Raw genomic sequence first — 461,373 nt, forward strand, 5'->3', positions numbered from 1 at the left:
ATGCTCCCAGGTGAACCCGATACCGCCGTGCAGTTGCACGTACTCCTCCGCTGCGTGCACGGCGACCTCGGAGGCCCACGAGTGGGCGACGGCGGCCGCGACGGCGAGATCGTCGCTGCCCGCGGCGAGGCAGTCCGCGGCGTACCGGGCTGCCGCCCGGGCCTGGTTGATCTGGACCCACAGGTCGGCCAGGCGGTGCTTGAGTGCCTGGTACGACCCGAGAGCCCGCCCGAACTGGCGTCGAACACCGAGGTATTCGACCGTGGCGGTGAGGCAGTGTTCGGCGAGACCGAGTTGTTCGGATGCGAGCAGCGCGGTGCCCGCGCGCAGGGCTGCCGCGGTCGCGGCACCGGCCGACTGGGTGCCTTCGAGGCGCTGGGCTGGTGCCGCACTGAACTCGATGTCGACCAGCGGCCGGGTCTCGTCGAGCGATACCACCTGGGTGCACCGGACACCGGCTGCGGCCGGGTCGACCAGGTACGTGTCCTCACCGACGGGTACGAGCAGGGTGTCCGCTGCGGCGGCATCTGCCACCGTCGAGACGGTTCCGGTCAGGGTGGAATCGGAGGCCGTGACAACCTGTGGGAGAGATCGGAACCACGGTGAGCCGGCAGAAACCGCGACGGCCGCGATCGTCTCACCGGCGGCTAGGCTCGCGAGGAGGTCGCCGGCCCCGATCTCTTGCGCGTAGACGGTGGCGATGACGGAACTACCCAGGTACGGCACCGGGGCGATCGAGCGGCCCAGTTCCTCGAGTACCACGGCGGTCTCACGCCAACTCGCGCCGGCGCCGCCGATGTCCTCGGGCAGGGCCAGCGCGGCGCCGCCGACCTCTGCGGCGAGCGTGCGCCACAGCGAGCGGTCGATCGCGCTCTCGGACTCGGTGAGGGCAAGAACTGAGGTCCAGTCACAGGCCTTGTTCAAGACGTCCCGGACGGTCTCGCGAAGGAACTCTTCCTGCTCGGAGTAGAGCAGGTCGGTAGAAGGACGTTCAATGCCGGTGGTCATCGGGGCAGCTCGTTCCAGGGGATGGTGGTGTCGGTGCGGCTTTCTGCAGGCAGGCCGAGGATTCGTTCGGAGATGATGTTGCGCATGATCTCCGAGGTGCCACCCTCGATCGAGTTGCCCTTGGTGCGCAGGAATCGGTATCCGGCGGGGCGGTTGCGTTCGTCGTCGAGGTTTGGGCGACGGAAGCTCCAGTCGTCGAACCGGAGTCCTCGGTCACCGAGAATGTCGAGTTCGAGGCTCGACACTCGTTGCGCGAGTAGCGAGTAGGCAAGCTTGGACCCGGACCCTTCGGGGCCCGGGGTTCCTGCCACCGCCTGCTGACGAAGGCGTTCGGTGGTCAGGCGCATCGTCTCGGCTTCGACCCACAGCTGCACCAGCTTGTCGAAGGATCCGATCGTGCGATGGGTGTCCTCACGCCGCCACAGGTCGGCGAGGAAGCCTATCGGTCCACCTTCGCGTGGTGCGGCCCCGGCGCCGATGGCGACGCGCTCGTTCATCAGCGTCGATTGGGTGACCTTCCATCCGGCGCCGATCTCGCCGAGCCGATTGTCATCCGGCACCCGGACGTTGTCGAGGAAGACCTCGTTGAACTCCGCTTCGCCTGTCAACTGCCGCAGTGCACGGACATCGACACCAGGCGAGCGCATGTCGCAGACGAAGTACGTCAGGCCGCGGTGCTTGGGCACGGAGGGATCGGTGCGGGCGATCAGCAGAGCCCAGCTCGCCTCGTGGGCCAGCGATGTCCAGACCTTCTGCCCGTTGACGACCCAATCCGTGCCGTCGGGTACCGCTTTGGTTCCCAGCGACGCCAGGTCCGAGCCCGCTGCGGGTTCACTGAACAGCTGGCACCAGATCTCTTCGCCCGTCCACAGCGGCCGCAGCCATTGGCGCTGCTGTTCCGGTGTGCCGTGAGCGAGAATCGTCGGCGCTGCCATGCCGAGGCCGATGACGTTACGGTGCGGCGCGTTGTCCGGAGCCGCGACGGCCTCCAGTGCTGCGTCGACGATCGACTGTGCGGCGGCGTCGAGGCCGAGGCCACCGCAGCCGATCGGGTACTGCACCCATGCCAGGCCTGCATCGAACCGGGCACGAAGGAAATCGATCCGGGGTGTGGCAGCCGGATCGTGCATGGACAGGAAGTCAGCCACGTAGGTGGGCAGCCCGTCCTCAGTGACGGGATCGCCGGCGGAGACCGCGGCGGCGGTGGTCGTGTCAGTCATACGGCTCGAATCCTTCTGTCAACGATGTCTGCCCGACTCTCACACGGATCCGGAGCGGTCGGATGTCGCGCTCTGACACACCTCCATGTGGCGCAGACTGCGACACCCGTACCCGCTCGTTCTCATTACCGTCGTCGAGCGAGACAACGGATCGGAGCGAACAATGACAACATCGCCGGCGGTCTTCGCCACCCCGGACGACCTGGTGAACGCGGTGGGAACCGCGTTGCCCACCACGGACTGGGTGGTCGTCGATCAGCAGAGCATCGACACCTTCGCCGACGCCACCGGTGATCACCAGTGGATCCACGTCGACGCCGAGCGGGCGAAGACCGGGCCATTCGGCGGCACCATCGCGCACGGCTACCTGACACTGTCGCTGATAGGCCCGTTGGTCGCCGACGCCCTGTCGGTTCCCGGGGCGTCCTCGGTGGTCAACTACGGCCTCGAGAAGGTCCGCTTCCCCTCCCCCGTGCCCGCCGACTCGCGGATCAGGCTGTCCTCCACCATCACCGCAGTGGACAAGGTTCCCGCGGGGGTCCAGGTCGCCATCTCCGCGGCAGTCGAGTGCGAGGGCTCCGCGAAGCCGGCGTGCGTGGCCACCGTGGTTTATCGATTCCTCGACTGATCCGGTCCGGAACCTCCCCTCATTTCACTCTCGGAAGGATCGACTACATGACAGTGACCGGATCAGCGGGAGGTCGAGCGGCGCCAGTGGCCGTCGTCGGTCTCGCCTGCACGCCGTTCGTCCCCGAACACGACGCCGTCCTCGACGAACTTGTCTACGACGTCGTGTCCCGCGCCCTCGGCGAGGCGGCGCTGCGCAAGCAGGACATCGGACTCACGGTGACCGCCTCGATGGACATCTACGACGGCCGAAGCATTTCCTCAGGTCTGACGAACTCGGCGTCCGGTGGTTACCTCCAAGACTCGTATCGGCTCGAATCCGACTCCGGGACCGCGATTCTCGCGGCCGCAGAGGCGATCTCCTCGGGAGATGTCGAGGTCGCCGTCGCCGTCGGTGTCTACAATCCCGAGTCCACCAGCCGCGGCGCCCAGCGGCGCGCGTTCCTCGAGCAGATCTCGAATCTGGCCTTCGACCCGCACTTCGCGCGCCCCGTCGGCCTCACGGCCGAGGCGACGTACGCGCTGCACACGGCCTGGGCGCTCGAACACGACGTGGAAATCACCGAGTTGGCCGATATCGCGGCGGGGGAGATCAACAAGTCGGTGGGGCATTTCCGGTCGGTTCGCCGGGCACGTGTCACCGGCGCCGACGTGCTCTCCGCCGATCCCGCAAACGGTGCGCTGACCGAACTGATGCTGCCGGCATACGGCACCGGTGCCGTTGCGGTAGTGCTTGCCTCACCTGCCCGGGCGGCGCGCCTACAGGGCCGCAATGCCGTGATCACCGGTTTCGGACGGGGTACCGGTGGATACGTCCACGGCACGGAATGGCTCACCGACGTCGGTGCCTCGACGAGACACGCCGCGACCACTGCATACCGGAATGCAGGCATCACCGCCCCGGCAGAGGAGATCGATCTGCTGGAGTTCACCGCACCGACAGCCAGCATGTACCGCCCGCTGTTGGGCGCCCTCGGGCTGGACGGGCTCGCAACGGACCGCATCAATCGCTGGGGGTCGACCGCGGGCCTCTACCCCGGCTTGGCCAACGGCGCCGTGCGGCTGGCGGACGCGCTCGACCGGCTTGCCGAGGCGGAGGCCCAAGCAACAGCGGTGGTGCATTCGGTCGACACCGTCACCGGTGCTGTCGCACTCGACAGCACCGTCCTCGTAGTACAGGGAGTGTGAAATGGCTCGACATGCAGTAGTCGGCGGTGTCGGCATCACCGAGGCCACTTCTCCACGCAAACAACAGTTCTCGTTCATCGAACTGTGCCAGCAGGCCGCCTGGCGGACGCTCGAGCACTCCGGCGCGACACCGGAGAGCATCGACGCCATCGTGGTCGGCAACATCGACGGGTTCGAGGGCACCGTGCTCGGCGGCAAGTACCGCTCACGGTTCCTCGGACTCGGCGCGAACATTCCGCTGACGGTGGTCAACACCGGTGGCACGACCGGCGGAAACCTGATGCAGGTCGCGGCGCGCATGGTCAGTGCCGGCACCCACGAGCGAGTTCTCGTTGTCGGCGGCCCCACATTCTACGGGGTCCATGATCTCCAGTCCGCGATCAACACCAACTCCCCGATGGTCGTCGAGCAGCCGCTCGGCATGGGCGGATTTCACATGGGTGCCTTCGCTGCGAGTGCCTATCAGGCGCGGCACGGCGTCAGCGTCTCCGATTTCGCTGCTGTCGCGGTCGCCGATCACGAGAAGGCCTCCCGCAACCCCTACGCCCACCTGCGGTACACCCTGACTGTCGACGAGGTCGTCGGCGGCACCCCATTGTCGTCGCCACTTACGCAGCCGATGGTGTGCCCGGTGTCGACCTCGGCGTGCGCCATGCTGGTGACCTCCGAGGAATCCGCGCGTTCGCTGAAGACGACACCTGCAGTGATTCGGGCGATCGGCACCTCCGGTGACCCGTACCTCGGCGGCGGCAAGGGCGACTTCGGCGCCATGGAGAACCTCGCCATGCTGGCTCGGCGGGTGTATGCGAAGGCCGGCATCCGCGATCCGTATCGCGAGTTCGATGTCGTGGAAGTCTTCGCCCCGTACGCCCACATGCAGCCGATGCAGCTCGAGGCACTTCAGTTGTGTCCTGCCGGAAAAGGAATCGATCTCATCAAGTCGCCGGACAGCCGACAGGGTGGCAGTCTGCCGATCAACCTTTCCGGCGGGCCGAAATGCACCAACGCCGGGGTCGCGGGCGAACTCGCTCCGTACGTCTACGTGGCGTGGCAAGTGATGGGCGATGCGCCGGAAGAAATCCGGGTCGACGGTGCCCGCACCGGGTTGGCGCACGGCACCGGAGGAACCTTCTTCCAATTCGAGAACTTGGCAGTATTCGAACGATCGACCGAGGAGCACGCATCATGAGCGAAACCACCAGCACCATCGACCAGGCCGTGACCACAACTCCCGTGCACTGGGATCTGGACTACGACATCCATCTCGGTGAGACTTGGGGCCGGTTCATGCAGGGTCTGCGGGAGAAGAAGATCCTCGCCAACACCGGGGCCAAGTCGACGAAGGTCTACGTTCCCCCGCAGGCATACTGCGAGGACTCGTTCGAGCGAAATGACGAATGGGTCGAGCTCAGCGGTGAAGGTGACCTCGTCGTGTTCACCGTGGTGTGGCAGGGATTCCGCGGTGGCCCGAAGGCTCCGTACGCCATCGGTGGTATTCGCCTGGACGGCGCCGACACCTTGCTGATGCACTACATCGTCGGGTTGGACTTCTCCGACCCGGCGGGCATCCGGGCACAACTGCCGGCGGGATCACGGGTGCGTGCGGTGTGGGCCGAGGAGCGCACCGGACAGATTCTCGACATCTCGCATTTCGAGCCCGCCGTCTGACGAGCCGATACGACTGTGGCCTCCTCCCGATCGGGAGGAGGCCACAGTCGTATCGGCTCGGGTCAGAGGCGCTCGATGACGGTGGCGTTCGCCATGCCGCCGCCCTCGCACATCGTCTGCAACCCGTACCGTCCACCGGTGTGCTCGAGGTTACCGACCATCGTGGTCAGCAGGCGAGTCCCTGACGCCCCGAGCGCGTGGCCGAGGGAGATCGCACCGCCACTGGGGTTGAGCTTCTTGGGATCGGTGTCGAGCTCCTTCTCCCAGCACAACGGCACTGGAGCGAATGCTTCGTTGACCTCGTAGGTGTCGATCTCATCGATACGCAGACCGCTGCGCTCGAGCACCTTGCGGGTGGCCGGGATGACGCCGGTGAGCATGTAGAGCGGATCGCTGCCGGTAACCGCGAAGGAATGGAACCGGGCGCGCGGTGTCAAGCCGAGCTCGGCTGCCTTGGTCGCCGACATGATCAGAACAGCGGATGCGGCGTCGGTCAGCGGCGAGGAGTTTCCCGGGGTGATCGACCAGTTGATCTGCGGGAACCGCTCGTCGTGCTCCGGGCGCGCGAACGACGGCTTCAGTCCGCCGAGGCCTTCTGCGGTGGTGCTGGACCGGAGTGTCTCGTCTACGCGGTGGATCGAGCCGTCGGGGAGGGTGATCGGGATCAGTTCGCGCTCGAAACGACCAGCGGTGTGCGCCTCGTCGGCGAGCCGGTGCGAGCGGGCCGCGTACTCGTCGAGAGTCGCGCGGTCGAGACCCCACTTCGCGGCGATGAGTTCAGCAGACACGCCCTGGTTGACCAGTCCGTCCGGGTACCGGTCCGACAACGGTCCCACGGTGGGGTCCTGGCCCTGCGAGCTCGCTCCCATCGGGATCCGGCTCATCGACTCGACGCCGCAGGCCACGACGATGTCGTACGCCCCCGCGATGACACCCTGTGCGGCGAAGTGCGCGGCCTGCTGACTGCTGCCGCACTGACGGTCGACGGAGGTGCCCGGCACGGATTCGGGAAGCCCGGCTCGCAGTGCAGCGGTGCGGGCGATGTTGAGGGCTTGCTCACCGGTCTGCGACACGCAGCCCGCGATCACGTCGTCGATCAACGCGGGGTCGAAATCGTTGCGAGCGAGAAGGGCGCTGAGGGTTTGGGAGAGAAGGTCTGCGGGGTGCACGCCGGAGAGTGCACCGCCCGGCTTGCCGCGCCCGGATCCGGTGCGGACGGCGTCCACGATCACTGCGTCGATGGTCACGAGAGAAACTCCTTGTTGGTGGGTGCCGGTCTGATTGATCGGCAGGGGTGATACCGCGTTGGGTGGGTCAGGCGTGCCAGAGGTTGGGCCCCGGGCGTGTCAATAGCAGCCGCGGAATGACGACTGTCCGTGACAGTTGAGTCACTGCGACTGTCTGGTCGGCGACGTCGTCGGCTGTGATCATCGTGTCGGCGTCGACATCGTCCCGGCTTGCCGTCATGTCGGTGGCGACGTAACCGGGGCACACGGCGACACCGGAGACGCCGTGGGCGTGTTCCTCCACGGTGAGGGTTTCGCACAGGGAGATCAGCGCGGCTTTGGTGGCCCCGTAGGCGGAGTTCAGCGGCTCTGCGCTGACCCCGGCCATCGATGCCATCGCGATGACGCGGGCACCCGTCGTCGAACGGGTACCTGTCTCTCGAAGTGTCGGCAGGAGTTGCTGGACGAGTTGATACGCGGACCTGACGTTGACGGTGAACAGCTTGTCCAGCTTGCGTAGCGGAAAGTCGGAGAACGGTCCGATCGCACCCATTCCGGCGTTGAGGACGAGCGCGTCGAGCCGATCGAAGGATTCATCGTGACGTCCGGCGAGTTCAGAGACAGCATCTTCGTCAGACATGTCGGCGGGAACCGCGAGGACCTGCCTGCCGGTCTTCTCTGCGAGATTCTCAGCGAACTCCTGAAGCGACTCCGGACGGCGGGCGCTGAGGGTGAGGTCCCACCCGCGGTGAGCGAGGGCGGTGGCAATCCGGGCGCCGATTCCTCGGCTTGCACCGGTGACAAGGGCGACCCGGTTCTCGGCGGTGGTCATCGGGGCGCCATTCGGATCGCTCCGTCAAGTCTGATCGTTTCGCCGTTGAGCATGGGGTTCTCCACGATGTGCCGGATCAGCCCGGCGTACTCGGCGGGCCGCCCCAGCCTGGACGGGTGCGGGACCTGAGCTTCGAGCGATGCACGTGCATCGTCCGAAAGTCCGTTGAGAATAGGGGTTTCGAACATTCCGGGAGCGATTGTCATCACCCGCACGAGACGGTCCGCGAGGTCCCGGGCGATCGGCAGTGTCATCCCGACGATGCCGCCCTTGGAGGCCGAGTAGGACGCCTGTCCGATCTGGCCGTCGTAGGCCGCGACCGACGCGGTGTTGACGATGACACCGCGTTCACCGTCGACGGCTTCGGTTCCGGCGATAGCGGGCGCTGCGAGGCGGATGACGTTGAAGCTGCCGATCAGGTTGACCTCGATCACTCGGCGGAATCGGTCGAGATCGAGCGGCCCTTTCGAGCTCAGGGTGCGGGCGGGATCACCGATCCCCGCGCAGTTGACGACGATTCGCAGGTCACCCCATCCCGCGGCGATATCGACAGCGGGTCCGACCTGGTCACTTTCTCGTACATCGGCGCCCACGAATCTCACGGCGCCGTCGAACTCGTGCAGACCGCTCAGGTCCGCCGACGGAAGATCGAGCGCGACGACACGTGCGCCTGCTCTGACGAGCTCCGCGGTGGTGGCCAGGCCCAGGCCGGACGCTCCTCCGGTGACCAGGGCAACGGTGTCGGGAGTGATGATCATCGGGTGGCTTCCATCCATTCGATATGTGCGGCAACAGTGCCGGCGTTCGGCTCGAACCAGCCCTTGTGCTTTGCGTAGTCGAGCATCGCGTCGAAACTGTGCTCCCACTGCGGAGTGGGGGTCGTGGGGTGAGCTGATCGCGCCGCCTCCCGAAGTGCTGCCACGTCGAGTTTGACTGCATCGAGGGTCGACCCAGTGACGGCTAGGTTCACGGACAGGAGCGCGTCGAGTACCGAACTCGGCGCCTGCCCGGAGTTGGTCGCCACTATCGACAGGCGGTGAAAGTCATCGGGTTCCCGGACCGTGGGCGGTCCGGGCGGCGTCACCTCTACGTACATCTTGTTCTCCCGGGTTGTGAGCTGGTGCTTCGAGCCTCACATCCGACACCGGGTCGCGGTCGTCGCATTTCGATACGCACGAGCGTGTGACCGCTGCGGACTGTCTCGATATGGGACATCGCGTGTGATCGGCGCCATATACGTTGGCGATCACTCCGGCATACACCCAATCAACAGGAGAGTGAAAGTGACACAGTCGATTCAACGACCCCAGTGGGCCGACCCGTCGTCGGGAGCAGCGAAACCTGCGGGCGCCGACGAGGCATTGGTGCTCGAGTTCATGGAGGCCCTCAGCAGCAATGACGCCGACCGCCTGATCGACTACTTCGCCGACGACACGATGTACCAGAACATGCCCCTGCCCGCCGCGTATGGACGCGATGCCGTCCATACGACGCTCGCCGGCCTGTTCACCGTGTTGCGCATCGACAAGATCGACACCTTCTACATCGCGTCCCGGGATGGGATCGTGTTCACCGAGAGGGTCGATCTGCTGACGGCGCTTCCCACCGGGAAGTCGTTCGAGTTGCCCGTCAACGGCATCCTGCACATCCAGAACGGCAAGATCACCGAATGGCGTGACTACTTCGACCTGCGAAGTTTCGAGGAAGCCGTCGACTTCGCCCTGGGTGGATAGTCCAGGTGTCCGCGGCACCGATCCCGTAAGGGAACACAGGTGGGGGTCCAGTCGACAGGACCCCCACCTGTCTCGGCCGCCGAGGCCCCAATCCGAGGAGCAGACGGCTACGGTATCCCTATGACGGTCAATCATGCTCCCGATCGACGGGTCCGGCTCGATGCCGACGATCGTCGAGAGCGGATGATCGAGGCTGCGCAGCGCATCTTCGCTGACCACGCGTACGACTCCGTCTCGACCGAGGAGTTGGCGCGCGCAGCAGGCACCACCCGCACGAATCTCAACTACCACTTCGGCAACAAACGCAACCTCTACCTCGAGGTCGTGCGCCGCTTCTCCGCCCTGCCGTCGCACCTTCCGCGAGGAGTGGCACAACACGACGTCCCTGTCGCCGATGCCACCCGGGCGCTGTTCACTCGATGGCTGAATCTCGTCGAGGAGAACCGCGCGACATTCACCGCACTGATGCGAGCGCATCGCACCGCTGATGAGGAAATCGCAGCTCTCCTCAGAGGTAGCCTCGCCTCCTGGGAGGATCGCATTCTTGCGGTCACGCAGATGCCCGATTCGGAAGTCTCTCGCGCCCGGGTGCGCGCTTTCCAAGGAATGATCAGCGGCGCCACGACCGAATGGCTCGAGCACGGCACGTTGTCGAAGGACGAAGTCCTCGATCTTCTCGTCCGTGGTGCCGTCGCCCTCGCCGACTGATTCGCGATGTGGTGCCACCGGCCGCTCAGCGACACCGGATTCCGTGTTTGCTCGGGTCAGCCGACGAAGCCGAGGGCCCCGCGATTGATCATGCCGTAGGCCTTGCCGGAGTCGCCCTGGCGGTGGAACCGGGGTGGCGCTTCTGAACGCCCGCTCGAGGGGCATGTCTCGGCGGATCGCCCTTGCACCGCCAAGTCTCGGCGCTCTCTCGGTCGCTCGGGTCGCGTCCGGGGCTGCAACTGTGCCGATCGCTATCGCTTCCCGCACGGAACGCAGGTGCGGGTTCCAACCACCAGCTCCTTCGAGCACGACCTCGGTTGCACCCCACGCACTCCATTCGGCATCCTGCAGGCCAATCCGCGCCTTACCCAGTTCGTACATGTAGCCGGCATCACGGACGGCCGTCGACTCCGCGATGTTCTTCATGGTCCCGTGCCGCGGGACAACGGTTCGATACAACTTCTTGCCCCGCCTCCCGAATGATCCGGGAGGTAGTGTCGCCGAACCGAGTGGCGTCGATGGATCGCCTCTCGTCTCGAGTCGACGAGGTCGCCGCAACACCATTTGGTGGATCGAGCGTCGATGATGGTTAAGGACCTTGGCGGGGATCCTCCAGTCGAAGGCCTGGCAGGGTGGACTTTCGAGCGTCGCAGCGACGGCCTTGTGATGGCGTGTGTGGCAGAGCCGGGGAGGTCGACCCCAACCACTTCGGCGCAGGGTGCGTTCAAATGTTCGGCGGTGGCGGCCAGGCTCGAGCCGGAAGCTGCGCCTATCCCCACTGCGACGTCCACGAGGAGTCCCGAGCGTGCTGTTTCGAGTGGAAAATCAAGGCCGGTTTGCCGTATCACCAGGTCGACGTGCCTGGCAGTGGACTCGGATCGTTCCACACGTCTCGTCATACCAGCCCTTGGTCGCCGCGTACCGGAGCATCACATCGAAACTTGAGTGCCAATCGCTTCCGTGTGCAGATCCTGCCGCCTGACGGAGCACATGGGCGTGGAGGAGTACCTCGGTGCCATCGATGGCGGCGACCAGGTTCGAATCGCGAAGAACTGCCAGCACGACGCCGGTAGCGGGCAGTTCTGGTACCTCAACGTGTAGGCGGCGAAAGTCGTCCGTCTCGCGAACATCCAGAGAGCTATCGGTAACATCCAGGATCACAGCACTTCGCTCCTTTGATTTTGACTCTGCCGACTCGTCGGCCTCGGGCTCGCACGTAGCACGGGGGCGTCACGGCAACGTCCTCCCCAACTGGAGTTGACTCCGTGTGATGGGCACAGGTTTAGGCGGCTTCTGAAGACCTGGCGGTCCCCGTCAATCAACGTTCCCGTGGATCGACGGACCCGACTTGCCAGTGCCCGACCGATACCGCTGGAGGCAGCGATAGTCGTGGCGGTGGGCAGATCGACAGCTGACTCTGCCGATCTGCCCACTCGCCGATCTGCCCACTCATAGGTTGCCGATGTGGAACGCCGAACCGCTATTCCGAGAATCCCCACCAATCCGCAAGCACACCATCATTCGGGATCACTCCTGCAGTAGCGCGTTCAACTTGTTCCCCCACAACGCTTCCGCGATCTCGATATCTGTCGCCCAGGTAGGTTGCCACTACGCTCGATTCTCCAGTGCGGCCGATGGAGTTGCGCGTCGTGCAGTTGCCCAGTAGAGGGCCATCAACAGCGCAGCCACCGCAAAGAGCGCAGAACCGACATAGCTGGCAACAGCGTAGCTACCCGTAGAGTCTCGAAGTGTTCCAAAGACGTACGGACCACTGAGTCCACCGACCGCATTGACTGCGTACACGGCGGAGAAAAGAGTACCGAAGTGCTTTCGACCGTGGTCCCGCAACATGAAGTAGGCAATGATATCTCCCTCGGCGCCTTGGCTCACCGAGACCGCCATGGCTGCAATGATGATCACGACAGGTACTAGCAGTGCGAAGTTGGCCAAGCCGATTGCGCCGACGGCTGAGATGAGGAAGATACCGATAGCCACCGGGTAGCGCGACACGATGTCGAGCAGCACGCCGGCCCCCAGGCGTCCGATGAGTACACCGACAGTGATCAACGTCGTGGCGGTTGTCGCCAACGCTACGCTGAAGCCGCCGTCGAGCATGATTGGCTGCATGTGTGCGAGGAATCCTTGTGTGGTCCCATATGCGAGCACCGAAGCGAGAGCAAAAATCCAGAAGCGGTATGACATGAGTATCTTACGTGGCGCGATGTCCTCTGCGGTGCTCGCATGCTCCGATACCCTGGCACCTTCGACGTGGTCTTCTGGCCGCGTCTTGAGGCCGATGAGGACCGCTGGCAGAGCGATGACGAGGATACATCCTGCGAGAAGCAGATATCCGGCCTTCCAGCTGAAGGTATAGATCACAAAGGCGACCAGCGGTACTGCGATGAGAGGCATCGCCGCGCCCCCCGCCCCGACCAGGCCGAAGGCCTTACCCGCGCCCTTTTCGAACCAGCTTGCCACCGCTCGGTTGATGGGGACGATGTAACCGACCGCACCAAAGATTCCCATGAGAACCGCTAGCGTGTAAAAGGTCGCGAGATTGAGCGGGGTGAACGCGAAGACGACCAATACGACTGTGTAAGCTGCCAATCCGGATGCTACGACGCGCCGAGCGCCGTACCGGTCCGCAAGTCGCCCGGCCACCGGACTGAACGCCGCGAAGATCGCGGTGAGTAGAGGCGAGATGAGTACCTGATTTCTACTCCAACCTGTGGCCTCGATGGTGGGGTTGATGAATACGCTCGCCGTAGTGAGGAGGAGAACCGGACCTGCGCCATAGGCGAGTGCGGCAGCGAGCACTACCGTCCAGCCGCGACGCCACTCCTCTCGTTCGGGAGGGTCATACTGTACCTCGTCAGTAGCGTGAGATGCGTTGGTCTGCGTCATTGCAATGATTCCTTGTCTGGGCAACGGGCCCTCCGCGAGTTCGCGGACGTTTACGCCCTTGAGATCGCGAACGGTAAACGCACACAGCCATGCGGAGTGCATGCGCTGATCGGAGAAAAGGTCGCGTGCACGACCTGTGTGTTGTGCGAGCTGCTGGCCGAATCGTTCATGGCTACTCGATTACGGCACGCTGTCGAAGCTCGGCGAGATCCGCCGCCCTGAGTGCGAGCACTTCCGCGAGAACGGCCTCCGTGTCCTCGCCGAGTTGGGGAGCGGCCCCGCCCGCAGTGAATCCGTGGCCATCAACCTTCCACGGAACAGTAACCACCATCTGCTCTCCCAGCCAACGATGGCTGGTGACAGTCCCTACACCCCGTTCACTCGCCCGCTCGCCGAAGAGCGCCTCTTCGTATCCAACGACGCGAGCGGCCGGGACCCCTTGGGCACGCATGACATTGGCAACTGCATCAGCATCACGATCGACCGTCCACTCCCGTACGAGTGCCGTGATGCTCGAACTGGAAGCCGTGTGTGGCGCATTCACGACCGCTCCGACAGCAGACAGTTCACGTTCTGTGCGAGCCGCAATCGAGACCCAATTGTCGGTTCCTGCACAGGCGAAGGTGCCATGCAGCGGTAGGCGCTGGTGTCTGTTCGCAGGTACCGGAACGTGTCCGTCCACCTGAGTCTGGATGATCGGTCCGGTCAAAACGCTGAGCAATGCCTCCACCTGCGATAGGTCGATGTAGCACCCCTGCCCGGTGCGTTGCCGTCCGACAAGCGCTGACAAGAGCGCGACCAGTGCATGGCCGGCGCCATTCGGGTCGCCAAGGGCAGGGTTGTACGTTCCGATCAGCCGATCGGAGTCGTATCCGACGAGGGAATCCAGGCCGGCCAAGCCGGACATCACCGGCGCGTATCCCCTGATCCCGCTCAGGGGTCCGGTCTGGCCAAGCATCGACATCGAGACCATCACGAGGCCAGGGTTTGTCTGTGACAGGGATTCATAGTCCAGTCCCCTGCGAGCCAGCACTCCCGGCCGCATGTTTTCCACCACCACGTCCGACTCCGCAGCAAGTCGGCCGATCAACGCCGCCCCCTCGGTTGAGCCCATGTCGATAGCGACGCTGCGCTTGGCACGATTGAGCTGATTGAAGTACGGCGTGACCTCGAGTTCCGGCCCCTCGACCGGGACCCCATTGCGAAGGGCCCGACCTCGCAATCTGGCTGGATCGGCGCGACTGCGGTGCTCCACCTTCACTACCTCTGCGCCGAGGTCACGCAGCGTGGCGGTCACCATGGGCCCGGACCACACCCAGGACAGGTCGAGGACGCGGAGTCCAGCTAATGGCTGCTTGGACGATTGGGCCTCGGCCGCAGGCCAACCTGACACTCGGGTCCGGTCTTTCTCAGAAGCCTCTGTCCGGTAGAGATGGTATGGCGATCCAGGCAGGACCATCTGGTTCGGTCCAGATTCGAAGAACCCTCGGTGAGCGAACTGCTCCTCGGAGAGAGACTCCGCGATGGTCAGCACCGGTGCGACCGGAAATCCGTACTGTCGACCGACGGCAAAGACCTCGTCGCGTGTGCGGGCGCTCGTCCATGCCGTGAGATGCTTGTCGGCCTCGTCCGCGTGCAACCGGGCCACGACTCGTGGATCGGTGAATTTGGCCGAGCGAGTCCACTCCGGGCGCCCCAATCCGTCGAGAAGCCCGTCGTACTCACGCTGGGTTCGGCACATAATCGACACCCAACCGTCTTGGCAAGGGAACATCGCCGCAGGATAGGAGCCTCCTGACAGCGTCGCGCGTGGACCGTCACGCCGCCATGGGCGATCGTAGGGAAGAAAGTTGGATCCGATCTGACCGACGTAGTACGAGAGCACATCTGCCGCGGTTACATCCCAGTGTTGGCCCACATCGTCTACCTCTCCCACCGAACGCAGGAGTGCCAGTGCGGCAGCCGCAGCCCCCTCTGTTCCGGTGAGGTAATCCGCGAGGTCGAACGGCAAGGATAGTGGTTCCGAATCGGGCGACCCGATACCCCACGCCAGACCTGATGCCGCTGTAGCGATGATCGGTGCAAACGGCACTGCTGCCGCGGTGTTGTCGAGCGTCTGACGTAGTCCGCCGAGATCGACGACCGGGGTCCTTGGTGGGCAGATCTCCTGCACCGCACGCGTGATCGCTGTGAACTTACCGTCGGCAGCGTCATCGTCGCGTGAATCCACGACGACGACGCTGCAACGTCGAGCTATCTCAGCGAGGTCGGCACTGTCGAACTCAACGGTCTGCTTGCCGCGATTGAGCGAATTGGCCACGATATCGTCGAGGGCCGCCGGCACGTCAAGCACCAATGGCGCCTCGACTCTGACCACTGTCGCACCGAGTAGGGACAGGAGTCGTCCACAGTAAGCACCGGCTGCGCGGGCCGAGACCTCTAGAACCACGAGGTCCGTGAGCGGCCCGGAATTGCTCCCGACACGCGATAGCATCGTCACCCTTTCTTTGGATCAGCGAACGGACACAACCGACTCTCAGCTGCGTTCGGCGCGCAGGCGGTTGTACCGCTCGGTGGCCTCCGCCTGTGAGCGCGCGGTCGTCTCGGCACCTTCCTTTCCGCTTGCCAGCACCCGATCGACGCTGGCTTTGAGCGGCTCGAGTTGCCCGTTCACCCGTGGCATGACCTCCTCCGCAAAGAGTTCGTAGCTGCGCAAGGTGTTGGGCCACCGGGCGTAGTCGGACCCCTGGAACAGGTACGTTCCGAAACCGCCGGACTTCTCCTGGAGGCGGGTCAACTGCTCAACTGCCATCTCCGGCGTTCCGACCACTCCACGTCCGGATTCGTTGATTTCCTTCACGAGGCCGTCAATTGAGTCAAAGTTCTTGAGCGCCGTCGGGGCAATGTGCGACAAGTATTCAAGAAGCCACGGCATCCCGTAGGCAACGTCCTTTTTCGCCTGCTCGAATGTCTCCGCAATGTACATCGGACCGTGCAGTCGCCAGTTGTCGCGGCTCGGGACATGTCCGCTGGCGGCGGACTCGGTCTCGACGATCTCCCAGTGCCCCGCAAGCCGCTCAAGCCCGACGGGGTCGGTGGCCGCCAGCGACAGCAGACTCGTTCCGTACTTACCTGCGAGTGAAGGCCCGGTCGCCGACACCGCACCCGTCACAGCGATCTCGAAGTTCGAGTACCGCGGCAGCTGAAGCACCGCATCCTGCAGTGTGAACCACTCGGTTTTCGCGGTGACCGTTTCGCCGGCGAAGAGACGCAGAATGACATCAAGCGCCTCCTCCATTCTGGCCCGTTGGGTTGAGGGCTCGATTCCGATCATCCTGGCGTCGTCGAGCAGTTGGCCCGGGCCGACGCCGAACATCATTCGGCCCCGCGTCATGTGATCGAGCTGAATGATCCGATCGGCCAGCACGAACGGCTGGTGATACGGCAGCGAAGACACTCCGGTGCCGAGTCGGATCCTCTCGGTGCACTGAGAGGCCGCCGCGATCATGAGCTCTGGCGAAGCGATCGTCTCGACGCCACCCGAATGGTGTTCGCCGTACCAGATCTCGTCGAACCCGAGCCGCTCGAGGTGGGATGCCAGCTCGAGGTCACGCTGCATCGCGAGATTCGGGTTTACACCGAACCGGTGGTATGGACCGAGGAACACGCCAAAGCGCATCCGGCGGGGCTCAGCATTCATTGCTGTTTCCTCCAGTAATTGGAATTTGTCTGAACTCGTGAAATGAAGGCGCCCGATACCGAGGCCTTGATGAACGGTAGCCACATAAGTCTACAAAATTGGCTCCAATCCTACAAGCAAAAATGACGCCTAGATCACAGAACGACTCATGCGGGGTCTAGGTCACTGAACGGGGGTGGAGTGTGTGAAGTATCCGGCCGTGAGGCCGCCGTCCACCGGCAACATGGTGCCGGTGACATATGCAGCAGCTTCAGACAGGAGAAATAGGGCGGCATTCGCCTGATCGCTCCCGGTGGACAACCTCGCCAGGGGTATCCGGCTGAGCATTGTGTCGCGAATGACGTCTTCGGAGATATTGCGGCGCAACAGCGGAGTGTCCACCGGGCCGGGCGCGATCCCATTCACTCGGACACCACGCCCACCCCACTCGATCGCGAGAGTCTTGACGATGCCCGTCACTCCGAACTTCGTGGACACGTAGTGTGCTCGTCCGTGGTGTCCGCCCAATGAATCCACTGAGCCAACCGCCACCATCGCACCCTTCCCGCGCGGCAACATTCTGCGGCCGGCCGCCTGCAGGGTCAGGAAGGTGCCGGTGAGATTGACATCCAGGACGTTAGCCCAGTTCGCTGGCGCCATTTCTTCAGCGGGCGCCGGCTGAGACAACCCTGCGCACGCGACGACCCCAGTGATCGGACCCATTTGGGCCTCGACCGAGTCGAATACCTCGTCAGTGGCGTCCGGATCACGAACGTCGAGCACGTAAGCGCAGGAGGTAGGCGAGAGCTGCTGTGCGGCCGCTCGGGCAGCATCAAGATTGCGGTCCAGGACCGCAACTGCCGCGCCCTGAACAGCAGCAGCTTGAGCGATCGCCCGACCGATACCAGACGCGGCCCCGGTCACGACTATCACTGAGCCGGCAAGACCGAAATCGATCATCGCATGACCTCCATTACGGACGATGCCCCGGAAAGATTCGGAACGAGTGCCACCGGAACGTCGACCCGTCGGCTTGCAAGGTATTCACCGAGGCCTTTCGCCTGCGGATCGATCCGGGTGCACGAGGACACACCCTTCTCCAAGTATCCGAACAGGACGAAGTTGAGGCCGTTGACGTTGGGGAACTCGAAACGCTCAACCTTGAGTTCAGCGGATTCGGGAATGAGTTCACGAAGCCGATCAACTGTCAGGTGTTCCGATAGCCATGAGTATGCGTCCGCGCTCCGGGCCCACACTCCGAGATTCGCAGTACCGCCCTTGTCCCCGGAACGCGTGCCGACGACCTCACCCAACGGCACCCGCACTGTTGCGGTCTCACCGTCGTTGACGGATGACGCTGACGCAATGGATGCGGCAGGCGCCGAGGCAGGTTCATCGACGGGCCACACCTGCCACGAAACGTCGATCTGCCGTTCGTCGCCGATTCGCACCCGCGTATCGACATGCTTCTTCCCGATCAAGCATGGCCACTGCACCCCGAAAAGTCGCTCCCGCTGAGGCGGCGTGGTCATATAGAACCCCGGGATGTTCGAGATGCCGAGTTGGACAATCCTGTCGGCGAAGCCTGCGCGACTGACCTTTGCTCGATTCTTGTCGCGAGCGGTGATCACAACCCACGCTGACACCTGCTCCTGGTCACCGTCCACCTCGGCAGCTGGTCCCACGACTGTCCAACGGAATGCCTCAAATGTCTCCGGCTTGCCGACCGCAGATTCCACTTCGCGACGCAACCAGGCGAGCTTCTCCGCTACGTGCATCCCGGTGAGCCCAACGGTGAGAGTGTTCCGGTACCCACCCTCGAAGGTCAGGGACAATTTGGTCGTGTCGTTCGGCGCCCTTCCACGCGTACCAGAGACGAGGACGCGGTCGACTCCATCCTGCTGGACCCGAACCGAGGTCAGATCCACGGTGACATCTGGGTTCAGATACTCCGTGCCACCGATCTCATAGAGCAGCTGCGCAGTCACCGTGTCGGTGTTCACAGTTCCCCCGGACCCAACTGGTTTGGTGATCACAGCGCTGGCATCCGCGCGGATCTCCGCGATGGGAAGACCGGGCAGGCCGAGGTCAGGAAACTCATGAAAGAGGGCGAACTGCCCCCCAGTGACCTGGGCGCAGCATTCGATGAGATGACCAGCGACAACCCCACCGGCCAGCATGTCGAAATCGTCGGGGCGCCACCCGAAATGCCAGGCCGATGGGCCCACAACCAGGGACGCGTCGGCCACTCGCGGGCATATCACGATGTCCGCGCCCGCCTCGAGTGCGGACACGATTGGCCACGCTCCGAGATACGCATTGGCTGTAAGTATCTCGGTGTCTTCGAGGGACAAGTCGTCACCGGTGTCAAAATTTCGGAGTGTGCCCTCGGGCCCGAGAATTGTCGAGAGATCTTCGCGAAGATCGTCACCTTCGATCCACGCCACCGACAGTTCGACACCGCGACGCGCGCATGCGTCACGAACTGCGGCCGCACAGGCCGCCGGGTCGAGGCCGCCGGCGTTGGTAACTACCTTGACCCCATCCTTGGCGATCTGCGGTAAGAACTGCTCGAGTTGCTCGACGAAGGCCGCTGCATATCCTGGTCCGCCGCGGAGTTGGTTCTTCCTCAGTACGAGCATGGTGAGTTCGGCTAGGTAGTCGCCGGTCAGGATATCGACCCCGGCATCGAGGAGTTCGCGCATGCCATCAGCGCGATCGCCGTGGTAGGCGACGAACTGTCCGACACGCAAGACGGAATTGGATACATTTTTGGCTCCCATATTGGAACTGTTGCATGTGAGACACCCCACCGTCAACCACCGAAAATGATTACGAAAGACGCCGTGCGACGACCACCGGAAATCGCCGGGTGTCCTCCCACGAATTGACCCGAAGACCGACTTCAGCACCGATCTCGGGTCCTCAATGACCACGGTCCCACTTCGCAACCGCCAGATCGCGATCAGTGTGCACGGCGTTGCAGGGCGGCGTCATGCTCGCCGAGCTGGTGGTCGCAACCAGCCCCAAACGCTGGTAGCGTCCGTGCGCCGCCATGGACGAGTCGGCCGAACTACCACCTGCGCCGGTCGTTCCCGGCGCCGAGTTCGCGAATACCGAGCGATGCGAGAAGCTCTTCGATTTGCCCCATATCGCCGTCAGCAATAATGGCAACGGTGCTGCGACCGCCAACGATGGGCGGGGACGAGCGCAGGGTGGACTACGCCGCCCCGTCAAGGGGGCCTCCAGCGCCCAGCGCGCTGTACGTCCGGCGCAGTACCTCCGCACTTCCTCCGCCACAGCGATTCGACTGGTCCCTCACCCTCAAGGGGCAGTCCGGAGCCGCCGGTGAACCGACTCAGCCGACGGCGACCTGGCGACGGCAAGCAATGGTCGATCCGATCGATCCGACCGCGGCAGTGCGCCCCGCGGCTCGGCTTCGCATTCGCGTCAGTCGGCCGGCTACGGCAATCCCTCAACGACGACGGAATGCCAAAGGTACGGGTTGCTCGCGAACGGCCCACCTGCGGTGGGGTGGTACGCGCCGAAGGATGGGGACGTGTGACGCACAGAACGGTGCGGGCCCATCCTATTCACCGAGAACCTGTTTGAGCTATGCCGTAATCAGGACGGGCACGTTGTACAGTTCGCACAACTCACAGGCCCGGACGAAAATTGACTCCCAGCAGGTTCACGATCTGGAGACTCCTTCCAGAGGGACTCGATTATTCCGCGACGGTCCGGCGGGAGTCAGCGTCGAAATCGAGAAGTGCGCCCAGCTGGTGACCCATTCGATCACGTTTGGTCCGCAGATACCGCAAGTTGTGTGGGGTGATGGCGCTGGGAAGCGCAACTCTGCCGACTATTTCGAGTCCGTAGCCCGCCAATCCACCGAACTTTGCGGGGTTGTTCGTGATCAGACGAAGGCGTCGCACGCCCAGGTCGCTAAGGATCTGTGCCCCGACCCCATAGCTTCGTGAGTCGACAGGAAGACCTTGCGCACTGTTTGCGTCGGCAGTGTCAAGGCCTTGTTCCTGCAGCGCATAGGCATGGATCTTGTTGGCGAGTCCGATGCCACGGCCCTCATGTCCGCGCAGGTACACCAGCACTCCACACCCTTCGTCGACGATCGTTCGAAGTGCCTGCTGCAACTGCGTCCCGCAGTCACATCGCAATGACCCCAGGACGTCGCCTGTCAGGCACTCGCTGTGCACGCGCACCAAGACGCCCTCCGGAGTGCGACTTACCTTACCGACGTCTCCGTATACAAGCGCTAGGTGCTCGGTCGATCCATCGAGCCGCGAACGGTACGCAACAGCCCTGAAGTCTCCGAAAGTTGTTGGCATTTGCGCACTCGCAACCGGGATAACTATGTTCTCGGCAGCTTGGCGGTAGCGGACCAGATCGGCAATCGCGACTACTGGCAGGCTGTGCTCTTTCGCGAAAGCTGTCAAAGCGACACCCCGCAGCATTTCTCCGCTTTCATCCACGAGCTCGCTGATTACACCAACCGGAGTCCGGCCGGCCAATCTCAACAGATCGACGGCCGCCTCGGTGTGACCTGCCCGAATCAGCACGCCGCCTTCACGTGCGCGTAAGGGGAACACATGGCCAGGGCGACGCAGCGCCCCTGGCAGGCAATCAGGGTCGGCCAGTGCTCGGACCGTGCGAGCGCGCGCTTGGGCGGAAACCCCCGTCCCGGATTCGATATGATCCACCGTGACGGTGAAGGCCGTGCCGTGCGCGTCCTGGTTGTCAGCAACCATAGGTGGAAGCCATAACCGATCTGCCCGGTCTTCGGGCATGGGCGTGCATACGATTCCGGTCGTATTCGCCACAATGAAGGCCATCTGATCTGCCGTTATCGAGTCCGCGGCCGCAACGAGATCACCCTCGTCCTCGCGGTCGGCATCGTCCACGACGACAATCAACCGCCCTGCAGCCAGGGCACCAACTGCACGTTGCACTGCCTCGGCAGGCGTCAACCGCGCGCCTGCATCCCCGACTTCGGTTCCGCCATCCATAACTGGCCTCCTTCGCAGTACATTCCTCACCCGTGTCGAGATCACGGGCGTCGATGTGACACTGAACTACTTCGGCTTGGTACTCGATTCGCGGAATCGCCACGATCCGCATCCGGGATCACATCAACGAAGGTGCCAGCTGATCTCGGCGAACCCGCCCCAGTTGGCGTACCGAACTGGACAACAACGCTGGTCTGACTAGTCAACTCCGAGTTGAATCGCCTTTCGCCTTCGACAACGGCGCCGTCGTTGATGTGCCGCAGGCGAGGAAAATCGGACTCTTCGGATTGATGGGGGCTTTCGCGGGCCAGCCTGTGAAGTTCTCCCTTTCGCGTCGACGCACCCCTTCAGGGCTAATACTGGTGCTGATACCGAAGCCGGGGATCGTTCTCCGCGAAGTACATTGCGATCACCTAGCAACTGGCGCACATCGTCGGTCATCCACTCCGTTGCGCCCAACTCTCGTCCGTTTTGCCTCTCACTGAAAGTTCGTCAGCGTGAAACGGCTGATGTGCAAGTAACCCGCCGTCGACAGCGATGGTCTGCGCGGTGATGTACCGGGATGCAGGGGACCCGAGGAAGCACACGAGCTCGGCGATGTCGGCCGGACTTCCCGCATACGGAAGCAACACGTGACGAAGCACCCGACTATAGCCGTCATCGGTTCCATCACCGTGGTTCAGCAACGCAGCGGATTGTGCCGTCTGGATGAGCCCTGGCCTCACAGCGTTGCATCGCACACCATGGCGACCATAGGCAGTGGCCACGTACCGAGTCAACGCCTCGACTCCGGCTTTGGAAGCGCCGTAAGCCGCGAGTTCGTTGGCTCCTCCGCCGGCACGGGTCGAGGACATGTTGATGATCGACCCGCCACCCTGTTCGATCATTTTCGGGACGACGTATTTGCAGCCGAGCAGCACACCCCGCAAGTTGATCTCGAAGATGCGATCCCATTGGACCGGATCTATGTCGGCCGCGGCCGTGTCACCAGCGTAGAGGTGGGTTGCCGCAGCATTGTTGTGCAGAATATCGATCCGGCCGTAGCACTCGAGAGCGTCGGCAACAACCGAGTTGAAGGACTCCGGTTCGCGCACGTCCAGATACTTGAAGTGCGCGCGACCACCCGCGGCACGGATTGCCTCAACCGTTCGTTCGCCAGCGTCTTGTGCGAGGTCCGCGACAACGACAGTCGCCCCTCGCGTTGCCAGCATTTCTGCCGTACGCGATCCGATTCCACCACCGGCGCCGGTGACAATCGCCACCAATCCGTCCACTCCGCTCATATGTCACCTTTCCAGTCCCTGACGATACATCATTGGCGCCAATATAGTCACCAAATGACGTCTTCTGTCACCGCCCACCCGTCACATATCCGGATCGGAGGGCTCACTCGCGACGTGCGTGGCGTCGACGATCGCACCGAACTGAGCACCAATATCTCCGCCTGCGAACCTCAAGATGACCTCACCCGCGCCCTGCCGGGCATAGGCAGCAATACGGTCAGCCACCTTTGCAGCCGTTCCGGCACAGCTGTCTTCGAGTTCGTTGACTACAGACCATGGTGCGCGGTAGTAGTGCTCGGACCATTGCCGCAGCTGCCCTTCTGCCCGTATCTCGTCGTCATGGACTGCAACGGTCAGATAGACAGCCGCATTTCGACCCGCACGAGTACCGGCCAGTTCATCTCGCCTGATGCCGTACTCCTGCGGCGACCGAACGATTGGCAACCACCCGTCGCCGAGACGTGCAGCCAGTTTCATACCTCGGGGACCGCGAACACCTAGCCAGATCGGCGGGCCTCCTGGCCTCACCGGCTTCGGAAACAGGTCGACATTGCGGAACTGCCATCGGCTGCCGTTCACGTCCACGGGCCCGTCGCTCGACCACAGAGCTCGGCATACCGTGATGATCTCCTCCAGCCTGTCGATACGATCAGATGACGAGATACCCAACGCGGCAAATTCTTTACGTGCCGGGCCATAACTCGGCCCTGGTCCCAGACCGAGGACGAGGCGCCCCTCAGCCAACGTGTCGACGGTGGCGGCAGCCCGCGCGAGCAACAGCGGATTCCACATCGGGGCCACCAGGACCGCGGTACCCACCGCAACGCGCGTCGTGCGAACGGCAAGCGCGGCGAGGACCGTCAACGGGTCGAAGCGAGGTCGGGCGAAGAGAGAGTCACCGACCCACACGGAATCGGCACCCAACCGCTCCATCTCGACACCCACACGGAGCACTTCAGCTATGTTCGACGTCTCCGAGCACTCGCGAACAGGCAGCAATACACCCAACCGCACAAGAGTCAACGGCCGACCCACCGGTGGATCGCGGCAGCGACGGTCACCAGATCATCCGTCCGGAGTCGACCGGAATCAGGGCGCCGGTAACGTACTTGGCCTCATCTGAGACCATCCAGGCGACAGCGTCAGCGATCACCTCCGGTGACCGTCGGGGATCGCCACCCAAGAGCGTGCGCGGCCCCTCCCCGAACACATATGGGTGATACTCCATCGATGCCTCGATATTGCCCCCCTCCAAGATTGCCGTGTCGACGCGTCCGGGGTTCACCGTGTTGACCCTGATGTCATAAGGACCGAGTTCGTGGGCCAGCACCTTCATCAACATTTGGAGGCCACCTTTGGCGGCGCAATAGGCCACAGCGGACGGCTGAGGCACCACGGCATTCACCGAGGAGGTGAACACGATTGACCCACCGTTACCGGAGCGGATCATGTACGGCACGAACGCTTTTGACACCTTCCAGGCACCCGTCAACAGCACGTCGATGCTCTCCTGCCAGGACGCTTCGGGGAGATCCCAACTGTTACGATCCACCGTCCAGATCCCGTGATTGACGACCAGGGCGTCAACTCGGCCGAACTCAGCGGCGACAGTCTCGGCAAGCCCAGTCAACGCTGCAAGGTCGCGAGCATCACACCGCTCTGTGATACAACGTCGACCGAGTGCACGGACTTCATCACCTGTGGTGGTGAGCTCTTTGAACGTAGCGGCCGGCGCCCGCGTGTACCCGAATTCTTCACAGATATCGAAGGCGACGATATCGGCGCCTTCAGCGGCCAACTTGATCGCATGCGCCCTGCCCTGCCCGCGCGCGGCCCCCGAAATTACGGCAACTTTGCCGTCCATTCGCCCCATAATTGCACTCTCCTTCGATGTAGTTTTTCCGCCCGCCGGCGGCGCATGCGCGCCCCGTTCACACCGTGATTCCAAAGGCCTTGCCTCGCTCGGAGCCCTCCAGCGCAACGCAGCGGTCGCGGCGGAACTCCCTTGATGAGGTACACACCCGCAACCGTCCATCGGCACAAATCGATGTGGGCATTCCCGAGCGGTCACCGCGGGCCTGCGTGTCACAGAGCTGCACCGACAAATCGCCTGCAGCCGAGCACGTTTCAGATCGAACCCCACCGCTAGTCGACCATCTCGGCTACAGACGTGTCAATAGCGCCTTCCCTGGCCCGCCGCCACACCCCTCTCCCCCACCTGCGGCGCAGACGCCTCTCACGGCAGGTACCCTTGCATTGGCGCCTTTATTGGATACAATGTTCTCGCCATGCTTCGGCTGCACCCACCGAATCTCATTTCCAACCGACCACGCCGAACGGGTCGGAGAATGGAGCAACGTTGCTGAGCATCAACCTCACCGACGAGGAACAGGACCTGAAGAAGCGGATCGTTCTCTCGGAACGGCACGGTCATGTACTGGTCATCACCATGAACCGTCCCGAGCGCCGCAATGCGCTGGGTCGTGTCATGCGCCAGGGTTTGCGGGACGCCTTCGATGAGTTCGAAGCAGACCCCGACCTGCGCTGCGCGGTACTAACTGGAACCGGCGCGGCGTTCTCTGCAGGTGGCGACCTCAAAGAGATGTCAGATTCTGCAATGCGAGTTCCTCCCAAGGACTCCGACATCATGATCAGCAGCAACGGATCGGTTTCGAAACCGGTCGTGGCCGCAGTCAATGGTGTAGCCCTTGCCGGCGGCTTCCGGCTGGTGCAGAACTGCGATCTCGCCGTGGCTGCCGACACCGCGCGATTCGGTATCACCGAGGTTCTGCGGGGTCGGGGCGCTCCGTGGGCGGCTCCGTTGATCAACATCGTGCCTCAGCGGATCATGGCGCAGCTGCTGCTCACTGGAGAGCCCATCGATGCGCATCGCGCTTACGAAGTCGGCCTGATCAACTCGGTGGTGAGCGTTGAGGACCTCTTGCCTGTCGCCATTGACCTCGCCCAGCGCATAGCGGCCGCCGCGCCGCTGAGTGTCCGAGCGGCTAAAACCCTGATCGGGCTGTGCACCGAGATCGGCGTCACGCAGGCCGAGCAGAGCGCCAACCTGGCGTACGAGAGTGTCTACACCAGCAACGACGCACAAGAAGGGCCACGCGCCTTTGCCGAGAAGCGCGACCCGGTCTGGACCGGAACATAGCCTTCTCCAGGTCAGCACCTCGCCGAGGCGACCCCACCAACATTCGCGTCAAGCCATCAACGATTCCGAAACAAAACGAGGTACTCATGGCCACCAAGCCCTACTTCTACCAGAAAGACCGGTTGGAGCTGCGCGACGCTGTACGCAAGCTGTGCAGCCAGTTCTCACTCGACTACTGGGAAGAGCACGATCGCACAGGTACTTTTCCCGACGAGTTCGCACAGGCTTTCGCCGACGCGGGCTTCAAGGGAATCATTATCCCCGAAGAATACGGCGGAGGCGGCGGAAAGATCGGTGATCTACTCGCCGTAATGGAGGAGGTAACTGCGAGCGGCGGAGGCAACAATGCCTCCAGCAGCATCCAGATCCCACTTCTCTGCGTCCCTTCGTTGCTGGCTTTCGGCACCGAGGAGCAGAAACGTGAGTTTCTGCCGAAGATCGCATCCGGCGAGCTGTTCGTCACGTTCGGCGTCACTGAGCCGGACGCCGGCACCGACACCACCCAGATCACGACCACCGCGACCCCGACGGACGGCGGTTGGCTGATCAATGGGACGAAGGTGTGGAACTCAGGCGCGCTCGTCGGCAACAAGGTAATGCTACTGGTCCGCACCTCGAAGACCGAGCCGGACGGCCGCAAGGGTGACGGCCTCACCCTGTTCCTTACCGATCTGCAGGTTCCAACGATCGCCATCAAAAAGATCCCGAAGATCGGGCGCAACGCAGTGGCATCCGCAGAGCTCTTCATTTCCGACCACTTCGTTCGCCCGGAGGAAGTCGTTGGGGAAGTGGGTAAGGGCTTTTATCACCTACTGCACAGTCTGAACGGGGAACGGCTGATCCTGAGCGCTGTTGCGCTCGGAATGGGCAGGTGGGCGGTCGAGAACGCGACCCGATACGCCAACGAGCGCGTCGTCTTCGGTCGCCCGATCGGCAAGAACCAAGCCGTGCAACACCCTCTCGCCCGTGGGCATCTGAATCTGTTAGCCGCATCGGAGGTGCTCAAGCGCGCCGCAGAAGAGTACGAACTGAATGGCCCGGGGTCGATCGGCGGTCTCGCGAATGCCGCGAAGTACCTCGCCACCGAAGCCGCATTCGCTGCATCCGACGACGCCATGCAGGTGTTCGGCGGGTACTCCTTCGCCCGCGAATATCACATCGGACGGCACTGGATCGAGTCCCGATTGCAACGGATCGCACCGATCAACAACCAGATGATCTTGAACTATATCGCCGAGAGAGAGCTCGGTCTGCCACGCAGCTACTGAGAACCTGCTCTCTCGCGACGCGATCGCATGTGGAACCGCGCGGGCATGGCGAGAGTTCGGCTGTCGTGACATTTAGTAGTCGGGAGTATGAGCGTGAAACATATCAAACAGCGTCTCGAAGATCGCTTCAAGCCGGGCCGCACGCTACCTGTCGGAACCGCGTTGGCACCGTCCGGTACGAACCCCTCACCAGACTGTGCCGATCGCGAGATCGCCGACGGAACGCCGGAGCCGCTGAAACGTGCCCTCATCGAGCTACTCGGCTCAGACAAGGTACTCACCAATGTCTCCGACTTGGTGCGATACGCCTCCGACGCAAGCCCATATCGTTTCGTGCCACAGGCCGTAGTCATCCCGAAGACGACAGAGGACATCGCCGCGTTGTTCCGCTTTGCGCACGAGCACGGTCGGCACCTGGTCTTTCGAGCGGCTGGGACATCACTGAATGGTCAGGCGCAGGCGGAAGACATACTCGTTGACGTCAGGCGCCACTTCGTCGGAATCGACATGCTGCCCGACAACCGTCGAGTCCGGATCCAACCCGGGACGACAATCGCGGGCGCGAACGTGGCCCTGGCCAGGCACAAGCGTTCTATGGGGCCGGACCCCGCGAGCGCCGTGGCCTGCACGGTGGGCGGGGTCGTCGCCAACAACGCTTCGGGCATGACCGCCGGCACTACCCGCAATTCCTACTCTCTTCTCGAGTCGGTCACGCTGGTGCTCCCCTCGGGGACGGTGGTCGACACAGCTGATCCGGACGCAGATTCAGCCCTGCTCGGATCCGATCCCGAACTCTGTTCCCGGCTGATCTCGCTCAAGTCCGAAATCGAGTCTGACGCCGACCTGGTCGCACTCATCAGGTCGAAGTACGCCATCAAGAACACCAATGGGTACCGGCTCGACGCCTTCCTTGACGGCATGACGCCCGTGCAGATTCTTCGCGGTCTTGCCGTTGGCTCGCAGGGCACACTCGGCTTCATCGCAGAAACGGTATTCGATACGGTGGCGCTGCAACGTCACCGCTCGGCGGCTCTCGTCTTCTTCGCCGATCTGTACTCAGCCGCCGCAGCGGTTCCAGCGTTCAACGAAATTGGCGCTATCGCAGTCGAGCTGATGGACGGGAACACTCTGCGCGCATGTGCTGCGGTCGAGGGAGTGCCGTCGGACTGGGGTGAGCTGCCACGGTCGACCACTGCGTTGCTTGTCGAGTTCCGAGAGTCAGAAGCGAACGATGTCGATGGACGAGAGCAGGCCGCGATGACGCTGCTCGAAACGCTGGAGGTAATCACACCAGTTTCGTCGGCGACGAACTCCTTCACCAGAGACGCTAGGGAAGTCCATACACTGTGGAAGGCGCGAGAGGCCTTTGTCTCCGCGGTCGGTAAGGCACGTCCACCGGGTACAACTCTCATCACGGAAGACTTTGCGGTCCCGCCCTCCAGCCTCGCACAGGCATGTGAGGCCCTCCTGGAACTGCAGTCCAAGCATGGATTCGATGCCGCCGTGGCCGGCCACGCCGCACACGGGAATCTACATTTCCTCCTCGCGTTCGATGCCGCAGACGCCCTGGATGTCGAACGGTATGCCGCATTTATGGAGGAGTTCTGCTCGATGGTGGTGGGCACCTTCCATGGCTCGTTGAAGGCCGAACACGCCACCGGACGCAATATCGCACCATTTGTCGAACTCGAGTGGGGCCAGCGAGCCACCGACATCATGTGGCGACTGAAGAAGACCATCGACCCGCACGGAATACTCGCGCCCAGAGTCGTCCTCGACCGTGACCCGCGTGCACACCTACGCGGCCTCAAGACAATTCCCGTTGGGGGCGAGATTGGTGACGACTGCATCGAATGCGGGTTCTGCGAGCCGGTATGTCCCAGCCGAGATCTCACGACGTCACCACGGCAGCGGATCGTACTCAGGCGGGAGATTCTGCGGCAGCCTGCTGCGAGCCCTGTGGCTGCAAATCTTCTGGATACCTACGGGTACCAAGCTGTGGACACCTGCGCAGGCGACGGAGCATGCAAACTCGCATGCCCGGTCGGCATCGACACGGGCGCATTGATGAAGCAATTCCGCGCCGCCAGACACACCAGTTTCTCGGAACGTATTGCGCTGACTGCGGCCAACCGGTTTGGTGCAGCCGAACGCGGCGCTCGAACGGTGCTTCGCCTGGCGACAGCGGTAGGCGACCGACCCATGGGCACCGCAACCCGACTATTGCGCAGGATCTCCAACCCAGAGCTGATACCCGAGTGGCTACCGGAACTTCCCGGCGCAGCTCGACCGCTTCCTGACACCTCCGGAACTGCGAGACCGGCGGGCGTCTACTTCCCTTCCTGCGTCAATCGGATTTTCGATGGACCACAGCAGGGTGAGACATCACTTCCGACGGCGATTGTGGCACTCGCTGAACGAGCTCACCTTCCGGTCGTGATCCCGTCAGACGTTCGCGGGGCCTGCTGCGCGACCATATGGGGATCCAAAGGATTCAGCGCCGGAAGAGATCTCATGGCGAACCGCGTTATCGAACGTGCGCATCGATGGACGGATGGCGGCAGATTGCCGCTCATCGTGGATGCGACCTCATGCACCCTCGGACTGGTGCGAGAGATCGCACCATACTTGAGTGAAGACAACCGGCGGAAACATTCCGATTTGACAATTGTCGATTCCGTGTCTTGGGCGGCGGAAGTCCTTCTTCCGAGGCTCACGGTACAAACTACACAATCCACAGTCGTCATCCATCCGACGTGCTCCATGCGTCACCTGGGTGTCGTGGAGAGCCTGCAACAAGTCGCGGAATCGTTTGCCCTGTCGGTCACCACTCCTGCGTCGACCCAATGCTGCGGCTTCGCGGGCGATCGCGGACTCCTTCATCGGGAACTCACCGAATCCGCCACTACTGCCATGGCAGCGGAGATCGCCGCACATCATTACGACGCCTATCTCTCGGCAAATCGTATGTGCGAAATCGGGATGCAGCATGCGACCGGGGCAGCGTATCGCTCTGCACTTCTCGAGCTCGAGCGCGCTACACGTCCGGGTAGTTAGCCATGGGGACCATCACAATTAGACCATGGTTCACTGCTCTTCGAGCCTTAGCATCGGGCCGCCGAAGACAACCCGAAGAGTTCCCCGCAATCGGCGACTGCGCGCGAGTTTCCTCGCCCGAGAACTGAGCTCGTATGCCGTCAGATAAGCAGTTGATGGTCACGGCGAGAACATCTGACACTCCCGAATCTCCCTCACCCGGCGAGGTCAACCACAATCCGAGGTCTTCCTCCTTCCCGATTAGACGTGAATCCCATGAACTCTCTCGAGTATCGCCAGTGGCGTCAACGGCGTCGTGCTGCTGGGATCGATGACAACCTCAAACGGAAGCATCCGGACGTCGAGGCAGCTCGCATCATCGAGTTCGCAAACATGTGGGCGCCATACGGTGGCGCTCCCGACGAGGAAATCCTTGTGCACTTCGGAATGACAACGCAGCGGTTTATCGAGCGATTATGGCAAGTTGTCCCCGAGTCGAAGTGTATCCGCGAAGAAATATGCGGTTTAGCCAACGCATACGCTCACCCTCGGCGGAGCGGTTCCTCGCCAGTTCCGTAGGACCTTCGACAAAGTCGAGATTGCGAACCCACGCTGCACTAGCAGCCAGCGTGATGCCACCCGCGTCTGACATGTAAATGAGTCCGTGCGCGACGGTCATGATTCACGATCAACAAGGCAGAGTTTCAAAGGGCAAGAGCAAGTTCCGAAGTACATTACCTCATCGAGTAGATAGAAAGCGGCAGCATGAATGCAACAACAACTCCGACCACGCAGCGCTTCGCGTCGGCATTCAGGGCACACCCAGGAGGCGTGTCGATCATAACCGGGGACTCGGGTGGCGGCCCCGTGGCGCTGACGGCAACCTCAGTGGCTTCTATCAGCGTCGAACCGCCCAGGCTTGTTCTCTCGCTGTCTGATTCATCCTCGAGCTCACCGACACTGCGCGAAGTAGACTCCCTGGTGGTCCATCTTCTGGACCTCGATGATCTACCACTCGCTCAAATGTGTGCAACCAGTGGCATAGATCGGTTCGCGGATACCTCGCTTTGGCGCCGAATGCCAACTGGAGAACCCTACTTTCACAACGCGTCGCACATCATCCGCGGCCAGGTGGTGATGCGCGTACGCAGCGCGAGTAGCACATTGGTCATCGTGGAAGCCGATGCGGTGTTTCGCGGGACAGGTCGTGACGAAGGCCGTGACCACTGCAGTACCCGACTGGTCTACCAAGACCGCACATGGCACAGAATCGGAAGTAGTTCAGCTGTGCATAAGCGAGATACCTCCCGAGAGTAGCCACCCCCGGGCAATCCACTTGCCACGACGAGCGCGGTAGCGCAATTGACTGTGTCTCGAGGAGCTGCGACCTGGGCATGACGTGTTAACCGGGGAAGGGGTCTCCGCGGCAGGATTAACCCGCCAAGTCTCCAACCGGCGGCCGACACGGCTCGTTGATGGCGCGCCGGTGGCTCCGCAGGTCAGCACAGGGCGAGACGGTACTTGACGTATCACCGGCTAGTACCGCTGGGATACGCATCCTCGCCCGTGGACGCTGCTACGAGAAGGACTACACCGACCTCGCTGACGCTGCTCGACGACCGCTGTCCCGCACTCAGTTGGCGTGAACTGCCGCTCGACGAACGTTAGGCCCGAGAGGACTCGAGTCCCGCGGACTTGCGCAGTCGCTTTGCGGAGTCGGCTCAAGCGTGGAGTGGCGAGCTTTGCTAATTTGTTCAGCGAGATCAGACCAAGTTGGAAAGTCGCTTCAGTGACACCCAGCGGTGCTCGCGGCACAGCTCGACGAGGCGTTCGTTGTCGTGTTCAGCCCAGGCCTCGACTTGATCATCGTGAGCCTTGCCCATCATCTCCGCACGCTCAGCCCAGATGCCAATGCCCATCACCATGTATGACATCGACATGTCCCACCACCGGTTAAGCTCACGTACAAGGAGCTGCTGGTTCGATGCATTGAAGATCTGAAAGTGGAACTCCCGGTTGAGACGCATTGCCTCGGCGACCGACACGTTCGGATTCTTTATCTTCTCGTTGATGGCCCGGACGGAGCGCAGCTGCTTCGCCGTCGGCTTGGGGAGGGTGCTCAGCACCTGAGACTCAATAAGGTCGCGGAGCGTGTACATCTGCGTCATCTCATCGAGGTTGAAGCGTGTCACGACGTAACCCCGGTTGGGGCTGTGCGTGATCAGCCCGTCCTGACTGAGCGCGCGGAGGGCCTCTCGCACCGGTCCACGGCTCATGCCGATCCGATCCACGAGGTCGTCCTGGACGAGCTGCTGGCCAGGGAGTAGCTCGCGGGTGAGGATCAACTCCCTGATTGCGTCGCTCGCAGTGGTTACCGCTCCCCCTCGGTGACGCACCGAGTCGCCGCTCTCGTCGACCTCTCGCGCGATTTTGGCTGATGGCACGATCTCAACCCCCTGGAGATGATTCTGGCTCCGTTAGTGTAGCCGAAAATGGATCGCCGCTCTCGCGGGCATAGAGCCGGGAAGCGCTCGCGTCGGATCCGGCGCTACTCAAATTGGTGATCGGCGTTGAGCTTGCGGTGTATGTCGCCGTGATGGTGAGGTAGCTACGGTGTCTGGCACTGCACTGCCAGACGCAGGTGATACGGGTCATACCGCATCGAAGTCGGACCATCATTCGGCCCGAGTCCCTGCGCCGTCGAGAATCGCCAGCAGGTCGGCGAGAATTCTGTCGGTTTCGTCCTCGATGGCGTCGAGGATATCGGTCACGTCCTCGAGCTGCGAGTGGGCATCTCGGCGGGCGACGATGCCGCGGTCGTAGTACCCGGTGTCGAGTTCGACATTGACGATCTCGATCGATGTATCCGACGCCCTCTCCACCGTGTCAAGGCGTAGCGGCAGTCGTCGGTGCACCGGTGCTTGTCCGGTCAGATGAGCTCGGGCCAGGGCTGCGACCGATTGGGCCGACAACGTGGTCGGGGCGAAGGGGGTGTGGCCCCAACGATCGATTGGCGTGAACAGCGGCCGGTCGTCCCTACGCAGGGCGTTGGCAAACACGGATAGATCCGCGCCGGCGCGGTCGAGGCGTTGGGCGAGCAGCTGGGTGCTGGGGTAGCGGTCGAGAAACCCGAGGACCTCCCCCCACCGCTGGGACACCGTCGCCGCGGACACCGGACCGCCCCCGTCCTGGATGCGGGTCCACCGATCCTCCACCCGCACGATCAGCGCCTCGTCCTCGGCGGTGAGGTCGGCGCGGCGCAGCCGGGCGATGTCCTCGTACCCGAGGCCGCCGGCCATCAGGGTCAGGATCAGGGCGTCGCGCCTGCCGAACAACCCACCCGGCCACCCCGCGGCCGGGATCTGCGGGATCCGCTGCCACGCAACAGCCCTGATCCGCTCCACCCGTTCGGCCCGGGCGTCGTTGAGTAGTTGCCGGACCGTTTCCGCCAGGCCCGGTGCCGGCAGCCCGTGGGTGGTGTGGACGGCGTTGATCGCGGTCACCCGGCGGCGCTGGGTGCCGGCAGCGGCCGGATGGTCGGCGTGGAACTCCGCCACAACGGTGGGATGCGCGGGCAACGCACGGTGATCGCAGGCCTGGCACCAGTCGGTGAACAGGGCCCAGTCGTGAATGTAGCGGTGCGGCAACCGCGGTGAGCTGTTACCCGGCCCCGCTGCGGCAGTCTCCGTGTCGGTGCTCATCGCCCGCTACAAACCGATGTCGGTGACGGCGTTGCCGAGGAGCGGGGCGTGTTCACGCGCGTACAGCTCGACCACGGCGGGGCTGGCGTGTCCGGTCTGGCGCATGATCGCGTGCGCGTCGGCGCCGTTGCGGAACGCCTGAGTGACGAACCCGGCCCGCAACGAGTGCCCACCGAGCTGGGCAACAACGTTGTCGTCGTAGCCGGCGAGGGCGGCGCGGCGGCGGATCGCCGCATGCACCGAGCCCCAGACAGTGCGGTGTCGGAGAGGTTGCCGTTCTTACGGATCGCCCGGAACAACGGTGCTCGGGCCCGCATCCTCGGCAGCGCTGATCGGCACACATGGTTCTCGAACGCTGTTGCGGTGCGGAGCAACCGAATCACTCCGGGCCGACCGACCAGATCGTAGGCGGCGACGACCTGCGCCCACCGAACATAGGCGCACGGCGGACAACTCAGATGGCTGGTGGTGAACGGGACCGCCCGCACCGCCCCGGCGCCTTCCTGGTCGGTCTTCGACCGCCGCAACCGCACATGGATCCCGTCCAACCGGTGCACGGTGACGTCGCCGCACACCAGCTCGACCAGCTCACTGCGCCGGAACGCCCCGGCGAACCCGAGCAGCAGCAGGGCGCAGTCGCGGCGCTCGTGCACCTCCGTGGCCCAGCCGGTAACAGCCTGCCGGGCGGATCCGACGATGGTGAGAATGTCGTCGACCAGCAGCGGTGCCCGCGGGGTGCGCGGTCGGTCCCCGTTCGCGGCGTACTCGCGGCGGATCCCGGACAGCGTCGAGCGCACCAGGTCGTGCGTGTGTGGGGTGGAATGCCCGGTGGTGCGGTGATGGTGACCGATCGCCGCGACCCACCGGGCCAGCGTGACCGGGGCGTAGGCCCGCTCCCCCGACTCGGTGTAGATGGCCGCGGCGTCGACCAGATAGGCGGCGACGGTCACCGGGTGCGCCGGCAACGCCGTATGCCCCTGGACGGTGCACCAGGCCTCGAACCGCCGCCACGCCGACGCGTACGTGCGCCGGGTCCCTTCCGCTCGGGATCCGGCGACCGCGCCGGCGATCCGGGCGGCCGCCTCCTCTGACAAGTCCGGCGCTGATCCCCACCCCTCTGCGGGTGCGATATCGTTTGCGGCGGTGCGGGTGCCGTAGGTCTGCTCGATCGTCACAAGCGCCGACACTACCGGCGGACGCCGACACCGACTGAGCGAAAATCAGGGTGTGACGAGGAAATTCGCACCGGACGGTGCATGCACTCGGCCTCAAGACATCTCAGTGAGAACTCGGTTCATTCATCGTCGAGTTGCAGGAACGCGGCCTGCACACGCAGTAGATGCCCGTCTCGGCTGAGTTCCTCATAGCGTTCCATCACCGCCGCCCACCGACCGGCGTCGAACAGCTCCCGACACCGGGCATCCTCGTCCATGCCGCAGTCCATCGCCAGCCTCGCACCGGCCCGCAGCGCGGTGTCCTTCGTTCGGTAGGCCCACACATCCAGTCGTCCCGAGCCGCTGTAGCCGCGGTGAGCGAGTGTCCACACCGCCGCGTCTCGCGTCGTTTCGACCGTCCCGTCCGGGCGGTAGAGCGTCGAGGAGACCACCTGCTTGACGAAGCCTGCTGTACGCGCCACCACCCGATCATAAATCCACCGAGGCCGCGATCGCCGCAGCACGCGGCCACACACGCCGCTATACGACCTGGTCAGATCCCACCTCGTCACACGCGCGGGTTCTCGGCGGGAGGTTCACACGCACGCGCGGGACGACCGCGGGAGCGGGCGTACTCCAGCCGATCCGGTGCGAACGTCCCGATACCATCACCCGGATGACGGACCGCGCGCACAGCCCACCGGACCCGACAGAACACGACCGTCGGGGCGTGCCAGCGTCGGTCCCTGCTGCCGAGCTGGCCGAGGAGTTCCTCACCCATGCAGTGGCCGCCGCCCTTGTGGATGGGGACTCCTGGGCGCGGCTCGGAGTACCGGCACCGCATGCCGCCGACGGCGGCGTACCGTCCGACGAGGACTGGCAGAACGCGATCGTCGAGCACGAGAACGCGCGCGCGACGCGGCGTCATCCCACACTGCCCGGCCAACAGGAGAGCACGAGGTCCCCGGACGACACCCCGAAAGCACGTGAGGCGCTCTAGTCACCGTCCCGACAACGGAACTGAGAGATGACGGGATTCAACCGCCCGTCACGAGTCGGCGGCAGCGTGGCGCCTCACGAACAGCAGACCTGGCCGAGCGGGTCAGACGCGATGCCGCGACAGCCGGTATCCGCGGCGCGCGGCGACGAGACCCACGACCGCCCCGAGGACCGCGCTGAGGACCAGTCCGCCAGCAAGGAACGGGATCGGGTCCACCGATTCCATATGCCCAGTACTGCCCCCGGCGCCGAGCGGCTCGTAGCTCCCCACGTAAAAGTGCACCGGGTACGACAACCACCAGGCGAACAGGCCGGTACAGACCAGGCCCGCGCCGAGCCCGAGGGCCGTTCCGATCAGAATTAGTGTCCGCACAAGATCAACTTCGCGATCGCCAACTGTGCTGTTACCGCGGCCTGTCGGACGTCGTCCAGCGCAGCCCCGGACAGCCGCTTCTGCCCTCCACCTGCGCAAATCGGCAGACCGCGCCTCATCGACAGCGTTCTGCAGAGCGAAAAGTGTGCTGATCAGGCGTTTTTCCGAAGATGCTGCGGAAATGTTTTTCTACAGCACCAACCCCGCACCAACCATGAGTGACACGAGGAAAGCGGTGAGGGCGGCAGATGAGGCTACCGTTGCAGGTTCCGCTGCCCTCTGCCAGTTGACCCGAGGCATTGCCATCGCGTCCGCGGCAAGTACGGGACGTCTGCCACCACGATAAGGCATCCCGTGACGTGACCTGCACGGTGCAGCTCCGCGCACACCCGGGACACTTCGCGCGAGAACCGAGCAGCGTCACGGTCACCGACCAACTGCAACAGACGACCGCCGAAAGCTGCAGCCGACGAACTCGTGGGGCTGTCTGCGTTCGATCCCATACCCGAGAGTGCCCAGGCCCGGGCACCATCACGCAGACCAGCCGGTACGAAAACCCTTCATGGGAAATGACTTCTGTCGCCGAACCGGTCGGCGCAGCCGACCATCGCGATCCCACGTGATCCGAGGACGGGAGGGATGATCCGCCTCACCGTTGACGGTTAACTCTCAGCTGGTGCTCTGGCTGTCGACATGAGAGGACCGTTTCTCGGATGGGGCCGGTTGGTGCCGGCTCGCGTTGACGGAAGTGCGCGTCGCGGGCAGAGATGGACCAGCGATGGGCAACGGCAAGCGCTACCTGCGGTGGTGTGCCGGGTGGTCGCGGACCCGTGTCACGGGAACCGCCGAAAACGTGTCCCCGAGCGTGGGTGTGGCGGTGCTAGCCATCAGATTCCACCAGTAGCCGCTCGCGGTCGTACTGCTTGCACCGCGCGACAGCTGCGTTCGCTGCCTCGTCGGAACCCCACACGTACGCGAAGAATTCTCGGTCCGTGCGACGAAGGTCATCGATTCGGGAGTCGATCGCTGCCGCGTATCGCATGAACGGCACGCGGGCGTGGGTATTGACCGTCTTCTTGCTCATGCCAAGCAGTTTCGCTGTGTCCGATTGGGTGAGCCCTCGAAGCAGCGCTTCCTTGACCAGTGCCTGGTCGACGTAGTTTTCGGCGAGGAACTGCAGGTGTTTGACGACTCGCTGGGCGTCGCGGCGTCGGGTTGCGAGGTCACTTCCATCGGAGCTGGTCATGCACGCGAGTATGCCGGTACTCGATATGTACCGCAACGTGTTTTGCGGGAAGTCGCGACCACTCGGCTGACCCCCCGCGGCGAGTCGTAGCCCGGAATGCCAGAAGTTCGACCCGACGGGATACCGCTCGCACCTTCTACGCTAAACCCTCTCCGAACCCCCCTCAATGGCCAGTTCGGGGAGGGTTTCTCGCCGCCGAAGATTGCCCTGCCGGTGAGCGCCTTTTCGCGTCGGTGAGGGACCGGAGTGGGAAGGTCGGGGCCCCATTTCTTTCCCGGAAGTTGGTCAGGTCGCTGGGAGCAGCACCGGTGTGCGACGGGAGGGGTGCATGTAGGGCGGCCGCAAACCCATCCGTCCCTCCCCACCCGTTCGCAGGTCGCCGCGGCCGTGCAGGCAGGTCGCGGGCGCGGTGCGGCCGAGGCTGCCGTCGGGGTGCAGGTGCGCGAACTCCCACGGAACGGAGGCCGGGTGTTCGGTGATCTCCCAGGACAGGATGTGGCCGTGTCCGGCGCCGCGTTTCTTCCCGATCGAGACGATGGGTGCGAGCAGCTCGGCGACCGCGGCCGGGTGACCGACGGCCCGCCAGACCAGGTGCCGGCAGACCGTGAGCGGCAGCGGCATGACGCGGGAGCGGTAGCGACCCTGTCGTTCGGACACCAACGCCGGCAACTCCGCGGACATCTGGTCGAGTGCCTGTTGGTCGGGGCGGGCGGACCAGTACTGCACGTGCGGGCCCGGGACCTCGTCCTCCGGGTAGGCGAATGTCGCCGCCCAATGCCACCCGTCGCCGCCGTCGCCCGGGCAGCGGGCCAGCGGCAGGTCGAGGTCCTCCGGCACGATTTCGAGACTGTACGGCTCGTAGTCGGTTCCGGCCGCCCGGGCCACGGCCTTCGTGTTCTCGCGGATCTCCGAGGCGAGGAGCCCATCGAGGCTGATCCCCCACGGCACCGCATGCGCAACACCGGCGGCCATTCTCGCTCGGATGACCACCGGCACCATCCCCGCAGCGGTGTGCAGGGTCATGCCGGGAGCGAGAGCAGCATGTGAAGGGCCTCATCACGCCGTGCGGCGACGATCTCCCGCCAATCGACCACCGGCGCACCATTAGGAGTTGGGTCGAGGGTGGTGGCGATCTGGCCGTGGCCGATCCCGGTCCGCCCACCGAGCCAGCCGGTGCGGGTGAACTCGGCGAGGACGTCGGCGGTGAAGGCGTGGTCGAGGTCGGAGCCGCGGACCAGTTGCACCCACGACTCGAACCTGGTGCCCGGCGCGAGCGTTTCGATGTCATATCGCATCACCGGCGACCCCGACCCACCCGTCTTGGTGTCGGGGTCGACGGTGGTGCCGGCATGGCCGACGGTCACATCGTCGAGGTGTGAGTAGGACTCGAGGGCCTCGATGTCGAACCGGGACGGCAACGGGCCCGGATGCTCGCGGCGCAGGATCGGGGTGGCCTCGGTGACGATCGGCACCACATGCCCGACCCGCAGGCAGCCATCGATCGGGGCGGCGCCGACGGCGCCGCCGAACACGCTCAGCTGCGGGACCAGCTCCCGCAGTTGGTGCAGGCGGCGGCCGGTGATCGGCTCCGCCTGAGTTTTCACGATCGCTCCGCCGTTGCGGAGGGTGTGCGCGACCGCCAGCGGCAGCTGGCCCTCGTAGCCCAGGACGTCGCGCAGCAGTTCTTCACCGATCCGGCGCAGTACGCCGCGGAAGGAGTTGCCGGAGATGACCGGGACCAGCTCCACGGACCCGTCCGGTTGCAGGATTTTCATGCGCCGGCCGATCGCGGTAGTGCCGATCAGCTCCCCGCGGTGCGAGATCGGCGATCGGGCGGTCATCTCGATCTCCCACACACGCGACACGGTCACGACGCCAACCCGTGCTCGGTGCGAGCGGCTCGGACCGCGTCGGCCACGATCCGGGTCCGCAACGTCAACGCGGTGGTTTGATCGCGCATCACCTGCAGCACCGGCCGCGCCTCGCTCGTGAGCAGCATGGCCAGTTCGGACCGTTGTTCGTCGGTGCGCGGGGCGGAGCCGAGCCGGGCGGCCGAGGCAGTCCACCACTGGTGCAGGTTGATGCTGTTGTAGGTGGCCAACCGCACCCGGGTGGGCAGCAGGGTGTCCCAGTAGTCGCCGCGGCGGGCGGCCACCCAGTTGCGGTCGGACCAGTCGATCCCGTAGTGCAGCAACAACACCAACCGCTCCGCCACCTGCGCGGCGGGATCGGTCAGCCCGGGTAGTTGTGGAACCGCGGCCAGCCAGCGGTCGGTCACTGACAGTGCGTTCTCCCCCGACATAGTCATCACCGCAATGCTAGAGAAAAGCGACGGTTTTCTCGAGTCGAGAGCTCATCGGTTCGCCGCCGCAACGGTCCGACGACATTCATCGGCTGATGGTTTGGCGAGGTCACGGCGCCGGAGTGTCCTGGTGCTATCGGGTGGCGCGGAGGCCGACTTCCCACCACGGGTCCGCGTGCCGCCACGGCGCCAACAGGTTCCAGTCGTCGAAGACCTGTGGCCACTGGTCGGCCGGGAGGCGGTGCACCACGGAGTAGGTGGGGGCGTTGTCGCGGAGCATGGTTTCGGTGAAGCCGTGGCCTCGGAGTCGGCACATCACCGCCAGCCGAGCGGCGTCGTGGTCCTGCCAGGTCAGCCGGCTGTCGTCGACCGTGACGGCGCCCCAGATGGCATCGGGTATCAGGTGTTTGCGGCCGGGCCGCAGCGGCACGATCACCGCGGTGTCCGCGCCGATCTTTGTGGAGAGCACCTGGTGTAGCAGTGCTGGGGTTGCCGGCCTCAGTGTGGCGGGATCACGGGTGACGATATGCGCGGCGACACGCAACGTCCGGGCCCGGTATGCCCACGCACACACCTGGCACAGTTTCCGGGCGGCCAGATTCGTCCAGGACTCGAAGCCGGTGAACCGCCGGGAGATCACCTGCCCGACCGGGAACATGACCGGTGTGGTGTGGCCGCAGCGCGCGCACCCCGTCGTTCGGTCGTCGGGCGTTGCCGCGTCGACGGGCCCGGCGGCGGCGGTGTAGGCGGCCCAGACGACATCGGTGTCGGCGGCGAGGGTCATGGCGGCACCGTAACCTGCCAGGTGTGGTGGATGCAGCCGGCCCAGGCCTGGACCTGATGATGCTCCGTGGCCTGCGGGCGCCGTCGGCGAAGGCCGGTCCGGCCGCCATCGACACCATCCTCACGCGGATCGAGGCGCACCTGACCGCGCATGACGGGTACGTCGCGTTCTCCGGCGGCAAAGACTCGCTCGTCGTTCTCGACCTGGCCCGCCGGGTCGATCCGGATGTGCCGGTGGTGTTCTTCGATTCCGGTCTCGATTACCCCGAAACCTACGACTACCTCACCGAACTCGCCCATACTTGGGGGCTGGATCTGCACCGTATCCGCACTGATCCGCCGCTGCTCGACGTTCTCGCCGACTCCGGGTTGTGGGACCACCACGCGACCGCCGCCGCGGTCGTGGATCTGCACCAGGTGCTGATCACCGAACCCGCCCGCCGCGCGCATCAACTCCTCGGGCCGGGTGAGTTGTGGGGTGTGCGGGCCGACGAATCGACCGCCCGCCGCCTGCTCTACACCCGCAAGGGTCTGCGCGACGGGGTCATCGTCCGCGCGGACGGCACCACCGCGTTCGGGCCGATCTGGAACTGGGCCACCACCGACGTCTGGGCGCACATCGCCCGACATCGACTACCCGTCAACCCCGTCTACACCCGACTCCGCGAACTCGGCGTGCCCGAACACCAGCACCGGCTCTCGCACCTGATCGACGGCGGGCACCTCGACCGCGGCCGGCTGACCTGGCTTCGGCGCGGCTGGCCCACCCTCTTCGAGCAGATTGCCGACACCCTGCCTCGCATTCGGCAGATGACCTGACGGCTGCATCACCGCGAACAACGTCGGTGACGCCGGAGTACGTCGGCCACGGACGGTGCCGCCCTCGTACGTGACTGCGCCGCCGATGGTTTCACCCGGGCATGCCGCGCTGGTGAACCAGAGTGGGAACCGAGATGATCGAGCGCCTCGGCCGGGGTGACCGCCCAGCGCGTCGGTGACGTCGCCCGCGACAGCCGATCCATGAGGTCCCCGGGTCCCGTCACTGCTGTGCTACCTGAGGTAGTGTCTCGTTTACTGCGGTTGCACAGGATGAGCCGGAGGCGTCACCCCTGCTGGGGATTGGTGTCTCCGGTCTTTTCTTTCTTCTCTCGTGCCCGTTTCTCGGCGCTCAGGCGCATTTTCAGCTCGCGGCGGGCGCGCTGCTTCGGCGTCTCCTCCGGCTCGGGCTCGTCGTCGACAGGCCGGTAATGTGCGCGTCCCAGCTTGATGTCCGGGTGCATGATCAGCTCGGGGCGGCCCTTGCCGTCGGTGAACAGTCCCATCACAACCCCTTCTCGTCGGTGATGTCTTTCAGTTGCACGATCATCTGCTCGCCGATCGATCCATCCGGGCGGCGGTAACGTCCCCGGCCGGAGGAGATCACCTCGAACCGCGTCGACGGCAGGTTCACCGCCTCCTGCGGTGCGCTGTGTGGGAGGCGGACTGCGGCGTAGAGGATGTGGCCGCGGTCGTTGAACCGTTCCGCGGTCTGAATCGCGGCGATCGACACGCTGGACCTGGGAGCGCATCTTCTCGTCCAACTGCTGGGCATCGCCCCGCCCGCGTGAGAGCGCGCCCCCGACCTCGTCCCACCGGTCGGGGTCGGTGATCAGGTTCTGCACCGCGGTGTACCCGACCTTCGGAAGCTGGGTTTGCGCCCGGTTCTTGTTCACCGACCGGGCCTTGCGTTGCCGCGAACTCGGTGGCTGGCGAATCGAATCCGGGATCGGCAGCTCCCGGCGTTTCCGCTCGGACACCTCCGGCACCGTGGTCCGGGGGAAGGCTCGCTCCAGGTCCTTGCGGGCGCGGGTGAATTCGGCGTCCTCGACCATCCGGTCCAGTTCCCGGGCCCCGTCGCGGTCGGCGGCACGGTCCTCGTAATTTGCTGCCGTGCGGTAGCCGGCGGGCTTGGCCGCCGGGGTGGTGCTGATGCCGGCCTCGGGGTCCAGGCGAGTGTCCCTGGTGTCGGGACTGATGCTGTATGCCACCCGTCGCCTCCCGACTCCGATTGCGCCCCGTGGATACGACGAAGCGTGGCAGACGGGCCTTAGTAACCATCTGCCACGCTCGGACCCACACCTGGTGGGTGCCACGGCGAACGTGCGTCCTCTGGCGACCAAACCATCAACAACGTTGCCGTGCGTACCGCCGGCGTCACCGCGCCGGATGCCCGAAACTATACCGAAAGATCCTGCCCAGCATCAGGCTCCGCCACTGACATGATGATGGCGCACCCACTCACGTACGGGCCGCTACCGTCAGTTGGTATGGGGACCACCTTCCACGGGCCGAGCCCGTGGCCACACATCACCCGCGCGATCGGCACCCGCGGCGCCCGCCATGCGGCGATCGCCTACCTCGGCCAGGACGCACCCGAGCTGCTTCCCCTGCGCGCCGGTGACTTGTTGGTCGTCAACGCGTCCAAGGCTGCGATCCGGGCGCATGCCACCTCCCCCGCCGCCCTCGCCTACTACGTGAACAAGGGGGTGCGGGTGCTGTCGTCGCCGACCCTGCACGCGAAGGTGATCGTCACCAACCGTCGAGCGGTGATCGGTTCGGCGAATGCCTCCGAGAACTCTGCCTTCGCCGACGACGCTGTGGTCATCACCGACGACCCCGACATCATCGCCTCGGTGCGGAAGTTCATCGACGGCCTCGACGAGATCACCGAGGTCGATGAGGTATTTATCGACGACGCGACCCGGGGGTGGGAGATCGGCCGCGCCGTCCCATTGCCCGGGGTGACCGGTCGAATCCGCGACCCAGACGCCGAGTTTCTGCCCGGCCCGGTCACCCGGATGTTTCTCAAACATGCCGTCGACTACGAACCCAGTCTCACCGAACAGCATGTGCTCGACGAGCACCGGTCGCGGCAACCGGCCACGGCGGGGCCGGCGGTGAAGTACCAGCTCGAATCGCTCCGCCTCGACAAACCCAGCGCTGTCCGGCGCGGCGACGTGGTCGTTTTCGTCTCCGTCGACGACGGGTGGGTGTACCCGCCGGCCGTCGTGGTGTCCGACCCGATGAAGATCCCGCGGTCCGGTGGTGCGGTGCTGTACTTTCTGCGGATCCGCACCGACCTGACCCCGCTTCCCCTCTCCGATGCCGAGAGGGCGCTTACCGATCTCGGGCACCGTGGCTCACGGTTGCGGGCGGATCACTTCGTCCGCTCCCCCGGTCTCCGGACCGACCTGCTCGCGTTGTGGGATCTCTGACCATCAGCAACACCTCGACGGGAGGACTCGGCTGCGCCGGAACCGCCGAACCCAAAAGGGGAATTGCTAGACGGCGCTGGAAACCACGACAGTGCTGCTCGCCGCTCGAGCGATCCCCGTGCGGTGCTGCCGCTCCGCCGACAGGGTAAACCGTCCTCACCATTCGGGGTCGACCCGTCGTTCGCGGTCGACCCGTGCCCGAGCAGAGAGACGGCTCCGCACTCCGGTCAACACCCCCAATCATGTGCAGTCGCCCGCGGTTTTCACCGAATCATGCCGACACAACAATGCATTAGCACTCCATCGTGGGGAGTGCTAAATTCTCTGCACGCGGTGACATCAACCCGCACGAACCCGTCACGCCCAGAAAGGATCCGCACCCCCGTGACCGCCGTCCCCGGCCCGCATCTACACACCACACAGCCCTCCCGCGCCGCCGGTCGCGGCGAGCCCGCGCCGACCGACGTGGCGCTGCTCGAGTCCTGGGAAGCGGGTATCGCCGTGATCATCGGTTTGGCCGTGCTGACGACCCTGGTGTGCACCGTCCTCGGGTCCTTCCCGTTGGCTCTTTTCGCGCTCGTCGCGGTCGTCGGCGTTGCCGGTCTGGTCACCGCCGCCCTCTGATCCGGCCGGCATGCCCCGTCCGCTGCCTGGAGCGGACAGATCCGCACCCCGGGCGGCAGCACGCTTGTGGTGGATGTGCACCCGATCTGCGTTACCGGCCTGCAGGTTGTGGCCTCAAATCACTTTCTGGGAGTGGGACTCAGGAGATTCACAGGCATGGTGGGGCCGGGTGATGCGACGATGAAGCATGCGCCGCCATCGTTGGCCGGCCCTCGCGCCGCCCACCATCGGAGGGATCGTCGTGCATGCGGGCATGCCGATCGCGGCGGAGCATGACCTCGCCCTCGAGCTGTCCGCGGCGACCGCGTTTGCGTCCGGGTTGCTGCTGCGGTTCACGCTGTGCGTCACCGGTGTCCGCGCCGACTTCGCGCGCTACGAAACCCGGGCCCTGACCGACCCCGGTGACTGGTCGGCGCAGTGGTCCTATCTGGCCGTGCGCGTCGGCGCCGACGACCTCGACGGGTTCGCCGACCCGTTCCACCCGATCCCCGATTCCGGCCAGGAGGGATGCGGGCCGTATCGGACCACGCCGCAGTACTGGATCGGCACCTACCCGACCACCGGATCGCTGACCCTCACCACCGGGTGGCCACAGGTCGGACTCCACCCCACCTCGGTCACCCTCACGCTCGGTCCCAGCCCCTTCCCCACCACCGCGTTCGGGTCCGGTGCCCGTCGATGACGGGTTCGGAGCCCGGTTCGACGAACGGAACGCCCTCGCCGCCGGTGACGATCTCCGATTGTCGGAAGCTCCCGGTTCACCGCCCCGCCCCCGAAGGGGCTCGGCCGAGTCGGTGGACCGCAACCCAGGCCTCGGGTGGTCTCGCCGACGATCAAGCCAAGAATTTTACGGTTTGCTAGCGTAGCGCTGATAGCTAGCAGAGCTACGCTAGCGAACCGTGTTCTCGCACGGGTGATGGCGATGCCCACTGTCCGCGGCACCCACCGTCGGCATCGAAGTACACAGGCACCGGTACCTGCTCGGCGCTTCCGTCACGGTGATGAATCTGCAGCTGGCCATCCCCTGCCACCAGGTCCGCCCCCATAGTCGCCTCTGCTCACGGGTGGAATCGGTAGTGGCGGATGGTCGAACGAGGACAGGATGGCCTCCGGCCACAGCAGGCCCACCGCGGCTGCGATGAGCAGCATCAGTGCCGTGAGAAGGCACCTCGGGGCGTGGGGTCTCTCATGCTTCACCCCGGTCGAGGATGTCGAGCGGGACACGGTTGCGGTGGCTGATTTCCCACCGACCGGCTTCGAGATCGTCGAGGAGATCGCGGCACTGCTGATCGGTGCTCACGTCCATGCTGTGTCCGATCACGGTGACCGGGCCGCGGATGCCGCTGCGCCAGTCGATGACCGTGGAGACGAACTCACCTTGGGTTGCGAAGTCGCGGTGGCGGGTGCAGACGACGAAGTTCTCCGAGAGTGCGCGGACGGTGTAGGGGCGGCGGGGTTCGATACCGAAGCGGATTCGGTCACCGGGGGCGAGTGGGATCGGGGTAGTCGGTGATCCCGTGGTGTTCATCAGGGTCACCACGTACCCCGCACTGTGAACCTGGCTTCGGACAGTGGTTGTGTTCCTCGCTGGTTCTCGGCGAGGGTGCCGCGATCGATACTCCCGCGGCCCAACCCGATTGGCCGAAGCTCGACGTGGAAGCCGTCCCTGTCCTGATCTTGGTGGGCAGGAATAGATCGACAGGCCGCGGCGCCTTTCGTGGTGGGTGCGGGCGGCGCGGGCATCCCTGCGGGTGAAGTAGGTGCGTTTGTCGCAGTGCGGGCAGGTCACCCAGCAGGATGTGCGGCGGTGGACGTGAGGGGCCAATTTTTCGGTGCTCCTGTTTGGGCGGGGACGCTGTAGGGACTCACGCCTGGCTTCACCTGGTCGGCCCGTGACCAGTGGGAACGACGTTGTCTGATGGCGATTGCACCGCCGTCCGTCTCAACTTCGCTGCACTTCTTCGTCGGCGCGGTGCGCGGCCGTGAGTAACAAAGAATCCTGACCTGCGGAGTCTCAATCTCGGCGCGCCGAGTGCAATCGAAGTGCAGCTCGCGCTGAGACATGTGCAGCCGAGATTGAGAACCTACATTGTGGGCGCGGGAGGTCATACGGACCGTCCGATCTGAATATTCAGCCAGTCCGACAGCCAGGTGATGGCGTTGCGCCCCGCGTTGTCGACGACCAGGGCGCTGTAGTTGGTGTGGGCACCGGAGGTGAAAAAGCTCGCGGCCTTCAGGCCTTCGCCGACCAGGGCGGTCAGGTCCTCGGCGCCCTGCGATTGGGCCATGGTCGTCAGCGAGCCGGTCAGCGCCGGCAGATCGACGTTCTGTGTCTGGGCGCTGATGTTGGTGGCCGCGTTTGACAGCTTGCCGAGTAGTTCCGGTGGGGTCTTGGAGGCTTTGCCGGAGAGCATGTTCACCGCTACCGAGGCCAGGTCGAGGCCGACGGGGACGAGGCCGGTCATCGTGGCCGCGGCCCCGAGGGGGTCGGGTGCCTGTCCGGGGGGCGGGAGTAGTTTCTCGATCGCGGTCCAGGCGATGTCCTGGATCTGCCCGACCAGGGTGGCGAGCCGGATGACGTCGACGCCTCCGAGGATCGATGCCACGAGTGCGGCGATCTGGGTGTAGCCGGTGGGATCGGGGATGACCGAGAGCACCTGGGAGACCCAGCGCAGATCCACGGCGGCGGCCATCTTCACCAACGGTGCGAACTGGTTGTTCAGCTCCCCTGCCACCTGGTGCGCACCGTGGGCGTCGAGGGCTGCGACCTTCTGCGGTAACACCGTGAGGTTGTTCAGGATTCCCGATATGTCGAGCGCGGTCACCCCGGTGACGACATTGAGGATCTGATCGACGACTGTGGCCGGTTTGAGTACCGACAGCACGGTCGAGGCCGTCGACAGTGCATCGGCTGGAACCGATGTCAGCGGGGCGACCTGACCGCCGAGGGGGGTGGCCGCCGTCGACAGCTGTGCCGCGTCCGCCGATGCCCCGGCGACGGTCGTAGTCCCCGAATCGGCCAGTTTCCGTGCGGTGTCGGCGATCGTCGTCACCGTGTTCAGCGCCGCGGTCAGGTCGGATGCCCTGGCCTTCGAGAGGACCTCGGAGGCGCTGTGTTCGGGGCTACCCACCTGGGCGGCGGCAAGCTGCTCGGTGGCGGCGTGAGCAGTCCCGGAGTCGATCAGATCAGCGATCGGGGCGAGCGCCGTGGCGATGGACGAGGCCGTCGCCGCCACGCCACGAACGTCGACGTTCGGCTCGGAGAGCTGCTGTCCGAGGGTGGCGACAGTGCGTCCCAGCGCGGGCAGGTCGGCACCGGAGAAATCCGAGGTCAGCGCGGTGGCCAGCCGGGCATCGCCACCGGTGTTCCTGTTTCCACCATTTGCGCTGGTATCGCCATCCGCGCTGGTGTCGCCATGCGTGCTGGGGGTCTTGCTCAGAATCGACCCGAGCGAGCCCAGGAGAGGGTTGTCGCCCTTGCGGATCGAGCAGTACAGGTCCCCGGGATCGCAGATCGAGGCAACCCGGCCCGAGAGCGTGCCCATACCCTGCGGGCGCGGATCGGCGATGCCCTGACCGGAGGTGCGAGGACCCACAGTCGCCGCCCCCTGGGTGCCGGCGCCGGGGTCGGCGAGCAGCCCGACGGCCAGGACCCGGTCGGCGGGGACCGGGCCGTGGTCGTTACCGATCCGAGAGGCAAGATCGCCTGCGGCGTCGGCGCCCTGGGAATAGCCGGTGATCGTGAACTTCGTGTTCGTGCACGTGCTCGCCACGTCGGTGAGGACCGCCGTGGCCTTGGTGAGGGCGTCGAGTTTGCTGTCGGCGTATGTGTGTCCGTTGTCGAACGCGCGGGCCATATACGGGAGGGTGTGGACCTTCGCCCGGTCACCGTGGGCGGCGGTGATGGCCTCGGCGACCGGTGCGAGGATCCCGACCGGATGATTGGGGTCGGCGTGCTCGCTGGTTTCCCAGGTCCCGGGGATCAGCAGATTGAACGTCGCCGCGCAGCCGGTGGGGTCGGCGTGCGCGAGCGCGGGGGCGGTCACCGCGACGCTGCCGGCGACGGTCGCGCACGCAACGAGAGCCACCAGGCTGCGGGCTCTCGAATATCTTGCGGGCATGGGCACCTCATCTGTCGCCGGCGAGCTCTGACGCTCACCCACTGGTGCGGATTCCGGGATGCCACGCGCAGCCTCCCCCAAAGCGCACCAGTGAGGTGAGGTGCATACGGTGAACGAAGTCGGCAGCGGAATTCAACGGGGTATGTGGATAACTTCTTCTCCCCACCCTCATTCGCACGTCGCCTGCACCCCGACCCCACCGCACACTCCCGTAGCGGTGCGAGACAGGCTAGCTGCGATAGCGATGCTGTCCGGAGCTGAACTCCGGATAAGACTGCCCCTGAGATCAGGTCCAAGACGAGCCCGCGCAGACAGCGACGGTCGTGGCATAGCCAGGGACCGTCGCCACCCGGGCCCGGCGCCCGATTACCGTCTGTCGGTATGGGGACCACCTTCCACGGGCCGAGCCCGTGGCCACACATCACCCGCGCCATCCGCACCCGGGGCGCCCGCCACGCCGCGATCGGCTACCTCGGCCAGGACGCACCCGAGCTGCTTCCGCTGCGCGCCGGTGACCTGTTGGTCGTCAACGCCTCCAAGGCCGCGATCCGGGCGCACGCCACCTCCCCCGCCGCCCTCGCCTACTACGTGACCAAGGGGGTGCGGGTGCTGTCGTCGCCGACCCTGCGCGCCAAGGTGATCGTTACCAGTCGGCGCGCGGTGATCGGGTCGGCGAACGCATCTGAGAACTCCGCCTTCGCCGACGACGCTGTGGTCATCACCGACGATCCCGACATCATCGCCTCGCCAACTCGCCGTCGACGGCGACCTCGAGCACGTGCTCGCCGCCGCGGCGGACGCCGCCGCGTTGATGGGGGTCAACTGCGCCTCGGTGGCCCGGGCCGACAAGCCGGGCGGCGCATTGCGGGTACTCGCCTACCGTGGTCAACCACCCGCCCCTGAAACCTTCACCCCCGGTACCGAGTCCCAACCCGGCTACGCGGCCGCCGTCGACGAGATCATCACCTGCCCCGACCGGTACGGGGAGCACCGGTTCTCCACCGAAGCCATGAACGCCCGGGGGTTACGGTCCGGGGTCTGCGTTCCCATCGGCGCCGAGCCGGTGTGGGGTGTGCTGACCGCACACAGTGCCCGCCCCCGCGAATACGCCGACCGGGAGCTGACGTTCCTGCGCTCGGTGACCGCGGTGCTGACCGCGGCGATCCGGCGCATTGAGGCAGAGGAGGCACTGCGATATCAAAGCCTGCACGACCCGCTGACCGGGCTACCGAACCGTGCCCTGGTGCATCAGCAGATCGACGCCGCCCTGGACGCGGCACGCGGGAGCCAATACCGGGTCGCGGCGTTGCTGATCGACGTCGACGAGTTCAAAAGCCTCAACGACCGGCTCGGTCACGCCGTCGGGGATGACGCCCTCATCCTGTTGGCCGAACAACTGCAGTCGGTGGTGCGGCCCGCCGACACCGTGGCCCGGATCGGGGGCGACGAATTCCTCATCGTGTGTCCCCAGACCACCTCGGTCGAGGAGACCATCGCCACCGCCACCCGGATCACCGAACTACAAGTCGGGGCCGATTCGGTCGGGCGCGAACTTCGGTTCACCGCCAGCGTCGGTATCGCACTCGCCGGACCGCAGGAAACCCGGCAGACGCTCATCCGACGCGCAGACGCCGCCATGTACCACGCCAAAGCCACCGGCAGCGGCTACGCCCTCGCCCCCTGACCCGAACAGCCGCACCCTGCAGGTTCTCAACGTCGTGGCGGCGGGTGATTGTCCCGAACGTGTCGGAATCCCCGGCCCCGGCCGCTGTCGCGTCAGCGGATCCCTGACCGGACACCACCGGCGCCGAGGGAACACTGCGTACCGCATGCCCGGACACGTGCGATTCCCGCCGCTCGCCCACCCCAGCAGCACCGATCTACGCCGCTCGTGTCCCCACTTCCTGTCGGACTGCGGCCGGGCCCCCGAAGGGGGCCGCACAACCCCGTGACGTTGGTCCCTTGCGAGGCGGTGCAAGGCCTCTAATGCTTGTCGTATGACGTTCGGACGCACGATCGTCGGTGCCGCCGGGACAGCAGCTGTCCTCTACGGAGCCTGGGTACGCCCTCGGCTCGTGCGCTGGGGCGCGACGGAGGAGGAAGTCGCCGGGCCGTATCCCGGTGCCGACCTGGTTCCCGACGGTGACAGAGGCGGGGCGATGGCCGTCACGATCGACGCCCCGCCAGATCAGGTCTGGCCGTGGCTGGTACAGCTGGGCGGCGATCGTGGGGGATGGTACTCCTGGGACCACCTGGACAACGCCGGTCGCCCCAGTGCCCACAGAGTCCACCCCGAGTGGCAGGACCTCGCCCTCGGCGACTACGTGAAGTACTGGACACGCCGCCACGGCCCCGTGGACGCCTGGGAGGTCGCAGCGCTGGAACCGAATCGGTTCCTGGGACTGCGCGGGTTGAGCGATCTTCGAGGCCGCCTTCTCGATCCCCAGCAACCACGGCCGTCGGCCTACACCGAAGGACTCTGGGGCTTCCTGTTGAACGAGTTGCCCGGCGGGCGCACCCGTCTGGTGATCGCCGGTTACCAAGCCTTCCGCCCTCGCTGGCTCGGGCGTTTCGTCTTCTACTGGCTCTTTCCCCCGGTGGTCTGGATCATGCAGGCACGGATGTTGGCCGTACTCAAACGAAACGTCGAACGAGCAGCCAACCGCGATGCCAGCTAGCGTAGCTATCCTCTCGTTGCGGTTACGGTCGCGGAGCTTTTCGGCGCACGATCGATGGCGCCGCGCACCGGGCCGGGTATTGCAACCCCATCAATCTGAGCCTTTGCCAGGCAGAGCGTGCCACACCACGACCTCGGCCCTTACCCGAGTGCTCTCGAGCGGACCGCCTCCACGACCTGCCCAAGTGATTCACAACAGACGGAGTGATCGCATGACCGACCTCGACCAATCCACCGCCGTGCACGAGCAGCTGGATATCCCCGCCGACATGGACGTGATCGTGTGAGCACCCCCGTCGACCTCGACGAGCAGGTCACCAAGGTCCGGGATGCGCTGCACGCCCTACGCCGTACCCTCCTCGACCTCGAGCGCACCTACGCAGCCCTCGACGCGCACACGCTCGACGTGAACGAACTCGGCGACCCGACCACCGCACCGGAAGCGTTGGAGAGCGCCGTCGACGCCCTCCGCGCCGCCCAGGACACACTCGGAATCGCCGACGCCGACCTCGACGTGGCGAAGCGGCACACCGCACGGTTGCAAGAACGCCCATGACCGCCGCTGCCGGTGCCGACCGATCCACTCGCCGATAGCAGGAAAATGCCCGCAGCAGACCTGCTCGGAAACGCTTCGGAAGTGACCCACAGCACCACACCCACCTGGGCTGTTGCAGACTGCTACAGTGGTGTCGAGAGGAAGGTGCACGACATGGCAGCTACATCCCCGACTCGAATCGACAACGAGCTCTACGCATCGGCGAAACTGGTCGGTGGACGGATGAGTCGCAGCGCCGCGCAACAGATCGCGCACTGGGCGCGGATCGGCCGCGAACTGGAGGCCTCCCACAGCGTTTCCTACCGCGACGTCGCCGACGTGCTGGACGGCCGACGCGACTACGACGAGCTCACCGACCGCGAACAGGCGGTCGTCCGCGCCGAATGGACCGAGCGCATCACCGAGCGCCGAGAAGGACTGAACCTGGCAGAACAGTTCGCCCACTCCGGCCGTTCCTACGTCGAGCTGGACCAACACGGGAACATCGTTCGGCACCCCGCCCAAGACGGCGGGCCGGCCGACGCTTGAGCCCCGATCCCGTCCTGCACGCCATCGCCGGACCGAACGGTGCCGGCAAGACCACGTTCTACGAACACATACTCGGTCCCGTCACGCACCTGGACTTCGTCAACGCAGACGTCATCGCCGCCGCACGCTGGCCGCACGAGGCGGCAACCCACGCCTACGAAGCGGCCTCCCTCGCCGCCGAACAACGAGCACAGCGGATCGCCCAACGCCGATCGTTCGTCACCGAGACCGTGTTCTCCCACGAGTCGAAACTCGACCTGCTCCGCGACGCCCACCAGGCAGGATTCCACTTGACCTTGCACGTGGTCCTGATCCCGGAGGAGTTGGCCGTCGCGCGCGTGGTCGACCGTGTAGCGAACGGAGGTCACCATGTGCCCGAGGAGAAGATCCGGGCGCGGTTTGGGCGGTTGTGGAGTCTACTGCGGGCCGCGATCGCCGCCGCCGACCAAGCCTACGTATACGACAACACCACCACAGCCCACCCGTTCCGCCTAGTCGCAAGCTTCACCAACGGCAACCCGATCGACGACCCGACCTGGCCGTCCTGGACCCCGACGGCACTGCGCGCGGACAGCTAGCCTCGGCCAGTGCCGCACCAGGCAACGTCAATGAGAAGCGCGCAATACCCACGATGCCGGTGGCCGACCCCGCCACGTCACACCGTATCGGCCTGTCCTGTTTGACGATCCGTCAAACAGGACACCGGTTGGAAGCCAACGCCGGATGGACGGTGGGGTTGTTCCGATAGAATGTGTCGCGGCGACGACCTGGCGTCGACCTGCGTACCATCCCGCACTGCATGACACGAGGCCCGACGCGCTGACCGCCCGGATCGACGTCGCGCTCGACAACGAACTCCTCGCCCACCTGGACGCCCTCCCCGACCGACTCGGGCCACACCCGGCAGGAGCGCTGGGTGTACGTCGCCGCAAAACGCCTCCGGTTCCCCACCCCCATCGAGATCCGAATGCTCGACGAGATGTTCCGAGCCCGAAATAGCCGAGAGCTGGCGCGGCACGCCTGCCGCGAGAAACGAGGCAAAGGGCCCGGCGTAATCGCCTCTCGCGGGGCAGGTTCACCAGATCGCGAGCTGGTCGTGATGGCCCGCGCCGCATCACCGCCGACCATCCGGTCATCGCGTACTGCCGCATCGGCGAACGCTCCTCCTCACACACCTAATTCGCGCTCACCGAGCTGCTCGGATACCCGAACGTCCGCAATTGGATACCGTTGATGTGGATCTCCCGGCGAGGTCCGACGACAGCAGAAGAAGGTGCACCGATGTCTCGGATTGCGCAGGTCACGGCCCTTCGATCCCTGCTCCTGGTCACCGCGCTGGCATTCGCGGTGATCTCGTGCGGTGACACCACCACTTCCGCGGACGGTCCGACGACCCCGGCGGAGCAGACGCCGGGGCAGACCACCGACGCGTACTGCTCCTCGGTGTCCACCATCCTCGGCCGCACCGGCAAGCTCGGCGACAAGGCGGCGTGGGCCGGGTCGCGCTGCCCACGGACCTGACCGTGGTTACCCGCGGGGTGACCGTGAAGCCGGGTCTGTCGCTCGGCGGCTACGTCGCCTTCGCCTGGTACGACGACGACACATTGGTGATGGGCGACCTGGTCGTCACCGAGGACGAGCTCCCCCAGGTCACCGACGCGCTGGAGGCACACGGCATCGCCCAGACCGCCATCCACAATCGCCCGCTCGAACAGACCCCGCCGGTGTGGTGGACCCGCGTCCACGCCATGGGCGATCCGGCCGACCTCGCCCGCGGGATCCGGGCCGCACTCGACGTCACCGCCATCGCCCCGCCGACCCCGCCCCCGGCCCAGCAGCCGCCGGTCGACCTCGACACCGCCCTCGGACGGCACGGCACCGCGGACGGCGGCATCTACAAACTCACCATCGGCCGCCGCGACACCATCGAGGACAACGGCCATCTGCTGCCGCCCACCTTCGGCGTCACCACCGCACTGAACTTCCAACCGGTCGGCGGCGGCCGGGCCGCAGTCAACGGGGACATCGTGATGACCGCACCCGAGGTGCAGAACGTGATCGAGGCGCTCCGCGCCGGCGGCATCGACGTCGTCGAGGTCCACAACCACTCCCTCGACGAACAACCGGGCCTGTTCTACCTGCACTTCTGGGCCGTCGGCGACGCCCCCGCCCTCGCCGCCACCCTGCGGATCGCCGTCGACACCACCAACATCACAGCCGGGAACTGACCGGGCCTCGGCGCTCGACAACGCAGGCGATGAACGGCGAGGAGACGACAATGGGAACGATGCCCATGACCGGCCGCGGCGCCCGAGCAGCACGGCACCTGGTGCCCGCGCTGATGATCGGGGCGATGTGGGTCGGCGCGTGCTCGTCCGGATCGTCACCGCCGGAGGATGGGTCGCTGCCGCTGCAGCCGGTCGCGGAAATTGCCCTCCCCGGCGACAATTCACGCTTCGACTACGGAAGTCTCGACTCTGATCGGGGACTGTTGTTCATTGCCCACCTCGGCGCCAGCGAGGTCATCGAAGTCGACGTCCACACCCGGCAGGTCGTGCGGACGATCCCGAACCTGTCCCAGGCGCACGGTGTCCTAGTCGTTCCCGAACTGCGCCGGGTCTACGTCACCGCCACCGGCGACAACCGGCTGGTCATCCTCGACGAAGACACCGCCGCCGTGCTCGGGCAGGCCCCCACCGGTGATTATCCGGACGGGATCGCCCATGACCCGAAACGCGGCGCGGTGTGGACCACCAACGAATCCGGCGGCTCGGAAACGGTCATCGACGCAGTCACCGCCCAGGTACGCGGCACCGTCGACCTCGGCGGCGACGTCGGCAACGTCGCCTACGACCCGGTCGCCGACCAGATGCTGGTCGCCGTGCAAGGGAAGGGCGATCTCGCCGCCATCGACCCACAGGCTCTGACCGTCATTCGCCGGCTCCCGTTGCCCGGCTGCCGCGGCGGCCACGGCCTCGCCCTCGACCCGCAGGCGCGGCTGGCGTTCGTCGCCTGCGAGGACAATGCCACCCTGCTCACCGTCGACCTGGCGACCTGGCAGACCGCCGGCACCATCGACGTCGGCAAACACCCCGATGTCCTCGCCTACGACCAAGGAGCGCAACGCCTTTACGTTGCCTCCGAGAGCGGCACCGTCACAGTGCTCGACCAACAGGGCGGACACCTCACCGAACTCGGATCCGGTCACCTCGCCGACGGCGCACACGTCGCGGTACTCGACCCGAACACCCACCACACCTACTACCCGATTCCCGACGGAACCGGCGGCCGTCCCGCCCTCCTCGAACAGGCTCCGAATCCCTGATCCCACACCACCGTGAGTGATCACGACGCAGACGTGCACACCACCAGCGCTGCTTCTCAAGGACCTCATCGGGGTATCCACTCCACCAAGAGTTGTCGACACCCCGCTCGACGGCCACGGCACCCAAGACCACCTCGCGGGTGCCCCAGGAAAGGACCCCACGATGCTCGGACTGGGAATCATCGGCTGGATCATCATCGGCGGACTAGCCGGCTGGATCGGCAGCAAGATCATGAAGACCGATGCTCAGATGGGCATCCTCCTCAACATCGTCGTCGGCATCGCCGGCGGACTGCTCGGTGGATTCCTCCTCAAACTGCTCGGAGTCGACGTTGAAGGCGGCGGGCTGATCTTCAGCTTCCTGACCTGTCTCCTCGGCGCGGTGATCCTGTTGTTCATCGTCAAGGCCGTCACCGGTCGCCGCGTACACCACTGAACGACTCCACAAGGGGCCCGTGCCGGCGTTCAGGACGGTCGTCGACCCCAGCGGGGTGGCGAGCCGGGTGAGCGAGTGCGGCATGTCCCATCGCTGCAGTCGATCCCGGCACCACCGGACCAGAACGCCCGAGTCGGCGTTGCGGTAGATCCCGTGCTGCGCGGCCAGGGGTGGTCTCCTCACAGTGCCGGAGTGAGCGGGCCCGGTGTGCCGGCCGCGAGACCACCGCGGCGGATGTCGCCGGGGGCGGGCCTCGCGGCGGGATGGGTGACGTGTTCGGCGGAGTCCAGCAGCCAGGGCACGCTGGTGACCATCACTCCGGGGGTGTACAGCAACCGGCCCTTCAGGCGCAGGGCGCTCTGGTTGTGCAGCAGGTGTTCCCACCAGTGCCCGACGACGTACTCGGGGATGTAGATGGTGATCACCTCGCGGGGGTTGTCCCGGCGGATGGTTTTGACATAGTTGATGATCGGCCGGGTCACCTCCCGGTAGGGGGACGCGAGCACCTTCAGCGGCACCGGCATACTCTGCTTGTCCCACTCCTTCTGCAGTCGGGGGGTGTCGTCGCTCTGCACGGTGACGGCCTCGAGGATCGAGGGCCGGGTGGCGCGGGCATAGGCGAGGGCGCGGGCGGCCGGTTTGTGCAGCTGGGAGATCAGGACGATGGCGTGCACCCGGGAGGGCAGGTCGAAGCTGTCCTCGTCGAGGACGAGCGCGGCGGCCACCCGGTCGTAGTGCCGGCGGATGGCCTTCATCATCACGAAGAGGATCGGCATCGCGATCACCACCAGGTAGGCGCCCTGAGTGAACTTGGTGGCGGTCACGATGATCAGCACCAACCCGGTGAGGGCGCAGCCGACACCGTTGACGGTGCGCCGCACCCGGATACGGTGCCGCTCGGCCCGGTCCGGTTCGGCGCGCAGCAGCCGGTTCCAGTGCCGCACCATCCCGGCCTGGCTGAGGGTGAAGGAGGTGAACACCCCGAGGATGTAGAGCTGGATCAGGTGGGTGACCGAGGCGTCGAAGACGACGATCAGGATGCCGGCGGCCAAGGCCAGCAGGATGATGCCGTTGCTGAACGCGAGCCGGTCGCCGCGGGTGTTGAGCTGGCGGGGTAGGTAGCGGTCGCGGGCCAGGATCGAGGCGAGCAGCGGGAACCCGTTGTAGGCGGTGTTCGCGGCCAGGATCAGGATCAGCACGGTGGCGGCCTGGATGTAGAAGAACCCGACGTTGGTGGTCCCCCCGAACACCGCGGCCGCGATCTGCGCGATCACGGTGCGCTGCGGATCGGTGTCACAGTTTCCGGTGAAACCAATCAGGTCACAGGTGTGTTCCGCGATGCGAACCTTGCTGATGATGGCCAGTGCGGTGATGCCGGCGAACATCACGATCGCGGTAGCCCCCATCGCGACAAGGGTCTTGGCGGCATTGGCGCTCTTGGGTTTCCGGAAGGCGGGGACCCCGTTGGAGATGGCCTCGACCCCGGTCAGCGCGGTGCAGCCGGAGGAGAAGGCGCGCAGGGCGAAGAACACCAGCGCCAGCCCGGTGAACCCGGAGTGTTCCGGGGTGATCGAGTAGGCGGCGCTCTCGGCGACCGGTGCGTCCCCGAGTAGCACCCGGATCAGGCCGGTGACGATCAGGACGAGGACGCCGGCGATGAATCCGTAGGTCGGGACGGCGAAGGTTTTGCCGGATTCGCGGACCCCGCGCAGGTTCATCGCGGTCAACAGGATCACGAAGCCGACCGCCAGTTCGACCCGATGCGGATTGAGTGAGGGTAGCGCGGAGATGAGGTTGTCCACTCCGGCGGCCACCGACACCGCCACGGTCATCACGTAGTCGACGAGCAGGGCAGCGGCGACCGTCAACCCGGCGGACGGCCCCAGGTTACGGTTCGCGACCTCGTAGGATCCGCCGCCGCTGGGGTAGGCGAAGACCACCTGCCGGTAGGACAGCACCACCACCGCCAGCAGCACCACCACCCCGGCCGCCAGATAGGGGGTGAGGTACAGGTACGCCAGCCCGCCCAGGGAGAGGACCAGCAGAATTTCCTGGGTGGCGTAGGCCACCGACGAGAGGGGGTCGGAGGCGAAGATCGGCAGCGCCAGCCGCTTGGACAGCAACTGGTCACCGAGATGCTCACTGCGCAGCGCACGCCCCAGAATCAGGCGCCGCGCCGCATGTACGGCTTTGGACACCGCCGAAGCCTAGACGCGGTTCGGGACTGCGCTCGGCTGCCGGGGCGTAAGGATTTCGCTAAGATATTTCGCTTCGCGCGCCGGTGGGCGACGCGACCTGCCGACTATCCGCGCCAGGCTGTAGTCGACCGGTCACCGATCCCATCCCGATGCCATGACCGCATCACCTCGGGAAGCTGTGCGCCAATCGATTTCGCGAATAACCCGTACCCCTTCTTCCCGTTCTGCCGCCGCAGGCCGACGCTGATCTGTACCTGTTGGTTTCTCGTGCGGGAAAGGATGCTCTCTGGTGGGCGATCTCGTGGTCACCGTCGTGATGGTCGGTTCCTTCGTCGGAGCCGCACCGATGATCCGGTACCTCAACACCCGGCCTGCCCGGCCCGGGCCAGCTCGCGTGCCGACTGCGGGCTCATCCGGGACCGGCCGGGCCGCCGACTCCCCCCACCGGTGATCCGTCCGGTACCTCTGGTGATGTCGTGTCGGGAGGGGGCACCATGCGATCCCGGTCGCCCCGTTCGTCACCGACTGCGGCACAAGGGTTATCAGGGTGTTCCTAGCTGTAATGGAGGGGGTACCGGGGATCCCCGGATGCGCCCTCGGTGGGGCGTCGCCGTTCTCCTCACCGGAGGGCAGGTCGACGACCATGGTCAGGCCCCCACCGGGGGTGTCGGTGGCGGTGATCGTTCCGCCCATGGCCTCGACGAACCCGCGAACCACCGACAGGCCCAGGCCGATCCCGGTGGTGTTGTCCCGGTCACCGAGCCGTTGAAACGGTGCGAAGACGGCGTCCTCGGCGTCGCGGGGGATCCCCGGGCCGCGGTCGGCGACGGTAATAGTGGCGCGCGTCCCGGACCGGGCCGCCCCGATCCGGACCGGGCAGTCGTCGGCGTAGCCCAACGCATTGTCGGCCAGGTTCGCCATAACTCGTTCGAGCAGTCCCGGGTCGGCGAGCACCGACACCGCACCCACGTCGACGTGAATCCGGTCGGGGCCGGCACGCCCGTATCCGGGGGTACCGCGCCCGACCCCGACCAACGCCCGATGCACGATCTCGTCGACATACACCGGTTTCAGGACCGGGCGGATAGCCCCGGCCGCCAGGCGGGAGGAGTCGAGTAGGTTGCCGACCAGATCGGTCAGCTGGTCGGCAGACTCGTCGGCGGTGGCCAGGAGTTCGGCGGTGTCCTCGGGAGAATTCCACGTCCTGGCTTCGCAGGCTGGAGACGGCGAACTTGATCGCGGCCAGTGGGGTGCGCAGGTCGTGGCTGACCGCGGACAGGAGGGAGCGGCGCAGCCGGTCCGCCGCGGCCAACGCCCGGGCCTCGCCAGCCTCGTCGGCCAGTTGCTGCTGCCGCAGCAACATCACCGCCTGATTGGCGACCGCGGACAACACCCGGCGGTCGTGCCCAGGCAGCTCCCGGCCGGTCAGCACCAGCGCGTATTCCCCATCAGCGGCCTCGCAGACCGTGTCCGCCGCCGCCTCGGTCACCGGGGCGGCGCCCACCGAGCACACCGGGTCTCCGCGGTGCAGGACGGTCACCCCGCGTCGGCCGTAGGTTTCCCGAACCCGGTCGAGCAGAGCCGCAAGGTCGCTGCCATGGAGCACCGACCCGGCGAACAGGTTGAGCAGCTCCCGCCTCGCGGGAGGCGCGGCGCGCCTGCCGGGTCCGCCGGGCAGCGGCATCCACTAGTGCCGCCACCGCCACCGCCACCGCCACCGCCACCAGCAGCAACACCACCAGGGTGAGCAAGTTGTCCGGTTCGGCGATGGTGAAGGTGTGCACCGGCGGGATGAAGAAGTAGTTCAGCAGCAGCCCGGACACGATCGCCGACAGGGCCGCCGGCGCCACCCCGCCGAGCAGCGCCACCACGAAGAACAGGGCGCTCACCCCGGAGGTGCCGAGCCGATCCCCGGGCAGCGACATCAGCGCCGACGCGGCCGCTGGCAGGGCGACCGCGGCCAGCCAGCTCGCGGCGATCCGCGGCCCCGTGCCGACGACCGGCACCCGCCACCGCCGGTTCGCGTGCGGGTGGGTGACCATGTGTACGTCGATGGGACCCGATTCGCGGACCACGGTGGCGCCGATGCCCTCCTCGAATATCCGGGCCAGCCGCGAGTGGCGGGAGGTTCCGAGCACCAGCTGGGTGGCGTTGACCGAGCGGGCGAATTCGAGCAGCGCGTCGGGCACGTCGTCACCGACTATGGTGTGCACACTCGCCCCGAGATCGGTCGCGAGTCGGCGGATCGTGGCCATGGTGGCCGCGGACACCCCGGCCAACCCGTCCCCGCGGACCACGTGCACCACCAGCAATTCCGCGCTAGCCTTCGACGCGATCCGGCTGGCCCGCCGAACCAGGGTCTCCGATTCCGGGCCACCGGTGACCGCGACGACCACCCGCTCCCGAGCCTCCCAGAGGTCGGTGATCTCCTGATCGGCCCGGTATTTGGCCAGGGCCGCATCGACCGTATCGCCCGCACCGGCCGACGCGCACGCCCCAGCGTGCCCGCGCGGGAGTTTCGAGTTCTGGGCTGAGATGACGAGTCCGGCGTCCTCACCTGAGCCCAGCAGACCCGTCCATGCCCCTGACAGTATCGACATGAGAGACGGCGGCGGATACGCAACGGGAGACGCGCGATGAGTTACGGTCAGGACGTACCCCGCGAAGCGCGCGAACTCATCACCCTCGCTCGGATGTGGATTCCCTACGGCGGAGTTCCTGCAGAGCTGGTCTTCCAGACTTTCGGAATCACCGAGCACCAGTTCGTCGACAGGCTATGGGCGGCAGTCCTGGATGCGCACTGCGACCCACACCTTGTCCGTGCGCTTTCGTCCGTCAATCCGCGCCGTCGGTCACCCTGGGGAGCACCCACAAAGCGAGGTAGCTCACCGGCCTGAGCAGCAGACAGCGCCCTGAACCGCCGATCCGCACTGTTCGAGGTGATCTGATTGGGGAGGCCCGCGAGGTGCAATCGGTTGTCGGGCAATGAGGTGCACCTCGCACTATTCACGGGCGCCGAATTATCGCCGTTGCCCGCTGTGGGGCGGCGGCGACACCACCGGCGATCGCGGTGGTGATTGCAACTGGGGCGATGGCTGCGACAATTCGAACGGTGGTGTGTCTCGACCCATGGTGATCACCGGCGCTCTGGTCCGTGGCCCGGTTTCGCAGCGGAGGGCGAAGCGAAACCTTGGCGTGCCGCCAGTGCGCCCGCGAATGTGGTGCTGCCGATGGTGAGGAGGGCACCGAGGATCAGCGCCGAGGGTTCACCGGGCTGCAGGATATGCGTTTGCTCTCCGATTGTCGCCGCCGCGACCGGGACACCCAGCTGAGCCGAGGCCAATGCGGCAAGGGCCAGTGGCTGCCCGAGAAAGCGTATCGCGCAGTGAACGGTCACCGCTGCGAGTCCGAGCGCGACGCCGAGCAGGATCAGCGACGGGTGCGCGCGGAGGTCGCGCAGGTTCAGCGAGGCGCCCAGCCACACGAAGAACAGGGGACCGAGGAACCCTTCGGTAATCGAGAACAGCTGCTTGGCCAGGCGCCGCGGTTCGCCCACGCCCGCGACGGCCAGCCCGAGCGCGAAACCGGCGAGCATGATCGATACGTGGGTGTGAACGGCCAGCGCCGCGAGGGCGAACAGCACGCCGAGGTTGATCCGCAGCTCCAGCGCGAAGCGGCGGTCCTTCGATTCCTGGTGCAGACTGTGCAGCCAGCCGCGGCCGTCCGCATACTTCAGGAACGTGTAGAACAGTGCCGCCGATGCCGCGACGGCGGCAGCACCTATCGCGGCGCGGGGGGCCTGGGCGGGGTTGATCACGAGTGGAAGAGCGATGATGCACGCGGTGTCTGCGACCGCGACCTGGGCCATGGTCTGCACTACCGGGGTGCCCTCGAGCCGCAACGAGTCGATCAGCGGAAGTACCAGGGCGGCCGACGACGACGCGATGAGGACCGCGTACAGGGCCGCATGGCCGGTGCCGAATGCCCGGGCGATCCCGAACCCGGCTGCCGCCGCGAGGACCCCGACGATTGCGGCCCGCGCGGTGCCCTTTGCGAGAGCCGGCCGGATGGTCGCATCGCGGACGGGTACATGGGTGCCGGCAACGAACATGATCAGCGCGAATCCGATGTCCGCGAGAAAGGTGAAGGTGGGATCTTCCGGGTGGATCCATCGGAGGCCCGTCGTGCCCAGAAGAATCCCTACGAGCAACTCACCGAGCATCACCGGCAGGTGCCACCCCCGACGAACCGCGAGCAAGGGACCGGCTAGGGCGGCTGCCGAGATCAGGGCGAGGATCTCGAACGACATCGGTGGACCTCAGCTCGTCGGCGGCAAGCTCGTCAGCCGGCACGGAATCTGCGTGTTCTCATCGGTGTGATAGCTCGCGCACACGCGGTGATACCCATCTGCCACTTCGAGCGCGGTGCCTGCCGCGAGATCGCCACGCACGAGCAGGATGGGTGAAAGGGGTGTGCCGTCTGCGATCTTCCGCAGGTCGGCGGCCACATGCGCGTTGTCCGGAGGCAGCAACCGCAGCCGCGAGGCGCGCAGGATGTCCTTGGCCTTGTGGAGTGTGACCGGAGCCGTCCTCAAACCCGCCACGATACGTTCGACGGTACCTCGGGAGGTGAGCAGATCCAGGTACGCGGCAGCCGCCGGGTAATCATGTTCCTCGGGCGCCTCGCGCCACCGCACTTTCGGCATGCGGAGATTGTCCCTCACCGGGGACGCAGATCCCCGCGATTCGCGAGCGCGTGGACGACGAAACGGCGGATGAATCAGATGCGAGTTTTCCGTCGCTGAGCGTGCCGCCTCACCACCCGCCTGATCCGCGGCGGCGCGCACCCCACAACCCGGCCATGGTCGCCGCCCTCGAACAATCCGGTCACCTCGCCGGCCACCGCGGATCCGAACGCACCCGCCGCCTCGCCAACATCACCACCTCGGCGCCGAACACACCGCCGCCGACACACCACCCCGCTACATCGTCCCAATCAGCCGCGGACTCAATAACATCGGCCCTGCGACGGACACTCGCCACAACAGAGGTCGGACGCGAATCAAGATCAACGGCCATCTGACATGCGCGATACCGAAGCAGCTCGACCAACCGAGCGCCGGTGGCGATCGTCAGGTCGGCGGATGAAGGACCCGGACCGACCGCGGAAGCGGCTGTACCGCAATACCGCAACGCCTCGCCGCCGACACTAAAGACTCCGGGCGCGGGTCCACCGGCCAGGACACCTCACCGGCCGGACCGAATACCACGGCCGCATTCGCGGCCTGGCCCGTGGTGAACCGCGTCTGGTACCGGATGCCGTCGAACTCAACATCGAACGCCGCCGCCCACGCCCGGGGAACGTCGTACGGTGTCATCGAACACAACTCCCGGGTCAGCCCGAACCCGGCGGCCGCGTCGGCGCAGGTGTCCGCGAGGTCATGGGTGCCCGGTACCCGCAGCGTCGACAGCATCCGCTCGGCCGCGAAGTCGTGGGCGATCACCCCGAGCGAGGCCAACGCCTCCCCACCGTCTCCCGGATCGCCGTCGCCTCATCGAATGCGACATAGCACGTGCCCCGCGGCGCGGACAGATCGAATCGTCCACCACCGGACGAGGAGAACCACCACGGCCCATTCGAGACCCGGTGACCACGCGTGACCTGCCTCCTGCCGGTCACTACCAGCGCACGGAACCCGGCGAAGCCGTTGCCACAGGCGACGACCGTGGCCTGCTGGGCGACGGTCGGCGGGGTGAGGTAGCGCGCGGGTTGGTGCCGATCCGCCCCACACGCGGTGACGACGATCCAGCTGAATCCGATCGGTTCGCGCTGGGACAGAGTTACACCGTCGATGCGTATCCGATAGTGCGTGCGGCGGTACGGAGGATCGGCCGCACCCTCGGGTGATCGAGTGGTCGAGCGAACTCGAGGTCGGCGGGGAACGAGTCGGCGGCGGGGTTCCACAGGACGACGTTCGGACGGCCGGTCATGCAGCACTGCAGCCAGTGCTCGTATACGAGATACCCGGCAAGCGAACTATGCTCGGAATGCTGGTCCCGAAACGCTGTCTGGCGTGATGTAGAACCCACGGGGACCATCTGGAGCTACACCGTGTACGAGCGCGCATTGCATCCTGAGTTGAAGGACGCCGTCCCGTAGACGGTTGCGTTGATCGAACTCGCTGCCGGGCAGGTCATTCCAGGGCGCATCCTGTGCGACGAGGACAGCACACCGACAATCGGTGACCGTGTGACGGCCCTATTCACCGACATCGACCGACACGCCCGCGAAGGCCGGCCAGGCCATCACCATCAGCGTCGACGCGGACGGCAACCTCACCGGCCCCATTCCCGACAGCCGAGAGAACACGGTGGTCGTGGTGGCTGCCGCCTGCGGGGTCTGGCACTCACCGCCGGCACCGTCCTCTTATTGACGGCACTCGCCCACAGACGAGATAGCCTCGAGCGACGTCACGTACTCCATCCCCCGTCGGGCGGACCGCCCACATCATCCGGCGGTAATTGTGCCGGCGATGGTCGAACGCCATTGCGTTCGAGGCACCAGCGGGATGACGTGCCGTCTCGGCCCGCATACCGCGCACGATCAGTTCGGGACCCGCGGCAATCGTGCGAGGCTGTTCAGCTCGTCGAGAACCTGATCGACAGCGGTGGTCGGGAGACGGACATCCTCGCCTTCCGACGCCCGGAGACGAACACGAACGATGGCGAGCATGCGAGTTCACGCTCGAGGTCGGCTGCAGTCCGCGCGCTCACGGTCTCATCCTGCCACGAGCGGGCGGCGATCAGAATTGTGCCGATGCCACGAACCGATCCACTCGGCGTACGGGCCCAGGACCCGGAATTGACGAATGGAGGGCAGGCCTGTCCCCACCGGTTGCAGGCGGACTGTAAACCCGAATTCACTTCGCTGCCCGAAGAGTTCACTGCACGTCACCGGTCGGCCGTAGACCATGACCGGATATCGGGCAGCGGGCGCGGCGGCTCGGGCGAGTCCGGTCGCGACGCGAACGGCCACACCACAAGCACCGCGGCGCCCACGCCCAGACACCAGCACCGCATTCAGGACTCGACCGGGAGCTCTATCTCCCGAATCGTGGACCGCCGATCGGGACCGGTGCCGCGCCGTCGGCATCGGTGACGATGCCGAGCTCGCGACCCAGACCCGTGTTGGCGCAGAACATGATCGAACGCGCGCGACGCGAAGGTGCGGTTCGCGTGGCTCACCGTGGACGAGGCCTACGGGCCGATGAATTCCCTGCGGGTCTGGCTCAAGGAAACGAGATGCGTCGTACATGCTGGCCACGGCCGGGGCGACGACGTGTTCACCTGGACGGGCGCAGCGGCCGGGCGGACGAGATGATCGCCGCGGGTCCGCCGAAGCAGTGCCGCCGAATCTCCGGCGACGGCACGGGCGGACCACACGAGCATTCCTGGGTGCGGGTGCCGATGTGCATCGCGTGGGCGCCGGACGTAGGCACTGGCTGCCTGCGAGGCGCGGCCGAGTTCGGCGAGCTCGTCGACCGTGACCGCGAGTGCCTCAGCGGCCATGAGGGCGCGGGCCGCTGTGTGGGGCGTGAGGAAGCAGCCTTGCGGCGACATGCACCTCTCACTGAGGGCTGCCCTTGTCTTTCCAAACTCGACGACACACGTAATTCGGATCGCGAGTCGAGTTACCGAATCGCGATAGGTCAGCATCCAGACCGTAAATGATCTTGAATGGTCGGCTCATCCACGCGAAAGAATGACATTCATGGAATTTCCCGCGAGGAAGCGACGCGGCGGAGACACGATCGGAAGATCGGGTACAGCGAAAAGAGGTCCGCAGGTGACCTACGAACCCCATTTCCGCCACCAAAGAGCCAATTCAAGCCTCTGGCAGCGCTACTAGCCGCTGAGCGACCCAGCAGAACCCGAGAAGAAGTCGAGGGCGCCGAGAAGGGTGGAGACGTTCGAGAAGAAGTCCGCCAAGAAAGCGAGGTCCATTTGTAACTCCAGTTCGATTGTTCAGAGAATCGTGACACACGGCACACGATGTGAATATTTATACCGGCCCGATAACAATTCCGCAACGACACATTGCGGCCAACCAGCAACGAGTGGCATCCGCCCCCGGAAGCGCAGACAGGGGCGAACCCGGCACCCCGGGACGTAGTCACTTCGGACCAGAGCTCGAATACCCGATCCGCTGACCCGGTGAACGAGGTGCACCCGGACACACGATCGAAATGGTGGAGTTCCATACCGCGGCGTACTCCGGCAGATCAGCCTCCTCTCACGCTCAGGTCGGTGACGCAGCAGTCTTCCCGGCACACACCTGGAGCAATGGCACATCCCGCGGTACGTATGCAAGCACGCAGTTCTGCGGGCCCCACACCCCACGGCCGATCTAGGCCAGCCGCGGCGGCGCGCTCATCGAGACCGACTCCACCCCGTCGCCGCGGCGCAGCAGCCTCCTGGCGGGAACGACACCCGGACGCTGCCCGGCATCGGCCATTTTGACCCCGACGACACCGGGGCTCACGCACCCGCACCGGTGCGCTTGAAGCAGATCCGGTCAGCCGGCCGCACTCATCCGCCGTCGTGACCTTGCGGTCGACGGCGACGTCCGGAAGGCGCACTTATCGGTCTGCGGGGAGCATTCACAGGTCGTGTTGGCAGGCTGAGCGGACTAATCCTGACGGTCGGGCGATCCGGTGACGGGAACGTCGGTGCGGGCCGCCCGGATCCGCATCATGGCGGGGTGCCGGGTGGTCGGCATGATCCCCGGCAGCAGGAACCCCCACATCTCGTCGACCCGCTGCTCGAGGTCCGCGCGATGGGTCAGGACCTGGGACACGGTCTGGACTCCGGTGAACGCGCCAATGACGAACCGCGCGAACGTCGGTGGGTCGATGGTGTCGACAAGGTCGCCCTCGGCGACCGCGCGGGCCGCCAACGTTTGACAGGCGGCGATCCAATCCAGGTATGGGCCCGCGGGGCCACGGTCGTCGGCGCTGAGCTCGAGGGTGATGCGGATCCCGGCCCGCACGATCGGGTCCTGCACGATCTGCCGGGCCATCTCGTGGCAGAGCATCACGATCTGCTCGATCGCCGACGCCTCCTGCGCGGCGATCGCCTGCACCGCGGAGATGGAGATCCGGTGCTGCTCGGCGATGATGTGCCGGGCCAAATCCTCCTTCGACCGGAAATGAAAGTACAAGGCCCCCTTCGTCATGCCCGCCGCCTCGAGGATCTCGACGAGACTGGCACCCTCGAACCCGGACTTGTCGAACATTTCCGCTGCCCCGCGGACGATCTGCGCCCGGGTCACCGCCGCCCGTTGCTGTTGCACCATCTACCGCACCTTCCGTGCCCTTCGCCGCTGCAGCCCTTGGTCAAGATTGGGAGCGACGTCGCCCCGGGGACTTTCGATCGCACCCCTGCAGCCTGCGCGACGCTACCACCGGCACCGGTGCGCCTCACCTCCGGAAAAGACCGGCGTCCACCTGCATGTGCACCGATACCCGCTCACACGAAAAACAGACCAGCGTGCCGCTTCTTCGGTGGGCGCCGCCGGTCCGCGCCAGCGCCATCGCGGCTCCGCCGTGTGTCACTATCGGTGGTCGCGGTACTGCTCGGCGACCTCGTCGGTGTCCCGGGCCAGCCAGGTCAGCTCCCCCACCGATTCATTCCCGGGCAGGAGCAGATCCGCCCATCGGCGCTGCGGCCCGCGAACACATACCAATGCCAACCCGGAATCCGACAACGTCTGCCACAGCTGCTCACCCGCCGACGACGCCATGTCACCCATTCAACCGCACCACACCACACCACACTGACACGAGAAGCAGACCGGGAAGTCCGTCCTCGAATACCCGCCACACCGCGCGCTGTACACCACACGCCGACGACCTCGCTGCGCCCGGACGAGCGGGGTACGGGAGAATTGGTAGCAGGCGAGCCGACCGGTCAGGCGCCGAATCCGCCCGGCCAGAAACAACACTCGCACTCGAATGCGTGATGCCAACGCGGACGTGCTTGCACCGACGGCCGCCAGCCGCAAGTATCGCCCACCCAGAAAATCATGTGGCGTGGATCACATTGCAGCGATTGGGGCGGGCGTCGGGTCTACCATTTCCTCGCACCGGAACACGAAGAAGCAGGTCGATAACGCAACACGGCGCAAGCCGAACCTGTACTGGCTAGCAGCGATTGGTGCACATACCGCGCCTAATTCCGTCGGTCCGGTCGATAATTTCACACGCAGCACATCCGAGGAGACATCAGCGACGCCGACCACCCAGGTACACCAACGCGGAACCGCGCTTCTCGACTGGAGCGCGTCCCACCCCTTCGCGACGCGCAGTGCATGAGGAGCGCGGTCAGGGCTCACGCGGCGGGTACCTGTTGTATGTCCCGGCGAGGCCCGGCCGGAGCGGACTACACTCCGACCGGGCCGCTTCGGCCCAACTTGGGCGTGACCGCATCAAGGGAATTCTGTAGCGCGTATATCACAGCGGCCGACGTGATTTCATCTTCGTTGAACTGTCAGCTGCGGGTTCGCAGGTTGAGGGCTCAGCCCGCCCCGCACCGACGGCCACGAGCCACCACACGCACTCCCGCAATGTAGTCGCCTTCACCCGACACAGATCAGGACCCCCACGACCGCTACTGCGACCAGCGAGGCGCCGCCGCAGATCAACCACGCCCGCGTCGCCAACTGCCGCCACCGATCACACCGCTCGTCCACACCCGCGACGCCGACCGAACCCACCGGATTCGGATGGGACGCCCGGGACTCCGCAAGGCGGCGGACCCTCGCGTCCGCTCGTGCCGCCACACCCAACGAGACGGGAACCACCAGAAGCATCACCACCAGCAGAGCAACCATGAGGCTTACGCCGGTCCCGAACATCATCGTCCCTTCCACAGCAAATAGGGCCCGTCACGGGTATCGCGTGTTGATTAACGGCCACGCGGAGCCACGGGCACAACCACGCCCCTGTCAGCTCTATCGCCGAACTGCCACCGAGTGTTTCACTGGCCGCCATCGGCGCAAGGCCATGGGTCGGTGCGGGCCTACACGCCGGGCATCGGGAACTTCCACACCGCCACCACAACTACGCCCATGATCAGTCCGGCGTACAGAACAGTGCCAACCACACCGACCCGCAACGTATTCAGCAGACTGGCGCCCAGGTTCTCGGTAATCCGTGCCATGACAACTCTTCTCTCACGTGCAGATAATTTTCGGCTGCCACGTCGAATGGCGGCGTACCAGCTACCTTGGACCGACTTCGACACCTGCACATTGGCCGAACTACCTACACCCATACCCGTGTTCGGGTCTGGAGGTTTGGGTCTCAGCTCAGGGTTGCAACCGAACATCCCCGAGCGCCAGGCTTCGCCCACATATTCAGCTGTGTTCTACGTCACAGTCTTGGTGCCTGAGCTGTGTCGCCCAAGCATTTCGCGTCGCAAGCACAGTTTATGCGGGGTTGCCTGCCCGCCCGCCGGTAGTGATCCGGCTGGGTCGTTGGTCGTCGGCGACATCTGTCGGTGAGCGGCTCGCCGCAGATACTCGATTGCGCAGAACAGCTGCTCATCACGACTGGACACGCTGCAGCACAGAACAATCGGTAAATGAAACGGAACTGCCCACCTAACCTCTCGCTGTCGAAGCCCGCCGGCACTGCTGCGGCGAAGCAGAACAAAATGGGTCCGGTAGCGCACCGTGTCGCTGGATCACGCAGATCGCCCTCGGAAACTCCATCCGGATCGTGCACGCACCGCAGCACGCCTCGCCGAAATCACACTTACTGGTCGGTAATCCGGAGATGCGAAAAATACTGCAATGGCATGGATCACACTCCCTGGACTTCCCTGCGCCGGCTCACGAACATCAATTGTGCGCTGCTCGTTACTACGTGCAGATTGTCCGTGTAGCGCCCCTGCCAGCTGATCTACATCGTTGGCAGGGGCTGCGCTTGGCTGCGCCACAACACATCAACCGTGTCACCGCCGCTGTTCGCACCTTGTGACGCGGCGCCCCTCGGCTCAAACATGTCACCTCCGAGCGAGTCACCCCTTGCCCAAGTCTCGTTCGCGTAGTTCCGTGCGCCCATTCTCGGCGCCCCTTCACACGAATTGGGCAGACGTTTCCGATTCGTACTCCGGCGACGGTGACGGCGGGGTGGGTGTGTGCGGCCGGGTCATCGGCCAACATCCAGGCGAGGGTGTTCTCGGCCGGTGGTGCACGCCATCGACATCCGGGTTCGCGGCGAGGATCTCGGCGATCCACCGACGAGTGTGCAAATACCCCGAGGGGTCGCACGTGGACGTGCCATGCCCCGCGTTGCTCCGGGAGCCCGAACCCGGTCACACCCCCGACCCAGGCCATGCGGATCTCGACCCTATGGACGGCCCCGGGCACGAAAACAGGTATGTCTACCGGTCGTTCTGCCGTCGTCGGACGGACATTACGCGAGGAGTGTGGGAGTCGCACAACCCCCGAATCCTGCAAGTCGAGGCCCCCGATGCACGATCAGTTCCACCGCGATCAGCTCCCCCGCTCCCCTCTCGTCGCACGCGAGCCTTCACCATCCGCTGCTGCGATCAGTGCCACACCATGCCCGCCGCCGACGCGCCCATATGCTCGTCGTGCCGCAGCACCGAACCGGGCAAGATTCCCTCGTCGGGAACGACACGATCATGTCGTGGACGGTCATCGAGCTGTCGCCCCGTTGGACGGGCACCGACATCACCCCCGTCACGGGCACGATCGTCGCGGACGACGATCGGACCGTCGGGCATACGCCTGGGTCGACGACTCCCTCGCGCAGGGTGCCCGGGGCAAGATCCGCGTCCGCTATGACCGGATGATTCCGGGCGAGTCGGATCCGCTGTTGGTGCGGGCCTCGTCATCGCCAATCCGACCACCGATCCGTGTGTGCTGTCGCCGACCGCGCCGTTCTTCCGCACCATGCCCGTGCCCTGACGGCCTTCCCGAAAGGCGAGCCTGACGCCACCAGCGACCGGCAGACAGAGTCCCGCTACTTCCGGACCCCGACAGTCAGCCGTGAAGAAATCATCACGCCTAGCCAGCTCGGCCACCAAGAACAAGCGGCCTACAGACAGCCCGTCGACGCCGCCAAGAAGAGAGAACCCAATTGAGAAGGCTTTACGGGTATGTTGCGTGTCTCGCCGTCACCCTCGGCGCATTCCTTGTCAACGCGCCGGCGGCATCAGCCACCGGTGTCGTGTCCAACGGCATCGCGTGGACCGACGACCTGAACCCGGTACCGCACCCGCCCGGCATCATCGAGTTCTGCACGATGGGCGTCGTCGGTACCGACTTGTTCGGCAACAAGATCGGCATCTCCGCCGCCCACTGTGTCGACGGCACACCCGACGGTGCACCCGTCTACCGCTACGCGCCGACCGGACCGCGGGAACACATCGGGAACATCGCCTACCGCAGTCCCGGCGGCGGGACCGGCGTCGACTGGGTGGTCCTCTACCTCAACGCTGACGCGGTACTCACATCGAATGGTCCCAGTGCCCGGGTCGACGGAATCGGCGCCTCCAACCCGGTCGGTCCCCATTGCAAGGACGGGGCCGGTACCGGCGTCCATTGCGGGTCGATCACCGCGCAGAACACGACACGCTTCTACAGCAACGCCCAATCAGGTGGTGGTGACTCCGGTGGTCCCGTACTGCAGAACAACACCGAGATCGTGGGCATGGTCCGCGGATTCGACACAGCGCTGTTCGCGTTCGAGTACATCAAGTTCGCTGCCGTCCTCGACGGCATCAACGCCCAACCCAACCCCGTCGGGAAGGGCTTCGTCGTCACCAACAACTGATATGGGGTGCAGACTCGCCAAGAGGACCGCAGGAGGTGGACGTCCGGGACCGTCAGCGCGCTACCAGATCTGCTGCACGATCAGCCACAGCCATTCCCGGACAGGTTGGGGAAACGGGCTGTAGTACAGCCACCAATTGTCCATTGGACATCCCTTCCGCGTGGGCGCCCCCGACGGTCCGTCGATCATACGTCCGACATCCCGACCACGACGATGGCGAATATGCACACGCCCTCGAGTTCGACTGGCAGGAGTTCGTGCCGGTGTTCAGCGGCGGCGGCGTCCCGTCTGCACCGCAGGTCCGGCCTGCGCGCTCAGGCCTCAGGTCGAATGGCAACCGACATCCCCATTTCCGTGTCGGTTTTCGGATGTCGCGCCGGGAGTTCGCCTGACCTCGACGACCAGTCGACAGCCGAAACCCGACACGACCGGCCGATACTTCCCTTCGTGCAGGGTGATCAGCGCTTCACTGCGTGTGACACTGGTGTTCTACGATCGCCGGCTACGAGCGGCCATCCGCTGGCCTGGGCCAACGCTTGGGAGGCGTACGGGGACCACCGAGATGGTGGTTTCAATAGTGCTGACGGGCCAGACCGGGCAGCCCGCCTTTCATCGGCAATTGCTCGGGGTCGGCAGGCGCCCCGGGCGCTCATACCGCCGGCGATGCGCGAGGATCACAGCGCAGGTCAGCCCGCAACTGAATGAACCGTGTGCCATGAATCCGAACATACTCGGCGGTACTGGAGCGAATTGAGCGCACTCAGCAGGCGCAACTCGTCTTGTTGCCGACCGCCGCCGCACTTGCGCATGCTGCGGGCGTCGCCTATTCGTAAGTACTGACGATGTGGGCGTTTCTCGTCGCCGGCCTCGGCACGCGCGAGTGGTGCCGGGCAGCGGCACCGTATCCATTCCAGCTTTGCGAGATAGTTTGGCACGTAGAGGAACCCAGCTAAACGAGCACTCCGGTTTCGACATCACAACCGAGGGTGCCCGTGACGACGTCCACTTCCCACCAATAGCGGCCTCTGCGAATCAGTCCCGTGAGAGGGAGGGGACGTGCCATCTTCACAGCTAGGTGGCCTGCATCCAGCCGTTGAACACGCCGCCACTGATCCCGGATCCACCCAATCGGGTGTTCGCACCCGCTACCGTTTCGGATATGGAGACCACCTTCCACGGACCGAGCCCGTGGCCGCCCATCACCCGCGCCGTCCGCACGCGCGGGCCCCGCCGTGCCGCGATCGCCCACCTCGGCCAAGACGCACCCACCCTGCTGCCGCTACGTGCCGGAGACGTCCTCGTCGTCAACGCCTCCCGCGCCGCGGTACGCGCACACCTGACCTCCCCGGTAGCACTCGCCTACTACCTGGACGCCGGAGTTCGGGTGCTGTCGTCGCCGAACCTGCACGCCAATGTCATCGCCTCCGACCGGCAGGCGGTCATCGGCTCCGCCAACGCCTCCCACAGCTCCACCATCGCCGACGAGGCGGTGGTCATCACCGACGACCCCCAGGTTGTCGCTGCCGTCCGGAAGTTCATCGACGGCATCGAGGAGATCACCGAGGTCGATCAGGCGTTCCTCGACAACGCCACCGCGCAATGGCAGATCGGGCGAGCAGTGCCGATCCCCGGCGTCAGCGGCCGCGGACAAGTCGACCCCGGGTTCCTGCCCGCCAAGATCACCCGAATGTTTTTGCGGCACATCGTCGAATATGAACCCAGCCCCACCGAACACCACACCTGGACCACCCAGGCCCGCCACCACCGCGCCCCTGCCGGGCCGGCCGCGAAATACCAGCTCGAATGGTTCCACCACGACAAGTCCGACACCCGCTTGAAGCAAGGTGACGTCCTGGTCTTCGTCACCGCCGACAACGAATGGATCTACCCGCCCGCGGTGGTGGATTCCGAGGCGATCGCGATCCCCCGCACGCCTGGCGCCATCGGTCACTTGCTGCGCAGCCGCACCGACCTCTCGCCCCTCCCGGTGCCGGACGCGGAACAAACCCTCGCCGACCTCGGACACCCCAATCCCCGGCTACGGGCCGATCACCGGATCGCCTCCGCCAGCCTGCGGACCGCTCTGCTCCAACTCTGGAACCTCTGAATCGTCCAGAGATTTATCCGCCTTCACCAGTGGGAACGACACGTCCCATCTGATCGGCGAGCCGCCTCATCGCGGACACCACCGGCCCCACCGGCAATGCTGGCAGGTCGCTTCCTCCGGTGGCGGTTCGCCGGTCCAACCCTGTGGGCCCGCGCCTGGCACCGGCTCACCCGAGTGGGGTCACGCCAGGGCCAGCACTCGGGAACGCGCCTCCAGGTAGCGGCCGAGAAGATCCAGCATCTCCGCATCCGGGTGCGCGAGTTCGGGAAGGTCCTTCGCGCCGATGATCGCCTGATCGACCGCGGCGACCTGCCGGCGGCACTCGCCGAGCACCTCCGGAGTGACGGCGGCGGCATCGAGCCGATCGGTGAGGTACCGAATCGACTGATCCAGACCCAGACCCGGGTTGCGGGTGCCGTTGCCGGCCCTGCGGGTTTCGACCATCTGCCACCACTGGTCCAGCTCGGCCAGCACCGTAGAATCGGCGACCGCGATCCTCAGCGCCCGGTCGATCGACTGCGGATCGGCGAGATCCACCTGGTCCATACCTGCTGCACGGGTGAGGATCTGGCCGAGCTGGTGGTTGGCGAGACCGTCGCCGCGGCTCCACCAGTACGACACCATCACATGCACCTTGCTCGCCGCGGCCAGCTCCCCCATCACACCCGTTCCCTTCAACGCAAGACGAAACCTTCGAGCCCATCCTCACAGCCCGGCAACCGCCCCCGAGTTCCGGGTCAGGGCTGTGGACCGGCGATTTCAGGCTGTGCGGCGAGAGGTGTGGGCCGCCGCACACATCGGGCACCACGTGCGCTCGCCGACGATCCACCCATTCGTCTCGGCGAACGCCACCGCCTCGGGCCGGCCTGCCAACGGAGCGGCGAAGGTGCGCTCGCACAGATCACATCGCACCGTCCAGCCGCGCCTGCCTGTGGATCGCACCAACGTATGAACAGTCATGTCACCCCCGCGACTTCGACACTGTGCCCACAGCATGGCACAACCCGTCCGAGAGTGGTGGACCACGCAGACCAGGGCCCCAGCCGTCACATCCGAATCATCACCCAAAAGACGAACAGGTCGTAGATGCCGTGCGTCATGATCGCCGGCCACAACGAGCGGGTGTCCAGGGACCGATCCAGGTAACCACTCAGCGCCGTGAGGACACTCGCGGTGCCGTATTCGACGTGGCTCCAGGAGAACCTCGTGTCGAGGCGGAGATCGGCCCCTCCGGCGTCATGGTCATGCCCGGGATCACCGAGGACACCGGCGGAGCGCCGAGTTCGAGACAGTTACCGTTCCCGGACTGCGTAAGTCAGATGGGTCACCCGCCGCGTCGGCTCCGCGCGGACCTGCTCCAGGGCCACGCGGCCCGCGTCCACGCCGTCGAACAGGCGAATTCCGGAGCCGAACAGTACGGGTGACAACGCGATCGAGAACTCGTCGATCGGGCCGGCGTTCACGTACTCCAGGATCGTCGCGCCGCCGCCCGCTATGCGGACGTCCCGGTTCCCGGCGGCCTCGCGGGCCTGGTCGAGTGCGGGCTCGATGCCGTCGTTGACGAAGTGGAAGGTGGTCCCACCCGGGCGCTCCCACGGGTCACGCTTCTCGTGCGTCACGACGAAGACCTGCGTGTGAAACGGCGCCTCCTCCGGCCACGCCTGCTCGCCCGCGTCGAACATGCGCTTGCCCATCACGCTCGCGCCGGTGCGCTCGAACGTCTCCTGCACGATGTCGTTGTCGCCCCCTTCCTCGCCGCCCTCGCCGAGCTTCGGGTTCTCCCTGAAGAACCGCTGCGGGAATATCCACTGCTGCAGCTCCATCCACTGCTATCCCATCAAGTCCCCGAGGGACTCGGGCGCGATGAATCCATCGAGCGACATCGACACGCTGAAGAACAGTTTCCCGGCCATCAGCCCTCCACTTCCTTCCGAACGATCTCGGCGACGTAGGCAGCCAGGTTGCTCAGGGTCTGCTGGCCGCCCTCGATCGCGTGGTACTTCTCGATCGCCTCGTCGCGCAGCTCCTTGGTGGGGAACAGGGTGTGCATCTCGATCCGGGTCGCCGCGGCGCCGTCGGACTCGAATGTCAAGACCGACTCGAAAGCGTTCGGGTCGCCGCGGGACTCACCATGTAGCAACGCGATCCGCTCCGGTGGGGCGATCTCTGTCCAGGAGATCCACTCCTGGTAGTCCGTACCGTCCGGTCCGTGCATCACGAAGTTCCACTCTCCGCCGACGCGGAACTCGAACGCTCGCGTGGTGGTGGTGAATCCATCCGGGCCCCACCACCGCGACAGGTGCCGGACTTCGGTGAACGCCTTGAACACCAGCTCCTGTGGGGCACTGATGACCCGGGTGATCACTATCTCGCGGTCGGCCGTGCCGTCGCCAACGGTTGCTCCTCGTACCGAACGCATCCGGGTTTCCCTTCGTGTGACTTTTCGTGTGGTGCTTGATCTGGGGTGTGCTGTGTTGCGTTGCTCCGGCGGAGCCGTCGTGCGGTGGTCGCTGACTGCGCCGGAGCCCCATCCTGTTGCCATCGGTCACTCCTCCTGCCTTGCCTGTTTGAGGTCGTGCACGTACGCGTCCAGCCGGTCGAACCTCTCGTTCCAGAACTGCTCGAACCCGCCGGTCCACTCGTGGACCGGTCGCAGCCCGCGGGCGTCAAGGCCGTACAGGCGCTGCTTGCCTGCCTTGCGGTCCCGCACCAGCCCGACCTCCCGGAGCACCCGCAGGTGTTTGGACGCCCCCGGCTGGGTCAACCCCAGCTCCTGGGCCAACTCGGTCACCGGCCGCTCACCCGCCCGCAGCAGTGCCAGGATCTCCCGGCGCTGCGGCTCAGCGATCGCGTTGAAGACGTCCGATGTCGTCGCTGCTCGTGCCATGAGAGCATCATATGCCGATATGGGTATGCGTCAAGCAGGAGCAGTTCAGACGGGGTCAGAACCCCTCCTTCTGTGTGGACTGTCGATGGTTCGTGCAGGTCAGAGCAGGTGGGCCCGGTTCAGCTCGGCAGCGAGGGCAGCGGGATCGCTCTCGGATTCCGCCCGCACTCACAACTCGCAGTATTCCGGCCCGGATCTCGTCGTCGTGGACCTCTTCCGCATGCGAGTAGACACGCATGATGCCCCACCGCCCCGGTGGGCCAGATGCTGCGGGTCGAGTCCCCGGTGGTTGCAATTGTGCAGGACACCGCCCTGATCGAAATCTGCGCCATAGGCATGTGCGACCCGTCCCGCCGTCATCACCGCCAGGATGGGGAGGCGAGGGGACAGCTTGGTGGCAAACGACCATGCACGGCCGTGCATGGTCGTGCGAGCAGAGTTCTAGCCGGTACGCCCGCGTCCGCTTCGGTGGTTACCGCTCTGCCGGACTAGGTGCAGAGGTCCTGCGAGACGAGTAGTTCCGGGCAGACTCGATCCCCGTGTCGTAGTTGTCGACATAGTTGGCGGCCGTATTGGTGTACTTCGAACCGATTGCTGCTGGGTCGTAGGCCATGAAGACGACGTCGGGCCGTCCGTTGTTGAAGTTCCGGTATGTGCTGTAGTTCCAGCCATCGGGTGCGTAGTCGTCGTTCCAGGCGAGGCGGGCGACCGGGACGAATCCCGATTGCGCGTAGATCTTGGGAAGCACTGTGTCGAAGCAATCCAGTCGGTGCCCGCCGATTTCGGTTGCCTGAGAGAGCAGCGCGTATGCCGCCCTTGGATGAGCACAATCGTTGTGCGCGAAGACGGAGACAACCTCATCGCCGTTGACTGCGACGCCGGCCTTCCCGTCGTCGGTGACGAGCATCCGCATTCCGCGGTACTCGTGAGTGTCGTAGACGTAGACAGAGGCCGCGTAGGGATTGTTGTTTCGGAGTGCGAGCATCTGCTCTCGATACAGGTCTGCGTCGCGTTGGTCGAGTTCGTACAGCGTTGGTGTGCTGACACCTTTTGCGGCCAGCCGCTCGCATATGGGCGATGAGAGAGTGTGTTCGGCGACGGGAGTGATCTCGCGGCCGGAGATCAGAATCCGAGGGCTTCGGCCTCCACGATCTCCGGGTCGGTCCAGTACTGCTCGATCTCCCGGCGCTTGCTGTCCGGCAGGTTCGGGCGCCACCCGTGTAGACGCCAGAACGATTCCCGTTGTTCCTGGGTCAGCATTGGTTCGTTGCTCATAGTGATTGTCCTTTGCAGTTGGGTCCTGCTGACCATTGTGCATCGCGTGTATCTGTTGTGCGCGCAACGCTTCAGCGGCGGCCATTCGTTGGTTGAGCAGGTTGCGAGCAGTGTCGTTGTTCTCGTGTGCGATTGCTTCGCGAAGTTCGTTCTGGCCGACTGGGGTGGAGTCGTACAGTGCGGCATGTTCTGCGACGGCGGCTTCGGCTCGACGAACGCGGTGCTTGAGGGTGTTGTTGTCGGGATCTTCAGCAAGTGCGTGGAGTGCATCGTTCAGTTTGGTGCGGGCGCGGATGAGTCGGATGCGCATGTGCGGGGAGCAGCGTGGCCCGGGTTTGGGTTGGCACATCAGTCGGCGGCCACTTTCGGAGTGCAGTGGGCGACGAGGGTTGCGAGCATGCTGGCGAGTGCGTCCACCTTGGCCGGGTTCGCGGCGCTCGGCGTTGCGAGGTACTGGTCGCGGCGAAGTTCGATCATCACGGCGGTCACCCGCGGGTCGTGCTGGTAGCGGTTGAGGGGGACATAGCACCCGGTGTATGGGGTGTTGGTGGCGATGTCGCCGAGCGGCGCGAAGGCGTCAAGGGCCTGTTCGCGGAGCCAGCCGGGGGTGTGGAAGTCGTCGGTGCCGAGGCAGAGCGCGGGGCGGGGCTTGTTGGGGTTCTCGAATCGGGAAGGGTGTCGCGGGTAGGAGTGGACGTCGATGATGACGGCTGCGCCGGTAGTGGCGATCCTGTCGTCGACCAGGCCGGTGAGTGCGGCGGTGTAGGGCTGGTAATAGGAGTCCATCAGTCGTTGCGCGTCCGCGGCGGGTTCGAGCCGGAGCAGCGCGCGGTTGCAGGTCCGGGTGTATACGGCTCCCCTGCCGACGGCGTTCATGGGCTCGTCGTCGCCGGGGAATCTTTCTGGGTCGATGACGAGGCGGGAAATTTGGTTGATGGCCAGCCAGGGTCGCGGGCGCCCGGATGCGAGGAGTTCCGCAGCACGTATGGCGATGTGATCTGTTGCAGTGTCGGTTGATTCGTCCAGCTCTAGCTGCAACTCGTCATTGCTCAGGAGTATTCCGGCACGGACCGTGTCGGGGATGGAGCGGGAGGCATGCGGGACGTGCAAGATGACCGGCGAATCCGCGTGGCCGGCCTGAATGTGGCAGGAGGTCATATTAGTTTCCTTGTTGAGTTCAGTTTCACCAAGCGTTGCGCGAGGTCGCCCGTGTCTTCTGATTTGCTGCAGGGTCGACTGATCGGTGAGTCTTCCTCCTCGGTGCCTTGCATAGGATCTCCTTCTTCGAGGCGCATGTGTCGAAGTCTTCGGTGGGTGCAGGCTGTTGCTGTGCTAACGCGTTGGTGGTGGGTCCCGGTCGGTGACCGACTCGGGGTCTTTGAGTGCTTGGTTACGTAGTCTGCGGCGGTCGATGGCTCCGTGGGTGAGGGCGGTGGGGCGGTGTCCGACGTGGTACTGGCCGGGATTGTGGGGGCAGGGGAACACCGAGAGTCCTTTCGATCCGTGATGGCGTCTGCGGACGCTCTTGGCGTCTGATCGGGCGAGGTAGCTTCGGAGTTTGCAGCGCCTGCACCAGATCCACCGGGCAGCGGGATTGTGTGATCGTGATGGGGCCATGGCGTTTCGCCTCTCTTCACGTGCAGGATCATTGGTAGAAGGCGGTTACGCGGCCCGGTCGATCTGGAGGTTGAGCCAGTCGGTGAGCCATTGGATGGCGGTGCGGCCGGCGTTGTCGACGACGAGGTGGTTGTAGTCGGTGTGGGCGCCGGAGGCGAAGAATGATGCGGCTTTCAACCCCTCGGCGACCAGGGCGGTGAGATCGTCGGCACCTTGGGAGTTGGCCATCGTGGTCAGCGATCCGGTCAGTCCGTTCAGGTCGAGATTCTGCCCGTTCAGGTCGAGATTCTGCGCTTGGGCGTTGATCGGGGTTGGAGCAGTGTGGGCTTGTTTGCCGAGGAGGGCCGGGTCGGTTTTGGTGGCCTTGCCGGTGAGCATGTTCACCGCGACCGAGGCGATGTCGAGGCCGACGGGCAGCAGTCCGGTCATGGCGGCTCCGGCGCCGAGTGGGTCGGGCGCCTGCCCGGGTGGTGGGAGGAGTTTCTCCACGGCTGCCCAGGCGATTTCCTGGATCTGGCCGATCAGGTTGGCGAGCCGGATGACATCGACATTGGCGAGGATCGAGGTCACCAGGGCGGCGATCTGGGTGAACCCGGAGGGGTCCGGGATGACCGAGAGAATTTGTGAGACCCACCGAAGGTCGACGCCCGCGGCGAGTTTGACCAACGGCGCAAACTGGTTGTTCAACTCCCCCGAGATCTGGTGCGCCCCGTGTGCGTCAAGAGCGGCGACCTTCTGCGGGAGGACGGTCAGGTTGTGGAGGATCCCGGGAAAATCGAGTGCAGCAACGCCGGTCACCACGTTGAGCACTTGACCAACGACGACGCTCGGCTTGAGGACCGACAGCACGCTCGATGCGGTCGTGAGTGCGTCGGCGGGTGTGGCGGCCAGCGGCGCGACCTGGGCGCTCAGTGTTCCTGCTGCGGTGGACAGTGCGGTCGCCTCCGGAGACGCGGCCGGCACGGTGGCAGTGCCGGACTGGACCAATGCCGAAGCGGTGTCGGCAAGCTTGGATGCTGTGGTCACCGCATTCGACAGGTCGGCCTGGGACGCGGCGGTCAGGAACTGTCCGGCGGCGTGCTCGGCGGTTCCCGGTGTCGCGGTGGTCAGGTGGGTGGTCGCGGCGGAGTTCGCTGCGCCGGTCGCGATCAGATCCGCGATCGGCGTGAGGGTGTGCATCAGCGACGTCGCGGAGTTCGCGAGCTGGGCGATGTCGATCGTGTCTGCGTTGCTTTGCTGCGCCAGCGTGGTGGCGTTTGCGCCGAGTGCTGGTAGATCAGCTTTGGAGAAGTCCGAGGTCAATGCCGTTGCAATACCATCACTTCCGTCGCCAGTGGACGCCCCGGGTTCGGCACTGGGCGTCTTGCTGAGGATGGAGCCGAGCGACCCGAGGAGCGGGCTTGTCCCCTTCTGGATGGAGCAGTACAGGTCCTTGCCGGTGTAGCAGATGGAGGCGACCCGGCCGGAGAGCTGGCCCATTCCCTGCGGGCGGGGGTCGGCGATGCCGGTTCCTGCGGCGCGGGGGCCGACGACGGCTTCACCCTGGGTGCCCGAGCCGGGGTCCGCCAGCAGGCCGACCGCCAGGACCCGGTCGGGTCGAATGGGGCCTTTGCCGTTACCGATGTCGGAGGCGAGGTCGCCGGCCGCGTCAGCGCCCTGGGAGTATCCGGTGATCGTAAACTTCGTTCGCGTGCACTTGCTTGCCACGTCGGTCAGCACATTGGCTGCTTTGGTGCGTGCGTCGGACTTGCTGTCGGCGTAGGTCTTTCCGTTGTCGAACGCGCGGGCCATATACGGCAGGGTGTAGACCTCCGCGCGGTCACCGTGGGTGGCTGTGATGGTGTCTGCGATCGGTTTGAGGATGCCGACCGCAACGGAGGGGTCGGCGTGCTCGTTGGTTTCCCAGGTTCCGGGGATGAAGAGGTTGAATGTCGATGCGCATCTGGCCGGGTCCGCGTGCGCCATCGCCGGGACGGTCACCGCTGCGGTTCCGGTGGCGACCGTCGCGGTGACCAGTGCGGCGAGTGCGCGTTGGGCGGTCGGACGTGTGTCGGGCATTGGCACCTCATCTACCTGGCGGACTGGGTGGATCACCGCTCGGTGAGCACAACAGTGCCCCAGCCGGTTGCGCTCGCGTCGCGTTGAGTGCCCACAGTGGCCGGTTAGTACGGTGAGATCAACGTGACCTGTGGATAACTCCACGTTGTATCGGATTTCGCCGAGGTGGTCACCGCTGCACTGGGCGCCCCGTCGATGTGGCGTCCGGTTTATGAAAGTCCATGAGTGCGGCCCTGAACCCCTGCGAAAACGATGTTGTGCCGCTATCGGGTTATCCGGCTTCGTCGCGGCTGTTGCAATGCCTCGATTGTGTCGGGCGCTAATGTCCACGGCATTCTCGGTGGGCGTTGCGCAACGGCTTTCGGAGGCACCGCTGGCGTTGCGTCAGCCGCATGCAATCTGTGGGCTGCGGCCGACCTCGTCCTGTGCCTGCCTGCCCGTGGAGCGCCGCATCTCACGCCGTGGTGGGATCAGCAGTGCGCACTGGCCATCCGGTTGCGCAAGCTGATCAGGGACCCGTTGCGTTCCCGGGAACCCGGGGAGTTAGTGAGGTCATCATGTCGGTCGAAGGCAGGGAGCGGTGGGATCGCGAATCCTGCATTGACCGCGGCTGCGACGGCCTTGTTGTACCGGCGAAGCGCGGTGCTCGGGGCTTTTGCCTCGGTGGCATCGGCGAGCTGACCCCAGGTCGTGGCCGGTTCGGTGATCTTGATTCGAGCCGTCTTCTTCACCAGCGGATCGAGACTGCTCTCCTCGATGAACGCCAGCAGTTGCGCGGTAGTCGGCACTGCCGCCCGCATCCCACTTTCATCGAGTACCTCGGTCATTGCGGTGGCAGCAACATGTTGCGCGACCTCGCCGTCTGCGGCACCCGTGCTTGCGTCAACGTTGCCAACTGCAACGCTCGCCTCCGCGCGATCGTCCCCGGCAACGCCCCGGTCGGCGTTGTTGACCAGCGTTGCATCGCCGCTGCCGAAGGCAAGCGACTGTGTGAGCGTATTGAACTCGGCGTACGCGGACCCAATCGCCTTGATGAGGACTCCGACGCCGTGCGTGAAGGCGAGGACGAGCAAGGGCGGGATGATCGCAATGAGTGAGGCACCCGTCGGCGAGAGTGGTGTGTAGCCGAGGTCAATACCGGCTGCGACAGCGCGAGCAGCTCGGAGACCGGCCTGATGTGCGTGATAGGCGTTGCCGAACACACTGATGAGCACAACGACGACGGCAAGGGACAGGAAGAATTTCTTCCCGGCCGCACCGCCGCTGATCTTGCTCAATGCAACGACCGCAATCGTGGCACCGAGAATTGCGCCATCCACTATGGCCGGGAATATCCACGCGAGCCAGTGTGGAATGCCCGCCTGTTGCGCGAGGTCTCGTTGCACCGCGAAGGACAGCACGAACGCACCGATGGTGATGCCCACCGCAATGATGATCGCAATGAGCAATGCGGCGATGAGGGCGTGGAGCTGAATTCGTGCGGCGCGGAGGTTGAGGTCGGTCATGTTCGGTTAGTCCTTCCGGTTCCGGGATGGTCGTTGCGCGCGGCCGCGCCGCGCCGGTCGCTGTCAGATTGCGGATCTCGCGAGCGTGCACGGACACCGTGGTGCATGCCGTTGCGTTGCAGTGGCGTTGCGGACCCAATGCGAAAGCTTGCACTCAAGCCCATTGGTCGGGGGTGCATTGCGCATATGTGGGTTGAGGATGTTGCGGGTTGCGGCAAGGTGGCGTTCACGGGTTGCCGCAACGGAGCGTTGGTAGTCGCGGCGTTGCGCCTGGTGTACGTGTGCGGGCGCGGTCGGGTCGAACGCCCTTGCGTACCTGTTGCGGCCGGCGGTGCGGGCGAAATGTGTGTCTTGGGGTGTGCGCCATCCGGTTGCGGTTGCATCCTGCTTTCTTCCCCGGCCGAGTCGAAGGGCGCAATTGATCGGTTCGGCCTTTCGTGGGTTTCGGGTCGTGAGGTGGTGGTTGCGCAAGGCGTTCTCCCGATTGCGCGGGACGAGTGCACGTTGGCGGGATCGAGCTCGGCGTGCAAAAACGGATAAGCGTTGCTGCTTGCGTGGTGTGCCGTCGGTCGCAATTCTGTGCCTAGGACACGGTGGCGGTTGCCCGCGTTGCGCCGTATTGCGCGCCTCGAGTTGCACGTCGGTGCAACTCGAGGCGCACGGGGATGGACTCGTTGCAACGACGGTCGGCGAAGTGCGCAATGGGCCGGAGCGGCTGCGGCGAAGTTGGCGCCTCCGGCGGGTATGCAATGCCGGGTGTCCGTGTTCACGCGATCACGTCGATCAGCCAGCGCCCGGCGACATGGGTGGTGGTGATCGTCTGGGTGAATTGCGTGGCGGGTTCGCCGGGTCGCATCTCGGTGAGCACGAGCGTGTAGTGGTTGTCGTTGGTTTCGATGGTGCGGAGGCAGTAGTTGGTGCCGAGTGGGACGGTGTCGATGCCTGCTTGGATCTTGTCGGCCGTCGGGAGCGGTGAGCTTGGTGCGGCGAGGGCGCGTGCGGCTTGGCCGGATCGGAGCACGTAGTAGGCGTGTTCGAATGCGGCGATGACCCCAGTTCCGGTCTTCTGGTCGCCGCGGTCGCTCTGGCACTGGTTCTCGTCACCGCGGGGTACGGCTGAGAGGCTTTCTGCGGGATCGGAGTTCGCCGCGAGGGTAGTTGTGACCGTTTCGGGTTGTTGGGTTGTCTCCGGGGCGCCTGGGGTGGTGTTTTCGGGCTCGCCGACCCGCAGTGCGGTCCAGCCGACGGTGCCTGCCGCAGCAAGAACCATCACGGCGCCGATGGCGGTCCTGGTGCCGACTCGCCGCTGCCCGGGCTTCTCTGATTTCGGCGGCGGGAGTGGTCGGGCCGGTGTGCTCGTGGCGACGCGCCCGCCGGACGACGCGGTGGTGTCGCGTCGGCCCGACGGGGTGGTGGCAGTGGGCGCTGGTCCGAGGGTGTCGATCACTGCCGGATGCCGGGTCGGTTTCCGCGCTCCGCTGTTCCGCCTGCATTTCCTCACCTGCGGTCCCTTCCGGTTTCAGCGTGCCGCGGTTTCGACGGCCGACAGGAGCGCGCCGACCTCTGCGGGCATCGCGGTGCGTAGGTCTGCGCCGGCCTGGAGCAGTTGGTTCCCGCCAGGCTGTTCGGCCACCCATGCTGCTGTCTGCGTTCCGGCGTCGACGGCCTGATCGATCACCGGTTGGCCGATGGCCTCGGGGACGGCGGATGCGGTGTTGTCAGCCCACTCGATCGCGGCGGAACCGGTGGTTGTCGTGGCGGCGGTGTCGACGGCCTGTGCCGCCGCGGGGGTGGCCTGTTCGACGAACTGGGCGGCGGGCTGCAGATCGACGACCGGCGCAGATTCGGGAGCCGGCACGGGTGCGGGTTCGGACGCCTCGCCAAGGTTCTCACCCGCCCCGTAGGCGGCGCCCGCGAGTGCACCTCCTGCCGCGGAAAGCGCCCCGACGGTGACGGCCGCCGGCGCGCCGAGCGCGAAGCCTCCGATGATCGCGCCGGTACCAGCGCCCGGACCCGCGAGGACTGGCCCGCCGATGGCGGCGCCGGCGGCGAGGCCGATCAGTGCGCCGCCGGCGGCTCCCACAGCACCGGCGGTGACCCCAGCTGCGGTCGCACCGACCACACCGGCGGTGACGGCACCTGCTGTGGCGGCGGCGGCCATGCGGTCCGAGCGGGTGGTGGGGACGCCGAGGGAGTTGAAGAATGTCGCGCCCTGAGCTTCGAGGATGGCGCTGGTGTTGTTGAGTTTGTCGGCCTCGGTCTTGGGCAGCCAGTCCGGGCGGGGTCCGGTGAGGTAGCCGAAGCGGTAGGTGTCTTCAGGGGCTTGGATCGGTGCGACCGGAGCGCCGTGTCCCGGGGCAATCTCGGGCGGCTGCTCGGGCTCGGGGACTTGCTGCTGCTCCCCTGTCGGTGACGGGGTGTCGTTGTAGTAGGTGGGCTCGGTGTGCGTGGGTGCTTGGCGGGTGGGCACGTTCTGGTACTCGGTGGGGATCGGGATGTAGGTGTCCCAGTCCGCGGTTGTGCCAGCGTCTTCGGAGCTTTGCTGTGGGGTCTGGGACGGCTCCGGGGTGGGGGTGGTGACGCCGGCCTGGCCACGGTCGCCGGTGATGCCGGCTTGGCCGGTGTTGTCGTTGATGCCGGCCTGTCCCGGTGCCGCTGCCGCGTTGGGGGCGAGAGAGATCCCTGCCGCGATGCACGCGGCCACGAGGGCGGCGGTGGTGCTCTGGCGCACGGCCTGGCGGTGGCGCCCGGTGTGGTGTGCTCGGTTCCTGGTGTGAGTCTTCGGGGCGGTCATAGTTCTTCCCTTTCGTGACTGGGTGTGTGCGGCTTCCGTAAGTGAACGGTTATGGGTTGGCGGAGGCACGGTTTAGGTCAGCCGGTGCTGGTGATCAGGTCGACGACGGTCGCGGCGATCACGGTCAAAGAGTCGGTGGTGGTACACCGCAGGCGGCTTGGGACGATGCGTTCCCCTCCGGCGAACAGCGGCTCGTAGGGCATGCGGAGTACCTGCACTCCTAGGGCAATGAATGCGTCAACGGTGTCGGATTCGACCATCGGGGTGTCCCCGGGGCCATCGGTGATGATGACCACGGTCCGGTCCAGTCGGCCGGGATGTGTGGTGGCGAGGTCGAGGAGCATGCGGTGCGCTGTGGTGGCGGCATCGCGGCGCAGAGGCACGGGCACGACGAGGGCGCCAGCCTCCGAGACGGCCCACTGCCAGCTGCCAGCGAGTGGGTTGTTCCCAGTGTCGGCGACCAGGATCTCGCGGTGGTGGGCGAGGATCGAGGCCAGTGCCGCGGCGTCGTCCCCACTTAGACCCACGTGTCGTGTTGCAGTGAGGTCGTGGTGGCCGGCGACGATGTCCTCGCCGGAGGGTTGCCGGGTCAGATGCCGGCCGAGGGCCGAGGGCCGCAGGTGCCCGGTGGCGGCCTGGTCGGCCGCGAGGAGCCCAAAGATGTTCTGCTCGCCGGGGGGTGGGACGCTGACCCGGTCGGCGAGGCTGCCGCCGCTCTCGGCCAGGTCGGCGCAGACCACGGTCGCGCCGCCGCGGTGCGTGGCCAATGTCTGCGCAAGACCGACTGCGATCGGGGTTTTGCCGACCCCGCCTTTGGTGTTGGCCACCGTGATCGTGGAGAACTCGGGGATCGGGCCGGCAATCGTCGCGGCAGCGACGCGCAGTCGCATCTCGGTCGAGGATGGTTTCGGGGACAGGCTCAGCCCCAAGACGGCGTTGAGTCGCCCCCGTATCCCCGTGCGTGCCGGTTCCGTTGCTCCCGGGATGATTCCGGGCGCCGCCAGGACAGAGACCGGTTGGCGGCGAGCATCGTATTCGGGGTGGGGCGCACTCCCCTGCCCGGCGTCATCGGGTGCCGAGTGAGCGGTGTCGCCGAGTGCGTCCAACGTGATGCTGACCGGTTCCTCCGCGATCATGTCGGCGTTTGCTGGTTCCTCACCCTGGTCGGCGCTCGTCGGGATGGGGCCTGTTGGGGCGGACCGGGACGCGGTTCCGTCGGGTGCCACGGTGACCTGGGTGCAGCGGCCGGACCGGTGGACGGCGACCTCGACGGGCGCCCCGGCGTCGACGGCACGCTTCTGGCTGTATTCGTAGATGCTGTCCTGGATCGACTTCCCAACCGGGGCGACCAGCTCGTCGCCGGTGCCGGCGACACGCGCAACTCTGTCGGAGACGATCTCGATGGTGAACTCGTGCATGCGGCTCACCCGCCGAAGGCGCCGACGGACGAGAGTTCCGTATCCATGTCGGCCACGGTCTTCTCGGCCTTGGCGAGGGCGTCGAGGGCGTCGGAGCGTGCCTTGCCTTCGGGGAGGGCCTCGATGATCTGACGTCGCATCGCCACGGCGGCCTTGATTTCCTCGAGGCGTCCCGACGTGAGTTCCTGCTCCTCGGTCAGCTTCGCCAGCCATGTCGGGACGACCGCCTTGAGGACGCGGCGCAGTTCGGCGATGACGGGATCGTTGGCGCCCTTGGCCGCGAACGGTTCACGCAGCACCGTGACGTCGTCCGTGGTGGGGGTGATCGACTGGGAGATGCGGCGGCTCATGGGTCGGGGTCCTCTCGATGGGTGGGTGCGGCGACGTGGGTGGTCAGAGGGCGTGCGGCGGCGTGCGGGTTCCTTGTGCTGCCAGGGGCGTGGTTCTCACGCGGTGGTGAGGACGGTGTCGGGTTCGGGGAGCATCACGACCTCGGTGGCGTCGAAGTGGACGGTGGTTTTCACCCGTCCGCCGGTGTTGATGGACAGGACGGTTTCGAGGACGTCGCCGGTGTCCTTGTCCCGCATGACCGTGACCGTGTCGACGGTGACGGGCACCTGGTCGCCGTCGTCGTCGTCGAGCAGGATGACCATTCCCTCGGTGACCGCCGAGGCCGGGATGGCGTCGGCGAAATCGTCGGCGCCGACCGTGTCGTGGTCGGTGGCGAAGTCGGTGAGGACGGACGGTTCAGGGGCGTCGCCGTACTCGCGTGCCCGCCTGGCCAGCGCGCGCTCGGATTCGACGAATTCCCGCAGCTCCGTGGAGAAGAACTCGAACGTGGGCGACTCGGTCGGTGTCAGGCCGTGCACGATCGCCTTCTCCTCCTTCGAGAGTTGGTTCCATTTGTTGGGGTGCGGATCGACATTCGGGGTCCACCACATCTGCGCATCCACCGGGGAACCGTCGAGGGCGGTGACCACCCCGCGGCCGGGGATGGAGGTGTCCACTTCGCGGCCGACGTGGGCATCGCCCCACATCATCAGCGCGCCGTCCTGCGACAGGTTGCCGAGCGAGATCCGGGTGCCGAAGTTGTCTCGGGCATTGCCCGAGCTCGACCCGAACAAGGAGGCGTCCGGGCGTTGCACCCCGAGCAGCAGGCGGATGCCGGCCGAGCGGGCCAGGACCGCGAGGTCGGCCCACGCCCCCAGCGGGTCGAGTTGTTTGATCTGCGCGCGGATCTCCTCGTCCTCGTCTTTGGCCAGGCGCTGCCATTTTCCGGAGAGGATGAAGAACTCGTCGAGCACGGCGATCAGCAGCGGCAGTTGCGAGGGTTCGATCTTCTTCACGTGCACGTAGTGGTTGCGGGCCATCATTTCCGCGTGCAGGGCGCGTACGAGCATCGCGGAGCGGACGGCGTCGTAGACGATGGCCGCGCATCCGGGGTAGCCCTCGAGTCCGTCGAGTTCGATCATCTTCGGGTCGACTCCGAGGAAGGGGATTCCGCGGCGCGAGGCCTCGGTGAGCAGGGTGCGGATTACCGAGGTCTTGCCGCCGCCGGTGGGACCGACGATCAGGCAGTGCGGTTTGTTCGATTTGGTCGAGACGTCCCAGTACAGGCTCAGGTTCGCTGCGCCGGTGGCGTAGGGCAGGTGGCGGAGGTTCTCGTCGACCAAGGCGAGGGGGTGGTCGACGCGGGTGGGCAGCGGTGCCCGCAGGTACATCACCAGGTATCCCTCGGAGGGGGTCCATTCGGTGGCCCAGGTGCGGCCGGATTCGTGGTGGCCGGCGAGCGCGGCGAGGGCTTCGTCGACCTTGGTCTGGAAGCCGCGGGCGCCGCTGTTCAGCGAGGGGGTGAACGTGATCTTGTAGCCGGTCTCGACTCCGTCCTCGTCGCGGGAGGCGACCGTGACGGCGGGTTCTTTGAAGATGGTGCCGGCGGACAACGCGGTTTGTAGGGCCTTATGGCGTGGTGAGCGGGTGTCTGGTTCGACGGGTGTGCGGGCGATCAGGATCAGGTCGCGGTGCGCATGATGGCGAACGGTGTGGGTGTATGTGCCGGTGCGGCCGGCCGCTCCGCGGACGGCGGTGGTGAATTCGTCCATCTCCTTGGGGCGGATGATCGCACCCCTGGGGAGTCGGATCTTGGCGCTGCGCAGCGAACAGATTCCGGGTGGGAACGCGACGGTAACCTTCACTGGCAGGTGCCGGGTTGTCTGCCGTAGCTGCGATTCGAGCGCACGGCGCTGTCGGTGGCCGTGCCAGCGGAGAATGTCGAGCACGCTCCACGCGGAGGCGAGGACGGCGAGCGGCCAGCGGTAGCCGTGAACCGTCGTGATGAACTGACCGGCTTGATCGACAGTGTCTGTGAGCGCTGTGTCGGCGAGTTGGGGTGCGTAGAACGCGAGGGCCGCGGAGGCGACCGTGATCGGGGCGAAGGTCCGGTACGCGCGGACGGCAGACTCGGGTGCCGACTGAGCGTTGCGTTTGTTGCGGGTGCCGGGGTCGGGGCCGAGCAGTTCGATCAGGATGTCCTTGAGCGGATCTCGCTGTGCCATCGCCCCTCCCCTTTCCGGTTGACTTGCGCCCGTCTCCGACAGTGGTCGGGCGTGTTGGATGCGCACACTGGCAGAGTCGGGTGATCGCGCTCAACGTGATCTGTGGATAACTTCGCTTGGGGGCTGCTCACGGCCGGTGCGTGACACTCCGCCGATGCGGCGCACTCGTGTCCCGGCCGGATGGTGCAGGCGCGCTTGCTCAGATCAACCGGACCTCGTGTCACCGGTCCGGCAAGGCCTGCGCCCGGGCGACTTCCGCAACACACAACGACGTACGCGAGTCGGGCACACAGCGGCTTCGCCATGCTCGACGACCCCAGCACGCATGCGATAGCGAGGGTGGAGGTCAAGAGGGGCTTCGCGAATCGGTATGCGACAACCCTCAGAGTGGCTTCTTGAGCGCAAAAGGCAGCGTGTCGAGCCGCCCCATAATTGCGCGACAGAGCGGTCCCGACACCGGATGATCCGACCGCCCCCACACGCGATTTCATTCGCTCCTCGAGTGCGATCGGGGACCACACCCGAGCGGTCATTGCCGCGCTGCGCGAAGCGTTCCGACGAACGCGCTCCATAGCGTGTGAACAGCACGCTTTGAAATCGATTGGCGCGAAGCATTTTTCCCAGGTACACTCCCCTAGGCCCGAAGGGCCGGGGAGTGACCCCCCGAAGGGGACGGTGTTTTCACCCGCCTCTCGACACGCTCGGCCGGATCGCCGAAATCCACCCATTCCGACATCGCCCCGACCGGACGGTTGGCGGCACGGTGGGAATGCTCTACGGTTCGGGCGATGTCCTGACCCGTCTCTCGCAGCCGGTTCGCGATGCTCAACTGCGTCTCCAATGCGAGACGTCGAGGGTGTCATGTTCGATCGGTCGTGGCGATGCGCCCGAACGTGGAGGCTTCCCGGCATTCGTCCGGCTCGGTTGATCCACTGCTGGATTGGCGCGCGATCAATTGGTGTGCCGGTTTTCCGATCGCGTGATGCGCTTACGCCCGAAGCCGAGCCGCGAGCAGCACACACCTGGGTGCCCAGACCCTTTCCGGTTCCCGCCCTACTCTCATCTCGCCCCCCACGATCGCCCGACACCGCCCCGGCCCACTTCGACTCGGATCGGAAAGTTATCCACAGGTCACGTTGATTCTCGCAGCGTATGTCTCCTACGTTCCCGCACAACCACGTTCGCCCATATCGGTTACGCACCCTGTTGGAGAGGCACCATGTCCGCAATCGCTTCCACCGTCGTCGACCTCGCGAGCGCTGAGCACCCCGCCCCCGACATCTCGATCGTTGCCCAGCAAACGGAGGTCAGTACCGGCGGGCTCAGGAAGTGGATCGAGGACAACATCGTCTTCACCATCTTGGTCGTCATCGCGTGTGTCGTCCTGACCGGTGGCCTTCGCGGGAATCTGTCGAAGGTGTTCACCGTCGGCGGGTTGACGTTAGTGGGTCTGGCGTTCGTCGGTATCGCCACCTCGGAATCCGCAGCCAAGGGCCTTGGGAACTGGGTTCTCGGCCTCTTCGGCATCAACGCCTGACACCCGCGACGGTTCCTACGCGGAGAAGGGAGCGTTAGGTGATCAACAACGATGACCTGCTGTATCGGGTGGACCGCCACTATCTCGGTCCGACTGGCTACACCCTGCCGGTGCGGATTCGGTACACCGCAGGCTTGGTGGGCGCCGCGGTGTTCGTGCTGGTGTTTCTGATTGCCCGCGCCATCCTCCACGTGCCGCTCGGGTTCAAGCCATTGTTGGTGATGGTTCTCGTGACCGTGTGGGCCACTACGGGGATCGCGAAGTACGTCACTCCGGATCGGCCGCTGCGGTCGGTGTTCAAGGCTGCTGTCAACGACTTGGGCGCCCCGCGTCCCCCGAAGCCCGGGGAGACGATCAGTGTCACCCTCCCCGACCGACTAACCACCGGTACGCGACCTGACGACGCGACTGCCCGTATCGACAGTGAGGACCCACACCGATGACCACGTACGACAACGACATCGCATCGCTGTTCGATCCTCAGCTCGAAGATCCGGTGCCGGTGATCCCGCCGGGAGCGTTGCCGCCGTCATGGGCTGCGGGACAACAGACGCCGGTTTCACAACAGGGCCCGCGGGCGTGGTCTGAAGTGCAATTCCCCCCATACCCGGTCGCCGAGGCGTCCGAGGAGGTCGACCCACAGGCAGAGGACCCCGCCGTCCTGGCCGAGGACACCCGCAAGCGGGAGCGGGGACGCAAGCGCCTTAAACGACGCGGGAAGACGCCCGCCGATCGCGAGAAGGCGGCGGCAAAGAAGCGCGCCGATAGTGCCCGGAAGGCGGTGCGACTGCAACTGACCGGGACCTCCGGACACATCACCCGCACCTCACGCACGTCAATGGCATGGTTTGTGCAGAAGCAGGGGCCGTGGAATTTCCGCACTACCGGCAAGCAGCGGCGCTTCATCCGGGACGAGGCGATGGTACTGACCAACCTGCAGCAGGCCGGTGTCGAGCGACTGCACCGACGTCTGGTGCGCACGCCGTTTCCTGTCGAGCAGTGGGCAAAGGACCACGACCAGTGGGCTGCTCCGATCGACGATGTGCCAGACGCATTGTCGTGGGCGGAGTACCTGCGTGGCCAGCAGCACGCGATGCTGTGGTCGAACGCGACGATCAAGGGCCGCTACTGGGGCATCGAGCTGCCTCAGCGATCGGTGCTCGGGATCGGTCTCGACTATCTTGCCCACACCCTCGGCTACGTCGCGAACTGGCCACTCGTGGGCACCCTCTCGTCCATGATCACCGGCTGGGCCGATGACGCCTTCGCGCGCGAGGAGGCAGCGCTTCTCGATCATCTCGCCGAACTGGAGCGGATCATGGCCGGCCGAGGCGTTAACGCCGCACCAGCGTCACCGGCTGCGATCGACTACCTGCTGCGGCGGTCGGCGACCATCGGCCTGCCATTGGCTGCGGGCGGCGCAGCGGCCGGTGCCGGCGACTGGGAAAAGGACGATGTCGCCGCCCTCGAAGACCTCACTGACCTGTCCCTCACCCCAGGGGATGGCTACACCACCGTCTCCGGGGTCGTCGAGGGCCGTCGCTACACCGGCGCGGTCATCGTCCTGACCGTCGGACGGATGGCACCGCTACCGATCCCGGAGCGGATGCTGCCCTGGCAGGTCATCGGCGACCCGTCAGGTGAGCCGCTCGAATGGTCGGATCGGATCGAGCTGCACGACAAGGCAAAGACCGTCCGCACAATGCGTGCGCTCACCGGAAAGATCAAGTCCCAGTTCGACCACTACACCGTCGAACACGACGAGGACCCGCCGAAAGAGCTGGCCGAGCAGCACGCCCGCGTTCAGGATGTCATCTCCGACGTCGAGGAAGACCACTCCGGGCTATCCACCCGCACCTCAGGCTGGTACAGGGTCGCCGTCGTCGGAGCGACACCCGACGAAGCACGCAAGAAGGCGGCCGGCCTGCGGGAGATGTACAAGCCGCACATCGCCCTCGAGCAGGAGCACGGTCAGTTCCAGCTGCTGCGCGAATTCATCCCCGGCGAGCCGCTCGCGAACATCGCCAACAAACGGCACATGGACGTCGAAGCAGTTGCCGCGGGCATGGCCACCGCCGGTGACCGGATCGGTGACCGCCGCGGGGTGGTGCTCGGGGAGACGTCGTCGATCGCACCGCGCCCTGTGATTTGGGATTGCTTCGCCGCGCATGAGATCAAGCACAAGTCCGGGCTGACCCCGATCGTCGCTGTGCCCGGCTCCGGTAAGACGTTCCTGGCCGGGATGGTCGTCTACCAGGCGGTGCGCGCGGGTGCCTACGGTGTCGTCCTCGATCCCTCGGGGCCGCTGAAGGAGCTGGCGAATCTGCCCGAGTTCCGGGACATCGCCCGGGTCTACGCGCTCACCGGTCGCGACTCACGCCCCGGGGCGCTCAACCCGTACCGGGTGATCATCGACCCGCGGCGCGATGACCCCGAGTACGACACCGGCCACGCGGACTTCGCGCGGGCCGCGGACCCGTTCGCTGCGGCGCAGGCGAAGTACGACGCGGACATGCGCGCCGCGGCCGCCGAGCGGGTCGAGGTCGCGGTGTCGGTGCTGAAGATGATGCTCACCGAACGGCATCTGCATCTCGAGCACACCGAATCGGTGCTGCACCTGGCCGCCAATCGGGTCGGTGGGGATCGCGACCACAATCTGGGTGAAGTGCTCGCCGCCATCAAGGCGATCGGTGAGACCGATCCCGATCAGGCCGTGCGCACCTGCGCCGGTGGTGTGTATCAGCAGCTGGAGTTGATGTCCCGACTGGCCGAAGCCCGGGTGCTCTTCCCAGAAGCCGGCACGGTCGGCAGTGGCATGGACGACTTCGACGCAGACATCCGGCTCACCATTCTCACGATGCCTGGCCTGCAGCTTCCACCCGAGGGTGTTCCCTCCTCGCAGTGGACCCCGCAGCAGCGGATGACCGCCCCGTTGATGCACATGGCCGCGTGGCTGGCGAACCGGCTCGTCTACGAAAAGCCGAGGCACGTCCGCAAGGTGTTGTTCCTCGACGAGAACAAGTACCTCGAATCCACCGGTGCGGGCCGCACCCTGAACCTGCGGATCGCTCGCGACTCGCAAGTTCAAGGTCCGCGCCCTGGTGTGCTCGCAGCTGCCCGACGACTTCCTCGGCCTCGACGGCACCGACGACAAGACCGCCCTGACCTACGAGGTTTTCGTGGGCGACGTCGGCGGCGACCCGCACGCCATCGACGGCGCCCTCAAGCTCCTCAAACTCCCTGCCGGGCAGGGTTTCGAGCAGTTCCTCGCCGAACTCGGCAGCGGCGGCGAGGACACCCTCGACGAGGACACCGACACCTCCTACCAGGATCAGGCCCGCCGGTGGATGGTCCGGATGGCCGACGACGTCGAACTGGTCCGGTCGAGCTGGGTCCACTACGTGCACCTGTCCCACGTGTTCGCCGCTTTGAACTCGAGTACCGCAAAGAACGCCCTCGGAGGTGCCGCATGACCACCACCCTGCGGCGACTCGACCTGCATTTTCGGCCCGCAGGCACTTATCGGTCCGGCAACCCCGAGGCGAGCCCGAATCGACGCCTGACGGGTCGGCTGGGGTGTCTTCTGGCAGTCCTCGCCCTGGTGCTGGCCCCGTTGCTCGTCGACCCGCTCTCCCCCGTCGCGGCGGCCAGCGGTTTCGCGTGCGACGAAGTCCCCGCCCCGGAGTACCCCAAGGGGGCGTTCCCCGGGGTCTTCGACGCGACCAGCCAGAACCGCCCCGACAACGGGGTCACCGGATACACCACCTACGGGTGGGCCGGCCTGCAGTGGTACACCTACGATCTCGGTTGCGGCATGGACCTGGTGCGCGCCCCCGGCGCCGTCACCGACACCGACTGGGGCAATAGATTCCTGACGATCGGGAAGTCCCTGGCCGCGGCCGCATTCTGGCTCGACGACCAAACCAAGACCGGTCAGGCCGCCGAAGACGCCGGGGTCGCACCCGCAATGGAACAGTTCGACCAGGTCGTCTCCTCGATCTCGAACGGCATGCTCGGCATCTACGGCCTCTGGCTCGGTATCGGACTGACCGCGGCTGCCTCGATCATGCTCTGGCACGCACTCAAGTCAAACGCTGCCGGCGTCACGAAATCCATGGCCGTCGGTGGAGCCGCTCTCGCCCTCGGCGCTCTGCTGATCGGCGCACCCCAGCAGGCAATCCGGCTCGCCGACGACACATTCGGGGCAGTAATCACCGACACCCAGAACGAGATGCTCTCGGTCTCCGGCAGCGGCAAAGGGCCTCGCGACGTACTGCTCGACGACATCTTTCTCGACGACTGGCGTAAGGGCTGGTTCGGTCCGAACTACCGCGACAACGAGAACCAGCTCGGCCCCAAGCTGCGCGATGCGCTCGCATTCTCCTACGAGGAACAGCAGCAGATCGAGAACGCACCAGATTCGGGTGTCGAGAGCGACCTGAAGGCGAAGAAGGAGGGCATCTTTCGCGACGACATCGTCAAGCCACTCAACGATGACTACGGACTGTCCTATTACACGTTCCAAGGCAAGGACTCCGGCCGCACCGGAATCGGATTCATGGCAATGGTCAAGGTCGGCATGCCGTCGCTCCTGTGGATCGGTGCATCGGTGCTGAAGCTCATCGCGCTGCTCGCCATCCGCCTGGCCATCCTGTTCGCCCCGATATGGATACCGCTCGCAGCCGCTCACGCGGGAACGCTGATGCGAGTGTGCCGGATGATCGCCAGCGCCTACATGTGGGGCGTGGCGGGTTCCGTCATCGTCGCCCTCTACCTGCTGGCCCTGGTGAAGTTGTACGTCACCGACAACGGGCAAATCGACGGGTCATGGCGGTTGTGGTTCATGGTCATCTTGACCCTGGTGTGCTGGTTCATCATGCGCCCGTTCAAACGGGTCTCTCAAACCTTCACCCAGAACCGCGCCGGCGCCCTCAACCGAAAGGCCCGTCACGCGCAGACCTCGATGAAGCAGAAGGTCTTCAAGGGCGCCAGCGCGGTCATCGGTGGCCCGGCCGGCGCGATGGTCGAGGAAGGAGTCGGTGCGCTACGCAAAAAAACCAAGGACGGCTTCACCGACGAAGACTCCGACATCAACTTCGCAGCCCCAGCCCGCCCGGAGGGGCGCGAACTTAACCAGCGTCGCCGGCACGAGGCCGACCAAACTCGGATCGCCGCCCACAGAAAGATGGACCTCCTGCAACGGCTGGCTGACTCACGCAAGGAATCTCAGGACGCCCGCCACATGAACCTCGCCATGGGCGGCAAGCATCGCGAACAGGACACCGCGAACACGCGCGTCGGCCGCGGGCGACGCACGGCGCTGCAAGCGCTCGAAGCCAGCCGCTCGGGTGGCGGAGCGCGCCGCGGTGACACCCCGAGGGTCAGTGAGACATGGGACGGCGGAGCGGGTTCTGCCATCGCACCGACGAGGGTCTTCACTCCGACCCGCAAGGACACCTCACCAGGGAACGTCCCCGCCGCGTCCGCGCCCGCCAGTATTTCAGCTCCGCCGCGGTCGAATACCCGCTTGTACGCGCCGTCGCTGACTCCCGAAGTGCGCACGCACCCGAGCGAGAGTTTCACCTGATGGCCCGCCCCGCAGGCAACCCGGTCCTCGCCCCGATCCGCCGGTGGGTGCTGTACTCGCGCACCAACCTAATGATCAGCATGGCCGCCATTCTCGCCGTTCTATTCGTTGCGGGCACCGTATTCGGGGAATCCCCTCCTACAAGCCATACGCCGAGTACCGCGGCGGTGACCGGTGCACCGACGACGACTCCTGCACAAGGAAACGAGGTCACCTACGACCTCATCGAGGTGACCGAGTCGGCCATCGCAGGCCTAACGACGGCCGCGGCCGGGAAGAGCGCGCCCGCCACAGCGATGGCTTATGCGCACAGCTACGTGGACATCACACAGTCGAATACCGAGTGGAGAACCAAACTCGGCCGGTACACCATCGACACCCCCGGTGACACGATCGTCGTCGCACGTCCACAGGTGCCCGTCGCGATCACCGGGCCCACGACTAGTGAGACGGTCACTGGCGCCGGTGGCGCGCGGCGGGCAGAGGTCACCATCCCCACTCAGGCCGGCGACCTGCGCGTGTCCGTGCAGGTGGCCGAGTCCCCGAGCGGGGCGAAATGGCAGGTCCAGAACCCGTTTCCCACTCTCGACCGCGACGAGGTCAGCAAACTCGGCGCCGCGCCGACCCTAGTGAGTGTCCCCTCAACCTCCTCGCACTCGACCACGCCCCAGACTGCAACGCAGCCGATCACCAGCCAGCCGAAACCGTCGACGACGACCTCGGCCCCCGAATCTGTCACCGCACCGCCAGCGATGTCCGAGCCCGAACCGACACCCGTGCCGGTGCCCGTTCCAGAGCCCGGGCCTATCCCGATCCCCGAACTCGACACCCCGATCCCGGGAGCCCTGTGACACTTCGCCAGCGCGGGACAGCGCTGCTACTCGCGGCCGCAGCCACCACAGTCGTCAGCACGACGGCCTGCGCCCCCCAGCCGGTCATCCCCCACGATGGATGCGAGGCAACCTCCACCGATAGCGATCCGGGCACGCCCGCCGGTGGTCAGCTGCGCGCCTCCGGACCGATCACTGCACCGACGAGGGCCGGGACCACCACGTTCACCTCCGGCTTCGGGCCACGGTGGGGTACCGAACACCAGGGCGTCGACTTCGCCGGTCCCATCGGCACCCCGATCTATGCAGCCCTCGACGGCCTCGTCGTCCGTTCCGGCACCGCCACCGGATTCGGACACTGGATCGTCATCGACTCCCTCGTCGGCGACACACCGGTCTCCACCGTCTACGGACACATGTTCACCGACGGGCTAATCGCCCGCGAAGGCCAACAGGTCAGGGCCGGTGACCACATCGCCACCATCGGCGACGACGGCCAAAGCACCGGCGCCCACCTGCATTTCGAGTACTGGGAAGGCGGCCGTTTCCAAGGCGGCACCGCCGTGGACCCGATGATCAAACTGGGCAGCACGGCCTCACCTCCTGGCGCGCCGGACGGCGCGGACGTGCGGCTGGCCTCCTTGTCGTCGCCGATCAACTGCGCGGGCTTCGGGACCGTCGGCGGCGGTGAGCTGGCCGCCGGCTCGGTGCCGGCCGAATTCGATCCGTGGATCCGCAAGGCCGGCAGCATCTGCCCCGGCATTCGGCCCCCGGTCCTGTCCTCGCAGCTCCACGCCGAGAATCAGTTCAGGCACGGCGCCAACGCCCCCACCTCCCCCTCCGGTGCTCTCGGACCTGCACAGTTCATGCCCGGAACCTGGGCGACCTGGGGCAAGGACTACGACGGCGATGGCAAGGTCGACCCCAATTCGATCGGCGACGCCGTCATGGCTCAGGGGCATTTCATGTGCGCGCTCAACAACCAGGTCAACGCCGCGCTCGCGGTCGGCACCGTCATGGGAGACCCGGTCGAGCTGTCACTGGCCGCGTACAACGCAGGCTTCGGTGCGGTGCAGGCTCACCGCGGCATCCCCCCATACGCTGAGACCCAGAACTACGTCGCAAAGATCATCCTCGGCCAGGCCAAGTACACCTCCCTGAGTTCCACCGGCCGCCTGGTCCCGAACGGATCGAAAGACGGCGGCCAGGTCGTCGCGGCCGCCCGGCAGTACCTCGGCACCCCGTATGTCTGGGGTGGAGGTAGCACCGGCGGACCGTCCGGCGGGGGCTTCGATTGTTCCGGCCTGACCAGCTACGCCATCTTCACCGGCAGCGGCGGCAAGGTCACACTGCCACGCACTTCGGAGCAGCAGTGGACCGTTGGCACCGAGATTCCCATCGATCAGGCCCAACCGGGTGATCTCGTGTTCGGATCCTGGGCCGGGTCTGGGCCGGGTCACGTCGGCATCGCCCTTGGTGGCGGACGCATGATCCACGCCCCGACCACCGGCGACGTCGTGAAGGAAGCGCCGCTGATGGGCGGGATGAAAGCACGGAGGGTGATGTGATGAGTGAACTGCCCGCAACTGAAGGAGGACCGAGATGAGCGTGCGCCGATTCCTGGCCGTGGTCGTGATCCTGGGTGCCCTGGTCGCCATCCTCGTATATGCGTGCCGGCCGACCCAACAGGACCCGCAGACGTCGCCTCTAGAAACGTCGTTGTCGGCGGCCGCGGCACCACCGGCAGCCACAGCACCACTTACGACCTTTGCGCCCGTACCTCCACCAACCACGGCGGCGCCAGCTCCGGACGCCGACGTGGCGGAAGACGTCGCCCGCCAGGCCCTATCGGTCGCGTTCACTTGGTACCCGGCCACCGACCAGTCCCCCAACGACGGCTTCGTGCGGGCCCGACAGTGGCTGACCGACAGGCTCGCAGCGCAAGTGGCCATTCCAGTCACGCCCGAACGCGGTCCCGGCGTGCAATGGGGACAGTGGGCCACCACGAACGCAAAGGTCGTCGCCGACGTGCTGATCGGCTGCTCCGGCTGCCCTCCCGATACCGACACCCTCATCCACCGCGTCGCCACCATCCACCAGACCGCGATCACCGGGGACAACGCCGTCCCTGTTAACCCCAACACCATCGTCTGGGTCACGCTTACCAAGACAGGGGGCAACTGGCTCATCGACACCATCCGGTACTGAACGCAGTAACCACCGCATCGAGTTCGACAAAGCCGTAATGCGGCAACAGGAGGGGAACCAAAATGTCCAGCAGCCGTGCACTCGCCGGGCTCGCGCTCATCGCCATGATCGCCGCGACCCTTGCCGCATGCTCAGGCTCGTCGAGCGATGACACTCGGCCCGGCAGCGTCACGCCCGCCGAATCGTCCGGCGGATCCGACGGGTGGGACGGCAACATCGCCATCGGCGTCGGCAACCGCAAAGGCATCGACCTCGTGACCCTTCCTACCCCGGACCAGGTCGACGTCGAGTGCCACGGCGAGGGCGACAACCTCACCATCGACATCGCCGCACCGAACGGGTGGCACGCTACCCTCACCCACGGATCCCAAACCGTCACGATCGAGAACGAGAGCCTCAACTACCCAGCACACGACTTCGCCGAATCCCCGGGAGCGATCGAGGCCGTCAGCAAAACACGACCGAAGGGCAGCACCAAGCAATTTCCTCTCGGCATTACCTGGGACAAGCCATCGGTCGGAGAAGTCGAAATTCAGGTCGACGACGACACTCCGCCCCACTGGATCGTGAACTCGCCGTATGACGAACTCGACATCTACATGCATCTCAACTGCAATGGGTAACGGAGATTTCGACTCGCCGAAGCATCAATTTCTCACATTTGCCACACCCCGTATTGCGAGTCGGCACGTATTGCAGTTGGGGGGCACCACGCGTGCCGGGCGAACCGGCACCAGCTCTGAGTAGCTATGTCACTCTGCCTGACAGTCGCCCGGCTACCGATAGGTTCGATGTTTGAGTACCGCAGTTCTGTTCTCCAGCAGCGAAACACGACTTCAGGATGGTTTCTCCACCTTCCCGCCGACTACGATTACGCGCGCAGAGCTTGGTACCGAGGTCCCAGAGACCTTCTGGTTGCAGCTATCCGCGGTGCTGATAATCTAGCCACCGCGCTCCCGCCCGGGAGTTCCCTGGAGCCCGTCGGGGCGGCTTCAGATGCAGCGTCAAGATGTGGCACACGTGTATTCATATGCGCCCCAATGGTCCCGGGTGGAGGTTGGTAATGACGAATCGTGTTTCAGAGGCTGTCGATCGACTGTTTCGCGTAGCGACCTCAGGGGAAGCATCTACGCTTGCAGGATTGATGGAGGCAGCAGCCCGGGACCGGAAGCGCCCGATCACCGTCGTTCAATCCAACAAGAACCTGCCGATAGGCGTTTTCGGCCAATGGGTTCAACATCCCGACCGGGACGAGGTTTCCTGCGCTGACTGGGTTCACGCCCGCGAGCGCACGCTTGCCCACGAACTCGGCCACATCCTGCTCGGGCATCGGGGCCGACCTGCCCGCGAGTTCGCGGAAGAGTTTCTTCCAGCAGCGGCTCATGGATTGGCGAAGATAATGCTTCGGCGCGAGTGCAGTGACGGACACGACGCTGAGGAAATTGAGGCTGAGGCGTTCGCGAGCAGACTCCTTGGGCGGGTGAATAGTAACCAAGCATCCCGCAATCCCGGTGTGCGCGCTCGCCTCGACGAGGCGATCAGGTGACGGCAACAGCGGCGGTCGCAGTCCTTCTATGGATAGCCGCAGCCAGTCGGTTCCGTAGGTGGTGGTGGGCTCGCACATGGAACCTGGTCGGTGTTCTGACTGTCTTCACCTGCATGGCCGCCCACATGACAGTCAACCTGCCGCTCTTCGAGAGCTTACTGAGAGGCGCACTTGGTCACTCAAATGGTGCTGGCGCGGTCAAAATGGTCCTGTTTAGCGGAATCTGCTTCGGTGCAGCCATACTCGTGACAGACCTTATGGCTCCGTCCGATCGACGTCGCGCACAGCTCATCCGGCTTCATGCGTTGCTGTCAATGGTCACCGCAGGCGGGTCGGTGGCCTTCTTCTTGACTGCCCCGGAAGTGCCGGAACAGCGCGACGGATATACCTTCGACGACCTGTATGCCCACACTCCCGGATATGCGGAGGCCGGCATTACCGCGATGCTCTACCCGTTCCTTCTCTGCATCGTGGTGACCATCGTGACGGCCGGCCATGCCGACACGCGGACCGCGACGGGTCGTGGCTTGATGGTGCTGTGCCCTGGGGTTTTCATGCTCACCGCCTACGCCGGCATGCGAATCACATACGTACTGGCCGCGTCTACCGGTGCAATCGATCCGACTCCCCGAGTCTTCGACATCACTCAGGTTCTTGCGCTCGTCGGGGTCCTCATGGTCACCATCGGTGTGCTGTGGCCGACGATGGCTCTCTGGACGGCCGCACGCCGGGCGTTGCGAGATTTCTTCGAACTCCATGAGGTGCTCACTGCGCGCTGGCCTGGTGTCGTTCGACCCTCCTGGAAAGGTAGCAGCGCCACGGATCGCGTTGCCGACCGCGCCACGGAAGTGATGGACGCCCTTAGCATCGCCGCCCAAGCCGCAGGCCTCCCCCATGGCGCCCCGATTCCCGAGGACGAAGCGCCAGTTGCAATAGTTGAGTGGATCCTTACCGGCTTCGCACGGGAAGAGTTGCCCCAGGAAGCTCTCGGCGCTCCGGAGGGCGTCTCAGACGTCGAGTGGGTGCGCACTCTCGGCGTCGCTTTCAACACCGCACGACAGGAAAAGTTGGTGGCCGCAGATGGCGATGACTGAGAATCAAACCCGCGGCGACCGTGTTGATCGCCTTGCCAGAGCATTGACTGAGGTGGGAGCTCCTTGGGTTCTCAACATTGTCTCGTCACTCTTCCTGGGCGTGTACCTTGAGTCGACGGCATGGGGGATCTTCGTCGCCATGATTTCCGGCGGCCTCCCCATGGCCTTCATTCTGTTCGAAATCTGGCGATCACGGATCGGCGATCACCATGTGACCGAGCACCGCGAACGTCACCTTCTGATTGTCGTTATCTTGGCAATCGTGCTTGCGGGTCTCGTCATTCAGATCTGCGCCAATGCACCCGCAGAACTAATCGCCTTCACGGCCGCAGGGTTTGCGACGTTGCTGGCCATCGGGATAATTACCAGCGTCGTTCGGTGGAAGGTCAGTGTGCACACTGCTGTCTCAGCGGGCATCACCGTGATTCTCATGCTCGCTGTCTCACCGATTTGGGTTCTGGCACTAGCGTGCACGCCCGCGATCGGTTGGTCGCGGGTGCGGCTCGGTGATCACACGACTGGTCAGGTCATCGTGGGTGCATTCGTGGGCGCCGTCATCGCTGGAGGCACGTACGCACTGTTCACCTAGTCCTATTCGGGACGCCGGAACGGGAAGTATGTTCGTGCTGCAATATTCTGGTCTTCGGCGTCTCGGAGATCTTGGATGTAGGCGATATAGCCCTTGATCTCCTCGTAGACATCGTCGTCATTGAAGTAGTCCATTGGTACTGCGAAGACTCGACATATGTCTCGCAGCGTGGTCCAGCTCGGCGAAGATCGCTTGCCGGACAGCAACTGCGACATGTATCCCGGCGTCATATTGCCGCCGGCGGCTCGGATGGCCTCGACAACCTCCGCTTGACTGTAGGGGCCTCGCCCCTTCGGATGGACCGTGTCGAATAGATGTCGCAGCCTTTCGGCGAAACTCTCGCTCACCGCACATCCTCCAAACTTCAAGCTTCGCCGGTAGTTGGACATGAGTATAGATGTCGTTGACGTCGCCTTATTGCAGTAGTTACGGAAGTGTTTACTGTTGCAAGTTTGCAGTAGTAAAGTAGGCTCAAGATCATTCACATGACCGACAGAAGGCGAGGCACCGGTGTCACGGAGTTCGGGCACGCCACCGCGCACGAGGACGTCAGGCGGGCATGCCCGGCGGCCGGCTCCGCGCCCGTTGATGCGCATCCCGCAGCTCCGCAATGGAGATGTCGAGCGCAGACGACAGGCGCTCAGCAACGTTGTCGGACAATGCCGTCTCCCCACGCTCGATGCTGCCAACCACGGCAGTGCGGACCCCGGCACGCGCACCGAGTTGCGGTTGGGTCAGCCCCAGCAGAACCCGCCAGTCGCCCGGGAAGCGCTCCGAGACTGGGATATTCACAAAGTCGGAGATGGGAACTTCAAGAACAGCGGCAACCCTCGCCAGGACGTCAACTTGGGGCGATGCAGTGCCCTTCTCCCACCTTCTAATCGTGGCGACGCCGACGTCGGAAAGCCGTGCCAAATCGGCTTGCGACCAGCCGGCGTTGCGGCGCGCGCCAACCAGGGCGGACGGAGTAAACCCGCGCATAACTCGCCGACTCACCGAAATAATCCTGCCGCACATGTGGTCACTGGTAGACACTGTGCCGCCCTCTCGTTACGATGCGCACATACGATCGGTTTTAAACGATCGCTTTTATATGATTGCACGAGAGCCGCATGGGGGTGGAGCTAAGAGTCGAACCCTATTGCAACGAGAAGCCCCCTGACCGTTAGCGGCGGCCAGGGGGCTCAAGCCTCAACGGATTAGCGGTCCGTTCAGGCACCATCAGCAGATTGGAGTCTCTGCAATGAACACGATAGCTGGCGCCCAAAGAGAGCGCGGTGAGCGGCATCCAGCCGTGGCGCGATCGTTAGCCACTGCCGACCTGGTGCGCATCACTGCCCAACACGTGTCTGCCGAGGGGCGTTGCGAGGAATGCGGCGCCATAGTCACGGCAGCTAAGCCTCTGTGCCCCCGAGCTGCGGCCGCGCTCCGCGAGCTAGCGCGGCGCGATGGAACCGCGGACACGTCGTCGAGAACGATTCGCTTTTCGGTCGCGGCGTTGCTGCGTTCGGCGAGCGCACACCGACCAACCCCTGAGGGGCGTTGCTTCCGGTGCGGCTTCGTCTACACCCCCGAGTGCCAGGACTGCCCGCAGCTGCGGCGTATCCGCCGCGAGTTGGAGGCACGCGGAATGATCCCGTTGACCGCACCTGAGCCGGGTGTTGGCACGTGCGCGGGCAAGTCCGCTTCCTGGGAACTGACGGGGCAGAAGTTGGCATCGTGGCAGCGTGCGATCAATTCGTGCCACGAATGCCCGATCCTCACCCAGTGCCGCGCCACGCTTCGCGATCGAATCGTTGGGGGTGAACCGCCGCAGGATCAGGTCGTCGCGGGCGCCGCGTTCGATTACTACGGCAATCATGTACCCGCCGATCGGCTCCGGGCGTATGCAGTCCTGCGTGCCAGGACTCCCCGAGGTCCTGCCACCCACGTCGCTGCCGGTGGTGATGCCGCATGACCGCTCGCCGATCAACCCCGACGGTCCTGCCGTGCTCGATTGACCCGCAGTCGTGGGACATCGATGAGGGTTCGTACCAGGCCGGCCGCGACGCGCAGCGGGAGTGCTTCCGGTGTCCGCGGCTCGCCGCATGCCGCGCCGAAGTCGCAAAGATGATCGCGGCGGGAGATCCGCCGCGGTCGATGATCTGGGCCGGTGTCGCGTATCGCCACGACGGAACGGCCGTCGCCAGTGATCGTGAGCTGCGGGTGTACTACAACCGCGTCGTAGGGCAACGGGCAATCGAGCGGGGGTCGGCGGCATGAGCAGTCTTTCCGACCGTGTCCTCCTCATGGCGACCGGCGAGATCGAGTGCCCCGGCACCGAGGGGCTTCCTTCCCTGCGGTGGAACTGGCTCGCTGACCTGCACTCCCACCCGATGTGGGGTCTGGTCACCATTCCGGGCTTCTCCGTACCCGTGGGGTACACCGTCGCCACGTTGTGCCGCGATATGCCGACCGGCACGGTCGACCCCCTCGCTGCTCGATGGGATGCGATTGACCGGCTCGCTGCGATCGGCGCCAGCCGCGCTCAGTCAGCTGCCCTCTATGCCTGGTCCGCGGTCGCCGACTCCTCAGTTGACGCCCACGACTACCTGGGTGGCCATCAGTTCAGTGGTGCGGAAGCTGTCGCCGCCGCGTTCTGGGCGCACCTCGCCGCCAAACCGGGCTCTGTCGCCGAGGCGTGCGTCGCCGCGGCCATCGAGGCCTGGGATTCACGGCTGCACTGCCCCTCGGCGAGAGGGGCGGTCGCATGAGGGGTCTTACCGCAACCGACCGTCACGGGCGAACGTGGGAACTCATCGCGATAGAGAGCGTCATCTGCGCATTCCTCGTCACCGACACCAGGACGCCGACCGTGATGTCCGCTCCGGATCTCATCGACACGCATGGCCCAATCCGGCTCTCACCGGACAGGTGTCGTCTCAGCCCGGGATCACGCGACGCGCTCGTAGATGTCGTCGACCTCGTCGCATCGGAGCCCGAGACAGCCACGGTTGAGCAGATCCGTGAGGTTGCCGCCGCGGCGCACCTGTTGCTCGGTGTGAAGCCGGCACCGCGGTCGGCGTAACTGGCACGGCTGCGACCAAACCAACCCTTCTCCGATCCCTTTCAGCGGACACGCGCGAACCTCCACAGTTCGCGGTGACCGCGCTTGTGGATCGGCATCCACCCACGCCCAAAGCGAGGCGATGCCCCTGAACCGTAACCATCGCGCTACCCCGATAACCCAAATTTCAAAGCGCAGACCCTCAGAAAACACGAAAACCCCCTTGGTGGGGGTGGTTTCAGATTCACGAACCGCTCCGCCGGCATGTTGTTGAGGAGGACTTGCCGGTCCTCCTCAACCAAGAGGGTGAAGGCCTTGCCGCGCCGTCACATTCTCTGAGGGTGAGTGCCGGAAGTTACCCGCTTCCGACACTCGTTCTGCATTCCCCGAAGGGACATACCTGTGCCAGGTACGTCTGATGCTAACGCATGCGCTGAATCAGCTTCAACACCAATCGTTTCGTCCACCAACACCACGTCATCGACGCACGGCGGTACGCACATTCCGCAGTCGGCAGAAGTCGAGACCTGGGAAGCCTCCGTCCACGCAGCCACCCAAGCCATCAACAAACTGCACGAATACAACCGCGACACCGGGCAACGCGGCCGATCCTTCACCCTCCCGATCACACCCGGACGCGAAGCCACCATCCCCGTCTGGTCCGGCCGCACCGAATGGCTACGCCAACTCCGCCACCACATCACCCACACCGCCACTGGCCAAGCCGCACTCACCGCCCACCGCATCAGTATCGAACGCCTAATGGCCGTCGCCACAGCCCACGCCCGATTCGCGGATTCCACCACCGGCCGCGGTGTCACCGCGTCCCGGCAACTCATCGCACACCACGCCGGTGTCTCACTCTCCGTGATCAACCGGGCCCGCCGCGTCCTCAAAACCCTCCAGATGGGTGTCGAACTCGAACGCGGCCGCACCCTTCGCACCCATGAATACCTGGCCGCCGAACTCCACCACGGCGGCCAACAACACCACGCCGCCTCCGTGTGGGCACTCAGCTCACCGAAACACATCGTCGACGCCACACCCCCACCCCCACAACGACCATCGCGTCCGCGCCGCGCCCGCGCCGCCAGACGTCTCGCACGCCACCGCACCCGGCCCCAACAACCGACCACCGCGGCCAGCACCACTCATCCCCAGGCCACCGGCGCTGACACCCTATCCCCCGGTACTTACGTTCCTTCACATAATCTTTCGTTACGAAGCACTCACCAACGCGCACACGCGCGGCCCACCACACCCACCCCACAACCCCGACCACTCCACCTCCAACGAGCCGCCGCCACCCTCATCGCCCGCTCCCCCGATCTCACCCACGGCCATATCGGCACCATCTGCGACACCATCACGGCCGCCGGCATCGACACCACCCGCTGGACCGGCCACGACATCGCACAGACCCTCGACCGCGACACCACCCAACGCGGGTGGACCTGGCCCACCGCAGACCGGATCAGCTCACCGGCCGCCCTCCTCCGCTGGCGACTGACCCACATCGACTGGACCGGCCCCTCCCCCAGCCAGCACCGCACCGCAGCCGACGCCCGGCGCCGCCGCGAACAGCACGCCCGCCGCACCGCCATCCACCATCGCAACGCCATGCAAGCAACCCCGGAGCAGCGGGAAGCCGCCCTCGCACAGATCCGCCGGACCCTGCGTCACACCACACATCGCCGACTTGATCTCCGATGAGCCGTCCAGAAGGACGTTCGCCAGTTTCGCGGGTAGTCCTCCACTGCCATCGAGCCGCCGCACCTCGGGTGACCGGCCGAGTGCTACTGCTGTGGAACAACACCGGAGGCGATCTTTGGACTATCTCGATCAGCGTTGCGGCAGTGGATCGCTGCCGCAGTGGTGCGAGTTCTCGGAAGCTGGGCGAGTCTCACGGCGTCCGCCCACCGTTGGAGTGCGTCGGCGGGGTCCGGCTCAATGTGGATACGGTGTCAGCCATGACTGACTGGGTGCAGCAAGCGCAGGACCTCACCGACGAGGTGCTGCGGCCCGCTGCGGCGGAGGTCGACAGGTCGGGGAAGATCCCGCGATCGCACTTCGCCGCACTACGCGGCCGGGGCTTCTACGGCCTCACCTTCGCCACCACAGACCCCGTCAACACCCTCGCCGACGTCGGCGAAATCCTCGTCAGCGGATGCCTGGCGACCGCATTCGTCTGGGCCCAGCACCACGGCACCCTGCTCCGGATGGTGATGTCGAGAAACGACACCCTCAAGGCACAATTTCTCGCCGGCCTGCAGAGCGGCGCCGTCACATCCGGGGTGTCCGGCAGCGGCTACGCGAACCCGGAGAACCCCTTTATCGTCGCGACCGAAACAGACGATGGATACACCATTACCGGGCAGGCACCGTTCGTCACCGGATGGGGTCTTGTCGACGTCATCGGTGTCACCGCATACGACACCCGAGCACAGAAAACAGTCACCTTCCTCATGGACGCGACCGACGGCCCAAACGTCCACGCGAACCGAATCCCGCTGTCCGCGGCCAACGCATCCCACACCGTCGAACTGACCTTCAACGGACACCACATCCCCCACACCGCAGTCATCCACGTCCGAAAGACTCCTCGCGGCGGACTCAGCATCGCGGACCGGGCGATTCTCCGGATCAACGGCTCCCTCGCCCTCGGCGTGGCACGAGCCTGCCTGACCGAAGCCGACCGCATCGGACACCCCTGCCCACAACTGTGGGAAACCCACGCCACAATCCGCGAGGCCCTCAACAACACGGCCACCGGCGACGGAGACATCTACGACGCCCGCGCCCGCGCCAGCCAATTCGCCGTCACCGCCGCCAACTACGTCGCCACCGCCGCAGGAAGCCGATCCGTCCAACACGGCGAACCCACCGAGAGAATGGCCCGGGAAGCCACCTTCAGCATGGTCTGCACCACCACCCCGGAAATCAAGTCACGCATCCTGACCACCCGTCACCCCCAGTGAACCTGCGAGACCGAGGCGCGATGACACCCGAACCGAGTCAGACGTTCACGACAGTAGCGGCAAGCTGCTCACACATCCTCGGTCCCATCACCGGCGTCCCGCTCCCGGCACGCCGTCCACGAACAGCAGGAATCCGCACTCGCACAGATCCGCCAGGCCTGTGCCAACCCCGGCCGAAGCGACACGATCTTCGATCTATCGCAACAGGACGTCCACCCCACCCACAGGCGGGAGTCCACCACGCGGGCACCCGAGCCCTCACAACGATTGTCTGCAACACGCCCAGCGTGATGCACCGTGCATCACCAGCACCCGGATAGCGGGTGCGTCCAGTCCGGATGGCGAGCCCTCTGCAGTGTCTCGCACGGTCAATGCCCAACACGAGCGAACCAGCGATACACCTCAGGTGTCATGCAGGAACGCTCGAAGTCGCTCGAGCACCAACTCGGGTCGTTGATCGACAACCCAGTGACCGACGCCGTCGACCGTCTCGAGCCGAAAACCACCTGCGTGCTCGGCATACCCGCGCAGCAGCGTCGGAGTGATCACCGGGTCCCCCACTCCGTGCAGGAACCGCATCGGAACATCAACGGAGGTATTCGCGAATTCACCGGCACGGATCAATTCTCGCGTCAGGAATGTGCGATACCAGCGCGAGCCGGCCACCGAATGACCGGGCAAGCGCATGCAACGCACATAGAGCCTGAAGTCATCGTCGTCGAGGTAGAACCCGGCGCCGACCCAACGGCCCGTCATCCTGATAAAGCGACCCTTCGGGTCGCTGAGAAGACGCGGCCCGATCACCGGAAGAGAAATCGGGATCTGATACCAGAACCGCCACAAATGTCGAACTGCCGTCAGATCGAACGTCAGCCACGGTCCTACCGTGTTCAGGCCGAAGAAGCCGGACACCTTCTTCGGATGTCGCAGCATCAGATGCGCCGCGATCGGACCACCCCAATCGTGCGCCACGACCCGCACCGGGGCGACGCCGAGCCGGTCGAGCACAACCGCGAGATCATCGGCCATATCGGTCTTGTAGTAGCGTCCATCGGGCGCTGAGCTCCACCCAGCCCCGCGCAGATCCGGGCACAGCACGCGGTAGCCATCGGCCGCGAGCGGTCCGATCAACTCGTGCCACGCCCACCAATTCTGCGGGAAACCGTGAACAAGCATGACCGGCGACCCGTCGGCCGGCCCGGCATCGGCGACGTGAATCGTCACACCGCCGCCTACGTCGACGAACCGGTGCTCCACCCCAGCGAGCACCGGCAATGAAGGTGAGTTCATGGCTACTCGCTCCCTGTTCGCACGACGATGCCTCACCGCGAATAATGCAGCGTTCACCCGCTACGCAGATAGGCTGCCACGTACGCAGAACCCGCGTAGGGCTAATGCGCCGATGACGGGACGCGAACAGGACGAGGTATCGCGCGGGCGAAACAGAACTCGCGAGTGTCAAGATCTCCTGGTAGTCGTCAGGTCTGGGATCGGCCTTGAAGTCCAACGGCACCTCACTGTCGTCGGGACCTTGGCGCCAGCCGCGCTTCTTGCACCGATGCGGATGACCGAGACGGGACGGGACGACCTCCACGCCGTGAAGAAGTCAATGAGCGTTCGGGCGATCAGGCCGGGCGCGTTCTCCATGGGGACGTGCCCCGCATCCGGGATACGGATCAGCGTGGTATCCGGGGACCTCCGAGGCCAACCGCTCCGGGCCAGATCAGCAACATGGGCGTTGTGGACGCCGCAGCGCGCGGACGAGGTCGAGGGTGTAGCGGCAGTCGACCGCCTTCAGCATGGTCTGCACCACCACCCCGGAAATCAAGTCACGCATCTCGAGCGCACGTCACCCCTAGAACGCTGCCAGGACGACGACACCCAGACAGCGGAGGTACAACACGATCGTCCGCATGAACGCTCTCGCTGATGCACCGTGCATCACGCTGTGCCGCCATTCGCGAGCACCCAGCCTGTACCGATCCGCTCAGCCCGCTCCATACCTTATCCGACTGACCAGGAGAATCGCTCCTGACGAGGCAGTTCGCATCGAGCGTGGCCCGCGGTTCGGGACTGACCCTCGTACCGGAAGTGAAATCGGGGCTCCGCGCATGCGCCCACTACTCGTGGTCTTGGACGGTGCTGGTCACACCGGGACGTCCTTCTGGCGGATACGGGACACGCGGGCGTAGGCGGCGGGCCGCCGAGTAACGACACAAGGATGGGTCGCTACCCGACGAGCGGGAGCGAAACCAGACCGAGGATCGGCAGAGAGTTCGCCGCCGTCGATCTTGATCAGTTCGAGGGGAGAGACGGCGATGGTGAACGCGTGCGCGGCTGGCGGGTGGTCCTGGCCGGTCTACAGCCCGAATCCGCAATTTTCCATACGGGACAACGTCATTGCGCGGATCGCGTGGAGGGGATGGGTCAGTGCGGGGTGCCGCCCGCGGCCAGGTAGGTGTCGATGGCCTGTTGCAGGCGGTCCAGGGCCGCGCCGTAGGTGGTGAAGTCGCCGGTGTGTTGCGCCTCGCGCAGATTGGCCAGGGCGTTGTTGAGTTCGAGGACCGCGGCGGTCAGCTGGTCCGATGTCGCCGGCGGCGGGGCGGGCGGGGCGCCCGGTGGGGGCGGCGCCGGCGGTTGCCCGCCGGTAGGTGGTGGTGTGGTGGCGTCGCCGCCGGGTGCGGTGGCAACGGCGCCGGTGCCGGTGCCGAAGACCTGGTCGAGGGCCTCGGCGAGGGTGGGGGCGTACCCGATCCGCACCCCGCCGGTGCCGGGTTCGCGGTAGCTGACCAGGACCCGGGCCAGCTGCGGGAACGTGGAACTGTTGGGCGTGCTGGTCAAACGTTCGGTGAACACCGGTTCGACATAGAGGATGCCGCCGTCGGCGATCGGCAGGGTCAGCAGGTTGGCGTAGTAGATCCGGTTGGACCGCTCGAGCAGGGTGCGCTCGGAGGCGACGCGGGTGTCGGAGATCATCGAGTTCTGGGTCTGCCGCGGGCCCTGGGTCTGGGTATCCGTCGGCAACCGCAGAATATCGATCCTGCCGTAGTTTTCGGGGTCGGAGTGCACCGAGAGGTAGGCGGAGAGGAATTCGCGGTTGAAGCCGACCATGGCGCTGGTGAGCCGGAAGGACGGGGCCGCGGTGCCGGCGTCGCCGACCAGGACGTAGTACGGCGGCTGCTCCCCACCGGTGTCTGCGGTCGGATCGCTGGGCACCGACCAGAACGCGTTGGTAGTGAAGAACTCCCGCGGATCATCGACGTGATACTTCGCCAGCAGGTCCCGCTGCAGGCGGAACAAATCCTCGGGGTAGCGGAAGTGCGCGCGCAGCTCGGTCGGGATCGCCGTCGGCGGCTGCACGGTGCCGGGGAACACCTTCATCCACGCCCCCAGGACCGGGTCGTTCTCGTCGACCTGGTAGAGGGTGACGGTGCCGTCGTAGGCGTCGACGGTAGCCTTCACCGAATTCCGCACATAGGACACCTCCTCGCGGGCCAGGGTTCGGCCGGTGTCGTTCACGACCGGCTCAGCGAGTGAACCGACCTGCGAGTACGGGTAGTGCGCGGCGGTGGTGTAGCCGTCGACAATCCACACGATCCGGCCGCCGACCACCGCCGGATACGGGTTGGAGTCGGTGGTCAGCCACGGGGCGACGTGTTCAACCCGGGCGGCCGGGTCCCGGTTGAAGATGATCTTCGACTCGGACCCGATGGCGCCGGAGAACAAGATGTTTCGCTCGCCGTACCGGGCGGCGAACGCCAACCGGTTGACCCAACTGCCCACCGGCACCCCACCGGTGCCCGTATAGGTGTACTGGGCGGTGTCGGTGTCGTACTCGCGCGGCGGCACACCCTCCGGGCCGCCGACGATGGAGTAGTCCGGGTCCGCCTGCGCGATCACCTCACCGAAGTAGATGCGCGGTTGCTCGACCGGGATCACCTGGTCGCCGCCCACCTGGGAGGCGATATCGCTGACCGCATAGATCGGATACCCACTGTCACTGCTCGCGCTCTGCCCGGCGACATCGCGGACGGCGGCGTTGACCCTATTGGCGGGAGCGGCGATGAACCCGTTGCCGTGGGTGTAAACGGTGTGCCGGTTGATCCACTGGGTCTGGTTGCCGCTGAGGCTGTTCGGGGAGAGCTCGCGGGCCGCGACGATGTAGTCTGCGAGTTGTCCGTCGATGGTGTAGCGATCGATGTTGAGGTGCTCGGGGAAGCCGTAGAAATTCTTCAGCTGTTGCTGCTGGGTGAAGGTGCGCGAGAGCACGGTCGGGTCCAGCAGGCGGGCGTTGGCGATCGTGGTGACGTCGGCGGGAATGTCCCGGGGCGACCGGGTGCCCACCCCGGGGTAGTCGAGGTAGTCGACCCGGTCCGGGCCGAGTCCGTACGCCTGCCGGGTCGCGGCGATGTTGCGTTCGATGTAGGGACTCTCCCGGTCGGCGGCATTCGGACGGACCGAAAACTGCTCGATCAGCGCCGGATAGATTCCACCGACCAGGATCGCCGAGAGCACCAGCAGTGCCGTCGCCATCGCCGGGATCCGCAGGTCCCGCACCGCGATCGCGACGAAGAACGCCACCGCGCACAGCACCGCGATCGCGACCATGATCAACCGGGCCGGCAGCACCGCGTTGATGTCGGTGTACCCGGCGCCGGTGAAAGTCGGCTCCTTCCGGCCGCTCCACAACAAGGAGTACCGGTCAAGCCAGTAGGACGCCGCCTTCAGCGCGATGAACGTGCCCGCGAACACCGCAAGCTGGACGCGCGCCGGCCGGGACACCTCGATGACGTGGTCCTTGCTCGGTGCCAGCCGGATGCCGCCGAACAGGTAGTGGGTTCCCAGCCCAATCAACAACGCCAGGAACACCGCGATGAACAGCCACGCCAGGATCAGCCGGTAGAACGGCAGATCGAAGACGTAGAAGCCGATGTCGTACCCGAACTCCGCGTCCACGGTGCCAAACGCGCCGCCATGCAAGAACAGTTGCACCGTCTCCCAACTCGCCTGCGCGTGCAGCCCGAACGGCAGCGCCAGCAGCAATGCGATCCCCACCGTGAACGACCGCGGACGGCGCGACACCACCTCCCGGTACCGCTCGACCGGGTCCTTCGCCGTGTTCGCGCCCGAGGCCGCGAACAGTGGGCGGGACCGGTACGCCCACACCACGGCCGCGAAGATCACCGCACCCACCAGCAGCGTCACCGCCGTGAACAGGATCAGGCGGGTGACCAGGACCGTCCCCCACACGCGACGGTAACCAACCTCACCGAACCACAGCCAATCGGTATACCCCACGACCAGACGCGGCCCGATCACCAGCAACGCAATGAGCGCCACCGTCACCATGATCATGACCCGGGCCCGCCGCGGCAGCGCCCGCATCCGGTCGGACGGTTGCATGGCCACCTCCCACGGGTCGGCTCACGAGCAGCCCCGCCGCGGACCACCTCGCCCGATCCAGCGAAGGCGTTCGTATCACCCAATTCTAGGCGGCGCCGGGCTCATCCTGGCCGGCGCGCACTCGGCACCGGATTGGGCGAAGTGGACCCGCGAGTGGAGCGCCGCCGGGTTCGAGGGCGCGGCTCGTCGCCGGTTCCTCCTCGGCCGGTGACACATTGCTCCTGCGAGTCATCGCGGTGACCGTGATCGGCAGAACCGTGGAAACGGCCGTCAAGGGCACCCTGCCACTCGCCGGCCGAAACACGCCGTCCATGCGCATCGGCTGGCTGCAGCGAGGGCGTCGGTGCGGGGAGGCCGTTCGCCGGCTGAGGTGATGGCCCGTGCAGCGATTCGCGTGGTGCAGGATTCCCCAAAGGTCGTCGAAGCCGATCGTCAGCAGACGCTGCCGATCGGTCCGACGGGCCAGCAGGCCGCGGTCGGTCAGGGCGTCCAGCCCAGCCACCAAGACGTCCCCCAACTCGGCGGGTCGGCCACACCTCAACCACCAATCCTGCCTACTACGCGCCCTCCCGAAACGCGGACAGTCGGAGCGTCATGCCCACTGGACTAGAACCATTCCGCAGTCGTTGTCGACAAGCCCAGCCGCCGCGCCGTGGTGAGCGCGATCAGTGTCCGAAGTGGTAACGGCAGGCAGCAATGCGGATCTGATCATCGACAATCTTATAAACCAGCCGGTGCTCATCGGTGATACGCCGGGACCAGTAGCCCTGAAAACCGTCCTTGAGGGGCTCTGGCTTGCCGATTCCGTCGTTCCCGTTGCGTTCGACATCCTTGAGTAATGTGTTGATCCGCTTGACGATCTTCCGATCCTGCGCCTGCCACCAGACGTAGTCCTCCCACGCAGACTCGTCCCAGACAAGTTTCACTCAGCCAGATCCCGGACAGTTCCCCCGCCGGACTCCAACCGATCGATCGACGCCAACAGCCGGCGGGCGTTCTCCGGACTCCTGAGCAAGTATGCCGTTTCCTTCAACGACTCATAGTCGTCGAGCGAAACCATCACCACCGGCTCGTGACCCGCCCGCGTGATGACGATTTCTTCCCGGTCATCGACGACGGCGTTGAGGACCTCGGCGTACCGCGCGCGAGACTCCGAGTAGGTCATGGTTCGCATGAGCACACCTCCAGTCATTACGTACAAGAAATTGTACGCAACCCGACATGCTTCCGCAATCCAAGGGGACGCCCCACCGTGGTGCGAGCTCGAGAACGAAAATTCACCCCGCGGTCCGCATCCCCTCACCGCCCGCCGATCCCCCGCCGCTCCGGCGAGCGACTCATCCGGACCCGGGACCGACCGCGTCCACCAACCGGTGCGGGGCTGCGCAGCGATCCCTGGCCGACGCCCATCCGGATCGAAAAATCCGAGAGTGAGGACCCGCAGCGGGACAAATGGGCGGAGCAGCTGCTGCGCAGCCTGGACGTCGCCCCCGAGGACACTCCCGTCGTGATCTGGCACGGCGAGAAGGTGCTGCGCAATCCGACGAATGCGGAACTCGCCCGCATCGTCGGTCTTCCGGTCCCGGACTCCATCCCGGACGCGGACGCGGCGACCGTGAGCGCCAGGCTGTAGTGAGGACCGAGGACGGAGTGTGTTTGTACTCGGTCAGGTCGCCATTCGACGGGGTCATGTCCGCTTGGTGATGCTGTTCTCGGCGGAGTCCGAAGCCTTGGCTGGGTGGCGGCCGAGGAACAATGCCAGCAGCGCTCCCGCCGCGCACACCACCGACGTGATCAGAAATATCCCGGTGTACTCGGTAACCAGAGCACGGTCGACTGCCCCGGTGTACTCGGCCAGCTCCCTCGCCGCCTGCTCGGGAGGTTTGCCGACGGGGAACGGCACCTGCAGGTTCGCAGTCAGGCTGTGGAAGCGGTGCAGCCCCCACGCGGATAACGCGGCAACCCCGACGAGCATCCCGGTCATCCGCGCGACCACCACACCGGCAGAGGCGATCCCGTGCTGGATGGGCGACACGGCGCGGAGCACCGCAACGGAGAGCGGCGCGATCACCAGGCCGAGCCCTAGCCCAGCGACGGCCAGGTCGGTGTCCAGCCGGGGCACCGCAATCGGCCCGACCTGGTACGGCACGGATAGCACGTCCATCGGCCACCGGGCCATCCGGAAGTAACCCGCCGCGGCCAGCAGCATGCCGACCGCCGCGACCACCCTGTCGCCCAACCGTGCCGCCAGCAGCCCACCGAGCAACGCGCCGACCGGGAGCGCGGCCAGGAACCGCAGCAGCAGTATGACCGCTCCCCGGTCGTCCCGATCGAGCAGCGACTGGGCGAACAGGTCGACGTCCACCAGGGTCACCATCAGCGCGACGCCTGCCGCACCGGATACCCCGAGCGCGGCGAGGAACGCGCCCATCTGCACGTCGACCGGGTCGATCAGCCGGGTCTTGGCACGCAGCTCCCAGCCGACGAAGGCGACGGTCGCGACACCGACCCCGACCAGCATCGGCCCGCCCCACGGTGGCAGCACGGCGGTGCGCGGGTCCGGGTTGTACAGGCCGACGACGGCCAGCCCAAGGGCGACCGCGAGCAGCAGCCCCCCGACCACATCCACCCGGACGGGTTCGTGCGCCGGATCGCGGCGCGACACCGAAACCTGCACCGCGATCATGGCAAGCACGCCGAGCGGTACGTTCATCCAGAACACGCCGCGCCAGCCGGCGATGCCGAACGCGCTTGACCACACGGCAAGACCTGCGATCGCCACTCCGTATAGCGGGCCCAGCACGCTGCCCAGCTCCTGCACGGCACCCACCGCGCCGAGCACGTTCGACCGCTTGTGGGTTGCCCACAGGTCGGCGGCAAGCGCCATGGTCACTGGCAGCAACGCTCCACTTGCGACACCCTGAACGACCCGCCCGGCAACGAGCATGGGCAGGTCGTCGGCGAGCGCGGTGACCACCGAGCCGACCAGGAACCCGGCGAGGCAGCTCTGCAGCACTAGCTTGCGGCCGAACCGGTCCGATGCCTGGCCGAGCAGCGGCATCGCGGCAATGTAGCCGAGCAGGTACCCGGTGACGATCGGGGTCACCCGCTCCAGTCGGTTCACCGGGATCAGCAGGTCGTCCATGATCTGCCGGATCATGCTCACCAGGACGTAGGTGTCCAGCGCGCCGAGCAGCACGGCGAGCGCCGCGGCGCCGATGGCGACGGTCCTGCTCCGCCCCGGGATCAGCTCGACACTCACGGCGGGGGTGTCACCGTCACGGGCTTGTCCAGCTCGGACACCACCACGTCGACGGTCGGGGCGTCTGCGCCGGCCGGCTTCGGGAACGTGACCAGCGCTCTGATCGGGAGGTGCGTGCCGTCCTCGTCAAGCCACACCGTGATGTCCACCTCGGACTCGACCCCGGGAACGATGTTGCCCACCGCATCCTTGTCCGCCCGTCCGGTGATCTTGTACGCCGGTGTCCCGTCAACCTTTTCCCTCGCCTCGGTCTTCGCATCCGTGATGCTGGTCAGCACCTTCGCGAAGCCCCGGTCCGGGTCGAGAATGGCGGTCGGGTCGTAGTACTCGGAGGTGAGCGAGGACGGATACCGCTGAAAGGTGCCGGTCGGGCCCCTCAGGTACAGCGAGTCGTCGACCAGCACGAATTCACCTTCGATCAGCTGGCCGGCCAGGGTCAGCTTCACCGTGCCCTTCGCGCCACCGGCCGGACCGCCCTCCCTGGTCAGATCGCCCTCGGCGGTCTGCACGCTGATGCCCGGAATCGAGCCGTTGACGGTCATCGTGAAGTGTGCGCTCTTGATATCGCGGAGGGCGGACGCCGACTCGGCGAGCAGCCCGGCCGCGTCCGGCAGGTTCGCGCTCCCTCCCGGATTGGTGTCGGTGCTGCAGCCGGCAACTACCGCCACGCTGAACGCGAGGGTCCAGAGGAAGATACGGCGGGTGAGCATGCCCGCATCGTAGGACGCCGGCTCCGAAAACGCCCGGCTTGCGGCCAGAACCGGTGTCGTTGCGGGAACGCCGGGCGGCCACCGAATCACCGGGCACGGCAGGTGCGCCGAAATGGCCGGCGTTGCGCAAATCTCGGTACGACGCACTTGACGGTCTCGGCGCGGGGCGCGTTCGGTGACCTTGTGGGTTCTGGCGCTTCCACATGCGCGGGTGATCGCAGTTTCCCTTCGCCCCTGCCACAGGAACCGTCTGCTCTCTACCACTGTTTACCGCCCTCTAGCGTCTACGTAAATCTCATACTTTCTGCCACCGGGGTGGCAGGCGGTGAAGATGTACGTGCTTCACGGCTACCCGTAACACCGTGCGGTGCTGCTGGTTCGACCGTGTCCCACACCGACGCTTGTGATGCAGGACGGGTACTTGATCGTGTCACCCCCACCCCGGGGTGTCGCGGTAGGAACACTGCGGCGGACACGGCGATGCCGCGGCCGAGCCGGGTGGGACCGGTCTTGTCCCGGCACTTGCGCACCGGGGCATGCTCGACCCTCCGGATCTCCGGTTTCGTGCCACGGGTGCGGACGGCGGCGCCGCGCCCCAACAATGCACGTTTGGCGAGGTTCACCTCCGCCACATGATCACGATTTCCACCAACCCGGCAGTGCGCACACCACGCATCGTGGTAGCCACCCGGCCGGGTCAGCCGTTCGTTGCAACCCTGAGCCTCCCCCGTTTCTCCGGAGACTTCCGAACCAGGTTTGATCCTGGGTAGATGGAGGAAGGACGTCACTGTGGGAACGAGGAAAGTATCCGCCGGAGCCGCGGGAGCGCGCGGTCCGGTTGTACCGGGAGTCCGATCTCAGCCCCTGGATCCATCTGCATATTGCCTGGCGGTCAGGCCGCGACTCAGGTGGGCCAAGAAACCCACAGTCCTTTATTGCGCTTATAACATACCTTGAGTATGTTTGAGGTTGACAAGTTAGCCCGACGGCGCGGAGCGGTGTTGGGCCGGCCCAGGCCATGAGTCGGCCAAGGATGTGCGAACACCGAACGGTGCCGCCCCGAGCGCCCCCATCGACGACTGAGCAACGGTTTCCAGCGGGCCCACCGATGCGGCGAACAGTCACTGACGTTGGAGGTGCCGATCGGGTAGACCACGGTCCTTGTGGAGCTGTGCCCGGAAGAGGCGTTCAGGAGACAGCCGAACGATCGAACAGTCGATACGCGGGTCACTACGAGCCCCGGTTTCGGTGCAACAACACCGAAAGGCGAACAAATGATGCATACCCACCACAGCGCGATCGCCACCGTGCCCATCGACGTCGCGTTCGACTTCATCGGCAACTACCGCAACGTCCCCACCTGGGTGTTCGGCATCTCGCGATTCGATCCCACGGGCACCCTGGACCACGGCCTCGGCGCCACGTTCGACGCCGCCATGCAGGTCGGCTTCAAAACCCTCCACTCGATCCTCACGATCACTGCCTGGGAAAGAAACCGACTGATCGCCCTCGACTCGATCGAGGGCTTCAAGAACACCTCGACTTGGCGCTTCACCGCCGTCGGGATCACCGAGACCCGACTGACCGTGGACTTCAGCTACCAACTCCCCACCGGGCTGACCGGAAAGGCCCTCGGTCGACTCTTCGAACCCTTCGCCGCCCAAGCCATCGGCTACACCGAATTGAACCTGCGACGCCGGATCGAGGACTTCAATGCCGACATCCGCACGACCCACCCCTGGGACCCGGGAAGCGCCGCGACCGGATGAACGCGCCGCCGAGCACTTCAGCGCACAAACACCCCGCGACCTTGATCAACTGCGGCCCCAGCAGCGCGCCGCCACTGTCCCCACGCCGCGGTGGCGCGCCAGACCTCGACCGCCACGGGGACGCTGAAGCGTAGCCGGCAAATCGAGGCGCGGGCCCCAGCGACTTCTCCACGTCGGACCGCTCCGTCCTGCCCGCCGCGCAGGACCCCCGGGTCGCCGGAATCGCGCATCCACGGTGCGATCGCCGAGTTCTCTGGTGTCCGGACACGCCGGGAGGTCCGCACGAACCCTCGCTGTTGCCCGCGTGCGGCCGCACCGGCGGCGCAATTCGAATCTCGGTGTGCGCCAATTCGAAATTGTCGAGCGAAGCTCAGCGCGGATTCGGTCAACGAATTGCTCGGGCACCACGGGGGGCGCGCCGCGGCGTAGCGTTGGGGTGACGCCTTGTGGGCTCGCCCAGCACGTTGGCTCACCCAATCCAGGTAAAAACCTTATGCACCAGCTCAGTTCACTCGATGCGCAGTTCCTCGACGCCGAGACATCCACCACCTGCACCCATGTCGGGATCCTGAGTGTCCTCGGCCCCACCACACCGGGTGGCGGGCTCACGGTGCAGGCCCTCCGGGCGCTCGCCGATGGCCGATTACACCTGGTGGGGCCACTGCGGTGGCGGCTACAGCAGGTACCTCTCGGGCTCGACCGGCCCTACTGGGTGGACTCCGAGTTCCTCGACCTCGGCTATCACATCCGGGAGGTCACCCTGACCGGTCCCGGCACCGACGAACAGCTCGCCGAGCAGATTTCCGGTCTCGCGGCACGTCCACTGAGCCGCGACCGGCCCCTGTGGGAGTGCTACCTGGTGAACGGGCTCACCGGTGGCCGGCAGGCGATCTACACCAAGGTGCACCCCGCGGTGATCGACGGTCTGACCGCGGCGCAGGCCCTCGCCGTGCTGATGGACACCACCCCGCGACCCCGCACGGTGCCGCACCGGCTCAGCGACGAGCAGTACCAGGCGGCCGGCGCCCTGGGGATGCTCGGCAACAGCGCCTGGCATCTCGCACTGTTGCCCGCACGGCTGATGTGGTCCTCGCTCCGGCTGGCACCACACCTGCCCGAGCTCGCCCGCACCCTCACCGTCCCCGGCGCGGACCTGCTGGGCACACTCGCCCGGAGGCTGACCCCGCGCACATGGCGGCGGCCGGCCGACGAGGCGACGGCCGGGGCACCGGCACCGCCCGACACCCCATTCCCCGGCCCCGACACCGCGCGCCGACGGTTCGCGTTCACCTCGCTGCCACTCGGCGAGGTCGATGCGGTCAGGACCGCGCTGGGGTTCACCGTCGACGACGTGGTGACGGCGCTGTGCACCACCGTGCTGCGTCGCTGGCTCATCGACCACGATGCCCCGCCAAACACGGCGCTGGCCGCGGCCATGCCGATCGCGCGGCGCACCGACGCACAGTTCGCGGCCGCCGACCATCGACTCTCCCTCCTGCCCATCGCCCTTCCGATCAACGAAGCCGACCCGGCCCGCCGCCTGCACAAGGTGCACACCTCGCTCACGGCGGCACCCCAACGTTTCCGCGCCGCACCCGCCACCCTCGTCCGCGACGTCGGCGCCGCGCTGCCGCGAGCACTGCGCGGCCCGATCTCACGCACACCGCTGCGGGCACTGACCCTGCCCACGCCACCGGTCAACCTGATCATCTCCCACGCCGCCGGCCCTGCTCGGCCGCTGTACACCGCGGGCATCGAGGTAACCGGGAACTTCCCCGTCTCCGCCGTCAGCGACATGACCGGCGGCATCACCATCGCCGCCATGTCCTACGGCCGGCACCTCGACGTCGGCATCATCACCTGCCGAAACCTCGTCCCCGATGTGTGGGACGTCACCGGCCAACTACACCAGGCCCTCTCCGAACTGACCGCGTGCACCCGCAACGTCCGATACCTGCGCCCCGGCTGTCCCCCGGAGTCGAGGTAACCCCTCACATCATCGGCGCCGCCATTTCCCAACCCGAATTCGTGAAAAGTAGGGTCTCATTCCGCCTTCACGCCTGCAGTGCTCCCGTACTCCAACTCTGCCCCTAGGCTGGCAAGCAACCGTGAAGCTGTTGCGTTCTGGATTGCGATCATTTCGGTCGCGTCTGGCGCAGCGTCGGGCCCGAGGCCGAAGTAGGCCCAGCGCGGCCGCAGCGTGCATCCTCGCCAGGCCTTCGCAGCCGTGGTTCCGAGTCCGTAATGTATTCGACGCACGCCATTGCGCTGGGCCCATTTGATGACGTCGTAGTAGACGACGTTGAAGTAGCAGTAGGCACCTGAAGATGCCTCGTAGTCGAAGCCGGCGGCACGCGTATACAGCACATCGCCGTATCGGAAGGCCATCAGGTATCCGAGGATCTGTTCGGTCCCGCGGGCGCTGAACACGACAAGCCTCTCGCCTAGGGTGTCGCGGAGGGTGTCGAATTCCTTACGCGCCCACGTTCGTCCGGCCGTGTGACCATATTTTTCCCGCAAGGCCGACCGCAATCGGACATGGTCGTCGGTGAGCGCCCCTGAGCCGTAGTCGACTTCGGTTCGGGCACCGAACTCGGCGTATGCTCGGATTTCGCGACGGATGGTCCTCCGCCGCGAACTGGGCAGCATCGAGAGGTAGTCGTCGAAGTGCCCGTCTGGCACGTCGAGGACGCCTTCACCGCCGAACACCGAACGGCAGAGGCCGGCGGCGCTGGCGTCCGACGCCAAAGCCGCGTCCTCCTCCGGATCGAGATACAGCAGTGCATGGCTTCGGCAGCCGAGGAGTTCGGCGACGACCTCTGCCAGTCTGGCCAGCGCCGGGACGACAGTTGAAACGGGGAGCGTCGTGCGATCGGGTGCGAAGGGCCGCAATCCGAGGTTCGATCCGAATGTGCCGACCGTCAGCGACGGGTAGAGGGCCGGCCGCGCCGCCTCGACCCCAGCGGTCAACCAGGGCAGCGCTTCCTGTTCGTCGAGCGCGAGATGGGAGACCGAGCCGATCGCGGACAGGTCACCGATGATCCGCGGACCGTTGTAGAACAGCAGACCTCGGGTGTCCCGAATGATCAACGCCGGTGCTACGGCGACCGGTCGGTTGTCCGCGCCGTCGATGACCAGGTACAGCGATTCGTGGTCGGGATCGGCCTCCACAAAGCGCCACCATTCAGGCGAGGTCCACGCCGCCTCCCCGTTCAGCGCTGCCAAACCCTCCTGCACGAGTAGGTCGACCGTGGCGACTACCCGCCCGGTCAAGCCGGCACCGAGCTCGATCCGCTCGACCGGCGGTAATCCGTTGGCGCGCATCTAGGTCTCCACTCGCGGCCGGGACAGCGCCACTGCGCGCCGTAGAACGTCGCGGACATCGTCGTAGCTGACGGATCGGGCGATCGCGTAACCGAGTACGGCGCTCAATGTGTCGCCGGGCGGGAGCATGATGTTCCCACCGATTTCACGCTCGAAGACGAAGTGCTCGATTCCAAACAGGTCGAGAACATCGGCCAGACCGTCGAAGCCCGCGAATCGGCCCCGTGCCGGGCTGAGTACGCCGCGGCTGCCCGCGTACCGATTCCGCGTCGGAATCATGTCGGGCTGTTGCCCGGTTGCCACTCGAACGAGGTTTTCGTGGAAGGGAATTCCGGTGGCGAACGGAATCAGGTGGGAGGTGATGTAACCACCGGCCGGCCGGGCGGCGACCTCGAGCAGCTTGGCACTCCCGTCGGGAAGGACGCGACATTCGAGATGGAACGCGCACCAGTTCAGGCCGATCGCCTTGACCACGGCCTCGGTGAGTTCGTGCACGCTGCGCTGCACGGCTGCCGGCAGAGCGGTGGGGTGCACCTGTTCGTACTCGACGTAGTACGGCTCGGTCACCCATTTGTCCGTGATCCCAGCGATGTGCACTTTCCCGTCACTGACCAGGCCCTCGACACTGTGCTCGGTGCCGCCCAACCGCTCCTCGTAGACGAATTCGCCGTCGTAGTCGGCAAACAACGGAGAAATGTCCGTGCTGGTCAGCCGGGAGGCGTGCGCGTACAACGCGGCGAGGTCGGCGCCGTCCTCGACGTGAAGAATGGACCTGCTGCCACTGCCACCCGCCGGCTTGAGCACCGCAGGTGTGCCGATCTCCTCGTAAGCCGACTGCAGGTCCGACAGGGAACGAACATGTCGAAACCGTGGAATGAATTGCGGCTGATCGGCCATCGCGGACCTCATCGAGTGCTTGTTGCGAGCCCGGTGCGCTGCCTCGGTGCCAGGACCCGGCCATCCGCTTCGCTCTGCCAACGCGGCGGCCAGCTCGACACCGATGTCCGTCCAGGACACGACGCCCTCTGCCCCGCTGCGGCTCGCGAGTGCCATGGCTGCCCGCAGGGCGGCTGGGCGGTCGAAGATGTCGACGATTTCGACATCGTCGACCAGGTTCTTGCACATCGGCGGAACCGACCCCGTGACCAGGGCAACTCGATACCCGGCAGCGTGTGCGGAGAGCAATGCCGCCTGCACTTCCAGAGGGACTCGCCGAGTGCCCATGAAGACGATCGTTCGACGTACCATATTGCTAGTCCCCTTGTCGTTGTTCGGAGTGTGCATGGCAGTGGTGGTGTGCGTGCCGCCGTCCGGTGCCGGCCGGTCGTTCTTTCGCCGGTGGCCGCGCGCTGTGGACGGGGCGCGCGTGGTGCCGTTGTCGCGGCCGGGTCATGAGGAGCGCATGAACGAACCGCTTGCGACGTCGCTCACCGCGGCCGCGGCGGACGTGGCAGGCAGGATTCTCGCCCTCGAGCAACCCCAGGTCGTCCTTTTCGGTCACAGCATCGGGGCGACGGTGGCGTTCGAGGCCGCCCGACTGCTCGCCGACGACGCGGTCGACGTCGAGTTGGTGGTGTCCGCCCGGCAGGCTCCGCAGTGCGCTGGAATTGCAGGAGAACTCACCCACCAGACCGATGCAGAATTGCTGGCCACGGTCCAGTCGTGGGGCGCGCACGCACTCGACCGTTCGGTTCAGGACATGCTGATTCCGTTGCTGCGCGCCGATTTCGAGCTCAGCGCACGCTACTCGTGGGATGGTGTCCGGGTGTCCGCACCGGTCACAGCGCTGAGCTACATCGACGATGTGGTGGTCGATGCCGCCGCAGTTCGTCGGTGGTCGGCGGCCACCTCGGCCTCTCATACCCATCTCATCCTGCCGGGCGGCCACTTCGCGGCAAGCGATCCGACGGATTCACTCATCGCGGTCCTCCGTGACGCCGTGTCCCGGCTGCGATCGCGTCAGCCACGCGTCTGAGTGTTCTGTCACCGATATCCCCGTCGCGAGGAAACGCTCGAGAAGTGCATCCGCCTTCCCGTCGGCCAGAACTTCGTGGGCGTAGTGAACACCGGCTCCCAGGCCGCATGCTGCCCGAATGGCAGCGGCGTGCACCGCCCCGGTCAGTCGTCCCATACCGGTGACGCCGGTGACGGGGTCGGTCTCGGCGATAGTCACGGTCGACCTGTTCGAGGGCGTTCCACCCGAAGTACCGCTCGACTGGACGGCCAGCACGGTGACGTCGGTGTCCCCGTGCTGAGCGGAAATGTGCGGAGCGAGTACGGCGTCGAGCAGCGCACGGGGACGGACCGGGCCGTCGACGGTCTGGACCGGCAGCTCCCCCAGCAGGCCAATCTCTGCGAGTAGCCGGACACGATCGGCATATCCCCGCCACCGCAGCGTTTTGGCCGTGTAGTCGGCCAGCGAGCCGAGCACGGCATCGGCGCCGACGTAGGGCGCCAGACCGTCGTGGAAAGCTTCCAGCGAGCCGAGGCCGGGGACGTCGACCATTTCGACTCCACTGAATCGTTCGACCTGGCGGAGCACGCCGCCGCGAAGCCGGTAGGTCGGTCGCGCGTCGATCGTCATGCGCGTGCCGTACCAGGACACGTGATGCATCGGCGGTCGCGGTGACCGTGGGACCCCGCCACAGTATGAGTGCACGGTTCCGCCCACATCGAGGTCACGTGCCAATCGCCGCGCCAGGATTTCGGTCAAACCGGGCTCGAGACCGGCGCCGACAACGATCGAAGCACCGGATACCGATGCGCGACTAGCCAGTTCTGTTCGTGGATCTGCTGGTGGGCGACCGATACCCACCAGCCGAAGTCCGTGCTCCAGCGTGAGATCGAGCGCCGGTGCGGCGTCGACCCACGACAGGGCGGTGGCCAACACCGTTTGCTCGGCGAGTAGTTGCCGGGTGCGATGGTGTGCCGCGTCGCCGTGGTGCGCTTCGACCGCAACGCCGGCCGATGCCGGTAGGGCCGCTGCGAGCGCATGGAGCCGTCTCGCGTCGCGGTCGACCAGAGTCAGCTGCAGCGGCGCCCCATGGTGGGGCCAGGAAAGCACCAACTCGCGGGCGGTGGCGGCGCCCATCGGACCACAGCCGATCAGCGCGCACCTGACGGGATCGCTCATCCTCGGCCTCCACTCGTGCGCTGTGCGGCACCATCGAAACGTGTTCGCGGCACCGCGAAGGCGCTGGCCAAGCGGGCCGCGGTGTCCGGGACAAGCACTGCCCCATTGACGAGGACGTTCAGGACCGCGTCCCGGAACCTGTCACCGTGGGATGCTCCGGCCAACCCGGTCAGGGTGAGCACCGCCCGCGCCGCGTTCTGGCAGGACAAGCGCTCGGGCTGCAGCGCATCGGCAAGTTCGGAGGTGGCGTGCTCGAGCTCGATGCAGGGATCTCTGGAAGAGTCCTCCTCCGCGCGTGGAATCTCGCCGGTATCCGCCCACGCTCGCAGCCGACGTACCGCGGAGACCTCTGCCGACCCCTCGAATGCCGATCGGGTGAAGTTGGTCGGCGAACGCTCGGGCCGGTTCGCAGCGAGGTACAGGCGGGCCGCATCCGCGCCCGCCACTCCGACAAGTTCTGCGACGCCGACGGTGTGGCGGCGGGACGTGGAGAATTTGGCCCCGTCGAGCATGTAGAAGTAGGTCAAGTGCATGACGTCCGGAAAGGGAGCGTGTGTTTCGGTCAGCCCGCGCAGTACTGCGGGGAAAAGGAATACTCGCTCGAACGCGTTGTCGACACCGAACACCATGCTGGTCCTGGTGCGTGCGGGTTCGTAGACACTGCCAGCGCTGTGTCGCGCGGTCATGACGACATAGCGGGGTGCCAACTCGAATGCCGGGTAGATGGTCTGACCTGGCAACTCCTCGTCCAAGGCCGGGATCCCCGGTCCGCCGAGGACCGTGACGGCAACGGACGGCAGCGCCTCCGACATCACGGACTCGGCGTATTCGCGGACCGGGTCGCAGAGTGTGATGCTGCCCAGGTATTGCTCGAACCAGGCACGCTGTGGTTCCAGCTCGAGGAACGCACGGCGCAGGGACCGAAGTTCTGTCGGCTCGTGGCACACGGTGCACACGGCGTCGAGCAGTTCGGCGTCGTCGTGGTACAGACCGCACTGTTCACAGTCGATGCCGTACGCGTCAGACGACCCGCAACGCGGGCAGCGACCGGCAACGAGTCCCTGGAAGCGCCACGCTCGGCATGGCGAGCAGTAGTGTGCGACGGAATCCCGCACCGCGATCATGCCGAGCTCACGTAGCGTCGACCATGCGCGCCGGGTCATCTGTTCGATCGACGGCATGTCCTCGTGTCGAAGCATCACGTCGTACCCGATATCTGCTGCGGCGAAGGACTCCTCGATCTGGGCGGCGAACTCGCTCGCGACGGCAAGGACGTCACGACCCTGCCGGCGGGCGGCCAACAGCACATGCGTTTGCTGCCAGGCGGTGCCGAGCAGGACAGCGGCGTCTTCACCCCGGGCGATGGCCGCACGCCGTAGTGCGTCCGCACCGATGTACGGTCCAGCGATGTGCCCGATGTGCAGGTCCCCGTTCGGCGTGGGATTGCTCGGCACGATGAGGTGCTGGGTCATTGTCGGCTACTTTCCGTGAGCAGGTCGACGCCGGAATCCACCGGCGGATGGGTGGCAGCACGATCCGCGACGTCCCACGAACACGTCGAGCTACGCAGGTCGGGATATAACGGGGTCTCGGTGATCGTGTTCAAGACGGTGGCCGCACGCCACGAGGCGAGACTGAGATTGGGATCCGCGATGCCGTGACTGAGCTTTCCGGCGTTGAGGAAGAACATCTTGTTTCCGGCTGGGCCCGCCCATGAAACCGAGTAGTCGGCTGCAAGCTGGGGCAGGCCGCAATTGGTACGCGCGATGCGACCCTCGAGGGTATGGAGGAACTCGGGAAGGGGGAAATGGTATCCGGTGGCGAGGACCACGATGTCGGCACCGACCGAATCGATTTCTCCGGTATCGATGTGGGTCAGGGTTGTCCGCCAGCCCTTGCCGCCCGGCCCGCGACAGAGCCCGGTCAGTTCACGACCAGGCAGCAGGGTTGTCCGGATGCGGTCCGAATCGACGAAATCGTTGTAGTACAGCCTGCGGTAGATCGATTCCAGCAGCCCCTTCGAAATGCCGTCGCTGGCGAGCTGCTGGGCGTCAAGCAACTGGCTACGACGACTCTGCGACAGACCGTGGAAATACCGAACATAGTCCGGATGGAACCACTCGTTGGTGAACGGCGACTCGTCGAGCGGCTGGAACCCGATCCGCCTGCTCGCCCAGGTGAGCGAGCCGACTGCATCCCGGCCCGAACGCTGCAGAAGGTGTTCCACTACCTCGGCGCCGCTCTGCCCACCCCCGACTACCACGACGTCGCGGCCGGCGAGTGAATCGGTGTGGTAGCCGAAGTCAGATGAGTGGAACACATCCTCACCGAGCGTGCCTGTGGCGAGCTCCGGCACGTACGGTCGCGGCCCGACTCCGATCGACAGGTGTTGTGCCGCATACGTACCTCGGGTGGATTCCACCCTGAACGCCTGCCCGTCGAATGTCACTTCCTCGACCGCACACCCGAACTGCACCTCATCCAACTGGTCGCTGACCCAGCGCAGGTAGCTCTCGTATTCTCGGCGAGCGATCAGCGGGGTATGCAAACTGGCGAAGCGGTGGAGCCGCCCCGTGCGCGCGAGGAAGTTCAGGAAGGTGTACCGGCTCGTCGGATCGACCAAGGTCACGAGGTCTTTCAGGTGCGAAACCTGCAGCACCGCGGCGGACAGCATCAGCCCGGGGTACCAACGTTGTGTCGGTTGCCGGTCCAAGAACTTGCACCGCAGCCGACCGACCGGCGCGGAAAGCGCTGCGACGCTGAGATTGGACGGACCTGCACCAATACCAACCAGATCAAGGTGTTCCAACATTGACAGCTCCCTCGACTTCGGGGTGGAGAAGCGGTGCGAGACGATTCAGGCTGTCCAGAACGAGCTGCCTCGAAGGACCGAAGTCGATGAGGCACGCAACCTCGTCCACTCCGGCGGCGGCGACCGCCTCGAGCATCGCCAGACACTTGGGCACGGCGCCCAGCAAGCTGGCGTCATCGAAGAAGCGGCGCGTGCGTTCGTCGAGCAATTCCTCCACAACCGCCTCGGACAACGCGGGCACCGCAATTCGTCTGCCGCCGCTCACCCGGCGACCACCAGCTGACGCCCGCAGCTCCAGCTCCAGCGCCGATCGCAGATACGACCGCAACGGCGCGCGAGCTGCCGTCCACGCATGCGCGTTGTCGGCCGTTGCCAGCGTATGCAGCATCAGGGTGACCCGGCCAGAGTCGGGGTCGTGGCCCGCGGTCGCTCGTGCGTCACGGTAGAGTTTGATCTTGCACGCCAGCTCGCCCAGGTCCTGGCCCAAGAGGTGCGTAAGTAGGTTGGTTCCCAATCGCCCTGCCGCAGTGAAGGTGTCGGGATTTCCGGACGCGGTCATCCACAGGGGCAACTCACCGGAAAGCGGTTCCGGTTGGATAGCCACCTCGACCGTTCGGCCCGAACCGTTGCGCCGTGCGACCCGCCTTCCTGCCCACAGCGCGCGAAGCTCATCTATGGAGTCCCGCGAATGGGCCACCCGGGTCTCGTACCGATCAGGCGCCAATACGAAGTCGTTCGTATTCCATCCTGAACCGATCGACAGCCCGATGCGGCCACCACCGGACAGATTGTCCACCACCGACCATTCCTCGGCGATCCTTATCGGATCATGTAACGGCGCAACGACGCTCCCGGCGCGCAAGTGACACCGCTTCGTCGTGCCCGCAAGTGCGGCGGCCAGAACGGACGGATTCGGGAACAGCCCACCGAACACGTCGAAATGACGTTCGGGCAACCAGATCGCCTCGTAGCCGAGACGGTCGGCGACCGCCGCGGCGTCGTGAACCAGGCGGTAGCGGTCAGTGCGGTCCGCCGGCACCGAACCGGAGAAGAACATCACGCTCAAGCTCGGCCTGGCGTTCACGGACGCCACCAGATCGACACGATCTCGACCGGAGAGTCGCCGTCGTTGTGCAGTTGGTGGCGTCGATAGCTCTCGTAGTACAGCGTGTCGCCGGCCCGCACCCTCGACCGGACTCCGTCCAGGGTCAGAATCCCCGATCCGGACTGGACGAGCCAGATCTCGCGCACCTCATGGTGATCCTCGGCGGTGGTGACGCCCCCGGGCACACGGATGTGTGCCAGCGTGAATGGCGCCACCGAAACCTCGAGCTTCGGCAGATCGAAGATTCCGAGTTTCGCGCCCGAGGGCCTGTTCTCGAAGTCCAGTTCCGGCAGTCTTCCGTTGACACTGTGAGCGACGCCCTGGGTGACCGAGTCTGTGGTCATCGGCTAACTCCTTCAATGGGTTCGAATTGGATGCGATCGCGAGATGATTCCCACGGCCATGACGTGGACAGAGCAGGGGTCAAATGGTCGATCCAGACTGCGCTGTCGCTGTGCCTGGCGAAGAACAGCGTGCCGGCAAGAGCGTCGTCACGGGCCTGCAGCAGGCGCAGCACGAACAAACGTTCGCCGTTCACGACCGTTTCCCCATCGATAGCGATTTTGCCGGGGGTCGCCGACATGACGGGGCCGCGAGCAGTGCGCGCCAGCCCGGATACCACACGCTGCGCCTCCTGGTAAATGGTCAGCGCACGGGCCAGCGGAACCTCGAAGAACGAGCTCGCACCGGTATCGCGCTCGACGAAGGTGTAGTACGGCTGGATACCGAGCCGCACCATGTGCCGCCACATGGTTGCCCACGCCTGAGGTGAGTCGTTCACGTGGCGAATGATCGGCGCCTGCGCTCGGACTACGGCCCCCGCGGAACGCAACCTCGCTACTGCGGCCGTTGCCGCCTCGTTCTCGAGCTCGCGTGGGTGCGAGACGTGCAGCATGATCGCGACGCTCTTTCCCGCGGCAGTGCACGCCTCGATCAGCCGCAGCAACTCGTCGGCGTCAGGCCCGGACGTGACGCGGTACGGCCACTGCACCAAAGCCTTGGTGCCGATGCGGATGTTCGTCACGTGCTCCAGATCGGGCGCTAGAAGCGGCGTGACCCACCGGGCCAGGACCGGAGTCGACATGATCAGTGGATCGCCGCCGGTGAGCAGCACGTCGGTGACCTCCCGGTGGCCACGGAGGTAATCGATCATCCGACCTGGACCAGGTGCGGCGAACTTCAGGTCCGCATCACCGACGAATTGTGCCCAACGAAAGCAGTACGAGCAGTACGAGTGACACGTCTGACCCTGGGATGGAAATACCAGAAGCGTTTGTCGGTACTTGTGCTGGAGCCCAGCAACCGGCTCGCCGTCGAGCAGTGGCACATTGTGCTCACGCTGACCGGAGGGATGCGGGTTGAGGTCTTGGCGGCACTTCTGGGCGATTGCTTGCAGCTGCTTCCGGTCGACGCCGTTCGAGAGCGCGTCCGACACCAGATCGTATATGCGTGGAGGCACCATTTCTCGGGCCGGAAAAGTCATCCGAAAGATTGGGTCGTCGGGAGCCGACGACCAATCGATCAACTCATCCAGAACATAGTTGTTGACTCTGAACGGCAATAGGTTTGCGACGACGCGCATTTCGTGCCGTTCCTGCTCCGTGAACTGGTCAAGCTGCGGAAGGTCGGCCAGCTGCACGCCGCGGAAGGTTCGCATTCGGTTCTTCATGTAGCTTGCCCCGATCCATTCGACGCGCCTGCTGGACACATTTCCGAGCAAGATCGCCCGACCAACAGATCGGACCCGGTTTCGACGGAGACACCGTCGACGAGTTCGATTGTGGCAGGTCGTTCGTCCTCATCTCGAGACCGACTCCTCGGCGGCCTGGGATGAATCATGGGTGGCTCGCCCAGTCACCGATAGACACCCTTGGGTGCAAAGTGACCCATCCACAGGCCTCCCGTTCGGGCGCGAAACCTTCATGCCCCACCGCGGCCGATCGCCGCGTGCACCGGGGTACCGTGCGCAATCCCGAACGCGACTGGTGTGCACGCGGTGAGCGACGCGGAACGGCCCGCCTGCACGACAAGGGGTCCGACACTCCACACCAAGGGTGGATTTACATTACGTGTGCCAGGCACCGATGATTCTCCGTGTCCATCGAGGGTGATCACCCTCCGAAACGACTGTCTCATGGAGCAATTCATCCTGGACGTTCCGCTGGAAGGGAATCACTTATGGAAGCCGTTTCAATCGCAGCTCTATGGAGTCGGCTACTCGACGGGGCTCCTGTCCGGCCCGATGACGATTTCTTCTTCGACCTCGAGGGGAACTCGTTGCTCGCTGCCTCGATCGTTTCCGAGCTTTCGCTATCCACGGGATTGCCGGTTGAACTCAGAGATCTTTATCTGGCCCCGACTCCGCGTGAGTTTGCCGGCTATCTCGACCATCTGAATCGACGCCTCGGCGAGTACCGCACGAATTTGGCCGCCGGGTTCGACCTCGGCGTCATCGCAGATGCCCTGGCCGAACTCGGCGCCTCCGCGGCGGACGCCCTGCTGCCCGAAGAGGTCACGCTCGCTTACGGCGATGGCGACGGATCCCGGGTTGCGTTGTTGCGTCAGGCTCGCGGAAACGGTGCCTGCACACGCCTTCCGATGCACGGAGGCGACGTGCTGATACGACGGGGAGGTACGGTGCTGCGGTTTGATTGCGACTCTGATCCTGCCGGCGTGCGGATCCTCGTCACCGACCATCCCACCGGGTCGAGCGATGCGGTCACCGGCCACTGACGCCGCCCCCGGCTCGATCGACGTCACACTGCGTCGGGTGATCGAGTCCGGATTGTGCGGGACGGACCCGATGCACCCAGCAGTGGTGCAGGGCGATGCCGTGCTGACCTATGGTGAGTTGCACACGAAATCGAGGGAACTCGCCGCGAAACTCACCTCTGGCACGGGCCCGGTTCTGATCAGCAAACCTCGGGGCGTGGAGTCGCTCACCGAAATGGTGGGATGCATTCTGGCGGAACGCCCGTTCGTACCGGTCACTCCAGATTCCACGATCGATCCGACCACCCTCCCCGACACACCGGAAGGTTGCGGATACCTGCTGACCACCTCGGGCACGTCGGGTGAACCGAAAGTCGTCGTCGGCTCGCGTAGCGGGCTGGCTCGCTATCTACAGTGGCAGCAGGCAGAGCTGGCCCTCGACCCGAGCGACGTGGTGTCCAACACTGCGGATCCGTGGTTCGATTTCTCGTTCAAGGAAACACTCGGCGCTCTGGTCGCCGGCGCGACGATCACCGTGACACCCCCTGCTGCGCTCGCCGGCGGCACGACGTTATTGACGTGGCTCGCCGAGCATCGGCCCACAATGGTGTGCCTCCTTCCGTCGATGCTGGCCCGGTTGGTTACTGCGATGGACCGCGCCGATCCGACTACGGTCCGCTCGGCGACCGAGCGTCTACGGCGAATCCTAGTGTCCGGAGAACCTTTTCCGCAGCCGCTGTTGAGACGTTGGCGAGCACACGCCCCTCACCCGGTCGTCATCAACCTGTATGGACCCACCGAGTCCACCGTGATCAAACTTCGCCACGTGCTCCCGGCGGGCGCCGAGGTACATACCGCGATCGTGCCCGTCGGCACACCGATACCGGGTACCGCGGTCGAATTCGTGCCGGTCGATGACCTCGACGATGCCCAGGAGCTTTGTATCGTCAGTGAGGACCTCGCACTGGGTTACCTCACGCCCGTGACCGGGTCGACCCGATTCGAGCGTGATGCGGCGGGCCGACGTCGACTGCGCACCGGAGATCTCGCCTCACTCGCGCCCGATGGCAGCGTCGTTGTGGAAGGCCGACTGGACCACGTCGTCAAGCGCCGCGGCGTCAAGGTCTCGTTGCCGGCCATCGAGGCAGCGGCGGTCGCTGTCCCGGCCGTCGACGCCGCAGCCGCGGTGGTGCAGCAGGGCGACCGGATCGTGTTGTACTGCGGTGTATCCGCAGGTTCGGACACTCTCTCACTTCGCGCTATTCGGATGGCGCTGCTCGACACGCTCGCCCCCGCCCAGTTGCCGGACAAGATCCTCGTAGTCACTCGACTCCCGTTGGACAGGCGAGCCAAGGTCGATCGTGCGGCACTTCGCAATGGCACGACGGGAAACTCATGAGCGTTCCCGACGTCGCAAATGAGCCGATAACGCCGGCACGTTCGCAGCCGAGAAGCATGCAGCGCCTGGTCGCAGGCGCTGCCGTGGACTCATTCGGCACCGGAATCAGCGCTGCCGCCACGATCCTCTACTTCGTCACGATCGTCGGTTTCACCGCCAACTCGGTCGTCGCCGCAATGTCGGCCGGCGCAATCTTCGGTGTCCTCAGTCCCATCCTCGTGGGACGACTGGCGGACCGCTTCGGGCTGATCAGGGTTTACTGCACTGCCCTCGCGTTGCGCGGAATCGGATTCGTCGCCTATGCCCTGGCCACCCAGTACGTCACCTTCCTCTTGTTGACGCTTCCGTTGATGGCACTGGAGGCGGCGACGCCGCCACTACAACAGTCGCTGGTAGCGCAGTTGTTCGCCGGTGATGCCCGAATCCGAGTGATGTCCTCGATCAGGGCCGCGCGCAATGTGGCACTCGGCGCCGGGACTCTCGTCGCGGGCGCCGCATTGACGACGCACTCGCAGCCGCTGGTAGCAGCCCTCCTCGCAATAAACGGGACCTCGTTTCTCATACTTGCGTGGGTCGTGCACTCGCTTCGACGCAGTGCAATCCCACCGGCCCAACAGCAGGAGAAGGACTGCGGAAGCTCGAGACCAGCATTGCGCAACCCAGCGTTTCTCAGCCTGGCCGGGCTCAACGGTCTGCTGCTGCTACACGACTCCGTCTTGTTTGTACTGCTGCCACTGTGGATGGTGTTGCGACTGGGTGCCTCGCCACTGTGGGTCTCACTGATGCTCGCGCTGAACACCGGGCTCACGGTGGCGATGCAACTGGGGTTCGGCCGCATTCGGCGGTTGACGACCGCGACGAACCCGACGTTGTTCGTCGCCGCCAGCGCCCTCGTCGCCGCATGTTTCTGCTGTCTCACCGCCGAACGACTCACCGGATCAGCGGCAATTGCCCTCTGCGCGGCGGCAGTTGCGTTACTCACCCTCGGTGAGAACCTCCATAGCATCGCGGCGTGGCAGGTGTCTTTCGAACTGGCTCCGGATGCCCGCCGCAGCGAGTACCTCAGCGCATTCAACAGCGGCTCCGGCCTCCAGCGAATTGTTGGACCGGTGCTCATGACCGGTGTGGTTCTCGCGCTGCCCACAACCGGCTGGCTTGTTCTGGCAATCGTCTTTGCCGCGGCCACCGTTGGCTTCACGACGATATCAACTGCCTCTCGGGGCAAAGACATTCACCTAGCGGCTTCGAAATGAGGCGAACGATGTCAGATCACGTGCTTGTCGTCGGTGGAGGCATGACCATGCCGGGGCTGTTGCGGTCCTTGGGCACCGATGTGCGGACGTCGGTCGTCTGCCAGCTGGCCATCGTGCCGAAACTGCGTGAGCAACATTTGCATCAGCGCATATTGGGGCTGCGGGCGGAGGCGAGCGACCAGGAGTGGCTGGCGATTGCGTCAGCGGTCCATCGCCTCGACCCATTCACCAAGATCGCTTCGTTCGCCGAACGGGATCAGGATCGGGCAGCCGTGATCGCAGAGGAACTCGGCCTTCCTATGCACACCAAGCAAACCATTCACTGGGTGCACCACAAGCCAAGCATGCGGGAGCGGCTGTCCGCGCTCGGCATGGACGACACACCGCACGCCATCGTCCGGTCCGTCGCCGAGCTGCGCGAGTTTGCACGGATCCACGGATTCCCGTGCATCGCCAAGCCCGCCGTCGGCGCAGGGAGCATAGGAATCCGCCAGATAGAAACCGAGGCCGATCTGGCGACCGCCTTCGATGCAGCCGACGTCACCGGCGAGTGGACCAGCGGAGGCGTGCTGGTCGAACGGCTGCACATCGGGGTGCAAGTCAGCGTGGAGGCATTTTCCGACGAAGGCACGCACGAAATCGTGTGCGTCACCCAGAAGTACTCCGACCCATTCACCCACGTCGAGGTAGGCCACGTGCTGCCAGCCGAGGTGAGTGCCGACCAGCTAACAGCGATCAGCACCTACGTCCGCTCGGTGCTGTCGGCTCTGGAGATCGGCTTCGGCCCGACCCACACCGAGTTGGTCCTGACCGAGAACGGGCCTCGGATCATCGAGACACACACCCGGCTCGCCGGCGATTGCATCCCCCAGCTGGTCCAGGACGCTCTTGCGGTGAACCTGACCGAGTACACCGTCCGCCAGGTCCTCGGCGAACGGAATCTCCTCGACGGGCTCCGCGCCGAGCTCGCCCACGCGGCGACGCGACCACCCAGGTACGAGGCAATCTGGTTCGCGTCAAGCGAGATGGACTGCACGCTCGAGTCGATAAGCGGCCTCGAGGCGGCTCGGCTCCGCGAGGGTGTGCGCGAGGTGGAGCTGTACCGCGCTGCTGGTGCCAGGTTGGAGCCACTGCGCGCTTCGAATTCACGGTTCGGACATGCTCGTGCGTATGCGGATGACCCCCGAGTAGCTGTTTTGCGAGCGCGAGAGGCCCTCGACGCGACCGAGATCCGGGTACTCCTCCCTCCCCTACGCTCAACCTCGCCTATTTGAACGGCTGCGGAATGCCTCGACCTGGGCGTCAAGGTCCTTGGCCATTACGCTGACCTGCGACTTCGACAGCGAGGTGATTCCGAGGGAATCGACGAGTTTCTCCATCCGGCGGGCGGAGGCGCCGAGCAGGTAGCAGGTGCCACCACCGAGGTCAGCGCACGCTCGGCACGCTTGCGGCGCTGGAGCAACCACTCTGGGAAATACGAACCCTGACGCAGCTTGGGGATCGCAATATCGAGAGTGCCGGCGCGGGTGTCGAAGTCGCGGTGTCGGTACCCGTTGCGGCTGTTGGTGCGGTCCTCGGAGCGTTCGCCGTAGCCGGCACCGCACAGGGTGTCGGCCTCGGCGCCCATGAGCGCCTCAATGAAGGTGGACAACAAGCTCCGCAGCAGGTCAGGGCTGGCCTCGGTGAGGCGATCGTTCGACGCGCATTCGGGCGTGATTCGGTGGGCGACCTCGCGGAGCCTGCGACCACCCCCGACGGCTGCGCCGAGGAGGCCGCCGAACAGGAACTGGTGCAGGTCGATATCGTGGGTAGTGGCCATCGCGTGCTCTTTCGTCGAGTCGAGTGTTGGTAGCTCTCTCGAAGAATCACGTGATGACCGCCTACTTTCCGGCTTGGACACGCCGGTGACGTCCTGATCCGGCTCGTACACCATTGTCATGGACGCAACCCTGCCCTGGCGGACGGCCAAACCACTGATCGGTCTCCTCGGCCAGGTTCTGCGGCCGGGCGCCAGACAATGCAGTGTGATCTAGTTCACACTGGACGATACGCTTCTTCTCGCACGGTTCAGAGCGGATGCCGGTGGCCATCGCTACACCTCCGCCACCCTGTGATCCGCGGCCACAAACAACGCTCGACCCGCCGCGCGAAGTGGTACAGCGGCGATGATCCTACGTATTGCCAGCGCAGGCACCACCTAGCGGAATGCCCGATTCCTACACACCAATGCGGTCGACGGATGCCGAACTTGACCGGCGAATTGTCCGACTTATCCCATCCGGGACTTTCGGCCTCGCGCGGTCGCCCGCTCGTCCTGTACAACTAAACAGGGATGCCGGTTTGTGACATGAACCACACCTAACCGTTATCTTACGACCCGATTACCCGGAGCTGAACGCTCAGCCCCGGAAGTACCCGCAGTGGCAGTGCGGATACTCGATCCGGACAGACGGAAGGACACCTCCCATGCTGCTGCCGATGTCGCCGACCGATTCGCTGTTCCTCCTCGGCGAATCCCGTGCGCATCCGATGCACGTCGGCGGCCTGGCGATCTTCACTCCACCGGACGGGGCCGACGCGGCCGAAATGGGGGCGATGTTCGAGACGGCGGCTGCCTCGGACGAGGTGGCCCCGCTGTTCCGCAAGCGGGCCCGCCGATCGGTGACCACCCTGGGACAGTGGGGTTGGGACACCGCGACCAACGTCGACGTCGACTATCACGTACACCGCAACGCCCTCCCCCGCCCGGGCGGCATGCCCGAACTGATGACATTGGTGTCGAGGCTGCACGGCACCCCACTCGACCGCAGCCGCCCGCTGTGGGAGATGCACCTGATCGAAGGCCTCACCGACGGCCGCTACGCGGTCTACACCAAGATCCACCATGCCCTCGCCGACGGAGCCTCCGCGATGAACCTGCTGCGCCGCAGCATGAGCGCGGACCCCACCCGCAGAAATATGCCCGCCCCCTGGCAACCCGCCGCACCCGCGACGACGACCGACCAGGCCCGGACAGCGCCACCACCATCGACGCCGACCAACCTGCGAGGCCTACCGGGCCAGGTCCTGCGCGGCGCCCGCGGCGCGGCCGGGGAGGTCGCCGGCCTGGCACCGGCGCTTGCCGGCACCGTGGACCGCGCCCTGCGCGCCGAGGGCGGACCGCTGTCGACACGGGCACCGCACACGATGTTCAACGTCGCAATCGGGGGCGCCCGGCACTTCGCCGCCCGGACCTGGCCGCTCGAACGGATCCGGCTACTCGCCAAGCACGCCGACGCCACCGTCAACGACATCATCCTGACGATGTCCGCCGGAGCACTGCGCAGCTACCTGCACGATCTCGGTGCGTTGCCCGCCGAGCCTCTGATCGCGATGGTCCCGGTGTCCCTGCGCCCCAACATCTCCGACACCGACCCGGAATCCCCGAGCGGGAACCGGATCGGGGTCCTGATGTGCAACCTCGCCACCCACCTACCCGACCCCGCCCACCGCCTCGACACCGTGCGCACCTGCATGCGCGAAGGCAAACACGCCCTGCACGCGATGAGCCCCGCCCAAGTACTGGCGATGAGCGCCCTCGGCGCCGCCCCCCTTGGCATCGAGATGCTCCTCGGCCGGCGGGGACCGCAGCGGCCGCCGTTCAACCTGGTGATCTCCAACGTCGCCGGACCCGACACCCCGCTGTATTGGAACGGCGCCCGCCTCGACTCCCTCTACCCACTGTCGATCCCGGTCACCGGACAAGCCCTGAACATCACCTGCACCAGCAGCGACGACCAACTCGTCTTCGGGTTGACCGGCTGTCGGCGCACCATCCCGAACCTGCACCCGATGCTCGACCACCTCGACCCCGAACTCGACGCCCTCGAACACGTCGTCGGCCTGTAACACCACCCTGGGCTCGCCGTGACGGCCATCGAAGGGGCGGCCGCAATGATCGAAAGCCCTACTCGACACCAGTTTTCCCGTACAGGAAGGAAGTGCGACCCTTCGATGAGCGCACCGAATACTTCTACCACCTCTCCACGACCCGGCCTCCACAGCACCTCGATCAGTACCGAGGAGATCAAAACCCGGATTGCGGCCCTATTCGCCGACCGCCACTCGACCAGCACCACCGGCACAGCACCGATGTCCGCCCGGTAGGAAGGAATCCCGTGAACACCCACAAAGCACTGCTCATGCTGCTGCTCGGCGGCACCGCCGCCCTTGAGGTCCTCCTCCGCCGCCCCACCCCACGGCGCCGCGGACAGGGCGCCCCCTTCCACGCCAACGGCTGACAACCTCGGTCTCGTGGCTCGTTCACGCTGCGAGGCTATTCCGGGCAAAGGACGGGGCACGCACCCTTGTTGCCCGGTCGGTCCAGCGGATCGGCGGCGGCTCGTACCGCCGCCTGTCCCCGACTGGTCACATAGCTAGAAGTCGACCCCGTGGCCCTCCAGCCACCGCGCCGGGGTGAACCACGGGGTATCGAGGTGGTTCTCCTTGTCGAGGGCGTCCAAGATCGCATGCGCGTCCGCCCCGCGGTAGCTCTCGTACATTCGAACATGAAGTCCTGAAAGCTTTTTCACTGCATCGAACAAAATGCCGTGACGGAACAGAACCGTCGAGGAAGGGCGCCCAACGATGTTGCCGCCGCGGACGGCTGCATCTCCGTCCACAACCTCCAGACACAACACCCTGCGGGGATCTGACGAGAGAACAACAAGCAGCAAATCCATATCGTGAGGTTTCGTCACCCCGTGCCATGTCCTTCTCCCCTCCGTGCCGCCGACTGCAACGGAGGTTCTTTCCGCCAAGAATTTCCGTCCGACTTATCATTTTCGATGCATGCGTGTCGAGCACAGCATTTTGGCTGAGGCGAGCATTGTGCAATGGACGTAGAGTGGGTGCATGAAAGGGACGAAGGAGTTGGAATGGCGCGCCAAATAGTTGTCGAACACGTCGACGATATCGACGGAACCCCCATCGTGGAGGGAAAGGGCGAAACGATCGGCTTCTCCGTAAATGGAATCGACTACGAGATCGACTTGTCAGCGAAGAATGCGAAAGAGTTCCACAAGAAACTCGATCACTACATCGATCACGCCACGAAAGTGGGTGGCCGCAAGAATCGATCCGCAGGCACACTCACATCGGCTGATGAGGTCAAGCGGAAACCTGCGCGGCGGGACCGTGACCATATGAGGGCAGTACGGGAATGGGCTCAGGAACAGGGCTATGACATCGGGGTCCGCGGGCGAATTCCCACCGAGATCGCGGACGCGTACAACGCTGCTCACTGACGACCGCCAGAAGAGCGCCGTTGTTATTTCAGCTCCGCGATCGGGTGGATGGAATGGCAGGCTGAAGGAGAGTCGGCATTCGCGGATGGCGTATCGGCGAGAGTTCCTGCACTAAATTCTGCTCCCAGACCTGCCATTCGACGCGCATGTCCGGTCTCGGAGCAACCGCGACCAATCCCCGCCCTTCCAATGAACCACTTGTCCTCAAGGAAAACCTCGATCTTCTTCACAGACTCTCGCCAGTATCCGACCACTTCTGACCAGCGCTATCAACAAAAATCGTGAAGCTGCGCCGGCGACGCAGGGGAGAAGATCTCGAAACGAGAGACGGTCCACCTCACCCCGATCGAGTGGGGAGATTCCGGAACCGCTCCTCCTCAATTCCGGCACCCGTATCCGCGGTCAACGACTCCTCACCGAGATTTGGCGACACCACCAGCGGATAAGACCATCTTCATTACGTCGGGATGGCGGTCGGTAGATGATGCGGATGATGCCCTCGCCGCCGTCCTTGGTGCTCATCGCTTCCCAACTACGGCGGCGAACCTGGTGGGCGCGGTCCGGTGTTCCAATCTGGCCCAGGCTGCGTCGGCGGTGAACGGCCCGAACGTGCAACACGTCCCGTCGTGGCGGTCGACTTCGACCACCCAGTACTCGGTCACATGGAGGGCTGCTACGGCGTCGACAACGGTGTCAGTCATCGGTGCTCCTTCGGAAGAGTGAAGCCTCGCGATTGCGTCAAGATCCATTGTCCGCCGACGCAAGCTTGCAGGGCGATGACGCGATACCGACACCGCCGACCAAGTCGACGGTGCGCAGAGGTCCGGTACGACCGACAGGTCGATCGCGACCCTCGCCCGCGCCCACTCCTCCGTATGCCCATCGGCAGAGCTGACGGGTGACATCTGCATCGTCGCGCAACTCGCTGAGCTTGCCCGGTGTCTTGATGCATGTCGGCATGCAGTACATCGGTGAGTGCAGCGACTTTGAATGATGCTCTACACAGTGCGAGAAGGCTGTTCTAGCCGATTCGATTTCTGCCAATGCCTTCGCGTAGTCAGGACCGCCCGAGATCGACGGCGCCGTCGATCCTGTCCGACCCGAAGTACCCCACCGACCGTGCGCCTGAACAGGGCGCGGGGTCGGCCGTGGAACGCAGCCGCGGGTGGCCTCACGCCGCCTGGCGCCGATCACTCGCCCGGGAATCCGACAGGCCCGGGCGCCGACGCCGTCATCCTCGACCTCGGGGACGCGGTGCCCACCCAGCACAAAGCCGATGCACGCCGCATCGTCGCCACAGCCACCGCCACCACGCCGGCGTGGGTACGCGTCAACGCCGTTCGATCCACCGACTGTGAATCCGACCTCGACGCCGTCGGAGCGACCGCGGCCGGTGACCCAGCGGTGCCCCGACGTCCCCCTGATCTGCGCCATCGAAACCGCACGCGGAGTCCTCGCTGCCGCCGACATCGCCCGCACACCCGGATGCACCTACCTCGCCATGGGTGGGGTGGACTGGTACCGGGACCTACGGGTCGCGGACGGCGCCGCCCCCTTGCAGCATGCCCGCTCCCACATCGTGCTCGCCGCCCGCGCAGCCGGACTTGCGCCACCGCTCGACAGCGTATTCACCCAACTCGACGACGACGCCGCCCTCACAGCCGAAGCCGAACCCTCCAGAGACCTCTGCTTCTTCGGGAAGTCGGCGATCCACCCCGTCCAGTTGCGCGCGATCCACCGGGTATTCACCCCCTCGCCCGACCAACTTGACTGGGCGCGCCGTGTCCTACTCGCATTCGAAGAAGCCGGGCACGCCGCACTGCGCATGCCGAACGGAGAGTTCGTCGACGCGCCGGTCGCCGCGCGGGCCACGGACCTGTTACGGGGCGCAACCAGCGTATAGCCGAACGTCAGTAGCGTGCCGTCGACGTTGCTTCGTGGTCATCAGGACGCGAGTCACCTGGACGAGCAGACCATCCAGCGTCGCATCATTACCCCACACCGTGATCTCGATCTGCTGGTCGACGACATCCTCGACCAGCAACCGCTCACCCACAGTCGCCGTCACCCCACCACGACCCCACCGCCAACAAACGCCCCGCCGGACGCGGCGCCCGCCAGAACCAGCAGATTCACCAACGCATCAACCTTCCGCCCACCCGCTCGACGCGAATACCAACTCCCCGGAGCCGGAACATCGACCGAGCACGCGGCGCAGCCAGATCGAACAACGGGTCGCGCTCCGCACCCCAGCGCGAGCAACGGTCCAGTCGATGAACGCCGTCTCTGCTCCATGCCTAGAGCAACTACGCGCGCACTCGTCTGCAACACCGGTAGTCGGTGATCAGGTTCGTACTGCCGATTCCGCTCCTCCCAAGGATATCGGCTGACCTGATCTCTCTAATTGATTGCGTGACAGAAGTTTTCGTGGTGTCGATGGATCACAAGGTATGCATTTTGCGGACGGAACGCAGGTTCGGCATCCACCGGTTCGAACCGGAATAACGCCCATTCTTTGAGACGCCCGAACCAGATACCCGGCGGCGACCAGCGAAGGCTCCGTGCCCTGTCGCTGCAACCCACACCTCATGACCTGAGGTAGGCCACCACATCTTCCTGAATACGCTTTGCGTAACCAACAATGCGCTCTGCTTGACTTTGCGTAATTCAGGCCGCATGCTGTTACGCAAGCTGCTGTGATGTGGGTTACACGCAGATGAGCGATCAGTTGAAGGGATGAGCAATCGATGCTGCAAATGGCCGACGTGCGCGAGAAGTATGGACTACCGGCGGATGAGGAAATCCTCGCCGGACTCGACGAGGGAGCGACACTGCCTGCGTCGTTCTACTACGCACCCGAGATGTACGCCCTCGAACAGGAAAAGATCTTCGCCAGGTCGTGGCAGTACGCGTGCCACGAATCGGCGGTCGCGAAGCCAGGCGATTACGCGGTAACCAAGGCCGGTTCCACACCGATCATCGTCACACACGGAAAGGACGGCAGACTCAGAGGTTTCGTCAACGTTTGCCGGCACCGAATGCATTCGATCGCCGAAGAGAACGGGAACAAACCACTACTGCAGTGCCCGTACCACGGCTGGACCTACGGGCTGGACGGGAAACTCAAGACAGCGCCCCGGTCTCAGCGTGAGATGAATTTCGAGTGTTCGACGATCTCGCTCGAGCCCGTGTCGGTCGAACGATGGGATCAGTGGATCTTCGTGAACCCGGATCCCGCAGCACCGCCGCTGGCATCCGTGACCGCGGACATCCGGGACCGCACCGACGAACTCAATACCGACCTGCGTGAGTACGAGTTCCAGATCCGCTACGAGTACGACATGGAATGCAACTGGAAGGTGTGGGCGGAGAACGCGGTCGAGTGTTACCACTGCCCGACACTGCACAAGTCGAGCTTCGGGAAGACCTACCACACAAATCCCGACGACTATGACGTCGACTCTGGCGAGAACACCATCTGGCACAACGGCCCGATCAAGTGGCTCCCCGGCAACGTCGATCCTGCCGGCCTCAAGGGATTCCGATTCGCATTCACATTTCCGTCGTCATTCTTCGCACTCGACGACTATGTCGGCTTCATCGGGAGCGTACAGCCCATCGCCCCCGAGAAATGCTGGGCATTCGTGGACATGTACGCCAAGCCCGGCGCGGACCCCGTCGTCGTCAAGGAATGGCTCGAGATGTGGGATCAGACCCTGATCGAGGACAAACGTGCGACCGACATCCAGCAGATCGGGTACCGCTCGGGCCGCGTCCCCACGGGACGCCTGATGCTCGACAGCGAGAGTCCGCTGCAGGCCTTCATGAAGACGACGCTGTCCGCGTTGTCGTCCTGAACCCCTCCCCCCTTGGACGAAAGACCGCACGATGGTGAAACTCTCAGTTGACCTACACAGATGCCAAGGCTACGCGAACTGCGTCGTCGCCTCCCCCGATGTATTCGATCTGTCTGACGAAGGGAAGGCCGAAATCCTGCAGACCCACATCCCTGACGACGACGTACCCGTCGTCGAGGAAGCGGTGCGGTCATGCCCCGCCTCAGCGCTGTCGATGGAGGGGACCCACTGATGCGCGCCGTGACAGTCGTCGGTGGATCGCTGGCGGGCGTGCAGGTAGTGAAGACGCTACGGAGCCGGGGGTTCGACGGTGCCATAACCCTCGTCGGTGACGAAGTCCACCTTCCATACGATCGTCCGCCGCTGTCCAAGTCCGTCCTCACCGGCGACGCTGACGCGAACACTCTCGGCTATCTGGACCGCGCCTGGTTCGACGAGAACGGGGTCGAGCTGAGGCTGGGCGAACGCGCAACACGCCTCGACATCACCGACCGGACCATCTATACCGACTCCAGCACACTGCACTTCGACGATCTCGTAATCGCGACCGGTGCCCGGGCGCGAAACCCTTTCACCAACACACCCACGGGTGTGTTCACCCTCCGAACCATTGACGACGCCCTCCGGATCCGCGACGCCCTGGCCGACGCGAAACATGTCGTGGTCGTCGGCGGCGGGTTCATCGGACTCGAGGTCGCCTCAGCCGCACGGTCCCGCGGCACCCAGGTCACCATCGTCGAGGCTGCAGAGATCCCCCTCTCCCGCAACGTCGGCACCGACGTCGCGCCTGCGCTCTCCGCCCTTGCCGGCACCCACGGCATCACACTGACGTGCGGACGATCCGTTGCATCGATCGACGGAACCGCCCACGTCGAGAGCATTACGCTCGACAACGGAACACTGATCCGCTGCGACACAGTCATCGTCGGAGTCGGCGCAATACCGAACACCGACTGGCTCACCGATTCCGGACTCGAACTCGGGCCCGCCGGCCTGGTATGCGACCGGACGGGCCGAGCCGCACCACACATCTGGGCCGCCGGCGATGTCTGCGCCTGGCGCGACACCAACGGGACACCACATCGGCACGAACACTGGACCTCGGCAGGCGAACAGGCACGAACTGTCGCACACAACCTCCTCGACAACGGTATTCGCACGGTCGAAGCAGCCCCGTTCGTCTGGTCCGATCAGTTCGGCAAGCGCATCAGCATCATCGGAGACACCACCGGGCACGACACCGTCCGATTCCTGTCCCGCGGCACCGAGGACCTGGGGGCGCTCTACTCACGCGACGATAAATTCGTCGGCGCGTGCGTCGTCGACCAACTGCGGTTGGTTCTCAAATGCCGGAAATGGGCCGCGGCCGGTACCCACACATCCGAAATCCCCGAGTGGGAACTGGCTGACCTCTGACGCCATTCACCCGACTCGCCGACACTGTCGAGGACACGTCCGATGAGTTCAGCGAAAGAACCACGCACAACGATTCCCCCACAACACGACACCGACGAGGCCGGATCCATGCTGCGCACACTCACGTGGCGCGACGGATTCGTCTTCGCACTCAACATGCCGATCGGCCTCTTCCTGACCCTGGGCTACACGGTCGGTGCGATCGGCGGATGGACCGCCATCGCCATCTGGGGCGTCGCCTGCGCACTCGCCTTCCTGCAGAACAACCTGTTCGCCGAGATGGCCGCCATGTTCCCCAACCGGTCCGGCGGCATCTCAGTCTATGCCTACGAAGGATGGAAACGGCACTTCGCGCCGCTCGGCGCCATCGCCGCGTTCGGCTACTGGATGGGCTGGTCGCTGTCCCTGTCCGTCGAGGGCGTCGTCCTCGGCACCCTGATCGAACAGGCCTTCTTTCCCGACTCGCACATCGCACTTCAACTTCCGATCGGCCACGAACTCGGCCTGCCGTACCTGATCGCCATCGGCGCGATCTTCACCGCCTGGGCACTGAACTACTTCGGCGTCAAACTCGCCGCCGGCGTCGCCAAGGTGACCGGCATCCTCCTGGTCATAGGATTGCTGGTACTCACGGTCGGCCCCTTCGTGGCCTCCGGTTCCGACTTCGACATCAGCCGAATCAGTTGGACAGGCGCCAGTTCCCCCTTCGGATGGAAGGAAGTTGTGGTCTGGTTCTACATCACCGCTTGGACCACCTACGGAACCGAGGTGTGCGCCAGCTTCGCCGCCGAATACAAGAACCCCGTCAGGGACACGGCAAGAGCGCTGCGCATCTCGGCCGCCTTCATCCTCGGGCTGTACATCGTCGTCCCCTACGTCGTCGTCGGCGCCCTCGGCGAGGAAACGATCGGCCTGAACCCAGTGAACTACATCGGCCTCGCGTTCGACCGCATACTCGGCGGCTACTCCTGGCTCGGCCAACTCCCCGTCATGGCCGCCTTCATCATCGCCATGATGACAGCCACCGCCGACGGCGGCCGCTCCCTCTACGGCATCTCACGATCCGGCGGAACCATCAAACAATTGGGCGTGCTCAACAAGTACGGCGTTCCCGGTCGCGCCCTGACCACCGACATGCTGATCAACATCACCGTGCTGATCGTGCTCGGCGAACCCATCGCCATCCTGCTCGCCAGCAATCTCGGCTACCTCACCGCCGTCACTCTCGCCGTCGGCGCATTCGTCCTCCTTCGCCGCGACCAACCACACCTGCACCGCCCACTGAAACTCCCCCACTACTGGGTCCCGATCGCCTGCCTACTCTTCGCCGTCAATGCGTTCGCGATCGTGATCGGCATCTCCAACCCGAGCCTGACCGGCTACGGCGGGATCAGCGAAACAATCGCCGGCGTCGGGATCCTGCTATTCGCCTGCGTGCTCTGGTACTACCGCCAGCGAGTGCAGGAACGACAACGCATCGAGTGGCGTGTCAAGGACGAACCCCCACCCGCGGTCCACGGACCCGCACATCGAAACCCGCAACCGCAGAATCGGAAACCGTGAATTCCGAACATATCTGAACTCTCCCCAACCCAAAAATACGAGGAGTCACAACACCATGAAAGCGATCCGCGTACACGAGTACGACCGCACACCGTCCCTCGACGACGTTCCGGAACCCGTCGTGAAAGGCCCCTTCGACGTCATCGTCAAGGTCCGCGGCGCCGGAGTGTGCCGCACCGACCTGCACATCATCGAGGGCCAATGGCAAACCAAGAGCGGCGTCGCCCTGCCCTACACAATCGGACACGAGAACGCCGGCACCGTCACCGAGATCGGTTCCGCCGTCACGAACGTGGCGGTCGGCGACTCGGTGATCCTGCATCCCCTCGCCACCTGCGGCCTCTGTCTGGCATGCCGCCGCGGGGACGACGTGCACTGCACCGACTCCGAGTTCCCCGGTATCGACGTCGAGGGCGGCATGGCCGAATATCTCCGCACCTCCGCACGAAGCGTCGTCAAGCTCGCCCCGTCACTCGAACCGGCGGATGTCGCGGCTCTCGCGGACGCGGGCCTCACCGCATACCACGCGGCACGCAAGGCCGCGGAGCACCTCCGCCCCGGCCACAACGTCGTCGTGATCGGAGCCGGTGGCCTCGGGCACATCGGCATCCAGGTGCTCGAAGCCCTCACCTCCGCCCGGATCATCGTCGTCGACCAGTCGGCACCGGCGCTCGAACTCGCCAAGGAAGTCGGCGCGGACGCCACCGTCGTCGCAGACGGAACCGAAGCGGAGCAGGTGCTCGCCCTGACCGACGGCGACGGCGCCGAGGCTGTGCTCGATTTCGTTGGCGAGGGCTCCGCCCTGGCGTCGGGCGTCGGGATGCTCCGCCGAGCGGGCAACTACTACGTCATCGGTTACGGCGGCACCCTCGAGATCCCGACCATCGACATCATCAGCACCGAGATCAATTTCATCGGCAACCTCGTCGGCACCTACAACGACCTGGTCGAACTGATGGCCCTCGCCGCGCAGGGACGAGTACACCTGCACACGGTGAAGTACCGCTTCTCCGACTTCCAGCAGGCACTCGACGATCTGCACCACGGTGCCGTCCGGGGACGGGCAGTGCTGGTTCCCGACGATGAGTTCACGGCCACAACCCGAGGTTGACGCGAAATCAGTCGTACGAGGAGCACCATTCCGGTTTGCGTAACGAATAGACTGACGGGGTGCGCAAAGTGACGTTGAACGGAAACCATGAACCATCCGTAGCCTCGCAGGCACTTCCGCCGGAAGGCCTCGACGACGTGGACCGTGGGATCCTCCGGCTACTGCAGGAGGACGGGCGGATGCCGTACCGCCAGATCGCACGCGAACTAGGCGTCTCCGAAGGCACGGTCCGCATCCGCCTCGGCCGCATGCAAGAATCCGGAGTGTTGAACGTCGTCGCCATCGCAGACCCCTTCCGCCTGGGCTACCGGGTGCTCGCATTCCTGCTGCTCCGGGTCGAACCCGGCAAACAGGACCATGTCGTCGACACACTCACCACCTGGCAGGAAGCAACCTACGTGTCATCGTGCATCGGCCGCGCCGACATCTACGTCCAGCTGGTGTGCCGGGACAACGACCACCTCAACGAACTGCTGCACCGACGCCTCCCCGACATCGGGGGCGTCCGAGAGTACGAGACCTTCATGGAGCTGAAGATGCACAAGGTCTCCTACGAATACTCCCCTTCCTGACGCGCCTCCCTCGAGGTTCATCTACGCACCGAGGTACGCGGCGCGCCGTCTTCAGGTTCCTACGAATCGAAACGAGGAACGGCGATGATCCTCATCGTTGTCAAATTCAACGTTCTCCCACAATTCCAAGACAGCTGGCCATCGATCACCCGTGCCTTCACCGCCGACACCCGCAACGAAGAAGGCAACCTCTGGTTCGAGTGGTCGCGCAGCATCGACCGCGACGACGAGTACGTCCTCGTCGAAGCCTTCCGCGATACGCACGCCGGCGAGACCCACGTCGCATCCGACCACTTCCGGCAAGGCCTGGAATCGATACGACCGACACTCGCCGAAACACCACTCATCATTCACACCGAGGTCGCCAGCTCGCAGTGGTCACACATGGCTGAACTGGCCGTCAACCACGAACCCACCCACTGACATCTGAAATCCGATATCGAATTGTTCAGCATCACAGCATGATTGGAGCACCATGACCGGACGACTAGCAGACAAGGTTGCCTTCATTACCGGCGCCGCCCGCGGCCAAGGCCGCAGTCACGCAGAACGCCTGGCCGAAGAAGGCGCGGACATCATCGCCGTCGACATCTGCGGAGAGGTCGGCCGAACCACCAACTTCTACCCCGCCGCCACCGAAGAGGACCTCGCCGAGACAGTCCGGCTCGTCGAAAAGCACGGACGCCGAATCATCGCCTATACAGCGGACGTTCGTGATTTCACTGCCCTCGAGGCCGGGCTCTCCTCCGCCGTCGCCGAACTCGGCCGACTCGACATCGTTGCAGCGAACGCAGGGATCTTCCAGTTCGGTGTCGAGGTCCCCGATATCCCCGTCGACGACTGGCGCGACGTCATCGACGTCAACCTCACCGGCGTCTTCAACACCTGCAAGGCAGCCGTCCCACACATCGTCGACGGTCGCCGCGGCGGCTCCGTCGTCATCACCTCATCGGACGCCGGCGTCAAGGGGTTCGCCCGATTCGGCCACTATGTGGCGTCCAAACACGGCGTCATCGGACTCATGCGCACACTCACCATGGAACTTGCACCGCATTCCATCCGCGTGAATGTCGTGGCACCCACGAACTGCAACACCGACATGATCCAGAACGACGCCGTTTGGAAACTCTTCCGCCCCGACCGCGAGAACCCGACCTTCGAGGAATTCGCGGAGGCATCGTCGACCCTGCTGGCGCTACCCGAGCCTTGGGTCGAGCCTGCCGACGTCTCCAATGCACTGCTGTTCCTCGCCTCGGACGAGGCCCGGTTCATCACGGGCGTGACGCTACCGGTGGACGGTGGGTCCGCCGCGATCTGAATCTCACCGAACCGATCGTGCGGTGGTGGCCTCCGCCAGTCAGCGGAGGCCACCAGCGTGGACAATGCGCCACTGGCCCGGTCCGCGTGCAATGTGGTCGCGAGAAGTCGGCGCACGGGTCGGCTCTCAGGGACGACTCCGACAGATATCCCGGGGGAGGAGTGTGGCGTACCGGATGTTGTCGACTTCGAGGAGTCGAGAGACCCAGCGTTCCGACCCCTCGCTTTGAAGCCGCCGTGCGATGGCATCCCATGCCTCGTCGCGTCGCGATAGGGCCGTAGTTGGCCAGATCTTCACCGCGGATGGCCAGTGCGGCAGCGTGGGTATCTGCCCGTTCCGTAACGCACGCACCTACGCGAATCCGGTCCCTGTATCCCTGTTACTCGACGGGTTTGATCCACACCGCTTCGCTTCGGTCGTCGAAGTCTAGTTCATACTCCCCCGTCGATTCTGAGTACCTGACCGGTCATGTAGACGGACTCAGGTGAGGCGAGATAGCGGACCAGTCCTGCAATGTCGTTGGGTGACCCGACGCGGGTCAGCTGCGATTTCAGGTCGGCATTCGCCTGCGGGGCTTCGCGCATCCGCTGGGTCAGCCGGCCGGTTGCAATGATTCCCGGGGCCACGCAGTTCGCGCGTATGCCGCGGGGTGCCAGGTCCTTCGCGAGGTATCGGGTGTAGTGCGCTACGGCCGCTTTCGCAATTCCGTAGTGGGAATAGCTGCCGTCGGATGTGGGTTCGACACCGTTCAGCGAGGACATGGTGATGATGGATCCGTCGCTGCCAAGGGTCAGCGCCGGTAATGTGGCGGTGACGGTAGCGATTGTTCCGATCAGGTTTCTCCGCAGAACGATGTGGAGGTCGTCGAGATCTATTGCGGAGGCGCGATTCCCGTCTAGGGGCCCGGTCCCGCCCCCGGCGTTGCACACGAGGGCATTCAGTGCGCCCCATCGGTCGATGATGGCCGAGGTGCACTCTTGCAGTGCTGCGGCATCGGTGGTGTCCGCTTCGACGGCCAGGACGTCGGCGTTCAGGTCGTGCAGTTCGTCGAGGACCGATCCGTGTTCGTTCTCGTCGCGGAACTCCCGGTATCCGTCGAAGTTGATGTCGACCACGGCGATCGCGTATCCGTCGCGGGCGAGGGTGCACGCGATGTGTCGGCCGATCCCTCGGGCCGCGCCGGTGACGAGCGCAATTCCTTTCGTCATCGCACTACCGTCAGACCGCCGTCGACGACCAGGGTCTGTCCCGTGATCCAGCGTGCCCGGTCGGATAGGAGGAACGCGGCAGCGTCGGCTATGTCCTCGGGTGTTCCCCTCGTAGGCCGGGCGACCCGATCGTGCATCCGCTCGGCGTATGCGGGGTCGCGGGTGGCGACGTCGGCCATGGGGGTGGCGATCGGTCCTGGCGCGACAGCGTTGACCCGGATGTTGCGCGGTGCGAGGGAGACGGCCAGTCCCGAGGTGAGGGAGTTGATCGCGCCTTTGGTGGTTCCGTAGGCCCAGTTCGTTTCGGTGGCGAGGAAGGCTGCGGTGGAGGAAATGTTCACTATGGCTCCGCGCGTCATGTGTCTGGTTGCGTGGGCGGTGACGAGGTAGGTTCCGTGGACGTTGACCCGCCATAGCAAATCGACGTCATCGGGGCTGGTCATCCCGACGGACCCACTTCGATAGATGCCTGCGGCGTTGACAACCCGGTCGGGGATCGCACCTCGGGATGCAAGGTCCTCGAAGCATTTCTCTACCTGTGTCTCGTCGGTGATATCCAGAGGGGTGAGAAGCACCGCGGGTTCGTCGTTCCAGTGGGCATGGAGGGCTTCTTCATCGCGATCGATGGCCACCACTTGGCGGCCATCGTCGAGGAGTCGCAGGGTCGTTGCTGCTCCGATGCCCGAGCCGGCACCGGTCACCAACGCGACGGTGTTCGTGTTCACGTCTCCTACCCCTGTTCGTGTCCGGTGATGCTGCTGCGCAGTACTTGTAGAGCCGCATCGACGTCGTCGATGTTGTTGAAGTAGTGGAATCCGGCGCGGAATCCGCCGTCGCTGAGTGTGGCTTTGACCTGCTGCGTGGTGAGCGACGCCGGTTGAAGTGTGATGCCCGCGGGCGGATCGATGGTGACGATGTGCGATCGGGCTCCGTTGTTGCGGGAGCGGAAGCCCAGTTCGGTGGCTTCCGCGGTGAAGCGATCGGCGAGGTGCAGGCAGTGGTCTGCGACATCGCGGGCCGGCAGCTGGGTCAGGAGTTCCAGGGCGGCGCGGGCCCCGATCCAGGAGAACCAAGCGGGTGAGGTGTTCCAGCGGGTGGCGTCCTGCGCTTCGTGGTAGCGGCCGCCGAAGTAGTGCTCGGGTGGCCCCGTGGTTTTCCAGCTCGGCGCTAACGGCTCGGGGTTCCAGTTGCCGGTGGGGTCGCCGATGAGCCATGTTGTTCCCCGCGGGCAGAGCATCCACTTGTAGCCGTGAACGGCCGTGAAGTCGGCGCCCAGCTTCGACAGGTCCGTCCGGAGGACACCCATCGTCTGAGTGAGATTCGCGAAGAACTGCGCACCGACGGCGTGTGCGGCATCAGCAAGCTGCTCGATGTCCACGCGTTCACCGTCGAGGGTGATGACCTCGCTGGCCGCGACGAGCGCCGTGGATCGGTCGATTGCCGCGAGCAGGTCTTCGGTGCGGGATCGCCCGGGCGTCCGCTCGACCACCCGAACTTCGACACCCTCTGCACGTCCCCGTGCCATCGCGGGGAAGAGGACGCTGCGGAATTCGTCGGCAGCAACGACGATGTTGCCCTGCTGGACACCGGACAGCACGGTGGTGAACGCCTCGGACAACGATCCGAGGCTACTGACGTGCGACGGTGGTACCGCTGCGTAGGACGCGAACTCGGTGCGGGCACGGTCTGCGGCGTGGTCCCAGTCCGACCAGGCGAACAGTCCGGACGCCCAGTCGTCGAGGGTGGAGCGAAGTACTTCCGTGACGGGTGCGGCACCAGGCGGTGCGCCGGGGGTGTCGAGCCACGCCCACTGACCGAGCGCGGGGAAGAGGCCGCGGAACTGTTCCGGGGTCATTGCGGGACCGCGACGACGGCTTCGATTTCCACCAGCAGCCCTGGGGCGGCCAGCGCCGACACGGTCGCCGCCGAATGCGCCGGGTAGACGCCGTCGGGGAACCACTGTGCGAAGACGTCGTCGCGGGCCCGAGCGAATTCACCGAATCCGTCTGCTCCGACAACGAGGGTGAGCATTTTGACGATGTCGGACGGTGTGGCGCCCAGCTCCCGGATGATGACATCGAGGTTCGAGAATGCTTGGCGGGCCTGAACGAATGCGTTGTCGCCGACGAGTGCTCCGTCGTGGTCGACACCGATCTGACCGGACACGAACGCAATGCTGTGGCCGGCGGGGACGATGGTGGCGTGGCTGAACTTGCCCATGGGCGGTGCAAGTGCCGCTGGGTTGAGATTTTTCATGATCGCGGTGTTCCTTCGATGTCGAAGACGGTCTTGCCGAAGCCCGGGGCTGTGTCCATGGCGGCGAACACCTCCGGTGCCGCGGCGAGCGGGTAGACGGTGTCGATGACGGGGCGAATCTTGTGGTGTTCGACGAACTCGAGCATTGCCCGGAAGTCGTGTGCGTTTCCCATCGAGGTTCCGCGGATGTCGATCTGGCGGAAGAACAGGTCCCGTAGGGAGATCGGGACGTCGGCGCCGGTCGTTGCTCCGAACGTGACGACTCGTCCGCCGGGCCGGAGGGCGCGTAGGGCCGACCCGAAGACGGATCCTCCCACGCTGTCCACGACAAGGTCCGCCCGGCGAGTGAGTGCCTCCTCGAAGTCATCGGCGCCGACGATCGCGTGTGCGGCGCCGAGCTGGCGGGCGCGGTCGGCGCTGTCGTGTCGGCGGGTGATGACAGTGACTTCGGCGCCGGCGGCCACGGCGAACGCCAGTGCCAGTGGTCCGACGCCACCGCTGATCCCGGTGATCATCACGTGCTCACTCGGTTGGAGTCCGCCGCGCGTGAACAATGCCCGGTAGGCGGTCGATGCGGACAGCCCGAGGGCGGCGGCCTCGTGGCGCGTGAGGTGCGGAGGCACTGGGTGAATGTTATTCAGCGGTACTGTGATTCGTTGAGCAAAGGTGCCGGGCCTGGGGCCGCCGAGGATCTCGGGCACCTCCGGCAGCTGTGTGTCGTCGGGCCAGCCGATGCAGGGGTCGATGAGGACGGTGGTTCCGACGAGTGCTGCGTGGGCGGGTGACCCGACCTGGGTCACGGTGCCGACGCCGTCGGCGCCCAGGATCAGTGGGGGTTCGGTGCCGGTGCGGTTGTTCACCAGGAACAATTCGTGCCGGTTGAGGCCTGCGGCGCTCAGGGCGAGGACGGCGTCGTTCTCGCCGGGCGATTCGGATTCGGGGGCGTCGTCGACGACGGCGACACCTGCCGGGCCCGGGATCTTCGTGTGGGTCACGGCGATCATGCGGGTACCACCGGGGTGTCGCGGAGTCCGGTGCGCAGCGACACACCGAGCGTCTCCCGGGTGAGCAGGGCTGCGATGAGGCTGATCGCTGCCCCGAAACTCAAATACCAGGCGGGCGCATAGGTCGACCCGGAGTAGGTGATGAGTGCGGTCGCGGCGAGCGGGCCGAGGCCACCGAACAGGACGACGCCGAGGTTGTAGCCGATGGCGAGGCCGCTGTAGCGGCGGGAGGTGGGGAACAGTTCCGAGAACAGTGCCGGTTGCGGGGCGAGCATCATCGCGTCGCCGACGAGGATCAATGCGATGCCGGCGACGACGGCGAGGTAGCTGCGTTGGTGGACGAGTAGGAATCCGATGGGCGCGGCGACGACGACCCATACTGCGCCCCAGAGCACGAACGGCCGGCGGCCGATGCGGTCGCAGAGGCGGGCGAAGAACACCACGAGGACGACGAGGATCAGCATGGCGGTGAGTCCGGCCGCTCGGGCTGAGGCGGTGCTCATGCCCAGATCCGTGGTGAAGAAGGTCGGTCCGAAGACCAGAAGGACGTACGTGCACATCGTCGGGGAGCACACCAGCCCGCACACGAGCAGGATCGAGCGCCAGTTTTCCTTGATCGCACTGATCAGTGGGGACTTCTCGCGCTCGCCGGACGCGGCGACCGCGGTGAATTCCTCGGTCTCTTCCAGCTTGAGTCGCATGTAGAGACCGATCATGCCCAGGGGGAATGCCAGCAGGAATGGGATCCGCCAGCCCCAGGATTGGAGATCGTCGGCATTGAGAACGGCGGTGAGGATCAGCGATGATGCGGCGGCGGTGAACATGCCCAGCGTGATGGTGATCGTTTGCCAGCTGCCGTAGAATGCTCGCCGATTCGGTGGTGCGGATTCGACGACATAGGCTGCGGCGCCCATCCATTCGCCTCCTGCGGAGAGGCCTTGCAGGCAGCGGAGCAGGAGAATGAGCAGCGGTGCGGCGATGCCGATGCTGGCGTAGGAGGGGACGACCGCCATCAGTGCGGTCGCGCTCGAGATCGTCAAGATGATGGTCGAGAGGGTGATCTTGCGGCCGTAGCGGTCGCCGATGTAGCCGAAGAGCACTCCGCCGAGTGGGCGTACGACGAAGCTGATTCCGAAGACCAGGAAGGTCATCATCATCGCCACTGCCGGGTCGCTGTCCTCGAAGAAGAGCACCGCGAAAATGGAGGCGAAGTAGCCGTAGAGGACGAATTCGTACCATTCCAAGAAGTTGCCGATACACGCGGCGATGACGGCCTTGCGGCGTTCGGGTGTCAGGCCTTCGGTGTGTTCGGTGGGGGGAGCCGAACTGAGGGTGTTCTCAGACATGAGTTTTCCTTGACGGTGAGGGCGGGGTTCACCAGTGCGGTGCACCGAAGGTGGGAAGGTCGGCAGGGTCGAGGTGGTCGAGGTAGGTGCCGTAGTCGATGTCGAGTCGCGCGTGCCCGTACGTGGTGCGTACGGAGCCTTTGACGGCGAGGATGTGCAGCGGGTCGCTGCCGGATTCTGTGAATTCGAGGGACGCTTCGCCCTGGCGCAGGGGGCCGGTGACGGTGAAGGCGAACGGGATGCGGACCAGTCGGCTGATATCGAAGCCGGCGCCGTCCGCGCTGGGGATGATCTTTGCAGTGAACTGGGTGGTGAACCAGTCCGGCACGATGGCAGCGGTTCGCTCGTCTGCCGGAGGTGTCGCGGCGTGGTCGACCGTGCCGCTGATCAAGGTGGCGCCGGCGGCATTGCTGACGGCGAAGTCGAGGTGCCTGCCGTGGTCGTGCAGGTGGACGTTGCGGGATTGCTTCTTGGGCAGGCCGAAGAGTTCGCGCCCGAGAATGCCGTGGTTGAGTCCCTCGACGTAGGTTCCGATGGCGTAGGCTCCCTCGGTATCGCCGTGTCGGCAGCGGAGGTTTATTCCGGCCTGCATGTAGGCGGGCCTGGTCTCGACGGTGCCGTCGCCGGCGGTGAAGGAAGCGCCGATGAATTCGGCGACCCAGATCAGCACCTCGGGCGAGGCGGCCGGGCTCAATGGCCGCGGCAGGACCACGGCGGCGATGTCCTCGGTGGTCGGGTAGGCGACGGTCAGCCAGCGGACGGTGACCGATTCCGTTCCGGGTGAGAACAGGGGCGCGAACACCGGCATGGCCATTGCGCCTCGGGGTCGGTTCGCGTTCATACCGATACCTTCGCGGCATGGGCTGCGAATGCGCTGTCGATCTCGCGGATGATGCGGTCTGCGTTGGGGATCAGCGCCTGCGCGAGACTGGGTGCGGCAGGGATGCGGGCATCGGGTGTACCGATCCGCAATGGCGGCTGGTCGAGCTCGATTCCAGCGGCCGCGACCGCCGCGACGATTTCGGCGCCGACTCCTCCGATGGTGTGCGCCTCGTGGATTACAGCGAGCCGTCGGGTGCGCGCAACCGAGGACAGGATGTGCCCCATGTCCAGCGGGCGAAGCCAGCGGGCGTCAATCACCTCGATGTCGATTCCTCGGGATGCGAGGGCGTCGGCAGCTTCGAGCACCTGGAATTGCATGGCGCCCCAGGTCACGGCGGTCAGAGCGGTGCCCTCTCTGCGGACGACCGCGCCACCGAGAGGTGCTACGGGTCCGCCAAGGGTGACCGGTTGCTTGTCCCGGTGGTAGAGGGTGCGGTTTTCGATGACGATGGTCGGGTCCGGCGATGCGGCCGCGGTAAGCAGCAGGTCGTACGCATCCTGGTGGGTTGCGGGCATACACACCTGCAGTCCGGGAATGTGGGCGAACAAGGCTTCGAGGCTCTGGGAGTGCTGCGCGCAGGCGCCGGGCGCGCTCCCCTGCTGCATGCGGACCGTGATCGGGGCGGTGAGCGCTCCCTGTGACACGTAGCGGACGTTGGCGGCCTGGTTCACGAGTTGATCGAAGGCGACGAGGGTGAAGTCGGCCCACATGATTTCGACGATGGGACGCATTCCGAATAGTGCGGATCCGACCGCGCCACCGAGAATGGCCGATTCGGAGATCGGAGTGTCGAATACCCGCCTACCGAAAGTCTTCTGCAGGCCTTTCGTGACTCCGAAGACGCCGCCGGGAGCGGCGACATCTTCTCCGAACACCAGCGCCTTGGGGTCGTCGTCGAGGATTTGGCGAAGGGCTTCGTTCACGGCGCCGGCGTAGCTGAGGTTCTTGGTGTCAGGCATAGAGGTGCTCCAATACGGTGGTGGGATCGGCGACCGGGTCCGCGAGCGCGGCGAGAGAAGCCGCGCGGACTTCGTCGTTGACATCCGCAATGAGTGCGTCGAGCTCGGTTTGGGTGACACCGCTCTCCTGGAGGAGGTTTCGGGCGGCCCGCACGAGTGGTTCGTCCGCCTCGATATCGTCGATCTCCCCGGCGGGCCGGTATTGCTGGGCGTCACCGATGTAATGGCCGACGATGCGGTGCGTCATGGCTTCGAGCAGGACGGGACCTTTCCCTGCACGGGCATGCTGGGCTGCTTTCGACACGGCGTCCCGCACCGCGATTGGGTCATTGCCGTCGATCCGCGCGCCCGTGATTCCGTACGCCGCGGCCCGCTTGAACAGCACCGGGTTCTTCACCATGTCAACAATCGGTGTCATCTCCGAATAGTGGTTGTTCTCAACAAGGAAAATGATGGGAAGTTGCTGGACCGCAGCGAAATTCATTGCCTCGTGCACCGCACCTTGGTTGAGGGCACCGTCGCCGAAGGCCGCGACGGCCACCCGGCCGGATCCGTCGAACGTGGCGGCGAGCGCCGCACCCGCGGCGATCGGGGCTCCCGCGCCGACGATGGAATTCTCCCCATACATCGCGGTGTCGGGGGTCGAGAAGTAGGCCGACCCACCCCGTCCGCCATTGGTGCCCGTGCTGCGGCCGAGAAGCTCCGCGAGGATCGAGTGCATGGTGGCGCCGAGCGCCAGTGCCCAACCGTGGCCGCGGTAGGTGGGAAATACCGCGTCGCGAGAGAGGTCCAACCCTGCCGCGGCGCCGACGTAGATCGCTTCCTGGCCGTTGCACAGGTGCACCGAACCGACGACTTCTTCGATCTTGCGGAGCCGGAGAATCTCGTTTTCCAGCACCCGGATGCGGTACATCTGACGATAGTGCGCGAGTAGCGGTTCAGTCATGGGATCCTCCGTGTGTTCATGCAGGTAGGCCTCGGTACCGACGCGTCGTCGACGGGTCGGGTGAAGGGGTGTTACTGGGTCAGGCGAGTCGGTGATTGTCGAGCGGTGTGACGGTCGCGCCGGTAGCTTCGGTGCGCAGGTACGCGGTTGCGCGGTCTGCCGCGTCGCGGACGTGGATGGCGAGAACGTGCATTTCCTTCGCGAACCGCGTCGTGGGTGCCGAGACCGCGAAGGCCCCGACCGGGTTGCGATACTCGTCGAAGAACGGTGCGGCGATGCAGGAGACGCCGATCTCGAATTCTTCGTTGTCGACGGCGAATCCGTTCTTCTTCACCGTCACCAGCTCTTGGGCGAAGGCGTCGAAGTCGGTGATGCTGTTCGGGGTCACCGGGACGAATGACTCCGGCGGGAGCATCGCTTCGACGCGTGTGGAGGGCAGATGCGCAAGGATCGCCTTGCACGACGCCCGGGTGTGCAGGTACCCGGAGTAACCGACGTCGAGGTTGCCGACGCTGAGGATATGACTTCCCGCGATCCATTCCTGGAGCGTGACAACCCCGTGGTACCAGCCGGAAATGTAGACCGTCTCCCGGGTCTTTTGATTGAGCCCGACAAGTAGCGCCGACAGCGCCGGCTCGGGCCGGGTGTGCAGGTTGACGGTCTTGCTCAGTCGGGCGGCGCGAGCGCCCACGACGTACGCGCCATTGCGTAGACGGATGACGAATTCGTCCTGCTGCAGCGTCTTGAGAATGTGGTAGCAGGTGCCCAGGTTCAGGTCCAGGGTTCGCGCGATCGCCTTTGCGGTCATCGTGCCATCGGCAGCGGCGATCGTCTCGAGCACCTCGAGGCCGCGGGTCAGCGTCCGGAGGGTGGTGCCACTGGACTGGGGCTCGGTCATTGCATACTCCCGGCGAAATCGAGGAGCGTATCGGCGATTACCCGGGATCCGAGTTCAACCGCGTCCTCGTAAATGAACTCGTCGGGACTGTGCGCAAGCGCTGTGTCCCCCGGCCCGTAGATGATTGTCGGTATCCCTTTGGGCCCGTACTGGGCGGCGTCGGTACCGGCCGTCAGACCGGTGACCTTCGGTGATCCCGTCGCCCGGGCAATCGCGCGTTCGGCGGCAGCGACGAGGGGATGGCCCGCCGTGGTCTCCCATCCCGGAAGCGCATGCTGCCAGTGGATGCGGGTGGGGTGCTGACCCCAGCTCGCATCGCTATCGACCCGCGCGATCAGCGCCTCCAGATCATCTCGGACCGCACCGAGATCCTCCCCCGGTGCGGTACCCCACCGCCCCGCCATCCGCGCCGAATCCGGAACCGCCGCCCGCCACGTTCCCGCGGACACGGTGCCGACGACGAACGGCACCGGGGTGGGGATGTCACCGAAGTACGTGCGGTACTGCTCACCGAACCGGGCACCGCGCTCGTCAGCGAGCCCGGTCATCGCCTCGTGGACGCGCATGAGGTGCAGGAAGGCATCGGCACCGCGCCACGGCGCCGAGGTGTGCGCCGAACGACCCTCCACCTCGAGCTCGAAGAACAACAGCCCGGTCCCGATCGGTGCAACAGCTCCATTCGTCGGCTCGAGCACGATAGCGGCAAGCGGTTCCGGCACCCGGGAGAACACTGCGCGAGTCCCCACCCCGGTAGTTTCCTCCGCGCACACCAGTTGGACGGCGAGGTCGAAAGGCAGGGAATCCGCAAGTTCGCTGAGTGCGTCCACCGCGTACAGAGCCGCGGCGATAGGCCCCTTCGTATCCACCGCACCTCTGCCGTAGATGCGGCCGTCTCTGCGCACACCGGAGAAAGGTGCATCGGTCCACGCCGCTTGATCTCCAGCCGGCACCACATCGATGTGCCCGTTCAGGACCACCGAAGGCATCCCTTCGCGGGGAGGCCGTGGCCACGCGATGATGTTGGCCCTTCGATCGACGTTTGGCTCATTCGCCCGGTGGTGGGCGGCCAGCTCGCTCAGCGGCTGCGACTCGTGGGTCCACCCGTGACGATCGAGCCAGGCGATGAGGAAGTCGTGGATGCGATCTTCCTCGCCGCTGACGCTGGCGTGCTGGACCGCCTCCGACACGAACTCGAGCATCTGCTCACGACCACGCGTGATGCGGTCCTGCACGTGCTCGCGTCGAGAATCCGTCTCGATCGTCGCGCTCATCGGCACCTCCTCAGTTTCCGGACCACATCCCTGTGCGGTCGGTGAACACACGATGAACGCCGCGGTAGTGGAGGGCAACAGTTCAGCTGCCGCCGTGTCACTATATGAAATTTCACGCCGAGCGAAAGGGAATTTCACCCCGACCCGCTCAGCTACCGGCAGGTAGAGCGCCCTTTCCCGCCTAGTCCGGATTCGCCGGCCGACTCCAAACCACGCCCGTCCCGACTTGATTTTCAAATAGTAGAAAGTTCCGGCACGAACACTGCCCGTGCCGCCAATCACCGCGTAGCGTCCAGCCGATCCGCCGACTCCGAGGAGAGAAGAGAGTTCCGTGAACGACGTATCACTCCACCAGCGACACCGCGCCGTGATGCCCGACTGGCTGTCGACCTACTACGAGGACAACCCCCTCGAGCTGGTCTCGGGTTCCGGTCGCCACGTCACAGGAGGAGACGGCCGAACATACCTCGACTTCTTCGGCGGACTCCTCGCAACAATGATCGGGCACGACATACCCGAAATCACCGAAGCCCTGCGCCGCCAGGCAGGGCAGCTACTGCACTCAAGCACCCTGTACCTGATCCGCTCACAAGTCGAGCTCGCCGAGAAAATCGCGGCCCGCGCACCCGTCGACAATCCCCGCGTCTTCTTCGTCAACTCAGGCTCGGAGGCAGTGGAAACGGCACTGCTCCTGACAACCACTGCCCAGCAGTCGAATCAAGTGATCGCTCTCAGAGGCAGCTACCACGGCAGATCCTTCGGAACCGTCGCCACCACGGGAATCCGCGGCTGGTCCGCAACCTCACTGAGCCCCCTGCAGGTCACCTACGCTCACAGCGGATACAAATACCGCAGCCCATTCGGGCACCTCGACGACCACGCCTTCAACACCGCATGCCGCGACGAACTGCAGACCATGATCGAGACCTCCACCTCCGGCAACATCGCCTGCTATCTCGCCGAACCTATCCAAGGCGCGGGCGGATTCGCGACCCCACCCGACGGGTTCTTCCTCGCGATGAAAGAGGTTCTCGACGCCTACGACATCCCCTTCGTCTCCGACGAGGTCCAATCCGGATGGGGCCGAACCGGACGCTCCTACTTCGGAATCGAACACTACGGAGTTCGCCCCGAAGCGATCACCTTCGCCAAGGGGCTCGCGAACGGGCTCAGCATCGGCGGTGTCGTCGCCGAAAACGAACTGATGAACTGCCTCACCGCGAACTCGATCTCGACCGCCGGCGGCAACCCGATCGCGATGGCGGCGGGAAACGCCGTACTTGACTTCATCGAGTCGCACGACCTGCAAGCCAATGCCGCCGACGTCGGCCACCTACTGTCAACCGGGCTGCAGGAACTCGCGACCCGCCACCCGCTGATAGGAGACGTGAGAGGCGCCGGACTCATGCTCGGAGTCGAACTCGTCGAAAACGGAACCAAGAAACCCGCAGTTGCCGCAACGAACACCATTCTCACGCAATGCCGCGAACGGGGACTGCTCATCGGCAAGGGCGGATTGTCCGGCAACGTCCTCCGCGTGACACCACCGATGACCGTCACGATCGAGGAAGCCAAACAGGCTCTCGGAATCCTTGACGACGTCCTCTCATACGTAGCATCGCGGGCCGAGCCGCAACCAATCCACTGACCGATGCCGGACACGGCGCCCATAGTCCGCACTGACGACACCACGACCGCCGACGAACGAACCGTCGGGCGGGGCACTGCCCTATTCAGCTCTCATCGTCGTGGCAGAAGTACCGATGGCTCAACTCTCCACCGATGTCCGTCGCCCCTGGTGATCCTCACCCATACTGTCAATCTGCCCACGCAGGGGCGGGTCGCGGATCACCCATTGTTGAGGCTCTACCCTCGACCGTGCTCATCGAGCCACGGGGACCGCGCGCAGCGTGAGCGCGACAGCCGAAGGCGCGGGGACCGATCCGGCGATATAAAAGGGGGACCGCACCCACCGGATGCGGTCCCCACATAACACTGGTTCAGACAGAGCGCACGTTCGTGGCCTGCGGGCCCTTCTGGCCCTGGCCGACCTCGAACTCCACACGCTGGTTCTCGTCGAGCGACTTGAAACCGCTGCCCGAGATTTCCGAGTAGTGCACGAAGACGTCCGGAGTTCCGTCGTCGGGTGCGATGAAACCGAAGCCCTTCTCACCGTTGAACCACTTCACAATGCCCTGCGCCATGCCGATACTCCCTCAATCTCGATCCGGACCCCCACATCGAGGTTCCGATCTCGATGACCTGATCCTGCCATCCTCGATGTAGTCGCGAAGACCGCGCACCGTATTCCCATCGATCTACGACCGGTCGTCGATGCACCATCACTGACCTGTGGTGGCGGACTGATGGCATCGCTGTCGCACGTGACCGGTCGTTCACACCAACCGGGAACGACTCCATGAGTGGGTGGGGATCGCGGCGACGCACTCGCGGGTTCCGCCGACATGGGTGGCATCGATCGACGTTGCTTTTTGCTGATCCCAGTGGGGGGATTGCAATCCCATGTTTTAGTCATTTAGACTAAAACAATGGAAGCGATGACGGAGGCACTCGACGTCGTCGGCGCGGCAATCGTGCCGAGCGACCTGTTCGGCCCAATCACCCCCGATCCGGCGGCTCAGCGCGCTGCCCGTCGGCGGTTCCACCGCCTGTCGGTTCTGATTCACCCGGATCGGGTTGATCCCGCGTACGCCGCCCGCGCCGCCGCGGCATTCACGCACGCGTCCAACCTGTACCGCCGCTGGCAGCACGATGCGACCACTACGACCTCGACCTCGGCCACGGCCACGGCCACGGCCACGGCGATCGTGTTGGACGGCAATCGCGGCTCCTATCGACTCGGGATTCGGCATGCCCGCGGTTCGATCGCCGACCTGCACCATGCCACCGACAGCGGCGGGGCGGGCGTGGTGATCAAGGTTCCCCGCAATGTCTCCTCGAACGCTCTGATCGATGCCGAATGGGCCGCGCCTACTGAGATCGCGGCGTCCGCCGAGGGCGGGAATGATTGGCTGCGCGCGTACTTCCCGCAGCTGATCGACCACCTCACCCACGCCGACCCTGTGACCGGCGCCCGGCGGCAGGTGAACGTGCTGGACTCGCTGACCACTGGATTCGTCACCCTCGCCGAGGTCCAGGCTGCGTACCCGGACGGGCTCGATCCGCGGGATTGGGTGTGGATGCACCGGCGTCTACTGCGGGCTCTTGCAGCCGCGCATCGCGCCGGGTGGGTGCACACCGCGGTGACCGCGGACAACGTGCTCATTCACCCTAAGCGGCATGGAGTGGTACTGGCCGGGTGGTCGTTCGCCACCCGCCCAGGCACGGTTCCGCTGGCGACAATCCCCTCTCGGCGGGAGCACTATCCACCGGAAAGTTCCACCGGCTCCCCCGCAACCCCGGCCTGGGATGTGTTCATGGCCCACCGGTTGATGCTGACCATGCTCACCGACACGGCCCCGGACCGCCTGCGCGCCTTCGCATGCGGCTGCCTGCAACCACAACCTGGTCTGCGCCCTGACGCCGTCGATCTCCTCGACGAGTTCGACGACCTGCTCGACACGCTCTACGGGCGGCGACGCTTCCGCCCGTTCACCATGCCCACCACGAAAGGACAGTGATCCACCATGGGATACGGCAAGTGGGATGACGACACCTACACCGCGGCCAAGACGTTCCGCGCCGCCCGCGGCGTCGACGACTTCGGCTACACCAGCGCGATGTACGCACGGCCGAGAGACCAGTGGAAGGCCGATCCGACCCTGGACCCGCTGGGTGTGACCGTGCGGGAATGCCGGGATTCGGCCGGGCACCCCGAGTCCCTACCGATCGCCGTGCTCTTCGACGTCACCGGTTCGATGGGCGCGGTACCGCGGATCATGCAGGACAAGCTCGGCAAACTGCACGGGCTGCTGCAGCGCAAGGGGTATGCCGACGACCCGCAGATCCTGTTCGGCGGCATCGGGGACGCCGACTCCGACCGAGTGCCCTTGCAGGTCGGTCAATTCGAATCCGGCAACGCCATGGACGAGCAACTCCGCACCATCTTCCTCGAAGGCAACGTCGGCGGGCAGAAGTCCGAAAGCTACGAACTGGCCGCATATTTCATTGCCCGTCACACCGCCACGGACGCGTGGGACAAACGCGGCCACAAGGGGTACCTGTTCATCATCGGCGACGAACTGAACAAGGCCCGACTGTCGGCCCGCAACGTGCGGACGGTGATCGGCGACGACCTCGACCGCGATGTCACCGTCGAGTCGGTGTACCGGGAACTCGAACGGCGGTGGAACGTCTACTTCGTACTGCCGAATCAGTCGGCGTACTTCCACGATCCCGAAATCGCGGCGCACTGGCAGCAGCTACTCGGGGAACGGTTCCTCAAGCTGGACGACCCGGGCGCGGTGTGCGAGCTGATCGCGCTGACGGTCGGCATGGGCGAGGACCGCATCGACCTCGGCGAGGGTCTGGCGGACCTGCGTGACGTCGGATCCGCCGCCGAAGCGGACACCGTCGGTCACGCGCTCGCCGTCCTCAGTGCGGCACGGACCCCCGTCGCGGTAAGTCCACTGCCGATCGATCCGGCCGGCAGCGACGACGTGTCCTTCACCTGACACCCATGCGGGAAGCGGGGCTTCCGATTCCCCGGTTCGGGTGCGAGCCCCGCCTCCCGACTCACTCCCCCTTTACGACAGGAAATCCCATGACCACGGTGTTCGGTGACCGCGACATCATCGTCGTCGACCTGGGCTTCGGCGACGGCGGCAAAGGCGCCACCGTCGACTGGCTCTGCGCACCGGACGCCGGCCTCGACGTCGCAGCCGTCGTCCGGTTCAACGGCGGCGCACAGGCCGCGCACAACGTCGTCGCCGACGGTCGCCACCACACCTTTTCCCAGTTCGGATCCGGAACCTTCTCCGGCGTTCCCACTGTGCTGTCGAAGCATGCCCTCGTCGAACCTATCGCCCTCGCCGCCGAGGCCCACGCCCTGGCCGCGCTGGGGGTGCCGAATCCGCTCCAGTTACTGCACATCGACGCCCACGCGCTACTGACCACCCCGATCCACGTCGCCGCCAACCGCGCCCGCGAGGACGCCCGCGGCGACGGCAGGCACGGCTCCTGCGGCAAGGGCATCGGCGAGACCACCGCCTACGCCCTCGATCACCCGGACGCACCCACCGTCGGGGACTGCCACCACCCAGCAGTTCTGCGTGCCAAACTTGCCGCGATGGCCGACCACTACCATCACCTGGTCTCCCCCAGCGTGCACCGGTGGCCCGACCTCGACGACATGGTCATCATGTACTCCGAATTCGCGGCCGCGGTCCGGATCACCGACGACGGTGACCTCGCCGCCCTCGCAAACGGAGGGCGCTTGGTTTACGAGGGCGCACAAGGAGTGCTACTCGACGAGTGGCGCGGGTTCCACCCACACACCACCTGGTCCACCGTGGAACCGAGCAACGCGCGCACATTCTCAGCCGAGCAGGGCCGCGACAGCCACGTCCTCGGCGTCACCCGCACCTACACCACCCGGCACGGTGCAGGGCCGATGCCCACCGAGAACCCAAGACTTGGTGCGGTCCTGCCCGAACTGCACAACGACACCGGCAGCTACCAGGGCACCTTCCGGATCGGGGACCTCGACGAGGTACTGATGCGGTACTCGACAAAGGTATGCGGCGGGGTGGACAGTCTGGCCGTCACCCACCTCGACGCCATCACCCGTGCCGCAGCGGCCGGCATCCCCCTCCGTAGCGCACGCCGGTACCCCGGCGTCGGCGACCATCTGCCCCTCGGGCCGTGGAAGGACCTCGCGCATCAACAACACCTCACCGACGTCCTGTCCGCACTCACGCCCGACACAGTCGAGTTGGCGACACATCCAGCAGACGTCGCGGCGCACCTCGGATCGCTGGTCGGCGCACCGGTGGTGCTCACCTCCGACGGTCCCAGTCGGGCCGCTCGTCGCGTCCGAGAACCTGCTGTCGCATGATCACCGTATGGAACAGTCATCCGTCTCCGTCGACGTGGTCGCTCTCCGGTTCGGCAATCCCGAACCCGGCTCGCTGCGCTACGGCGTCGCGCCCCGCCGCTGGGAGCCATACACCGGGCAGACAGCCCTGCCCGGTGTCCTTCTCGGCGCCGGTGAACGCCTCGAGACGGCAGCCCGCCGCGCCGTCACCACCAAGCTCGGTATCCCGGACGACGCGATCCTGGCCGTGGGACAACTCGAAGTGTTCGACGAACCAAGCCGCGACCCGCGAGGGCCGACCCTGTCCATCGCCATGTGGGCCGTCATCACCGCCGACAACATCACCACGGACCCCGCCGCCGCGACACTGTGGCGCGGCTTCGACGAACACGACAACCTCGCCTTCGACCACGACCGCATCGTCGCGGCCGCACGCCGCATCCTCGCCACCAGCCTCCTCTGGCGGGACACGACATTCACCCGGGCCCTCCTCGGCGCAGAATTCCCCGCCACCCACGCCGTCACGGTCACCACTGCCCTCACCGGCAGCCGACCCGATCAAGGCAATCTCAATCGCACACTCAAGGCGATACCGGGACTCGAACGCACCGACCAACGCGTCCGCGTGCAGGCTACCGGCCGACCGGCAGTCGTATGGCGTTGGGCCACAACATAAATGACATTCTCGCGGACACCGTGCCACTAGCGCACCGAGCGTGGCTAGTGTCCCTGCTGACCCCGGTCGCTAATGCGAGAATGGACGTAGCGACGCCTGGTCGCCGCCGTTCGGGGCCACAGCTCAGATTCGACACCTCATCAACTGTGACCAGGTTTTGCTCGGTGCTGTTCGGGATGATCTTGGGGAAGCAGCGCCGACTCGCCGATGCGAACCTTCCCGACCACTCGTCAGTGGTGCTGCCGCCTATTCGGAGTCTACCGTGCCGATATCGACCGTGAGGTCCTCGGTGTCGGCGAAGACCAGACGCCCGTCGTCAAGGGCGACCGCCCACCTATGGACAGGTGCCCAATCGTGGCCGCGTCCAGCGGTGTCGGTCAGTTCGGCGTAGTCCTCGACGATCACGCCTGTCGCTGCCTCAGGCTGCCTACGCACCAGCACCCGGGTGCCCACGCGCATCGCATCAGGTGACGCCGAATTCTTCTCGCTCTCGTCACTCATGGACTGCACCTTTCTTCGGCTGCCCCTCGGAGCATAAACGTGACCTATCCGCGCCCACCAGACGAACTCACAACCACCGGCCGATCTGTGATCAGGCTATGTGGGTTCACAAGTGCGCGGCCGCGCATGCGGCGAGCTGGAATGCGGCTCGCCCACGGACCGCATTGCGGTCGGATTCTCCGGGGCGAAGCGCGGAGTAATTCGACGTTCCGCGGGTACCCCCGACCTACGCTGCACAGAGGACTCGACGGCCCCGGTGGCAGCCAGGCCCAACGACCAGCGCTCCCCTTTCGCTGGCCGGAGGGCCGCTCGCCGCCGAAGCATCAAGAGCTCGCCCCCGCCCGTGGACACGGCGGCGCCCATAAAGTCTCTATCGAAACGGACACTGACCGGGTGGGTGAGCTTCGGTTTACCGGTGTGCTCGAGCTGGGGACGTCACGTCAAGTAGCGAATCGACAAGGTCCGCAGCCGCGGCGGTTCTTGCGAGGTTCTTTGTTGTCCCGCTACCGGTTGCTGTGTGGTCCAGGTAGCGGACGTCGCACGTGAACACCGGCGCGTGGGCGGCGCCCTCCATTCTCACGACCCACTGCGGGGAGGGATGGCCGTGGTGTTCGGCATGGCTGATCACCCAGGCGATCGGGTTCTTCTGCGCTCGCTCCCGCCGTCTCGATGCCTGGCCCGAATCCGAATCCATGGGTCCGCTGCGCGCTGATGCCGGCCTCGCCCGTACCCCTGCATGCGTGGTGCTCGGGGGCACCGGCTGCGGGTCGTCCCGCAGCGGAGAGCCGACCTCCGGATGGCTCTCCCCTTCCGCGACAGCCTTCGTCAGGCCCCACGCAGCGTCCTGCTCGGCTCGCTTCTTACTGCCCGCAGTGGCCCACGGCCCACAGACCTGACCCACCCGGAACCGGGCCGCGAACACCGGCGTGTGCGAGGGCCCGCGGTTATCGCCGTCGATCTCGGGCCGGGGCAGGTCGGGATGCGCCTGCAGCCACATCGACACCACACTCGGCCCGAACTCCGGATGCGCCCGCGATGCCCAGTCGAAGACCTCACGTCGGATCGGCGCCCAATTCTCCCCGGCTTCGAGCAACGTCACGATCGCGGTCACCGTCACGTCGTCGGACTGCACGCGGCGGCGCAACTCGTTGACCACGTCACCGATCGGGTCACGTGCTGTTGCAGCCGCGAGCACCTTCGCCCACCGCTTCGAGTCGAGTACCTCGAGTTCGCCGGCGACGACGACCTGCGCGGTCACCTTTCGATCACGTGCCTTGAAGTGCGCTGCCTTCTCTTCCCGGTCCGCTGCGATACGCCGGTTGATATCGGCGGCGAGGTTGCCGAGTTGCTCGCTCGTGTACGGGGCCGGAGCGGAGTCGAGGTGGGCGAAGATCACCCGCTGGGTGATCAGGTCCGACACCCGGCGCAGCGGCGACGTTGCGTGCGTGTACGCCGCCAACCGGAGCCCGTGATGGCCGTGCACCGTCGGGGCGTAGGTGGCAGCACGATACGACGATTGCAGACGCGAACGCAGCTTCTCGAACAGCACTGGATCGGTCATCGCCACCGCGACCTCCGCCGCGAGGTCCTCGGTGCTGCCCGCGGTCACCGCGCTGCGATGATTGCGGAACAGGACAGGAAGGTCCTCTTGCACACACCACATGGCGATCGCCTCGTTGGCTGCGATCATCAACTCCTGCACGATGACATATCCCACCGTGCGCACGTCCAGTGGGATCGGCGCGATTCCCCCTTCCTCGGTGGAGCCCCAGCCGTGCGCGAGATCGTAGAGGGCGAAGACACCGGACCTGCGACGTCCCTTAAGCAGCACCTGTGCGGCGTCATTTGCGGCTCGCACTCCCTCGTGTAGCGGGTCGTCAACGGACCCGAGGATTTCGGTGATTTGCCCATGATCAACCGCGACGCACCTGCCGGCCGGCACCCGCCCGCGATCGACGCTCACCCCGGACACCACCCCGTCCGCGGACAGATCAGCTAGTAACCGCAGCGTGGACCGCTCCGCTGTCTCGGTCAATGTCGCCGCCTGCTCGGTGTCGCGGCCGAGCATCGGTACTGTCCGACGAGACAGATACTTCGATTCACGGCGCAGGAATGCCGTCGCATCGGCGTCGGAACCTAAGGCCACGATGTCCGCGACCCCGGCGATGTGGACCTCCAGCTTCCAACCCGAACCGTCGGCGAGTTCGGTCACCGCGAACGCATCATCACGATCGAGGGCCTCGGACCGATCCACCATCAACAACGGCACACCACTTTCGGACACTGCGCCTCCTCAATCAGAATTCGGCAGCGACACTGCACCAGGAACCATCAGTACCGGCGAAGGTCATCAGGTCGATCACCCTCTTCCCTTTGATACACCCACCGATCCGGCCGACTTGCGCGACACCGCCGACGCCCTGTTGGGGCAACTTCTTCGCCGCCACTCTGGTGTCCCCCACACCCTTGAGGCCGGTCTCTTGTCCCTGAGTACCCGTTACTGCCGGATCTGACGAGAACCTACAGGGGAACCTCGTCTATAGGAGCGTCTCCAGCGTGCACGAACACGCCCGACCAGCACGAACATGACGACCACCTCGCTCAAAAGAGTAGATCTGGTCTAACACTCGCGCCGACAACCTAACGCGAGGCGCGCCGTGTATTCGGTGAGAGTTCACATTGCCCCTATCTGCCAGTGGACCTACGCGGCCGAGGTCCACCCAACACTCCACCCCGTCACCGCCTCCACCGCCCGGCTGGCCGCTGGCCACCGCGGATGGAAAATGCTGTCGCTGAATCGAAGTCGGTCATGACTGTTTTTTCGACGGATCCTACGAATGTGCCCGAACCGCCAGCCACAGTGGCATATTTCTGAGTATGCCCAGGTACCTGGTAACGCTCGATGATGGAACATCGAGCGAGAAGACATTCGAATCAGACTTTCACGCGATTAACGAGACGCACCGGCCCCATTCACCCCGGCGCGGCATCACCCAGATCGACCGTTACGACAGGGACGGAAGTCGGTTCCCTGTGTGGCCGTCCTCCCCCACCAAATCCCGCTGACACGCTTCTCTCCCGGGTTCGACGGCAGGTGGACGCCGACTGATCAAATCGCCCGTGCCGACATCTTGCCGACTTCTCGGCAACGAAGCCGACTCGCCCGGTGGCGTCCCCGCGAGTCGGCGCCACCCGCGCACCGGAGACAGCTTTGCCGGAGACCTCCATGCGTAGCGAAAATAGGACATTTGTCCAGTTTTACAACCTAATACCAACCTGTAGGTTTGATATGAACCAGTGGGAAATGCAGAAGGGAACGCCTTGCAGAAGCGTGCAATCGCTACGCGGCAGGCTGTAGTGGCCGCCGCGGCTGAGGTGTTTAACCGCCTGGGTTACGTGAAGGCGGGCCTACAGGAGATCATCTCCGAATCCGGGGTGACGAAGGGTTCACTGTACTTCCACTTCAGCTCGAAAGAGCAGTTGGCACGGGCAGTTATCGACGAGGGCTGCGCAAACCTCGAATCGGCATGCTCTCAACAATTCGACTCCCGCACACCAGCTCTGGAAACGTTGATCGGGATCTCGTATGTGATGATCCACCCGTCCAACAACGACGACCTGGTATTGGCCGCATTCCGCCTTCTCAACGAGATGGGCGACTTCCGGGGCACCGGGAACGTGGTCTTCGATCAATGGATCTCGACCTACCAGGCATTGGCGGCAAGGGCAGTCGAAGAAGGCGACTTCCGCGCTGACACAAATCCGGATGAGGCGGGCCGTCTGCTGCTGGAGATGACATTCGGCACGCGTCTACTAGCATCGGCAACCGACACACTGACGGAACTGCCTGAGCGTATGACCACCGCGTGGAAGGTTTTCCTGCCCGGGCTAGTCGACGACGCGAAAGTTGACTACTTCTCCCAGTTCGCCGCTCGTCGGCTGTCCTCCTACCTCGTGCCCTCCTAGCGAATCGCGTCACCGGGTCGACCAGGTGCGGACCCGAACCCCACCTCCGCTCACTGAAAGAGACGACGGCGCCCGACATACCCCCGGGTTCCAAATTTGGACCATCGCTCCGAGCATCAACTTGTCAAGACGCTATGGGCAGCAAAGCATCGCCATCCCCGGATAGCTGCTGTCGCAACCATGCGTGCCGACAGTTCCATGTTTGTCCAACACCGTGTTGGACAAGTACGTGGGTAGGGTAACCAGCATGTCGGCGCAGTCTGCACCGTGGTTACGTGGCGGCCGCGTCGCCGGCGATGAACGACTTCTCCTTCAAGTCGGTGAGGCGGACGCCAGTCGATTCTCGGTGGGGACGAGTTCGCGGACATCCGCGTGCAGGATGTCGTAGGTGTAGTTTGACCATCACCAACGGAGCGGTGGTCCCGGCCAGTAACGGACGACGTTGTTGCAGCGGCCCCTACTAGGCAGGAGCCAGAAGGTCGGAGCATGCTGGTCGTGGGATCCTATGCAGCAGCCGCCGCGTCGGATTGAGGGGCGCATTTCACCCGTCGCGGGAGCCCCCAAGCTCGCCACCATCACACTCCGACTCGGACCTACTATCTGGAAGTTCCTCCGAGTCAGGCCATTTAGCGAGTTTCACGCGGTGAAGGCAGGGGATCTTCCGCACGTACCCGTCCTTGGTGACACACCGTTCACCAATGCCTACGCGGCAGTGCGGACAGGGAATATGAGCAACGAACTCGAATGGATCCATCACTCACCTCCACGACCATTACCTCATATGACGACTATGACCGACCATGGCGAATCATGCCGCACCGACACACACGCCACCACCGACACCATTGCGCAATCCAGCCGAGCGCACGAAAGTGAGGAACCTTCGACTGCCCCATCTAGCGCCGGCACGGATGTGGGTAGCACGCCGCCCCCGTGCTCATGCCGCCGAAGCATCGAGAAGCGGCTTTGCGACGATGACCACCCAGACGACGTATTCTTCGAATACACCGTCGGCCACATCCGTAGACGTAAGAACAGCCATCCGGAGGTCGGTCCCAACCGCTCAGGAGGCGGACATGTCCTTTCCACCTGGCACGATGGCAAGGGACAGCCAGACGATCTGGCCGAACAACGCAACAAGGAGCACCATCATGGCACTGCCTGTCTTAACACCGGAACAACGCGCCGAGGCACTGGCGAAGGCCGCTGAAGCGCGCAAGGCGCGTAGCGAACTCCTCTCCGCAGTGAAGGCTGGAGACCTCAGCGTCGAAGCGGTGCTCACGAAGGCCGAAACAGACGAAATCGTGAAGAAGACGAAGGTCTCGGCGCTGCTCAAAGCTCTCCCCGGCGTCGGATCCGTGAAGGCCGCGAAGCTCCTCGAGGAACTGTCGATCGCCGAGACCCGTCGTATCGGCGGACTCGGAGCCAACCAGCGCCAGGCACTGATAGAAGCGTCGTCCGCCTCCTGACCGTGGAACTGCCACAGCCTCCGGCCAACTCGAAGTGAGATGGCTGGAGGCTGTTTGTCGAACTCGCGCGAAGGCGTGGACTCAGTGAGCGGCGCTGTACGCTTCCTCGATTTGAGCGGGAATACGTCCGCGCGCGGACAGCTGATAACCCTCCGTGGTCGCCCATTCCCGAATTTCCTTTGCCCGCTTGCGCCCCTGCGACGTTTCTACTGAAGGAGTCGACCGACGCTTCCTTCCGCCGACCCGAGTTGCGTGCTCGATGTAGTAGTCGAGAGTCTTGTGGAATTCCCTGGCGTTCTTGACCTTCAGATCGATCTCGTAGTCGACGCCGTCGACGGAGAACGCAATGGTCTCCCCGTTACCGTTCTTGATCGGAGTTCCGTCGATGTCGTCGACGCATTCGACAACAATCTTGCGCGCCACTGTTCCACTCCTTCATCGTCGATAACCCGGGGAACACTACTGCGAAGCAAGGTTCCCGTGCCACTCCGTGACAGGTTTCGAACAGGACACCGCTGATTCCGACGTTGAGCAGGGCGGCGCAATCAGTACCCACTCGGCATAGGTCACGGACCACAACTCGCATCGCACTGGAGCCGCGAAAAGTTCAAAGCAGTCCACATCCCGCAGGGCCTCTGGTTCACGGGCATACGCGCAACCATGACGCCCCACCGCCAGCTGATTCTCCTGGACCTACGCGGCCTGAACACCAACCGCGACAATGAATCACCGGCAGCCAGAAGTCATATTCTCGGCCAGCACGGAGCCTCGGAACCCGCGAGGAGCAACAACATGCGGCCATCGCGAGGCCTCGGATCTCCACACAGCTCAACAGGAGCCCGAACTGAAGGGCTGAATACTTCCAGTTCGCGCTGATGCGAACGGCGGGAATGCCTTCGGCCGTCTCACTGAGGACGACTGTAAATAGGACACGATCGGGCAATCAGGTGAACAGATCACCGCCGCCGGCCCGGCGGTCGCCTCACCTCCGTCTGGGTGATTTTCATGACACGCAGCCAATGTGGTTGACATCACTGAAGAAGAAGCTATGTACTTTACAAATATATGGATTCCACAGAAGGACTGATCTCGATGCGTACTCACCGGTCCGCACCCTCGGCGCTGGAGCTGTACTCAGCATTCCGACAACAACATCCTCACACAGCGATACCCGAGAACTACGTAACTGAATGTGGCTTCCAGCTCGGTCGCTGGCAGTACCGCCAGCGCGTCGCGCGAATGCTCGGCACTCTTCCCGCGGAGCGCATTCACCAACTCGATTCAATCGGCTTCGTATGGAGCGAAGACGACGCCCCACTACCCGCGGTCACCCGGACAGACAGCAAACGACGTCGAATGCTGGCCGAGATCGCCGCTTACCGTGAGCAGCACGGCAATGCACTCGTTCCCGCGAACTATGTCAACTCCGAAGGCGAGCAGGTAGGCCAATGGCTCTACCGGGCAGTGAAGAAGTGGCGAGCAGACGCGCTACCAGACGACGAGCGTGGCCCACTCGCCGCACTCGGAGTTACGCCCGGCCCCCGCCCACGCGGACCAAGAACCGCAGCGTAGAAACCGCTCCCGACCAACAGGATCTCCGCCAGGCGATGGAGAGCGGCCTCCGCGTCTTTGATGAATTGCCCGTCGAGGAGGTCCTTGGAAGTCCAGGCGCCGGAATCGTAGCCATCCGCCGGCACGGGCGGTAGAACATTCCCCGCAGGCAATACGTACGGACGTATTGCCTGCGGCAAGTCCGCACCCGCATTCCATCTTCTCGGCGAAGGACCCGTTCCTCATACTCTCACTAGGACAGGCGGCCACCCCAGGTCTTGATCCTTCCCAGTCGTCGCACCGCCCGCGACTACGCCAGACCCATCTGCTCGAGTATCTCCTCAGTGCGACGCAGGATCGCGTCCGCCTTCCGATCGATGTCCTCGAAAGCCTCAGCCAGATCCCCCAATGCCCGGACATCCGCATATTTCCGAGCAACAGCCGCCTCATACTGCTCGATGAGAGTTTCCGGGGCGGGCGATGCGCAGTCCACCCCGCCCTCGGAGCCGTCGAACCACGGCGAGGCCACCGCCTCTTCTACCTCGACATCGGCAAGCCTGCCTGTCGGATCGGAGCGGGTATGACTCGCCGAGGCAGCTCCCGTCAGATGCGCAGTAACGATCGCCGTGACCGACTTGCCGGACACCCCTCGGCGATCACGGCGGAGTGCGGCGAAATGTCCCCACTGATCGAAGCTCGGCAGCAGGGGCCCGTCTTGGCCCTCGCGCAGACCCGGCAGCATCCCGTAGGACTCCACCATGTCATCGGCAATCTCGTGAGCACTCGCAAGACTTCGAGCGAGCACTCGGTTCGAGGGGTAGCGATCGAAGAACGCCTGAAGGCGTGCCCATCTCAGGTAGATCGCTACGGGGCAGCACTGAGGGTTGTCCGCTAGTGGCTGCAGCTCCACAGCGTGTCCGCCACCGACGGTCACAATCTTCCCGTCATACGTGACGTCGCTCCGTTGAAGTTTCCCCACCTCAGTCGCGGATATCCCGACAATGCAGTTGAGAACCAGGATGAGCGCATCCCTTCGGCCAAACAGTCCTTGTGGCCAACCGACGGTGGGCAGCGTCAACAACACCCCGCGTGCGGAGCGAGCGAGATCGTCGCGTTTACCTGCACGTGCTGACAGAACTTGGCGGATCACTCGAGCAGACCCAGGCGCGGGGTACCCGCTGGCGTTGTGCACCCAATTGATCGCTGCAACGCGCCGCCGCTGGGTGGACTGCGCCGCCGGGTGCTCGTCAAGGAAGCTCGCGAGGGCAAGTGGATCAGCGGGCAGCGCCGATGCCGCGAGCGCAGTACACCAATCAGCGAACAGAGCCCAGTCGTATCGGTACTGCGCACCCTGACCGCGCCTGGAAAACAGCGCGGAAACATCCTGCACGCCTTCAATTTCCGTCTGCGCGATCATCACAGTACGAGGCTATGCAATACGATGCCGACGATCACGCACCCAAAGCCATGTGTCGCCCCGAGAGTTCGCTCCGGAGTCGGAGAGGTACCCACTCCGCACATTCGTTCGCATCGTCCCTTGGCGAGTCGCGGAACGAACGAAGATGCAACCGCACTCTCACCAAAGGCCCGCCCCATGTCACCTTCGCTAGCGTTACCGGGCCCGGAGCCCAACTATTCTTACGCTCGCCCACGAGACCATGCGAGACTAGCCCGCACGGCGCAAAGATCGGTCACGCTGCGAGTCGTTGTCCTGGCGCTCCGCAGCAGAGCCGGCCCGCAACGACTCTCCCCCGACCCTTTCGACAAACTCGTGGGAATGGCCTGCAAGAGCTGCGCGACGCCGAATCGCGGCGTGAATTGCCGCGCCCGACAGCGCCACCGCGTTGATGTTGCCGTTCGCACGGATAGCTCGGAATACCGGTAACGCCGGATCCTGGACAACTGGCGCCGCGGAAAGGCAGATGTGGCCTTCGAACTCCTCCTGCTGGTGGAGCAACCGAATCGCACCGGGACGACCGAAGCCGTCGACAGCCGAAACCACCTCGAGCCAGCGCCTGTAGGCACAACAAGCGCACATCGTGTGATCCTGTGATGACTGGACATGCTTGATCAAGCTCTCGCCCAGACCCCCGCGCCGCCCAACACGCTGGATACGAAGATCGCCGTCGCGGCCCTGCGCCACGTCAGCGATGGTGAGCATTGACAGCTCGCAGCGCCGGAATGCCCCCGCGAAACCCATTAACAACAGTGCGCTATCGCGGCGCTCCCGCGCTCGCTTAACCCATGTCGTCGCGTCCCGGCGACTCGTATCGACAATTCCCTCGACCTCGTCGATACGAAGTGGGTGCGCCCGCTTAGTTGGGCGGTCGCCGTTCTGCCTGTATGCCTTACGCGCCTGCGCGAGCGCATCTTTGACGCACGGCGACCGACCGGGCAGGGGCAATCCAGATGCGCGGTGCCAATAGTTGATGGACGCCACCCACCGACTCAATGTCGCAATGGAGTACATCCGATCGCCCGCCTCGGACCGCGTCTCAGCGTTCACACGCACATAATCAGCGACAGCACGAGGATCGGTGGGCATCAATGAAACTTCACGGGGCGCACACCAACTTGCGAACCTGATCCAGTCCTGACGGTAGTTTCTCGCGGTACTGGCGGATTGCAACCGGTCGAGGTCAGCGACGATTCGATCGTCAACTCCCGGCAGCGACACCGACGCGTCGTCGCCCGACGGAACGGAAGGCATTGTCTCCGGTGATGTCGGGTTTGCAGGGCGTGACGCATCGTGATTGCTCACGTGCCCATCATTCCAGGCATAGTCGTCAATTCGTGGATACGCTACGCCGTGCCGCGGTGGTAGCTGCGGCCGTGACCGCTTCGTGTGCCGGGTGTGGTGATGCACCGTGCATCACCCCCGAACACGCGGCTGACCGAAGTGGACCCCGCCCCGCCGTCACACAACCGCTCCCCGACGCTTCCTCCTGCTGTCGAGTCAACTCAGGACAGCTCCCTGCAACCCCTCGGTCGCAACTTCCAATGCTGGAGTGGCGCCTATACTCTTGGAAGGGGTCCTGACCTGGGGACTCTTCCGCATATCGAGTTCTGAGTGTCTTTTAGCGTGGGTCTGATATCAGATTGCGGAAGCGACTGGGCGTAGCGTCCTTTTGCCTCTGTTTTTGCGGGATGCTTGTCGCTCACTGTGGAGCGGACGAAGGTAGATCCCGCTGCACCAAGCCACACCCGAACCTCGTTGACCTAGAGTTTCGTTGTCACGAGACGCAGAAACTGCGGTCCCGCAGACCTGTGCGGCGCTTCCCGTATTACCGCCATAACGCGATCACCGGTGGAGTCACTGTGCCCACGCCATTGCGCTCGTTAACTATCGCGTTTCCATTTTCCTGACACTCCTCTTCTTGCGCGGCGCATCGAGACCCGCTAGAAAGCGGCCGTCTCATCTCACCTGGGTGGTCAAAATGTTTCGAAAGCGAAAGAACGAGCCCCTTCCGGATTTTCGTCAAGTGACGTAATCCAGAAAGGGGTAGGGCTGGCCTAATGCGGGTCGGATCTCGGCGTCATACCGGCATCGGAGCGGATGCCGCGACATTTCTCGGCTACGAACTTCACCGATCTCCGACCAACCGAAGGCTTCCATAAATGATCATTTGCACGGCCAGTGGTATGGCCTTGTATATGGCCTTAAGTAGGGTTTTCGTGGCCGCCAAGGCGGGCAGGTGAACACGGACGCCGCTCGCGCTCGTCTTGGCGCAACTGTGGAAGCTGCGCAGCCGGCCTCAAGCCCCCTCCCCCGGTCCGAGCATGCCAGAGCGAAAACCTCCTGACCCCTCTGAACAGGGGTTTCACGGCTCCGCGCTCCACAAAAACGTACCTGACCGCGCGAACCTGCCGTCCGCGCGACCGGATACGTACTTCGCCACTATGCGTCGGAGAACAACTCACCCGGGCCCCGCACGCCGATGCCAAGCGGGCAGAGTCCACTCCCCCACCGCGCAGATTCAGGCCACAAGAGATTCGAAGTTTCCGCAAACTCCGACGTTCAGGTCCGCCTAGTCGAGCGTCAAAAATGTCCTTTGAGCTGGCTTTATACCTATGGCCTTAACTATGGCCTTGTCTACGTCCTTAATCATCACCGTCGAACCTGCGTGTGACACGATCGTCATACAAACCGTGTTAATGACCTATCAAATCACCATCTCAAGATCCTTAACCATGCCCTGGCGCATCACCCTTCGATAGGACATGTGCATGAACATCAACCCGACCTTTGACACCACATCCGATAAGACCCGGGCCGTCATCACTTACTGAGGCCTAGAACAAGACCTGTTGCATCACCGTCGCAAGGGCTGTCGAACACGCCTGATAAGCCACCCTCACAACGGCGATACCCATGACTTGCTGCACCCCCTTAGACAAGGGCGTGTCGTTGGCCATCTCGCCGACCGGCCAGCCGTACCCTGCTAGGCATGTCACCAACGCAGCCCCCGCGCAGTGTGCTTATCGCCAATCAAAAGGGCGGTGTCGGCAAAAGCTCGATCGTCGCAGCTGTCGCGGGCATGGTCTCAGCGGCCGGACGCCGGGTGCTCGTCGTTGACGCGGACCAGCAGGCAAACGTCACATCCTCGGATCTCGGAGTCGAGGGGGACCGCGGGAAGGGCCTCAGCATGGCCCTTCAGTACGCGCACCCGCTCGAACCCACCCGAGAAGTCCGACCGAACCTCGACCTCATCCCCGGAGGGCCGGCACTCGCGGTCATCGGCGCGATCGCAGCGACCGCCGCCCAGTCAGGAATGGATCTGCGGGGCAATCTCGTCTCCACCCTCAACGATTTGCAGTCAGTCGAACACTACGACCTGATTCTGATCGACTCAGGCCCCGGAGACGCCCCACTGCTCGACGCATTGCTGGGCACCGCACGGTACCTCCTCGTACCGACCAAGGACGACGATGCAAGCCTGTCGGGTGTGGAGCTCCTTGCCGCCCGCTACCTCCGAGCGCGTGAGAACGGTTCCCTCATTCAACTTCTCGGTGTCGTTCTCTTTGATGCGAACCCACGCGCGACAGCGCGGAACCGCGAGGTCTTCGAGCAGGTTGAGGATCTGCTCGAAGGTAGTGGCGCTGCGCCGTTCGAGACCTTTATTCGGTCCGATCGTGCAGCCGCCGTTGATCTCCGGATCCGTCACCTGACCCCCGCGGAACTGGTCGCCGCCGCCGAGGATCAGCTGAAGAATCGGATCCAGCGGCTGCGCGACAAGAAGCGCCTCGGTGAGCGTTTATGGTCCCGAGACCCGTCCGGTCTCGCGAGCGACTACCAATCCCTTACCCGAGAAGTTCTCAGCCGGTTGGCGTCGGCGGAGAAGGACGAAGTCTCCGGGGGAGTGGCGTGAGTGCACGACGCCGGAAGGCTGCATTCGATCCTGGAGCTCTCGGAGACCTCGACGATTTGCTCCCCACGCTGAGCATTGTCACCGAAACGGTCGACGAGACGCCAGCCCCGCAGCCCGCACCATCATCGAACGACCAACAAAGCGAGGAAGCGGAGCCCGCACCGGAACCGTCACTCGTAACCTCGCCGGATCCTCCCGAGACGGACGACGCGACGCCAGATTTGACGGACGCTGAGCCTGAAGCCCCCCAACCACAGTCTGACGCCTCAAAGCCGGTAGTCGCGCCCCGCCGGAAGCCCAAAACACGCAGCGACAGCAGCCTCGCGCCAATCCGGACCGCCCCTCCTGAGGTCTATCTCCCCCCTGCGGTGTACACAGCCCTGCGCCAACTCACGCTCGAGGAAAGACAGCGTGACCGCGCGACGGCGCGTCCCTACGGGCAAGTGGTCCTCGACGCTGTTGAGAGGCACGCCGGCGAACTTCAACGCCACTGGAGCACCGCAGAACCTCAAGCAAGCGCTGGTCTGTTCAAGCGGCGCGAGGCAGGTGCGCAACCGCGCCGCCGGCGGCACAGCGAGATTCAGGCTCGTGTTCCTCTTGCCGGGATCATCGCCTCCGATACCGCCACACTCGATGCGCTTGCCGAAGAGTGGTCAGCGGGTAGCCGTAGCGCGCTGGTCGAGCACGCACTCCGCCTGTATTTGGATGTCAGACCTGACTGAGCCTGGCAACCGCGCTTGGACACGCGCGAATCGATGATCGAACGGGGCGGGGACCCGGGGGCGGGGCGTCCAGTCGTGGAGAGTGCGTGGCGCCCCCTGGCCGTCGTCACCTCAGCAAAGTGGCGGTGGCTTCCCCAGCCCGTCGGACACCACATCGCCCGAGACCCTCCGGGAAAAGGTCGGCGCTGCGGACGCCTGCCCCGATATGGTGACGCGGTGGCCGAAACAACGTTCTCCCGAGACACGATCGTGGGTCTGGTTGTACTTCTCATGGTCGGTCTCGCGGCACTGGTGCCCGGTCTCTCGATGGGCTGGAATTGGGTCAGTGGCCATGGCGCCACGTCGACTACCGGGATCTTGTTTCTGATCATTCTGATCTTCGGCGGCAGTGTGGCTGCCGCGTACGCATGCCGCGGACTGTGGAGCTGCTGCCGTCCATCACGCGATTGACGGCACCGGCCGGTACGGCATGATGAACTCGAAATCGATCCGCCCAGCTGCATGAAACGTGACGATGGGCCGCGTCGGGCGACCACACCGACTTGGCTCCATACCAATGCGCGGCTGGTGACACTCGCTTGGTAGCCCTCGCTAGTGGTGTGTCTCGCAAATAATTCTTGATCGATTCGATAGAATCCGTACATGGGGAACCCGGTACCAGCTTTGGAGATTTCCGATGGGCAGCGCGTTGTGCTTGAGTCGTTGGCGCGCTCGCAGTCGGGTGCACATCGGGAGGTGGTGCGGGCCAAGGCGTTGTTGATGGCGGCCGAGGGCATGGCTAACACTGCTATCGCGCAGGCGTTGTCGGTATCGCCGGGATCGGTGGCGAACTGGCGGGTGCGGTTCGCCGAGGACGGCATGGCGCGGTTGGGTGAGGTGCGCAAGGGTCGTGGTCGCAAGCCCTCGATCCCGCAGGAGAAGATCGAGGAGATCGTGGACCTGACGCAGAACTACCGCCCGAAAGGCGAGACTCATTGGAGTTGCCGGACGATGGCAGAGTATGTCGGGGTCTCCAAGGACACCGTCCAGCGCGTGTGGTCTGCTCGCGGACTCAAGCCGCACCGGGTCGAGACGTTCAAACTGTCGAATGATCCGCGATTCGAGGACAAGCTCGTCGACGTCGTCGGTCTGTATCTGAACCCGCCCGAGCGGGCGATCGTGTTGTGCGCGGACGAGAAGTCGTCGGTGCAAGCCCTCGACCGGACCCAGGCCTCGCTCCCGATGATCAAGGGCCGCGGCGAGACGATGACCCACGACTACAAGCGTCACGGCACCACCACCTTGTTTGCCGCGCTCGACGTCCTTACCGGCAAGGTGATCGGCCAGTGCCTGCCGCGCCACCGTCACCAGGAGTTCTTGAGATTTCTGCGCACCATCGACCGTGAGGTGCCCAAGGACTTGGAGATCCATCTGATCCTGGACAACTACGCCACCCACAAGCACGAGAAGGTCCGGGCTTGGCTCGATAAGCATCCACGGTTCCACCTGCACTTCACTCCCACCTCCTCCTCGTGGCTTAATCTCGTCGAACGTTGGTTCCGAGAGCTGACTGATAAAGCTCTGCGGCGCGGGGTCTTTCACTCCGTACCGCACCTCATCGCCTCGATCGAGGAATACCTCGATGCCCACAATGAAAGCCCCCGACCGTACGAATGGACCGCGACCGCCGAATCCATCCTCGCCAAGGTTGCGCGCGGCCGCGTCGCACTGGAAAAGATCAGCTAAATCAGAGACACACCACTAGCTTGTGACGATCCAGCAGAGGGCTCACCGCCCGGCGATTGCATCGATGGCTTGTCCCAAGCCCTTCCGGGTGTCCCGGGGCCTCTCCACGCCACCCGCCCTGCCTCACACCGCCTTACCGGGCTCCAGCGGCTCGGCGTCGGGCTGAATCGCGCGACCATCGTTGTAGGTCTCCGCAATCACTCTCAGTTGCGCTGCGAACGCCTCCTGTGTGAACTGCATAAGCGAGTACGGCCGCCCGGTCTTACGACGCACGAGGCGTACGGCAGCCCGGGCTAGCGCGTGCAGATCATGGGGCACATTGACTGTGCTCGTCCCACGTGAAGGCCGCATGTGCCGCCCAACATCGTTCACCACAGGTGGCCTCCAGTCCCTACGCGACCACTGCCCGTTGTCCGAACAGCCCCAGCTTCTGCATGTGAGTCAGCGCAGCTCGGTAGTCGCTGGTGACCGTCTTTGCCCTGTAACCGTAGATCGGCACCGGAACATAGTTCGTGTAGGCCTCATCCACGATGCTCGCACGACGGATCGGGGGCGTCACCCTGTCCTCGTATTCACTGAGCAGATCATCCATCTGCTCACGGTAAACGTCGCCAATCGGGGGGACTGCGCAGGGGACGATAGACAGCAGCGGAACGTCGACGCGGTAGGTCCGCTTGATCTTCCGCAGTTCCTGCTCCAACGCCGGGATGCCTTCGTTCTCCTTGCCGGATGGCTTCGTGCAGGTGATCAGGCCCCACGATCCGTACGGCCCTTCCTCATCGACAGTTGTCGCGAGGATGCCGGCGATCACCAAAACATTCAAGGAGCCGGGGGAGTCAATCAAGGTGACGTCGACAGGATCCGCTTCCTCAAGCGCGTCACGCAGATGAAGGACACCACCCGTTACTGCGGGCAGCTCCACGATCAACTTGTCGAGTGTGTCGCGAGCGGCGGGGACGATTGTGAGGTTGGGGATCTCCTCGTACACGGGTTGGTCGGCTTCGTCGTACCCCCGCAGCACCCGCGCTGGGCGTTCGACTTCCTTGATCGAAGCGTTGCGCCGGAGGACGTCGGCCGCGGTCTTACCGGAGGCTTCCGGGTATCCGAGCCAGGTGCTTGCGTTTGCCTGACTGTCCATGTCGAGAACACGGACGCGGTATCCGTCCTGGGCGAGCAACGTGGCGGTCGACGTGACCGTCGTCGTTTTGCCGGCACTGCCGGACAGGGTTGCTACTGCGTAGGTAGCCACGGGAACTCCTTGCGGTTTGAATGTCCTGGATTAATTGATGTCCGCTTCCGGGTGATGCACGGTGCATCACCCTGCGGCGTGGGAGGGTGATGCACCGTGCATCACCGACGTCAATCGGCGAGAGACAGTGCGCGGCGCGCAACGTCGAGGCGGGCTTCCTCCCACGCGGTCGGCTTGTAACCGGCACGCTCGGACAGCAAGTCCAAATACACGAGATCAGAACGGCCCCACTCCCGGGAGGGATCCGCCGCCGCAAGTTCGTAACCTGCAACCGCGCACGCCCAGGCAATCTCACTGCGGCGCTTCTCGTCGCCGTTCTCAGCGCTCACACGGAACTCGGCGGGGTCGAGACCTTCCAACCGCACAAATGCCTGCGCCAACCTCCATCCCTCCTGGCTCGTCGCCAGCGCGGAGACGCCAAAGGCATACTGGTCGATTAAGAAGGTCACCAACTTCTCTCGCGACGGAACAGAGGCCGCGAGCTTCTTGCCCGCTTCTCGACGCGCTTCCGCTGCCGCCGACCGCGCTTCCGCTTCTCGTCTCGCGGCCAACTCGTCGGCATCGTCGTTTTCACGCGAGGGTTTGTCGACTGCATAGTAGACAAGCGTTCCCTGACCGGGGTCGATCGCACCGACGACGTTGGCACTCGTGAGATCGACATCGGAAACCTCGAACAGTCGATGCTCATGAAAGCTCTCACCGAACCGCTCCCGAGGATCCACGACATCGAGCCCCGCAGCCGATGCCTGCTCCCGAGACTTCCGCTCCGTCAACACACGTTCAGCCGCACGTGTCGGGCTCATTCCGCGTTCAGCAATCAGCGTGAACGCCGCAAGTTGCTCAGAACGACGAACATCCGTGCCCTGAGCCGGATCCGGCTTCTTCTGCCAGCTCCGCGCGGGACCATAGGGGAGCGCGCCAGCCAAAGCGGCCCCCTCGGCGCTACGAATCGCATCCTCCGCAATCGCGGCCTGAACCTCCGGCGCAAGGAGCAACAGCGACAGCCGCCTGGACACGGTCGCCTGATCGACACCTAGCTTCTCCGCGATCGCTCGCTGCCCCATCCCCAACTCCGAGTACCGAGCGAACATCCGGGCCTCGGCGATCTCTGAAAGGTCCTGGCGTCCGAGATTCTCCAACGTCATGGCGTCGAGGTCGCCGTGATCGTCCATCACGGCGTCATCAATTACCGCCGGAATCGTCGCCAGGCCGGCGGCAATGGCGGCCGCACGGCGGCGGTGGCCGTAGATGACTACATACTCGGCATCGTCGCCAAGAGCGTCGGCGAGCTCGGGTCGTTGCGCGAGGAAGCCCTCACGAGTTACCAGCAACCCCGGAACCTTGATGCCGTTTGCCCTGGCCCCGTTGACCAGCTCATCCCACTTCGGGTCACCAGCCTGGGGCTTTGACCTGTCCGGATCGTTGAACGGGTGCGGTACGGTCTGAAGTACCGGAACCTGCACAACGGTTTGGCCGTCGGCGGCAGCTAATCCAGCAAGCGCTGCCGTAATACCGCCTGTATTCGCGTCGCCGATCGTCTGCGTAGTTGCACCAGAAGAGGCTGCAGCCGCAAGTTCCTCGCTATCCTCGCCGCCAGCGTACTTTCGGAACCGACTAGCAGTCTTCCTGCCCGCCGGTTTACGCGCGGCCGGCTTGCGCTTGCTCGCAGCCGGACTGGTCGATGAGCTGGTGGCCACCATTTCGGATGTCACTCCGGCGCTCATAATCCTCCATTCTCTACGCATGCTTTGCATGTATTCAGAAGGAGCGTACTGGGAACGAACTGCCTGCTTTGACATCTCCAGCGGCGTGTCGCGTCCGGGTGATGCACCGTGCATCACCCGGAAGGTTCCACCCATGGGCAAGTGCAATGTCCACCGCTGGCAGGCCATGCCGCCACCAACAGTCCCGCAGCGCTCATGCGCGAGTGCAACCCGCACTCTCTCGACGGGGGTGATTCACCGATCCGACCCAGCACGGATGGCCACGTGGGGGGGTGAGTCCGCGGGTGATGCACGGTGCATCACCCTGAGTGATTTACCTTCATTCGAGCGTCATCGACGCGGACGGTCCTTAGCCTCGCGGACACACACCTCCACGCAACACCGAGGTGATGCACGGTGCATCACCTCAGCGTGACAATGTGGGTGATGCACCGTGCATCACCCGCGGACAACCTATGCCCGGATCGGTCACCTGACGTGAGCGCAGGGCATTCAACGAGCTGCCACACAGGCTGGTGCGTACTGTGCCGCATTCGACATCAAGTTCCATGCTTGGCGGGTCGCCGACATCCAACCCGCGTCGCGATCCGGCAGCATGGCCAGCGAACCGCGACCGCTCATGACGACGACGCCGGGTCGGCGCGTGATTCACGCTTTGTTGCAAAACGTCAGAACCCAAGTATTGCTGCGTGTCCCGACACGCACATCGGTGCACGCGGTCGATGCAGGCGTCCCCGAAGGTGGTCACCGCGAAGGGGGTCGAGGTTGGGGTCCCGTCCTTCGCGCATGTTCCATCTGTTGCGCAACACCTTCGAGCGCCTACTGCACACCTACGGAAGAGCGCGGCAGTCGACCGAGAGGTATCGACGTTGACGTCGATCCAACCGCGCCGGGACGCGCACTGCCTGGCATGACAACACCCCAGTGAGTTTGTGCCCTCCCGCGACTTCGGCTCGCGACATGCAGATCGCCTGCACGGCCAGCCCGACCATGCCTGGGACTGCATGCAGGCGACGCAGGCGTGTACACGTTTGCCGGCTACCAGGCCGGCGCTCAAACGCTGCCGTCGTTCCATGGTATCGATTTCGCCCTGTGGGTGATGCACCGTGCATCACCCACAGGCCTAGCTGGATGGGAGCGGGCAGTCAAGCACCTACACGCCGAACTTCGAGCTCGAGGAAGCGGTCGACGACCAGCTGACCTCGTCGCCTCTCTACCGCAGGAAGGCTCCGCGCATTCGATGCCACGGCCGATCCGAAAACTGGTGAGATGGACAACTTCGGCGAAGATGACTGGTGGTGCGGATAGGTGCCCCGAATCGGCAGCGGGTTCCTAGGCGATCGGCGTGGATCTCCCTCACACCGTGTCCGCCGGTAGATCGGGGAGATACCAATAATTGCCCGGGAAGCGTCATCAGTCTCCCGCGGAGCCGTACCGGCGACTCCCACGACGCGACAAGTTTGTGCAGGAGTGGTGCATGGATCGGCGGGTGGATCCGTCGGCGCCTTCCTGGGTGCATCGGTCGATGTACTGATGGGGTGGGAATGAAGGTCGAGTCGACAGGAGCGTCCTGCTCCTTCGGCCCATCACCGACACGATTGTGGACGAGCCCGGATTCTCGAGACCCCGGAGACGGTCGGAGAAACGGTGGTGTGAGTTTCGCGGCATCCCGAAGTCGAGCACCTATCCCGATGGTGCGACCTCACGACCGGCTAGGACCGGGCCGTTGGAGGATGCCAGCAATATCGAGTCGCACACCACTCGCGTGCGACTCCCGAGCCACATTTCCTTGCCCCGGGCCGAATCACCTAGCAAGCCTCGACACGGCACCCGCGGACGACCCACTGAAACCTGGTCAGGCACACCCTTAGCCGGCACCATTGCCGTTTCATTCGCGGGAAGGTCCGCCGCGCTCCTCGCCACCTGGTAGGACGCATTCTGACGTACACCTCTATTCCGCAGCGAGTTTGTACCGCAAAGTTGCACCCTTCGTCGATATGCTGGGGAACGCGCCCCTGGTCGCGTTCGCATGACGGCATGATCCCGACCGCGTACAGGATTGCTCTGTCGCCGCACGTCGGCAAACCGTCGGAGCCGGGCGGTGCACGGACGGCTTCGCCAGCAGGTGCTCAGCGAAATGTCGGCCCTATACCCGCAACAAAGCTAGCCTGCACCAACATTGAGGGTTGAGATCCACTGCTCCGACACGATCGCGGACATTTCTTTTACGTCTTCGTCTCCAGCCGTAGGGCTCGATTCATGACCGAGGACATCCGGGTGACCTACCGTGCGGCGCTCGATGGTCGAAGCCAGCTCCGTTGAGCCCCATCGCCCTTCGTAACGCTGGTGCCGGGTTAGCGACCGTCATGCACCTGGTCACATCTCAGCGTCAGCCTTCTGCCGGTGGTTCAGTGTTGCTGCAAGCGCTTGTCGGCACCGCTGACGGTGCTCTGCAGACGCAATCAGGGCATCCCGGCGGCTGAGACGCGTATCGCGGTCGATAATGCGCTGACGGGCCTCCTGGGCCGCTTTTTGGGCCATCTCGGTCGGTGAGGGTCGAGTCCAATCGATGTGTGCCAGCCTCCAACGGAGAAATCCGACAGGTCGCTCGATGTGCGTCGGCCACGTCCAGCCTCGCTGCTGAGTATCACGCGTCAGTTCAGCAGCGACGTCACGACCACGCCACCGATTCGCATCAATGCCGGCATTTGCGAGTGCCTCGCAAATCAACCCCACATGCCCGGCTGAAGCGAAGACCGGGGCATGAACAAGCAGCTCAGCGGCGGTGCGTTGCAGTTCGATTGCCCGAGGCTGCGGCGGCGGGGTCTTCGAATTCTTCGATTGCTCGCCCGTGCGCGTTCGCGCGCGCGTTGGTGATAACTCTCTAACAAGAGATAACAACTTAAATCCCCTAGAAGGGGATAGGGGGCCACGAGAACGCAACTGGGGATAACTCGCGAGAGCATCATCCTTCGAGCGACGAACCTTCTTCGCCAGCTTCTTTGTCGCCACCTGTGCCGCGACGACGAGGGATTTCGGTGATGTCAGCGCCCACACTGACGCTGCACGGCGTTGAATCCGCCCATGATGGGATTCCGCAGCGTGTGATTCTTCAGCTCTCAAGTACCTCCCACGCACCATCTCGCGAGCTACCGAGAGCGTGTGAAGTGCCCTTCTCGCGCGTTTCACAACCGACACACTGACTCCGCTGCGGTGTGCGATCGTCTCTCTGGAGGCGCACACACGACGGCCCGTTGACCGCTCAGCGAACGAGGCCATCGTCACAGCTACGGCAAATACGAACTCAGTGCTGACCTTGAACCATCGGCACACTCCTCGCCCTGTGGGGGAGTTCAACACTTCGCGGACCTGGCGCTGCCAGGCACCGCGCCCGGTCCATGCTGGAGTCGAAGCCTGCCGGCCAGGATCTACGGGTAACGACCACGAACGGCCTCGCTGATCGCTCTCGGCGTTGAGCCGTTCGACACGATTGACTCGCTCGACAGCGGCCGAAACCAGAGCATCCCACTCGGTGTCATCGGTAGAAGAAACCTCACCGACCGGGGTAATCGGAACATGGTTGTCGAAGAATTCGGCCGCATTCGCGGCGGATCCGGGGTGCATGACGCGCCTTTCACGCGCCCTTCACCAAGATGTTGCCGTGAGTCGCTGGCATCACCAGCGGGACATGGCTTACCCTGACAAGAGCGCACGGTATCGACACGACTGCTCGCGGGACTGCCAATCACAGGAGCGGTCGTGTTGGAACGGCCAGATATGTTCGGTGGGTCTCATCCGTAGAGGGTGGGACCCACCGACGTTTTTGCTAGTGGAGTGGGCACCTCCTCACGGGATGCGTGAACGCCGGAAGAGCCGGCGACATGAGGTCAGCGCATACGGAATCGTCACGTTGGCGTAAAAATGAGAGGTCGCGAACACCAATATCACGCCGTGTCGCGTGCGCACGACGAATCGCGCGTTCTATACTCATAGAAGGCAGACCTCCTCCCTTGCGTGGTGGTTTGTACGACGAGCGGAACCCCCGGAGCTGGCGAGCGAAGGGGGGTTTCGCCTTTTCTGGGCTCTGTTCAGCCCGTCATTGGCAACTCTTCCTGTCTGGCTTGCGCCGGAATCGCTGGCTCGTTCTCGAGTGCCAGCTGAACAAGCGCGATCATTCGATCGGTGATTGTCTTGACCCGACCATCGTCAACCGGCGCGAGAATCCGATCGGCGATCTCCGCGGGGAACTCAACCCCGATATGGCGAACGGCGACGTCGCGGGCTGGGCGCCCGCCCCGACTTTTCCGAGTTGTCATGCCTTAAATCCTGCTCTTTGGGTTTAACTAAACCGCGCAGCGACACGCCGAGTTAAATAAAACTCGAAAAGTGCCCCAGAGAGCCTCCTCCGGCCACGAATCTGGCTCCGAATCGTATGCGAACGACCGCCGGCATTCGGCAAAAATATTTGATCAAACGAAACGCAATCTGCGTAGGCAATCACACCACCCCAGAAACGTCACGTGATGAATCAAAATCTATGTGAGACATAGAGTTACACCGCGAGAAGCGGGATGGGGAGAAGCTTCACAATCAGAGAGCGAGCCCGTCGGAGACCCCTCTGTCTGACCTGTCCGATCACTCATCTGCGTCGCTTCACAAGAAGACCGCACCCGGGCCGATCGGAGGGATTCAATGCCTTAGGGAAGTTCATCCGCACTGCGGGAGATATTGTCAATACCTGTGGATGAGGGAGTTTCAGGCAACCTCCGCTCCGGTGCTTGCGGGCTCGACCGCCCCGGCGTTGGGGCTGATGGCGGTGGGTCGCTCAAGTAGCTTGCCCGTGTGGAACACCGCGCCGGCACGAACGAGCGCGACCAGATGTGGTGCGTTGACCGCCCGCCAGCGAGCCTGGGCGGCGTCGATCAGCTTGTAGGCCATGGCAAGTCCCGCCGCACGGGACCCGGGACCCTTGGTGACCTTGGTCCGGAGTCGCACTGTGGCGAAAGTGGATTCGATGGGATTTGTCGTGCGTAGATGCACCCAGTGCTCAGCCGGATACTTGTAGAACTCGAGCAGCACATCCATGTCGTCGGTGATCTTCTTCACCGCCTTCGGATACTTCGCGCCGTAGTCGAGTTCGAAGGCCTTGATCGCCACTTGCGCTTTGTCGATGTCCTCGGCGTTGTAAATTTCCTTCATCGCCGCGAGCGCACCCGGATGCGCCGACTTCGGCAGCGCAGCAAGAACGTTGGCCTGCTTATGGAACCAGCATCGCTGCTCCCGGGTTTCCGGGAACACCTCCCGCAACGCCCGCCAGAACCCCAGCGCGCCGTCACCGACCGCCAGAACTGGGGCGGTCATGCCGCGGCGTCGGCAGCTGCGCAACAGGTCAGCCCACGACTCGGTGGACTCGCGGTACCCGTCGGTGAGGGCGACGAGCTCCTTGCGTCCGTCCGCACGGACACCGATCATCACCAGCAGGCACAGTTTTTCCTGCTCAAGCCTCACCTTGAGGTGGATGCCGTCGACCCACAGATAGACGAAGTCGGTGCCCGAGAGGTCCCGATCCTGGAAGGCCTTGGCCTCGTCCTGCCACTGGGATGTCAACCGGGTGATCGAGGCCGCCGACAGTCCGGCACCGGATCCGAGGAACTGCTCGAGCGCCGGCCCGAAGTCGCTGGTGGAGAGCCCGTGCAGGTACAGCAGCGGCAGCACCTCGTTCATCTGCGGGGACTTACGTACCCAGGCCGGCAGGATCGCGGACGAAAACCGCTGTCGCTCGCCGGTGTCCGGGTCGACGCGCTTATCGTTCACTCTGGGAACCTTCACGGTGACCGCGCCCGCGGCGGTCAGCACATCGCGTTCGTGATGGTAGCCGTTGCGGACCACCAGGCGGCGACCGTTCTCGTCGACCTGATCAGCGAACTGCTCGATATAGGCGGCCACCTCCGCCTGCAGCGCGGCCGCCAGCATCTGCCGCGCACCATCGCGGACGATCTCGTCGAGCATCGACCGCCCGACGTCGTCGTTGGAGCGGTCGTCGTCGTGTACTACCGTGAGCACGGGCGTACCTTCCCGCCAGCGTTGGCGCGCTGGTCTTGATCAGATTCCTGTGAACTTCGTAGATCATCTTCCGGGAAGGTACGCCCTCCCGGGATCCACAGGTTCTGAGCATTCCTCGCACTGCGGCCAGATATAGCAAAGTCCAGATGACAGTTGACCTATATCGGAAAACTGCAGGTCGAAGCGTCCAGGAGCATCCGACGCGCTAGAACATTGATCGGCTTCAGTTCTGCGGCACAGCCCTAGGGCGGCGACTGCACGTTGACGGACCGGCTGAACCCGAGACCCCGACGCCCAGACCGCAAGAGCGGGTTCCTCATACACCTGGGGCAATGGGCGCACGACCACCTGCATTGCGCACAGCCAACACCTCCGCTCCGCCGTGACAGGAGCAACCAGCGAGGGAACCGACTCCAAAAGAACGACATCTCACCCGCCACCACAAGACTCCCGAGAGGGTTCGCCGGCGTCTGTAGCCGAACTTTGCGGAGACCAGCGGAGTATCTGGATGCCGATGGGACCAGCAATATCCGTCTTTGGTCATACACACGGTCACCATTCAGGGTTCCCGCGCATACCAAGAGGGCACAAAAGTCGACACAAAGATCAACATCAAGGAAGCAGTCGACCCAATTGCCAATCGCGTCGATCGAGCCGCCATCGAAAAACGAAATGAATCGGAATCTGCGCCGGACTACATGGGCTGCGCCAGCTACGGCGAAGCCAGGCAAATCCACGCTCACAAGTTTGCTGGAATCCGAACACGAGATGCACCGGATCTGGAACCTCTCAACGTCCGAACCCGACGGCATTTCGAGAAGCACCGCACATCGCCTTCAGGGTCTCGTGACTACCTCCGCGACCGACCAATTTCATCCCCATCAACCCTGCGTTGGTGTTGAACACGCCACAACGCGGCGCCGAGGGGCCGTGCCGCCCCAGGAGGCCTGCGAGAACATGTGGGGTGTCATTGGCCGGAGGGGAGCGCGCGTGCCAACGACCCGGAGATTGATGGATTCCACTTCGCAAACCGAGAGGTTCACGTTGCCGGAATCTCTCACACCCCCCTCATAATGGTACGAGCACCGGATCTCACACTCACAGCACTCGCTACGTAGGTAGGTAGTCGCGCGGAACGGCCATTGCCGAAAGTCTGATGTCGCGTTCAGACCCAAAAGGTTCATGCGTCTGTAGCTAAATCGTGCGAGCATCGACCCATTTGTGTACACGCAACGGATGCAGTGGAGATGTCACACACGGGCATGACGTTTCATGAGCCGACGATCTGAAGCGCTTACCTCATGGCCCCGCTAATCTGTAACCCGCGCCGTGTGATGCAGGGTGCATCACACACGGAAACCGGTGATGCACCGTGCATCACCACAGGTCGTAGCAAGGTGAGGTCCGCTCCAACTCGCGGACATTGAGGTGCAAAAGCTGCCCTCGATGGTTGATGGTCAAGGGTGGAGCCAGCAACTGCGATCACCGCTTCGGAGCCTCGGTGTCGCATATCCCGAGAGGCTGAGATCTCGGCACCAAGGTCGTCTGCAACGCCGTGCGTCTGGGGAACGTGGGATTGATGGCGGCGAGCAATCGGTGCGGCGACTGTCGCCAGTGCTGTACCGGATCTCGGGGCCCACCGAGCGCGCAAACGCAACTGACACTTTCGTCTGATGAAGCAAGAGGATTCGTCCGCGCCGAGATCGACCACCGTACTGTGATCAGTCGGCGCGCTGGAGGATTCCGAGTTCTGCCCTGTCCGCCTGCCCGGCGGCCACCAGATCATCGGCACGAAGAGGACTATCCGCAGCCGCGGCGTTGTGCGCACCCACCCGACGAACTCTGGCCGCATAAGGATTCGGCAATGCCCGAGCGGAGATGACCAATTGGAGTCAGGGTGGATGCCGCCTCACTACGGGGGGCGAGCCGGGCTGCCGCACATGCTTTGACGACATTCGCGAGATCGTGCGGGAGACCCATACCGTCGATGAGAATGACGGCATCGAAGGGGGAATGGGAAGGGTGATGCACGGTGCATCACTCGGAAGTAGGTGATGCACCGTGCATCACCCAAGTCCGGGGCGCCGGGCGGCGATATAGGTGGCCAACTGCACCGCCGGGTCAGTGTTATTGCGGGGGTGGCCATTGGGGGTGCAACTCGTCCCACGATGTTGCCCCAGCAAGATTCGTCGGGCACGTGGGAGCCTCACCCCTTGAGTAGGTGCACGCCTTACGTCAATCAGAGGAGGGTCGTTCCACTGGTGGATGTAGTTGGAGGCTAGCTCTCGCTCGTCAGCGCGAGGCTTCAGAGTCACATTGGAGCTGACACAGCGCGGGGCGGCGCGCTCGAAACCCTTCGGTCTATCCGTACGGGAGATGAGAACAACATGCACCCTTGGTATCTGATGCGCACGGCCAGCGAAATGCGGCGAAATGACGTTTGGCCGGATCTGTTGGCGTACCCACTGTGGTCACCGAGATGGTCGGCTATCGGCCACCCGGTATCCCCGACCGGCGGGGGACAGTGGCAGATGGGTTCACTCCGGCGCTTTGTCCGAGTGATGTTCAAAGGGGTGACGATTCGAGGTTGCCCCGCCGCTTGAGTGCAGGGTGAGGAAGTGTCAGCCCTCGAGGCCGCCGCGGATCGGCGACAGAGAGTGTATTCCATTGGTCAGGTATCACTCATCAGCATTCGAGACACTCACGAATCGCCATACATCAAGCAGCTTTCGTTGTTACCCGCTGGTAACAGGTGCCGAACCCGAAGGGATGCGTCGAATAACGTTGTGCAGTACGAAACCTGCACACGTTGAGACGGCTGATTGTGGTGCAGGACAAGTCCTACTACCGCCGGGCGGAACTCTCACCCTGGACTAGAGATAGCCGATTCGTGATGAGTGCAGCCGACCAGCGGTGGAGTCGGGGCGTAGCCACGGCACCGATAGGTGTCTTCAGTGCACAAACGTATAGAGTCCCAAAGCTATTGTCACACATCGCCACCAGGTCCCGTTCCTGGTCGCTCGCTGAGCGCCCTCCACTTCGAGTAGCCGGGCTGGCATCGCCATAGGGTGAGGACAAGACTGCGAAACCCCGCCGGAGCTGGCGGACGGCGGGGCCGCTACACCAGCAGTCGAGTATCGGTTGCGCAATGCGAACCCAACCAGCTACTAGGGTCCAGCTGACGGGCGGGACACCGACAACCTGCACATGGGATCAGCCGGTGCGGAACAGATCGTATGACGCCGACCACCTGTGTCCCAAAAGTGTGGCGTACGACACGCTCACTTTCTTGCGGCAAACGCGAAGGCTGCACTTGTATATCCGCGGGATCGGAGTCCAGACGGTGTGTTACGCCTACTCAACTAACAGTGCACGCCCGAACGCTCAGGTTGCCGTGAGGCGTTCAGCGCCCGCCTATCGGTACGACCTCGCCGGTGTCCTGGACCCCTCCACCGGCAGCATCGACCATCGTGCCGCCGCTGCCGGGGTCGCCTTCGTCGGGCAGGAAGTCCCGGCGTGGGATCCCGACCGACCGCGCAGGAGCTCTATGACCACCACATCGGAAGCCTCGAGCTTCACGACAATGTGAAACCCCTACCCTTGGCGGCGACCGCCCTGCTGGAGAAGCAATCACGACAGACCCCGGTGGGGAGGCTCTCACAGGGGCAGCAGCGCAGACTCCATCTCGCCATGCAGTTTCGCCTCCCGCCCCGTGCTGCTCATCTGCGACGAACCCACGAACCAACGGTCGGTGTCCCTGGTCGACAATCTCACCGCCGCACTGTCGGACACCCCGGCCGCGGTCCTTGTGGCTACCCATGACCAGCAGATGCTCACCGATCTCGCACATTGGCCCCGCTTGTGCCTGAACGTCGACCCCGCCCGGTGACATGTGTGCGATGCCCAGCGTGAGCATGCCGAGCAGCCATACACCTCGGGGGTGGCGCACCGGAAGACGCTGACCGCCGACGCCGCAACGCGCGGCAGACAAACACCGGGCGACGCTGAGTACGTCCCGGCCGAACGTCTCTCGGGCGGATATTCCGGCGCAGCAGGGGCAACCGTTCGAGGCGCGTCGGATGGCCGACCGACTTATTACCCGGTACCCCGCTCTCGGTGACCGGAAGGACACCCTGGCGAGGTGAACCCAGGCATCTGCCGCGCTGCGCCTGCGGACTTTCGTCCTGTCGATTACAGAGGGGGTTCGCGGAGCGGACAGCGAATCCCATGGCTCTGCCGTCGAATGTCGGTGTCGCGGGCTAGCGTCGAGTGGGTACCCGACAGCTGAGGAGCAGCGATGAGCGCGGTCACGACGAATCAACCACTCGGCACCCCCACCTGGATCGACCTGGGCATCCCGGATCTCGACCGGGCGATGACCTTCTACGGGTCGGTCTTCGGTTGGGAATTCGACGTCGGTCCCGAGGAGTACGGGCGGTACACGATGTGTCTGCTCGGCGGCAACAAGGTCGCCGCGCTGATGCCGAATCCCGACGAGAACGCCACCGAGTTCTGGTGGAACGTCTACCTGGCGACCGACGATCTCGATGCGACGGTCGCTCGGTCCGCCGCCGCGGGCGGCACGCTGCTGATGGAGCCGAAGGACATCGCCGACCAGGGTCGGATGGCGATGGTGCGGGATCCGTCCGGGGCGCAGTTCGGCCTGTGGCAGGGTCGGGCACACGTCGGCTGCGAGCTCGTGAACGAGCCGAACACGTTGTTACGCAACGACTTGGTGACCCCGAATCCCGGCCCGGCGCGGGACTTCTACGCGGCGGTGTTCGACTTCACCCTGGACGGGAACGACGACCTGCCCGGCGTGGACTTCACCTTTCTGCGCAGACCGGACGGGCACGAGATCGGTGGCATCGTGGGCGACCCGGCCGCCTCCGCGTCCTCCTGGGGCACGCTCTTTCAGGTCGTCGATACCGACGCGGTCGTCGCCGCCGCGCGGGCGAACGGGGGTACCGCGGACGATCCGACGGACATGCCGTACGGGCGGACCGCGGATGTCGCCGATCCGTTCGGTGCGACGTTCACGGTGGGTTCCCCGCTGCCGGGTGGGCAGGGGTAGAGGGGTCCGGTCCGGAGACTAGTGGTGTGTCTCGGATTTAGTTGATCTTTTCCAGTGCGACGCGGCCGCGCGCGACCTTGGCGAGGATGGATTCGGCGGTCGCGGTCCATTCGTACGGTCGGGGGTTTTCGTTGTGGGCGTCGAGGTATTCCTCGATCGAGGCGATGAGGTGCGGTACGGAGTGAAATACCCCGCGCCGCAGAGCTTTATCGGTCAGCTCTCGGAACCAACGTTCGACGAGATTAAGCCACGAGGAGGAGGTGGGAGTGAAGTGCAGGTGGAACCGGGGATGCTTGTCGAGCCAGGCCCGGACCTTCTCGTGCTTGTGGGTGGCGTAGTTGTCCAGGATCAGGTGGATTTCCAAGTCCTTGGGCACCTCGCGGTCAATGGTGCGCAGAAATCTCAGGAACTCCTGATGGCGGTGGCGCGGCAGGCACTGGCCGATCACCGTGCCGGTGAGGACGTCGAGGGCGGCGAACAAGGTGGTGGTGCCGTGACGCTTGTAGTCGTGGGTCATCGTCTCGCCGCGGCCCTTGATCATCGGGAGCGAGGCCTGGGTCCGGTCGAGGGCTTGCACCGACGACTTCTCGTCCGCGCACAACACGATCGCCCGCTCGGGCGGGTTCAGATACAGACCGACGACGTCGACGAGTTTGTCCTCGAATCGTGGATCGTTCGACAGCTTGAACGTCTCGACCCGGTGCGGCTTGAGTCCGCGAGCGGACCACACCCGCTGGACGGTGTCCTTCGAGACCCCGACCACCTCGGCCATCGTCCGGCAACTCCAATGAGTCTCGCCTTTCGGGCGGTAGTTCTGCGTCAGGTCCACGATCTCATCGATCTTCTCTTGCGGGATCGAGGGCTTGCGACCACGACCCTTGCGCACCTCGCCCAACCGCGCCATGCCGTCCTCGGCGAACCGCACCCGCCAGTTCGCCACCGAGCCCGGCGATACCGACAACGCCTGCGCGATAGCCGTGTTGGCCACACCCTCGGACGCCATCAACAGTGCCTTAGCCCGCACCACCTCACGGTGTGCACCCGACTGCGACCGCGCCAACGACTCAAGCAAAACGCGCTGCCCATCGGAAATCTCCAAGGCGGGTACCGGATGCCTCATATAGGGATTCTATCGAAGAGAACCAGAATTATTTGCGAGACACACCACTAGCTACTTCGACCTGAAAAACGAGGCGCCCCGGTGAGCATGATTCGGCCGCTCTCGGCCGGTCGGGATTGGGTTGGCCGCAAGTCCCCCCGATCCGCGTCCTTTCACGCTGCCAGGGTGCTGATCTTGACCAGGTTGTGCGCCAGGACCCCGTGGCCGACCCAGATCTGGGCGCCTTCGGTGCTGTCGATGCGGGTGCGGTCCCAGCCATATCCACGTTTGAGGGCGCTGATTCTGCCTTCGACTCCGGTGCGCCACTTGATTGTTCGTCGGAACGCTGGGCGGTGTTCCTCGGCTCGCCGGTCAGCTGAGGGTTTGCCCTTGCGGGGGATGACGACGTGGCGCACGCCGAGGTCGCGTAGGTCGTCTTCGACGGCTTTCTCGCCGTAGCCGCGGTCGGCGGTGACCGTGCGGGGTGGCCGGCCGGCGCGTGTGCGGACCCGATCCACGGCTGGTGCCAATTGGGGTGCGTCGGCCGGGTTGCCGCGTTCGACGTTGTGGTCCACGATCACGCCGTCGTCGCCTTCGACGAGCTGGGTCTTGTGGCCGAACTCGACCGGTTTGCCGAGCCGTCCCTTGGCGATGGGCCGGGCGTCGGGGTCGTGCAGGCTGACTCGCCGGGTGGCTCCGTCCGGGGTCTGCCCGGCCAGCCGCTGTCGGGTCTGCGCGGTGATCTGCCGGGTGGCGGTGACCAGGTCCTCGAGGTCGTCGATGGCGCGGGCCAGGCGTCCGCGCCGGCGGCCCGCGGCCCCGTCGTGCTCGCCCTGGGCCTTCCGGGCTGTGGCCTTGGTGCGTGCCCGGCGCAGCGCGTGTTTCGCGTTGGTCAGCAGCCGTTCGGCATCGGTGGCGGCGGTCTCGGCCAGGTCGGCCAGCTCCCCGGTGGTGCGCCGGACCGCCGCCAGGGCCTCGTCTCGGCCGGCGGCGCTGCGCGACCGCAGCTTGAAACCGATCGCGTGCGCCCGCTTGCCCGCTGCACGGGATCGGTCCCGGACCGTGGTGCGTGTCGCTCTACCGGCGGCCTGGATCCGCTTGCCGGTGGCCGCGATCCGTCGGATTGCCTTGGCCAGCAAACCGGAGTCGGTGGGGTAGGACACGTTGCTGGGCACCACGGTGGTGTCGGCCCGCAACGTGGTGGTGCGCAGCACCTTGGCCTCGGTGGCCTTGGCCAGCAGCGCCTCGTTCAGCCCGTCCACCGCCGCCGCGCCACAGCGGGTGGTCAGCTTCATCAACGTCGTCGGGTGCGGCACCGACCCGTCCAAGGGGATCCGGCAGAACCGGCGCCAGGTGATCGAGTCGCTCACCTCGCGGCACAGGCTTTCGTAGCCGAGCCGGTAGCGGAACTTGAGGAACATCAGCCGCAGGTAGGTCTCCATCGGCGTCGACGGACGACCGATCCGCGGGTCGAAGTACGGAACGAACGGTGCGAAGAACGCTGGATCATCCAACAGCGCATCCACTCGCTCGAGCTCCGCGGGAAGCCGCAGCAACTCCTGCGGCAGCACCGACTCGAACAACGACGGTTGATCGCCTACGGTACGGAACACGATGGCCTCGATCCCTTCTAGCCCAACGGGTTGAGGCCATTGTTCCGGTTCAGGACTGGCTGATCACGTACCGCCACACCCCGACTTTTTCAGGTCGAAGTAGCTATTCGGCCGGGCACCTCGGTGGCGGTCGTAACGTCAGCATCCGGGTTCAATGGCTCTGAAACGTCGTGGTCGTCACCGGATGGCGGGCGGGTTGCCCCTGCGCTCCTCGTCGCCGCCCGGGCCCCGCCTTACCACTGTATGTTTCCCCGCGCGCCGCACACCGGACAACGAGGCGGATCCTGCCCGTCGGTGTGCGGTGCTTAGGTGGTCTGCGCGTTCTCGGCCTGCACGCCTTTCTGCCCCTGGCTGACCTCATATTCCATGTGTTGTCCCTCGTCCAGGGTCTTGAAGCCGCGGCCCGCGATCTCGGAGAAGTGGACGAAGACGCCGCCGTCGGGGGCGGTGAACCCGAAACCCTTCTCGCCGTTTCCAGGTCTCGGGGATGTGGAAGTAGATCCACAGGTTGGCTCTCCGCTCGTTGCTTGCATTGTTGCATGCATCGTTGCGAGCAAAGATGCGAGCACGTGGTTTAATGGCCTTGAGCGGATGTTGCTCTGTAGCGACCGAGGCCGATGACCTAGCGGTCTGGTCGGCACACCTCAACGCGGAAAGGACAACTCGCGATGCCCAATCCCCGTGGTTCTCAGAGGCCTGACGTTGGGGTGGGTGATCGATCCGGGCAGCGAAGACGACTTCGACGATATGGAGGCGCTGCGCACCCGCGCCGCCGCCGAACTGACCGGGGTGTTGCAGGCCACCCTGACGCCGATGCTGAGCGCGGGGTGGGAATTGCGCGGCGATCCAGGGCATGTGGTGCACCTGTCCCGCAGCATCGGCAAGTTCACCTCGATGGTCGATGTGGTCATCGAGCCGTACGTGTGGACGTATTGGAACAAGGACTTCGGCTGGAACAACCGGGTCGGCGAGACGGGGATCCTCGGCTCGCCCACCGCCGGAACGTATCTCCCCGACGACGACCTACCGGCCGCCCGTGAACTCGGCCGACGGTTGGCGTGGTCCGCGAAACACCTCGGCGTACTCCCGGGGCCGACCCCCGCGCGCACCGGCGCCGCGATCGTCGACAAGATCAAGCGCGAACGCACCCGCTCGGGCAAGGGCCTGGTGGTGGCGACCGCCGGCCCGGTCCCGCCGCTGGACGGCGCCCCGCGCGGTGACCTCGAACCCGCCGTGGGTTGGACCCGCGTCCCCGACGAACAGGACCTCGAGGGGACGAGCCGGTTGGTGTCCATCGACCAACGCGCCGCCTACCTGGCCTCGGCAGGGATGCTCGAATTCGGATACGGACAACCCACACATCTGACCGGGGACGCCGCGGCCGCGGCCGCTGCGGGGGACAAGGGTGCCCCGTTCGGGCTGTGGCGGATCACCCTGCCCGCGGGGCAAACGTTGTCGCTGCCCGAGAAGCTGCCCCTGCCGCACCCACACATGCTGGCGGACCAGCCGGTGCAGACGTGGGTCACCTCCGTGAGCCTCGACGGGTTGTGCGCACCGGTCGCGGATGGGGGGATCGGCGCCGACCTCGACGACCTGGACATCACCGAGGCCTGGGTGTACCCGCAGCAGGGCCGGGTGTTGGACAAGTGGGCGAAGATCCTGCGCGAGGCCCGCAAGGTCTCGGTGGACACCGAGGACGTGGCGACGAAACGGTTCCTCGGCTCCTGCTACAAGGGCTACATCGGGCGAATGGTCAACCCGGACATGTGGACTGCCAAGCAGATGCAACATCACCACCAACCGCTCTGGCGGGCGGCGATCATCGCGCACTGCCGGTGGCGCGGCCGCCGGGTGGCGATGCGGATCGCCTGCGAACACGGCCGCTGGCCGGTCCGCACCGTCACCGACTCCTGGGTGTACCTCCTCGCCGACGGCGAGGACATCGCCGACCCGAGTGAGGCGTTAGGGAAGATGTCGGTGGAGAAGGACACACTGCTCACGGAACCACTCCTGTCCGCGTTGGCATCGGCTCAGGATGTGCACGAGGTGAATCTGGCGATCAGGGCGGCATTCGCCGACGACGAGTTCGCCGCCGACGAAGGGGAGGGGGCACTCTGATGGCCCTGCATCTTCCCAAGCCGCGCACCACGAAGCCGGCGCAGCAGGCGGTCGGTCTCGACGGACTCAAGGTCTCGGTCGCCAACGCCGCGACCAGCGGTGTCGAAAAATCAAAACAGGTCAAAAGTGGGGGGCTGGCCGGCCTGACCAGCAAGGTCTCGGTCAAACAACTACGCAAGGAACTCGGCAACGAGGGCCTACGGCAGGCCGCGATCGACGCCGGCCGCACACCCCCCTCCGCGCGGACGTTGCGCCGGTGGACGCAACAAGGCCGGATCCCACACGCCGACGTCCTCGAGCGAGCCCAACGGCGTGCGGCGATCGAACGCCTCGGCGGCATCGACGCGGTGGCCGCGAAGATCGGCCGGTCCCGCTCCGCCGTCTCCCGATACCGGTCCGGGGAAACGAACGAGTTGCGTGCCGACGCCAGCAAGAAACTCAAGAACGTCAAGGCGCAGGACATCATGAAACGCGCCGGAGTGTTGCGGCCCGACGGAACACCGAAAAGAGCGGTCATCCGCGTCAAGGGCGGCGTCATGGTCCGCAACGGCGCCGACGAGGGCTACGACTACCGGGTCCGGACACTGGATTTCGCGAACTCCGACACCCCGTTCACCAATGAGGAATCCCGCGAACTGGCTGCCGCGCTGGCGAATGACGATCACGCCCGGGTCGTGGCACTGCTCGAGCGGCACGCCACCCTCGACTACCCGGAGAACAAGGGTTTCGACAAGTACAGCGACCAGTTCGGATTCCACTTCGACCACATCGAATCCGTCCACATCGACTGGATCTGATCTCAGCCGGACCGAACCACGGGCGGGCAAGTCGTTTCCGCAGGTCAACATCGCGGAATCGGTGCTGTTACGGAAGCCCTGCTATCTCGATTAGCGTTCCTCGCAATACCAGAAGCTCGGTGGGATAGGACAGCAGGAAACCCTTCGACAGACACCTGTCGTCTTCTGCGCTGCGTGAAGAGTGCCTCGATCAGCGCGGTGGCCGATGCGGTCTTCGCCGCGGTTTTCGTGGTCGCGTCGGCGGTGGCGGTGTAGCCGCCGAGGCGCACGGTGGCGGTGAACCGGGGTGCGTGCGCGGGCCCATCGGTGTGGAACCCCCACTCGGGCGGAGCCTGATTGTTGTTCTGAGCGAGACTCATTAACCAGGCGATGGGGTTGGACAGAGCCTTGGACTTCTTCGCCCCGTCCAGATTCAGGGCGACCGGCGCGGTCGTACAGTACGGTTCCGCAGATGGAGCGGGACCGGGATCCTCAAACGCCTGTGGGGGAGTCGTGGGCTGCGGGGATGGCTCGGTGGCGGGCCAGTCCGGTTCCGTGTCGGGGCGGTCGGTGCCGGTCAGCTGCGCGCGCACTGCCGCCCAGATGGCGGCCTGTTCGGCCGGCTTCTTCGCAGCCGCCGTGGCCCACGGTCCGCGAATGCTGCGGTGGGTGGCGCGGGCCGCGAACAGTGGATTGTGGTCGGCACCGTTGCGCCGGATCTCGAGATCGGTGGGCGGTTGATCGGGGTGGGCTTGCCGCCACACCGACGCCACGCTGGGACCCATCTCCGGATGGGTGTCGGCGAGGGTGTCCAGGACGCGGAGCTGAAGGGGAAGCCAGGTCGGGTCGGCGGCGTCGATCAGGACCGCGACGTCCGGGGCTGTCATCAGCTCGGCGTCGACACGGCGGGCGAGCTCGGCGGCGAGTTCGGCCCGAAGCGGTCCATTGGCTTCGGCTTTGAGGACCTTGTGGAATCGACGACTGTCCAGTGCGTTGAGATCGGCGGTGGCCGCCTGCTCGGCGACGATGCGGTGGTCGGCGTGTTTGAAGTGATTCTTCTTCGCCTCCCGGGCGGCGCGGGTGCGCCGGTTCAGGTCCGCGCCGAGGGCAGCGAGTTGCTCGCCGGTGTAGGGGGCGGGGGAGTGGTCGAGGTGCGCGAAGATGATCCGCTGGTTGATCAGGTCGGCCACCCGCCGCAACGGGGAGGTGACATGGGTGTAGGCACTCAACCGGAGACCGTAGTGGCCGTGCACCGTCCGGTCGTAGGTCGCGGCCCGCAGCGTCGACAGCAGTCGTCCTCGCAGTTTCGCGAACAGGTCCGGGTCCCCGGCCGCGGCGGCGATCTCGTGCATCAGTTCGTCGGTGCTGCCGGAGACCGGGTTGGTGCGGTGGTTGCGGAACAGGATCGGCAAACCCTGCTCCACACACCACAACGCCACTGCCTCGTTGGTCGCGATCATCAGCTCCTGCACGATGACGTAGGCGACGGTCCGCAGTTCGGCGGCGATCGCCACGATGGCGCCGTCCTCATTGGCCGCCCAGCCGCGGGTGAGGTCGTAGAACGCCAGCGCCCCGCCGTCGCGGCGGGCGCCGAGCAAGACTTGCGCTGCCGCATCCGCCGCGACCAACTGAGGGTGCAGCGAATTGGCCGGGTCGGTGAGAATCCCGGGGACCTCGGCGTGATCGACCGCCACACACCGGCCCAACGGAATCTCTCCGCGACCGACGGTGACGTCGACCAACTGCCCGTCGGTGGTGAGGGTGCCGGTGACCCGCAGACTGCTGCGCCGGGAATCGGCGGTCAGGGTGGCAGCCTGCTCGGCTGTCTCACCGAGCATCGGAATGGTGCGGCCGCGCAGATATCGGGTTTCCGCCCGCAGGAACGCCTGCTCGTCAGCGACCGACCCCAGTTCTACGACGTCGGCGACGCCGGCGATATGAACTTCGATCGCCCACCCGCGGCCGTCGGGGAGGGGGATGACGGAGAAGGCGTCGTCCCGGTCCCGCGCCGACACCGAGTCGATCATCAGCAGCGTCGACATGTCGGTGACTGTCGAAGATGTCATGGTCGCCGCACCCCCTTGGTTCTACAGGCCTCCGACGATAACCAATCTTCACCGGGCACCGTCAGCGACGCGCCCTTGCAACATCGCCCACGCATCCTCAAAACCGGATTCAGGTACGGTTTGTTCACCGCGGTGAACAACGGACAAAACGGACACCACCCGGTGTCGTCGGCCTGCGTGCCGACCCATCCGGCTGGTGAGCAGAATCGAATCACGCAGTGTGCGTCTTGCGGCAAGCGCTGCGGCTCGAAAAGGTGAGATCGGTATGACTTCTGTTCCTGACCCCACGCCCAACGCTGTCGGGGAACAACAACGGCGGCCCACGTTGACGCCGCGCGAGCTGGAGATCCTCCGCCTGTGGCTGCGGAGTGAATCGAAGACTGTTGCCGCATCCGACCTGGGAATCAGCCTGGGCACGATCAACACCCACCTGATCCGGATCCGAGCGAAGTACGCTGCCGCAGGCCGCCCCGTTGCCGACAAATCTGGATTGTTGATCCGGGCGCTGCAGGATGGGCTGGTGTCTCTCGCTGAGCTCTGACGCGACTGGTCCACGTCCATGCTTCAATAGGGCGCGAGCACTGCAAAGGGCCGACCTGTCGACCTTGTCCAGTGGCCGTTGCCGGGCACTCTCAGCCTGGCGCTTATTCCGCGACGACCGCGGGCGGCGGGCAGCGACGGGTGTTCCGTGACTGGTTCCGCCTGTTCGGCGTGCGGATCGACCGGCTGCGTGGTGTTAGCAGCCTCTCGGGTTCTCAGGGTGTCTCGGATCGCCGGGGCAAGGTTTGGTTATTGAGCCGTGCTGCCCGGGCATTCTCATGGGCGACTATTGCTTCCTGCCAGTCGTGATCGGTCACGGCGGCGTGGCCGCGGGCGACTGGGGGGTGGAACGCCGAGCTGCGCGGCGATCTGGGCCCACGACATGCCCGCCGTGAGGGCCTCGGCCACCGCCCTGGCGAGGAGATCGTCGGTCTGGTCGCCGCCGGAGACGTCGGCGTGACTGTCAGAGTCCACCGGAAGACCCAACCTGGCCCGCTGGATAGGCGCCCATCAATTGATCCATCCCCGTGACTGTATCGGGCGCTTCGGGGGTCGCCGACCGGTCAACGATCATCATCCGGTACTCCGACAGGCGTTCGACGGCGCACCTCTGCTTTACGACTGTGTCACCTGAGCTGAGGCACGCCACGCGCAGAGCTCACCGATCAGGCAAGTGACGGAGTCGGCAGCGCGGTCGATCCAGACGGCGTTCCCATCCCGGACTTCAGGTGCGAAAAGCAGCAAGGGGCTGCGGCTCGACACGGGCCACAGAACGGACTCGTATCCCGAGAGCCAGTCGTGAACTGCCTCGGCAATCACGGAGGTTGCCGTCGCGACGTCCGTCTCGTATGGGAGACCGAAACCGAATCCGCTTGGAATGTCCGGACCGTTGGCCCGGGTCTCGACGGTATTGAGCCCGATCGTCCATGCTGGGATCTCGTCCGTGGTGTCTTCGATTGTCCACATGAGTGAGCTGTACTTGTTGAACTCGGTAAAGCACTGAGTGTCCCGACCGACCGCATGGCACGCCTCGACGAAATGGCGAGGTGCGTCGCTGACATCGTCGGCATTGAGGTTAAGTTGCCACCTAGGCTTTCGCGGAACCTGTGGTTGAGGCCACGCCTGTGTCGCCTGGTACCGCAAGTCTTTCGGAGCTTCTGCGTCGGATTGCTTCCACTCGAAGTCGATCAGATCGCCGACATTCGAAGGCATCTTCGCTCTCGATTGCGGCGGAGGGTAGCCAACAGCCACCCGGGGTCTGGGACGAATCCACGACACCCGATCTCGATTGGCGGTCCCAACTTCGCACGGTTCCGCGGGTTCTCATTTTCACAATCATCCCAGTCCACGGGCCAGCAATTTGCGATTCCCCGCAAGCCGAACTACCAGGGGCCACTTCGGCCTACAGCGCGCCGGCGGACAGGTGTTTCCGTAGCGGATCGTGATCCGGTGTGTTGTGCTCTGCTGGCCACTGCTGTCGAGGAGGCTGGGAATGCAGGCTCCCGACCACTACGAAAGGACCTCTGCAGGCGAGCCAACCGCTGCATGACAGCCACGCTGATCTGAATCAAAGCGTTCCAATTCGGGTCGATCAGTGACACGTACGGCTGGCATAGAGATCGCGCAAGAGCGCGGCCTCGGCGCCATGATGGATCAGTTCGTCCGCGATGCGCAGGACAAACGACCGTCGGGTTGCCGAGCCGTATGGTCCGGCGGCCGGACCGATCGCCGCGGTCAGGTCGACGGATTCGAAGGTGACGAGCTCGCGGAAGGCGGCGTACGCCGAGTCCACCGAGGCCAGGGCATCCTGGGCGCAGTCCGCGCCGCCGTTATCGAGCTTTGCCTCCGGCGGCGTGACTGCGAGCCACGTCCAGTTGCGTGATTGGGTCAGGACTTCAGCGATGTGAAACAACCGCCAGCGAATGGTGATCTTGTCGTCGGCGTCAACCGGCCGCCACGACCACTCCCGATCGGTCAGTCCAGCCATACGGTTCCACAACCGTTCCCAAGTGTGGTCGAGCAGGTCCAGCACATCCTTGTCGGCAGTCTGCATGGTCACCACCCTGCCAGTGCGCGCAGGGGACCGCTCGGCCGTAACCGCTGCCGAAAGAGAACCCCTCAGCTGGGCATAGCACTAGAGGCGCAGCGACCGGCCATCGGCCTTGCTCCTGGTCGGGGATGAGGCGCACGATGATCCCATGACCAAGAAGCGTTGGGGTGACCTCGATCCACGTCTTCGGCAAGCATTCCTCATTGGCGGCGCCTTCGAGACGGGCCTGAAGATCGCCACGTTGATTGATCTTGCCCAGCGTCCTCGTTCGGCCGTCCGGGGCTCGAAGTCCTTGTGGGCACTCGCACTCGCCCTGGTGAACTCGGGTGGGATTTTGCCGGTCATCTATCTGTTGCGCGGGCGCGCCGGATGAAATGCATGTCACTCGTCAGAGCAACCCACTCCACCATCCCATTGACCGTCGGCCGGCATCCCGTTAGGTAATCGGTGAACGGCAGACTATTCAAGTGCGTCGGGCAGCCTGATTGCGCCCTTGAGGTAGTTCTCTTCCGCCCTGCACATAGCATTCGAAGTCCAGTCTTCGGTGATCGTGCTTGGACGACCTACTCGTCGTCCGTGTCGAGTTCGACGCAGTTCCACGTAGCTGTCCTGTCCGGCGGTACGTTCCCGCATTCGGTGAAAGTAGGCGGTCGCGACGGGTCGACCGAATAACCCCCGAGTGGGTTCGGGGTGCGGGTTCCTTCGCGAGTGATAACGGCGCGGCGAAGAACGCGGCCCCGCGTCGTCGGCACAATGTGGTGAAACAATTTCAGGTATCTGTCGTACATCAGACAGCCCGAGATCGCGGTGGGACCCTCTGGTTCTTTCCAGTCCGAGAGCAGCGCGGATACGTGTTCATTGTTGTTGCGGGCTACCCAGTCGTATTCGCCGGGGCGGATGGCGGCGACGCGCTCGACTTGCACGGGGACGTCCCAGCTCACCACTTCTGCCGGCAGCATCTCCGGTCGACACCATGCAGTCGCGGCTTCGATTTGGTCTCCTACGAGCAGACGCTCGTTTCCGGGTTCGACGTCGACCAGCATCCAGATCCTCACGCCCATCATCATGAACCGTTTGCACCCCGTTCCGTGGTGCCTCAGTCCGAGTGACCCAGTGCCGGTGGAGGAACCAGAGGGCGACCGCCTCCTCAGTGGCGATCATCAGCTCCTGCACGATGAGGTAGGCGACGGTCCGCAGGTTCGGCGATCGGCACGATGGCCTCGTCCTCGGGGCCGCCCAGCCGCGGGTGAGGTCGTAGAACGTGAGGGCGTCGCCGTCGCGGCGAGCGGTCAGCAAGACCTGCGCGGCGGCCAGGTGGCGGTGCAGCGGATTCACGATGTCCGTGATGGGCAGCGGGCGCCTACTCGACCTTTAGAACCAGTGACGGCGGCCACCGACGGCGCGGCCGGTGGCCCCGAGCAGCGCGAGGATGACTCCGATGACCAGCAGGATGATCCCGATGGTCCAGAGGATCGAGATGCCCGCCACGAATCCGATCACGAGCAGAATCAGTCCGAGAATGATCACGATGAACCTCGTCCCGGCGCGGTGCGCGCCCTTCATCCGCGTTTACCCGTTCGCCCTAATCGGAAAACAGATGGTCGACAGCGAGATCGCCGGGTTGGCCGTGACGAGGGTGTACCCCAATGCCCGGCAGGGGTCACTCATGGTTGTTCGGGTCACTGCAAGAAACGCAATCTTCCTGCGGGCGCCGGATACGAGGAGGGGCCGGTGGGTGATCAGCGGCTGTAGGCGACCAGGGTGGTCCACATCGTCTGCACCGGGGTGTCGTGCTGGTCGAGCATGATCGTCTTTGTGACCATGATGTCGTTGCCGGCGGCGTGGCGGAACGAATCGAGAAAGACGTCGCAGATCAGGCGGTCGCCCACCGCGATGGGGCGGTGGAACTGCAGGCGTTGATCGGTGTGCAGGATCTCGGCGGGGTCGTAGCCGGTGAGGACTTCGCCGAACAGGTGCTGCTGCGCGATCATCGCCACGATGGACCCGAACGTGAGCGGGGCGATCAGGCCGTCATAGCCCAGGCCGACGGCGGCGTCCTCGCTCCGGTACGCCGGATGGGGGTCTTGCAGGGATTCGGCGAACTCGCGGATCTTCTCGCGGCCGACCTCGTAGAAGTCGGTGACCCGGTAGTGATGACCGACCAGGCCCGCCGTCCGCTGCGCCCGGGTCGTCCTGGTGTCGTCGAGGATGGTGGCCACCGAGGGAGAACCTACCGGTTCGTATGTGCGCTGCCTTCCCATTCCTGGATGGCGCGCGTGTCGGATGGATGCGTGCGGCAACGGATCCCACCGCCCACGACCGGCGGTGGGCTGATGGGGGCCGGTTGTTCTCCCGGCCGCGGCCGGGATGGGAGTCGGAGTGGAGTGAATTGTGAGCAATCGAGAGGTACGAGGTGCATGGCCGGCACCGTCCTTGGAACGCACCCGACTACATAAGTTGTGGCATCTCTGCCTCCTGCGTCTCCCGTGCCCGACCTCGTACAGAAGATTTCGTGGTGGCAGTTACGGTCACCTGGTGGAGAAACCGCACCGCAACAACCCGGAGGACCGGCGCGGGCAACCCAGCGACGACCCCGCCGACCCTGACCTCGCCGCCTTCGGGGAGCAGGCAGACGACTTCATCGCCCGAGCGATAACGGACGCGTTGGCCGAGGGCATGTCGTGGGCACAGATCGGCGCCCGGCTCGGGGTCCCATCGCCAGCCCCGGACCACGACGATGAAGTGAGCGACCGGGACTGGCAGGAGGCAATTGTCGCCCACGAGAACGCTCGGGCGGCGCGGCGCAGATACGACCGACACCGGACGACACCGACCGCCTCGACGAGGACGAATACCGCGACAAGGAAACCCAGCAACGGGCCGAAAGCCATATCCCCGAATCCGACTCCATCCTCTTCCTCGAAGTGAACGTCACCGACTCCTCCGACTTCAGCACCGACCTCGTCGTCCACGGCCGTCAACGCGGCAAATACCGGATTCTGTGGGTCGACAGTCCCGCGATCCCCAACACAATTGCCGCCGTCCTGCTTCGAATCCGGGACATCACCGGCGTCAACCCGGATGTGTACTTCGAATGGACCGAAGGCAACCCGCTCGTCAACCTGCTCCGGTTCCTGTTCATCGGCGAAGGGGAAGTCGCCCCGGTAGCCCGAGAAGTACTCCGGCGAGCAGAGCCGAATCGGCAGCAGCGACCGCACGTGCATGTCGGTTGAGGTTCTGTAAACCCGGAGAACCGGGCGCATCAACGTTTCGAAACCCTGGCCCTGACGAACAGGGACCTCCAGGTTCCTCGCGGGGCGCTCTCTGTCACTGTCCTAAGGCTGCTGCTGACAAGACCATGCGTGTTGCGGCGACCGCTGGAATCCGCCAAATTTTGCTTGGGTTCGTGAGGTGACGTGCCACCGTCCTCGGACGAGGTCCCCGGCGCGCGAGCATTTAGGATCGGGCGATGCCCCGGCTTTCCGCAGACGTCCGCCGCACCCAATTGCTCGAGGCGGCCCTCGCCGTCGCCGAGGACCGCGGAATCGGGGACGTGTCTCTGCGCCGGGTTGCCGGGGCCGCCGGAGTGTCCCTCGGGTTGCTGCACTACCGGTTCGCCGACAAGGCGAGCTCATCACGGCGATGGCCGATGCCCTGATCGGACAGATCAGCGACGGTTTGCGGCTGGCGTTCGGACAGATCGCTGGCGCTCCTCACCGCCCCGGCGTGGCCGGGCTGAGGCGGGTGCTGCAGACCGGGATCGGGGCCCTGGTACCGATTCTCGAATCCACCGCCGGACGGCAACTACTCACCTACGAGATCACCACCACGGCGCTCCGCCGCCGCGACACCGGAGACAGCGCGGGCGGGCAGATCGCCGACCGCCAATACCGCACCATGGATACCGAAGCAGTCGAGTTCCTCCGCCGGTGCGCAGAGCGGACCGACACCACCTGGCGCATCCCCGTCGCCGTCGTCGCCCGCTCCGCCCTGGCCGGGTTGGATGGGCTGGTGCTGCGGTGGCTGGTCGACCGGGATACCGATGCCCTGATCACCGGCCTCGACGACCTCACCGCAATGATCACCGTTAACGCGATCGCATCCCCCACCGATGCAACACAGGCGGTCCGTCCTGGTCCCTCCATCGTTGATGGTCAAGTCCCAGATCTAGTGCGGCACCGGCGGATATCGCCGCATCCTCCCGGTCCTCCACAACCATGAGCCCGGTCGGACCTGCTTCATGGCGGGACTGCTCGCTGGCTCGTCGAACCTTCTGCCTGCCACCGCCGCCACGCGGCGAGAAACCCGCGACCAGGATGTGTAGCCGCCGGACGGAACTGAATCGAGCGTTGTCCATAGACGACCTGGCCGGGGGCAGGTCGCTGATGTGACGCGGACAATGGAAGCAGGGCAACCCAGCACCGGCCGAAAGGCGAACCGATGAATCGGGCGGAAACCGCGGTCCGCCGGATCGACCGCTTCCAGCAACGGCACGCGATCCTCGCCGTGCCATTCGCCGTAGTGCAGAAGTTCGGCAACGACCAGGCCGGCGGCAAGGCCACCATCATCGCCTTCTACGGGCTGTTCGCCGTCTTCCCCCTCCTGCTGCTGTTCTCCACGGTCCTCGGGTTCGTCCTCGCCGGACACCCCGACCTCGAACAACGCATGATCAACTCCGTCCTGGCCGACTTCCCCATCCTCGGCACCCAACTCCGCAGCTCCACCCACCCGCTGCGAGGCAACGGCTGGGCCCTCGTCCTCGGTGTGCTCGGCGCCCTCTACGGGGCCCAGGGCATCGGGCAGGCCGCGCAGAACGCGATGAACACGGTGTGGAACGTGCCGTTCAAGGACTGGCCCGGGTTCGTCGGCCGCCGGGTGCGGGGACTGACGATCCTGGTGCTCCTGGGAATCGGGATCCTGGTCTCGACCACCCTGATCGGATACGCACCCCGCTTCGGTCCCCTGTCCGACGCCTGGGCCTCGGCCGCCGCTGCCGGGGTCAACTTCCTCGTCTTCCTCGTCTGCTTCACCGTCCTGACCTCGGCGACCGTGCGAGTACGCGACGTGGCCGTCGGGGCGGTGTTCGCCACTGTGTTCTGGGAAATCCTGCAACGCATCGGGGACTGGTTCGTCCGCTACACCATCAGCCACTCCACCGACGTGTACGGATTCTTCGCCATCGTCCTGGGCCTGCTGTCGTGGCTGTATCTCGGCGCCCGGCTGACCCTGCTCGCCGCCGAGATCAACGTTGTACTGCGCTACCGGCTCTGGCCCCGATCGATGACCCAACCCCCGTTCACCCCGCAGGACAAGACCGCGATGGTCCGACTGGCGAAGATGGAAGAACGACGCCCCGAGGAAACCGTCGACGTCGCATTTACCCCCGAAGCCGACCGTCGACCACTCGACGAACCAGGCAAGACCAAACCCGCCCCCAACCGACCCCAGCGACCCCCTCCCTGAACACCCGACAGAGCACCGACACCCAGAGCGTTACCCAGGCCATCACCAACTGGGTTGGTGGTCGACGGGGAAGGCCACACGCTCGGACGACAGGCACAGTCATCTCTGCGATAAGTCCAGTTATCGCACCGTCCCAAAGCCGTCCCCAGCGTCGGACACCAGTTCTCCGTCAACCTCTTTCGGTGCGGACGAGGTTCGCAAGCAGATCGGCGAGGAGTTTGTCGGCTTCGTCTTCGATGCCGGTGAGGATGTCGGTGACATCCTCAAGGTGGGTGTGGGCGTTTCGGCGGGCGGCGATGCCGCGGTCGTAGTAGCCCTGGTCGAGTTCGACATCGACCACGTCCGGGTCCGGCGCGTTCTCGTGTGATGGCGTCGAGGGCGGCCTGCCTGGAAAGACAAGCAGCGGTCGTGCTCTACGTGCTCGCGACAGACGCCATGCATCACTGAACCCACCTCGGCAGTACCACAGCATCGTCTGGGCCAAGGACGAGTCCAGCCAGTAGGTCGCCAGTAGTCACTGCAGCAGTGACTACGGGCTCAGGTGCTGTCGAGGCGGGGGAAGACGGTTTCCTCGACGAGCAGGTGGATGGCGGCGGCGATTGGGATGGCGACGAGGGCGCCGACGATCCCGAGCAGGGTGCCACCGATGAGAACGGCGACGACGGTCGTCAGGGCCGGGATCTTCACCGTTCGACCGATGATCCGGGGGACGAGAAGGTAGTCCTCGGCGAGGCGGAAGGCAACGAAGAAGATCACCGTGGCGATGCAGACGGGCAGGGACACCGTCAACGCGACTGCGGCAACGACGATACCGGCGATGGTCGACCCCACGACCGGAACGAGATCGAAGAGGGCGACGAACACACCGAGGAACAGTGCATAGGGCACGTTGAACGCGAGGAGCCAGATCGCGGTCGCGGTGCCGGCGATCACCGAGATCAGCACGTTACCGAGGACGTAGGCACCGACCTTCGCGAAGATTTGATCGCCGATGAGGATGGCCCGCGGCCGGCGCGAATGGGGGATCAGCCGGTACCCGGTGGTGCGGATAGCGGGCAGATTAGCCAGAAAATAGACGGTCAACACCGCCAGAATGAGGAACTTGCCCAGCGCGTCGAAGATCGCGGCGCCGGCGCTGACGGTTTCGTTGACGATGGTCTGGCCGCTGCCGTTCACGGCACTGGTGAGCCGGTCTTGCAGGTGATAGCGGTCGTTGAGTTTGCCCACCATGCTGGAGTGGTCCTGGAGTTGGTTCAGGTAGTCCGGTGCTCGGTCGATCAATTGTTCGGTTTGGGTTACCAGTGGGGGGATCGCGACCGCGAAGAAGCCCGCCGTGAACGCGAGCGCGACGGTGAAGACGACGGTCACCGCCAGCCAGCGTGGCAGGTTGTGGTCGACCAGCCAGGAGGTGATGGGGTCGAGTCCCAGGGCGAGGAACAGTGCCAACCCGATCAGGATGAGGATCGACTGTGCGGTGATGAGCAGGTGCACGAGACCGTATGTCAGGGCGACCCCGGCGGCGCCGGTGGCGCCGATGAAGAAGGGGGAGCGCCGGTTGAATCGGGCGCCTGGGCTACCGAGGGGTTGGTCGGGGGTGCTGATCCGGGCGGCGATGGCTTCGGCTGCGGGGACCGGATCGGTGTTTTCCGACCCCTCTGGGTTTGTTGGTGGGTGGGGTCGGCGGTCGGCATCGTCGGGGGAGCCGAGCCCGGGCAGCGTGGGCATGACTTCCTGATCCTCCTCGAAGTGGGCGCCGCTTGCGAGCCTCGACGCGGCCGGCGGGCGGGTGCTGATCGAGTGCCGGGAAGCCGGTCGCGGCGAGGTCAGGTGCGGGTGTTGCGGTTGAGCCAGCCCCACCCGGCGGTCAAGGCGAACAGCACAATCCCGATGACCGCAAGCCACAAAAATCCTTTGACCACGAGGCCGAGGACGACGAACACCAACCACACCACCAGTAGAAAACCGATGAGAGCGAGCATCAGTTCATCATCGCACCCCTGGGCAGGCGCTGCACCGGGGCATTCCGCGACGCCTATGCCCGAGGTGCGGCGGCGGTGCTGGAGTTCGACGACCGCTCCCTTAGTGGGTGCTGCAGTCCGGTGCATCGGCATGTGCTGGGTGGTCACCGCTCCGGATTGGCATCGACGTTGGGTTGACCCGGTGATGTCCGATTTCCGGCCTCGCGGGTTGAGGTGGTGGTGTACCGCGTCGAGTTCGTCGATGTGCTGGGAGTTATGAGGATCGCAAACGGTGGTTCGCATGAGCATGCCGACGCTCGTCCTGCACGCTCGCATAGGCGGACAATGGATCTTGACACAGTCGCGAGGCTTCACTCTTTCTTGCAAAGGAACACCGATGACTGACACCGCCGTCGCTGTAGCAGCCCTCCAAGTGACCGAGTACTGGGTGGTCGAAGTGGACCGCCACGATGGGGCGTGTTGCACATTCGGTCCGTTCACTGCCGAGGCGGCTTGGGCCAGAATGGAACACCGGAGCGCGCCTACCAGGTTCGCCGCCGTCGTAGGGAAGAGATGAGCGTCACGGACAGCGCTCGGATGGGCGAGAATGCGTCCAGGGAAGGCGAGGGGCAATGAAAGTGACGTTATGTCACGTGGTCCTGGTCGTCGCGGCAGCGCTGGCAATTTTGCTCGCGTATGTAGCAATTGCGGTGTCCTGGGCCTCATACCGACGTTGAAATCGTCCTTCTCGTTGGCCCGAGAATTCGAACGTCTGGGCGGGGTCACTGTCCGGCTGCGGGAATCGGCGGCCGCGCCGCCCGTAGACGTTTTGAGCGTGACTCGGGGTCGTGAGACAAGCGCCTGACGCGTGTCGGTGCGGGTTATCCCGTCACGATGGGGATCGTCGCCTGACACGGATGCCGTACACCGCACTCGTCCGGATTCAACGCTGAGAAGACGCTGCAGTTGGGGCCACGCAATACCCCACCCGCCGCAACCGGAACTTGTCAAGGGAGTTGAGTCCACCGGGTGTTAAGCGGCTGACGTTTCGGCCTCCGCAGTATCGTCGGCGGGGCGGTTGATCCAGACGGTGTCGGGCAGGTCGAGGATCTTCGGTGTGGTCGTGGTGCCGAAGCGGTACGGATGCCTGGCCCGTGCCGCCTCGAGTACCTGCCGACGTTCGGCGGCCTTCGCCGCCGCCAAACCGAAGTGGACGCCGGCGGCAGTGTGTAGCCCGATGCCGGTGTGGCGATGCTCGTGGTTGTACCACTCGGTGAACTGCATCATGAATTCCCTTGCTTCACCCAGTGATCCGAACCGTTCGGGGAAATTCGGTCCATACTTGAGGGTCTTGAACACCGCCTCCGAATACGGGTTGTCGTTCGAGACCCGCGGCCGCGAATGCGAGCGGGTAACCTCGAGGTCCGACAGCAGTGACGCGACGGACTTGCTGGTCATCGACGTGCCACGGTCGGCGTGCACGACCTGCGGAATGCCGTGCACCGCGAAGATCTGCTCCATCAACTCCCGTGCCAGCACACCCGATTCGTGTGCGTGGACGTGCACACCGACGATGTACCGCGAGTAGATGTCGATCATCACGTAGGCGTCGTAGTAGCGGCCCTTGTCCGGCCCGGCGAGCTTCGTGATGTCCCACGAGTACACCTGCCGCGGGGCGGTCGCGACCAGCTCCGGGCAGGTTCTCGCCGGGTGCCGGGCGAGCCTGCGGCGTTCGCTGACCTGTGCGTTCTCCCGCAGGACGCGGTACATCGTCGACACCGAACACAGGTAGACGCCCTCGTCGAGGAGTTGCGCGTACACCTCGAGCGGCGCCTGATCGACGAACCGGTCACTGTTGAGTGTGTCGAGGATGCGGCGGCGTTCGATCGGGGTGAGCTTGTTCGCCGGCGGATGCGTAGGTCGGGCTCGAGCAGAAGGTGCCGGTGCGGCGGCTGCGGCGCGACGCCGGACCGCGGTCGATCGGACTACACCGGTCACTGCGCTTGCTGTTCTCGTCGACATCCCGACGTCGGTCAGTTCGGTCCATGCTGCGGTCAGCGCTTGGTTGGCTTGTCGTCCAAATCCGCTCTCTCGGAGAGCGATTCCAAGAGAGCATGCGCTTTTCCCATGATGTCCAGGGCGGCTTCGGTGGTGGCCAGTCGCTTGTTCGTGCGGTCGAGCTCCCGCTTGAGGCGAGCGATCTCGGCCTGCTCGGCGGTGATTTTGCCGACCTTCGCGACGGCGGGTTTGCCGTCGAGGACGCCGGCGTCGCGTTGCTTGCGCCACTCGGTGACGAGGGAGGAGTAGAGGCCCTCGCGGCGCAGGTAGGCGCCGCCTTCGTTCGTCTGGCAGGCCTGCTCGTAGGCGGCCAGGTGCGCGAGCTTGTCCGCCGGGGCGAATGAGCGTCGGCGTGGTCCGTCGGAACGTGGGTGGGAAGACTCCATGTGGCCATTGTCCCCGGCTACGGCCAGGCTGGAAATCGTCATTGTCGGGTTGATCCGTATCTCGCCCTGCAGGCGGGGTTGCTGTGAACCGGTGGACTCAACTCAGCCTGACACACAGGGCAACCGGAACCGTAATCCACTGTGGACCTGAGACCGGTCGGTTCGGTTCTTCCGTGCCCGGTATCGAGCGGCGAAGGTGGGTGCCTGTGCAAGAGCGAGCGGTAGCCAGACGCGACGGTCTGTATCGATCGGCGCGGCTGAGGTCCATGGCTGCTACGGCGAGATCGAACATTGTGGAGGTTCTCTCTGCGCACGTTCTGGGCCCTGTTCGAGGTCGGCGATCCGGACTGTGTCGTGATCGTGGGCGGCGTGTGCGCCGAGATGGCCGGCGCCGCGTGAGAGGCGCAGGCCTGTGACCAGGTCCTGCCGTGCTTCGAGGCCGTTCGGGTAATGCGTTCACCCCGGATAGAGCTGCATCGCCGGTCCTCGGAGTGGGGACCGGCGATGCTTCGGGGAATAGAATCTTCTCGTATCGGGAACCGCTTGTGCTGACTACTTCTTGGCGGCCGGCGGCTGGTTCAGCAAGGTCATGAACGGCTGTGCGTTCGCTCCCAGCGCGCCGAGACCGCCGATTGCGGTGCCGGCGAGCGATGCTCCCGCGCCGACGAGCAACGCCCCACCGATGCATCCCGCCACCGGTCCCGCTCCGAAGAGCAGCGCGGCGGGCGCGGAAACGACACCGCCGGCGATCGCGCCGAGGAGGCAACCGCCGACCAAACCGCTCGCGGCGCCGAGGAATCCGCCGACCGCCGCGGTGAGGGTGATGTTGTCCTTGACGTTTGCGACAGCGGCAGGCAGGTCGACCTGCTGGAGTGGGAGGCTGACCGGGGTAGCGGCGGCCGGGCTGGTGTCGGTGGTGAGGGTTGCGGTGTGTCCGTCGATCTGAGCGGCGACCGGATGGCTGACGCCGTCGACGGCGATCGCCAACGGCACCGAATCGACGAGTGCTCCTGCGGCGTCACGTACTACGAGGTGATTGTTCTCGTTGCTCAGCGAACCGGCCGCGGTATCGACGATGACCTGGTTCCCGTTGCTGGTGACGTTCCATCCGACACCGGGGGCGGGGGCGGGATCGGCGTAGGCGGTGCCGGCCACGATGCCCATCGACGCGATGGTCATGGCTGCGACAGCCATCAACTTGGTCATCTTCATGCGTGATTGTTCCTTTTGCTGGGAGGGCGGCGCCGACTGCGACCGCTTCGAGGATGCACGAGAACCCTAGGGATGCAACAAGTCTGCTTTCTAACCGGAAGTGAACAGAATCTGAACAGTGCCTGTCGCGTCTGGGGATGCGCCCTGTTTCTCCCACGACGAATGGGACAAATGGGTTATGTTGCATGGTTTGTGTGCGGTCGTCGATGTACTCGGGATGGTCGGGCGTCGTGGTGCGGTCGGACGGTATCTGGGCGACTCCGGTGGTGTCAGTTCGCCGATAATCCCACCCAAGCGGAGGGTGAGTTCCGGGCCTCGCTCAACACCGTGGTGGTGAATCGAATCGGATGAGTGGGGCAACCGTTCCCTGTGAGCATGCTGAGACCGGCACCGACCACTCACGCGGGCGTCGGGGATGGCTTTTCTGTTGTCTGGGCGGCGGGGGATCATGCCACGGCGCATCGGCGGTCTCAGTGAAGGTCGGTCAATAGTGCTGTGAGAGTCTGTGTCTCGGTCGCGGTGTCGGGTGTGCTCGCCCGCACTGCTTTGAGAACGTTGTCGATCCGGCCGTCGAGGACGGTCCAGGCGGTGGCGTCCAGGGGGCGTAGGGTCGCCTGGTCGTCGTCCCACGCGGTTTCGAGGTCTTTGATCCGGGCGGTCGCGCCGGTCTGGTCACCGGCCTGCACTTTTGTGAGTGTGTCCTCGGCGATGGTGCGGAACTTCGCGACCTCAGCCGGCGGGAAATGTGCTGTCACCTCACCTGGGGTGAGTTGCGTGGTCACGGGCGCCTCGCCGGTTTCCTCCTCGCTCGCCGCGGTTGCGTGCGGCTGCCCGGCGGCCCAGACGAGCAGGGCGCCGGTGGCGACGGCAACTACGGCGTAGTACCCGAGCATGAGCCGTTCGCGGGCCGGTGTGGTGGTCACGGTCGGGGTGTGGGTCCGTTCGTGTTCTTCGATGACGTCGCTGCGGGTGAGGGTGAGGTACACGACGGTGGCGAGGATCGCGAGAAGGAAGATCGCGCTGGTCAAGGCGGTACCCACACCGAGTCCGTGATCGGTCGACGGGGATGCGAGCCAGTCGCCGAGGTTCGCACCCAGCGGGCGAGTCAGAATGTATGCCAGCCAGAAGGAGAGCACGGGATTTGCGCCGAGTCGCCAGCCGATCGCGATCAAGACGATCAGGCCGGCCGGTAGGAGTACCGAGGTGCCGGGTCCCCAGCCGGTGAGCTCGAGTATCCAGTCACCGATTGCTGTGCCCAGGGCGAAGGTGACCAGGACGGCGAGCCAATAGAACAGCTCTCGCGGTGTCGTGACGATGCTGTGGATCGACAGTGTCCGCTCGCGGGCGAACCACACACCGAACACGATGGCCAGGACCGCCGCGAAGGCGCTGGTGCTCACCGCGAGCGGGACGCCCAGGTCATCGGTGAGGATGTCGGTGTAGAGGGTGCCGGTCACGCTGAGCACGACGACCGCCAGCCAGTAGACGAACGGCACGTACCGGGTCAGGCGCAGCTGCCATCCCAGCACCGCGACGAGGATGACCGTGAAGATGAGCGCGGTGGTGTTCAGGCCGAGACCCAAGGTCATGTTGATCCAGTCGGCGAAGCTCTCACCCACGGTCGTGCACAGGATCTTGATGATCCAGAACCACACCGTGATCTCGGGGACCTTGCTCAGCATCACGCGCCGGGTCTTGCTGGCAGATCTCGTCGTCTCGGTCACAACCCTGACCGTAGGGAGATCTTGCTGAAGGCACGCTGAGAGTCGGTGACGGCCACAGGACGAAAGCGGGACGAGCACGGCAACACCGTCGTGCAGTCGGCGCACGTTGACCTGCCCGACACATCGCGCCTGCGGGTCCCGCAGCTGCTCAGCCTGCTGCCACTGGGTGGGACGTAGGTGGATGGTTCTCAGCGTGTCCACAGCATCGTCCGCGCACCCTGATGGGTGGATGCACCGCCGGTGGGAGGCATCGATGATCAGTGCACGAGAACGTTGCGTGGCCACGCTGTCGGTGGGTGCCGCCGTATTTGTTGTCACGGCGACCCTGGTGACCGGCTGCTCGGGTGCGGGCCCGGCCCCTCCCGGCCCGGATGTGGCCGCGCCGGGTGACATTCCGGACGATCAGGTCTTTGTCGAGGTGAACCCGTTTCCCGGGTTCGCGGTCAAGGTGCCCGAGGGGTGGGCGATGACGGCGGCGGGGCCGGCGGTGACGTTCACCGACAAATTGAACGCGATTACCGTCGATTCAGAGTTCGCGGTGACGGCCCCGTCCGAGACCGCGGTGCACCAGGACGTCGATCAGCAGTTCGCTTCTGCCGCCGGATATGTGGCGGGCACCGTTACGTCGGTGACCCGGCCGGCCGGCACTGCGGTGGAGGCGACCTACCGGATCGCCGGGCCGAACAATCCCGTCTCGGGGAAGTCCGTCACGGACGAGGTGGAGCGGTACGAGTTCTTCCGCGACGGCCAGCTGGTGACCTTGACATTGTCGGCTCCGGTCGGGGCGGACAACGTCGATCCGTGGCGCACGGTCACCGATTCCTTCCGGTGGACCTCGTGACCGCCGACCCCGGGGGTGGGGTGATCACCGCCGTGGAGCTCTACCGGTTCTACCGCGCCGCCGGCGAGGAGACGCTGGCGTTGCGCGGAGTGTCGCTGGGGATCAGCGGCGGTGAGATGGTCGCCGTCGCGGGCCCCTCGGGATCTGGTAAGTCCACGCTGCTGGCGTGTCTGGCGGGCCTGGACGAGCCCGACGGCGGCATGGTGCGCGTGCACGGCGAAGCGCTCAGCCATCGACCCGAGACCGTCCGCGCCCGACTCCGCGCCGACCACATCGGGGTGCTGTTTCAGCAGGACAACCTGTTCGAGCACCTGACCGTAGCCCAGAACGTGCGCCTGGTACGCCGACTGGTTGCTCCTGCCCGCCGGGTGCCGGTGCCTGATCTGCTGTCGCGGCTCGGGCTCGCAGCGGTGGCCGATTCGTATCCGTCCTCGCTGTCCGGGGGCGAGACGGCCCGCGCCGGGCTGGCGGTCGCCCTGGCGAACGATCCCGCCGTGGTCCTCGCCGACGAACCGACCGGGGAGCTCGATCCCGCTTCCGAACATGCGGTGCTCGAACTCCTGCGGGCGTGGTGCCGGCGCGGGGCGGCGGTGCTGGTCGCCAGTCACAGCCCGGCGGTGCGGGCGAGGGCGGACCGGGTGATCGAACTGGTCGACGGTCGGGTGCTGTGATGAGCACCCTGCCGGGGAGTGCCGCAGCCGGGCCGGTGCTGCGGTGCCGGGATCTGAGCAGGGTCTTCGGGTCCGGGCGCACCGCGCGGGTGGCGGTCGACTCCGTCAGCGCCGACATCGACCGCGGTGCCCGCATCGCCCTGATCGGCCCGTCCGGCTCGGGGAAATCGTCCCTGATCCACCTGTTCGCGGCCCTCGACGCCCCCAGCGCGGGGCACCTTTCCTGGCCGGGGCTGGGCGCCGATCCCCGCCGCGACCGCACCCGCATCGGGGTGGTCTTTCAGGCTCCGAGCCTGATTCCGGCCCTCGATGTCACCGAAAACGTGGCGCTCCCGCAGGTTTTGGCCGGCTGCTCGGACACCGCGGCTCGGGCGCGGGCGAGGACCGCGTTGGCTCGGCTGGGGCTCGAACCGCTGGCCGGGCGGCTTCCGGAGGAACTGTCCGGTGGGCAAGCGCACCGGGTTGCGCTCGCCCGCGTGCTGGCCGGCACCGCGCGACTCGTTCTGGCGGACGAGCTAACCGGGCAACTCGACCACCGCACCGGCGCCGAGGTCCTCGACGTGCTGTTCGAGACCGTCAACATGCTCGGCGCGGCCCCGGTCGTGAGCACCCATGACGACACGGTCGCCGGGCGCTGCCCGGTCCGGTGGTCGATGCGCGGCGGCCGCCTGCAGATCCGGTCACCGACCACCTCGGTCCCTCCCACGCCATGAGCACAAGCCTGGCCCTGGCAGGGATGTGGTTGACCGGCTTGCTGCGCCGCCGTCGCGGCAGACTCCTCGGCGCCGCTGCCTGTCTCGCGATCGCGGTCAGTCTCCTCACCGCCCTCGGAGGGTTCCTCGCCGCGTCCAAGGCCACCATGACCGACCGGGCCGCCCGGGCGGTCGCCGTCGACTGGCAGATCCAGGTGCAGCCCGGCGCCGATCCGGGCACCGTCCTCGATCAGATCCGGTCCTATCCGGGGGTTCGGGTGGCGGACCCGGTCCGCTTCGGTGACAGCGCCGGGCTCTTCGCCGCCGGCGGGGGCGCCGCCGTGAGCACCGGGCCGGCGGTCATCGTCGGTATCCCGGATCGGTACCGGCAGCATTTTCCCGGCACGATCCGCACCCTCAGCGGAGCCGACTCCGGGGTGCTGCTGGCGCAGCAGACCGCATCGAATCTGCGGGCGACTGTGGGGTCGGTGATCACCGTCCGGTTGCCCGGCGGCGGCACCGCCGCCGAGACGGTGGCCGCGGTCGTGGATCTGCCGCAGGCGGATTCACTGTTCCAGACCGTCGCCGCCCCGGCCGCCGCGCAGCCGCAGGCACCCCCGGACAATGTGCTGCTGCTGCCTATCGCGGAGTTCGACGCCCTCTTCGCCCCCGGGCAGCGGGACGATCCGGCGGTGGTGCGTGCGCAGGTGCATGTCGGCCGGGACCGGAATCTGCCCCCGGATCCGGCCGCCGCCTACGCTGCCGACATCGGCGGCGCCCGCAACCTCGAGGCAACCCTCGCCGGCGCCGCACTGGTGGGGGACAACCTCGACGCCACCCTCGACGCGGCCCGCCAGGACGCCCTGTATTCGCAGGTGCTGTTTCTGTTCCTGGGTCTGCCCGGTGTCGCGTTGTCCGCGGTCCTTGCCGCGGTGATCACCGCCGGCGGGGCGGCACGTCGTCGCCAGGAGTTGGGGTTGCTGCGCGCCCGCGGTGCCGGTGGCGGGCAGCTCACCGCTGTGGCCGGGTCCGAGGCGGTGGCGGTGGGGCTGATCGGCGGTGTGGTCGGCGCCGGGGCCGGCATCGTCGTCGAGCGCGTGGTGGTGGGGTCGCCGGTGTCCCTGTCCTGGTTGCTCTCGGCCGCCGCGGCGGGTGTGGTGCTGACGGCGGTCACCGTTCTCACTCCCGCCCTGCGTGATCTGCGGTTCTCGACGGCGGCCGCTGCCCGCGCCGCGATCGGCCGCACCCGGCGTCCGCTGTGGCGGCTGGCCGGGGTCGACTTCCTCGCGCTGGCCGCGGCGTTCGCCGTCTACCAGGTCACCAGCCGCGCCGGGTACGCCCTGGTGCTCGCGCCGGAGGGGGTGACCGCGTTGTCGGTGAGCTATTGGACCTTCGCCGGACCGGCGCTGCTGTGGATCGGGACAGCCCTGCTGACACTGCGACTGGCCGATCTCACCCTCGGTAGGGGCCGCCGCTTCGGCGCAGCCCTGTTGCGGCCGTTGGCGGGCCCGCTGTCGAGCACGGTAGCGGCGATGCTCGCCCGCAATCGCCGCGCACTCGCCCGGTCGGTCGCGGTCGTGGCGTTGGCCGGGATGTTCGCCCTCTCGACCGCGGTGTTCAACAGCACCTACCGGCAACAGGCCGAGGTCGATGCCCGATTGACCAACGGCGCCGACGTCACCGTCACCGAACCTCCCACCGCCACCATCGGATCGGACCTCACAGGCGAATTGCGCCGGATTCCCGGCGTCCGAGATGTCGAACCGCTCCAACACCGCTTCGCCTATGTCGGCGCGGACCTGCAAGACCTGTACGGCGTCGACCCCACCACCATCACCGGAGCGGCGCTGCTGCAGGACAGCTACTTCGATGGCGGTACCGCCGCACAACTGATGGACCGCCTCGCTGCCCAACCGGACGGGGTTCTGGTCAGCGCCGAAACCGTGGCGGACTTCCAACTTTCCCCCGGCGACCCGGTGAAGCTGCGGATCCAAGACGCCGCCACGACGGCATTCGAGACCGTGCCGTTCCGCTTCCTCGGGGTGGTCAAAGAGTTCCCGACGGCACCGAAGGACAGCTTCCTCGTCGCCAACGCCGCCTACCTCGCCCAGGTGACCGCGAACCCGGCGGTCGGCGCGTTCCTCATCGACACCGGTGGGGCGGACACCCCGGCGGTGCGCCAGGCGGTGTCCGATGCACTCGGTACCGGGGCCACCGTCACCGATATCACCACGGTGCGTGGCACTGTCGGATCCACTCTCACTTCCGTCGATCTGCGGGGGTTGACCCGACTCGAACTGGGTTACGCCGCGGTCCTCGCCGCGGCCGGGTCGGCGTTGATGCTAGCGTCGGGGTTCGCGGAGCGTCGGCGCACCTTCGCGATTGTCACCGCGCTCGGCGGCACCCGGCGTCACACCGCGTCGATCGTGCTCGCCGAGGCCGCCGTCGTCACCGCCGGCGGGGCAGCACTCGGGGTGATCGGCGGTGTGGTCCTGTCCCATCTGCTCGTCGCGGTGCTCTCCGGGGTCTTCGACCCACCCCCGGCGACACTCGCAGTGCCCTGGGCCTATCTGACCCTGGTGGCCGCGGCGACGGCCGCGGCCATCGCCGCCGTCACCGCCGCCGCCGCGGACACGGCCGCCCGGTATCCGATCAGCGTGCTCCGCGAATAGCCGACCCGACCCGGCTGCGCGACAGGTGCGATGTCGCTGTTCCGGCCCCGCGCTTGATCGAGGCGTGTTCCACCGGACGCTCACCAGCCGGGGCGAGCCCGATCCGACAGCCAGCTACTACACCACTCAAAGCGGAGCCGCAGATTCTCCACCGGCAGGACCGCAGCCTGTTCTGGTACCGAATGTTCCCCTGCGCCAGGGAATGATCTCCGACTGACTGGGCCGCCGACGAGGTCCGCGTCGCTGGCGCCCAAGTCGGTCGGTGCCGGGATCCGGATTTTCCACCGCGCCCGGGGAGTTGGTGTACTGCGCCACAGGCCAGGTGAGGTGTGAAGGGCCCCCGCCACCACATCTAGGGGGCAGTGAGCGGGGGCCGAAGTGTGCCGCCGTATCGGTTGCAGCGACTGCAGCACAGCCTGAATCCTACGCAGTCACGGTGGGCGAACAGTGACGGATTCTCGTCTTCTCAGAGACGTCTCAGTTCTCAACATTCTCTCAGCGGGACTAGGGCATACTCCGCGCAAAATCGCTGACCACCGGTTCAGAGTGCTTATGAAATCCTCTCTATCGCAACCCCTTTGTGTCATTTCGGGGCACCGTCTAAGCCGCGAACGATCCGCCGAACTTCCCCAACCGGGACACGGCCGGTGCCTGACTCCCCACGCCACTCGACCCGCCTGGCCGGCGTGACGCTCCGACCATTGCAGTGTCGTTGCAGAGTGTCGTGCAGTGACACACCGGGTTCTGTCAATCGTCGGTGGTGAACGGCCTGCCGCGCTGCGCGGTGTCGACGTCCGTTACAACCAACGGACAGACGAAATGCGTCCGTTCCTGCCTTACAACGGACAATCCGGTCTTCTCTCAGCGATTTCACAGCACCCGCGTCATACCATCGCGCGGGATCGCCCTGTGGACGTAGTCGCGGTGCAGACCAGAAACGGAAGGTCAACCGCTGCAGCGGTGTAGGTCGACGGGCAACCGACTGACCCTGATCGGACAAACCTGCTATCGGAGACATCGGTGATGAATGTGCTGCTGGTGTTGCTTCTCTTGCCTGGCGGCCGTCGGAGGAACAGCTGTCGTTCGACGCCGCTTCGCCAACCGGTGAAATCGCCGATTGCACTCGCGACGCGACCTGCCCGCGGTAATCCACACCTCCGCTCGGACCGCCCACGCAACAGCAGGCCGACGCGACTGTCGGTCGCGTCGGCCTGCTGTTGTCATTTCTCGTGTCGTCGCAGGACCAGTAGTCGCTGGACGGCGAAGACTAATTCAGCTTCTGCGGCATGCCATACGTCGTGACGGTGTCACCATGTGAAGTGACGGCGGTGGCGTACGGCCGGATGGTGACCGCACCGAGCGCACCGGAGATGGAACCATGGACTCCCTGCATTCGGACCGACGCCGCCGGTCCGTCGAATGACTGGTTCTCCAGCAGCGGGACGGTGGTGATGCCGCCCGGTGCCAAGTCGATGTCGAGTTCCTGCGATGGGATGATGTCACCGGCGAGCCCGACGTTGCTGCCCGCGTGCAGATCTAACGTGGGTGTTGGGACGAGTCCGAGATCGATCCCGTTGCTCGAACCGATCACAAACCCCAGCCCGGGTGAATTGAGGACGATAGTCGCGCCGCTCAACGCGATCGGATAGCCGATCTGGTAGCCGACGGTGAGCTTGGTGCCCTTGAACTCTGCCGCGTTCGGGCCGGTGATGTTGACCTCGGCGTAACCGTTGTGGAAGAACTCGACACTGGTGGGAACACCATCCAGCGGCGGGACCACCTGATACGACGTGTCGCCCTGCAGGACTTCGATCCGATTGCCCCGCGCGTCGACGACGGAGCTGGAATTGTCCACGCCGGCCGAGGCGGTGCCGTTGCCCAAGACTATGGCGAGCACGGCGATTCCTGCGACTGCGACTGCGCGGGTGAATGATCTGTACCCAAAGCGAGATGTGCTGATTTCTGTCATGCCGACCCCATTCAGTGTGCTTCGAAACAGAGATGAAGAAGTATGCGAAGCGTATCCACAGGGGCGCATCAAATCTCAGTATTGATAAGAAGTTCGCGACCTATATTTTCGGTGTCCGATCGGTGGCACGGCGAGACCCTGCAGGGGCCCATAATGTTGCTGGGCAACGAGATTCGGTCCTAGCAAAGTGCGCATGTCCCGTGGACATGCGGCTCCGGCTCACGTCGGCTCCGGCGCGCGACGGAGACAGATGGCTGTGTCCTAGGTGAGCTGAGGAAGCCTAGCTTTTCCATGCTGAAAGAACGCTGAGAACGAATCTCAGCTTCATGCGCGATTCGAGTGGATGCAACTCGTGCTGCGGTCCGCCGCAATCAATACGGAGGCACCCCCAGGCAAGGTGGGGGACCGCACTGGTGGAGTCCGCGTCGCACACCATCGACGTTCATCGCACACCCCTACAATGCGGCCGTGGATCGACGCCAATTCCTCACTCTCGCCGCGGCCACCGTTGTCGGCGCGGCCGGTTGCAGCATCAGCAATGCCGAAACCCCGGGCACCGCCGTCCCCGATCCCGCTGATCCGGGCGTTGCACCCACGCCGGTAGCATCCCCGCCACCGGCGGTACTCCCGCCACCGCCGGCCGGGTCCCGAATCCAGTTACCCGGCGGCGGCACCCTGACAGCGTTACCCGGCAACGGCGACCTCCTCGCGCTCACCGTCGACGACGGCGTCAACAGCGACGTGGTCCGGCTCTACACCCAGTTCGCCCAGGACACCGGGGTCCGTCTCACCTACTTCGTCAACGGCCAATACGACTCGTGGACCGACAACGCCACTCTCCTGCGACCACTCGTCGACAGCGGTCAGATCCAGCTGGGCAACCACACCTGGTCCCATCCCGACCTGACGACCGTGTCGAAGAGTCGGATCGCCGACGAACTCACCAAGAATCACAAATTCCTGAAAACGACGTACGGCGTCGACGCCGCACCCTACTTCCGGCCGCCCTACGGAAAACACAATGCCACCGTCGACTCCGTGGCCGCCGACCTCGGCTACACCGTCCCGACCCTGTGGTACAGCTCGCTGTCGGATTCGTCGCTGATCACCGAGGACTACATCCTTCAGATGGCCAACCAGTACTTCACCCCGCAAACAATCGTCATCGGGCATCTCAACTACCTGCCGGTCACCCACGTTTACCCGCAACTCGTCGAGATCATCCGGAACCGAAACCTGCGCACCGTCACCCTCAACGATGTGTTCGTCAAACCCTGAAGTGACGTGGCCATTACGCGGACCCGTGCCCGATCCCGACACCGCGGCAGAAACCGATCTCCCCACACCGGGGCCGGCACCCACTCACCGACACCTACGCCTGTTTCACACCGCAGTCCCGGTCAGGGTCGCCGCCGCCGCAGCACCGGGGGGTCAGGTTGTGAGCCCCAGCCGGGCGGCCAGCCAGTCCATCTCGGTGGCGAGTGCGGCGGCCCACACCGCGAAGTTGTGGCCGCCGCGAACCTCCGTGTAGGTCACGTCCATCCCCGCCTGCCGGGCGGCGTCACAGGCTTTACGGATCGACGGTTTGAGTTCGTCGTCGTGGCTACCGACCACGAAGACACCGGCCGAGCGGGGATAGTGATGTTCGGCAAGCAGATCGAGGGGATTGACCCGAGTGAACGCGGCCTGATTGCCTCCGAACGCGGCGTCCAGGGTGCGTTGATGATCACCGAGGGTGGGCTCCGGGTCTCCGGAGAGGTCCAGGAACGTCGGATATGTCTGGGGGTAGTTGGTGGCCATCTGCAGCGCGCAGGTTCCGCCCAACGACAGGCCGCCGATCGCCCACCCGCCGGGGTCGGGGTCGACCTGAAGATGGGCCTTGGTCCAGGCGGGCACGTCCTCGGCGAGGTAGGTTGCGGCATTTCCGAGTGGCGAATCGACGCAGAGCGGGTTTCCCCAGGTCGACCCGGTCGCGTCGGCGACCACCACGACGGGTCCGAGCCCGCCGTGGTCGCGGGCGTAGTTGTTCATGGTGGTGCCCAGCCTGCCTCCGGTGAGCCAGTCTCTGGGCTGGCCGGGTTGACCGGCCAGGAGGACGAGAACCGGTAGCTGCGGTCGTGGATCGCTGAAATAGGCCGGAGGAAGGTAAATTTCGGCGCGCCGAGCGGAGAACCGGGAACGGTCCCCGGGGATGGTCACCGAGGTAATCTTGCCAGAATGCGGCATGTCCGCCGGCGGCGTCCAGACGGATTCGAGGGGTCGGCCCGCGATCGGTGTCGGTACGGGCGGGGGAACTGCCTGGAAGTCGATGCGGGTCACATGCTCGAACCCCATGGCCGCGCCGACCGTGGGATAGGCCGCGAAGAACAGGTTGATCTGGACCGCGCAGGCTGCGACCACGGCGACGGCGGCAACCACCGACACCGCCGCCGCCCATACACGGCGGGGGGCGGTGAGAATGCGGGAGATAAGCAACGTCACCGCCCACAGGGCGAGGGCCGTCCACAGGTAAACGGTGAGGGGTATCGGGTCGGGAAGTGGCCGCCACACTCGCTCCACCCAGAACCAGAGGAAACCGGTGAGGACTCCCGCGGCGGCGGCGCACAGCGGTATCGCCCGGCGCCGTAACCACCCCGCCCGCCCGGTCAGTAACCACACACCGCCCGCCGCACCCGTGGCGGCGACCACGAAGGGGACCGGCCCCGACAGCAACGACAGATCGGTCAACATGTGCCCCTGCAGAATTCCTGAATTCTTGAGATCTCGCTACCAACCGTTCTACTCGTGGTCGCAGACCCAAGCCCGGAACCGCTTCTCCGCCAATAGTGTGAAGGACATTCCAGACCGCCCGCGGGATAAAGATGAAGGGCGCCCAGTCGACCTGTGGAATTCCTGAGAATTCGGATTCGGCTGTGAGGGCCCGGCCTACGATGAAGGTGGACCGAGCCTCGATCTGTCCTCGAACCGCCACAGCGGATCCCGGACATCCACGCGACGGTCACGAATACGCCAGGACGACATCGGTCGAGAGGTGCCCTCTGTGACGGTTTCATGGCCGTCCCGAAGTATGGGGACTGACCATCATGAACACGAACACGAACACGACCGTCAGGAGGGGCTCACGGCACCTCCTCGCAACACTCGTGGTTGCCGTCCCGCTTGCCGCGCTGGCAGCGGGAGCGGCATCGGCTGACGCGACGATGACCGCAGTTGGCGGACCGGGCAAAGTGACCGTGACCGCCAAGGGTGACAACACCGCGCGAGACTGTGATGTCGGGGTGCTGGATCAATCGAAAAGGTCGATCGCTTCGCAAGAGGTCAGTCTGGCGCCGAACAGGACTCACACTGTGACGCTCACCAGCATTCCTGCAGGAAGCTCCTACACCGTCATCATGCGCTGCGGTGGCCAGAAAGAGACTTGGGTCGAAGGCGTCGCAGTCCGCCCTGCGCCCGATCCGCATTGAACCGAGATGCGGAGGGGTCTGAGGCGTGACCGACACACAGAGCGATCACTCCGGTTCAGCGGCCAGGACGATCCGGTGCACACTGAGTTGGTGGACGCCGCTATCTCGTCACGCCTGCGACCATTTCCGCGGGCAGCGTGGACGTATGTTCGGCGGGCACCCGGGACCTATATCTGGCTGGCGATACTGCTGGTGACATCGGTGGTGATGAGGAACCTGCCACCGGAAGTCCTCGCCCGGGTACTGGGCGATCGATCGACCAACTTGCATCATCTCGCCGAGGATCCCGTTCGGGTACTGATCTCGAGTGCCTTCTGGCTCGCCGGCGGCGGATGGATCACCTACTTCATTTCGTTCAACATCTTTCACGTCCCGGCGGAGCGCTGGCTGGGGACCCTGCGGTGGTTGGGTGTGGTGGTAATCGCGCACGTCGGCGCGACATACATCAGCGAGGGGGCGCTGTACTGGGCCATTCGCCACGGCCACGCCCCCGCGTCGGCGGTCGACACCCTCGACATCGGTGTCAGTTACGGATTGGCCGGAGTGATCGCGGTGCTGACCTACCGCATTGCCCCGCCCTGGCGTTACCTCTATGTCACAGCGGTGCTGGCGTTCTTCGCCGTCCCGCTTTTCGTAGACCTGAACTTCACAGCGATCGGACACTTCACCGCGGCACTTCTCGGTCTGGGGTGCTATCCGCTGGTCCGCTCACACAGGAGCACATGGTCCCCGGTCGAGGCGGTCCGCCGTGTCCGGAGAAGGAGGGCGGTCTCGTGAACCCGGATAAATCGCCGCGTCCGAGCGGATTGCCGTGTCGGCGCGGGCGCGCCCGGGCATCCGGTCGCCGACAACGGTGCCGTGGGCGTGTGCATCGCAGCGGTCCGTGTGTTCAGGGTAGGCGTTGGTTGAGAACGAGTGCGGTGCCGGCCGCCACCGCGATCAGGATGGATCCGAGAATCAGCCATGGTCGGCTGGCGTCGCCGAGGTGGGTTTCGTAACCGATCTGCTGTTGCAGATTCTGGTAGCTGGCCTGAAGTTCGTCCGCGCTGGTCGCGGTGAAGAACGAACCGCCGGACAACTCCGCGATCCGTCGCAGTGACTCGTCGTCGACGGGGACGGGGATGTGGCTGCCGTTGAGGTCGATCGCACCGTGAGTGGTGCCGAAGGAGATGGTGGAGATGGGGACGTTGTGCTCCTTTGCCAGGCGGGCTGCGGTGAACGCGCCGCGCGGATCGTTCAGGTCGGTGGGCACGGTTTGTTTGCCGTCCGATTCGAGGACGATCCGGGCTGGCGGCGGCGTGCCGCCTCCGCCGACTACGCCGGCGAGGGTGTCGATCGCCTGCAGAGCGGTGAAGATCGCTTCTCCGGTCGCGGTCCGTTCGGCGAGTTGCAGATGGTCGAGGGCGTTGTCGGTTGCGGTGTGGTCGGTGATCGGTGAGACCAACATCGACGCCGTCCCGGCGAACGCCTCGAGTCCGAGGTTGATGCCAGGGGTGAGGTTGTCCGCGAACGTTTTTGCGCCGGCCTGGGCTGCGGCCAGGCGCGAGGGTGGCACGTCGGTTGCGCGCATCGACAGTGACACGTCGATCGCGAGGATCACTGTGGCACGGTTGCGTGGAACTCGGGTCTGCGCCAACGGTCCGGCCATGGCGACGGTCAGCAGTAGCAGCCCCGCCAGAAGCAATGCCGGTGGGATGTGCCGCGACCACTTGGGCCGGGTGGGAGCGACGGTCTCGAGTAGTTCCAGATTGGTGAACCGCAGTGTGTGTTTACGTCGCAGGCGCAGTACCCACAGGTAGCCGATCGACAGCGCGCCGACCACGGCGGCGAAGATCAGCCACCCCGGTGTGGCGAGGCCGGAGAACCTCATGTTTCACCTCCGACATCTGACACCGCGGATCCGGAGGCCGTCATCGGCTCGGAATCCCTCGCGAGCCGAGCGACGATCGGCATGGCACCATCATCACCGGCCGGGTGGTCACGTGCCGCAACTCGACGGGCCGAGGGTGGCGAGCGCCCCATTCCGGCGGATCATCCAGCAGCCGGTACGAACCCGGGCTCGGAAGCCGCTCCGAGAGGGCCGGGTGGCACCGAAGAGGCGAACGCCGCCAGCAGTGCGTGCCCCACGGTCACACAGGTCGCCGCGACCAGCACTCCCGCCACCACCTCGGTCAGGGGCATTCCGACATACAGTTGTGCACCGGCGAGGGCGACGACCGCGATCACCACGGCTGCGGCCAGCACCGCCCGGAGGGTGCGACTGCGGCCGATACCGGCAATCACCGCCGCCATACCCAGCACCGCGGCGGCCCCGGCGAGATTCGACAGCACCGCGTTGTCGGTGTCGACCGGCTGCCACACCGGGGCAACTGCCCGGCCCGGCCCGAGCACGGTGCCGAGGGCCGCGCCCGCGAACACGGCGCCCATCACCGCACCCAGCATGATCGACGCCACCGGCACCGGCCAGCAGCGCCGGATCAGGACCATCCCCGCCACCGCGGCCACGGCGACCGCGACCGCCGGGGCGCCGAGCGCGATGCCCACGGTCGCAAGGTGATCGAGTCCTGCACTGCGGTGTGCCGCCAGCACGGACATGATGGAGCGGTCGGCGGCGGTCAGCCACCCGCCGTCGCGGATGTGAACGCAGACAATGCCCAGCGCCAAGGCCAACCCCGCGGTGCGCAACCCGCTCGCCTGCCCGGACCCGGTGACGACCATACCGGCGACGAACACCGCAAACGCGATCCCGAGGACCGTCAGAGCGATCTCCATCGTCGCGGCCTCGGTCACGACCTCGGTGACCATCTCCCGAACGAGGGACACAGTGCCGGACACCCTTCCAGTCTGGTGCGCGGGTGCTGTGGAAACGCTGAGAGCGGGTAGCGCAGACGGACTTTCTGTGTTCTGCTCTGGTGTCGTCGGGGGAGCGTGGGCACCCCTCGCTTCCCCGGCTCGAGGGATGCACGAAAGTCCATCGCTCACCGCAGAGTATTTCCCGGGTCAGTCGCGCATGTGGTCGTGCCAGTCGCCTCCGTCGCCGCCGTGCGCGATCAGAACAATCGCGGCGATCGCGTAGAGGACGATCGCCAGCAGCAGCAAGCCGCCGAAGATCCACAGGGACAGTTGCCCGAGCTTGCGTACCCGGCGGGAGGCGTATTCGGCGCCGTCGATATCACCGTCCACCCATCTGGGGTAGACCTCGAATGCGTGGTGGAAGGCCGAGAATGCCAGCGGCCAGAAGAACAGCAATGACGCCACCGCCCAGCCGGCGTTGCTGGTGGGTCGCGACCGGACCGATGGGACCGCGGCTGCGTCGGCGGCGGGCCCGCTTCGGGTGGGCCGATCGTCCGGTGCGGGCTCGGATGCTGGATTGACCATGGTGACTCCGTATCCGTCATAAGGGCATCCGTCATAAGGAAACCCGCTTCGACGGTACGTCTGCCGCGCTGAGGATTGGCTGAGAGCTGCGAACGAGGTACCGGCATGCTCGGGCGGTAAACCGCGGCGGTGACGGACCCGCTGTGACACTTGCCGCCCCGGCCCGTCCAACAGGGACGGAAGGCTTCTCTGCGGCCGCAACACCATCGGTGTCGGGTTGCGGCCGAGGAACGCCGGGGACCATGCGCCTCTCGTGGCCGAGAATTCACCCTCCCGGGCCGGCCGGGTGTGATCGCCGTCCCGCTCTCAGCGGCTCCACAGCAGCCGACACTGATACTGCGGGTGTGAGAGAAGCAGTACAACCCCCGGTGTCATTGGTGTCGGCGCACGGTGCACCGATTCATTCCAATCTGGTCGGGCGGGCCCACGAGGTGGTTGCCGATATCCATCAGGGCGGTGCCACGACCCTGGCCTTGGCCGTGCTGGTCGGGGGTGCGGCGTTGTTCCTGGGTGGGTCCGTCTGGCGGAGCCTGCAGGGTGATCGCCGGGGTCCGGCCGCGGCGGCGATCGCCGTGCAGTGCACCGGATTGGCCGCGGTGTTCGCCGCGTTGGCCTATCAGGTCAGGGCCGGGGGCTGGGTGACCGGTGCGGACCCGGCGGTGCTGAGTTGGTTCACCGGACACCGGTCGGACTGGGTGACCGGGCCGGCCATCGCGGTGACCGACGCCGGCGGTCCGGCGGGCACCATCATCGCCGCGGTCGTGATCGGCGCGGTGCTGTCCCGGCGGGCCCGCTCACCGATCCCCGCGCTGATTCTCATCGGGACCGTCGGTGCGGCGGCACTGGCCTCTACCGTGACGAAATCCGTTGTCGGGCGTGCTCGCCCCCCGATCGTGTCCCAGGTGTTGCTCGAGACGGACCATTCGTTTCCGTCCGGGCATGCGACCGGGGCGATGGCGTTGTTCACGATGGCCGCCGTGATGTTCGGGTACGCCCTGTCGCCGACCCGTCGTGCCCTGTTGCTGAGCTTGGCTGCGGCGGTGACCGTGGTGGTGTCGGTGACGCGCCTGTACCTCGGTGAACACTGGCTGACCGACGTGATCGGCGGGATGCTCCTCGGTGGCCTCGCCGCGGTGATCGGCGGGGCGCTCTACACGACCTGGATGGACCGGACCCGCGCCCGGGTGGCTGCGAGTACGGACGAGAACTACACGCACTCGGGTCGCAGCGACCCGACGACGATGGGATACGCGGCATGAATGTGGCACTGGGACTTGGCTTACTGGACGCGTCGACGCTGCTGGGCACCTTGGGGTTGCTCGGCGTCCTCGGCGCCGTGGTCATCGAAACCGGTCTGCTCGTCGGGTTCTTTCTGCCGGGCGACTCGTTGCTGTTCACAGCCGGTGTCTTCGCCGCCCAGTCGCATCCGTTCGCGCCGTTGTGGCTGCTGCTGCTCACCGTCCCGGCCGCTGCGATCGTCGGTGACCAACTCGGGTTTCTGATCGGCAGACGGGCCGGGGACACGGTGTTTCATCGGCCCAGCGCCAAGCGGATCGGCCCGAAACAACTCGAGCAGTCGCGGCGGTTCTTCGACCGCTACGGGCCGCGCACGATCCTGTTGGCCCGCTTCGTTCCCGTCGCCCGCACGATCGCACCGGTGATGGCCGGCGCGTCCGGGATGTCCTACCGCACCTTCGCCGTCTACAACGTCATCGGCGGCATTGCCTGGGGCGTCGGGGTGCCGGTCCTCGGCTACCTGCTCGGCGGAATCGCATTCGTCCGCGGTCATATCGAGGTGATCCTGATCGCCGTCGTGCTGGTGTCGATTCTGCCGCTGGTGATCAACGGACTGCGGGCCCGGCGTCGAGGACAAGGTGCGGTCCTTCAACCGGACAGCATCCCGACGCCCACCGGCGAGCCGGGCCAGTGCGCCCGTTCCGGCGCACCATATACCCGACGCTCCTGACCGCATACCCGACGCTCCTGACCGCGTGAGCGCCCATCAGAGTGTGAGGGGTTCCGCGATGGTTCCACTTCACCGTCGACGGGGAACGCCAGAGAACCCCGGTCGGAATGAGAATCCACCTCCGAGAACCCGCCTCGATTGGCGGTCGATCTCGGTGCACCAGCCGGACCGGAGAGCGCCGGGAGCAGGAGGCGATAACGCGAGATGGAAGGTGACAGCTCGAGCCATTGCTCAATGGCCTGCCTACTCGGGGGATGTACCCGAGGCGGTCAGGACCCGGGCGGCGATCGCCCGCATTCCGGCGGTGGTGGGGTGCAACGACTCGGCGAAAGACTGCGGGAGCAGGCCTTCGAACCATCGCTGTTCGGGTCCGGCGCAGGCATCGTGTCCGATGGCGGGGTTCGCAACGTCCACGAACCGGGCCCCGGTGGCAGTGGCCGCGGCGGCGAGAACCTGATTCATCCTCACGAAGAAGCCTGAGATCCAGGCTGCGTCGGCGTCGCTGGTGGGAATGTTCGGCCAGCAACCGTGGGCTCCGAAGATACCGCCGTGACCGACGAGCAGCACCCGGGCCCGCGGGGCACGTTCTTCGATGGCGGCCAGTGCCGCGGACACCTTCGGCTCCAGCGCGGCGAGTGCGGAAGTCATCCCACCGATGGTCTCCGGGTCGGTGCGACAGTGCGCATCGGTGCCCGGGACGGTGGTGTAACACGGTGCCACCAGGGACTGCCACGCGATGTCGTTGCCACCGATACCGACTGTGACAAGCGTGGTGTCAGGTCGCAGGGCATCGATCTGCGGTCGTACCGCACCGGTGGCGGTGGATTGGGACGCAGTGGTGAGATTCTCAGTTGTCGCTCCCGAACACGACACGTTGGTGAAGGAATCGGCGTGCAGCGCCCGGGCCACCACCCCCGGATATCCCTCGACCGACCGGAAGCAACCGTCGTGCAGCGAGATCGGCGCCAGGTAGGGACCCGCGGCGCGGGAATCGCCCAGGGCGACGTAGCGGACCGTTCCATCCGGCACCGGGTCGGCCATCGCCGGGTCGGACCACAGGACGGCGAGCGCGGCCATGCCCCCCACCAGAGCCGTCCGCATGGTCCGCGCCCAAATCAGTGTCCAACTCCGGCGTTGTGGTGTTCCCACACCGTCAGTATCTGCCCGCGCCGCTGTGATGACGCTGAGAGGAGCGCCGACCCATCGAGTGTCCGCCGCTGCGGCCGTTGTAGTTGGCGTCCCGGAAGGACCAGATGGCGGATGATGGCCGCATGAGATCCGTACCCGAGTGGCTCAGACCGTCGCTGTGGGGGCTGGCGATCCGGTCCGCACTGGTCGCCGGAGCGGTCGTGACCATCGCCCTGGCGCTCGGGGCGACGGCGCTGCTGTTCGTACTGGACCGGTCCCTGCTCTCAGGCCTCGATGACGCCGCGACCGCCCGAGCCCAGGACATCACCACCAGCCTGCGATCGGACCCACCCGCGGACCTCGACGCTCAGCTATTCGACACCACCCAACGCATCACCCTCGTTCAGCTCGTCGACCCGGCCGGACAGGTGGTGCGGACATCGGACACCGACCCCGGCACCCCGGCGACCGATGTGCGGCCACCTGCCGGTGGTCCGCCGGTGCCGGGACTGACCGGGCGGCCCAAACACGGTACGGATTTGCGGATCACCGCGCAGGGCGCGCGCGGCATCGGAGGTGACTACACCGTCCTGGTCGCGGCGAGTGAGGAACCGGTGGAAGCCACCCTCGCCACGGTGGGTGGGCTTCTCGCCCTCGGCGGTCCGGTCATCGCCCTGATCGCCGCGGTGGTGACCTACAAACTGGTACGGCGCTCCCTGCGGTCGGTCGAACACATCCGCACCCAAGTCGCCACGATCTCGAGTACCGACCTCGCCGAACGGATTCCGGTGCCCACACCCCGGGACGAAATCGCGGCGCTGGCGCGGACCATGAACGACATGCTCACCCGACTCGAGGCCGGGCACACCGCGCAACGCCGATTCGTCGGCGACGCATCACACGAGCTGCGCAGCCCACTGGCCACCGTCACCATGGCGTTGGAACTGGCCGACGCCCGCCCGGAACTACTCGACCGCGAACTCGTACGGGACACCTTGCTGCCCGAGGTCACCCGGATGCACCTGCTGGTCGACGATCTGCTGCTACTCGCCCGCGCCGACGAGCGCGGTCTGCCGCTGCGGCTCGGCGACGTAGACCTCGACGACGTGGTGAACACCGAGGTCCACCGCGCCCGAGGCGAGACCGGTAAGGCGGTCACCGCCTCGTTGACCCCCGTGCGGATCCGCGGCGACCTCACCCAGCTCGAGCGTGTACTGCGCAACCTCATCGACAACGCCGTCCGGTTCGCGGCACATGCCGTTCACGCGGAGGTCTCGCGGCGCGGGAACACCGCGCAGATCACGGTGTCCGACGACGGGCCGGGCATCCCGCAGTCCGACCGAGCCCGCGTCCTCGAACGCTTCGTACGACTCGACAACGCCCGTGAACGCGACCGCGGCGGTTCCGGCCTCGGCTTGGCCATCGTCGCGGAAATCGTCTCCGCCCACCGAGGTTCGGTGCGGATCGGGGAGAGTGCGCAGGGCGGGGTGCAGGTCGTGGTCACCCTGCCGGCGACTCCGGCCGAGCCGTCGTGAGCCGATATCCGACGCCGCGGACCGTATCGATGGTGTGCGCGCCGAACGGCGCGTCGATCTTCCGGCGGAGATAACCGATGTACACCTCGACGATATTCTCGTCACCGTCGTAGTGCGCGTCCCACACGTTGCGCAGAATCACGCCCTTCGTCAGGGCAGTGTCCGGGTGACGCAACAGGAACTCGAGAACCCCGAACTCGCGGGGCGTCAGGGCCAACTCTTCGTTCCCCCGCATGACGCGTCGCCGCGCCGGGTCGAGGCTCAGATCACCCGCGGTGAGCAACACCGGACGCGCTGGTGCGCCGCGGCGCACCAGCGCGCGCAAGCGGGCGACGAGAACCACGAAAGAGAACGGTTTGACCAGGTAGTCATCGGCACCGAGATCGAACGCGTCGGCCTGGTCATACTCACCGTCCTTGGCGGTCAGCATCAAAATCGGAGTCCAGATCTGCTTGGCGCGAAGTGCACGGACAATCTCGTATCCGTTCATTCCCGGCAGCATGATGTCGAGAACGATCACATCGAAGGTGTCCTCGGTGGCGCGCCAGAGACCGTCCTCACCGGTGGCGGCGGTGACCACCACGAAACCCTCGAGTTCGAGGCCGCGGCGCACCACACTCGCCAACCGGGCTTCGTCCTCGACGACCAGCACCCTCATCAGACTGTCACCTCTTGTCGCACCCGTTGCTCCTCGGTCGGTGTTACGGGGCGGAGTCGGAAGTGGTGATGACGTCGCCCCAGGCGGCGCGTGAACCCGATTCGCCGATTCGGTAGACCTGAACAATGGTCGCTGCTGCTACGACGATGGACAGGGCGGCGACGACCAGTGTGAGCGCCCGTGACGGGTTGCTCTTTCGCTCGCGGAGATGGACCGCGGCGACGGCCAGGGCGGCCACGAGAAGGGCGGCGGAGAAGTAGATCATCGTGTCGCCCAACTCGGTGTGGGTGTGCACGGCAGCCGACCCAGCGACGTGTTTTACGAGCCATTCGCCGGCGTCGGTGGTCAGCGGAGTCAACACGGTGATCACGGCGGCGAGGACGAGGGTGAGCCAGACGAGCCGCCGTCGGGCGGGCGGCCACACACCGCACCCGATGACCAGGAGCGCCGTCAGTGGAGCCAGGACCACGATGAAATGAACGAGCAGCACGTGGACGGGCAAGCCGCTGACAGTGGACATGACAACAGTATCGCGGGCGGCGCTGAGAAAGCGCTGAGGCCGGAGGAACCTGCCAATGGAACCATGCCATCGACGATCACGACTCGGACCGCGCCGTGCGGAGTGGGCGGCAGACCTGGGTCGTGCAGAGTTCAGAGCGTGATCTCCGCGAGGACGGCCTGCAGACCGTCGATGAACGACCGGACGGTGGAGGCATCGAACAGGTCCGTCGAGTACACCAGCTCGGCGTCGATGCCGGCGGGTTGCCCGCCGGTGTCGTGGCGTTCGGTGAAATGGAAGTGCAGGTCGCATTTCGCGATGCCGAGGGGCCGAGGGGTGATCTCGAAACGCAACGTCTCGGCATTCAACGTGGCGGGAGTGAAGTTGTTCAGCGACAACGCGACCTGGAAGAACGGATGCAGAGACGATGAGCGGGGCGGATCGAGCACCTCGACCAGCCGCTCGAACTGCACCTCGGACTGGGCGAGGGCACGCAGTTCCACGTCGCGGGACTGGTCGATGATCTCGGCGAAACTCATGCCCGGGTCGAGGCGGGTACGCAGCACGATGGTGTTGACGAACATGCCCACCACGTCGTCGAGCGCGGGATCCCCGCGGCCCGCGACGGGGGTGCCGATGGCGATGTCGCGGTCCCCGCTCAGGCGCACGAGCAGCATGGCCACCGCCGAACGCAGCGCAGTGAACAACGAGGCGTGCTGATGGTGGACGAGGGTCAGCAGGGCGCGGTGAGTGCGTTGATCGATCTGAAAGCTCTCGCGTCCAGCCCCGTATGACCACTTGTGTGGTCGCGGGCGGTCGGTGGGTAGCGGGAGTTCGCCGGGAAGACCCGCCAATTCCGTTTTCCAGTAGGCAATTTGCCGCGATGCGAGGCTCTCGGGGTCGGACTCGGCGCCGAGGAGTTCGCGCCGCCACACACTGTACTGCGAGTACTGCACCTCGGCGGGTCCCCACACCGCGGCTGCGCCCGCGGCGCGGGCGGTATACGCGACGACGAGATCGCGCGCCAACAACGCCAACGACCAGCCGTCCGCCGCGATGTGGTGAATGACGCACGCAAGGACGTGCTCGCGAGGGGTCAGCGCGAAGATCCCAGCGCGCAGCGGCGGTTGCTCGCGCACATCGAACCCGGTCTCGAGGAGACGCGCTATCGGTTCCTCGGCGTCCCGGGCCGGGATCTTCACGGGGGTGAGATCGGGGAGGGCGTCAGCGACGTCGAGCACCCGCTGGTACGGCCCGGTGGGGGAGTCGGGGAACACCGTTCGCAACGATCGATGGCGCTCGAGAACATCGGCGGTGGCCAGCCGCAGGGCATCGGTGTCGAGTTCCCCGACCACCCTGACCGTGAAGGGAATGTTGAACAACGCGGGTGTAGTGACGGTGCGGTCGATGAACTGTTGCGACGGCGACAACGGCACGCGATCGGGCACCGTCACGGCACGCAACTGCGGTCGGGGTGCACGTTCGCCGTCGGGGTGGCCGGCGTCGGTGACTACCTGCGCGAGCGCCGCCACGGTGGGCGTGTCGAAGAGTTCCCGCACCCCCAGCGAGGTGCCCTGTTCGGCGTTGATCACCGCGACCACCCGGGTGGCCGACAGAGAGTCTCCGCCGAGGTCGAAGAACGAATCGTCCGCCCCCACCGCGGGCACGGCGAGTATTCGGGCGAACACGTTGGCGACACTGCGTTCGGCTGCCGTCGCCGGGTCACGGCGAGATGCCGGGGAGGAGCCGAACACGGGCGCAGGAAGGGCGCCGCGGTCGAGCTTCTTGGTCGGCGTCAGCGGAACCGCGTCCAGGACCATGATCGATGCGGGAATCATGTAGTCCGGCAGGAATTGGGCCACTTCCGTTTTCAGAGTTCCCGGTGTGGTTGCCGCCTCGGGTCGAAGCATGATGTAGGACACGAGAACCGGGTCACCGGCCGGGTTCTGCTGCACCACGGTGGTGGCGAAGGTGACGTCGTCATTTCGGTGCAATGCGGCGTTGATCTCGCCGAGTTCGATGCGGAACCCGCGGATCTTGACCTGTCCGTCGGTGCGGCCCAAGAATTTGAGGGTCCGCTCGCCGGTCCAGCGGACCCGGTCGCCGGTGCGGAACAGGCGGGAGCCGGGTTTGCCGAACGGGTTGGCGACGAACCGTGATCCGGTCAGTGCGGGCCGCTGATGGTAGCCGCGGGCCACCCCCGCGGTGGCGAGGTAGAGCTCGCCCGCCGCGCCCGGCGGCAGCGGGCGCAGTCGGTGGTCGAGCACCACGGCGCTCACCCCGCGCATGAGGGATCCGATCGTCACTGCGTGCTGCGCAGTGATCGGGTCGGTCAGGGTGACGCTGCAGGTGGTTTCGGTGGGCCCGTAGGCGTTGCGCATCGTCCGGCCGCCGGCCCAGCGCCGCACCAACTCCAGCGGGCACACTTCGCCGCCGACCAGCGCGAGCTGTATGTCGTCGAGCCCCGTCGGGTCCACGGTCGCCAACGCCGACGGTGTCGACAGCAGATGGGTGATGCGTTCGTCGCGCAGAAGCGCCGCCAATTCCTGCCCGCCGTACACCTCCGGCGGGGCCACCACCAGTGTGGCACCCGAGATGGCTGCGGCGAGGACCTCGACCAGCGCGGTGTCGAAGCTGGGGGAGGCGAAATGCAGGACGCGCGAGCGTGCGGAGACCGCGTAGTTGTCGCGGATCTCCTGGGCCAGATTCGCCAGACCCTGGTGGGTGACGACCACACCCTTGGGCCGGCCGGTGGACCCGGAAGTGTAGATCACATACGCGGGGTGCTCGATGAGCAGCGAACGGACACGGTGTAGGTCCGCCACTGCCGCACACCCCGGCCCGGGATCACCGCACGTGGCAGTGTCGTCGTCGAGGATCAGCCACCGGACGTTATCGGGCAGATGCCCGATCTCGGTGGACACGGTGAGCCCGACCGCGGCGCCGCAGTCGCCGAGCGTGTACTCGATCCGATCGGCCGGATGAGTCGGATCGACGGGCACATACGCGGCGCCGGTCTTCGCGACCGACCACAGTGCCAGGACCGACTCGTACGACCTCGCCGCCGCTACCGCAACCAGGTCTTCCGGTCCGATTCCCTGCCCGATCAGGGCCGCGGCGACCTGGTTGGCGCGGCAGTCGAGTTCGGCATAGGACACCGCACGTCCACGGTCGCGGACCGCGATGGCCTCCGAATGGGACTCGACCATCGCGGTGAGAAGTCGATCGAGCGTGATCGGATCGCTGTCCGGCAGACCGCTGGCCGGCACGAACTCTTCGCGTTCACCCGGGGCGAAGACGTCGAGATCGGCGACCGGGAGATCCGCCGCGGTCGCCGCGGCGAACGATGTGAGGAAGGTAGTGAATCGGCGGTGATGGCTGGCCAGCTCAGCTTCGTCATACAGTGCCGGACTGCCCTCGAAATCGATCCGGGCAAGCGAATCCGACAGCCCGGGGTAAATGTTGACCGCCAGATCCGCGGTCGGCCCGGTGGTCAACACCCGCACGCGGCCGGTCACCGCGCCGAGGGTGATCTCCTGCCTGAACAGCATGAGGTTGAGTACCGGTCCGAAATGCGCGAGACCGTTTCCCTCCGAGCCCATCTCCCGCCCAATATCCTCACGGCGATACCGTTGATGGCGCAGTGCTGCCGTCAACGCGGCTCTGGCCACCCCGATCGCGCCGCCCACCGTGGTAGCTCCGATTCCCTCGAGCCGCAGCGGAAGAACGTTCGATACCGAACCACCCGCCGCCCGGAGCCGGGCCGATGTGCGTGCAGAAACGGGCAGTGACAGAACGACATCGTCGGCACCGGTCAACCGGGCGAGATACGCCGCGAAGGCGGCCACGATCAGCGCCGTCGGATTATGGCCGGTCCCGGGCGCGAGTCCCCGGGTCGAAGGCTCCAGAGGAAGGGAATCCCCGGTCACCCGAACCGTGGCGCCCGGTGCAGCTGTCTGCGGGCTGAGGCTGACCACGGGGGGAAGCTCACGCACCTGGTGTTGCCAGTAGTCACGATCGCGACCGAACCGGGGGGAGGCGCGATAGTCCGCATCCTCGAGCAGGATCCGTTCCGGGTCGATGACCTGGCGCTGCGGCGCGTCGATGCCGTCGATGGCGGTGACGTACAGTTCGGCCGCCCGGCGCATCGACATCATCGCCGCATACCCGTCCAGCGCGATGTGGTGGGCGCGCGAATACCAGTAGTAGTGCTCGTCAGCCAGGTGCAGGATGTGCGAGACGATCAGCGACTCGCCGTACATGTCGATGGGCGCGGCGCTCTCGTCCCGCATCCACGCCTGGGCCGCCTCGATGGAGCCGCCACGAAAGTCGACAATGGGCACCGGTTTCACCGACGTGGTGCCCAGGAGCTGGTGCGGGTGCCCGTCGACGTCGACCAGCCGGATGAATCCGCCGCCGAGTTCGCGGCGTGCCCGCTCGCTCGCCCCGGCCAACCGTTCGAGGTCGACCGGCCCGCGAAGCTCCACATACTGGGCGATGACGTACGGGACGTCGGGGGTGAGTTGCTGGGCGAACCAGATGGAGCGCTGCGCCGCCGTCAGGGGGATTACTTGTGCGTGCCCCGGCTCCGGCAGGTTGGTACCGGAGATCACATCCGCCTCGCGATTCGCGTCGTATCTGGTCCGTCACTACTCGCACTGGTCGGTGCCGGGGATGAGGTGTCCTCGGCTCGAGGCCATGAGCGGGCAGTCACGGTCCGGGCGCCGGAACCCGCAGGGCCCCTCACCTGACCGCCCGCAGCACGACAAGCTCTTCACTGCGCTGCCCGGGACCGATCACTCCACGCTGGGTCAGCATGTCCCGGCGCGCGGCGAGAACCGGGCCGAAGGGGACCTCGACCCGCGACACGACATCCACACGCAGACCCCGTTCTTCGAGCATCGTCTGGGACTTCCCGATCCCACTCAACGAGGACTGCACGAGCAGCAGCACCCCGCCGGCCTTGAGAACGTCCGGGACCTGCACGCAGATCCGGTCGAGTACCGCGCGACCGTCGGTGCCCGCATCCCAGGATCGAGCGACCCCGCTGTAGGGCAGCCCTGCAGTCTCGGCGGGGACGTAAGGCGGATTGGACACCACCAGATCGAAACGTTCGCTGCGGACAGGCTCGGTGAGATCGCCGCGCACCACTCGCACCGAACGACGGTGCAGCCGGGCATTGATCCACGTAGTAGCGAACGCGCGCCGCGACACGTCGACCGCCGTCACCCGCCCAGCACCCTGCTTGACGGCGCAGACACTGAGCACCCCGGTTCCGGCACACAGATCCAACACTCGGGAATCGGACCCGAGAGTCTCCTGTTTCAGAGCCTCGACCAACGCCCATGAATCATGCTGCGCGGGGTATACGCCCGGGAGTCGCACCAGCACCGGAGCCTCCTTTTCACTGTCCAGACTCCGCTCCAGAGGTCGTTCCGAGCGCCGATGGAACTTATACAAACTCCACAACATGCGCTTGACCACCCACGCCACGGCGTGAGCACCAACACCCTTTGACCTCGGCATTTCGTCGACGACCCTCAACCTGACGCCCCAAGCACGGCTGTGGTTCCAACTGTCGCGGAAGATCGTCTCCAAGAAAACGATGCTACATACAAGATGCCAAACCTCACCATCTGGATCCTGATGGACCACGGAACAGGCGGAAGGGTGATCATCGACAACCCGGACGGAACCCGCCCGAAAATTCGTTGCGGCTCGATTCCGACGCTGCGGGGCAGGGATTTTCGCTGTATCCACGGAGATGGCTGACCGACCATACGCGATCCTCGTTGAGAATTCGCTGAGAGCGAGCCCGTTACCGGACATCCCGGGCTAATCGGACAATTTGAACCAAACAGAATGTGCGGCAACACACCTCGCTGGTCGTGTCCAGTTTGTTTCGTTCTCGCTGGCCATGCATTCGCCGCCGTCCGTCCATCGAGTGCTACCCGATGGACGCCACGCTGTCCCGGTATCGGAGGTTCGCGTTCGGGCGGCTCTCATATGTCGTACGCCACGGCCTGCCCGAGGACGCGGATGCCGACACGGTCGCCGGGGGTGAGGGCGGTGGCGCCGAAGCGGCGCACGGTGACCCGTTCGGGCACCTCCCCGTCCCCGGTGTCGAGGCGGATACCGAGCAACATCTCGGACCCGAGGTACTCGACGTCGACGACCGTCCCGGACATACCGGCACCATCCGTGGTCACCTCGATCTGCTCCGGCCGCAACATCACTCGGGCGTTGCCGTGGACGCCGTTCGATGCCACGGCCACGTCGCCGAGGGCGCAGTGGGCCCGACCACCGTCGACGTGCGCCGACAGCACGACGGCGTCGCCGATGAATTCCGCAGTGGCGACGTCGATGGGGGTGGAATAGATTTCGCGCGGGGTGCCGATCTGGGCGAGCCGGCCCGCGCTCATCACCGCAACCCGGCCGGCGAACGACAACGCCTCGGGCTGATCGTGGGTGACGAGGATGGTGGTGATCGCCGCCTTCGCGAGGACGTCGGCGACGATCCTCCGGGTGTTCGCCCGCAGGCCGGCGTCCAGCGCGGAGAACGGTTCGTCGAGCAGCATGAGTTCGGGTTCCCGGGCCAGCGCCCGCGCAAGTGCCACCCGCTGCTGCTGCCCACCCGACAGCTGGTCGGGTCGCCGGACCGCGAAGGACGGGTCGAGCGAGACCATCTCGAGTAGCTCGGCGATCCTCGCCGGGGTGCGGGCCCGGCGGGGCAGCCCGAACCCGACGTTCGCGCCGACCGTGGCGTGCGGGAACAGCGCACCGTCCTGGGCGACGTACCCCACCGACCGCCGGTGCGCGGGCGTCCAACCACCACCCGCGACGACCCGGCCGGCCAGTGCGATGGTGCCGGCGTCCGGCTTCTCGAAACCCGCGATCAGGCGGAGCAGGGTGGTCTTGCCGCAGCCGGACGGGCCGACGATTGCCGTGGTCGATCCCGGCTCGACCGCGAACGCGACCCCGCGGAGGATCGTCGCCCCGCCGAACGACTTGTCGACGCCGTCCACTTCGAGTGCGTATGTCATAGTCCCGCTACCTTTTTCGACTGGGAGAAGAGCACGTACGTCATCGGCAGCGACAGCACGATCATGATGAACGCGTACGGTGCGGCACCGGCGTAGTCGATCTCGCTGCTCAACGACCAGAACTGCATGGACAGGGTGCGGGTACCGGTCGGGGCCAGCAGGAGGGTGGCGGTCAGTTCGTTCACGATCCCCAGGAACACCAACGCCCCGCCCGCCGCCGTCGCCGGGGCGGCCAGTGGCAGCGTCACCCGGAAGAAGGCCGACAGCGGAGAGACCCCCAGCGACTGCGCCGCCTCCTCCAGCCCGACGGGCGCCTGCGCGAGCCCGGCCCGCAGATTGATCAGCGCGCGCGGCAGGAAGAGCAGCGCGTAGGCCGCGATCACGACGGTGACCGTCTGGTAGAGCGGATGGAGATAGCGGATGGAGACGGTGACCAACGCCAGCGCCACCACAATGCCGGGCAGCGAACTCGAGATGTATGTGCCGCCCTCGAGGAACCGGCTGAACCGGCCGCGATGGCGGATCGAGATCCAGGCGATCGGGAACGCGAGCACACACGTCACGACGGCACCGGCGATGCCGAATCCCAGGGTCTGGACCAGCGCGGCGGCAACGGTATCCAGTTCCCAGACCGTGCTCCCGCCGATGACAAGCCAGCGCAGGACACTTATCACCGGGACACCGACGGACGCCGCGATCAGCACCCCGAGGAACAGCAGCACGATCGGCGAATACCGCCAGCCGAGCTCGGCGGGGACGGCCCGCCGCGCCGCACCCGACCCGATCCGGGCGTACCGGGCGCTGCCGCGGACGACCGATTCGGTCACCAGCAGGGTCAGGCACAGCAGCACCAGGACCCCGGCGAGCATGGTCGCCGCGGCCCCGTTGAAGGTGGACTGGTACTGCTCGAAGATCGCCGTCGTGAACGTGTCGAACCGGATGAACACGAACGCCCCGTATTCGGCGAGAAGGTGCAGCGAAACCAACAGCGCCCCACCCGCGATGGCCAGGCGCAGCTGCGGCACCACGACGCGGAAGAACACCGCCCACGGGCCCACGCCGAGGGCCCGCGCCGATTCCTCGACGGCCGGGTCCAGCCGGCGCAGCGTCGCCGCCGCGGGTATGTAGACGAGCGGGAAATACGACAGGGTCGCGATGAGCACACCACCGTGCAGCCCGCCGAGCGAGGGAATCGCCGTCACCCACGAATAACTGTTCACGAACGCCGGCACGGCCAGCGGCGCCGCGAGAAGCACCGCCCACACCTTCGCCCCGAACACCCGGGTGCGCTCGACGAGCCAGGCGGCCGTGACACCGACGACGACGCAGATCGGCACCGTGACCACGACCAGCATCACGGTATTGGTGAGCAATTCGCGGACCCGGGGCCGGAACAGCAGTGCCGATGCGGTGTCCCAGCCCGTGTCGAGGCTCGCGGCGATCACATACCCGAGCGGGGCGAACGATGCGGCCACCACGATCACCGCGGCAACGGCCAAGGGCAGTGGCACGCCCGGCCGGGCGGTCGGGCGACGCGTCGTGTCCGCGTCCCCCGACCGCACGCGGCCGATCAGTGCGAGATTCAGAGCAAACCGGCTTCCGTCATCAGTGCGGTGACCTGCGGGCTGTTGAGCTTCGCGGGGTCGACCTGCGGGGCCTGGAGTTCGGCGAGGGGAACGAGCTTCGGGTTCGCCGGCACACCACTGGCCACCGTGTATTCGAACGACGTCCCGGTCTGCAGGACCTCCTGCCCCTTCTGGCCGGTGACGAACTTCAGGAACTGCTGCGCCGCATCCTGTTTCGTGCTGGACTTCAGGACCCCGCCACCGGAGACACTGACGAACGCACCTGGATCCTCGTTCTTGAAGTAGTGGAGAGCGACGTTGTTGCTGTTCTCACCGGTCTTGGCCTGATCGCCGAACCAGTAGTAGTGGTAGATGACGCCGCCCGGGATCTCCCCGGCGTTGACAGCCTTCATCACCGTGCCGTTGCCCTTGTAGGTGCGGACGTTGTCCTTCATCCCGGCCAGCCACTGCCGGGTGGCGTCCTCACCCTTGAGCTCGAGCAGTGCGCTGACGATGGCCTGGAAGTCGGCCCCCGAGGGCGAGGCGGCCCAACGGTCCTTCCACGCGGGGTCCTGCAGATCGAGCAGCGACTTCGGCAGCTGGTCCTGGGGCAACATGTCCTTGTTGTACGCGAAGACAGTGGACCGGGCCGCGATGCCGGTCCACTTGCCGCTCGACGGCCGGTACTGGCTCGGGACCTGGTCGAGGACGTCCTGGTTCACGTCGGCGAACAGCCCGGCGTTCTCGACCAGCGTCATCGCGGGGGAGTTTTCGGTGAGGAACACATCGGCCGGCGACTGGTCGCCCTCGGCCACGAGCTGGTTGCCGAGCTCGGTGTCGCTGCCGTTGCGCAGTTCCACCTCGATACCGGTCTCCGCGGTGAAGGCGTCGGCCCATTCCTGGGTGAGCGACTCGTGCTGGGCGTTGTAGACGGTGATCTGGTTGGCCCCACCGGAGTCGGTGGCTCTGTCCGAACCGGAGTCCGAGCATCCCGACACCGTCATCACCGCGGCGGTGGCCAGTGCCAGCCCCGACATCAGTCCGATCCGCATCCTCATCGTTTGTCCGTCCTCCTCCGCAGCGGGACCTCTCCCAGCCACCTCCAGGAAAACGATGCTACATACAGGATTGGCAAACCTAACCATCCGGATCTTGGTGGACCGTGGTGACAGGTGGAAGTGGTAGGCCCGTCCAGGTGAGGAGGGGTATGAAGGACCGGATGCGGAACTGGGTGGATGTACCTGTGCACGAAGTAATGGGTCGGGCGACCCTGCGAGCAGCGAAACTGAGCACCGGGCCTTTCCCATTCACAGGCACCGCCCGCCTTCTTGAGAGGGTCCAGCGAATGCCGCGTGCATGAACAGCATGGTCGGTGAGGCTGCACCCTCCCACATCTTGTGGCTCTACCGGCCAGGACTCGTTTCCCGTCGGCAACCCACGCCCACATGTCAGCGGGGCCCCAGCCCAGACCTCCATATCGTCTACAGGACCCAGGTCCCGTCTATCCGGCCGCCAGCCTCAGCACCCGGCCGTGGTCGGTGTCGGCGACGTACACGTTTCCCGCAGTGTCGATCGCCACCCCCGTGGGACCGCTGATGCCGGTGAACGGCAGCTCGGTCTGGGTGGTCGATCCCGCCACCAGCTTCAGCACCCGGGCGTTACCGGAGTCGGCGACGTACACGGTGCCCGTTGTGTCCACCGCCACTCCGCTTGGGTCATAGAGGTCGGTAAAGGGCAGTGCGGTAGCCGAATTCGACCCACCCGCCAACATCATTACTCGACTGCCCAGGAACTGAGAGAAGAACACATCCTCAGCGGCGTTCAACGCCACCCAGTCGGTCTCGCCAGTGAAGGGCAGCACGATCTGGGTGGTCGACCCGGCCGCCAACTTCAGCACCCGGCCGTCGCCCCGGCCGGTGCCGGTGTCTGTGACGTAGATGCCCCCCGAACCGTCCACCGCCACCCCTCGGGGGTAGCGGAGGTCCGTGAAGGGAAGTGCGGTAGCCGAATTCGACCCGGCCGTCAACTTCAGCACCCGGTTGTTATCGTGGTCGGTGACGTACACGCTTCCCACGGTGTCCACCGTAACCCCCTCAGGTTGGCTGAGGCCGGTGAACGGCAGCACGGTCTGGGTGGTTGACCCGGCCGCAAGCTTCAGCACCTGGTTGTTGTCGTGGTCGGTGACGTACACGCTTCCCACGGTGTCCACCGCAACCCCCTCAGGTTGGCTGAGGCTGGTGAACGGCAACTGGGTCTGGGTCTCGGTCTCGGTCTCGGTTGTCTGGGTTGGTGTCTGAGTCTGCCGGTACACGACCACGCCGACGGTGGCCACGGCCAGGAGGGTCAGGATCACGGCGATCACCACGGTGGACGTCCTGCGCCACCAGCGAATCCGCGCTCGGGGGTGTTCGAGCCGCTCGAGGTCGGGTGCGTGTCCGAAGGGTTCGGCCGATGCGGCGGGATGTGCACGCGCGGGTTCTGTCTCCTGCCGTCGCGCGGTCGGTGCGGCGGGCTGGGGGCCGGGTTTGGGCCCGTGCGGCCCGGGCGCCGGGTACCGGTCCGTCTCCGGCACCTCCCGCACCAATGTCGGGATGTCGGCCTGTGGCGGCCCGAGTGCGTGCTGCGCGGCCGCCGCCAGGGCCCCGCAGCTGGGGTAGCGGTGCTCCCGGTCCTTGGCCATCGCCCGCGTGATGACCGCGTCGAACCCGGTCGGCAGCCCGGCCCGCAGGGCGGCGGGGCGTGGGATCGGCGAGTTCAGGTGGCCGGCCATCAGCTGAGCCAGGGTCGATCCGGGATACGGCTGCTGCCCCGTCAGCAGGCGGAACAGGGTGCAGCCGAGCGAGTACACATCGGCCCGGGCATCGAGGGGGATGCTCGCGAACTGTTCCGGAGCCGCGTACTGCAGGCTGGCCACCAACATCCCGGTCTTGGTCAGGTGCTGGGTGTGCTCGAGGGCCTTGGCGATCCCGAAGTCGGCGAGCAGCACCCGCCCGGGATCACCGGGATGACCGGGCCGGGGATGTTCGAGGAGGATGTTGGCCGGTTTGACGTCTCGGTGCAGCACCCCCGCCTCGTGCGCATAGTCCAGCGCCTTGGCGGTCTCGGTGATGATGCGCACGGCCCGGGCCGGATCGAGGGGAGCACCCTCGCGTGCCGTTTCGGCGTCGGTGCCGTCGACGTATTGCATCGCGATCCACAGCCGGTCGCCCTCCCGGCCGCGGTCGTAGACGGCGACGATGTTCGGGTGTTCGAGTCGGGCGGCGTGGTCGGCCTCGAGCTCGAACCGGGAGCGGGCGTCGTCGTCTTCGGCCAGGGCCGGGTGCAGCACCTTCAGGGCGATCCGCCGCGGCAAACGCGGATGCGCGGCCGCGTACACGGTGCCCATTCCCCCGACCCCGAGCACGCGTTCGATGGTGTACCCGGCGAACACCTCACCCGGCCGCAACGGGCCGTGCTCTCCCATGCCGTCACCACCTCACCCGGATGTGTCGCCGCTTCCAGTCAACACCGGACACATCCACCATGTCCGGGCATCGGCCGCCCTCGTCCGCGGGACAGGGCGCAGAAGTCTCGCCGGAGTGGCGCTGACCGGTGCCAGGCTCGCGTCGAGTTCGCGAGTCCATCACAAGACTTTGTTCAGAATCCGACAAGCGGCATGCCAGATCCTTTTCTTACCCGCCGAGGCACTCACAGAAAAGGACCCGCCATGTTCCCCGAGTTCGTCAAGTCCGCCGCTCGCGTCGCCGCCGACACACCGGCGCCCCCAGTCACGGGTTCGATCATGAAACACACCGGTCTTCGTGCCGCTGTGTGTGTCGGCGCCACGGTTCCCCTGGTGCTTTTTGGCGATGGAATAGCCTCCGCCGCAGGAACCGTTGAGATGTATGGCAATGCCGGCGAGGTCGAAGTATATGTAACCGACGGTACGCCAGGGGAGAACTGTCTGGTCGACGACAACGGTTACACCTTTGGCGGCGTAGTGGATGATGCAGGTTTTCTGGCAATCCTTATTCCGGCCGAGCCCGGCGACCACCAGGTGACTCTGGCGTGCGACAGCAGCGGAGGCTACGGCCAATGGGTCACGGTCACACCCACCGGACCCGGCCCGGGACCGGCCCCAGCACCGGCCCCAGGACCCGCCCAGGGCTACTTCGTTAACATCTATGGCGGCCCCGGCGGTGCCGACATCTTCATTGCCGGCGCGGCGCCGGGAGAGACATGCGTAGCCACCACCGACGCGAACGAGGCGCTCTTCCTCGATGGCGTGGTGGATGATACCGGCTCTCTCACCTTGTATTTTGGTACTCCACCCGGCGAGCAAACCGTGACCGTGGTGTGTGACAGCAGCGGAGCGGTCGCCGCAACGGTCACGGTCACCTGACGGGTGGCGCCCTACCTGGGCTGGGCGAAACACTGAGCTACTGCGGCTGTACGCGCTGCTCAAGCAGGGGTCGCAGGGTGATGTCGAGGGCAAGCGGCCCGGGCGGTTCGACATGGTCAACCGCGCCAAGTACGACGCCTGGGCCACGTTGGCGGTACGAGCAGTGCCGACGCCAAGCAGGGCTACGTCGACCTGGTAGCCCGGCTCACGCAGGGCTGAGTTCGGGGGAGGCTCCGCACCGCCGCCGAGATTGGCGGCACGGCGTCATACATGCCCTCGGCTGTCGACTTCATCCGGTACACCGGGTGCACCGGATGCCTCATGCTCATGGTTGAGGACATGCGGGATGACGGGTAACTGCGCTGAGCGACCTCGGTTCCTAGGTGTGATCGATTCCCCTCAGACCCCAGGCGGCTTTTGATTCTCTTTCTCGATGATTGCTGTACGAGGTGTTCACCGGGTACACCATCGAACGCGTGGTGGGTGTCGGGGGAGGCGCACGGTGTGGCGCGCGAATCAACGCGGTCGCCGGTGCGGATCGCCCTGCAGGTGCTGCACCGTGGACGCCACCGGTGGTCGGTGCGTGCCACCGCGTGACGACCCGTTCGTTCGCTGAATCTGGTGGGCGCACCGCGCCGTTCGATGGCCGAGTCCGGCTGTTCGGATCTCGAGGGGCTCCGGAAGGTCGGGGTGACCGTTCGCGCCGGGACCTGCGCTCCCGGGTGTGAAACCGCAGGTGGCGGGCATCGGCGAGTCACCGACTGGAATATGATTTGGTGTATGAACAAACCGGGGGTGCACGCGATTACCGTCCGCATCCACGGTGTGGACCGGATATTCGACTCTGGCGAGCCGGTCACGATCGGCCGGGCACCCGAGGTCGGCCTGACCGTCGACAGTCCCTGGGTGTCCCGGGTCCACGCGGAGCTGTCGTGGCAGGGCGGCTGGGTGTTCACCGACCGGCGCAGCACCAACGGGGTCTTCATCGACGGTCGGCGTGTCGTTCAACCGGTGCGCGTGGACGAACAGGTTCAGCTGCGTCTCGGGGATCCCGCCACCGGGCCCTTGGTGGTGCTGACCCCTCATCGGTCACGACGTGAGCGTTCACCGACGCCCGCGCACACGCCGACCCCCGTTGTGCACAAGACGGTGATGGCGAGCACCACGCAGCGGCCTCCGGTCCGGCATCGTCCGTCGACGGCGCCGATCAGTGCACCCACCCGTATTCCACCGGCGGGTCTGACCATCGGTCGTACCGGCGAAAATCAGATCGTCGTCGACGATGTACTCGCCTCGCGACGCCACGCCCGGCTCGTCCGAATTGGAGAGGGCCTCGGCATCGAAGATCTCGGCAGCGTCAACGGCACCTTCGTCAACGGTGCCCGAACGCGGAGAACGGTGCTGTGCGAGGGCGACATCGTGACGATCGGCAAGGTCGACCTCGTCGTTGCGGGCGGGAGCGTCCGGCATCGGCAACGTGCCCCCGCGGAGACGGGCCTGAGTCTGCACGGCGTGGAGTTCGTCGTCGAGGGCACCAAACAACTGCTGGTCGACGTCTCGATGGGCGCCGGGCCGGGTTCGTTGACCGCGATGATCGGACCGTCCGGTGCCGGGAAATCGACGCTGGCAAGGGTGATCGCCGGCTCCGCCAGTCCCTCCCGCGGCGCGGTCACCTTCGAAGGCCGTAATCTGCACGCCGAGTACCCGGCGCTGCGCACCCGAATCGGGCTGGTCCCGCAGGAGGACGTGCTGCACCGCCAGCTCACCGTTCGCCAGGCGCTGCGCTACGCGGCCGAGTTGCGGTTACCGCCGGATACGACGGCCGCCGACCGCGACCGGGTGATCGCCGGGGTACTCGCGGAGCTCGCGCTCACCGAGCACGCCGACACCCGGGTCGACCGGCTCTCCGGCGGCCAACGTAAGCGTGCGTCGGTGGCGCTGGAGCTGCTGACCGGCCCGTCGCTGCTGATCCTCGACGAACCGACCTCGGGCCTCGATCCCGCGTTGGACCGGCAGGTGATGGCGATGCTGCGCCAACTCGCCGACGCCGGTCGGGTGGTCGTGGTGGTCACGCACTCGGTCACGCACCTCGACATGTGCGACCAGGTGCTGTTGCTCGCTCCGGGCGGGAAGACCGCCTATTGCGGACACCCCGCCGGAGTCGGAGCCGCACTGGGCAGTTCGGACTGGGCGGAGATCTTCACCAGGGTCAGCGCGGACCCGGACGGCGTGTTCGCCGCATACCGGGCGCGGGAGGCACGGGGGTCGAGGCGGCCCGCCCCTGCGCCGCCCCGAGTCGGACCACCCGGCAGGCCGGCGCACACCAGCACCGGCAGACAGATCTCCACGGTGGCGCGCCGCCAACTTCGGCTGATCCTCGCCGATCGCGGCTATCTCACCTTCTTGGTCGTGCTCCCCTTCGTCCTGGGCGCGCTCTCGCTCGTGGTCCCGGGTGAGGCGGGCTTCGGCATGGCCGGCCCGGGCGCACCGACGGAGCCGGCGCAGGTCATGGTGCTCCTGATTCTCGGCGCCTGTTTCATGGGGTCGGCGCTGTCGGTACGCGACCTCGTCGGCGAACGCACGATCTACCACCGCGAACGTGCAGTCGGGTTGCTGCCGGCCGCGTACCTGTTCGCGAAGAGCATCGTGTTCGGCCTCGCCGCCCTCGTACAATCGATCGTGCTCGTGGGCATCGTGGTGGCAGGTAAGGGGGCACCCGGTTCGGGTGCGGTGATCCCCCCGGGGAGTGTCGAATTGCTGGTCGACATCGCCCTGACGGCGTGCTGCTGTGTGATGGTGGGGCTGCTGCTCTCCGCGCTCGCGAGGTCGAGTGACCAGGTGATGCCGCTGCTGGTCGTGACCGTCATGGCGCAGCTGGTGATGTGCGGTGGGCTGATCCCGGTCACCGACCGAGCCGTGCTCGACCAGCTGTCCTGGTTGTTCCCAGCGAGATGGGGCTTCGCGGCCGGGGCGTCGACGGTCGATCTTCGGGCACACGTCGCGACGGTGCAGCCAGATGAGTTGTGGCAGCACACATCCGAGATATGGTTGCTCGACGTTGCGATTCTGGTCGTCCTCGGCGCGGCGCTTGGGTTCGCGACCCTGCGTCACCTCCGCCTGAAGTCTTAACTTAAGCGATGACAGACCGACACGCACGCCGCCAGAGGCGACGTCACACGCAGCCGCTGAACTGAGCGCATCGGATATGGGCGCTGCGACCTGCGCGTTTATCATTTGTCTCACGGTATGGCCACCGCAATCTGTCTCAGTTTCCTGGCATTTCTTCAGAGGACATCACGATGCGGGCCGTGCCGATGCGTACTGAGCCGAGCGAACGGGACGCCCGCCCGTGATACCCAGACGTCAGGAGTGGTTGGGGCACAGCAGGTCCGGGCTCGCTGCCCATCCGTGCCGCTCGAGCCAGGCCAGGGCCGAAGTCGGTAGATCGTCGGCCTCGGGATCAGCGGGCCGTCGCCGCAGCGGTGGCAGCAGACGGTCAGCACGTCAGCGACGTACACGGCCCCCGGCTATCCCGCCACGCCCTCGGGATTGTTGAGGCCGGTGGAGGGCAGCTCGGTCTGCGAGTTCGACCCCGTCGCCAGCTTCACCACCCGGTGAAGGGCAGCTCGGTCGGGGTGCTCGACCCCGCCGCTAGCTTCAGTACCCGGAGATTGCGCCAGTCGGCGACGTACACGGCCCCCGCGGTGTCCACCGCCACCCCCTCGGGGTAGTGGAGGCCGGTGAAGGGCAGCTCGGTCGGGGTGGTGGACCCCGCGGCCAGCTTCAGCACCCGGTTGTTCCAGTCGGCGGCGTACACGTTTCCCGCGGTGTCCACCGCCACCCCCCAGGGGTAGCTGAGGCCGGTGAACAGCTCGGTCTGTGTGCTCGACCCGGCCGCCAGCTTCAGCACCCGTTGTCCTTCACGGCGGCCTCGAGGGTCGGGTACTTGCCCTGGACGTCGTCGGGGGTGATGAGCTTGTTGCCGACCACGGACCGAATCTCCGCATCGAGCCGGTTGTAGTCCCCGGGCCCCCACGGGCTCAGCGGTGGATGGGGATCGGTGTTCATCACGTCGATGTCCTTGATCTCGACCACGACCATGAACGGTAGGTGGCCCGGGTTCCGGTCCGACCATGCGTTGAGTTCGCGGAGGCATTGCGTGAATTTCACGCACGAGGTCTGCTGATCGACCTGCGGTACGTGAAAGACCTTCATTCCCGGCTCGTTCCAGGCGGGGTCGGCCATCCGGGTCGGCGCTCCGACTTCGGCGAGCATCGGGGCGTCGGCGTAGCGGCCACCCTGCGGGTCGGCATAGACGTCGAAGACCATGTGCCGCACACCGAGGTTGTCGAGCTGCTCGGTCAGGGGCTTGTGCCGGTAGTCGAGCGCAGCGGTGATCTGCGGAAGCGTGTAGCCCGGGAAGCTGGCGGCCACCGAGGGCGGCAGGCCCTGCGGTATCAGCCCGGTGTGGTAGCTGTTGTGGGTGCCCATGGTCTGCATCTGGTTCATCCGCAGGGTGTCATCGAGCGGATAGGGATTGTGTCCGCCGCCGGGCGGAGCGGCGCTGCCCGTCGGAGCGGCGACTCCGGCGAGAAGCGAACACATCGATGCCGCGATGGCAGCCCTGATGGTCCATCTGCGCCTCGACGAAGGACGTGGGAAATGCATGACTCTCCTTTGAGTTGGTTCGAAGACTGTCTGGGTAGGTCGACGGGACACCCGCGGTCTCCCGCCTGCCGGCAGGAACGCGAGATGCTGTGCGGATCTCGGGCGGGAGGTGTGGAGTAGCGCGGACCACGTATGCACCTCGTGCGGTGCCCCTCAAGCCCTGGGCAACGCGCTCGGGACGGTTTCAGCAGTCGGGGACGAGGACGCAGCGGGCACCGGTGAAGATCGTCGGCATGCACTTGTTGCAGGGATGCACAGCGATTTCGTGTAGGCGTCGTCGGCGATCCGGTTGACCAGGTCCGGCTCGCGCAGCAGGGCCCGGGCCATCGCGACGAACTCGAAGCCCTCGGCCATCGCGGTGTCCATGCCGGCCCGGTCGGTGACCCCGCCGAGCAGTACCAGCGGCAGCGTCACCGCCGCGCGGATCTGCCGCGCGTGTTCGAGCATGAACAGGTCCCGGTAGGGGTAGGTGTGGAGCATTCGCTTCCCGACCAGCTGCACCCCCGACCGCACCGGCTGCGGCATCGCCGCGGCGAACTCGCGGATCGGCGCGTCCCCGGTGAACAGGTACATCGGGTTGAGCAGTGAGCTGCCCACCGTCAGCTCCAGGGCGTCGAGGCTGCCGTCGGCCTCGAGCCACCGCGCGACCTGGATGGCCTCGTCGATCCAGAAGCCGCCGGGCACCCCGTCGTCCATGTTCAGCTTGGCCAGGATCGCGATCTTGTCGCCGACGGCGCCGCGCACGGCGCGTGCGGTGTCGAGGACCATGCGGGCCCGATTCGCGAGCGAACCGCCGTAGGAGTCTGTGCGGCGGTTGAGCTTCGGGCTCAGGAACGAGCTCGCGAAGTAGTTGTGCCCGAAGTGGATCTCCACCGCGTCGAATCCGGCCTCGACGGCGAGCCGGGCGGCGGTGCCGTGCGCCCGGGTGATCCGGGCGATGTCGGCGGCGGAGGCGGATCGGATCATCCGCATACTCAACGGGTTGAACGACCGTGACGGTGCCAGTGCCCGATACCCGGTGGACTTCTCGTTCGCGACCGGCCCGGCATGGCCGAGCTGCGCGGACGCCGCCGCTCCCTCGGCGTGGATCGCGTCAGTGAGCCGCCGCAGGCCCGGCAGCGCCTGCGGACGCATCCACAGCTGCCCGTACTCGGTGCGCCCCTCCGGCGCGACCGCACAGTAGGCGACGGTCGTCATGCCCACCCCGCCCGCCGCCGGAGCGCCGATGGAACTCGATCAACTCATCCGTGACCAGGGCGTTCGGCGTCCTTCCCTCGAACGTCGCCGACTTGATGATCCGGTTGCGCAGGGTGATCGGGCCGAGCTGTGCCGGTGCCAGCGCATCGGGGTGGTGCAAGGTCATCTCTGTTCTCCGATTGACGGTGGTGCGGTAAGTCGGGTGCTGGGTATGCCAGTCGAGGCGGGATCGGGCTGGATCCCAACACACCCATGTGTTACAAAATATGAATGCAAGATTTCAAATCTGCGGGTGATTCTAAGCACACTCCGCTGGCCGTCTCAAGAGTCGGCACCGGGAAAACGCCGACCCCGCCGGTGGTCGAGCGGAAGTCGCCGCCGACCGAACGGGTCGTGCAGATCCTCAATCTGCTGGCGGACACGCCGCGCGAACGGCTCACGCTCACCCAGGTCTCGGCCGCTCTCGATCTGAACAAACCCACCTGCCTGGGCATCCTCACCGCGTTGACGGATGCGGAGTTCGTCACGCGAGATGCGGCGAAGTCGTACGGCCTCGGGCCGGCGCTGCTGCGCCTCGGGTCGGCCGCCGAATCCGGGCTCGCCAATCTCGATCTGGTTCGCCCCTTCGTGACCGCGCTGCACGATCGCCTGGGTATCAGCTGTGTCCTCAGCGCCGCGCACGACGGCCACATCGTGATTCTCGACAGGCTCGGCGCCGCGATGGCCGGGGACCGCCGCGACCTCGTCGGCGAGCGATTGCCGCTGGCGCCGCCTCTCGGGCTGGTGAACATCGCGTGGGAGCACGACACGGTGGTCGACGCATGGCTGAGCCGGCCGCCGCTGCTTCCCCTGGTGGCCGGTGACGAGGCGGCAGGTGACGAGTCGGTCCGCGCCATCATCGACGGTGGACGTCGGCGCGGCTACATCATCGAATGCCTACGCACATCCGGTACGTCGACCGTCGTGCTCGCGAGCCTCCTATCCTCGGGATTGCCACAGCGCATCATCGACGAGCTCTGCCGGCATCTCCCGCCGACCGACTGGTCCGAGTATCTGCTCACCGAGCCCATCGATGCCACCGCCACCATCCCGGTCGCCCACATCAGCGCGCCCATCTTCGATCGGCACGGCAGTCAGCAGTACACCCTGACCCTCGTCCCCGAACGCGTAGACGCCACGATGGCCCAGTGCACGCAATGGGCCACCGCCCTCGTCGACTCGGCACAACACGCGAGCATCGCCCTCGGCGGCCGGTAAGCGATCCTTGGGTTCGTGCGGTGATCGCAACACCACTGATCAAAGGGTGTTGCACATGGCGAAATATTCTCATCGGATGGTTCCGGAGATCTTTCAGACGTTCTGGTCGGGGATGGCGGCGGGTGAGTTCATCACGGGCGCGGCCGAGGCGGCCGGCTCGTATCGCAAACAGGGTGCTCGGTGGCTTGCGGCCTGTGGTGGGGTGCGTCCCCGGCGTGGCCGCAACCTGAAGGGCCGGTGTTTGACGTTCGCGGAGCGGGAAGAGATCGCCATCGGCATCGCCGCAGGTCACACGCTTCGTGAGATCGCGAAAGCCCTGAACCGGAGTCCGTCGACGATCTCACGCGAGATCGCCCGCAATCGTGAGCCGTCCGGGCGGTACCGAGCCAGATCGGCGCACGCAGCCGCCTACCATCGGGCCTCGCGGCCCAAGCCGTCCAAGCTCGCCACCAATCCGCCGCTGCGCGAGACGGTCGAGAAATCCCTGACCGAGCGCCATTCACCCGAGCAGATCGCGGGCCGCCTCCGACTCGATTTCCCCGACGATCCACAGATGCGGGTGAGCACCGAGACCATCTACCAATCGCTCTACCAACCCGCCCGCGGCGGACTCGAACACACCCTCACCCGGTCGCTGCGGACCGGACGTGGGCTGCGCCGACCCAGTCGGAAGGCCGGCCAGCGCAAGAATCGGATCCCCGACATGGCCAACATCGCGGACCGCCCCAAAGACGTGAAAGACCGTGTAGTACCGGGACATTGGGAGGGTGATCTCATTATCGGCAAACGGAATCTGAGCGCATCGGCACACTCGTCGAACGTTCCACCGGCACCGTCATGCTCGTTCATCTGCCCGACGGATACAAGCCCGAGCAGACCGCACCCGCGTTGACCGAACAGCTCGAGACGCTGCCCACGAGCCTGCGCCGAACCTTGACGTGGGACCAGGGTTCGGAGATGCGGGACTGGAAGAGCGTCAGCGCGGCCACCGGCATCGACATCTACTTCTGTGATCCACACGCACCCTGGCAGCGCGGGACCAACGAGAATACGAACGGCATTCTCCGTCAGTACTTCCCCAAAGGTTCGGACCTGAGTGTGCACTCGAAAGCAGACCTGGAGTGGGTCTCACGGCAACTCAATGAGCGCCCCCGGAAACGGCTAGAATTTCGCACACCCATCGAAGAGATGGAACGACTGCTGTTGCGATGACCGCCAGAATCCGCCGAACCATGACCGGGACGAACCGTCCGACCGTTGAGCCTTCGACCCGTCCCGTGGGTGATCGCATTCCTCGGCGGAGGCGGAGGCGGATCAGATCGGCACAATCGCTTCGTCGAGAGCTCGAGCCGGTGGAATCTCCAAGACGACGCGTGTCCGGTCGAGGCCGATGGTGGGCCATCGGTACTCGATTTCGAGGGAGGTGCCGGTGGGACGCCCATTGATGACATGGGAGAACTCACGGACGTAGTGTCCTTCCTCCGTGTGCGGATTCTGGCTCGACCTCTCCGTGTAAATGTTCAGGTCGGGCGACACCACCCACGTACTGAACCCACCCTCGGACGTTCCAACCAAAGGCAGATCGGCGGCACCGTAGGTGGTGCGGAACTGGGCGGAGGTGGTGCGGAACTGGGCGGCAAGCTCCGCTGACTTCAATCCCGAAGCGGAGACGGTCAGCGCCATATCCATGACATTCCGATACGCGATGAGGTATCGAAGTCCCACGCGGTAGCCGTTCGAGTCGGATAGCAGGAGCGGTCCGTGCGCGATTGCACCCAGTTCCGGGGAGACGGGGTTGTCGATCCAACTGAACTGCGACATCGTTCGAGTATGAACGGGCAGATCTTTGCTCCGGGTGACAAAGTAGTTCTGTCCCGTGGGTGTGGTCACCTGAGTAGGCCCCAGTTCGGCCACTGATCGTCACGAATTCCGGCCCCGGCTGAGGTGGCCGGTGGTTGCGGACGGGTGGTGCGGCGTGTCGGCACGAATCTTGGCCCCACCCGGGTTCGGATTCTCCTCGTTGGACGTGTTTCAGCGAGGGAGGACCGGTGAAGAGATCGGGTTCGCGGATGAAATTATTCGAGCAGATCCGCCGTGATCGGCGGGATTCGGAATTGTCGATTCGGGAGTTGGCCCAGCGGCACGGGGTGCATCGACGCACGGTGCGGCAGGCGTTGGCCTCGGCGGTGCCACCACCGCGCAAACCGTATCGCCGCCGGGTCCGGCCGGCGATCGATGACTGGGCCGAGCTGATCGATTCCTGGCTGATTGCCGACCAGCAGGCGCCGCGCAAGCAGCGACATACCGCGCGGAGGGTGTGGCAGCGGTTGGTCGCCGAGCACGGGGCGACGATGTCGGAAGCGACGGTGACCCGGTATGTGCGCCGCCGACGCAGCGAGTTGGGGCTGGTCGAGGTCGAGGTGACGGTGCCGCAGACCCACCTGCCGGCCGCGGAGGCGGAGGTTGACTTCGGGGAGGTCTACGCGGTCATCGGCGGGGAGATGACCAAGTGCTGGATGTTCGTGATGCGCCTGTCGCATTCGGGGCGGGCCTGTCACGTGGTGTTCGGCACCCAGGCGCAGGAGGCGTTCTTCGAGGGACACGTGCGGGCCTTCGAGTGGTTCGGCGGTGTGCCGCATCGTATCCGCTACGATAACCTCAAACCTGCTGTGGTGCGGGTGCTTCGGGGTCGTGACCGGGTCGAGTCGGACCGATTCGTCGCCCTGCGCAGCCACTACGGCTTCGATTCGTTCTTCTGTATCCCCGGCCGGGGTGGCGCCCACGAGAAAGGCGGCGTGGAAGGCGAGATCGGCAGATTCCGGCGCCGGCACCTGGTTCCGGTGCCGAAGGTCGCGTCGTTGACCGAACTCAACGAGAAGGTCGCCGCCGCGGACCTGATCGACGACACCCGGGTCATCGGGGGCCGACCGATCACGGTGGCCGCCGCGTTCGCCGACGAGCAACCCGCGTTGCTCCCGCTGCCTGCTGAGCCGTTCGACTGCGCGCGACTGTTGTATGCGCGGGTCGACACCCATGCGCGGGTGTCGGTGCGGCAGAACTTCTACTCCGTGCCCGCCCGCTACGCGGGCCGGCGGTTGCCGGTGCGGCTGAGCGCGGGCCGGGTCGAGGTGCTCGACGGGTCTCGGATGGTCGCGGTTCACGACCGGGCCTTCGGCCGGTTCACCGAGGTCCTCACCCTCGATCACTACCTCGAGGTGTTGATCCGCAAACCAGGCGCCCTTCCCGGGGCGACCGCGTTGGCGCAGGCCAAGGCGGTCGGGGCGTTCACCGTCAGCCACCAGCGGTACTGGGACAGCGCCCGCAACCTGCTCGGTGACCGCGCCGGCACCCGCGCCCTGATCGACGTGCTGCTCGCGCACCGCGGCCTGGCCCCCGAAGTACTGCGCCAGGCCCTGGACCGGTCCATCGAGACCGGGTGCATCGATCCCCAACTCGTCCTCATCGATGCCCGCCGACTGGCCCGCACCGATTCCACCCCCGCGGTCCCGATCGGAGTGCTCACCCGTTACGACCGTCCCGTTCCGTCGTTGACCGCCTACGACACCCTGCTCACCGGAAGCTGAGGTCTCACATGGTCTCCTCCGACGCCGCAGCCCAGGCCGCGATCGGCGCGGCTACCCGCGAACTGCATCTGCCGACCATCCGGACCGAAGCGGTCCGGATCGCCGAAATCGCTGTCCGAGAACAACAATCAAATCTGGCGTTTCTCGCCGAAGTACTCGCCGCCGAGGTCGACGACCGCACCGAACGACGCCGGACGCGTCGACTCAACGACGCCAAGTTCCCCCGCATCAAACGGCTCGCCGACTTCGACGTCGATGCCGTGCCGGGCATCTCTGCGGGCACGCTCGGGCATCTCGCGGCCGGCGGCTACCTCGACGCCGGCGAACCGGTGGTGCTGCTCGGGGATTCCGGCACCGGCAAATCACACCTGCTGATCGGGCTCGGCCTGGCAGCCTGTGAACAAGGCCGCCGAGTCCGCTACATCACCTGCGCCCAACTGGTCAACGAACTCGTCGAGGCCGCCGACGAACGGATCCTCTCCCGCGTCGTCGCCCGCTACGGGCGCCTGGATCTGCTGCTGCTCGACGAACTCGGCTACGTCCAAATCGATCCCCGCGGAGCGGAAATGCTGTTCCAGATCATCACCGAACGGGAGGAACGAGCGAGTATTGGGATCGCATCGAATCTGCCGTTTTCGGAGTGGGGCACCGTCTTTCCCGATCCACGACTGGTCGCCGCGATCGTCGATCGCATCACCTTCAACGCGCACATCCTCGAAACCGGCACCCAATCCTATCGACTGCGCACCAGCAAGACCCACCACCGAAAACGCGCCTGACCCCACCAGTGGGGCCGCAATTCATGCCGATCAACGGGGCCAGACCACTTGACGAAACTCAGTCCCGCTAGCGAAGACCCACGCGGTCAGGGATCCGCCAACGGCAGTGCACTAGGGCACTAGCTCATCGGGAGCGGGTCTAATAGCCCTCGTCGTGTTATCTGACCGTTGAGTCCCAAGCACCACGCCGCCGGCGTTGCGCGTTCAAGAGATGGGAATCAGCGATGTACATCGGGTATGCACGAGTGTCCACCGATCAGCAAGACCTGACCGCACAGCAGCACGCACTGCTCAAGCTCGGCGTCTCACCGGAAAGGATCTACGTCGATCACGGCTTGACCGGAACCATTCGTCAGCGGCCCGGTCTGCAGAACGCCCTTGCAGCGTGCCGAAACACCGACACTCTCGTGGTGACCAAGTTGGATCGCCTGGCTCGTTCGTTGCCCGACGCCCGGGACATCGTCGACGAGCTCACGTCCCGGAACGCGTGCCTACAGATCGGAGCCTCGTTGCACGATCCGACCGACCCGGTCGGCCGCCTGTTGTTCAACGTCCTGGCGATGGTCGCCGAGTTCGAGGGCGACCTGATTCGGGCACGAACGAGGGAGGGGATGCGGATCGCGAAGGCGAAGGGACACCTGAAGGGCAAGAAGCCGAAGCTCAACCCACGCCAGGAACGGCACCTGGTCGAGCTTCACACGTCAGGCGAGTACTCGACCGCTGAACTGGCGGATTTGTTCTCGGTGGGCCGGTCGACGGTGTACCGGGCGATTAAACGCGCCCGCCGACCTCAACACGACGGTTACTCAGTTTCCAGTACCTAGCGCTTTCAGTCCTTTCGAACGTTCGCCGGGCCGGCCGCACCGGCGGACGTTCGGCTATCGGACGTGCCGATACCTGTCGGCTCTTAGACTGTGGCGATGGGGGCGCGCACCGAGATCGATCCCGCTGGAGTGGCATGAGCTGGTTGATGCGTGAGGATCAGCGAATGGTGGAAAAACTTCTTCTGCAGGGCGTTATCACCCTCGCCGAGGCGCGTCGGCTTCGAACACCATCTGCTCAGGATCCGTTTCTCCGGGACGCCGTCGACAACCTCCTGATGGATCTGTCCGGCTACCCACTCAGAGAAGGCGGGCCACGATCCGGGTTGGACCAACTCGAGTACTTCAGCAAAGCCATCGCACGGGAGCAAACCGAGTTCGCCCATGGTCTCGATACCCGAGTCGGTCGAATCGTTCTCGAGGCGACGTCGGGTCTTACCCATGAGAACCGTGCCGAACGTCGATGGGCGATTCTCGATCCTCTCGGGGCGCCGCGGATGGACCGGCGGGAGGCCGGCATGAACGTCTGGGTGCGGCTCCTGTCTTCCCGTGTGACGGACGGCCTGCTTCACCCGGCTCTTTGTGCTGGGCAGATTGCGGGCGTGGGCCCGCTGCCTGCGGATGATGCGTACAACTCGCGGGAGGTGCAGATCAACCGCGCTGCTCCGGGTTTGTACAAGACGTGGGTGTCCGATCCCGGCACCCGTGACAGCCAGGAACACTGCATGCGGGATCTGTTCGAGTCAGTCAGTTGGGATCGTTCGTTGTCCTGAGTGCCCGCGATCCCTTTCACCGATCGAGGATCCGTCACCGGTCAGTATTGGCGGACGAGTTCGGGGTGGCGGGCACGGAGATAGAGTCCGCCGAACGTCGGACATTCGTCGGCGATCCACGTCCACGCTCGCTGGTCCCACTCGGCCAACTCGCTGAGGGCGTCCGCCACCGTGGTCGTCCCGTTCGAGCTCTTGCGTAGTACGACGGTGGGGTCGTCCCAGTCGATCGCGGCGGCCCTCGTGTCGAGGGGACTGTGTCGGGCGATGATGTCGGCGTCGATCGTCTCGGAGAACCGTCCGTGCTGGATCGCGCGTTGAAAGTCGTTGTGGACGGCAGTGGCGATGTCCAGCGACGCGACGAGCCAGGTGCGCGGCGCCGCGGTCGAGGCCACCAGTACGGCGGCAACGGGTATCGGGTCGCGCCCAGTTGATGAGCAGACGCCCCCGAGCACCACGGCGGTGTCGTCGTCCTCGACCACCGCAACGGGAGCACCGTCCACGCCCAGGCTGTAGCTCCCACTCCGGTAAGTGAATGCGGGATCGCCGCTGTGCGAGAGCAGTTGGTCGAGTAGTCGCCCGGTGGATCGCCGTGCGATCGTCCATCGATCCTGGCGGGCGATGCCGTCCACAAGCTGGCTGACGGCACCGATGACGTGTTGGCGTCGTGGATCGGCGAGTCGATTCCTCATGGGCGCATCACCGCCAGCTCCATGAGGACCCCGGTCTCGATGCATCCGGTGGTGTCGAGGTTGTTGGCGAACCACTTGGGACTCGCGTGGATGCGCCGCAGCAGCCTCGCGTCGGGGATCGGTTGCCACTGGCAGGCGGTCTGCTGGTATTCGGCGATTTCCAACTGTAGGTCCACAACGAGTCCCGTCGTGGGGTGTATTCCATCGGGCACGGTCGGCCCGTGACGGGTGCCGGAGAAGTAGCCGAACACGGCGTCTACCTGCGGTGCGTCGGTGGTTGGCCAGTAGGCCTCGATCCCGCCGGCAGTGATGAGGTGGGTCCGTCGGCTCCAGCGGGCATCGTCAGGCAGGGACCTCCCTCGTTCGGATGCCGACTCGATGAAGGTCAATGCACACGTGTCGTATCCGACTACGGGAGGGATACCGCAGCATTCGATCTCCCAGTTCTCCACGAACACGGAGATGAGGTCGACGCGTGTGGGGACTGGGGTCGGTTCGGTGAACCTGTGCATGTCAGGCCCCGAGTACTCGGGAACCGCGGCACGAACGCCGCGGACTCGGGGTCACCTCCGACCACTATCACGGACCAACAGGCATCCGGTCAAGGATCGGCAACCGGTGTCGGAGCCGCCACCGCGTGCTCAGGATCGGAGGGACCACGGCCGCCAGCGCCCATCTGTCGGCGGCTGCACCGGTCTGGCACGCAGCTCAGCGGCCTGTGCCGCGGACAGTCTCGTCTTGTGCCGCTCCGAACCCAGCCTTCGCCGTCCCAGGAATGCTCAAGGATCGGCCGGAATCTACCGGTGATCCGTTCGGACAGCTGCCCGGCAGTCAGCGCCTCGGAATACTCGGCCAACTCCCGCAAGACGTCCTCCGCGGACTCATCACACGCGTCACACCCGCACGCGGGAAGCGCGATGTGCGCCCATGCGCCCGCGTCGAGATACAGACCAGGAAACGAAGTGAAGGTGATCGCCAACGGCGCCTGGTCTACGCGAATAGGAGTGATCTCCACCAACTCCACCAACTCGACTGTCGCCGACTCCGACGGCGGCGCGGGACCACGGGCGACACTGACATCGAACCGGCGCTCCAGGTCGGCGATCAGATCCTCGGCAGCCGGAAGCAGCGGGGCGAACCGTTCCGGGTTCGTCACCCGCCCGTATGCCTCTGCCGGTGGATCTTCCACCACCGCTCCGTTCCTGTGCCGATTGCGGCATTCGCTGCCAGTAGGTCCATCGTCCTCGGCAACTCAGATCAGCGGCAACGCAATTACCTGGCACAGATCGAGTAGGAACCCTTAGGCGTCGGAACCCGGCGTCTCAGGGGAACCGTCACCGACGCGTTCCGGAAGTGGATCTTTGTCCGGGCGGATTCTTGGAGCCCGACCCCGAGCTCCCGGCGGACCACTGGGTCGGTGAACCCCCTGTCGCCTGCAGGTGCGGAGCCCGGTTTGGGTTCGGTGTCAATGGTGGGAGTGGAGATGTCCGTCAGTCGGGCGGGGGCAGCAACTGTGCGGCCATGCCGCGATAGATGAACTCGGCGTACTGTTCCACGCTCCAATGTCGGGCGAGGACGAGTAGCTCGTAGATTTCGGGCGCGGTGTAGGTGAACAGCACGTCGCGGGCATGTTCGAGCGAGATCGTCGGCGGCAGGTGGCTGCGGAGACGTCGCGCGTTGTGCGTCATCCGGGCGAGGCGTTGGGTATTGATGTCGTCGAGCAGTGAGGCCATATCCGGATCGGTCGCTGCGGCGGCGCGGACGAGCCCGATGATCGGCGTCACCGCAGGTGCAACCTCGGTGGCCAGGGTTGCCCAATTCCGAAGCACGACCTCGGGGTCGGGCTCGGAGGCCGACATATGGTCGGAACGCTGCGGAGCCGGCACGGGGCCGGTCCCGGTCAGTGCCGCGGCCTGGATCTCGCGGATCAGGCCGGGTTTGCCACCGAACGTCTTGTAGATCGTCTCGACCGAGACGTCCGCTGCGGTGGCGATCGCCGCCACGGTCGTGGCGGCGTAGCCATCACGCAGAAACATCTCCCGCGCGACGTCGAGCACCTTCTGCTGGCGCATCCGCGCCCGGCTGCGTCGGAGGCTGGCGTCGTAGCGTCGCGGAGTCTTGACTGGGTCGGTCATCGGGGCGGATACTCCTCATATTGGATACACCACACTGTATCTAAAATTTGACGGAGTGCGAGATGCCGACACCTGAGCCCGACCCCACCCTGGCGATGCTCCGCCGACTCGAAAACGCGGTCAACGCACATGATCTCGACGCAGTAGTGGACTGCTTCGCGTCGGACTATCTCAACGAGACGCCGGCGCATCCGGCGCGCGGATTCACCGGCAGCGAGCAGGTGCGACGCAACTGGACGGAAATTTTCGGCGGCGTGCCCGATTTACGGGCCAGGGTGCTGCGCTGGGCGGTCGACGGCGACACCATCTGGGGTGAGTGGGAGATGGTCGGCACCCGCCGCGATGGGCACCCGCATCTGATGCGCGGAGTGATCGTGTTCGGTGTCGACGACGGTCGCGCGAAATGGAGTCGCTTTTACCTCGAACCGGTCGATGACTCGCCCGTCGGAGTCGAGCCCACCGTCCACGCGCAAGTCGGTGCCCGATGATCATCCTCGTCGCCGGGGGCACCGGCCGCCTCGGCTCGCTGGTCGTGCACCGGCTCGCCGCGCGCGGACACCAGGTCCGCGTTCTGACCCGCGATCCCGCAAGCGCCGCAGCGACCGGCCTCGCCGCCGAACGTGTACAGACCGTGACCGGTGACGTCCGTGATGCGCCATCACTGCGGCCGGCTGTTGACGGGGTGGACCTCGTCATCTCGGCGGTGCACGGACTGATCGGCCCGGGCCGGGTGAACCCGGCGGCGGTGGACCGCGACGGCATCATCAACCTTGTCGACGCCGCACGCGCCGCAGGTGCCGAGTTTGTTCTCGTCTCCGCAATCGGCACGACTGCCAACCATCCGATCGGCTTGTTCCGGATGAAGGCGGTCGCCGAGCACTACCTGCAAACCAGTGGCGTCCCGTGGACGATCGTCCGGTCGACCGCATTCGCCGAGCTGTACCTCGACCTTCTCGCGCAGTCCGCCGGTCGATCCGGCCGGCCGGTCCTCTTCGGTCGCGGCGATAATCCGATCAACTTCGTTGCCATTGACGATGTCGCCGCGCTGATCGAACTGGTCGCACTCGACGCCAGCACCCGTGGCCAACTGTTCGAGATCGGCGGGCCCCGAAACCTCACATTCGGCGAACTTACGAAAATCCTCGGAAATCGGATCGGCGACAATGCTGTCCGCGCCCGGCATGTTCCCCGACTCGTGTTGCGCGCGCTCGCTGCGACCGGTCACCTCTGGCCGACCGCACAGGCGCGACTCGCCGAACTCGCCCTCTACATGGACACGGCCGACATGACATTCGACTCGTCACCGCTGCACGACCGATACCCGCAACTCCCGGCCACAAACATCGCAGCAGCACTCAGCCCGTAGCCCCCACCGCGGAGCCAGCCGAATTTGCCAACCAGAGACAAACACCCCTCGCAATCGACAACAACGCCCTCCCTCAGGCGAACGTGTGGACTGGCGGGCGTTCCGGAAGCAGAACCGCTTGCGGCATCGCTCCGCCGAGCGAGCCGGCTCAATCGGCAAGCCCGAGAAATACCACAAGTGCGCGGTCCAGCCGAACCAGATCGGCATCGGCGAGTTGGCCGAGGCGGTCGCGTACATTTGCCCGCGGCATCGTCGTGACCTTGTCGACCATGATTTGACTTGGCTTTTCGATTCCGGTGGTGTCGGTCGGCTGCACGGCGATCCGGACAAGTGGCGCCTCGACGGGATTGGTCGTCAACGGGCACACCGTTACCGAAGCGGTCGAGTCGAACCGATTGTCCTGGACGATGACCACGGGTCTCGGCTTGCCGGTGTAGGCGCCACGCGCAGCAGCGATGTAGATGTCGCCCCGCCTCACTCGCCGGGCTCCGCCTCATCCCAATCGACTGAGATGGCATCAACGAATGCCTGGTCATCGGCTTCATGCTCGCTCGCCGCGACGGCAGCCGACTGGCGGTGAGCTTCCGCGACAAACTCCGGAGCCCGTACGTCGGGCACCCAGATCTGAACAGGCCGCAGGCCCTGCTCGCGCAACCGCCGGCGATGCTCGCGTACCCGCTCTCGTGTGCTCGCCATCCGCCAATGTTACATGTAACGGGTTCAGTCGACAACAGACGTGCGTCCGCTGGCCGATCGTCATCCGGGTGTTAGTCGTGTCGCTCGGTGAGGAAGTATCCGAGGGCGAGGACGGGCAGGACGGCCCCGGTCAGTGCGGCGGCTGTCCATCCGTGGTGGGCGTAGACGAATCCGCCGAGTGCTGAGCCGACTCCGCCCCCGACGAAGAATATGGCCATGTAGAGGCCGTTGAGGCGGGCACGTAGTTGGGGTCCGAGGCTGTAGATGGCGCGTTGTCCGAGCACTACATTGGTCATGACGCCGAAGTCGAGCAGAATTGCCGCACCGACGAGGATTGAGAGCCCGAGGGCGGATCCGGCGGGGGCGAGGGCCGCGGCCAGCAGTGCAATCAGGACGCAGCCGATGGCGATCCGCGTCCATGATCGGGTTCGGTGGCGGTCGGCCATTCTGCCGGCGATCGGTGATGCGATGGCTCCGGCGGCTCCGACGAGGGCGAACAGTGCGACTCCGCTCTGGGACATTCCGAACGCGTCGCTGGTCAGCAGCAGCGGAACGGCGGTCCAGAAGAGGCTGAACGCCCCGAACAGGCAGGCGTGGTAGAGCGCGCGGCGGCGCAGGACCGGGATGTCGCGCACGAGGCGAGGTAGGGATGCCAGCAGTGCGCGGTAGCCCGCGGTGTGTTCGGGGCGCCGGGCGGGCATCGTGAATCGGATCGCGGCGCCGATCATCACGACGAGGAGGGCGGACAGGACGTAGATGGCCCGCCAGGACCACACGCTGGTAATGAGGCTCGCGGCAGGGCGGGCCAGCATGATTCCGATGGTGAGGCCGCCCATGACCGTGCCGATGATCCGGCCGCGCTGGTGTTCGGGGGCATAGTGCGAGGTGAAGGGAACCAACACCTGGACTGCGACCGCGGCGAGCCCGATGAGTGCGGAGATCACCAGGAAGGCAATCGGCGCCGTGACGAGGGCCGCTGCGATGAGGACCACCGTTTCGGCGGCCAGCAGGACCGTTACCAGGGTGCGGTTCTCGTAGAGATCACCGAGGGGTACGACGAGGAGAAGTCCTACGCCGTAGCCGATCTGGGTGAGGGTGACGATCAGCCCCGCTGACTGGGCAGGTAGGCCCAGAGATGCGCTGATCTCGCCGATCAAAGGCTGTGAGTAGTAGAGATTGGCGACCACCACTGCGCAGGCGGTTGCGATCAGCAGCACGAGCCAGGTCGGCATGGCCGTACGGGTCTCGGTGGCCGGGGTGGTATCGGCTCGGGACATCGAGATTCCTCTCGGCAGCGACAAGTGTGCACGCCGTCGGACAGTTATTCACGGTGTGGTGCGCGCACTACGCATCTAGAAGGCACTCAGGTCGGTGCAGGTGACTCACCGGCAGGCAGCGCGATCGGCGGAGGTCGCCGGGGGTGGGGGACAGGCTCTTGGTGGGGTTACCTGAACATAGGCAGATGGGTGCGGCCCTGGCCGCTTCCGTTGGCCGTTCGCATCGCGTCGAGCAGCGATTTGACGTCGGCGGTGTGGGTCGCGGTGTCGAAGACGAACCAGACGCCGCGGGCGGGTACCGTGCCCGGGTTGTAGAACAGGTGTGGTCGGCTCGAGTCGAAGCAGAACGAGTCGCCGGGGCCCAGATCGTGTTCGTCGAAGTCGAGCCGGAGCCGCAGCGTGCCTTCGAGGATGTACGCGAACTCGGCTCCGTCGTGGCGCATCTGTTTGCCGTCGACCGAGCTGGAGGCACCGACCTCGTAGGTGACGTAGAGCGGTTCGATCTCGGTACGACCGCCGGTGGCCAGCCGCTGCCAGGTGACCCCGTTTTCCATCTCGAGGACGGGATTGTCTGCGGCGCGTTGGATACCGGCCGCGGCGTCGCGGTCCGCGGGGAGCTCGATGTCGAGTCCGCTGCGACCGGAAAGGATTTTGTCGAGGGAGACCTCGAGCACGGTCGCGAGACCGAAGAGCGTTTTCACCGACGGCTGGGTTTTTCCGTTCTCCACCTGCGAGAGCAGGCTGGTGGAGATGCCGAGCTGATCGGCGACCTGGCGCAGTGACAGTTTCTTGTCCAGGCGGGCCCGCTTCAAGGCCACGCCGATTTCCTCTTCCACCACTGTGCCCCGTTCTGTGTGTCTGACGCTCGATATCCACTCTGGCTTAACTCCGGCGGTGGTGCAACACCGCAGTTCATCGCCCGATGTTGACATTCACACTACACGACTTGCATGATTGGAGTCACAGATTTAAGCCAGGATGAATTATCGAGTTGGTCGGTCTGGCATCGTGATGAACCTGCGCTACGCCGCAGGATGCAACCCACCCAACCCCCTCTGGAAGGAAGATTTGATAGTGAGCAAGATCGAATTGATCGCGGGAACGTGGACGACCGCTGGTGACGCCGACGCCGGCAACGCGGAGAACGATCGCAGTCCGCACAGCTTCCAGGAGCGCATCGAGGTTGCCGCGAAGGCCGGATTCACCGGCGTGGGCATTGGTTACCTGGATCTTCTCGACGCCGAGCAGCAGTACGGGTTCCCCACCGTCAAGACCATGCTCGCCGACAACGGCATCGCTCACCTTGAGCTCGAGTTTCTGGAGAATTGGTTTCTCACCGACGAGCGCCGGGCGGCCGCGGACGAGATTCGCGCGAACATGTTCCGGGCCGCCGAGGCCCTCGGCGCCCGCCACATCAAGGTCGGCGGCGACTTCAGCGGTGGTGAATTTGATGCGGACTACATGGCGGCCGAGTTCGTGAAGCTCTGCACCGACGCTGCAAACGCGGGTACCACGGTGGTGTTCGAGCCGATGCCGTTCGTGAACGTCAAGACCCCGCAGCAGGCACTCGAGTTCATCGCCAAGGCCGATCATCCTGCTGGCGGGTTGTTGATCGACATTTGGCACGTCGCCCGCGCCGGCGTCGACTTCGACACTCTTGCCGACATCCCGGCGAAGTACATCTTCGACGTCGAACTCGACGATGCTCCATTGACGTTCGAAGGTGACCTCATCGCCGACACCTTCAACGGTCGCCGGCTTCCCGGTGAGGGCGAACTCGACGTCCAAGGCTTCGTCGACGCCATCGGTAAGACCGGCTACGACGGAATCTACGGCGTGGAGATCCTGTCCGCCGAGTACCGCAAGCTCCCGATCGGCGAGGCCGTTCCCGCCGCCTATGAAGCGTCGATGAAGTACCTGCGCTGACCTGGCCGGATACCGATCGAATACCGAAAGAAGAGGACATCGCAATGGCGCGGTTGGATCAGAAGGTAGCTATCGTCACCGGCGGAGCCCGCGGTATCGGCCGCGCCACGGCGGAACTGTTCGCCGAGGAAGGCGCGAGGGTGGTGGTCGGCGACCTGCGCGAGCCGGAACCGTTCGATCACCCGAACATCACCTTCACCCCCCTCGACGTCACCCAGCTCGACAGCTGGCAGGGGCTCGTCGACTCGGTGGTCGCCCAGCACGGGCGGATCGACATCCAGGTCAACAACGCCGGCCTCGTCGGCTCCTACGAGGCGATCGCCAAGATCGACCTCAACGACTGGCACAAAATCATCGCGGTCAACCAGACCGGGGTCTTTTACGGCATGCGCTCGGTCCTGCCGACGATGCAGGCCCAGCACGCCGGCTCGATCGTCAACGTCTCGTCGATCTGGGGCATCGTCGGCGCCGCCGGAGTCTCGGCCTACCAGGCCAGTAAGGCCGCGGTGCGGATGATGAGCAAGAACGCCGCCCTGTCGTACGTCGACGACGGCATCCGGGTCAACTCCCTGCACCCGGGTCTGGCCAGCACCCCGATGATCGACGCTCAGGACGAGGCGATCACCGCCGACGTGATCGCCGCCACCCCGATGAAGCGTGCCGCCAATCCCCGCGAAATCGCCTATGGGGCACTGTTCCTCGCCAGCGACGAGGCCAGTTACGTCACCGGAATCGAACTGCCGGTCGACGGCGGCTACACCGCACCGTGAAAGGAGTTGAACCGATGACCGATCGTGGACTGTTCACCGAAGGCCGCTCAGCCGAGGTGGTGATCGACAGCCTCGGAGCCGACACCGATCCCCGGCTGCGGCAGATTCTGACCTCCCTGATCGAGCACCTGCACGACTTCGTCAAGGACGTCCAGCTCACCGAGTCCGAGTGGGAGAAGGGCATCGAGTTCCTCACCCGCACCGGGCACACCTGCAACGACGTGCGTCAGGAATTCATCCTGCTCTCCGATGTCCTCGGGGTATCGATGCTGGTCGAGACGATCAACCACCGCGCCCTCGATCACGCCACCGAGCAGACCGTTCTGGGCCCGTTCCACATGGTCGACTCCCCGCCGCGCGAGCTCGGCGACACCATCGCCCTCGACGACGGGGGTGAGCCGTGCCTGGTGACCGGACAGGTCCGCAGCGCGGACGGCACCCCCTTGGCCGGGGCGAGCGTGGACGTGTGGCAGGCCAACGCCGACGGCTTCTACGACGTCCAGCAACCCGGCATCCAGCCGGAACTGAACTTGCGTGGGTTGTTCACCACCGACGACGAGGGCAAGTTCTGGTTCCGCTCGATCGTTCCCCGGTACTACCCCATCCCCGACGACGGACCGGTAGGGGAGCTGCTGGCGATCACCGGACGCCATCCCAACCGGCCGGCGCACGTGCATTTCATCGTCACCGCGCCCGGCCACGAACCGGTCACCACCCACCTGTTCGTCGACGGCACCCCCTACATCGACTCCGATGTCGTGTTCGGGGTCAAGGAAAGCCTGATCCGGGAGTTCCCGGTCGTCGACGACCCGGAACGGGCCCGCCAGCTCGGGTTCGACAATCCTTTCCGCACGGTCCATTTCGATGTGACCCTGCTCGAAACCGAGGTACGAGAGGAGGCCGGACTGTGACCTTCACCAGCTCCTTCCACTATCAGGCCCTGCCGATGCGGGTGAGCTTCGAGGTCGGCGCGGTGACCAAGATCGGGGAGGAACTCGACCGACTCGGGCTGAGCCGGGCGCTGGTGCTGTGCACCCCCGAGCAGAAGCATCTGGCCGATCTCGTCATGGATCACCTCGGTGACCGCGGTGCCGGCATCTTCGACCAGGCCCGCATGCACGTGCCGGTCGAGACCGCGGACCGCGCCCGGGACCGGGCCCGCAAGCTCGGCGCGGACAGCTGCGTGGTGATCGGCGGTGGTTCCTCGATCGGCCTCGGCAAGGCGATCGCCCTCGAACACGGGCTACCGATCATCGCGATCCCCACCACCTACGCCGGATCGGAGATGACCCCGATCTGGGGCCTGACCCGCGACGGGCGCAAGCAGACCGGGCGCGACGCGAAGGTGCTGCCGCAGAGCGTCATCTACGACCCACAGCTGACCGCCACGCTGCCGGCGGAGATCTCGGCCGCCAGCGGTCTGAACGCGGTCGCGCATGCCGTCGAGGCGCTCTATGCCCCGGACGCCTCACCGATCATCTCGCTGATGGCCGAAGAGGGAGTACGCGCCTTCGCCGAATCGCTGCCGGCGGTGGTCGCCGACGGCAACGATCTCGACGCCCGGTCGAAAGCCCTCTACGGGGCATGGCTGTGCGGCGCCTGCCTCGGGGCGACCACGATGTCGCTGCACCACAAGCTCTGCCACGTCCTCGGTGGATCCCTCGACCTGCCGCACGCCCAGACGCACGCGATCGTGCTGCCCCATGTGCTGGGCTACAACGAATCCCACGCCCCGGCAGCGCGGGCCGCCCTGCAGCGGGCCCTGGGCACCGATGGTGACCCGTCGACCGCGTTGTGGGAACTCGAGCAGCAGCTGCAGATCCCGCACTCGCTCGAAGAACTGGGCGTACGCGAAACCCAACTCCCTGCCGTCATCGACGAGGTCCTGTCCAACCCCTACTCGAACCCGACCCCGGTCACCGAGGACGGGCTGCGCCACCTCCTCGGCCAGGCTCTGCGCGGCGATCGTCCCACCCGCCGATGACCCGGTACGACACCCACCCTCACCCACCCTGAACAGCCCAGGAGCCGACGTGACAGCTACCCACGACGCGACGACCACCATCCGGGACCTCGAAAACGCCCGGTACCGGGCGATCGTCGAGCAGGACCTGGCCCGGTTCGCCGAGCTCAGCCACCCCGACCTGGCCTACTCGCACTCCTCCGGCGACACGGACAGCCTCGACTCCTACCTCGACAAGGTGCGGTCGGGCTACTACGTCTATCACGACATCGACCACCCGATCGAGTTCATCCGGATCGTCGACGACGTCGCGCTCGTCATCGGTGAGATGAACGCCAGCATCACCGCCGACGGACGCGAGAAGAAGCTGCGTAACCGCTGCCTGGCCGTGTGGAAGTACACCGATGATGCGGGCTGGCGATTCCTCGCCTACCAGCCCACCCCGGTGCCCACCGCGTAAATCCCCCTCACCCGACCCCCGTGCACCGGTGTGCCGGCGGAGTTCACCCCACCCGAACACCAGATTGGATTCCCCATGTCCACCCTCGAGAACAAGATCGCCATCGTCACCGGAGCCAGCCGCGGACTCGGTGAGGGCATCGCCGTCGAACTCGCCGCACGCGGGGCCACCGTCGTCTGCGCCGACCTGCACAGCGCCGAGGACACCGCCACCACGCTGCAGTCCGCCGGCAGCCCGAAGAGCAGCTCCGCCAAGGTCGACGTGTCCAGCGCGGCGTCGGTGGACGAGTTGGTCGGTTCCACTGTCGAGACGCACGGGCGCCTGGACATCATGGTCAACAACGCCGGCATTTACACCTACGGTGCAATCGCCGACGTCACCGACGACGACTTCCGCCGCACCATGGACGTCAACATCGGCGGCGTCTTCAACGGATCCCGTGCGGCCGCCCGGGTGATGAAAGAGCAAAAGTCGGGGCGGATCATCAACACCGCCTCCCAGCTCGGCAAACTCGCCCGCCCCAACGAGGGCGTCTACTCCGCATCGAAGGCGGCCGTCATCTTGATGACGCAGGCCCTCGGGCTGGAACTGGCGCCCTACAACATCACCGTCAACGCCATCTGCCCCGGCTGCATGCACACCGAGATGATGGAGAAGTCGTTCGCGGAAATCGCTCAGAGCGAGGGAATTACGCTCGAGCAGAAGCTGCAGGACTACCTCGACGCCAAAATCCCCACGGGACGTTTCGGCACTCTCGAGGACGTGGGCCGGATGGTCGCCTGGCTGGCCTCCGACGAGGCCTCGTTCACCACCGGTTCCGCTCTCAACCTCACCGGCGGCGAGCAGGTCTTCTTCTAGACCTCCGGCCGCCTCGGCGCAGACACCGCGGTGGTAACCGATCGGATTCACCCGATCGATTACCACCGCGTCTGCATTCAGCCACGGTAAATCTTTCCCCGAATAACTCTGAAGTCCCTTAGTGTTGACAGTCACGCTGAACTAAATGGTATGGTTGGCATCACACGGTTAAGTAACGATGAAAAGCCGTCTGGGGCGTCTCCACCCCCGAGCCCCGCAGTACCGCGTTATTTCCCAGCCTGTATCAGGAGCCCCCGTGACCTCACAGATCCCCGCTTCGTCACCCGCCGCCATCGAGGCGACCGGGGTCAGCAAGCACTTCGGCGGTGTGCACGCGCTCAAAGACGTGAGCATCCGCATCGACTCCGGTACCTGCCACGCCATCGTCGGCGCAAACGGCGCCGGCAAATCCACACTGATGAAGGTGCTCGCCGGCCTCTACTCCCCCAACGAGGGTCAGGTACTGGTCTCCGGACAACCGCTGTCCGGGGGAACCGTAGCGTCCAAGGCCGCCGGCATCGCACTGGTCCATCAGGAACTGAGCCTGTGCCCGGACCTGACCGTCGCCGAAAACATCTGCGTCGGAACCACTCCCACCAAACACGGACTCGTCGACCGCAAAGCCATGCGCTCGATCGCCGCCGCACTGTGCGCGCGGCTGGGCGTGAACATCGACCCCGACACCCTCGTCGGTCAGCTGCCGACGACCCTGCAACAGTTCGTCGAGATCGCCAAGGCGTTGCGCCTGGACCCGCAGATCCTCATCCTCGACGAGCCCACCGCCTCCCTGACACCCCAAGAAACCGACCAGCTGCTCGAACTGCTCGAGTCCCTGCGCAATCAGGGTGTGACCATCGTGTACATCTCGCACCGGCTGCGGGAGATCTTCGAACTGTGCAGCCGCGCCACCGTGCTCCGCGACGGCCGCCTGGTCGAACACCTCGACCTCGCCGAAACCACCACCGATCGACTGGTCGAGAGCATGGTCGGGCAGAAACTGCTCGACCAGGAACAACACGAGCGGGAAGAGAAGACGAACTCATTCGGTGAGGTGGTGCTGTCCGTCGACAACCTCTGGGCACCGGGGGTATTCGGCACCAGCCTCGAGGTCCGTGCCGGCGAGGTCCTCGGTCTCGGCGGTCTGATGGGCTCGGGCCGCAGCGAACTGGTCCGGGCCATCCTCGGCCTCGAACCCCGCTCCCGCGGATCGGTCACCCTCCGCTACGACGGCCACCGCCGCACCATCAGTTCCTACCGCTCCGCGGTCCGGTCCGGGGTCGCCTTCGTCCCGGAAGACCGCCGCACCGAAGGGGTGCTGCTGGCCCGCTCGGTGCGCGAGAACCTGGCGCTGCCCTCGCTGACCGCGCTGAGCCGGTTCGGACAGATCCGCACCAAGGCACTGAAAAAGATGGCCACCGGCCTCGCCGGCGAGGTCAACCTGCGCCCCGCCAACACCTCCGCCACCGTGAAACTGCTCAGCGGCGGCAACCAACAGAAGGTCGCTTTCGGCCGGTGGCTACCCACCAACCCGCGACTGTTCGTCCTGGACGAGCCCACCGCCGGCGTCGACGTCGGCGCCAAGGCCGAAATCCACGAACTGGTCCGCAACCTGACCGCGAAAGGCACCGCCGTCATCGTCGTCTCCTCCGACCTCGAGGAGCTGCTGTCGCTGTCGGACCGAATCGCGGTCCTGCGCGACGGCACGATCACCGGCGAACTGTCCGCCACCGAGGCCGACCAACAGGCCATCGTCCGGCTCGGCACCCATCACGACACCACGCACCAACGCAAGGAAGCCGCACATGTCTGACACCCAGATCGCGCCGGCAGGGAGGGTCGCACCCTACGTGCCGCCCCTGCGGCGCAAATTCGATGAGAACCCCACCGCCATCGTGGTCACCGGGGCGCTGATCGCATTACTGCTGTTCGCCGCGGTCGGACTCGACGGTTTCTGGTCCGCACAGAACCTCGGCACGCTGCTGCGTAACAGCGCCTTCCTCGGATTCGTCGCACTGGCAATGACGTTCGTGGTCGTCTCGGGCCTGATCATCGATCTGTCGGTGGTGCCGCAAATCGCCCTCGCCGCCATCGTCGTGATCGCGTTGAGCCCGCACGGCATCGCCGTGGCCGCACCGGCCGCGATCCTGGCGTGCCTGGTGTTCGTGATCGTCAACGGTATCGGCGCCGGACTGATGCGCGGCAACGGAGTCATCGTCACCCTGGCCACCGCCACCGCCGGCATGGGCGTGCTCAACTACATCACCGGCGGCGCCCAGTACTCCGGAAACACCACGCTGTTGTCGTGGATCGGCAACGCTTCCGTCGCCGGCATTCCGGTGGTGTTCCTGATCTTCGCCGTCGTGGCCGTGCTCGCCCACAACCTGCTCTCCGCCACCAGCTTCGGGTACTCGCTGCGGGCCACCGGCACCAACCGCGGTGCCGCCCGGATCGCCGGGCTGAACACCACCCGCACCCTCACCCTCACCTTCGCCGTCTCCTCGCTCGGGGCCGCCGCGGCGGGCATGGCGCTGGCCGGCTACAGCTCGAGTGCCGTCTCGACGATGTCCGCCGGCTACGACTTCAACGCCCTCGCCGCCGTCGTCATCGGTGGCACCAGCCTCTTCGGCGGCCGCGGGTCGATCCTGGGCACCGTCCTGGGTGTCGCGTTCGTCCAGGTGCTGCTCAGTGTGCTGTCCCTGGCCGGGTTGCCGTTCCAATGGCAACAGTTCGTGCAGGGCTTCATCATCGTCGCGACCCTCGCGGCGGACGCCATCCTGCGCCGACGTGGAGGTCTCAAGTGAACGGCCACACTCTTCTGACCCAGTTCAAGAGCTGGACCGCATTCCGGGCGGTGATCCTGCTGGCCCTGGTCGTCGTGGTGCTGCTCGCGGTCCAGCCGACCGCCCTCGGCTCCTACGGCATCGCCCTGTCCCGCATCGTCGACGTGTGGCTGGTGGCGATCGCGCTGGTCCCGGTCCTCGTCCTCGGCGAGATCGACCTCAGCGTCGGATCGACCATGGCCGTCACCGCGGCCGTCACCGCGCAGGTCTCCGGCAACCTCGCCGTCTCGATCCCCCTCGCGCTGATCACCGGTGCGGTAGTGGGGCTGATCAACGGTCTCCTGGTCGTCAAGGTCGGCATCAACTCCTTCATCACCACCCTCGGCATGCTGATCACCCTGCAAGGCCTCGCCCTGGCGATCACCGACGGCGCCCCGGTGCCACTGCAGGACGCCACCCGGGCCCTGGAATTCAGCGTCCCGCTGATCGGGCAGATCACCCCGGACATCGTCATCGCCGTTGCCGCGACCGCCGCCCTGTCGTTCTTCATGACCAAGATGCGTACCGGCCGTGAGCTCTACATCATCGGCGGCAACGCCGAAGCCGCGGCGTCGGGCGGCATCTCGATCGACACCCGCAAAATCCTCGCCTTCACCATCTGCAGCGGCGTCGCCGGCCTCGCCGGTGTCGTCGACACCCTCAACCTGGTCGCCGCCTCACCCACCCTGGGATCGACGGTGATGCTGCTGGCCATCGCGGCCGCCGTCGTCGGCGGCGCCAGCCTGTCCGGTGGCCGCGCCAGCGTGATCGGCGCCGTCATCGGGGCGATCGCACTCGGCGGCATCAGCATCGGCCTGCAGATGAGCGGGCTGGACTCGAGCGTCGAAAGCATCGCCATCGGCGCGATCCTGTTCGCCGCGATCGTCTTGACCAAGGAAGGGGTGCGGGCCCTGCGGCTGCCGTCGCTGCTCGGTCCCCTCACGGGTGCATCCTCGGACCACACAGCCGTCGCAGCAGGAAAGGCACAATGATGGCGCACAAGAATTCTCTGTTCCACCGGGCCGCACTCGCGATCGCCGTCTGCGCGGCCACCGCGCTGGCCGGCGCCGGATGCGGCGCTCCCGGCGCGGCAACCGACAACGAGGACTGGCCGACGATCGCCTTCCTCGTGCCGATGGACCGCAACCACGAGTACGGCCGCAACTACGTCTCGTCCCTGCGGAAGGCAGCCGAAGAACACCACGTCAACGCCTTCGTGATGAACTCGAACTACGACGCCTCGGTGCAGGCGTCGCAGATGAAGATCGCGATCGCCAAGAAGGTCGACGGCATCGTCATCTGGCCCGCGCTCTACGGCGCCGAACAGCCGATGCTGATCCAGGCCCAACGCGCCGGAATTCCGGTCGACATCAGCAACTCCCAGCCCCCCGAGGATCTCGACACCAGCCTCTACCACGCGTTCACCGGACCGAACGACCAACGAATCGGCGAACTCCAGGGCAAGGAACTCGCGAAGCTGCTCGGCAGCAAGGGAACCTACGTCTACATCGGCGGCACCCCGGGCAACGCGGCCGCGATCAACCGTCAGATCGGCCTCGAACGCGAGATGGCCAACCACCCCGACGTCAAGCTCCTCGGCTCCCAGCCGGGCAACTTCGACAAGAACCAGGCCCAGACTGCAGCGAGCGCACTGATCAGCCGATTCGGCAACCAGATCGATGCCCTCGTCACCCCCGACGACATCATAGCCTCCGGCGCCGCCCAAGCCCTCGACGCCGCGGGGATGGCCGGACAGGTCAAACTCCTCGGCCACAACTACGCCCCGGTCGCCCGGTCCCTGCTCGAGAACGGCTCCATGTCGACCACCCTGTTCCAGTCACCGTGCTGGGACTCCACCCACGCCCTGACCACCATGATGGACGTCCTCGCCGGCAAGGACGTGCCGCCGGTCAGCTACATGCCGCTGCCGGTGGTCACCAAGGACAACCTCGACGAGTTCACCCCCAACGGCTGCCTGCCCGAGGGGTACTCCGAACCCGCCACCAACTAACGCCCCACGCCCGAGAGGAATCACGATGGAAACCGGACTAGGGGACAAGGTCGTCGTCATCACCGGCGCCGGCTCCGGAATCGGAGCCGCATCCGCACGCGCCTTCGCCGCGGAAAACGCCCGCCTCGCCCTGCTCGACCACGACCGGCACGGCCTCGACATCCTCGCCAAGGAACTCGAGCAGGTCACCGAGGTGCACTGCGCCGTAGCCGATCTGAGCACCGAGACGGGGGTGACCAGCAGCCTCGACGAGGTCCTCGCCCCCTACGACGGCCGGGTAGACGTATTGTTCAACAACGTCGGCGCCGGCAGCCTGGGAACCTTCGACAGCCTCACCGACACCGACTGGGTCTCCACCCTCGAACTGAACTTCCTCAGCCAGGTCCGCGCCGCCACCCACGTGCTGCCGGCCATGCGGGCCGCCGGACGCGGTGTCATCGTCAACAACGCCTCGGACCTGGGCCGCCAGCCGATCGCCGCCGGACCGGACTACGCCGCGTCCAAGGCAGCCATCCTGTCGTTCACCAGCTCACTCGCCATCAGCGAGGGACCGATCGTGCGCGTCAACGCGGTCGCACCCGGGCCGATCCTCTCGCCGATGTGGTTGACGGAGGGCGGCCTCGCCGACACCTTCGCCGCCGTCCACGGCGTGCACCGCGACGAGTCCATCGACGTCGAGATGAAACATCGTGGACTTCCTCTGCAACGCATCGGAACTCCGGAGGAAGTGGCCAACGTGGTGGTCTTCCTCGCCTCCGACCTCGCCTCGTACGTCACCTCCTCGGTGTACGGCGTCGACGGCGGATCATTCCGCAGCATCACCTGACCGCAGCGCACAACCGCGCGCCGAATCGGGGGCCTGTCCGAACACCGGCAGGTCGATGGCTGGCTCCGACAATTGCCGTCTGTGGCTCCGAGATCGCCAGAGTGAAACCCTCGCCGGAGCCGCCGGAGCCATCGCATCACCGATCGCCGGCAGGATGGCCGACCGCAGGCGCGGGGACGGCGTGCCCGGTCGGGTTCCTCGCTTGCTGCGCGCGCAGTGGGTCGAGTTGAACAATGGCGGGGATGTTTGTGTTTTACCTTGGGATTAGTACTGCAACGACAGTTTGTGATGTCGATGTTTGTAGTGGCTGGCGCGGGCTCTGGCCTGGCTGGCGCGGCGCCAGTTCGACCAGTGCCAGACGTGGACGAGGGCGTGTTGGACTGGGCAGGCGACGCGGTTGAACAATCGCCGGATCTCGTTGATTGTCAGAGGTATTAGATCTCGGGTACCGGTTTCAGATCCCCTTTTTGAGCGCCGCGGCGCAGGATGGTCAGGAAGGCAGCCGCGGCCATCGACAAGGTGATGTGCCGGTACCAGGCCGGGTACCCGCGCACCTGGTAGTGATCGAGTCCGGTCTCGTTCTTGGTGGTCTGGAAGCACTCCTCGATCGCCCAGCGACTGCCAGCTACCCGGACCAGCTCGGCGGGTTCGGTGTCGGCGGGGCCATAGCAGATGTAGTAGGCAATCTCGTCGGGGTCGGTGATCGACCGGCGGGCCAGCAGCCAGTGGCCGCTACCCCGTTCGCGCAGTGGCCGAATGTCGACGACCGCCCAGTCGTAGAGCCTGGGTCCGTGGGCGCCGTCGCCGCAGTTGATCCGCTGCCACGCGGTCGCCGGCAGGTCGGCGATCACGGCGTGGGCGCGGCGCTGGCGCAACTCCATCGAGATCACCATCTGCGACTTCGGAACGGCGAGAACATGGGCCACACCACGGGATTCGAGCCACAGCCGGAGCTTGCCGACCTGCCCGTAGGCCTCGTCACCGGTAAACCACCCGAACGGCACCCCGGCATCGAGAGCCCGTTCGATCATCATCTGCGCCAGTTCGGGTTTCGTCGCGAAAGCCACCTCGTCGCCGATCCCGGCAGCCCGGCACCGATCGCGGTCCTCGGTCCAGGCCCTCGGAAGATACAACTCGCGATCGATCAGCGCCCGGCCCCGGTCGGAGGCGTAGGCGAGAAACACCCCGATCTGGCTGTTCTCGATACGTCCGGCCGTGCCGGAATACTGCCGGGCCACCCCGGCCGAGCGGGTGCCCTTCTTCAAAAATCCTGTCTCGTCGACGATCAACACGCCCTTGTCGGCGTCACCGATCGTCTCGACCACGACCTCACGCACGTCGTCACGAAGCCCCTCGCAGTCCCAGGAGTAGAAGTTCAGCAGCCGCTGCATGCCCTCCGGGCCCGTATCACCGGCCGCCTCCGCCAGTGTCCATCCGTTCTTACGTTCGACCTCACCGAGCAGTCCGCGCACATACGCGGCCATCCGCCGCCGCGACTCCACCCGCGAAAACCGGTGGGCGAACCGCGCACAGAACGCGGTGAACCCCGCTGACCACTCCAGCACCTCTGACTGCACCCTAGATCAATTACCACAACAGTCCCGTTAGTCACAAACTGTCGTTGCAGTATTAGGAGGTGGATCTGCCCATGGCAACCGCACACCCGCGACCGGATCTCGCCGCGTACAACGAGGCCGCTCGGATGAGTCAGCCGGAGCTGGTCACTGCCCTGCGTGAGCTGCTCGGCGTCAAGCTGGTCGCCTACCTGGGCCGGGTCAAGGAAACCCGCGCGGTGCGGCAGTGGGCGGACGGGACCCGGACCATCGGCAACGCCTCCGATGTCGAACGGCTACGGATCGCCTACCGTGCCGCCCGGTTGATCACGGACCGCGACACCCCGGCGGTGGCGCAGGCCTGGTTTCAGGGCCTGAACCCGATCCTCGACGATCGGGCACCGGCGCTGCTGCTGCGCGAGGGGGAACTCGCCGACATCGGATCTCAGGTGCTCGCCGCTGCCCGGCAGTTCGCTGCCGTCGGATGAGCGACCCCGACTCCGCCTCGTTCACACGGCACGCGGGCGAATCCGATCCGCGAGAAGCCAATTGGGTGTGGAACACTGTTCTCGCGTCGCCTGATCGAGCTGCCACAGCTCTCGTAGTCCCATGGGCACCCACAGTCCACGCTGGACTTCACGAAATTACTGGTACTGCCAGTACTGTTATCTGGTCCGTACTGGAGAGCTGAGGAGTGACATCTGTGGCACGCAAGCTTGTAGTTGAGATGGTCGACGACATCGACGGCACCACCTTCGGTGAGGACGGTGAGAGCATCCATTATGCAGTCGAGGGCGTCGAGTACGTGATCGACCTGAAGGACGAGCACGCGAAGGAACTCCGAGAGACCTTCGAGTACTACATCGCGCACTCCACCCGCGTCGGCGGCCGCAAGCACCGCTCGGACCGACCGGTCAACCCCACTGCCGAGAGACGGCCGTCGGGCGAAACGACGAAGATCCGCGCCTGGGCACTCGAGCAGGGCTACGAACTGTCCTCTCGTGGACGTATCCCCACCGAGATCGAGCAGGCTTTCCACGACGCCCACTGAACCTGCGCAGCGCCTTCCCCGTCGCGGTGGTCGGTCGTGGCAGGCTATCGGTATGTGTGGTCGCTACGCATCGACGACGAGCCGGGGATCGCTGCTCGAGACCTTCGAGATCGACCCTGAACGGGCCGACCCGGAGCTGGCGCCGGACTACAACGTAGCGCCCACGAAGACCTCACCGGTTGTGATCGCGCGGGTACCGAAGGACACCGACGACGAGCAACCCCAACGACAACTCCGCAACCTCAAATGGGGCCTGACACCGTTCTGGGCCAAAGATCCGAAGATCGGCTCACGCATGATCAACGCTCGCGCCGAGACCGTGCACGAAAAGCCCGCGTACAGGCAGTGTTTCAGGTCGCGGCGCGGGATCGTCCCGGTGTCCGGGTTCTACGAGTGGTTCCCGACCGAGGAGGTCGGCAAGTCCGGGAAACCCCTCAAGCAGCCGTACTACATCCACCCGGCCGAGAGCGGCATTCTCCCGTTGGCGGGCATCTTCGACTTCTGGCGCAACCCCGACGTCCCCGGCGACGATCCGGACGCCTGGCTGATCACATTTTGCGTGATCACGACCAACGCCACCGACGATGTGGGACATATCCACGATCGGATGCCCATGAGCGTCGCCCCGGAGAACTGGGCGGACTGGCTCGACCCCACCAACACCGATATCGACTACATCCGATCGCTGATGGCGCCGCCGGCACCGGGCAGCCTCGAGACCTACCCGGTGTCCAAGGCCGTGAACAACGTCCGCAACAACGGCGAAGACCTGCTGAAGCCGATCACTCTCGAGGACGCCCACTGACCACTGGTGGACCCCGCGCAAACACCACGCACTGCCGGCGGACACCGGTTTCGGAATACCACCCGATGGACCGCTGTTGAAGAGTCTGACGGTGGCGCTCATACCCCGGGTACCACACCAGAAAAGTCGCTGCGAGCGACCACTTGCCGAGAGGCGATATGGCGTCACCGTCCCGCTAGCCGGGTAAGGCCTACAGTGCGTAGCGTTCCCGGGCGAAGGGGATGAGGAGCCGCTATCACCGGGGAAGGCGACAGCGGCTTCCGTTTGCCCGGATACGTTCCGTCACAGTGAATCCCGGGTGATCGACCCCGGATCGAGGTCTCGTCGCTGTCCCTTGAAGCTGGGATGCCGCAGCCCGCCCGGCTGGTATTCGCGATACGCGACGTCCACGACGATCACCGGTTCGACCCAGCGCACGATCCCGTGCTCCTCCGCGGCCGGTGCATCGGTTCCAAGCGGGCTGGTGCGGCGCTCGAGGGTGGCCAGCTTCTCCTTCAGCTGGCGGCGCACGGCCATCGTGAATCCGGTCCCGACACTGCCCACGTAGCGAAGAACGCCCTGGTCATCGTAGGCACCGAGGACGAGTGAGCTGACCATATTGCGCTGTGCACCCCCGCCCGCGATCCAACCAACAATCAAGCAAGAGCTCCTCGTGCGCAGGAGAACCTTCCGCCACGACCGGGTGCGCTGACCCGGTAGATAGGGCGACCCCACCCGTTTGAAAACCGCGCCCTCCATCCCGGAATTCCTGGCGGCCTCCAGAATGACGGCACCGTCCACTCCTTCCCAGTGCGGCAGGATCTGCACGGGCACGCCGACCCCGTGCAGGTCGTGACCGAGGTCGGTGAGAGCGGCACGGCGCTCCAGATACGGAGCCGCCATCAAATCGCCACCGTCGGCAGAGAGAATGTCGAACGGAAGGTAGGTGACCGGCACCTGCCGCCGCAGGGCCGTGGTTGGGCGCAGGGTGTTCATCCGCTTCTGCAACCGCGCGAACGACGGCCGACCCTGGGCAAGGGCCACGACCTCGCCGTCGAACACGATGCGGCCGCGACCTCCGAACACGTCGGTCAACCCCTCGGTCACCTCCGGGTACGAGGAGGTGACCACGTTGAGGTTGCGGGTCCACAACACCGGCGGCGCGCCGCCGCCGACCGCAGCCACGACGCGGCACCCGTCGTACTTCATTTCCGCCGCCCAGCCGCCGTCCATTGCCTCCGGGAGCTCACCCGGAGTGGCCAACATCGGCGCAATCAGCCGCATAGGCCGATTGTGCGCCCATATCCGCAGCTGAGACGACCCTTCCGATTCTCACGGCGCGAGTGCGACACGACCACACGGCCGCCCACGACCCGCCGTTCCGCTCGGCCGCCGGCGGCATGCCACCCTGTCCCACGAGACTCCACCCGCCCACCTCGGAAGGACCCGCCCCGCCCATGACCACCTGGACCCTCTGGCTCGGCGCCCTGCTGGTCGTCGGCGGCTCAACCGCCCAGATCAAACACCAGACCGGAGCGGCCCGCGCCCTCTGGGTGCTCGCCGTGCTCGCCTTCGTGGCCACGGCCGTCGGTGCGATAACCGCGTCCCAGCTCTCGCTGTCCCTGCTGCTCACACTCGTGGGCGCGATCACGGCGACCTGTGCCCTGGTCGCGGTCACCAAGGAACCGACAAAGGCGCCGGCCGCGCGACGGGGAGCCGAATGATCACTGCGGTCTGCGCCGTCGTCCTCGGCGTCCTGTCCGCTGGCTCGGACCTGGCGAACCGGTGGCGCGGAAGCCGGTCGGAGAGGGCACGGATAGCCGAGATCACGGCCACCCTCGACCGTTTCCAGTGGTTGGTGCTCGAAGACCTCGCCGAAGCACGCCACAATGTCCTGCACCGAGACCGCGCATCAGGGAACGACGAGATTCGGGCGTTCTTCGCGGCCCGCGAGTTCGCCACCCGGGTCGGGATCCCGGACGAGGTGGCGGTGTACCACCTGGCTGACCAGCTCATCCGGGAATGGGCGCAGCAACCGCGGAGGTAGACCCACACGCAGCGGATCGGCCCCGGAAGTGTCCGAAGGGTCCGCCGTTACCGATCAGGTTGTCAGGCGCGGCCGAGTAGGTGGAGGAGACACCAGGTCGATCTTCGGTTTGGACCATCGCCGCTGAAAGCAAAGAGCAACAGGTCGCCACACACCAATCTGCGGAACCCCGCAGATCAGGACCGGGAACGAGTCACCGGTCTGGCAGTGAGTGGCGACCTGTTGCTCGTCGCGATCGTCACAATAGATCGTCCCACCGACATTTAGCCTCGGAGGGAGTCCGCAGGCGGGCCGACCACCGCGAGCAAGTCAGGCGATGATCCCCAGAAGCGCGTGACGCTGATTCGTCCCGAGACCGCCGATCCTCCGGGTCTCAGCGATCGACAGCTCCTCGAGGATCTGCGCCGCCTTCACCGGACCGACACCGGGAAGCGCCTTCACCAGAGCCGACACCTTGGTCTTCTTCGCAACCTCGTCGGTTTCCGCCTTCGCGAGCACATCGGAGACCGTGAGCTCACCGGACTTGACCGCGGCGAGAAGTTCCCCGCGCGCCTTCCGGGCCACAGCGGCCTTCTCCAATGCTTCAGCGCGCTGCTCGGGCGTCAGAACGGGCAATGCCATCAATGGACTCCTTACTGCTCTGACCGGCCCAGTCAGCCGGCCTCGGATAGGGATCGCGCCATTCAACGTTGGCGCCGACGTAAGGCGACGCCAGCGGTCGGCGCTTCCCTCGCCAACCGCTGGCGGCACAACCGAGGGTAACACTAGAATCGAATATATGTTCGAACGATGGAGAGCCGTGTACGACCCGAAACCGTGGCGGGAAGTGCGCCCACCGCGGCCGGTGACCATCGACGTCTCTGCCGCAATGGCACACCACGGTGGCCGCGCCGCAAACAACCTTCCCCTTCGAGTCCGCGCCGAGGGCCTCGACCTCGACGTCCAAGTCCCGGGGATGCTCCATGCCTGGGCACGCACCTCCCGCGGCGAATGGCTCGCATCGTGCACCTTCACCATCCCCACCGGCAACAAGCTGGGAAGTCTCGAGGTCACCCACTGGTGCCCCGCAGCGGCCGTCACCGCCGCCGACCAGGCCTGACCCATCTACTGCGTTCCTACCCGCCCGGCGGTGGACATTGCGTGAGGTACCGGTGACGATCTGCTGCACTCGGATCCAGTGAGACGCCGACGACCTGTTCCTCATCGCGGCCACCCGCGGACGGCAGGGAATGAATGACCCCCAACCGCCACTCACCGAACATCGAGTGCGCAACCCAGATATGCCGCGCTGGTCGAAACAACCGCGGCAGGGGGTTGGTCACTCGGATCCGAAATCAACCGCCTCCTGGCTCGGCTCGACATCGACGGCAGCGCAGCAAATATGGCAGGAACGATCCACTCGATGATCCCGAATGGCGTTCGTCGCTCTCGACATCGAGTCCACAGCCACGCGGAGGCGCAGTCGGGCGTGACTTGGGGCGCGAGATGCCCGCAATCTCCTCGTCCGGGAGATCGGGCAACCTCGAAAAACGTGCTGCCCGGATCCGCCTGACCCCGCGACGTAATCGTCCCGGGCAGTCATTAGACTGATGGGCGTTCTGGTGAACATCCCCCCAATTTTGTTTCCAGAACACCCCCCTGTGGCCCGGCATCACCCCCCCGATGCCGGGCCACACCCCTGCGGTAACAACGACGAAAACATCCGCCCCACGAGCGGGATCCGGGCCGAATGGACCGCTATCTGACCACTGAACGCGTGCGTGAGCATTACAGCACGCCGTTGTAGAGTCATGTCGAGGAAAGTTCCGCACCGCCTGAGACGTCGTATCGCAGCCCGTCTGCCGGTCGACCCCCCAGGCTGCGGCAACCGGACTACTCGCCGCATCGTCGACGGGCGATGAACAGGAAGGACCCTCACCAGATGGCCAACCCGCATCGACTGACCACCGATCAGGTCATCGACCTGATCAAGGAGGAAACCGGTACCGAACTGTCAGTCTCGACGTTCCGCGGATACGTCTCCCGCGGGCAAGCGCCGGCGCCGGTGGAAAAGATCGGCCGCACCCCGCTGTGGAAGCGCTCGGAAATCGTCAAGTGGGCGAACAACAGGCCGGGTCAGGGCGCGCGCACCGATATCCGCAAACCGCGTCGGCGCCGCGCCGAGTGATCGCGTTTCCCTCTTGCGACGTCGAAGACCTGGAGGCCGGTCCACGGGCGTTCGCCCACACCTGAAGGCCGGTCCGCACTACGCCAGCGGGACGGCGCGGGGAAGTGGTGGTGTACACAGGCGGAGGTGGGCGCATGCTCGACGTGCATCCGGTGCGCGAGATGGCGTTACGGCCGCACGTGTAGGTCGAGAGTGTTTCCGCGGCTTCACGGGTCGGCTGTTCGTCGTGGGCGCCCGAAGGAGCGGTACGGCCGCCGGCGCTCGAATTGCATCACCGTGACGAAAGTGGCGAGAGTGGCGCGCGTTGGGATCATCTGGTGAAAGCCATTGGGGCAGATGGGTGGTTTCTCAAAGGATGGCGGCGGACGCTCGGTTAAGGGTGTGGTGCACGAACCTGTGGTCGACATCTGACACAATGCAATCCTAGCTACTTCGACCTGAAAAAGTCGGGGTGTGGCGGTACGTGATCAGCCAGTCCTGAACCGGAACAATGGCCTCAACCCGTTGGGCTAGAAGGGATCGAGGCCATCGTGTTCCGTACCGTAGGCGATCAACCGTCGTTGTTCGAGTCGGTGCTGCCGCAGGAGTTGCTGCGGCTTCCCGCGGAGCTCGAGCGAGTGGATGCGCTGTTGGATGATCCGGCGTTCTTCGCACCGTTCGTTCCGTACTTCGACCCGCGGATCGGTCGTCCGTCGACGCCGATGGAGACCTACCTGCGGCTGATGTTCCTCAAGTTCCGCTACCGGCTCGGCTACGAGAGCCTGTGCCGCGAGGTGAGCGACTCGTTCACCTGGCGCCGGTTCTGCCGGATCCCCTTGGACGGGTCGGTGCCGCACCCGACGACGTTGATGAAGCTGACCACCCGCTGTGGCGCGGCGGCGGTGGTCGGGCTGAACGAGGCGTTGCTGGCCAAGGCCACCGAGGCCAAGGTGCTGCGCACCACCAAGTTGCGGGCCGACACCACCGTGGTGCCCAGCAACGTGTCCTACCCCACCGACTCCGGTTTGTTGGCCAAGGCAATCCGACGGATCGCGGTCACGGGCAAGCGGATCCAGGCCGCCGGTGGAGCGACACGCACCACGGTCCGGGACCGATCCCGTGCGGCGGGCAGGCGTGCGCACGCGATCGGTTTCAAGCTGCGGTCGCGCAGCGCCGCCGGCCGAGACGAGGCCCTGGCGGCGGTCCGGCGCACCACCGGGGAGCTGGCCGACCTGGCCGAGACCGCCGCCACCGATGCCGAACGGCTGCTGACCAACGCGAAACACGCGCTGCGCCGGGCACGCACCAAGGCCACAGCCCGGAAGGCCCAGGGCGAGCACGACGGGGCCGCGGGCCGCCGGCGCGGACGCCTGGCCCGCGCCATCGACGACCTCGAGGACCTGGTCACCGCCACCCGGCAGATCACCGCGCAGACCCGACAGCGGCTGGCCGGGCAGACCCCGGACGGAGCCACCCGGCGAGTCAGCCTGCACGACCCCGACGCCCGGCCCATCGCCAAGGGACGGCTCGGCAAACCGGTCGAGTTCGGCCACAAGACCCAGCTCGTCGAAGGCGACGACGGCGTGATCGTGGACCACAACGTCGAACGCGGCAACCCGGCCGACGCACCCCAGCTGGCCCCAGCCGTGGATCGGGTCCGCACACGCGCCGGCCGGCCACCCCGCACGGTCACCGCCGACCGCGGCTACGGCGAGAAGGCCGTCGAGGACGACCTCCGTGACCTCGGCGTGCGCCACGTCGTCATCCCCCGCAAGGGCAAACCCTCAGCTGACCGGCGAGCCGAGGAACACCGCCCGGCGTTCCGACGAACAATCAAGTGGCGCACCGGAGTCGAAGGCAGAATCAGCGCCCTCAAACGTGGATATGGCTGGGACCGCACCCGCATCGACAGCACCGAAGGCGCCAAGATCTGGGTCGGCCACGGGGTCCTGGCGCACAACCTGGTCAAGATCAGCACCCTGGCAGCGTGAAAGGACGCGGATCGGGGGGACTTGCGGCCAACCCAATCCCGACCGGCCGAGAACGGCCGAATCATGCTCACCGGGGCGCCTCGTTTTTCAGGTCGAAGTAGCTAGTGGTGTGTCTCGCAAATAATTCTGGTTCTCTTCGATAGAATCCCTATATGAGGCATCCGGTACCCGCCTTGGAGATTTCCGATGGGCAGCGCGTTTTGCTTGAGTCGTTGGCGCGGTCGCAGTCGGGTGCACACCGTGAGGTGGTGCGGGCTAAGGCACTGTTGATGGCGTCCGAGGGTGTGGCCAACACGGCTATCGCGCAGGCGTTGTCGGTATCGCCGGGCTCGGTGGCGAACTGGCGGGTGCGGTTCGCCGAGGACGGCATGGCGCGGTTGGGCGAGGTGCGCAAGGGTCGTGGTCGCAAGCCCTCGATCCCGCAAGAGAAGATCGATGAGATCGTGGACCTGACGCAGAACTACCGCCCGAAAGGCGAGACTCATTGGAGTTGCCGGACGATGGCCGAGGTGGTCGGGGTCTCGAAGGACACCGTCCAGCGGGTGTGGTCCGCTCGCGGACTCAAGCCGCACCGGGTCGAGACGTTCAAGCTGTCGAACGATCCACGATTCGAGGACAAACTCGTCGACGTCGTCGGTCTGTATCTGAACCCGCCCGAGCGGGCGATCGTGTTGTGCGCGGACGAGAAGTCGTCGGTGCAAGCCCTCGACCGGACCCAGGCCTCGCTCCCGATGATCAAGGGCCGCGGCGAGACGATGACCCACGACTACAAGCGTCACGGCACCACCACCTTGTTTGCCGCGCTCGACGTCCTTACCGGCAAGGTGATCGGCCAGTGCCTGCCGCGCCACCGTCACCAGGAGTTCTTGAGATTTCTGCGCACCATCGACCGTGAGGTGCCCAAGGACTTGGAGATCCATCTGATCCTGGACAACTACGCCACCCACAAGCACGAGAAGGTCCGGGCTTGGCTCGATAAGCATCCACGGTTCCACCTGCACTTCACTCCCACCTCCTCCTCGTGGCTTAATCTCGTCGAACGTTGGTTCCGAGAGCTGACAGATAAAGCTCTGCGGCGCGGGGTCTTTCACTCCGTACCGCACCTCATCGCCTCCATTGAGGAATACCTCGATGCCCACAATGAAAGCCCCCGACCGTACGAATGGACCGCGACCGCCGAATCCATCCTCGTCAAGGTTGCGCGCGGCCGCGTCGCACTGGAAAAGATCAGCTAAATCAGAGACACACCACTAGGATAGCTAGCAGAGTGGCCCCGGGTAGAGTTCCGATAGCCAGGAATCGTCACCAGCGGCTGAACATTTCCTCGCTGAGCGCAGTCGGACACCGTCACCGGCGGGCATCGGACCCGAAGGTGGTGGGGAAGGGGCTGGGACCGAGCGTGAGAGTGACCGAGGTGGGGTGGAGTCCGACCTGAGGCCAACCGGTGGTGACGGTCAGCGATCCGGTGGTCGGGTAAGTGCCGATCCAGTACTGCGGCGTGGTTCGATACGGCCCGGATCCCTCCGGGCCGGAGTCGGGGACCGGGTGGAACGGATCAGCGAGCCCGCCCAGGTCGTCGGCGAGGATGCGCACGGCCAGATAGGACCACTGCGCCGACCAATCTTGGGGATCGGTCAGGGGCCGGGTTTCGTAACGCACGAAGTCGGCGCGGACACCGGTGACGCACAGTGCGAACCGCAGCAGAAGCCCGGACGCGAACGCGGTCGCGGCGGACAGTTCGAGGGTGAGGTCGTCCTCGGCCACGATCGGCATGCCCGCGTGCACGGTGATCCCTCCGGTTGGGGGCGGCACGAGGGCCGGCCAACGATGGCGGCGCATGCTTCATCGTCGCATCACTCGGCCCCGCGGTGTCTGTGAATTTCCTGAGAGTCCCTCCCCGCGAGAACGATTCGAGAACGAGACCTACAGCCCGGTAACTGAGAGCAGGGTGCCGACCCCTGTGCTGTCGCCGAAGAGGGTCGTGTCCGCTCCAGCTCCAAGAGCACGACGAACGCAGGATGCGGGGTGACACCGCGCACTACCGGAACACACACGCCGGCGGACGGGGCAGGCAGGCAGTGTCAGAGGGCGGCGGTGATCAGGCCGGCAGTGCCGGCCACCGCGACGAGCGCGAGAAGGGCCAGCGGGAAGGATCCGAGGACGGTGCACACGAGGGTGGTCAGCAGCGCCAAGCCGATGGTCACGCCGATACCCGCTTGCCAGCACTCGAGGAGCGCAGCGTCGGACGCCGCGGGGTCGTCGCGCCCGGTATCGAGGGTGGTACGCGTGGCGGACAGATGCGGGCCGGGGACGACGGTCACGGGTGGTGGGGATCCTTCCAAAAGCCGAGGGCAGGAGGTGTAAAGGCTGATGCGCGGGTCACAGGTACTCCAGCACCGGAAAGAGCGCGATCGCGGACACCGTGATCCCCGCGACTCCGGCGACGACTCCGAGCAACGCCCGCAGCGATGCGGACTCATCGTCCGCTACGCCGGACCGGGACGTGGCGAAAGCGCCACACACCACGGCGCTCACACCCAGGACGAACCCGAGTCCGACCACCCAGAACGACGCGATGGACAACGCCCCCAGGAAAATCGACACGGAGGGCAACCGCGATCCATCACACGGCGCTCGACGGCGTGCGCGCCCGGAGGAACACCCGTCACTGGTGACACCTGATGGGCGCGAGGTAGCGTCGGTCACTGATCCTCCTCCAGTACGTCGGGTGGCCCGGTCATCGATGTTGCGAAGCCGGATGTGCCAATCAATCACCTTCCAGCCACTGCCCCAACCCGGTAACAAGTGCACTGCACCTGTAACCAGCGACTGTGACTGGGCCCAGCGGCTTCTCACTGATCGTGTCACCGAGTATGACGAATTTAGCACTCTCCATGGTGGAGTGCTAATGATTTGTCCGGTAGGCCTAGGCGAGCACCGGGCCGGGATCAGGCGTCGAGATTCGGGTCATCGTGGCGCATCGTCATACTCGCTGGGACGCGAGCAGCAGCAAGCCGGTCCCATCCTTGTAGAAATTGTCCAGCAGGCTGCTGGACAATCTCGAACATTCCCTGACCTACCCTCCTTCGCTGGCGGCTCGGAGTGCAACATCCGGCATCATCGACGGGCTTCAAACCACTCCGTCACCGGGTCCGCCTCAGTCGGTAGCACTCGCACAGATGTCAGAGGCACCCGCAATACTGCAATCACAACAGCCCCACAGGTAACAGGAGAACAGACACCATGCGCCATCGCCCCCGGGCCGCTTTCCTCGCTCTCGCTGCGGTATCCGTCCTCGGTCTGTCGGGGTGCTCGGCCATCGCCGATGCGGATCCGGGCACCGGCTCACTCGGCGGCGCCCCGGCCACCCCCGCACCGGTATTCGATGCGGCACCGGCGTTGGCGAAGCTCGACACCCTGGCGGTCAAGGGACGCGCCCCCAAGACCGGATACACGCGAGAACAGTTCGGCCCGTCGTGGTCCGACGACAACAGCGTCGAGGGCGGCCACAACGGCTGCGACACCCGCAACGACATCCTCCGCCGCGACCTGGTCGACCTGACCTACAAGACCAGTACCCGGGATTGTGTGGTGGCGACCGGAACCCTGCACGACACCTACGCCGGCACCACCATCGCGTTCGTTCGCGGCCAGGACACCTCCACCGCGGTGCAGATCGACCACGTCGTCGCCCTGTCGGATGCGTGGCAGAAGGGTGCCCAGCAGCTCAGCCCGGAGCAGCGCCGCGACCTCGCCAACGACCCCCGGAACCTGCAGGCCGTCGACGGCCCCACGAACTCGCAGAAGTCCGATTCCGACGCCGCATCGTGGTTGCCGCCGAACAAGGCATACCGGTGCACCTACGTCTCGCGGCAGATCGACGTCAAAGCCCTCTACCGGCTGTGGGTGACGCAGGCCGAGAAGGACGCGATGAGCCAGGTCCTGCACTCCTGCTAACGACACCCACCCCTGGGTTCGGCCGCGGGGGCAGTGGTGGCCACCAGCGCTGCCCCCGACGTAAGAGAGGACCTCATCCGGCTGCGGAAACGGATGTTCCGCCAGCGGATTCGCGCTCAGCTCCGTGCTCGAGCCGAAGGCCGCCGGTCGCGGCGATGGACTCCCGCTCCGGTGTGCTGTGCCGACGCTCGTGGACCCCGCGGCCGTGGACCGGGGGAGACCCCGAGAGCGGCGAGCGGACGACGCTCCTCGTCGGGCAATGCTCCGGCACGCCATTTCTTGACCGCCCGATACAGCCACTGACCGACCTGTTCGCCGTCGGCGGTGACATAATTCGCGGGCACCAGCGCGTTGCCGTGCTCTTCGCGGTACGCAGCGATTTCGGTGAGCATTCTCCGCTGCTTGCTGTCGGCACGTGACACAGCCGGAACGGGGACATCGTCATCGTCGCTCCACATGAACCCGATCGCATCGAGTTGCGCGATGCGTTGGGGCGGCAGGGTGCCGAGCATGCGGGCAACTCGCTGGCGCTCCTGCCAACGCCCCAGTCGGAAGCCGTCTTCGGTGACGTAGTCGGTCGGAATCGCAGTGCGAGGATGTTGACGCCGAAAAATGCGGTAGTGCTGCAGGGGAGAGGCTGCGGACTGGGTGGCGTGCATTGATATCGCATCCTTCCGAAAACCGTCGCACGTCTTCGAATTTGTCATTATTCCAAGTATGTCAATCGGTTTGACGATTCTGCAAGAAAGCAGGATTATCCAACCGAATGTAAGGGGGGATGCGCTACTGGAGCTGCACCGCATCGCCGCCAACGCCGCCCTCGCCGTCGTCCGACGCCGCAAGAACACCGACAGCCTCGACGACACCGACGGCGAATACGGCATCCTGCTCGAAGACCCCGCACCCCGATTCGACGAGCAAATCACCACCATCGACGCGGTCCGCCCTCGCCCAACTCCCCGGAGACTTCCGCGTCGCCATCGTGCTCGCCGAGTTCGCCTCCCTGCCCTACGCCGACATCGCCGAACACCAAGGCGTCACCGTCGCAACCGTGAAAACCCGAATCCACCGCGCCCGCAAACAACTGGCCACACTCCTCGCACCGGCGATCGACCCGTGAGTCGACCACGGGAGATTCGTCCGCGACGCACGGTACGTATCGGCGGTGCCTAACCCTCGTGCTTCCGGTCGTACGGGAGGATGGGCGGGTGAGTGATTCTCCACTGCTGCCCGACGACTACCGCGACTTCCTCGAACACCTCAAGACCCAGGTCCGGCAGGCCCGGGTCCGGGCCACACGAGTGGTCAACACCGAGTTGCTCCTGCTGTACTGGGACATCGGCCGCGCGATCTTGGACCGCCAGGCAGCCGAGGGGTGGGGGAGCAAGGTCATCGACCGACTTGCCGTCGACCTGCGGTCCGAGTTCCCCGAGATGCGCGGGTTCTCCCGCAGCAATCTGCACTACATGCGGAAGATCGCCTCGGCCTGGCCCCGGAGCGCATTCGTCCAACAAGCTGTTGGACAAATCCCGTGGGGACACGTGACCGTGCTCGTCGACCGGCTCGACGACCAGAACTCCCGCGACTGGTACGCGGCCGCGGCGTTCGAGCGGGGCTGGTCCCGCAACGTCCTATCCCATCAAATCCGCAACCGACTCGACCAGCGGATCGGGGCAGCACCATCGAACTTCACCGACCACCTGCCCACCGGTGACTCCGACCTGGCGCAGCAACTGGTCCGCGACCCGTACGTCTTCGACTTCCTGGATCTGACCGATCGGGACTGTCGGGATAACGGTTGAACTGGATCTGGCCGACACGCCGAGTTCTCTTGGCGAGAAGGCAAGACGATGACCGAAACACTTGATCACATGGATCAGTCGAAGATTGACCACCAGAAGCTGGCCCAACAACTGTTGGCCCAGGCCAAAGCCGAGGGCGTCGAGCTGGTCGGACCGAACGGACTACTCAACCAGCTCACCGCGAACGTCCTCGAAACCGCACTCGAAGCCGAAATGGACGAGCACCTCGGCTACGAGAAACACCACGTCGCGGGACGAAACAGAGAAAACTCCCGGAACGGGAGGCGGACGAAGACCGTGCTCACCGAAATCGGACCGGTACAGATCCAGGTGCCACGAGACACCGATGCCTCGTTCGATCCGCAGATCGTCAAGAAACGGCAGCGACGCCTGACCGGGGTCGACGAAATCATTTTGTCCCTCTCGGCGAAAGGCCTGACCACAGGCGAAATCGCAGCACACTTCGACGACGTCTACGGCGCATCGGTCTCGAAGGAGACCATCAGCAAGATCACCGACAAGGTCCTCACGGAGATGGCCGAATGGTCCGTCCGTCCCCTCGACCCGGTGTATCCGGTGCTGTTCATCGATGCCATCCACGTCAAGATCCGCGACGGTCAGGTCGCCAACCGGCCCGTCTATGTCGCCATCGGCGTCACCACCGCCGGGGAACGCGAGATCCTCGGGCTGTGGGCAGGTGACGGCGGGGAGGGGGCCAAGTTCTGGCTCGCCGTCCTGACGGAAATCCGCAACCGCGGGGTCGCAGACGTGTGCATCGCCGTCTGCGACGGACTCAAGGGACTGCCCGACGCGATCACTACCGTGTGGCCACTCACGGTGGTGCAGACCTGCCTGATTCACCTCTTGCGTAACACCTTTCGTTACGCATCGCGTCAGTACTGGGACGAAATGTCACGGGACCTGCGGCCGATATACACCGCTGTCAACGAGGCCGCGGCCAAGGAGCAGTTCACCGAGTTCGCCGACAAATGGGGGCCGAGGTATCCGGCGATCGTCCGGCTGTGGGAAAGCGCCTGGAGCGAGTTCGTGCCCTTCCTCGACTACGACCCCGAGATCCGCCGGGTCATTTGCTCGACGAACGCGATCGAGTCCCTCAACGCGCGCTACCGGCGGGCGGTGCGGGCGAGGGGCCACTTCCCCAGCGAGCAGGCCGCGCTCAAGTGCCTCTACCTCGCCACCCGGTCACTGGACCCGACGGGTAAGGGAAGAGCACGATGGGTGACGAGGTGGAAGCCGGCCCTCAACGCGTTTGCTATCACATTCGAAGGCCGAATCACCCCAACCGTGATCTAGATTCATGCGCCAGAACTGGATCCACCGATGTTCTGACAGTCCCGACCGATCGGGTCGCGGAGCGAGAGCTCGAGGCCGCGCTGATGGCCCGGTTGGAACGGTTCCTGCTCGAGCTCGGTCACGGCTTCGCGTTCGTCGGCCGCCAGTACCACTTCGACGTCGACGGTGACGACTTCTACATCGATTATTCTGATTCCCGGGTTATTCCGAGGCCCGGTGTCGAGCGGCTGCTTTGTGCTTGCAGCCTGGGGTGATGTTGGTTTCGGTTGGTTGGGTGTCGGGATATTGCGGTCATCTGAGTCCGAGTAGCCGGTTGAGGATGTCTTCGTTGTCGTGCCAGACAGCCTGGGATGGCTGGGGTGTCGGGGCGCCGTTGGCGGTGGCCTTCTGGATGGCACGGTTTTCATTTCGGTGTCGGCGTGGGCGTAGATGAGTGTGGTCTCAGGGTCGGCGTGCCCGAGCCACTCGGTGAGGAGGGCGAGCGGCATGCCTGCCTGGTAGAGGTGCATGGCTCGGGAATGGCGCAGCATGTGGGGGTGCGCTCCGGCGGGCACTTCGGCGCATTTTCGGTGGGCGGCTTGGGCGTGCTGGCGAATGATCCGGGCGGCGTTGTCGTCGGACATGCGCCTCTTGCGGTGGCTGTGGATGGTGTAGAACAGCGGGTCGCCAAGCTGGGGGTCGGGGTGGAACGCGGCGGTGTAGCGCCTGTAGTGGGCGGCGGTCTCCTTCGTGATGGGGATGCGGCGGGGTTTGGATCCCTTGCCGAGTAGGTCGATGGTGAGACGTGTCGCGTCGAGGTCTCCGATGGCGGCAGAGAGCATCTCGGCGTCGCGGGCGGCGGTGTCATACATCAAGATCATGAAGAACTGGTCTCGCAGTCCGGTCCGTATGGTCGGATCGGGTTGGGCGAGGAGCGCTTTGATCGCTTGCTGGCTCATGTGGGAGACGGGTTTGGTGGCGGGCGCTTTCATCAGCGGGATGCCTGCGAGATCGGCGAGGTGGATGGCGAGTGTCGGCTCGGCGGTGGCGGCGTATTTGAAGAACGACCGGATGCAGGCGAGGCGCTGGTTGTAGGTTGCCGCTGTCCAGTTGCGTTCGGCACGTGTCTGTTCGAGGAACCCGGTGATGCAGGCGCGGTCCAGCATCGGAAAGGTGATCTTGTCGACGGGGATGCCGCCGGTGTCGCAGACGTGGCTCAGGAGCATGTTCCAGGCGCGGCGGGCAGATTCGATGGTGTGGGGGCTGGCGGCGCGTTGCCTCGGCAGGAACACGGTGAACCAGTCGCGCAGGTGTTTGAGGAAGGTGTCGGCCGGGGTGCTCATAGCGGCGGCTCCGGGATGACCCCGTCCGCGCTGGTCAGGCCCGTCGCGGCGATCCGCTGGGGCAGCAGGTGGACGTAGTAGGCGGTGGCTGTGTAGGTGGCGTGGCCCATGTAGGCGGACAGGTAGGGCAACCAGACGCCGAGGTCGCGGCCTTCGTCGACCCAGCGCGCGAGTGTCCGGGTGGCGTAGTTGTGGCGCAGCGTGTAGGGCGTCGAGCCGGGGGCGACCCCGTCGGCTATTGCCCGAACGCGGTGGTACTGCGCGGTCAGCCAGCGGGGCGGGTAGGGCCGGCCGGAGGTTTGTTCGAAGAACCACTCGCGATCGGGCTGGCGCACGTCGGCGAGCCGGTCGAACCTCGCCAGCAGCTCGGTCATGTCGTCGCCGACTGGGACGAGGCGGTCTTTGCGGCGCTTCCCCTGGACGACGGTCAGCACCATGGTGTCGAGGTCGACGTCGGCGCGGCGTAGGCGCCGGGCCTCCTGCGGTCGAAGCCCGCAGCCGAGCATGAGGCGGAACACAACAGGGATGATGTGCTCGCGGTACGGGCTCAGCTTCGACGGTCCGATCCGGTCACACGCGTTGAAGAACCGTTCCAGCTCGTCGTCGGTGAACATGTGCGGTAATCGCCTGGCCGGTTTGCCGATCCAGGCGGACGGCATCACGAACGCATCGGCACCGACGGATTGAAGGCATTTGCCGAAAGACCGGATGGCATGCATCTTGTAGCCTGACCCGCCCGCCGACTTGCCCTCGTCGCACCACTCGGTGGCCAGTTCCCGGGTCAGGGCGGTGGTGTCGGGATATTTGGCTAGGCAGAATCGGTCGAAGTTTTGCATCACGAACGGCAGCGGGCCCGTGTAGAGGCCCAGCGAGTCCCTCAGCTCCAGCATTGCGGTGATATGGGAGGCGAACGCGCTGGTGTAGTTGGTCATTGCAGCGCCTCCGCCCGGCATCCAAAGCCGGTCAAGGGCAGGTAGCACTCGCGCAGCGAGTCCGTGTCCAAGGCGATGTAGCGTTTCGACGAGTCGATTCGGGCATGACCGAGAATTTGGGCGGTCATCGGCAGTTCCGTACCGGTCTCGATCAGCCTGGTGCCCAGGGTGCGACGTAACGCGTGGAACGTCTTTCCGTCGCCGGCCTTGTGGTGGATGCCCGCCGCGGCCAGATAGCGTCTCATGATCAACGCGCCCGTCGGTCCCGTCAGTTTGACGTGCGGAGCGTTGGCGCGCAGGAACACCTCGGGTGCATCGGAGGCAGGTCTGGCGTTCAAGACATAGTCGGCGACCGCGTTGCCCGCCTCGGCGGTGAGCGGCAGCGCCAGCGTGGCCGCGGTCTTTCGCTGCACGATTCTGATCTCATCGCGTCGCCAGTCGATGCTCTCCAACCGCAGATCGGTGATGTCGCCGCAGCGCAGCCCTGTCGACACGGCCAGTCGTACCATCGCGTAATCCCTGTTGCCGACGGCCGTCGCGGTGTCGATCACTGCTAGCAGCCGGGCGACCTCGTCCTGGGTGAAGCGCGGCAAGGTCCGAATCCGTCTCGGTGAGACCTGTGACAACATCGCGTGCACTGGCAGGTCGGACAGTTCGAAGTCGTTGAGGAAGCTGAAGAATCGCTTGACCGCCCACACGGTGTTCCCCATGCCCGACCGGTGATTCGGGGCCACGGCCATCAGGAATCCCCGCACGTCGTCTAGCCCGACACTGCCGAAGCTGTCATGGCCACGGTCACGCAGATGAGTAAGCAGCTGCCTGATCTCGCCTACAGCAAACTCGACCGATCCGACGGCCAGGGTTCCCGAGAGCGACTCGTCGAACAAGCGCAGGGCCGTCTCGAAGCGTGATGGCAGCTGTGTCGACATCGGACGCCGCCTGCGCCATGCCACCTTCCCGGCCAGCTTGAACTCGAGCAGCATGTTCGCTGTCTTCTCCAGCGACGACCGGAACACCGGACCGATGCTGCCCTGTTGCAGTCGGGTGTCCTGCTCGGCCAGGAACCTGTCGCGGACCTGCTCGTTGTACTCGTCGATCGCGTGGTCGGTGCAGTACCGTGCCACGGTCACGCAACAGCTCCTCTGATACTTCAGCGATGCCTCAGTCAGTCCGGCACCCCGGGCTGCCGTCAACACTCCGTCCACCAACACAGACATGGCTGGTTCCATGGTCTCGTCCTTCCATCGTGACGGTCACGGACGCTCCATCGGAACGTCCGCAACCAACACAACGGCATGACCCGGCAGCGCGCTATCGGCCGGAGATGGTCAGCGGTTTGAGGGAACTATTCCGACAACCGCTCCGAAAACACGTCGTCAGCGCAGGGCCTACGCGCAGATCGGCATAACCCGGGAATCGGAATAATCGACAAAATTCCGACCTCGGAATTTCATCGACCTGCTGTTCTTCAACTGGATCCAGGCCCGCTTCGTCGTGGTCGAGCTGAAGGTAGGTCGGTTCGAACCCGAGTACGTCGGCAAGCTCGGGTTCTACGTGTCCTGGATTGACGACAACTTGCGCGACCACGACCAGTACGCGCCGACCATCGGGATCTTGCTGTGCGCCGGACGAAATGACAACGTCGTCCGCTACTCCCTGGCTGGAACCACCGCACCGTTGGCGGTCGCCGACTACACCTACGACACCCTGCCCGCGCCGGTGAGGGAACTGGTCCCCACCGATGACGAACTCGCCTCCGCAGTGGGGGAGACCCTCACCCACCTGGCGGAAACCCCGTCACCACGCGCCGACACCGATCAGTGAACCCGCTGATATCGGCCAACCGGGGCCGAGCCAGTGATATGAATGAGCCATCCGAACCGGATTGCGACATAACAATTCAGCATTGTAAAGTTGGTGACATGACGGAACCCGCGCCGAGCAGCGACGACAACCAGACCAAGCCCGCCGACAATGCGCCGCAGCACACCGAGAACGGCTTCGGCACCTACGAGTGGGATCCCGAGCGCGGAATCGTGTTCCGCATGGACCTCGACCAGTTCGGCACCATCGGCGGCGTCCCGGTCAGCCAGTACACCCCGCCGCCCCCGGCCCCGTACACACCGCTCAACCACTCCTGAGCCAGTCACACTCCCGCGACCCCGGCACCCGCCCCGGATGCTGAGGCACAGTACATTTCGCAGATTCCGGCTCGCCGAGGCGCCGTGACCGATCATGGCGGCGGCGGGCGACATGGGGTGCGACTCGCGGTCCCCGGACGTACCGGAACAATGGCCGGTGATGAGCGAGACAAACATGGGCCGCGTACCGGTGGGAGATCCGATCCCGCTCCGGCTCGATCCGACCACCAAACAACGCCTCGAGGAGCTGGCCGCCGACATCGGCCCCCGCCGCTTCGGGGCGCTGGTGCGGGTCGCCGCCCGCCGACTTCTCGCCGACCCCGACCGGGTGCCCGAAGTCCTGGCACAGGCCCGCCGCGCCTCCGCCGACGCCCGCCGCATCCCCTGGGCGGAAAGACCCCTCGACCTCGACCCCGCCACCAACACTCGCCTCAACCAACTCGCCCAGGAGTTCCACACCGACCGCAGCGCGATCGTCCGCGTCGCACTGCACCGCTTCCTCACCGCAGCAGGACGATTCCGCCACCCGGTGCTCCGCGAAGACACCCGCACCGATCTGACCTACCGCACCCGCGTGTACCTCAACCGCTCCACACTGGTCCGCCTCGAAAAGCTGATCAGCCGCAACGGCGACGCCCTCACCGCCGCAGCGATCCGGGTCGCGGTCCGCCGACTCCTCGACAACCCGGGAGACCTCGCCGCCGACCTGGCCACGATCGGCACCGCCCGCGACCTGACCCCGGAAGCCCTCGGCCCTCGCACGAACGTGCACTTCGACGACGACCTGCGCGACCAACTCGACACCCTCGCCGGGCAGCTCGACTCCGACCGAGCCGAACTCATCCGCCTGGCCGCCCGCCAGCTCCTGGCGAACCCGCGGGACCTCGAGAAGGCGGTGACCGAGGAAATCTACCGCGGGGACGCCAACCGGGCCAGGCTCCTCGCCCGGGACACCCGCCGCCGACAGGCCGCGGCCGCCGACCAACCTGCCCACACGCCCACTCGAGCACCGAGTCCGCAAGGGAACCCGTTCGGGCGCCGGCACGTCTTCCGGTTCGACGAGGACACCAAACGCCGCCTGGAAGAGCTGGCAGACGAGTACGGTCCCCGCCGGGTCTCCGCGCTGCTCCGCGTCGGAATTCGCAGACTCATCGGGTCCCCGCACGCCGATGAGGCGTTGGCGCAGGCACGCCGGGCCGCCGCCCAGGCCCGCGCGCTCCCGCACGACCCGGTCACCCTGAAACTGGACCCTCCCACGGCCGCCCGCTTCTGCGCCCTCGCCACCCGCCACGAGGCGTCGCCGCGGGACCTGGTCGCGGTTGCGGTGCACCGCTTCCTCGCCGCCCCCGGCAACTACCGGCCGGCGCTGATCGACGAGGCCGCCGTGTCCGGGCTCGACGAGAAGTTCAGAGTGTCCCTTCGCCCGTCGGCCCGACGCGACATCGACCGGCTCGCCGAACGACACGGCACACGGCTCAGCTCAGCGCTCGTGCGCGTCGCGGTGCGCCGGCTTCTGGACAACTCTGGCGACCTCACTGGCGACCTGGAAAACGTTGCGCCCGTGCACGACCTGCGCCCGGCGCACCGTACCGCCCGAGTCGACGTCGCCCTCGACGACGAACTCCTCGCGCACCTCGACGCCCTCGCCGACCGGCTCGGCTCGAACCGCCAGGAACTGGTGTATCTGGCGGCCAAACGCATCCTCCGCTTCCACAACAACATCGAAGACCGGATGCTCGACGAGATGTTCCGCGCTCCGAACAGCCGGAAGCACCTGCTGGCCAAACATGCCCGCCGCGAGAAGATCCGTCGGAGAGGCCGCGGTAGCGACACCTGAGCTGCGAGAATAGATGGTGGGTCGGGCCCCGCATCACCAGAGGACCCATGTCTCGGTTTCTGCGTCTCGCGTTCGTCGCGTCGACGACGGCCGCCGCTCTGTCCCTGACCGCGGCACCCGCACACGCGGCACCATCGCTGGACCCGCCGGGGTGCACCGTGCAACGGTTCATCCTCGTGCGATGTCGACGTGCCCCGGGTTCCGCGAACACCCATCAAGTGGAGATGGTGTGCCTGATCTTCGGATTCCCTGCCAACGTGTACTACGCCTGGGGGCCAGAGGTGCCCACGTTCCTGCCGTCCGTCTCGCTCTGCCCGCCTGTGAGTTACGGGTTCACCGCAACTGTGCACCTCCGATAGCAGCCGGTGCCCCCGTGACCTGCGTAAATGGCACTTTCCCTGGCGCGGTCCCCTCCCGTCGCCCCGGACGTGCCGGCGCGGCGCCGCGGGAACTCCAAGGCAGGAGGAGGTGGTTGTCATGCTCGACCTGGCCTATTGGTTTCCCCGAAATCATGCCCATCGCGAACGGAGTATGCGCATGGTGGGATTCCACGCCCTTCCACTGACCCGGAGGTGATAACGCTCAGATGACACATCCCACTTTCGGGGATGATTCTCAGTGGTGCAGGACGGTGACCGAATTGCGGATCTGGGCGCGCTGCTTGGCGTCGAGGCCACGGACTCGGGTCCGATTTCGGCCTCGACGCGAGATTCGGGACGAGATTGTGCGGGAAGCCTGGTTGCGTGACGACATTCCGACATTGTCTGACAGACACTCGACCGAGCGGGCATCGGGAGCGACAGGTGTGAATCAGGGAGTGTGAGTGAGAATGAATCATAAACGGGTGCACGCAGTTTGGGTCAAGGAGGCGTTCTGTGTTAGCCGTATTCCTTGCCGATATGCACCGCACACTCTGCCGGTCGCTCGTTGACTCACATTCACGATTAGTCTATGCGGTGATGGATACGTCCGAGGAGGCCGCGCGTGCGTCGGCGGCCATGACTGCGGAAGGCTAGCGGAGTTGGCCATGAACGTTATCAGCGGTGCCGCGCGCGCCGCCAGAAATGCAGTCGCGGTTCTTCGGAACGCGGGTGAGGGCGCCTGGTCCTTTACGAGCAGCAAGCGGCGGCAACGGACGCAGACGTCGGAGGAAGCCAGAGCCGGACTCGAGGTGGAACCCCAGATCACCATCAAGCCTGAGTCGGAGCCGACCCCGTCCCAGGTGCCGCCCGCGAAGAAGGCTGTAGCCGAGTCACCTGCGAAGGAGGTCGCTTCCGCCAATCCGACCCGGTCGGAGACGCGGCCCACCAAGCGAGGCGCCAAGGCAATCGCCGAACGGGTGCCGTCCGAGACCCCGCCCTTGAGGAATGCTGCGGCCGCCCGGTCCGAGACGTCGCCCGCCAAGGAGGTTTCTGTGAAGGCGCCCGCGAAGAAGGCTGCCGCCAAGGCACCTGCGAAGGCTGTGGCCGGGAAGGCGCCCGCGAGGAAGGCTGCGGCCGCCAATCCGGCCCGGTCGGAGACGACCCGCGCCAAGCGAGGTGCCAAGGCAATCGCCGAACGGGTGCCGTCCGAGACGCCGCCCTTGAGGAATGCTGCGGCCGCCCGGTCCGAGACGTCGCCCGCCAAGGAGGTTTCTGTGAAGGAGCCCGCGAAGAAGGCTGCCGCGGAGGTGCCCGCGAAGAAGGCTGCGGCCGGGAAGGTTCCCGTAAGGAAGGCTGCGGCCGCCAATCCGGCCCGGTCGGAGACGACCCGCGCCAAGCGAGGTGCCAAGGCAATCGCCAAACGGGTGCCGTCCGAGGTGCCGCCCGTGAGGAAGGTTGCGGCCGCGAAGGCGCCGGCGAAAAAGACCGCTGCAAAAACCGCGAAGAAGGCCGCTGCGAAGGTGCCCGCGAAGAAGGCCGCTGCGAAGGTGCCCGCGAAGAAGGCCGCTGCGAAGGTGCCCGCGAAGAAGGCCGCTGCGAAGGTGCCGGCGAAGAAGGCCGCTGCGAAGGCGCCTGTGAAAAAGGCCGCTGGGAAGGCACCCGTGAGGAAGGCGGCGGCGGCCGGTAATGAGTGATGTACTTACCGGTGCGCGATGCCCATAAGGGCCTGAACCTGTGTTGCCGAGCGTTCGCCCCACCCGGGGGAGCGGGCGCTCAACTGTCGGTTGCCGAGCCAGGGATAGGGGTCTGGGGTGTCGAACGTCCCGCCCGGGCTTCTTCGTGTCCATTGACAGCGAGGTCGGCCGCCTCGGAATGGCGGGCAGGACCGGTGCGTGGTGTAGGTGCTGTCTCGGCTCCGGCATCAACGAACTCGCACGTCTCTCACGATCGGGGATGAACCCGGCGGACATATGCTGCCTAGAACAGCAACGGCGCGAGCACACCCGCGCACTGTTGCAGCGAGTCGGCGCGCCCGAGGAGAGCGTCGATGCGGGCGGATGGGCCGGCGAGGCAGAGGGCGCCGGCGGTGTCTCCGTCCGGGTCGCGCAGCGGCACCGCCAAGCAGGCGAGGTCCTGCTCGAGCTGATCGAGCTGAACGGCGAACTGCTGATCGCGGATGGTGCGCAACTCGGCGTCGAGAGCGGCGAGATCGATGACGGTGGCCGAGGTCAGCTGCCGCAGCGGAGTCGAGGGCAACGCTTCCTGCCAGATGGTGCGGTCGGCGAGTAAGAGTTTGCCGGCGGCCGAAGCATGCAGGTAACGCACCAGCTCACGTTCGGCGCGCACGGGGTGATCGGGGTCGGCGTCGAGGACCCGCAGCGTCGTGTTGTGGAAGGCCATCACGTGGACGGCGAACCGCACGTTGTCGCGGAGGTCGTCGAGTTGCCGGCGCGCGGCGGTGGGAACGGTGGGGGAGGCGGCGGCGGTGACGAGCCCGTTGAGGCGTGCGCCGAGCCCGAAGCCGCGCAGATCCGAGGTCCGCACCAGATACTCCTCGGCGACGAGCGAGTTGATGAGCCGGTAGGCGGTGGCCTGGGGAAGGTGCAGGGCGCCGGCGATCTCCTTGGCGGTGACCCCGAGGCCGAGGGTGGCGACCACCTCGAGGATGTCGAGAGAGTTCGAGACGGTGCTGGGGTGGTGTCGGGACGGGTCGGTGCGTGGGCTCATCGGAACGCGGCCGTGGGCAGCAGGTCGGTGCGCTGGGTCTCGTCGTAGATACCGACCGAGGCGAGTCGGTGCGGGGCCAGACGCCGAAGCGCAAGGGTGTAGAGCACCGCGACCGCCATGATGACGGCATAGACCGCGATGAGCACAATCCCGTCCGCAATGGCGAAGGCCACGGCGTTGACGACCAGGAACAGCAGGATGGCGGTGGTTACGGTGCCGAGCACCCAGACCGCGGGGGTCGACTCTCCGATGCGCCGCAACAGGATCGGGGCGGACAGGCACCCGGCGAGATAGCTGCCGATATAGCCGCAGGCGCTGAGGGTGAGGAAGATGCGTAAACCCTGATCGGGCGAGACACCGGCGAGCAGAGCCGTGATCGGCACAGCGGTCACCGCGACCATCGACGCGGCAATGGCAGGGGCGGGCGTCTGAAATCGCGGGTGAGTGCGGCCGAGGGCGGACGGGGCGACGCCCTCGCGGCCCATGCAGAACAGCACGCGTACGAGTGCATTGACCGACGCCAGGGTGCAGGCGAAGAACGAGGCGGCGATTCCCAGGTCGAGGATCGCCGACAACCCGGTCGAGCCCTCCGAGACCAGCAGCGCGACCAGCGGGGTGGCACTCTCGCGCACCGTGTCGGGGGCCTCGGCGAGGGCGATCGCCTGCACCGGCAGGGCGATCAGATACAACGCGGCGGCGGCGACCGGGGTCCACCGGATCACGCGAGGCACCGACAGGAATGGGTGGCGGGCCTCGCCGCTCAGTGTCGTGGAACTTTCAAAGCCGACGAAGGCGCTGACGGCGACGATGACGGACAGCGCCATGCCCTGTGCGTTGCCCTCCCAGCTCATGGCGGCGGCAACCGGTGCGCCGGTGCGAGTCGTGGTGACCAGCAGCAAGATCAGTAGGGCGCTGACGAGGCCGATGGAGACGCACTCGACGAGCAGGGTGATCCGGGCCGAGATCCGGATGCCGCGGATCATCACCAGGGTGGCCACCACGGCGGCCACCACCGTGACGGCGACGATCGCACCGGTGGGGGTGCCCCGCGCCAACCCGGTGGTGACGGCGATGTGCGAGAGGTAGGTGCCGACGGCGAGCAGGCCGGCCATGCCGACCGTCGCATATCCGACGATCGCGGACCAGCCGGTCGGAACGGCGGCGGTCGGGCCGAGGCCGCGGGCGGTATAGCTGTAGATTCCGCCGACCGAGGCCATCCGCTGTGCCATCGGCCGCAGGCACGCGGAGACGAGCAGGATGACCACGGCCGCGCACACGAACGCCGCGAGCGCCCCGCCCCCGCCGGCGGTGCCGATCACCAGCACCGGGATCACAGCCGCCGCACCGGACGGTGCGACCGCTGCGACGGACTGGGCGAACACCGGTATGAAGGGCAGCTGACGGCGCGGCAACCCCTGCACGGGGGACCGCGTCGCGACCAGCGCCCGCTTGTGCGGTGAAGTCGTCATGTTCCGCACGCTCATCTCTGAAGAAGCCGCGAAGTCGCCTGGTCAGCAGGCTGCACGCGGCCCTGGGTGGTGCTCGATGTCACGTCCAGCGTCGAATCCAACCATTTCCGATACATGACGAGAATGTTTCACCCATGTTAACCAGGTCGAGAATTTTCCGGTGCGAAGTTCTCACCTTTGTTCTCTCAGCCGTGTGCTCCCGGTCACACGGCGGCGTTACGGTTCGTGCTGTGGGCGGTTGACCGCACCCCGTGAGGTTCCTCCTCAGGGACATCTCGAAGGGCGTCGGCGGCCGATCACATCGCTAAGCGAATAGTCCGTTGATCTACGCAGACATCTCCACCGATCGATCCATGAACCGGCCCGGCCGCCGTGCCACCCGGAATGCCCGCCATCGAGGGCACCTCTTCGTGATGTCGACGTCGTGGAAAGAACCATGCCAAGGAGCGAGACACCCATGTCCATTCAGGAAATCGATCGCACGGTCGCCGCACCGGGAACTCATCCCCTCGACCCCCTCAGCCGCGACGAAATCTCGAAGGCGGTGTCGGTGCTGAAGAGCACACAGGCGCTGGCGGACAGCTTCCGGTTCGTGCAGGTGGAATTGAAGGAACCGTCGAAGAAGGCACTGCGCGGCGACCTGTCGCAGATTCGCCGCGAGGCCAGCGCCGTGCTGATCGACCGGTCCACCGGATATGGCTACGAGGCCACCGTCGACCTCGAGAACGAGAGTCTCGAGCGGTGGGTGGAGCTGCCGTCCGGTGCCCAGCCGCCGATCATGCTCGACGAGTTCGAGGAATGTGAGGTGAACTGCAAACGCGATCCCCGCGTCGTCGAAGCCCTGGCCAGCCGCGGGCTGACCAACCTGGACCTGGTGTGCATCGAGCCGTGGTCGGCCGGGTACTTCGGCAAGGACGACCAGGGTCGCCGTCTGATGCGGGCCCTCGTCTTTACCCGGCTCGATCCGGATGACAGCCCCTACGCGCACCCGGCCGAGGGCCTGATCATCATCTACGACCTCAACAACGGAGAGGTCGTCGAGATCGAGGACAACGGCCTCATCCCTGTTCCGCAGCAAACCGGCAACTACCTGCCCCAGCACGTCGGTCCGGCCCGCACCGACATCAAGCCCCTCGAGATCACCTCACCCCAGGGCCGCTCCTTCCACGTCGAGGGCCAGCACGTGACCTGGGGTGGCTGGAGCTTCCGGGTCGGCTTCACCCCGCGTGAGGGTCTGGTGCTGCATCAGCTGAAGTTCCGGGACGGCGGCACCGATCGATCGGTGATCAACCGCGCCTCGCTGGTGGAAATGGTGGTGCCCTACGGTGACCCATCCCCGGTGCAGCACAAGAAGAATGCCTTCGACGCCGGCGAATACAACATCGGTGCCCTGGCGAACTCCCTGGCACTCGGCTGCGACTGCCTCGGCGAGATCCAGTACTTCGACGGCATCGTCAGCGACAGCCACGGCAACCCGATGACGATCAAGAACGCGGTCTGCATGCACGAGGAAGACGACTCGATCATGTGGAAGCACTACGACTACCGGCAGGACACCGCCGAGGTCCGGCGCTCACGGAAGCTGATCATCTCCTTCATCGCCACCGTCGCCAACTACGAGTACGGCTTCTACTGGCACCTCTACCTCGACGGCACCATCGAGTTCCTGGTCAAGGCCACCGGCATCCTCTCCACCGCCGGTCAGCAGCCGGGCACCAAGTCGCTGTACGGGCAGACCCTCAACAACGACGGCCTCTACGCCCCCATCCACCAGCACATCTTCAACGTGCGCATGGACTTCGAGCTCGACGGCACCAAGAACGCGGTTTACGAGGTCGACACCGAGGTGCCCGACACCAACCCGACACAGAGCTGCTTCTACACCGTCGACCGCCTCCTCGAACGAGAACAGGACGCCGCCCGCCGCGCCGACGCCGGCAAGCACCGATTCTGGAAGATCGTCAACCACGACCGCCGCAACATCGTCGACGAACCGGTCGCCTACCGGCTCCAGCCCACCGACGCAATCACCCTGTCCGCCACTCCAGATTCCTGGGTGGCCAAGCGAGCCGGGTTCGCCACCAACAACTTCTGGGTCACCGCCTACGACGAGACCGAACGCTTCCCGGCAGGGGAGTACCCGAACCAGTCCCGCGGCGGAGACGGCCTTCCCTCCTACATCGCGGGCAACCGCAACATCGTCGACGAGGACATCGTGGTCTGGTACACCTTCGGAATGCACCACGTGGTGCGCCTCGAAGACTGGCCGGTCATGCCCCGCCAGCACGTCGGCTTCATCCTCCAACCCCACGGATTCTTCGATCAGAACCCCACCCTGAACCTGCCCCGCCCCGAGCGGCAGGCCGAGGGGTCGCACTGCGGATGCGAGGACTAGCCATGAGCACCGATCCGGTGGCGGCCCCCAGCCGCCACACCCACGCGGGCACCACCGGTGCCCACGCCGCGGCCGGAGTCGACTACGACACCGTCGCCGACGACTACATGCTCCGCCGTCAGCTTCGCCGCGGCACCGCAGGACCGGTCCTGCTGATCGGACTCGGCGTCGGCTACGTCGTCGCCGGTGACTACGCCGGCTGGAACTTCGGAATCGGCCACGCCGGCTGGGGCGGCATGCTCATCGCGGTCGGACTGATGGGCCTGATGTACACCGCAATGTGCCTGGCCCTGGCCGAGATGGCCTCGATCATCCCCACCGCCGGCGGCGGCTATGGCTTCGCCCGTCGCGCGATGGGACCGTGGGGCGGCTTCCTGACCGGCACCGCCGTGCTCCTCGAATTCGTCCTCGCCCCGGCCGCGGTGGTCACGTTCATCAGCGCCTATGTCGACAGCCTCTTCGGGATCAGCGGACCCCTGGTGTATGCAGTGTTCTACATCGCCTTCATCGGTCTGCACTTGTACGGCGTCTCACAGGTACTCAAGCTGATGTTCGGCATCGCCATCGTCGCCGTGATCGGATTGCTGGCCTTCTCGATCGGGATGATCCCGCATTTCGATGTCAGCAACCTCATCGACATCGCCCCCACCAATGCTGTCGGCGCCAACAGCTTCCTGCCGTTCGGCATCGTCGGAGTCTGGGCCGCCCTGCCCTACGCGATGTGGTTCTTCCTCGCGGTCGAAGGCGTCCCCCTCGCCTCCGAGGAAGCCCGCAACCCGGTGCGCGACATCCCCAAGGGACTGATCGGTGGTGTGTTGGTGCTGCTCACCCTCGCCGCGCTGCTGCTGACCCTCGGACCCGGCGGATCGAGCGCATCGACCCTGCAGGACTCCGACAACCCGTTGATCGACGCCATGGAGGCCGCCAACGGCGGCACCACCTGGCTGAGCCAGTTCGTCAACGTCATCGGCCTGGTGGGTCTGGTGTCGAGCTTCTTCACCATCACCTATGCCTACTCGCGGCAGACGTTCGCGCTCTCGCGGGCCGGCTACCTGCCCAAGGTGCTGTCGCTGACCAACGGGCGCAGGACCCCGTTCCTGGCGCTGATCGTCCCCGGAGTGATCGGATTCATTTTGTCTCTCACCAGTTCCGGGGACCTGCTCATCCTGATCTCGGTGTTCGGGGCCACGGTCTCGTACATCCTGATGATGATCTCGCACATCGTCCTGCGGATCCGGGAACCGCACCTGCACCGCCCCTACCGCACCCCCGGTGGGATGCTCACCTCCGGTATCGCCCTGGTCCTGGCCGTCGCCGCCCTGGCAGCGGGATTCATGGTCGACCCCTCGGTGGTGTTGTACGCGGCCGCCGCGTACGCGGTGATGATCGCGTACTTCGCCTTCTACAGCCGACACCACATCGTTGCGAAGGCACCCGAAGAAGAATTCGCCGCCCTCAAGGAGGCAGAATCCGAACTCGACAGCAGATGACCGTGACCGGTTCGGTCCGCGCCAATCATGGTGCGGACCGGCCACACACTTCCGGCAAACCCGCCGCACTGCACCAGCGCCGAAAACCTGTGCGCCCCCTTTCCGTACCCAGCTCAGGGTGCGTCCTTGCCGGGAACCACGAGTGAGCCCAAGGAGAACTCATGGCCGCCTCCGCCGCCGCCACCGTTTGGCGGCCCACCCTGCCGGACAATCCCGTGCGGGCGGCCGCCGCCGGGAAGGTCGCTGCCCTCCTGGTTCTGGCCTGCGTCGCAGCACACATTCCGGTGCTGCTCACCCACCTACCCCACTTTCCCGGCACCAGCCTGCTGATGCTCGCCCTCTCCTGCGCCTGCCTGGCCTGCGTCGGGCATCTGTGGACCAAGCCGACCATCCGCGACTGGGCCACCACGGGGGCATTGGCAGCCGGGATGCTCGTCTTACACGCGATGCTGATGGTCTCGATGATGAACACCCTCAACGGTGCGGCGAACACCGCGACCCTCGGACACCGTCACCGCTTGGCCTCCCACACCATTGACGCCGCCACTGCGGCGAGCGGTCCGCTCGAGTCGCTGTTCTATGGTGCGAGCGCACTCGCACTTATCCAGGTTCTTCTGGCGGTCGTGATAGTCCTGCCCACAATGCTTCGGAGCCGAAGCCAGCGCACCGCCGCCTGACGGCTCGTGATGCCTGATGGCTCGTGATCTCGGAGAGTGTTCCGCGCTTTTCGGAGGTAGGGAAGCGGCGCAACCTCTAATTCACCCTCGGGCAGCAGCCGTGCGTTGTCGGCGTCGTTGCGGGGGAATTCTCGAGTGGCGCGTGTGCGGCGCTAATCGATGTGGGGCCGACCGGGGCCGGTCGCGGTGCCGATAAACCGGTGTGGGGCCACCCTCTTCCGCTGCCCGTCGCTGCGATGAGCCCGACTGAGTTGCAACCAAGCCCATTACAAGTAAGAAGTACCCATCAGTCGGCGTTACCGCTTTCAATTCGGGTCACGAGGTCGCGGTGCTCGTCGCGGACCTTTCGCGAGACGGCTATGAATGCTTGGACCAGTGGAGTTGGTTGTCCGCGCCATCCGACGCATAGCGTCGATCCCGGCACTTGACCCAGCGTTCGGTACACCAGCGACGCCCGATGTGCGAATCGGTCCATGCTGGGCACAGACACCGACAAAGTGAGACCCGCCGCTACGTTGTCCAGCTCTTCATCCATCGTTGCGGTTTCCCTGCTGATGCGGGGCAGATTGTCATCGTCGACCCCGAGATCACGCAGTGTCCAAAACGCGCGCCAACGTGCGTCGTCGGTACGCGGTGCTGAAATTACCTGATCCTGCAAATCAGACAACAGCACCACCTTCTGCGCTGCAAGAGGGTGCGAGCTCGTCATCCCAATCGCAAGCGGTTCAGTGAACAAAACTTCAGAGTCCAGGTCGGCCAGATCGATCGGTAGCCGCAAGAACGCCACATCCGTCTCTCCGGACCGCAGACCACAGGAGGGATCTGTGAGGTCGTAGCTTTCGATCCGAGGGCTGACGGACGGGTGACGAGTTCTGAACTCCGAAATAATCAACGGTGTCAGCTCCAGTGCTGACGCGGCAAAGAACCCGATGCGCAGAACACCGGACATTTTGGAATGCGCTCGGTGCGCGTCTGCCACGCCCGCGTCCAGAACTGCCAACGCCTCACGCGCTGAACGGAGAAAGGCGTTGCCAGCGTCGGTCAGTTCGACTGCTCTCGTTGTCCTTTTAAGCAGCGGTACGCCTACATCGTGTTCGAGTTCAGTGATGCTGCGACTCAAACCCTGCTGCGAAACGTACAGACTCTCTGCTGCACGGGTGAAGTGAAGGGTCTCTGCAACTGCCACGAAATGCCGTAGACGACGCGTATGAACGTCCATCGAACTCGCTCTCGGTATCTAAACTGCAACGCCAACCATCATGGCCCCCGGGTCTCCGATTCACAACAGATCAGCGTGAATAGAGTCAAAAATTCTGTTTCCCTCACCTCAGTTTCGTGCGGCACACTCGCAGTTGGATGTGACGCGCGTCTCTGAGGTCCGCCGATTCGACCGAAAGGAGCGAGTATGCAGCGAACGCTTCTGACGCTGGCACGCTCCTTGGTGAACTCCGCTGCGGGGCGATCACGTCGACGGCCACAAGTCCAAAGCCGTGAGGTCACAATCACCAGCAGACTGCAAACGAGCGGTGCGTCGACAACCGAGGCAATCGATACCCTAATCGGTCGTATTTCCAGGCTGACATGGCGGCCGATCTGCTGGTCCGCGACCCGTCATCAATCGTTGTCCACCCGACAGGACGCTCCGCGGAATCAACGCAGCAAGACCGCTCACAGCGAGCACAACCTAGCAAGAAGATCTACTTTCATCATCTCGCACTAGACCGATCGGCGAGATCGACCACCCACGTCAGGTAGGCAGGCATGTCTCAAAAATCGTCCTCGACATCCTCTGGTTCAGTCGTCAGTACTGAGACCGGCACCGCCAAGGTCCCCATGGGTAAAGGCATCGGCGTCCGAGGTGTCGTATTTTTGGTAGCTGCCGGTGCTGCCCCGCTGGCGGCCGCAGTAGCGGTGTTTCCAGTTGTGGTCAGTGCCAGCAAAAGTCCCGTGTCCCCCCTGTTCTTCGTTGTGGCAGCGTTGGCTTTGGCTGTATTCGCCGTCGGCTTCACTCGAATGGCCCATGAAGTCACAGACGCCGGCGCCTTTTACGACTTCATTCGCGTCGGCCTGGGTCACGTCTGTGGACGTGGGGCAGCCACACTGGCGCTGGTGTCGTATGCGATGCTGTTCGTCGCGCTCGTCGGATATTTGGGCGCTTCCACTGCAAGTGCCGTTGAGTACTTCACCGGTACCGTGATTCCGTGGTGGGCGTGGAGCACGGTGTCGCTCTTCATTACTGGGGTGTTGGCTTACCGCGACATCGCATTGAGCACCAAGGTTCTCGGCGTTTCGTTGGTGCTCGAACTTGCGATCATGCTGGTGCTCGATTTCGTCATGGTGTTTCGTGGTGGGCCCCAGGGAACCACCCCATCGGCCCTGAACCCACTTCGCTTCACCGAAGGCACGCCATCGCTCGGCCTGATGTTCGCCTTCTTCGGGTTCGTGGGCTTCGAGGCCACTGTGATTTTCCGGAGCGAGGCGCGTAATCCACATCGAACAATTCCCCGAGCGACATACGTGTCCATCACCGCCATCGGATTGTTCTATGCATTCAGTCTTTTTGCCGTCGCAGTAGGTACCGGCCCCAACAGTCTCGTCGCGAAAGCAACCGAGAACCCTCAGACCCTGGTCACCGAACTGGCATGGACGTTCCTAGGCGTCTTCGGACAGGATGCCGTTCAGATACTTGTTCTTGTAAGCCTCTTCGGTTGCTTTCTGACCTTCCACAACGTGCTCGCCCGGTTCACCTTCAACTTCGGCGCGGCGGGTCTGCTTCCCTCGGCATTGGGTCGGGCCCATCCCCTTCATCACGCACCGTCGCGGGCATCGCTGGCAGTCACCGCATACTGCCTCCTCGCCATCGCAGGATCCGTCATTCTGGGATTGGATCCAGTGCTCGATCTGTACACGTGGTTCTCCGGCGCAGCCACTCTGGGAATCATCGTGTTGATGGCTTTGACCTCGTTGGCGGTCATCGTGTTCTTCCGCGGACACGAACGAGGATCCTGGCTGACGACGTTCATTGCGCCGACTGTCTCGCTGGTGGCGTTCGGGGCACTGGTATTTTTGGTAGTGAAGAATCTTCCGCTGCTGGTCGGCGGTTACGGCGTAGCCGTGGCTCTGATCGCGGTGCTGGCCATCGCATTGGCGGGTGGAGCAGCAAGCAGCTTGGTCAGCAGGTCGTCGGCGAGAAATCTTTAGTGCCCTGTCTCGGGATTCTCGACTTGCCAGAGCCCCAAACGCCGCGCAGAGATCCGGGCACTCGACGTCAACCCCGTCCTTACTCTGCAGATTCATAAGACAGTCTTGATGTCCGAGTTGCAGACGGCTAATGCCGTCCGCCCACAAGATTGTCGCAAAACCACACAACCTCACCAGGCCTCGACGATCCGCCGATCTTGCGGCAAGCAATCGGGTCGCAGCGTCTCAAACCCACGCCAACCGACGCGCCAAAGTGCGCATGCGACACAGATCGATCGAGTCGTTCCCAACCGTCCCAACTCGCGGTGCTAGGAGACGACTATTCCCCACGCGCTGTGCACCGGAGGGAAATCGGCCTCGTTACTTCGATATCGACTTCGCGACCGAGGCCACTCTCACCAAACGGTGGGGGTCACGACAGCGCCCCCGCACTAGACGTCCAGTTGAAATGTGCGAGAACTGCCCCACGGACATCCGATCAAACAATCCACAACAGAAGTGCGTAAATCTGAATGGACTCGTTGTTTCTCTCGTCGGTAAAACTTCGGCAGAATCAGAGGCGACAACAGATGTGATGTGGACCTCTCGAAGGGACTCGCGGCCGGGGAACCACACAGCAACCTCTGAGACTCTCCTCGCACACTCGCCCTTGCATGCCATCTTCCACTCGCCGCTCAGTGAGTGGCGGCGTTCTACAGAAAGAGAAACACCATGGCCGGCCAGCTAGAGAACAGAAGTGTCGTCATCACGGGGGTCGCCGATCCTCAGGGCATCGGCTTCGGGAGCGCCCGGGTGCTGGCGCAGAAAGGTGCATTGCTCACTCTGGTGGACATTTCCGAGCAGGTCCACGAGCGACGAGATGATCTCGCGCGGGAAGGGTTCGACGTCCGATCCCACACCGTGGATCTGACGAATCATTCGGATGTCGTCGACCTGATCGACCACGTAGTCAAAGGCGCCGGTGTCATCGACGGCCTGGTGAATCTCGCAGGAATCGCAGCGCGCGCAAAGAAGGGTGACGATGTCGATTTCGAGGTACCGATCCTTGCCACGACTTCGATCGAATCATGGGAGCGCACTCTCGCCATTAACCTCACCACTCAATTCAATTGTGTGCGAGCGGTGTTACCGCACATGATTGAACAGCGGTACGGCCGCATCGTCAACTTCTCCTCTGTGACCGGGCCGGTCGGCGCGATCGCTGGGTTGGGCGCCTACGCGGCAGCCAAAGCAGGTGTTGTCGGTCTCACCAAGTCCATCGCACTGGAGAACGGCCAGTTCGGAATCACAGCGAACGCGATCGCGCCCGGATACGTCAACACTGCAGCGTTGACTCCCGGAATGCATATCGGTGGCGAAAACACACCACTCAAGCGAAGCGGTGAACCCCGTGAAATTGGTGCTCTCGTTGGCTTTCTCGCATCGGAAGAGTCTTCGTACGTAACGGGTCAACTCATCACCATCGATGGCGGAAACATGATTCAGGAATACAAGGGCCCGGGTGAACTGGTTCTCTAATTGGCCGACCGGCACCAACCCACTCCATGCGATCGAGCAACTACCGTTCCCACCGCTTGTCGATTCGCACCGTAGCAGTCGATTGCGGCCTGCCCCCGCCGGATAGGAGATAGACGTGCGAGAGATCTCCACACAGGATGGCGACGCGACACCGCCCACACTAGGACTGATCGTCAATCCCGTGGCAGGGATGGGCGGCGCCGTGGGTCTTAAAGGCACCGACGGAGCCGACATACTTCGCGAAGCGCAATCGCGTGGCGCCCGGCCTACCTCGCAGGCTCGAGCCAGCCTCGCGCTGACTCAGCTCGCTGCTACCACAGCTTCTTTCCGGCTCCTCACCGGTCCTGCCGAGATGGGCGAACGTTGTGCGCGCGCAGCAGGTCTTAGGCCGGAAGCGGTGTACGAATTGGCAGCTCATTGCTCAACCGCTGCCGATACTCGAGCGACCGCAGCCATCATGGCCGCTCGACCGGTTGACCTGATTCTGTTCGTCGGCGGCGATGGCACTGCGCGAGACATATTTTCGTCAGTAGGGGATCGTGTCCCCATGGTCGGAGTGCCCGCCGGTGTGAAGATGCACTCGGCACTGTTCGGCACGAACCCAGCGAACGCCGGCCGTCTAGCTGGTCTGTACTTGTCCCGAAATCCCATGGCCAGGTTACGCGAGGCAGAGATCATGGATCTCGACGAGGCAGCGATCCGCAACGACAAGATGTCCGCGCGCCTCTACGGCTACGCGCGCAGCCCTTTCGAGCGTCATCTCGTCCAGAACGCAAAGTCCGGCTCGCGGCCGGGGAGCGAACAAGATCTGGACGCCGCCGCTCACCAGTTGGCGAAAGGGATGCGGCCCGACTGCCTATACATCCTTGGCCCGGGAACGACTACACAACGCATAGCCAGCGCTTTGAATCTGCACTCGACCCTGTTGGGCGTCGATGCCGTTCTCGACGGCAAAATGGTCGGAACCGACGTCGATGAAAGCACTCTACTTCGACTGATGAGTGGTCGAGAGACTCGAATCGTCGTCGGCGTTCTCGGTGGCCAAGGCAGCCTCTTCGGGCGCGGAAACCAGCAAATCAGCCCAAGAGTAATTCGCGAAGCTGGGCTCGATCACATTATGGTTTTCTCATCAATCGAGAAGCTGATTGCGCTCGGCAATACGCCACTCCGAGTCGATACCGGCGATCTCGAATTGGACGAGAGGCTTACCGGTTATATCCATGTTCAAACGGGCAATGATCACAGTGTGATTCATAAAGTCGCCTCATGAATAAACATCAACCATAAAAGGCATAAGAAGGCATCCATGAGTAACAGCACAGCGCATCCGTACATGGCAAATTCAGTGCCCGCGCTTCAGCAGGAGATGCTCGACGCAATAGGCGTCCCCACCATCGCCGAACTCTTCCAGCAAATTCCCACCGACCACCGCACTACTCGGAAATTCGATCTGCCGCCGACCCTCGGCGAAGCCGAACTCCGACGGCATCTCGTGAACACCCTCGCGAAGAACCGCACGTGCGAGCAGAACTTGAACTTCCTCGGAGCCGGCCTGTGGCAACACCATGTCCCCGCAGCCTGCGACGAAGTGGTTCGCCGAAACGAATGGCTCACCTCAGTCTTTGGCGAGCCCAGCTCGGATCACGGCCGGAATCAGGCATGGTTTGAGTTCTGCAGCCAGCTGGGCGAGCTGCTGAAACTCGATCTGGTGGGACTGCCCGTCCGAAGTTGGGGGTCCGCCGCGGGCCACGCCCTACGAATGGCTGCCCGCATTACACAACGCGCGGAGGTCGCGGTTGTCCGCGCCATCGATCCCGAGCGGTTGTCCGTGATCCGCAACTATTGTGAGCCAACAGAGATGGAGAGCCACATTGCAGTCCGGCTGATCGACTATGACCCCGCCAGCGGGCTGATCGACCTGGACGATCTTCGGGCAGCGGTAGGTGAGCACACAGCTGCGGTGTACTTCGAAACGCCATCGTATCTTGGCGTCATTGAGCATCAGGGGGCCGAGATCGCGGCCATTGCGCGTGCCGTAGGTGCGGAAACCATCGTCGGTGTCGATCCCATTTCCCTCGGCGTTCTTTCATCGCCAGTGGATTTCGGCGCGGACATCGTTGTCGGAACGACCCAGCCGCTTGGCATCCATATGCACACCGGCGGGGGAGTCGGTGGTTTCATCGCCTCACGCGACGAGGATCGCTACGCTCATCAGTATCCCACCTTGTTCATCAGTATTGCCGAAACGATCAAGCCTGGGGAATACGGATTCGGTCTCGGTCTTTTCGAGCAATCATCTTACGGTTTGCGAGACAAGGGAAATGACTGGACCGGACATTCGGTGTACATGTGGGCCATCGCGGCAACCACATACATGGCGTTGATGGGGCCTCAAGGGTTCGAGGACGTCGGGGGGTTGATCCTGCAGCGCGCGCACTATGCGGCACAGTTGTTATCGGAGATCGATGGGGTCCGAGTTGCCTTTCCATCGGGTTTCTTCAAAGAGTTCGTCATCAACTTCGACAACACAGGTAAGACCGTCGAAGAGATCAACGATGCATTATTGAATATCGGGATCTTCGGCGGGAAAGACCTGACGAGGGATTTCCCTGAGTTAGGTGCCAGTGCGCTCTATTGTGTCACCGAGATCCATACAAAAGCTGATATTGACCGCCTGGTGGGCGCTCTCAGAGAGGTGACTGCAAATGAGCACTAGGGTAAACGAAATCCAGGCCCCGGTTTGGAACGAACCGATCATCATGGAGATGGGCTACCCAGGCCGTCGAGGTGCAGTGTTCTCTCACGCCGAAGACGGCATCGAAGCACGGGTTGGCGCAGCGGTCGACCTGATCCCCACCGCCGTGCGCCGAGGCGACCGTCCCGCGTTGCCCGAGATGTCTGAGCCTGAGGTACTGTACCACTACCTGCGCTTGTCACAACAAACGCTGGGAATGATGGGTGTCAGTCTTTTCGGAACCTGCACGATGAAATACAATCCGCAGGTCAACGAAGCACTTGCGTGGCGGCCGGAAGTCACCGAAGTACATCCGCTGCAGCACGAGGACACACTGCAGGGAACCCTGGAAATTGTGCACGGGATGGATCTCATTCTGCGTGAGCTTTCCGGAATGGACCAGTTCGTGTTTCAAGCTGGTGGAGGGGCGGAAGCTGCTTTCGTCAACGCCTCGGTGACCCGCGCCTATCATGCCTCCCGCGGTGAGCTGGAACAACGAAACGAAGTCATCACGACTATTCAAACTCACCCTTGCAACGCCGCGACAGCCGCCGCCGCGGGGTTCAAGGTGATTACGTTGATGCTCGACGAGAACGGCTACCCATCCCTCGACGCGCTCAAGGCTGCCGTGTCGAATCGCACCGCGGCTTTGATGGTCGGTAATCCCGATGACATGGGCGTCTACAACCCCGAGATGAAGGAGTGGGTGGAGATAGTCCACGAAGCGGGCGGCCTCTGCTTCTACGACAGCGCCAACTTCAATGGAACGATGTCGAAGATCAGACCCCGTGAAATCGGCTTTGATGCATGTATGTTCATGCTTCACAAAACCTTCGGCGCACCTAAGAGCGGCGTCGGAGGACCCGCTACTGGCGCCTACGGGTGTTCGGCTGAGCTCGCCCCGTTCTTACCCGCTCCGCTTGTCACCTTCGACGGTGAGCGTTACCACCTCGATCACGACCGCCCCGACAGTGTCGGAAAAATACGCGAATTCTGGGGCAACGTGCCTGTAATCCTCAAAGCGTACGCATGGGTGCGAGCAATGGGCGCTGAGGGTATCGCCCAGGCGTCCGACATTTCTGTATTGGGAAACAATTACATGGAAAAAGGGCTACTTGCAATCCGAGGCGTCACTCGGTCGCACCCAGAGAGTACAAGCCCCCGCCTCGAGATGACGCGTTACAGCATGCAGATCCTCAAGGAAGACACCGGCGTCGACGTGCACGATGTGCAGAACCGTATGACTGACTTCGGGATCGACGCGATGTGGACCAGCCATGAACCGTGGCTAATTCCTGAGCCTTTCACACCAGAGGCCGGCGAAATGTACGGCAAAGAGTCCCTGGATCAATGGATCGCGGTACTCGCCCAGATTTCGGATGAAGCGTATTCGAATCCCGATATTGTGAAGTCCGCGCCACACAACCAGGCAATTCATCGATTGAAGCCCGGTGTGACCGATGACCCCAGTACTCGCGCTATGACCTGGCGCGCTTTCCAACGATCGCGCGCGCAGAGCCGTTCGTAAGCTCGTAGTTGACGGCTATCGAACATACTAAGTAGCGAGTCTGCAGTAACGCTGGATGACACATCATGGATTGCGTAGGTACCGACACTCGCAAGGTTGCCAGCATTTTGTTGGGGCAAGTCCAACATATTCCTTGTCCGAGGTGGATTCAAGAAATCGGTGCGCTTTGTCGAAGAATCTGACGCGCGGACAGCCCCACGCGTCAGGGCACGGGTGAGACGCCACGCATGGACATTCAGAAACCTTGGGAGCGTGCACACGGGCGCTGACCCAGCGAACAGCGATCGACTGAACATGCTGACTCGCAACGACATGACCAAACCGTTTCAAGTAGAAGGGAGCCTTCGTGACAGGACTGGACACACCGATGACGCCTTTGAAATTCCTTGAGCGCTCGGCTGAAGTACATCCGAACAAGACCGCGGTCGTAGACGGGGGGCGGCGCATATCGTATTCCGACCTCGCATCCATAGTCACACGTCTTGCGCACGGTCTTCGCCGGTCAGGAGTCGGACCCGGTGACCGAGTTGCCTATCTGGCAACCAACTCGGCTGAGCTATTGGCGGCCCACTATGCGGTCCCACTTATCGGCGCGGTACTGGTCGCAATCAACACGCGATTGTCGCCACCAGAAATCGAGTACATATGTAACCACTCTGAGGCTGTTCTTCTCCTCGGCGAACCCGTCTTCCTCGAACAGTTGCAGGATACGTCGCTGCTGACAGTTCGGGAGACCGTACAACTACCGCAGCAGGACGGTGGCTACGTGGACACCGCGCAGTCACACCTCACCTATGACGCACTCATGGCACGCGGGTCGGAAGAGCGTTTGCCCTGGGAGGTCGACGACGAGACCCGAACCATCTCGATCAACTACACGTCGGGCACCACCGGTCGCCCGAAGGGGGTGATGTACACCCATCGTGGCGCGTACCTCAACTCTCTCAGCCAGATTCACCATCAGCACTTCGACATCGACACTAAATACCTGTGGACACTGCCGATGTTCCACTGCAACGGCTGGTGCGGCCCCTGGGCAGTCACTGCCGCATCCGGAACTCACGTATGCATCCGTGTGGTTCGCGGTGACGCGATGTGGTCACTCATCGACAGCGAAAAGATCGACCATATGAGTGGTGCACCGACGGTTCTCACGACGCTCGCCACTGCCGATGGAGCGCATCCGCTCGACCGCAGCATGACCATCACCACAGCAGGAGCTCCACCCAGCCCAACCACCATCCGGGCGGTCAGAGCACTCGGAGCCGAAATCGTGCATGTGTACGGCCTCACCGAGACGTACGGCCCATGTGCAGTATGCGAACCTCAGGCAGACTGGGCCGCGCTCGATGAGGACACACTGGCGAGGCTGCTGGCGCGTCAAGGAGTGGGAATGCTCGCCTCCGGCCCAGTGCGGGTAGTCCGCACTCAACGCGGTCCGCATGGCGAACTCGTCGACGTAGCCAGCAACGGCACCGAGATCGGCGAGATCGTCATGCGCGGAAATATAGTCATGAAGGGGTACTTCGGCGACGATTCGGCAACCGCGGAGGCCTTCTCCGGGGGCTGGTTCCATTCCGGCGACCTGGGAGTCATGCACCCAGATGGCTACATACAGCTCATGGACCGCGCCAAAGACATCGTCATATCCGGCGGCGAGAACATCTCGACAATCGAGGTCGAGCAAGTTCTCATGTCCCACCCATCGGTGTTGGACGTCGCGGTGATCGGCGTTCCGGACACGAAATGGGGAGAACGACCCAAAGCGTTCGTGGTTCTGAAGACGAATTCCACCGTCTCCGACTGCGACCTGACGCAGTTCGCGCGAGAGCACATTGCGGCGTTCAAGGCGCCACGAGAAATCGTGTTCCTACCCGAGCTACCGAAGACCTCGACCGGTAAGACTCGCAAGAACGAGTTACGCGACCGCGAATGGCATGGAGAGCGCGAGCGGATCCGAGGCTGATCGCTTCTGCGCAAGCGCCATGGCCACCCAGACGACTGCAGATCGATGGTTTCGTGGACCAACCGGGTCAGGCTCCACTCAGCCGATGACTCAAATCATCACTTCAATTCGAAAGGACGCGGACATGACAGAAGATGCAGTCCGGCGGGTACTCGCCGCGATCGAGGACTCGCGTCAACGAATTATCGACGACGTGAAACGTCTGGTCGAGGTGCCCAGCGTGAATCCGAACTACCCTGGCGTCCGGTCCGAGGACTACCTCGGTCAGGAATCCGAGGCGAACCTCTTGCTCCGCGACCGATTCGGCTATCTCTTCGACAGCTCCCAACTCGTCAAGAGCCAAGAAAAACGCGAGAACCTCGCTGGTGTCGTGAAGGGCGGTGGCACAGGTCGGTCGCTGTTGCTCAACGGCCACATCGATGTCGTACCGGCGGGGAATCTCGATACATGGACAGGTGACCCCTTCGTCGCGAGCGAAGTGTCCGGCCGAATACATGGCCGAGGGGCAAGCGACATGAAGAGCGGGATGGTCGCTGCCTTCAGTGCGATCGAAGCGATCCGAACGTCAGGTATCGAGCTAGCCGGCGACCTGGTCGTTCATTCCGTGGCAGGTGAAGAACTGGGCGAGCATGAAGTCGGGACAGGTTGCATGCTACAGCACGGATACATTGCGGACGCGGCGATAGTCGTCGAGCCATCCGCTAGTTTCGATTCCCCGCTGACGATCAACCCAACTGCTGCGAGCTTGTTGTGGGGTCGAGTTCGAGTCGAGGGACTCGCCGGGCATCCAGGGCTTCGCCGCGAGCTGGTACGGGCCGGCGGGGCCGGTGCACGTGCGGGCGTGAACGCGATTGACAAAGGCTACTTGGTTCTGCAAGCGCTGTACCGGATCGAAGAGCAATGGGGGCTGAGCAAGCAACGCCCACTGTTCAAGTCGGGACATTTCGTCGTCATGCCCGGAACGATTCACGGACGTGGGAAGGACATCGACATTCCATTTGTCTTTGCTGAGTACTGTGAGATCGAGTTCATCGTTTGGTATCCACCGGAGGACGACTCCGACGAAGTGAAGCTCGAGATCGAGAGTTTCGTCAATCGGTCGGTCGCCTTGGACCCTTGGTTGGCGGAGCACCCACCCACCTACGAGTGGCTGGTCGAGTTTCCGGGCTTCAACACCCCAGATGATCACGAAATCGTCCGCGCTCTCGGTAACGCTCACGAACAGGGGACCGGCAGCACAGCCATAGTCGAGGCATTCCCCGCCGCCTGTGACGCGACTTGGATTGCGCGAACAGATATTCCGGTTGTGAATTATGGGCCGGGCCATCTGGCAAACGCCCACAAGCCGAACGAATACTGTGACGTAGACGAAATCATCTCCGCAACCAAGAGTTTGGCGCTCACTGCACTCGATTGGTGTGGCGTGAAGTGACGTTGCAGGCATCCTCGTCGAGCTGAACAAGACGAGGGAGAACGAGTCGACGAACTTCATCAGGTGGTTCTTGACGAGGAGGGCTGCGGTCGCCGCACCTGGCTTCATGCTCCTGTCGCCACTGATCCGAGGGACGGGGTCGCCGGGTGTGGTGGCACTGGTAACCCCCTGAGCAACAACCGACCAGCCCAGTCAAGGCTCGCATGGCGGCATTCACCTTCAACATCGACGGGCTTTTGTTTTGAGTTCTGCCGCGGGTCAAGCCGTGGTGGTGATGGTGATCTCGGCTCCGCCGTCGAGGTCAGGTAGGAGATAGTGCGGGCAGGTGACAAGCTGCCGTGGCGGGGGTATCGGCTGCAGGTCGGTGTCGAGGTAGGGCCGCTACGCGAGTTGCCTGCGTCCGTGGGTGCCGGTGTTCGGGTCGACGGCGCCGATGAAGTATCCGTGCGCGGCGCCGTTGGTGGAGAATGTCGCCCGCGCCCACTCGGCGTGCTCGGTGGGTGGCAGATACTTCTTGCCCGAAGGTCGCCGCGTCGAGGGTGTGGACGATGACCGTGACAACGACGTCGGCCGTCGCGGGGAACCAGGGTTCGGCGGCGACGCCGAACAGGGTGATGGAGGTCTGGATCCGCATTTCGATGTCCGTTTCGGTCCGGGCCGCCGCCGCAAGGGTCTGAGGAGCCGCTGAGACGTCATCGTCGGTGGCCAGGGACGGCAGCACGGCGTCGGTGCTGAGCTTGCCGGGGCGGGCGGACATGGGGCGAACAGTACGGGCGGCAGACACCCGGCCGGCAGGACGACCGGTGATTCGCCCGGCCAAGGACTGGTTCGCAGGGTGGGGGATCTGACCTGCGGTGACGGCATGTCCCCGAAGTGCAGTGTTCGCCCACAAACGCCGTGCTGCCTGAGTTCTTCTCGGCCTGGTAGGGCTCCGTCAGGGTTGCCGCTCCGGCGGATCGAGTCGTGGTCGTTGCGGACTCCGCTCACCTGAGAACGGCCGAGTTACTCGGTTGGTCCGACGTGCTCAGGCGCAGTCGCGGCAGATTTGTTGCTCGGAATCGGCGAGTCGACTGCGGTGGTGGACCAGGAAGCGACTGGTACAGGTGAATTCGTCCGCCTGCTTCAGGATGACGCGACGGTGAGTTCTTCGCCGGACAGGTCGGCGCCGGGTAGTTCGAAGTATTCGGCGGTGTCGGTGTCTTCGACGTCGACGGTGGGGACTGGCTGTCCTTCCGGCTGGCGGTGAGCAGTTCGGAGAGGTGTCGGTCTCGTCGGATTCGGTAACTCGCGGTGTGCCGCAGTCGGTGGCCATGATCGGCTTTTCCTCGTGCTCTGGATGTTCGAAACCCGCCAGACTAGAGGGTTCGGTTGCCTCTAACGTTCCCGGGACCGCCGTGGGCAGTGACGACAACCTCGTGGGGCGGTGGGGATCGTGAGGACCGACTCGGTTGCGAGTCTGTTTCCTGTTGTCATTACTGGTACGGGTTTTGGGGCATGCCGGGAGGGGAGGACCTGTCGGCCACGACCCGGATCTGTTGGCCACGACCCACATCGGTCGTGGTCGACCTGCCAAGATCGGCGCCCGACCCGTCGCCTGAATCTGCTGAAGCCTGACTGGTATGTCACCACGCCTCGTATGCACTGCTTCACGGACCGCGCACTGTGTGCCCCACCTGTGCACGCGACATCCACCTGACATGGCCGCATCTCGACGGTCTGTACGTACCTTCCCCCACGACCGGTCGTCCGAACGTCGTCCTGTGGAACCCCGCCGCCGACTCGTTCCCCGCCGACCTCGAGTTCACTCGACCACTCGATCACTGCGCGTGCGGCCGATCATCCGCACCGCCGCACGCATTATCGGATACGCATCGACGGTCTAAATCTGTCCCGGCCCGCACCGATCGGATTCGACTGGATCGCCTGGATCGCCGTCGCCGCGGTTGGTGCGGATCGGCGCCAACCCGAGCGCATACCGCACAGCGCCGACCGTCGAGCAGGCTCTCGACGCCGCCTGAAGCCTGGTTGGGTCAACCGTCCGCGGTCGTGCCGGTAGCCGACGGACACCTCGCTGCGCTACGAACCCGGTGAACACGCACTGGCACGGGCGGAAACCCGCTCAACGACGCCCACCGTGCCGCCCTCGCCCTCGCCCTCGAGCAGCGGGCCACGGTCGTCACCGTTGGGCAACGATGTCGCCGGTTTCGGTGCGTGGGCGGCAGCCGGAAGCCTAGAGTCCTAATGCTTCCCGCAGCCGGCCTGCGCTCATCGCCCCCGGCCGCTCCTGCTGCGGGTAGGAGTCGAGCAGCCGGATCAGGTCGTCGCGGCGGGTGGGGTCGGCGGCGCACTCGCGCGGGGTGTGACCGCCGAGGGCGGGGATCGCCTCGTCGAGCCACTGCTGCTCGTATCCGCGGATGTGCTCGTCGAGCGCCGCCGCGATCTCGGGCTCGGTGGGGTCGACGGGTTGGCTTGGGCGAAAACTGTTTTCCTGCGCCTGAGCGATCAGCTCGGCTGCCGGCGTCCGGGTCTGCTCGCGCAGTCTCGCCCCGGGATCGGCGGCGGCCACGGTGTCGACCAGCGACTCGAAGCGTGGCTCGTTCATCGCCTCGACCTCGAGCACCCAGGGTTCGGTGCCGGGGGCAAGGTTCAGCACGCCGAGCACGCTGCCGTGCTCGGTCCAGGTCCACCGGTCTGCGTCGGCGGCGCCGAAGCGGCGACTGAGCTTGCGCCGGATCCCGGCGGTGTCGGCCCAACACGGCCCGGCACGCGACCATCGGATGCCCGTCGGCGGTGACCAGCCGCGGCGGCGCGAACCGGGCGCTGAGGAACTCGACGAGATCTTCGGGGTCGGTGGCATCGGAGTCGAGCAGCTCGATCAGCTGACCACGCTGCCCGGGATCGACGAAGATGCATACCACCAAAACACTCTGAAAGCCTTGAAGTGGCTGCTCCGTGATGTCGAACGGAAGGACGTCATCGCGCTCCTCGGCTCCCTCAAACGGGAATGGTCGGAGTTCGACCGGCAGGCCCGGGAAACCCTGGCATATGCGGTCCTGCACGGGAGCATCGACGAACAGGAACCGACACCTGCGGTCGCGGACAACGTGTTGGCCTTCGCCTGGATCTACGGCGACGTCGTGCACAACGACGGTGAGCGCCTGGCCGAGACCACGCAGCACGGCGTTGCCGAACGCTACAGGGCCGCAGCTCCGATCGTGTGTCGGCTGATTGTGCAGACGGTGGCCACCCTGCACTTCATCGAGTGGCTTCGCCCGCAGGACCTGATCACATTGCCGCAGGAAATTTTCGAACAGCAGGTTGTGGTGACCGACCCGGTATTCCACGAGAAGGTCGCGGTGTTCGTAGCCCCCGCTGGTAAGGAGATGCCCCACTACCACTGCGCGTGGGTGACGAACTCGGACCGGAATGGCGCCCCCTCGTCGCACCTTCACCCGTGGCGGACGATGACACGGATCTGGAGCCGAAAGCCGATGGCGTATAAAGGATAGCCTGCGCGCTCGGCAAATCAGCTAGGCGTCCGCACCGGACGCGGCGTGCAGGAAAGCATGTCGAGCCGGCACGGTCATGCTGGCAAGCCGGGGTTTCCGGGGATATCGAGATCTGGAAGCTTCGGGGAAGGTGGGGCTGCGCCGTCAGGGCAGTCGTCAGTGGACGCCGACAGTTTGTGATGTCGATGTTTGTAGTGGCCGGCGCGGGCTCACGCGTGTGATGAGTCCGCGGAGGACGTCTTGCGGGAGTTGGCCGAGTATTCCGAGGCGCTGACTGCCGGGCAGCTGTCCGAACGGATCACCGGCCGATTCCGGCCGATTCTTGAGCATTCCTGGGACGGCGAAGGCTGGGTTCGGAGCGGTGAGACGAGACTGTCCGCGGCACGGGCCGCTGAGCTGCGTGCCAGACCGGTGCAGCCCGCCGACAGATGGGCGCTGGCGACCGTGGTCCCTCCGATCCTGAGCACGCGGTGGCGGCTCCGACACCGGTTGCCGATCGCTATTCGGCGCAAAGCTGCACCTGCTTCTGGGCTCGGTCCGTATCGTTCGAAACGGGAGTCGTCGATGAATGTTCGTAGTCTCGTCCTGGAAATCTCGCGCGTGGTCATACTGGCGCGTGATGACGGAACGTCATGTGTTGCGACCCCCGAACGGCTTCGCGAAGTGCATACTGGCCGACGACGGTTGGTTCCATGTGGAGGCCACCACTCCGTAATATCGCAGGGAGTCTGGTCGAAGAGCACACGCCGGGCGACGTCCCCGGCGCCTCATGGTGGGTCCTCCACGGTAACGCCGAGCCCGAGGTCCAGATCGATCTCACTCTCGAATTTGGCAGCTCACCGGCGGTCTCCGGCTCGGCAATGTCTGGGCCATCGAGTGGCCTTCCTCTACAGGTCTGACAGGCCGGAAGGCAGCCAGCCTCATAGGATTCGAATGACCCGTCCAAACTACCTACCGCCCGCGCCATATCCCGACAACCACTGGTAGATGTTGCTTCTTGCCTCTGCATCATCCGGTGGACGATCCGCTATCGGCAAAGCGATGTGGCGCAGCCCGTTGCGGCAGTCGGAGCCGCATCGAACCCGGCAAGTATCTGCGGCTTGCACACCGAATCCGTACGGGTTATTCATGTCCTATGACCGAGAATCCTGGAACTCGTGCGGGTTTGAATGTGGGTGACCGCGTCAAGGTGCATACCGACGCCATCTCGGAGTTCGTCATTGTGAGCATCGACGGCGAGGACGCGGTGATCGAGTCGGCGCGCGACGACGTTCCCGGTCGGTTCCCCTTCCATGGCCGCCTCGACCGGTTGGTTCCGGTCGAGTCCTGACCAGGACAAGAAATGCCATCTGAACTGCGGAGATGACACGTACCCTTGGGTGGGTTGTCGCCCGCTCGTCGCGGCGATCGAAGTCGGTGATCTGCCCGCGCTGCTCGGCGGTCAGGTCGCGGACCCGGCGTCGTCGGCGATGCCGAGCATGACCATGACCCCGGCCGGCCCGATCCCGGATCCGCGCATGTACGTGGTGAGGACGTCGGAGACGAGTAGGTTGGCGGCGATCCGGTCGCGTCGTCGGTACAGCAGCGGCGTCGGCGGTACAGCAGCGACGTCAGCGGTATGTGCCCGGACAGTAGGTCGTCGGTTCTCCTCTGCCGCAGGGCGTTCAGACTATCGATCTTCGGGTCGTCAGGTTCGGCTTTCGGCACTGGGGTTCCTCTCAATTGGCAGGCGGGAACGGCCCGGGGTAGGTGTCGAGGTCTCTTCGAGGATGGAGGTTCCTACGCCGCCCATCTGGAAGACCTCGACGTGCCTGACGCTCCCTTCGACTGCCCTGACCTGACCTCTGCCGCCGGGATGAGCTCGTCCTGGTCGTGGTCGGCCCGCGTCTGGTCGTGGACTTCTTCGGGTATCTGCTCGGATCGGTCAACGACGCACCCGATAGCGCAGGTGAAGCACCTGGTTGCCCTGAATCACCACGTCGGGATCCTCCAACAGGTGCTGTGCGTGGACCGGCCCGAAGTAGCGCTTGCCGGACCCGAACACGACGGGTACGACGTCCATGCGCACCTCGTCGATCAGGCCCGCGGCAAGCACCTGACCACCGACGTCGCCGGCGGCGACCTCGACGATGCGGTCACCCGCGAGCTCCTGCGCCTTGGCCACGGCTGCCTCGACGCCGTCGACGAAGTGGAACGGCGCCTTTAGGTCCCAGCCCTCGGGCTTCGGCCGGTGCGTCACGACGACCACGTGGTCGATCCCGCTCGGAGGCTTTCCGTCCCAGCCGTCGGTTATGTCGAAGACGTGGCGGCCGACGAGTGTTGCCCCGATCTGGTCCCAGTACGGCCGGGTGTAGTCGTAGGACGTCTGCGACACCTTGATCTCGCCGCTCTCGTCCAGCGGGACGTCACCGCTGGTCAACCAGTCGAACAGCGGTCCGGGCTGGTCGTGCTCGTCCGCGATGAAGCCGTCCACCGACACCGAGCTGTACATGACCACCTTGCTCATGGGGCTCTCCTCTGTTGTGGGGTGCCCCAAATTTAGCGTGTCGTGAGCTGTCGCTCTTGAAGGAAATCAATTCGGCTGGCAGGGGCCAGCTGTCCAGCGCGTGGCCGGGATGTTCGCGCAGGAGTTGACGCCGCACTTTGACGTACCGGGTCGGCGTGAGCCCGGGGAACGCCCGGAACTCGTGGCCGAAGTGGGGCCTGGTCGAGGTAGCCTGCGCCACCGGCGAGTTCGGCCCAGTCGATCGGTCCGGCGGGGTTGGTCGCGAACACGGTGGCGGTGAAGCGGCAGTGCGGGCCAGCCGCTCGGCGTGACGCCGATGAGTTCCTTCAACCGCTGTGTCAGATGAGTGGTGCTGACACCGGCTGCCTCGCTCACGCGCTCAGTCGTCCCGGCATCACTCGCGCTTCGATCCCGCGTACCCACAAGCTGGGATACCGCGGTTTGCGCCAATGCCCGCGAACCATCCATCGGTGTGAGTACTGCACGGTGGTCGCCGCATCGTCGACGGAGCGCGAGTTCTGTGCTCGTCGCAGCGTGACGACGATGGTCGACTTCGGTTCTGTGCGGAACCGGCGTGCCGTCTTGCTCTGTTTGCCGGTGGGTCCGATGTCACCGAGCGCCGCGAGTGGTTGCTGCATCAATGTCCACAATGCTCGTGCGTGCCGATTCAGATTGATCGACGACTGATCGAGTGCACCCAGGCGGAGATCGTTGGTCGAACGGAGGATCGCGCCAGTGGGCAGGAACTCCCCGGCGAGAAGAGGACTGAAGGGACCGCTGAACTCCAGGTCCCCGTCGTCCTCGGGCACCCTGTACCACTGCATCAGAGTGCCGTCGTCGACCTGTGCCGGCCGGGTCGCCGATTTCGAGACCGTCCGACGAGCCGGCCGCAGGCCGGGGCGTTGAGGCGGATGGCGCGGCCGAACTCCTCGGGGATCGGAAACACGAGGGGAACTGCGAACACGAGGAAGCCGTGCGGTGACGGCGGGTGCTCGATGACGACGTCGTCGTCAGGTATCGACCCCTGCGCTTTGACGAGAATCGCGCAACATGTCCTCGGACACCCAGCAAGTTTCAGCCTGGTTCAGACTCACGATCTTGTCAGCGGGACTGTCGGAGAGTCCTTGGGCTGCGTATCCGCTGCCCTGTTTGAGCGCGTACTCGTGTAGCTGTTGGGCCTCGGGGAGCCTCAGGTGCCGGATGACATCGAGCTTCGCATCGAGGGCGACAAGTGGATCGTTCAGTGGACGCACGAGCAGCAATAGTGCCAGAGCGGTAACACCTACCCATCCCGTGCCCCGGCACGGGATGGGTAGGTGGCGTTTTTGTGTTCGGGGTTGATTCCCGGGTGTTTTTGTGAGCGGTATACGGCTCGAAGTCGCTTGTTGTGCAGTGTGTTTCGTGTTGTTTGTGTCGGTGGGTTGGGCTATGTTTTCGGTGTCCCAATTGATGTGGGGCGGAGGGGGTTGACGACCTTTCCGCTTCGGTGAGGCCAGGGTGTTGTCCGCGGGTTTGGAGTTGTGATGTCTACGGACGTTGCGGTTGTCGAGAACGTGACGAGCGGGGGCGGGTGTGGCTGCCCCTGCCGGTGGGGTGTTCCCGGCGGATGGGGTGTTCGTCGAGGTGCGTGAGGGTGAGGCGTGGACGGTAGCTATCAGGGCGGTGGTGCTGCCGCGGAAACCTGGGGTCGGTGATCATCCAAGGTGATCGCCGACAGGGGTGGACCTTCCTGAATTGTTTGGCGACCGCCGCGTCGCAGCCGAACACCGCGATGATGCCAGAGCCTTTCCGTGAACAGCGTCGGCGGTATCCCGAATCGGACGAAGACTTCCTCCTCCGGTGCGCCGCCGAATGGTGCCCAGACGTGGGTAACTTCGAGGATGTCTTCCGCGTCCTTGCTCGGCCGCGGCCGCCCGGTTCGATGTGACTCCGCCTCTCCGGTCGCGCCATCGTCGGTACCTGCGGAGATCCGATTCGAAGGAGCCGGCGTCGTCGGGGCAGGCGCCAGAGTCTCGCGGAACATCGGGCTCCACCCGGTAGGGTCCCCTGACTGGCTGTTCGAGCATGTGATCACCATTGTTCAGCCGGATAGTGAAGGGACGTCAACGTGTTGCGGCCCCGTTGCGGGTCCCGGCCGCCTGGTAGGTCACGCCGCGGGTGCGTTCGGACATTTTCTGTCCCTCGTGCGGTGCGCTCTCCGGTCCGGCGAGAATTGACGCTCCGTACCCCTGTCGAGGTGAGCGAGGCCTCCTCGGCGCGCTTGGGCCGAGGGAAGCGCACCGCATCGGGGAGTCGATGTCGGTGTTCGCCGGCGCCGAATTCGGTGAGGATCTTCCGTGTGGGCGACCCGCCGAGTGGGGCCGCACCATTGCACGGTCGGGTATGTCGTCGTCGGCGTGACGTTGCGACACAACCTGTCTCCCCTTCTCGTGGCAGGGCGGGATCTACGCGCTGGTGATCTGTTCCCAGCCGTCGACGGACTCGGGGGTGCGGGGCGCGGGTCCGGTGTAGATGGCGGCGGGGCGGACGAGCTTGCCGAGACGCTTCTGCTCGAGGATGTGGGCGCACCAGCCGGCGGTGCGGCCGCAGGTGAACATCGCGGGCATCATGTGCGCGGGGACCTCGGCGAAGTCGAGGATGACCGCGGCCCAGAATTCGACGTTGGTTTCGATGGCCCGGTCGGGGCGGCGCTCGCGCAGTTCGGCGAGGGCGGCCTGTTCGAGGGCGGCGGCGGCCTCGTAGCGGGGGGCGTTCAGGCGTTTCGCGGTGGCGCGCAGCACCCGGGCGCGGGGGTCTTCGGCGCGGTAGACGCGGTGCCCGAAGCCCATCAGCTTTTCCTTGCGGTCGAGGATGCCCTTGACCAGGGCGCGGGCGTCGCCGGTCTTTTCGGTGTCCTCGATCATCGGTAGGACGCGGGCGGGGGCGCCGCCGTGCAGTGGGCCGGACATCGCGCCGATCGCCCCGGACAGGGACGCGGCGACGTCGGCGCCGGTGGAAGCGATGACGCGGGCGGTGAAGGTGGAGGCGTTCATGCCGTGTTCGGCGGCGGAGACCCAGTAGGCGTCGATGGCGGCGACGTGGGCGGGGTCGGGGTCGCCCTTCCAGCGGACCATGAACCGTTCGGTGACGGTCTTGGCTTCGTCGATCCGTTTCTGCGGGACGGCGGGCTGGTAGATGCCGCGGGCGGATTGGGCGACGTAGGACAGGGCCATCACGGAGGCGCGGGCGAGTTGTTCGCGGGCGGTGTCGTCGTCGATGTCGAGGAGGGGCTGGTATCCCCAGATGGGGGCGAGCATGGCGAGGCCGGCCTGGACGTCGACGCGGACGTCGCCGGTGTGCACGGGCAGGGGGAACGGTTCGGCCGGGGGCAGTCCGGGGCCGAAGCGGCCGTCGACGAGCAGGGCCCACACGTTGCCGAACGTGACGTGCTTGGAGACCAGTTCTTCGATGTCGACGCCGCGGTAGCGCAGGGCGCCGCCGTCCTTGTCGGGTTCGGCGATGTCGCTGGTAAACGCGACCACACCTTCCAGACCAGGGTTGAAATGCTCCGGTGCTTCAGGAGTTCGATTGGTGACAATCGATGGTGCGCTCATCATGGTATTTCTTTCACTCGTGGTGGCTTGGGCGACTGCCTTGCGCCACTGGAAACAGAGCAATAGCTGCGACTCGTGTCGTGATCTCGGCCCGTTGCGGCACCGGGGTCTCGTGAGTCGAAGCAGTCGGCGGTGTGATGACACTGTTGATGCCAGCCTGCAAGGGCTGGAATCCGAATGGAGGACGCTGAGAAGTCATGCTGGACAGACGCTCCGGGTTTGTCAGCGTGGCGACATGCGGATTGCGCCGTCGAGTCGGATGGTTTCACCGTTGAGCATCGGGTTGGAGACGATATGCGCCGCGAGTGCTCCGTATTCGGAGGGGTCTCCGAGACGCGACGGGTGGGGAACTTGCGCTCCGAGTGATCTTTGGGCCTCCAGCGGTAGTGAGGCAAGGAGCGGGGTCTTGAACAATCCCGGGGCGATGGTGACAACGCGGATCATCAACGATGCCAGATCGCGTGCGATGGGCAGGGTCATGCCGGCGACCCCGCCCTTGGAGGCGGAATACGCGGCTTGACCGATCTGACCGTCGAAGGCGGCAACCGATGCGGTGTTGATGATGACGCCGCGTTCACCGTCGATGGGTTTGGTCTGGGCTATGCGTTCGGCAGCGAGACGGAGGACGTTGAACGTGCCGATAAGGTTCACCGACACAACTTTGGCGAAATCGGCGAGCGGAAAGGGCCCGGACTTGCCGACGGTCTTGATCGCGTTGGTGATGCCGGCGCAGTTGATTGCCACGCGTACCGGGCCAAGGGTCTCCGCCACATCAAGGGCGGAGGAGATGGCTTGTTCGTCGGTGACATCTGCGGCTACGAATCTGACTCGGTCACCGAGCCTTTCGGCTATCGAATCACCGCGTGAGGTGGGAAGGTCGACTATGACCACTGCTGCGCCTTCGTTGAGAAGTGACTTCGCCGCGGCCAGGCCGAGGCCCGAGGCGCCGCCGGTGATCACACAGGCACTATCTGGAATAAGCATTGTTGTGGCTTCCTGCTTTCGGGTCGAATTGGTGTGCCATCGGTTCCGAGGAACTGGTGGCGGATGGGCCCGAGCAACGTGAAGGATCGGTCGCATCGGGTTTGGGTCGATGTGCTGGGTCAGGTGATCGTCATGCCGCCGTCGACGGCGATTGTCTGTCCTGTGACGTATCCCGCCGCGGGTGAGGCCAACCACACCACGGTCGCGGCAAGTTCGTCGGGAATGCCGATGCGCCCGAGTAGCATTCGTGGTTGCAGGCTATCCAGATACCCGGGCTTGTATTGTGCGGTCATCTCGGATTCGAAGAATCCTGGGGCGACCGCGTTGACACGGATACCTTTCCGTATGCCCCACTGTTGCGCGAGGTCGCGGGTCAGGCCTATGACCCCCGCTTTGCTGGAGCCGTATGCAGCCTGCGGAAGTGCAGCCGTTGTCAGGCCCAGGATGCTCGTGATGTTGATGATGGCGCTACCGGGCGCCATCACGGATGCGGCTGCTTGCGCGGCCCAGTACGTCCCGTGGAGGTTGATTTCCATCACCGAGGTGAACTGTTCGGGTGTTTCCCGCAGCGCCGGCACTGCGGTTCCGACACCGGCGTTGTTGATCAGCACGTCCACCCGGCCGAAGGTGTCGATCGCGGCGTCGATCATAGCCGTGCAGTCCTGCGGTGAGGTCACGTCGGTGACCACCGTGTGCGCCCGTCGTCCCGTCTCTTCGACCATGGTTGCAGTGGCGGCCAGTTTGTCGGCGCGGCGTGCGGCGAGGACCAGATCAGCGCCTGCCTCCGCGAACGCCCGCGCGAACGCGACACCTAACCCCGAGGATGCCCCGGTGACGACGACTACCTTGTCGTCGAAGCGGAATTGTTCCAAGATCGACATTGACTAATCCTTTAGTGGCGGGTATTCGGGTGGAGGCGCTCGAAGCGTGAAAGCGTTGTCTAAGAGGGGCAGTCGACAGTCCGTCAGGATGGAAGTTCGAAGGTGATGGAGCCGTCCGAGATCGACGATGTGCCGTCGGAGTCCTGGACGTCGAAGGCAACGGAGTCCTCTGATAGATCCGCGGCGCTGACCGTGAGGGTGGCACCGGGAAATACCGGTCCGGTGAACCGGCAGCCGATACCGGTGATCACCGCCCCTGCGGGGAGGGCGCCGGCACGAGAAATGGTTGAGACCGCCCGCGCGAGTGTCTCGGTACCGTGCAGGACGGTGTCAGGAAGTCCCGCAGCGTGGGCCACGCGGATGTCGGTGTGGATGGGATTCCAAATTCTCGCGCACTCGGTGTAGATGACCGCGTTCGTTGCGTCGACCTTGAACTTCGCGAGGGGGGCGAGGTCGGTGCCGGATCGTGGGGTGACTTCATGCGGATAGTCGGGGGTCTTGGAGCCTTCGAGGCGTACGCCCCGGTAGAGCATGTGGAGGATTGTCGTGACGAGCAACTCACCGGTCGACGAGGAGGTCCGGAACCTGGTGGCGATGAGCGTTGCGTCGGTGCGGGCCTCTGCCAGGTATAACTCGGCCTCGGTTCGTACCCGTTGCGCCGGCCGCAGGGGAGCATGCAACCGCATCTGATGGGACACGTGCAGGCCCAGCCTCAGAGTGTTGACGGTCAGTTCTATTCCCGGCGCGCCGTGTTCGACGAGCGGCCATTCGATGCACACGGGAAAGACTGGATGGCCGATGATTCCGCCGCTGTGCTCGAGGTCGAAGAACTCGGGTCGGGTGTCGCCGACCGACGCGGCGTAGGCGCGGAGCCACCGGTCGTCGATCACGTGCTCGACCGCTCGAACGAGGCCGGGGGTGTCCGCGGGGAGCACGCGGATGATGCGATCCTCGGTGATCACAGGGGGACGCCCCTGTCAGCGGACCCAAGGGGGTGAACGAGGCATGCCGCCGGGTAGTGGGGTCGCGTGCCTTGGGTCGGGGTATCGCTGCGATGGCGGGCGAGTGCCTGCTGGATTGTGCGTTTACTCATGGTTCCCCCGGTTGTCAGGTGGCGAGTTGGCGTAGCCCGCGGGCTACAAGGACGCGGACGGCTTCGTCCAGACCCAGCGAGCTGCGCTGGGCCATGTGCCCGTCGGTGAATCGGGCGTCGACTCCCGCGAGGATCACCGCGAGTTTCATCGCGCCCAGCGCGACGTAGAAGCTCAGGTTGTCGAGATTGCGGCCACTGACCGTGGAGTAGTGCTCGGCGATTTCAGCGGCCGACATGAACCCGGGGTGTGCAGTGACGCCGAGAGCGACCGGGATGAGCGCGCGCTCCTGGTCATCGAGATCGTGCCAATAGGTCAATGCCAGTCCAAGATCGGCGAGTGGGTCGCCGAGCGTCGACAGCTCCCAATCCACGATCGCGTTGATGTGTGGGTCACGTGGGCCGAGGTTGAGGATCATGTTGTCGAGGCGGTAATCGCCATGAACGATGGCGACGTCACTCGTCGCAGGTATCTGTTCGCCGAGCTTGGTGAAGAGTGCATCCATGTCTGGCAGCTCCTGCCGACTCGATTGCTGCCACTGCTGTCTCCAGCGCCGCACCTGACGCTCGTTGAATCCGTTGGGGCGCCCGAAGTCGCCGAGACCGACGCCGTCCGGAACCAGGGCGTGGAGGTCCGAAAGCGCGTTCACAAGGGCTGTGGAAAGCCATTGCCGTTGGGGCATCGCCAGTGCTCCGGTGTCCTCGTGGGTTCGAAGCACTGCGCCGGCGACGTCGGACATTACATAAAAGGTTCCGCCGAGGACGGAGTTGTCGGAGCACAGGGCGAGGGGTTCGGGAACCGGCACGCGCGTGGGATGTAGGGCGACGAGCAGTGTCCATTCGCGGTGCATGTCGTGGGCGCTGGGCAGGACGCCGCCCAGGGGTGGTCGTCGCAGGATGACCGATTGGTCCTGGAACCGCAGTCGGTATGTCAGGTTCGACAGGCCTCCGGAGATGGGTTCTGCGTACCAGCCGGCGAGATCGAATCTGTCCCCGACGGCGGATCGGAGCCATCGGTCCACAGGGGCCCTCGGAAGCCCGACGACTTCGTCTAACTGTTCTTTCATGTCCGCCACCCTTCTATCTTAACTGAATGATCGGTACACTAAGGCTCGGCGATTTAACTCGTCAAGATTCAGATGCCAGGCAAATCAATAACTGTACGATCGGTACAGGGAGTCGAACGTGAGGAAACCAACGTGAAAGCAGTACAGATCTCGACGCTGGATGGTCCCGGTGCGGTGGAGTTCGTCGATCTTGACGAGCCTGTCGCGGCGGTCGACGAGATTGTCATCGACGTGAAGGCTGTAGGTGTGAGCTTCGTCGACGCTTTGATGACGCGCGGCAAATACCAGGTTCGGCCGGAACTGCCGTTCGTGCCGGGAGTTGAGGTCGCAGGTCTCGTGCGTTCCGCCCCGGACGGTGCGTCGGTCAAGGCTGGTGACCGCTGCGCCGCGTACATCCCACGCGGGGGATATGCCGAGGTCGTGGTGGCCCAGCCCTCAGTGACATTTCCGCTGCCGGACGAATTGTCGTTCCATCAGGGTGCGGCGTTCGCGATGAACTTCCAAACCGTGCACTTCGCGCTGGTTCGGCGGGGACGTGTGAAGGCGGGGGAGCACGTGCTGGTGCACGGAGCGGCCGGAGGTGTGGGCACCGCGGCCATCCAGGTCGCGAAAGGCCTGGGAGCGACGGTGACCGCTGTTGTCGACTCCGATGCCAACGTCGGGGTTGCTGAGTCTGCGGGGGCTGACGCCGTCGTGGTGGCGGGTGACGGTTGGGCCGAGGCTGTCCGGGCGGCTGCTCCAGGAGGCGTGGACGTGACGGTGGACCCGGTGGGAGGCGACTTCTTCGCCGACTCGATCCGGCTCCTGCGTCGGGAAGGCCGCCATCTGGTAATCGGATTCGCTGCCGGAGGCATCCCCGAGATCGCGGTCAATCGCCTGTTGCTGAAGAATATCGATGTCGTGGGCGTGTACTGGGGCGGCTTCATCGAGCAGGACGAGTCCATCGCGGCGGAATCCGCCGCTGAGCTCACCCGGCTGGCACGGGAGGGGTTCATCAGACCTGTGGTGGGCAACGTGTACCCGTTGGCCGACGCGGCGAAGGCTCTCACCGCGATGGAGGACCGTACCGCTACCGGAAAGGTGGTTCTCGCGGTCGATGTAGTGGACTAATCGACCAGAGTGCTCTGATCTTCTCCGAATGGTGTAGGCCTGCGGCCTGATGTACAAGCGAAGGGACCATCAAATGTCTGATGTCAAGCTGGGTAGTTCGACGCGTCGAACTACTCGCATCGGCGTGGAATCCAGGCAGCGCATCATGGATGCGGCGGCCAAGCTCTTCGCTGAGAACGGCTACCACGGCACCGGTGTCGAGGAGATCTCGAAGGAAACCCAGCTCGGCAAGGGCGCGCTCTATCACCACATCGGGAACAAGGAAGCAGTGTTGTTCGAGATCTGCCACACGCGCATGGCGGACCTGCTGACGCAGTCGGGCCGGGTCCTGGCGATGGACAGCACCTACCAGGAGCGGTTTCGGGAACTGATGCGTGTGGCGTTGCGCAACATCGCCGACAACGTGGTGGAGTGGACGGTGTCGTTCCAAGAGTTCAAGGCCCTGACTGGGCAGCGGCGTGTCGTGATCCAGGAGGCCCGCGAACGATACGAGAGCATGGTGGTCGAGGTCTTGGAGGGTGGTGCCAGAGCCGGTGAGTTCCGGGTCCTGGACCCCCTGGTCACAAAGGGTATTCTCGGTCTCTACAACTACTCGTACTCGTGGATCCGTCCAGACGGTGATCGGACTCCAGAGGAGATCGCGGACCTGTTCAGCGACTCGTTGCTGGAGGGAGTGCTCGAGCGGGACCTCTGAGGCCATGGGGGCCAGCTCCCTGCGGTGACGAAGGAGGAGGCCCCGGGCGGATCGCCCGGGGCCTCCTCCTTCGTTATCGGCTGTCAGCCGCGCTATACGGGCGCATCCGCACTCACCACACGGTTTCGAGCAGCCCGTACACCACCGTCTCGTCCACCGGCCGGGGCGACTCACGCACCACGATGTCGCCCAGCGTGGCCCGCGCCACTCCGTCCATTTTGTCGCGTCCGACCCCGAACTCGGAGACCCGGCGAGGGACTCCGAGTTCGTCGAGGATCCGTTCGAGCCTGTCGGCCGCCGGAAGGTCCTCGCCGTCACCTTGAACCTGTGCGAGCGATTGGGCCATTCGTGCCTGTTCGGCGGACGTCACCGGCTCGAGGAAGCGCATCACGTGGGGAAGCATGATGCACGAGGTCACCCCGTGCGGGATGCCCACGGCGCCGAGCTGGTGACCGATCGCGTGGGACAGGCCCAGTGACACGTTGTGGACTCCGATGATCGACATCCACGCGGCCTCGAGACACTTCAGTGCCGCGTCGTAATCGTGTGGATCCTTCACCGACCGGGGCAGATTCTCGGCCAGCATCGTCAGGGCCCCATTCGCCAACGCCGTGGTGAAGGGGTGCGCGTTCTTGGCGTACGCGGTCTCCACTGCGTGGTCGAGCGCACGGACTCCGGTAGTGGCCCACAGGTCACGGGGGGTGTGAGCGCAGAACTCGGGATCGAGGAAGACGACCTGCGGCGTCGCTTCGAGGTAGACGGTCAGGTCCTTGGTGTCGCGGGTATGGTCGACCGAGCCGGCGAAGCCGTCCCATTCCGCTGCGGAGAGCGTCGTCGGCACGGCAAAGACCGGCATGGGTGTCCCGGTCAGGGGCTTCTGATGGATTGTGTTCGGGTACTCGAATACCAGGTAGTTGCGGGCGAGGTCCTCGACCGACTCCGAACCTTCGCAGAGGCCGATCGCTGCCAGCTTCGCGGCGTCGACCGGTGACCCGCCACCCACGGCGACGAATGCTTCTGCCTGTGCGGACTTTGCCGCTGTGATCAGTTCGACGATGAGTTCCACGGGATTGTGCGCTTTGACCTGGTCAAATATCCCGACCACGCGGTCGCCGAGGTCTGACGCCAGTGCAGCGAAAGCCTCACTTGATCCTACAGAGTGGCCTGTCACCAGAAACACACGCTTGAGGTCGCGGCGATCGAGTTCGGCACCGATTTCGCGCACCGCGCCAACCCCTTGCACGACCGTCTCCACCCGCGGCATTTCGAATTTCACAATCTCCGGCATAACCAAACACTCCAAGTCTCTGTGCGTGAACGCAGGATCGCGTGACACAAAATGTACCGTTCATTCAAGGGAGAGTCTACGAGTTTCACGGAAATGATGTGACCCTTGACACGAGATTTGGTTCATGCGACCGTACTGATCAGTCCACTCATATGGGTGGTCTTGGGCGGGGCTAGCGGCCAACTGGAGGAAATGACGTGTTCAAGAGAGCGGCTCTCGTGGGAGCCATCGCCATAGTGTTCGGAACGGTGGGATGCGGTTCCGATGGTGGCGGGACGAGCTCGGGCCCGGGCGACAGTGAGTCGGCGAGGGCCTTCCTCACGCACGCTGAACAGGTGGCGAAAGCCGCGTCGGGCGAGATTCCTCTGACTGTGCCGACAAGTGGACCTCCCGCAGTCAAAGACAAGACGATCGTCACTATCCCGTGTTCTGCTGCCGCGCAGGGCTGCAAATTCGCGGTCGACCAGTTCGCAGAAGCCGCCCACGCCATCGGCTGGAAGACGATCATGATCGACCCGGCCGGCGACCCCGCCAAGATGGCCGATGCTGTCAACCGCGCAGTCAGCATGAAGGCAGACGGAATCTTCACAGTCGCGATCGACTCCTCCACGATTCAGGCTCCACTCAAGGCGGCAGGCGACGCCGGTCTCGAGACCATCTGTTTCTCGTGCATTGACGAGCCGGAACTGTTGGTCGACGAACTTCCCGCAGCCACCCAGCACGAGCGGGACGGTTACGCGCTCGCTGCCCAGGCCTTCATCGACGGTGACGCGAACCTGAAGGCAATCCTGCTGCAAGACAGTGAGTTCGGAAACACCATTCGCCGCCAGCAGGGTGTTGTGAAATTCATCGACGAGTGCAAGGCTGCGGGTGCGAGCTGTGAACTGGTCGGACAGCAGAACTTCCTCGTCCAAGACATCAGTACCTCACTGCCCAAACAGACCGTCGCCCTGCTCCGGAAGAACCCGGGATGGAACGCGCTGTTCGCGCCGTACGACGCGCCCCTGACGTTCGTACTTCCTGAATTGCGATCGGCAGGACTGGTACAAGATGGCCAACGCGCATACGGCTTCGATCCCATCGACCTCAATGTCAAGTGGATCCGCGACGGGGACGTCGAGGCCGGCACCGTGGCCTCGCCGTACAAGTGGATCGCCTACGCGGGCGTCGATCAATTCAACCGGGTGTTTGCCGGCGAACAACCCGTCGACCAGGGCGTCAAGGACAAGCTCGTGATCAAGAGCAATGCACCCGGCGAGGGCGAGACCTATCTCGGCGACAGCGACCCCGCCGCCGCGTTCACCCAACTCTGGGGCGTCTCGTGACCTCGGACCCGGCCGGAGGCGGAGTGCACGCTGTCGAGATCCGCTCATTCTCGAAGACCTTCCCGGGACAGCGGGCCCTCACTGACTTCGATCTCGTGCTCGAGCCCGGCGAGATTCACGCACTTGTCGGTGAGAATGGATGCGGAAAGTCGACCTTCATCAAGTGCCTGTCCGGCTACCAAGCCCCGGACGGGGGCGCCGAATTGAACGTCCGCGGTAAAGGACTTGCGATCCCGTACACCGCTGCCCAGGCCGTGGAACGAGGACTGGTCTTCGTACACCAAGACTTCGGGATTGTGCCGACCCTCAGCGTCATGGAGAACATGGCCCTCGGTGCCGGGTTCGCCACCAGGGGAGGGCGGATCCAGTGGCGCACGCAAGCGAACAAGGCAACGGAGGCGCTGGCGATACTCGGACGAGAGGACATCCCACCCCACGCGCTGGCCTCGACACTGTCAGCGAGTGAGCACGCGACTATCGCAATCGCACGGGCACTGGCGAGCGCGAAGGACGGCGCAAGTCTCATTGTGCTGGACGAGCCCACGGCCGCTCTGCCACGGTCGGAGGTGGACGCCCTGTTCCAGGTGGTCCGGCGTCTCGCAGAGCAGGGAACGGCGGTCCTTTTCGTGTCCCACCGCCTGCAGGAAGTCTTCGATGTCGCCCATCGCGTAACGGTGCTCCGCGACTCCAAGAAGATCGGCACGTTCGACATTGCCGACCTCGACGAACGCACACTGGTACAAAAGATCGTCGGTCGTGACCTGGTCACGCTGTACCCCGAATCCGCACCGAAGGCCCGGGAGAGCGTGGTCCTCGAGGTCGAGGGACTGACCGCAACCCGGGTGTCGGACGTCTCATTCACCGCGCACCGAGGCGAGATCCTCGGAATCGCCGGCCTTCAAGGATCGGGTCGCAGTGAAATCATCCGCTTGCTCTTCGGCGCGCAGCAACGCCGAAGCGGACGCATTCGACTCCACGGCCAGGACGTGGACTTCCGCCATCCCGCGAGCGCCATCCAGGCTGGAATCGCTCACGTCCCCGAGGACAGAATCCACCACGGTGTGTTCGGGCGCATGACGGTCGCGGAGAACCTTTCACTGCTCACGGTCGGCCGCTACTGGAAGTACGGGCGGATACAAGTGGGGCCCGAGACGAAGCGCGTTCGAGAACTCATCGGGGCATACGACATCCGCCCGGGCAACGCCGCACAGATGATGGGTCGACTCTCCGGCGGCAACCAACAAAAGGGTGTGCTGGCCAAGTGGATCGAAATCAGCCCCACCATTCTCCTGCTCGATGAGCCCGCACAAGGCGTCGACGTCGGGTCCAAGAGCGACATTTACCACCTGATCGAACAGTGGGTCGCCGAACACGGCTCCACCGTGATCATGGTCAGTTCGGATTTCGAGGACCTGAACGCACTCTGTCATCGAGTGCTGGTCCTGCGGGACGGGCAGTTGGTGGCAGAACTCGAAAACGAATCGAAGACGGTCGATCGAATGGTCGAACTCGCATACTTGAAGGACGCGGGATGAACACACCACCGACGGAAACCACGACGTCACCGGTCTCGGCCGACTCCACGGTCGAACCGCGTCCGCCCGCGCGCACAGCGCCGACCCGGACGAGTGTTCGCGCCGCCCAATGGGCCCTACCCGTGATCTTGCTGGCGTTCATCGCACTGTTCTCCGTGCTGCAACCGGAAACCTTCGCGACCCAGGGAAACTTCACAACCCTCCTCGGATCCGAGGCGGTACTCATTCTGGTCGCGCTCGGGGCGATGCTTCCGCTCATCGTGGGCCAGTACGACCTCTCGGTCGGTGCCAACATGGGCATGGCGTCAATTGCAGTTGCGATGGCGACGAGTGAACTGGGTTTCTCGACCGGCGCAGGTATTGCGGTCGCGATCGTTCTGTCGACCCTGCTCGGGTTCGTCAACGGGTTCTTGGTGGCCAAGATCGGCATCAGCTCCTTCGTGGCGACCCTCGCGGTCAGCTCCCTACTGTCAGGAATCGTCATCTGGAGCACCGACGGAACGGTCATCGTCGACAACATCCCGAGTGCACTTACCGACATCGGGCGCAGCTCCATCCTCTACATCCCGATCCCGTTCCTCCTGGTAATCGTGATCGCGCTCGTGATGGGGTACGTCCTTCGGATGACCCCGACGGGGCGGTATCTGTACGCGGTCGGCGGCTCGAGTGAGGCGTCACGGCTATCCGGCTTGAGCGTGGATCGCTTGACCATCACCACGTTCGCCGCATCAGGATTTTTGTGCGGTATCGGCGGTGTCCTGCTGGTTTCCAAGTTGGGATCGGCCAACCCCACCACTGGGCCCGAGTTCCTGCTACCGGCCTTCGCGGCCTGCTTCCTCGGCGCCACATCGATCCGACCGGGCACCTTCAACGTCACCGGCACTATCCTCGCGGTCTTGGTGCTGGCCGTGGGCTCGACCGGATTGCAGCTGATCGGTGTGCCGTTCTACATCGAACCGATCTTCGCCGGCGTCGTACTGCTGATTGCAGCTCTCGTTACTCGCTATCTTCGAAAGGAACAGTCGTGACCACGGATCCACGAATCCCCCCTCGCGACAGACTCGTCCTGCGGTACCTGCTCGAACGTCGCACAATCGAAGATCCGGACAAGGTGTTCGTCATCTTCGACGGGGGCCCGACCTGGACCAGGGCGGAGTTGCTGCAGAACGTACGACAGACAGCGGCCTCACTGGAGTCCATCGGAGTCCGTCAGGGTGACAACGTCGTGTGTTGGTTACCCAACGGCCCCGATGTCCTGCGCTTCTGGTTCGCAATCAACTATCTCGGTGCGGTGTTCGTGCCGATCAACACCGCCTATCGAGGCGGCGTCCTCTCGCATGTGCTCACCAACTCCGATGCTGAAATCGTCATCGGCGACGCGGAACTGCTGCCGCGGCTGAACGAGATCGACGAACGCGGCAAAGTTCGACTCGCAGTCCAGGTCGGCGGCGATCGAACCACCATCGACGGAATCACGATCGTGACCGCCGACGAGCTTGCGGACGTCGACGGCGCGCCGCCGGAACCGATCACACCGATCGAACCCTGGCACACCCAGGCGATCCTGTACACATCCGGCACCACCGGCCCGTCCAAGGGCGTCCTGTCCTCATACATGCAGGCGTACGCCATGTTCGGACCGGAAACGATGCCCATCATGACGGCCGACGACCGTTTCCTGATCAACATGCCGGCCTTCCACGTCGGTGGGGCGACGCTGCTCTACGCGATGCTGATCAACGGCGGGTCGGTCGCGGTCGTCGACAGGTTCAGCGGCGAACGCTTCTGGAGCCAAATCCGCGACACGCACAGCACCATGGTGTTTCTGCTCGGCGTCATGGCCAACTTCGTCGATCGCCGGCCACCCCGAGACGACGACGCCGACAATCCGCTGACCAAGGTGTTCATCGTCCCCCTCCTCGACGACATCGCGGCGTTCGCCACACGATTCGGTGTCGACGTCTACACGATCTACAACATGACCGAGCTCTCGGCGCCGATCATTTCCGGCCCCAACCCCACCCAACACGGAACCTGCGGCAAGGCACGCCCCGGCGTCGAGATCAGGCTGGTCGACGACGCCGACCGGGAGGTGCCCATCGGTGAAGTCGGCGAAATCATCATCCGGACCGACGCCCCCTGGGCGATGAACCACGGGTACTTCCAGATGCCGGAGGCAACAGCCAAGGCCTGGCGCAACGGGTGGTTCCACACTGGCGACACCGCGCGACGGGATGCCGAAGGAAACTACTACTTCGCCGACCGGCTCAAGGACGCGATCCGACGACGCGGGGAAAACATCTCCTCGATGGAAGTCGAAGCCGAAATCATGGCACATCCGCACGTTCGCGAGGCGGCCGTGATCGCGGTCGCCAGCGAAATCTCCGAGGACGAAGTGATGGCAGTCGTAGCGCCAGTCCCCGGCACCACACTCGACCCCGTCGCCCTGATCCGATTCCTCGAACCGAGAATGGCGTACTACATGATCCCCCGATACATCCGGCTGGTGGACGAGCTACCGAAAACTCCCACCGCCAAAATACAAAAGACCTCCCTTCGCGAGTGGGGCATCACCCCCGACACATGGGACCGGGAAGCCGCGGGCATCAAGATCGCGAGATGAGTCGGGAGACCGAATCCCACACCCTGCGGAGCCGCAGAGGTCGACGGCACAGTCAACGCCTCGACGAACACCCCTGAACTACTCGCACCACCGGGCAGGAGCTCACATGTCGCTTTTCGAATTCTCGGACCGTACAAAGAAGTATCAATCCAACCTACTCGAATTCATGGACTCGCACATCTACCCCGCCGAGACCATCTACGACCTGCAGATGCGCGAATCGGGAGACCCCCATTTCCAACCACCGATCCTCGAGGAACTCAAGGCCGAGGCGCGTGCTCGCGGGTTGTGGAACCTCTTCCACCCGCATTCCGGCTCAGGTCCCGGGTTGAGCAATCTGGAATACGCGCCGCTCGCAGAGATCATGGGTCGCAGCCATCTTGCATCGGAGGCGTGTAACTGCAACGCACCCGACACGGGCAATATCGAGGTGCTCGAGCTATTCGGAACCGATGAGCACAGGGAAAAGTACCTGAAGCCGCTCCTGGACGGGACCATGGCGTCGGCGTTCGCGATGACCGAGCCGGCAGTGGCGAGTTCCGATGCCACCAACATCGAACTGACCATGGAACGCGACGACGACGAGTATGTGCTGAACGGCCGTAAATGGTTCGCTTCCAACGCGTTGCACAAGAACTGCAAAGTGATGATCGTGATGGGGAAGACCGACCCCACCGCGGCCAGGCACCGGCAGCAGTCGATGATGGTCGTCCCGATCGACGCGCCCGGGGTCACCATCCTCCGCGGACTCCCCGTCTTCGGCTATCAGGATCGGGAAGGACATGCCGAGATCGACTTCAAGGATGTGCGAGTTCCCTCGAAAGACGTCCTCAAGGGTGAGGGCGAGGGCTTCGCGATCAGTCAGGCACGGCTCGGACCTGGACGCATCCACCACTGCATGCGGTCGATCGGTATGGCCGAGCGTGCACTCGAGTTGATGTGCACCCGTGGCCAATCCCGAACCACCTTCGGGCAACCACTGAGCGAACGTAGCAACGTTCAGGACTGGATCGCGGAGGCACGCATCGACATCGAGATGATCCGGTTGCTCACGCTCAAGGCCGCGCACCTCATGGACACCGTCGGAAACAAGGCAGCTCGCACCGAGATCGCGGCAATCAAGGTAGCCGCACCTCAGATCGCCCTGAAGATCGTCGACCGTGCCATCCAGGTGCACGGCGGAGGAGGCGTTACCGACGACTTCCCGTTGGCCATGGCCTACGCGCACCTACGCATCCTGCGCCTCGCGGACGGTCCGGACGAGGTGCACAAGCGCGCAATAGCCAACTTCGAATTGCGTAAGCATCACAGTCCACCCGCCGCTACTACGGCGACCGATGTCCGGCCGACGACGAACCGCAAGGTAGAGGTTGGCTGAACGGTGGCCCGGAGTCGGCCGGGCTTCCCCGAGGCAGGCACACCGGGAGCGGGTGTCCGACGCCCGCATCGCACTCCCACGTTATTGATCGTTATCGACTCGAGGAGCACAAGGATGAAAGCTGTCATCTACACACGGACAGGCGGCCCCGAGGTTCTGCAGCTGGTAGAGAAGGCGATGCCGCAGATACCGGCCGGCCATGTCCGCGTCCGCCTCGTCGTGTCAGGGGTCAACCCGACAGATTGGCGCAGCCGATCCGGCCAGTCGTCAGGCATGAAATTCGACGAGCAGGTACCGAACCAGGACGGAGCCGGAGTCATTGACGCACTCGCCGACGACGTCAACGGATTCTTTGTTGGGCAACGAGTGTGGCTGTGGGATGTGGCCTATGGCCGGGCATCAGGCACGGCACAGGAGTACGTGGTCATTCCCGCCCGCCACGCAGTAGCACTTCCGGAGACCGCCAGCTTCGACGTTGGTGCGTCGCTCGGTATCCCCGCGTTGACCGCGTACCGCACGCTCACTTCCGCGGAGAGTGGCCCCAGCCGACTCCATCCGGGCGCACTCACAGCCAGCAGTGTGCTGGTGCACGGCGGAGCGGGAGCCGTCGGGCACGCCGCAATTCAACTGGCCGTGTGGGCAGGCGCAACCGTCATCACGACCGTGAGCAATGCGGAAAAAGCGCAGCTTGCCCGCAACGCAGGCGCTCACCACATCATCAACTACCGCACAGAGGACGTCGCCTCACGCATCGCCGCGCTGGCACCCAACGGCGTGCAACGAATAGTCGAAGTCGATCTGGCAGCCAATCTCGAGGTTGATGTCAGCGTGATCGCACCGAACGGGACCATCAGCGTCTACACATTCGTCAACGGCGAAACACTGCGGACACCCTCACTTGGGCTTCTCGTCAAGAACGTGCACATCAGCTTCACCTACACCTATACGACGAGACCCGACCAGAAGGAACTCGCCGTGGCCAGCGTGAACGCTGCCGTCGCTGACGGCGCAATGAAGGTCGGTACCGAACACGGCTTACCGCTCGAACGCTATGACCTCGACCGGACGGCGGAAGCTCATGTCGCAGTCGAACGAGGCACCATCGGCAAAGTACTCATCGACATAGCCTCGCACTAGTTCCGCCTCAGAGGATCGAGATCCCCGACAGATCTCCTAACCACCCAAGAGTTCACTGATCTCAAACCTCCATCAGCCCTGGAATTGCCATGAATACAGCTGGACCCTCACAGAAACAACCCTCATCCCCCACTGGGGTGGACCGGAACTCGCTGGTTGACGATCAGACGCGCCCCTATCGATCGACTCGTTATCACAAGCTCAGGCAGAGAAGGGCTAAGGGACGACACCGTCAGAGTGAGGCGCAGGAGATCTTTCGCTTCGCCCAGATCTGGATTCCCTTCGGCGGAGCCCCTTCCGGCGAAATATTCCAGACATTTGGAATGTCTCGGCAGAGATTCCTCCAAAAGCTCTGGCAAAGCGTCCACGACTTGGAATGCGATCCAACATGCAGTGACCAACTCGCAGAAACCTACCCCGTTTCGAACGCCCACCACCGAGACGCCGAACGCTCCGATGTCCACCGGTAACCCCGAGTGCGGCGAACTGCTGCAGCGACGGCTACAGACCGGCCCCGAAGCCGTCGAGGCGAGCCTGTCACTGCGCCCCTCCGCCGATGACCGCTACACCAGTGCCACCGACCAGCTGCCGACCGCTGGCCATTCACTCGGCTCTCGACACTCGGCGTCGGAGTTGGACGATCCGTCAAGTCGCGATGGTGGTCCGAGCCCTCGTCAGCATCTGCGTTCGGGTACTCGATCCGCGAGTGCGGCCATAGCGGGTCGTTCTCCCTTCACCGGACACTCGGCACGGTGGCCTCGAGATGCCTACGGCTAGCAAACGCAGGGTGGGTAACCTGCCGTACGAGTTGACCAGTTTTGTCGGGCGCCGCCGCGAACTGGCGGAGACAAAACGACTGCTATCAGTGACGCGACTGGTAACCATCACCGGGGCTGGTGGAATAGGGAAAACCCGGCTAGCGTGTCGCGTCGCATCGGAGGTGTTACGCACCTTCGACGACGGTGTCTGGTTGGTTGACCTCAGTGAAATTCCCGACGGCTCGTCGCTCGTCGCCGCAGTCTCCGACATCGTCGGCAAGCCTGCCGAATACAACGAGCACACCGCCCCGAAACTCGCGGAGCATCTCGCGCCCAAGACCGCGCTGCTCATCCTCGACTGCTGCGATCAATTCATCGCATCGACAGCCGCCTTGTGCGCGTTCCTGCTGCGAAGTTGCCCAGGACTACGGATACTGACCACCACCAGGCAAGCTCTCGGAATCGGTGGGGAGGCGGTATTCCGCGTCCCGCCCATGACAGTGCCGAGCGAAGATCTGCAGCACCCGGTGCACAGCACCTCACGGTGCGAGGCGATCACCCTATTCACGGAACGGGCAGCAACTATTGTCCCCGAGTTCGGCCTCACTGATGCCAATCACGTTGCAGTATCCGCGATTTGCCGTGAGATATTGTCAATACCTGTGGATGAGGGAGTTTCAGGCAACCTCCGCTCCGGTGCTTGCGGGCTCGACCGCCCCGGCGTTGGGGCTGATGGCGGTGGGTCGCTCAAGTAGCTTGCCCGTGTGGAACACCGCGCCGGCACGAACGAGCGCGACCAGATGTGGTGCGTTGACCGCCCGCCAGCGAGCCTGGGCGGCGTCGATCAGCTTGTAGGCCATGGCAAGTCCCGCCGCACGGGACCCGGGACCCTTGGTGACCTTGGTCCGGAGTCGCACTGTGGCGAAAGTGGATTCGATGGGATTTGTCGTGCGTAGATGCACCCAGTGCTCAGCCGGATACTTGTAGAACTCGAGCAGCACATCCATGTCGTCGGTGATCTTCTTCACCGCCTTCGGATACTTCGCGCCGTAGTCGAGTTCGAAGGCCTTGATCGCCACTTGCGCTTTGTCGATGTCCTCGGCGTTGTAAATTTCCTTCATCGCCGCGAGCGCACCCGGATGCGCCGACTTCGGCAGCGCAGCAAGAACGTTGGCCTGCTTATGGAACCAGCATCGCTGCTCCCGGGTTTCCGGGAACACCTCCCGCAACGCCCGCCAGAACCCCAGCGCGCCGTCACCGACCGCCAGAACTGGGGCGGTCATGCCGCGGCGTCGGCAGCTGCGCAACAGGTCAGCCCACGACTCGGTGGACTCGCGGTACCCGTCGGTGAGGGCGACGAGCTCCTTGCGTCCGTCCGCACGGACACCGATCATCACCAGCAGGCACAGTTTTTCCTGCTCAAGCCTCACCTTGAGGTGGATGCCGTCGACCCACAGATAGACGAAGTCGGTGCCCGAGAGGTCCCGATCCTGGAAGGCCTTGGCCTCGTCCTGCCACTGGGATGTCAACCGGGTGATCGAGGCCGCCGACAGTCCGGCACCGGATCCGAGGAACTGCTCGAGCGCCGGCCCGAAGTCGCTGGTGGAGAGCCCGTGCAGGTACAGCAGCGGCAGCACCTCGTTCATCTGCGGGGACTTACGTACCCAGGCCGGCAGGATCGCGGACGAAAACCGCTGTCGCTCGCCGGTGTCCGGGTCGACGCGCTTATCGTTCACTCTGGGAACCTTCACGGTGACCGCGCCCGCGGCGGTCAGCACATCGCGTTCGTGATGGTAGCCGTTGCGGACCACCAGGCGGCGACCGTTCTCGTCGACCTGATCAGCGAACTGCTCGATATAGGCGGCCACCTCCGCCTGCAGCGCGGCCGCCAGCATCTGCCGCGCACCATCGCGGACGATCTCGTCGAGCATCGACCGCCCGACGTCGTCGTTGGAGCGGTCGTCGTCGTGTACTACCGTGAGCACGGGCGTACCTTCCCGCCAGCGTTGGCGCGCTGGTCTTGATCAGATTCCTGTGAACTTCGTAGATCATCTTCCGGGAAGGTACGCCCTCCCGGGATCCACAGGTTCTGAGCATTCCTCATTTGCCGTCGACTCGACGGGATCCCACTAGCGATCGAACTGGCCGCGATTCGGCTGAGGGCAATGTCTGTCGAACAGATCCTGCAGAAGCTGCCCGACCCCTACAGCCTGCTGTCGGTAGGTACGACGGGTGCGCCCGCACGCCAACAGACATTGCGGCGGTCTATCGATTGGACTCGCGACCTATGTTCCGCTGAGGAACGGGCGCTCTGGGCAAGACTGTCGGTCTTCGAGGAAAGCTTCGACCTTGACGCAGCCGAGGGGATTTGCGCCGGCAACCTTGCCGCGGACGAGGTCCTCGACCTCATCGCCTCGCTAATCGACAAGTCAATCCTCAGCAGAGAGGACCACGGTGCCACAGCGCGGTACCGCCTACTTGGAACCCTGCGCGACTACGGAAGAGAACAGCTGCAGGACGACACCGAATATCAATCGCTGCGCCGGCTGCACCGCGATTGGTATGCCCGACTGGTAAATCAAGCGAACAGTGAGTGGATCAGTCGTCACCAAGTCGACTGGATCGCCCGGTTGGAGGCGGAACAGCCGAACCTACGAGCCGCACTCGAACACTGTGGCACCGGACAAGACGGCGCCGAACGGGACACAGGTTTGCGAATTGCCGTTGCGTTATACCCGTTCTGGTGTGCTCAGGGCATGCTGGGGGAGGGACGACAATGGTTCACCAGGATGTTGGACGGAGCACATGGCCATCCAAGCGCTGACCGGATCGAAGGACTCTATGCTGCAGGTGTCCTCGCCGCTCTGCAAGGTGATCTGTTGGCAGCGAGAGCACTCATCGACGATGGGATGAAGCGCAGCGCACACGCAGCTGATGAGCACGTGGGGCTGCTCGACTTCTATGCCGCAGGATGTCACGCCATCCTGCGAGGCCATTTCTCCCAGGCCCAAATGTTCTTCGACAAAGCCGTATCGGTCAGCCGAAACCATGAAGCACCCTTAAAGCAAGTTTGGGCGTGGCTCGGACTTGCGCTCGCGAGCGGACTGTCGGGTGACATAGCACGTGTGCAACTGTGCCTACGCGGCATTTCGGAAATAGGCGACACTCGTGGAACAGAGACCTACCGTGGGTGGATCCTATGGATCGCAGCCCTGACAACCTTTCAACACGGCGACCTCGCACGAGCAGACAGCATGGTCAAAGACTGCTTGCGGTCCGCCTCTCAGGTTAACGACCGTCTGGGTGTCGCTGGGTGCCTGGAGATTTCAGCGTGGATCTCTGGGCGGAAGCGAGACGCTCGCCGAGCGGCGGTCCTCCTTGGAGCGGCGCGTGTGGTCGGCGGAGCATGCATCGTCTCCCCACAGCTTCTCCCAGACCACGCGCGCTGCGAGCAGCAGGCAAGACGTGCACTCGGCGATCGAGCTTTCGAGGCAGCGTATTCCAATGGATCGGATACGTGCTTCGCCGACGCTGTTGCCTTCGCTCTCGGCGAGACTCAAACGACCAACCAGGGCCTCGCATGTTCTGACACGACGCTGACACGACGAGAAAGGCAGGTCGCGTACCTGGTTTCGAAAGGGATGACCAACAGGGCAATCGCCTCCGAACTGGTGATCTCGCAACGTACCGCTCAAGGCCACGTCGAACATATTCTTACCAAGCTTGGCTTCAACTCCCGAAGTCAGATCGCGGCGTGGATAGTTGAGCAGCAATACCAATCCGCGGCGCCGAATCAAACGCTCCCCACTCGCCGAACCGGAGTCGGACCCGGTGAGCAAAGGGCATCATAGGCCAGCGTCAAGAGCTGGACACACGGCGAAACGGCCAAAGAATGAGGTGTTTGTCCGCGGGCGGTGGTGGCGCGTGCCGGTGTCCGGGTCGACGGCGCCGAGGACCGGTCAGGGGGCCGTCCAGTACCCGGCGCCTTGCTCCCCGGCGCGCACGAGGGGCAGTGCACGAGGGGCAGTGTCTGGATTCTGGCGTGTGTCTTTCCGCGGAGCGGGTCATCTCCCCGGGATGTTCGACGAGGGTGGGGAGTGTGGGTTCGGTGGGCCGCCGGGGATCACGGTGAGTGTCCAGTCGCGGCGTTCGGTGACGGCACGGTGTAGATGCTGCGCCCAGCGGCGGCGTTCGTCGCCATCGTGGGTGATGGTGATTCGCCTGGTCCACCTTTCGGGCAGCCCGCGGTCGTTGATCGCCAGCCCGATGACCACCCGAAGATCGGGATCGGGCGTTCCGGTGACCACGATGCGGCCGGGTTCGCCGCCCATCTCCATCCGGGCCCCGAGCACCGCGGCGACCACTTCGGCCACCTCGAGCACGGACTGCGCCCCGACCACGTCGATGTAGTCGACTTCGGTCATCTCGGTCCTCCATTCCGTGCCGGCGGGGCCCGCCTACCGCCGGCGCAGTGGACCGAATCGCATCACGGATGTGGTCGGTGGTTCGAGTGGTACCGGCGACCGTGCCGGCAGGCAGGAACGGTCGGGTGTTTCCGTCGCTGGTCACACCGGTGCTGGGTCGGGTGCACGCACCCCTCGCAATCGCGTGCGATCGAGCGCACGGCGCATTGCGTGCACGCGAGGTGCGGCCTGCGTTGGGGGCGCCGACGCCCCGCCGGTGACCTACGACGGCGCCCCGTTCTCGCCTTCTCGCTGTCGCCCAACCGGGATTCGGGCCGGACGGAGGGCGGGAGTGGTGCAATGAAGGTGGGTGACGAGGTGAGTGAGCGATGAAGCAGGTCCTGAAGGCGGTGCTGGTGTGCGTGGTCGTCGGCGCCGCGGTGCTGGTGGTGTGGGTGGTCGTCGTTCGGCGGCTGGTGTTCAGTTCGGGGTGGGGCGGGGCCGGTGTGGGTCGTCTGGGGGCATTGCCGCGATGCGGGCCTTGATTTCGGCGGTGCTGATCGGCTCGGTGCGTGGTGTGGTGGTCGTCGGTTTCGGTGCCGCGGAGGTGGGTGTGCTCATGGGTGGGGATTCTCCTGGGAACGAGGTGGTGTGGTGTTACAGGCCGACGGCGCGTTCGAGGGCGTCGAGTTCGGTGTCGAGGTGGCCGAGCAGCGGGTTCAGGTCGGGCAGGGTGCGGCGGCAGCCGGTGAGCCCGAAGACGATCTGGTCGTCGTTGCTGGTGCAGGTGATGTTGAGGGCCTGCCCGGTGGTGGGGATCGACAGCGGGTACAGGGCGTCGAGTCGGGCCCCGTTCCAGTACAAGGGGGTTCGGGGGCCGGCGACGTTGGAGATCACCACGTTGAACGGGGGCCGGAGCGGTCCGCGCCGGCCGAGGAGCATCTCCATGCCGAGCGGGGCGGCGCCGAGCGCGCTCATCGCAAGTACCTGGGCCGGGCTCATCTCGCGCAGCGCGGCCTTGCCCTCGCGCATGCAGTCGCGGACGGTCGCGAGGCGGTGCCCGGGGTCGGGGAGGTGGGTGGCGAGGTTGCACATCAGCACCCCCACCCGATTGCCCCCACCGCCTGACACGGCGTCCCCGGGTTGAGCGGTTGCTGGATCTCCCGGGTCGTCGACACGAAGTCGCTCGTCGCACTTTCGTAGCGGCGATCTCCACCGCCGAAGCAGGCTACTGCGGCGGATCGGGGTCGATGTAGCGCGGCGGGTTGTGGGCATTGAGCAGCCAGGCCCCACCCTTTGCGGTGTCACCGATGGGGAATGCGCGGGTCCCGTCGGTGCGGGTGCATGCGGCGAGCGCGGTGAGGGTTTCGCCGTGGGTGCACCACAGGGTGCCGTCCAGGTCGACGGTGTCGAGGGCGGCGAACAGATCGTCGGCGGCGGCGTCCGGGGTGAGCAGCGGGTGCTCGTGGATGACAAGGCCGTGGGCGGCGGCCAACGGGGCGAGGGTGTCGAGGCAGCGGGTGGTCGGGCTGCAGTACAGGACGCGCAGCTCGACCCCGGTGAGAGTCTCGACGAGCCCGGCAGCTTGTTCCTGGCCCAGGGCACTGAGGGGACGGTGGGCGTCGGGCCCGTGCCAGCTCTGCTTTCCTATCGCATGGGCGTGCCGGAGCAGGACGAACATCCCAGAGCCTTCCCTGACGAGAGCGAGGGTGTGCGGGCCAGCATAGGCGCCGGACCTGGCGGGATCGTGACGATTTCGCAATGCCGGGATGTGGACGCGGCAGGACGGCCAGGTGTCCCGTGCATCGCGAGTGTCAGTCGGAGGTGGGCCGGTCGGGTGAGGGTTCGGGGGGGCGGAAGATCTGCTTCGCGCCGCGGGCCTGCTCCATGCGGACCTCGAATTCGTGCTCCTTCTCCTCGGTGTCGTCGTCGGTAGGCGGTGCGGGGGTGCCGGGGGCGCCCAATCCCGGGTCTGCGGCGCCGATCTCGTCGCCACTTACGTGTGTGATCGGCAGGAACGGCTCGTTCATGGACATGGTTCAATCCTGCCGCTGCCCTTGGGGCTCTGCCAAGCAGCACCGGCTGATGGAGGTGCCGGACGCGGTTACCGAGAGGATTCCGGCCAATGTGCGAGACGTGACTCCCACTCGGCCAACGCGCCGGGTGCGTTCGGGTGTCGTTCGGGGGATCCCAGTGGTGGGTGGGCGTCGATGGCGAGGTCCACCAGAGCGTGGGCGACGGTCAGCACGCTGAGGTGGTGACGGTTCGCGACTCGGAGCAGTTCGTCGAATGCGTCGGTTTGGCTGCAACGGAGGAGGGCGATCAGGATGCCCTCCGCCACCGACAGGGTTTCCCGTCCATCCCGCGCGCGGTGGACACCCAGCCCGGCCTGACTAGTGATCGAGTCGGGTTCGGGCACCGTGCCATCATCTCCCGCGGTATGGCGTCACTCGTCGCCCGATTATCGGGCCGACGGTCCAATGGGGCGTACCCGCGCATGGCGGCCTTCACGCCTCAGGTGAGGAGGTGAAAATACCAACGGGTGCGCCCCGGGAATAGGCCGGCCGACCAAGCAGGCCCCACCGAGGGCGAGCGTCATAGCAAGGTCGGGCAGGAAGTTGCCGATCATGCCTGGTCGGGGGTCTGCGCCACGGATCGGCAGCGTTCGACAGGCCCGCGGTCAGTCCGATAGTCCCGGCCGTGCCCAACAGCAGCACTACTGCGGTGTGTGACAAGACATCGGTCTGGAGACCGAGGCGCACAGATGCGGGTGATCACGACGTGCACTGACGCTCCGGAAAGACATCGAGGTTGGCTGTGATATCAAGCTGGAGGAAGATTCGTCACATACCGCGGCCACGCAATTCGCCGCCAGGTAGTGGGTGCGGTGTTGGAGGCAGTCGTGCAGGCTCCCGGCGAGCGGTTGGCCACGTGTCGTGCCGTCGTGGTCAACGCCCCGGAATCCTGGATGAATGTCGTTGGCGTCGTGCTGGTTCCGGGTCTGATCGGCGGAAGGCAGGATCGACAGCCTTGGGGGCGGGACGGTGTTGCCGGTGCCGGCCCGCCTGGGGTTTGGTCTGACTGCGAGTGAGACGCCGTGTCACAGATTCCCGAGTCTGAGCAGTGCGGCACGCAGGCTGGGGGAGACGATTTGGTGGTCGGTTCCCAGCCGTGTGTTGGGGTGTCCGAGGTCGGTGAGAATTTTCTCGGTGTCCTGCACCGGGATGATCCAGGTCGATTCGGGTGGGCATGAGATGGGCGACCGCGCGGCGGGTATGGGGAATGGCGATGGCGTCGGGGTCCACGACCGCGGGCGGGAAAGATCCACTCGTTGTCGTCGGTAACCTGGATGATCACGTCACGCCGCTGCAAGCGGCGACCGGGTTGGTCGGGGCGTAGCCATTCCCTTTGGTATATCGCAACCGGCCGCGCGGGGGAGGGGTGCACGCCGGTGTGGAGGCCACTCCTGGTCCTCGTCGACGTTGGGTTGTTAGACGGTGTTGTGCCACAGGAATATCCGGGTGACCGCGGTGGGGAGGAAATCGGGTTCGACGCGAACGCGGCCACTGACCCCCGCATAAGTTGGCGCGGACCCTGCGTGAAGTCCGGTCGGCGGTTGCCGTGGCTGCGTTCGGTGGCGGTCCGGCCGCACTTCAGACGAAGCTTCCTGACACAGCACCCGTCACGGCAGGCGCACCGTGGGCAGCCTCCGGGTGACGAATTGTCGAAAGTAGTCGATCTTTGGGGTGGTCACCAGCACCGGGAGGAGAAGATCCCACGCCATTGCCGTCCGCGTCGGCAGGGTGGTGGGGTTGTCGGTGGCCGTCGCCAGGAGGCGTGCCCCGGCGAAGAGTTCCACGAGGAGTTGACCGACGGCGTCCGGATCGGTGTCCTCGCGCAGGTCGCCCTCGTCGATTGCTCTGTGGGCCAGGAGTTGGTAGGTGGATATCCAGGTGGCGAAGGTGTCCGTCTCGGAACTGCGGTAGTCGCCCATTTCGGTGATGAGGCGGAATGTTGCCCCCATCACCGGGTCGTTGAGGGCGGCGTCGACCGTGACGAATGAGATGCCGATCATGGCCTCGAATGCCGGCGTGGGGGAGTCGAGATACGGGGTGCACACGGCAGTGAACCGCCTCGTGCCCTCCTCGATGACGGCGCGGGCGAGTTCTTCCTTGGAGGCGTAGTGAAAGTACAGGGCCCCCTTGGTTGTCAGGGCCTGGGTGAGGATCTCGCTCAGCTTCGTGTCTGCGTAGCCGTGGCGGGTGAACACCTCGGCCGCGGCATGGAGCAATGCGCGGCGGGTGACTTCTGCTCGCTTCTGGGCGGCCATTCACCTGCCCTTCTAGTAATGAGATCATCGACCGGACGGCTGTCGTGAACCGTCCTGAATGGGGTTGAACGACGCCCTGCACATGCATACCCGATGTGGAGGTTCGTCGCATGATGTTCCGGGTGGCCCCCTATTCTGCGAGGCTTCCGGGCTCGTAGAAGATGACCCGCAGCCCCGATTTCGGATTTCGTCGACAAGTACTGGTCCCACGACGTCGTCCCCAGTGCGCACCCCAGAAATGTGGGAACTCAGGCACAAGGATGTCGGCGCCCCGAGATCGGAGGTCCCACCGACGACCGGCCCGCGAGTTCCGGGAGCAGCGAAAGCCGGGAGTGGGGACTTCACCACACTGCGGAGATCGTGCAATAGTCGCCCCACACCCGAAGGATCGACGAACGGGACTTCAGGCCTCCGCCGTTGCCAAGGGGTAGGTGTCAGGTCGACCCAAGACTGAAAACCGCTGTGTGCTCGGTGGGCGTGAAGGTTCGAAGGATGCGCGCGTGGCTCGTACCCATTCGACCGCATTGTCCTGTTCGGCGTTCATCGACGTCGCGGAAACTGCTCCTGCGCGTTTCCGACGGCCGACATGAGGTCGCGGCCCAGGCGTTGGTAGGTGCGCAGCCACGCTGCGTCGACCGGCTCGTCGTGCAGGTGCGCCATCAGCGTTTCGCTGTTGTTGTCGGTTTCCAACCATCGGCGCATCTCGGTGGTGCGGTCCTGCACGGCGTGCAGCAACTGCTCTGGAACGGTCGCATTCGTCATCGGGTTCCGTCCTCCCTTGCCGTTCACCTCAACGTTTTTCGTCGCTCATTGTGGGTGGGTGTGTTGGCTATCAGGCGTTCCATCGTCGGTTGTCGCCACCGTCAGGCGTATTCGAGTGAGTCGGCCTCGTCGAGCGAGTCCCAGGCGATCTCGTAGCGCTTGCGGGTCATGTCGTCGGCGTCGGTGAGGAGCGCCTCGAACAGTGACCGGGGGTCGGCGTGCCATGACCGGGCCAGGGCCTCGATCTCCTGCGGGGAGAAGAGGCCGGACCGGGCGGTGGCGGAAATCCAGTCGTCGAATTCGCGCTCTCGGATCCGTTCGACTGCGTCGAGGTCGACCTTCCCGTCGTCGAGGTCGAACGAGAACATTGCCGCGACAACGTCTCGGGGCGACTGGCTGGCGATATCGGCGGTGACCCGGCCCGTGACGATGGGGTTGCGGACCAGCTGTTCTGTGGTCATGGCGACCGCACCTCATCGAGTGGGCGCGGGTTCCGACTCACTCTGTGTGTCGATTCTTGGGGAAGCCTTATGGGGTGTGTGTTTCTCAGCAGGGTAAGGCATCTCCGCAACGCTAGCTGTGGCATACGTCACATTACTGGGCGGTAGTGATCGAACCCGCAGGATGGCCTCGTCGGATGCGCCAATGGTTGCACTGTTGGAGTGTTCCCGGATGGCATGCGACCCAGCGTAACTGGACGGTTGACCTAATAGCGTTTGCGCTCAATGTATTCCACACTGTCCCCGGAGCCGACCCGGTTCCGGGGTGCTCGGGTAGTGGTGTCGGCACGAATGTTCGGGCCGTGGAGGCAGGGCAGGGAGCGGCAGGATGCGGGCATATCGACAGATGAGGTGGGCGGCCGCGGGTGTCGGGTTGGCCGCGGGCCTTCTTTGGGCGCCGGTCGCGGCGGCGGAGGAGGTTCCGGACCTACCCGGGGCGAGCTCGGTATGGCAGGTCCCGGACCGAGCCGGTCCCGCCCAGAGCGAGCATCCCGATGCCGCCCGGTACGCGCGGCAGCACCCGGGATCGGTGCCGCCCGGCGTCAACGACTTCACCTGTATCCCCACCGACGACCATCCGAGGCCGGTGGTGCTGGTGCACGGCACGGACTCGAACGCGTACTCGGACTGGGCAGCTCTCGGTCCGCGACTGGCCGCCGCGGGGTACTGCGTGTTCGCGCTCAATTACGGCGGCGAGCCCGGGGGCGACAACTACGGAACCGAGGACATGACGGTCAGCGCCGGCCAGCTGGCACAGTTCGTGGCTGCCGTCCGCGCCGCGACCGCCGCCGCCGAGGTCAATATCGTCGGCTACTCGCAAGGGGCGACGGTGGCCCGCTATTACGTCAACCGGCTCGGTGGTGCGGCGGTGGTCGATCAGTGGATCGGCCTTGCCTCACCGACCTACGGGGGCACCCTGTTCGGTCTCGTTCCGGTCCTCGAGCAGATTCCCGGCGGCATGCAGTGGGCGAGAAGGGCAATCCCCCCGGACTTGGTGTCGCCCGCGTTGGAGCAGCAGGCCCAGGGATCATCGTTCCTCGACGACCTCAATGGTGTGGGAGACACCGTTGCGGGGACCCGGTACACGACGATCGGCTCGTGGCTCGACGAGGTCATTCAGCCGGCGACGAATATCGCGTTGCGCGACGGGTCGGCGACGAACCTGATGATCGGGGATCTCTGCCCGTCCAATCAGTCCGGGCATTTCCGGATGCCCTACGACGAGTACACCCTGCAACTGGTGATGAGTGTGCTCGATCCCGCACAGGCGCCGGCACCGCCGTGCACCGTGGTCCCGGCGGGCACGGGGGTACTGGAGATGATCCTCACCGAGAAGTTCTGATGGCTGCGGCGTCGCGGTCTGACGGGTCGCGGCACCACGGCACCACGGCGGGCGCGGCGGCGCGGCTGGTGAGCGCCGGCATGAAGCGGGATGCGGACCTGCACGCGGGTGTTCGCTAGGCCCTGTCGCTGAGGTCGCCGCGGATCGAGCCGGTAACGGTGTGGGTGCCCGCGCGGATACAGTCACCGTGTCCTGACGAGGGGGCGCAGAGGGAGCAGGACGTGGTGCGGCGAGGTTTCAGGGTCTTGATGGCGGCGGTGCTCGGTGTCCTCTTCCTCGCAATGGCGGTTCCGGTGCCGGCGAGCGCGGAACCGCTGTATCCGTGGCCGGACCCGGACCCGTTCTACCTCGCTCCCGCCGATCTCGGGGCCACGGCGCCGGGTGATGTGGTGCGGACGCGGCGGATCGACACCTGGATGTACGCCAACTCCGACGGGTTGCAGGTCGCGTTCCGGTCGACGAACTCGGCCGGCAACCCGATTCTGGCGGTCACCACGGTGCTCCTGCCCCGGGGTGTGGCGAATCCGCCGTTGGTGTCGTATCAGGCGATCGTGAACTCGTTGGGAACCAAGTGCGCGCCCTCGCGGGCGCTGTTCAACCTGGAGATGCAGGAATCGCCGGGAATGTTGCTGGGTCTGCAGCGGGGGTGGGCGGTCTCGGTGCCCGACCACCTCGGCCCGACCGGTGCGTACGGTGCGGCCAAGCTCGGCGGCATGATCACCCTGGACAGTGTCCGTGCGGTGCAGCGGGTGACCGAACTGGGCCTGGCGAACAGTCCCGTCGCCCTGGCCGGTTACTCGGGTGGGGGAATGGCCAGTGCGTGGGCGGCGGCGCTCGCGCCGACCTATGCCCCGGAGCTGAGGCTGGCGGCGGTGGTGCAGGGCGGGGTGCCGGCGGATCTCGAGCAGATGGCCGAGGGGCTGGGGTTCAACCCGCACCCGGGGTTCGGGCTGGCCTTCGCGGCGGCGATCGGCCTCGAGCGGGAGTACCCGGATCGGTTGCCGGTGTCCTCGCAACTCAATGAGACCGGTCTGTGGTTGCGGGACTGGATGAGCAACGAGTGCCGGCGGTTCCTGCTGTTCCACGGCGCTTTCCGCAACGCCGGGCAGTTGGCCGCGTCGAGGAGTCTGATGGCGAGTTCGGCGGCGCGTCAGGTGTTGCGGGAGAACAGTCTCCGCTATTTCGAGGGGGTGCCCACGGCGCCGGTGTACATGTGGCACGGCACGCTCGATGGGCTCACCCCGTTCGATTCGGTGGCGGAGGTGGCGCACCGGTACTGCGCGGCGGGAGCGACGCTGACGTTCGTGCCCTATGACATCTCCGAGCACATGACCACCGCGGTGGTGGGCTTCCCGGATGCGTACGAGTTCATCGCGGCACGGTTCCGGGGTGAGCCCGCCCCGACACGGTGCTGACCCACGGACCCGGCGCGGCCGAGTCCCCCTGTGAACGAATGTTACTAGCAGCAAGGCGATTCCAGGTTTGATCCGGACCGGGTTCGGGGGATGAGCGTCGTATCGCGCGACCGTGGGGTCCGTGTCGCGCGGAAACCGGCCTGAACTGACGTTTCTGCCTTACCGTGGCGGTACGGCAGGTGAGGAGGCGCGGGTGGCCCGGGACTTCGCGGGGTGGTTGTCGTCTCAGGGCTGGACGGTGCTTGCCGACACGGATGTCGTGGACATCGTTGCCGAGAAGGCCGGCCGCCGGCTCTACGCCGAGGTCAAGGGTGCGAGCGCCGCGCCGGATTTGGACGTCGATACCGCCATCGGGCAGCTGGTGCGGCGGATGCCGAGCGAGGCGGATCAGTCGGTGTCGTTTGCGCTGGTCGTGCAGGACGAGCCGCGATCGGTGGACGCCGCGGGGCGGGCACCGCAACGGATTCTCGATCTGTTGGGGATTACGCTGTATGCGGTCGATGAGGACGGCGGGGTGCGGCAGCTCTTCGGCCGCGTGTGAAGACCATCCCCCTGGCGTGAGCGGGATCGTGGCGGCGCGATCGAGGGTGTGCGATGCGGACCGAGTCCTTGGTCGGTCCGACGTGTTCAGGCGCAGTCCCGGCAGATCTGTTGCGCGGCGTCGGCGAGGTGGCTGCGGTGGCGGAGCAGGGAGCGACTGGTGAGGTTCGGGGATGACGCGGACGGCAAGTTCCTCACCGGACGGTCGGCGCCGTACAGTTCGAAGGACTCGGCGGTGACTCTGTCTTCGACGTCCACGACCGAGGATTGGGTGTCTTTGCGGCGGGCGGTGAGCTGCTCGAGGGAGGTGCCCGTCTAGTCCGGATTCGGTGACTCTTGGGGCGTCGTAGTCGGTGGCTATGGCTGATCTTTTCCTCATGCATCGGGCGTTCTGACCGCCACCCAAGAGGGTCCGGCGCCGCGCCACGCCGTCGGGGTCTGGCGTGCAGTGGTTAACCTTTTCGGGGCGGTGAGGGGGATCGTGTGGCGCCGGTTCGGCTCCATATTCCGGCGTTGTCGTTTTCGTTGTTTGGGGCGCCGGTCGGAGCCGGTTCGTCCATGCGGTCAGTGCTCGTGTCGGTGTTCGAGCTTGCTCCGAACCGCGGCGGCGTTGTCGAACGTACAACGTGGCGCTGCTCGCGCTCGACCCCGACGGTCTCGCCGCGTTCGCCGAGCGCCACGGGCTGACCGCGCAGACGCACGAGGAACTCGCACGGGATCCGGTCGTGCTCGCCGCCGTCGAGGAGGCGGTGCAGGCCGCGAACGCGAAGTTGTCCCGGGTCGAGCAGATCAAGCGGCACTCGGTGCTGCCGAACATCTGGGAGCCGTCCGGCGACGAACTGACCCCCACCATGAAACTCAAGCGCCGGCCGATCGATGCCAAGTACGCGGCCACCAACGGGGAGCTGTATTCGGGTCGCTGAGCCGCCGCCGCGGCTACCGCTCTGTCGAGCGGGTTCATGATCGCCTCCGCGTCCGTCCCGCGGTAGCGTGCGTACATCCGAACATCAAGTCCTGATAGCTGTTTCGCTGCATCGAACAGAACGTCGTGACGGACCATCACCGTCTCGAGTGGGCGTACCACGCCGCCGCGGCCTGGTTGTCGCTGACGTGGTGAACTTGTACTCGTTGACCGCGTAGGCCACGGGGGTGAGGCGGTTGGGTCCGTTCAGGTGAGGACCTCGTCGACGTCGATGCCCGCCTTCTCGCACAGTGCCCGGAGTAGTTTGTTGTTCTGCTCGGCCAGGGCGTGAGTGGACAGGATGTGGCCGAACTGATCGTCCTTGCGGTCCGCCGGCACCGGGCGGCCTTCGAGACCGAGGTTGGTGACCTCCTTCCATAAGATCTCGGCGATGGCCTCTCGCAGATCGAGCTTGCGGCCGGATCCGTCGTAGAGGGCGACCGGGTGGTCGTCCCGGAACGCGGCGGCGACTTCGCGTGCACTCATGTGTTCGTCCTCCTCGATCGGTACTGCGGGTTGTACCTGTACCCGAAATTGCATGGCCCGGTACGGCCATCCGGATTCGGCCCATTCGGACACGATGATGTGAAAGTTGTCGAACGTGCTGTCCGGGTGCACATATCCGCCGTACAGGCGGGTCACGACGTCGGGGCCGCCATTCCCCGACGGTCCCCTCACCGGCCGGAACGTCGGAGCGGTGTGCCAGTTGTCGGTGATCTGTCCGACGACGCGGATGGTGATGTTGTATTCGGCTTCGTTGAAGTAGCTGAGCACCCAGTTGTTCTGCATTCGGCGCAGGCACAGCTCCCCGACCTTGGAGCCGACCGGCAGGATCGGGGTGGGTGGATTGCCCCATGCCCAGGCGCCGTGGCTGAATCCCCAGGGCTCGTAGAAGTCCCGGTTCAGCAGCTGGTCCTCGGGGCAGCGGAACAGCAGCACGTTCTTGTCACGTTCGAGGCCGCCGGTGGTCATCACGTAGACGAACCCGTCCCCGCCGCGTTCCCAGGTCAGCATCCGGCGGTGACCGCCGAATTCCCATCCTTCCCACCGGGCCTTGGGTCCGCCGTGGGTCCAGGTCTCGCCGTTGTCGTCGGAGTATTGGATCTCGGTCCACCGCGTGTCGGGCAGGCCCCGGACCACGAGGACGTGCAGGTAGATTCGGCTGCCGATCACGATCGCGTCGGTCGGCAGTACGGTGCTGAACTCCGGGTTGTTGTGCGGGTAGTCCCAGAGCTGTTTCGCGGGGTTGCCCCCGGCGGCGCGGTGAAACCGCACCCCGTCATCGAGGTCGTGGGTGTGGCTGTAGAGCAGTACCGGGCTGCGCCAGCCGGGGCCGCCGACCCGGTTCTCGGCGAAGGTGTCACCGAAGAAGAATCCGATCTCGCCCGTGGGCACCCGGACCGGGATGCCCAAGTCGGTCCCGCCGACACCGAACTGCGGCACCGGAGTGAGATCCCTGATCTTCATGACCGCACCAGTGTCATCGGCCGAGAACCTCCCCGGCGATGTAGTCCCACAGCGCCGCGTCGTCGACCGGGAACGGTTCCGGACCCGGGGGCGGGGGGCTTTGCCCCAGGCCGAGCATCGCGTCGAGTTCGTCGGTACTCAGGTGGGTGTAGTTGAGGTCGCAGCGGCCGAACGGTGGGCACGGGCCGTTGTCGGTGTACTGGTGCGCGAAATAGCCGTCCGGCTTGATCTTCGGCGAGCCGGGCTCCCGGCCGTAGCTGGGGGTGACCAACCGGAGACCTGGGGGGCGGGTGCGCCACAGGTCCGCGTTCGACACCGGGTTCCAGTAGCCGATCACCCGCCGCTCGCCGAGCCATTCGCGTGCCCGCCGGATCTCGTCGTTGACCTCCGCCGACTGGTCCCCGGTGATCGCCCCGGCCGCGTCCTCGACGTCGGCCATGACGACCATCCGCGGATGCGGCCCGCCCTGCTCGGTGACCATCTGCATCAGCAAGTCGATGTTCGCCTGACCGGGCCGGAAGAACCAGTACACGATGAAGAACCGCAGCCGGCCGTCCTGACACGCACGCACCGCCCAGTCGTGGTTCGCCGCGAACTTCGTATCGCGCATGTTCCCGCTGTTGGACCGGAAACAGAAGATGTCGTACGGGTACGCGTCGGTGACCGGGGTGATCTGATACTGCGACACATCCGCCCAGGTCTTGCCGCGCACCACCGGCGGTGTCGGCGGGGTGACCGGTCCGCCGAGATCCGGGCGTTGCCCGTGGCGGATCACGACATTCCATTCGCCCTCGAACACATAGCCGGTCACCGGCCATCCGTTCGCGATCTGCAGCGCCGTTGCCGCGCGGGCGGTGCCGGTGTCCCAGATTCCGGTTTCCGGTATGCCACAGGTTTTCTGCCAGCGCCTGAGGCCGTCCTTCCAGGATTGCGGGTCGGTGGGGAACAGGCCGCTGATCGACTCGGCGGGTCCGTCGAGCGGACCGTAGTAATACCCCGCCGGGAGGGGGAACGCGTCCAGGTCGGGTGGCCCATACACCCAGAGGTAGCCGTTTTCGAGCCGGGTCGCGAAGGCATCCAGGCGGGTGTCACCCTCGGGGAGGTTGATCTGGGTGTGCATCGGGTCCTTGGTGGCCCAGTCCTCACCCCAAAATACCGTGCCCTCGAACTCGGTGAGCATCTGGCGGACCGCCGCGATCTTGTCGGCCGGCATGTTCACCGACGCCCGCACCTTCCAGGGCAAACGGGTGGCGTTGAGATCCACGGCCGTCCCGCTCAGGTGGTTGCTGTTAGCTATATCGTTGTCCCAGCTGAATCCCCAGTAGTCGCGTGGCCGGTAGCTGTCGATTCGCCAGACCCGCCGGTGCCAGAGCGCCGCCCAGGCAATCAGGATCGTCGCCGCCGCGCCCCGGCGCACCTCCGGCCGCACGTTGTCGGTGCCGGGCACCAGCGGCTTGACGATTTCGCCGGTATCGCAGATGCGCCAGCCGTTCTCGGAGATTGTGTTCCCCTTGTAGCTGCGAAATCCCATCGCGCTCACCCTCCGTCGTCACCACGGTCCTGGCTGCACTGCTTCCGCTTCCCGCCGCGGCTGTGTGTCGCTTCGTGCATCCCGGACGATAGGACCACATACCGACACCAACGCCCCGCCCGGTTCTCTTGAGCTTCAGTGTGACGCCCGAGCCGGGAAAATTTCGCGAGGCGTGCCGTACGCGTTCCCCGGGGCCCGGTCGGCCGGCGCGTTGCCCCGGCGGACCGAGCCGGATGACCGCGGTGCTGTGGAACGCCTCTGAGGGTCGGCGTAGCAGTGAGCAGGGGGATCGAGGTCGATGGGGACGGGACCCCGGCGCGGGGCTGCTCCGTGTTCCCCCATCGGTTACGACGGGGGATTGCGCGAGGAGAAGTAGTAGCCGATTGCGCTGCCGGTCAGGCCCACCATCGCGGTGAAGACCACCTGGAATGGGCTGCTGGCGCGATCCCACTTGTCGGTGCCGGCCCACAGCGGCACCAGCAGGTAGATCAGGCCGACGAGGAAGGTGGCCACGGACAGACCGATCGCCAGGGCCTTACGGGTGTCCTCCTGGCGTTCGTCGAGGCGCCGGATGGTGACCTCGGGCTGTTCGGTCACCTGGGGGTCGGTGCTGCCGACGTTGACCTCGTCGACGGTCGTGTCGTCCCGGGCGGTGACATCGTCCTCAGCGGGCACGGTGGGCCCGTCGGGTTCGGTCACTTGAAGACGACCTCCCGTTTGGTGCCGTCGGGCTCTTCGATGAAGACCTTGGCACCGTTGGCGGCGGCCTCGTCGATGTAGGCGGTGGTGCGGATGGCCCGGACCAGGGCGCTGGTCTTGGTCGAGGCGTGCCGCTTGGCGATCTCGTCGAGCGTCTTGATGTCGTCGTTGGGCAGGTTCGCGGTGACCTTGGAAACGTCGTCCTTACTCATGATGTCCTCCTGAGGGTGATCTCGGCCCGTTCAGTCTACCTCGAAAGCCGTACCAGGTACGGCTCAGATACGCATCGGTCTCCGGGTTGGGCTGAGAACCGGTCAGGACGGGCGGCAACACGTCCGCACCCTCGATGCCGACTGCGATGGGCCCGCGCTCCGGACCGGCCGAGCCGCTGCGCGACCGGTAATCAGCGATGTACATCGGGTATGCACGAGTGTCCACCGATCAGCAAGGCCTGACCGCACAGCACGCTCAGCTCGGGCTCGAGCTCGGGGTGTCACTGGAACGGATCTGCGTTGATCACGGCTTGACCGGTACCGATCGTCAGCGGCCCGGTCTGCTGAACCCCCTTGTAGCCTGCCGGAATTGGCGAATGGGCGTGAGATCAGGGTAAGGATGGTCCGTCGTGGTCGTGGCTGGTCCCTGGCCTGGAAGCGTCGCGAAACCGCCGTACGCCGGTTCGTCACCAGCCGTGCCGATACGGGGGCACAGTTCCTCACGCGCACGGTTCCAGAACGGGAACAGTTCCGGGCTGTCGGCGTCGGGGTGGGCGGGTTGGCTGACGTCGACGAATTCGAGGAACGTTTTCCGGAGGTCCGAGCCAGCACGCAGGCCCGCAGGGAGAGCTTCGCCGAGGCGGCGTCTCCGATCCGGTCGGCGTACGGGCCCAAGTCCGCGGTGTGCACGAAACCCTCGAGTCGCCCGCCGACGTCGTTGTAGACGGTCTGGAGGTCGAAGCCGCAGGCCTGGCCACCAGCCGACTGCAGGTGGTCATCGGCGCCCGATGACGAACGCTCGGTCCTTGACGGGGCGGGGCGCCGACTCGGACGGGGTGTCGCGGGGAGGGGGAGTCGTTCGTCCTCGAGGTCCGCACGGGCGCCGGGCAGGTCGTCGATGCCCGACAGTTGCCTGCGCGGCAAAGCCGGGTGGCGCGGTCGGTGCTTCCCTGCTGGCCGGTGATCCCGGCGCCGCCCGGGTGCACCTGAGTGCCCGCCGAACGTGAACCTGACTCCGAGGTCGGGTCACCGCCCTCATCGAGGCGCTGACCTGGCTCAACTCGTTGGTCGACGCTCCCATCCCGGGGTTCCCCGATCCGCGACCGGAATAGGGTCCCCGATCCGTCATGGACTCGGGGTCGGGGTCGGGCTCTCGGGTATTCCGTTCAGTGGCTCTCTGATGTGTACAGCTTTTGAGTGAGACAGAGGGTTTCGGCGATGCCGTACAGCCTGCCCAGCGTGGTTCCCTGTTCGCCACCCCGGTCCAGGCAGCGGTCCTGCTCGTGGGTGCGGTGTTCCTGATGGTGGGGGTGCTCGGGTTCATCCCCGCGGTGACCACCGACCAGGACAGCTGCGCGAATTTTGTGCCGGTCAACACTGCGGACAACTGGCTGCAGCAACCCCGGAGCAGCGGGAAGCCGCCCTCGGCTAGCCAGCTCGGCCACCAACCTGCGCGAGGCGCAACACACCGGCGACTTCTTCGCCCTCGGGCTGGGGATGGTTGTCCTCGGCCTGCTGCTGCCGCGGCTGCGGGACGGGCCAGGAGCCGGGTCGAATCCGGTGGCCTTCTCGGCCTTCTCGTAGGCGCGCAAGGCGTCGATGGCCCTCTGGCCGAGCCGGGACACCGCCTCGTCGTCGGTGGGGATGACGACTTCGCCCCCCGATGCCGGCGAAGGAGGCGGGACGCAGCACCGTGCCGCGGTCTCGGGGAGGACTATTCGACCGACCGGCGCCTACCGCGGGCGAACGGCATGACACGGAAGGCGCCTCGACTCGTGACCGGATCGGGGTGCCCTTTGGATGCGAAGGCGGTGTGCAACCGCTGTACGGTTCTGCTGATTCGGTTAGGGGATCGGCGCGCGTTCAGGGCACTGCCAGGGCGTGGTCACGATGTCGGTGTGGGCTTCGGCGATGTCCTTGAAATCGGTCGACCGGGACAGGCTGACGACCGAGGAGTCGGCGGGAAGAATCACCGCGTATCCGTTGTCAGTTGACCACTTTGCTGGAACAAGGACCCACAGATCGCTTCGTGCAACGAGAGTTCGGAAACACTCGTACCGGAAGAGAGGTGGTTGCCCTGGCGGGGTCTCGACCAGAGTCTCCGCGATCAGATTCGCTGGCACATCCAAGCGTTCTGCTCTGACGACGGAGACCACGGATTCCTTCGCCCAGAGGGTGTGGGCGATGGTCTGCGCGTCGCCGAGCCAGGACGCGAAGGAGTGCATGACGGAGAAGAGTGCCAGCACTATCACCGAAATCACGAGGACTTGGCTGACTCGTGCGGTCGGAGTGGTGTGGTGCGTGCTCGGTGTGGTGGTGGAGATGGTCAATGCCCAGTAACCTCCCACCGCGAGAAGACCACCCACCCCGAGCGCGATCGGCGAGAACGCCCAGGAGATGAGGGCGAGAGAGGCCGTGTACCTGGCCGCCACGACGCCGACGATCCCGGTGAGCATGAAAGCTGTCCCGGCGGCGAGTGCGGTTCGTCCGATGGCGCGAACAAGGTGCGGCCGCTGTCCGGTTCTGATCGAGCGGCGCGCGTAGTCCCCGACCCAGACCGCCGCGAACCACCCGACGAGGAGAAAAAGGAGCGGCGCGTACAGCACAGTGACACTGCCTCGCACGTAATCGCTGGAGGTGAATCCGAGAGCATCACAGTCGACGCCGAAGAAGGCGAGCTTCTTGCGGGTGTAGATGTATCCGAAGTAGTAGCACAGCGCCGTGATCAGGGTGGTCGGGGCGAGAATCGTGGTGACGACACCGATCCAGGTGTGGATCGGTGTCGTTGGCGCCGAGTTCTCACTCATCGGGCGGTGTGCCGCCGTCGGTGGGCGGCGCGGTCGTCGGGACCGGAGGCGACGGTACGGGAGTATCGGCATCCGGGTTGGTACCGGGTGGTGGGCCGGGCAGCGTCGGTTGTGTTGGTGCGCTCGGAACACCGAGCTTGTTCTCCGGTGTCGTCGGTTGGGTCCCTACCGGCCGGGTGCGGTGCTGTTCGACGGTAGGGAAGAACATGCTCGTCGGGGCCGACGCAGCGGGTGTTGGAGAGGTCGCCCCAGCGGGTGTTGGAGAGGTCGCCGCAGGTGGGGCCGGTTGGCTCGGCGGGTGTGCGGGGTCCGGATCTGCAGGCGCCGAGTGTTGCCACCGCCATGGCGAGCGCCGCGGCGATCGCAGCGAACGGAATCGGCCTTGCGGTTCCTGTCGGAACGTGACTTGTCGCTCGCATCGGAACTCCCAACCCCGGAACTCTCCGCTCATGTATCGCTCTTGTATTCCGACGCTGCCGCCGACGAGTCCCTCGATCACGCGTAGCTCACTACCTGTCTTCGGTTGTCGCGCTGTCTGTTGGCTCGCCCTTGCCGAGCACGGGGCTCGGTCGGACCTCGCACCCCCGATGCCCGCTCGGCCTGAGCGCTGGAACCGCACGCGGTGCCCGCCGCCCGTAGTGAGGAATCGGCCGCGGTACGCCGGTGTCGGATTCCGAGGCTGCGGGTGCTTCGGATTCGCGGCCAAGGACACACCATGTCGGTGCGCCAGCTTCTGGGAGATGTCGTGACACGGGAGTGGGTCAGCGCGATCGGAGTACGTCGCGTAGGGCTTGTGCGACGGCGTGGTTGGCGACGTCGCCGTGGTCGGTGATCGTCGCGTCGGCCTTCAGGTTGAAGACCTTGCCGGCGGCGAACGTGTACTGGTGGGTGGGGGTCACCTTCCGCAGGAGTTGTTCGGTGGGGTCGGTTTCGGGTGTGTGTTGGGCGCCGTTGCGGCCCATGCCGCCGTAGGGGTCGTTGTGGTCGCCGAGCGCGGCGGCGTTGTCGTGGGCGATGCGGGAGGCGAGGGGGTAGGCGACGCCGACGGCGAGGTCGTTCTTGGTGTGTGTGACGAGGACGGGCCCGTTGACGCGGTGTTCGGCGAGGACGGCACGGAACGCGCCGTCGTGTTGTCCGTCGAATCGTTGGGCGAGTCCGTTGTGGGAGAAGGCGGCCTGCAACAGGGCGAGGCTGAGCGGGGCTGGTGAGGGTGGGAGGGCGGCGGCGGTTGCGGTCACCAGCCGTCCGCCGAAGCTGTGCCCGGTCAGGTGGATGGGCAGCTGGGGGTGTCGTTCGCGGGCTCGGCCGAGGACCGCGGCCACACCGGTGCGGCCGACGGCGCCGGCGCGGGTCTTCATCGTGTAGTAGGTGGCGAAGTTCGCGATACGGCGGGCGGCGGCCTTGGCGCCGGACAACAGATCGCCGAGAAAGGCGGCGCCGCCGCTGGTGTTCCCGGCCGCGCCCCCGGGCCCGGTCGGCAGCAGGACGGGCACCTCGCCGGTGAACCTCTGGAAGAGGGTTTCGGGGTCGAGGTCGAGGAATTCCTGGGAGGCGTCGTCGGGGTGTGCCTGGCTCGGGTCCAGGAGGTTGCGGATCTGCAGCACGTATGCGCGCCGCGCGTCTGCGGAGGTGTCCAGGTCCTCGATCTGGGCTTTCGCGCGTTCGACCATGTCGGCTCGCGTCGGATCGGTGCCGTCGTCGCCCAGCAGCACAGGGTCCTGCTCGAGTTGCTGCAGTGCGGTCAGAAGCGCCGCATCGTTGGCCGTGGTCGCGGAGGCGGCTCCTCCGCCGGGGATGAGCGATTCGAGTGCGAACTTTTTGCTCGGCCACAGCACTCTCATCACGGCCACCCGGGATCCGGGCCCGGATTCGGGCAGTCCGACCGCCTCGAGTGAGGTGATCAGTGTGTCGTAGAGCGTGGTGGCTTCGGCCTTGTCGTTGTTCCAGCCGTGCGCGAGGACGAGCAGGTCGGTGGTGTCGGTGGTGTCGGTGAGGCCGTCGAGGAGCCGGGTTACCTGGTGTTCGTCGTGAACCAGCCCGTCCTTGGTGAACTCTATGTCCCAGTGCCCGGTGATCATCGCCGATGTCCTCTCACACGGATTGGATGGCCTTCATCAGGTCGACGAGACCATGGCCTTCGAAGTAGCGTTCGCGGCCCAGGGGCACCGCGCTGGCGAGGAAGATCCGTTTGATCTCGTCGGAGCGCCCGATGAATTCCTGCCGGATCGAGAGAAACGCGGCGATCGCTCCGGACACGTGGGGTGCCGCCATGCTGGTTCCGCTGTCTTCGAGGTAGTACGCGGTGTGCGCGGGCGGGCTGCCGGGCGGGGCGGCGGCCCCGAACCCCGGCGGCGACTGGTGGGCGAGCTTCGCCAGTGCCGTGGCCTGCTTGGTCCCGGCCGCGCAGGAGACGATGCGTTCTCCGGGCGCCACGAGGTCCGGCTTGAGGCGCCCGTCGGCGGTGGGCCCCTTCGACGAGAAGTACGAGATCCCGAAGGTGTGCGGCGAGTCGCGGTGCGTTGATCCGACGGTGATCGCGCCGGCGGCATTGCCGGGATCGTTGATGGTGTTGGACAACCCCACCTTCGTCACGCGGGTGCTGGTGGGGAGCGTGGAGTAGCCGGTGTTGCCGGCTGCCGCGACCACGATGACACCGGACTGCACCAACCGATTCACCTCCGTGCACAGCGGGCTTTGGCCGCAGGCGAACATCTCGGCATCGAAGTCGTATCCCACACTGAGGTTCACCCCGTGCACCCGCAGCAGCTTGGGATTGTCGTTGAGCTTCTCGCGGATGTATTCCAAAGCCCGGACGATGTCGCTGGACCTGCCCGCACCCTGATCATCGAGGACACGCAGGCTCACCAGATGACAGCCCGGTGCCACCCCGTGGAAGCGTTCACGTTCGCGGTCGGTGCCGATGACTCGCGCGTTGGTCACCGTCACCCGGGAGGGTTCGTTGTCGTCCTCGTCGCCCGCGACGATCCGGTCCTGGCGTTCGAGGACCACGTTGGTCACCGTCTTCGAGGCACGCCCGGCGATGATCCCGGCCACATGAGTCCCGTGTCCCAGCGGGTCGGTCAGTGCCGAGGTGCGGTGCAGGTCGATCCGCTGGCCGCGGTCCTCCCGGGACAGCGGGCCGCCATCGCCCGGGTCCTCGTCCGGGTCGGGAAGCCGGTGGCCGTCCACTTCGACGAAACATCGGTGCAGATTGCGGACCGCGGCGTCCAGCAGCAGGTGTTCACCGTCGGGGTCGCCGAAGTGCGGGTGTACGGCGTCGATCCCCGAATCCAGGACCGCCCAGCAGATGCCCTCACCACTGGCTTCGAACGAACGCAGGGCGGCGTCGGCCTTGATGGTGGAGACGGACTTGCAGATGTGGGCGCGGACGGGGAAGTCGGGCCACAGTCGGTAAATGGTGCGGTACGGGAAGTCGGAGGGCGCCGCGGCGCCGGCATCACGGTTGGGTGTGTCGTGTGCGAGCCGTCGCCGGCGGGCCGCCGCGGCGGCGGCAGCGGCCGCCCGGAGTGCGCGTTCCTGGTCGGCCGCCACCAGCTGCTTCCACTCCGCCAGTGTCATCTCGCAGCGGAAGTAGCCTTTGGATATCTTCGTCAGCTGCCACGGCCCAGCCGCCTCCCCGCTGCCGGTCCTCGCACCGAGGACGTCGGTGAAGAGTTGACGGAAGGCGTTGGTGGCACCGGAAAGCCCGTCGATATGCAGGACGTTCAGCTCGATGAGGTACGGACCGCGGTCTTCGGGGGCGGCGCCCAGGCCCCACCGTCGGCGGTTGTCGTCATCCTCGAGCTCGGGGGGTGCAGTCTGCCGGTCGAGGCGCTCGCCCGAGAAGTCGTCCCGAGAGGATCCGCCGTCGGCGCCCCGAGAACCTGGGCCGGTCATATTTCACCTCTCCTCGGCTGTGGCCGACCAACAGTGCCCGTCCGAATGCGTTCGAGGTCAGGCACTTCGTCATCTGCCGCCGTCATTACCTTCGATCTCTGTTCAATACCCGGGTACCCCGAGTTGGTGGCCGATGGCGGCGATGGCGTCGACGAGCGAGCGATTCCCGAGCTGATTCCAGCCTGTGCCGTCGGGTCCTCGGATTTGATCGAACACGTCGCGGGCCCGGTCCGCGGTGGTGGCAGGCAGCGAGGCGGCCGCGGCGCCGGCTGGTGGGGGTGTCATCCCGGGAACGCCGTGGTGCATGCCGATCTCGGCGAGTGCGTCGACGACGGAGCGGTTGTTCAGTTGTGGCCAACCGGCCCCGGTGGGGCCGAGCAGCTGCAGCCAGAAGTCCAGGACGCAGTCGTCGACGCTCAGTTTGCCGGGGGCGCCGCCGAACAGTGTTCGCAGCTCGTCCGGGGTGCCCTCGTAGGCGTTGACATCGACCAGTTTCCCGGCGACCCGGGCCTTGTCGGAGAACTGCAGAATCTCGACCGGGGCGCCGGGGGTGTAGTCCTTCCAGCCGGCGAATCCTTTCCCGGGGTAGATGACGGAGGCGAACCCGGAGGCGGTGACGTAGTGCGAATTCCACAGCGGGGGGAGATCGTTCAGGGGTGGGGAGCCCATGTGGCCTTGCCAGTACCAGCGGGGCAGGTAGATCGCGCACACCCGCATGCCCGCGGCGTTGATGGCATCGACAAGCTGGCGCATGTTGGCGCCGCTACCGGGGGTGTTGGGATCTTCGTAGTCGAGCATGACCGGGATGTTCGGGTCGCCGAGGTGCGCTTTGAGGTTGGCGACCTGTGCGGTGATCGGGTCACCGTTGCGGGCGAAGTGGTAGCCGCAGAACATGCCGGGGAAGTGCTGTTGCATCAGGTCGCGGTTGCGGGGCCAGAAGGAGTCTTTGAAGAAGTCGCCCTCGGTGCACTTGGCCGCCATGAAGGAAAATCCTTCGCGTTTGGTGGCGGCGATGTCGAAGTTCCCCTGGTGGTTGGAGATGTCGACCCCGTAGAAGGTCCCCGCGGCCGGGTCGATGGTGCCGGTGGGTGGGTTGGCGGAGCCGACGAGGAGCGGTTGCGGGTCGATCGCGGCACCCCCGAAGCGGCCGGGCGAGTTCCAGACCTCGAAGTGCAGGTGCGGGCCGGTGGAGTCGCCCTCGTTGCCGACCCGGGCGATCTGCTGGCCGGCGCGGACGAACATGCCCTGCGATACGAGCAGGTCCGCCGCGCGCATGTGCCCGTAGACGGTGTCGACGTGGAGGGTGGCCTGGTGGTCGAGGACGATCCAGTTCCCGAAGCCGGAGGCCGGGCCGGAGCGGACGACCACCCCGTCCTCGACGGCGTAGATCGGCTCGCCCTGGGGTGCGGCGAAGTCGATGCCGTTGTGATCGGGCCGCCCCGGGGTGCGGAAACCGGAGGAGATGATGTTGTTGCCGCCAGCGACGGGCACAAACGGGAAAGCCATTGCAGGTGTCCCTTCAGCGGTGGGGTGGTCGGTCAGGGTCGTGACCGCCGGAGTCATCTCCCCGGACAGGGTGGTGGTCACCGGCGTCACCGGTGTGATGCCGGAGATGCGGTATTGCATCGCCCGGTAGGGGTTGCCGTCCGACGCCCATTGGCTGACGATCATGGCGAAGCCGCCAGGACGGTCGAATCGGCTGTCGGGGTGGATGTAGCAGCCGTAGAGCCGATCGACGACATCGGGACCACCCGGACCGAAGAACGAGCCCTTCACCGGTCGATAGGTTTTCGCGGTGTGCCAATTGTGGGTTGGCTTCGCCGCGACCTTCACAAAGGCGTTGTAGGTGCCGGCATCGAACCCGGAGAACACCAGGTTGCCCTGGATCCGGCGCAGGCAGATCTCACCCAACTTGGTGCGGTCCGGGAGGATGCCCCGGGTGGGGTCGTCACCGGGCGGGTTACCCCAACCCCAGGTGCCGTTCCAGCCCCACGGCACCCACGCGGACGGGTCGGCGATCTGGGCTTCGGGCACCCGGTGCAGGATCGCGTTCTTGTTCCGGGCCAGACCGCCGGTGGAGATGACATAGACGAACCCGTCGCCGCCCTTCTCCCAAGTGACCATGGTGCGTTTGCCGCCGTAGACAGAGGTGGACCACTTCACGCCGGTGTCGGTCCAGCTCTCGCCGAGGTCATCGGAATACCGGATCTCGCACCACTTCTCGTTCCCGAGACCCTGGGTGACCATCACCCACAGGTAGATCCGGGCGCCGATCGAGATCGCATCGCAGGGCAGAATCGTGGAGTACTCCGAGTTGTCGTGCACGTAGTCCCACAACTGCTTCGCGTTGCGCGCCGCCGACGCAAAGGTGATCGGCGTGGTCACGTCGTGGGTGTTACTGCGTAGGAGCATCGGGGAACGCCAATTCGGCCCACCCACCTGGGGTTGTGTCCCGGCGAACGTGTCACCGAGGACGAACCCGATCTGACCGTTCGGCATCCGAAACGGAATGCCCAGGTCGGTGCCGCCGATATCGAACTGCGCCAGCGGATTCAAGGACTTGACGAACGACATTCCGCCTCCTGCCCTCGGCGCGCTCATTTCAGCCATCCCGAGACCCGCCGCCCGGTGTGCGGCGCGGGTGTCGCGCGTCTCAACGGCACGCACAACCTGCTCCGCCACCGACTTCAGATGTCGCAGCAGGGCGAGCGGCACAGATGGTCAGATGTTCGGGGCCGAATGGTCTCGGTACGGCCCGAAACCCCCTTTCCTACGAGGTGAAACCGGGGATACCCCGGGCCTGGCCGATGGTGGCGATCCCGTCGACAGGTGTGCGCCGATTCAGTTGTGGCCACCCTTTTCCGTCGAAGCCCAGCAACTGAATCCAGATGTCGAGGACACGGCTGTCGGTGGTACTCGGTTGCGGCACATTCGTATGTCCGGCGGGTGGCACGAACGCGACGAGACCCATCTCCTGGCCGAGGGTGGCGACGGCGTCGACGAGGGTGCGCCCGCCCAGTTGCGGCCAGCCCTTGCCGTTGATGCCCAACAACTGAATCCAGATGTCGAGGACACGATTCGCTGTGGTACTCGGTTCGGGGACCCCGGTGTGCTCCGCGGGTGGTACGAACCCGGCGATGCCCATCTCCTGGCCGAGGGTGGCGACGGCGTCGACGAGGGTGCGTCCGGCCAGTTGTGGCCACCCTTTGCCGTTGATGCCGATCAGTTGGGTCCAGATGTCGAGGACGCAGTCGTCGACGGTGGCGCGTTGCGGGATATCGGTATGTCCGGCGGGTGGCCCGAACCCGGCGATGCCCATGTCCTGGCCGAGGGTGGCGACGGCGTCGACGAGTGTGCGTCCGCCCAGTTGTGGCCAGCCTTTCCCGTTGATTCCGACCAACTGCGCCCAGATCTCACCGACCCGCACGATCAGGTGCCCCCCTTCTGCGGTTGTGTAGCCTTTCGGCGGAATCAGGCTGGCCATCTGCTCGAACGAGCACCAGTACCCGTACGGTACGAATCCGGAGTCGGCGACCCAGAACGCGCGGGCACCGTTGTCGTCGGCGTACCCCATGATCGCGATGTAGTGGAACACCGTCCCACCGGCATACTGAGGGCTGTCGGATCCGCGAACACCGCGCGGGTAGTTGCTGGGCGGGGCGACGATGTTGGCCACCACCCCGTACCCGTTGTCGATGCTGCGCACGACGTCGTCCCACAGTTTCTGGGCCTGCTTCTTGGTCGGCGGGTCGTTCGGCATCTGCACCACCCGGTAGTCCGCCCCGGATACGTATTTGTTGAGAACCGGCGCGATCAGGCCGATGTGGTCCGTTCCACCCTGGTCGGTGCCCATCTGATGTCCCAGATCGCTCTCCAGAATCAAGCCCCCGGTGCGGGCGATGATCACCGTCTGGGCTGAGGCGGGACCGCAATTGAAGAAGGTGTCCTGCTTGATATGGATGCGCGGATAGTCCAGAACTTTCTCCACGGCCGGTTTCCTCTCGATGGTGGTGGGCAGCAGGGCCGCCCCGAGGGCGCGGCAACGATTCCACCGGTTGGTGCGGTCGGGCAGGCCGTTCAGGCCGCCGTTGACTGCCTTGGTGGCGCCCTCGATGTCGCTGGCGTCGGAGAGCTCGTTGAGCTTGGGTCGTGCGACCGTCCAGTAATAGGAGGCCGCCAGGAATCCCCATTTCGGGTCGGAGACGAGTGTGGGCGCGGTCAGGAAGTGATCATCGGTCGGGACGAGGCCCTTGCTGTGTGCCCACACGCTGAACCGCCGGTAGTTTTCCCTGCCGGTGAGCTGGATGGGTCCACGGCCCTTGAACCGGCGGCCGTCGCCGGGTTGGGTGTTCCCCAGATCCAGCCGTCCCTCGTAGGCGCTGCCGTCGGCGATCTCCTCCATGTACCGCAGCCCGCCGGACTCGTGACCGACCTGAGCGCACCACATCGCCACCCGGTTGACGGTGGTGCATTCGGCTGCGAACAGTGCCTCGTTGAACGGAGATACAAATCTTTCGTAGTCAGCCGTCGACAGGTTGCCCATGGCGGTGGAAAGGGTCTGCAGGTCCATCACTGTGCTCCCGTGGCACTCGGTCCGGCGTATCAGCCGCCGCTCGCAGCAACCATCGTCAACTGGGCACCGACGCGCCCGTGAAATCGCAATCCCGTGCCTTGGTGAAGGTCCGCCGCCCGCATCGCTGCACCTCCGGCACCGCTTCGGCCTCCTACGTAAAGACCGGTCTGTTTAAATTGTTCTCCCGCGGGACCGCCGATGTCACGGATCATTAGGGTTAGAAAAGGTCATCAAGGACCGACCCGCCTCGCCGGGCGTGGCACGGCAGTACTCGGGCACCCTCGGCAACTGCCAGATCGCGATCAGCGTGCACGCCGCGCCCGACGAGGCGGCCGCCCCACTGGACTGGCAGCTGTTTCTACCCGAGAGCTGGGACGATCAATCGACCACCGACCCCTACGCTATCGCGGCGATTACCGTCCGCCGGCGCGTCGGCGATCCCCTTTTCGCCGTGCATCACCGCCCCCAGGTGCGAAATGGCGATAGAGCTGATCGAGTGGGGCCGGATCCCGCCGGTCCTGCACCGGCACTCTGCTGCGACCCGAACCCGCACCCGACAGCCAGCACCTGATGGACGCCTACTTCCATCCCTACGCCGCCACCATGTCGGAGCTGGTCGAGGACCGGCTCGCCGCCACCGGTGCAGCGGTGATCATCGACATGTACTCCTATCCCCGGTACCCCTCCGCATTCGAAGACCCCACCCGGCCCAGACCTCCGCTCTGCATCGGGACCGACGACTTTCACACCCCCGAATGGCTGACCGCACAGGCACTAGCCGCGTTCGCCGGACTCCACGAGAGCGCGGTCAACGCTCCGTATGCCGGCTGCTATGTGCCCCTGAGCCGGTACCGCACCGACGCCCGGGTCAGCGCGGTGATGATCGAACTCCGCCGCGACCAGTACCTGAACACCGATCACACCACGCGGACCGGCACGGATATCGAGCTGCGCATCCACACCCGTCTCACCGCGTTCGACGTCGTGGCCGGGCCGTGGGCGCCGGCCGTATCGGGGTTCGCGGTCACGGTTGTCGTGTACTTCGTCGACACCGCGACCGGTCGACCGCGGTATCTCCCGATCGCTGAGCCGCACGAGTGGGCGCCGGCGATCTTCTCCGCCATCGACGCACGGCAGGGGTACTTTCTCGGCGCGGTCGACCCGGACACCGGCGAGCACCGGGACGGGCAGCTCGCCTATCGGCTCTACCTCGACCCCGCCAGACGGGCGATCCGCGCGCCCCGGCAGATGGTCGCGTGCCCGCACTACCGACTGCACTCCGACGACGACGGTCCCGAGATCCGGATCGCCACGACCGCCTGATCTCCGGTCGGCGACTCGCCGTGCCGGACAGGAATACCGAGCCCCGTTCCCGTGGGCCGTTCTCCTCGGTACGGACTTACTTCGCCGTGCGCCCGCCCCGGGCGACGCCCTCGCTGCTAGCCGCGGTCCGCGCTGGCCTGCTCCCGCATGGTGACCCGCGCGAGCATCTGCTCCATCTGCGGCCACCCGAGCCGCTGACCGGCTGCGATCATCCCGGCTCGAGTGTCGAAGTCCGGTTCGAACGCGGTGAAGATCTGCTGAGCGGCGGGCGCGAGGACATTGCGTTCGACCGCGAAGACGGTATCGCGCGACCAACGGTCCTCGCTGTCGGTCGGGTCGGGATCACCGAACAGTTCCACCAGCCGGTCCCGAACGTAGCCGAGCTGTTCGAGCTCGGCCGCGGTGTAGAACTCGTGTACCGAGGTCACAGGGTCCCTTCTTCCTTGCCACTCGTTTCGACGTCCTCATTGTGCGGTGAGCTGCTCTGCCCGCTGTTTTCTTCCCGGCCCGGCGGGGTGTCGGCCTCGTCGTCCGTCAGTCCGAGCAGCTCCGCGACCTTGCGCTCTTCGGCTTCTCGGTCCGCCTTGATCGAGGGCGCATACTTTCGCTGCGCCGATTGCTTCGTGATCCCGCCCAGGGCTTCGCCGATGACGGTCCAGCTGATCCCCCGGTTCCGGGCGACGGACACCATCTGCGCCAGTGTCGACTTGGCGCGGACCGTCGCCTCGTGTTGCGCCTGGATCGCGTCGACGACCTGCTCGTTCGTCACGGTTCCCACGAACTTCTTCGACTCAGCCACGTCCTCATCCTGCTGACAATTTGCCCCATCGGTACACCGCGCCGAGGGTCAATCCTTCGGTGCACCGAAGGGTCTCCAGGCACTGGTGTGCGACCTCGCGGCCGAAGTCTTTCCAGTATTCGCGGCCGTCGTGGATGTGCCGCTCGGGGATCCGTTTGGAGATGCGGCCACGCCCGTTCGCGTAATCGGTGGTGTGCAGCTCGGTGGTGATCGGGATGCCGAACTCGCGCCAGAGGAGCTTGCGGGTGTCCAACCAGTTACGAAGAACCGATCGCCAACGGTCCGGGCTGAACTCGATCCATCCGTACACCGCTAGTCCGGATTGCGGATGACCCGAGTCATCGACGTAGATCATGCGATCGAGGCGCGCTGGCATGGCCCCGATGATGGCTCACTCGTTCCGATCCCGTGTCACCGGGAGCGCGTTCCCGGTTCCGGCGACGCGGCGGCTCGGATTCTACCGTGAAGGCCTGCGGGCCACTGCTCGGCATGAGAGCCGACCGGCCCTGGCCGTGGGTGCACCGAATCACGCGCACAGCGTCGAGCAGTGGACGGTGAGCGCGATGGTTGGAGCACTTACCGAACGGCAGAGCCATACTCTGCACCCTGGGAGCGGGTGTGGCGGGATCGCCCGTCTCGTCGTCCCCCGCCTGCTCTTGCAATCGGCGGCCACGGCCGTACCGTGGTCGGTGACGGCGTCACCGGGGCCCGCACCCGGCGACGAGACCCGACCAGGAAGGGCCCGGTTTTCATGACCGACACCTCCGCCGATCCGGCCGCGTTCACCCCGGCCAGTACCGAATGGATCAAATCGCACCTCGACCGTATGGACCACCGGGCCCCGGGGGACCGGGACCGGAGCGCCGACGTCGAACCGGCCGCACTCACCGTGGCGGTCCGCCGCCCCTGGTGACCGCGGGGGCGGACGATCCTCTGGGGTTCCGACGGCGCCTGGGTTCGTGGTCAACGCGGCGGAACCTGTGCGCGGCATCGACCCGCGAGGGAACACATGATGACCTAATCGCGGCGCGACCGGCGGCCGTCATGGCCGAATCCGCCGAGCCCGGGCCGTACCGGCCCGGGTGCGGATCTACCCGGTCTGCTCGACGACCTCGACGAACGCGCCGTCGAGCAGCGACGATCCCCGCTCGGCGCCGATTCCCGGCGCCGACGAAATGCCGGATTGATCACCGGGGCTCGGTGACGCCGAGGGTAGTGCTCGGGGGCGGCGCCCGATCTCATTGGTGATACCCGGTCGCCAAGGTGTGGGTCGTGGACCGTGGCCGGGATCATCGGCAGGTGCGGTCTCGATGCCCGGCATACTTCGTGGTCGCACCACCCATGTCGATGTCCTCGGTCGCCGATGGCGGTCGGGAGTCGGCGACCTGGGCGGCGGCGGTCAGTTCGGTGGCAGACGGTGACGAACGTCTGGGTCCGCCGCCGGCCGCACACCCGAAATGTGTTGTGGCCGGCCGACGGACCGACACCCGTCGGTCCAGGCACATCCTGGTTTCGTCGGGCGGTGCCGCGCCTCGGTGTGCGGCAGCCACGACGGTACTCGCGGGGGGCTGCCGTGCCGCAGGAAGACGCTTCACTTTTCGGCGGGGTTCACCGGCGGTCGACGGTCACCGCCCACCTCCCGTGCGGGGCGTGACCAGCGATCGCACCCCGGGCGAGGAGTGCTGCCGGTGGGTTCGCCCGGGATGTCATCGCTGGTTCTGGTCTTCTTCTTCGTCGGCGCCTTCGGCCTGGTTGGGCTGATGGGTCGTCGAGGTGAGGTTCTCCGGGTCGGCGTCGGGATCGGTCGCCGGATCGTAGGGTTTCTCCGATTCGCTGGGCTCGGTGTTTCGGTCGTTCATGATGATCGGGTAACCCCGGAACGGTGGTCGAAACCGGACTACGCCGGATCCGCAGTGCGCGAGCCGGTCGGTTCGCTGCACATCTTGCGCAGATGCGGTGTCAGCGTGCAATTGTCCACACCGAGCCGGAGAAATCACGCCATTTGCGCGGCCACGGGTCACCACCGGAAGGAGGATACGAACATGAGCACACCGGAGGACGACGAGGCGGCCGAATACCGGAAGGATTTGTCGGAGGTGGTCGACGATATCGAGGAGCGAGTCGCCGAAAAGCACCGACCTGAGTCAGCGCCCGACACCGCCGCCGAGCGGACGGACACCATCCCGGACGACGCCGGCGACGAAGCACCCGATTGACCCGGAGTCGCGTGTGCCGGCGCGCGTCCGCGGGCACCCGACCACTGGAAAGTGGCGGAACGCGACCGGGGTCAGTCTGCGCGCTAGCTGACAGGGTGCGGGATACGGCTTCGGCGCGGTCGGCGGCGGTCGGGGCGGTCGGCGGCGCCATGAGTGAGGGAGGGGGTGGGGGAGACCATGACCAGGTGTGAGACCTGCGGAAATGAGTGCGACCTGGCGTTCACTGTCACGCGTGGTGACCGCTCCGCGACCCTCGACAGCTGAAAGGGGCGGACGGATGTGACGCGCATGTGGAGAAACGCTGGTCGGACCGGTCCGCTTTCCGTAGTGCCGCCATCTATGCAGGTGTGGTGATCGCGGTGGCGCTGGCGGCGATGGGGCTGACCGTGGGGTGGGCGGCCACCGGTCGGCGCGAGTGTGCCGACGACGGACACACCCTGCTCTGTTCCGGCCCGGCCCGGATGGTGCTGGCGTTCGTGGCGACAGCAATCTTGCTGCTCGGCGGCCTCGGGGCGTTCGTGGTCGCGTACCGGGTCTGGCGGCGGGTGGCAGCTGGCCAATCTGGCAGGGGCGCCGGGTGGGTGGTGTTGGTGTTGATCTACCTCGGCGTGTCCGCCCGCGCGGCCACCTCCTAGAACGCACTGGCCAGCACCTCCTGGAATGGGTGCGCCCCGAGAATCTTCTCGAACTTATGTCGGGTATCCGGCCGGACTGGGGTGGCGTGAATCCTTTTGCGGTGTCGGCTCATGCGCTCGCCCGTTGATTCCCGTTGATTTGGGGTTGCCGGGTCGGGGTAATTGCCGAAGGTATGAATACTCGAGGCGCGATCGTGATGTCAGGAATGTTCGTGGTTGCTCTCGTCGCCGCCGGATGCGGTAGCGACGCGACGGATGAGCAGGCCACCGTCGAGACCCCGCCGTCACCGTCCGAGGCGACGACCGGTGTGGTGGTTCCCGGAGCGGAGGGGGCGTTCCAGCTCCCTGGTGAGGTCGGCGAGGACGACGCGTTCACCTACGATCAGGTCGCCGTTCCGGTGGGCTCGTCGGTGGACGTCGAAGCCGAGAAGGGAGACGGCCGCACGACGGTCACGTTCTCCGCGACCGGGTTGGCACCGAACCGCGACTTCGGTGTGCACGTGCACACCCGGCGGTGCGGACCGCAACCGGCGGATTCGGGGCCGCACTACCAGAACGACGTCGACCCCGCGGCCACCCCGGACAAGCCGTCGTCGGATCCCGCCTACGCGAACCCGCAGAACGAGATCTGGCTCGACGTCACCACCGACCAGAGCGGTAGCGCTCAGTCGTCGACGACCGTGGACTGGGAATTCCGTCCCGATGAGGCCAAATCCGTGGTGCTGCACGCACAACGAACGATGACCGGTCCCGGCCAGGCGGGGATGGCGGGTGACCGTCTGGCGTGCATCGACGAAGACTTCTGAGCAAATGACGAGATCCGGCGGGGGATCCCACCGCCACCATGGTGGACCCCGGTGCCGGGGTTCGGCAGGACCGACGGGGACGAGCGGCCGCGCCGTACCTGAACGTTTGTGTAGATGGCAGGTGCGGCAGCCGTGTGCTAGAACTGGTCGGGCATTCGGCAGTGACGTGACTCACATTCACGTCGGCTCCGGGATCATCCGCCGGTACACCGGCGCGTCCCGGCCGATGCACGAGAGCGAAGGACAACGCATGATCGAGGCCACTGCAGAATCACCACTGAGCCCGCTTCCCGCCCCGACCCGTCTGACACCCCGCCGGCGCCTTGATGGTCGCGAACTTCTCGCCACCGCGAAGGGCATCCTGATCGCTGCCCGCCGCTGCAGTGACGCCCGGGCCTTCGACGAACTTCTCGACGTGTCCCGCCGTCATCACCTGACCGTGGTCGGTGCTGCCCGGAACCTGGTCGACCTCGCTGCCGGATCCCCGTCCTCTCGGTGTGCACCGGACGCCGTCCGGTTCGACGAATGGGAGCAGCTCCTCGCCCAGCTTCCCCCGCGCCCGCACGCACACGCGAGCTGACGCGACGACACTCTCCCAATGCGGTGGCGAAGTCGAATCCCCATCAGCACCACATCGAAACCGACCACGCCTATGGCGTGCAGATCCACTCCCACACCTTCCGCCGTGCTGCTGATGATGTCCCAGCTCCCGAGAGTCACCATGTCGCGTTTAGCCTCGCGTGCCGAGCGTCGTGAGTTATGGTCCGCCCCAGACCGGTATCTGGATGCTGCCGAACGCTGCTGAATCGGTGCTCAACGTCAAGGAGTAGAGATGCCCGAGCGCGGCCCTACCTCGTCCGCTGTCCCTCCGCCGAACGACGCCTCCAAAACGCACCTCGTCCGGTGGGCGATCGACCGCATCAACGCCCACGACGTCGACAGCCTCCGCAACTACTTCTGGGCCGCCGACTCCCTCGTGCACTTTCCTACCGGGACATGCCGTGGAAGCACCGAGGTCGCCACCTATTTCAACCAGGTCTTCGACGCCGTCGCCGACTTCGCCTTCGAGATCGTCTCGATCGCCGAGTCCGGCGATGACGTCTTGCTCCACTGGCACGTGTCCGGCCAGCACGTTGGCACTTTCGTGGGCATCGCCGCCACGGGGCAGCGAATCGAGTTCGACGGATTCGACCATTTCGTCATCGTCGACGGGAAGGTCGTCACCAACACGGTGCGCTACGACCAAATGGAGTTCGCCCGCCAGATCAAACTTCTACCGCCCGACGGATCGATTGCGGACCGCGCATTGAAGGCCGCCTTCAATGCCAAAACGCGTGTAGTGAGCATGACCCGCCGACGCTAGCTCTGTATAACCAGGGGCCCAGGCGTCTCGGGTGCAGGTCATGCCGCAGGCCCGACCTACACCGAACCCAAACCGGGCTCCGTACCTGCGGGCGAGAGGGGTTCACCGACCAGTGGTCGCCACGACGACGTTCCCGCCGTGACGGGCGAGTCGGCGGACATCGCGTCGTCGCGCTACGGCATCGACGGTCTCGACGGGTTCGGCGGTCCCGCCCGCCCGCGCGCCGTGAAGTGATGTCCCCGGTGCCCGTTACCTCATGATCGACATTGGACGTCTGAGCGGCCACCGTGCCCCAGCAGCGTAGTCCAGGTAAATCTTGGTTGCGGCGTCGTCGCTGGTCTCCCGCAACCACCAGCCGTCTCGGCGAGTCGATGGCGCACCAGCCCTCGTCACAAACCAGGTCCGTATCGTGCCGGTGGTCGGAGACCAGCTGATCGGGGCGGTTGTGCTCTGCTGGCCACCGCTGTCGAGGAGGGCCGGGGCCCGTCCTCGATCAGCGGCATACCGGCCGACGGCTCCTCTCTGTCTGCTGCCGGGCCCTGACCGGCCGACCTCACTTCAGGTGCCGGGCGAAGAACCGATTCCCGGCGTCCCCCTCGAACTGCGGGACGCCGGTATGCCCGCCCATATTGGCGTGCAGCGTCTTCTCCTTGGAGCCGAAGGCGTCGAATAGGTCCAGGGCCGATTGCCGGTCGTTTCCTGCGTCATCCCACTGCAACAGGACCTGCAGTGGAATGGTGACCTGCCGGGCCTCCTCGAACATGGTGCGGGGCACGACACTTCCGGCGAACAGGAGGGCGGCCGAGATGCGTGGCTCGACTACCGCCAGCCGGATGCCGATGGAGATCACCCCTCCCGAGTACCCGACCGGGCCGTCGATCTCGGGCAGCGAAAGGACGGCATCCAAGGTGGCCCGCCATTCCGGGACCGCCCTTTCGACCAGCGGGAGGACGAGCCGGTCGACGACCTCGTCGTCGACCGGCTCGCCGGCCGCCAGTGCCCGGCGCAGGTCGGCGCGGGCCTGCTCGGCGGCGGCGGAACGGGGCCGGTCACCGCTGCCGGGAAGCTCGATGGTGGCCGCGGCGAAGCCCTCCGTCGCGGCGTGCATGGCCCGCGCCGCCAGGCGGGGATACATCATGTGCAGTCCGCCGGGGTGGCCGGCCAGGATCACCGGCACCGGCGTCGGCGCGGATGCGGATTCGGGCGTCCACAGGATGCCGGGGATGTCGCCGAGGGTGAATGTGCGTTCGAGGACGCCGTCGTCGAGGCGTTGTTCGGAAGTGAAGTGCATTGTTGTGCCTTTCGGGAGTGCTCGAAAACGGCGCTCCCGGGCGGCCTATCGCCCGGCCGTGACCCTGGAGGGGAGCACCCATGTCGATACTGCGTTCACGGGTACCACCTCCTCGTTCTCTTGCACGGCCTCCGGAAAAGTAGCAGTGGTCGCCGTGATCCGCCAACAGGTTTTTGGGAGGCTGCGAGATTGGATGCCACGGAGCCAGTACCGTGCCTGTCCGGATAGACCGAGTTCTTCATCGAACCCACACCGGGGACGAAGTGGCGTCCCCCGAGCATGCCGACGGGCCGGTCCGCCTGCGTTTCGTAAGCGGATGCCCAAACGGAACCGAGTCGGTGCGGGCCGGCGCATTGTTGCGCCAGCGACGCCTAGTTGTACTGACCACGGACGTTGGTGACGGCGTGGCGAGGTGACATAGAGAAGACCTCCGAGTGAAGTGCGAGCTGTCTAGGAACGCATCACTCACTCAGGAGGTCTTCGTGGTCCACCGTAATGCCCCGTTGTCCGAAACGGGTCGCCTGCGCCTTGCTCAATATGTCGTTGATGATGGGTGGCCGCTGCGGCGGGCTGCTGAACGGTTCCAGGTCGCGGTCACCACCGCAGCACGCTGGAGCGCTCGTTACCGCGCCGAGGGGCCGGCCGGGATGGCCGATCGCAGCTCACGGCCACATCGCAGCCCGAACCAGACCCCGACGCGCACCGAGCGGCGCATCATCAAGGTCCGCGTCATCCGCCGCTGGGGTCCGGCCCGGATCGCGTATCTGCTGGGTCTGAATGTTTCGACAGTGCACAAGGTCCTGAGCCGGTACGGGTTGGCTCGACTGCGGTGGCTCGACCGCCCGACCGGACGGGTGATCCGTCGCATGCACTCACCGCACTGCGGCGATCTCGTTCATGTCGATGTCAAGAAACTGGGCAAGATCCCCGCCGGCGGCGGATGGCGGAAGGTCGGTCGCTCGGCAGGCAGCCGCAATGCCCGGGCCGACAAAAGCAGCGGCGAGGTCGACAAGTACTACCGTCCGGTCCGCGGCTACCACTTCCTGCACACCGCGATCGACGCACACTCACGGTTGGCCTACTCCGAACTGTTGGGCGACGAACGCAAAGCCACCGCCGCCGCGTTCTGGCTACGCGCCAACGCGTGGTTCACCGAGCACGGCATCACGGTCGAAAAGGTGTTGACCGACAACGGTTCCTGCTACCGATCACACGCGTTCCGAGACGCACTCGGTGAGATCAAGCATCGCCGAACCCGCCCCTACCGACCCCAAACCAACGGCAAAGTCGAACGCTTCCACCGCACTCTGGCCGACGAATGGGCCTACGCCCGCCTCTACACCAGCGACCGCGAACGCTGCGACGAGTTCCCGCGATGGCTGCACACCTACAATTACCACCGAGGCCACACCGCACTCGGCGGCCAACCACCCGCCACCCGCGTACCCAACCTCCCAGGTCAGTACACCTAGTAGCCGATCGAGGGCAGCCACGAGCCCTGCGGCTGGTTGTAGAGCCCGGTCGTCATCAGGGTCGATTGCTGGACGAGCTGCAGCCCGGCGCCGAAGCACCAGGCCATGAGTCGGGTATTGCGTGAGGGTACGAGGAATCCGAGTCCGGTGTACTCGTCGGCGCCGGCCAGCAGTGCGATGATGTCGTCGTCGGCGTTGCCGACGGCATGCCAGGTGTAGCCGAAACCCGTCGCGTAGCCGGTGATCCGGCCGCCGCGCTCGACGACGCGGGCGGTACCGATATTGACCCAGTGCTGTAGCTCGCCGTGGCGGTCGTGGCCGTGCACGTGCCGGCAGATCTCGTCGCAGGCGGCGATGTCGTCCGGTGTCGCCGGGCGCACGACTGTGCCGGGAATCCCGGACCTGGGTGGTGGTCCCTGGAAGACGGACAACAGCTCACGGACGGCGAAGCCGAGTTTGGCGTACAGGGAGAAGGACCGGTAGTTGTACGCCGTCTGTACCAGCCGGACGCCCGCGACCTCGCGGTCTCGTGATCGCTCGAGCAGCGCGGTCATCATCGCACAGCCGGCCCCGGCGTCCGGTGCTGTCGGGTCGACACTGACGGGTCCGATGCCGACGATCTGGCCGCGTTCGTCCTGGAGGGCGCTGCCGACGATGTGGCCGTCGCGCTCGGCCACCAGGCCGTAGATGCCGTCGGTGTTCAGCATCGCCTGGATCTGGAAGTCGGCGAATTCGGGGGTGCCCGCCTCGATCGGAAAATGGTGGCGCGTGGCGAGCGTTTCGAAGGCGTCGAACATGAGGCGCCCACACACCTGGGCGTCGTCCGGCGACGCCTCGCGGATATGCAGCTCGGTCATTCCCCTCTCGGCCACTCCTCTATTGTCGCGCTTGCGCTGCCGTCGGGTGTCCCAATGCCCAATCGGTGACTGCTGGATCAGCGCCTCCCACGTCTAGGCGCAATTCCTCGTCCAAATGACGCAAGTTGCTCATACGATCGAGGCAGGGTACGGGAGGAATCATGAATCAGAACCAACCATTCGTGCTGGAACTAGCGATGCGCGTCGCACAGTTGCATCGCGCTGGCGAGAGCAGCAAGGCGCTGTGGCTGCGGAAGCAGCGCCAGGCAATGGCAATCGACGACGATCAGCTCAAACGGGCACTCGCTGTGCTCTACGGTCTGCCTGACCAGTCACCCGAGAGGCCCACACTCACTACGGCGACCTGAAGCAGCAAGCGAGCTGACCTCCAAAGAATCGACCCGATCGAGAGCGCGCAACGTGCCGCAAGCGGATCGCCTTATGGCATGCAGTCCGCACCGATCGGTTACATCGCCGGATTCCACGCCAGCTGTTCCTCTACGATGTACGGACTGCTGACTATCCATCCGGGGTCTCAGGGCACGGTCTGGAGGGCCCTGAGCATCTGAATATCCCTTGGGCGCACAGGATGACGAACCGAGGAGCACGTTGTTGCCGTTCGCGACAGAATCGACGAAGACCTACGAACCCACCCGGCGGTGAGGCTTGCGAGCGAAGCGGTCCCATTGATGCACCGCACCACGGCCGGAGAGCGATTCGGTCCAGTCCGGCTCATCGAGCGCGACTCCGATGTCGTCGTCGTGTTCGCCGCAGGTACGACGCATTGGGCGGTTCTTGTTCAGCCAGGGAGCGATTCACCGAAGGCATCCCTCATCCTCGGGATACCCAATCCCCGCGTTGGATTCGGTCGCTCGTTTCGAGCGTCGTACCTGGAGCGGTTGAACGTCCATCAATGGGGCAGAAACCGAATACGCCGGAATGGGGCCACGGCCGGGTGAAGTTACTGGTCGAGTGCAGTCTGCTGTGGGCCGGTGCCTGGTGTCCGGTGTCCGGTGTCCGGTGTCTGGTGCCTGGTGCGACAGAGTTCACGGTGTTCGCGTGCTGTTCGTGAGTAGTTTCTAGAGTATGGACAATGAGGGACCCAGCCGAACAGCGCTCGTGACTGCTTACGCCCGTGCCTATCATCAAATTGTTGACCGGCCACGGATTCTCACCGATCCACTGGCGGCACGTCTGCTGGGTGTCACTGTCGATGAGCTGACCGAATTGGTCCGGTCCGCAGAGGATCATCCCGGCAGCGGTGTGGACTCGGAAATCTTGCGGCTGGGTGTCAGTGATCGATCGCGCCGCCTGTTCTTTGCTGCTCGTGCCCGTTTCGCCGAGGATCGCGTGGCCGAAGCCGTCGCTGCCTGCGTGCGACAGGTCGTGATCCTCGGCGCGGGCCTGGACACCTTCGCCTACCGCAACCCGCATCCGGACCTGCGTGTATTCGAGGTCGACCATCCCGCTACCCAAGCATGGAAACACCAACGCCTCGCCGCCTCCGGCATCGACCAGCCCGAACGGTTGACCTTCGTGCCGGTCGACTTCGAAACCGACACACTGGGAACACGATTGGAGGCCGCCGGATTCATCCGGACCGATCCGGCCGTATTCGTGTGGCTCGGTGTCGTCTTCTATCTGACCCCCGACGCCTCCCGCAGCACCCTCGAATACATTGCTCGCCAAACCGAGCCGGTCGAGGTGATCTTCGACTATCTGCAGTCCGCAGACACCGATGAGGAACGTGCACAGCTGCAAGCGCGCGCACGTCGAGCAGCAGCTGTCGGCGAACCCTGGTTCAGCTACTTCACTCCTGACGACATGGCCGCAGAATTGCGGGCGCTCGGCTTCACCGACATCGAAGACTACTCCGCTGCGGACCTCATCGCTGGGTACCTCGATGGATCAGCGGAATTCGAGGGCGAACCACCCCAGGCGCTGCGCTCGGTCCGCATACTACGGGCGAGCCGCTGAGGGTTCCCCCTCAGTGGGGCATCGTCAACTTGGCTGATCGACGCGGACGCTGGGAGAATCGCTGGCCGTGGCCATGGAAGCGTCGTTGTACAAGGGGCACCGGTATCCGGTGGAGATCATCAGCCATTGTGTCTGGCTCTACCACCGCTTCGCATTGAGCCTGCGGGACATCTCGGAGATGATGCTCGAACGCGGCGTCGTGGTCTCCCACGAGACGATCCGCCGATGGTGCGCCAAGTTCGGACAGGATTTCGCCAACCAGCTGCGCCGGCGGCGACCCCGGCCCGGAGACAAGTGGCATCTGGACGAGGTGGTCATCCGGATGAACGGCACGCAACACTACCTGTGGCGCGCCGTGGACCAGGACGGCAACGTCCTCGACGTGCTGGTCCAGTCCCGCCGAAACGCCGTGGCCGCGAAGAAGTTCTTCCGCAAGCTCCTCAAGAGGCAGTGCGCGGTGCCGCGGGTGCTGGTCACCGACAAGCTCGGTAGTTACCAGGTGGCGCATCGGGAGGTGATGCCGTCGGTCGAGCACCGGCGGTCGAGGTACCTGAATAATCGGGCGGAGAACTCCCATCAGCCCGCGGCGACGCGAGCGGGCGATGAAACGGTTCGCCTCGCCCGGTCAGGCGCAGCGGTTCCTCTCGGCGTTCGGCGGCATCGCAGGACACTTTCAGGCTCGGCGACACCTGCTCACCGCGTCCGAATGGCGACGCGAGATGACCGACCGATTGGCCGTGTGGAACGAGGTCACCGGTGTCTCTGCCGCAGCCTGAACGATGCGACTCCGACAGGACCCTCACTCGGCCTCATACTCCCGGATCCAGCCCTGGGCCCAGCCAAGTTGACGATGCCGTCTGCCCGGTGGGGCGCACTCTCAAGAAGGCGGGCGGGCCACATGCGCCGGTCCAGTGATCCGGTGATCCGACATTCCGTGCGCGATCAGCCATGCTACCAATCCGGTACCACGGTGGTAGCATTTGGGTATGAGTACACAGATTGCGGTGCGGTTGCCGGATGAGATTGTGGCCTTCGTCGACGGTGAGGTGCGCGACCATCGGGCGCCCAGCCGGGCCGCCCTGGTGTTGCGGGCGCTCGAGCGGGAGCGGCGTCGACAGGTCGCCGCCCGGGATGCCGAGATTCTGTCCCGGGCGCGCGGCGGGGACGACCCGGACGGCCTCGATGACCTCGCCCGGCATGCCGCGGGTCTGTTCAGCGATCTCGACTGATGCGGCCGATTCACGCCGCGAAGCTGGACAAGACGCGGCCGGTGCTGGTGTTGACCCGGGAGTTGGTGCGCCCGCACCTGAGCCGGGTGACGGTGGCGCCGATCACCGGCACCGTGCGGGGACTGTCCACCGAGGTGCCGGTGGGGCCGGCCAACGGGCTGGAGAAGGAGTCGGTGGTCAGTTGCGACAACATCGTCACGATTCCGGTGTCGGCGTTGGGGCGCGGTCTCGGGTTCTTCTTTCCGTCGCAGGAGGCTGCCCTGACCACAGCGATCCGGGCCGCGTTCGACCTGGAATGACCAACCCCCTGGTGGGACAGCTGACGCACAGGCAGGTTCGGTGTCACCGCCAGGAGGTGTGGTGGTGACTCAGGGGTGAACAGTTCGCGCTGTTCGCAGCGGGGGTCGAGGTGATCGGGAGGTCGATTCACCCGTGGGATACATGCCAACATGTCCCCGTATCAAGATCCGGTTCGCAGGGTGCTCGACCGCAGCCTTCCGCCGTCGATGATCCCGCCGCCCCCGACGGGATGGGGCACCCGCTAGTGTCGGGCCGGTGCCGGTTCATGACGTCGACGCGTTGCTCACCCATGTGAGGTCACTCGACGAGGAGCGGCTTGCCGCCCTCTTGCGCCGGCGGCCGGGGGCGTTGTCGTTGCCGTGGCCCGCGGACCTGACGGAGCTGGCCGTCCGCCTGGGCAGCCAGGAGTCGATCGTGCTCGCCTACACCCGCCTGCCGCGGCCGCACACCGAGGTGCTCGGCGCCCTCACCCTGGTCGAGCAGCTGGGGCTGCCGGTCACGGCGGCCGGGGCGTCGACGTGGCTGGGCAGCGACCCGGACACGGTCCAGGCATTCCTCGACGACCTGCACGAGCGCGCCCTGACACTGGTCACCGCCGACGGCGAAATCAGCACACCCGCCCAGTTCCCGTCGGTGGGGGTCGGTCTGGGCCCGCCGGTGCGGGTGCTGCTCGAGGAGACCACCCTTGCGGCGCTGCGCGGAGTGGCCGCGGCACTGCAGCTGCGCGGGGACGGGGCCAAGACGGTGCTGGTCGATCGCCTCGCCACCTTCTTCCGTGACCCTGCTGCGGTGCGCACCCTCGTCGACGGGGCGCCGCCGCGGGAGCGGGAGCTGCTCCTCGCCTGCGCCGAGCAGGATGCCGCGATCGAATACTTCCCGCCGTACCTCGGGTCGCACCGAGCGGGCGCGCGAGACCAACCCGGGGACTGGGCGGTCGCGCGCGGGGTGCTGTGGCCGAGCTACGACGGCGCCGCCTACCTGCCGTTGGAGGTGTCGCTGGCGCTGCGCGCGAAGGAGTGGCGGCTGCCGTTCCATCCGGAACCGCCGCTGCTCGCGGATCATCCGGTGCCGGCCGAGCACGTGGACGCCGAGGCCGCCGCGCGTGCGCTGCGGATGATCGAGCGGGTCACCGCGCTGGTGGATACCGCGACGACCGACCCGATTCCACTCATCAAGTCCGGAGCGGTGGGACTGCGGACGCTGCGCACCGTCGCGAAGAACTGGGACGTCGAGGTCGACGAGGTGCGGCTCGCCGTGGAGCTGGCCCAGTCGACCGGGGTGCTCGCCCCGGCACCACCACCGCCGCCGGCGAAGAGCCGGGGGCGTAAACGGCCGCCGCCACCCTCGCCCGGCCTGATCCCCGGTCCCGCAGCACCCGGCTGGCGAGCCGCCGACGCCGCGACCCGGGGACGCGCCCTGATCGACACCTGGTGGCAGTCGGACCGTTCGGTGCTGATGGAGGCGAGTGCGGCCGCCGAGCTGGGCGAGACGGCCGTGTACCGGCACCTGCGTCACGAACTGATCGACGTGTACGCCACGGTGGTGGCGCCCGGCCGGGGAGTGTCGGATATCAAGGACCTGGTTCCCGTGCTGGGCTGGCGCGCCCCGCTGATCGGGGACGACATTATCGGCGACGTTCTGACCGCGGCGGTGCGCGAGGGAGAGCTGCTCGGTCTGCTGGCGCTGGGCGCCGCCACCGCGCTGGGCCGCGCCCTGCCCGCCGGCACCCTCACCTCTGTCATGGCGGAGCTGTTGTCCGGCGCCCACACGTCCGCGGTGATCGGTGCCGATCTCACCGCGGTGGTCCTCGGCCCGCCGGCGACCGCCCTGTCGCGCCTGCTGGACGGTGTCGCGGACCGGGAGTCCCGCGGGGCGGCCACGACGTGGCGGTTCACCCCCGGCAGCATCCGGGCGGCGTTCGATCGGGGCGCCGCCGCCCAGGATCTGATCGGGGAGCTGGAGTCGATCGCGCCGGCGGGCCTGCCGCAGGCGTTGGAGTACCTGATCGGTGATGTGGCCCGCACCCACGGGCAGCTGGGGGTGATCGAACTCGGGTGCGCGATCGTCGCCGAGGACCCGACGCTGCTGCGCGAGCTGGTCGGCAACCGGAAACTCGGCAAGCTGGGACTGGCCACCCTCGCCCCGACGGTGCTGGCCTCCCGCACAGGCGCCGACACGACGCTGTCCGCGCTGCGGGCGGCCGGCTATGCGCCGGTGGTGCGCGAGGTGGACGGCAGCGTGCTGATCTCTGCGCCGCCGAACCCGGACCCCGCCGACGTCGACGGCCCCGACCTCGACCTGGCCGCCATCGGGGTCCCCGCCGCCGATCCCGACCGGCATGCCCGCCACCTCACCGCCACCGCCGCCGCACCATCCGAACCCGCCGGGCAGTTCCCGTCCTTCGCCGCGCTGCGCGGCCGCGGAGACGCCGAGGCGATCTGGGAACTGGTGGCCGGCGGGCCCGCACACCTCACCCATGACGGGTACACGCACCTGGTCCACAGCGCCAGGCTGCACGGGAACACGCTGACCGCCTGGAGCGCCACGACGGAACGGTACGAGGACTTCCCGGTGGCGCACATCGCAATTTCCGGACCACCCGGGGCCGGCCGCTGAGCGCACCCCTGTCGCAGAAGAAGCCAGGGCTGCCCCACTCAGCTCCACGGACAGCACAATGAGAGTCGGGTTGGAGTTGGATCGGCTGTGGCTGGCCGATTTTCGACGTCGACGTTGTCCGGATCGCGGCGCAGCCGATGTGGCTGTGTGGTTCAGATGGGCAGCGCACGCACAGGCATGTCCCGGACCTGCTCCTCGCACATGCTGATGGTTCACCGTCGTGGACGTCAAGCCGGAAGGGTTCGTTCGCCGCGACGAGGTACGGCGGGTGTTTGCCTGGACGGAGCGGCTATGTGTTTCGCGGGGGTGGTCGTACGAAGTGTGGACCGGAGCGGATTCGGTGGTCCTGGCGAATCTCCGCACTATCGGTGCTGCCCGCCGGAAATGGTTGATCGATCCCGCGACGGTGGCGGCCGTGGAACCGATCGCGGTGTCCGGAATAAACGCGCGCCAGTCCACACGTTCTCCTGACGGAGGGCGTTGTTGTCGATTGCGAGGGCCGTTTGTCTCTGGGTTGGCAAATACGCCGGCTCCGCGGTGGGGGGCTACGGGCTGATTGCGTCTGCGACGTTGGTGGCCGGGAGTTGCGGGTATCGGTCGTGCAGCGGCGACGAGTCGAATGTCATGTCGGCCGTGTCCATGTAGAGGGCGAGTTCGGCGAGTCGCGCCGGTGCGGTCGGACAGAGGTGGCCGGTCGCAGCGAGCGCGCGCAACACGAGTCGGGGAACATGCCGGGCGCGGACAGCATTGTCGCCGATCCGATTTCCGAGGATTTTCGTAAGTTCGACGAATGTGAGGTTTCGGGGCCCGCCGATCTCGAACAGTTGGCCACGGGTGCTGGCGTCGAGTGCGGCCAGTTCGATCAGCGCGGCGACGTCGTCCGTGGCAACGAAGTTGATCGGGTTGTCGCCGCGACCGAAGATGACCGGCCGACCGGATCGACCGGTGGACTGCGCGAGAAGGTCGAGGTATAGCTCGGCGAAGGCGGTCGACCGGACGATCGTCCACGGGACGCCGCTGGTGTGCAGGTAGTGCTCGGCGACCGCCTTCATCCGGAACAAGCCGATCGGATGGTTGGCAGTCGTGCCGATAGCGGAGACGAGAACAAACTCGGCACCTGCGGCGCGTGCGGCGTCGACAAGGTTGATGATGCCGTCGCGGTCCACCGACGCCGGGGTCACCCGGCCCGGGCCGGTCAGTCCGTGCACCGCCGAGATGACGAGGTCCACGCCGTCCGCAGCCGGTTGCAGTGATGTGGCATCACGGACGTCACCGGTCACGGTCTGTACACGTTCGGCGGCGAGGCCGGTCGCGGCGGCGCTTGCGGGATCGCGGGTCAGGACGCGGACCTGGTGTCCGCGCGCGGCGAGCCGGTGCACGACCAGCGAGCCGAGGCGGCCGGTGCCGCCGGCGACGAGGATGATCATCGGGCACCGACTTGCGTGTGGACGGTGGGCTCGACTCCGTCGGGCGAGTCGTCGACCGGTTCGAGGTAGAAGCGACTCCATTTCGCGCGACCGTCGCGGACACCGAACACGATCACTCCGCGCATCAGATGCGGGCGCCCATCGCGGCGGGTGCCGGCCATCTCCCACTCACCCCAGATGGTGTCGCCGTCGACCACCCAGCGCAGCACCCTGGCCCGTACATCGGGCACGCCGCCGAAAATCTCCGTCCAGTTACGTCGCACCTGCTCGCTGCCGGTGAATCCGCGCGCCGGATGCGCCGGCGTCTCGTTGAGATAGTCCGACGCGAAGCAGTCCACTACTGCGTCGAGATCATGTGCGTTGACCGCGTTTTCGAGTCGGCGGAGCATCGCCAGGGTGGGGTCGGGCTCAGGTGTCGGCATCTCGCACTCCGTCAAATTTTAGATACAGTGTGGTGTATCCAATATGAGGAGTATCCGCCCCGATGACCGACCCAGTCAAGACTCCGCGACGCTACGACGCCAGCCTCCGACGCAGCCGGGCGCGAATGCGCCAGCAGAAGGTGCTCGACGTCGCGCGGGAGATGTTCCTGCGTGATGGCTACGCCGCCACGACCGTGGCGGCGATCGCCACCACAGCGGACGTCTCGGTCGAGACGATCTACAAGACGTTCGGTGGCAAACCCGGCCTGATCCGCGAGATCCAGGCCGCGGCACTGACCGGGACCGGCCCCGTGCCGGCTCCGCAGCGTTCCGACCATATGTCGGCCTCCGAGCCCGACCCCGAGGTCGTGCTTCGGAATTGGGCAACCCTGGCCACCGAGGTTGCACCTGCGGTGACGCCGATCATCGGGCTCGTCCGCGACGCCGCAGCGACCGATCCGGATATGGCCTCACTGCTCGACGACATCAATACCCAACGCCTCGCCCGGATGACGCACAACGCGCGACGTCTCCGCAGCCACCTGCCACCGACGATCTCGCTCGAACATGCCCGCGACGTGCTGTTCACCTACACCGCGCCCGAAATCTACGAGCTGCTCGTCCTCGCCCGACATTGGAGCGTGGAACAGTACGCCGAGTTCATCTATCGCGGCATGGCCACACAGTTGCTGCCCCCGTCCGACTGACGGACATCCATTCCCGCCATTGACACCGAACCCAAACCGGGCTCCGCAGCTGCAGGCGACAGGGGGTCACCGACCCAGTGGTCCGCCGGGGGCTCGGGTTCGGGCTCCAAGAATCCGCCCGGACATGGATCCGCTAGCGGTGAAGCGCGGTGCGCGGTTTGCGGCTGTGAGCAGGCGGCGCCGCGGCCCGCATGGCATCCTCGAGGAATGGCACGAACGTGGTGGTCGGTGACGGTGGAGCTGCTCGGCGGGCGCGGCGAGGAATTGTGGCCATGGCCCGGCCGCGTCTTCGCGGTCGGACCGTCGCATACCTTCCTGGATCTCGCGAATGCGATCAACGACGCCTTCGCCCGGTGGGACCGCTCGCACCTGTCGATGTTCACCCTTGCCGATGGACGAATGGTCACCGACACGGAGACCGGGGCCGAGATGGTGGAGTCGCTCGGCGGGCCCATCACCGAGGCGGTGAACATCGAGTCGGCCAAAGTCGCCCGGCTCCTGAAGCCCGGGGCGGAGTTTCAGTTCACCTTCGACCTGGGTGATGACTGGACCCACCGCTGTCTGATCGGCGGCGACAAGGTCGACCCCCTGGAAGTGCTGGGGATCACGCCAGGGAAGCCTCTGCCGTACTGGGGGTGGGGCGCCATCCCGGATCAGTACGGGCGCCGGTGGTCCGACGACGACGGGCAGAGCCGAGCACCGCGCAGACCGAGCCATCCGCACCCGATGCTGCTGCACGCGTGGCCCGCACAGGACCGGGTGCCCGCACTCGATGTGTCCGAGCTGCGCGCCGCTATCGCGGCAGCAGATGCCGCCCGGTTCCTCGCCGCGGTGCGGGGACATGACGTCGACGACGCGCTGCAACAGGTAGGGGCCGGAATACCGATGGCACTGAAGCAGCGACGGGAGCAGGCCGAGCCGGTGGCGGTGTCGGTCATCAACCGGCTGACCTGGCGCGCCGGCGCGGGTGACGGGGTGCTGGCGCAGGACCTGCTCGCGTGTCTGCGCGGCGAGCCGCTGGCCGGGCGGGTGGTGCCGGTCGACCTCGAGATGCTCGGTGCCGAATTGGAGGGGGGTCTGGGCATGTCCACCGGTGGCTACGTCGACCTGCGCACCGGACAGGTGTACGACGCCAGCAGTACTGATCCGATGATGGTCGGCGAGGACGCCGCCGTCGACGTGGAGACCGAGCCCGACCGGTGGCTCCGGTTCGACCGCACCGGCTCGCGGGACGGGTGGCGGGACATGGCGGCCTTCGCCGAGCGGCAACACGATTCGGCGCTGCGGGAGCGGCTGGAGCAAGCGATCGAGGGCAAGGGCGCGTTCGGCCGATTCCGGGACCTCGTCCACCAGGAGAGCCTCGCCGAACAGTGGTACACCTTCGCCACCGATCGCCAACTGGGTCGTGCCCGCGAGTTCCTCGCCGACAACGGGATCCGCGTGGGCTGACGGGCATCCCACGCCGTGCCACCTGTCTCCCTCTCACGCGACAGCGACCGGTGAGCCGCGGATGTTCCCGCGGAACCGCAACTGGCGGGCGTACCAGTTCGCCGACGACCCGGAGTCGGCGGTGACGATCGCATCGTCGGGCAGCCGGGGGGACAGTTCGGCGAACAGCCGCAGGGGGTTGACCGGGTCCGCGTCCACCTGGGCTTGCAATCCCTCGTTTCCCACCAGCGGGCCACGTTCGCTTCGATCTCTTCCCGCCAGGACCGATCGTCCTCACGGGTCAGGTGGGGGATCAGGGCGCGCAGCGCGGTTTTCGCGTCGGCGACCAGGTTGACCGCGTTGGGGTAGCGCGTCGCGATCATGCGGCCGTCGATGTCGATCTGCACGCCGCGGGCCTGCCCGTACGCGGGCAGGAACTGGGTGCAGGGGAAGGACGAGCCGATGGTCAGCAGGGTGTCGCAGCCGGTCATCATCTCGTAGGACGAGCGGGTACCCAGCAGGCCGATGGATCCGGTGACCCAGGGCGCTCAACGCTTCACGTATACGACCTCCCACCTGGGAATGCCGATGCCCACTGAATCGAGGCGTGGACGGTCAGAGCGGCAGCGCATCGTCCGGTTCGGTAAGGCATCCTTCGAAGGTACGGCGTGCACATTCGGCGATCACGTCGGCGACCCTGCCGTGACGGGCCAGGGTTCGGCGTTGCCGGATGGCGCCGTTGCCGTGCTCGAGGACCGCCGCCAACGACCCGGTGACCTGCCCGCACTCACCCAGTTCCACGAGAACGGGCTTGACGTGGGTCAGCAGTTGGTAGATCAGCCGGGGTGCGGGTATTAGACCCATCGTGGTCAGATCGAAACCGTGCCCGCTCAGCCCGTCGCGGGCCGCCCGCCAGCACGCCCCGCGCAGCGCCTCGTGATCAACCGTCGGTGCCGGTGTGCCGCGCTCGATCGCGTCCGCGGCGGTGATGACCAACGCGTGCACCAGGGTGGTCAGGGTCATGGTTTCTTCGACGGTGGCGGGGACGTCGCTGATGCGGACCTCCACGGTCGGCGGATGATCCGCGGCCCGCACGTCCCAAAAAACCATGCGGTTGTCGAGGATCGCGCCGCTCTCGAGCATCTTCGCGAGCGCAGCATCGTAGTGTGCCGCGGAGTCGAAATACGGGGGCGGCCCTGCACTGGGCCAATGCCCGAACAGGATGTATCGCCAGCTGGCGTAGCCGGTGTCGCAGCCGTCGGCGATGGGGGAGTTCGCGGTGAGCGCCAGCAGCGTGGGCAACCACGGTCGTAGATGGTTGATTATCTGTATCGCCTGCTCACGACCTGGCACCCCGACGTGTACGTGGCATCCGCACATCACGCCGGTCGCGAGCGCTCCGAATTGTTCGGCGATCCGCCGATGTCGGGGTGTGTCGGTGATCGAGTCGTGGGGCGGGCTGTACATCGGGGTGCCGACGGCGAGGAGTTGACACCCGGTGCGGGCGGCCGCGTCGGCGGTCACGGCACGGGACTCGCACAATTGGTCACGCAGATCCCGGATGTGCGTGCCGATCGAGGTGGCGGTTTCGATCTGACAGCGTGACAGCTCCGGTTGAAGGGTGATGCCGAGCTCGCGACCGGAAGCGATGACGTCGGTGTTGCTCAGGCTGGGTCGGCCGGTATGTGGATCGACGAGGACGAATTCCTCCTCCACGCCGAGGGTGGGTATTTCATCGCGGCGTGGCTTCGTCGGCACGGTGGTGGTTGCCATCGTGAGCCTCTCGTCCGAGACCCGACTCCATCCGCATCCGACCTGGCGCCAAGCGGTGGTACCGCCCACGTTCCTCGTAGTGAGACCGAGGATCGAATGTGTTCGGGCAACGATGAAATCTGCTGGATGGCCGGACCCGCCGACTCTCCTTAAGGGGTCAGACGGTTCCACGACGATGAGAATTTCCCCACGTAGACACCGGACGCCGCAGTTTGGGCGTTTCCTCGAGCCCGACGCAGATGGGACGTACTGTTGCGGTCGTCGTCCGGCGGAATCAGTGGTTGCGTAGTGCGTCGATCAACTCGTTCTTCCGTTTGGATGAATACCCCGACAAGCCGACCTCTTTCGCCTTCTTCTTCAGCTCCTCAACGGTCCAGTCCTCATACGATGACGACTTTCCGCCCCGACGGCCGGCGTCGGAGCGGCCGCGGTTGGCGGCCGCATTCGCGATCCGCGCGGCCTTCTCCTTCGACGCGCCGTCCTTCCGTACCTCCTGGTACACCTTCTCGTCCTTGATCGATGACCGCGGCATCGTGTTTCCTCCTCGAATCGCTTGCCCCTCACCGGGTACCCGAATCGCGATACCTGTACCGATTGGGCACAGGATTCGGTGGTCGACCACAGCAGGGGCGAGTCACCTTGTGTGCTCTGCTGCAGGTACTGATCGATGTGGTCGACGGACCTTGCCGGTTTGCGGCGTCCAGATTGTTTCGGTGCCGCGCCGTGGGTACGGGCCGGACTCAGTGCAGGCGCGGGTTGGACAAACGTGATGGCGTGGGCGAATCGATTCACCCGGGGCGGACGGGCGAACGCATGAGTCACCGGCCCGGATCGATCCACTCTACGCAGCCCAATCGTCCGTCTCGCTGCCTCAGAGGCAGCGAGACAGAACTCAACTGTGTGGCGGCACGCGGGTCCGGGCACTCATCTGAGGGCGGTCTCGGTGTCGAATCTGTCTCCTGCTGGCGGACCCGGTCCCGCCGCATTCACCAGTCAGGGATCCGGCGCGCCGCACTTCAGCCGGATCGGGGTCATCCGTCCGCTGACCTCGACGATTTGAAGCGATCTCGCCTCGACCCGCGGCCACCAACGCGATCGGGTGTCACGGGCCAGGTGAGGTGCGGCTGTTCGATTCCCGTGGTCGGTCCGGGATGACGGTGAGGGCCACCAGAACGAGGGTGGCAAGAAATGCGAGGACGGCCGTGACGATGAATGTCTCCGACAGGGGTGATCGGGTCGTTTCCCAGATCACGACGACGAAGGTCAGTGCGGCGGCCGAGTAGAGGATCCCCGCGGCCGGGGCCCGACCGCTGAGCCGGGCAACGCAACCGCCCGTCACCAACAAGGCGCCGATCCAGAGTATCCAGGTCAAATGGGGGTACCACCTTCCTTGAAATGCCATGTGGTGCAAGTACAGCGGGCGCGAGCAGGTCATCGGCTGCTGGCGTGCACCGCGGGGACCAGCCGAGCCGTGAGCACCGGTCATCGTTGCCGAGGTGCCACCCACAGCCGCTGGCTTCCGGGGTCGGCAACTTGGGATACCCGATTCGCACCGGGCGAGCGAGCTGCGATCTTCCACCGTGCGGGCATCAGGGTGCGGTTTCGGCGGTGTCCCCGGTCGCCCGGCTCGGGTGCGGTGCCGGGTGCGTCTGGGGTGGTCGGCGGGACATGACGCGTCGCCACCATCCGTCCAGCGGACTCGGGTCGGGCCATCGGATCGTCTCGTCCGCGCTGAGGCGCGGGTCGGGTTCGTCCCGGATCGGATGCCGTTGCCGATCACCGCGGTCGACGGCCCCGCCGTCCGGCACGATTGTCATCTCACGCCCCGCCCCGCCCCGCCCCGCCCCGCCCCGCCCGGTCCGCGGCCGCGGACCGCGGACCGCGGACCGAGCGGTGGGGAGTCGACGCTGCCCAGGACGTCGAGGACGACCTCCCCGGGCCGGATACGGTCGCCCACGACCATCGCCGCTATCCGGGCCTTGATCACCGCACCAACGGAGACCGGCGGCGCCGCCGGGAGGGTTCTGGTCGTCGCCGCGGTGCCACCGCCGTCACCGCGAGCAGGGAAGACTCCGAGTTTCGCCGAGATGAGCATGCGCATTCCCTTCTCCCTTGGCACTTCCGGAGACCACCCACCCGAATACCGGGCGAGTGGACACCGGCCGGTCACCGGGTCACCGGCCCAGCAGCACTGTGCTTTGGGTCACAATCCGTGTCGGGTTCCGTTGTATCGCATCACCGGCATGTCGTCACCTGGGCGAACGACCAAGACCCCCACCGTGACGGTGGTCGAGTTCGGTCGAAGGCAATGTCGATGCAGGCCAGCGGGTCGCGAGCTCGGTCTGTGGGAGGAAGGGTCGTTCAGGACGTCGGCTAGGGCCAGGACGTCGACGAGCTGCTCGGTCGGCAGATGCAGGACCGGTTCGACGGGTAGGTAGTCGACAAGAACTACGAGCACTCCGTCCACGCGGTGCTGCCCACGCTCAGGCATCATGTGTCCCTCATGGTGGTGGTACCGCAATGGAACCGGGGCCTGATTACGTCGCTGCGCCTGGCCCGGTCCGTCCTACGAGTCACCAGAGTCGTCTGGGACCGGATGCCCACACCCGGGCCCTACCCCAGCGGGTCCTCCCGGCGAGCTCGCCGCCGCCACCGGCGCCGGATACCACCTGGCCGGAGGCGCGGGCGGCGCCGACCAGTTCGCGAAGGCGTCCGCGGTTCCGATCCGGCGGATCCCGATGAGCACTCCGTCGGCGGGTGCTGCGGTCGAGGGCGACAACGGGGAGCTCGGCGCGGGCGAGGCGATGGTGGAGCTGGGGGCGCTGCGATGGTTCGGCCAGCGCGTGAGAGCCCGGTGTCAACGACCGCGGTGGTCGTGAGTTCGGGCTTGATACTTCGTCCGCGGGGTCGAGAAAGGACGAGAAGCCGCCCGTCGACCCGAGTAATCGCCTTCGCAGTGGGTTTCCCGCGGGTATGCTGTCCGGCACGATCGACTTACGGCCGGAAGTCCTCCCCGGCCGGCTGACCCGTCCTGCCGGGGGCGGGCTTCGTCGCCCGTCAATCCACGCACCGACCGGCCGCTGGGCCGTCGCGTCCGCTTAGCTTAGGATTCAAACCCGTGGGAGGCGAGTGGATTCAGATCGATCAGGACTGTGTGACGTGCGGTCAGGCCGCGTTCCGGCACTACGTCTATGCCAGCCTCGGCGGCGTGCTGATCGAGACCGACCTGTACGAGTGCGCAACCCCGGGTTGCCCCGGACCTGTCGCTATCGGCGAACCGATCAACGGCTGATCCCGTCTTCCGTCGGCTTGGCCTGCCGTTGCCCGCGGCTACGCACTAGCCTGCGGTCATGAAGTCCGCCCGTGTAATCGGTCTCGCCGCGGCCACGGTCGGTGCGCTGGTGTCCTGCAGCTCCGATACCGATCCCGACGCAACCACGGCCACCTCCGAGACCACCGGTGCCGTGGAGGATATGGACCGGGCCGCGGTGATGGACCGCTACCATGCCGACCTCAACGCTTTCGTCGCGATGTTCCGTGCCCGATACCCGGACCTGGCGGTTGACCGCAACGACGCGTCGATCGAACACATCGCCATCGAACCCTGCATCGACCTCGCCAACGGCGTCGACGAGCAGACCGTCCTCGCGACGATCGCAGAGCAGGCCGAGAACCGGGGCACCGCACCCACCCCGGAGCAGACGCAGCAGATCTACACCCTGGTCGTACCCGTGTGCCCCTGACCCCTCGAGGACGGCGGCCGATCTGCGTGCTCGACACCGTCGCAGACACTGCAGTCCTCGTTCGTCCGGCCGCGGTGGTAATGGGCGACCAGCGAGGCCGGGCTTTCTGCAGACGGGGGAGAGGTGTCGGTACGTCGCTGGGTGTGCTGCTCGGTGAAGACCTGCTGCTCCCAGTACCGGCGCCCACATACCGGACGTAGAAGAACCATGGCAACCCTCTCCTCACGGCGGTCGACTATCCGCAACCGGAGTTCACACCCATAGTGCCGAAAATGTTCCGGCGTCGTCGACCGAATGCGCCGGACACCGGGTGTGGTCCGGGCGGATCACAGATGCAGGTCGGTGGTGAGGATGCGGACAGCCTCCCAGTGCGCGGGTCCGGTCCGGGGCAGGCCCGGCGCGGTCACGGTGAACGTGCGGGCCGGGGTGACGGCCAGCCCGCCGACCAGGTCAGGAAAGAGGGACTCGGTGTCCACATCTCGGGGAGAACGTCGCCCTTCGGCCGAAGCCTCGGCGTGTGTGCCCGGTCAGATGGCGGTGTGGCGGCGTCGTTGTTCGAACCGGGCCCGGTGCCTCGCCAGGACCGCGTCGGTGGCCAGGTGGGTCCGGCGGCTGCCGCGGGCGAGGGCGTAGCGGGTCGGGGCGCTGCGCCGGCGCAGCCGGTCCGCGCGGGCGGACGCGGGGGTGTCGGCGAGCCAGCGGGCGGCGGCGCGGTCACAGCCGACCAGGAGGTGCTCGCATGCCAACCGGGCCGGGGCGCCGTCGTCGAAGACGACCGGCAGCACGGACTGGTCGAGGACGGACATCGGGGCCCGGACGATCTCGTACTGCACCCGCAACAGGGTGCGGGCGGCGCCGATCACTCCCATCGGGTGTCCTCCCCCCGATCCTCAGCCGCCGGGGTGGAACGGGACCGCGCGGCCGCGGCCGCGGCGGCGACCGGCGGGACGCGTGAGGGCAGCCTGGAGGGCGGGTGTGCCGCCGATTCCGCCGGCGAGAACGAGCAGCAGCAGGGCGACGTTGGTGTTCACGAGAGCAGGTTCCTCCTCGGGCTGCGGCCGGGTCGGTGGCCGGTACGGAAATGCTTGGTTTGTCGGTCAATTCGGTGTGCCGCGCATCGTCGGGGATCCCGGATCCGGATCGTCGGTGGGTTCGTCGGCGAACATGGCGGCGAGCCGGGCCTTGATCTCGGCGGTGCTGAGGGCGGCGGTCCGGGCACCGGTGGTGGATGTTCGATGGGCGGTGACACTCATGACGGGTGTCCTACCTTCCTGGGTCCGGCGAATTGTTCTCGGTATCAGTGGTGTTCAGCTCGTGAGGGTGTTCAGATCATGAGGGCGGCGGCGGTGACCGCGGCGAGCGTGGCGGCGGCGATGACGGCGCCCGCCCCGGCCGATCCGGTGACGATCCAGGCCGGGCCGGTCACACAGGCCGCGGCGACGGCGCCGATTACCGCGCCGGCCCGCAGCCGCCCGGCCGGGCGCATTCGGTCCACGTCGGCGGTGCGGGGGCCGGTCAGGGTGGTGGTGGGGTGCATGGACGGTGTCCCTTCTCCCGGATCTGGTGCGGTGAATCGGTCGATCGGTGGTTCGTCGCCGCTGTAGTGGCGGGGTCAGAGGCCGACGACGGTGTCGAGGGTCTCGAGTTCGGTGTGCAGGTGGTCGAGCATCGGGTGCAGGTTCGGCACGGCCTTCCGGCAGCCGGTGAGCCCGAAGACGAGTTGGTCGTCGGTGCTGGTGCAGGTGATGTTCAGTGCCTGCCCGGTGACCGGGATGGACAGCGGATACAGGGCGTCGAGCCGGGCGCCGTTCCAGTACAGCGGGGTGGACGGTCCGGCGACGTTGGAGATCACCAGGTTGAACGACGGCCGCTGCGGACCGCGGCGGCCGGTGAGCAGTTCCAACCCCATCGGGGCGGCACCGAGGGCGCTGATGGCGAGTGCCTGGGTTTGGCTCATGGCCCGCAGCGACGCCTTGCCCTCGCGCATGCAGGTGCGGATGGTCTCGAGCCGGTGGGCGGGGTCGGGCAGGTGGGTGGCCAGGTTGCACATCAGCATCCCGACCCGGTTCCCGGCCCGATCCGCCCCGTCGCGGTCCGCCTCCGACGTCGGGCCGCGGAGGTTGACCGGGACCATCGCGATCAGCGGATCGGCCGGCAGCGCGCCCAGCCCGTCGAGGAAGCGGCGCAGCGCTCCGGCGCACAGGGCGAGGACGATGTCGTTGACGGTGGCGTCGGCGTGTTTGGCGAGCAGACGGACCCGTTCGAGCGGCCAGGAGCGGGCGGCGAAGTGCCGGGCCCCGCCGATCGGGACGTTGAGCACGGTGTGCGGGCGTTCAGCGCCCACGGGCCGCCCTGGGTGCGGCGGGCCCGCTCCACTGCCGCTGCCACCGCCGGTGCCAGACCGGCGATCTCGCCGACCATATCGCGTGCGGTCCGCAGCGCCTGTCCGGGCAGGGCCAGCGGATTCGGGATGGACGTCAGGGCGCCGGGCGGGTTCCCGGTGGAAGGGGTTCTCAGCCGGGCGCGGGCGTCCTCGCCGCGGGTGGGTTGCCAGGGGGCGGGCATGCCGCGGCGGTCCGGATCCTCACTCATGCTGCGTTGCAGCAGGGTCATCGCCGACGCGCCGTCGGCGAGGGCGTGGTGGATCTTGGTGTAGACCGCGTACCGGCCGTCGGCCAGGCCCTCGATCAGGTGCATCTCCCACAGCGGGCGGGACCGATCCAGCAGGGTGGCGTGCAGCCGGGAGGCCAGGGTCAACAGCTCCTCGGTGCCCCCGGGGCGGGGCAGCGCGTCCCGGCGGACGTGATGACCGAGGTCGACGTCCCCGGCGGTGTCCCATCCCCACTGGCCCAGCGAGGTCAGCGACCGGCGGGCACGTTGGCGGAACAACGGCGCGACCTGCTCGTCGTCGACGGCGGCCTCGAACATCTCCCGCACCGTCCCGGCGTCGGCGCCCTCGGGCGGGGTGAACACCGCCAGCCCACCCACGTGCATCGGATGTTCGCGGGATTCCCCCAGCAGAAACAATGAATCGGTCGGCGACATCGGCAACAGCATCGGTGCGAAACCCTTTTCTCCCCGGTGCGACCGTCGGCGGGGTCCGGGCCGGCGGTTGCACAACAAACGTCCGCGACACCACATCACAAAGATGTGTGAAATACATCACAACAAGGTGTCGTTGGCATCATTTGTACAGCAGGTCGCCCGGGTTGTGCTATATGAACGTTCGTCCAGCACTGTTTTGACACCCGGTGTCACCAGCAGGAATGTCGAACCTCCGCCGCGCCGCGGGTGCTCGCGAACCGTTCGCCTGCTCGGTTCGCCGTGCAACCCGGGCGGCGTGGTGCGTGGCATCACATGCCCGAATTCGGCTGGTTTGTCCGATTCCGGCGGCACGTCGCGTGGGCTGCCGCACCCCCGCATCGGGGCAGAGCGGGCCGGACCCGGAGGGCCCGCCATACACCACCCGATCATGAGGAGGCAGGCACGGTATCGACTACGCCGCACGCTCTACCCGGGCCTGTTCGCGGCGCCCGAGAGGAAGCAGGTACAGCATCGACTACGACGTACCCCGCACCATCGGACCGGGCACGGTTCCTCGCGTATGACGTTGGGGCGCAGGTGTTGTGGCGGCACCGGATCGCGCCGATCGGCGGCCGACCCGGTGCGGAACCGGCCCACGGATGCGACCCGGATTCGATGCGCCGATGCCCCGGGAAAAGGCGTGTGGGAGCTGTCCTCGCTGGCGGCGCCGCCCGACATCGTCCCGGGGCCCGGGAGCTTTTACGGCGGTGTGCTGACCTGGCTGACGGGTGCGATCGCCGACGTGGCGGTGGCCCGGCTGGGCCGCGCCGCGGAGGGGGAGGCGTTCGTCCTCGAGGTCCGCACCGGCGGCGGGCAGGTCGTCGATGCCCGGCAGCTTCCCCCGCGGCAGGCCCGGGTGGCGCGGTCGGTGCTGGCCCTGCTGGCCGGTGACCCCGCCGCCGCCCGGGTGCACCTGGGCGCCGCCGCACGTGAACCCGACTCCGAGGTGCGGGTCACCGCCCTCATCGAGGCGCTGACCTGGCTCAACTCGTTGCTCGACGCTCCCACCCCGGCGTTGCCCGACCCACCGCCGGAATAGGGTCCCTCGGCTGGATGGTCGTCCTCGGACTGCTGCTCCCACGGCTGCGCACCACCGGACGACCACGGCGACACCGTAATCGAAGACCCTCAACCTCTACCGGCGGCCGGGCCAGGTGGTGCGGGGGTCGAATCCGGCGGCCTTCTCGGCCTTCTCGTAGGCGCGCAGGGCATCGATAGCCCTCTGGTTGAGCCCGGCGGGCACCGCCACCTGCACGGTCACCCGCAGATCGCCCGGCGCCCGGCCGCGGAGGGGAACGCCGCGACCTTGTAACCGGAAGGTCCGACCGGACGGGGTGCCGGCGGGGATCTTCACGCTGACCCGACCGTCGAGGGTGGGCACCGAGATCGTGGTGCCGAGCGCGAGTTCGGCGAAGCCGACCGGCACGGTGACCGTGAGATCGTCGCCGTCGCGGCCGAAGACCGGATCCGGGTCCACCCCGACGGTGACGTACAGGTCCCCCGACGGGGCGCCGCGCAGCCCGGGCTCGCCGTGCGCGGGCAGCCGGATGCGTTGGCCGTCGGTCACTCCCGGTGGGATGCGGACGTTGATGGTGCGGGTGCGGTGCCCGACCCCGGTGCCCTGGCAGTCCGTGCAGGGGGAGTCGACGATCACCCCGGTGCCGCGGCAGTCGTCGCAGGATTCGCTGAACCCGAAGCCGCCCTGATTGCGGGTGAGGGTTCCGGCGCCGCCGCACGAGGGGCACCGCCGCGGCTGGGTTCCGGGCCGGGCGCCGCTACCGTGACAGCTGGTGCACACCGTGGGCCCGCTGACCTGCAGCGGCAACACCACCCCGGTGACGGCCTGCCGGAACGGGAGCCGGGTCTGCGCCTCGACGTCGCTGCCCCGCCGCGGGCGGGACGCGGTTGTGCGGGTGCCGCTGCGGCGGAACAGATCCCCGAACACGTCACCGAACCCGGCCTCGCCGGAGGTGAATGAGGAACTCCCGCCGCCGAACAGGTCGGAGAGGTCGAACCCGCCCATTCCGCCGGCCGGCCCGCCGCCGCCGCCGGCGCCGGAGCGGGTGCCGGCCCGCCGGAACGCCCCGGACCGGTACAGCTGCCGGGTCCGGTCGTACTCGGCGCGGGTGGCCGGGTCCGAGAGCGCCGCGTGCGCCTCGCTGACCGCCTTGAATCGTTCCCCGGCCGCCTGGTCGTGCGGGTTGGCGTCCGGGTGCAGTTGCCGGGCCAGCTTGCGGTAGGCCCGTTTGATGTCCTCCGCCGACGCCGTCGACGGCACACCCAGGTCGGCGTAGAAGTCGCGTTCGATCCACTCCTGCTGCGTCACAGCGAATCTCCTCCCTCCCTCATCCGTGGTGCATCACCGTCCACCCCCATCCGGGCCAGGCCGGGCGGACCGATGGTGTGGAGCTGCGCCCGGTCTCGGTGGACCTCACCCGCAGCGGTAGGGGTTCGGGTCCGGACCCCGGTTCTCGGGCCCGGCGTCGCGGCCCCCATCCGCCACGGCCTCCGACCAGGGGTCGGTGCCCGCCGGCGGGTTCGGGACGACCGGCGGGGCCGAACCGGTGTCCGGCGGTGAAGCTGAACCGGTGTCCGCCGGTGGCGGATCCGGGTCGGCCGGCGGTTCAGGGTCGGCCGAACTGGGGTCGGACCGGCTCGTGCCGGGTGCCTCCTGGGGTTCTGGTGGATCGTCGGGGTCGTTGTTCTCGTACTGGTCGCGGTCGATCACGGTGACCAAGGCGGTCCGCAGCACCTTGTGCACACCGAAGGTGTAGCCGCGGCGCAGCACGGTGTCGACCACCAGGTCGGTGCCGTGGCCTTCGTGGCTGGCGGCCTCGTGCAGGGTGGGATCGAAGCGGTCCCCGGGTTCGCCGAACGCGGCCACCCCCATCCGGGCCAGGATGGTCCGGATCTTGCGGTACAGGCTGTGCAGGGGCTCGCGGGCGGTGTCGCCGTGCTCGCGGGCCCAGTCCAGGTCGTCGAGAACACCGAGGAACGCGGTGGCGACCGTCGCTTTCGCGTTCTCGGCGACCGCGGCCCGGTCCCGCTCGACCCGGTGGCGGTAGTTGGCGTACTCGGCCTGCACCCGCTGCAGATCGGCGGTCAGTTCCGCCACCCGGTCGGCGTCGGTCTGCCGGGACTCCGGCCGCGGGGCTCCCGGTACCCGGGGCGCGGTGCCCGCCTTCTCGCCCAGCGTCGGTTTCGCTCCTCGGTCCGTGTGCGGGGGCCGGGATCCGGGAGTGTCCTCGCGGACCCGGCCGGTGACCGGGTCGATACGGCGTCGGTCGGTGATCGCGATCGGTTCGCGGGGCGGCTGCCGCCCGTTGCCCCTGCCGCGACCGGCCTGTTCGGATCGTTGCTGCTCGTCGTGTGGTGTGTTCATCGGTGTCCCTCCCGGGGTTCGTCCACCACCTCGGCGTCGACGACCTCGTCGTCGGCGCCCTGCCCGTTCCCCGGCGCACCCGCTCCGGCGGCCGCGCCGGCGCCGCCGTCGCCCCCGCCCGTCCCGCCTTCCGAGGCGGCCTGGGCGGCATAGATGGCCTGGCCGAGGGCCTGGGACTCGGTGCCCAGTTTCTCCACTGCGGTCTTCACCGCGCCGATGTCGGTGCCGGCCAACGCGTCCTGGACGTTCTTGATCGCGGACTGGACCTTGTCCTTGACGTCGGCGGGCACCTTGTCCTCGTTGTCCTTGATGAACTTCTCGGTCTGGTACACCAGCGACTCGGCCTGGTTGCGGACCTCCGCTTCCTCTCTGCGTTGAGCGTCCTCCGCGGCATGGGCCTCGGCGTCGCGGATCATCCGGTCGATATCCTCCTTGGACAGGCCCGAGCCCTCCTGGATCCGGATCGTGTTCTCCTTGCCGGTGCCCTTGTCCTTGGCGGTGACGTGCACGATGCCGTTGGCGTCGATGTCGAAGGTGACCTCGATCTGCGGCACCCCCCGTGGGGCCGGGGCGATTCCGGTCAGTTCGAAGCTGCCGAGCAGCTTGTTGTGCGAGGCGATTTCACGCTCACCTTGATACACCTGGATCTGCACCGAGGGCTGGTTGTCGTCGGCGGTGGTGAAGGTCTCGGACCGCTTGGTCGGGATGGTGGTGTTGCGCTCGATCAGCTTGGTCATCACGCCACCCTTGGTCTCGATGCCGAGCGAGAGCGGGGTGACGTCGAGGAGCAGCACGTCCTTGACCTCACCGCCGAGGACACCGGCCTGCAGGGCGGCGCCGACGGCGACGACCTCGTCCGGGTTGACACCCTTGTTCGGTTCTTTCCCACCGGTCAGCTCGCGCACCAGATTCGTCACCGCGGGCATCCGGGTGGAACCACCGACGAGCACGACGTGGTCGATGTCGCCCACGGAGATCTTCGCGTCCGTGATCACCGATTGGAACGGGGCCCGGGTGCGGTCGAGGAGATCGGACGTGATCTTCTCGAACTCGCTGCGGGAGAGCTGCTCGTCGAGGAACAGCGGGTTCTTGTCCGCGTCGACGGTGATGTAGGGCAGGTTGATCGATGTGCTCTGCGAGGAGGACAGTTCGATCTTGGCCTTCTCCGCGGCCTCCCGCAGTCGCTGCATCGCCATCTTGTCCTTGGTCAGATCGAATCCGCTGCTCGCCTTGAATTTGTCGGCCAGCCACTTCACGATCCGGTCGTCCCAGTCGTCACCACCGAGGTGGTTGTCACCGGAGGTGGCCCGGACTTCGACGACGCCCTCGCCGATTTCGAGCAGCGAGACGTCGAAGGTGCCGCCACCGAGGTCGAAGACCAGAATGGTCTGTTCCTTTTCGCCCTTGTCGAGGCCGTAGGCCAGGGCGGCCGCGGTGGGCTCGTTGATGATCCGCAGCACGTTCAGCCCGGCGATCTGGCCGGCTTCTTTCGTGGCCTGACGCTGGGCGTCGTTGAAGTAGGCGGGGACGGTGATCACGGCGTCGGTGATGTCCTCACCCAGATACGATTCCGCGTCCCGCTTGAGTTTCATCAGCACCCGGGCGCTGATCTCCTGCGCGGTGTAGTTCTTGTCGTCGATCTTGACATGCCAGTCGGTGCCGATCTCCCGTTTCACCGACCGCACCGTCCGGTCCACGTTCGTCACCGCCTGGTTCTTGGCGGGCTGGCCGACCAGCACCTCACCGTTCTTCGCGAACGCCACCACCGACGGTGTCGTGCGTGAGCCCTCGGAGTTGGCGACCACCACCGGGTCGCCGCCCTCGAGCACGCACACCACCGAGTTCGTGGTGCCCAGGTCGATTCCCACCGCCCGTGCCATGACGTTCCCTCCTCACACCCCGGGCGCACCGTCGGCGCACCCGCCGAACCCTTCCGTTGACAGTTCAATTATCTCTCCGTACAACAACCTAGGTCAAGAAAATATGCCGCAAACACAGTATGTTTTCTCCAGCAAATTCAGGGACCGGGGGAGCGTCTTGCCGGCGGTACCGTGTCAGGCGATCGCGGCGGTGCGGGGGTGGCGGGCGGTGCGGGTGAGGAAGTCGTCGATCAGGGCGCCGGTGGCCTCGGGCCATTCGAACTGCGGCAGGTGCCCGCAGTCCGGCAGGGTCACCGACCGCACCTGCGGGGCGGTGGCGGTGAGGTGGTCGGCGAAGCGCGCCGGGACGAGGGGGTCGTCGGCGCCCCACACGCACAGGGTCGGCACCGCCAGCTGCGCCACACGGTTCCACAGCCCCCGGTCGCCAAACGGTTCGTCCAGGTAGAGGGCGAGGGTGGCCGACCACAGGGCCCGCCGGTGGCCGGTGTCGCGCAGGGTGAGCTCCCATTCGTCGGCGGCGGCGTCGAACCAGTGCCGGGGCACCCGGTCCGGGTCGGCGAACAGGGTCCGGCAGGCGCCTCGGGTGCCCTCGTGCAGCAGCCGGTGCGGAAACGCGATCGGCAGCCGGGCGAGATCGGCGGGGATCCGGCGGGCGAGTGCGGTGAGTTGCCGCCGCCGGAAGGCCAGCGCCGGGCACAGCAGCACCAGGGAACGGACCGTGTCGGGGTTGCGCAGGGCGAGTTCGAGGGCGACCCGGCCGCCGAGCGAGTGCCCGATCACCGCACTCGCGGGTGCGTCGACGGTGTCGAGGAACGCGCGCAGCCAGCGCTGCAACTGCACCGGGTCGTAGTCCCAGTTCGGTGCCGCCGACGACCCGAATCCGGGCAGGTCCGGGGCCAGTACCCGATGCTCGGCGGCCAGGTCGGCGAGCACCGGCAGCATTGACGCGTTGGTGGCACCCAGGCCGTGCAGCAGCACCACCGGCGGCCCGCCGGGGGGACCGGCGTCGAGGTAGCCGGTGCGCACCCCGAACACGGAGGTCTCCCGGACCCGGGCCCGGGTCGGCAGGTCCGCCGCTGGGGCCAGGACGCCGCCGAGGGCGAGCACCGTGCTCATGCTTCCCCGCACCCGCAGTGCCCCGGTCAGGAACGCGGACACCAGGCTGCACCGCCCGGCCAGCAGCGCCGTCACCGCCGCCGGGTCGGCGGTGATCGTGGCCGTCGGCCGCGCCGGAATTCTGGTGTCCACGCTGACCGTGCCGAACCGGGTGCGCACCACCCACCGGCCACGGCCGACGACGTCGAACACCACGCTCACCTGCCGGTATGCCAGCACACCGTCATGCACCGCGGTCGGCAGTGCCGCCGCCAGGGCCCGGCCCACCGCGTCATCCCACCGCTGCAGCGAACCTTGCGTCCGTGTCACCCCACCGGGTCATCTCCTCTCCTAAGTAAACGGTGATTTACTCGTACAACAACGATCGGCGCCGAAATCCTTCCCTCCCTGTGGGGCAAAAATGGGTGCGGTAAGGCACTTTCGCGCCGATCTGATATCGCAGCTTCCCGACAAATGTGATCAGTGAATCCCACTGCATAGGTGCCCGTCCGGGCCAGCCGCATCGATGTCGTGGTGCACCCGCGTTCAGACCGAGAGCCGGCTGGTGGTGCCCGGTCCTGGCGGCCCACGGCAGCCGTCGAGTGCTCACCGCATGTTGCCGCGGGGCAGGCGGGTGCAGCCGAATCCGCGGACATTCTCCCCCTACCTACTCGGAGGCAGCCCTTCGATATGGTGAGATTTTCTCCTTCATTTGCGGTAGATCTAGTGGCATAATGGAACCGCCCTGGCAGGGTCGGGCGGACGGCGCCCGCACCACACGGAGTCGGGGGTGGTGGCGATGATGACGGACGAAACCCTGGTGGCACTGAAGAACTACGAATACCTGATCCTCGCGCACGGCTGTGAGAACGTCAGCCTGGTCTGGCACACCGATTCGGTGGTGTTCGGCGACGACGGGTGGGCGGACATCGACATGCTCACCCGGCCGGGATTCACCCCGGCCACCGAATGCTTCGCCCGCCGCGACGAGGACTGACCGTCCTCGCAGCGCATCCGGAACGACACAGGAGCGCCGCGGGTGGGTGGGCATCAGCATCTCGGCCGGGTGTGGCGGTTCCCGGTGTTCGAGGAACCGCCCAGGCCCGGTGCGCCCCCGGCTTGGGCGGGCGCCCTGGGGGCGCTCGCCCGGGATTTGCGGTGCTGCCACCGCCGGGGAACGGTGCGCTGGGACGGGGTGTGCTGGGAGCTGGCGATACACCAGGACGGGGTGCTCCTCGCGTGGGATCCCGCCCCACCCGGCAGCGCCCGGCCCGGTGATCGGCTCGGCGAGATCGGCGGGGGTCGGCAGGTCCTCGGTCGCGGCCTGGCCCCGCAACTGCCGGCGGTCGAGGCGACCGTATGGGTGGCCAACACCGTGCAGGCGGCGCTGCTGCGGCAACTGCGGGTGCCTTGGCCCTGCCGCGACCAGGCCGCGGTGTGGGTGCCCCGGATCCGGGATCGCCACCCCTGCTGGGTCGATCCGCACACCGGTCGCACCGTCGCGGAAATCGGCGAACTCACCGCGGTCGGCACCGACACCCGCTGACGCCGGCGGTGTGTGCAGGCGGCAGCGGGTCTTCCTCGGCCTGTTCGCGGACCTGTCGATCACCGCGGACTCGGTCTGCACCCGGTCGCCGCGGACCCCACATCCCCGCCGCCGACACCGGACGGCCGGGGCCACCCCGGCCGTCCGAGCCTCCGCCGCCCGCCGAATTTCGCCACCGATAGGGCGGTTTCGGAGATCTGGGGTTCGGGTACCAATCATGGTGCAGGAGAACCACCCCCGGGCGGTCCATGCTCGCCGGGGGAGGAACAACACACAGCGGTAAGTGGGAGGTGTTCCGGCATGGCTGCACCTGCGAATCGCGGCGGTGGAGAGTCCGGGCGGTGGGACCCGGTCGCCGAACGTCCCTTGCGGGACTCGATGTCGGGAGCCCCGTTCGGCGGCGGGCAGACCTGGCGGCCGCTGGCGGATGTGTCCGAGACCGACGACGGCTACGTGGTGGAGGTGGAGGTGCCCGGCGTCGCACGCGAGGACCTCGACATCACCCTGTCGGCCAACGAACTCGAGATCAGCGGCGAGTTCGTGGAGAAGAAGAGGGCGGGGTGGTTGCGGACCCGCAGCCGCACCCGCCGCACCGGCAGCTTCGAATTCCGCACCCTGTTGGCCCGCGACGTCGATGCCGACAAGATCACTGCCACACTGGCCGACGGTGTTCTCACCGTCACCATCCCGAAGACCGCAAGCGTCCGATCGCGGCGCATCGAGGTCACCACCGACTGACCTTCCGCCGCCGTTCCCGTCGCCCACCCGGACACCGGGAACGGTGGCACCCCCGACACGGACCCTCCGGGGACGGCCGGTCGAGGGTGCCGAGGCGGTCGGCATCGCCCCGGGAGTGCTGTTCCTCCTGGCGCTGAGCCCGCCGGGCACCTCCGGCTTCGCGGCGCTGACCAACGGCCCCTGTCGGTGCGAGGAGGCGGCGGGGGTGGATCGGCCGACGTGCGAGCAGCACCTCGAGACCGAGACGAGAAGAACAAACAAGAAAAACAAAGGAGAGCACAGAAAGGACACTGGTGATGGACGACACCGAATTCCTGTCACGGGTCCGCGAATACGGAGAATACGACAGCCTGGGGGAGGCCACTCGGGTGACGAAGGTAGTGCTCCGGAAGCTCGGGGCGCGGCTGTCCCCCGGAAAGGTGCGAGCCCTGGGCGCGCAGCTTTCGCCCCTGGCGCGCGACGCGCTCGGCCCCATCGAGGACGGACGGGCCGCACCCGACTACGGGATCGAGGAGTTCCGGCACCGGATCGCCCAAGCCCTCGACGCCCACCCCACCACCGCCGAATGGGACACCAGCGCGGTGCTGGCCACGGTGGCCCAGGCCGTCGACGACAACTGCCTGCACACCGTCCTGGGGTCACTGCCCGAGGGTTTCGCGCCACTCTTCGGCCGCCCCCGAAACGGTGTGAGCACCCCGCCACCCCCAGAGATGGGGTGAGCACCCGTCCCCGGGGGCGCTGGATGACCTCGGGCTCGTCCGGGTGACACGGCGGGATCCCCTGTGCCTGTCACCACCGGGCAGGCTGGCGAGCCGAGGACGACCGTGCCCGTGGGGCGGGTGGGCTGGACGGGGTGAGCCGGGTCCCGAGCCAGTCGCGCCTGTCGATCCGGGAGGTGACGTGCAGCCCGGCGAGGTCGGCGGCCTCGGTCACCTCCGCCGGGTCCACGTGCTCGGCTCGGGCGGGCTTCGGTGTCATCAACCACACGAAACCGGTGCCGGACAACGCCGTGCGGGCGGTGATCAGCTCGTCGGTGAGGTCACTGTCGCCGCTGCGCCACCACAGCAGCACCGCGTCGACCCTCTCGCCGAAGTTGTCGTCGACCAATGCGCCCCCGAGGATGTCCTCGATGCGTCGACGCAGGTCCTCGTCGACGTCGTCGTCCCATCCCAGTTCCTGCACCATCATCTCCGCGGTCAGGCACAGGTCGGTGGACCGACCGCCGGCGTGCCCCGCCGTCGACATCGCCCAACTCCTTCATCTCGTGTGGTCGTCGACTCCCGGCGCACGCTTGCCGGGGTCGTGGTTGTCCCGGTGGGCTGGGTGGCCCATCAACCGGAGTGAGCGCCCTATCGGTCACTGCGACTGGTGGGCCCTACCGCCCGAATCACGATGTGTCCGAACGAACCCGGACGGCAGTGCCCATAGAGTATCCGCCTACCCGATCACCGAAACCCGCGAGATGCGGATCCGGGGACCAGGTGGCCGAGCGCACAACTCCACACGGTGCTTCCCGGGGTTCAGGGCCGCAACAGTGCGCCCCATTCGGTCCGGGCTGCGGGCGGCGGCAGGCTGGGGTGCCTCGTTTCCGCTGGCGAGCGCGACCAGGGCCTCGGCGAGGGTGAAGACGGACACGCCGTGGCGGCGGGCGGCGGGCGGCGCTCACCAGTTCGTCGAAGGCGTCCGCGGCCGGGATCCGGCGGATCCCGATCAGCACCCCCTCGGCGGTGTCGAGGGCGCGGGTACGCGATCCCGTGCCCCGGGGATGGGTGAGGGTGTGACTGTGCAATGCCGCCATCGAGGACACCTCCGTCGAAGTCTGGGAGCGGAGGTGTGTGGGTCGTGCCCGATTGGGCCCGATCCCAAACATCGCCCTGCTCCCTCCACGGGCGGACCGAGGGCCTGCGGTCGTACGGTTTATCTGCCCTGACCAGTGTCGAGGGGTAGTTTCGAGCTCACCGTGGACGGGTACGTGTTCCGCGACGGAGGAAGTGTTCACGATGAGCAGCGGCGTCGGTGCCGGCGACAACCCCGACAGCAACGCGTACGTGTTCGCGGTCGCACGGGCATTGAACGCCGAGACGATCCGCCGGTGGGACGCGGTCACCTTCGATGCTGTGGTCGTGCTGTCGAAACAGTTCCGGTACTACAGCGGCCGCCACGTCCTGATCGCCTGGAACCGGTATTTCGGGGTGGTCTTTGGGAATCGAGGGTCAGCGCGCCGATCGGGTCCTGATCATCGGCGGGCTCGGGATCGGCCGCCGCCCGGCACCGGAGGCCATCGCCGACCACACCGACGAGCTCGTCGCGGACCTGCTGCACCTCGAATACCGTGACCGGGACGCCTTTCCGGTCCCGGCACTCATCCACAGGCTCGACAGCGACACCGGACCAGTCGATCGCGGGGCGCCCGGTTGGTGACGAACGTATCCGGTCGCCGACGGTCGTCGACGCCGGTCAGGTCCGCCGGTGCCAGCGAGCCGGTGGTGATGTGCTGGGCGAGGGCGCGTAGCGGGGTGTGGTGGGTGCTGGCGTGGTGTTCGAGCAGCGTCCGGGCCGCGGCCGGGGTGATGTGCAGGGTGCGGCGGTGAGTCCGACCGCTCGGTCGACGTGCACACGGTCGTGGATCAGGCCCAGGGTGCGTTCGGTGAGTTTGGCACGGCGGTGGGCGGCGTCGTCGCGGATCAGGTGCATCACGGCCGAGGCCGCGAGGACCGCGGCCAGTCGCCGGTCGTAGTCGGTGAACTCGCGGACGGTGGTGTAGAGCAGGTTGAGTCCCCCCGATGGCGTGGCCGTCGAGGAGCATCGGGATCGCCAGTACCGCACGGTAGCCCAGGGTGGTGGCGACGTCGGTGAAGTCGGGCCAGCGCCGGTGGGATTCGGACAGGTCCGGGACCTCGAGCGGGGTGCCGGCGGCGACGGCGTCCAGGCACGGGCCGTGCTCGCCCTGGGTTTGCAGCAGTTCCACGATCCGGGCGCGTTCGTCGGACGCGGCGACGACTGCGACACCGCCCCAGGGGTCGACGACCAGGACGCCGGCGGCGGCGAGCAGATCCGCGCTGGCCGCCGTGATGTCGGCGATGGCGGCGGCCGTTGGGTCGGTCGCGGTGTCGGCGAGGTGCGTCGTGATCGCGGACAGCACCTCGACCAGGTGGGCCTGGGTGTCCGGGATGTCCTCGATCATGCGTGATCTCCTTCTCCCCGCGGCGGGGTGGTCATTCGTTGAGCTCGTCGACGTCGATCCGGTCGGACAGGATGTCCCCGGCCAGGTCGAGGATCGGGCGACCCAGCCGGAAGGCGTGGGCGCGCAGCCGCAGGAGCGCCTCGTCGAGGCTGATCGACAGGCGGGCGGCGAGTATCCCGGTGGCCACGTTCACGTCCTGGTAGGAGCCGGTGTCCCGGATCCAGTCGATTCCGGTCCGCTCGGCGTGCTCGGCCTGCTCGACCAGGGCCAGGGTGATCAGGTCGACCAGCACGGTGGCATCGGCGACGGCGCGGGCGGCCAGGGAGCCGGTCCGCCGCCGGTAGAAGGTCATGGTGCCGAGCCGGATGGCGCCGATCCGCAGCGCGAATGCGAACACCGCCGCCGCCCCCACCGCATGAGCGGTGTCGGCGAATCCGGGCCACCGCTCCTCGTGGTGGCTCAGATCGTCGACCAGGATGGGGCTGCCGTCCTCGAACGCCTGCACCCCGGGGCCCTCGCCGAGGGTGTACTGCTGCTCGTCGAGCCGCCCGGCCCAGTCGTCGCTGGCGCCGAGCAGGTCCTGCGCCCGGCCGGTCGCGCGGAGGGTGAGCGCCGCGTCGTCGATACCGGCCAGTTCGGTCACGCACAGCCGGCACACCTGCTGCGCCCACCAGTGTTGTCCGGGCGTGCCCGCCTCGTCGGCGATCGCACGCCACAACGACTGCCGTCGCCGTTCCTCCACGACCACCCTCACCACCTCGACCGCTGTCACCTTTCACCCTCCCGTCCGGTGACCGCGGAGCCGACGGGAGAACCGGCAATGGGCCGGGTGGGGTCAGGGGTGCCGGTCAGCGGGGGTATCCGGTTTCCCAGGGGGCCGGGATGGGGTAGTAGCGGTCGAGGAACTCGGTCACCGTCGCGGTGCGCACCGCAAGGTCGACCTCCGGGGTGCTGCCGTCGTTGAGGCAGAACATGTCCTTGTTCCGCTTCGCCAGCAGCGGACCGAGTGCGCGCAGGCCCGCAACGGTGGTGGTGTCGACGTAGCGGACCTTGGCGGCGGTGTGCGGCACGGCGCGGCCGGTGAGCAGGGCGTAGTAGTGGTAGAGCGAGTTCGTCACCGAGATGTTCTCCGCTGCCCGGAACGGGCTGGCCGCGGTCGCGGCGAACTCGCGGGGGAACTGCTCTTCCATCTCGGCCATGACCGATCGGCGCAGCGGCACCGGGGTGTGTTCGAGATGACGGGTGATCGTCACCCCGAAACGTTGTTGCAGCCAGCACCCGGTTGACGCGGGCGGCGTTTTCGAATCCGCTGCGCCGGGGACAGTTACGGCCGAGCCCGATGCGGGTGCCGGACTCGATGAACCGGCTCACCGAGCCGGCGGTGAAGAACAGCTGCGGGGCGACCGCCCGTCCGAAGAACATGTCGTCGTTGGCGTAGAGGAAGTGTTCGGCGAGACCGGGAATTCGGTGCAGCTGCGATTCGACGGCGTGGGAATTGTGGGTGGGCAGCACCGACGGATCGGTGAAGAATTCCTCACTGCGCACCACGATGACCCGAGTGTGGTCGGCCAGCCATGCCGGTCGCGGGGAATCGGTGGCGACGAAGATCCGCCGAATCCACGGCGCGTACATGTGCACCGACCGCAGCGCATACTTCAGTTCGTTGATCTGCCGGTACCTGGCCGGGGAGTCGTCCCCGTCGCCGACGACGTAATTGCGCATCCGCCGTGCCCGCTGCACCTGCCACCGGGTGTCGCTCCCGTCCACCCAGGAGAACACCAGGTCGATCGGAAACGGTACATCCGCCGGATGCAGGTCGAACATGCCGGCCACCGTCGGCCAACTCCGACCGTCCCGCTCGATCACCGCGGGGACGGCCTCCCGGCGCGCCATGACGGGGCGGGTCAGCGCGTTCGCGGCCGGCGCGGCGATCTCGTCGTCGGTATACGACCACAACTCGACCTGCACCGCCCCCTCGGCCCCGTACCGCAGCCCGCTGACCGGTTCGAGCCGCGGCCGGAACAGCCGCAGAATCCGCGCCGCCGGGGTGTGCGACAGGGTCCCGTCCGCGATCAACCCCGGCGCCCGGCCAGTCCCAACGGCCTTGACGTAGAACGGCTGATCCGCGCAGGCTGCCACCAGCGCCGTCCGCAGCGCCTGACGGTCGGCCCAGTTCACCGCCAGCACCGGGCGGGTGTGGTTGCCGCGGACGAGGAGGTAGCCGATTCCGGCGCCGTCGAGCACCGATCGGACGAACAGCAGATCCTCGGCCGTCGCCTCGTGCGGCGTGGTCGTCGAGATCCTCAGACCACAGCGGGCGCCGAACTCCACCACCTCCGACCGGTTGTGCAGCCGGCAGGCCGCCGGCACCGCCGGCACCGGTGGCCCGGTCAGCTCCCCGCCGCGGCCGAGGAGCGTGTGAGTACCGGCCGGCCGGGTGTCCCCACCGCGCGGGCCGGGCGGGGTGTCGGCGGTGCCGGTGCGGGACGGTGATCGGGTCGGCGTGCTCATCGGACCGAACCGGCGGCGGTTCGGGCGCGCGGGACGAATTCGAACCAGGCACTGGTGCCGCCGCGAACATGCGGTTCGGGATAGCACAGGGCCAGACCCCGCTCGTCGAAGGCGGTGAACCACTCATTCCACTGCAGATGCTCCAGTTCCGTGGCGACACCGAGGAAGTCGATCCGCAATGCGCCGGACCCGTCCCGTGCCGGGGCGCCGTGATGCGCCTGAATCCATCGGCGGATCTCGTCGTGATCGGTGGTGATATGCGGTGACGTTGTCATCGACTTCGCCCCTTCCTCGCGTCCCGGGAACAAGCTGCCACGAAATACCCTCCGCTCCGGCACTGTGAGCGGCAACGCACACACCGAGGTGCGGAAAAACCCGGCTGCCCAACGACTCCGGCCGGTCTTGCGGGTGTGCAGCGCCCGTGAGATGACCGATCGCCCGCGACTGCTCGGTGTCGGGGCGTGTTTCGGCGACCGCCGCGGCACGCAGGGCGCGTCGAGCCCGAGGCCGAGAATGTCGTCCCGGGTTCGACGCCGCTGAACGTGCACCGGCGGCGGGAAACATCCCGCGGTGGGTCCAGTTTTCGCGGCGCCGCCCTCGTCTTTTCGGGGACGGCAGAATCCGATCATAACGAGAACGGCGCTGCGCTGGCCAGGGCAGAAGGTCCTCGAACAGGCACTTCCGAGCGACCCGACCGCGCAGACGCCGAACTGCTCTCCGGCACCGTCGAACTCGCGGCAGGCACCCGATATCCTCGGGCAGGCAGGCGATGTCGGGAACCGGCTCGGTGTGCCACACCCCCGTGTGCTTGCGTTTCGAACCCGGTTGCGGCTGGGTACCCTACCCGGTATCGCCCCGGACCCCGGCGAGGATCCCGCTGGGTGCCCCGCCGCTCCGGGAAGGATGATTGGCTCCGGTCCGGATCCCACCCCCACACCCCGTGCCCTACCCCGGGCGCTGCGCCGCGCGTGGTGCCCGAGTTGAGGAAGAACCGAGATGACTGTGCACAATCTGACCACCCGCACCGGGAGCATCGTGCTGCTGGGCGCCTTCACCGATCCCGCCGACCGGGACCGCTGGTCCACCGTCACCGGATGGGCCCGCGGGCACGACGTGGAACCGGTCGACACCTGCAGTGAGGACGCCCTGGTCGTCATCGCCACCGATGACGTCCTCGACGGCCTGTGCACCCCGGACGAGGCGCAGACCCTGCAGGAAGTGCGCCGCCGCGGGATCCCCTGCGTCGGCCTCGACGACGCCGCCCGGGAACTGTCCTGCCTGCACCGACCCACCCGATAGCGCAGTCGTCACCGCCCCAGATGTCTCGGCGCGGCTGTCAGGGCGCCGTCACAGGTTGTAGTCGAGCAGGTCGTCGAGCCAGAGCAGGGCATCGACGAGCATCCGGACCCGCTCCGGGGCGGCGGGGCTCTGCGGCGCCCACGGCGGCGGCGCGTGGTCCGCAGCGAGTGCGGCCAGCACCCGGATCCGGAGGCTGCGGGCCTGCGCGGACAGCGACGTCGGCTCGGACCACAGGTCGGCGCCGGTGAGCAACTCGAACACGAACGACTCCCCGTCGCCCTCGACTCCGACCCGGTCACGCAGCAGAACGCCGAGGTGGGTGATCAGCCAGAGCATCACCGGATGGAACAGGGCGGCGTGCCGGCCGTGCGGGCAGGCCACCACGCAGATCTGGACGCGCACCGACGGAACGTTCCGTTCGCCGACCGCCTGCAGCAGCTGCCCGGCGATCCGGGATTGCGGGGTGGTGGCGTGGGCGTGGTCCGCGGTCACGGCCCTGTGGTGCCCGTCCCCGGACGCGGGCGTTCGGTCGCCGCAGGGGGACGCCCAGAGGTGCGCAGGGCCGCGACGAGGGTACCGAGAATCCCCACCCCGGCCGGTGGGGACAGGGCGGGCGGTGCGGGGGTGGGCCGGTTCAGGTCGAACGAGAATGCGGTCGCAGGAAACCACATGACGAATTCTCCCAACACTGTTCGCAGGCTCAGGAATCCGGCTGCGCGGCGGCGGGTCTGGGGGACGGGCGACCGTCCCCGCGCGAGCACGGGCGAGTCGAGGTCGGGCGGTTCCGCGAGCTCGCTGTTGAACCCGCGGAACCTGAAAGCGGCACCGTACCGGTCCGCTGCCGCTCCTGACTTCGAGGTTGCCCGCCGGACCTGCCCGCAAACACCGCGCATGTTCCGGTATCCCAACGATTCTCAGGAGGATGGGGTGTCTCGAGGCAGGGTCAGCGGAACCGGGGCGGCGGTGTGCCCGGGGGTGCGGGAACCCCCGCGAGCGACGCTACGACTCTCCACCGTCACGCCGACCCGGGCGGCGGTTGTCGACGTTCAGGTGTGGTTGGGGCACAGTGGATCCGGTGTCATCGTCCATCCGCGTCGTTCCACCTCGATTCTGCGCGTGGTCCAGGAAGGCCCTCCGTGAACAACAGCATCGGATGTGTGTCGCGGCGACCACATGTCGGCGAGTGCGGCCAACCCGTGGCGCAGGTCGCGGCTGGTCGCGTGCGTGGTGGGCAGATACGGGGGTTCGGCGCCGAGGCTGGCGACCGGGACAGCGGCCAGGGCGGCCTCCAGCCCGGTGCGGGCCGTGGCCGGCATGCGGGTGCCGATCAGCAGGCACAGCGCGCTGTGTCGCACCGCCTCGATCAGTTCGGTGTGTCCCATGGTTCCGGCGACTCCGCAGAACCCGGGCTGGTCGGTCGGGTAGACGTCCTTGGCGTCCGGGGCGACCCCGACGGCGGCGTCCACCGCGGCGGCGAGGGCCAGCAGCGGTTCCCGGGCGTCGTCGCGGGCCACCTGGTCACCGGCGATGAGCACGATCTTCCCGGTCCGCCGCGCCGCGACGAGTTGGTCCCGGATCCGTGTCAGCCCGTCCGGGTCGTGGCCGGATCGGCGCGGCGGTGGGTGGAAGGTGAATGCGCCGACGACGGTGGCTTGTTGGATGTCCTTGGGCAGCAACAGCACCGCGGGCCCACCGTCTCGTGCCGCGGCCACCGCGCGTTCCAGGTGGGCGGCGAGGTCGTCGGGCCGCTCGATGCGGGCACAGTAGCGGGAGACCTCGGTGAACAGCCGGACCGCGTGGATCGAGCCGGATCGGCCGCTCGAATCCTGGAAGGCGCCGGTGCCCTCGAGGGGGGTGGGTGGCTGCCCGATCAGGGCCAGCACCGGCACTTTCGAGGTGTAGGACTCGGCGAGCCCGGCCACCAGGTTCATCGCGCCGCCGCCGGAGGTCGCGGCCACCACCCCGAGGCCGCCGGTGCTGCGGGCGTAGCCGTCGGCCATGGTGGCCGCGGCGAACTCGTGCTTGGCCACCACCCCCTGGACGGGGCGGTCGGTGGCGAACAGGGCGTCGTAGAGGTCTTCGATGTTGGCGCCGTCCACCCCGAAGATGTGGTGCACGTCCAGGTCGGCGACGGTGTCGACGAGGACGTCGACGACGCGTCGCCCACCCTGCTCGTGGGGCCGGGCTGGAGTTCCCATGATGTTCTCCCCTGAGCGGAATAACTGCGGGCGTTGTTCAGACGCGAGGGCGTTCGCGGTGGTGCGAGGTGAGGGGTGTGACTTCGACGCGGGGCCCCCACCGTGCGGCGCAGGCCCGCCGGTACTGCCCGGCGAGGGCGTGCAGCAGGATCACCCGCGCCGGTGCGGGCAGCACGTGGGCGACGAGCCGATACTGCTCGGCGTCGAGTCCGTCGAGGACCCAGGGCACCTCCCGCGCCAGCTCCAGCTTGGGTTTGTCCTTGACGATGTCGCGGCCCCAGTCCTCCCAGTGCCCGACGGTGATGGTGCGGGACACGACCGGCATCATCTCGTCCTCCTCCCGGCGCAGATGCGGCAGCAGCGCCGCCTCGAGGCCGTCGAGTGCGACGACCACCGCCTGCCGGGCGTCGGTGGAGCCGTCGTCGCGGTAGGCGCCGGCGGCGGAACAGAGGCGGTCGATCTCCGGGGAGATGTGGGTGTGGTCGGCGTCCATCCGGTCGAGCAGGGTACCGGCGCCGGGGTTGAGTCGCCGGATCAGCGGCCACAGGTTCTCGTCCTCGGTGCGGTGGTGGTAGCGCAGATAGTCCATCATCCACAGGAGGTGGTCGGCGACAGCGATGCGTTGGGACTGCGCCGGCGGGGTCGGTGCGGTGAGGACGGTGCGGGCCCGTCCCAGGTCGCGGCGCAGGGCGTCGTGCAGGATCCCCATCATCCGGGTGTCGGCGGGAGCGGCCCGATCGGTGCTCATTGCGGGTCGCCTGCTTCGAGGAGTGTTCTCGCGTGCTCGAGGTTGCTGCGGACGTCGCGGGCGTACAGTTTCGCGACGATTCCGTCGGCGAGTGCGCCGAATATGCCGCCGAGGGACCCGGATTCCTGGTGATAGGTGACCCGGGTGCCCCGGTCGGTGGATTCGAACAGGGTTTCGGTCTCGTACGGGACCGGACTGTCGGTGCCGCGGCGGCGCAGATACTTGCCCTGCTCGATGTCGGTGAGTTCCTCGGTGATCTCGAGTTGCCGGCCGGCGACCTCGACCACACCGTGCACGACCGAGCCGACCTCACCGGCCTGACCCGAGACCAACTCGTACGAGATCACATTGGTCATGAACAGCGTCACGTTGCCGGGATCCTGAATGAAAGTGAAAACTTCCTCGATGGGGCGGTCGATGACGACGGATTCCTCGGCGACAATCATGATGACTCCAGTCTGGAAAGGGGGTTCATTGCTGGGACTCGCAGTAGTGCGGCGCCCTGCTCGACCTGGTTTTCACGATCGCTGGCGCAGCATCATCTCCCCGAGGGCGATGTCGTATTCGCCTGTCGTGTTGTCGAATCGGACGCTGTAGGTGGTGGGGTAGTAGGCGGTGTGCTGGTAGGCCTGCGGCTGCTTTACGGGCTCTTGAATCGTCGGCCTGGTCAACAGCCACGCGTGGGTCATCATCGGCTCCATGAAGGTGTAGTTCCCGTCCCAGGACCCGTTGATGAACGTCTGGGTGAAGTCGTAGATGCCCGGGATCATTCCGGCGGTCGCGTCCATCCAGTGCACCCCCATTAACGGCACTGCCAGCTCGGATGCGAGCGGCCCGGGCGGGGTGATGTAATCGCGGGGGATGTACTTGCCGTCGGGCAGGTGTGCGGCGCGGGCCGCGTACTCCGGTGCGGCGGGATCGATCCCCATGGTCGAGGACATGTCGGTCATGTAGAAGTGCATGTCGAAATGCGGTTTGCCGAACAGGATCTCGGGTTCGTGTCCGTGCGGGTTCCAGTTGAGCATGACGTGGTCGAATACCGTCGCCGACGCCTGCTCGGGTAAGCCAAGCATGAACATCGCACTGGTGTCGGGCAGCCCCTCCAAGGCAGCCGCCGACATCCGGAGACCGACCGCGGTCGGCTCACCCCGCGTGTCCACGGTGGTGTAGATCCTCACCGTCCCATGGCCGACGCTCTGCGACGAGCCGAAGTAGGTGCGGATCTCCTCCGGTCCGGCGGCGGCCGCGCCGCACCCGGCCACGGTGACGCAGGCCGCGAGCAGAAGTCCCAGCAAGCGGTGCATTCGATGATGTCGCATGATGTGGCCACCTTGTCGAGATCGGTGCCGGCCCCTTTCAGGGTCCGCACAAGCTTTCCTTGCACGCGCGCCGCGCGATCGTCACGAGATCCGCGCGCAGCGCACGGGCGAGCAGCGGAGCAACCATCGGCAGCATCAGTCCGCCCGGCCGCGTCGTCGCCTCCACCGCCCACTCGATGCGCACACGGGTGCCTAACACCACCGGCTCGAAGCGCATCTCGTAGACACCCCCGAAGGGCTCGCTGAGCACGGCATTGACGGTCCGCCGCGGGCGATCGAACACGGTGTAATCCGAGGTGCCCTGCACGGTCAGCGGACCGATGCGCAGGACCATCGAGTACCGGGGTGTGCCATCGGCGCGGATGTGGTAGTCACGCACCGCCGCAACCCGTTTCGACAGGTTCACCAGATGCTGCCCCTGATCTGCGAAGAAGTCCCAGGTCTCCTCAGGGTCGAATGGGAAGACCATCTCGGCGTGAACCGTCCGGCTCATCACGCTCAACTCCAGTGTCGAATGCCGCGATACGGAACTTGTGACTGGACCCAGTGTGGGTCGGCGGTGCGTCCCCGGACCATCCCTCACGTGGGGGATATTAAGAGCTTGTCTCATGTGGGAAGTTTCTTGAAGCAAGTGAGTGCCGCGGCGAGGTGGAGGAATCCGGCGAAGTGCTCGGCGTGGCGTTCGTAGCGGATGGTCAGACGTCGGTAGCCGGTGAGCCAGGCGATGATGCGTTCGATCTTCCACCGGTATCGGCCCAGCCGGTCGTTCCTCTCGATTCCGCGGCGGGCGATGCGTGGGACAATTCTCTCTTCGCGCAGCCACCGGCGGTGCTTGTCGTAGTCGTAGCCCTTGTCGGCGCGAAGCTTTCCGGGTTTGCGACGGCGCGGCCCTCGTCGGGATTTCACCGCCGGGATCGCGCTGACCATCGGTTGCAGCAGGGTGCTGTCGTGGGTGTTCGCCGCGGACACATCGACGACCAGCGGGATGCCGTTGGCTTCGGACAGGACGTGGATCTTCGACCCCTTCTTGCCGCGATCGACCGGACTCGGCCCGGTCAGCGATCCCCCTTTTTCGCCCGGACGCTCGCGGCGTCCAGGATCGCGGCCGTCCAGTCGAGTTCACCGGCGCTTCCGAGCCGGTCGAGCACCTCGCGGTGCAGTCTCTCGAACACCCCGGCCGCCGCCCAGGCGGTAAATCTTCGGTGCGCGGTAGGCACGGTGACCCCGAACGAGGGCGGCAGATGCCGCCACGCACATCCGCTGGTCAGCACGTACACGATCGCGGTGAACACCGCCCGATCCTCCAACGGCGCACTGCCGCCTCCCTGTGGCCGTGCGGCGAATCGCGGAATCAACGGTTCGACGATCTCCCACAACGCATCCGGCACCAACCGCAGTGACAACCCATCTAACACGCGTCACATTATGTCCCATACGCCACTTCATCCACATGAGACACGCTCTAAGCAGGCCCTCGACCAGCGGATACTGGTCACATGACGTCGGCCCGGGGAGGCCGAATTGCTGCGCGTGGGCGGGTAGGAGTTCCTGCCCCATCCCCAAGGTGGGCGGGACGTTTCCGACTTTGATTCTCGACGCGCGTTGCAGTGGCCCGGGAGAGGTCCTCAGGCGAACGGGTGTCGACAAACCCGAGTGGTCGACTACTCCGCAACGTTAGCCTTGTCAGAAGAATCCCGTGCGGCGCTCGCCCATGTTCCGCGCGACAACGTGCAGGGAGTTGAGATGCCCGATCGCAGCCCCACCTCGACCCCGATCGCGCCGCCGAACGACGCCACGAAGGCGCAACTCGTCCAGTGGGCTCTCGACCGCCTCAACGCCCAGGACGTCGACAGCCTGCGTGGTAGTTTTTGGACCGCCGACTCCACCGTGCACTTCCCGACCGGGACGTGTCGCGGGAGCGCCGAGATCGCCGCCTACTTCGAGCAGGTCTTCGCCGCCGTCACCGACTTCACCTTCGAGACGGTCTCGATCGCCGAGTCCGGCGATGACGTCTTGGTCCACTGGCATTTGACCGGACGGCACGTCGGCACCTTTGTCGGCATCGCCGCCACCGGGCGGCGAATCGATTTCGAGGGATTCGACCACTTCGTCGTTCAGGACGGGAAGGTCGTCACGAACACGGTGCGCTACGACCAAATGGAGTTCGCCCGCCAGATCAAGCTGCTACCGCCCGACGGATCAATTGCGGATCGCGCGTTGAAGGCTGCCTTCAACGCCACAACGCGTGTAGTCGGCATCGTTCGACGTCGTTAGCTCGCGATCACAGGTGACTACCCGGCTCGCAAATTCTCGACGTACGGCAGATCACCGTTCGCAGACACTGCAACTCGCGTCGAAAATCAAAGTCGGAAAAACCCTGGGCCACTACTCACAGCTATATCGGTGGAGCGGGTGTCCTCGCTCGGATACGGGCGGGCACGGGGCCGCCGGCTACCATGGTGAACGGCGTGACGAGTGGGAAGTCGGCACCGAGGGACTCGGTCTGGACTGTTCGGAGGATGCCGGCCAAGGCCAATGTCGCTTCGAGCATGGCGAAATGATCCCCGATACAGGTGCGCGGACCGCCTCCGAACGGCAGGTACTGCCACCTGGTGCGCCCCGCCGATCGGTCCGGGCTGAACCGCTCCGGGTCGAACCGACCAGGGGCGCCCCACAGGGTGGGATCGTGATGGAGCGCATAGATCCCGACGATGACGTTCGTGCCGGCCGGAATTCGGTAGCCGTCGACCGCGACATCGCGCATGGCCCTGCGACCGACCGCGGCCGCGGGTGGACAGGCCCGTAGTGCTTCATGGACCACCTGGACGGTGTAGGGGATGCGGGCCACGTCGTCCACGTGCAGTGGGCGATCGCCGAGTGCGGCGACCTCCGCCGCCACTCGATCTTGGATCGCGCGATCGCGCCCCAGGGCCCAGAGGCTGTAGGCCAAGGTGGTCGCCGTGGTGTCGTGTCCGGCAAAAAGGAACGCCCACAGCTCCTGGCGGATCGCCCGGTCGGTGAATGGCTTCCCGGTCTGGGGGTCGGTCGTATCGAAGAAGAGTCTGATCAGCTCGGCATTCCGGCCGGGTTCATCGTGGGCCGAAGTGATCGCTTCATCGATCACGGTGTCGACGACGTCCTTCGCGGTACGAAACCGGTGGCGCGGGGGTGTCGGCAGCCAGGCTGGTGCGCGGACAGGCTGCAGCGCGCGATGCGACACGAACCGGGCGGCACGGTCGAGCGCCGGTCCGAGTACCTCGGCCTGCGCGCCGAGGTCGCTCCCGAACAGTGACTGCCCGAGCACCCGCAAGGTCAGTCGCCGGGTTTCCCTGTCGAGGTCGACCTGGTCCGAGCGGGCCCACTCCGCGGCCATGGTCTGCGCGACACCCGCCATGCAGCTGGCATAGATCGCGACGTGTTTCTTGGTGAACAGCGGCTGTAAGGTTCGGCGTCGGCTCAGCCACGGCTCGTGGGTGATGTTGAAGAGGTTGTCGCCGGACCATTTTCGTGATTCGGCATGGACGGTCAATTCCTTGTCGAAGGCGCCGTCGGAACCGCCGAGGACGTCGTGAGCACCTTGCGGCGAGGTGACGACAGCAAATGGCGGCACCAGTCGCTTCGGTCCGAGTGCGACGATCGTGACCGGTCCGCCCGCGTCCCGGATGTCCTCGAGACCGGTGTGAAACTTGTTCAGGGCCTTGACCCGTGCGAACAGCGGCATCGGCGCGTCGGGTGCTATCGGATACTCTTGCGCCTCTTCGCTGGTCCGGGCCACGACGTCAAGTCTGACACTCGGCCCGGCTCGACCGCTAGACCAGGGGACGCCCCCCGTTGAGGACTCGGACACCACGCCGCTCCGGTGTTCGTCCCCGAGTCGACATGCGAGAGCTCGGCAGGAACGACCCCGTCTGCCGAACGCGGACCGGGGCGTTCCGAAACCGGCCCCGTGGCCGGAAGCCGGTGAGCTGCGCGTTCCCGTTTCCCCGTCCGAGAAAACCGACTCGCGGAACTGGGATCGAAACCGCTGGCCCACTGCGCATCGTTGTTGCAGAACTGATGGGTGAGGCGGCAGTTCGCCCGGGTGTGGGGGCCTTCGCGGTCGATGTGGTCGATCGACAGGACTTCCGGGCCGTACAGGGCATCGAAGTCCACTGGCTCCAGGCAGAGTTGGCATATCCCGCCGTCGCGGGCATAGATGTCCATTCGGGTGAACCGCTCGGCGATGATCTTGCCGTCGACGTCGACCGGCGGAATGAAGCTGGCGCGGTCGCGGCGGTGGTCCCGGAACAGCTCCCGCTCTCACCGCGCCCGGCGGCGCGGCGACGCGACATTGCGTGGGCCGGGTCAGCTGTCGCACGACCGCAGCGCTGGCGTCGAGCACGAAGTCGGCGACGTCCGGGCCGTGGTACAGCGTCAGGTTTCGGTCGGAGTCGCTGGGCACCACGGCTCCGCCGGGCTAGGGAATGCCAGCAAATTGGCCGAATGGGTGAGATTGTCTCGGCGAGCAGTCCTGCGCGAATGGCTTCCTCAACGGTGGACAGCTGTCCGCGAACATCCGCGAGCTGGGGGGTCTGGGGCATGCAACGGATCGTGTCGTCGCTGTTGACAGCCCAAATTTTGAGGTCCATCATTATGGACATGAAAGTGGGGTCGCCGCGCCCGTACCGGATGACCGCCCGGGCGCAATCGGCGGCACAGACCACGGAGCGGATCATGGGCGCCACGCTGGAGCTGTACCGGGAGTATTGGCTGGACGAGATCACCCTCGAGCGGGTCGCGGGCCGGGCCGGGGTGTCGATCAAGACGGTGCAGCGCAAGTTCGGCAACCGGGACGGACTGCTGACCGCGACGCTGCGGTGGATCGGCCGCGAGGTCACCGCGCAGCGCTTCCCGGTCGCGGCCGGTGACGTCGACGCCGCCGTCGAGAACCTGATGACGCACTACGAGCAGTGGGGGCCGCTGGGTTTGCGGCACGTGCTGCAGGCGCAGCGCTCGCCGCTCATCGCGTCGATCGTCGCCCGCGCGCAGGGCCTCCACCACCGCTGGGTGGAGCAGGTGTTCGCCCCGTACCTGGACCCGCTGCCGGCGGCGGATCGTGACCTGTTGTTCGCTCAGCTCGCCGCCGGCACCGACGTGCTGGTCTGGCACGTGTTCCGCAATGATCTCGGCATGTCGGCCGAGCGTACCGGGCAGGCGCTGCTCGGCATGCTGCGGGCGCTGCTCCCGGACGCGCCACCCGAACCGACCTGAACCGGGCCCATCCCGAGACCCAGCCTCCTGGAGGCCACGCCATGGCACACATCCTGTTCGTCACCTGGGACGGCGGCGGCAACGTGCCCCCGCCCTCGGCATCGCGACCGAGCTCCACCGCCGCGGCCACGAGGTCCGGTTCCTCGGGCATGAACAGCAGCGCCGGCAGATCGAGAACCTGGGTTTCCGGTTCACCGCGTTCCGCCGTGCCCGGCCCTGGCGGTCGACCACCGCACACCCCGGAATCCGCGGTCTGTACGCGTATCTGTCGGTGTTCACCGACCCCGGCCCCGGGATCGATCTGCTCGACACCGTCGCCGCCGAACCCGCCGACGTGGTGGTGACCGACTGCCTGCTCTACGGCGCCCTGGCCGCGGCCGAGCGGGCCCGCCTGCCGCGGGTGACGCTGGTGCACACCTTCTACGAGTTCATGGAAGCGGGCGCCAGGCGCGGCCCGGCACCGGTGCTGGCCCGCCTGAAAGGGCAACGGCCCCTGCGGTTGTGGACCTCCTCGGACCTGGTGCTGGTGACCACCGAGCGGGAACTCGACCCGGCCGGGCGCCGGCGCCGTGATCTGCCCCCGGCGGTCCACTACACCGGGGTGGTGCCGCACCGCATGCCGTCCGCCCTGACCTGGGTCGGGGAGCGGGAGCCGCTGATCCTGGTCAGCCTGTCCAGCACCAACTTCCGCGGCCAGCAGCAGACTCTGCAACGCGTCCTCGACGCGCTGCGCGGGGTCCCGGCACGCACGGTGGTGACCACCGGCACCTCCGTCGACCCCACGACGCTGACCGCCGGCCCGGACGCCGAGATCCACGGCCACCTCGATCACGAGACGATCCTGCCGGACGCCACCCTCGTCATCGGGCACGGTGGACACGACACCACCATGCGCGCCCTGGCCCACGACGTGCCGCTGATCATCCTGCCGATGCACCCGCTGCTCGATCAGACGATGATCGGCCGCACCCTCGACCACCGCGGTGCGGCCCGCTGCCTGCCCAAGAAGGCCCCACCCGACCGCATCCGAGCTGCGGTGGACACTCTTCTCGCCGACGGCCCACACCGGGCGGCCGCCGCCGGGCTCGGGACGAGGATCCGCTCCCACGACGGCTCGATGGCCGCAGCCGACCTCATCGACCACCTACCCCACCGACAGGTACGCAGATGAATCTGACTGCTCCGACCGTCGGCTGAATCCACCTCCCCACGCACCCCGCCATCCACACCCACCAACACGAACACGACCCAGGAGGGCGCCATGATCATCACCGAGGAATCCGTTGTCATCGAACGCCCCATCGAGGAGGTGTTCGCCTTCTTCCACGACCCTGCCAACGTCACCCGGTACGCCAAGAAACGTGGCGTCCTACCAGCACGTGTCGGGAGACTGCGGTGAAATGGGCGCCGTCGTGCATCACGTCGTCAAGGTCGCCGGCCGGCGGCTCGACGTCACCGAGGAACTGACCGGCGTCGAGCAGGACACGTCCCTGCGTCGCCGCGGCGTCGACACTCCCGCCCCCCTTCGAGACCGAAATCCGCTTCGCCCCGGCCGGGGCGGAGAGCACCCGGGTCACCTGGCACCAGGAGTCCGGGAAGTTCGGTGGCCTCCTCGGCAAGATCCCCGATGGGATCGTCGCGACACTCTATGCCCGCAACGCCCACCGCAATCTCGCTAACGCGAAGACCGTGCTCGAAGCCTGACACACCGTGCGGGCACCACCCTCCACGGGGCGGTTCGCCCACCCGGTCACTCTCATTTCGCCGCGACCACCCGCCGCCGGCACCCGTGACATCGAGTAGCCCGCGACCACCCAATTGCGTCGGGTGATCCTGCCAAGAAGGCCTGATCTCATGACTGAAGACACGCGCACTACTGCCCCCACCGTCGCCCCGTCCGGCACGTTCGCCAGCCTCGACCCGCGCTCGGGCACCGTCCTCGCCGAATACCCGATCGCCGACTCGGTCGCCGTGGCCGCCGCGGTGGATCGGGCCCGCGCCGCCGCCCGCTGGTGGCACGACCAGGGCTTTCGCGGGCGTCGCACCATGCTGCTCGCGTTCAAGAGGGCCGTCGCGTCCGACGCCGACGCCCTCGCCACGCTCATCTCCGCCGAGACCGGCAAACCCCGCGGCGACGCCGCCCTCGAGATCATGCTGGCGATCGAGCATCTGGACTGGGCCGCCCGGCACGCCCGAAAAATCTTGCGGCGCAAACGGGTTCGGTCCGGTCTGGCCGCGATCAACCAGTCCGCGTCCCTCGGCTACCAGCCGCTCGGGGTGATCGGTGTCATCGGCCCGTGGAACTTCCCGCTCTACACCCCGATGGGCGCGATCTCCTACGCCCTCGCCGCCGGCAACGCGGTGGTGTTCAAACCCTCCGAGCTGACCCCAGGGGTCGGCACCTGGCTGGAGCAGAAGTGGAACTCGCTCGATGGCACGCGGCCGGTGCTGCAGGTGGTCACCGGTCTCGGGGAGACCGGCACCGCACTCGCCCGGGCCGGGGTCGACAAGATCGCCTTCACCGGCTCCGGCACCACCGCCCGCAAAGTGATGACAACCTGCGCCGAAACCCTCACCCCGCTGGTGGCCGAGTGCGGCGGCAAGGACGCGATGGTGGTCGCCGAGGACGCCGACCTGGACAAGGCCGCCGAAGCCGCCGCCGTCGGCGCGTTCGGCAACGCCGGCCAGGTCTGCGCCGGTGTCGAGCGCGTCTACGTCGTCGAACCCGTCTACCACCGGTTCCTCGACAAACTCGCGGCCGCGGCGAAGCGGGTGCGTCCCGGTGGCGACGACACCGCCACCTACGGGCCGATGACCCTGCCCCGCCAGGTCGACATCGTGCGCGATCACATCGCGGACGCCCTCACCCGGGGCGGCACCGCGGTCGTCGGCGGTGTGGGCGCGGTGCACGAGCGCTACATCGACCCGGTGATCCTCACCGACGTCCCGGAAACCTCTACCGCGGTGCGGGAGGAGACCTTCGGCCCCACCGTGGTGGTCAACAAGGTCGGGGATCTCGACGAGGCGGTCGAGCGGGCCAACGCCACCGCCTATGGGCTCGGGGCGTCGGTCTTCACCCGGAAGCGGGCCCGCGGCACCGCGCTCGCCCACCGCCTGCGCAGCGGGGCCGTGTCGGTCAACTCGGTCTTCAGCTACGGCGCCATCCCGGCACTGCCGTTCGGTGGGATCGGTGAATCCGGCTTCGGCCGCGTGCACGGCGCCGACGGGCTGTTCGAGTTCAGCCGCGCCCACGCCCTGACCGTCGAAAGATACCCAGCCCCCTTGAAACTGTTCGCGCTCGAACGCGCGGAACGGGACATGAGGATCGCCACCTGGATGTTCCGGCTCCGGCACGCACGGTAACAACGTTTCGAACTCACTCACCCGAAATCCAACCTTCAACGGCAAGGAGGCCCGCCGTGAACACCGAACAACCGACCCCGGCCACCACACCAACAAGCCCCTCGGACATCACGTCCGTCGCCGTGCGCTGCATGGAGATGATGGCCGACGGCGACCGCGCCACGTTCGAGGAACTGGTGCACCCCGACGCCATCAATCGCGAGTCTCGGACCGAACCCCCGGACACCAGAGTCATCGGCCCCGAAGGGTTCTACGCGACCGCGCTGTGGTTACGAGGCGCATTTGCCGAGTTGCACCACGACGTCCTGCACGCCGTGGCAGCGGACGATCTCGTCGTGCTCGATACCGTCATGACCGGCCGCCAGGTCGGGCCGTTCGTGACCTACGACGAACACGGTCGGGTCGACCAGGCCTTCGCGCCGACCGGAAAAAGCTTCTCCGTCCGCCAAACACACTGGTTACGGTTCGTCGACGGCAGGTTGATCGAACACTGGGCCGTCCGCGACGACCTCGGTATGGCACAACAAGCCGGGTGGATCCCGCCGACCCCGGCCATTCTGATCCGAAACGCTTTCGCCAAACGGCGAGCACGCAAGACCACTGCCGCCGGGACAGCGTTCCACTAGGGTGTGTCTCCCAATGATTTGTGGTGTTGTGCTGCAGACTCTTCGGTGTGGCAGACGTTGTTGATCGGTTTGAGGTGTTGACGGACAAGCAGTGGGAGTTGCTCGCGCTGCTGTTGCCCAGTTCCGATGGGCTCCGGGGGCGGAAGTTCCGGAACAATCGTGTGGTGGTCGAGGGGATGCTGTATCGACTGCGGACCGGGTTGCCCTGGCGAGATCTCCCGTCGCATTTCGGGCCGTGGAAGACGGTGTGGAAGCGACATCGCCGCTACGCCGGAGACGGAACCTGGGATCGGGTGCTGACGGCTCTGGTCGCGATGGCCGACGCCGGCGGGAACCTGGACTGGGCGGTCTCTGTCGATTCCACAGTGGTCCGGGTCCATCAGCACGGTGCGAACGCCGCCCGCCACACAGGGGGATCTACCGAATTACACGAACCTCGGTGACGAGCCTGCCGATCACGGCATCGGCCGGTCGAGGGGCGGATTGACCAGCAAGGCGCACCTGGCGTGCGACGGTCACGGGCGCCCGCTGTCGGTGCTGGTCGGCCCAGGCCAAGCCGGTGACAGTCCGATGTTCGCCCACGTGCTGGAGGGCATCTGCGTGCCGCGGCTCGCGGGCGGAGCGCACCGCACGCGCCCCGACGAGGTCCGGGCCGACAAGGCGTACTCATCACGGGCAAACCGGGAACTGCTGCGCAGCAGAGGCATCAAGGCGGTGATCCCCGAGAAGACCGATCAGGCAGCGAACCGGGTGAACAAGGGCCGCGCGGGCGGGCGGCCACCGAACTTCGACCCGGAGTCCTACAAGGGGCGCAACGTGGTCGAACGGGCCTTCAACAAGGCGAAACAGTGGCGTGCGGTGGCCACTCGCTACGACAAACTCGCCCTCACCTACCGCGCCGGATTCCTGCTCGCCGGCATCGTCGAGTGGCTCAAGTTATTGGGAGACATGCCCTAGTACTGCAACGGCACTTGCTTGACAGGTACGCGATACTGATTGTGTGGTCCTCGATCTGGTTGCTGCCGAGTTGGAAGCGTTGCATGAGCGGATCTCCGGTCGGTTCGCCCGGTCGGAGCCGCGGTCCCGAGTCCGTGAATATGTGACGGGTTTGGTTGCGGGTCTGGAACGCAAGAACGGGTGGACCCTCGCCGAGCGGGCCGGCGAGATCAGCCCGGACGGGATGCAACGGTTGCTGCGGCGCGCGGACTGGGACGTCGACGGCGTCCGCGACGACGTCCGTGACTACGTGGTCGAACGGCTCGGCGATCCGGCCGGTGTACTGATCGTCGACGACACCGGATTCCTCAAGAAGGGCACCCGCTCGGCCGGGGTGCAACGCCAGTACTCGGGCACCGCCGGGCGGGTGGAAAACTGCCAGATCGGCGTCTTCCTCGCCTACGCCAGCGGCGCCGGCCACGCCTTGATCGACCGGGAACTGTACCTGCCCGAATCCTGGACCTCCGACCGCGACCGGTGCCGCGCCGCCGGCATCACTGACGACATCGAGTTCGCGACCAAACCGAGACTGGCGCAACACATGATCGAACGCGCCCTCGACGCACAGGTCCCGTTCTCCTGGGTCACCGCGGACGAGGCCTACGGGCAGGTGAAGTACCTGCGGGTCTGGCTCGAGGAACGCGATATTTCCTACGTCCTAGCCACGCGCTGCAACGACGACGTGTTCACCCCGCACGGCCGCTCCGGTCGCGCCGACGAGATGATCGCCGCGGTCCCGGCGAAGCAGTGGCGCCGGATCTCCGTCGGCGATGGCGCGCACGGCCGGCGCGAATACTCCTGGGTGCGGATCCCGATCCGGATCGCCTGGGCACCCGGGCGCGGGCACTGGCTGCTCGCCCGCCGATCCCTCTCCGATCCGACCGAGATCGCGTACTACATCTGCGCCGGACCCCGCCGCACCACGCTCACCGAACTCGCCACCATCGCCGGCTCCCGGTGGCGGGTCGAGGAATGCTTCCAGCAGGCCAAGAACGAGGCCGGCCTCGACCAGTACCAGGTGCGGACCTACCGGGCCTGGTACGCCCACATCACCTTGTCGATGCTCGCCCTCACCTGGCTCGCCGGGTCGAAAACCGAAGCGATAAAAGGGGAATCGGGATCGAAAATCAGGGCATGATCGGCTACACGCTACCCGAGATCCGCCGCCTGCTCGTGCAACTGATCCTGCGACACGCCCACCCCGACGAGCACATCTGGTCCTGGTCGAACTGGCGACGGCGCCGACAACACCAGGCCCGCACTTCCCACTACCGACGTCGCGGACACCTCCCATAAGTGCCGTTGCAGTACTAGCGTCGAATTCAGGCAGACCCCGATGGGAAAGTCCCGATCCGCGGAAGTTTCGGCGGCCGGTTGTCTCCATCAGGACAGTCACGTCCTGGCCGATCAGCCTGTCCCGGGTATGGCGACGGCCCTGATCACGGGCGGGCAGCCGACGATCCACCGGCGCCGATCCGGGCTTGGCTCGATCGGCACCTGTGGACAATACGCCCAGGCCTGTTGTGTCCCAATCACTCCTGAAGTCTGACATCAGGGGCGTCCTGTTCGCCCGCATCTGCCTGGCCGCATCGTGATGTCGGCTGCAGAAATGCCAGGGAATTGAGACATAGGGAGGCGGCCATGCCGTGAGACCAACGACAAATCCTCAGGTCACAGCCGTCCCAAAATGCCATCAGTAGCGAGACCCTACAAGCTTGTAGTGTCTCGAGAACTGTGGCCAGATCTCACGCAAGATGGCCACTCGGTGGCCAGTTGGCCGATTGGTTGAGATTGTCGCGGCGTCGCCCGCGTGGTGTGGAGTCGTGGATCAACAGTGCGACCGCTGGCCGCTCCTTCTGCGAAAGCGGCGCGGACCGGATCGCAGCGTCCCGGCGGTGAGTACGCGTGCACTGATCCGACAGTGGTCGCGCTCGTTCCGAAAGCGGATCGATGAGAGAGAACTCGGGGTGAGATCTTCCACCCCGAGGGGGGAGGTGCCATTTCGCTGTCTACCGGAGACTGGGATCAGCCTCGCATCTCCGGTGCGGGATCGGAGCGGGATTCGAACTCGCGTTACATCTTCTGGGAGCCCGACATGTTCATCAAGCAGATTGCAGGATTCATCGGTGGCGGCGCACTGGTCGCCGCATCAGTCGCCGCGCTGATTGCAGCGCCGGCGAACGCAGTGCCGGGCGTCAATCCGCCGGCGCCGCGGTTCGTGAGCCTCTCCTATTCCCTCGAGTCGACCTTCGCGGGGTCCTCGAACGTGGTGGACACGTACGCCGAGTCCGTGAGCCAGGCGTACTACCACTGCGACAACCTCAGTGGCGCTAACGATTGCCAGGTCGTGATCACGAGTGATTGGGGCTGCGTTACGTTGGTGCGCGGTTGGACCAAGGAGTCGTACTTGGGCAGTCCGCAGGGGAAGCCCATATTCGGCGTGGGAAATGGGCCGACCAGGGAAGAGGCTGAACAGGTGGCCACGATCGATGTCGAGGCTCGACTCGACGCCACCCCGTACGCCGTTGGCCACGGAGTCACCAAGTGCGTCTACTGAAGTTGCGGACGAATCCCGGACTCACACGATCGGCCCAACGTCCGGTCCGATCGATCACCCCGAACGTCGACCTCGCCCCGTCCGCAAGCGGAACGCAGACCGGCACGTCCCGAAAGCCGGGCGTAGACCGGAACTCACTGAGCTGCGCGGGTCCCGATAGCCCCGTCCGGTGATGATTTTGCTTTCGGGGCGGCGGATTCTCACTGTCGTTGCAACACAAGTCTATTGAAATCTGGGTCGTCCCAGCTCACGGATTACGTTACCGCAGTCGGCATCGCGAGTTCCAGCGCAGTGCGGCGCCGGTGAGCGGTGGCCCGTCGCTCGGCGTTGAACACCGTGGCGGGAGTTGCGTACTCCAGGTTCTTCCGTGGGCGAGTGTTGAGCTCACGCGTTACCGACCGCACATGAGCGTGACTGTGCACCGACAAATCGGTGCCCTTCGGGAAATACTGTCGAGCGAGCCCGTTGAAATTCTCGTTCGCACCCCGCTGCCACGGACTGGAACGTTCGGCGAAGTAGATCTTCAGATCAAGGGCCGCGGAGATCTCTCGGTGCAGACAAATCTCCGTTCCCTGATCCCACGTCAACGTTCTGCGCATTCGTTTCGGCAGGCCAGAAAATGCTTTGATGACAGCATTTTTCACCGATTCGGCGGTGTGATCGACGGGGAGATTGACGATGATTCCGTATTGCGTCGTCCGTTCCCGCAGGGTCATCATCGCCGATCGGCAGCGCAACCCCAGGATGTAGGGGTCGGACCGGGGCGCGGTGCCGGGATTGCTCCCGGCCCGTTTCCCCGGCCCGCCCTCCGCACCGGACGTGCGACTCTCATCGCATCCGGCGCTCCACGGACTGCCACTGCTAAGCAGGGACCAAGGTCTCTGCTCTGCTGGTCCACGGTGTGGGGATGTTGCTCGCCCGCCACCGGTACCGAGTAATCGGGACGGTGGTGGTGTCGAACATGATGATCCCGTTCTCTTGCGGACGATTGCCGGGCCTGCCGGTCAGGAACCGTCGGTAGAGATCCGCCCACGTGATCCGTTTGTGCCGTTTGAGCAGCCATTGGGTGACCCGATGCCAGGCGAAGGCATCGAGGTAACCGAACGTCGCTTTCGACACACCGTGACGGAAATACGCACACCATCCTCGGAGCACCGGATTGAGGCGTCCGAGCAGATCAGCAAGGCCATGATGACGTGCCCTCTTCGTCAGCGCCCGCACCTTCGCCATGATCGAAAGCAACGCTTTCTTCGACGGATAGGTGTAGACGCTCATCTTGTTCGTGCCTTTCCTGCGGCGCCGCTGGATGCGGAACCCGAGAAAGTCGAACCCCTCGTCCAGGTGACATACCCGGGACTTTTCGGCGGACAACCGCAGCCCCAGCGGGGCTATCACGTCCGCGACCTCGTCCCAGAGTGCGTCCGCATGCGCCTTGGTTCCGACCACCATGATGACGAAATCGTCCGCGTAGCGCACGATTCGGTAGGTGGCCCCGCCGCGTTTGCGGTGCACCTCGCGCCGATAGGCACTCCCGTGGGAATCCCATTTCGCACAGAAATGTGCATCCAACACCGACAGAGCGATGTTGGCGAGCAACGGTGAGAGTATGCCGCCTTATGAACAGTGCTGGGTTATGCGCAGCGCTGGCGTGCAAGGCCTGGTGACGGCGATGTCAGAGGTCGATCGCTGCGCATAATCCGCGGATCCTCTGATCAGGCGGCCCGGTACGGTGCCGGGCCTCCATGATCGGAGGTCAGTTGTTATGGCGACTTTGTCTGCGTTGGTGTCGGGCCTGGAGGCGGAGCTACAGCGTTTGGGCTACAAGGATTCGACGCTCGTTTGGTACCGGGGCTGTTGGCGGCGGATGCAGAAGCACTTCGCTGCGCGTGGTGTCGAGGAGTTCTCCCTGGATGCGGCGATGGCGTGGGTCGACGACGCGTGTGGTTTCTTCGACAAGGAGCAGGCCGGCACCCTGAAGCGAACCGATGTGTATTTGTTCAGAGTTGCTCAGATGCTGGAGGATTACGCGGTCCACGGGGCGGTGCTGCGCCGCTATAACCGGTCGGTGAGCAAGCTGGACGTGGCCGGCGCCCAGACGGTCGCCCGGTTCCAGGCGCACCTGCGCTCGGCTGGGCGCTCGGCCTCGACTGTGCGGACCTACGGGACGTTGGCCGGGGAGTTCGTCGCGTTCACCGACACCCGCGGAGGGCTGGGCTGCTGCGACGCCGCCATGATCGGGGCGTTCGTCGCCACGCTGGCCGGATACCAGTTCAAGACTGTCGAGCAGAAACTGTGCGCGGTGCGGTCGTTGCTGCGGTTTGCCTCCGCCGCCGGCCTGGTCGACGGGGCGTGCTTGGAGGCGGTGCCGGCGGCACGCTCGGCCAGGCAGGCCAGGATCCCGTCGGTTGAGGCTGCACCCTTTGAGTGGACACCCCGGACAATGGTTCTAGGAGAGCCAGGAGGGATGTCGAGGTGGGACGCCAGTCTCTGTACACGGAGGAATTCCGGAAAGACGCGGTCGCGTTGTATCGCGCGGCCGACGGCAAACGCACGTACGCGGCGGTGGCCGCGGATGTGGGCGTCAGTGGCGAAACGCTACGGACGTGGGTCCGCAAGGACACCGCCCGTAACGCGCGCTCGCAGGACCGCAGTACCGGCGCCGACGGGACCGAGGCGGACGAGCTCGCGCGGCTGCGCGCGGAGAATGCGCGGCTGCGCGGTGCGGAAAAGGAATGGCAGCTCGAACGCGAGATTCTGCGCCGGGCGGCCGCGTATTTCGCAAAGGAGGTGAAGTGAAGACCCGCCGCTGGGACTTCATCTCCGACCATCGCGCCGAGTTCGGCGTGCAGCGGCTGTGCCGGGTGCTCGGGACCTCCCGTTCCGGCTACTACAAGCACCTGATCACGGAGCCGGCCCGAGTCGAGCGCCAGGCCGAGGAAGCCGCGACGGTCGCCGAGATCCGCGCCATTCATGCCGAGCACCGGAGCGCCTACGGTGCCCCGCGGGTTCACGCCGAACTCCGCTCCCGCGGACGCAAGATCAACCGCAAACGGGTGACCCGGCTGATGCGAATCCACCACGTGGTGGGCAGGCACCTGCGCCGCAGCAAGCGCACGACCGTCGCGGACAAGTCGGCTCCGTCGGTGCCGGATCTGGTGATGCGAGACTTCACCGCTACGGCTGTCGATACCAAGTGGTGTGGGGACATAACCTACATCCCGGTGGGATCCTCGTGGTTGTTCTTGGCCACGGTGATCGACATCTTCTCACGCCGGGTGGTGGGCTGGTCGATCGCTGACCACATGCGCACCGATCTCGTCACGGACGCGATCGAGATGGCGGTGCGCACCCGCGGTGGTGACGTCGGTGGCGTTATCTTCCACAGCGACCGCGGATCACAGGGCGGATTCAACCGGTCGTCGCAACACCGTGCCGTGAGGACGAGTGTACCTGTTCGGCAAACACTTCCGCTGGAGTTCTCCAACCGTGCACTTTTCGGGGGCGGTTGTTGAGCGCATCGGCGACCGCCTGAAGCTCACGGAACTTGTATCGGGACAGATCAGTTCCCTTCGGAAAATATTGTCGCAGCAGCCCATTGGTGTTCTCATTCGTTCCGCGCTGCCATGGACTGTACGGATCACAGAAGTAGACACGGATACCCGTAGATGCCGTCAGCTCGGCATGACGCGCGAGTTCCTTTCCGCGATCCCACGTCACGGATCTGCGTAGATGCTCGGGCAGCGGTGACAGCGTCGCGGCCAGAGCATCACGAACGGACTCCGAACCATATCCGGACAGCGCCGGCCCGTTCTTCACCATCGCCGCTGTTCCATAGCCCTTCAGTCGCGGCAGGTGTAGTAGAGTCGTGTATCTGCTGGTGCGCTCGACGAGCGTGCCGATCGCGGACCGGGTCAGACCGATGATGAGGTCGCCCTCCCAATGCCCCGGCGTCTTCCGGCTCTCGACCTCCTCCGGACGGGCGCTGATGGTCACCTCCTCGGTGATAAATCCGGTGCGCTGCTTCCGTGCTCGCGCACGAGGCTTTCGCAGCGCCCGGCCGGTGCGCAAGCACGCGACGAGCTCCCGCTCCAGGCCGCCGCGACCCTCGATGTAGAGCGATTGGTAGATCGCCTCAGGTGAAATGCGCATCGTCGGGTCCTCCGGATAGTCGATCGGTAGGCGATTCGAGATCTGCTCCGGACTCCACGCCGTCGCCCACCGACGATCACCGCGCCGAGGCTTGTTTCGGCCAATCCAAGCGGCATCCGGACCGGACACCACGGTTCCATCGTCGGCACGAATCACACCAGACAGTTTGTCCTGCACATATTCTCGTAGCCGATCGTGTTCGGCGAGCTTCGCTGGTTTTGGGCGCCTCGCGGCGAGGTCGGCCTTCCACTGTGCGGTCGACGCTCGGTATGTGAGCTTGCCATTGCGGGTGGCGGCGTTCCGCCGCAACTCCCGCGAGATCGTCGACGGTGACCGTCCGATCCGGTCAGCGATGTCGCGCATACTCATACCCTTGGCTCGCAGCAGCGCGATATCCTCACGCTCGGTGAACGACAGGTACCTCCCCGAGACCGGGGTCAACTCGATCGGTGGCATCCCACCAGCCTGGCGGAACCACCGTGTCCCCACCGGCCCCGACACGCCGCATGTGGTCGCTGCGTCGTCGCTCGTGAGACCCTCGGCGATCCGCGTCCAGAATGCCCGCTCTAGATCTCGGCGTATCGGAGGCCGTCCCGGTGACCGCATCACCGCACGCCCCGTCAACGCTGCTGCCCACCCGGGTGGTCGTCCCATTCCCACACCTCCGTTATCGAGGTGTTGCTTCCACCGGTTGAGCCTGGTCAGTACACCGCAGCAGCTTTCGTCGATGTATGCCGCCGTCATGGGATTCAGCTAAGTCGAGGACGGGTCGGCTCGAGTTACGATAATGCTCTCGCCGAGTCGTTCTTCCAAGGACTCAAGAGGGAGTGGCTGCACGGACGGAGTTGGACGTCGAAGTCGCAGGCACGGCTGGACCTGTTCGAGTGGCTCTCGTACTTCAATCGACGTCGCCGTCACTCCGCCCTCGGATACCTCACCCCAGTGGAGTTCGAACAACGACTCATCGCGTCGTCTACGCTGTCAGTCGCCGCATGAAATCCGGTGTCCACTCCCGAGGGGCAACCTCACGTGTAATTTGCCCCGAAGAGGTCAACGTAGTTCAGGTCACCGAGGACGCGTCCTGCGCCGAGATCCCAACCGGGAATCTTCCCGTCGTCGAATCGAACCGGAATCAGCCAGGTCACGCCGGGTGCCATCTGGCGGAACTCCTCGACGGCGAGAGTGAGTTCTTCGTTCATGACGGTCTTGGGCCGTGCGCGGGAGTTGTCGGAGAAACACGCGAGGAAGATCAGTGCTCCTGATCGAATTGCATCTCGGATTTTTGCCTTCCAATTGTCGCCGGGGGCGAGTGATGTCCGGTCTCTCCAGTAGGGGATCTGGGCTGCGTCAAGGATTTTGCAGAGTTGGTCGACCTGCTGTTGATCCTCTTTGACGTAGGAGATGAACACGTGTTTGCCCTCGGCTGATGTCACGCCGAGATCGTATCCTTCCCTGATCCGGGGCGATGGCATGTACCTGTGTGGTGTCGTCGGGGGCGTCCGGCGGTTTACCGGCGTCGGGTGTGGGGTGGCGGCCCGCCGGGTCAGGGCAGCTCCGTGTTGAGGCACGCAATCATCCCGAACAGCTCACCCGGAACTGTTCTGGTGCCATGGAAGTCGCGGAGCGAGCGTGCTGCCGAGGAGGGCACTATTACATCGAGGAGTCAGTTTGGGTGAATCTGATGCTGCCTTGGGACGTGAGTGGGTGGTGATCGATCCCGCCACAGTCGACGGAGGTGGGTCGGACTTGGGCCCCGACGACGGTACACCCGCAACTGCTAGTAGACCGTCGCGGCTAAGTGTTGGGATATAGGTGGCGGAGTTTGATGCGGGCGTCGTCGGTGGTGAAGTGCCACTGGACCTGGCGTTGATCGGCGTTGGTCTGTCGTTGCCAGGCGGCGAGTTCGGCGTTGAGGATTCCGAGGTCCTCGATGTGCCGGTCCAGGTACTGGCGGGTCAGCGCGGAGAGCTCGATCTCGGCGATGTTGAGCCACGAGCCGTGTTTGGGGGTGTGGTGGATCTTGAGCCGCTGCGCGAGCGCGAACGCCTCGGCCGGCTCGAAGGCCTCGTAGAGCGATCCGATGCCGTGGGTGCCTGAGGTTGTCCATCACCAGCAACACCGTCTCTGCGTCGGGATAGTCCACGCACAGCAGGTCTTTGACCTGCCCGGCCCAGTCGACCTTGGTGCGCCGGGGCTGGGAATCGACACGCCGCCAGCCGGCCAGGGGCTCGACCCAGCAGAAGATCGAGCAGGTCCCGTGCCGCACGTACTCGGAGTCCTCCTTCAGATCGCGTCCCGGGCCCGCTGGGATCGGGTCATGCGCGTGAGCGAGGAGCTGGTAGGGATTCTCGTCCATGCACACCACCGGGCGTGAGGGATCGTGGGGGCGGGCGTAGACCGACAGGATGTCTTCCATGCGGGCCGCGAACTCTGCGTTGGCCCGCGGCGGGATGGTCCAGCACTTCTTCAGGTGAGGACGAAGTTTCGTTTTTTTAAAACCCGGCCGATGGTCGAGTGGTCCAGGTCGGGGATGTCGTCGACCAGGGCGACGTGCTTCTCCAGCAGTCGCAGCGACCACCGCGACCGACCCTCGGGCGGCTTCGAGCAGGCCAACGCAATCAACCTGGCCTCGATCTCACCAGTGATCTCCCGACGGCACCGGTGGGAGGTCACGCTGCTTGCGACCGATCGTGGCCTCCACGTCTCGACCGGTCTCAGCGAACCGATTGGCCACCAGCCGCAACGTCTCACCCGAGACCCCCAACCGTGCCGCGATCACCTCCTTCTCATCAACCACCCCGACCGAGGTGTCCAGCGCCAGCAACACCCGGGCCCGCCGGATCATCGGGCAGGTGCTGACCTGGACCGTCGACGAAGCACCGGAAGCGGACGGATGGGAGTTCGCGCACCTGTACCCGAACGGCGCTCGGGCGCACCGCACCGCACTCCTGCCTGACGGACATCGCAACCGCGGTGACGACTGGCGGGGAAGCCCGGATGGGGTTGCTGCCATGGCGGCTTTGCTGCGGGTCAGAGAATCGTGCGGCACTCTGTCGCGGCGTGGACCGCGGACGGCTCGAATGACAGGATGGCCAGGTCACGACGCCGGCGTTGGGGGCGGTTCGGGTGGTGGCGCGGGCGCGCGTCGGGGTGGGTGAGGTCGCGTACTCGCACGTCGAGGAGTTGGGCTAGGGCTATTGTCTGATCCCAGGTCGGGTAGGCCTGGCCGGCCTCCCATAGGTCGACGGTGGGTTCTTCTGCGTGGCAGGCGATGTCGACGGTGGGCCCGGAGTGTCGGCCGTTGTCGAGGAGGTGGCTGATGTACCAGGGGACGAGCTTGCCGGCTTGCCAGAGGTCGTGCTCGTCGCTGTCCGGATCGACGAAGGGACCACTGACGGCGAATTCGCTCGCGAATAGCCTGAGGCGCGCGAGGTCCGCCGGCGATGCTGATTCCACGCTCTGTTCGACCCCCGGCTGATCGCGGGCGGTTGCGGATCTGCGACGAAAGAACTTGAACATGGGTGCTCCTGTCGGTGTGAGGGCGGACCGTGTTAGCGCTCACCCAGATGTCAGCGGCGGATCGTTCAGGGGTGTATGTCGTTTTGTCGTCGTATCTTATGGGCGTCACGGCCGACGCTGCCGGCGGTCGATGGTTCCGTGACTTGGCCTGCGCGAGCCTCTGACGTGGGCAGTGTCCTGTCTTCGACACGAGAATGAGGGCATGGTCGTGGAGATGAAGCACGATGGCCTGCGGACGGCGGCATCCGCCGCCGGCCCCCTGTCGCCCGTGAGGCTGCGGCACTTGGGTGACGATGGCCGGCATCACCGGCGCCGTCCGCGGCCGGCACCGCATTGTCACCACGAGAAGCGACGATACCGCGCCGCGTCACCCGGCTCTGATCGGACGAGCATGGTCGACACCGACCCACCCGGCTCAGTGGTGGGTAGCCGACTTCACCTACACCTGGACGTTGTCGGGATTCTGCTACACCGCGTTCTGCGTCGACGTCTTCTCCCGCCGGATCCTCGGCTGGCGAGTGATGACCAGCAAATCTACTCCGCTGGTCACATCGGTGCTCGAACAAGTATTGTTCACCCGACGTCGACACGACTTCCACTTCACAGCAACCGGTTTGGTGCATCACTCCGATTAAGCCGAGGTTTTCGTTAGCCGAGGAATTCAGGGTTAGGGCTGGTCAGCTGCTTATGTCGGTCGGATTTTTCGGCTTAACGTTTCCGATTCATCGAAGGTGCAGAAGGATCGCAGTGCGTTTTCGGTGAGGTGGTGTTCGGCGGGGCGCCGGGGTTGAGGAGGCGGCGTTGACGGCGGCGCGCGTCAGGTCGATGGTGGCGAGTGTGTAGAAGATGGTGGTGGTTGGTACCTTTCGTGGCCGAGGAGACGCATGTCGGCGACAACGACGGCACCGATTTGGTGCTCGTCTTGTCCATTGCAACATCCTTCCCATTGGGGCAATGGACACCGACAAACGTACGCCAGGCAATCAATCATTAAGCCGAAGAATTCCTCAGAAATCTCTGCAGCACAGAAATACAGGCACTTCCTCGGCTTAACGAAAACCTCGGCTTAATCGGAGTTAAGCCGAACTCGGCTTAACTCCGATGCGGGAAGCCAATACACGTCGCTGGCCTTCACCCATGTGCTGCAGGAAGCCGGCATCGTCGGATCGATCGGCAGCGTCGGCGACGCCCTCGACAACGGACTCATGGAATCGGCGATCGGCTTGTACAAGACCGAGCTCCTCGGCCGCCATCCGATACTGAAAGGGAGGGCCGAACTCGAACGCGAAACGGCTGCGTGGGTGCACTGGTACAACAACAGCCGGCTTTCCGCACTCGACTACCTGACACCGGTCGAGTACGAAGATCGCTACCATCAACAGACCACCTCGAGTGAGGTGGCGTAAACCGGGAGTCTCTACCGAATCCAGGACGCTTCAGTTATGGCGGACGGCGGGTCCTGTGGCAGCAGGCGTTGCGTCACGCATTCCCCCACAACACGAATGATCCCAATGGGTACATCGTCGCCGACCGGGGCGGGCGTTTGCACGGCCTCCGTAACCGCGTCTCGCACATGGAGCCCCTGCTCGGCGTGAACATCACCGCCCGGCACAACGACGCGCTCCGCATACTCGCCGCGATCAGCCCCGAGGTCCGGGACTGCTGCGCGGGCATGAGTACGGTCATCGAGATTCGGCGGAAGTGCCCCATCAGGCTCTGACCAGATCGTCTGGCCACGAGCAACGGCGGGCGTTACCGCATCACCAGCAGTGCAGGGGGGGCAGCGCCGCCGGCAGCTTCTACGGTTACAGCGGCTTCGACGGCGGTGGAGGATATTCCGACTGCGGAAACGGCGGCGGTTGCAACTGAACAACCACGGGCGTGAGAACTTCCATTCCAGCGCCACCGAACTGAGCGCGGTTCCAGAAGAAACGCCGATTACCGATCTTGGGGAGTCAGAGGTGAGCGTCCCGAATTTCGCGGATTTTTTTGGGGTTCCATAGACGCTGCGGTCGATATGTCGTCGATGGAAGGCCCATCGCCTCCGGGGGACCGCAGGCAGAGCCTCGATGAGATAGGCCGCCGCCGTCTTCGGATACGCGGGCAACGCCGTGTCGTCGTGACCAGTGCACCAGCTCTCGAAGCGCCGCCACGTCGGCGCAATGGCACGGTGGGCGCGCTTCCAGCGGGATGTGGACATTAGCGGGATGTGGACATTACTGCCCGAGAGGGGCAGCGACCGCCTCCGACATGCCGGCGATTCGCAGGTCCGGACGTGGCGGTGGAGGTCGGGGTTGACGATGTGTCGCGCGTCTAGATCGCTCGTTCAGATCGTTCTTGCTCGGCTGCTTCGTCCGGCAGCGACCGATCGGGAGTTGAGATAGCTTCCTGAGTAGGTCATGGAGCCTCACCGGGGACGACGTCACCCCAGGCCGCGCGCGAACCTGACTCGCCGATTCGGTAGACCTGCACGATGGTGCTGGCCGCCACGACGATCGCGAGAATCGCGACGATCCATGTGAGCGGGCGTGACGGTCCCGCCTTTCGTTCGCGGAGGTGTACCGCGGTGATGGCCAGTGCGATCAGCAGAAGCGCCGCGGAGAAGTAGATCATGGTGTCGCCGCGTTCGGTGTGCGCATCCACGGCAGCAGTGTCAGTAACATTCTTTTCGAGCCATTGCCCGGCGTCGGTGGTCAGCGGGGTCAAAGCAGTGGTGACGGCCGCGAGCACCAGTGTCGGCCACACCAGTCGATGCCGGGCGGTCGGCCACACGCTGCACAACATGACGAGAACCGCTGTCATCGGCGCGAGTACCACCATGAAATGGACGAGCAGTACATGTACGGGTAAACCGTTGACAGTGGACATGGGCCAATTGTTCAGATTCGTGCTGAGAAAGCGCTGAAGGTCAGCTGTGGCGGAGGCTGCGGTGTGGTCACAGTTCTGACCGTGTGCTGAGGACGGCGCGTAGGCCCTTGTTGAACAGATCGGTGGAATACACCAGTTTGGCGTCGATACCGTCTGGTGCACCGGTGCCGTCGTGCCGTTCGGTGAAATAGAAATGCGGATCGCATTTCGCGATGTCGAGCGGACTGGGCGTGATGTCGAAGTGAGTCCGTCGACATCGCGTTCGGCGGGGGCGAAGTTTTCGAGCGAGATCGCGACCTGGAAGAACGGGTGCAACGACGGTGACCGTGCGGGATCGAGGATCTCCACCAGGCGCTCGAACTGCACATCCGCGTGCGCGAACGCCCGCAACTCGATGTCCCGAGCAACGGGCCACCAGGTCGTCGAAGGTCGTGGTCGACTCCACCTGTGTGCGCAGGACGACGGTGTTGACGAACATTCCCACGACGTCGTCCAGGCTCGGGTGGCCGTGTCCGGCGACGGGAGCGCCGATGGCGATGTCGGTGGCGCCGCTCAGCCGGGCAAGTAGTAGCGTCACCGCTGCGTGCAGTGCCGTGAACAGGCCGGTATGGTGGGTGCGCGCCGCCTCGAGCAGTGCGCCATGGACGGCCGGGGCGATGGCGAAGGGCAGGCGCGCCGCCCCGTAGGACCACTTCTCGGGTCGGGGGCGATCACTCGGGAGCGAGAGCGCTCCGGTCAATCCTGGCCAGTTCCTCTGTCCAATAGTCGATTTGGGCATACGCGAGACTTCCGGGGTCATCCTCGCTGTCCGAGGACAGCCCGCCGCCAGAGGGTGTAGTCCGCGTACTGCACCGGAAGGTCCTGCCACTGCGGCGCCGAGTCGTCCGCCCGCGCGCTGTATGCGAGGACGAGGTCGCGCGCCAACGGCGCCAACGACCACCCGTCCACGCCGATGTGGTGGAACGTGCAGGCGATCATGTGGTCGTCGGGCCCGAATTCGAAGACCCGAATCCGGAGGGGTGGATGAGTTCGGACGTCGAATCCAGCTGTAAGGACCGCCCTGATGTTTCTTCGTCGGCGGGGGTCGGGGACGGCGTCGGCGAGCAGGTGTTGGTAGGGGCCGGCGGGAGTGTCGGGGTAGATGGTCCGCAGTGGCCGGTGCCGTTCGAGCACATCGGCGACCGCACGTCGAAGAGCGGTGTGGTCGAACGCGCCGCGAACACGGAGGGTGAACGGAATATTGTAGTGGGCGGGCGCGGTGACGGTTCTGTCGATGAAAGTCTGTGCCGGGGAAAGCGGGAGTCGGTCGGGCAGGGGTATCGCGCCGAGCCGGTGGCGATCCGTATCGCGCGTCGATTCGCCGATCCGGGTGGCCAGCGCGGCAACCGTGGGCGCGTCGAACACGTCCCGCCCCCCGAGATCGGTACCCCAGCGATCATTGATCCGGGACACCACTCGGGTCGCGGACAGCGAGTCGCCACCGAGGTCGAAAAACGAGCTGTCGGCACCGACCGCGGAGGCACCGAGGACCTGCGAACACGTCGGCGACGGCGTGTTCGGTCGGTGTCTCGGGATCTCGTCGAGACCGTGCGCCGTCCTCGAAGGTGGGATAGGGCAGCGACGCACGGTCGAGCTTGCCGGTGGGGGACAGGGGTACCGAGTCCACGAGCATGATTGACGCGGGGACCATGTAATCGGGGAGGAACCGCCGGACTCGTGCATGGAGCTGCTCGACGTCGAACGTCTCGGGCTCGCGCGGCAATACATACGCGACGAGCACCGGATTCCCGGTGGACCCGCGATGCACCACGGTGCGGCAAAGGTGATGTCGGGATGGTCCGAAAGAGCCGCGTCGATCTCGCCGAGCTCGATCCGCAGACCTCGGATCTTCACCTGATCGTCGGCCCGGCCGAGGAACTCGAATTCGCTGTTCGTCGACCAGCGGATGTGGTCTCCGCTGCGGAACATACGCGAGCCCGGTTCGCCGAAGGGGTTCGCGACGAACGTGGCGGCGGTCAAACCCGGACGTAGGTGGTAGCCGCGGGCGAGACCCGCTCCGCTCAGATGCAATTCGCCGGTGGCGCCGGGGGAGCGGACGCAGATTCCGATCGAGCACCACGGCGCGCACCCCGCGCATGAGGGGCCGATCGTGACCGGTGACTACGGATCCATCGGGTCGGTCAAGGTGACACTGCACGTGGTTTCGGTGGGAGACCGTATGCATTTCGCATGTCACGGCCTTGGGCCCAGCGTCGGACCAGCGGGGGCGGGCACGGTTCGCCGCCGACCAGCACCAATTGCAACTCGTCGAGACCTGCCGGGTCGACGGTCGCCAGGGAGGAAGGGGTAGCCAGCAGATGGGTGATGTGGTGTTCCCACAGGAACTTGGCCAGTTCCCGACCTCCGAAGGCGGTTGCGGGGGCCACGACCAGGGTGGCGCCGGCATTGGCGGCGGCCAGTATCTCGACCAGGGCGGTGTCGAACGTCGGTGAAGCGAGGTGCAGGAGACGGGACGCTGTGGAGATACCGTATTTCTCGCGAATCTCTTGAGCGAGGTTCGCCAGTCCGGCGTGGGTGACGACGCACCACCTTCGGGGTGCCGGTGGAACCGGAGGTGTAGATGACGTAGGCGGGGTGGTCGCGGCGGAGGGAGTGTGTGCGTTCGAGGTCGTGTACGGGTCCGGATCGCTGATCACCGCACAGTTCCTCGGAGTCGAGCGCAAGCCATTTGAGTGAGTCGGGTAGTCGATCACGTGCCTGCGAGACGGCGAGTCCGATCGCGGCGCCCGAGTCCGCCACGGTGTACGTGATGCGATCGGCAGGATGGCAGGGGTCGATCGGAACGAACGCGGCTCCGGACTTGACCACCGCCCAGAGGCCTACCACTGATTCGATCGATCTGGAGTCCGCCACCGCGACAAGCGTTTCGGGGCCGGTGCCCCGAGAGATCAGTGCCCGGGCCACCCGGCTGGACCGCCGATCCAGTTCGACATAGGTCAGCGCCCGTTCGTCTGCTCGCAACGCCACCGCTTCGGGATACTGCTCGGTGGGCAGTCCGCGGCACCGGATGCGGGCACGAAACCGGTGCGCTCACCCGGAAGGAAGAGGCCGAGATCCGCGATCGCGGTCGAGGAGTCCGCGGCGGCGAACGTGTCCAGGAACGCGATGAACCATCGATGGTGGGCGCCGAGCTTGTCGTGGCTGTATGCGGTGGAGTTGCCTTCGAAGTCGATGCGCGGCAACGATCCGATCGATCCCGGGTACACGTTGATCGCCAGTTCCGAGGTCGGCCCGGTGGTCAGGACCTGCACCTGTCCGGTCACACCGCCGAAGGAGATCTGCTGTGTGAACATCATCAGGTTGATGACCGGTCCGAACGGCGCCGGATCGGATGGGGCAGACGCGGCTGCGCCCGAATGGCGGTCGCGTCCGATGTCCTCGCGTCGATACCGCTGGTGGCGGAGGGCGGCGGTCAACGCCGCCTGGGTGGGTTTCATCGCCTCCCCGACCGTGGACGAGCGGACCCGCCGTCGCCGCAACGGCAGCATATTCGATACTGATCCTGCGGAATTACGCAGTAGAGCACTAGTTCTGGCCGAAACGGGCAGTGAGAGAAGGATGTTCTCGGCGCCGGTCATGAGGGCGAGGAAGGCGGCGAACGCGGACACGATCACCGCCGCCGAACGGAGCCGCCGCGGTCGACGAGGGCGTTGCCCCGGGCGGAGACGGCGCCGCTGACCCGGTGTGCCGCTGCGCCGGGTGTGCTGCTGCGCCCGAGAGTCACTGCGT

409 protein-coding genes and 39 pseudogenes (2 of these 448 only partly in view) are annotated in these 461,373 nt (G+C 65.6%); 211 read left to right on the forward strand and 237 right to left on the reverse strand.

Annotated elements, in window-relative coordinates:
• Positions 1-1,008, reverse strand: the 5' portion of a protein-coding gene (locus GO592_RS35505) for an acyl-CoA dehydrogenase family protein (protein WP_007299602.1). 123 nt of this gene lie to the left of the window's left edge; the window shows 1,008 of its 1,131 coding nt (coding positions 1-1,008); it begins with the start codon at positions 1,006-1,008; the stop codon falls past the left edge of the window.
• Positions 1,005-2,228: an acyl-CoA dehydrogenase family protein gene (locus GO592_RS35510; protein ID WP_007299601.1), complete on the reverse strand. Its 1,224-nt coding sequence runs from the start codon at positions 2,226-2,228 to the stop codon at positions 1,005-1,007. Before GO592_RS35510 ends, GO592_RS35505 begins: the two co-directional genes overlap by 4 nt.
• Positions 2,229-2,391: 163 nt before the next feature.
• Between GO592_RS35510 and GO592_RS35515 the strand changes: the two genes are divergently transcribed.
• Genes GO592_RS35515 through GO592_RS35530 form a run of 4 tightly spaced genes read left to right on the forward strand, consistent with a single transcriptional unit; the run spans position 2,392 to position 5,711 of the window.
• Positions 2,392-2,856 (forward strand): MaoC family dehydratase, encoded by a 465-nt coding sequence (locus GO592_RS35515; protein ID WP_007299600.1) that lies wholly within the window; start codon positions 2,392-2,394, stop codon positions 2,854-2,856.
• A 47-nt stretch (positions 2,857-2,903) separates the two neighbouring features.
• Positions 2,904-4,043, forward strand: a complete 1,140-nt coding sequence (locus tag GO592_RS35520) for a hypothetical protein (RefSeq protein ID WP_039952424.1) — start codon at positions 2,904-2,906, stop codon at positions 4,041-4,043.
• 1 nt (position 4,044) lies between these two features.
• A complete protein-coding gene (locus tag GO592_RS35525; protein WP_007299598.1) occupies positions 4,045-5,232 on the forward strand; it encodes a thiolase family protein in 1,188 nt (395 codons plus the stop codon).
• Complete coding sequence (locus tag GO592_RS35530) at positions 5,229-5,711, forward strand: Zn-ribbon domain-containing OB-fold protein (RefSeq protein ID WP_007299597.1); 483 nt, start codon at positions 5,229-5,231, stop codon at positions 5,709-5,711. The genes GO592_RS35525 and GO592_RS35530 overlap by 4 nt, the downstream gene beginning before the upstream one ends.
• Before the next feature lie 62 nt (positions 5,712-5,773).
• Here GO592_RS35530 and GO592_RS35535 read toward each other — a convergent pair whose 3' ends face one another.
• The 4 genes from GO592_RS35535 to GO592_RS35550 all read right to left on the reverse strand — a co-directional run bounded on the left by GO592_RS35535 (position 5,774) and on the right by GO592_RS35550 (position 8,865).
• Positions 5,774-6,958, reverse strand: coding sequence for a thiolase family protein (locus GO592_RS35535; RefSeq protein ID WP_007299596.1), 1,185 nt, complete (start codon positions 6,956-6,958; stop codon positions 5,774-5,776).
• A 67-nt stretch (positions 6,959-7,025) separates the two neighbouring features.
• The gene (locus GO592_RS35540) at positions 7,026-7,769 is read right to left on the reverse strand and encodes an SDR family NAD(P)-dependent oxidoreductase (RefSeq protein ID WP_007299595.1); all 744 of its coding nucleotides are present in this window, start codon (positions 7,767-7,769) and stop codon (positions 7,026-7,028) included.
• Entirely contained in the window at positions 7,766-8,527 is a 762-nt protein-coding gene (locus GO592_RS35545) for an SDR family NAD(P)-dependent oxidoreductase (RefSeq protein ID WP_007299594.1), read from the reverse strand. The genes GO592_RS35540 and GO592_RS35545 overlap by 4 nt, the downstream gene beginning before the upstream one ends.
• Complete coding sequence (locus GO592_RS35550) at positions 8,524-8,865, reverse strand: hypothetical protein (RefSeq protein WP_007299593.1); 342 nt, start codon at positions 8,863-8,865, stop codon at positions 8,524-8,526. The genes GO592_RS35545 and GO592_RS35550 overlap by 4 nt, the downstream gene beginning before the upstream one ends.
• Positions 8,866-9,052: 187 nt before the next feature.
• Here GO592_RS35550 and GO592_RS35555 point away from each other — a divergent pair, with 187 nt between their 5' ends.
• Complete coding sequence (locus tag GO592_RS35555; RefSeq protein ID WP_007299592.1) at positions 9,053-9,502, forward strand: limonene-1,2-epoxide hydrolase family protein; 450 nt, start codon at positions 9,053-9,055, stop codon at positions 9,500-9,502.
• Between the two features lie 120 nt (positions 9,503-9,622).
• The gene (locus GO592_RS35560) at positions 9,623-10,210 is read left to right on the forward strand and encodes a TetR/AcrR family transcriptional regulator (protein WP_007299591.1); all 588 of its coding nucleotides are present in this window, start codon (positions 9,623-9,625) and stop codon (positions 10,208-10,210) included.
• A 1,608-nt stretch (positions 10,211-11,818) separates the two neighbouring features.
• Here the strand turns inward: GO592_RS35560 and GO592_RS35565 are convergent.
• The 9 genes from GO592_RS35565 to GO592_RS35605 all read right to left on the reverse strand — a co-directional run bounded on the left by GO592_RS35565 (position 11,819) and on the right by GO592_RS35605 (position 24,964).
• Positions 11,819-13,114, reverse strand: coding sequence for an MFS transporter (locus GO592_RS35565; protein ID WP_007299590.1), 1,296 nt, complete (start codon positions 13,112-13,114; stop codon positions 11,819-11,821).
• 172 nt (positions 13,115-13,286) lie between these two features.
• Positions 13,287-15,608, reverse strand: a complete 2,322-nt coding sequence (locus GO592_RS35570; RefSeq protein WP_007299589.1) for a CaiB/BaiF CoA-transferase family protein — start codon at positions 15,606-15,608, stop codon at positions 13,287-13,289.
• A 42-nt stretch (positions 15,609-15,650) separates the two neighbouring features.
• A complete protein-coding gene (locus GO592_RS35575) occupies positions 15,651-16,793 on the reverse strand; it encodes an LLM class flavin-dependent oxidoreductase (protein WP_007299588.1) in 1,143 nt (380 codons plus the stop codon).
• A 183-nt stretch (positions 16,794-16,976) separates the two neighbouring features.
• Positions 16,977-17,753, reverse strand: a complete 777-nt coding sequence (locus GO592_RS35580) for an SDR family NAD(P)-dependent oxidoreductase (protein ID WP_007299587.1) — start codon at positions 17,751-17,753, stop codon at positions 16,977-16,979.
• Entirely contained in the window at positions 17,750-19,705 is a 1,956-nt protein-coding gene (locus GO592_RS35585) for an acyclic terpene utilization AtuA family protein (RefSeq protein ID WP_237737275.1), read from the reverse strand. Before GO592_RS35585 ends, GO592_RS35580 begins: the two co-directional genes overlap by 4 nt.
• Before the next feature lie 813 nt (positions 19,706-20,518).
• Positions 20,519-21,817, reverse strand: a complete 1,299-nt coding sequence (locus tag GO592_RS35590) for a bifunctional 3,4-dihydroxy-2-butanone-4-phosphate synthase/GTP cyclohydrolase II (protein WP_007299585.1) — start codon at positions 21,815-21,817, stop codon at positions 20,519-20,521.
• A 437-nt stretch (positions 21,818-22,254) separates the two neighbouring features.
• Positions 22,255-23,100, reverse strand: coding sequence for an SDR family NAD(P)-dependent oxidoreductase (locus GO592_RS35595; protein ID WP_007299584.1), 846 nt, complete (start codon positions 23,098-23,100; stop codon positions 22,255-22,257).
• 81 nt (positions 23,101-23,181) lie between these two features.
• Positions 23,182-24,135, reverse strand: coding sequence for an LLM class flavin-dependent oxidoreductase (locus tag GO592_RS35600; protein WP_157234309.1), 954 nt, complete (start codon positions 24,133-24,135; stop codon positions 23,182-23,184).
• Positions 24,136-24,157: 22 nt separating this feature from the next.
• Positions 24,158-24,964 (reverse strand): SDR family oxidoreductase, encoded by an 807-nt coding sequence (locus GO592_RS35605; RefSeq protein WP_007299582.1) that lies wholly within the window; start codon positions 24,962-24,964, stop codon positions 24,158-24,160.
• Positions 24,965-25,459: 495 nt separating this feature from the next.
• Between GO592_RS35605 and GO592_RS35610 the strand changes: the two genes are divergently transcribed.
• From GO592_RS35610 to GO592_RS35625, 4 genes are all read left to right on the forward strand, one after another.
• Positions 25,460-26,260 carry an enoyl-CoA hydratase/isomerase family protein gene (locus GO592_RS35610; RefSeq protein WP_007299581.1) on the forward strand — a complete coding sequence of 267 codons (801 nt, stop codon included), beginning with the start codon at positions 25,460-25,462 and terminating at the stop codon, positions 26,258-26,260.
• A gap of 86 nt (positions 26,261-26,346) precedes the next feature.
• Positions 26,347-27,528 (forward strand): acyl-CoA dehydrogenase family protein, encoded by a 1,182-nt coding sequence (locus tag GO592_RS35615; protein ID WP_007299580.1) that lies wholly within the window; start codon positions 26,347-26,349, stop codon positions 27,526-27,528.
• A gap of 87 nt (positions 27,529-27,615) precedes the next feature.
• Positions 27,616-30,585: an FAD-binding and (Fe-S)-binding domain-containing protein gene (locus GO592_RS35620; protein ID WP_007299579.1), complete on the forward strand. Its 2,970-nt coding sequence runs from the start codon at positions 27,616-27,618 to the stop codon at positions 30,583-30,585.
• A 744-nt stretch (positions 30,586-31,329) separates the two neighbouring features.
• Positions 31,330-31,881, forward strand: coding sequence for a flavin reductase (locus tag GO592_RS35625; protein ID WP_007299578.1), 552 nt, complete (start codon positions 31,330-31,332; stop codon positions 31,879-31,881).
• A gap of 446 nt (positions 31,882-32,327) precedes the next feature.
• On the opposite strand, the gene GO592_RS35630 is transcribed toward GO592_RS35625, so the two are convergent.
• The 4 genes and pseudogenes from GO592_RS35630 to GO592_RS35645 all read right to left on the reverse strand — a co-directional run bounded on the left by GO592_RS35630 (position 32,328) and on the right by GO592_RS35645 (position 35,901).
• Positions 32,328-33,008 carry a GntR family transcriptional regulator gene (locus tag GO592_RS35630; RefSeq protein ID WP_050998677.1) on the reverse strand — a complete coding sequence of 227 codons (681 nt, stop codon included), beginning with the start codon at positions 33,006-33,008 and terminating at the stop codon, positions 32,328-32,330.
• Positions 33,009-33,239: 231 nt separating this feature from the next.
• Entirely contained in the window at positions 33,240-34,265 is a 1,026-nt protein-coding gene (locus GO592_RS35635; RefSeq protein ID WP_007299576.1) for a hypothetical protein, read from the reverse strand.
• A gap of 6 nt (positions 34,266-34,271) precedes the next feature.
• Positions 34,272-35,395 (reverse strand): annotated as a pseudogene (locus GO592_RS35640) (site-specific integrase).
• A 164-nt stretch (positions 35,396-35,559) separates the two neighbouring features.
• Positions 35,560-35,901 (reverse strand): hypothetical protein, encoded by a 342-nt coding sequence (locus tag GO592_RS35645; protein ID WP_237720555.1) that lies wholly within the window; start codon positions 35,899-35,901, stop codon positions 35,560-35,562.
• Positions 35,902-36,149: 248 nt separating this feature from the next.
• On the opposite strand from GO592_RS35645, the gene GO592_RS35650 reads away from it, so the two are divergent.
• Complete coding sequence (locus GO592_RS35650) at positions 36,150-36,419, forward strand: hypothetical protein (protein ID WP_237720554.1); 270 nt, start codon at positions 36,150-36,152, stop codon at positions 36,417-36,419.
• Positions 36,420-36,521: 102 nt separating this feature from the next.
• Here the strand turns inward: GO592_RS35650 and GO592_RS35655 are convergent, their stop codons facing one another.
• From GO592_RS35655 to GO592_RS35680, 6 genes are all read right to left on the reverse strand, one after another.
• The gene (locus GO592_RS35655) at positions 36,522-36,791 is read right to left on the reverse strand and encodes a hypothetical protein (protein WP_007299572.1); all 270 of its coding nucleotides are present in this window, start codon (positions 36,789-36,791) and stop codon (positions 36,522-36,524) included.
• 880 nt (positions 36,792-37,671) lie between these two features.
• Positions 37,672-38,037 (reverse strand): hypothetical protein, encoded by a 366-nt coding sequence (locus GO592_RS35660; RefSeq protein WP_007299571.1) that lies wholly within the window; start codon positions 38,035-38,037, stop codon positions 37,672-37,674.
• Between the two features lie 285 nt (positions 38,038-38,322).
• Positions 38,323-39,060 (reverse strand): hypothetical protein, encoded by a 738-nt coding sequence (locus GO592_RS35665; protein ID WP_007299570.1) that lies wholly within the window; start codon positions 39,058-39,060, stop codon positions 38,323-38,325.
• Positions 39,057-39,908 carry an RAMP superfamily CRISPR-associated protein gene (locus GO592_RS35670; protein ID WP_007299569.1) on the reverse strand — a complete coding sequence of 284 codons (852 nt, stop codon included), beginning with the start codon at positions 39,906-39,908 and terminating at the stop codon, positions 39,057-39,059. Before GO592_RS35670 ends, GO592_RS35665 begins: the two co-directional genes overlap by 4 nt.
• Positions 39,905-40,339: a hypothetical protein gene (locus GO592_RS35675; protein ID WP_007299568.1), complete on the reverse strand. Its 435-nt coding sequence runs from the start codon at positions 40,337-40,339 to the stop codon at positions 39,905-39,907. Before GO592_RS35675 ends, GO592_RS35670 begins: the two co-directional genes overlap by 4 nt.
• Before the next feature lie 133 nt (positions 40,340-40,472).
• The gene (locus GO592_RS35680; RefSeq protein ID WP_007299567.1) at positions 40,473-41,123 is read right to left on the reverse strand and encodes a hypothetical protein; all 651 of its coding nucleotides are present in this window, start codon (positions 41,121-41,123) and stop codon (positions 40,473-40,475) included.
• Positions 41,124-41,179: 56 nt separating this feature from the next.
• On the opposite strand from GO592_RS35680, the gene GO592_RS35685 reads away from it, so the two are divergent.
• Positions 41,180-41,941 carry a phosphoadenosine phosphosulfate reductase domain-containing protein gene (locus tag GO592_RS35685; RefSeq protein ID WP_007299566.1) on the forward strand — a complete coding sequence of 254 codons (762 nt, stop codon included), beginning with the start codon at positions 41,180-41,182 and terminating at the stop codon, positions 41,939-41,941.
• Between the two features lie 284 nt (positions 41,942-42,225).
• On the opposite strand, the gene GO592_RS46725 is transcribed toward GO592_RS35685, so the two are convergent.
• Positions 42,226-42,444, reverse strand: coding sequence for a hypothetical protein (locus tag GO592_RS46725; RefSeq protein WP_007299565.1), 219 nt, complete (start codon positions 42,442-42,444; stop codon positions 42,226-42,228).
• 984 nt (positions 42,445-43,428) lie between these two features.
• Between GO592_RS46725 and GO592_RS35700 the strand changes: the two genes are divergently transcribed.
• The 3 genes from GO592_RS35700 to GO592_RS35710 all read left to right on the forward strand — a co-directional run bounded on the left by GO592_RS35700 (position 43,429) and on the right by GO592_RS35710 (position 45,682).
• The gene (locus GO592_RS35700; protein ID WP_007299562.1) at positions 43,429-44,376 is read left to right on the forward strand and encodes a phospholipase D family protein; all 948 of its coding nucleotides are present in this window, start codon (positions 43,429-43,431) and stop codon (positions 44,374-44,376) included.
• 384 nt (positions 44,377-44,760) lie between these two features.
• On the forward strand, positions 44,761-45,000 hold the full coding sequence (locus GO592_RS35705; RefSeq protein WP_007299561.1) for a hypothetical protein: 240 nt from the start codon (positions 44,761-44,763) through the stop codon (positions 44,998-45,000).
• 187 nt (positions 45,001-45,187) lie between these two features.
• The gene (locus GO592_RS35710; protein ID WP_007299560.1) at positions 45,188-45,682 is read left to right on the forward strand and encodes a hypothetical protein; all 495 of its coding nucleotides are present in this window, start codon (positions 45,188-45,190) and stop codon (positions 45,680-45,682) included.
• A 504-nt stretch (positions 45,683-46,186) separates the two neighbouring features.
• Here GO592_RS35710 and GO592_RS35715 read toward each other — a convergent pair.
• Together GO592_RS35715 and GO592_RS35720 are read right to left on the reverse strand one after the other, a co-directional pair.
• On the reverse strand, positions 46,187-46,528 hold the full coding sequence (locus GO592_RS35715; RefSeq protein WP_237720553.1) for a hypothetical protein: 342 nt from the start codon (positions 46,526-46,528) through the stop codon (positions 46,187-46,189).
• 577 nt (positions 46,529-47,105) lie between these two features.
• Positions 47,106-49,121 carry a cutinase family protein gene (locus GO592_RS35720; RefSeq protein WP_039952403.1) on the reverse strand — a complete coding sequence of 672 codons (2,016 nt, stop codon included), beginning with the start codon at positions 49,119-49,121 and terminating at the stop codon, positions 47,106-47,108.
• A gap of 381 nt (positions 49,122-49,502) precedes the next feature.
• Here GO592_RS35720 and GO592_RS35725 point away from each other — a divergent pair.
• From GO592_RS35725 to GO592_RS35765, 9 genes and pseudogenes are all read left to right on the forward strand, one after another.
• Positions 49,503-49,868 (forward strand): annotated as a pseudogene (locus tag GO592_RS35725) (phosphatidylserine/phosphatidylglycerophosphate/cardiolipin synthase family protein); the annotation flags it as partial.
• A 1-nt stretch (position 49,869) separates the two neighbouring features.
• Positions 49,870-50,805 (forward strand): annotated as a pseudogene (locus GO592_RS35730) (diguanylate cyclase domain-containing protein); the annotation flags it as partial.
• Positions 50,806-51,118: 313 nt separating this feature from the next.
• The gene (locus tag GO592_RS35735) at positions 51,119-51,799 is read left to right on the forward strand and encodes a hypothetical protein (RefSeq protein WP_202715268.1); all 681 of its coding nucleotides are present in this window, start codon (positions 51,119-51,121) and stop codon (positions 51,797-51,799) included.
• A gap of 282 nt (positions 51,800-52,081) precedes the next feature.
• Positions 52,082-52,354, forward strand: coding sequence for a hypothetical protein (locus GO592_RS35740; protein ID WP_011599464.1), 273 nt, complete (start codon positions 52,082-52,084; stop codon positions 52,352-52,354).
• A 153-nt stretch (positions 52,355-52,507) separates the two neighbouring features.
• Positions 52,508-52,882: a TA system antitoxin ParD family protein gene (locus tag GO592_RS35745; RefSeq protein WP_016880473.1), complete on the forward strand. Its 375-nt coding sequence runs from the start codon at positions 52,508-52,510 to the stop codon at positions 52,880-52,882.
• Positions 52,879-53,460: an AAA family ATPase gene (locus GO592_RS35750; RefSeq protein WP_011599462.1), complete on the forward strand. Its 582-nt coding sequence runs from the start codon at positions 52,879-52,881 to the stop codon at positions 53,458-53,460. The genes GO592_RS35745 and GO592_RS35750 overlap by 4 nt, the downstream gene beginning before the upstream one ends.
• Before the next feature lie 703 nt (positions 53,461-54,163).
• Positions 54,164-55,110: pseudogene (locus GO592_RS35755) on the forward strand (DUF1259 domain-containing protein).
• Positions 55,111-55,160: 50 nt separating this feature from the next.
• Entirely contained in the window at positions 55,161-56,207 is a 1,047-nt protein-coding gene (locus GO592_RS35760; RefSeq protein WP_029537904.1) for a YncE family protein, read from the forward strand.
• A gap of 163 nt (positions 56,208-56,370) precedes the next feature.
• Positions 56,371-56,643 carry a GlsB/YeaQ/YmgE family stress response membrane protein gene (locus GO592_RS35765; RefSeq protein WP_029537907.1) on the forward strand — a complete coding sequence of 91 codons (273 nt, stop codon included), beginning with the start codon at positions 56,371-56,373 and terminating at the stop codon, positions 56,641-56,643.
• Positions 56,644-56,822: 179 nt separating this feature from the next.
• Here GO592_RS35765 and GO592_RS35770 read toward each other — a convergent pair whose 3' ends face one another.
• The 7 genes and pseudogenes from GO592_RS35770 to GO592_RS35795 form a co-directional block, all read right to left on the reverse strand.
• Positions 56,823-58,841 carry an APC family permease gene (locus GO592_RS35770; RefSeq protein ID WP_011599456.1) on the reverse strand — a complete coding sequence of 673 codons (2,019 nt, stop codon included), beginning with the start codon at positions 58,839-58,841 and terminating at the stop codon, positions 56,823-56,825.
• Positions 58,842-59,453: 612 nt separating this feature from the next.
• Positions 59,454-61,312: pseudogene (locus tag GO592_RS35775) on the reverse strand (ATP-binding protein); the annotation flags it as partial.
• 665 nt (positions 61,313-61,977) lie between these two features.
• Positions 61,978-63,150, reverse strand: a complete 1,173-nt coding sequence (locus GO592_RS35780; protein WP_011599452.1) for a cation:proton antiporter — start codon at positions 63,148-63,150, stop codon at positions 61,978-61,980.
• A 9-nt stretch (positions 63,151-63,159) separates the two neighbouring features.
• Entirely contained in the window at positions 63,160-63,546 is a 387-nt protein-coding gene (locus GO592_RS35785) for a hypothetical protein (protein ID WP_011599451.1), read from the reverse strand.
• Positions 63,547-63,972: 426 nt separating this feature from the next.
• Positions 63,973-64,359, reverse strand: a complete 387-nt coding sequence (locus GO592_RS35790; protein WP_237727067.1) for a hypothetical protein — start codon at positions 64,357-64,359, stop codon at positions 63,973-63,975.
• A complete protein-coding gene (locus tag GO592_RS45045; protein WP_105422456.1) occupies positions 64,341-64,520 on the reverse strand; it encodes an RES domain-containing protein in 180 nt (59 codons plus the stop codon). Before GO592_RS45045 ends, GO592_RS35790 begins: the two co-directional genes overlap by 19 nt.
• Positions 64,521-64,681: 161 nt before the next feature.
• Complete coding sequence (locus tag GO592_RS35795; RefSeq protein WP_237727094.1) at positions 64,682-64,831, reverse strand: hypothetical protein; 150 nt, start codon at positions 64,829-64,831, stop codon at positions 64,682-64,684.
• A gap of 1,080 nt (positions 64,832-65,911) precedes the next feature.
• Between GO592_RS35795 and GO592_RS35800 the strand changes: the two are divergent.
• A pseudogene (locus GO592_RS35800) lies at positions 65,912-66,357 on the forward strand (transposase); the annotation flags it as partial.
• An 890-nt stretch (positions 66,358-67,247) separates the two neighbouring features.
• Here the strand turns inward: GO592_RS35800 and GO592_RS46030 are convergent.
• The 5 genes from GO592_RS46030 to GO592_RS35820 form a co-directional block, all read right to left on the reverse strand.
• Positions 67,248-67,382, reverse strand: coding sequence for a hypothetical protein (locus GO592_RS46030; protein WP_257226498.1), 135 nt, complete (start codon positions 67,380-67,382; stop codon positions 67,248-67,250).
• 147 nt (positions 67,383-67,529) lie between these two features.
• Complete coding sequence (locus GO592_RS35805) at positions 67,530-68,195, reverse strand: ScbR family autoregulator-binding transcription factor (RefSeq protein WP_011599445.1); 666 nt, start codon at positions 68,193-68,195, stop codon at positions 67,530-67,532.
• Between the two features lie 258 nt (positions 68,196-68,453).
• On the reverse strand, positions 68,454-68,651 hold the full coding sequence (locus tag GO592_RS35810) for a hypothetical protein (RefSeq protein ID WP_237727066.1): 198 nt from the start codon (positions 68,649-68,651) through the stop codon (positions 68,454-68,456).
• An 825-nt stretch (positions 68,652-69,476) separates the two neighbouring features.
• Positions 69,477-69,758: a hypothetical protein gene (locus GO592_RS35815; RefSeq protein WP_011599442.1), complete on the reverse strand. Its 282-nt coding sequence runs from the start codon at positions 69,756-69,758 to the stop codon at positions 69,477-69,479.
• Between the two features lie 161 nt (positions 69,759-69,919).
• Entirely contained in the window at positions 69,920-70,060 is a 141-nt protein-coding gene (locus GO592_RS35820; protein WP_016880491.1) for a hypothetical protein, read from the reverse strand.
• A 1,949-nt stretch (positions 70,061-72,009) separates the two neighbouring features.
• Here GO592_RS35820 and GO592_RS35825 point away from each other — a divergent pair.
• Together GO592_RS35825 and GO592_RS35830 are read left to right on the forward strand one after the other, a co-directional pair.
• Positions 72,010-72,705 carry a hypothetical protein gene (locus GO592_RS35825; protein ID WP_011599439.1) on the forward strand — a complete coding sequence of 232 codons (696 nt, stop codon included), beginning with the start codon at positions 72,010-72,012 and terminating at the stop codon, positions 72,703-72,705.
• Positions 72,706-73,864: 1,159 nt separating this feature from the next.
• Entirely contained in the window at positions 73,865-74,812 is a 948-nt protein-coding gene (locus GO592_RS35830) for a phosphatidylserine/phosphatidylglycerophosphate/cardiolipin synthase family protein (RefSeq protein WP_041813212.1), read from the forward strand.
• A gap of 180 nt (positions 74,813-74,992) precedes the next feature.
• Here GO592_RS35830 and GO592_RS35835 read toward each other — a convergent pair whose 3' ends face one another.
• The 13 genes and pseudogenes from GO592_RS35835 to GO592_RS35900 form a co-directional block, all read right to left on the reverse strand.
• Positions 74,993-75,472 (reverse strand): hypothetical protein, encoded by a 480-nt coding sequence (locus GO592_RS35835; RefSeq protein WP_011599435.1) that lies wholly within the window; start codon positions 75,470-75,472, stop codon positions 74,993-74,995.
• Between the two features lie 632 nt (positions 75,473-76,104).
• Positions 76,105-76,725: pseudogene (locus GO592_RS35840) on the reverse strand (dihydrofolate reductase family protein).
• A complete protein-coding gene (locus GO592_RS35845) occupies positions 76,725-77,231 on the reverse strand; it encodes an SRPBCC family protein (RefSeq protein WP_011599432.1) in 507 nt (168 codons plus the stop codon). Before GO592_RS35845 ends, GO592_RS35840 begins: the two are co-directional and overlap by 1 nt.
• Positions 77,232-77,357: 126 nt before the next feature.
• A complete protein-coding gene (locus GO592_RS35850; protein ID WP_011599431.1) occupies positions 77,358-77,699 on the reverse strand; it encodes an ArsR/SmtB family transcription factor in 342 nt (113 codons plus the stop codon).
• A gap of 472 nt (positions 77,700-78,171) precedes the next feature.
• A complete protein-coding gene (locus tag GO592_RS45050; RefSeq protein ID WP_237723825.1) occupies positions 78,172-79,284 on the reverse strand; it encodes a hypothetical protein in 1,113 nt (370 codons plus the stop codon).
• A gap of 38 nt (positions 79,285-79,322) precedes the next feature.
• Complete coding sequence (locus GO592_RS35865; RefSeq protein ID WP_011599428.1) at positions 79,323-80,132, reverse strand: N-formylglutamate amidohydrolase; 810 nt, start codon at positions 80,130-80,132, stop codon at positions 79,323-79,325.
• Positions 80,133-80,636: 504 nt separating this feature from the next.
• Positions 80,637-82,649, reverse strand: a complete 2,013-nt coding sequence (locus tag GO592_RS35870; protein WP_192815039.1) for a cutinase family protein — start codon at positions 82,647-82,649, stop codon at positions 80,637-80,639.
• Positions 82,650-83,119: 470 nt separating this feature from the next.
• Positions 83,120-84,154 (reverse strand): DUF2637 domain-containing protein, encoded by a 1,035-nt coding sequence (locus GO592_RS35875; RefSeq protein WP_011599425.1) that lies wholly within the window; start codon positions 84,152-84,154, stop codon positions 83,120-83,122.
• A 766-nt stretch (positions 84,155-84,920) separates the two neighbouring features.
• Positions 84,921-85,601 (reverse strand): hypothetical protein, encoded by a 681-nt coding sequence (locus GO592_RS35880; protein WP_041813209.1) that lies wholly within the window; start codon positions 85,599-85,601, stop codon positions 84,921-84,923.
• A gap of 72 nt (positions 85,602-85,673) precedes the next feature.
• Positions 85,674-86,948 (reverse strand): hypothetical protein, encoded by a 1,275-nt coding sequence (locus GO592_RS35885; RefSeq protein ID WP_011599422.1) that lies wholly within the window; start codon positions 86,946-86,948, stop codon positions 85,674-85,676.
• 77 nt (positions 86,949-87,025) lie between these two features.
• The gene (locus tag GO592_RS35890; protein WP_011599421.1) at positions 87,026-88,366 is read right to left on the reverse strand and encodes a nucleotide-binding protein; all 1,341 of its coding nucleotides are present in this window, start codon (positions 88,364-88,366) and stop codon (positions 87,026-87,028) included.
• Positions 88,367-88,371: 5 nt separating this feature from the next.
• A complete protein-coding gene (locus tag GO592_RS35895) occupies positions 88,372-88,716 on the reverse strand; it encodes a hypothetical protein (protein ID WP_011599420.1) in 345 nt (114 codons plus the stop codon).
• A 96-nt stretch (positions 88,717-88,812) separates the two neighbouring features.
• Entirely contained in the window at positions 88,813-90,921 is a 2,109-nt protein-coding gene (locus GO592_RS35900) for an FtsK/SpoIIIE domain-containing protein (protein WP_041813204.1), read from the reverse strand.
• Between the two features lie 1,219 nt (positions 90,922-92,140).
• Here GO592_RS35900 and GO592_RS35905 point away from each other — a divergent pair.
• The 7 genes from GO592_RS35905 to GO592_RS35940 all read left to right on the forward strand — a co-directional run bounded on the left by GO592_RS35905 (position 92,141) and on the right by GO592_RS35940 (position 101,706).
• Positions 92,141-92,458 (forward strand): hypothetical protein, encoded by a 318-nt coding sequence (locus tag GO592_RS35905; RefSeq protein WP_011599417.1) that lies wholly within the window; start codon positions 92,141-92,143, stop codon positions 92,456-92,458.
• Between the two features lie 38 nt (positions 92,459-92,496).
• Entirely contained in the window at positions 92,497-92,901 is a 405-nt protein-coding gene (locus GO592_RS35910) for a hypothetical protein (RefSeq protein ID WP_011599416.1), read from the forward strand.
• On the forward strand, positions 92,898-98,045 hold the full coding sequence (locus GO592_RS46730; protein ID WP_443218443.1) for a hypothetical protein: 5,148 nt from the start codon (positions 92,898-92,900) through the stop codon (positions 98,043-98,045). Before GO592_RS35910 ends, GO592_RS46730 begins: the two co-directional genes overlap by 4 nt.
• Entirely contained in the window at positions 98,045-98,896 is an 852-nt protein-coding gene (locus GO592_RS35925; RefSeq protein ID WP_011599413.1) for a hypothetical protein, read from the forward strand. Before GO592_RS46730 ends, GO592_RS35925 begins: the two co-directional genes overlap by 1 nt.
• A complete protein-coding gene (locus tag GO592_RS35930) occupies positions 98,893-100,443 on the forward strand; it encodes a peptidoglycan DD-metalloendopeptidase family protein (RefSeq protein ID WP_011599412.1) in 1,551 nt (516 codons plus the stop codon). Before GO592_RS35925 ends, GO592_RS35930 begins: the two co-directional genes overlap by 4 nt.
• 34 nt (positions 100,444-100,477) lie before the next feature.
• On the forward strand, positions 100,478-101,083 hold the full coding sequence (locus GO592_RS35935) for a hypothetical protein (protein ID WP_011599411.1): 606 nt from the start codon (positions 100,478-100,480) through the stop codon (positions 101,081-101,083).
• A 62-nt stretch (positions 101,084-101,145) separates the two neighbouring features.
• A complete protein-coding gene (locus GO592_RS35940) occupies positions 101,146-101,706 on the forward strand; it encodes a hypothetical protein (RefSeq protein WP_011599410.1) in 561 nt (186 codons plus the stop codon).
• A gap of 491 nt (positions 101,707-102,197) precedes the next feature.
• Here the strand turns inward: GO592_RS35940 and GO592_RS35945 are convergent, their stop codons facing one another.
• Entirely contained in the window at positions 102,198-102,707 is a 510-nt protein-coding gene (locus GO592_RS35945) for a hypothetical protein (protein ID WP_157180068.1), read from the reverse strand.
• A 47-nt stretch (positions 102,708-102,754) separates the two neighbouring features.
• Here GO592_RS35945 and GO592_RS35950 point away from each other — a divergent pair, with 47 nt between their 5' ends.
• Positions 102,755-103,723 carry a hypothetical protein gene (locus GO592_RS35950; protein WP_237723826.1) on the forward strand — a complete coding sequence of 323 codons (969 nt, stop codon included), beginning with the start codon at positions 102,755-102,757 and terminating at the stop codon, positions 103,721-103,723.
• Positions 103,710-104,312, forward strand: a complete 603-nt coding sequence (locus GO592_RS35955) for a hypothetical protein (protein WP_237723830.1) — start codon at positions 103,710-103,712, stop codon at positions 104,310-104,312. The genes GO592_RS35950 and GO592_RS35955 overlap by 14 nt, the downstream gene beginning before the upstream one ends.
• A gap of 2 nt (positions 104,313-104,314) precedes the next feature.
• On the opposite strand, the gene GO592_RS35960 is transcribed toward GO592_RS35955, so the two are convergent.
• Positions 104,315-104,659 (reverse strand): helix-turn-helix domain-containing protein, encoded by a 345-nt coding sequence (locus tag GO592_RS35960; protein WP_011599406.1) that lies wholly within the window; start codon positions 104,657-104,659, stop codon positions 104,315-104,317.
• A gap of 202 nt (positions 104,660-104,861) precedes the next feature.
• Entirely contained in the window at positions 104,862-105,329 is a 468-nt protein-coding gene (locus GO592_RS35965) for a helix-turn-helix domain-containing protein (RefSeq protein ID WP_020476731.1), read from the reverse strand.
• A gap of 936 nt (positions 105,330-106,265) precedes the next feature.
• On the opposite strand from GO592_RS35965, the gene GO592_RS35970 reads away from it, so the two are divergent.
• The 5 genes from GO592_RS35970 to GO592_RS35990 all read left to right on the forward strand — a co-directional run bounded on the left by GO592_RS35970 (position 106,266) and on the right by GO592_RS35990 (position 110,336).
• On the forward strand, positions 106,266-106,574 hold the full coding sequence (locus GO592_RS35970) for a hypothetical protein (RefSeq protein WP_016880511.1): 309 nt from the start codon (positions 106,266-106,268) through the stop codon (positions 106,572-106,574).
• Positions 106,571-107,065 carry a hypothetical protein gene (locus GO592_RS35975; RefSeq protein ID WP_011599403.1) on the forward strand — a complete coding sequence of 165 codons (495 nt, stop codon included), beginning with the start codon at positions 106,571-106,573 and terminating at the stop codon, positions 107,063-107,065. The genes GO592_RS35970 and GO592_RS35975 overlap by 4 nt, the downstream gene beginning before the upstream one ends.
• Positions 107,062-107,379 carry a hypothetical protein gene (locus GO592_RS35980; protein ID WP_081437564.1) on the forward strand — a complete coding sequence of 106 codons (318 nt, stop codon included), beginning with the start codon at positions 107,062-107,064 and terminating at the stop codon, positions 107,377-107,379. Before GO592_RS35975 ends, GO592_RS35980 begins: the two co-directional genes overlap by 4 nt.
• Before the next feature lie 741 nt (positions 107,380-108,120).
• Positions 108,121-109,071, forward strand: a complete 951-nt coding sequence (locus tag GO592_RS35985) for a Rep protein (protein WP_237737276.1) — start codon at positions 108,121-108,123, stop codon at positions 109,069-109,071.
• 257 nt (positions 109,072-109,328) lie between these two features.
• Positions 109,329-110,336: an acyl-CoA dehydrogenase family protein gene (locus GO592_RS35990; RefSeq protein WP_041813189.1), complete on the forward strand. Its 1,008-nt coding sequence runs from the start codon at positions 109,329-109,331 to the stop codon at positions 110,334-110,336.
• 402 nt (positions 110,337-110,738) lie between these two features.
• On the opposite strand, the gene GO592_RS35995 is transcribed toward GO592_RS35990, so the two are convergent.
• The 4 genes from GO592_RS35995 to GO592_RS36015 all read right to left on the reverse strand — a co-directional run bounded on the left by GO592_RS35995 (position 110,739) and on the right by GO592_RS36015 (position 116,913).
• Complete coding sequence (locus tag GO592_RS35995; protein ID WP_011599398.1) at positions 110,739-111,626, reverse strand: alpha/beta fold hydrolase; 888 nt, start codon at positions 111,624-111,626, stop codon at positions 110,739-110,741.
• Positions 111,627-112,763: 1,137 nt separating this feature from the next.
• Complete coding sequence (locus tag GO592_RS36005; protein WP_202715270.1) at positions 112,764-115,739, reverse strand: UPF0182 family protein; 2,976 nt, start codon at positions 115,737-115,739, stop codon at positions 112,764-112,766.
• Positions 115,740-116,404: 665 nt separating this feature from the next.
• Positions 116,405-116,665 (reverse strand): Txe/YoeB family addiction module toxin, encoded by a 261-nt coding sequence (locus GO592_RS36010; RefSeq protein WP_007299764.1) that lies wholly within the window; start codon positions 116,663-116,665, stop codon positions 116,405-116,407.
• Entirely contained in the window at positions 116,662-116,913 is a 252-nt protein-coding gene (locus tag GO592_RS36015) for a type II toxin-antitoxin system Phd/YefM family antitoxin (RefSeq protein ID WP_005569061.1), read from the reverse strand. Before GO592_RS36015 ends, GO592_RS36010 begins: the two co-directional genes overlap by 4 nt.
• A 78-nt stretch (positions 116,914-116,991) precedes the next feature.
• Here GO592_RS36015 and GO592_RS36020 point away from each other — a divergent pair, with 78 nt between their 5' ends.
• Positions 116,992-117,372: a hypothetical protein gene (locus GO592_RS36020; protein ID WP_007299763.1), complete on the forward strand. Its 381-nt coding sequence runs from the start codon at positions 116,992-116,994 to the stop codon at positions 117,370-117,372.
• Between the two features lie 54 nt (positions 117,373-117,426).
• Here the strand turns inward: GO592_RS36020 and GO592_RS36025 are convergent, their stop codons facing one another.
• Both GO592_RS36025 and GO592_RS36030 read right to left on the reverse strand, forming a co-directional pair.
• Positions 117,427-119,001: an MFS transporter gene (locus tag GO592_RS36025; RefSeq protein WP_007299762.1), complete on the reverse strand. Its 1,575-nt coding sequence runs from the start codon at positions 118,999-119,001 to the stop codon at positions 117,427-117,429.
• Complete coding sequence (locus GO592_RS36030; RefSeq protein ID WP_007299761.1) at positions 118,998-119,711, reverse strand: LppX_LprAFG lipoprotein; 714 nt, start codon at positions 119,709-119,711, stop codon at positions 118,998-119,000. Before GO592_RS36030 ends, GO592_RS36025 begins: the two co-directional genes overlap by 4 nt.
• A 1,274-nt stretch (positions 119,712-120,985) precedes the next feature.
• Here GO592_RS36030 and GO592_RS36035 point away from each other — a divergent pair.
• Both GO592_RS36035 and GO592_RS36040 read left to right on the forward strand, forming a co-directional pair.
• A complete protein-coding gene (locus GO592_RS36035) occupies positions 120,986-121,480 on the forward strand; it encodes an SRPBCC family protein (RefSeq protein ID WP_007299760.1) in 495 nt (164 codons plus the stop codon).
• Positions 121,481-121,973: 493 nt separating this feature from the next.
• The gene (locus tag GO592_RS36040) at positions 121,974-123,467 is read left to right on the forward strand and encodes a wax ester/triacylglycerol synthase family O-acyltransferase (protein ID WP_007299759.1); all 1,494 of its coding nucleotides are present in this window, start codon (positions 121,974-121,976) and stop codon (positions 123,465-123,467) included.
• Positions 123,468-123,523: 56 nt separating this feature from the next.
• On the opposite strand, the gene GO592_RS36045 is transcribed toward GO592_RS36040, so the two are convergent.
• Positions 123,524-124,804 carry a GNAT family N-acetyltransferase gene (locus GO592_RS36045; RefSeq protein ID WP_007299758.1) on the reverse strand — a complete coding sequence of 427 codons (1,281 nt, stop codon included), beginning with the start codon at positions 124,802-124,804 and terminating at the stop codon, positions 123,524-123,526.
• The gene (locus GO592_RS36050; RefSeq protein WP_007299757.1) at positions 124,805-126,028 is read right to left on the reverse strand and encodes an ATP-grasp domain-containing protein; all 1,224 of its coding nucleotides are present in this window, start codon (positions 126,026-126,028) and stop codon (positions 124,805-124,807) included.
• Between the two features lie 58 nt (positions 126,029-126,086).
• Here GO592_RS36050 and GO592_RS36055 point away from each other — a divergent pair, with 58 nt between their 5' ends.
• Positions 126,087-126,779, forward strand: a complete 693-nt coding sequence (locus tag GO592_RS36055) for a thioesterase II family protein (protein ID WP_081437563.1) — start codon at positions 126,087-126,089, stop codon at positions 126,777-126,779.
• Here GO592_RS36055 and GO592_RS36060 read toward each other — a convergent pair.
• Genes GO592_RS36060 through GO592_RS36085 form a run of 6 tightly spaced genes read right to left on the reverse strand, consistent with a single transcriptional unit; the run spans position 126,717 to position 133,523 of the window.
• Complete coding sequence (locus GO592_RS36060; RefSeq protein ID WP_007299755.1) at positions 126,717-127,937, reverse strand: saccharopine dehydrogenase family protein; 1,221 nt, start codon at positions 127,935-127,937, stop codon at positions 126,717-126,719. The genes GO592_RS36055 and GO592_RS36060 overlap by 63 nt on opposite strands.
• Positions 127,934-129,409, reverse strand: a complete 1,476-nt coding sequence (locus GO592_RS36065; RefSeq protein WP_007299754.1) for a class I tRNA ligase family protein — start codon at positions 129,407-129,409, stop codon at positions 127,934-127,936. The genes GO592_RS36060 and GO592_RS36065 overlap by 4 nt, the downstream gene beginning before the upstream one ends.
• The gene (locus tag GO592_RS36070; RefSeq protein ID WP_039952515.1) at positions 129,406-130,749 is read right to left on the reverse strand and encodes a lysine N(6)-hydroxylase/L-ornithine N(5)-oxygenase family protein; all 1,344 of its coding nucleotides are present in this window, start codon (positions 130,747-130,749) and stop codon (positions 129,406-129,408) included. Before GO592_RS36070 ends, GO592_RS36065 begins: the two co-directional genes overlap by 4 nt.
• Positions 130,733-131,833 (reverse strand): MupA/Atu3671 family FMN-dependent luciferase-like monooxygenase, encoded by a 1,101-nt coding sequence (locus tag GO592_RS36075; RefSeq protein ID WP_237720564.1) that lies wholly within the window; start codon positions 131,831-131,833, stop codon positions 130,733-130,735. The genes GO592_RS36070 and GO592_RS36075 overlap by 17 nt, the downstream gene beginning before the upstream one ends.
• Entirely contained in the window at positions 131,830-132,198 is a 369-nt protein-coding gene (locus GO592_RS36080) for a cupin domain-containing protein (protein ID WP_007299751.1), read from the reverse strand. The genes GO592_RS36075 and GO592_RS36080 overlap by 4 nt, the downstream gene beginning before the upstream one ends.
• On the reverse strand, positions 132,195-133,523 hold the full coding sequence (locus tag GO592_RS36085) for a KamA family radical SAM protein (protein WP_011599383.1): 1,329 nt from the start codon (positions 133,521-133,523) through the stop codon (positions 132,195-132,197). Before GO592_RS36085 ends, GO592_RS36080 begins: the two co-directional genes overlap by 4 nt.
• A gap of 509 nt (positions 133,524-134,032) precedes the next feature.
• Here GO592_RS36085 and GO592_RS36090 point away from each other — a divergent pair.
• From GO592_RS36090 to GO592_RS36105, 4 genes are read left to right on the forward strand one after another with little or no spacing between them, the layout of a single operon-like run.
• Complete coding sequence (locus GO592_RS36090; RefSeq protein WP_007299749.1) at positions 134,033-134,587, forward strand: acyl carrier protein; 555 nt, start codon at positions 134,033-134,035, stop codon at positions 134,585-134,587.
• Positions 134,588-134,624: 37 nt separating this feature from the next.
• Complete coding sequence (locus tag GO592_RS36095) at positions 134,625-135,965, forward strand: AMP-binding protein (protein ID WP_237720563.1); 1,341 nt, start codon at positions 134,625-134,627, stop codon at positions 135,963-135,965.
• Positions 135,966-136,021: 56 nt separating this feature from the next.
• Complete coding sequence (locus GO592_RS36100; RefSeq protein WP_007299747.1) at positions 136,022-137,218, forward strand: MFS transporter; 1,197 nt, start codon at positions 136,022-136,024, stop codon at positions 137,216-137,218.
• Positions 137,219-137,226: 8 nt separating this feature from the next.
• Positions 137,227-138,492 (forward strand): ATP-grasp domain-containing protein, encoded by a 1,266-nt coding sequence (locus GO592_RS36105; protein ID WP_007299746.1) that lies wholly within the window; start codon positions 137,227-137,229, stop codon positions 138,490-138,492.
• Here the strand turns inward: GO592_RS36105 and GO592_RS36110 are convergent.
• A pseudogene (locus GO592_RS36110) lies at positions 138,493-139,037 on the reverse strand (transposase); the annotation flags it as partial.
• Positions 139,038-139,684: 647 nt separating this feature from the next.
• Between GO592_RS36110 and GO592_RS36115 the strand changes: the two are divergent.
• Together GO592_RS36115 and GO592_RS46035 are read left to right on the forward strand one after the other, a co-directional pair.
• Positions 139,685-141,106 (forward strand): WS/DGAT/MGAT family O-acyltransferase, encoded by a 1,422-nt coding sequence (locus GO592_RS36115; protein ID WP_007299743.1) that lies wholly within the window; start codon positions 139,685-139,687, stop codon positions 141,104-141,106.
• 269 nt (positions 141,107-141,375) lie between these two features.
• Positions 141,376-141,498: a hypothetical protein gene (locus GO592_RS46035; protein ID WP_009472307.1), complete on the forward strand. Its 123-nt coding sequence runs from the start codon at positions 141,376-141,378 to the stop codon at positions 141,496-141,498.
• Between the two features lie 135 nt (positions 141,499-141,633).
• Here GO592_RS46035 and GO592_RS36120 read toward each other — a convergent pair whose 3' ends face one another.
• Complete coding sequence (locus tag GO592_RS36120) at positions 141,634-141,939, reverse strand: hypothetical protein (RefSeq protein WP_007299742.1); 306 nt, start codon at positions 141,937-141,939, stop codon at positions 141,634-141,636.
• 195 nt (positions 141,940-142,134) lie between these two features.
• On the opposite strand from GO592_RS36120, the gene GO592_RS36125 reads away from it, so the two are divergent.
• Positions 142,135-142,503 carry a histone-like nucleoid-structuring protein Lsr2 gene (locus GO592_RS36125; RefSeq protein WP_007299741.1) on the forward strand — a complete coding sequence of 123 codons (369 nt, stop codon included), beginning with the start codon at positions 142,135-142,137 and terminating at the stop codon, positions 142,501-142,503.
• A gap of 518 nt (positions 142,504-143,021) precedes the next feature.
• Here GO592_RS36125 and GO592_RS36130 read toward each other — a convergent pair.
• Positions 143,022-143,204, reverse strand: coding sequence for a hypothetical protein (locus tag GO592_RS36130; RefSeq protein WP_007299740.1), 183 nt, complete (start codon positions 143,202-143,204; stop codon positions 143,022-143,024).
• A gap of 292 nt (positions 143,205-143,496) precedes the next feature.
• Between GO592_RS36130 and GO592_RS46735 the strand changes: the two are divergent.
• The 10 genes and pseudogenes from GO592_RS46735 to GO592_RS36180 form a co-directional block, all read left to right on the forward strand.
• A pseudogene (locus GO592_RS46735) lies at positions 143,497-143,826 on the forward strand (hypothetical protein); the annotation flags it as partial.
• Between the two features lie 31 nt (positions 143,827-143,857).
• Complete coding sequence (locus tag GO592_RS36140; RefSeq protein ID WP_007299739.1) at positions 143,858-144,406, forward strand: HpcH/HpaI aldolase/citrate lyase family protein; 549 nt, start codon at positions 143,858-143,860, stop codon at positions 144,404-144,406.
• An 844-nt stretch (positions 144,407-145,250) separates the two neighbouring features.
• Entirely contained in the window at positions 145,251-146,360 is a 1,110-nt protein-coding gene (locus GO592_RS36145; protein WP_007299738.1) for an aromatic ring-hydroxylating oxygenase subunit alpha, read from the forward strand.
• 31 nt (positions 146,361-146,391) lie between these two features.
• Entirely contained in the window at positions 146,392-146,592 is a 201-nt protein-coding gene (locus tag GO592_RS36150; protein WP_007299737.1) for a ferredoxin, read from the forward strand.
• Entirely contained in the window at positions 146,592-147,776 is a 1,185-nt protein-coding gene (locus GO592_RS36155) for an NAD(P)/FAD-dependent oxidoreductase (RefSeq protein ID WP_007299736.1), read from the forward strand. The genes GO592_RS36150 and GO592_RS36155 overlap by 1 nt, the downstream gene beginning before the upstream one ends.
• Positions 147,777-147,818: 42 nt before the next feature.
• On the forward strand, positions 147,819-149,339 hold the full coding sequence (locus tag GO592_RS36160; protein ID WP_007299735.1) for an APC family permease: 1,521 nt from the start codon (positions 147,819-147,821) through the stop codon (positions 149,337-149,339).
• Positions 149,340-149,394: 55 nt separating this feature from the next.
• Entirely contained in the window at positions 149,395-150,450 is a 1,056-nt protein-coding gene (locus tag GO592_RS36165) for an NAD(P)-dependent alcohol dehydrogenase (protein WP_007299734.1), read from the forward strand.
• A gap of 68 nt (positions 150,451-150,518) precedes the next feature.
• On the forward strand, positions 150,519-151,022 hold the full coding sequence (locus tag GO592_RS36170; RefSeq protein ID WP_011599374.1) for an Lrp/AsnC family transcriptional regulator: 504 nt from the start codon (positions 150,519-150,521) through the stop codon (positions 151,020-151,022).
• Positions 151,023-151,106: 84 nt separating this feature from the next.
• Positions 151,107-151,445: a putative quinol monooxygenase gene (locus tag GO592_RS36175; protein ID WP_007299732.1), complete on the forward strand. Its 339-nt coding sequence runs from the start codon at positions 151,107-151,109 to the stop codon at positions 151,443-151,445.
• A 52-nt stretch (positions 151,446-151,497) separates the two neighbouring features.
• Positions 151,498-152,340: a mycofactocin-coupled SDR family oxidoreductase gene (locus tag GO592_RS36180; protein ID WP_007299731.1), complete on the forward strand. Its 843-nt coding sequence runs from the start codon at positions 151,498-151,500 to the stop codon at positions 152,338-152,340.
• 431 nt (positions 152,341-152,771) lie between these two features.
• Here the strand turns inward: GO592_RS36180 and GO592_RS36185 are convergent, their stop codons facing one another.
• The 11 genes from GO592_RS36185 to GO592_RS36235 all read right to left on the reverse strand — a co-directional run bounded on the left by GO592_RS36185 (position 152,772) and on the right by GO592_RS36235 (position 163,111).
• Complete coding sequence (locus tag GO592_RS36185) at positions 152,772-153,548, reverse strand: SDR family NAD(P)-dependent oxidoreductase (protein WP_007299730.1); 777 nt, start codon at positions 153,546-153,548, stop codon at positions 152,772-152,774.
• Positions 153,545-154,273 carry an SDR family NAD(P)-dependent oxidoreductase gene (locus GO592_RS36190; RefSeq protein WP_007299729.1) on the reverse strand — a complete coding sequence of 243 codons (729 nt, stop codon included), beginning with the start codon at positions 154,271-154,273 and terminating at the stop codon, positions 153,545-153,547. Before GO592_RS36190 ends, GO592_RS36185 begins: the two co-directional genes overlap by 4 nt.
• A 5-nt stretch (positions 154,274-154,278) precedes the next feature.
• Positions 154,279-155,403 (reverse strand): aminotransferase class V-fold PLP-dependent enzyme, encoded by a 1,125-nt coding sequence (locus GO592_RS36195; RefSeq protein ID WP_007299728.1) that lies wholly within the window; start codon positions 155,401-155,403, stop codon positions 154,279-154,281.
• The gene (locus tag GO592_RS36200; RefSeq protein ID WP_007299727.1) at positions 155,400-155,804 is read right to left on the reverse strand and encodes a RidA family protein; all 405 of its coding nucleotides are present in this window, start codon (positions 155,802-155,804) and stop codon (positions 155,400-155,402) included. The genes GO592_RS36195 and GO592_RS36200 overlap by 4 nt, the downstream gene beginning before the upstream one ends.
• Positions 155,801-156,808: a quinone oxidoreductase family protein gene (locus GO592_RS36205; RefSeq protein ID WP_007299726.1), complete on the reverse strand. Its 1,008-nt coding sequence runs from the start codon at positions 156,806-156,808 to the stop codon at positions 155,801-155,803. Before GO592_RS36205 ends, GO592_RS36200 begins: the two co-directional genes overlap by 4 nt.
• The gene (locus GO592_RS36210; protein WP_007299725.1) at positions 156,805-158,154 is read right to left on the reverse strand and encodes an MFS transporter; all 1,350 of its coding nucleotides are present in this window, start codon (positions 158,152-158,154) and stop codon (positions 156,805-156,807) included. Before GO592_RS36210 ends, GO592_RS36205 begins: the two co-directional genes overlap by 4 nt.
• A gap of 28 nt (positions 158,155-158,182) precedes the next feature.
• Complete coding sequence (locus GO592_RS36215) at positions 158,183-158,995, reverse strand: acetoacetate decarboxylase family protein (RefSeq protein WP_237720562.1); 813 nt, start codon at positions 158,993-158,995, stop codon at positions 158,183-158,185.
• The gene (locus tag GO592_RS36220) at positions 158,992-159,996 is read right to left on the reverse strand and encodes an alpha-ketoacid dehydrogenase subunit beta (RefSeq protein WP_007299723.1); all 1,005 of its coding nucleotides are present in this window, start codon (positions 159,994-159,996) and stop codon (positions 158,992-158,994) included. Before GO592_RS36220 ends, GO592_RS36215 begins: the two co-directional genes overlap by 4 nt.
• The gene (locus GO592_RS36225; RefSeq protein ID WP_007299722.1) at positions 159,989-160,942 is read right to left on the reverse strand and encodes a thiamine pyrophosphate-dependent dehydrogenase E1 component subunit alpha; all 954 of its coding nucleotides are present in this window, start codon (positions 160,940-160,942) and stop codon (positions 159,989-159,991) included. The genes GO592_RS36220 and GO592_RS36225 overlap by 8 nt, the downstream gene beginning before the upstream one ends.
• Before the next feature lie 79 nt (positions 160,943-161,021).
• On the reverse strand, positions 161,022-161,840 hold the full coding sequence (locus GO592_RS36230) for an IclR family transcriptional regulator (RefSeq protein WP_007299721.1): 819 nt from the start codon (positions 161,838-161,840) through the stop codon (positions 161,022-161,024).
• Positions 161,837-163,111 carry a M20 family metallopeptidase gene (locus GO592_RS36235; RefSeq protein WP_007299720.1) on the reverse strand — a complete coding sequence of 425 codons (1,275 nt, stop codon included), beginning with the start codon at positions 163,109-163,111 and terminating at the stop codon, positions 161,837-161,839. The genes GO592_RS36230 and GO592_RS36235 overlap by 4 nt, the downstream gene beginning before the upstream one ends.
• A 331-nt stretch (positions 163,112-163,442) precedes the next feature.
• Between GO592_RS36235 and GO592_RS36240 the strand changes: the two genes are divergently transcribed.
• The gene (locus GO592_RS36240) at positions 163,443-164,759 is read left to right on the forward strand and encodes an aspartate aminotransferase family protein (RefSeq protein ID WP_007299719.1); all 1,317 of its coding nucleotides are present in this window, start codon (positions 163,443-163,445) and stop codon (positions 164,757-164,759) included.
• Between the two features lie 352 nt (positions 164,760-165,111).
• Here the strand turns inward: GO592_RS36240 and GO592_RS36245 are convergent, their stop codons facing one another.
• A complete protein-coding gene (locus tag GO592_RS36245) occupies positions 165,112-165,315 on the reverse strand; it encodes a cold-shock protein (protein WP_005242781.1) in 204 nt (67 codons plus the stop codon).
• Positions 165,316-165,669: 354 nt separating this feature from the next.
• Between GO592_RS36245 and GO592_RS36250 the strand changes: the two genes are divergently transcribed.
• The 4 genes from GO592_RS36250 to GO592_RS36265 all read left to right on the forward strand — a co-directional run bounded on the left by GO592_RS36250 (position 165,670) and on the right by GO592_RS36265 (position 169,782).
• The gene (locus tag GO592_RS36250) at positions 165,670-166,752 is read left to right on the forward strand and encodes a hypothetical protein (protein WP_007299718.1); all 1,083 of its coding nucleotides are present in this window, start codon (positions 165,670-165,672) and stop codon (positions 166,750-166,752) included.
• A 6-nt stretch (positions 166,753-166,758) separates the two neighbouring features.
• Positions 166,759-167,745 carry a hypothetical protein gene (locus tag GO592_RS36255; RefSeq protein WP_007299717.1) on the forward strand — a complete coding sequence of 329 codons (987 nt, stop codon included), beginning with the start codon at positions 166,759-166,761 and terminating at the stop codon, positions 167,743-167,745.
• Positions 167,746-167,834: 89 nt separating this feature from the next.
• Positions 167,835-169,127: an adenylosuccinate synthetase gene (locus GO592_RS36260; protein ID WP_007299716.1), complete on the forward strand. Its 1,293-nt coding sequence runs from the start codon at positions 167,835-167,837 to the stop codon at positions 169,125-169,127.
• 7 nt (positions 169,128-169,134) lie between these two features.
• Positions 169,135-169,782 (forward strand): NUDIX hydrolase, encoded by a 648-nt coding sequence (locus GO592_RS36265; RefSeq protein ID WP_007299715.1) that lies wholly within the window; start codon positions 169,135-169,137, stop codon positions 169,780-169,782.
• 246 nt (positions 169,783-170,028) lie between these two features.
• On the opposite strand, the gene GO592_RS36270 is transcribed toward GO592_RS36265, so the two are convergent.
• From GO592_RS36270 to GO592_RS36280, 3 genes are all read right to left on the reverse strand, one after another.
• A complete protein-coding gene (locus GO592_RS36270) occupies positions 170,029-170,283 on the reverse strand; it encodes a hypothetical protein (protein ID WP_050787626.1) in 255 nt (84 codons plus the stop codon).
• A 409-nt stretch (positions 170,284-170,692) separates the two neighbouring features.
• Positions 170,693-172,540: an RNB domain-containing ribonuclease gene (locus GO592_RS36275; protein WP_011599371.1), complete on the reverse strand. Its 1,848-nt coding sequence runs from the start codon at positions 172,538-172,540 to the stop codon at positions 170,693-170,695.
• Between the two features lie 40 nt (positions 172,541-172,580).
• Positions 172,581-172,730, reverse strand: coding sequence for a hypothetical protein (locus tag GO592_RS36280; protein ID WP_157234314.1), 150 nt, complete (start codon positions 172,728-172,730; stop codon positions 172,581-172,583).
• Between the two features lie 850 nt (positions 172,731-173,580).
• Between GO592_RS36280 and GO592_RS36285 the strand changes: the two genes are divergently transcribed.
• The gene (locus GO592_RS36285) at positions 173,581-174,249 is read left to right on the forward strand and encodes a ScbR family autoregulator-binding transcription factor (protein WP_272943287.1); all 669 of its coding nucleotides are present in this window, start codon (positions 173,581-173,583) and stop codon (positions 174,247-174,249) included.
• 541 nt (positions 174,250-174,790) lie between these two features.
• On the opposite strand, the gene GO592_RS46740 is transcribed toward GO592_RS36285, so the two are convergent.
• Positions 174,791-175,003, reverse strand: a complete 213-nt coding sequence (locus GO592_RS46740) for a zinc finger domain-containing protein (RefSeq protein ID WP_420228115.1) — start codon at positions 175,001-175,003, stop codon at positions 174,791-174,793.
• A 397-nt stretch (positions 175,004-175,400) separates the two neighbouring features.
• On the opposite strand from GO592_RS46740, the gene mihF (GO592_RS36290) reads away from it, so the two are divergent.
• Positions 175,401-175,718 (forward strand): integration host factor, actinobacterial type, encoded by a 318-nt coding sequence (gene mihF, locus GO592_RS36290; RefSeq protein WP_005564740.1) that lies wholly within the window; start codon positions 175,401-175,403, stop codon positions 175,716-175,718.
• Between the two features lie 81 nt (positions 175,719-175,799).
• Here mihF (GO592_RS36290) and GO592_RS36295 read toward each other — a convergent pair whose 3' ends face one another.
• Positions 175,800-176,141, reverse strand: coding sequence for a histone-like nucleoid-structuring protein Lsr2 (locus GO592_RS36295; protein WP_007299711.1), 342 nt, complete (start codon positions 176,139-176,141; stop codon positions 175,800-175,802).
• A gap of 642 nt (positions 176,142-176,783) precedes the next feature.
• On the opposite strand from GO592_RS36295, the gene GO592_RS36300 reads away from it, so the two are divergent.
• Positions 176,784-177,290: a helicase associated domain-containing protein gene (locus tag GO592_RS36300; protein WP_007299710.1), complete on the forward strand. Its 507-nt coding sequence runs from the start codon at positions 176,784-176,786 to the stop codon at positions 177,288-177,290.
• A gap of 289 nt (positions 177,291-177,579) precedes the next feature.
• On the opposite strand, the gene GO592_RS36305 is transcribed toward GO592_RS36300, so the two are convergent.
• Both GO592_RS36305 and GO592_RS36310 read right to left on the reverse strand, forming a co-directional pair.
• Positions 177,580-178,686, reverse strand: coding sequence for a hypothetical protein (locus GO592_RS36305; RefSeq protein ID WP_007299709.1), 1,107 nt, complete (start codon positions 178,684-178,686; stop codon positions 177,580-177,582).
• 249 nt (positions 178,687-178,935) lie between these two features.
• On the reverse strand, positions 178,936-180,030 hold the full coding sequence (locus GO592_RS36310; protein ID WP_237720560.1) for an integrase: 1,095 nt from the start codon (positions 180,028-180,030) through the stop codon (positions 178,936-178,938).
• A 1,687-nt stretch (positions 180,031-181,717) separates the two neighbouring features.
• Between GO592_RS36310 and GO592_RS36315 the strand changes: the two genes are divergently transcribed.
• The 3 genes from GO592_RS36315 (at position 181,718) to GO592_RS36325 (ending at position 185,085) form a co-directional block, all read left to right on the forward strand.
• Complete coding sequence (locus GO592_RS36315) at positions 181,718-182,638, forward strand: ParA family protein (protein ID WP_011599367.1); 921 nt, start codon at positions 181,718-181,720, stop codon at positions 182,636-182,638.
• 938 nt (positions 182,639-183,576) lie between these two features.
• Complete coding sequence (locus GO592_RS36320) at positions 183,577-183,810, forward strand: hypothetical protein (protein ID WP_039952505.1); 234 nt, start codon at positions 183,577-183,579, stop codon at positions 183,808-183,810.
• Between the two features lie 192 nt (positions 183,811-184,002).
• Positions 184,003-185,085: an IS630 family transposase gene (locus tag GO592_RS36325; RefSeq protein WP_202715271.1), complete on the forward strand. Its 1,083-nt coding sequence runs from the start codon at positions 184,003-184,005 to the stop codon at positions 185,083-185,085.
• 391 nt (positions 185,086-185,476) lie between these two features.
• Here the strand turns inward: GO592_RS36325 and GO592_RS36330 are convergent, their stop codons facing one another.
• The 4 genes from GO592_RS36330 to GO592_RS36345 all read right to left on the reverse strand — a co-directional run bounded on the left by GO592_RS36330 (position 185,477) and on the right by GO592_RS36345 (position 194,121).
• The gene (locus tag GO592_RS36330; protein WP_005571224.1) at positions 185,477-186,334 is read right to left on the reverse strand and encodes a ParA family protein; all 858 of its coding nucleotides are present in this window, start codon (positions 186,332-186,334) and stop codon (positions 185,477-185,479) included.
• 110 nt (positions 186,335-186,444) lie between these two features.
• Complete coding sequence (locus tag GO592_RS36335; RefSeq protein ID WP_237720320.1) at positions 186,445-188,058, reverse strand: ParB/RepB/Spo0J family partition protein; 1,614 nt, start codon at positions 188,056-188,058, stop codon at positions 186,445-186,447.
• Between the two features lie 4,088 nt (positions 188,059-192,146).
• Entirely contained in the window at positions 192,147-192,374 is a 228-nt protein-coding gene (locus tag GO592_RS36340) for a hypothetical protein (RefSeq protein ID WP_005262432.1), read from the reverse strand.
• Positions 192,375-192,813: 439 nt separating this feature from the next.
• Positions 192,814-194,121, reverse strand: a complete 1,308-nt coding sequence (locus GO592_RS36345; RefSeq protein WP_011599256.1) for an IS256-like element ISRjo4 family transposase — start codon at positions 194,119-194,121, stop codon at positions 192,814-192,816.
• A 3,751-nt stretch (positions 194,122-197,872) separates the two neighbouring features.
• On the opposite strand from GO592_RS36345, the gene GO592_RS46745 reads away from it, so the two are divergent.
• Positions 197,873-198,010 carry an ABC transporter gene (locus GO592_RS46745; protein WP_237720415.1) on the forward strand — a complete coding sequence of 46 codons (138 nt, stop codon included), beginning with the start codon at positions 197,873-197,875 and terminating at the stop codon, positions 198,008-198,010.
• 408 nt (positions 198,011-198,418) lie between these two features.
• Complete coding sequence (locus GO592_RS36355; protein ID WP_007297325.1) at positions 198,419-199,195, forward strand: VOC family protein; 777 nt, start codon at positions 198,419-198,421, stop codon at positions 199,193-199,195.
• Between the two features lie 37 nt (positions 199,196-199,232).
• Here the strand turns inward: GO592_RS36355 and GO592_RS36360 are convergent, their stop codons facing one another.
• The 3 genes from GO592_RS36360 to GO592_RS36370 all read right to left on the reverse strand — a co-directional run bounded on the left by GO592_RS36360 (position 199,233) and on the right by GO592_RS36370 (position 202,440).
• The gene (locus GO592_RS36360; protein WP_011599356.1) at positions 199,233-200,315 is read right to left on the reverse strand and encodes an IS630-like element ISRjo2 family transposase; all 1,083 of its coding nucleotides are present in this window, start codon (positions 200,313-200,315) and stop codon (positions 199,233-199,235) included.
• Positions 200,316-200,467: 152 nt separating this feature from the next.
• Positions 200,468-201,907 (reverse strand): ISNCY-like element ISRjo3 family transposase, encoded by a 1,440-nt coding sequence (locus GO592_RS36365; protein WP_202715272.1) that lies wholly within the window; start codon positions 201,905-201,907, stop codon positions 200,468-200,470.
• 305 nt (positions 201,908-202,212) lie between these two features.
• Positions 202,213-202,440, reverse strand: coding sequence for a cold-shock protein (locus tag GO592_RS36370; RefSeq protein WP_007299996.1), 228 nt, complete (start codon positions 202,438-202,440; stop codon positions 202,213-202,215).
• 148 nt (positions 202,441-202,588) lie between these two features.
• Here GO592_RS36370 and GO592_RS36375 point away from each other — a divergent pair, with 148 nt between their 5' ends.
• Positions 202,589-204,025 carry a hypothetical protein gene (locus tag GO592_RS36375; RefSeq protein ID WP_011599353.1) on the forward strand — a complete coding sequence of 479 codons (1,437 nt, stop codon included), beginning with the start codon at positions 202,589-202,591 and terminating at the stop codon, positions 204,023-204,025.
• A complete protein-coding gene (locus GO592_RS36380; protein WP_007299995.1) occupies positions 204,025-204,822 on the forward strand; it encodes a hypothetical protein in 798 nt (265 codons plus the stop codon). Before GO592_RS36375 ends, GO592_RS36380 begins: the two co-directional genes overlap by 1 nt.
• Before the next feature lie 44 nt (positions 204,823-204,866).
• On the opposite strand, the gene GO592_RS36385 is transcribed toward GO592_RS36380, so the two are convergent.
• Positions 204,867-206,867 carry an RNB domain-containing ribonuclease gene (locus GO592_RS36385; protein ID WP_011599352.1) on the reverse strand — a complete coding sequence of 667 codons (2,001 nt, stop codon included), beginning with the start codon at positions 206,865-206,867 and terminating at the stop codon, positions 204,867-204,869.
• Positions 206,868-207,132: 265 nt separating this feature from the next.
• Here GO592_RS36385 and GO592_RS36390 point away from each other — a divergent pair, with 265 nt between their 5' ends.
• The gene (locus tag GO592_RS36390; RefSeq protein ID WP_007299993.1) at positions 207,133-207,408 is read left to right on the forward strand and encodes a LuxR C-terminal-related transcriptional regulator; all 276 of its coding nucleotides are present in this window, start codon (positions 207,133-207,135) and stop codon (positions 207,406-207,408) included.
• A 275-nt stretch (positions 207,409-207,683) separates the two neighbouring features.
• Here GO592_RS36390 and GO592_RS36395 read toward each other — a convergent pair whose 3' ends face one another.
• From GO592_RS36395 to GO592_RS36405, 3 genes are all read right to left on the reverse strand, one after another.
• Positions 207,684-207,881 carry a hypothetical protein gene (locus GO592_RS36395; RefSeq protein ID WP_237720586.1) on the reverse strand — a complete coding sequence of 66 codons (198 nt, stop codon included), beginning with the start codon at positions 207,879-207,881 and terminating at the stop codon, positions 207,684-207,686.
• A 141-nt stretch (positions 207,882-208,022) separates the two neighbouring features.
• Entirely contained in the window at positions 208,023-208,619 is a 597-nt protein-coding gene (locus GO592_RS36400; RefSeq protein ID WP_007299992.1) for a hypothetical protein, read from the reverse strand.
• A 379-nt stretch (positions 208,620-208,998) separates the two neighbouring features.
• Entirely contained in the window at positions 208,999-209,460 is a 462-nt protein-coding gene (locus GO592_RS36405) for a DinB family protein (protein ID WP_007299991.1), read from the reverse strand.
• A 145-nt stretch (positions 209,461-209,605) separates the two neighbouring features.
• Here GO592_RS36405 and GO592_RS36410 point away from each other — a divergent pair, with 145 nt between their 5' ends.
• Positions 209,606-209,830: a DUF5652 family protein gene (locus GO592_RS36410; RefSeq protein WP_007299990.1), complete on the forward strand. Its 225-nt coding sequence runs from the start codon at positions 209,606-209,608 to the stop codon at positions 209,828-209,830.
• A gap of 190 nt (positions 209,831-210,020) precedes the next feature.
• On the opposite strand, the gene GO592_RS36415 is transcribed toward GO592_RS36410, so the two are convergent.
• The 4 genes and pseudogenes from GO592_RS36415 to hadA all read right to left on the reverse strand — a co-directional run bounded on the left by GO592_RS36415 (position 210,021) and on the right by hadA (position 211,676).
• On the reverse strand, positions 210,021-210,500 hold the full coding sequence (locus GO592_RS36415; protein ID WP_007299989.1) for a hypothetical protein: 480 nt from the start codon (positions 210,498-210,500) through the stop codon (positions 210,021-210,023).
• 85 nt (positions 210,501-210,585) lie between these two features.
• Positions 210,586-210,804, reverse strand: a pseudogene (locus tag GO592_RS46750) (RNB domain-containing ribonuclease); the annotation flags it as partial.
• Positions 210,805-210,828: 24 nt separating this feature from the next.
• Entirely contained in the window at positions 210,829-210,984 is a 156-nt protein-coding gene (locus GO592_RS36420; RefSeq protein WP_007296776.1) for a DUF6131 family protein, read from the reverse strand.
• Between the two features lie 212 nt (positions 210,985-211,196).
• Positions 211,197-211,676 carry a (3R)-hydroxyacyl-ACP dehydratase subunit HadA gene (gene hadA, locus GO592_RS36425; RefSeq protein WP_007299988.1) on the reverse strand — a complete coding sequence of 160 codons (480 nt, stop codon included), beginning with the start codon at positions 211,674-211,676 and terminating at the stop codon, positions 211,197-211,199.
• Between the two features lie 316 nt (positions 211,677-211,992).
• On the opposite strand from hadA, the gene GO592_RS36430 reads away from it, so the two are divergent.
• The 5 genes and pseudogenes from GO592_RS36430 (at position 211,993) to GO592_RS36445 (ending at position 214,920) form a co-directional block, all read left to right on the forward strand.
• Positions 211,993-212,385 (forward strand): hypothetical protein, encoded by a 393-nt coding sequence (locus tag GO592_RS36430; protein WP_007299987.1) that lies wholly within the window; start codon positions 211,993-211,995, stop codon positions 212,383-212,385.
• Positions 212,295-212,690, forward strand: a pseudogene (locus GO592_RS36435) (amino acid transporter); the annotation flags it as partial. The gene GO592_RS36430 and the pseudogene GO592_RS36435, both read left to right, overlap by 91 nt.
• 236 nt (positions 212,691-212,926) lie before the next feature.
• Complete coding sequence (locus tag GO592_RS45065) at positions 212,927-213,115, forward strand: TetR family transcriptional regulator (RefSeq protein WP_237727061.1); 189 nt, start codon at positions 212,927-212,929, stop codon at positions 213,113-213,115.
• Positions 213,100-213,678, forward strand: coding sequence for a hypothetical protein (locus GO592_RS36440; protein WP_237720587.1), 579 nt, complete (start codon positions 213,100-213,102; stop codon positions 213,676-213,678). Before GO592_RS45065 ends, GO592_RS36440 begins: the two co-directional genes overlap by 16 nt.
• A 219-nt stretch (positions 213,679-213,897) precedes the next feature.
• A complete protein-coding gene (locus tag GO592_RS36445; protein ID WP_007299985.1) occupies positions 213,898-214,920 on the forward strand; it encodes a YihY/virulence factor BrkB family protein in 1,023 nt (340 codons plus the stop codon).
• Between the two features lie 169 nt (positions 214,921-215,089).
• Here GO592_RS36445 and GO592_RS36450 read toward each other — a convergent pair whose 3' ends face one another.
• The 3 genes from GO592_RS36450 to GO592_RS45070 form a co-directional block, all read right to left on the reverse strand.
• Positions 215,090-215,260, reverse strand: coding sequence for a hypothetical protein (locus GO592_RS36450; RefSeq protein WP_007299984.1), 171 nt, complete (start codon positions 215,258-215,260; stop codon positions 215,090-215,092).
• A 197-nt stretch (positions 215,261-215,457) separates the two neighbouring features.
• Complete coding sequence (locus tag GO592_RS36455) at positions 215,458-216,645, reverse strand: AI-2E family transporter (protein WP_007299983.1); 1,188 nt, start codon at positions 216,643-216,645, stop codon at positions 215,458-215,460.
• Between the two features lie 98 nt (positions 216,646-216,743).
• The gene (locus tag GO592_RS45070; protein WP_039952642.1) at positions 216,744-216,899 is read right to left on the reverse strand and encodes a hypothetical protein; all 156 of its coding nucleotides are present in this window, start codon (positions 216,897-216,899) and stop codon (positions 216,744-216,746) included.
• Positions 216,900-217,275: 376 nt separating this feature from the next.
• On the opposite strand from GO592_RS45070, the gene GO592_RS36465 reads away from it, so the two are divergent.
• Positions 217,276-217,455: a hypothetical protein gene (locus GO592_RS36465; protein WP_007299981.1), complete on the forward strand. Its 180-nt coding sequence runs from the start codon at positions 217,276-217,278 to the stop codon at positions 217,453-217,455.
• A 455-nt stretch (positions 217,456-217,910) separates the two neighbouring features.
• On the opposite strand, the gene GO592_RS36470 is transcribed toward GO592_RS36465, so the two are convergent.
• The 3 genes from GO592_RS36470 to GO592_RS36480 form a co-directional block, all read right to left on the reverse strand.
• A protein-coding gene (locus GO592_RS36470; protein WP_237737277.1) for an IS3 family transposase occupies positions 217,911-219,364 on the reverse strand; the annotation gives its coding sequence in 2 pieces (ribosomal slippage) (positions 217,911-218,992 and positions 218,992-219,364; 1,455 coding nt in all).
• Positions 219,365-219,874: 510 nt separating this feature from the next.
• Positions 219,875-220,534 (reverse strand): hypothetical protein, encoded by a 660-nt coding sequence (locus tag GO592_RS36475; RefSeq protein WP_007297783.1) that lies wholly within the window; start codon positions 220,532-220,534, stop codon positions 219,875-219,877.
• Between the two features lie 470 nt (positions 220,535-221,004).
• The gene (locus GO592_RS36480; RefSeq protein WP_007297784.1) at positions 221,005-222,258 is read right to left on the reverse strand and encodes a COG4705 family protein; all 1,254 of its coding nucleotides are present in this window, start codon (positions 222,256-222,258) and stop codon (positions 221,005-221,007) included.
• Positions 222,259-222,303: 45 nt separating this feature from the next.
• Between GO592_RS36480 and GO592_RS46040 the strand changes: the two genes are divergently transcribed.
• From GO592_RS46040 to GO592_RS36500, 5 genes are all read left to right on the forward strand, one after another.
• The gene (locus tag GO592_RS46040; RefSeq protein ID WP_272942783.1) at positions 222,304-222,435 is read left to right on the forward strand and encodes a hypothetical protein; all 132 of its coding nucleotides are present in this window, start codon (positions 222,304-222,306) and stop codon (positions 222,433-222,435) included.
• A 76-nt stretch (positions 222,436-222,511) separates the two neighbouring features.
• Positions 222,512-223,099, forward strand: a complete 588-nt coding sequence (locus tag GO592_RS36485) for a hypothetical protein (protein WP_039951422.1) — start codon at positions 222,512-222,514, stop codon at positions 223,097-223,099.
• Positions 223,087-223,770 carry an ABC transporter ATP-binding protein gene (locus GO592_RS36490; RefSeq protein ID WP_007297786.1) on the forward strand — a complete coding sequence of 228 codons (684 nt, stop codon included), beginning with the start codon at positions 223,087-223,089 and terminating at the stop codon, positions 223,768-223,770. Before GO592_RS36485 ends, GO592_RS36490 begins: the two co-directional genes overlap by 13 nt.
• Positions 223,770-224,483, forward strand: coding sequence for an ABC transporter ATP-binding protein (locus GO592_RS36495; protein ID WP_007297787.1), 714 nt, complete (start codon positions 223,770-223,772; stop codon positions 224,481-224,483). Before GO592_RS36490 ends, GO592_RS36495 begins: the two co-directional genes overlap by 1 nt.
• The gene (locus GO592_RS36500) at positions 224,480-227,134 is read left to right on the forward strand and encodes an FtsX-like permease family protein (RefSeq protein ID WP_050998627.1); all 2,655 of its coding nucleotides are present in this window, start codon (positions 224,480-224,482) and stop codon (positions 227,132-227,134) included. The genes GO592_RS36495 and GO592_RS36500 overlap by 4 nt, the downstream gene beginning before the upstream one ends.
• Before the next feature lie 1,267 nt (positions 227,135-228,401).
• Here the strand turns inward: GO592_RS36500 and GO592_RS36505 are convergent.
• Positions 228,402-229,103 carry an MspA family porin gene (locus tag GO592_RS36505; protein WP_007297789.1) on the reverse strand — a complete coding sequence of 234 codons (702 nt, stop codon included), beginning with the start codon at positions 229,101-229,103 and terminating at the stop codon, positions 228,402-228,404.
• A 468-nt stretch (positions 229,104-229,571) separates the two neighbouring features.
• Between GO592_RS36505 and GO592_RS36510 the strand changes: the two genes are divergently transcribed.
• Complete coding sequence (locus tag GO592_RS36510) at positions 229,572-230,381, forward strand: polysaccharide deacetylase family protein (RefSeq protein ID WP_007297790.1); 810 nt, start codon at positions 229,572-229,574, stop codon at positions 230,379-230,381.
• 153 nt (positions 230,382-230,534) lie between these two features.
• Here the strand turns inward: GO592_RS36510 and GO592_RS36515 are convergent, their stop codons facing one another.
• A complete protein-coding gene (locus GO592_RS36515; RefSeq protein WP_007297791.1) occupies positions 230,535-231,833 on the reverse strand; it encodes an alpha/beta hydrolase in 1,299 nt (432 codons plus the stop codon).
• A gap of 353 nt (positions 231,834-232,186) precedes the next feature.
• Here GO592_RS36515 and GO592_RS36520 point away from each other — a divergent pair, with 353 nt between their 5' ends.
• Both GO592_RS36520 and GO592_RS36525 read left to right on the forward strand, forming a co-directional pair.
• The gene (locus tag GO592_RS36520) at positions 232,187-232,567 is read left to right on the forward strand and encodes a hypothetical protein (protein WP_148228470.1); all 381 of its coding nucleotides are present in this window, start codon (positions 232,187-232,189) and stop codon (positions 232,565-232,567) included.
• Positions 232,568-232,642: 75 nt separating this feature from the next.
• Positions 232,643-233,344 (forward strand): rhomboid-like protein, encoded by a 702-nt coding sequence (locus GO592_RS36525; RefSeq protein WP_011599331.1) that lies wholly within the window; start codon positions 232,643-232,645, stop codon positions 233,342-233,344.
• 112 nt (positions 233,345-233,456) lie between these two features.
• On the opposite strand, the gene GO592_RS36530 is transcribed toward GO592_RS36525, so the two are convergent.
• The 3 genes from GO592_RS36530 to GO592_RS36540 all read right to left on the reverse strand — a co-directional run bounded on the left by GO592_RS36530 (position 233,457) and on the right by GO592_RS36540 (position 235,945).
• Positions 233,457-234,437, reverse strand: a complete 981-nt coding sequence (locus GO592_RS36530; protein WP_007297793.1) for a VWA domain-containing protein — start codon at positions 234,435-234,437, stop codon at positions 233,457-233,459.
• A gap of 161 nt (positions 234,438-234,598) precedes the next feature.
• Positions 234,599-235,402: a hypothetical protein gene (locus tag GO592_RS36535; protein ID WP_148228469.1), complete on the reverse strand. Its 804-nt coding sequence runs from the start codon at positions 235,400-235,402 to the stop codon at positions 234,599-234,601.
• A gap of 165 nt (positions 235,403-235,567) precedes the next feature.
• Positions 235,568-235,945, reverse strand: coding sequence for a CD225/dispanin family protein (locus GO592_RS36540; RefSeq protein WP_007297795.1), 378 nt, complete (start codon positions 235,943-235,945; stop codon positions 235,568-235,570).
• A 344-nt stretch (positions 235,946-236,289) separates the two neighbouring features.
• On the opposite strand from GO592_RS36540, the gene GO592_RS36545 reads away from it, so the two are divergent.
• Together GO592_RS36545 and GO592_RS36550 are read left to right on the forward strand one after the other, a co-directional pair.
• Positions 236,290-237,204: a phosphatase PAP2 family protein gene (locus GO592_RS36545; protein WP_237720442.1), complete on the forward strand. Its 915-nt coding sequence runs from the start codon at positions 236,290-236,292 to the stop codon at positions 237,202-237,204.
• Complete coding sequence (locus GO592_RS36550) at positions 237,201-237,911, forward strand: DedA family protein (protein ID WP_007297797.1); 711 nt, start codon at positions 237,201-237,203, stop codon at positions 237,909-237,911. Before GO592_RS36545 ends, GO592_RS36550 begins: the two co-directional genes overlap by 4 nt.
• Positions 237,912-238,154: 243 nt before the next feature.
• Here the strand turns inward: GO592_RS36550 and GO592_RS36555 are convergent, their stop codons facing one another.
• Positions 238,155-238,988, reverse strand: a complete 834-nt coding sequence (locus GO592_RS36555; RefSeq protein WP_007297798.1) for an SGNH/GDSL hydrolase family protein — start codon at positions 238,986-238,988, stop codon at positions 238,155-238,157.
• Between the two features lie 194 nt (positions 238,989-239,182).
• Between GO592_RS36555 and GO592_RS36560 the strand changes: the two genes are divergently transcribed.
• Positions 239,183-240,574, forward strand: a complete 1,392-nt coding sequence (locus tag GO592_RS36560; RefSeq protein ID WP_007297799.1) for a sensor histidine kinase — start codon at positions 239,183-239,185, stop codon at positions 240,572-240,574.
• Here GO592_RS36560 and GO592_RS36565 read toward each other — a convergent pair.
• The 8 genes from GO592_RS36565 to GO592_RS36600 all read right to left on the reverse strand — a co-directional run bounded on the left by GO592_RS36565 (position 240,540) and on the right by GO592_RS36600 (position 253,802).
• Complete coding sequence (locus GO592_RS36565) at positions 240,540-241,232, reverse strand: response regulator transcription factor (protein ID WP_007297800.1); 693 nt, start codon at positions 241,230-241,232, stop codon at positions 240,540-240,542. The genes GO592_RS36560 and GO592_RS36565 overlap by 35 nt on opposite strands.
• A 43-nt stretch (positions 241,233-241,275) precedes the next feature.
• The gene (locus GO592_RS36570) at positions 241,276-241,752 is read right to left on the reverse strand and encodes a DUF2231 domain-containing protein (RefSeq protein WP_007297801.1); all 477 of its coding nucleotides are present in this window, start codon (positions 241,750-241,752) and stop codon (positions 241,276-241,278) included.
• 131 nt (positions 241,753-241,883) lie between these two features.
• Positions 241,884-246,344: a non-ribosomal peptide synthetase gene (locus GO592_RS36575; RefSeq protein ID WP_007297802.1), complete on the reverse strand. Its 4,461-nt coding sequence runs from the start codon at positions 246,342-246,344 to the stop codon at positions 241,884-241,886.
• Positions 246,345-246,474: 130 nt separating this feature from the next.
• Positions 246,475-247,122 carry a HemK2/MTQ2 family protein methyltransferase gene (locus GO592_RS36580; RefSeq protein WP_007297803.1) on the reverse strand — a complete coding sequence of 216 codons (648 nt, stop codon included), beginning with the start codon at positions 247,120-247,122 and terminating at the stop codon, positions 246,475-246,477.
• A gap of 611 nt (positions 247,123-247,733) precedes the next feature.
• On the reverse strand, positions 247,734-248,774 hold the full coding sequence (locus tag GO592_RS36585) for an ABC transporter ATP-binding protein (RefSeq protein ID WP_007297804.1): 1,041 nt from the start codon (positions 248,772-248,774) through the stop codon (positions 247,734-247,736).
• Entirely contained in the window at positions 248,771-250,336 is a 1,566-nt protein-coding gene (locus GO592_RS36590) for an ABC transporter permease (RefSeq protein ID WP_007297805.1), read from the reverse strand. Before GO592_RS36590 ends, GO592_RS36585 begins: the two co-directional genes overlap by 4 nt.
• 20 nt (positions 250,337-250,356) lie before the next feature.
• Positions 250,357-251,397: an iron ABC transporter substrate-binding protein gene (locus GO592_RS36595; protein WP_039951430.1), complete on the reverse strand. Its 1,041-nt coding sequence runs from the start codon at positions 251,395-251,397 to the stop codon at positions 250,357-250,359.
• Between the two features lie 443 nt (positions 251,398-251,840).
• Complete coding sequence (locus GO592_RS36600) at positions 251,841-253,802, reverse strand: serine/threonine-protein kinase PknD (protein ID WP_007297807.1); 1,962 nt, start codon at positions 253,800-253,802, stop codon at positions 251,841-251,843.
• 243 nt (positions 253,803-254,045) lie between these two features.
• Here GO592_RS36600 and GO592_RS36605 point away from each other — a divergent pair, with 243 nt between their 5' ends.
• The 3 genes and pseudogenes from GO592_RS36605 to GO592_RS36615 all read left to right on the forward strand — a co-directional run bounded on the left by GO592_RS36605 (position 254,046) and on the right by GO592_RS36615 (position 257,849).
• A complete protein-coding gene (locus tag GO592_RS36605) occupies positions 254,046-254,720 on the forward strand; it encodes a hypothetical protein (RefSeq protein WP_007297808.1) in 675 nt (224 codons plus the stop codon).
• Positions 254,677-254,939: pseudogene (locus tag GO592_RS36610) on the forward strand (acyl-CoA-binding protein). Before GO592_RS36605 ends, GO592_RS36610 begins: the two are co-directional and overlap by 44 nt.
• A 561-nt stretch (positions 254,940-255,500) precedes the next feature.
• Positions 255,501-257,849: an FHA domain-containing protein gene (locus tag GO592_RS36615; protein ID WP_007297810.1), complete on the forward strand. Its 2,349-nt coding sequence runs from the start codon at positions 255,501-255,503 to the stop codon at positions 257,847-257,849.
• A gap of 481 nt (positions 257,850-258,330) precedes the next feature.
• Here GO592_RS36615 and GO592_RS45075 read toward each other — a convergent pair.
• The 3 genes and pseudogenes from GO592_RS45075 to GO592_RS36625 form a co-directional block, all read right to left on the reverse strand.
• A pseudogene (locus GO592_RS45075) lies at positions 258,331-258,618 on the reverse strand (serine/threonine protein kinase); the annotation flags it as partial.
• A 5-nt stretch (positions 258,619-258,623) separates the two neighbouring features.
• Positions 258,624-259,388, reverse strand: a complete 765-nt coding sequence (locus GO592_RS45080; RefSeq protein WP_011599319.1) for a Ca2+-dependent phosphoinositide-specific phospholipase C — start codon at positions 259,386-259,388, stop codon at positions 258,624-258,626.
• Between the two features lie 184 nt (positions 259,389-259,572).
• A pseudogene (locus GO592_RS36625) lies at positions 259,573-260,751 on the reverse strand (NADH:flavin oxidoreductase).
• Positions 260,752-260,942: 191 nt separating this feature from the next.
• On the opposite strand from GO592_RS36625, the gene GO592_RS36630 reads away from it, so the two are divergent.
• The gene (locus tag GO592_RS36630; RefSeq protein ID WP_007297814.1) at positions 260,943-261,842 is read left to right on the forward strand and encodes an IclR family transcriptional regulator; all 900 of its coding nucleotides are present in this window, start codon (positions 260,943-260,945) and stop codon (positions 261,840-261,842) included.
• Positions 261,843-261,907: 65 nt separating this feature from the next.
• Positions 261,908-263,054: pseudogene (locus GO592_RS36635) on the forward strand (IS30 family transposase).
• A gap of 102 nt (positions 263,055-263,156) precedes the next feature.
• Here the strand turns inward: GO592_RS36635 and GO592_RS36640 are convergent.
• A complete protein-coding gene (locus GO592_RS36640) occupies positions 263,157-263,663 on the reverse strand; it encodes a hypothetical protein (RefSeq protein ID WP_007297898.1) in 507 nt (168 codons plus the stop codon).
• 248 nt (positions 263,664-263,911) lie between these two features.
• Here GO592_RS36640 and istA point away from each other — a divergent pair, with 248 nt between their 5' ends.
• From istA to GO592_RS36660, 4 genes are all read left to right on the forward strand, one after another.
• A complete protein-coding gene (gene istA, locus GO592_RS36645) occupies positions 263,912-265,426 on the forward strand; it encodes an IS21 family transposase (protein ID WP_202715273.1) in 1,515 nt (504 codons plus the stop codon).
• An 8-nt stretch (positions 265,427-265,434) separates the two neighbouring features.
• Complete coding sequence (istB, locus tag GO592_RS36650) at positions 265,435-266,205, forward strand: IS21-like element helper ATPase IstB (protein ID WP_202715274.1); 771 nt, start codon at positions 265,435-265,437, stop codon at positions 266,203-266,205.
• Between the two features lie 224 nt (positions 266,206-266,429).
• Positions 266,430-267,029 (forward strand): recombinase family protein, encoded by a 600-nt coding sequence (locus GO592_RS36655; RefSeq protein WP_007299270.1) that lies wholly within the window; start codon positions 266,430-266,432, stop codon positions 267,027-267,029.
• A gap of 275 nt (positions 267,030-267,304) precedes the next feature.
• Complete coding sequence (locus GO592_RS36660; protein WP_237720526.1) at positions 267,305-267,799, forward strand: hypothetical protein; 495 nt, start codon at positions 267,305-267,307, stop codon at positions 267,797-267,799.
• 41 nt (positions 267,800-267,840) lie between these two features.
• Here GO592_RS36660 and GO592_RS36665 read toward each other — a convergent pair whose 3' ends face one another.
• From GO592_RS36665 to GO592_RS36675, 4 genes are all read right to left on the reverse strand, one after another.
• Positions 267,841-268,488 carry a hypothetical protein gene (locus GO592_RS36665; RefSeq protein ID WP_007299268.1) on the reverse strand — a complete coding sequence of 216 codons (648 nt, stop codon included), beginning with the start codon at positions 268,486-268,488 and terminating at the stop codon, positions 267,841-267,843.
• Positions 268,485-269,000, reverse strand: coding sequence for a DUF6578 domain-containing protein (locus GO592_RS36670; RefSeq protein ID WP_007299267.1), 516 nt, complete (start codon positions 268,998-269,000; stop codon positions 268,485-268,487). Before GO592_RS36670 ends, GO592_RS36665 begins: the two co-directional genes overlap by 4 nt.
• 89 nt (positions 269,001-269,089) lie before the next feature.
• Complete coding sequence (locus GO592_RS46755; protein WP_007299266.1) at positions 269,090-269,680, reverse strand: DUF6226 family protein; 591 nt, start codon at positions 269,678-269,680, stop codon at positions 269,090-269,092.
• A 298-nt stretch (positions 269,681-269,978) separates the two neighbouring features.
• On the reverse strand, positions 269,979-270,623 hold the full coding sequence (locus tag GO592_RS36675; protein WP_011599311.1) for a TetR/AcrR family transcriptional regulator: 645 nt from the start codon (positions 270,621-270,623) through the stop codon (positions 269,979-269,981).
• 62 nt (positions 270,624-270,685) lie between these two features.
• Between GO592_RS36675 and GO592_RS36680 the strand changes: the two genes are divergently transcribed.
• Both GO592_RS36680 and GO592_RS36685 read left to right on the forward strand, forming a co-directional pair.
• Entirely contained in the window at positions 270,686-271,111 is a 426-nt protein-coding gene (locus tag GO592_RS36680) for a nuclear transport factor 2 family protein (protein ID WP_011599310.1), read from the forward strand.
• On the forward strand, positions 271,108-271,989 hold the full coding sequence (locus tag GO592_RS36685) for an SDR family oxidoreductase (protein ID WP_011599309.1): 882 nt from the start codon (positions 271,108-271,110) through the stop codon (positions 271,987-271,989). Before GO592_RS36680 ends, GO592_RS36685 begins: the two co-directional genes overlap by 4 nt.
• Before the next feature lie 148 nt (positions 271,990-272,137).
• On the opposite strand, the gene GO592_RS36690 is transcribed toward GO592_RS36685, so the two are convergent.
• The 4 genes from GO592_RS36690 to GO592_RS36705 all read right to left on the reverse strand — a co-directional run bounded on the left by GO592_RS36690 (position 272,138) and on the right by GO592_RS36705 (position 274,780).
• Entirely contained in the window at positions 272,138-272,467 is a 330-nt protein-coding gene (locus tag GO592_RS36690; protein ID WP_007296670.1) for a type II toxin-antitoxin system PemK/MazF family toxin, read from the reverse strand.
• Positions 272,464-272,685, reverse strand: a complete 222-nt coding sequence (locus GO592_RS36695; RefSeq protein ID WP_011599308.1) for an antitoxin MazE family protein — start codon at positions 272,683-272,685, stop codon at positions 272,464-272,466. Before GO592_RS36695 ends, GO592_RS36690 begins: the two co-directional genes overlap by 4 nt.
• A 71-nt stretch (positions 272,686-272,756) precedes the next feature.
• Positions 272,757-273,962, reverse strand: a complete 1,206-nt coding sequence (locus GO592_RS36700; RefSeq protein ID WP_007296672.1) for an MFS transporter — start codon at positions 273,960-273,962, stop codon at positions 272,757-272,759.
• Positions 273,963-274,129: 167 nt separating this feature from the next.
• Positions 274,130-274,780, reverse strand: a complete 651-nt coding sequence (locus GO592_RS36705; RefSeq protein WP_007296673.1) for a helix-turn-helix domain-containing protein — start codon at positions 274,778-274,780, stop codon at positions 274,130-274,132.
• Positions 274,781-275,036: 256 nt separating this feature from the next.
• Between GO592_RS36705 and GO592_RS36710 the strand changes: the two genes are divergently transcribed.
• The 11 genes from GO592_RS36710 to GO592_RS36760 all read left to right on the forward strand — a co-directional run bounded on the left by GO592_RS36710 (position 275,037) and on the right by GO592_RS36760 (position 285,595).
• On the forward strand, positions 275,037-275,888 hold the full coding sequence (locus tag GO592_RS36710; protein WP_007296674.1) for a sugar phosphate isomerase/epimerase family protein: 852 nt from the start codon (positions 275,037-275,039) through the stop codon (positions 275,886-275,888).
• A 44-nt stretch (positions 275,889-275,932) separates the two neighbouring features.
• The gene (locus tag GO592_RS36715; protein WP_007296675.1) at positions 275,933-276,658 is read left to right on the forward strand and encodes an SDR family NAD(P)-dependent oxidoreductase; all 726 of its coding nucleotides are present in this window, start codon (positions 275,933-275,935) and stop codon (positions 276,656-276,658) included.
• Between the two features lie 14 nt (positions 276,659-276,672).
• Positions 276,673-277,569 (forward strand): intradiol ring-cleavage dioxygenase, encoded by an 897-nt coding sequence (locus GO592_RS36720; protein ID WP_007296676.1) that lies wholly within the window; start codon positions 276,673-276,675, stop codon positions 277,567-277,569.
• A complete protein-coding gene (locus GO592_RS36725; protein ID WP_007296677.1) occupies positions 277,566-278,642 on the forward strand; it encodes a maleylacetate reductase in 1,077 nt (358 codons plus the stop codon). The genes GO592_RS36720 and GO592_RS36725 overlap by 4 nt, the downstream gene beginning before the upstream one ends.
• 49 nt (positions 278,643-278,691) lie before the next feature.
• Entirely contained in the window at positions 278,692-279,081 is a 390-nt protein-coding gene (locus tag GO592_RS36730) for a nuclear transport factor 2 family protein (RefSeq protein WP_007296678.1), read from the forward strand.
• A 75-nt stretch (positions 279,082-279,156) separates the two neighbouring features.
• Positions 279,157-279,939, forward strand: coding sequence for an SDR family NAD(P)-dependent oxidoreductase (locus tag GO592_RS36735; RefSeq protein ID WP_011599303.1), 783 nt, complete (start codon positions 279,157-279,159; stop codon positions 279,937-279,939).
• A gap of 256 nt (positions 279,940-280,195) precedes the next feature.
• The gene (locus GO592_RS36740; RefSeq protein ID WP_007296680.1) at positions 280,196-281,749 is read left to right on the forward strand and encodes a sugar ABC transporter ATP-binding protein; all 1,554 of its coding nucleotides are present in this window, start codon (positions 280,196-280,198) and stop codon (positions 281,747-281,749) included.
• Positions 281,742-282,740 (forward strand): ABC transporter permease, encoded by a 999-nt coding sequence (locus GO592_RS36745; protein ID WP_007296681.1) that lies wholly within the window; start codon positions 281,742-281,744, stop codon positions 282,738-282,740. Before GO592_RS36740 ends, GO592_RS36745 begins: the two co-directional genes overlap by 8 nt.
• Complete coding sequence (locus tag GO592_RS36750) at positions 282,737-283,750, forward strand: ABC transporter permease (protein ID WP_007296682.1); 1,014 nt, start codon at positions 282,737-282,739, stop codon at positions 283,748-283,750. Before GO592_RS36745 ends, GO592_RS36750 begins: the two co-directional genes overlap by 4 nt.
• Positions 283,747-284,769: a sugar ABC transporter substrate-binding protein gene (locus GO592_RS36755; protein WP_007296683.1), complete on the forward strand. Its 1,023-nt coding sequence runs from the start codon at positions 283,747-283,749 to the stop codon at positions 284,767-284,769. Before GO592_RS36750 ends, GO592_RS36755 begins: the two co-directional genes overlap by 4 nt.
• A 25-nt stretch (positions 284,770-284,794) precedes the next feature.
• Positions 284,795-285,595 (forward strand): SDR family NAD(P)-dependent oxidoreductase, encoded by an 801-nt coding sequence (locus GO592_RS36760; protein WP_007296684.1) that lies wholly within the window; start codon positions 284,795-284,797, stop codon positions 285,593-285,595.
• Between the two features lie 434 nt (positions 285,596-286,029).
• Here the strand turns inward: GO592_RS36760 and GO592_RS36765 are convergent, their stop codons facing one another.
• Positions 286,030-287,172: an IS701-like element ISRhosp2 family transposase gene (locus GO592_RS36765; RefSeq protein WP_011599300.1), complete on the reverse strand. Its 1,143-nt coding sequence runs from the start codon at positions 287,170-287,172 to the stop codon at positions 286,030-286,032.
• 71 nt (positions 287,173-287,243) lie between these two features.
• Here GO592_RS36765 and GO592_RS36770 point away from each other — a divergent pair, with 71 nt between their 5' ends.
• From GO592_RS36770 to GO592_RS36780, 3 genes are all read left to right on the forward strand, one after another.
• Complete coding sequence (locus GO592_RS36770) at positions 287,244-287,636, forward strand: hypothetical protein (RefSeq protein WP_007298010.1); 393 nt, start codon at positions 287,244-287,246, stop codon at positions 287,634-287,636.
• Positions 287,637-287,851: 215 nt separating this feature from the next.
• Positions 287,852-288,199, forward strand: coding sequence for a histone-like nucleoid-structuring protein Lsr2 (locus GO592_RS36775; RefSeq protein ID WP_011599299.1), 348 nt, complete (start codon positions 287,852-287,854; stop codon positions 288,197-288,199).
• Positions 288,200-288,251: 52 nt separating this feature from the next.
• Positions 288,252-289,004: an SOS response-associated peptidase gene (locus tag GO592_RS36780; RefSeq protein ID WP_007298012.1), complete on the forward strand. Its 753-nt coding sequence runs from the start codon at positions 288,252-288,254 to the stop codon at positions 289,002-289,004.
• A gap of 282 nt (positions 289,005-289,286) precedes the next feature.
• On the opposite strand, the gene GO592_RS36785 is transcribed toward GO592_RS36780, so the two are convergent.
• Positions 289,287-290,267, reverse strand: coding sequence for an ATP-dependent DNA ligase (locus GO592_RS36785; RefSeq protein WP_007298013.1), 981 nt, complete (start codon positions 290,265-290,267; stop codon positions 289,287-289,289).
• 173 nt (positions 290,268-290,440) lie between these two features.
• Here GO592_RS36785 and GO592_RS36790 point away from each other — a divergent pair, with 173 nt between their 5' ends.
• Both GO592_RS36790 and GO592_RS36795 read left to right on the forward strand, forming a co-directional pair.
• Positions 290,441-290,707, forward strand: a complete 267-nt coding sequence (locus GO592_RS36790; RefSeq protein ID WP_007298014.1) for a hypothetical protein — start codon at positions 290,441-290,443, stop codon at positions 290,705-290,707.
• The gene (locus GO592_RS36795) at positions 290,704-291,030 is read left to right on the forward strand and encodes a hypothetical protein (RefSeq protein ID WP_007298015.1); all 327 of its coding nucleotides are present in this window, start codon (positions 290,704-290,706) and stop codon (positions 291,028-291,030) included. Before GO592_RS36790 ends, GO592_RS36795 begins: the two co-directional genes overlap by 4 nt.
• A 309-nt stretch (positions 291,031-291,339) precedes the next feature.
• Here GO592_RS36795 and mihF (GO592_RS36800) read toward each other — a convergent pair whose 3' ends face one another.
• Positions 291,340-291,651, reverse strand: a complete 312-nt coding sequence (gene mihF, locus GO592_RS36800; RefSeq protein WP_105423711.1) for an integration host factor, actinobacterial type — start codon at positions 291,649-291,651, stop codon at positions 291,340-291,342.
• Positions 291,652-291,808: 157 nt separating this feature from the next.
• Between mihF (GO592_RS36800) and GO592_RS36805 the strand changes: the two genes are divergently transcribed.
• The 4 genes from GO592_RS36805 (at position 291,809) to GO592_RS36820 (ending at position 296,402) form a co-directional block, all read left to right on the forward strand.
• Positions 291,809-292,129 (forward strand): hypothetical protein, encoded by a 321-nt coding sequence (locus GO592_RS36805; protein WP_202715275.1) that lies wholly within the window; start codon positions 291,809-291,811, stop codon positions 292,127-292,129.
• Positions 292,130-292,951: 822 nt separating this feature from the next.
• Positions 292,952-293,197, forward strand: a complete 246-nt coding sequence (locus GO592_RS36810) for a helix-turn-helix transcriptional regulator (protein ID WP_011599296.1) — start codon at positions 292,952-292,954, stop codon at positions 293,195-293,197.
• Positions 293,198-293,727: 530 nt separating this feature from the next.
• Positions 293,728-295,167, forward strand: coding sequence for an ISNCY-like element ISRjo3 family transposase (locus tag GO592_RS36815; protein WP_011599295.1), 1,440 nt, complete (start codon positions 293,728-293,730; stop codon positions 295,165-295,167).
• A gap of 152 nt (positions 295,168-295,319) precedes the next feature.
• Positions 295,320-296,402, forward strand: a complete 1,083-nt coding sequence (locus GO592_RS36820) for an IS630-like element ISRjo2 family transposase (protein ID WP_202715276.1) — start codon at positions 295,320-295,322, stop codon at positions 296,400-296,402.
• A 112-nt stretch (positions 296,403-296,514) separates the two neighbouring features.
• Here the strand turns inward: GO592_RS36820 and GO592_RS36825 are convergent, their stop codons facing one another.
• The 3 genes from GO592_RS36825 to GO592_RS36835 all read right to left on the reverse strand — a co-directional run bounded on the left by GO592_RS36825 (position 296,515) and on the right by GO592_RS36835 (position 297,771).
• Positions 296,515-297,006: a hypothetical protein gene (locus GO592_RS36825; RefSeq protein WP_202715277.1), complete on the reverse strand. Its 492-nt coding sequence runs from the start codon at positions 297,004-297,006 to the stop codon at positions 296,515-296,517.
• 242 nt (positions 297,007-297,248) lie between these two features.
• Positions 297,249-297,488, reverse strand: coding sequence for a hypothetical protein (locus GO592_RS36830; RefSeq protein ID WP_007296750.1), 240 nt, complete (start codon positions 297,486-297,488; stop codon positions 297,249-297,251).
• A gap of 58 nt (positions 297,489-297,546) precedes the next feature.
• On the reverse strand, positions 297,547-297,771 hold the full coding sequence (locus GO592_RS36835; RefSeq protein ID WP_007296749.1) for a hypothetical protein: 225 nt from the start codon (positions 297,769-297,771) through the stop codon (positions 297,547-297,549).
• 639 nt (positions 297,772-298,410) lie between these two features.
• Between GO592_RS36835 and GO592_RS36840 the strand changes: the two genes are divergently transcribed.
• On the forward strand, positions 298,411-299,124 hold the full coding sequence (locus tag GO592_RS36840) for an HNH endonuclease family protein (RefSeq protein WP_007296748.1): 714 nt from the start codon (positions 298,411-298,413) through the stop codon (positions 299,122-299,124).
• 116 nt (positions 299,125-299,240) lie between these two features.
• Here GO592_RS36840 and GO592_RS36845 read toward each other — a convergent pair whose 3' ends face one another.
• Together GO592_RS36845 and GO592_RS45085 are read right to left on the reverse strand one after the other, a co-directional pair.
• Positions 299,241-299,783, reverse strand: a complete 543-nt coding sequence (locus GO592_RS36845) for a helicase associated domain-containing protein (protein WP_007296747.1) — start codon at positions 299,781-299,783, stop codon at positions 299,241-299,243.
• A 124-nt stretch (positions 299,784-299,907) separates the two neighbouring features.
• A complete protein-coding gene (locus GO592_RS45085) occupies positions 299,908-300,105 on the reverse strand; it encodes a hypothetical protein (RefSeq protein ID WP_237737278.1) in 198 nt (65 codons plus the stop codon).
• Between the two features lies 1 nt (position 300,106).
• On the opposite strand from GO592_RS45085, the gene GO592_RS45090 reads away from it, so the two are divergent.
• The 4 genes and pseudogenes from GO592_RS45090 to GO592_RS36865 form a co-directional block, all read left to right on the forward strand.
• Positions 300,107-300,244: a sigma factor-like helix-turn-helix DNA-binding protein gene (locus GO592_RS45090; protein ID WP_007296746.1), complete on the forward strand. Its 138-nt coding sequence runs from the start codon at positions 300,107-300,109 to the stop codon at positions 300,242-300,244.
• A gap of 88 nt (positions 300,245-300,332) precedes the next feature.
• Positions 300,333-300,905: pseudogene (locus tag GO592_RS36855) on the forward strand (DUF1016 N-terminal domain-containing protein); the annotation flags it as partial.
• Between the two features lie 69 nt (positions 300,906-300,974).
• Positions 300,975-302,240 (forward strand): IS256 family transposase, encoded by a 1,266-nt coding sequence (locus GO592_RS36860; protein ID WP_202715279.1) that lies wholly within the window; start codon positions 300,975-300,977, stop codon positions 302,238-302,240.
• A gap of 44 nt (positions 302,241-302,284) precedes the next feature.
• A pseudogene (locus GO592_RS36865) lies at positions 302,285-302,425 on the forward strand (PDDEXK nuclease domain-containing protein); the annotation flags it as partial.
• Positions 302,426-302,710: 285 nt separating this feature from the next.
• Here GO592_RS36865 and GO592_RS36870 read toward each other — a convergent pair.
• From GO592_RS36870 to GO592_RS36880, 3 genes and pseudogenes are all read right to left on the reverse strand, one after another.
• Positions 302,711-303,562, reverse strand: a pseudogene (locus GO592_RS36870) (tyrosine-type recombinase/integrase); the annotation flags it as partial.
• The gene (locus GO592_RS36875) at positions 303,559-304,494 is read right to left on the reverse strand and encodes a tyrosine-type recombinase/integrase (protein ID WP_007298608.1); all 936 of its coding nucleotides are present in this window, start codon (positions 304,492-304,494) and stop codon (positions 303,559-303,561) included. The pseudogene GO592_RS36870 and the gene GO592_RS36875, both read right to left, overlap by 4 nt.
• Positions 304,491-305,624: a site-specific integrase gene (locus tag GO592_RS36880; protein ID WP_007298607.1), complete on the reverse strand. Its 1,134-nt coding sequence runs from the start codon at positions 305,622-305,624 to the stop codon at positions 304,491-304,493. The genes GO592_RS36875 and GO592_RS36880 overlap by 4 nt, the downstream gene beginning before the upstream one ends.
• Before the next feature lie 319 nt (positions 305,625-305,943).
• On the opposite strand from GO592_RS36880, the pseudogene GO592_RS36885 reads away from it, so the two are divergent.
• From GO592_RS36885 to GO592_RS46045, 5 genes and pseudogenes are all read left to right on the forward strand, one after another.
• A pseudogene (locus tag GO592_RS36885) lies at positions 305,944-306,318 on the forward strand (PDDEXK nuclease domain-containing protein); the annotation flags it as partial.
• Positions 306,319-306,416: 98 nt separating this feature from the next.
• A complete protein-coding gene (locus GO592_RS36890; RefSeq protein ID WP_202715280.1) occupies positions 306,417-306,635 on the forward strand; it encodes a hypothetical protein in 219 nt (72 codons plus the stop codon).
• A gap of 160 nt (positions 306,636-306,795) precedes the next feature.
• The gene (locus tag GO592_RS36895) at positions 306,796-308,472 is read left to right on the forward strand and encodes a CopG family transcriptional regulator (RefSeq protein WP_202715281.1); all 1,677 of its coding nucleotides are present in this window, start codon (positions 306,796-306,798) and stop codon (positions 308,470-308,472) included.
• 47 nt (positions 308,473-308,519) lie between these two features.
• The gene (locus GO592_RS36900) at positions 308,520-308,831 is read left to right on the forward strand and encodes a hypothetical protein (RefSeq protein ID WP_202715282.1); all 312 of its coding nucleotides are present in this window, start codon (positions 308,520-308,522) and stop codon (positions 308,829-308,831) included.
• A gap of 668 nt (positions 308,832-309,499) precedes the next feature.
• A complete protein-coding gene (locus GO592_RS46045) occupies positions 309,500-310,528 on the forward strand; it encodes a nucleoid-structuring protein H-NS (RefSeq protein ID WP_202715283.1) in 1,029 nt (342 codons plus the stop codon).
• Between the two features lie 283 nt (positions 310,529-310,811).
• Here the strand turns inward: GO592_RS46045 and GO592_RS36910 are convergent, their stop codons facing one another.
• On the reverse strand, positions 310,812-311,561 hold the full coding sequence (locus tag GO592_RS36910; RefSeq protein ID WP_007296129.1) for an IclR family transcriptional regulator: 750 nt from the start codon (positions 311,559-311,561) through the stop codon (positions 310,812-310,814).
• The gene (locus tag GO592_RS36915; protein WP_007296130.1) at positions 311,558-313,030 is read right to left on the reverse strand and encodes an APC family permease; all 1,473 of its coding nucleotides are present in this window, start codon (positions 313,028-313,030) and stop codon (positions 311,558-311,560) included. The genes GO592_RS36910 and GO592_RS36915 overlap by 4 nt, the downstream gene beginning before the upstream one ends.
• 457 nt (positions 313,031-313,487) lie before the next feature.
• Between GO592_RS36915 and GO592_RS36920 the strand changes: the two genes are divergently transcribed.
• The 3 genes from GO592_RS36920 to GO592_RS36930 all read left to right on the forward strand — a co-directional run bounded on the left by GO592_RS36920 (position 313,488) and on the right by GO592_RS36930 (position 317,592).
• On the forward strand, positions 313,488-315,425 hold the full coding sequence (locus tag GO592_RS36920; protein WP_007296131.1) for a primary-amine oxidase: 1,938 nt from the start codon (positions 313,488-313,490) through the stop codon (positions 315,423-315,425).
• 2 nt (positions 315,426-315,427) lie between these two features.
• Positions 315,428-316,915 (forward strand): ethanolamine permease, encoded by a 1,488-nt coding sequence (gene eat, locus GO592_RS36925; protein ID WP_007296132.1) that lies wholly within the window; start codon positions 315,428-315,430, stop codon positions 316,913-316,915.
• Positions 316,916-317,076: 161 nt separating this feature from the next.
• Positions 317,077-317,592, forward strand: coding sequence for a hypothetical protein (locus tag GO592_RS36930; protein ID WP_007296133.1), 516 nt, complete (start codon positions 317,077-317,079; stop codon positions 317,590-317,592).
• 286 nt (positions 317,593-317,878) lie between these two features.
• Here the strand turns inward: GO592_RS36930 and GO592_RS36935 are convergent, their stop codons facing one another.
• Positions 317,879-318,811: a LysR substrate-binding domain-containing protein gene (locus tag GO592_RS36935; protein WP_011599278.1), complete on the reverse strand. Its 933-nt coding sequence runs from the start codon at positions 318,809-318,811 to the stop codon at positions 317,879-317,881.
• 542 nt (positions 318,812-319,353) lie between these two features.
• Here GO592_RS36935 and GO592_RS36940 point away from each other — a divergent pair.
• The 7 genes from GO592_RS36940 to GO592_RS36970 all read left to right on the forward strand — a co-directional run bounded on the left by GO592_RS36940 (position 319,354) and on the right by GO592_RS36970 (position 329,971).
• On the forward strand, positions 319,354-320,793 hold the full coding sequence (locus GO592_RS36940; RefSeq protein WP_011599276.1) for an APC family permease: 1,440 nt from the start codon (positions 319,354-319,356) through the stop codon (positions 320,791-320,793).
• A gap of 681 nt (positions 320,794-321,474) precedes the next feature.
• A complete protein-coding gene (locus tag GO592_RS36945) occupies positions 321,475-322,311 on the forward strand; it encodes an SDR family NAD(P)-dependent oxidoreductase (protein WP_237720359.1) in 837 nt (278 codons plus the stop codon).
• A 115-nt stretch (positions 322,312-322,426) separates the two neighbouring features.
• On the forward strand, positions 322,427-323,581 hold the full coding sequence (locus tag GO592_RS36950; protein ID WP_011599274.1) for an ATP-NAD kinase family protein: 1,155 nt from the start codon (positions 322,427-322,429) through the stop codon (positions 323,579-323,581).
• Positions 323,582-323,617: 36 nt separating this feature from the next.
• A complete protein-coding gene (gene gcvPA / locus GO592_RS36955) occupies positions 323,618-325,027 on the forward strand; it encodes an aminomethyl-transferring glycine dehydrogenase subunit GcvPA (protein ID WP_007296138.1) in 1,410 nt (469 codons plus the stop codon).
• Positions 325,017-326,573: an aminomethyl-transferring glycine dehydrogenase subunit GcvPB gene (gene gcvPB / locus GO592_RS36960; RefSeq protein ID WP_007296139.1), complete on the forward strand. Its 1,557-nt coding sequence runs from the start codon at positions 325,017-325,019 to the stop codon at positions 326,571-326,573. The genes gcvPA and gcvPB overlap by 11 nt, the downstream gene beginning before the upstream one ends.
• Before the next feature lie 367 nt (positions 326,574-326,940).
• Complete coding sequence (locus GO592_RS36965; protein ID WP_011599273.1) at positions 326,941-328,539, forward strand: AMP-binding protein; 1,599 nt, start codon at positions 326,941-326,943, stop codon at positions 328,537-328,539.
• 85 nt (positions 328,540-328,624) lie between these two features.
• A complete protein-coding gene (locus tag GO592_RS36970; protein WP_237720360.1) occupies positions 328,625-329,971 on the forward strand; it encodes an ArgE/DapE family deacylase in 1,347 nt (448 codons plus the stop codon).
• Between the two features lie 258 nt (positions 329,972-330,229).
• Here GO592_RS36970 and GO592_RS36975 read toward each other — a convergent pair.
• The 3 genes and pseudogenes from GO592_RS36975 to GO592_RS36985 all read right to left on the reverse strand — a co-directional run bounded on the left by GO592_RS36975 (position 330,230) and on the right by GO592_RS36985 (position 332,624).
• A pseudogene (locus GO592_RS36975) lies at positions 330,230-330,728 on the reverse strand (N-formylglutamate amidohydrolase).
• A gap of 267 nt (positions 330,729-330,995) precedes the next feature.
• Positions 330,996-331,283: pseudogene (locus GO592_RS46760) on the reverse strand (DUF4193 domain-containing protein).
• Between the two features lie 918 nt (positions 331,284-332,201).
• A complete protein-coding gene (locus GO592_RS36985) occupies positions 332,202-332,624 on the reverse strand; it encodes a hypothetical protein (RefSeq protein ID WP_157234193.1) in 423 nt (140 codons plus the stop codon).
• An 88-nt stretch (positions 332,625-332,712) separates the two neighbouring features.
• On the opposite strand from GO592_RS36985, the gene GO592_RS36990 reads away from it, so the two are divergent.
• Positions 332,713-333,480: a hypothetical protein gene (locus GO592_RS36990; protein WP_237720362.1), complete on the forward strand. Its 768-nt coding sequence runs from the start codon at positions 332,713-332,715 to the stop codon at positions 333,478-333,480.
• A gap of 1,135 nt (positions 333,481-334,615) precedes the next feature.
• Positions 334,616-334,810, forward strand: a complete 195-nt coding sequence (locus GO592_RS36995; RefSeq protein WP_039950611.1) for a hypothetical protein — start codon at positions 334,616-334,618, stop codon at positions 334,808-334,810.
• 594 nt (positions 334,811-335,404) lie between these two features.
• Here the strand turns inward: GO592_RS36995 and GO592_RS37000 are convergent.
• The 8 genes and pseudogenes from GO592_RS37000 to GO592_RS37030 form a co-directional block, all read right to left on the reverse strand.
• Positions 335,405-335,986 (reverse strand): dihydrofolate reductase family protein, encoded by a 582-nt coding sequence (locus GO592_RS37000; RefSeq protein ID WP_007296147.1) that lies wholly within the window; start codon positions 335,984-335,986, stop codon positions 335,405-335,407.
• A 70-nt stretch (positions 335,987-336,056) separates the two neighbouring features.
• Positions 336,057-336,442: pseudogene (locus tag GO592_RS45110) on the reverse strand (helix-turn-helix domain-containing protein); the annotation flags it as partial.
• Positions 336,358-336,810: a hypothetical protein gene (locus tag GO592_RS37005; protein ID WP_007296148.1), complete on the reverse strand. Its 453-nt coding sequence runs from the start codon at positions 336,808-336,810 to the stop codon at positions 336,358-336,360. The pseudogene GO592_RS45110 and the gene GO592_RS37005, both read right to left, overlap by 85 nt.
• A gap of 1,620 nt (positions 336,811-338,430) precedes the next feature.
• A complete protein-coding gene (locus tag GO592_RS37010) occupies positions 338,431-339,579 on the reverse strand; it encodes a citrate synthase 2 (RefSeq protein WP_202715286.1) in 1,149 nt (382 codons plus the stop codon).
• A gap of 222 nt (positions 339,580-339,801) precedes the next feature.
• Positions 339,802-340,563, reverse strand: a complete 762-nt coding sequence (locus tag GO592_RS37015) for a 3-hydroxyacyl-CoA dehydrogenase (protein ID WP_007296151.1) — start codon at positions 340,561-340,563, stop codon at positions 339,802-339,804.
• Positions 340,564-340,682: 119 nt separating this feature from the next.
• Positions 340,683-341,444, reverse strand: a complete 762-nt coding sequence (locus GO592_RS37020; protein ID WP_007296152.1) for an SDR family NAD(P)-dependent oxidoreductase — start codon at positions 341,442-341,444, stop codon at positions 340,683-340,685.
• A gap of 83 nt (positions 341,445-341,527) precedes the next feature.
• Positions 341,528-342,406 carry a MaoC/PaaZ C-terminal domain-containing protein gene (locus tag GO592_RS37025; protein ID WP_007296153.1) on the reverse strand — a complete coding sequence of 293 codons (879 nt, stop codon included), beginning with the start codon at positions 342,404-342,406 and terminating at the stop codon, positions 341,528-341,530.
• Between the two features lie 145 nt (positions 342,407-342,551).
• Complete coding sequence (locus GO592_RS37030; protein WP_011599261.1) at positions 342,552-343,601, reverse strand: phosphotransferase family protein; 1,050 nt, start codon at positions 343,599-343,601, stop codon at positions 342,552-342,554.
• Between the two features lie 132 nt (positions 343,602-343,733).
• On the opposite strand from GO592_RS37030, the gene GO592_RS37035 reads away from it, so the two are divergent.
• Entirely contained in the window at positions 343,734-344,711 is a 978-nt protein-coding gene (locus GO592_RS37035; protein WP_007296155.1) for an NADPH:quinone oxidoreductase family protein, read from the forward strand.
• Positions 344,712-344,784: 73 nt separating this feature from the next.
• Positions 344,785-345,405 carry a TetR/AcrR family transcriptional regulator gene (locus GO592_RS37040; protein WP_011599260.1) on the forward strand — a complete coding sequence of 207 codons (621 nt, stop codon included), beginning with the start codon at positions 344,785-344,787 and terminating at the stop codon, positions 345,403-345,405.
• A gap of 112 nt (positions 345,406-345,517) precedes the next feature.
• On the opposite strand, the gene GO592_RS37045 is transcribed toward GO592_RS37040, so the two are convergent.
• The gene (locus tag GO592_RS37045) at positions 345,518-346,693 is read right to left on the reverse strand and encodes an iron-containing alcohol dehydrogenase (RefSeq protein ID WP_007296157.1); all 1,176 of its coding nucleotides are present in this window, start codon (positions 346,691-346,693) and stop codon (positions 345,518-345,520) included.
• Positions 346,694-347,028: 335 nt separating this feature from the next.
• Between GO592_RS37045 and GO592_RS37050 the strand changes: the two genes are divergently transcribed.
• From GO592_RS37050 to GO592_RS37080, 7 genes are all read left to right on the forward strand, one after another.
• Positions 347,029-348,018 carry a substrate-binding domain-containing protein gene (locus tag GO592_RS37050; RefSeq protein WP_237720363.1) on the forward strand — a complete coding sequence of 330 codons (990 nt, stop codon included), beginning with the start codon at positions 347,029-347,031 and terminating at the stop codon, positions 348,016-348,018.
• Positions 348,015-349,553, forward strand: a complete 1,539-nt coding sequence (locus GO592_RS37055; RefSeq protein ID WP_007296159.1) for a sugar ABC transporter ATP-binding protein — start codon at positions 348,015-348,017, stop codon at positions 349,551-349,553. Before GO592_RS37050 ends, GO592_RS37055 begins: the two co-directional genes overlap by 4 nt.
• On the forward strand, positions 349,550-350,581 hold the full coding sequence (locus tag GO592_RS37060; protein ID WP_007296160.1) for an ABC transporter permease: 1,032 nt from the start codon (positions 349,550-349,552) through the stop codon (positions 350,579-350,581). The genes GO592_RS37055 and GO592_RS37060 overlap by 4 nt, the downstream gene beginning before the upstream one ends.
• Positions 350,578-352,176, forward strand: a complete 1,599-nt coding sequence (locus GO592_RS37065; RefSeq protein WP_007296161.1) for an AMP-binding protein — start codon at positions 350,578-350,580, stop codon at positions 352,174-352,176. The genes GO592_RS37060 and GO592_RS37065 overlap by 4 nt, the downstream gene beginning before the upstream one ends.
• A gap of 106 nt (positions 352,177-352,282) precedes the next feature.
• On the forward strand, positions 352,283-353,554 hold the full coding sequence (locus GO592_RS37070; protein WP_007296162.1) for an acyl-CoA dehydrogenase family protein: 1,272 nt from the start codon (positions 352,283-352,285) through the stop codon (positions 353,552-353,554).
• 114 nt (positions 353,555-353,668) lie between these two features.
• On the forward strand, positions 353,669-354,691 hold the full coding sequence (locus GO592_RS37075) for an NADPH:quinone reductase (protein ID WP_007296163.1): 1,023 nt from the start codon (positions 353,669-353,671) through the stop codon (positions 354,689-354,691).
• A 787-nt stretch (positions 354,692-355,478) separates the two neighbouring features.
• On the forward strand, positions 355,479-356,204 hold the full coding sequence (locus tag GO592_RS37080; protein WP_167540986.1) for an ATP-binding protein: 726 nt from the start codon (positions 355,479-355,481) through the stop codon (positions 356,202-356,204).
• Here the strand turns inward: GO592_RS37080 and GO592_RS37085 are convergent.
• The gene (locus GO592_RS37085) at positions 356,127-357,434 is read right to left on the reverse strand and encodes an IS256-like element ISRjo4 family transposase (RefSeq protein ID WP_011599256.1); all 1,308 of its coding nucleotides are present in this window, start codon (positions 357,432-357,434) and stop codon (positions 356,127-356,129) included. The two genes, GO592_RS37080 and GO592_RS37085, sit on opposite strands and share 78 nt — an antisense overlap.
• Positions 357,435-357,614: 180 nt before the next feature.
• Here GO592_RS37085 and GO592_RS37090 point away from each other — a divergent pair, with 180 nt between their 5' ends.
• Complete coding sequence (locus GO592_RS37090) at positions 357,615-359,300, forward strand: LuxR C-terminal-related transcriptional regulator (protein ID WP_007298533.1); 1,686 nt, start codon at positions 357,615-357,617, stop codon at positions 359,298-359,300.
• Between the two features lie 213 nt (positions 359,301-359,513).
• On the opposite strand, the gene GO592_RS37095 is transcribed toward GO592_RS37090, so the two are convergent.
• Positions 359,514-359,873 carry a hypothetical protein gene (locus GO592_RS37095; protein WP_007298534.1) on the reverse strand — a complete coding sequence of 120 codons (360 nt, stop codon included), beginning with the start codon at positions 359,871-359,873 and terminating at the stop codon, positions 359,514-359,516.
• Between the two features lie 368 nt (positions 359,874-360,241).
• Here GO592_RS37095 and GO592_RS37100 point away from each other — a divergent pair, with 368 nt between their 5' ends.
• The gene (locus tag GO592_RS37100; RefSeq protein ID WP_157234268.1) at positions 360,242-360,397 is read left to right on the forward strand and encodes a hypothetical protein; all 156 of its coding nucleotides are present in this window, start codon (positions 360,242-360,244) and stop codon (positions 360,395-360,397) included.
• 112 nt (positions 360,398-360,509) lie between these two features.
• Here the strand turns inward: GO592_RS37100 and GO592_RS37105 are convergent.
• The 7 genes and pseudogenes from GO592_RS37105 to GO592_RS37135 form a co-directional block, all read right to left on the reverse strand.
• Positions 360,510-360,980: pseudogene (locus tag GO592_RS37105) on the reverse strand (WS/DGAT domain-containing protein); the annotation flags it as partial.
• A 100-nt stretch (positions 360,981-361,080) separates the two neighbouring features.
• The gene (locus GO592_RS37110; protein ID WP_007298536.1) at positions 361,081-361,533 is read right to left on the reverse strand and encodes a histidine phosphatase family protein; all 453 of its coding nucleotides are present in this window, start codon (positions 361,531-361,533) and stop codon (positions 361,081-361,083) included.
• A 133-nt stretch (positions 361,534-361,666) separates the two neighbouring features.
• Positions 361,667-361,888 (reverse strand): hypothetical protein, encoded by a 222-nt coding sequence (locus GO592_RS37115; protein WP_007298537.1) that lies wholly within the window; start codon positions 361,886-361,888, stop codon positions 361,667-361,669.
• 68 nt (positions 361,889-361,956) lie between these two features.
• A complete protein-coding gene (locus tag GO592_RS37120; protein WP_007298538.1) occupies positions 361,957-362,271 on the reverse strand; it encodes an ANTAR domain-containing protein in 315 nt (104 codons plus the stop codon).
• Between the two features lie 1,263 nt (positions 362,272-363,534).
• Positions 363,535-364,182, reverse strand: a complete 648-nt coding sequence (locus GO592_RS37125) for a ScbR family autoregulator-binding transcription factor (protein ID WP_007298540.1) — start codon at positions 364,180-364,182, stop codon at positions 363,535-363,537.
• Between the two features lie 540 nt (positions 364,183-364,722).
• Positions 364,723-364,944, reverse strand: a complete 222-nt coding sequence (locus tag GO592_RS37130) for a hypothetical protein (protein WP_007298541.1) — start codon at positions 364,942-364,944, stop codon at positions 364,723-364,725.
• Between the two features lie 101 nt (positions 364,945-365,045).
• Complete coding sequence (locus GO592_RS37135) at positions 365,046-365,405, reverse strand: hypothetical protein (RefSeq protein WP_007298542.1); 360 nt, start codon at positions 365,403-365,405, stop codon at positions 365,046-365,048.
• Between the two features lie 367 nt (positions 365,406-365,772).
• Between GO592_RS37135 and GO592_RS37140 the strand changes: the two genes are divergently transcribed.
• The 3 genes from GO592_RS37140 (at position 365,773) to GO592_RS37150 (ending at position 368,742) form a co-directional block, all read left to right on the forward strand.
• The gene (locus GO592_RS37140) at positions 365,773-366,786 is read left to right on the forward strand and encodes an esterase/lipase family protein (protein WP_011599251.1); all 1,014 of its coding nucleotides are present in this window, start codon (positions 365,773-365,775) and stop codon (positions 366,784-366,786) included.
• 248 nt (positions 366,787-367,034) lie between these two features.
• Positions 367,035-368,201: a lipase family protein gene (locus GO592_RS37145; RefSeq protein WP_007298544.1), complete on the forward strand. Its 1,167-nt coding sequence runs from the start codon at positions 367,035-367,037 to the stop codon at positions 368,199-368,201.
• 193 nt (positions 368,202-368,394) lie between these two features.
• Positions 368,395-368,742 (forward strand): hypothetical protein, encoded by a 348-nt coding sequence (locus tag GO592_RS37150; RefSeq protein WP_007298545.1) that lies wholly within the window; start codon positions 368,395-368,397, stop codon positions 368,740-368,742.
• 86 nt (positions 368,743-368,828) lie between these two features.
• Here the strand turns inward: GO592_RS37150 and GO592_RS46765 are convergent, their stop codons facing one another.
• Positions 368,829-368,999 (reverse strand): hypothetical protein, encoded by a 171-nt coding sequence (locus GO592_RS46765; protein ID WP_007298546.1) that lies wholly within the window; start codon positions 368,997-368,999, stop codon positions 368,829-368,831.
• A 368-nt stretch (positions 369,000-369,367) separates the two neighbouring features.
• Between GO592_RS46765 and GO592_RS37160 the strand changes: the two genes are divergently transcribed.
• Entirely contained in the window at positions 369,368-369,664 is a 297-nt protein-coding gene (locus tag GO592_RS37160; RefSeq protein ID WP_007298547.1) for a hypothetical protein, read from the forward strand.
• 245 nt (positions 369,665-369,909) lie between these two features.
• On the opposite strand, the gene GO592_RS37165 is transcribed toward GO592_RS37160, so the two are convergent.
• The 4 genes from GO592_RS37165 to GO592_RS37180 all read right to left on the reverse strand — a co-directional run bounded on the left by GO592_RS37165 (position 369,910) and on the right by GO592_RS37180 (position 373,611).
• The gene (locus GO592_RS37165) at positions 369,910-371,169 is read right to left on the reverse strand and encodes a DUF4185 domain-containing protein (RefSeq protein ID WP_007298548.1); all 1,260 of its coding nucleotides are present in this window, start codon (positions 371,167-371,169) and stop codon (positions 369,910-369,912) included.
• A gap of 13 nt (positions 371,170-371,182) precedes the next feature.
• Positions 371,183-372,700: a M15 family metallopeptidase gene (locus GO592_RS37170; protein WP_007298549.1), complete on the reverse strand. Its 1,518-nt coding sequence runs from the start codon at positions 372,698-372,700 to the stop codon at positions 371,183-371,185.
• Positions 372,701-373,045: 345 nt separating this feature from the next.
• Complete coding sequence (locus GO592_RS37175) at positions 373,046-373,399, reverse strand: hypothetical protein (protein ID WP_007298550.1); 354 nt, start codon at positions 373,397-373,399, stop codon at positions 373,046-373,048.
• On the reverse strand, positions 373,396-373,611 hold the full coding sequence (locus GO592_RS37180) for a hypothetical protein (RefSeq protein WP_007298551.1): 216 nt from the start codon (positions 373,609-373,611) through the stop codon (positions 373,396-373,398). The genes GO592_RS37175 and GO592_RS37180 overlap by 4 nt, the downstream gene beginning before the upstream one ends.
• 197 nt (positions 373,612-373,808) lie before the next feature.
• Between GO592_RS37180 and GO592_RS37185 the strand changes: the two are divergent.
• A pseudogene (locus GO592_RS37185) lies at positions 373,809-373,982 on the forward strand (recombinase family protein); the annotation flags it as partial.
• A gap of 1,473 nt (positions 373,983-375,455) precedes the next feature.
• Here the strand turns inward: GO592_RS37185 and GO592_RS37190 are convergent.
• The 5 genes from GO592_RS37190 to GO592_RS37210 form a co-directional block, all read right to left on the reverse strand.
• Positions 375,456-376,418 (reverse strand): hypothetical protein, encoded by a 963-nt coding sequence (locus GO592_RS37190; RefSeq protein ID WP_007298554.1) that lies wholly within the window; start codon positions 376,416-376,418, stop codon positions 375,456-375,458.
• A 761-nt stretch (positions 376,419-377,179) separates the two neighbouring features.
• Positions 377,180-378,496, reverse strand: coding sequence for a hypothetical protein (locus GO592_RS37195; RefSeq protein WP_007298555.1), 1,317 nt, complete (start codon positions 378,494-378,496; stop codon positions 377,180-377,182).
• Positions 378,497-378,509: 13 nt separating this feature from the next.
• On the reverse strand, positions 378,510-380,315 hold the full coding sequence (locus GO592_RS37200) for a S8 family peptidase (protein ID WP_007298556.1): 1,806 nt from the start codon (positions 380,313-380,315) through the stop codon (positions 378,510-378,512).
• Between the two features lie 102 nt (positions 380,316-380,417).
• A complete protein-coding gene (locus tag GO592_RS37205) occupies positions 380,418-382,889 on the reverse strand; it encodes a DUF4185 domain-containing protein (protein ID WP_007298557.1) in 2,472 nt (823 codons plus the stop codon).
• Between the two features lie 196 nt (positions 382,890-383,085).
• Positions 383,086-384,885: a C39 family peptidase gene (locus tag GO592_RS37210; protein ID WP_007298558.1), complete on the reverse strand. Its 1,800-nt coding sequence runs from the start codon at positions 384,883-384,885 to the stop codon at positions 383,086-383,088.
• Positions 384,886-385,144: 259 nt separating this feature from the next.
• On the opposite strand from GO592_RS37210, the gene GO592_RS37215 reads away from it, so the two are divergent.
• The 3 genes and pseudogenes from GO592_RS37215 (at position 385,145) to GO592_RS45125 (ending at position 386,211) form a co-directional block, all read left to right on the forward strand.
• On the forward strand, positions 385,145-385,459 hold the full coding sequence (locus GO592_RS37215) for a transposase (RefSeq protein WP_007298559.1): 315 nt from the start codon (positions 385,145-385,147) through the stop codon (positions 385,457-385,459).
• Positions 385,460-385,491: 32 nt separating this feature from the next.
• Positions 385,492-385,737: pseudogene (locus GO592_RS45120) on the forward strand (N-formylglutamate amidohydrolase); the annotation flags it as partial.
• Between the two features lie 30 nt (positions 385,738-385,767).
• Positions 385,768-386,211, forward strand: a complete 444-nt coding sequence (locus GO592_RS45125) for an N-formylglutamate amidohydrolase (protein ID WP_237720485.1) — start codon at positions 385,768-385,770, stop codon at positions 386,209-386,211.
• A gap of 116 nt (positions 386,212-386,327) precedes the next feature.
• Here GO592_RS45125 and GO592_RS37225 read toward each other — a convergent pair whose 3' ends face one another.
• From GO592_RS37225 to GO592_RS37235, 3 genes are read right to left on the reverse strand one after another with little or no spacing between them, the layout of a single operon-like run.
• Entirely contained in the window at positions 386,328-386,639 is a 312-nt protein-coding gene (locus GO592_RS37225; protein ID WP_007298561.1) for a hypothetical protein, read from the reverse strand.
• Positions 386,636-387,010, reverse strand: coding sequence for a hypothetical protein (locus GO592_RS37230; protein ID WP_007298562.1), 375 nt, complete (start codon positions 387,008-387,010; stop codon positions 386,636-386,638). The genes GO592_RS37225 and GO592_RS37230 overlap by 4 nt, the downstream gene beginning before the upstream one ends.
• A 4-nt stretch (positions 387,011-387,014) precedes the next feature.
• On the reverse strand, positions 387,015-387,386 hold the full coding sequence (locus GO592_RS37235; protein WP_007298563.1) for a hypothetical protein: 372 nt from the start codon (positions 387,384-387,386) through the stop codon (positions 387,015-387,017).
• A 375-nt stretch (positions 387,387-387,761) separates the two neighbouring features.
• On the opposite strand from GO592_RS37235, the gene GO592_RS37240 reads away from it, so the two are divergent.
• Complete coding sequence (locus tag GO592_RS37240) at positions 387,762-387,923, forward strand: hypothetical protein (protein WP_157234269.1); 162 nt, start codon at positions 387,762-387,764, stop codon at positions 387,921-387,923.
• Between the two features lie 793 nt (positions 387,924-388,716).
• Here the strand turns inward: GO592_RS37240 and GO592_RS37245 are convergent.
• Complete coding sequence (locus tag GO592_RS37245) at positions 388,717-388,869, reverse strand: hypothetical protein (protein WP_167332378.1); 153 nt, start codon at positions 388,867-388,869, stop codon at positions 388,717-388,719.
• Positions 388,870-389,052: 183 nt separating this feature from the next.
• Between GO592_RS37245 and GO592_RS37250 the strand changes: the two genes are divergently transcribed.
• From GO592_RS37250 to GO592_RS37270, 5 genes are all read left to right on the forward strand, one after another.
• Positions 389,053-389,226 (forward strand): hypothetical protein, encoded by a 174-nt coding sequence (locus tag GO592_RS37250; protein WP_157234270.1) that lies wholly within the window; start codon positions 389,053-389,055, stop codon positions 389,224-389,226.
• Between the two features lie 290 nt (positions 389,227-389,516).
• Positions 389,517-389,861, forward strand: a complete 345-nt coding sequence (locus tag GO592_RS37255) for a hypothetical protein (protein ID WP_007298566.1) — start codon at positions 389,517-389,519, stop codon at positions 389,859-389,861.
• Between the two features lie 173 nt (positions 389,862-390,034).
• On the forward strand, positions 390,035-390,667 hold the full coding sequence (locus GO592_RS37260; RefSeq protein WP_011599245.1) for a superoxide dismutase family protein: 633 nt from the start codon (positions 390,035-390,037) through the stop codon (positions 390,665-390,667).
• A 166-nt stretch (positions 390,668-390,833) separates the two neighbouring features.
• Positions 390,834-391,247, forward strand: a complete 414-nt coding sequence (locus tag GO592_RS37265; protein WP_007298568.1) for an ANTAR domain-containing protein — start codon at positions 390,834-390,836, stop codon at positions 391,245-391,247.
• A gap of 252 nt (positions 391,248-391,499) precedes the next feature.
• Entirely contained in the window at positions 391,500-392,030 is a 531-nt protein-coding gene (locus tag GO592_RS37270) for an ester cyclase (protein WP_007298569.1), read from the forward strand.
• A 553-nt stretch (positions 392,031-392,583) separates the two neighbouring features.
• Here the strand turns inward: GO592_RS37270 and GO592_RS37275 are convergent.
• Positions 392,584-393,321 (reverse strand): hypothetical protein, encoded by a 738-nt coding sequence (locus tag GO592_RS37275; protein WP_011599243.1) that lies wholly within the window; start codon positions 393,319-393,321, stop codon positions 392,584-392,586.
• A gap of 482 nt (positions 393,322-393,803) precedes the next feature.
• Between GO592_RS37275 and GO592_RS37280 the strand changes: the two genes are divergently transcribed.
• Positions 393,804-394,793: an IS481-like element ISRhosp6 family transposase gene (locus tag GO592_RS37280; RefSeq protein ID WP_007298571.1), complete on the forward strand. Its 990-nt coding sequence runs from the start codon at positions 393,804-393,806 to the stop codon at positions 394,791-394,793.
• Here GO592_RS37280 and GO592_RS37285 read toward each other — a convergent pair.
• Positions 394,790-395,650, reverse strand: coding sequence for a GNAT family N-acetyltransferase (locus GO592_RS37285; protein ID WP_007298572.1), 861 nt, complete (start codon positions 395,648-395,650; stop codon positions 394,790-394,792). The genes GO592_RS37280 and GO592_RS37285 overlap by 4 nt on opposite strands.
• Before the next feature lie 161 nt (positions 395,651-395,811).
• Between GO592_RS37285 and GO592_RS37290 the strand changes: the two genes are divergently transcribed.
• The 6 genes and pseudogenes from GO592_RS37290 to GO592_RS37315 all read left to right on the forward strand — a co-directional run bounded on the left by GO592_RS37290 (position 395,812) and on the right by GO592_RS37315 (position 401,772).
• On the forward strand, positions 395,812-396,018 hold the full coding sequence (locus GO592_RS37290) for a hypothetical protein (protein ID WP_007298573.1): 207 nt from the start codon (positions 395,812-395,814) through the stop codon (positions 396,016-396,018).
• Between the two features lie 718 nt (positions 396,019-396,736).
• Entirely contained in the window at positions 396,737-397,627 is an 891-nt protein-coding gene (locus GO592_RS37295; RefSeq protein ID WP_011599239.1) for a class I SAM-dependent methyltransferase, read from the forward strand.
• Positions 397,628-397,700: 73 nt separating this feature from the next.
• Positions 397,701-398,403, forward strand: a pseudogene (locus GO592_RS37300) (IS6 family transposase).
• Between the two features lie 210 nt (positions 398,404-398,613).
• Complete coding sequence (locus tag GO592_RS37305; RefSeq protein ID WP_039951845.1) at positions 398,614-398,856, forward strand: YlcI/YnfO family protein; 243 nt, start codon at positions 398,614-398,616, stop codon at positions 398,854-398,856.
• Entirely contained in the window at positions 398,856-399,155 is a 300-nt protein-coding gene (locus tag GO592_RS37310; protein WP_007298577.1) for a type II toxin-antitoxin system PemK/MazF family toxin, read from the forward strand. Before GO592_RS37305 ends, GO592_RS37310 begins: the two co-directional genes overlap by 1 nt.
• Positions 399,156-399,411: 256 nt before the next feature.
• Positions 399,412-401,772, forward strand: coding sequence for a helicase-associated domain-containing protein (locus GO592_RS37315; protein ID WP_007298578.1), 2,361 nt, complete (start codon positions 399,412-399,414; stop codon positions 401,770-401,772).
• Between the two features lie 545 nt (positions 401,773-402,317).
• Here the strand turns inward: GO592_RS37315 and GO592_RS37320 are convergent.
• Both GO592_RS37320 and GO592_RS37325 read right to left on the reverse strand, forming a co-directional pair.
• Positions 402,318-403,199: an SDR family oxidoreductase gene (locus GO592_RS37320; RefSeq protein WP_007298579.1), complete on the reverse strand. Its 882-nt coding sequence runs from the start codon at positions 403,197-403,199 to the stop codon at positions 402,318-402,320.
• Positions 403,196-403,621, reverse strand: coding sequence for a nuclear transport factor 2 family protein (locus GO592_RS37325; protein ID WP_011599235.1), 426 nt, complete (start codon positions 403,619-403,621; stop codon positions 403,196-403,198). The genes GO592_RS37320 and GO592_RS37325 overlap by 4 nt, the downstream gene beginning before the upstream one ends.
• A gap of 62 nt (positions 403,622-403,683) precedes the next feature.
• Between GO592_RS37325 and GO592_RS37330 the strand changes: the two genes are divergently transcribed.
• Positions 403,684-404,328 carry a TetR/AcrR family transcriptional regulator gene (locus tag GO592_RS37330; RefSeq protein WP_011599234.1) on the forward strand — a complete coding sequence of 215 codons (645 nt, stop codon included), beginning with the start codon at positions 403,684-403,686 and terminating at the stop codon, positions 404,326-404,328.
• 207 nt (positions 404,329-404,535) lie between these two features.
• Positions 404,536-405,777 (forward strand): UPF0158 family protein, encoded by a 1,242-nt coding sequence (locus tag GO592_RS37335; protein ID WP_011599233.1) that lies wholly within the window; start codon positions 404,536-404,538, stop codon positions 405,775-405,777.
• Between the two features lie 51 nt (positions 405,778-405,828).
• Here the strand turns inward: GO592_RS37335 and GO592_RS37340 are convergent.
• From GO592_RS37340 to GO592_RS37365, 6 genes and pseudogenes are all read right to left on the reverse strand, one after another.
• A pseudogene (locus GO592_RS37340) lies at positions 405,829-406,301 on the reverse strand (thiamine pyrophosphate-requiring protein); the annotation flags it as partial.
• Positions 406,302-406,371: 70 nt separating this feature from the next.
• Positions 406,372-407,529: a glutamate--cysteine ligase 2 gene (locus tag GO592_RS37345; protein ID WP_007300000.1), complete on the reverse strand. Its 1,158-nt coding sequence runs from the start codon at positions 407,527-407,529 to the stop codon at positions 406,372-406,374.
• 274 nt (positions 407,530-407,803) lie between these two features.
• Positions 407,804-408,061 carry a DUF7218 family protein gene (locus tag GO592_RS37350; RefSeq protein WP_007300001.1) on the reverse strand — a complete coding sequence of 86 codons (258 nt, stop codon included), beginning with the start codon at positions 408,059-408,061 and terminating at the stop codon, positions 407,804-407,806.
• Between the two features lie 570 nt (positions 408,062-408,631).
• Positions 408,632-408,901 carry a hypothetical protein gene (locus GO592_RS37355; protein WP_007300002.1) on the reverse strand — a complete coding sequence of 90 codons (270 nt, stop codon included), beginning with the start codon at positions 408,899-408,901 and terminating at the stop codon, positions 408,632-408,634.
• 217 nt (positions 408,902-409,118) lie between these two features.
• The gene (locus tag GO592_RS37360) at positions 409,119-409,346 is read right to left on the reverse strand and encodes a hypothetical protein (protein WP_039952644.1); all 228 of its coding nucleotides are present in this window, start codon (positions 409,344-409,346) and stop codon (positions 409,119-409,121) included.
• A complete protein-coding gene (locus GO592_RS37365) occupies positions 409,343-409,630 on the reverse strand; it encodes a hypothetical protein (protein WP_202715284.1) in 288 nt (95 codons plus the stop codon). Before GO592_RS37365 ends, GO592_RS37360 begins: the two co-directional genes overlap by 4 nt.
• Positions 409,631-410,267: 637 nt before the next feature.
• Between GO592_RS37365 and GO592_RS37370 the strand changes: the two genes are divergently transcribed.
• The 3 genes from GO592_RS37370 (at position 410,268) to GO592_RS37380 (ending at position 411,272) form a co-directional block, all read left to right on the forward strand.
• The gene (locus GO592_RS37370; RefSeq protein ID WP_167540984.1) at positions 410,268-410,408 is read left to right on the forward strand and encodes a hypothetical protein; all 141 of its coding nucleotides are present in this window, start codon (positions 410,268-410,270) and stop codon (positions 410,406-410,408) included.
• Positions 410,409-410,647: 239 nt separating this feature from the next.
• Positions 410,648-410,821 carry a hypothetical protein gene (locus tag GO592_RS37375; protein WP_157234240.1) on the forward strand — a complete coding sequence of 58 codons (174 nt, stop codon included), beginning with the start codon at positions 410,648-410,650 and terminating at the stop codon, positions 410,819-410,821.
• A gap of 58 nt (positions 410,822-410,879) precedes the next feature.
• A complete protein-coding gene (locus GO592_RS37380; protein ID WP_007297542.1) occupies positions 410,880-411,272 on the forward strand; it encodes a hypothetical protein in 393 nt (130 codons plus the stop codon).
• Positions 411,273-411,598: 326 nt separating this feature from the next.
• On the opposite strand, the gene GO592_RS37385 is transcribed toward GO592_RS37380, so the two are convergent.
• The 6 genes and pseudogenes from GO592_RS37385 to GO592_RS37410 form a co-directional block, all read right to left on the reverse strand.
• Positions 411,599-411,748 (reverse strand): DUF1931 family protein, encoded by a 150-nt coding sequence (locus GO592_RS37385; protein WP_007297541.1) that lies wholly within the window; start codon positions 411,746-411,748, stop codon positions 411,599-411,601.
• Positions 411,749-411,799: 51 nt separating this feature from the next.
• Complete coding sequence (locus GO592_RS37390; RefSeq protein WP_007297540.1) at positions 411,800-412,141, reverse strand: hypothetical protein; 342 nt, start codon at positions 412,139-412,141, stop codon at positions 411,800-411,802.
• A 21-nt stretch (positions 412,142-412,162) separates the two neighbouring features.
• Positions 412,163-412,303, reverse strand: coding sequence for a hypothetical protein (locus GO592_RS37395; protein WP_039951300.1), 141 nt, complete (start codon positions 412,301-412,303; stop codon positions 412,163-412,165).
• Between the two features lie 66 nt (positions 412,304-412,369).
• Entirely contained in the window at positions 412,370-412,525 is a 156-nt protein-coding gene (locus tag GO592_RS37400) for a hypothetical protein (RefSeq protein WP_157234239.1), read from the reverse strand.
• Positions 412,526-412,596: 71 nt separating this feature from the next.
• The gene (locus tag GO592_RS37405) at positions 412,597-412,809 is read right to left on the reverse strand and encodes a hypothetical protein (protein WP_007297539.1); all 213 of its coding nucleotides are present in this window, start codon (positions 412,807-412,809) and stop codon (positions 412,597-412,599) included.
• A 75-nt stretch (positions 412,810-412,884) separates the two neighbouring features.
• Positions 412,885-414,329, reverse strand: a pseudogene (locus GO592_RS37410) (WS/DGAT/MGAT family O-acyltransferase).
• Positions 414,330-414,996: 667 nt separating this feature from the next.
• On the opposite strand from GO592_RS37410, the gene GO592_RS37415 reads away from it, so the two are divergent.
• On the forward strand, positions 414,997-415,395 hold the full coding sequence (locus tag GO592_RS37415) for a hypothetical protein (RefSeq protein WP_007297538.1): 399 nt from the start codon (positions 414,997-414,999) through the stop codon (positions 415,393-415,395).
• A gap of 96 nt (positions 415,396-415,491) precedes the next feature.
• Here the strand turns inward: GO592_RS37415 and dnaJ are convergent, their stop codons facing one another.
• The 4 genes and pseudogenes from dnaJ to GO592_RS37435 all read right to left on the reverse strand — a co-directional run bounded on the left by dnaJ (position 415,492) and on the right by GO592_RS37435 (position 421,043).
• Positions 415,492-416,682, reverse strand: a complete 1,191-nt coding sequence (gene dnaJ, locus GO592_RS37420) for a molecular chaperone DnaJ (RefSeq protein ID WP_007297537.1) — start codon at positions 416,680-416,682, stop codon at positions 415,492-415,494.
• 279 nt (positions 416,683-416,961) lie between these two features.
• A pseudogene (gene grpE / locus GO592_RS37425) lies at positions 416,962-417,738 on the reverse strand (nucleotide exchange factor GrpE); the annotation flags it as partial.
• Positions 417,735-419,618 (reverse strand): molecular chaperone DnaK, encoded by a 1,884-nt coding sequence (gene dnaK, locus GO592_RS37430; protein WP_007297535.1) that lies wholly within the window; start codon positions 419,616-419,618, stop codon positions 417,735-417,737. The gene dnaK and the pseudogene grpE, both read right to left, overlap by 4 nt.
• Positions 419,619-419,792: 174 nt before the next feature.
• A complete protein-coding gene (locus GO592_RS37435) occupies positions 419,793-421,043 on the reverse strand; it encodes an alpha/beta fold hydrolase (protein ID WP_007297534.1) in 1,251 nt (416 codons plus the stop codon).
• A gap of 469 nt (positions 421,044-421,512) precedes the next feature.
• Here GO592_RS37435 and GO592_RS37440 point away from each other — a divergent pair, with 469 nt between their 5' ends.
• The 4 genes from GO592_RS37440 to GO592_RS37455 all read left to right on the forward strand — a co-directional run bounded on the left by GO592_RS37440 (position 421,513) and on the right by GO592_RS37455 (position 423,716).
• Complete coding sequence (locus GO592_RS37440; RefSeq protein WP_237720423.1) at positions 421,513-421,710, forward strand: hypothetical protein; 198 nt, start codon at positions 421,513-421,515, stop codon at positions 421,708-421,710.
• 42 nt (positions 421,711-421,752) lie between these two features.
• Complete coding sequence (locus tag GO592_RS37445) at positions 421,753-422,259, forward strand: hypothetical protein (RefSeq protein WP_007297532.1); 507 nt, start codon at positions 421,753-421,755, stop codon at positions 422,257-422,259.
• 300 nt (positions 422,260-422,559) lie between these two features.
• A complete protein-coding gene (locus tag GO592_RS37450; RefSeq protein WP_007297531.1) occupies positions 422,560-422,997 on the forward strand; it encodes an Hsp20/alpha crystallin family protein in 438 nt (145 codons plus the stop codon).
• A gap of 296 nt (positions 422,998-423,293) precedes the next feature.
• Positions 423,294-423,716 carry a DUF2267 domain-containing protein gene (locus GO592_RS37455; RefSeq protein WP_007297530.1) on the forward strand — a complete coding sequence of 141 codons (423 nt, stop codon included), beginning with the start codon at positions 423,294-423,296 and terminating at the stop codon, positions 423,714-423,716.
• A gap of 70 nt (positions 423,717-423,786) precedes the next feature.
• On the opposite strand, the gene GO592_RS37460 is transcribed toward GO592_RS37455, so the two are convergent.
• Positions 423,787-424,242, reverse strand: a complete 456-nt coding sequence (locus GO592_RS37460) for a DUF3052 domain-containing protein (RefSeq protein ID WP_007297529.1) — start codon at positions 424,240-424,242, stop codon at positions 423,787-423,789.
• A gap of 954 nt (positions 424,243-425,196) precedes the next feature.
• Between GO592_RS37460 and GO592_RS45130 the strand changes: the two genes are divergently transcribed.
• Entirely contained in the window at positions 425,197-425,418 is a 222-nt protein-coding gene (locus GO592_RS45130) for a hypothetical protein (protein ID WP_007297527.1), read from the forward strand.
• Here GO592_RS45130 and GO592_RS37470 read toward each other — a convergent pair.
• From GO592_RS37470 to GO592_RS37485, 4 genes and pseudogenes are all read right to left on the reverse strand, one after another.
• Positions 425,360-426,181 carry a GAF domain-containing protein gene (locus GO592_RS37470; RefSeq protein WP_011599218.1) on the reverse strand — a complete coding sequence of 274 codons (822 nt, stop codon included), beginning with the start codon at positions 426,179-426,181 and terminating at the stop codon, positions 425,360-425,362. The two genes, GO592_RS45130 and GO592_RS37470, sit on opposite strands and share 59 nt — an antisense overlap.
• A gap of 31 nt (positions 426,182-426,212) precedes the next feature.
• Complete coding sequence (locus GO592_RS37475; protein ID WP_011599217.1) at positions 426,213-426,929, reverse strand: ANTAR domain-containing protein; 717 nt, start codon at positions 426,927-426,929, stop codon at positions 426,213-426,215.
• A gap of 100 nt (positions 426,930-427,029) precedes the next feature.
• Positions 427,030-428,692: pseudogene (locus GO592_RS37480) on the reverse strand (stealth family protein).
• The gene (locus GO592_RS37485; protein WP_007297523.1) at positions 428,689-428,967 is read right to left on the reverse strand and encodes a hypothetical protein; all 279 of its coding nucleotides are present in this window, start codon (positions 428,965-428,967) and stop codon (positions 428,689-428,691) included. The pseudogene GO592_RS37480 and the gene GO592_RS37485 overlap by 4 nt, the downstream one beginning before the upstream one ends.
• A gap of 721 nt (positions 428,968-429,688) precedes the next feature.
• Here GO592_RS37485 and GO592_RS37490 point away from each other — a divergent pair.
• Positions 429,689-429,991: a hypothetical protein gene (locus GO592_RS37490; RefSeq protein ID WP_007297522.1), complete on the forward strand. Its 303-nt coding sequence runs from the start codon at positions 429,689-429,691 to the stop codon at positions 429,989-429,991.
• Positions 429,992-430,039: 48 nt separating this feature from the next.
• Here GO592_RS37490 and GO592_RS37495 read toward each other — a convergent pair whose 3' ends face one another.
• The 8 genes from GO592_RS37495 to GO592_RS37530 form a co-directional block, all read right to left on the reverse strand.
• Complete coding sequence (locus tag GO592_RS37495) at positions 430,040-430,483, reverse strand: hypothetical protein (RefSeq protein ID WP_007297521.1); 444 nt, start codon at positions 430,481-430,483, stop codon at positions 430,040-430,042.
• The gene (locus GO592_RS45135; protein ID WP_237727050.1) at positions 430,480-430,662 is read right to left on the reverse strand and encodes a hypothetical protein; all 183 of its coding nucleotides are present in this window, start codon (positions 430,660-430,662) and stop codon (positions 430,480-430,482) included. Before GO592_RS45135 ends, GO592_RS37495 begins: the two co-directional genes overlap by 4 nt.
• A gap of 375 nt (positions 430,663-431,037) precedes the next feature.
• Complete coding sequence (locus GO592_RS37505; protein ID WP_007300064.1) at positions 431,038-432,189, reverse strand: thiamine pyrophosphate-binding protein; 1,152 nt, start codon at positions 432,187-432,189, stop codon at positions 431,038-431,040.
• 37 nt (positions 432,190-432,226) lie between these two features.
• The gene (locus GO592_RS37510; RefSeq protein WP_007300065.1) at positions 432,227-432,937 is read right to left on the reverse strand and encodes a hemerythrin domain-containing protein; all 711 of its coding nucleotides are present in this window, start codon (positions 432,935-432,937) and stop codon (positions 432,227-432,229) included.
• Positions 432,934-433,383 (reverse strand): SRPBCC family protein, encoded by a 450-nt coding sequence (locus GO592_RS37515; RefSeq protein WP_007300066.1) that lies wholly within the window; start codon positions 433,381-433,383, stop codon positions 432,934-432,936. The genes GO592_RS37510 and GO592_RS37515 overlap by 4 nt, the downstream gene beginning before the upstream one ends.
• A 72-nt stretch (positions 433,384-433,455) precedes the next feature.
• The gene (locus GO592_RS37520) at positions 433,456-434,256 is read right to left on the reverse strand and encodes a DUF5602 domain-containing protein (RefSeq protein WP_007300067.1); all 801 of its coding nucleotides are present in this window, start codon (positions 434,254-434,256) and stop codon (positions 433,456-433,458) included.
• A 37-nt stretch (positions 434,257-434,293) separates the two neighbouring features.
• Positions 434,294-434,749 (reverse strand): SRPBCC family protein, encoded by a 456-nt coding sequence (locus tag GO592_RS37525; RefSeq protein ID WP_007300068.1) that lies wholly within the window; start codon positions 434,747-434,749, stop codon positions 434,294-434,296.
• A gap of 113 nt (positions 434,750-434,862) precedes the next feature.
• Positions 434,863-435,671 (reverse strand): IS5 family transposase gene (locus GO592_RS37530; RefSeq protein ID WP_193384907.1). Its coding sequence is split into 2 segments (ribosomal slippage): positions 434,863-435,329 and positions 435,329-435,671, totalling 810 coding nucleotides; the frame shifts between segments, so codons are not numbered across the junction.
• Positions 435,672-435,999: 328 nt separating this feature from the next.
• Here GO592_RS37530 and GO592_RS37535 point away from each other — a divergent pair.
• On the forward strand, positions 436,000-436,530 hold the full coding sequence (locus tag GO592_RS37535; RefSeq protein WP_007300071.1) for an ester cyclase: 531 nt from the start codon (positions 436,000-436,002) through the stop codon (positions 436,528-436,530).
• Between the two features lie 121 nt (positions 436,531-436,651).
• On the opposite strand, the gene GO592_RS37540 is transcribed toward GO592_RS37535, so the two are convergent.
• Entirely contained in the window at positions 436,652-437,977 is a 1,326-nt protein-coding gene (locus GO592_RS37540) for a cytochrome P450 (RefSeq protein WP_007300072.1), read from the reverse strand.
• Between the two features lie 917 nt (positions 437,978-438,894).
• Between GO592_RS37540 and GO592_RS37545 the strand changes: the two genes are divergently transcribed.
• From GO592_RS37545 to GO592_RS37585, 9 genes are all read left to right on the forward strand, one after another.
• Entirely contained in the window at positions 438,895-439,506 is a 612-nt protein-coding gene (locus tag GO592_RS37545; RefSeq protein ID WP_157234331.1) for a TetR/AcrR family transcriptional regulator, read from the forward strand.
• A 271-nt stretch (positions 439,507-439,777) separates the two neighbouring features.
• Positions 439,778-440,677, forward strand: a complete 900-nt coding sequence (locus GO592_RS37550; protein WP_007300074.1) for a glycosyltransferase — start codon at positions 439,778-439,780, stop codon at positions 440,675-440,677.
• A 90-nt stretch (positions 440,678-440,767) separates the two neighbouring features.
• A complete protein-coding gene (locus GO592_RS45140; protein ID WP_007300075.1) occupies positions 440,768-440,905 on the forward strand; it encodes a hypothetical protein in 138 nt (45 codons plus the stop codon).
• A gap of 455 nt (positions 440,906-441,360) precedes the next feature.
• A complete protein-coding gene (locus GO592_RS37560; RefSeq protein WP_007300076.1) occupies positions 441,361-442,869 on the forward strand; it encodes an aldehyde dehydrogenase family protein in 1,509 nt (502 codons plus the stop codon).
• A gap of 56 nt (positions 442,870-442,925) precedes the next feature.
• A complete protein-coding gene (locus GO592_RS37565; RefSeq protein WP_007300077.1) occupies positions 442,926-443,495 on the forward strand; it encodes an ester cyclase in 570 nt (189 codons plus the stop codon).
• 47 nt (positions 443,496-443,542) lie between these two features.
• Positions 443,543-444,452 (forward strand): IS5 family transposase gene (locus tag GO592_RS37570; protein WP_231869098.1). Its coding sequence is split into 2 segments (ribosomal slippage): positions 443,543-443,917 and positions 443,919-444,452, totalling 909 coding nucleotides; the frame shifts between segments, so codons are not numbered across the junction.
• A 43-nt stretch (positions 444,453-444,495) separates the two neighbouring features.
• Positions 444,496-445,629 carry an IS701 family transposase gene (locus GO592_RS37575; RefSeq protein ID WP_007297545.1) on the forward strand — a complete coding sequence of 378 codons (1,134 nt, stop codon included), beginning with the start codon at positions 444,496-444,498 and terminating at the stop codon, positions 445,627-445,629.
• On the forward strand, positions 445,626-445,787 hold the full coding sequence (locus GO592_RS37580) for a hypothetical protein (protein ID WP_007295704.1): 162 nt from the start codon (positions 445,626-445,628) through the stop codon (positions 445,785-445,787). Before GO592_RS37575 ends, GO592_RS37580 begins: the two co-directional genes overlap by 4 nt.
• A gap of 799 nt (positions 445,788-446,586) precedes the next feature.
• Entirely contained in the window at positions 446,587-447,048 is a 462-nt protein-coding gene (locus GO592_RS37585) for a DUF4189 domain-containing protein (protein ID WP_007297546.1), read from the forward strand.
• A gap of 254 nt (positions 447,049-447,302) precedes the next feature.
• Here the strand turns inward: GO592_RS37585 and GO592_RS37590 are convergent, their stop codons facing one another.
• On the reverse strand, positions 447,303-447,785 hold the full coding sequence (locus tag GO592_RS37590) for an IS30 family transposase (protein ID WP_012686807.1): 483 nt from the start codon (positions 447,783-447,785) through the stop codon (positions 447,303-447,305).
• 124 nt (positions 447,786-447,909) lie between these two features.
• Complete coding sequence (locus GO592_RS37595) at positions 447,910-448,656, reverse strand: group II intron maturase-specific domain-containing protein (RefSeq protein ID WP_308821646.1); 747 nt, start codon at positions 448,654-448,656, stop codon at positions 447,910-447,912.
• 403 nt (positions 448,657-449,059) lie between these two features.
• On the opposite strand from GO592_RS37595, the pseudogene GO592_RS37600 reads away from it, so the two are divergent.
• Both GO592_RS37600 and GO592_RS37605 read left to right on the forward strand, forming a co-directional pair.
• A pseudogene (locus tag GO592_RS37600) lies at positions 449,060-449,320 on the forward strand (hypothetical protein); the annotation flags it as partial.
• A gap of 200 nt (positions 449,321-449,520) precedes the next feature.
• Positions 449,521-450,449: pseudogene (locus GO592_RS37605) on the forward strand (IS3 family transposase); the annotation flags it as partial.
• Between the two features lie 7 nt (positions 450,450-450,456).
• Here the strand turns inward: GO592_RS37605 and GO592_RS37610 are convergent.
• Positions 450,457-451,851, reverse strand: a complete 1,395-nt coding sequence (locus tag GO592_RS37610; RefSeq protein WP_043827253.1) for an IS30 family transposase — start codon at positions 451,849-451,851, stop codon at positions 450,457-450,459.
• Between the two features lie 48 nt (positions 451,852-451,899).
• Here GO592_RS37610 and GO592_RS37615 point away from each other — a divergent pair.
• Positions 451,900-452,193, forward strand: a pseudogene (locus tag GO592_RS37615) (integrase core domain-containing protein); the annotation flags it as partial.
• A 29-nt stretch (positions 452,194-452,222) separates the two neighbouring features.
• Here GO592_RS37615 and GO592_RS37620 read toward each other — a convergent pair.
• Entirely contained in the window at positions 452,223-452,630 is a 408-nt protein-coding gene (locus tag GO592_RS37620; RefSeq protein WP_043827270.1) for a toll/interleukin-1 receptor domain-containing protein, read from the reverse strand.
• 379 nt (positions 452,631-453,009) lie between these two features.
• On the opposite strand from GO592_RS37620, the gene GO592_RS45145 reads away from it, so the two are divergent.
• On the forward strand, positions 453,010-453,294 hold the full coding sequence (locus GO592_RS45145) for a hypothetical protein (RefSeq protein ID WP_043827272.1): 285 nt from the start codon (positions 453,010-453,012) through the stop codon (positions 453,292-453,294).
• A gap of 369 nt (positions 453,295-453,663) precedes the next feature.
• Here the strand turns inward: GO592_RS45145 and GO592_RS37630 are convergent.
• Both GO592_RS37630 and GO592_RS37635 read right to left on the reverse strand, forming a co-directional pair.
• Positions 453,664-454,042, reverse strand: a pseudogene (locus GO592_RS37630) (helix-turn-helix domain-containing protein); the annotation flags it as partial.
• A gap of 185 nt (positions 454,043-454,227) precedes the next feature.
• Positions 454,228-454,716 (reverse strand): hypothetical protein, encoded by a 489-nt coding sequence (locus GO592_RS37635; protein ID WP_012686814.1) that lies wholly within the window; start codon positions 454,714-454,716, stop codon positions 454,228-454,230.
• A gap of 305 nt (positions 454,717-455,021) precedes the next feature.
• On the opposite strand from GO592_RS37635, the pseudogene GO592_RS37640 reads away from it, so the two are divergent.
• From GO592_RS37640 to GO592_RS37650, 3 genes and pseudogenes are all read left to right on the forward strand, one after another.
• A pseudogene (locus GO592_RS37640) lies at positions 455,022-455,348 on the forward strand (DDE-type integrase/transposase/recombinase); the annotation flags it as partial.
• Positions 455,349-455,810: 462 nt separating this feature from the next.
• Positions 455,811-456,122: pseudogene (locus tag GO592_RS37645) on the forward strand (transposase); the annotation flags it as partial.
• Positions 456,123-456,289: 167 nt separating this feature from the next.
• Entirely contained in the window at positions 456,290-456,436 is a 147-nt protein-coding gene (locus GO592_RS37650) for a hypothetical protein (protein WP_193384908.1), read from the forward strand.
• Positions 456,437-457,113: 677 nt separating this feature from the next.
• On the opposite strand, the gene GO592_RS37655 is transcribed toward GO592_RS37650, so the two are convergent.
• From GO592_RS37655 to GO592_RS46060, 5 genes and pseudogenes are all read right to left on the reverse strand, one after another.
• The gene (locus tag GO592_RS37655; protein ID WP_012686818.1) at positions 457,114-457,584 is read right to left on the reverse strand and encodes a DUF2231 domain-containing protein; all 471 of its coding nucleotides are present in this window, start codon (positions 457,582-457,584) and stop codon (positions 457,114-457,116) included.
• A 67-nt stretch (positions 457,585-457,651) separates the two neighbouring features.
• Positions 457,652-458,323, reverse strand: a complete 672-nt coding sequence (locus GO592_RS46050; RefSeq protein WP_258085248.1) for a condensation domain-containing protein — start codon at positions 458,321-458,323, stop codon at positions 457,652-457,654.
• A gap of 56 nt (positions 458,324-458,379) precedes the next feature.
• Positions 458,380-458,988, reverse strand: a complete 609-nt coding sequence (locus GO592_RS46055) for a condensation domain-containing protein (RefSeq protein ID WP_258085261.1) — start codon at positions 458,986-458,988, stop codon at positions 458,380-458,382.
• A gap of 18 nt (positions 458,989-459,006) precedes the next feature.
• Positions 459,007-459,306, reverse strand: a pseudogene (locus GO592_RS45160) (phosphopantetheine-binding protein); the annotation flags it as partial.
• A pseudogene (locus tag GO592_RS46060) lies at positions 459,278-459,394 on the reverse strand (hypothetical protein); the annotation flags it as partial. The pseudogenes GO592_RS46060 and GO592_RS45160, both read right to left, overlap by 29 nt.
• Positions 459,395-459,417: 23 nt before the next feature.
• On the opposite strand from GO592_RS46060, the gene GO592_RS46360 reads away from it, so the two are divergent.
• Positions 459,418-459,615, forward strand: a complete 198-nt coding sequence (locus tag GO592_RS46360; RefSeq protein ID WP_236580985.1) for a hypothetical protein — start codon at positions 459,418-459,420, stop codon at positions 459,613-459,615.
• Between the two features lie 149 nt (positions 459,616-459,764).
• Here GO592_RS46360 and GO592_RS45170 read toward each other — a convergent pair whose 3' ends face one another.
• From GO592_RS45170 to GO592_RS46075, 4 genes and pseudogenes are all read right to left on the reverse strand, one after another.
• Entirely contained in the window at positions 459,765-460,280 is a 516-nt protein-coding gene (locus GO592_RS45170) for an AMP-binding protein (protein ID WP_236581714.1), read from the reverse strand.
• Positions 460,228-460,611: pseudogene (locus GO592_RS45175) on the reverse strand (AMP-binding protein); the annotation flags it as partial. The gene GO592_RS45170 and the pseudogene GO592_RS45175, both read right to left, overlap by 53 nt.
• Positions 460,581-461,222, reverse strand: a complete 642-nt coding sequence (locus GO592_RS46070) for a non-ribosomal peptide synthetase (protein WP_269454491.1) — start codon at positions 461,220-461,222, stop codon at positions 460,581-460,583. The pseudogene GO592_RS45175 and the gene GO592_RS46070, both read right to left, overlap by 31 nt.
• Positions 461,223-461,254: 32 nt before the next feature.
• A protein-coding gene (locus GO592_RS46075) for a condensation domain-containing protein (RefSeq protein ID WP_012686824.1) crosses the window boundary here: on the reverse strand, positions 461,255-461,373 show its 3' end. The gene runs 322 nt beyond the window's last position; only the last 119 of its 441 coding nucleotides appear in the window; the start codon falls outside the window, past its right edge; its stop codon occupies positions 461,255-461,257.

Origin of the sequence: Rhodococcus sp. 21391 (assembly GCF_016772255.1) — a bacterium.
Classification (GTDB): domain Bacteria; phylum Actinomycetota; class Actinomycetes; order Mycobacteriales; family Mycobacteriaceae; genus Rhodococcus_F; species Rhodococcus_F opacus.

What these genes read in the sequence shown, in the direction of transcription:
- GO592_RS37135 (WP_007298542.1), bottom strand. Translation starts at nt 365,405, where the DNA reads ATGACCACAGAACAGCTGGTCCGCAACCCCATCGTCACGGGCCGGGTC.
- GO592_RS37535 (WP_007300071.1), top strand. Translation starts at nt 436,000, where the DNA reads ATGCCCGATCGCAGCCCCACCTCGACCCCGATCGCGCCGCCGAACGAC.
- GO592_RS37330 (WP_011599234.1), top strand. Translation starts at nt 403,684, where the DNA reads ATGACCGACCCAGTCAAGACTCCGCGACGCTACGACGCCAGCCTCCGA.
- GO592_RS37000 (WP_007296147.1), bottom strand. Translation starts at nt 335,986, where the DNA reads ATGAGCAAGGTGGTCATGTACAGCTCGGTGTCGGTGGACGGCTTCATC.
- GO592_RS37020 (WP_007296152.1), bottom strand. Translation starts at nt 341,444, where the DNA reads ATGTCGATCTTGGAACAATTCCGCTTCGACGACAAGGTAGTCGTCGTC.
- GO592_RS36795 (WP_007298015.1), top strand. Translation starts at nt 290,704, where the DNA reads ATGATCACTGCGGTCTGCGCCGTCGTCCTCGGCGTCCTGTCCGCTGGC.
- GO592_RS35590 (WP_007299585.1), bottom strand. Translation starts at nt 21,817, where the DNA reads ATGGATGGCGGAACCGAAGTCGGGGATGCAGGCGCGCGGTTGACGCCT.
- GO592_RS36340 (WP_005262432.1), bottom strand. Translation starts at nt 192,374, where the DNA reads ATGACAACTCGGAAAAGTCGGGGCGGGCGCCCAGCCCGCGACGTCGCC.
- GO592_RS37440 (WP_237720423.1), top strand. Translation starts at nt 421,513, where the DNA reads ATGATGACGGACGAAACCCTGGTGGCACTGAAGAACTACGAATACCTG.
- GO592_RS36505 (WP_007297789.1), bottom strand. Translation starts at nt 229,103, where the DNA reads ATGACAGAAATCAGCACATCTCGCTTTGGGTACAGATCATTCACCCGC.
- GO592_RS36910 (WP_007296129.1), bottom strand. Translation starts at nt 311,561, where the DNA reads ATGAGCCCACGCACCGACCCGTCCCGACACCACCCCAGCACCGTCTCG.
- GO592_RS36995 (WP_039950611.1), top strand. Translation starts at nt 334,616, where the DNA reads ATGACCGAGAATCCTGGAACTCGTGCGGGTTTGAATGTGGGTGACCGC.
- GO592_RS37145 (WP_007298544.1), top strand. Translation starts at nt 367,035, where the DNA reads ATGGCGGCGGTGCTCGGTGTCCTCTTCCTCGCAATGGCGGTTCCGGTG.
- GO592_RS36125 (WP_007299741.1), top strand. Translation starts at nt 142,135, where the DNA reads ATGGCGCGCCAAATAGTTGTCGAACACGTCGACGATATCGACGGAACC.
- GO592_RS36005 (WP_202715270.1), bottom strand. Translation starts at nt 115,739, where the DNA reads ATGCAACCGTCCGACCGGATGCGGGCGCTGCCGCGGCGGGCCCGGGTC.
- GO592_RS37240 (WP_157234269.1), top strand. Translation starts at nt 387,762, where the DNA reads ATGACCGACACCTCCGCCGATCCGGCCGCGTTCACCCCGGCCAGTACC.
- GO592_RS37260 (WP_011599245.1), top strand. Translation starts at nt 390,035, where the DNA reads ATGAATACTCGAGGCGCGATCGTGATGTCAGGAATGTTCGTGGTTGCT.
- GO592_RS36060 (WP_007299755.1), bottom strand. Translation starts at nt 127,937, where the DNA reads ATGAGCGATCCCGTCAGGTGCGCGCTGATCGGCTGTGGTCCGATGGGC.
- GO592_RS35830 (WP_041813212.1), top strand. Translation starts at nt 73,865, where the DNA reads ATGGAGACCACCTTCCACGGACCGAGCCCGTGGCCGCCCATCACCCGC.
- GO592_RS37180 (WP_007298551.1), bottom strand. Translation starts at nt 373,611, where the DNA reads ATGAGTAAGGACGACGTTTCCAAGGTCACCGCGAACCTGCCCAACGAC.
- GO592_RS36845 (WP_007296747.1), bottom strand. Translation starts at nt 299,783, where the DNA reads ATGCACGCCACCCAGTCCGCAGCCTCTCCCCTGCAGCACTACCGCATT.
- GO592_RS37070 (WP_007296162.1), top strand. Translation starts at nt 352,283, where the DNA reads ATGTCGCTTTTCGAATTCTCGGACCGTACAAAGAAGTATCAATCCAAC.
- GO592_RS36315 (WP_011599367.1), top strand. Translation starts at nt 181,718, where the DNA reads ATGTCACCAACGCAGCCCCCGCGCAGTGTGCTTATCGCCAATCAAAAG.
- GO592_RS36120 (WP_007299742.1), bottom strand. Translation starts at nt 141,939, where the DNA reads ATGGATTTGCTGCTTGTTGTTCTCTCGTCAGATCCCCGCAGGGTGTTG.
- GO592_RS36415 (WP_007299989.1), bottom strand. Translation starts at nt 210,500, where the DNA reads ATGCTGGTCGACGTCGAACCCGGAAACGAGCGTCTGCTCGTAGGAGAC.
- GO592_RS37170 (WP_007298549.1), bottom strand. Translation starts at nt 372,700, where the DNA reads ATGGGATTTCGCAGCTACAAGGGGAACACAATCTCCGAGAACGGCTGG.
- GO592_RS45085 (WP_237737278.1), bottom strand. Translation starts at nt 300,105, where the DNA reads ATGGCGACGCGGAAGTCTCCGGGGAGTTGGGCGAGGGCGGACCGCGTC.
- GO592_RS35780 (WP_011599452.1), bottom strand. Translation starts at nt 63,150, where the DNA reads ATGTCGTTCGAGATCCTCGCCCTGATCTCGGCAGCCGCCCTAGCCGGT.
- GO592_RS46730 (WP_443218443.1), top strand. Translation starts at nt 92,898, where the DNA reads ATGACCACGTACGACAACGACATCGCATCGCTGTTCGATCCTCAGCTC.
- GO592_RS36305 (WP_007299709.1), bottom strand. Translation starts at nt 178,686, where the DNA reads ATGATCGCGCAGACGGAAATTGAAGGCGTGCAGGATGTTTCCGCGCTG.
- GO592_RS36805 (WP_202715275.1), top strand. Translation starts at nt 291,809, where the DNA reads ATGTTCGAACGATGGAGAGCCGTGTACGACCCGAAACCGTGGCGGGAA.
- GO592_RS37365 (WP_202715284.1), bottom strand. Translation starts at nt 409,630, where the DNA reads ATGCGCATGCTCATCTCGGCGAAACTCGGAGTCTTCCCTGCTCGCGGT.
- GO592_RS36770 (WP_007298010.1), top strand. Translation starts at nt 287,244, where the DNA reads ATGGCAACCGCACACCCGCGACCGGATCTCGCCGCGTACAACGAGGCC.
- GO592_RS35870 (WP_192815039.1), bottom strand. Translation starts at nt 82,649, where the DNA reads ATGCCCGACACACGTCCGACCGCCCAACGCGCACTCGCCGCACTGGTC.
- GO592_RS36875 (WP_007298608.1), bottom strand. Translation starts at nt 304,494, where the DNA reads ATGACCAACTACACCAGCGCGTTCGCCTCCCATATCACCGCAATGCTG.
- GO592_RS35580 (WP_007299587.1), bottom strand. Translation starts at nt 17,753, where the DNA reads ATGATCGATTTCGGTCTTGCCGGCTCAGTGATAGTCGTGACCGGGGCC.
- GO592_RS37505 (WP_007300064.1), bottom strand. Translation starts at nt 432,189, where the DNA reads ATGGGAACTCCAGCCCGGCCCCACGAGCAGGGTGGGCGACGCGTCGTC.
- GO592_RS37075 (WP_007296163.1), top strand. Translation starts at nt 353,669, where the DNA reads ATGAAAGCTGTCATCTACACACGGACAGGCGGCCCCGAGGTTCTGCAG.
- GO592_RS35625 (WP_007299578.1), top strand. Translation starts at nt 31,330, where the DNA reads ATGAATGCAACAACAACTCCGACCACGCAGCGCTTCGCGTCGGCATTC.
- GO592_RS36015 (WP_005569061.1), bottom strand. Translation starts at nt 116,913, where the DNA reads ATGCGAACCATGACCTACTCGGAGTCTCGCGCGCGGTACGCCGAGGTC.
- GO592_RS35815 (WP_011599442.1), bottom strand. Translation starts at nt 69,758, where the DNA reads ATGATGTTCGGGACCGGCGTAAGCCTCATGGTTGCTCTGCTGGTGGTG.
- GO592_RS37580 (WP_007295704.1), top strand. Translation starts at nt 445,626, where the DNA reads ATGATCGGCTACACGCTACCCGAGATCCGCCGCCTGCTCGTGCAACTG.
- GO592_RS36270 (WP_050787626.1), bottom strand. Translation starts at nt 170,283, where the DNA reads ATGAGTGACGAGAGCGAGAAGAATTCGGCGTCACCTGATGCGATGCGC.
- GO592_RS37380 (WP_007297542.1), top strand. Translation starts at nt 410,880, where the DNA reads ATGAAGTCCGCCCGTGTAATCGGTCTCGCCGCGGCCACGGTCGGTGCG.
- GO592_RS36900 (WP_202715282.1), top strand. Translation starts at nt 308,520, where the DNA reads ATGTCTCGGTTTCTGCGTCTCGCGTTCGTCGCGTCGACGACGGCCGCC.
- GO592_RS36210 (WP_007299725.1), bottom strand. Translation starts at nt 158,154, where the DNA reads ATGTCTGAGAACACCCTCAGTTCGGCTCCCCCCACCGAACACACCGAA.
- GO592_RS37370 (WP_167540984.1), top strand. Translation starts at nt 410,268, where the DNA reads ATGAGCACTCCGTCGGCGGGTGCTGCGGTCGAGGGCGACAACGGGGAG.
- GO592_RS37005 (WP_007296148.1), bottom strand. Translation starts at nt 336,810, where the DNA reads ATGCAGTGGTACAGGGTGCCCGAGGACGACGGGGACCTGGAGTTCAGC.
- GO592_RS46740 (WP_420228115.1), bottom strand. Translation starts at nt 175,003, where the DNA reads ATGGATCCATTCGAGTTCGTTGCTCATATTCCCTGTCCGCACTGCCGC.
- GO592_RS35885 (WP_011599422.1), bottom strand. Translation starts at nt 86,948, where the DNA reads ATGACCGCCCCGAAGACTCACACCAGGAACCGAGCACACCACACCGGG.
- GO592_RS36640 (WP_007297898.1), bottom strand. Translation starts at nt 263,663, where the DNA reads ATGTCGCAGTTCAGTTGGATCGACAACCCCGTCTCCCCGGAACTGGGT.
- GO592_RS37110 (WP_007298536.1), bottom strand. Translation starts at nt 361,533, where the DNA reads ATGTTCGTCCTGCTCCGGCACGCCCATGCGATAGGAAAGCAGAGCTGG.
- GO592_RS35745 (WP_016880473.1), top strand. Translation starts at nt 52,508, where the DNA reads ATGGCAGCTACATCCCCGACTCGAATCGACAACGAGCTCTACGCATCG.
- GO592_RS37125 (WP_007298540.1), bottom strand. Translation starts at nt 364,182, where the DNA reads ATGGCCGCCCAGAAGCGAGCAGAAGTCACCCGCCGCGCATTGCTCCAT.
- GO592_RS37235 (WP_007298563.1), bottom strand. Translation starts at nt 387,386, where the DNA reads ATGCCAGCGCGCCTCGATCGCATGATCTACGTCGATGACTCGGGTCAT.
- GO592_RS36385 (WP_011599352.1), bottom strand. Translation starts at nt 206,867, where the DNA reads ATGACATCTTCGACAGTCACCGACATGTCGACGCTGCTGATGATCGAC.
- GO592_RS36370 (WP_007299996.1), bottom strand. Translation starts at nt 202,440, where the DNA reads ATGCAAGCAACGAGCGGAGAGCCAACCTGTGGATCTACTTCCACATCC.
- GO592_RS37310 (WP_007298577.1), top strand. Translation starts at nt 398,856, where the DNA reads ATGCGGCCGATTCACGCCGCGAAGCTGGACAAGACGCGGCCGGTGCTG.
- GO592_RS36495 (WP_007297787.1), top strand. Translation starts at nt 223,770, where the DNA reads ATGAGCACCCTGCCGGGGAGTGCCGCAGCCGGGCCGGTGCTGCGGTGC.
- GO592_RS36115 (WP_007299743.1), top strand. Translation starts at nt 139,685, where the DNA reads ATGCTGCTGCCGATGTCGCCGACCGATTCGCTGTTCCTCCTCGGCGAA.
- GO592_RS37270 (WP_007298569.1), top strand. Translation starts at nt 391,500, where the DNA reads ATGCCCGAGCGCGGCCCTACCTCGTCCGCTGTCCCTCCGCCGAACGAC.
- GO592_RS37320 (WP_007298579.1), bottom strand. Translation starts at nt 403,199, where the DNA reads ATGATCATCCTCGTCGCCGGCGGCACCGGCCGCCTCGGCTCGCTGGTC.
- GO592_RS37305 (WP_039951845.1), top strand. Translation starts at nt 398,614, where the DNA reads ATGAGTACACAGATTGCGGTGCGGTTGCCGGATGAGATTGTGGCCTTC.
- GO592_RS36105 (WP_007299746.1), top strand. Translation starts at nt 137,227, where the DNA reads ATGTCAGATCACGTGCTTGTCGTCGGTGGAGGCATGACCATGCCGGGG.
- GO592_RS36700 (WP_007296672.1), bottom strand. Translation starts at nt 273,962, where the DNA reads ATGTCCCGAGCCGATACCACCCCGGCCACCGAGACCCGTACGGCCATG.
- GO592_RS46360 (WP_236580985.1), top strand. Translation starts at nt 459,418, where the DNA reads ATGGTCCGAAAGAGCCGCGTCGATCTCGCCGAGCTCGATCCGCAGACC.
- GO592_RS36400 (WP_007299992.1), bottom strand. Translation starts at nt 208,619, where the DNA reads ATGCCTTCGAATGTCGGCGATCTGATCGACTTCGAGTGGAAGCAATCC.
- GO592_RS37490 (WP_007297522.1), top strand. Translation starts at nt 429,689, where the DNA reads ATGACTGTGCACAATCTGACCACCCGCACCGGGAGCATCGTGCTGCTG.
- GO592_RS36485 (WP_039951422.1), top strand. Translation starts at nt 222,512, where the DNA reads ATGATCAGTGCACGAGAACGTTGCGTGGCCACGCTGTCGGTGGGTGCC.
- GO592_RS36335 (WP_237720320.1), bottom strand. Translation starts at nt 188,058, where the DNA reads ATGAGCGCCGGAGTGACATCCGAAATGGTGGCCACCAGCTCATCGACC.
- GO592_RS36070 (WP_039952515.1), bottom strand. Translation starts at nt 130,749, where the DNA reads ATGTTGGAACACCTTGATCTGGTTGGTATTGGTGCAGGTCCGTCCAAT.
- GO592_RS37045 (WP_007296157.1), bottom strand. Translation starts at nt 346,693, where the DNA reads ATGCCGGAGATTGTGAAATTCGAAATGCCGCGGGTGGAGACGGTCGTG.
- GO592_RS36195 (WP_007299728.1), bottom strand. Translation starts at nt 155,403, where the DNA reads ATGACCCCGGAACAGTTCCGCGGCCTCTTCCCCGCGCTCGGTCAGTGG.
- GO592_RS37460 (WP_007297529.1), bottom strand. Translation starts at nt 424,242, where the DNA reads ATGTCGACGGCGGGGCACGCCGGCGGTCGGTCCACCGACCTGTGCCTG.
- GO592_RS35660 (WP_007299571.1), bottom strand. Translation starts at nt 38,037, where the DNA reads ATGACCAGCTCCGATGGAAGTGACCTCGCAACCCGACGCCGCGACGCC.
- GO592_RS46725 (WP_007299565.1), bottom strand. Translation starts at nt 42,444, where the DNA reads ATGGGACTGTTCACCGACGGCAAGGGCCGCCCCGAGCTGATCATGCAC.
- GO592_RS37295 (WP_011599239.1), top strand. Translation starts at nt 396,737, where the DNA reads ATGGACAATGAGGGACCCAGCCGAACAGCGCTCGTGACTGCTTACGCC.
- GO592_RS36090 (WP_007299749.1), top strand. Translation starts at nt 134,033, where the DNA reads ATGGAAGCCGTTTCAATCGCAGCTCTATGGAGTCGGCTACTCGACGGG.
- GO592_RS36230 (WP_007299721.1), bottom strand. Translation starts at nt 161,840, where the DNA reads ATGACCGAGCCCCAGTCCAGTGGCACCACCCTCCGGACGCTGACCCGC.
- GO592_RS46070 (WP_269454491.1), bottom strand. Translation starts at nt 461,222, where the DNA reads ATGACCGGCGCCGAGAACATCCTTCTCTCACTGCCCGTTTCGGCCAGA.
- GO592_RS36755 (WP_007296683.1), top strand. Translation starts at nt 283,747, where the DNA reads ATGATGGCGCACAAGAATTCTCTGTTCCACCGGGCCGCACTCGCGATC.
- GO592_RS36180 (WP_007299731.1), top strand. Translation starts at nt 151,498, where the DNA reads ATGACCGGACGACTAGCAGACAAGGTTGCCTTCATTACCGGCGCCGCC.
- GO592_RS36360 (WP_011599356.1), bottom strand. Translation starts at nt 200,315, where the DNA reads ATGAGGCATCCGGTACCCGCCTTGGAGATTTCCGATGGGCAGCGCGTT.
- GO592_RS36555 (WP_007297798.1), bottom strand. Translation starts at nt 238,988, where the DNA reads ATGGCCGCGCTCGCCGTCCTGTGGTCCGACCCGGCGATGGCCGACCCG.
- GO592_RS36840 (WP_007296748.1), top strand. Translation starts at nt 298,411, where the DNA reads ATGCGCCATCGCCCCCGGGCCGCTTTCCTCGCTCTCGCTGCGGTATCC.
- GO592_RS36890 (WP_202715280.1), top strand. Translation starts at nt 306,417, where the DNA reads ATGACGGAACCCGCGCCGAGCAGCGACGACAACCAGACCAAGCCCGCC.
- GO592_RS36475 (WP_007297783.1), bottom strand. Translation starts at nt 220,534, where the DNA reads ATGAAGATGACCAAGTTGATGGCTGTCGCAGCCATGACCATCGCGTCG.
- GO592_RS37515 (WP_007300066.1), bottom strand. Translation starts at nt 433,383, where the DNA reads ATGATTGTCGCCGAGGAATCCGTCGTCATCGACCGCCCCATCGAGGAA.
- GO592_RS35760 (WP_029537904.1), top strand. Translation starts at nt 55,161, where the DNA reads ATGGGAACGATGCCCATGACCGGCCGCGGCGCCCGAGCAGCACGGCAC.
- gcvPA (WP_007296138.1), top strand. Translation starts at nt 323,618, where the DNA reads ATGAGTAACAGCACAGCGCATCCGTACATGGCAAATTCAGTGCCCGCG.
- GO592_RS36085 (WP_011599383.1), bottom strand. Translation starts at nt 133,523, where the DNA reads ATGAAGAACCGAATGCGAACCTTCCGCGGCGTGCAGCTGGCCGACCTT.
- GO592_RS36405 (WP_007299991.1), bottom strand. Translation starts at nt 209,460, where the DNA reads ATGCAGACTGCCGACAAGGATGTGCTGGACCTGCTCGACCACACTTGG.
- GO592_RS35715 (WP_237720553.1), bottom strand. Translation starts at nt 46,528, where the DNA reads ATGAACACCACGGGATCACCGACTACCCCGATCCCACTCGCCCCCGGT.
- GO592_RS36820 (WP_202715276.1), top strand. Translation starts at nt 295,320, where the DNA reads ATGAGGCATCCGGTACCCGCCTTGGAGATTTCCGATGGGCAGCGCGTT.
- GO592_RS37405 (WP_007297539.1), bottom strand. Translation starts at nt 412,809, where the DNA reads ATGCACCCCACCACCACCCTGACCGGCCCCCGCACCGCCGACGTGGAC.
- GO592_RS36040 (WP_007299759.1), top strand. Translation starts at nt 121,974, where the DNA reads ATGCACCAGCTCAGTTCACTCGATGCGCAGTTCCTCGACGCCGAGACA.
- GO592_RS35515 (WP_007299600.1), top strand. Translation starts at nt 2,392, where the DNA reads ATGACAACATCGCCGGCGGTCTTCGCCACCCCGGACGACCTGGTGAAC.
- GO592_RS36970 (WP_237720360.1), top strand. Translation starts at nt 328,625, where the DNA reads ATGACTCAAATCATCACTTCAATTCGAAAGGACGCGGACATGACAGAA.
- GO592_RS37485 (WP_007297523.1), bottom strand. Translation starts at nt 428,967, where the DNA reads ATGACAACGTCACCGCATATCACCACCGATCACGACGAGATCCGCCGA.
- GO592_RS37210 (WP_007298558.1), bottom strand. Translation starts at nt 384,885, where the DNA reads ATGGACCTGCAGACCCTTTCCACCGCCATGGGCAACCTGTCGACGGCT.
- GO592_RS35540 (WP_007299595.1), bottom strand. Translation starts at nt 7,769, where the DNA reads ATGACCACCGCCGAGAACCGGGTCGCCCTTGTCACCGGTGCAAGCCGA.
- GO592_RS37560 (WP_007300076.1), top strand. Translation starts at nt 441,361, where the DNA reads ATGACTGAAGACACGCGCACTACTGCCCCCACCGTCGCCCCGTCCGGC.
- GO592_RS36540 (WP_007297795.1), bottom strand. Translation starts at nt 235,945, where the DNA reads ATGGTCAATCCAGCATCCGAGCCCGCACCGGACGATCGGCCCACCCGA.
- GO592_RS35935 (WP_011599411.1), top strand. Translation starts at nt 100,478, where the DNA reads ATGAGCGTGCGCCGATTCCTGGCCGTGGTCGTGATCCTGGGTGCCCTG.
- GO592_RS35995 (WP_011599398.1), bottom strand. Translation starts at nt 111,626, where the DNA reads ATGAACTCACCTTCATTGCCGGTGCTCGCTGGGGTGGAGCACCGGTTC.
- GO592_RS45050 (WP_237723825.1), bottom strand. Translation starts at nt 79,284, where the DNA reads ATGCGCATCCGACTCATCCGCGCCCGCACCAAACTGAACGATGCACTC.
- GO592_RS37190 (WP_007298554.1), bottom strand. Translation starts at nt 376,418, where the DNA reads ATGAGTGAGAACTCGGCGCCAACGACACCGATCCACACCTGGATCGGT.
- GO592_RS35965 (WP_020476731.1), bottom strand. Translation starts at nt 105,329, where the DNA reads ATGTGCGGCAGGATTATTTCGGTGAGTCGGCGAGTTATGCGCGGGTTT.
- GO592_RS35865 (WP_011599428.1), bottom strand. Translation starts at nt 80,132, where the DNA reads ATGACCTCCTGCCACATTCAGGCCGGCCACGCGGATTCGCCGGTCATC.
- GO592_RS37585 (WP_007297546.1), top strand. Translation starts at nt 446,587, where the DNA reads ATGTTCATCAAGCAGATTGCAGGATTCATCGGTGGCGGCGCACTGGTC.
- GO592_RS36860 (WP_202715279.1), top strand. Translation starts at nt 300,975, where the DNA reads ATGACCGAAACACTTGATCACATGGATCAGTCGAAGATTGACCACCAG.
- GO592_RS35820 (WP_016880491.1), bottom strand. Translation starts at nt 70,060, where the DNA reads ATGGCACGGATTACCGAGAACCTGGGCGCCAGTCTGCTGAATACGTTG.
- GO592_RS35570 (WP_007299589.1), bottom strand. Translation starts at nt 15,608, where the DNA reads ATGCTATCGCGTGTCGGGAGCAATTCCGGGCCGCTCACGGACCTCGTG.
- GO592_RS36175 (WP_007299732.1), top strand. Translation starts at nt 151,107, where the DNA reads ATGATCCTCATCGTTGTCAAATTCAACGTTCTCCCACAATTCCAAGAC.
- GO592_RS36465 (WP_007299981.1), top strand. Translation starts at nt 217,276, where the DNA reads ATGACTGACACCGCCGTCGCTGTAGCAGCCCTCCAAGTGACCGAGTAC.
- GO592_RS36810 (WP_011599296.1), top strand. Translation starts at nt 292,952, where the DNA reads ATGGCCAACCCGCATCGACTGACCACCGATCAGGTCATCGACCTGATC.
- GO592_RS37010 (WP_202715286.1), bottom strand. Translation starts at nt 339,579, where the DNA reads ATGAGCGCACCATCGATTGTCACCAATCGAACTCCTGAAGCACCGGAG.
- GO592_RS37635 (WP_012686814.1), bottom strand. Translation starts at nt 454,716, where the DNA reads ATGTTCAAGTTCTTTCGTCGCAGATCCGCAACCGCCCGCGATCAGCCG.
- GO592_RS36445 (WP_007299985.1), top strand. Translation starts at nt 213,898, where the DNA reads ATGAATCGGGCGGAAACCGCGGTCCGCCGGATCGACCGCTTCCAGCAA.
- GO592_RS35875 (WP_011599425.1), bottom strand. Translation starts at nt 84,154, where the DNA reads ATGACCGACCTCAACCTCCGCGCCGCACGAATTCAGCTCCACGCCCTC.
- GO592_RS36920 (WP_007296131.1), top strand. Translation starts at nt 313,488, where the DNA reads ATGTCCATTCAGGAAATCGATCGCACGGTCGCCGCACCGGGAACTCAT.
- GO592_RS36585 (WP_007297804.1), bottom strand. Translation starts at nt 248,774, where the DNA reads ATGACATACGCACTCGAAGTGGACGGCGTCGACAAGTCGTTCGGCGGG.
- GO592_RS36895 (WP_202715281.1), top strand. Translation starts at nt 306,796, where the DNA reads ATGAGCGAGACAAACATGGGCCGCGTACCGGTGGGAGATCCGATCCCG.
- dnaK (WP_007297535.1), bottom strand. Translation starts at nt 419,618, where the DNA reads ATGGCACGGGCGGTGGGAATCGACCTGGGCACCACGAACTCGGTGGTG.
- GO592_RS36735 (WP_011599303.1), top strand. Translation starts at nt 279,157, where the DNA reads ATGTCCACCCTCGAGAACAAGATCGCCATCGTCACCGGAGCCAGCCGC.
- GO592_RS36325 (WP_202715271.1), top strand. Translation starts at nt 184,003, where the DNA reads ATGGGGAACCCGGTACCAGCTTTGGAGATTTCCGATGGGCAGCGCGTT.
- GO592_RS37290 (WP_007298573.1), top strand. Translation starts at nt 395,812, where the DNA reads ATGAATCAGAACCAACCATTCGTGCTGGAACTAGCGATGCGCGTCGCA.
- GO592_RS36530 (WP_007297793.1), bottom strand. Translation starts at nt 234,437, where the DNA reads ATGAGGTTCTCCGGCCTCGCCACACCGGGGTGGCTGATCTTCGCCGCC.
- GO592_RS36665 (WP_007299268.1), bottom strand. Translation starts at nt 268,488, where the DNA reads ATGAGGAATCGACTCGCCGATCCACGACGCCAACACGTCATCGGTGCC.
- GO592_RS36245 (WP_005242781.1), bottom strand. Translation starts at nt 165,315, where the DNA reads ATGGCGCAGGGCATTGTGAAGTGGTTCAACGGTGAGAAGGGCTTCGGT.
- GO592_RS36065 (WP_007299754.1), bottom strand. Translation starts at nt 129,409, where the DNA reads ATGACCCAGCACCTCATCGTGCCGAGCAATCCCACGCCGAACGGGGAC.
- GO592_RS36570 (WP_007297801.1), bottom strand. Translation starts at nt 241,752, where the DNA reads ATGTCCACTGTCAGCGGCTTGCCCGTCCACGTGCTGCTCGTTCATTTC.
- GO592_RS35900 (WP_041813204.1), bottom strand. Translation starts at nt 90,921, where the DNA reads ATGGCACAGCGAGATCCGCTCAAGGACATCCTGATCGAACTGCTCGGC.
- GO592_RS37140 (WP_011599251.1), top strand. Translation starts at nt 365,773, where the DNA reads ATGCGGGCATATCGACAGATGAGGTGGGCGGCCGCGGGTGTCGGGTTG.
- GO592_RS37275 (WP_011599243.1), bottom strand. Translation starts at nt 393,321, where the DNA reads ATGCACTTCACTTCCGAACAACGCCTCGACGACGGCGTCCTCGAACGC.
- GO592_RS35735 (WP_202715268.1), top strand. Translation starts at nt 51,119, where the DNA reads ATGACGTTCGGACGCACGATCGTCGGTGCCGCCGGGACAGCAGCTGTC.
- GO592_RS36050 (WP_007299757.1), bottom strand. Translation starts at nt 126,028, where the DNA reads ATGGGCACTCGGCGAGTCCCTCTGGAAGTGCAGGCGGCATTGCTCTCC.
- GO592_RS35560 (WP_007299591.1), top strand. Translation starts at nt 9,623, where the DNA reads ATGACGGTCAATCATGCTCCCGATCGACGGGTCCGGCTCGATGCCGAC.
- GO592_RS35565 (WP_007299590.1), bottom strand. Translation starts at nt 13,114, where the DNA reads ATGACGCAGACCAACGCATCTCACGCTACTGACGAGGTACAGTATGAC.
- GO592_RS37610 (WP_043827253.1), bottom strand. Translation starts at nt 451,851, where the DNA reads ATGGGACGACCACCCGGGTGGGCAGCAGCGTTGACGGGGCGTGCGGTG.
- GO592_RS36790 (WP_007298014.1), top strand. Translation starts at nt 290,441, where the DNA reads ATGACCACCTGGACCCTCTGGCTCGGCGCCCTGCTGGTCGTCGGCGGC.
- GO592_RS35710 (WP_007299560.1), top strand. Translation starts at nt 45,188, where the DNA reads ATGCGCCGCCATCGTTGGCCGGCCCTCGCGCCGCCCACCATCGGAGGG.
- GO592_RS35805 (WP_011599445.1), bottom strand. Translation starts at nt 68,195, where the DNA reads ATGGTGCAACAGCAACGGGCGGCGGTGACCCGGGCGCAGATCGTCCGC.
- GO592_RS37345 (WP_007300000.1), bottom strand. Translation starts at nt 407,529, where the DNA reads ATGGCAACCACCACCGTGCCGACGAAGCCACGCCGCGATGAAATACCC.
- GO592_RS35765 (WP_029537907.1), top strand. Translation starts at nt 56,371, where the DNA reads ATGCTCGGACTGGGAATCATCGGCTGGATCATCATCGGCGGACTAGCC.
- GO592_RS36930 (WP_007296133.1), top strand. Translation starts at nt 317,077, where the DNA reads ATGGCCGCCTCCGCCGCCGCCACCGTTTGGCGGCCCACCCTGCCGGAC.
- GO592_RS36255 (WP_007299717.1), top strand. Translation starts at nt 166,759, where the DNA reads ATGGGATACGGCAAGTGGGATGACGACACCTACACCGCGGCCAAGACG.
- GO592_RS36670 (WP_007299267.1), bottom strand. Translation starts at nt 269,000, where the DNA reads ATGCACAGGTTCACCGAACCGACCCCAGTCCCCACACGCGTCGACCTC.
- GO592_RS36185 (WP_007299730.1), bottom strand. Translation starts at nt 153,548, where the DNA reads ATGACGAAAGGAATTGCGCTCGTCACCGGCGCGGCCCGAGGGATCGGC.
- GO592_RS35525 (WP_007299598.1), top strand. Translation starts at nt 4,045, where the DNA reads ATGGCTCGACATGCAGTAGTCGGCGGTGTCGGCATCACCGAGGCCACT.
- GO592_RS36560 (WP_007297799.1), top strand. Translation starts at nt 239,183, where the DNA reads ATGAGATCCGTACCCGAGTGGCTCAGACCGTCGCTGTGGGGGCTGGCG.
- GO592_RS45070 (WP_039952642.1), bottom strand. Translation starts at nt 216,899, where the DNA reads ATGCTCGCTCTCATCGGTTTTCTACTGGTGGTGTGGTTGGTGTTCGTC.
- GO592_RS35680 (WP_007299567.1), bottom strand. Translation starts at nt 41,123, where the DNA reads ATGACCCTCGCCGCCGACACCGATGTCGTCTGGGCCGCCTACACCGCC.
- GO592_RS35955 (WP_237723830.1), top strand. Translation starts at nt 103,710, where the DNA reads ATGGCGATGACTGAGAATCAAACCCGCGGCGACCGTGTTGATCGCCTT.
- GO592_RS36715 (WP_007296675.1), top strand. Translation starts at nt 275,933, where the DNA reads ATGGCGCGGTTGGATCAGAAGGTAGCTATCGTCACCGGCGGAGCCCGC.
- GO592_RS36680 (WP_011599310.1), top strand. Translation starts at nt 270,686, where the DNA reads ATGCCGACACCTGAGCCCGACCCCACCCTGGCGATGCTCCGCCGACTC.
- GO592_RS35685 (WP_007299566.1), top strand. Translation starts at nt 41,180, where the DNA reads ATGATGCTCCGTGGCCTGCGGGCGCCGTCGGCGAAGGCCGGTCCGGCC.
- GO592_RS35945 (WP_157180068.1), bottom strand. Translation starts at nt 102,707, where the DNA reads ATGTGCGAGCCCACCACCACCTACGGAACCGACTGGCTGCGGCTATCC.
- GO592_RS37510 (WP_007300065.1), bottom strand. Translation starts at nt 432,937, where the DNA reads ATGAGCACCGATCGGGCCGCTCCCGCCGACACCCGGATGATGGGGATC.
- GO592_RS37115 (WP_007298537.1), bottom strand. Translation starts at nt 361,888, where the DNA reads ATGTCCATGAACGAGCCGTTCCTGCCGATCACACACGTAAGTGGCGAC.
- GO592_RS36410 (WP_007299990.1), top strand. Translation starts at nt 209,606, where the DNA reads ATGACCAAGAAGCGTTGGGGTGACCTCGATCCACGTCTTCGGCAAGCA.
- GO592_RS36600 (WP_007297807.1), bottom strand. Translation starts at nt 253,802, where the DNA reads ATGGGAGAGCACGGCCCGTTGCGGCCGGGTGAGGTGTTCGCCGGGTAC.
- GO592_RS36720 (WP_007296676.1), top strand. Translation starts at nt 276,673, where the DNA reads ATGACCGATCGTGGACTGTTCACCGAAGGCCGCTCAGCCGAGGTGGTG.
- istB (WP_202715274.1), top strand. Translation starts at nt 265,435, where the DNA reads ATGGTCTCCTCCGACGCCGCAGCCCAGGCCGCGATCGGCGCGGCTACC.
- GO592_RS35530 (WP_007299597.1), top strand. Translation starts at nt 5,229, where the DNA reads ATGAGCGAAACCACCAGCACCATCGACCAGGCCGTGACCACAACTCCC.
- gcvPB (WP_007296139.1), top strand. Translation starts at nt 325,017, where the DNA reads ATGAGCACTAGGGTAAACGAAATCCAGGCCCCGGTTTGGAACGAACCG.
- GO592_RS36260 (WP_007299716.1), top strand. Translation starts at nt 167,835, where the DNA reads ATGACCACGGTGTTCGGTGACCGCGACATCATCGTCGTCGACCTGGGC.
- GO592_RS36550 (WP_007297797.1), top strand. Translation starts at nt 237,201, where the DNA reads ATGAATGTGGCACTGGGACTTGGCTTACTGGACGCGTCGACGCTGCTG.
- GO592_RS37165 (WP_007298548.1), bottom strand. Translation starts at nt 371,169, where the DNA reads ATGAAGATCAGGGATCTCACTCCGGTGCCGCAGTTCGGTGTCGGCGGG.
- GO592_RS35575 (WP_007299588.1), bottom strand. Translation starts at nt 16,793, where the DNA reads ATGCGCTTTGGCGTGTTCCTCGGTCCATACCACCGGTTCGGTGTAAAC.
- GO592_RS45135 (WP_237727050.1), bottom strand. Translation starts at nt 430,662, where the DNA reads ATGTGGTTTCCTGCGACCGCATTCTCGTTCGACCTGAACCGGCCCACC.
- GO592_RS36940 (WP_011599276.1), top strand. Translation starts at nt 319,354, where the DNA reads ATGTCTCAAAAATCGTCCTCGACATCCTCTGGTTCAGTCGTCAGTACT.
- GO592_RS35905 (WP_011599417.1), top strand. Translation starts at nt 92,141, where the DNA reads ATGTCCGCAATCGCTTCCACCGTCGTCGACCTCGCGAGCGCTGAGCAC.
- eat (WP_007296132.1), top strand. Translation starts at nt 315,428, where the DNA reads ATGAGCACCGATCCGGTGGCGGCCCCCAGCCGCCACACCCACGCGGGC.
- GO592_RS37540 (WP_007300072.1), bottom strand. Translation starts at nt 437,977, where the DNA reads ATGCCGCTGTTCGCACGGGTCAAGGCCCTGAACAAGTTTCACACCGGT.
- GO592_RS37200 (WP_007298556.1), bottom strand. Translation starts at nt 380,315, where the DNA reads ATGACCGGCCCAGGTTCTCGGGGCGCCGACGGCGGATCCTCTCGGGAC.
- GO592_RS36165 (WP_007299734.1), top strand. Translation starts at nt 149,395, where the DNA reads ATGAAAGCGATCCGCGTACACGAGTACGACCGCACACCGTCCCTCGAC.
- GO592_RS36655 (WP_007299270.1), top strand. Translation starts at nt 266,430, where the DNA reads ATGTACATCGGGTATGCACGAGTGTCCACCGATCAGCAAGACCTGACC.
- GO592_RS37100 (WP_157234268.1), top strand. Translation starts at nt 360,242, where the DNA reads ATGAAGCAGGTCCTGAAGGCGGTGCTGGTGTGCGTGGTCGTCGGCGCC.
- GO592_RS35605 (WP_007299582.1), bottom strand. Translation starts at nt 24,964, where the DNA reads ATGGACGGCAAAGTTGCCGTAATTTCGGGGGCCGCGCGCGGGCAGGGC.
- GO592_RS36965 (WP_011599273.1), top strand. Translation starts at nt 326,941, where the DNA reads ATGACGCCTTTGAAATTCCTTGAGCGCTCGGCTGAAGTACATCCGAAC.
- GO592_RS37400 (WP_157234239.1), bottom strand. Translation starts at nt 412,525, where the DNA reads ATGAGTGTCACCGCCCATCGAACATCCACCACCGGTGCCCGGACCGCC.
- GO592_RS37470 (WP_011599218.1), bottom strand. Translation starts at nt 426,181, where the DNA reads ATGATCGAGGACATCCCGGACACCCAGGCCCACCTGGTCGAGGTGCTG.
- GO592_RS36760 (WP_007296684.1), top strand. Translation starts at nt 284,795, where the DNA reads ATGGAAACCGGACTAGGGGACAAGGTCGTCGTCATCACCGGCGCCGGC.
- GO592_RS36390 (WP_007299993.1), top strand. Translation starts at nt 207,133, where the DNA reads ATGACTTCTGTTCCTGACCCCACGCCCAACGCTGTCGGGGAACAACAA.
- GO592_RS36265 (WP_007299715.1), top strand. Translation starts at nt 169,135, where the DNA reads ATGGAACAGTCATCCGTCTCCGTCGACGTGGTCGCTCTCCGGTTCGGC.
- GO592_RS37195 (WP_007298555.1), bottom strand. Translation starts at nt 378,496, where the DNA reads ATGATCACCGGGCACTGGGACATAGAGTTCACCAAGGACGGGCTGGTT.
- GO592_RS36205 (WP_007299726.1), bottom strand. Translation starts at nt 156,808, where the DNA reads ATGATCGCCGTGACCCACACGAAGATCCCGGGCCCGGCAGGTGTCGCC.
- GO592_RS35595 (WP_007299584.1), bottom strand. Translation starts at nt 23,100, where the DNA reads ATGAGCGGAGTGGACGGATTGGTGGCGATTGTCACCGGCGCCGGTGGT.
- GO592_RS36380 (WP_007299995.1), top strand. Translation starts at nt 204,025, where the DNA reads ATGGCCCTGCATCTTCCCAAGCCGCGCACCACGAAGCCGGCGCAGCAG.
- GO592_RS36595 (WP_039951430.1), bottom strand. Translation starts at nt 251,397, where the DNA reads ATGAGGATGCGGATCGGACTGATGTCGGGGCTGGCACTGGCCACCGCC.
- GO592_RS37455 (WP_007297530.1), top strand. Translation starts at nt 423,294, where the DNA reads ATGGACGACACCGAATTCCTGTCACGGGTCCGCGAATACGGAGAATAC.
- mihF (WP_105423711.1), bottom strand. Translation starts at nt 291,651, where the DNA reads ATGGCATTGCCCGTTCTGACGCCCGAGCAGCGCGCTGAAGCATTGGAG.
- GO592_RS35890 (WP_011599421.1), bottom strand. Translation starts at nt 88,366, where the DNA reads ATGCACGAGTTCACCATCGAGATCGTCTCCGACAGAGTTGCGCGTGTC.
- GO592_RS37095 (WP_007298534.1), bottom strand. Translation starts at nt 359,873, where the DNA reads ATGACCGAAGTCGACTACATCGACGTGGTCGGGGCGCAGTCCGTGCTC.
- GO592_RS36160 (WP_007299735.1), top strand. Translation starts at nt 147,819, where the DNA reads ATGAGTTCAGCGAAAGAACCACGCACAACGATTCCCCCACAACACGAC.
- GO592_RS36440 (WP_237720587.1), top strand. Translation starts at nt 213,100, where the DNA reads ATGGCCGATGCCCTGATCGGACAGATCAGCGACGGTTTGCGGCTGGCG.
- GO592_RS35785 (WP_011599451.1), bottom strand. Translation starts at nt 63,546, where the DNA reads ATGCCGAAAGTGCGGTGGCGCGAGGCGCCCGAGGAACATGATTACCCG.
- GO592_RS37130 (WP_007298541.1), bottom strand. Translation starts at nt 364,944, where the DNA reads ATGACGAATGCGACCGTTCCAGAGCAGTTGCTGCACGCCGTGCAGGAC.
- GO592_RS35895 (WP_011599420.1), bottom strand. Translation starts at nt 88,716, where the DNA reads ATGAGCCGCCGCATCTCCCAGTCGATCACCCCCACCACGGACGACGTC.
- GO592_RS45080 (WP_011599319.1), bottom strand. Translation starts at nt 259,388, where the DNA reads ATGCATTTCCCACGTCCTTCGTCGAGGCGCAGATGGACCATCAGGGCT.
- GO592_RS37520 (WP_007300067.1), bottom strand. Translation starts at nt 434,256, where the DNA reads ATGCGACATCATCGAATGCACCGCTTGCTGGGACTTCTGCTCGCGGCC.
- istA (WP_202715273.1), top strand. Translation starts at nt 263,912, where the DNA reads ATGAAATTATTCGAGCAGATCCGCCGTGATCGGCGGGATTCGGAATTG.
- GO592_RS35665 (WP_007299570.1), bottom strand. Translation starts at nt 39,060, where the DNA reads ATGACCCTGCACACCGCTGCGGGGATGGTGCCGGTGGTCATCCGAGCG.
- GO592_RS37335 (WP_011599233.1), top strand. Translation starts at nt 404,536, where the DNA reads ATGGCACGAACGTGGTGGTCGGTGACGGTGGAGCTGCTCGGCGGGCGC.
- GO592_RS37525 (WP_007300068.1), bottom strand. Translation starts at nt 434,749, where the DNA reads ATGAGCCGGACGGTTCACGCCGAGATGGTCTTCCCATTCGACCCTGAG.
- GO592_RS36520 (WP_148228470.1), top strand. Translation starts at nt 232,187, where the DNA reads ATGAACACGAACACGAACACGACCGTCAGGAGGGGCTCACGGCACCTC.
- GO592_RS36215 (WP_237720562.1), bottom strand. Translation starts at nt 158,995, where the DNA reads ATGAACGCGAACCGACCCCGAGGCGCAATGGCCATGCCGGTGTTCGCG.
- GO592_RS36150 (WP_007299737.1), top strand. Translation starts at nt 146,392, where the DNA reads ATGGTGAAACTCTCAGTTGACCTACACAGATGCCAAGGCTACGCGAAC.
- GO592_RS36035 (WP_007299760.1), top strand. Translation starts at nt 120,986, where the DNA reads ATGATGCATACCCACCACAGCGCGATCGCCACCGTGCCCATCGACGTC.
- GO592_RS36695 (WP_011599308.1), bottom strand. Translation starts at nt 272,685, where the DNA reads ATGGCGAGCACACGAGAGCGGGTACGCGAGCATCGCCGGCGGTTGCGC.
- GO592_RS36745 (WP_007296681.1), top strand. Translation starts at nt 281,742, where the DNA reads ATGTCTGACACCCAGATCGCGCCGGCAGGGAGGGTCGCACCCTACGTG.
- GO592_RS35850 (WP_011599431.1), bottom strand. Translation starts at nt 77,699, where the DNA reads ATGGCACGAGCAGCGACGACATCGGACGTCTTCAACGCGATCGCTGAG.
- GO592_RS35940 (WP_011599410.1), top strand. Translation starts at nt 101,146, where the DNA reads ATGTCCAGCAGCCGTGCACTCGCCGGGCTCGCGCTCATCGCCATGATC.
- GO592_RS36200 (WP_007299727.1), bottom strand. Translation starts at nt 155,804, where the DNA reads ATGAAAAATCTCAACCCAGCGGCACTTGCACCGCCCATGGGCAAGTTC.
- GO592_RS36030 (WP_007299761.1), bottom strand. Translation starts at nt 119,711, where the DNA reads ATGCTCACCCGCCGTATCTTCCTCTGGACCCTCGCGTTCAGCGTGGCG.
- GO592_RS36685 (WP_011599309.1), top strand. Translation starts at nt 271,108, where the DNA reads ATGATCATCCTCGTCGCCGGGGGCACCGGCCGCCTCGGCTCGCTGGTC.
- GO592_RS36100 (WP_007299747.1), top strand. Translation starts at nt 136,022, where the DNA reads ATGCAGCGCCTGGTCGCAGGCGCTGCCGTGGACTCATTCGGCACCGGA.
- GO592_RS37060 (WP_007296160.1), top strand. Translation starts at nt 349,550, where the DNA reads ATGAACACACCACCGACGGAAACCACGACGTCACCGGTCTCGGCCGAC.
- GO592_RS37545 (WP_157234331.1), top strand. Translation starts at nt 438,895, where the DNA reads ATGAAAGTGGGGTCGCCGCGCCCGTACCGGATGACCGCCCGGGCGCAA.
- GO592_RS37360 (WP_039952644.1), bottom strand. Translation starts at nt 409,346, where the DNA reads ATGACAATCGTGCCGGACGGCGGGGCCGTCGACCGCGGTGATCGGCAA.
- GO592_RS37090 (WP_007298533.1), top strand. Translation starts at nt 357,615, where the DNA reads ATGTCTGTCGAACAGATCCTGCAGAAGCTGCCCGACCCCTACAGCCTG.
- GO592_RS36675 (WP_011599311.1), bottom strand. Translation starts at nt 270,623, where the DNA reads ATGACCGACCCAGTCAAGACTCCGCGACGCTACGACGCCAGCCTCCGA.
- GO592_RS36615 (WP_007297810.1), top strand. Translation starts at nt 255,501, where the DNA reads ATGAACAAACCGGGGGTGCACGCGATTACCGTCCGCATCCACGGTGTG.
- GO592_RS46045 (WP_202715283.1), top strand. Translation starts at nt 309,500, where the DNA reads ATGAACGTTATCAGCGGTGCCGCGCGCGCCGCCAGAAATGCAGTCGCG.
- GO592_RS36045 (WP_007299758.1), bottom strand. Translation starts at nt 124,804, where the DNA reads ATGCGCGCCAACGGATTACCGCCGGTCGAGCGGATCGAGCTCGGTGCC.
- GO592_RS36080 (WP_007299751.1), bottom strand. Translation starts at nt 132,198, where the DNA reads ATGACCACAGACTCGGTCACCCAGGGCGTCGCTCACAGTGTCAACGGA.
- GO592_RS35510 (WP_007299601.1), bottom strand. Translation starts at nt 2,228, where the DNA reads ATGACTGACACGACCACCGCCGCCGCGGTCTCCGCCGGCGATCCCGTC.
- GO592_RS45125 (WP_237720485.1), top strand. Translation starts at nt 385,768, where the DNA reads ATGATCGAACTCCGCCGCGACCAGTACCTGAACACCGATCACACCACG.
- GO592_RS36300 (WP_007299710.1), top strand. Translation starts at nt 176,784, where the DNA reads ATGGATTCCACAGAAGGACTGATCTCGATGCGTACTCACCGGTCCGCA.
- GO592_RS36155 (WP_007299736.1), top strand. Translation starts at nt 146,592, where the DNA reads ATGCGCGCCGTGACAGTCGTCGGTGGATCGCTGGCGGGCGTGCAGGTA.
- GO592_RS35985 (WP_237737276.1), top strand. Translation starts at nt 108,121, where the DNA reads ATGGCCGTCGCCACAGCCCACGCCCGATTCGCGGATTCCACCACCGGC.
- GO592_RS36275 (WP_011599371.1), bottom strand. Translation starts at nt 172,540, where the DNA reads ATGGTGGATCGGTCCGAGGCCCTCGATCGTGATGATGCGTTCGCGGTG.
- GO592_RS37350 (WP_007300001.1), bottom strand. Translation starts at nt 408,061, where the DNA reads ATGCCGCGGTCATCGATCAAGGACGAGAAGGTGTACCAGGAGGTACGG.
- GO592_RS45065 (WP_237727061.1), top strand. Translation starts at nt 212,927, where the DNA reads ATGCCCCGGCTTTCCGCAGACGTCCGCCGCACCCAATTGCTCGAGGCG.
- GO592_RS35990 (WP_041813189.1), top strand. Translation starts at nt 109,329, where the DNA reads ATGACTGACTGGGTGCAGCAAGCGCAGGACCTCACCGACGAGGTGCTG.
- GO592_RS37285 (WP_007298572.1), bottom strand. Translation starts at nt 395,650, where the DNA reads ATGACCGAGCTGCATATCCGCGAGGCGTCGCCGGACGACGCCCAGGTG.
- GO592_RS37245 (WP_167332378.1), bottom strand. Translation starts at nt 388,869, where the DNA reads ATGAACGACCGAAACACCGAGCCCAGCGAATCGGAGAAACCCTACGAT.
- GO592_RS36355 (WP_007297325.1), top strand. Translation starts at nt 198,419, where the DNA reads ATGAGCGCGGTCACGACGAATCAACCACTCGGCACCCCCACCTGGATC.
- GO592_RS35975 (WP_011599403.1), top strand. Translation starts at nt 106,571, where the DNA reads ATGAGCAGTCTTTCCGACCGTGTCCTCCTCATGGCGACCGGCGAGATC.
- GO592_RS35520 (WP_039952424.1), top strand. Translation starts at nt 2,904, where the DNA reads ATGACAGTGACCGGATCAGCGGGAGGTCGAGCGGCGCCAGTGGCCGTC.
- GO592_RS36500 (WP_050998627.1), top strand. Translation starts at nt 224,480, where the DNA reads ATGAGCACAAGCCTGGCCCTGGCAGGGATGTGGTTGACCGGCTTGCTG.
- GO592_RS36935 (WP_011599278.1), bottom strand. Translation starts at nt 318,811, where the DNA reads ATGGACGTTCATACGCGTCGTCTACGGCATTTCGTGGCAGTTGCAGAG.
- GO592_RS35700 (WP_007299562.1), top strand. Translation starts at nt 43,429, where the DNA reads ATGGGGACCACCTTCCACGGGCCGAGCCCGTGGCCACACATCACCCGC.
- GO592_RS36915 (WP_007296130.1), bottom strand. Translation starts at nt 313,030, where the DNA reads ATGACGACTTCACCGCACAAGCGGGCGCTGGTCGCGACGCGGTCCCCC.
- GO592_RS36145 (WP_007299738.1), top strand. Translation starts at nt 145,251, where the DNA reads ATGCTGCAAATGGCCGACGTGCGCGAGAAGTATGGACTACCGGCGGAT.
- GO592_RS35545 (WP_007299594.1), bottom strand. Translation starts at nt 8,527, where the DNA reads ATGATCATCACTCCCGACACCGTTGCCCTGGTCACCGGAGGAGCGTCC.
- GO592_RS36225 (WP_007299722.1), bottom strand. Translation starts at nt 160,942, where the DNA reads ATGACTGAACCGCTACTCGCGCACTATCGTCAGATGTACCGCATCCGG.
- mihF (WP_005564740.1), top strand. Translation starts at nt 175,401, where the DNA reads ATGGCACTGCCTGTCTTAACACCGGAACAACGCGCCGAGGCACTGGCG.
- GO592_RS35950 (WP_237723826.1), top strand. Translation starts at nt 102,755, where the DNA reads ATGACAGTCAACCTGCCGCTCTTCGAGAGCTTACTGAGAGGCGCACTT.
- GO592_RS37655 (WP_012686818.1), bottom strand. Translation starts at nt 457,584, where the DNA reads ATGTCCACTGTCAACGGTTTACCCGTACATGTACTGCTCGTCCATTTC.
- GO592_RS36220 (WP_007299723.1), bottom strand. Translation starts at nt 159,996, where the DNA reads ATGCCTGACACCAAGAACCTCAGCTACGCCGGCGCCGTGAACGAAGCC.
- GO592_RS37015 (WP_007296151.1), bottom strand. Translation starts at nt 340,563, where the DNA reads ATGCTTATTCCAGATAGTGCCTGTGTGATCACCGGCGGCGCCTCGGGC.
- GO592_RS35795 (WP_237727094.1), bottom strand. Translation starts at nt 64,831, where the DNA reads ATGACCGGCCGTCCGAACGTCGTCCTGTGGAACCCCGCCGCCGACTCG.
- GO592_RS35925 (WP_011599413.1), top strand. Translation starts at nt 98,045, where the DNA reads ATGGCCCGCCCCGCAGGCAACCCGGTCCTCGCCCCGATCCGCCGGTGG.
- GO592_RS35615 (WP_007299580.1), top strand. Translation starts at nt 26,347, where the DNA reads ATGGCCACCAAGCCCTACTTCTACCAGAAAGACCGGTTGGAGCTGCGC.
- GO592_RS37650 (WP_193384908.1), top strand. Translation starts at nt 456,290, where the DNA reads ATGGAGCCCCTGCTCGGCGTGAACATCACCGCCCGGCACAACGACGCG.
- GO592_RS35845 (WP_011599432.1), bottom strand. Translation starts at nt 77,231, where the DNA reads ATGCGTTCGGTACGAGGAGCAACCGTTGGCGACGGCACGGCCGACCGC.
- GO592_RS36515 (WP_007297791.1), bottom strand. Translation starts at nt 231,833, where the DNA reads ATGTTGACCGATCTGTCGTTGCTGTCGGGGCCGGTCCCCTTCGTGGTC.
- GO592_RS36565 (WP_007297800.1), bottom strand. Translation starts at nt 241,232, where the DNA reads ATGAGGGTGCTGGTCGTCGAGGACGAAGCCCGGTTGGCGAGTGTGGTG.
- GO592_RS36780 (WP_007298012.1), top strand. Translation starts at nt 288,252, where the DNA reads ATGTGTGGTCGCTACGCATCGACGACGAGCCGGGGATCGCTGCTCGAG.
- GO592_RS35550 (WP_007299593.1), bottom strand. Translation starts at nt 8,865, where the DNA reads ATGTACGTAGAGGTGACGCCGCCCGGACCGCCCACGGTCCGGGAACCC.
- GO592_RS35675 (WP_007299568.1), bottom strand. Translation starts at nt 40,339, where the DNA reads ATGTCGGGGGAGAACGCACTGTCAGTGACCGACCGCTGGCTGGCCGCG.
- GO592_RS35980 (WP_081437564.1), top strand. Translation starts at nt 107,062, where the DNA reads ATGAGGGGTCTTACCGCAACCGACCGTCACGGGCGAACGTGGGAACTC.
- GO592_RS36055 (WP_081437563.1), top strand. Translation starts at nt 126,087, where the DNA reads ATGGCAGTGGTGGTGTGCGTGCCGCCGTCCGGTGCCGGCCGGTCGTTC.
- GO592_RS36235 (WP_007299720.1), bottom strand. Translation starts at nt 163,111, where the DNA reads ATGAGCGCGACGATCGAGACGGATTCTCGACGCGAGCACGTGCAGGAC.
- GO592_RS37250 (WP_157234270.1), top strand. Translation starts at nt 389,053, where the DNA reads ATGAGCACACCGGAGGACGACGAGGCGGCCGAATACCGGAAGGATTTG.
- GO592_RS37040 (WP_011599260.1), top strand. Translation starts at nt 344,785, where the DNA reads ATGTCTGATGTCAAGCTGGGTAGTTCGACGCGTCGAACTACTCGCATC.
- GO592_RS36605 (WP_007297808.1), top strand. Translation starts at nt 254,046, where the DNA reads ATGTTCCCCGAGTTCGTCAAGTCCGCCGCTCGCGTCGCCGCCGACACA.
- GO592_RS37450 (WP_007297531.1), top strand. Translation starts at nt 422,560, where the DNA reads ATGGCTGCACCTGCGAATCGCGGCGGTGGAGAGTCCGGGCGGTGGGAC.
- GO592_RS45140 (WP_007300075.1), top strand. Translation starts at nt 440,768, where the DNA reads ATGATCATCACCGAGGAATCCGTTGTCATCGAACGCCCCATCGAGGAG.
- GO592_RS35970 (WP_016880511.1), top strand. Translation starts at nt 106,266, where the DNA reads ATGACCGCTCGCCGATCAACCCCGACGGTCCTGCCGTGCTCGATTGAC.
- GO592_RS37030 (WP_011599261.1), bottom strand. Translation starts at nt 343,601, where the DNA reads ATGAAAGAACAGTTAGACGAAGTCGTCGGGCTTCCGAGGGCCCCTGTG.
- GO592_RS37390 (WP_007297540.1), bottom strand. Translation starts at nt 412,141, where the DNA reads ATGGGAGTGATCGGCGCCGCCCGCACCCTGTTGCGGGTGCAGTACGAG.
- GO592_RS36825 (WP_202715277.1), bottom strand. Translation starts at nt 297,006, where the DNA reads ATGCGCCGCCATCGTTGGCCGGCCCTCGTGCCGCCCCCAACCGGAGGG.
- GO592_RS35835 (WP_011599435.1), bottom strand. Translation starts at nt 75,472, where the DNA reads ATGGGGGAGCTGGCCGCGGCGAGCAAGGTGCATGTGATGGTGTCGTAC.
- GO592_RS35720 (WP_039952403.1), bottom strand. Translation starts at nt 49,121, where the DNA reads ATGCCCGCAAGATATTCGAGAGCCCGCAGCCTGGTGGCTCTCGTTGCG.
- GO592_RS36785 (WP_007298013.1), bottom strand. Translation starts at nt 290,267, where the DNA reads ATGCGGCTGATTGCGCCGATGTTGGCCACTCCGGGTGAGCTCCCGGAG.
- GO592_RS35635 (WP_007299576.1), bottom strand. Translation starts at nt 34,265, where the DNA reads ATGAGCACCGACACGGAGACTGCCGCAGCGGGGCCGGGTAACAGCTCA.
- GO592_RS36455 (WP_007299983.1), bottom strand. Translation starts at nt 216,645, where the DNA reads ATGCCCACGCTGCCCGGGCTCGGCTCCCCCGACGATGCCGACCGCCGA.
- GO592_RS37325 (WP_011599235.1), bottom strand. Translation starts at nt 403,621, where the DNA reads ATGCCGACACCTGAGCCCGACCCCACCCTGGCGATGCTCCGCCGACTC.
- GO592_RS36130 (WP_007299740.1), bottom strand. Translation starts at nt 143,204, where the DNA reads ATGACTGACACCGTTGTCGACGCCGTAGCAGCCCTCCATGTGACCGAG.
- GO592_RS36660 (WP_237720526.1), top strand. Translation starts at nt 267,305, where the DNA reads ATGGATCTGTCCGGCTACCCACTCAGAGAAGGCGGGCCACGATCCGGG.
- GO592_RS36250 (WP_007299718.1), top strand. Translation starts at nt 165,670, where the DNA reads ATGACGGAGGCACTCGACGTCGTCGGCGCGGCAATCGTGCCGAGCGAC.
- GO592_RS35620 (WP_007299579.1), top strand. Translation starts at nt 27,616, where the DNA reads ATGAGCGTGAAACATATCAAACAGCGTCTCGAAGATCGCTTCAAGCCG.
- GO592_RS37205 (WP_007298557.1), bottom strand. Translation starts at nt 382,889, where the DNA reads ATGTCGTTCGTCAAGTCCTTGAATCCGCTGGCGCAGTTCGATATCGGC.
- GO592_RS35810 (WP_237727066.1), bottom strand. Translation starts at nt 68,651, where the DNA reads ATGGGTGACATGGCGTCGTCGGCGGGTGAGCAGCTGTGGCAGACGTTG.